The organism is Micromonospora sp. NPDC047740, from assembly GCF_043204735.1.
In the GTDB taxonomy this organism is placed as follows: domain Bacteria; phylum Actinomycetota; class Actinomycetes; order Mycobacteriales; family Micromonosporaceae; genus Micromonospora.
Window position 1 is genome coordinate 1 of sequence record NZ_JBIDCT010000001.1, and the last position, 457,351, is coordinate 457,351.

At 73.0% G+C, this 457,351-nt stretch carries 390 protein-coding genes, 5 tRNA genes, 7 pseudogenes and 3 riboswitches (1 of these 405 cut by a window edge); of the genes and pseudogenes, 210 read left to right on the plus strand and 192 right to left on the minus strand.

What is annotated here, in order from left to right:
• From ACGF4F_RS00005 to ACGF4F_RS00025, 5 genes are all read right to left on the minus strand, one after another.
• Positions 1–921 (minus strand): hypothetical protein (locus ACGF4F_RS00005; protein ID WP_393073348.1); only part of this gene is annotated, 921 nt, incomplete at its 3' end.
• Between the two features lie 240 nt (positions 922–1,161).
• On the minus strand, positions 1,162–2,064 hold the full coding sequence (locus ACGF4F_RS00010; protein WP_393073351.1) for an aminoglycoside phosphotransferase family protein: 903 nt from the start codon (positions 2,062–2,064) through the stop codon (positions 1,162–1,164).
• 131 nt (positions 2,065–2,195) lie between these two features.
• Positions 2,196–2,546, minus strand: coding sequence for a DoxX family protein (locus tag ACGF4F_RS00015; RefSeq protein ID WP_357443220.1), 351 nt, complete (start codon positions 2,544–2,546; stop codon positions 2,196–2,198).
• A 140-nt stretch (positions 2,547–2,686) separates the two neighbouring features.
• Positions 2,687–4,027, minus strand: a complete 1,341-nt coding sequence (locus ACGF4F_RS00020; protein WP_357443223.1) for a phytase — start codon at positions 4,025–4,027, stop codon at positions 2,687–2,689.
• Between the two features lie 87 nt (positions 4,028–4,114).
• The gene (locus ACGF4F_RS00025; protein ID WP_357443226.1) at positions 4,115–5,776 is read right to left on the minus strand and encodes a D-glucuronyl C5-epimerase family protein; all 1,662 of its coding nucleotides are present in this window, start codon (positions 5,774–5,776) and stop codon (positions 4,115–4,117) included.
• Between the two features lie 340 nt (positions 5,777–6,116).
• Between ACGF4F_RS00025 and ACGF4F_RS00030 the strand changes: the two genes are divergently transcribed.
• The gene (locus ACGF4F_RS00030; RefSeq protein ID WP_393073356.1) at positions 6,117–9,122 is read left to right on the plus strand and encodes a family 16 glycoside hydrolase; all 3,006 of its coding nucleotides are present in this window, start codon (positions 6,117–6,119) and stop codon (positions 9,120–9,122) included.
• Between the two features lie 98 nt (positions 9,123–9,220).
• Here ACGF4F_RS00030 and ACGF4F_RS00035 read toward each other — a convergent pair whose 3' ends face one another.
• The 3 genes from ACGF4F_RS00035 to ACGF4F_RS00045 form a co-directional block, all read right to left on the minus strand.
• Positions 9,221–9,994, minus strand: coding sequence for a hypothetical protein (locus ACGF4F_RS00035; RefSeq protein ID WP_357443232.1), 774 nt, complete (start codon positions 9,992–9,994; stop codon positions 9,221–9,223).
• Positions 9,991–11,817 carry a Tox-REase-5 domain-containing protein gene (locus ACGF4F_RS00040; protein ID WP_393073360.1) on the minus strand — a complete coding sequence of 609 codons (1,827 nt, stop codon included), beginning with the start codon at positions 11,815–11,817 and terminating at the stop codon, positions 9,991–9,993. Before ACGF4F_RS00040 ends, ACGF4F_RS00035 begins: the two co-directional genes overlap by 4 nt.
• A 405-nt stretch (positions 11,818–12,222) precedes the next feature.
• Complete coding sequence (locus tag ACGF4F_RS00045; protein WP_357443238.1) at positions 12,223–13,194, minus strand: hypothetical protein; 972 nt, start codon at positions 13,192–13,194, stop codon at positions 12,223–12,225.
• 260 nt (positions 13,195–13,454) lie between these two features.
• Between ACGF4F_RS00045 and ACGF4F_RS00050 the strand changes: the two genes are divergently transcribed.
• Positions 13,455–16,565 (plus strand): PxKF domain-containing protein, encoded by a 3,111-nt coding sequence (locus ACGF4F_RS00050; RefSeq protein ID WP_393073363.1) that lies wholly within the window; start codon positions 13,455–13,457, stop codon positions 16,563–16,565.
• 23 nt (positions 16,566–16,588) lie between these two features.
• A complete protein-coding gene (locus ACGF4F_RS00055; protein ID WP_357443244.1) occupies positions 16,589–17,110 on the plus strand; it encodes a hypothetical protein in 522 nt (173 codons plus the stop codon).
• A 21-nt stretch (positions 17,111–17,131) separates the two neighbouring features.
• On the opposite strand, the gene ACGF4F_RS00060 is transcribed toward ACGF4F_RS00055, so the two are convergent.
• Positions 17,132–17,887, minus strand: coding sequence for a class I SAM-dependent methyltransferase (locus ACGF4F_RS00060; RefSeq protein WP_357443249.1), 756 nt, complete (start codon positions 17,885–17,887; stop codon positions 17,132–17,134).
• A gap of 65 nt (positions 17,888–17,952) precedes the next feature.
• Positions 17,953–18,939, minus strand: coding sequence for a serine hydrolase domain-containing protein (locus tag ACGF4F_RS00065; RefSeq protein WP_393073368.1), 987 nt, complete (start codon positions 18,937–18,939; stop codon positions 17,953–17,955).
• 122 nt (positions 18,940–19,061) lie between these two features.
• On the opposite strand from ACGF4F_RS00065, the gene ACGF4F_RS00070 reads away from it, so the two are divergent.
• The 6 genes from ACGF4F_RS00070 to ACGF4F_RS00095 all read left to right on the plus strand — a co-directional run bounded on the left by ACGF4F_RS00070 (position 19,062) and on the right by ACGF4F_RS00095 (position 23,796).
• Positions 19,062–19,712, plus strand: a complete 651-nt coding sequence (locus ACGF4F_RS00070; RefSeq protein ID WP_393074763.1) for an MFS transporter — start codon at positions 19,062–19,064, stop codon at positions 19,710–19,712.
• Between the two features lie 135 nt (positions 19,713–19,847).
• Positions 19,848–20,792, plus strand: a complete 945-nt coding sequence (gene sigJ / locus ACGF4F_RS00075) for an RNA polymerase sigma factor SigJ (protein ID WP_357443255.1) — start codon at positions 19,848–19,850, stop codon at positions 20,790–20,792.
• Between the two features lie 93 nt (positions 20,793–20,885).
• On the plus strand, positions 20,886–22,082 hold the full coding sequence (locus ACGF4F_RS00080) for an FAD-dependent oxidoreductase (RefSeq protein ID WP_357443259.1): 1,197 nt from the start codon (positions 20,886–20,888) through the stop codon (positions 22,080–22,082).
• Between the two features lie 107 nt (positions 22,083–22,189).
• The gene (locus ACGF4F_RS00085; RefSeq protein WP_357443262.1) at positions 22,190–22,657 is read left to right on the plus strand and encodes a GNAT family N-acetyltransferase; all 468 of its coding nucleotides are present in this window, start codon (positions 22,190–22,192) and stop codon (positions 22,655–22,657) included.
• Positions 22,658–22,681: 24 nt separating this feature from the next.
• A complete protein-coding gene (locus ACGF4F_RS00090; protein WP_357443265.1) occupies positions 22,682–23,104 on the plus strand; it encodes a S26 family signal peptidase in 423 nt (140 codons plus the stop codon).
• Entirely contained in the window at positions 23,092–23,796 is a 705-nt protein-coding gene (locus ACGF4F_RS00095) for an alpha/beta fold hydrolase (protein WP_393073373.1), read from the plus strand. The genes ACGF4F_RS00090 and ACGF4F_RS00095 overlap by 13 nt, the downstream gene beginning before the upstream one ends.
• Before the next feature lie 50 nt (positions 23,797–23,846).
• Here ACGF4F_RS00095 and ACGF4F_RS00100 read toward each other — a convergent pair whose 3' ends face one another.
• Genes ACGF4F_RS00100 through ACGF4F_RS00115 form a run of 4 tightly spaced genes read right to left on the minus strand, consistent with a single transcriptional unit; the run spans position 23,847 to position 28,086 of the window.
• Positions 23,847–24,785, minus strand: coding sequence for a PfkB family carbohydrate kinase (locus ACGF4F_RS00100; protein ID WP_393073378.1), 939 nt, complete (start codon positions 24,783–24,785; stop codon positions 23,847–23,849).
• Positions 24,782–26,314, minus strand: a complete 1,533-nt coding sequence (locus ACGF4F_RS00105) for a cytosine permease (protein ID WP_357443274.1) — start codon at positions 26,312–26,314, stop codon at positions 24,782–24,784. The genes ACGF4F_RS00100 and ACGF4F_RS00105 overlap by 4 nt, the downstream gene beginning before the upstream one ends.
• A 30-nt stretch (positions 26,315–26,344) precedes the next feature.
• Entirely contained in the window at positions 26,345–27,370 is a 1,026-nt protein-coding gene (locus ACGF4F_RS00110) for an ADP-ribosylglycohydrolase family protein (RefSeq protein WP_357443277.1), read from the minus strand.
• Complete coding sequence (locus ACGF4F_RS00115) at positions 27,367–28,086, minus strand: GntR family transcriptional regulator (RefSeq protein WP_357443280.1); 720 nt, start codon at positions 28,084–28,086, stop codon at positions 27,367–27,369. The genes ACGF4F_RS00110 and ACGF4F_RS00115 overlap by 4 nt, the downstream gene beginning before the upstream one ends.
• Positions 28,087–28,279: 193 nt before the next feature.
• On the opposite strand from ACGF4F_RS00115, the gene ACGF4F_RS00120 reads away from it, so the two are divergent.
• On the plus strand, positions 28,280–28,549 hold the full coding sequence (locus ACGF4F_RS00120) for an aldehyde dehydrogenase family protein (protein WP_357443283.1): 270 nt from the start codon (positions 28,280–28,282) through the stop codon (positions 28,547–28,549).
• A gap of 244 nt (positions 28,550–28,793) precedes the next feature.
• Complete coding sequence (locus ACGF4F_RS00125; protein WP_357443286.1) at positions 28,794–30,398, plus strand: MFS transporter; 1,605 nt, start codon at positions 28,794–28,796, stop codon at positions 30,396–30,398.
• Between the two features lie 238 nt (positions 30,399–30,636).
• On the opposite strand, the gene ACGF4F_RS00130 is transcribed toward ACGF4F_RS00125, so the two are convergent.
• Both ACGF4F_RS00130 and ACGF4F_RS00135 read right to left on the minus strand, forming a co-directional pair.
• Positions 30,637–31,701 carry a glucose-1-phosphate thymidylyltransferase gene (locus tag ACGF4F_RS00130; protein ID WP_357443289.1) on the minus strand — a complete coding sequence of 355 codons (1,065 nt, stop codon included), beginning with the start codon at positions 31,699–31,701 and terminating at the stop codon, positions 30,637–30,639.
• Positions 31,702–32,021: 320 nt separating this feature from the next.
• The gene (locus ACGF4F_RS00135) at positions 32,022–32,438 is read right to left on the minus strand and encodes an SgcJ/EcaC family oxidoreductase (RefSeq protein ID WP_073836146.1); all 417 of its coding nucleotides are present in this window, start codon (positions 32,436–32,438) and stop codon (positions 32,022–32,024) included.
• A 328-nt stretch (positions 32,439–32,766) separates the two neighbouring features.
• Here ACGF4F_RS00135 and ACGF4F_RS00140 point away from each other — a divergent pair, with 328 nt between their 5' ends.
• On the plus strand, positions 32,767–33,498 hold the full coding sequence (locus tag ACGF4F_RS00140; protein WP_357443292.1) for a class I SAM-dependent methyltransferase: 732 nt from the start codon (positions 32,767–32,769) through the stop codon (positions 33,496–33,498).
• A 306-nt stretch (positions 33,499–33,804) separates the two neighbouring features.
• Here the strand turns inward: ACGF4F_RS00140 and ACGF4F_RS00145 are convergent, their stop codons facing one another.
• From ACGF4F_RS00145 to ACGF4F_RS00170, 6 genes are all read right to left on the minus strand, one after another.
• A complete protein-coding gene (locus ACGF4F_RS00145) occupies positions 33,805–34,785 on the minus strand; it encodes a Gfo/Idh/MocA family oxidoreductase (RefSeq protein WP_357443294.1) in 981 nt (326 codons plus the stop codon).
• Between the two features lie 57 nt (positions 34,786–34,842).
• A complete protein-coding gene (locus tag ACGF4F_RS00150; RefSeq protein ID WP_357443296.1) occupies positions 34,843–36,225 on the minus strand; it encodes an NDP-hexose 2,3-dehydratase family protein in 1,383 nt (460 codons plus the stop codon).
• 39 nt (positions 36,226–36,264) lie between these two features.
• Complete coding sequence (locus tag ACGF4F_RS00155) at positions 36,265–37,521, minus strand: class I SAM-dependent methyltransferase (protein ID WP_357443298.1); 1,257 nt, start codon at positions 37,519–37,521, stop codon at positions 36,265–36,267.
• 261 nt (positions 37,522–37,782) lie between these two features.
• On the minus strand, positions 37,783–38,385 hold the full coding sequence (locus ACGF4F_RS00160; RefSeq protein WP_357443300.1) for a dTDP-4-dehydrorhamnose 3,5-epimerase family protein: 603 nt from the start codon (positions 38,383–38,385) through the stop codon (positions 37,783–37,785).
• Positions 38,386–38,402: 17 nt separating this feature from the next.
• On the minus strand, positions 38,403–39,698 hold the full coding sequence (locus ACGF4F_RS00165; RefSeq protein WP_357443302.1) for an activator-dependent family glycosyltransferase: 1,296 nt from the start codon (positions 39,696–39,698) through the stop codon (positions 38,403–38,405).
• 94 nt (positions 39,699–39,792) lie between these two features.
• The gene (locus tag ACGF4F_RS00170) at positions 39,793–40,944 is read right to left on the minus strand and encodes a DegT/DnrJ/EryC1/StrS family aminotransferase (RefSeq protein WP_393073390.1); all 1,152 of its coding nucleotides are present in this window, start codon (positions 40,942–40,944) and stop codon (positions 39,793–39,795) included.
• A gap of 371 nt (positions 40,945–41,315) precedes the next feature.
• Between ACGF4F_RS00170 and cmdF the strand changes: the two genes are divergently transcribed.
• The 6 genes from cmdF to ACGF4F_RS00200 all read left to right on the plus strand — a co-directional run bounded on the left by cmdF (position 41,316) and on the right by ACGF4F_RS00200 (position 51,573).
• The gene (cmdF, locus tag ACGF4F_RS00175) at positions 41,316–42,935 is read left to right on the plus strand and encodes a tyrosine 2,3-aminomutase (protein ID WP_357443306.1); all 1,620 of its coding nucleotides are present in this window, start codon (positions 41,316–41,318) and stop codon (positions 42,933–42,935) included.
• 54 nt (positions 42,936–42,989) lie between these two features.
• On the plus strand, positions 42,990–45,167 hold the full coding sequence (locus ACGF4F_RS00180; RefSeq protein WP_357443308.1) for a molybdopterin oxidoreductase family protein: 2,178 nt from the start codon (positions 42,990–42,992) through the stop codon (positions 45,165–45,167).
• 131 nt (positions 45,168–45,298) lie between these two features.
• Positions 45,299–46,741: a multicopper oxidase family protein gene (locus ACGF4F_RS00185; RefSeq protein WP_393073395.1), complete on the plus strand. Its 1,443-nt coding sequence runs from the start codon at positions 45,299–45,301 to the stop codon at positions 46,739–46,741.
• A gap of 246 nt (positions 46,742–46,987) precedes the next feature.
• Positions 46,988–48,547, plus strand: coding sequence for a 4-hydroxyphenylacetate 3-hydroxylase N-terminal domain-containing protein (locus tag ACGF4F_RS00190; RefSeq protein ID WP_357443312.1), 1,560 nt, complete (start codon positions 46,988–46,990; stop codon positions 48,545–48,547).
• Between the two features lie 153 nt (positions 48,548–48,700).
• Positions 48,701–50,248, plus strand: a complete 1,548-nt coding sequence (locus ACGF4F_RS00195; protein WP_357443314.1) for an amino acid adenylation domain-containing protein — start codon at positions 48,701–48,703, stop codon at positions 50,246–50,248.
• 143 nt (positions 50,249–50,391) lie between these two features.
• A complete protein-coding gene (locus ACGF4F_RS00200) occupies positions 50,392–51,573 on the plus strand; it encodes an acyl-CoA dehydrogenase family protein (protein WP_393073400.1) in 1,182 nt (393 codons plus the stop codon).
• Positions 51,574–52,048: 475 nt separating this feature from the next.
• On the opposite strand, the gene ACGF4F_RS00205 is transcribed toward ACGF4F_RS00200, so the two are convergent.
• The gene (locus tag ACGF4F_RS00205) at positions 52,049–53,005 is read right to left on the minus strand and encodes a putative sugar O-methyltransferase (protein WP_357445244.1); all 957 of its coding nucleotides are present in this window, start codon (positions 53,003–53,005) and stop codon (positions 52,049–52,051) included.
• Between ACGF4F_RS00205 and ACGF4F_RS00210 the strand changes: the two genes are divergently transcribed.
• Positions 52,893–53,180 carry a hypothetical protein gene (locus ACGF4F_RS00210; protein ID WP_393074804.1) on the plus strand — a complete coding sequence of 96 codons (288 nt, stop codon included), beginning with the start codon at positions 52,893–52,895 and terminating at the stop codon, positions 53,178–53,180. The two genes, ACGF4F_RS00205 and ACGF4F_RS00210, sit on opposite strands and share 113 nt — an antisense overlap.
• Positions 53,181–53,302: 122 nt before the next feature.
• On the opposite strand, the gene ACGF4F_RS00215 is transcribed toward ACGF4F_RS00210, so the two are convergent.
• A complete protein-coding gene (locus ACGF4F_RS00215; protein WP_393073405.1) occupies positions 53,303–54,001 on the minus strand; it encodes a helix-turn-helix domain-containing protein in 699 nt (232 codons plus the stop codon).
• Positions 54,002–54,413: 412 nt separating this feature from the next.
• Between ACGF4F_RS00215 and ACGF4F_RS00220 the strand changes: the two genes are divergently transcribed.
• Complete coding sequence (locus tag ACGF4F_RS00220) at positions 54,414–55,067, plus strand: MerR family transcriptional regulator (RefSeq protein WP_393073408.1); 654 nt, start codon at positions 54,414–54,416, stop codon at positions 55,065–55,067.
• A 65-nt stretch (positions 55,068–55,132) separates the two neighbouring features.
• On the opposite strand, the gene ACGF4F_RS00225 is transcribed toward ACGF4F_RS00220, so the two are convergent.
• Together ACGF4F_RS00225 and ACGF4F_RS00230 are read right to left on the minus strand one after the other, a co-directional pair.
• Positions 55,133–56,509, minus strand: coding sequence for an FAD-dependent oxidoreductase (locus tag ACGF4F_RS00225; protein ID WP_393073411.1), 1,377 nt, complete (start codon positions 56,507–56,509; stop codon positions 55,133–55,135).
• 27 nt (positions 56,510–56,536) lie between these two features.
• Complete coding sequence (locus tag ACGF4F_RS00230; protein WP_393073414.1) at positions 56,537–56,800, minus strand: SDR family oxidoreductase; 264 nt, start codon at positions 56,798–56,800, stop codon at positions 56,537–56,539.
• A 997-nt stretch (positions 56,801–57,797) separates the two neighbouring features.
• Between ACGF4F_RS00230 and ACGF4F_RS00235 the strand changes: the two genes are divergently transcribed.
• Entirely contained in the window at positions 57,798–58,601 is an 804-nt protein-coding gene (locus ACGF4F_RS00235) for an AraC family transcriptional regulator (RefSeq protein WP_357445262.1), read from the plus strand.
• Between the two features lie 284 nt (positions 58,602–58,885).
• Complete coding sequence (gene rfbB / locus ACGF4F_RS00240) at positions 58,886–59,875, plus strand: dTDP-glucose 4,6-dehydratase (RefSeq protein WP_393073417.1); 990 nt, start codon at positions 58,886–58,888, stop codon at positions 59,873–59,875.
• On the opposite strand, the gene ACGF4F_RS00245 is transcribed toward rfbB, so the two are convergent.
• The gene (locus ACGF4F_RS00245) at positions 59,766–60,461 is read right to left on the minus strand and encodes a dihydrofolate reductase family protein (protein ID WP_393073420.1); all 696 of its coding nucleotides are present in this window, start codon (positions 60,459–60,461) and stop codon (positions 59,766–59,768) included. The genes rfbB and ACGF4F_RS00245 overlap by 110 nt on opposite strands.
• Before the next feature lie 81 nt (positions 60,462–60,542).
• Here ACGF4F_RS00245 and ACGF4F_RS00250 point away from each other — a divergent pair, with 81 nt between their 5' ends.
• The 11 genes from ACGF4F_RS00250 to ACGF4F_RS00300 all read left to right on the plus strand — a co-directional run bounded on the left by ACGF4F_RS00250 (position 60,543) and on the right by ACGF4F_RS00300 (position 73,803).
• Positions 60,543–60,929 carry a sigma-70 family RNA polymerase sigma factor gene (locus ACGF4F_RS00250; RefSeq protein WP_393073423.1) on the plus strand — a complete coding sequence of 129 codons (387 nt, stop codon included), beginning with the start codon at positions 60,543–60,545 and terminating at the stop codon, positions 60,927–60,929.
• A gap of 36 nt (positions 60,930–60,965) precedes the next feature.
• A complete protein-coding gene (locus ACGF4F_RS00255) occupies positions 60,966–61,439 on the plus strand; it encodes a nuclear transport factor 2 family protein (protein WP_393073426.1) in 474 nt (157 codons plus the stop codon).
• Between the two features lie 364 nt (positions 61,440–61,803).
• Positions 61,804–63,327, plus strand: a complete 1,524-nt coding sequence (locus tag ACGF4F_RS00260) for a hypothetical protein (protein ID WP_393073429.1) — start codon at positions 61,804–61,806, stop codon at positions 63,325–63,327.
• A 133-nt stretch (positions 63,328–63,460) separates the two neighbouring features.
• The gene (locus tag ACGF4F_RS00265) at positions 63,461–65,356 is read left to right on the plus strand and encodes a glycosyltransferase family 2 protein (protein ID WP_393073433.1); all 1,896 of its coding nucleotides are present in this window, start codon (positions 63,461–63,463) and stop codon (positions 65,354–65,356) included.
• Complete coding sequence (locus ACGF4F_RS00270; RefSeq protein ID WP_357445223.1) at positions 65,353–66,510, plus strand: glycosyl hydrolase; 1,158 nt, start codon at positions 65,353–65,355, stop codon at positions 66,508–66,510. The genes ACGF4F_RS00265 and ACGF4F_RS00270 overlap by 4 nt, the downstream gene beginning before the upstream one ends.
• Positions 66,511–66,623: 113 nt before the next feature.
• The gene (locus ACGF4F_RS00275) at positions 66,624–67,820 is read left to right on the plus strand and encodes a glycosyl hydrolase (RefSeq protein ID WP_357445220.1); all 1,197 of its coding nucleotides are present in this window, start codon (positions 66,624–66,626) and stop codon (positions 67,818–67,820) included.
• A 121-nt stretch (positions 67,821–67,941) separates the two neighbouring features.
• Positions 67,942–69,090, plus strand: coding sequence for a glycosyl hydrolase (locus ACGF4F_RS00280; protein WP_357445217.1), 1,149 nt, complete (start codon positions 67,942–67,944; stop codon positions 69,088–69,090).
• 169 nt (positions 69,091–69,259) lie between these two features.
• The gene (locus ACGF4F_RS00285) at positions 69,260–71,539 is read left to right on the plus strand and encodes an FAD-dependent monooxygenase (RefSeq protein WP_393073438.1); all 2,280 of its coding nucleotides are present in this window, start codon (positions 69,260–69,262) and stop codon (positions 71,537–71,539) included.
• Complete coding sequence (locus ACGF4F_RS00290) at positions 71,536–71,856, plus strand: putative quinol monooxygenase (protein WP_073836173.1); 321 nt, start codon at positions 71,536–71,538, stop codon at positions 71,854–71,856. Before ACGF4F_RS00285 ends, ACGF4F_RS00290 begins: the two co-directional genes overlap by 4 nt.
• Positions 71,853–73,079, plus strand: coding sequence for a cytochrome P450 (locus ACGF4F_RS00295; RefSeq protein WP_357445208.1), 1,227 nt, complete (start codon positions 71,853–71,855; stop codon positions 73,077–73,079). The genes ACGF4F_RS00290 and ACGF4F_RS00295 overlap by 4 nt, the downstream gene beginning before the upstream one ends.
• Before the next feature lie 61 nt (positions 73,080–73,140).
• A complete protein-coding gene (locus tag ACGF4F_RS00300) occupies positions 73,141–73,803 on the plus strand; it encodes a TcmI family type II polyketide cyclase (protein WP_357445205.1) in 663 nt (220 codons plus the stop codon).
• A 45-nt stretch (positions 73,804–73,848) separates the two neighbouring features.
• Here ACGF4F_RS00300 and ACGF4F_RS00305 read toward each other — a convergent pair whose 3' ends face one another.
• The gene (locus ACGF4F_RS00305; RefSeq protein ID WP_198940372.1) at positions 73,849–74,016 is read right to left on the minus strand and encodes a hypothetical protein; all 168 of its coding nucleotides are present in this window, start codon (positions 74,014–74,016) and stop codon (positions 73,849–73,851) included.
• Positions 74,017–74,184: 168 nt separating this feature from the next.
• On the opposite strand from ACGF4F_RS00305, the gene ACGF4F_RS00310 reads away from it, so the two are divergent.
• Positions 74,185–74,556: a DUF1622 domain-containing protein gene (locus tag ACGF4F_RS00310; RefSeq protein ID WP_357445201.1), complete on the plus strand. Its 372-nt coding sequence runs from the start codon at positions 74,185–74,187 to the stop codon at positions 74,554–74,556.
• Positions 74,557–74,567: 11 nt separating this feature from the next.
• On the opposite strand, the gene ygiD is transcribed toward ACGF4F_RS00310, so the two are convergent.
• Positions 74,568–75,437 carry a 4,5-DOPA dioxygenase extradiol gene (gene ygiD / locus ACGF4F_RS00315; protein WP_357445198.1) on the minus strand — a complete coding sequence of 290 codons (870 nt, stop codon included), beginning with the start codon at positions 75,435–75,437 and terminating at the stop codon, positions 74,568–74,570.
• Between the two features lie 303 nt (positions 75,438–75,740).
• On the opposite strand from ygiD, the gene ACGF4F_RS00320 reads away from it, so the two are divergent.
• The 3 genes from ACGF4F_RS00320 (at position 75,741) to ACGF4F_RS00330 (ending at position 78,452) form a co-directional block, all read left to right on the plus strand.
• A complete protein-coding gene (locus ACGF4F_RS00320; RefSeq protein WP_357445256.1) occupies positions 75,741–77,717 on the plus strand; it encodes a heavy metal translocating P-type ATPase in 1,977 nt (658 codons plus the stop codon).
• 33 nt (positions 77,718–77,750) lie between these two features.
• A complete protein-coding gene (locus tag ACGF4F_RS00325) occupies positions 77,751–78,041 on the plus strand; it encodes a GNAT family N-acetyltransferase (RefSeq protein WP_357445195.1) in 291 nt (96 codons plus the stop codon).
• A gap of 129 nt (positions 78,042–78,170) precedes the next feature.
• A complete protein-coding gene (locus ACGF4F_RS00330) occupies positions 78,171–78,452 on the plus strand; it encodes a hypothetical protein (RefSeq protein WP_357445192.1) in 282 nt (93 codons plus the stop codon).
• 425 nt (positions 78,453–78,877) lie between these two features.
• On the opposite strand, the gene ACGF4F_RS00335 is transcribed toward ACGF4F_RS00330, so the two are convergent.
• Both ACGF4F_RS00335 and ACGF4F_RS00340 read right to left on the minus strand, forming a co-directional pair.
• Positions 78,878–80,653: a sulfatase gene (locus tag ACGF4F_RS00335; RefSeq protein WP_393073445.1), complete on the minus strand. Its 1,776-nt coding sequence runs from the start codon at positions 80,651–80,653 to the stop codon at positions 78,878–78,880.
• Positions 80,654–80,713: 60 nt separating this feature from the next.
• A pseudogene (locus tag ACGF4F_RS00340) lies at positions 80,714–81,418 on the minus strand (CDP-alcohol phosphatidyltransferase family protein); the annotation flags it as partial.
• Positions 81,419–81,511: 93 nt separating this feature from the next.
• Between ACGF4F_RS00340 and ACGF4F_RS00345 the strand changes: the two are divergent.
• Together ACGF4F_RS00345 and ACGF4F_RS00350 are read left to right on the plus strand one after the other, a co-directional pair.
• Positions 81,512–82,489: a dehydrogenase gene (locus ACGF4F_RS00345; RefSeq protein ID WP_357445186.1), complete on the plus strand. Its 978-nt coding sequence runs from the start codon at positions 81,512–81,514 to the stop codon at positions 82,487–82,489.
• Positions 82,490–82,492: 3 nt separating this feature from the next.
• Positions 82,493–82,891 (plus strand): 6-carboxytetrahydropterin synthase, encoded by a 399-nt coding sequence (locus ACGF4F_RS00350; RefSeq protein ID WP_357445184.1) that lies wholly within the window; start codon positions 82,493–82,495, stop codon positions 82,889–82,891.
• Between the two features lie 20 nt (positions 82,892–82,911).
• On the opposite strand, the gene ACGF4F_RS00355 is transcribed toward ACGF4F_RS00350, so the two are convergent.
• Entirely contained in the window at positions 82,912–84,279 is a 1,368-nt protein-coding gene (locus ACGF4F_RS00355) for an RNA-guided endonuclease InsQ/TnpB family protein (protein WP_393073450.1), read from the minus strand.
• On the opposite strand from ACGF4F_RS00355, the pseudogene tnpA reads away from it, so the two are divergent.
• The 6 genes and pseudogenes from tnpA to ACGF4F_RS00385 all read left to right on the plus strand — a co-directional run.
• Positions 84,220–84,501: pseudogene (tnpA, locus tag ACGF4F_RS00360) on the plus strand (IS200/IS605 family transposase); the annotation flags it as partial. The gene ACGF4F_RS00355 and the pseudogene tnpA overlap by 60 nt on opposite strands.
• A gap of 182 nt (positions 84,502–84,683) precedes the next feature.
• Entirely contained in the window at positions 84,684–85,718 is a 1,035-nt protein-coding gene (locus ACGF4F_RS00365; RefSeq protein WP_393073453.1) for a glycosyltransferase family 4 protein, read from the plus strand.
• Positions 85,715–86,527 carry an SAM-dependent methyltransferase gene (locus tag ACGF4F_RS00370; protein ID WP_393073456.1) on the plus strand — a complete coding sequence of 271 codons (813 nt, stop codon included), beginning with the start codon at positions 85,715–85,717 and terminating at the stop codon, positions 86,525–86,527. The genes ACGF4F_RS00365 and ACGF4F_RS00370 overlap by 4 nt, the downstream gene beginning before the upstream one ends.
• 197 nt (positions 86,528–86,724) lie before the next feature.
• The gene (locus ACGF4F_RS00375; protein WP_393074767.1) at positions 86,725–87,606 is read left to right on the plus strand and encodes a lysylphosphatidylglycerol synthase domain-containing protein; all 882 of its coding nucleotides are present in this window, start codon (positions 86,725–86,727) and stop codon (positions 87,604–87,606) included.
• Positions 87,607–87,676: 70 nt separating this feature from the next.
• Positions 87,677–88,324: a GTP cyclohydrolase II gene (gene ribA, locus ACGF4F_RS00380; protein WP_357445175.1), complete on the plus strand. Its 648-nt coding sequence runs from the start codon at positions 87,677–87,679 to the stop codon at positions 88,322–88,324.
• A complete protein-coding gene (locus tag ACGF4F_RS00385) occupies positions 88,321–89,034 on the plus strand; it encodes a dihydrofolate reductase family protein (protein WP_357445172.1) in 714 nt (237 codons plus the stop codon). Before ribA ends, ACGF4F_RS00385 begins: the two co-directional genes overlap by 4 nt.
• Before the next feature lie 81 nt (positions 89,035–89,115).
• Here the strand turns inward: ACGF4F_RS00385 and ACGF4F_RS00390 are convergent, their stop codons facing one another.
• The 5 genes from ACGF4F_RS00390 to ACGF4F_RS00410 form a co-directional block, all read right to left on the minus strand.
• Positions 89,116–89,871, minus strand: coding sequence for an amino acid ABC transporter ATP-binding protein (locus ACGF4F_RS00390; RefSeq protein ID WP_357445169.1), 756 nt, complete (start codon positions 89,869–89,871; stop codon positions 89,116–89,118).
• A complete protein-coding gene (locus ACGF4F_RS00395) occupies positions 89,868–90,665 on the minus strand; it encodes an amino acid ABC transporter permease (protein WP_357445166.1) in 798 nt (265 codons plus the stop codon). Before ACGF4F_RS00395 ends, ACGF4F_RS00390 begins: the two co-directional genes overlap by 4 nt.
• Before the next feature lie 41 nt (positions 90,666–90,706).
• Positions 90,707–91,567, minus strand: a complete 861-nt coding sequence (locus tag ACGF4F_RS00400) for an ABC transporter substrate-binding protein (RefSeq protein WP_393073462.1) — start codon at positions 91,565–91,567, stop codon at positions 90,707–90,709.
• Positions 91,568–91,674: 107 nt separating this feature from the next.
• Entirely contained in the window at positions 91,675–91,800 is a 126-nt protein-coding gene (locus ACGF4F_RS00405; protein WP_357445160.1) for a hypothetical protein, read from the minus strand.
• A 32-nt stretch (positions 91,801–91,832) separates the two neighbouring features.
• A riboswitch (SAM riboswitch) is annotated at positions 91,833–91,944 on the minus strand.
• A gap of 82 nt (positions 91,945–92,026) precedes the next feature.
• Positions 92,027–93,577: an NAD(P)/FAD-dependent oxidoreductase gene (locus ACGF4F_RS00410; protein ID WP_357445157.1), complete on the minus strand. Its 1,551-nt coding sequence runs from the start codon at positions 93,575–93,577 to the stop codon at positions 92,027–92,029.
• A gap of 236 nt (positions 93,578–93,813) precedes the next feature.
• On the opposite strand from ACGF4F_RS00410, the gene ACGF4F_RS00415 reads away from it, so the two are divergent.
• Positions 93,814–95,079: a hypothetical protein gene (locus ACGF4F_RS00415; RefSeq protein WP_393073467.1), complete on the plus strand. Its 1,266-nt coding sequence runs from the start codon at positions 93,814–93,816 to the stop codon at positions 95,077–95,079.
• A gap of 155 nt (positions 95,080–95,234) precedes the next feature.
• On the opposite strand, the gene ACGF4F_RS00420 is transcribed toward ACGF4F_RS00415, so the two are convergent.
• Both ACGF4F_RS00420 and ACGF4F_RS00425 read right to left on the minus strand, forming a co-directional pair.
• Complete coding sequence (locus ACGF4F_RS00420; RefSeq protein WP_393073470.1) at positions 95,235–97,775, minus strand: DUF6493 family protein; 2,541 nt, start codon at positions 97,773–97,775, stop codon at positions 95,235–95,237.
• Positions 97,772–99,106: an SWIM zinc finger family protein gene (locus ACGF4F_RS00425; protein ID WP_393073473.1), complete on the minus strand. Its 1,335-nt coding sequence runs from the start codon at positions 99,104–99,106 to the stop codon at positions 97,772–97,774. Before ACGF4F_RS00425 ends, ACGF4F_RS00420 begins: the two co-directional genes overlap by 4 nt.
• A 115-nt stretch (positions 99,107–99,221) precedes the next feature.
• On the opposite strand from ACGF4F_RS00425, the gene ACGF4F_RS00430 reads away from it, so the two are divergent.
• Together ACGF4F_RS00430 and ACGF4F_RS00435 are read left to right on the plus strand one after the other, a co-directional pair.
• The gene (locus ACGF4F_RS00430; RefSeq protein WP_393073476.1) at positions 99,222–99,398 is read left to right on the plus strand and encodes a GNAT family N-acetyltransferase; all 177 of its coding nucleotides are present in this window, start codon (positions 99,222–99,224) and stop codon (positions 99,396–99,398) included.
• A gap of 56 nt (positions 99,399–99,454) precedes the next feature.
• Entirely contained in the window at positions 99,455–99,865 is a 411-nt protein-coding gene (locus tag ACGF4F_RS00435) for a type II toxin-antitoxin system Phd/YefM family antitoxin (protein WP_357445143.1), read from the plus strand.
• Between the two features lie 93 nt (positions 99,866–99,958).
• On the opposite strand, the gene pgi is transcribed toward ACGF4F_RS00435, so the two are convergent.
• On the minus strand, positions 99,959–101,593 hold the full coding sequence (gene pgi / locus ACGF4F_RS00440; protein WP_393074770.1) for a glucose-6-phosphate isomerase: 1,635 nt from the start codon (positions 101,591–101,593) through the stop codon (positions 99,959–99,961).
• Between the two features lie 245 nt (positions 101,594–101,838).
• On the opposite strand from pgi, the gene ACGF4F_RS00445 reads away from it, so the two are divergent.
• From ACGF4F_RS00445 to ACGF4F_RS00460, 4 genes are all read left to right on the plus strand, one after another.
• Positions 101,839–102,240 (plus strand): hypothetical protein, encoded by a 402-nt coding sequence (locus ACGF4F_RS00445; RefSeq protein WP_393073479.1) that lies wholly within the window; start codon positions 101,839–101,841, stop codon positions 102,238–102,240.
• Positions 102,241–102,276: 36 nt separating this feature from the next.
• Positions 102,277–103,782, plus strand: a complete 1,506-nt coding sequence (locus ACGF4F_RS00450) for an ABC transporter ATP-binding protein (protein WP_393073482.1) — start codon at positions 102,277–102,279, stop codon at positions 103,780–103,782.
• Between the two features lie 92 nt (positions 103,783–103,874).
• Complete coding sequence (locus tag ACGF4F_RS00455; protein WP_357445137.1) at positions 103,875–104,924, plus strand: aldo/keto reductase; 1,050 nt, start codon at positions 103,875–103,877, stop codon at positions 104,922–104,924.
• Between the two features lie 55 nt (positions 104,925–104,979).
• Positions 104,980–105,519 carry an RNA 2'-phosphotransferase gene (locus ACGF4F_RS00460; RefSeq protein ID WP_357445134.1) on the plus strand — a complete coding sequence of 180 codons (540 nt, stop codon included), beginning with the start codon at positions 104,980–104,982 and terminating at the stop codon, positions 105,517–105,519.
• A 178-nt stretch (positions 105,520–105,697) separates the two neighbouring features.
• On the opposite strand, the gene ACGF4F_RS00465 is transcribed toward ACGF4F_RS00460, so the two are convergent.
• The gene (locus tag ACGF4F_RS00465) at positions 105,698–106,213 is read right to left on the minus strand and encodes an NUDIX domain-containing protein (protein WP_357445131.1); all 516 of its coding nucleotides are present in this window, start codon (positions 106,211–106,213) and stop codon (positions 105,698–105,700) included.
• Between the two features lie 233 nt (positions 106,214–106,446).
• On the opposite strand from ACGF4F_RS00465, the gene ACGF4F_RS00470 reads away from it, so the two are divergent.
• The gene (locus ACGF4F_RS00470; RefSeq protein WP_393073487.1) at positions 106,447–108,429 is read left to right on the plus strand and encodes a zinc ribbon domain-containing protein; all 1,983 of its coding nucleotides are present in this window, start codon (positions 106,447–106,449) and stop codon (positions 108,427–108,429) included.
• Between the two features lie 131 nt (positions 108,430–108,560).
• On the opposite strand, the gene ACGF4F_RS00475 is transcribed toward ACGF4F_RS00470, so the two are convergent.
• The 3 genes from ACGF4F_RS00475 to ACGF4F_RS00485 form a co-directional block, all read right to left on the minus strand.
• Positions 108,561–109,121 (minus strand): NADAR family protein, encoded by a 561-nt coding sequence (locus tag ACGF4F_RS00475; protein WP_393073490.1) that lies wholly within the window; start codon positions 109,119–109,121, stop codon positions 108,561–108,563.
• Positions 109,122–109,289: 168 nt separating this feature from the next.
• Positions 109,290–109,964, minus strand: coding sequence for a peptidoglycan recognition family protein (locus ACGF4F_RS00480; RefSeq protein WP_357435961.1), 675 nt, complete (start codon positions 109,962–109,964; stop codon positions 109,290–109,292).
• Positions 109,965–110,078: 114 nt separating this feature from the next.
• Positions 110,079–110,825, minus strand: coding sequence for a lysozyme (locus tag ACGF4F_RS00485; protein ID WP_357435959.1), 747 nt, complete (start codon positions 110,823–110,825; stop codon positions 110,079–110,081).
• Between the two features lie 249 nt (positions 110,826–111,074).
• On the opposite strand from ACGF4F_RS00485, the gene ACGF4F_RS00490 reads away from it, so the two are divergent.
• The 4 genes from ACGF4F_RS00490 (at position 111,075) to ACGF4F_RS00505 (ending at position 116,598) form a co-directional block, all read left to right on the plus strand.
• A complete protein-coding gene (locus ACGF4F_RS00490) occupies positions 111,075–111,425 on the plus strand; it encodes a YciI family protein (protein ID WP_393073493.1) in 351 nt (116 codons plus the stop codon).
• Between the two features lie 3 nt (positions 111,426–111,428).
• On the plus strand, positions 111,429–112,643 hold the full coding sequence (locus ACGF4F_RS00495; RefSeq protein WP_393073496.1) for an RNA polymerase sigma factor: 1,215 nt from the start codon (positions 111,429–111,431) through the stop codon (positions 112,641–112,643).
• 85 nt (positions 112,644–112,728) lie between these two features.
• Positions 112,729–115,806, plus strand: a complete 3,078-nt coding sequence (locus ACGF4F_RS00500; protein ID WP_393073498.1) for an NACHT domain-containing protein — start codon at positions 112,729–112,731, stop codon at positions 115,804–115,806.
• Between the two features lie 81 nt (positions 115,807–115,887).
• Complete coding sequence (locus tag ACGF4F_RS00505) at positions 115,888–116,598, plus strand: VOC family protein (protein WP_357435953.1); 711 nt, start codon at positions 115,888–115,890, stop codon at positions 116,596–116,598.
• On the opposite strand, the gene ACGF4F_RS00510 is transcribed toward ACGF4F_RS00505, so the two are convergent.
• Positions 116,580–117,635: a hypothetical protein gene (locus ACGF4F_RS00510; RefSeq protein ID WP_393073501.1), complete on the minus strand. Its 1,056-nt coding sequence runs from the start codon at positions 117,633–117,635 to the stop codon at positions 116,580–116,582. The two genes, ACGF4F_RS00505 and ACGF4F_RS00510, sit on opposite strands and share 19 nt — an antisense overlap.
• Before the next feature lie 551 nt (positions 117,636–118,186).
• Between ACGF4F_RS00510 and ACGF4F_RS00515 the strand changes: the two genes are divergently transcribed.
• Positions 118,187–118,918, plus strand: a complete 732-nt coding sequence (locus ACGF4F_RS00515; protein ID WP_393073504.1) for a hypothetical protein — start codon at positions 118,187–118,189, stop codon at positions 118,916–118,918.
• Entirely contained in the window at positions 118,825–119,550 is a 726-nt protein-coding gene (locus ACGF4F_RS00520) for a plasmid pRiA4b ORF-3 family protein (protein WP_393073507.1), read from the plus strand. Before ACGF4F_RS00515 ends, ACGF4F_RS00520 begins: the two co-directional genes overlap by 94 nt.
• A gap of 52 nt (positions 119,551–119,602) precedes the next feature.
• On the opposite strand, the gene ACGF4F_RS00525 is transcribed toward ACGF4F_RS00520, so the two are convergent.
• From ACGF4F_RS00525 to ACGF4F_RS00545, 5 genes are all read right to left on the minus strand, one after another.
• Positions 119,603–120,022 carry a PIN domain nuclease gene (locus ACGF4F_RS00525; protein ID WP_393073509.1) on the minus strand — a complete coding sequence of 140 codons (420 nt, stop codon included), beginning with the start codon at positions 120,020–120,022 and terminating at the stop codon, positions 119,603–119,605.
• Positions 120,019–120,228 carry a type II toxin-antitoxin system VapB family antitoxin gene (locus ACGF4F_RS00530; protein ID WP_357435944.1) on the minus strand — a complete coding sequence of 70 codons (210 nt, stop codon included), beginning with the start codon at positions 120,226–120,228 and terminating at the stop codon, positions 120,019–120,021. The genes ACGF4F_RS00525 and ACGF4F_RS00530 overlap by 4 nt, the downstream gene beginning before the upstream one ends.
• Before the next feature lie 195 nt (positions 120,229–120,423).
• Positions 120,424–120,546, minus strand: coding sequence for a hypothetical protein (locus tag ACGF4F_RS00535; RefSeq protein WP_357435943.1), 123 nt, complete (start codon positions 120,544–120,546; stop codon positions 120,424–120,426).
• Entirely contained in the window at positions 120,530–120,901 is a 372-nt protein-coding gene (locus tag ACGF4F_RS00540) for a hypothetical protein (RefSeq protein WP_393073513.1), read from the minus strand. The genes ACGF4F_RS00535 and ACGF4F_RS00540 overlap by 17 nt, the downstream gene beginning before the upstream one ends.
• A gap of 2 nt (positions 120,902–120,903) precedes the next feature.
• Positions 120,904–121,179 (minus strand): DivIVA domain-containing protein, encoded by a 276-nt coding sequence (locus ACGF4F_RS00545; RefSeq protein WP_357435940.1) that lies wholly within the window; start codon positions 121,177–121,179, stop codon positions 120,904–120,906.
• Positions 121,180–121,491: 312 nt separating this feature from the next.
• Here ACGF4F_RS00545 and ACGF4F_RS00550 point away from each other — a divergent pair, with 312 nt between their 5' ends.
• The 4 genes from ACGF4F_RS00550 to ACGF4F_RS00565 all read left to right on the plus strand — a co-directional run bounded on the left by ACGF4F_RS00550 (position 121,492) and on the right by ACGF4F_RS00565 (position 123,706).
• Positions 121,492–121,731 (plus strand): winged helix-turn-helix domain-containing protein, encoded by a 240-nt coding sequence (locus tag ACGF4F_RS00550; RefSeq protein WP_357435938.1) that lies wholly within the window; start codon positions 121,492–121,494, stop codon positions 121,729–121,731.
• Between the two features lie 260 nt (positions 121,732–121,991).
• Positions 121,992–122,540 carry a restriction endonuclease gene (locus ACGF4F_RS00555; protein ID WP_357435937.1) on the plus strand — a complete coding sequence of 183 codons (549 nt, stop codon included), beginning with the start codon at positions 121,992–121,994 and terminating at the stop codon, positions 122,538–122,540.
• A gap of 258 nt (positions 122,541–122,798) precedes the next feature.
• Entirely contained in the window at positions 122,799–123,170 is a 372-nt protein-coding gene (locus tag ACGF4F_RS00560) for a ribonuclease domain-containing protein (RefSeq protein ID WP_357435985.1), read from the plus strand.
• 62 nt (positions 123,171–123,232) lie between these two features.
• A complete protein-coding gene (locus ACGF4F_RS00565; protein WP_357435935.1) occupies positions 123,233–123,706 on the plus strand; it encodes a barstar family protein in 474 nt (157 codons plus the stop codon).
• 178 nt (positions 123,707–123,884) lie between these two features.
• Here the strand turns inward: ACGF4F_RS00565 and ACGF4F_RS00570 are convergent, their stop codons facing one another.
• Positions 123,885–124,655: an HD domain-containing protein gene (locus tag ACGF4F_RS00570; RefSeq protein ID WP_357435983.1), complete on the minus strand. Its 771-nt coding sequence runs from the start codon at positions 124,653–124,655 to the stop codon at positions 123,885–123,887.
• A 124-nt stretch (positions 124,656–124,779) separates the two neighbouring features.
• On the opposite strand from ACGF4F_RS00570, the gene ACGF4F_RS00575 reads away from it, so the two are divergent.
• The gene (locus ACGF4F_RS00575; protein WP_393073518.1) at positions 124,780–125,424 is read left to right on the plus strand and encodes a DedA family protein; all 645 of its coding nucleotides are present in this window, start codon (positions 124,780–124,782) and stop codon (positions 125,422–125,424) included.
• A 70-nt stretch (positions 125,425–125,494) separates the two neighbouring features.
• Here the strand turns inward: ACGF4F_RS00575 and ACGF4F_RS00580 are convergent, their stop codons facing one another.
• The 11 genes from ACGF4F_RS00580 to ACGF4F_RS00630 form a co-directional block, all read right to left on the minus strand.
• Positions 125,495–126,502 (minus strand): LacI family DNA-binding transcriptional regulator, encoded by a 1,008-nt coding sequence (locus ACGF4F_RS00580; protein WP_357435931.1) that lies wholly within the window; start codon positions 126,500–126,502, stop codon positions 125,495–125,497.
• Between the two features lie 95 nt (positions 126,503–126,597).
• Entirely contained in the window at positions 126,598–127,368 is a 771-nt protein-coding gene (locus ACGF4F_RS00585; protein WP_393073521.1) for a hypothetical protein, read from the minus strand.
• 54 nt (positions 127,369–127,422) lie between these two features.
• Complete coding sequence (locus ACGF4F_RS00590; RefSeq protein WP_393073524.1) at positions 127,423–127,899, minus strand: hypothetical protein; 477 nt, start codon at positions 127,897–127,899, stop codon at positions 127,423–127,425.
• Between the two features lie 105 nt (positions 127,900–128,004).
• A complete protein-coding gene (locus ACGF4F_RS00595) occupies positions 128,005–128,928 on the minus strand; it encodes a hypothetical protein (RefSeq protein WP_393073527.1) in 924 nt (307 codons plus the stop codon).
• Positions 128,925–129,470, minus strand: a complete 546-nt coding sequence (locus ACGF4F_RS00600; RefSeq protein WP_357435924.1) for a phage tail protein — start codon at positions 129,468–129,470, stop codon at positions 128,925–128,927. Before ACGF4F_RS00600 ends, ACGF4F_RS00595 begins: the two co-directional genes overlap by 4 nt.
• A complete protein-coding gene (locus ACGF4F_RS00605; protein ID WP_357435923.1) occupies positions 129,451–132,147 on the minus strand; it encodes a putative baseplate assembly protein in 2,697 nt (898 codons plus the stop codon). Before ACGF4F_RS00605 ends, ACGF4F_RS00600 begins: the two co-directional genes overlap by 20 nt.
• Positions 132,144–132,575, minus strand: a complete 432-nt coding sequence (locus ACGF4F_RS00610; protein WP_393073530.1) for a GPW/gp25 family protein — start codon at positions 132,573–132,575, stop codon at positions 132,144–132,146. The genes ACGF4F_RS00605 and ACGF4F_RS00610 overlap by 4 nt, the downstream gene beginning before the upstream one ends.
• Positions 132,572–132,910, minus strand: coding sequence for a hypothetical protein (locus tag ACGF4F_RS00615; protein ID WP_393073533.1), 339 nt, complete (start codon positions 132,908–132,910; stop codon positions 132,572–132,574). Before ACGF4F_RS00615 ends, ACGF4F_RS00610 begins: the two co-directional genes overlap by 4 nt.
• Positions 132,910–134,481, minus strand: a complete 1,572-nt coding sequence (locus ACGF4F_RS00620; RefSeq protein ID WP_393073536.1) for a phage baseplate assembly protein V — start codon at positions 134,479–134,481, stop codon at positions 132,910–132,912. Before ACGF4F_RS00620 ends, ACGF4F_RS00615 begins: the two co-directional genes overlap by 1 nt.
• A gap of 115 nt (positions 134,482–134,596) precedes the next feature.
• Complete coding sequence (locus tag ACGF4F_RS00625) at positions 134,597–135,355, minus strand: hypothetical protein (RefSeq protein ID WP_393073539.1); 759 nt, start codon at positions 135,353–135,355, stop codon at positions 134,597–134,599.
• Positions 135,355–135,693: a hypothetical protein gene (locus ACGF4F_RS00630; protein ID WP_393073542.1), complete on the minus strand. Its 339-nt coding sequence runs from the start codon at positions 135,691–135,693 to the stop codon at positions 135,355–135,357. Before ACGF4F_RS00630 ends, ACGF4F_RS00625 begins: the two co-directional genes overlap by 1 nt.
• An 897-nt stretch (positions 135,694–136,590) precedes the next feature.
• On the opposite strand from ACGF4F_RS00630, the gene ACGF4F_RS00635 reads away from it, so the two are divergent.
• Positions 136,591–136,725 (plus strand): hypothetical protein, encoded by a 135-nt coding sequence (locus ACGF4F_RS00635; protein ID WP_393073545.1) that lies wholly within the window; start codon positions 136,591–136,593, stop codon positions 136,723–136,725.
• A 115-nt stretch (positions 136,726–136,840) separates the two neighbouring features.
• On the opposite strand, the gene ACGF4F_RS00640 is transcribed toward ACGF4F_RS00635, so the two are convergent.
• The 6 genes from ACGF4F_RS00640 to ACGF4F_RS00665 all read right to left on the minus strand — a co-directional run bounded on the left by ACGF4F_RS00640 (position 136,841) and on the right by ACGF4F_RS00665 (position 141,076).
• On the minus strand, positions 136,841–137,323 hold the full coding sequence (locus ACGF4F_RS00640) for a phage tail protein (RefSeq protein ID WP_393073548.1): 483 nt from the start codon (positions 137,321–137,323) through the stop codon (positions 136,841–136,843).
• 1 nt (position 137,324) lies between these two features.
• On the minus strand, positions 137,325–138,530 hold the full coding sequence (locus ACGF4F_RS00645) for a phage tail sheath family protein (RefSeq protein WP_393073550.1): 1,206 nt from the start codon (positions 138,528–138,530) through the stop codon (positions 137,325–137,327).
• A gap of 21 nt (positions 138,531–138,551) precedes the next feature.
• Positions 138,552–139,232, minus strand: coding sequence for a carboxypeptidase regulatory-like domain-containing protein (locus ACGF4F_RS00650; RefSeq protein WP_393073553.1), 681 nt, complete (start codon positions 139,230–139,232; stop codon positions 138,552–138,554).
• Positions 139,229–139,861, minus strand: a complete 633-nt coding sequence (locus ACGF4F_RS00655) for a glycine zipper family protein (RefSeq protein ID WP_393073556.1) — start codon at positions 139,859–139,861, stop codon at positions 139,229–139,231. The genes ACGF4F_RS00650 and ACGF4F_RS00655 overlap by 4 nt, the downstream gene beginning before the upstream one ends.
• On the minus strand, positions 139,852–140,193 hold the full coding sequence (locus ACGF4F_RS00660) for a hypothetical protein (protein WP_393073559.1): 342 nt from the start codon (positions 140,191–140,193) through the stop codon (positions 139,852–139,854). Before ACGF4F_RS00660 ends, ACGF4F_RS00655 begins: the two co-directional genes overlap by 10 nt.
• Positions 140,194–140,296: 103 nt before the next feature.
• Positions 140,297–141,076, minus strand: a complete 780-nt coding sequence (locus ACGF4F_RS00665) for an LppM family (lipo)protein (RefSeq protein ID WP_393073562.1) — start codon at positions 141,074–141,076, stop codon at positions 140,297–140,299.
• A 268-nt stretch (positions 141,077–141,344) separates the two neighbouring features.
• Here ACGF4F_RS00665 and ACGF4F_RS00670 point away from each other — a divergent pair, with 268 nt between their 5' ends.
• The 3 genes from ACGF4F_RS00670 (at position 141,345) to ACGF4F_RS00680 (ending at position 144,080) form a co-directional block, all read left to right on the plus strand.
• A complete protein-coding gene (locus ACGF4F_RS00670; RefSeq protein ID WP_393073565.1) occupies positions 141,345–142,274 on the plus strand; it encodes an aminoglycoside phosphotransferase family protein in 930 nt (309 codons plus the stop codon).
• Between the two features lie 31 nt (positions 142,275–142,305).
• Positions 142,306–142,722, plus strand: a complete 417-nt coding sequence (locus tag ACGF4F_RS00675) for an NUDIX domain-containing protein (RefSeq protein WP_393073568.1) — start codon at positions 142,306–142,308, stop codon at positions 142,720–142,722.
• A 293-nt stretch (positions 142,723–143,015) separates the two neighbouring features.
• Positions 143,016–144,080: an aromatic acid exporter family protein gene (locus ACGF4F_RS00680; RefSeq protein ID WP_393073571.1), complete on the plus strand. Its 1,065-nt coding sequence runs from the start codon at positions 143,016–143,018 to the stop codon at positions 144,078–144,080.
• Between the two features lie 53 nt (positions 144,081–144,133).
• On the opposite strand, the gene ACGF4F_RS00685 is transcribed toward ACGF4F_RS00680, so the two are convergent.
• On the minus strand, positions 144,134–144,829 hold the full coding sequence (locus ACGF4F_RS00685) for an alpha/beta hydrolase (RefSeq protein WP_393073574.1): 696 nt from the start codon (positions 144,827–144,829) through the stop codon (positions 144,134–144,136).
• A 125-nt stretch (positions 144,830–144,954) separates the two neighbouring features.
• The gene (locus ACGF4F_RS00690) at positions 144,955–145,944 is read right to left on the minus strand and encodes a LacI family DNA-binding transcriptional regulator (RefSeq protein ID WP_393073577.1); all 990 of its coding nucleotides are present in this window, start codon (positions 145,942–145,944) and stop codon (positions 144,955–144,957) included.
• 159 nt (positions 145,945–146,103) lie between these two features.
• On the opposite strand from ACGF4F_RS00690, the gene ACGF4F_RS00695 reads away from it, so the two are divergent.
• Both ACGF4F_RS00695 and ACGF4F_RS00700 read left to right on the plus strand, forming a co-directional pair.
• The gene (locus tag ACGF4F_RS00695; RefSeq protein ID WP_393073580.1) at positions 146,104–147,342 is read left to right on the plus strand and encodes an MFS transporter; all 1,239 of its coding nucleotides are present in this window, start codon (positions 146,104–146,106) and stop codon (positions 147,340–147,342) included.
• Positions 147,343–147,518: 176 nt separating this feature from the next.
• Positions 147,519–147,851 (plus strand): hypothetical protein, encoded by a 333-nt coding sequence (locus tag ACGF4F_RS00700; RefSeq protein ID WP_357435903.1) that lies wholly within the window; start codon positions 147,519–147,521, stop codon positions 147,849–147,851.
• A gap of 17 nt (positions 147,852–147,868) precedes the next feature.
• On the opposite strand, the gene ACGF4F_RS00705 is transcribed toward ACGF4F_RS00700, so the two are convergent.
• The 3 genes from ACGF4F_RS00705 to ACGF4F_RS00715 all read right to left on the minus strand — a co-directional run bounded on the left by ACGF4F_RS00705 (position 147,869) and on the right by ACGF4F_RS00715 (position 150,710).
• Positions 147,869–149,467, minus strand: a complete 1,599-nt coding sequence (locus ACGF4F_RS00705) for a glycosyltransferase 87 family protein (RefSeq protein ID WP_393073584.1) — start codon at positions 149,465–149,467, stop codon at positions 147,869–147,871.
• A gap of 401 nt (positions 149,468–149,868) precedes the next feature.
• Positions 149,869–150,231: a fluoride efflux transporter CrcB gene (gene crcB / locus ACGF4F_RS00710; protein WP_357435901.1), complete on the minus strand. Its 363-nt coding sequence runs from the start codon at positions 150,229–150,231 to the stop codon at positions 149,869–149,871.
• Complete coding sequence (locus ACGF4F_RS00715) at positions 150,228–150,710, minus strand: CrcB family protein (protein WP_393073587.1); 483 nt, start codon at positions 150,708–150,710, stop codon at positions 150,228–150,230. Before ACGF4F_RS00715 ends, crcB begins: the two co-directional genes overlap by 4 nt.
• A 144-nt stretch (positions 150,711–150,854) precedes the next feature.
• Between ACGF4F_RS00715 and paaK the strand changes: the two genes are divergently transcribed.
• The 6 genes and pseudogenes from paaK to ACGF4F_RS00745 all read left to right on the plus strand — a co-directional run bounded on the left by paaK (position 150,855) and on the right by ACGF4F_RS00745 (position 154,353).
• A complete protein-coding gene (gene paaK, locus ACGF4F_RS00720; protein ID WP_357435899.1) occupies positions 150,855–152,162 on the plus strand; it encodes a phenylacetate--CoA ligase PaaK in 1,308 nt (435 codons plus the stop codon).
• 37 nt (positions 152,163–152,199) lie between these two features.
• Entirely contained in the window at positions 152,200–152,592 is a 393-nt protein-coding gene (gene paaI / locus ACGF4F_RS00725) for a hydroxyphenylacetyl-CoA thioesterase PaaI (RefSeq protein ID WP_357435982.1), read from the plus strand.
• Between the two features lie 48 nt (positions 152,593–152,640).
• A complete protein-coding gene (locus ACGF4F_RS00730) occupies positions 152,641–152,979 on the plus strand; it encodes a hypothetical protein (protein WP_357435898.1) in 339 nt (112 codons plus the stop codon).
• Positions 152,979–153,221, plus strand: a pseudogene (locus ACGF4F_RS00735) (glycosyltransferase); the annotation flags it as partial. The gene ACGF4F_RS00730 and the pseudogene ACGF4F_RS00735, both read left to right, overlap by 1 nt.
• A gap of 95 nt (positions 153,222–153,316) precedes the next feature.
• Positions 153,317–153,673 (plus strand): annotated as a pseudogene (locus tag ACGF4F_RS00740) (glycosyltransferase); the annotation flags it as partial.
• Between the two features lie 116 nt (positions 153,674–153,789).
• Positions 153,790–154,353, plus strand: coding sequence for a dienelactone hydrolase family protein (locus ACGF4F_RS00745; RefSeq protein ID WP_357435897.1), 564 nt, complete (start codon positions 153,790–153,792; stop codon positions 154,351–154,353).
• Between the two features lie 10 nt (positions 154,354–154,363).
• On the opposite strand, the gene ACGF4F_RS00750 is transcribed toward ACGF4F_RS00745, so the two are convergent.
• Complete coding sequence (locus ACGF4F_RS00750) at positions 154,364–156,337, minus strand: zinc ribbon domain-containing protein (RefSeq protein WP_393073591.1); 1,974 nt, start codon at positions 156,335–156,337, stop codon at positions 154,364–154,366.
• Positions 156,338–156,871: 534 nt separating this feature from the next.
• Complete coding sequence (locus ACGF4F_RS00755) at positions 156,872–159,145, minus strand: AAA family ATPase (RefSeq protein WP_357435894.1); 2,274 nt, start codon at positions 159,143–159,145, stop codon at positions 156,872–156,874.
• 195 nt (positions 159,146–159,340) lie between these two features.
• Between ACGF4F_RS00755 and ACGF4F_RS00760 the strand changes: the two genes are divergently transcribed.
• Both ACGF4F_RS00760 and ACGF4F_RS00765 read left to right on the plus strand, forming a co-directional pair.
• Positions 159,341–162,283, plus strand: a complete 2,943-nt coding sequence (locus tag ACGF4F_RS00760) for an AAA family ATPase (RefSeq protein ID WP_357435893.1) — start codon at positions 159,341–159,343, stop codon at positions 162,281–162,283.
• 110 nt (positions 162,284–162,393) lie between these two features.
• Positions 162,394–163,164 carry a DUF5995 family protein gene (locus ACGF4F_RS00765; protein WP_357435891.1) on the plus strand — a complete coding sequence of 257 codons (771 nt, stop codon included), beginning with the start codon at positions 162,394–162,396 and terminating at the stop codon, positions 163,162–163,164.
• Positions 163,165–163,365: 201 nt separating this feature from the next.
• On the opposite strand, the gene ACGF4F_RS00770 is transcribed toward ACGF4F_RS00765, so the two are convergent.
• Entirely contained in the window at positions 163,366–163,914 is a 549-nt protein-coding gene (locus ACGF4F_RS00770) for a CGNR zinc finger domain-containing protein (protein ID WP_357435890.1), read from the minus strand.
• 123 nt (positions 163,915–164,037) lie between these two features.
• Here ACGF4F_RS00770 and ACGF4F_RS00775 point away from each other — a divergent pair, with 123 nt between their 5' ends.
• Complete coding sequence (locus ACGF4F_RS00775) at positions 164,038–164,901, plus strand: hypothetical protein (RefSeq protein ID WP_357435888.1); 864 nt, start codon at positions 164,038–164,040, stop codon at positions 164,899–164,901.
• 220 nt (positions 164,902–165,121) lie between these two features.
• Complete coding sequence (locus ACGF4F_RS00780; RefSeq protein WP_393073596.1) at positions 165,122–167,221, plus strand: amino acid transporter; 2,100 nt, start codon at positions 165,122–165,124, stop codon at positions 167,219–167,221.
• A 203-nt stretch (positions 167,222–167,424) separates the two neighbouring features.
• Here the strand turns inward: ACGF4F_RS00780 and ACGF4F_RS00785 are convergent, their stop codons facing one another.
• The 5 genes and pseudogenes from ACGF4F_RS00785 to ACGF4F_RS00805 form a co-directional block, all read right to left on the minus strand.
• Positions 167,425–167,631, minus strand: a complete 207-nt coding sequence (locus ACGF4F_RS00785) for a hypothetical protein (protein ID WP_073836253.1) — start codon at positions 167,629–167,631, stop codon at positions 167,425–167,427.
• A 157-nt stretch (positions 167,632–167,788) separates the two neighbouring features.
• Positions 167,789–168,991 carry a low temperature requirement protein A gene (locus ACGF4F_RS00790; RefSeq protein ID WP_393073599.1) on the minus strand — a complete coding sequence of 401 codons (1,203 nt, stop codon included), beginning with the start codon at positions 168,989–168,991 and terminating at the stop codon, positions 167,789–167,791.
• 250 nt (positions 168,992–169,241) lie between these two features.
• Positions 169,242–169,982 (minus strand): helix-hairpin-helix domain-containing protein, encoded by a 741-nt coding sequence (locus tag ACGF4F_RS00795; RefSeq protein ID WP_393073602.1) that lies wholly within the window; start codon positions 169,980–169,982, stop codon positions 169,242–169,244.
• Between the two features lie 235 nt (positions 169,983–170,217).
• Positions 170,218–170,559 (minus strand): TcmI family type II polyketide cyclase, encoded by a 342-nt coding sequence (locus ACGF4F_RS00800; RefSeq protein ID WP_393073605.1) that lies wholly within the window; start codon positions 170,557–170,559, stop codon positions 170,218–170,220.
• A gap of 244 nt (positions 170,560–170,803) precedes the next feature.
• Positions 170,804–171,577: pseudogene (locus ACGF4F_RS00805) on the minus strand (BTAD domain-containing putative transcriptional regulator); the annotation flags it as partial.
• Positions 171,578–171,998: 421 nt separating this feature from the next.
• Between ACGF4F_RS00805 and ACGF4F_RS00810 the strand changes: the two are divergent.
• The 8 genes and pseudogenes from ACGF4F_RS00810 to ACGF4F_RS00845 all read left to right on the plus strand — a co-directional run bounded on the left by ACGF4F_RS00810 (position 171,999) and on the right by ACGF4F_RS00845 (position 179,895).
• Positions 171,999–172,331 carry a TcmI family type II polyketide cyclase gene (locus ACGF4F_RS00810; RefSeq protein ID WP_357435880.1) on the plus strand — a complete coding sequence of 111 codons (333 nt, stop codon included), beginning with the start codon at positions 171,999–172,001 and terminating at the stop codon, positions 172,329–172,331.
• Positions 172,328–174,034 (plus strand): acetyl-CoA carboxylase carboxyltransferase subunit alpha, encoded by a 1,707-nt coding sequence (locus tag ACGF4F_RS00815; RefSeq protein ID WP_393073608.1) that lies wholly within the window; start codon positions 172,328–172,330, stop codon positions 174,032–174,034. Before ACGF4F_RS00810 ends, ACGF4F_RS00815 begins: the two co-directional genes overlap by 4 nt.
• Complete coding sequence (gene accB, locus ACGF4F_RS00820; protein ID WP_357435876.1) at positions 174,031–174,507, plus strand: acetyl-CoA carboxylase biotin carboxyl carrier protein; 477 nt, start codon at positions 174,031–174,033, stop codon at positions 174,505–174,507. The genes ACGF4F_RS00815 and accB overlap by 4 nt, the downstream gene beginning before the upstream one ends.
• Positions 174,507–175,847, plus strand: a pseudogene (locus ACGF4F_RS00825) (acetyl/propionyl/methylcrotonyl-CoA carboxylase subunit alpha); the annotation flags it as partial. The gene accB and the pseudogene ACGF4F_RS00825, both read left to right, overlap by 1 nt.
• Positions 175,848–176,254: 407 nt before the next feature.
• The gene (locus tag ACGF4F_RS00830; protein ID WP_357435874.1) at positions 176,255–176,980 is read left to right on the plus strand and encodes an SRPBCC family protein; all 726 of its coding nucleotides are present in this window, start codon (positions 176,255–176,257) and stop codon (positions 176,978–176,980) included.
• Positions 176,973–177,380 carry a cupin domain-containing protein gene (locus ACGF4F_RS00835; RefSeq protein ID WP_073836261.1) on the plus strand — a complete coding sequence of 136 codons (408 nt, stop codon included), beginning with the start codon at positions 176,973–176,975 and terminating at the stop codon, positions 177,378–177,380. Before ACGF4F_RS00830 ends, ACGF4F_RS00835 begins: the two co-directional genes overlap by 8 nt.
• Complete coding sequence (locus ACGF4F_RS00840) at positions 177,377–178,645, plus strand: beta-ketoacyl-[acyl-carrier-protein] synthase family protein (RefSeq protein WP_393073613.1); 1,269 nt, start codon at positions 177,377–177,379, stop codon at positions 178,643–178,645. The genes ACGF4F_RS00835 and ACGF4F_RS00840 overlap by 4 nt, the downstream gene beginning before the upstream one ends.
• A complete protein-coding gene (locus ACGF4F_RS00845) occupies positions 178,642–179,895 on the plus strand; it encodes a beta-ketoacyl synthase N-terminal-like domain-containing protein (RefSeq protein ID WP_357435869.1) in 1,254 nt (417 codons plus the stop codon). Before ACGF4F_RS00840 ends, ACGF4F_RS00845 begins: the two co-directional genes overlap by 4 nt.
• A gap of 101 nt (positions 179,896–179,996) precedes the next feature.
• Here ACGF4F_RS00845 and ACGF4F_RS00850 read toward each other — a convergent pair whose 3' ends face one another.
• Positions 179,997–180,365 (minus strand): tetratricopeptide repeat protein, encoded by a 369-nt coding sequence (locus ACGF4F_RS00850; protein WP_393073616.1) that lies wholly within the window; start codon positions 180,363–180,365, stop codon positions 179,997–179,999.
• Positions 180,366–180,722: 357 nt separating this feature from the next.
• Between ACGF4F_RS00850 and ACGF4F_RS00855 the strand changes: the two genes are divergently transcribed.
• The 3 genes from ACGF4F_RS00855 to ACGF4F_RS00865 all read left to right on the plus strand — a co-directional run bounded on the left by ACGF4F_RS00855 (position 180,723) and on the right by ACGF4F_RS00865 (position 185,476).
• Entirely contained in the window at positions 180,723–182,627 is a 1,905-nt protein-coding gene (locus tag ACGF4F_RS00855) for a zinc ribbon domain-containing protein (RefSeq protein ID WP_393073618.1), read from the plus strand.
• Between the two features lie 437 nt (positions 182,628–183,064).
• The gene (locus ACGF4F_RS00860; protein WP_393073621.1) at positions 183,065–183,766 is read left to right on the plus strand and encodes a DUF5937 family protein; all 702 of its coding nucleotides are present in this window, start codon (positions 183,065–183,067) and stop codon (positions 183,764–183,766) included.
• 363 nt (positions 183,767–184,129) lie between these two features.
• Positions 184,130–185,476 (plus strand): class I adenylate-forming enzyme family protein, encoded by a 1,347-nt coding sequence (locus tag ACGF4F_RS00865; RefSeq protein ID WP_393073624.1) that lies wholly within the window; start codon positions 184,130–184,132, stop codon positions 185,474–185,476.
• Positions 185,477–185,484: 8 nt separating this feature from the next.
• Here the strand turns inward: ACGF4F_RS00865 and ACGF4F_RS00870 are convergent, their stop codons facing one another.
• Positions 185,485–186,093 (minus strand): 4'-phosphopantetheinyl transferase family protein, encoded by a 609-nt coding sequence (locus ACGF4F_RS00870; protein ID WP_393073627.1) that lies wholly within the window; start codon positions 186,091–186,093, stop codon positions 185,485–185,487.
• 17 nt (positions 186,094–186,110) lie between these two features.
• On the opposite strand from ACGF4F_RS00870, the gene ACGF4F_RS00875 reads away from it, so the two are divergent.
• The 12 genes from ACGF4F_RS00875 to ACGF4F_RS00930 all read left to right on the plus strand — a co-directional run bounded on the left by ACGF4F_RS00875 (position 186,111) and on the right by ACGF4F_RS00930 (position 197,343).
• Positions 186,111–186,377: a phosphopantetheine-binding protein gene (locus ACGF4F_RS00875; protein ID WP_073836266.1), complete on the plus strand. Its 267-nt coding sequence runs from the start codon at positions 186,111–186,113 to the stop codon at positions 186,375–186,377.
• Complete coding sequence (locus ACGF4F_RS00880) at positions 186,377–186,622, plus strand: hypothetical protein (RefSeq protein ID WP_073836267.1); 246 nt, start codon at positions 186,377–186,379, stop codon at positions 186,620–186,622. Before ACGF4F_RS00875 ends, ACGF4F_RS00880 begins: the two co-directional genes overlap by 1 nt.
• Positions 186,615–187,709, plus strand: a complete 1,095-nt coding sequence (locus ACGF4F_RS00885) for a beta-ketoacyl synthase N-terminal-like domain-containing protein (RefSeq protein WP_357435860.1) — start codon at positions 186,615–186,617, stop codon at positions 187,707–187,709. The genes ACGF4F_RS00880 and ACGF4F_RS00885 overlap by 8 nt, the downstream gene beginning before the upstream one ends.
• Positions 187,706–188,218, plus strand: a complete 513-nt coding sequence (locus ACGF4F_RS00890) for a beta-ketoacyl synthase chain length factor (RefSeq protein ID WP_393073631.1) — start codon at positions 187,706–187,708, stop codon at positions 188,216–188,218. The genes ACGF4F_RS00885 and ACGF4F_RS00890 overlap by 4 nt, the downstream gene beginning before the upstream one ends.
• Positions 188,215–189,882: a class I adenylate-forming enzyme family protein gene (locus tag ACGF4F_RS00895; protein WP_393073634.1), complete on the plus strand. Its 1,668-nt coding sequence runs from the start codon at positions 188,215–188,217 to the stop codon at positions 189,880–189,882. The genes ACGF4F_RS00890 and ACGF4F_RS00895 overlap by 4 nt, the downstream gene beginning before the upstream one ends.
• Positions 189,879–191,156: a beta-ketoacyl-[acyl-carrier-protein] synthase family protein gene (locus ACGF4F_RS00900; RefSeq protein WP_393073637.1), complete on the plus strand. Its 1,278-nt coding sequence runs from the start codon at positions 189,879–189,881 to the stop codon at positions 191,154–191,156. Before ACGF4F_RS00895 ends, ACGF4F_RS00900 begins: the two co-directional genes overlap by 4 nt.
• A gap of 71 nt (positions 191,157–191,227) precedes the next feature.
• Entirely contained in the window at positions 191,228–192,334 is a 1,107-nt protein-coding gene (gene hppD, locus ACGF4F_RS00905; protein ID WP_393073640.1) for a 4-hydroxyphenylpyruvate dioxygenase, read from the plus strand.
• Positions 192,331–193,254, plus strand: coding sequence for a phytanoyl-CoA dioxygenase family protein (locus tag ACGF4F_RS00910; RefSeq protein WP_393073642.1), 924 nt, complete (start codon positions 192,331–192,333; stop codon positions 193,252–193,254). Before hppD ends, ACGF4F_RS00910 begins: the two co-directional genes overlap by 4 nt.
• A gap of 2 nt (positions 193,255–193,256) precedes the next feature.
• On the plus strand, positions 193,257–194,054 hold the full coding sequence (locus ACGF4F_RS00915; protein WP_357435852.1) for a DUF3050 domain-containing protein: 798 nt from the start codon (positions 193,257–193,259) through the stop codon (positions 194,052–194,054).
• Positions 194,051–195,019: a thiamine pyrophosphate-dependent dehydrogenase E1 component subunit alpha gene (locus ACGF4F_RS00920; RefSeq protein ID WP_393073645.1), complete on the plus strand. Its 969-nt coding sequence runs from the start codon at positions 194,051–194,053 to the stop codon at positions 195,017–195,019. The genes ACGF4F_RS00915 and ACGF4F_RS00920 overlap by 4 nt, the downstream gene beginning before the upstream one ends.
• A complete protein-coding gene (locus ACGF4F_RS00925) occupies positions 195,019–195,984 on the plus strand; it encodes an alpha-ketoacid dehydrogenase subunit beta (RefSeq protein WP_393073648.1) in 966 nt (321 codons plus the stop codon). The genes ACGF4F_RS00920 and ACGF4F_RS00925 overlap by 1 nt, the downstream gene beginning before the upstream one ends.
• A gap of 3 nt (positions 195,985–195,987) precedes the next feature.
• Entirely contained in the window at positions 195,988–197,343 is a 1,356-nt protein-coding gene (locus tag ACGF4F_RS00930; RefSeq protein ID WP_393073651.1) for a hypothetical protein, read from the plus strand.
• 91 nt (positions 197,344–197,434) lie between these two features.
• On the opposite strand, the gene ACGF4F_RS00935 is transcribed toward ACGF4F_RS00930, so the two are convergent.
• Positions 197,435–198,949, minus strand: coding sequence for a hypothetical protein (locus tag ACGF4F_RS00935; RefSeq protein WP_393073654.1), 1,515 nt, complete (start codon positions 198,947–198,949; stop codon positions 197,435–197,437).
• Positions 198,950–198,964: 15 nt separating this feature from the next.
• A complete protein-coding gene (locus ACGF4F_RS00940) occupies positions 198,965–199,684 on the minus strand; it encodes an SGNH/GDSL hydrolase family protein (protein WP_357435839.1) in 720 nt (239 codons plus the stop codon).
• Between the two features lie 107 nt (positions 199,685–199,791).
• Here ACGF4F_RS00940 and ACGF4F_RS00945 point away from each other — a divergent pair, with 107 nt between their 5' ends.
• On the plus strand, positions 199,792–200,265 hold the full coding sequence (locus ACGF4F_RS00945; protein ID WP_357435837.1) for a TIGR00725 family protein: 474 nt from the start codon (positions 199,792–199,794) through the stop codon (positions 200,263–200,265).
• Between the two features lie 5 nt (positions 200,266–200,270).
• Here the strand turns inward: ACGF4F_RS00945 and ACGF4F_RS00950 are convergent, their stop codons facing one another.
• Genes ACGF4F_RS00950 through ACGF4F_RS00960 form a run of 3 tightly spaced genes read right to left on the minus strand, consistent with a single transcriptional unit; the run spans position 200,271 to position 202,710 of the window.
• Entirely contained in the window at positions 200,271–200,948 is a 678-nt protein-coding gene (locus ACGF4F_RS00950; RefSeq protein ID WP_357435835.1) for an HAD family hydrolase, read from the minus strand.
• Positions 200,945–201,337 carry an MmcQ/YjbR family DNA-binding protein gene (locus ACGF4F_RS00955; protein ID WP_357435833.1) on the minus strand — a complete coding sequence of 131 codons (393 nt, stop codon included), beginning with the start codon at positions 201,335–201,337 and terminating at the stop codon, positions 200,945–200,947. Before ACGF4F_RS00955 ends, ACGF4F_RS00950 begins: the two co-directional genes overlap by 4 nt.
• Positions 201,338–201,354: 17 nt before the next feature.
• Positions 201,355–202,710, minus strand: coding sequence for a BTAD domain-containing putative transcriptional regulator (locus ACGF4F_RS00960; RefSeq protein WP_357435831.1), 1,356 nt, complete (start codon positions 202,708–202,710; stop codon positions 201,355–201,357).
• Positions 202,711–202,875: 165 nt separating this feature from the next.
• Between ACGF4F_RS00960 and ACGF4F_RS00965 the strand changes: the two genes are divergently transcribed.
• The gene (locus tag ACGF4F_RS00965; protein ID WP_357435830.1) at positions 202,876–203,403 is read left to right on the plus strand and encodes a hypothetical protein; all 528 of its coding nucleotides are present in this window, start codon (positions 202,876–202,878) and stop codon (positions 203,401–203,403) included.
• A gap of 25 nt (positions 203,404–203,428) precedes the next feature.
• On the opposite strand, the gene ACGF4F_RS00970 is transcribed toward ACGF4F_RS00965, so the two are convergent.
• Together ACGF4F_RS00970 and ACGF4F_RS00975 are read right to left on the minus strand one after the other, a co-directional pair.
• Complete coding sequence (locus tag ACGF4F_RS00970; RefSeq protein ID WP_357435829.1) at positions 203,429–204,652, minus strand: MFS transporter; 1,224 nt, start codon at positions 204,650–204,652, stop codon at positions 203,429–203,431.
• Complete coding sequence (locus ACGF4F_RS00975; RefSeq protein WP_357435828.1) at positions 204,649–206,217, minus strand: AMP-binding protein; 1,569 nt, start codon at positions 206,215–206,217, stop codon at positions 204,649–204,651. Before ACGF4F_RS00975 ends, ACGF4F_RS00970 begins: the two co-directional genes overlap by 4 nt.
• A 234-nt stretch (positions 206,218–206,451) precedes the next feature.
• On the opposite strand from ACGF4F_RS00975, the gene ACGF4F_RS00980 reads away from it, so the two are divergent.
• The 6 genes from ACGF4F_RS00980 to ACGF4F_RS01005 all read left to right on the plus strand — a co-directional run bounded on the left by ACGF4F_RS00980 (position 206,452) and on the right by ACGF4F_RS01005 (position 212,928).
• On the plus strand, positions 206,452–207,762 hold the full coding sequence (locus ACGF4F_RS00980) for an SGNH/GDSL hydrolase family protein (protein ID WP_393073663.1): 1,311 nt from the start codon (positions 206,452–206,454) through the stop codon (positions 207,760–207,762).
• A gap of 58 nt (positions 207,763–207,820) precedes the next feature.
• Entirely contained in the window at positions 207,821–209,038 is a 1,218-nt protein-coding gene (locus ACGF4F_RS00985) for a cytochrome P450 (protein WP_357435826.1), read from the plus strand.
• A gap of 9 nt (positions 209,039–209,047) precedes the next feature.
• The gene (locus ACGF4F_RS00990; RefSeq protein ID WP_357435824.1) at positions 209,048–210,028 is read left to right on the plus strand and encodes an alpha/beta hydrolase; all 981 of its coding nucleotides are present in this window, start codon (positions 209,048–209,050) and stop codon (positions 210,026–210,028) included.
• A 199-nt stretch (positions 210,029–210,227) separates the two neighbouring features.
• Positions 210,228–211,292, plus strand: a complete 1,065-nt coding sequence (locus tag ACGF4F_RS00995) for an alpha-hydroxy acid oxidase (RefSeq protein ID WP_357435978.1) — start codon at positions 210,228–210,230, stop codon at positions 211,290–211,292.
• Position 211,293: 1 nt separating this feature from the next.
• On the plus strand, positions 211,294–212,607 hold the full coding sequence (locus tag ACGF4F_RS01000; protein ID WP_357435822.1) for a PLP-dependent aminotransferase family protein: 1,314 nt from the start codon (positions 211,294–211,296) through the stop codon (positions 212,605–212,607).
• Between the two features lie 69 nt (positions 212,608–212,676).
• Positions 212,677–212,928 (plus strand): hypothetical protein, encoded by a 252-nt coding sequence (locus ACGF4F_RS01005; RefSeq protein ID WP_073836290.1) that lies wholly within the window; start codon positions 212,677–212,679, stop codon positions 212,926–212,928.
• Between the two features lie 179 nt (positions 212,929–213,107).
• Here ACGF4F_RS01005 and ACGF4F_RS01010 read toward each other — a convergent pair whose 3' ends face one another.
• The 3 genes from ACGF4F_RS01010 to ACGF4F_RS01020 all read right to left on the minus strand — a co-directional run bounded on the left by ACGF4F_RS01010 (position 213,108) and on the right by ACGF4F_RS01020 (position 216,999).
• Positions 213,108–214,544 (minus strand): glycine hydroxymethyltransferase, encoded by a 1,437-nt coding sequence (locus ACGF4F_RS01010; protein WP_357435820.1) that lies wholly within the window; start codon positions 214,542–214,544, stop codon positions 213,108–213,110.
• An 18-nt stretch (positions 214,545–214,562) separates the two neighbouring features.
• Positions 214,563–214,651: riboswitch (ZMP/ZTP riboswitch) on the minus strand.
• Positions 214,652–214,854: 203 nt separating this feature from the next.
• On the minus strand, positions 214,855–215,355 hold the full coding sequence (locus ACGF4F_RS01015; RefSeq protein WP_357435819.1) for a hemerythrin domain-containing protein: 501 nt from the start codon (positions 215,353–215,355) through the stop codon (positions 214,855–214,857).
• Positions 215,356–215,472: 117 nt separating this feature from the next.
• Positions 215,473–216,999, minus strand: coding sequence for a S8 family serine peptidase (locus ACGF4F_RS01020; protein ID WP_357435817.1), 1,527 nt, complete (start codon positions 216,997–216,999; stop codon positions 215,473–215,475).
• Between the two features lie 336 nt (positions 217,000–217,335).
• Between ACGF4F_RS01020 and ACGF4F_RS01025 the strand changes: the two are divergent.
• Positions 217,336–218,046: pseudogene (locus ACGF4F_RS01025) on the plus strand (BTAD domain-containing putative transcriptional regulator); the annotation flags it as partial.
• Positions 218,047–218,261: 215 nt separating this feature from the next.
• Here the strand turns inward: ACGF4F_RS01025 and ACGF4F_RS01030 are convergent.
• Both ACGF4F_RS01030 and ACGF4F_RS01035 read right to left on the minus strand, forming a co-directional pair.
• Positions 218,262–219,950, minus strand: coding sequence for a vanadium-dependent haloperoxidase (locus tag ACGF4F_RS01030; protein WP_357435815.1), 1,689 nt, complete (start codon positions 219,948–219,950; stop codon positions 218,262–218,264).
• A gap of 180 nt (positions 219,951–220,130) precedes the next feature.
• Positions 220,131–220,886, minus strand: a complete 756-nt coding sequence (locus tag ACGF4F_RS01035; protein ID WP_393073672.1) for a histidine phosphatase family protein — start codon at positions 220,884–220,886, stop codon at positions 220,131–220,133.
• 135 nt (positions 220,887–221,021) lie between these two features.
• On the opposite strand from ACGF4F_RS01035, the gene ACGF4F_RS01040 reads away from it, so the two are divergent.
• The 3 genes from ACGF4F_RS01040 to ACGF4F_RS01050 all read left to right on the plus strand — a co-directional run bounded on the left by ACGF4F_RS01040 (position 221,022) and on the right by ACGF4F_RS01050 (position 222,789).
• On the plus strand, positions 221,022–221,264 hold the full coding sequence (locus ACGF4F_RS01040; protein WP_357435812.1) for a hypothetical protein: 243 nt from the start codon (positions 221,022–221,024) through the stop codon (positions 221,262–221,264).
• 166 nt (positions 221,265–221,430) lie between these two features.
• Complete coding sequence (locus tag ACGF4F_RS01045) at positions 221,431–221,757, plus strand: hypothetical protein (RefSeq protein ID WP_357435811.1); 327 nt, start codon at positions 221,431–221,433, stop codon at positions 221,755–221,757.
• Positions 221,758–221,814: 57 nt separating this feature from the next.
• On the plus strand, positions 221,815–222,789 hold the full coding sequence (locus ACGF4F_RS01050; protein WP_357435810.1) for a DNA primase small subunit domain-containing protein: 975 nt from the start codon (positions 221,815–221,817) through the stop codon (positions 222,787–222,789).
• A gap of 3 nt (positions 222,790–222,792) precedes the next feature.
• Here ACGF4F_RS01050 and ACGF4F_RS01055 read toward each other — a convergent pair whose 3' ends face one another.
• The gene (locus ACGF4F_RS01055) at positions 222,793–223,299 is read right to left on the minus strand and encodes an Lrp/AsnC family transcriptional regulator (protein ID WP_357435808.1); all 507 of its coding nucleotides are present in this window, start codon (positions 223,297–223,299) and stop codon (positions 222,793–222,795) included.
• Between the two features lie 72 nt (positions 223,300–223,371).
• Here ACGF4F_RS01055 and pdhA point away from each other — a divergent pair, with 72 nt between their 5' ends.
• The 5 genes from pdhA to ACGF4F_RS01080 all read left to right on the plus strand — a co-directional run bounded on the left by pdhA (position 223,372) and on the right by ACGF4F_RS01080 (position 230,219).
• A complete protein-coding gene (pdhA, locus tag ACGF4F_RS01060) occupies positions 223,372–224,577 on the plus strand; it encodes a pyruvate dehydrogenase (acetyl-transferring) E1 component subunit alpha (RefSeq protein ID WP_357435977.1) in 1,206 nt (401 codons plus the stop codon).
• Positions 224,577–225,581 carry an alpha-ketoacid dehydrogenase subunit beta gene (locus tag ACGF4F_RS01065; RefSeq protein ID WP_357435807.1) on the plus strand — a complete coding sequence of 335 codons (1,005 nt, stop codon included), beginning with the start codon at positions 224,577–224,579 and terminating at the stop codon, positions 225,579–225,581. Before pdhA ends, ACGF4F_RS01065 begins: the two co-directional genes overlap by 1 nt.
• 73 nt (positions 225,582–225,654) lie before the next feature.
• Positions 225,655–227,031: a dihydrolipoamide acetyltransferase family protein gene (locus ACGF4F_RS01070; RefSeq protein ID WP_357435805.1), complete on the plus strand. Its 1,377-nt coding sequence runs from the start codon at positions 225,655–225,657 to the stop codon at positions 227,029–227,031.
• 108 nt (positions 227,032–227,139) lie between these two features.
• Positions 227,140–228,819, plus strand: coding sequence for a right-handed parallel beta-helix repeat-containing protein (locus tag ACGF4F_RS01075; protein ID WP_357435804.1), 1,680 nt, complete (start codon positions 227,140–227,142; stop codon positions 228,817–228,819).
• Between the two features lie 137 nt (positions 228,820–228,956).
• Positions 228,957–230,219 carry an Ig-like domain-containing protein gene (locus ACGF4F_RS01080; protein WP_393073680.1) on the plus strand — a complete coding sequence of 421 codons (1,263 nt, stop codon included), beginning with the start codon at positions 228,957–228,959 and terminating at the stop codon, positions 230,217–230,219.
• A 72-nt stretch (positions 230,220–230,291) separates the two neighbouring features.
• Here ACGF4F_RS01080 and ACGF4F_RS01085 read toward each other — a convergent pair whose 3' ends face one another.
• Positions 230,292–231,308: an SMP-30/gluconolactonase/LRE family protein gene (locus tag ACGF4F_RS01085; RefSeq protein WP_357435801.1), complete on the minus strand. Its 1,017-nt coding sequence runs from the start codon at positions 231,306–231,308 to the stop codon at positions 230,292–230,294.
• Positions 231,309–231,539: 231 nt separating this feature from the next.
• Between ACGF4F_RS01085 and ACGF4F_RS01090 the strand changes: the two genes are divergently transcribed.
• On the plus strand, positions 231,540–231,890 hold the full coding sequence (locus tag ACGF4F_RS01090; protein ID WP_357435799.1) for an STAS domain-containing protein: 351 nt from the start codon (positions 231,540–231,542) through the stop codon (positions 231,888–231,890).
• Between the two features lie 90 nt (positions 231,891–231,980).
• Here ACGF4F_RS01090 and ACGF4F_RS01095 read toward each other — a convergent pair whose 3' ends face one another.
• On the minus strand, positions 231,981–232,349 hold the full coding sequence (locus ACGF4F_RS01095; RefSeq protein WP_393073684.1) for an FKBP-type peptidyl-prolyl cis-trans isomerase: 369 nt from the start codon (positions 232,347–232,349) through the stop codon (positions 231,981–231,983).
• Between the two features lie 142 nt (positions 232,350–232,491).
• Entirely contained in the window at positions 232,492–233,085 is a 594-nt protein-coding gene (locus ACGF4F_RS01100; protein ID WP_393073687.1) for a DoxX family protein, read from the minus strand.
• Between the two features lie 209 nt (positions 233,086–233,294).
• Between ACGF4F_RS01100 and ACGF4F_RS01105 the strand changes: the two genes are divergently transcribed.
• Positions 233,295–233,639, plus strand: a complete 345-nt coding sequence (locus tag ACGF4F_RS01105) for a CBS domain-containing protein (RefSeq protein WP_357435795.1) — start codon at positions 233,295–233,297, stop codon at positions 233,637–233,639.
• Between the two features lie 398 nt (positions 233,640–234,037).
• Here the strand turns inward: ACGF4F_RS01105 and ACGF4F_RS01110 are convergent, their stop codons facing one another.
• The 5 genes from ACGF4F_RS01110 to ACGF4F_RS01130 all read right to left on the minus strand — a co-directional run bounded on the left by ACGF4F_RS01110 (position 234,038) and on the right by ACGF4F_RS01130 (position 236,522).
• Positions 234,038–234,754, minus strand: coding sequence for a helical backbone metal receptor (locus ACGF4F_RS01110; RefSeq protein WP_357435792.1), 717 nt, complete (start codon positions 234,752–234,754; stop codon positions 234,038–234,040).
• Between the two features lie 114 nt (positions 234,755–234,868).
• Positions 234,869–235,420 carry a hypothetical protein gene (locus ACGF4F_RS01115; protein WP_357435790.1) on the minus strand — a complete coding sequence of 184 codons (552 nt, stop codon included), beginning with the start codon at positions 235,418–235,420 and terminating at the stop codon, positions 234,869–234,871.
• Complete coding sequence (locus tag ACGF4F_RS01120) at positions 235,417–235,935, minus strand: hypothetical protein (RefSeq protein WP_357435789.1); 519 nt, start codon at positions 235,933–235,935, stop codon at positions 235,417–235,419. The genes ACGF4F_RS01115 and ACGF4F_RS01120 overlap by 4 nt, the downstream gene beginning before the upstream one ends.
• Position 235,936: 1 nt before the next feature.
• Positions 235,937–236,320, minus strand: coding sequence for an Asp23/Gls24 family envelope stress response protein (locus ACGF4F_RS01125; RefSeq protein WP_357435787.1), 384 nt, complete (start codon positions 236,318–236,320; stop codon positions 235,937–235,939).
• Positions 236,321–236,333: 13 nt separating this feature from the next.
• A complete protein-coding gene (locus ACGF4F_RS01130) occupies positions 236,334–236,522 on the minus strand; it encodes a hypothetical protein (RefSeq protein ID WP_073833396.1) in 189 nt (62 codons plus the stop codon).
• A 210-nt stretch (positions 236,523–236,732) separates the two neighbouring features.
• Here ACGF4F_RS01130 and ACGF4F_RS01135 point away from each other — a divergent pair, with 210 nt between their 5' ends.
• Entirely contained in the window at positions 236,733–237,602 is an 870-nt protein-coding gene (locus ACGF4F_RS01135) for a hypothetical protein (RefSeq protein WP_357435785.1), read from the plus strand.
• A 150-nt stretch (positions 237,603–237,752) separates the two neighbouring features.
• On the opposite strand, the gene ACGF4F_RS01140 is transcribed toward ACGF4F_RS01135, so the two are convergent.
• On the minus strand, positions 237,753–239,000 hold the full coding sequence (locus tag ACGF4F_RS01140) for an MFS transporter (protein ID WP_357435783.1): 1,248 nt from the start codon (positions 238,998–239,000) through the stop codon (positions 237,753–237,755).
• Between the two features lie 240 nt (positions 239,001–239,240).
• Positions 239,241–239,588, minus strand: a complete 348-nt coding sequence (locus tag ACGF4F_RS01145) for an Lsr2 family protein (RefSeq protein WP_357435780.1) — start codon at positions 239,586–239,588, stop codon at positions 239,241–239,243.
• Positions 239,589–239,834: 246 nt separating this feature from the next.
• On the opposite strand from ACGF4F_RS01145, the gene lon reads away from it, so the two are divergent.
• Complete coding sequence (gene lon / locus ACGF4F_RS01150) at positions 239,835–242,171, plus strand: endopeptidase La (protein ID WP_393073696.1); 2,337 nt, start codon at positions 239,835–239,837, stop codon at positions 242,169–242,171.
• A 57-nt stretch (positions 242,172–242,228) separates the two neighbouring features.
• Here the strand turns inward: lon and ACGF4F_RS01155 are convergent, their stop codons facing one another.
• Both ACGF4F_RS01155 and ACGF4F_RS01160 read right to left on the minus strand, forming a co-directional pair.
• On the minus strand, positions 242,229–244,028 hold the full coding sequence (locus ACGF4F_RS01155) for a DEAD/DEAH box helicase (protein WP_357435776.1): 1,800 nt from the start codon (positions 244,026–244,028) through the stop codon (positions 242,229–242,231).
• A 60-nt stretch (positions 244,029–244,088) separates the two neighbouring features.
• Positions 244,089–244,922 (minus strand): hypothetical protein, encoded by an 834-nt coding sequence (locus tag ACGF4F_RS01160; RefSeq protein WP_357435774.1) that lies wholly within the window; start codon positions 244,920–244,922, stop codon positions 244,089–244,091.
• A 133-nt stretch (positions 244,923–245,055) separates the two neighbouring features.
• Here ACGF4F_RS01160 and ACGF4F_RS01165 point away from each other — a divergent pair, with 133 nt between their 5' ends.
• Positions 245,056–246,198, plus strand: a complete 1,143-nt coding sequence (locus tag ACGF4F_RS01165) for a histidine kinase (protein WP_357435772.1) — start codon at positions 245,056–245,058, stop codon at positions 246,196–246,198.
• Positions 246,195–246,800, plus strand: coding sequence for a response regulator transcription factor (locus ACGF4F_RS01170; RefSeq protein WP_357435770.1), 606 nt, complete (start codon positions 246,195–246,197; stop codon positions 246,798–246,800). The genes ACGF4F_RS01165 and ACGF4F_RS01170 overlap by 4 nt, the downstream gene beginning before the upstream one ends.
• Before the next feature lie 5 nt (positions 246,801–246,805).
• Here the strand turns inward: ACGF4F_RS01170 and ACGF4F_RS01175 are convergent, their stop codons facing one another.
• Entirely contained in the window at positions 246,806–247,234 is a 429-nt protein-coding gene (locus tag ACGF4F_RS01175; RefSeq protein ID WP_357435768.1) for a nucleoside deaminase, read from the minus strand.
• A 57-nt stretch (positions 247,235–247,291) separates the two neighbouring features.
• Between ACGF4F_RS01175 and ACGF4F_RS01180 the strand changes: the two genes are divergently transcribed.
• A complete protein-coding gene (locus ACGF4F_RS01180) occupies positions 247,292–247,825 on the plus strand; it encodes a 2'-5' RNA ligase family protein (protein ID WP_357435766.1) in 534 nt (177 codons plus the stop codon).
• Positions 247,826–247,870: 45 nt separating this feature from the next.
• On the opposite strand, the gene ACGF4F_RS01185 is transcribed toward ACGF4F_RS01180, so the two are convergent.
• Entirely contained in the window at positions 247,871–250,078 is a 2,208-nt protein-coding gene (locus ACGF4F_RS01185; RefSeq protein ID WP_357435764.1) for a family 43 glycosylhydrolase, read from the minus strand.
• A gap of 128 nt (positions 250,079–250,206) precedes the next feature.
• On the opposite strand from ACGF4F_RS01185, the gene ACGF4F_RS01190 reads away from it, so the two are divergent.
• From ACGF4F_RS01190 to ACGF4F_RS01240, 11 genes are all read left to right on the plus strand, one after another.
• Positions 250,207–250,953 (plus strand): helix-turn-helix domain-containing protein, encoded by a 747-nt coding sequence (locus ACGF4F_RS01190; RefSeq protein WP_357435761.1) that lies wholly within the window; start codon positions 250,207–250,209, stop codon positions 250,951–250,953.
• A gap of 116 nt (positions 250,954–251,069) precedes the next feature.
• Positions 251,070–251,855, plus strand: a complete 786-nt coding sequence (locus ACGF4F_RS01195; protein ID WP_357435759.1) for an isocitrate lyase/phosphoenolpyruvate mutase family protein — start codon at positions 251,070–251,072, stop codon at positions 251,853–251,855.
• 128 nt (positions 251,856–251,983) lie between these two features.
• Entirely contained in the window at positions 251,984–253,042 is a 1,059-nt protein-coding gene (locus ACGF4F_RS01200; protein ID WP_357435757.1) for a hypothetical protein, read from the plus strand.
• 7 nt (positions 253,043–253,049) lie between these two features.
• Positions 253,050–254,663, plus strand: coding sequence for an asparagine synthase-related protein (locus ACGF4F_RS01205; RefSeq protein WP_357435755.1), 1,614 nt, complete (start codon positions 253,050–253,052; stop codon positions 254,661–254,663).
• A 97-nt stretch (positions 254,664–254,760) separates the two neighbouring features.
• Positions 254,761–255,231 (plus strand): DUF1203 domain-containing protein, encoded by a 471-nt coding sequence (locus ACGF4F_RS01210; RefSeq protein WP_357435754.1) that lies wholly within the window; start codon positions 254,761–254,763, stop codon positions 255,229–255,231.
• 40 nt (positions 255,232–255,271) lie between these two features.
• Positions 255,272–256,204: a PfkB family carbohydrate kinase gene (locus ACGF4F_RS01215; protein WP_393073707.1), complete on the plus strand. Its 933-nt coding sequence runs from the start codon at positions 255,272–255,274 to the stop codon at positions 256,202–256,204.
• A 41-nt stretch (positions 256,205–256,245) separates the two neighbouring features.
• Positions 256,246–257,241 (plus strand): linear amide C-N hydrolase, encoded by a 996-nt coding sequence (locus tag ACGF4F_RS01220; protein WP_357435750.1) that lies wholly within the window; start codon positions 256,246–256,248, stop codon positions 257,239–257,241.
• 116 nt (positions 257,242–257,357) lie between these two features.
• A complete protein-coding gene (locus ACGF4F_RS01225; protein WP_357435749.1) occupies positions 257,358–258,599 on the plus strand; it encodes a histidine kinase in 1,242 nt (413 codons plus the stop codon).
• Entirely contained in the window at positions 258,596–259,261 is a 666-nt protein-coding gene (locus tag ACGF4F_RS01230; RefSeq protein ID WP_357435748.1) for a response regulator transcription factor, read from the plus strand. The genes ACGF4F_RS01225 and ACGF4F_RS01230 overlap by 4 nt, the downstream gene beginning before the upstream one ends.
• A gap of 149 nt (positions 259,262–259,410) precedes the next feature.
• Positions 259,411–260,187 carry an ABC transporter ATP-binding protein gene (locus ACGF4F_RS01235; protein ID WP_357435746.1) on the plus strand — a complete coding sequence of 259 codons (777 nt, stop codon included), beginning with the start codon at positions 259,411–259,413 and terminating at the stop codon, positions 260,185–260,187.
• Positions 260,188–260,192: 5 nt separating this feature from the next.
• Positions 260,193–262,676 carry an ABC transporter permease gene (locus tag ACGF4F_RS01240; RefSeq protein WP_357435974.1) on the plus strand — a complete coding sequence of 828 codons (2,484 nt, stop codon included), beginning with the start codon at positions 260,193–260,195 and terminating at the stop codon, positions 262,674–262,676.
• 94 nt (positions 262,677–262,770) lie between these two features.
• On the opposite strand, the gene ACGF4F_RS01245 is transcribed toward ACGF4F_RS01240, so the two are convergent.
• Positions 262,771–264,147 (minus strand): protein kinase, encoded by a 1,377-nt coding sequence (locus ACGF4F_RS01245; protein WP_357435744.1) that lies wholly within the window; start codon positions 264,145–264,147, stop codon positions 262,771–262,773.
• A 551-nt stretch (positions 264,148–264,698) separates the two neighbouring features.
• Here ACGF4F_RS01245 and ACGF4F_RS01250 point away from each other — a divergent pair.
• From ACGF4F_RS01250 to ACGF4F_RS01285, 8 genes are all read left to right on the plus strand, one after another.
• Positions 264,699–265,340 carry an RNA polymerase sigma factor gene (locus ACGF4F_RS01250; protein WP_357435742.1) on the plus strand — a complete coding sequence of 214 codons (642 nt, stop codon included), beginning with the start codon at positions 264,699–264,701 and terminating at the stop codon, positions 265,338–265,340.
• 16 nt (positions 265,341–265,356) lie between these two features.
• A complete protein-coding gene (locus ACGF4F_RS01255; protein WP_357435740.1) occupies positions 265,357–266,286 on the plus strand; it encodes a hypothetical protein in 930 nt (309 codons plus the stop codon).
• A 171-nt stretch (positions 266,287–266,457) separates the two neighbouring features.
• Positions 266,458–267,693, plus strand: coding sequence for an ergothioneine biosynthesis glutamate--cysteine ligase EgtA (gene egtA / locus ACGF4F_RS01260; protein ID WP_357435738.1), 1,236 nt, complete (start codon positions 266,458–266,460; stop codon positions 267,691–267,693).
• Positions 267,690–269,027: an ergothioneine biosynthesis protein EgtB gene (gene egtB, locus ACGF4F_RS01265; RefSeq protein ID WP_357435736.1), complete on the plus strand. Its 1,338-nt coding sequence runs from the start codon at positions 267,690–267,692 to the stop codon at positions 269,025–269,027. The genes egtA and egtB overlap by 4 nt, the downstream gene beginning before the upstream one ends.
• 39 nt (positions 269,028–269,066) lie before the next feature.
• Entirely contained in the window at positions 269,067–269,813 is a 747-nt protein-coding gene (gene egtC / locus ACGF4F_RS01270; protein WP_357435734.1) for an ergothioneine biosynthesis protein EgtC, read from the plus strand.
• A gap of 53 nt (positions 269,814–269,866) precedes the next feature.
• Positions 269,867–270,832, plus strand: coding sequence for an L-histidine N(alpha)-methyltransferase (egtD, locus tag ACGF4F_RS01275; protein WP_357435733.1), 966 nt, complete (start codon positions 269,867–269,869; stop codon positions 270,830–270,832).
• A 237-nt stretch (positions 270,833–271,069) separates the two neighbouring features.
• The gene (locus ACGF4F_RS01280) at positions 271,070–271,657 is read left to right on the plus strand and encodes a TMEM165/GDT1 family protein (protein ID WP_357435732.1); all 588 of its coding nucleotides are present in this window, start codon (positions 271,070–271,072) and stop codon (positions 271,655–271,657) included.
• 178 nt (positions 271,658–271,835) lie between these two features.
• Positions 271,836–272,051, plus strand: coding sequence for a hypothetical protein (locus tag ACGF4F_RS01285; RefSeq protein ID WP_357435731.1), 216 nt, complete (start codon positions 271,836–271,838; stop codon positions 272,049–272,051).
• A gap of 18 nt (positions 272,052–272,069) precedes the next feature.
• On the opposite strand, the gene nhaA is transcribed toward ACGF4F_RS01285, so the two are convergent.
• Positions 272,070–273,380, minus strand: coding sequence for a Na+/H+ antiporter NhaA (gene nhaA / locus ACGF4F_RS01290; RefSeq protein ID WP_357435729.1), 1,311 nt, complete (start codon positions 273,378–273,380; stop codon positions 272,070–272,072).
• A 157-nt stretch (positions 273,381–273,537) separates the two neighbouring features.
• Positions 273,538–275,391: a polysaccharide biosynthesis protein gene (locus tag ACGF4F_RS01295; RefSeq protein ID WP_357435727.1), complete on the minus strand. Its 1,854-nt coding sequence runs from the start codon at positions 275,389–275,391 to the stop codon at positions 273,538–273,540.
• Positions 275,392–275,578: 187 nt separating this feature from the next.
• On the opposite strand from ACGF4F_RS01295, the gene ACGF4F_RS01300 reads away from it, so the two are divergent.
• Positions 275,579–277,036 carry a polysaccharide biosynthesis tyrosine autokinase gene (locus ACGF4F_RS01300; RefSeq protein WP_357435725.1) on the plus strand — a complete coding sequence of 486 codons (1,458 nt, stop codon included), beginning with the start codon at positions 275,579–275,581 and terminating at the stop codon, positions 277,034–277,036.
• Here ACGF4F_RS01300 and ACGF4F_RS01305 read toward each other — a convergent pair.
• Entirely contained in the window at positions 277,017–277,592 is a 576-nt protein-coding gene (locus ACGF4F_RS01305) for a low molecular weight phosphatase family protein (RefSeq protein WP_357435724.1), read from the minus strand. The two genes, ACGF4F_RS01300 and ACGF4F_RS01305, sit on opposite strands and share 20 nt — an antisense overlap.
• A gap of 123 nt (positions 277,593–277,715) precedes the next feature.
• On the opposite strand from ACGF4F_RS01305, the gene ACGF4F_RS01310 reads away from it, so the two are divergent.
• The 4 genes from ACGF4F_RS01310 to ACGF4F_RS01325 all read left to right on the plus strand — a co-directional run bounded on the left by ACGF4F_RS01310 (position 277,716) and on the right by ACGF4F_RS01325 (position 282,044).
• The gene (locus ACGF4F_RS01310; protein ID WP_357435722.1) at positions 277,716–278,942 is read left to right on the plus strand and encodes a glycosyltransferase family 4 protein; all 1,227 of its coding nucleotides are present in this window, start codon (positions 277,716–277,718) and stop codon (positions 278,940–278,942) included.
• Between the two features lie 143 nt (positions 278,943–279,085).
• Positions 279,086–280,855, plus strand: a complete 1,770-nt coding sequence (locus ACGF4F_RS01315; protein ID WP_393073722.1) for a DUF4012 domain-containing protein — start codon at positions 279,086–279,088, stop codon at positions 280,853–280,855.
• Between the two features lie 12 nt (positions 280,856–280,867).
• The gene (locus ACGF4F_RS01320) at positions 280,868–281,500 is read left to right on the plus strand and encodes a hypothetical protein (protein WP_357435718.1); all 633 of its coding nucleotides are present in this window, start codon (positions 280,868–280,870) and stop codon (positions 281,498–281,500) included.
• Between the two features lie 124 nt (positions 281,501–281,624).
• The gene (locus tag ACGF4F_RS01325; RefSeq protein WP_357435716.1) at positions 281,625–282,044 is read left to right on the plus strand and encodes a protein-tyrosine phosphatase family protein; all 420 of its coding nucleotides are present in this window, start codon (positions 281,625–281,627) and stop codon (positions 282,042–282,044) included.
• Positions 282,045–282,081: 37 nt separating this feature from the next.
• On the opposite strand, the gene ACGF4F_RS01330 is transcribed toward ACGF4F_RS01325, so the two are convergent.
• Complete coding sequence (locus tag ACGF4F_RS01330) at positions 282,082–284,355, minus strand: ATP-binding cassette domain-containing protein (protein WP_393073727.1); 2,274 nt, start codon at positions 284,353–284,355, stop codon at positions 282,082–282,084.
• 176 nt (positions 284,356–284,531) lie between these two features.
• On the opposite strand from ACGF4F_RS01330, the gene ACGF4F_RS01335 reads away from it, so the two are divergent.
• From ACGF4F_RS01335 to ACGF4F_RS01360, 6 genes are all read left to right on the plus strand, one after another.
• Positions 284,532–285,254, plus strand: coding sequence for a MerR family transcriptional regulator (locus ACGF4F_RS01335; protein ID WP_357435714.1), 723 nt, complete (start codon positions 284,532–284,534; stop codon positions 285,252–285,254).
• 174 nt (positions 285,255–285,428) lie between these two features.
• Entirely contained in the window at positions 285,429–286,754 is a 1,326-nt protein-coding gene (locus tag ACGF4F_RS01340) for a D-alanyl-D-alanine carboxypeptidase family protein (protein WP_393073730.1), read from the plus strand.
• A 154-nt stretch (positions 286,755–286,908) separates the two neighbouring features.
• Positions 286,909–288,669 (plus strand): lysylphosphatidylglycerol synthase transmembrane domain-containing protein, encoded by a 1,761-nt coding sequence (locus ACGF4F_RS01345; RefSeq protein WP_357435712.1) that lies wholly within the window; start codon positions 286,909–286,911, stop codon positions 288,667–288,669.
• A gap of 10 nt (positions 288,670–288,679) precedes the next feature.
• Positions 288,680–289,537: a UDP-N-acetylglucosamine--LPS N-acetylglucosamine transferase gene (locus ACGF4F_RS01350; protein WP_357435710.1), complete on the plus strand. Its 858-nt coding sequence runs from the start codon at positions 288,680–288,682 to the stop codon at positions 289,535–289,537.
• Positions 289,534–290,256: a polysaccharide deacetylase family protein gene (locus tag ACGF4F_RS01355; RefSeq protein ID WP_357435709.1), complete on the plus strand. Its 723-nt coding sequence runs from the start codon at positions 289,534–289,536 to the stop codon at positions 290,254–290,256. The genes ACGF4F_RS01350 and ACGF4F_RS01355 overlap by 4 nt, the downstream gene beginning before the upstream one ends.
• Positions 290,257–290,366: 110 nt before the next feature.
• On the plus strand, positions 290,367–291,164 hold the full coding sequence (locus ACGF4F_RS01360) for a M15 family metallopeptidase (RefSeq protein ID WP_357435972.1): 798 nt from the start codon (positions 290,367–290,369) through the stop codon (positions 291,162–291,164).
• A gap of 37 nt (positions 291,165–291,201) precedes the next feature.
• Here ACGF4F_RS01360 and ACGF4F_RS01365 read toward each other — a convergent pair whose 3' ends face one another.
• Entirely contained in the window at positions 291,202–292,239 is a 1,038-nt protein-coding gene (locus tag ACGF4F_RS01365; protein ID WP_357435707.1) for a M36 family metallopeptidase, read from the minus strand.
• Between the two features lie 104 nt (positions 292,240–292,343).
• On the opposite strand from ACGF4F_RS01365, the gene ACGF4F_RS01370 reads away from it, so the two are divergent.
• On the plus strand, positions 292,344–292,850 hold the full coding sequence (locus tag ACGF4F_RS01370; protein ID WP_357435705.1) for a DinB family protein: 507 nt from the start codon (positions 292,344–292,346) through the stop codon (positions 292,848–292,850).
• A gap of 48 nt (positions 292,851–292,898) precedes the next feature.
• Here ACGF4F_RS01370 and ACGF4F_RS01375 read toward each other — a convergent pair whose 3' ends face one another.
• A complete protein-coding gene (locus ACGF4F_RS01375) occupies positions 292,899–293,684 on the minus strand; it encodes an alpha/beta hydrolase (RefSeq protein ID WP_393073736.1) in 786 nt (261 codons plus the stop codon).
• A gap of 257 nt (positions 293,685–293,941) precedes the next feature.
• On the opposite strand from ACGF4F_RS01375, the gene ACGF4F_RS01380 reads away from it, so the two are divergent.
• Positions 293,942–294,334 carry a hypothetical protein gene (locus ACGF4F_RS01380; RefSeq protein WP_357435701.1) on the plus strand — a complete coding sequence of 131 codons (393 nt, stop codon included), beginning with the start codon at positions 293,942–293,944 and terminating at the stop codon, positions 294,332–294,334.
• A gap of 27 nt (positions 294,335–294,361) precedes the next feature.
• Here the strand turns inward: ACGF4F_RS01380 and ACGF4F_RS01385 are convergent, their stop codons facing one another.
• Positions 294,362–294,769 carry an SRPBCC domain-containing protein gene (locus tag ACGF4F_RS01385; RefSeq protein WP_357435700.1) on the minus strand — a complete coding sequence of 136 codons (408 nt, stop codon included), beginning with the start codon at positions 294,767–294,769 and terminating at the stop codon, positions 294,362–294,364.
• On the minus strand, positions 294,766–295,071 hold the full coding sequence (locus ACGF4F_RS01390; RefSeq protein WP_357435699.1) for a metalloregulator ArsR/SmtB family transcription factor: 306 nt from the start codon (positions 295,069–295,071) through the stop codon (positions 294,766–294,768). The genes ACGF4F_RS01385 and ACGF4F_RS01390 overlap by 4 nt, the downstream gene beginning before the upstream one ends.
• Before the next feature lie 123 nt (positions 295,072–295,194).
• Between ACGF4F_RS01390 and ACGF4F_RS01395 the strand changes: the two genes are divergently transcribed.
• Positions 295,195–295,548 carry a hypothetical protein gene (locus tag ACGF4F_RS01395; RefSeq protein ID WP_357435697.1) on the plus strand — a complete coding sequence of 118 codons (354 nt, stop codon included), beginning with the start codon at positions 295,195–295,197 and terminating at the stop codon, positions 295,546–295,548.
• Positions 295,549–295,724: 176 nt separating this feature from the next.
• Entirely contained in the window at positions 295,725–297,731 is a 2,007-nt protein-coding gene (locus tag ACGF4F_RS01400) for a GTP-binding protein (protein ID WP_393073741.1), read from the plus strand.
• Here ACGF4F_RS01400 and ACGF4F_RS01405 read toward each other — a convergent pair.
• The gene (locus ACGF4F_RS01405) at positions 297,709–298,320 is read right to left on the minus strand and encodes a DUF6058 family natural product biosynthesis protein (RefSeq protein ID WP_393073743.1); all 612 of its coding nucleotides are present in this window, start codon (positions 298,318–298,320) and stop codon (positions 297,709–297,711) included. The genes ACGF4F_RS01400 and ACGF4F_RS01405 overlap by 23 nt on opposite strands.
• Before the next feature lie 266 nt (positions 298,321–298,586).
• On the opposite strand from ACGF4F_RS01405, the gene ACGF4F_RS01410 reads away from it, so the two are divergent.
• The 5 genes from ACGF4F_RS01410 to ACGF4F_RS01430 all read left to right on the plus strand — a co-directional run bounded on the left by ACGF4F_RS01410 (position 298,587) and on the right by ACGF4F_RS01430 (position 300,736).
• Positions 298,587–299,903, plus strand: a complete 1,317-nt coding sequence (locus ACGF4F_RS01410) for a hypothetical protein (protein WP_393073746.1) — start codon at positions 298,587–298,589, stop codon at positions 299,901–299,903.
• Between the two features lie 178 nt (positions 299,904–300,081).
• Positions 300,082–300,204, plus strand: a complete 123-nt coding sequence (locus tag ACGF4F_RS01415) for a hypothetical protein (RefSeq protein ID WP_357435688.1) — start codon at positions 300,082–300,084, stop codon at positions 300,202–300,204.
• Positions 300,205–300,277: 73 nt separating this feature from the next.
• Positions 300,278–300,349 (plus strand) — tRNA-Trp (locus tag ACGF4F_RS01420).
• Positions 300,350–300,562: 213 nt separating this feature from the next.
• Positions 300,563–300,635, plus strand: a tRNA-Glu gene (locus ACGF4F_RS01425).
• A 27-nt stretch (positions 300,636–300,662) separates the two neighbouring features.
• A tRNA-Gly gene (locus ACGF4F_RS01430) sits at positions 300,663–300,736 on the plus strand.
• Between the two features lie 593 nt (positions 300,737–301,329).
• Here ACGF4F_RS01430 and ACGF4F_RS01435 read toward each other — a convergent pair.
• Positions 301,330–301,887: a dihydrofolate reductase family protein gene (locus ACGF4F_RS01435; protein ID WP_357435686.1), complete on the minus strand. Its 558-nt coding sequence runs from the start codon at positions 301,885–301,887 to the stop codon at positions 301,330–301,332.
• Positions 301,888–302,332: 445 nt separating this feature from the next.
• Between ACGF4F_RS01435 and ACGF4F_RS01440 the strand changes: the two genes are divergently transcribed.
• The 3 genes from ACGF4F_RS01440 (at position 302,333) to ACGF4F_RS01450 (ending at position 303,740) form a co-directional block, all read left to right on the plus strand.
• The gene (locus tag ACGF4F_RS01440) at positions 302,333–303,532 is read left to right on the plus strand and encodes an RtcB family protein (protein ID WP_393073750.1); all 1,200 of its coding nucleotides are present in this window, start codon (positions 302,333–302,335) and stop codon (positions 303,530–303,532) included.
• A 38-nt stretch (positions 303,533–303,570) separates the two neighbouring features.
• A tRNA-Arg gene (locus tag ACGF4F_RS01445) sits at positions 303,571–303,643 on the plus strand.
• Positions 303,644–303,667: 24 nt separating this feature from the next.
• Positions 303,668–303,740: transfer RNA gene (locus ACGF4F_RS01450), tRNA-Gln, on the plus strand.
• Positions 303,741–303,810: 70 nt separating this feature from the next.
• Here the strand turns inward: ACGF4F_RS01450 and ACGF4F_RS01455 are convergent.
• Complete coding sequence (locus tag ACGF4F_RS01455; protein WP_357435682.1) at positions 303,811–304,179, minus strand: DUF3037 domain-containing protein; 369 nt, start codon at positions 304,177–304,179, stop codon at positions 303,811–303,813.
• Positions 304,176–304,934 (minus strand): HipA family kinase, encoded by a 759-nt coding sequence (locus ACGF4F_RS01460; protein WP_357435680.1) that lies wholly within the window; start codon positions 304,932–304,934, stop codon positions 304,176–304,178. The genes ACGF4F_RS01455 and ACGF4F_RS01460 overlap by 4 nt, the downstream gene beginning before the upstream one ends.
• Before the next feature lie 162 nt (positions 304,935–305,096).
• Between ACGF4F_RS01460 and ACGF4F_RS01465 the strand changes: the two genes are divergently transcribed.
• Positions 305,097–305,315 (plus strand): hypothetical protein, encoded by a 219-nt coding sequence (locus ACGF4F_RS01465; protein WP_357435678.1) that lies wholly within the window; start codon positions 305,097–305,099, stop codon positions 305,313–305,315.
• Positions 305,316–305,323: 8 nt separating this feature from the next.
• On the opposite strand, the gene ACGF4F_RS01470 is transcribed toward ACGF4F_RS01465, so the two are convergent.
• The 4 genes from ACGF4F_RS01470 to ACGF4F_RS01485 all read right to left on the minus strand — a co-directional run bounded on the left by ACGF4F_RS01470 (position 305,324) and on the right by ACGF4F_RS01485 (position 308,933).
• Positions 305,324–306,214: a Gmad2 immunoglobulin-like domain-containing protein gene (locus ACGF4F_RS01470; protein ID WP_393073755.1), complete on the minus strand. Its 891-nt coding sequence runs from the start codon at positions 306,212–306,214 to the stop codon at positions 305,324–305,326.
• Positions 306,202–307,599 (minus strand): HAMP domain-containing sensor histidine kinase, encoded by a 1,398-nt coding sequence (locus ACGF4F_RS01475; RefSeq protein WP_357435674.1) that lies wholly within the window; start codon positions 307,597–307,599, stop codon positions 306,202–306,204. The genes ACGF4F_RS01470 and ACGF4F_RS01475 overlap by 13 nt, the downstream gene beginning before the upstream one ends.
• Before the next feature lie 6 nt (positions 307,600–307,605).
• Positions 307,606–308,286: a response regulator transcription factor gene (locus ACGF4F_RS01480; protein WP_073833575.1), complete on the minus strand. Its 681-nt coding sequence runs from the start codon at positions 308,284–308,286 to the stop codon at positions 307,606–307,608.
• A 92-nt stretch (positions 308,287–308,378) separates the two neighbouring features.
• Positions 308,379–308,933 (minus strand): hypothetical protein, encoded by a 555-nt coding sequence (locus ACGF4F_RS01485; protein ID WP_357435672.1) that lies wholly within the window; start codon positions 308,931–308,933, stop codon positions 308,379–308,381.
• Between the two features lie 239 nt (positions 308,934–309,172).
• Between ACGF4F_RS01485 and ACGF4F_RS01490 the strand changes: the two genes are divergently transcribed.
• A complete protein-coding gene (locus tag ACGF4F_RS01490) occupies positions 309,173–309,592 on the plus strand; it encodes an NUDIX domain-containing protein (RefSeq protein WP_357435670.1) in 420 nt (139 codons plus the stop codon).
• Between the two features lie 23 nt (positions 309,593–309,615).
• On the plus strand, positions 309,616–309,789 hold the full coding sequence (locus ACGF4F_RS01495; RefSeq protein WP_357435669.1) for a hypothetical protein: 174 nt from the start codon (positions 309,616–309,618) through the stop codon (positions 309,787–309,789).
• Here the strand turns inward: ACGF4F_RS01495 and ACGF4F_RS01500 are convergent, their stop codons facing one another.
• From ACGF4F_RS01500 to ACGF4F_RS01510, 3 genes are all read right to left on the minus strand, one after another.
• Entirely contained in the window at positions 309,790–310,044 is a 255-nt protein-coding gene (locus tag ACGF4F_RS01500; protein ID WP_393073761.1) for a hypothetical protein, read from the minus strand. It lies immediately after the preceding gene.
• A gap of 417 nt (positions 310,045–310,461) precedes the next feature.
• On the minus strand, positions 310,462–310,782 hold the full coding sequence (locus tag ACGF4F_RS01505) for a TraR/DksA family transcriptional regulator (RefSeq protein ID WP_357435665.1): 321 nt from the start codon (positions 310,780–310,782) through the stop codon (positions 310,462–310,464).
• Positions 310,783–310,854: 72 nt separating this feature from the next.
• The gene (locus tag ACGF4F_RS01510) at positions 310,855–311,670 is read right to left on the minus strand and encodes a rod shape-determining protein (RefSeq protein ID WP_357435662.1); all 816 of its coding nucleotides are present in this window, start codon (positions 311,668–311,670) and stop codon (positions 310,855–310,857) included.
• A gap of 540 nt (positions 311,671–312,210) precedes the next feature.
• On the opposite strand from ACGF4F_RS01510, the gene ACGF4F_RS01515 reads away from it, so the two are divergent.
• Positions 312,211–312,414, plus strand: a complete 204-nt coding sequence (locus tag ACGF4F_RS01515) for a hypothetical protein (RefSeq protein ID WP_357435660.1) — start codon at positions 312,211–312,213, stop codon at positions 312,412–312,414.
• Between the two features lie 142 nt (positions 312,415–312,556).
• A complete protein-coding gene (locus tag ACGF4F_RS01520) occupies positions 312,557–312,805 on the plus strand; it encodes a potassium transporter TrkA (protein ID WP_357435659.1) in 249 nt (82 codons plus the stop codon).
• Between the two features lie 9 nt (positions 312,806–312,814).
• Here ACGF4F_RS01520 and ACGF4F_RS01525 read toward each other — a convergent pair whose 3' ends face one another.
• Positions 312,815–314,059 carry a helix-turn-helix domain-containing protein gene (locus ACGF4F_RS01525; RefSeq protein ID WP_357435658.1) on the minus strand — a complete coding sequence of 415 codons (1,245 nt, stop codon included), beginning with the start codon at positions 314,057–314,059 and terminating at the stop codon, positions 312,815–312,817.
• Positions 314,060–314,250: 191 nt separating this feature from the next.
• Between ACGF4F_RS01525 and ACGF4F_RS01530 the strand changes: the two genes are divergently transcribed.
• Complete coding sequence (locus tag ACGF4F_RS01530; protein WP_357435656.1) at positions 314,251–316,491, plus strand: hypothetical protein; 2,241 nt, start codon at positions 314,251–314,253, stop codon at positions 316,489–316,491.
• Between the two features lie 149 nt (positions 316,492–316,640).
• Here ACGF4F_RS01530 and ACGF4F_RS01535 read toward each other — a convergent pair whose 3' ends face one another.
• The 10 genes from ACGF4F_RS01535 to ACGF4F_RS01580 form a co-directional block, all read right to left on the minus strand.
• Positions 316,641–317,789, minus strand: a complete 1,149-nt coding sequence (locus tag ACGF4F_RS01535) for a glycosyltransferase family 4 protein (protein ID WP_357435655.1) — start codon at positions 317,787–317,789, stop codon at positions 316,641–316,643.
• Complete coding sequence (locus ACGF4F_RS01540; RefSeq protein ID WP_393073768.1) at positions 317,786–319,027, minus strand: endonuclease/exonuclease/phosphatase family protein; 1,242 nt, start codon at positions 319,025–319,027, stop codon at positions 317,786–317,788. The genes ACGF4F_RS01535 and ACGF4F_RS01540 overlap by 4 nt, the downstream gene beginning before the upstream one ends.
• Complete coding sequence (locus ACGF4F_RS01545; protein ID WP_357435653.1) at positions 319,024–319,977, minus strand: UbiA prenyltransferase family protein; 954 nt, start codon at positions 319,975–319,977, stop codon at positions 319,024–319,026. Before ACGF4F_RS01545 ends, ACGF4F_RS01540 begins: the two co-directional genes overlap by 4 nt.
• Positions 319,977–321,020 (minus strand): NAD(P)-dependent oxidoreductase, encoded by a 1,044-nt coding sequence (locus tag ACGF4F_RS01550; RefSeq protein ID WP_357435651.1) that lies wholly within the window; start codon positions 321,018–321,020, stop codon positions 319,977–319,979. Before ACGF4F_RS01550 ends, ACGF4F_RS01545 begins: the two co-directional genes overlap by 1 nt.
• A complete protein-coding gene (locus ACGF4F_RS01555; protein ID WP_357435649.1) occupies positions 321,014–322,336 on the minus strand; it encodes an aminotransferase class III-fold pyridoxal phosphate-dependent enzyme in 1,323 nt (440 codons plus the stop codon). Before ACGF4F_RS01555 ends, ACGF4F_RS01550 begins: the two co-directional genes overlap by 7 nt.
• 76 nt (positions 322,337–322,412) lie before the next feature.
• Positions 322,413–323,450, minus strand: coding sequence for a lysylphosphatidylglycerol synthase domain-containing protein (locus ACGF4F_RS01560; RefSeq protein WP_357435648.1), 1,038 nt, complete (start codon positions 323,448–323,450; stop codon positions 322,413–322,415).
• The gene (locus tag ACGF4F_RS01565) at positions 323,447–324,535 is read right to left on the minus strand and encodes a glycosyltransferase family A protein (RefSeq protein ID WP_393073773.1); all 1,089 of its coding nucleotides are present in this window, start codon (positions 324,533–324,535) and stop codon (positions 323,447–323,449) included. The genes ACGF4F_RS01560 and ACGF4F_RS01565 overlap by 4 nt, the downstream gene beginning before the upstream one ends.
• Positions 324,532–325,536, minus strand: coding sequence for a glycosyltransferase family A protein (locus ACGF4F_RS01570; RefSeq protein ID WP_357435644.1), 1,005 nt, complete (start codon positions 325,534–325,536; stop codon positions 324,532–324,534). Before ACGF4F_RS01570 ends, ACGF4F_RS01565 begins: the two co-directional genes overlap by 4 nt.
• Positions 325,536–326,771, minus strand: a complete 1,236-nt coding sequence (locus tag ACGF4F_RS01575; RefSeq protein WP_393073776.1) for a glycosyltransferase 87 family protein — start codon at positions 326,769–326,771, stop codon at positions 325,536–325,538. The genes ACGF4F_RS01570 and ACGF4F_RS01575 overlap by 1 nt, the downstream gene beginning before the upstream one ends.
• Positions 326,768–327,766 (minus strand): glycosyltransferase family 2 protein, encoded by a 999-nt coding sequence (locus tag ACGF4F_RS01580; protein ID WP_393073779.1) that lies wholly within the window; start codon positions 327,764–327,766, stop codon positions 326,768–326,770. The genes ACGF4F_RS01575 and ACGF4F_RS01580 overlap by 4 nt, the downstream gene beginning before the upstream one ends.
• A gap of 1,146 nt (positions 327,767–328,912) precedes the next feature.
• On the opposite strand from ACGF4F_RS01580, the gene ACGF4F_RS01585 reads away from it, so the two are divergent.
• Positions 328,913–329,743 (plus strand): polysaccharide deacetylase family protein, encoded by an 831-nt coding sequence (locus tag ACGF4F_RS01585; protein ID WP_357435637.1) that lies wholly within the window; start codon positions 328,913–328,915, stop codon positions 329,741–329,743.
• Between the two features lie 37 nt (positions 329,744–329,780).
• On the opposite strand, the gene ACGF4F_RS01590 is transcribed toward ACGF4F_RS01585, so the two are convergent.
• A complete protein-coding gene (locus ACGF4F_RS01590; protein ID WP_393073782.1) occupies positions 329,781–330,470 on the minus strand; it encodes a methyltransferase in 690 nt (229 codons plus the stop codon).
• Positions 330,467–331,078, minus strand: coding sequence for an XRE family transcriptional regulator (locus ACGF4F_RS01595; RefSeq protein WP_357435633.1), 612 nt, complete (start codon positions 331,076–331,078; stop codon positions 330,467–330,469). The genes ACGF4F_RS01590 and ACGF4F_RS01595 overlap by 4 nt, the downstream gene beginning before the upstream one ends.
• 79 nt (positions 331,079–331,157) lie before the next feature.
• Between ACGF4F_RS01595 and ACGF4F_RS01600 the strand changes: the two genes are divergently transcribed.
• Positions 331,158–332,177, plus strand: coding sequence for an NAD(P)/FAD-dependent oxidoreductase (locus ACGF4F_RS01600; RefSeq protein ID WP_357435632.1), 1,020 nt, complete (start codon positions 331,158–331,160; stop codon positions 332,175–332,177).
• Positions 332,178–332,219: 42 nt separating this feature from the next.
• Here ACGF4F_RS01600 and ACGF4F_RS01605 read toward each other — a convergent pair whose 3' ends face one another.
• The 15 genes from ACGF4F_RS01605 to ACGF4F_RS01675 all read right to left on the minus strand — a co-directional run bounded on the left by ACGF4F_RS01605 (position 332,220) and on the right by ACGF4F_RS01675 (position 352,186).
• A complete protein-coding gene (locus ACGF4F_RS01605; RefSeq protein WP_357435630.1) occupies positions 332,220–332,432 on the minus strand; it encodes a hypothetical protein in 213 nt (70 codons plus the stop codon).
• Positions 332,429–332,767, minus strand: coding sequence for a hypothetical protein (locus ACGF4F_RS01610; RefSeq protein ID WP_357435629.1), 339 nt, complete (start codon positions 332,765–332,767; stop codon positions 332,429–332,431). Before ACGF4F_RS01610 ends, ACGF4F_RS01605 begins: the two co-directional genes overlap by 4 nt.
• 104 nt (positions 332,768–332,871) lie before the next feature.
• Positions 332,872–334,713, minus strand: coding sequence for a hypothetical protein (locus tag ACGF4F_RS01615; RefSeq protein WP_393073786.1), 1,842 nt, complete (start codon positions 334,711–334,713; stop codon positions 332,872–332,874).
• A complete protein-coding gene (locus tag ACGF4F_RS01620) occupies positions 334,710–336,053 on the minus strand; it encodes a lipopolysaccharide biosynthesis protein (RefSeq protein WP_393073789.1) in 1,344 nt (447 codons plus the stop codon). Before ACGF4F_RS01620 ends, ACGF4F_RS01615 begins: the two co-directional genes overlap by 4 nt.
• 41 nt (positions 336,054–336,094) lie before the next feature.
• Positions 336,095–336,910 (minus strand): polysaccharide deacetylase family protein, encoded by an 816-nt coding sequence (locus ACGF4F_RS01625; protein WP_357435625.1) that lies wholly within the window; start codon positions 336,908–336,910, stop codon positions 336,095–336,097.
• Entirely contained in the window at positions 336,907–339,270 is a 2,364-nt protein-coding gene (locus ACGF4F_RS01630; RefSeq protein WP_393073793.1) for a glycosyltransferase, read from the minus strand. The genes ACGF4F_RS01625 and ACGF4F_RS01630 overlap by 4 nt, the downstream gene beginning before the upstream one ends.
• A complete protein-coding gene (locus ACGF4F_RS01635) occupies positions 339,215–340,258 on the minus strand; it encodes a phosphotransferase family protein (protein ID WP_393073796.1) in 1,044 nt (347 codons plus the stop codon). The genes ACGF4F_RS01630 and ACGF4F_RS01635 overlap by 56 nt, the downstream gene beginning before the upstream one ends.
• On the minus strand, positions 340,255–341,574 hold the full coding sequence (locus tag ACGF4F_RS01640) for a hypothetical protein (RefSeq protein WP_357435619.1): 1,320 nt from the start codon (positions 341,572–341,574) through the stop codon (positions 340,255–340,257). Before ACGF4F_RS01640 ends, ACGF4F_RS01635 begins: the two co-directional genes overlap by 4 nt.
• Complete coding sequence (locus ACGF4F_RS01645) at positions 341,571–342,620, minus strand: GNAT family N-acetyltransferase (RefSeq protein ID WP_357435617.1); 1,050 nt, start codon at positions 342,618–342,620, stop codon at positions 341,571–341,573. Before ACGF4F_RS01645 ends, ACGF4F_RS01640 begins: the two co-directional genes overlap by 4 nt.
• Before the next feature lie 62 nt (positions 342,621–342,682).
• Positions 342,683–344,002 (minus strand): hypothetical protein, encoded by a 1,320-nt coding sequence (locus ACGF4F_RS01650; protein ID WP_357435616.1) that lies wholly within the window; start codon positions 344,000–344,002, stop codon positions 342,683–342,685.
• A complete protein-coding gene (locus tag ACGF4F_RS01655) occupies positions 343,999–344,931 on the minus strand; it encodes a glycosyltransferase family 2 protein (protein WP_357435614.1) in 933 nt (310 codons plus the stop codon). Before ACGF4F_RS01655 ends, ACGF4F_RS01650 begins: the two co-directional genes overlap by 4 nt.
• Before the next feature lie 806 nt (positions 344,932–345,737).
• Positions 345,738–347,042, minus strand: coding sequence for a M14 family zinc carboxypeptidase (locus tag ACGF4F_RS01660; RefSeq protein WP_357435612.1), 1,305 nt, complete (start codon positions 347,040–347,042; stop codon positions 345,738–345,740).
• A gap of 259 nt (positions 347,043–347,301) precedes the next feature.
• A complete protein-coding gene (locus tag ACGF4F_RS01665) occupies positions 347,302–348,534 on the minus strand; it encodes an SLC13 family permease (protein ID WP_393073801.1) in 1,233 nt (410 codons plus the stop codon).
• A gap of 49 nt (positions 348,535–348,583) precedes the next feature.
• Positions 348,584–349,816: a lectin gene (locus tag ACGF4F_RS01670; protein WP_393073804.1), complete on the minus strand. Its 1,233-nt coding sequence runs from the start codon at positions 349,814–349,816 to the stop codon at positions 348,584–348,586.
• Positions 349,817–350,224: 408 nt separating this feature from the next.
• Positions 350,225–352,186, minus strand: a complete 1,962-nt coding sequence (locus ACGF4F_RS01675) for a M14 family zinc carboxypeptidase (RefSeq protein WP_357435607.1) — start codon at positions 352,184–352,186, stop codon at positions 350,225–350,227.
• A 223-nt stretch (positions 352,187–352,409) separates the two neighbouring features.
• Between ACGF4F_RS01675 and ACGF4F_RS01680 the strand changes: the two genes are divergently transcribed.
• On the plus strand, positions 352,410–362,075 hold the full coding sequence (locus tag ACGF4F_RS01680; RefSeq protein WP_393073808.1) for a hypothetical protein: 9,666 nt from the start codon (positions 352,410–352,412) through the stop codon (positions 362,073–362,075).
• 223 nt (positions 362,076–362,298) lie between these two features.
• Here ACGF4F_RS01680 and smpB read toward each other — a convergent pair whose 3' ends face one another.
• The 3 genes from smpB to ACGF4F_RS01695 form a co-directional block, all read right to left on the minus strand.
• Positions 362,299–362,784, minus strand: coding sequence for an SsrA-binding protein SmpB (smpB, locus tag ACGF4F_RS01685; RefSeq protein ID WP_393073811.1), 486 nt, complete (start codon positions 362,782–362,784; stop codon positions 362,299–362,301).
• 127 nt (positions 362,785–362,911) lie between these two features.
• Positions 362,912–363,589: a hypothetical protein gene (locus ACGF4F_RS01690; protein WP_393073814.1), complete on the minus strand. Its 678-nt coding sequence runs from the start codon at positions 363,587–363,589 to the stop codon at positions 362,912–362,914.
• Positions 363,586–363,954 (minus strand): hypothetical protein, encoded by a 369-nt coding sequence (locus ACGF4F_RS01695; RefSeq protein WP_393073817.1) that lies wholly within the window; start codon positions 363,952–363,954, stop codon positions 363,586–363,588. Before ACGF4F_RS01695 ends, ACGF4F_RS01690 begins: the two co-directional genes overlap by 4 nt.
• A 160-nt stretch (positions 363,955–364,114) precedes the next feature.
• On the opposite strand from ACGF4F_RS01695, the gene ACGF4F_RS01700 reads away from it, so the two are divergent.
• Together ACGF4F_RS01700 and ACGF4F_RS01705 are read left to right on the plus strand one after the other, a co-directional pair.
• Positions 364,115–366,094: a histidine kinase gene (locus tag ACGF4F_RS01700; RefSeq protein WP_393073820.1), complete on the plus strand. Its 1,980-nt coding sequence runs from the start codon at positions 364,115–364,117 to the stop codon at positions 366,092–366,094.
• Positions 366,082–366,729 (plus strand): response regulator, encoded by a 648-nt coding sequence (locus ACGF4F_RS01705; RefSeq protein ID WP_393073823.1) that lies wholly within the window; start codon positions 366,082–366,084, stop codon positions 366,727–366,729. The genes ACGF4F_RS01700 and ACGF4F_RS01705 overlap by 13 nt, the downstream gene beginning before the upstream one ends.
• A gap of 29 nt (positions 366,730–366,758) precedes the next feature.
• Here the strand turns inward: ACGF4F_RS01705 and ACGF4F_RS01710 are convergent, their stop codons facing one another.
• A complete protein-coding gene (locus ACGF4F_RS01710) occupies positions 366,759–367,292 on the minus strand; it encodes a hypothetical protein (protein WP_393073826.1) in 534 nt (177 codons plus the stop codon).
• A 65-nt stretch (positions 367,293–367,357) separates the two neighbouring features.
• Here ACGF4F_RS01710 and ACGF4F_RS01715 point away from each other — a divergent pair, with 65 nt between their 5' ends.
• Both ACGF4F_RS01715 and ACGF4F_RS01720 read left to right on the plus strand, forming a co-directional pair.
• A complete protein-coding gene (locus ACGF4F_RS01715) occupies positions 367,358–367,960 on the plus strand; it encodes a TetR/AcrR family transcriptional regulator (protein WP_393073829.1) in 603 nt (200 codons plus the stop codon).
• 97 nt (positions 367,961–368,057) lie between these two features.
• Positions 368,058–368,861: a DUF4253 domain-containing protein gene (locus ACGF4F_RS01720; protein ID WP_357435591.1), complete on the plus strand. Its 804-nt coding sequence runs from the start codon at positions 368,058–368,060 to the stop codon at positions 368,859–368,861.
• 99 nt (positions 368,862–368,960) lie between these two features.
• On the opposite strand, the gene ACGF4F_RS01725 is transcribed toward ACGF4F_RS01720, so the two are convergent.
• The 3 genes from ACGF4F_RS01725 to ACGF4F_RS01735 are packed head-to-tail and all read right to left on the minus strand — an operon-like array spanning position 368,961 to position 371,151.
• Positions 368,961–369,590, minus strand: coding sequence for a lysoplasmalogenase family protein (locus tag ACGF4F_RS01725; RefSeq protein WP_393073832.1), 630 nt, complete (start codon positions 369,588–369,590; stop codon positions 368,961–368,963).
• An 11-nt stretch (positions 369,591–369,601) separates the two neighbouring features.
• On the minus strand, positions 369,602–370,429 hold the full coding sequence (locus tag ACGF4F_RS01730) for a sterol desaturase family protein (RefSeq protein WP_393073835.1): 828 nt from the start codon (positions 370,427–370,429) through the stop codon (positions 369,602–369,604).
• Complete coding sequence (locus ACGF4F_RS01735; protein ID WP_393073837.1) at positions 370,426–371,151, minus strand: FadR/GntR family transcriptional regulator; 726 nt, start codon at positions 371,149–371,151, stop codon at positions 370,426–370,428. Before ACGF4F_RS01735 ends, ACGF4F_RS01730 begins: the two co-directional genes overlap by 4 nt.
• A gap of 91 nt (positions 371,152–371,242) precedes the next feature.
• Between ACGF4F_RS01735 and ACGF4F_RS01740 the strand changes: the two genes are divergently transcribed.
• Positions 371,243–372,463, plus strand: a complete 1,221-nt coding sequence (locus tag ACGF4F_RS01740) for a DUF6236 family protein (protein WP_393073840.1) — start codon at positions 371,243–371,245, stop codon at positions 372,461–372,463.
• An 89-nt stretch (positions 372,464–372,552) separates the two neighbouring features.
• Positions 372,553–374,445, plus strand: coding sequence for a molecular chaperone HtpG (htpG, locus tag ACGF4F_RS01745; RefSeq protein WP_393073843.1), 1,893 nt, complete (start codon positions 372,553–372,555; stop codon positions 374,443–374,445).
• A gap of 48 nt (positions 374,446–374,493) precedes the next feature.
• On the opposite strand, the gene ACGF4F_RS01750 is transcribed toward htpG, so the two are convergent.
• The 3 genes from ACGF4F_RS01750 to ACGF4F_RS01760 all read right to left on the minus strand — a co-directional run bounded on the left by ACGF4F_RS01750 (position 374,494) and on the right by ACGF4F_RS01760 (position 377,593).
• Positions 374,494–374,853, minus strand: coding sequence for a hypothetical protein (locus tag ACGF4F_RS01750; protein WP_393073846.1), 360 nt, complete (start codon positions 374,851–374,853; stop codon positions 374,494–374,496).
• Between the two features lie 40 nt (positions 374,854–374,893).
• Positions 374,894–375,913, minus strand: a complete 1,020-nt coding sequence (locus tag ACGF4F_RS01755) for a hypothetical protein (protein WP_393073849.1) — start codon at positions 375,911–375,913, stop codon at positions 374,894–374,896.
• 111 nt (positions 375,914–376,024) lie between these two features.
• Positions 376,025–377,593, minus strand: coding sequence for an LLM class flavin-dependent oxidoreductase (locus ACGF4F_RS01760; RefSeq protein ID WP_393073852.1), 1,569 nt, complete (start codon positions 377,591–377,593; stop codon positions 376,025–376,027).
• A gap of 58 nt (positions 377,594–377,651) precedes the next feature.
• Between ACGF4F_RS01760 and ACGF4F_RS01765 the strand changes: the two genes are divergently transcribed.
• The 12 genes from ACGF4F_RS01765 to ACGF4F_RS01820 all read left to right on the plus strand — a co-directional run bounded on the left by ACGF4F_RS01765 (position 377,652) and on the right by ACGF4F_RS01820 (position 394,643).
• Positions 377,652–378,029, plus strand: a complete 378-nt coding sequence (locus tag ACGF4F_RS01765; protein ID WP_393073855.1) for a glycoside hydrolase family 3 C-terminal domain-containing protein — start codon at positions 377,652–377,654, stop codon at positions 378,027–378,029.
• A gap of 142 nt (positions 378,030–378,171) precedes the next feature.
• Positions 378,172–378,346, plus strand: a riboswitch (cyclic di-AMP (ydaO/yuaA leader).
• Positions 378,345–378,998, plus strand: a complete 654-nt coding sequence (locus tag ACGF4F_RS01770; RefSeq protein ID WP_357435573.1) for a transglycosylase family protein — start codon at positions 378,345–378,347, stop codon at positions 378,996–378,998. It overlaps the preceding riboswitch by 2 nt.
• A 173-nt stretch (positions 378,999–379,171) precedes the next feature.
• Positions 379,172–379,633 (plus strand): YbaB/EbfC family DNA-binding protein, encoded by a 462-nt coding sequence (locus ACGF4F_RS01775; RefSeq protein WP_393073858.1) that lies wholly within the window; start codon positions 379,172–379,174, stop codon positions 379,631–379,633.
• A 1,035-nt stretch (positions 379,634–380,668) separates the two neighbouring features.
• Positions 380,669–384,937 carry an OmpL47-type beta-barrel domain-containing protein gene (locus ACGF4F_RS01780; protein ID WP_393073861.1) on the plus strand — a complete coding sequence of 1,423 codons (4,269 nt, stop codon included), beginning with the start codon at positions 380,669–380,671 and terminating at the stop codon, positions 384,935–384,937.
• A 20-nt stretch (positions 384,938–384,957) separates the two neighbouring features.
• On the plus strand, positions 384,958–385,923 hold the full coding sequence (locus ACGF4F_RS01785; protein ID WP_393073864.1) for a sugar phosphate isomerase/epimerase family protein: 966 nt from the start codon (positions 384,958–384,960) through the stop codon (positions 385,921–385,923).
• Positions 385,920–387,179 (plus strand): multicopper oxidase domain-containing protein, encoded by a 1,260-nt coding sequence (locus ACGF4F_RS01790; RefSeq protein ID WP_393073867.1) that lies wholly within the window; start codon positions 385,920–385,922, stop codon positions 387,177–387,179. Before ACGF4F_RS01785 ends, ACGF4F_RS01790 begins: the two co-directional genes overlap by 4 nt.
• Positions 387,180–387,373: 194 nt before the next feature.
• Complete coding sequence (locus ACGF4F_RS01795; protein ID WP_393073870.1) at positions 387,374–391,432, plus strand: ThuA domain-containing protein; 4,059 nt, start codon at positions 387,374–387,376, stop codon at positions 391,430–391,432.
• A gap of 569 nt (positions 391,433–392,001) precedes the next feature.
• Positions 392,002–392,256, plus strand: coding sequence for a hypothetical protein (locus ACGF4F_RS01800; protein ID WP_393073873.1), 255 nt, complete (start codon positions 392,002–392,004; stop codon positions 392,254–392,256).
• A 190-nt stretch (positions 392,257–392,446) separates the two neighbouring features.
• A complete protein-coding gene (locus ACGF4F_RS01805; protein WP_393073876.1) occupies positions 392,447–393,643 on the plus strand; it encodes a helix-turn-helix domain-containing protein in 1,197 nt (398 codons plus the stop codon).
• A gap of 181 nt (positions 393,644–393,824) precedes the next feature.
• Positions 393,825–394,040: a hypothetical protein gene (locus ACGF4F_RS01810; protein WP_393073879.1), complete on the plus strand. Its 216-nt coding sequence runs from the start codon at positions 393,825–393,827 to the stop codon at positions 394,038–394,040.
• Positions 394,015–394,428 carry a hypothetical protein gene (locus ACGF4F_RS01815; protein WP_393073882.1) on the plus strand — a complete coding sequence of 138 codons (414 nt, stop codon included), beginning with the start codon at positions 394,015–394,017 and terminating at the stop codon, positions 394,426–394,428. Before ACGF4F_RS01810 ends, ACGF4F_RS01815 begins: the two co-directional genes overlap by 26 nt.
• The gene (locus ACGF4F_RS01820; RefSeq protein ID WP_393073885.1) at positions 394,425–394,643 is read left to right on the plus strand and encodes a hypothetical protein; all 219 of its coding nucleotides are present in this window, start codon (positions 394,425–394,427) and stop codon (positions 394,641–394,643) included. Before ACGF4F_RS01815 ends, ACGF4F_RS01820 begins: the two co-directional genes overlap by 4 nt.
• A 118-nt stretch (positions 394,644–394,761) precedes the next feature.
• Here ACGF4F_RS01820 and ACGF4F_RS01825 read toward each other — a convergent pair whose 3' ends face one another.
• Positions 394,762–397,188: a M14 family metallopeptidase gene (locus tag ACGF4F_RS01825; RefSeq protein ID WP_393073888.1), complete on the minus strand. Its 2,427-nt coding sequence runs from the start codon at positions 397,186–397,188 to the stop codon at positions 394,762–394,764.
• A gap of 449 nt (positions 397,189–397,637) precedes the next feature.
• Here ACGF4F_RS01825 and ACGF4F_RS01830 point away from each other — a divergent pair, with 449 nt between their 5' ends.
• Positions 397,638–399,554, plus strand: coding sequence for a Xaa-Pro dipeptidyl-peptidase (locus tag ACGF4F_RS01830; protein WP_393073890.1), 1,917 nt, complete (start codon positions 397,638–397,640; stop codon positions 399,552–399,554).
• Between the two features lie 50 nt (positions 399,555–399,604).
• On the opposite strand, the gene ACGF4F_RS01835 is transcribed toward ACGF4F_RS01830, so the two are convergent.
• A complete protein-coding gene (locus tag ACGF4F_RS01835; protein ID WP_393073893.1) occupies positions 399,605–400,831 on the minus strand; it encodes a PucR family transcriptional regulator in 1,227 nt (408 codons plus the stop codon).
• Between the two features lie 296 nt (positions 400,832–401,127).
• Here ACGF4F_RS01835 and ACGF4F_RS01840 point away from each other — a divergent pair, with 296 nt between their 5' ends.
• From ACGF4F_RS01840 to ACGF4F_RS01855, 4 genes are all read left to right on the plus strand, one after another.
• The gene (locus ACGF4F_RS01840; RefSeq protein ID WP_357435550.1) at positions 401,128–402,018 is read left to right on the plus strand and encodes a dihydrodipicolinate synthase family protein; all 891 of its coding nucleotides are present in this window, start codon (positions 401,128–401,130) and stop codon (positions 402,016–402,018) included.
• A 243-nt stretch (positions 402,019–402,261) separates the two neighbouring features.
• Positions 402,262–404,319, plus strand: coding sequence for a M6 family metalloprotease domain-containing protein (locus ACGF4F_RS01845; RefSeq protein ID WP_393073898.1), 2,058 nt, complete (start codon positions 402,262–402,264; stop codon positions 404,317–404,319).
• 67 nt (positions 404,320–404,386) lie between these two features.
• The gene (locus ACGF4F_RS01850) at positions 404,387–404,818 is read left to right on the plus strand and encodes a hypothetical protein (RefSeq protein WP_357435547.1); all 432 of its coding nucleotides are present in this window, start codon (positions 404,387–404,389) and stop codon (positions 404,816–404,818) included.
• The gene (locus ACGF4F_RS01855; RefSeq protein ID WP_387276425.1) at positions 404,815–405,414 is read left to right on the plus strand and encodes a TlpA family protein disulfide reductase; all 600 of its coding nucleotides are present in this window, start codon (positions 404,815–404,817) and stop codon (positions 405,412–405,414) included. Before ACGF4F_RS01850 ends, ACGF4F_RS01855 begins: the two co-directional genes overlap by 4 nt.
• A 14-nt stretch (positions 405,415–405,428) precedes the next feature.
• Here ACGF4F_RS01855 and ACGF4F_RS01860 read toward each other — a convergent pair whose 3' ends face one another.
• From ACGF4F_RS01860 to ACGF4F_RS01880, 5 genes are all read right to left on the minus strand, one after another.
• A complete protein-coding gene (locus ACGF4F_RS01860; RefSeq protein WP_393073903.1) occupies positions 405,429–406,097 on the minus strand; it encodes an HAD family hydrolase in 669 nt (222 codons plus the stop codon).
• A gap of 27 nt (positions 406,098–406,124) precedes the next feature.
• Entirely contained in the window at positions 406,125–406,724 is a 600-nt protein-coding gene (locus tag ACGF4F_RS01865) for a YdeI family protein (RefSeq protein WP_393073906.1), read from the minus strand.
• A complete protein-coding gene (locus ACGF4F_RS01870) occupies positions 406,721–409,054 on the minus strand; it encodes a transglycosylase domain-containing protein (protein WP_393073909.1) in 2,334 nt (777 codons plus the stop codon). Before ACGF4F_RS01870 ends, ACGF4F_RS01865 begins: the two co-directional genes overlap by 4 nt.
• Before the next feature lie 228 nt (positions 409,055–409,282).
• A complete protein-coding gene (locus ACGF4F_RS01875) occupies positions 409,283–409,963 on the minus strand; it encodes a hypothetical protein (RefSeq protein ID WP_393073912.1) in 681 nt (226 codons plus the stop codon).
• Between the two features lie 149 nt (positions 409,964–410,112).
• Positions 410,113–411,342, minus strand: a complete 1,230-nt coding sequence (locus ACGF4F_RS01880) for a hypothetical protein (protein ID WP_393073915.1) — start codon at positions 411,340–411,342, stop codon at positions 410,113–410,115.
• A 154-nt stretch (positions 411,343–411,496) separates the two neighbouring features.
• On the opposite strand from ACGF4F_RS01880, the gene ACGF4F_RS01885 reads away from it, so the two are divergent.
• The 4 genes from ACGF4F_RS01885 (at position 411,497) to ACGF4F_RS01900 (ending at position 415,347) form a co-directional block, all read left to right on the plus strand.
• Positions 411,497–412,432: a diacylglycerol/lipid kinase family protein gene (locus ACGF4F_RS01885; RefSeq protein ID WP_393073918.1), complete on the plus strand. Its 936-nt coding sequence runs from the start codon at positions 411,497–411,499 to the stop codon at positions 412,430–412,432.
• Between the two features lie 42 nt (positions 412,433–412,474).
• Positions 412,475–413,278, plus strand: a complete 804-nt coding sequence (locus ACGF4F_RS01890) for a nucleotidyltransferase domain-containing protein (RefSeq protein WP_393073921.1) — start codon at positions 412,475–412,477, stop codon at positions 413,276–413,278.
• A 54-nt stretch (positions 413,279–413,332) separates the two neighbouring features.
• The gene (locus ACGF4F_RS01895) at positions 413,333–414,436 is read left to right on the plus strand and encodes a hypothetical protein (protein ID WP_357435533.1); all 1,104 of its coding nucleotides are present in this window, start codon (positions 413,333–413,335) and stop codon (positions 414,434–414,436) included.
• 98 nt (positions 414,437–414,534) lie between these two features.
• Positions 414,535–415,347: an SAM-dependent methyltransferase gene (locus ACGF4F_RS01900; protein ID WP_357435531.1), complete on the plus strand. Its 813-nt coding sequence runs from the start codon at positions 414,535–414,537 to the stop codon at positions 415,345–415,347.
• An 80-nt stretch (positions 415,348–415,427) separates the two neighbouring features.
• Here the strand turns inward: ACGF4F_RS01900 and ACGF4F_RS01905 are convergent, their stop codons facing one another.
• The 8 genes from ACGF4F_RS01905 to ACGF4F_RS01940 form a co-directional block, all read right to left on the minus strand.
• Entirely contained in the window at positions 415,428–416,939 is a 1,512-nt protein-coding gene (locus tag ACGF4F_RS01905; RefSeq protein ID WP_393073925.1) for a hypothetical protein, read from the minus strand.
• Between the two features lie 18 nt (positions 416,940–416,957).
• Entirely contained in the window at positions 416,958–417,815 is an 858-nt protein-coding gene (locus ACGF4F_RS01910; RefSeq protein ID WP_393073928.1) for a peptidoglycan-binding protein, read from the minus strand.
• 588 nt (positions 417,816–418,403) lie between these two features.
• A complete protein-coding gene (locus ACGF4F_RS01915; protein ID WP_393073931.1) occupies positions 418,404–420,203 on the minus strand; it encodes a hypothetical protein in 1,800 nt (599 codons plus the stop codon).
• A gap of 39 nt (positions 420,204–420,242) precedes the next feature.
• On the minus strand, positions 420,243–422,084 hold the full coding sequence (locus tag ACGF4F_RS01920) for a hypothetical protein (RefSeq protein ID WP_393073934.1): 1,842 nt from the start codon (positions 422,082–422,084) through the stop codon (positions 420,243–420,245).
• Complete coding sequence (locus tag ACGF4F_RS01925) at positions 422,081–426,592, minus strand: hypothetical protein (protein ID WP_393073937.1); 4,512 nt, start codon at positions 426,590–426,592, stop codon at positions 422,081–422,083. The genes ACGF4F_RS01920 and ACGF4F_RS01925 overlap by 4 nt, the downstream gene beginning before the upstream one ends.
• A gap of 76 nt (positions 426,593–426,668) precedes the next feature.
• Positions 426,669–431,489 (minus strand): hypothetical protein, encoded by a 4,821-nt coding sequence (locus tag ACGF4F_RS01930; RefSeq protein WP_393073940.1) that lies wholly within the window; start codon positions 431,487–431,489, stop codon positions 426,669–426,671.
• A gap of 1 nt (position 431,490) precedes the next feature.
• A complete protein-coding gene (locus tag ACGF4F_RS01935; RefSeq protein ID WP_393073943.1) occupies positions 431,491–435,123 on the minus strand; it encodes a DUF6603 domain-containing protein in 3,633 nt (1,210 codons plus the stop codon).
• A gap of 28 nt (positions 435,124–435,151) precedes the next feature.
• Positions 435,152–439,522 carry a peptidoglycan-binding protein gene (locus tag ACGF4F_RS01940; RefSeq protein WP_393073946.1) on the minus strand — a complete coding sequence of 1,457 codons (4,371 nt, stop codon included), beginning with the start codon at positions 439,520–439,522 and terminating at the stop codon, positions 435,152–435,154.
• 759 nt (positions 439,523–440,281) lie between these two features.
• Here ACGF4F_RS01940 and ACGF4F_RS01945 point away from each other — a divergent pair.
• Complete coding sequence (locus ACGF4F_RS01945) at positions 440,282–441,460, plus strand: PstS family phosphate ABC transporter substrate-binding protein (protein WP_393073949.1); 1,179 nt, start codon at positions 440,282–440,284, stop codon at positions 441,458–441,460.
• Between the two features lie 59 nt (positions 441,461–441,519).
• Here the strand turns inward: ACGF4F_RS01945 and ACGF4F_RS01950 are convergent, their stop codons facing one another.
• Entirely contained in the window at positions 441,520–442,374 is an 855-nt protein-coding gene (locus ACGF4F_RS01950; RefSeq protein WP_357435524.1) for a S1 family peptidase, read from the minus strand.
• 185 nt (positions 442,375–442,559) lie between these two features.
• On the opposite strand from ACGF4F_RS01950, the gene ACGF4F_RS01955 reads away from it, so the two are divergent.
• From ACGF4F_RS01955 to ACGF4F_RS01965, 3 genes are all read left to right on the plus strand, one after another.
• Positions 442,560–445,355 carry an FAD-binding and (Fe-S)-binding domain-containing protein gene (locus ACGF4F_RS01955; RefSeq protein ID WP_393073952.1) on the plus strand — a complete coding sequence of 932 codons (2,796 nt, stop codon included), beginning with the start codon at positions 442,560–442,562 and terminating at the stop codon, positions 445,353–445,355.
• 68 nt (positions 445,356–445,423) lie between these two features.
• Positions 445,424–445,846, plus strand: coding sequence for a glutaredoxin domain-containing protein (locus tag ACGF4F_RS01960; protein ID WP_393073955.1), 423 nt, complete (start codon positions 445,424–445,426; stop codon positions 445,844–445,846).
• Between the two features lie 214 nt (positions 445,847–446,060).
• On the plus strand, positions 446,061–447,596 hold the full coding sequence (locus ACGF4F_RS01965; RefSeq protein ID WP_393073958.1) for a hypothetical protein: 1,536 nt from the start codon (positions 446,061–446,063) through the stop codon (positions 447,594–447,596).
• A gap of 49 nt (positions 447,597–447,645) precedes the next feature.
• On the opposite strand, the gene ACGF4F_RS01970 is transcribed toward ACGF4F_RS01965, so the two are convergent.
• From ACGF4F_RS01970 to ACGF4F_RS02000, 7 genes are all read right to left on the minus strand, one after another.
• Positions 447,646–448,803: an MFS transporter gene (locus ACGF4F_RS01970; protein ID WP_393073961.1), complete on the minus strand. Its 1,158-nt coding sequence runs from the start codon at positions 448,801–448,803 to the stop codon at positions 447,646–447,648.
• A gap of 238 nt (positions 448,804–449,041) precedes the next feature.
• On the minus strand, positions 449,042–450,466 hold the full coding sequence (locus tag ACGF4F_RS01975) for a M1 family metallopeptidase (RefSeq protein WP_357435518.1): 1,425 nt from the start codon (positions 450,464–450,466) through the stop codon (positions 449,042–449,044).
• 338 nt (positions 450,467–450,804) lie between these two features.
• The gene (locus ACGF4F_RS01980) at positions 450,805–452,043 is read right to left on the minus strand and encodes a styrene monooxygenase/indole monooxygenase family protein (protein ID WP_357435517.1); all 1,239 of its coding nucleotides are present in this window, start codon (positions 452,041–452,043) and stop codon (positions 450,805–450,807) included.
• A gap of 17 nt (positions 452,044–452,060) precedes the next feature.
• Complete coding sequence (locus ACGF4F_RS01985; protein WP_393073965.1) at positions 452,061–452,666, minus strand: ATP/GTP-binding protein; 606 nt, start codon at positions 452,664–452,666, stop codon at positions 452,061–452,063.
• Positions 452,644–452,979: a DUF742 domain-containing protein gene (locus tag ACGF4F_RS01990; RefSeq protein WP_198940564.1), complete on the minus strand. Its 336-nt coding sequence runs from the start codon at positions 452,977–452,979 to the stop codon at positions 452,644–452,646. The genes ACGF4F_RS01985 and ACGF4F_RS01990 overlap by 23 nt, the downstream gene beginning before the upstream one ends.
• 23 nt (positions 452,980–453,002) lie before the next feature.
• Positions 453,003–453,461 carry a roadblock/LC7 domain-containing protein gene (locus tag ACGF4F_RS01995; protein WP_357435514.1) on the minus strand — a complete coding sequence of 153 codons (459 nt, stop codon included), beginning with the start codon at positions 453,459–453,461 and terminating at the stop codon, positions 453,003–453,005.
• Positions 453,458–454,624: an ATP-binding protein gene (locus ACGF4F_RS02000; protein WP_357435512.1), complete on the minus strand. Its 1,167-nt coding sequence runs from the start codon at positions 454,622–454,624 to the stop codon at positions 453,458–453,460. The genes ACGF4F_RS01995 and ACGF4F_RS02000 overlap by 4 nt, the downstream gene beginning before the upstream one ends.
• Positions 454,625–454,966: 342 nt before the next feature.
• Between ACGF4F_RS02000 and ACGF4F_RS02005 the strand changes: the two genes are divergently transcribed.
• Positions 454,967–455,593 (plus strand): SGNH/GDSL hydrolase family protein, encoded by a 627-nt coding sequence (locus tag ACGF4F_RS02005; RefSeq protein WP_357435510.1) that lies wholly within the window; start codon positions 454,967–454,969, stop codon positions 455,591–455,593.
• A 25-nt stretch (positions 455,594–455,618) separates the two neighbouring features.
• Here the strand turns inward: ACGF4F_RS02005 and ACGF4F_RS02010 are convergent, their stop codons facing one another.
• Positions 455,619–457,351, minus strand: the 3' portion of a protein-coding gene (locus ACGF4F_RS02010) for a hypothetical protein (RefSeq protein ID WP_393073971.1). The gene runs 1,048 nt beyond the window's last position; only the last 1,733 of its 2,781 coding nucleotides appear in the window; its start codon lies beyond the right edge, outside the window; its stop codon occupies positions 455,619–455,621.

Below are 457,351 nucleotides of genomic sequence, written 5' to 3' on the forward strand. Positions count from 1 at the left end.
ACCGGCGCTGAGGAGGGTGTTGAGACCCCAGTCCACGCCAAGCGCCACCGAGTGACCGGTGGCCCGGGCCTTCGGCACGGCATGCGTGTATGCCAGGTCGGCACGCATCGTCCCGTCGGTGAGGCGGAGGGTCGGCAGGTGCAGCACCGCCACGGCGGGAACCGTAGGCGGCAACGTGATCCGGCACGCCACCCACGTCCAGTCCCGATACCCTCGCGGATCCGGGCGAGTGGGCAACTGCAGCCGCAGCAGCGCTTTCGTCGGGTCGGTGTCGCTGCGCTCGATGGTGGCCTGCTGCCGATCACACGCGGCCAGCAACAACATCCGCGGAATTCTCGGGGCGCCTTCGAGTTCGAACACGTCCACCGGCAGCCGGCCGTTGGCCTTGGCGAACGTGGCAGCCTGCCGGGTGCGGCCCTTGATGACATTCGACGGCAGATGCTGCCCGCCGGGGATCGAGGCCCGAACCTGATCCCACTTGGCGGGGGTGCGCTTGCGCGGATCGGACGGCCACGTCGCCAGGACCCCGGCTGTCACATCGGCACGCCACGCCGCCGAGCGCAGAGCACGTCCCGCCTGCTCCTGCGCCATCCGCACGATCCGGTCATTGACCCTCACACCCCCAGGCGGGGCGACCGCCCAGCCCAGCCGCCGCAGCGCCATCCACGCGTGCGACGGCAACCGCCGCCCACCCGCATCCACCCCGCCAGCCAACACCCCCACATCCACGCTGTTCCAACGCTCACCGACCAGGACGCCCACCATGTCCGCCACCAGATCGGCACACCAACCCACCCGCCGCGCCAGCACCGCCGCAGACAGGACCTCGCCGGTTGCCTCGTCCACACCGGTGCGCAGCAAGGCGCGGGCACACGCGGTGCGGGCCGTCTCGCCTTCGCCCAGCCGCAGCTTCCCGCTCACCGACTCAACGACCCACCATCGATCGCGCAGAACCAATGCCCACGGCCGCCCACGTCACCGGAATCCTCCCCGAACCAGCCCAACCACCCACCGTCACCGGTGAACACCGACAGACGCGCCGCGGTCTGCGAGAATCGAAGAAGACCCACACGACCAACCTATGATCACTGATGATCCATAATCAACTTGGTCAGTCTCGGGGTCGTTGAGCACGCGGAGCCACTCGGCTGGCGGCGGCAGTCACGCCAGTTCGGCGATCACTGCGCGAACCATCCGGCGGCCGTGCTCGGCCATTCGCGGGAAGGTGTGCCGGTAGTAGTCGAGGCCGGTCAACGACGGTGCGAGGGCCCAACCGCAGGCTCGGCGCCAGGTAGCGTCGTCGTACCCGATCGCCTCCCGGTAGGCTTCCCGGGCCGCGCCGGTGAAGGTCCATAGCGCCGACGCCACGTCCGGCGCCGGATCGCCGAGACCGAGTGCGCCGAAGTCGATGACCGCGGCCAGTCGGCCGCAGTCGGTGATCAGGTTTCCCGGTTGCAGATCACCGTGGATCCATACGGGGTCCCGGTCCCAGTCAGGAGCAGCCAAACAAATGTCCCAGGTCGTCTCGGCCGCGGTCACGTCGAAGCCGTCGTCATGCTCGGCGAGCCGGGGCAGCACTCGACGGACGTTCTCATCGACGTGGAGCAGGGCGGACCCGCGGGTACCCGGTGGCTTGAGCGGGCCTCCGGCCGGCTCCACCCGGTGCAGGGCGCGAACGAAGGCCGCCACATCGCGGGCCAGGAGCACGTCGTCGCAGCCAAGCCTGGGAGGTGTGTCCCCCACGACCCACGGCACCACGGTCCACCGCCATGGATACCCCGCGCCCGGCTCGCCCACGTGCAGCGGAACTGGAATCCGCACCGGCAGGTGGGACGCCAGCAAGGGCAGCCACCGCGAATCCGAATCGGCCTGGTCGACCGCCCCGGCAATCTTGGGCATCCGGGCGACGAGTTCGTCGCCGATCCGAAAGAGTACGTGGTCGGTGCCCTCCAACGCGTCGGGTAGGGGTGCCACGGGAAGGTCGACCCACTGCGGACACTGGGCCGCGACCAGGCGGCGCACCTGATCGGCGGTGGCTCGAATCTCGTCATCATGGATGGGCACGGCTGGCACGCTAGTGCGGCCAGACGGTGTGGTGCCAACCGATTAGGCGCCCCGGCACCGGCGCAACCTCACCTGCCGACATGCTCGGCGGCAGGAGCAGGTTAGCTGGCGCTCGCCCCTGTCGCCACGGTTCACCAGTGGTAGACCAGGTTGACGGCTAGCGTGGCCACCGCGGTGGAGAAGAACACGGCCCATCCCACGAGCTGGCGGGAGCCCACTCGCAGGTGCGCGATGAGGGCGCCGAGGAAATACAGCACGAGGCCAGCGGCCGCGAGTGTCCCCAGCAGTGGCACGGCGAACCCGACCAGCAGCCCCAAGGAGCCCGCCGCCAGCAACACGCCCAACACCGGTACCCACGACCGGGGCACGCGCTTCATGTCCGCCTGGGCCTTCGGATAGTCGTGGCCGCTGAGGTACGTGGCGGCGGCGATGCCGTTGAAGACCGAGGCGATGATGGTGACCGTGACGTAAGCGGTGAACATGAACCCTCCTGGTTGCCGGCTTCAAGGACGAGCTGGCAGCGCCGGATGTGACGTGCCGTGCGGTGACCTGAAGCACATGCACTGGCCGGGCCCGGCCTGCTCCAGTGGTCCTGGAGCGGGCCGGGCCCGGTCGGAGGAAGTCAGCGCAAGCGCGGGTCGTTCCCGGCCCGGGTGTCCACGGTCAGGGACAACGCGCGGGCGATGTCGCCCCAGGAGACGTAGGAGAAGTTCGTGGCATCGCGGTCGTCGGCCACGTCGGGCCCGGTTTCAGGCTCGTCGTGCGTGACGAACAGGCCCTGCCGGTAGTTGCCGACGGGGCGGTTCGTCACGGCGAGCCCGTCGGAACCGTTGATGTCGTCGGCGCCGCCGACCCCCTTGACCCGGAAGCTCCCCAGTGCACCGTTCACGCCCTGGCGCTCGTAGACCGCGAACGTGTCGTCGCCCTGGCTCGACACGAGCACATACCCGGTGGCGCCGGGCCCGTAGTAGATGTCGACGCCCTCGGCGTCGGCCGTGAGCAGGTTGCCGCCGTAGCCCTTGTCGTTCGGGTCGATCGGCCGGCATTCCTCGGTCGCGCTGTCGTAGACGTCGTGGATCCCGAAGTCCTTGACGCGGTCGATGAGCTTCGGCTGGTGGCCCGAGCCGAGCGGCAGCTGCAGCCGCCACAGTCCGACGTCCTCCTGCGCGGCGTAGAGCACGCCCGACGCCTGGTCCACCGCGACGCCCTCGAGCTGCGGGGGCACGCCTGGCTCCTCACAGGGAACCCAGGTCGTCCCGTCCGGCAGCGGGAAGGTGCTCGGCATGGTGAGCCGCTGGGTGCCCGTGTAGCCGAGCTTGCCGCCGATCTCGACGATGCGCGCGGTCGCGATGGTGGTCGCCCCCTCCTGGGTGACGACGGCGTACGTCTCGCCGGGCCGCGGCTGCCAGATGGCGAGGCCGTACGCGGTGTGCTCCTCGTCGACGGCCTGACGGTCGGGGTTGAAGAGGAAGCTCTGGTCGGCGGCGGTGACCTCGGTCAGCGGGGAACGCGCCGCCGCGCCGGCCGGGTCGACGAGGAAGAAGCGGAGCTGGTCGTTGTAGCGGTCCGAGACGACGGCGACGTCGACCAGACGACCCGCCAGGCGGATGCCGTAGGCGATGTCCACGTTGTTGTAGCGGCCGGTGGCGGTGTCGACCCGTGGTGCTTCGGTGGCGGGCAGCGACTGGAGCTCGCGCGAGCCCATGTCGTAGACGCGGAGGCCGCCCTCCTTGGCGGTCACGATCACCAGCGACTTTCGGGAGTCGGCCGGGTGCACCCAGATGGCCGGGTCGTCACCGGAAGCGTTCCCGCCGGCCTCGTCGTCGTACAGGATCGGGGTTTCGTTGTCCGTGGTCACCACTGCGGGCTGGGCGGTGGTGGCGCGGGCGCCCCCGTGCGGAGGAGCGAGCAGCGCGGCGACGACTGCGCCCACCGTCAGTGCGGCGTTCAATGTGTACGTCACGGCAGCAACCCTGCGGGACGGAGATTGACGCCGGTCTGACCGCCGGTTGCCGTAGCGGAAACTCGAGGGCTGCCGCCTCGGGTCGGGTCAGCTTCGGTTGACGGCGGGGTAGCCCGCCCACCATCCCGGGTACCGGCCGTCGGCGAACCGGACGTGCGCCACCCCGTTCAACACCGCCTGCCGGTCGAGGTTGACCCTGTCGCCCACCTGGTAGTCGGTGACCACTGACCGCATCGACCCGGCCGCGTCGATGGCGTACGCGGTGAGTGGGGCCACCGCGACCGTCGCCGGCCGCAGGATCCGGTATCCCATCGGGGCGGCCTCGCCGACCTGGTACGAGTGCTGTCTGAGCTCCTTGAGGTGGTAGCCGGCCAGCGTGCCTGCACTGATCTGGTACCAGATCCCGTCCTGCCGACGGACCTTGAGTCGGGCCGCCGACGGCGCGTTGCTCCGCCGCGACAAGCTGATCGTCCGGGTGGCAGTGACGTTGCCGGCGCTGTCGAACCGGTACCCGGTGTGTCGCCCGGGCTGGAGCGCGACGGTGCCGGTGACGCCGTGTGGCGGAAAGTCGGCGTAGTAAAGCTCCGCGATCTGGGCGAACACCGGGTCGCCAGTGATCGCGTAGCACTGGATGTGCTGGGTCATGTGGATGGTGTGGTAGGTGTTCGCGTCCGACCGGTGCCGCAGGCAGTACTTGCTGCGCCAGTGCCGGGTGCGGATGTCGGCGTAGACGTCACGCATGGTGGTCAACGCGCCCTGCAACAGCACCCGGGCGCGTTCGTCCCCGGTCATCGCCCAGTAGTCCCACAGCCCGAAGGCGGCGAAGTTGTGGCCGTTGTAGGTGAGGTCGCCGGAGATCCGCTTCGGGTTCGCGTACTCCTCGAACCAGAGTCGCCCGCCCACCACGTAGACCCCCCAGGGCCTACCGGCGACCGGGGGAACCAGGAACGAGGCGAACGTGGCGTTGGCCGCGTTCCGCCACCGGGCGCCGCCGGTGGTGCGGTAGAGCCGGCAGAACAGGCTCAACGCCTGCCCCTGCGCCATCATCGAGTACCACGGGGGGTCGTAGATCTCCTGGCTGCCGTGGAGCTGGAAACGGAACGGGTACGGGTAGAACCAGCCACCCCCGTACCCCACCCGGCGGTCGATCAGCCGTTGGGCCTGCTTCTTCGCCCGGTTCAGGTAGGCGACGTTGCCGGTGATCCGGTATGACTCGACCAGCGCGAGTCCGTACTGTGCCTGGTCCACCGGATGGTCGTAGAGCCGGCCGTAGCGCACGGTCATCCGAACGCCCGAAGCGTCGTGGACGCCGGTGTCGACGAGCGGCATCGGGTTGCGCAGGTAGTAGGGGCGGATCGTGTCCGGCAGGTCGCGGATCTCGAACGGGTGGTACGAGAAGTCGAACGGTACGCCGCTCACCGCCCTCGACTGGGACCGCGCCGTGACGCCCGGCACGGATGCCCTACGCGGCGCGAGCCGCCGTGCGTCGGCGGCGGACAGTGCGGGTACGTCGTACAGCGCCGTCGGGTCCGGCGTCGGGGAGATCTCGAACGCCGGATCGATGACGGGACCGGCGGAACCCAGGAACGCGCGCCCGGGCAGGAGCGGTTCCGCCCCGGGATCGCCGGGCCGGGCTTCGGCCGGCTCGTCGAGGAGCCACAGCCCGCCGGTGGCGAGCCCGGCACCGAGCACGGCTCTTCGTGACCAACGGTGCGCGCGCAGCGCCTCCGCTGCCGGTCCCTGACTCACCATGGGCACCCCGCTCAACTCAGTGGATCGGGCTACCGGATTTGTAGCACGTCAGGGGCGGGATGTCCGGCCGCTCGCCGGCGTCCGTGGTGTCGGCCGCCGTTGCCCGCCGCGTCGCCCGGTGCTTGCTCCCACGCAGCCGGGTCGCGCGCCACGGCACCGGGATCCTGGCCAGATGGCAACTTTCATTCATTCATCTGAAAGTTGAGCTATTTGAATCTAAAGATTAGAGTGTCGCCATCGATCTTTTGTATTGCGCGCTCGTACTGGCCGGTCCAGGGGAGGAAAGTCGCACGGATCCTTCCCGGCCGGGCCCCGCCGCCACCCACCAGGAGGAACCATGACCGCACCGAACCGCTGGCGCCGGCGCCGCCGAGCCGCGCTCGCGGCCGCTGGTGCCGCTCTGGCGACCCTGCTCGCCGCAGTCCCCGTCACCTCGGCCACGGCCGCATCCGTCACCGCCGATGTCCCGCCGCAGGAGCCGGGCGTCACCCTGCGCTCGTACGACATGGGCACCCCGCTGTCGGCGCTGTGCACCCTCAAGCCCGCACAGACGCCGAACGTCGACAAGCTCATGCCGCAGATCAACTGGACCACCACGGGCGAGTTCGGTCTGTCCGACCGGTTCATCAGCCACGTCATTGCCAACCTCACCGTGCCCACCGACGGCGACTACGCCTTCCGGCTCACCAGCGACGACGGGTCGCGCCTGACGATCGACAACCGGCTCGTCGTCGACCACGACGGCCTGCACGGCGAGACCTCCAAGGAAGGGTCGGTCAGCTTGACCGCCGGCCTGCACCCGTTGTTCGTCGAGTTCTTCGAGAACGGCGGCGGCCAGGTGCTGCGGCTCGAGTGGCGCCCCCCTGGCGCAAGCACCTTCCAGCTCGTGCCGACCTCCGCACTGAGCACCGACGCCGGCGTCGTACGGGTCACCGCCCCCGGCTGGAAGTACTGCGAGGGCGCAACCGACTCGGCCGGCGACGGCCTGCCCCTCGACCGGGTGCACCCTGGCTACACCCTCACCGACCTGCGTCCCGAGGGCTTCCGGCCGCAGGTCACCGGCATGGCCTTCCGGCCCGATGGCGACCTGGTGATCTCGACCTGGGGCGGCACGGACAACGCGACCGGTGAGGTCTACGTGGTCGGGGGCGTCAGCGGAAAGACCGGCCCCGAGCAGGTGACCTACCGCAAGTTCGCGGCGGGGCTGCGGGAGCCCCAGGGCGTGGCGGTGGTCGGCGGCACCGTCTACGTCAGCCAGAAGCACGAGCTGACGGCCCTGCGCGACACCGACAACGATGGCGTCGCGGACGACTACCGGACCGTTGCGACCTGGCCGTGGGGCCGCAACTTCCACGAGTTCGCGTTCGGCCTGCTCTACCGGGACGGGTACTTCTATCTCAACCTGTCGGTCGCCATCAACCTGGGCGGCGCCACCACGGTGCCCCAGCCCGCGCCGAACCGCGGCACCTCGATCAAGGTGAACGCCGCGACCGGCGAGATCACGTACGTCGCCGGCGGGCTGCGCACCCCCAACGGGATCGGGTGGGGCCCGAAGGGTGAGGTCTTCGTCACCGACAACCAGGGTGGTTGGCTGCCCGCGTCCAAGCTGGTCAAAATCCAGGATGGCGCCTTCTACAACCACTACACGACGCCCGCCGGGCCGTACGACGGCAAGGCAGTGACGCGCCCCATCGTCTGGCTCCCGCAGAACGAGATCGGTAACTCACCGTCCACCCCCGTGCTGCTGAAGCAGGGCCCGTACGCCGGGCAGTTGGTGGTCGGCGACGTGACCTACGGCGGCCTGCAGCGCGTGTTCCTCGAGGAGATCGAGGGGCAGTACCAGGGCGCGGTGTTCCGGCACACGCAGGGCCTGGAATCCGGCATCAACGAGGTGGCCCTCGGCCCCGACGGCGCGCTCTACGTGGGTGGCCTGGGCGCCGGCGGTAACTGGGGCCAGGAGGGCAAGCTCACCTACGGCCTGCAGAAGCTCACGCCCAACGGCACCTCGACCTTCGAGGTCAAGGAGATGCGCGCCTCGCACGTCGGGTTCGAGCTGGAATACACCAAGCCACTGTCCGCCGAGACCGCCGCGGATCTCGCCGACGCGTACCAGGTGACGCAGTGGCGCTACGGTGCGACGAGCCAGTACGGCGGGCCCAAGCTCGAGCTGGAGACGCTCAAGGTGACCAAGGCCGAGCTGTCGGCCGACCGCCGCACGGTCAAGCTGCACATCCCCGGTCGGAAGGAAAACCGCGTGGTGCACGTGCGCTCCCCGCGTCCGTTCTCCTCCGCCGACGGCGAGGAGCTGTGGAACACCGAAGCCTGGTACACGCTCAACGAGATCCCGGGCCGCGTGGTGCAGCCGCAGACGTTCTTCGAGGCCGAGGAAGGCCGCACGGTCGCCGTCGGCATGGCCACCGACCACGCCGCCTACTCCGGCGCCGGCTTCGCCGCCGGCTTCGCTCAGAACGGCTCGTCGACCAGCATCTCGGTCGATGTCCGGGCGAGCGGGACGTACGACCTGGCGATGCGCTACAGCAACGGCCCGAACCCCTACTCGGGTGAGAAACAGCTGAGCCTGTACGTCAACGGCAAACGGGTGGAGCAGCGGCTCTTCCCCTCGACGGTGACCTGGGAGGAGTGGGGAACGGTCACCACCACCGTCTCCCTGAACAAGGGCCGCAATGTGGTCGAGTACCGCAAGGAGGCCGCGGACTCCGGGCACGTGAACCTCGACGTGCTCGCCGTCCGGCCGCACGGCGAACGCATCACGCTGTTCGACGGTGGCGACCTCACCGAGTGGCAGCACACCGACGGGCGGGAACCCCAATGGCCGGTCGCCGGCGGCGTCATGACCGTCCGGAACGGAGACCTCCGCACGGTGCAGGCCTTCGGTGACTTCCGCCTGCACGTCGAGTTCAACCTGCCGCTGTACCCGCCGGACGTGACCGGTCAGGCACGCGCCAACAGCGGCGTGTTCCTGCAGGACCGTTACGAGATCCAGGTGCTGGACTCGTTCGGCATCGACCCGCCGCGGACCAACGACGCCGCGGCCATCTACAACCAGAAGGCCCCCGACGTCAACGCGGCGCTGCCGCCCCAGACCTGGCAGACGTACGACATCGTCTACCGGCAGGCCCGCTACGACGCGGCCGGCAAGAAGGTCGAGAATGCCCGCGTCACCGTGGTGTGGAACGGCGTCACGGTGCACAACGACGTCGAGATCCTCGGCCCGACCGGCAGCAGCCGGCCCGAGGGCCCGGCGGCCGGCGCCATCCGGCTGCAGGACCATGGCAACCCGGTCCAGTACCGGAACATCTGGATCGAGCCGCTTGACCGGTAGGTCCGCCGGCGGTCAGCACGCGGGCGGCCGGGTTCACCGACCCGGCCGCCCGCGTGGCGGCTGACACAGCGGACCGCAGCTCGTGACCCGGGTCCGGGTCAGGACGGCCCTTCCGGCTCGGCGAGCAGGGCCGGGTTGGCCTCGGTCAACAGCCGGCCGTCGGCCAGCACCGTACGGCGGGTGAGTTCGCGAACAGTGGCGCGCGCCGCCGCGCTGGTGTCCGCCTCGACGTCGGCGGGCGCGGCCCGCAGGACGATCAGCCGACCGTCGTCGGTGTCGACGGTGTCCACGTCGAGGCCGCTGGTGTCGACCGTGGCACCGCCGGTCCTGAACCAGGTCACCACGCCGAAGACTGGCAGGCCGCGCCGCCACCGGTTCCATTCCTGCCGGACGTGCACCATGTCCACCCACGCCTGGTCCGCCTCCCAGATCCGGCCCAGGTCAGCCACCAGGGCGGCCACCTCACCGAGGCGTTCGTCGAGGATCGGCCCGAGCCGGGCGGTGACGGTCACCCTCAGGTTGGCGCGCGAGGTGGGCAGCTCCGCGGCTGGTTGGCTCCAATCCAGCCAGAGCAGGCCCGGGCCGACCGGTTGCAGGAGGATCCGCGCATTGCCGAGCAGGTCACCGCCGCCGTAGCGGGACCGGTCGCGGGAGGCCGCGAGCTGCGGCACCAGGTGCCGGGGCAGGTCGGGGTCGTTGACGGAGAACGGTGGGCCGTCGGCGCCGGCCTGGAACGCGCCCGCGTCGGACGGGAGCGTCCGGGTGATCCGGCGCAGTGACGCCGCGAGGCATGCTGCGGCCTTCTCCAGCGGCCAGTCCTCGCGCGCCGGTCCGTCGGTCCAGATCTGCCACTCGTAGGGCACGACCGTCACAGGCAACCCCCAAAATCCGGGTCAAGTGGTTCCGACTCCCAGTCGAGCAGAGCCTTGTCCTCCGCGTCCAGCCGGGGCTCCACGAAGGCCCGAATCTTGGCGAGCGCCTTCGGCTCCATCACGACGTAACGGAGCCGACCGTTCTCGACCTGGCGGACCCGCGCCAACTGTTCGATGAGCTGATTGGCCAGTTCGTCGAGCTTGGCCCTCGCCCGCTTACTGCCATCGACGATTGCCTTCTGCTGCTCTGGGGTCAGACTCGCCAGTTTAGGATCCTCGTCCAGGAATCGGACCCGGCCGGTCTTCTTGTCGACCTCAGCCGCCCAGAGCAGGAAGTCGTACCGCCCCTTCGCCTCGATGAACACCGGCTTGCCGTTGATCATTCGGAAGCCGTCGAAATCTCGGCCGGCGTACCTGTACTCGTGCGGCCGGCGCAGCCCGGTCACCTGCTCCTGGTACCTCATCCACTCCCTGGGCGGCCCGGCGTTCCGCCGAATCCATTCGCCGGGCCCGGCAGGGTCCCGCCCGAGCGATGGTTCCTCGCACGGGTGCGTCCGGCTAGGGCTGGGACGTGGCGTCGGTCGGCTCGATCCCGGCGTCACCGGGGTGCTCGTGACCGGGGCCGGACGGCGGCGCCGCGCCGCCTCCTGCCGGGCGACGTCCTTGGTCATCCGCTCGATGTCCGCCTTGATCACGGCCCTTGCCTCGGCCTTGAAGCTCGCCCGGACCGTGTACGTCTTTGGATTGCGGGATCGCGGCAGGGTATACGTCGCCGTGCACCTGGCGGTCCCCGATTTGTTCGGGGGCATAGAAATGATCGGCCTACAGGTCTCGAGCGGACGCCCGTCGAGAGTCATCCGGATCGTGACAGCCGCGTACACCGGCCCGTCGTTGCGGAGGTATTGCGAATGGAGCCGCACCCGGTTGGAGAGCCGGTAGGTGGCGACGCACGAGGTCTGCTGGCACGGCCCGAGGGTGCCGTCGCCCTCCAGGTCGAACGTCACCTGGGAGTCGAAAGCCCCGGCCAGCTCGGTGACCCGTTTCTTGACCGCCTGGAAGAAGTCCTCGATCTCCTCCGGCGACAGGCCGCTGAGGTCCACGCCCAGCCAGTTGTCGGCCCCCGCCGCCAGCCGATAGCCCCGCGACCGGCCATCGGAGCCGGTGTAGCCGATGGTCCGGACGGCGGTGGGGGTCCCGGTCCCGTCCGACTCGATCCGGACGATCCGCCGCGGCTGGCCGACGGTGATCGACACCACCGCCCCGGGGATCAGCACCGGACGCACCTTGACGCCGTTGATCGTCGTGACGTCGCCGAGCGTCGCCCTCAGCCCCGGCGGTGGGCCCTGTCCGTCCTCCATGCCGGGCGCCAGCGAGTAGGCGACCGCCGCCGGGGTCAGCTCCCGCGCATCGAATCCCAGCGCGTCGGGGGCCACTCGCACCCAGGCGCTTCCGTACTTCAGCGACTCGAGGCGGGGGACGTCGGTCGCCGCCCAGAACACCCGGTCGCCCTTGGCGTACGTGCCGTTGGTGCCCAGGTCGAGCACCTCGCCCCGGCCACCCGAGACCTCCACCGTCGACAGCGTGGTGCCCTCCTGCGTCACCCGCGCGTCGATTCGTACCCGGGCACCGGAGTAGCTGGTGAGCATGCCCCGGTACCGCTCGGCGCCCGAGTCGAACAGCGTGCCGGCCGCCTCGTACAGGAGCGCGGCCGCCTCCTTGGAGCCGTCGTCGGCCGGGCCCGGACGGTCGTCGGCGAGCCGGAACAACGCCACGGCCAGGCCCGCGCAGAGGGCGAGGACCAGCACCGCGGCCGTCCCGGCCACCCACCACACGGTCCGGTGGGAACCTGGCCGTGCCGGGGATCCGGCCGGAACCGGCCAAGACGGCCGGGGCGGCCCCGGCTGGCCGGCCGGCGGCGGCACCGCGCCGGGCGGGATCCCGGCCCCGGGCGGCGGCACCGCGGGCGGGACCGGCCCATCGGAACCGGGTGGCCGATCTTCCGGCGACGGCGGTACGGGCTGCTCCTCGGACGACATTCGAGCCCCCTCTCGAGGCGTCCCACATGCCGCGGATCCGTCGGCTCGGCGCCCAGAAACAGTGGCGCCGGTCGATCAGCTCCGCCAGCCGCCATGCTAACAATCACGGTCCACGCCACGCGGCCGTCCACATACGACTGACGTGGTCTCGGGCCACCCGCCGGCGCTCCCGACCAGTGGCGGCCCGGCTGGTCAGTGGAAGGCGACGTCGTACAGGCGTGCCTTGTAGAACTCCGCCCCATACGACAGGGAGCGGGTGAACGACCTTGCCCCCGCGGAGTCGAAGAACTGCACGGTCGGGCTGACCCAGTTCCGGTTGTCCCCGTGGTACGTCGCCCCGGTGGCCTGCACCCAGAACCGCTCGCCCGAGCTGTGCTGCGAGTACGACTTCACCGAGTTGTCCGGATAGCTCTGGGTCACGGCGTACGTGGTCTTGTCGATGGTCATCACCTTGCTGCCGTCCGTGGCCAGCATCAGGTTGCCGTCGGCGTAGCTGGCGTCCAGGCTGTGCCCCAGATGGGCGCCGATCGAGATCGACCGGGACAGCGACAGCCGAGTGCTGCGGTAGGTGCCGGACACGGTGTATATCCGGGCGTAGTCCTGGCCGATCGCCCACAGCTTGCCGGAGACGTCGTCCCACCAGACGCCGTGGGCGCCGGGGAAGGAGATCGTCTGGACCAGCGCCAGCGTGCTCGGGTCGCTCACCGCGGTGGGGCCGTAGAGATAGAGGTATCCGCCGGAGGACGCCACCACGATCGCCCCGATGTTCGGGATGCGCTCGATCGCGTGCGGGTTGTTGCCCGGCGTGGCGTACCAGAGGAGGTCGTTGAGCTCCTGCGCCGCCTCGGTGGTCTTGTTCACGATGCCGACCTTGCCGCCGGACGCCGTGACCAGGGCGACCACGCCGAACGCCGACGTGTTGCGGAACTTGACGTCGGAGAGGTTCGACCAGCCGTTCGCGGTGCCCGGGCTGAAGCTCCACTTCAGCGTCGAAGTGCTCCAGGCCGAGCTGGACGGATAGATCTGGATCTGGTTGTGATACTGCTCGCAGACGGCCACGTCGTAGGTGGCGTACGCCTGCGCGGGCGCCTCGCCGAGCAGCACGGCGGCCGGAGCGGCGGCCGCGGCTGCGGCAGCCGCCTTGAAGATCGCTCTTCTGCGCAAGGTGTCCTCCCGAAGGTCCTGAATGGACCGGTCAGGCCGGATGCTAGCCCGCAACGATTGGTTGTGTGTGCCGGCCGGTCCCCGCTCGTCGTCGCGCCGGTGTCGTCATCCAGATAGTTCGATGACTTGCCGAACCTTCGGCAGTCAGACTGCAGTGGCGCCCGTAGCGGGGACCGGGCGCGCGGACGCCGGCCTTGGCCGACGGTGCCGCCGGTCCCGTGCGGACGACGCAGTCGTCGATGCCGGACCAAGGGAGAGCCGTGCGCCGCAGATCCAGCCGCAGACGCCTCGCCGCCGTCGCCACCGTACTCACCCTCGCCCTTGCCGGGGTGGGGGTGCCCGGTGTCGCGGCGGCCGCGCCCGTACCGTCCCAACAACCCACCGACCTGATGCTCCTCGTCGACGGATCGTTGTCGCTCACCGACACCGACTGGCAGGTGCAGCTCGAGGGCTTCGCCCGCGCCGTCGAGGACCCGCTGATCTTCCCCCGCTCGGACCGGGTCGCCGTCGGGGTCGTTCAGTACTCCGGCAGCGACGTGGCCAAGGGCACTCGCCTGGAGATTCCGCTGACCCGGCTCACCGACGAGGACGCGGTGACGGACTTCGCCACCCGGTTGCGGGCCATCAAGCGGCTTGACGACCTGTCCAACCCGGGCGACGCCATCCACGCCGGCGCCGACCATCTGGCCGCCGCGGGCCGGTCGGGCACGACGTGGTCCATGTGCATGTCCACCGACGGCGAGCCGAACGCCGGGGAGGGCCTCGCCGACGCCGTGACGTACGCCAAGAACAAGGGCGTCGACCGGTACAGCGTGCTCGCGCTCACCAGCACCGTGTTCACCGAGGAGCGGGCCCGCGCCGTGTACGGCCCGCATGTCTTCGGCGGTGGCCGGGTGAACGCCGCCCGCAGCATCGCGGAATTCTCCTCGCTGATCTCCGGCTGCCTGAACTACGCGCTGGACCTGGCGGCGATCGAGGTCAACCAGGCCGTCCAGGACTGGCAGAACAGCGTCCCGCTGATCCGAGCCAAGTCCACCATCGTCCGGACCTTCTTCAAGACGGTGGACAGCCAGGAGGTACGCACCAGCGGCCGGCTGCGCGGCTACCGGGACGGCCAGGAGCTGCCCGGCAGCCCGCTGACCCCGATCGACTCCACCGAGATCGTGGTCGGCCCGGATCCGGCCGCCGGGCGGGAGCGATTCTCCGGCAGCCTGAACTTCGCGCTACCGGTGGGTTGGACCTCAGGGCGGGTCAAGCTGGTGCCGGATTTGCCCGGCGGAGTGCGCTGCGAGGGCGGCCGGTGGACCGCCGACTGCGGCACCGAGGTCGAGTTCCGGCCCGGCGGACGGCTGCGGGTCAACCTCTTCGCGGCGAGCTGGACCGAGAACGGTGCCGTCCAGGAGCCCACCTTCGCCGACCTCTTCGAGCAGTACCGGCGGATGCACGACGTCTTCCCGGTCAGCAACGCGACCGCCTCGTTCCAGACACTCGACCTCGACGAGCGGCCGGAGGACGGCGACGACGGGCTGGAGGACGTCAACGACCGGCTCTGGATCGACTGGTGGTCCAACTTCCGCTCCGGCCAGCTCGACCCGCGGACCATGTACCACGCCGCGCTGCTCGGTGACAGCGGCGGTGGCCTGGCCGCGGGGATCGGCAGCCCGGTCTCCTCCGGCTGGCTCTCCGGCGCACAGGGGCTGTACGGCACGGGATACGCCCGCAACCGGGGCGCCCACGAGGTGGCGCACTCGCTGGGCCGCGAGCACACCGTGAACGCCGACCGCAACGGCCGTACGTTCCCGTTCGTCGGCGCCAAGCGGGGCTGGTGCGGTGAGGTCGCGGGGACCTTCACCGACGACTACCCGCACTGGACCGGCACCAGCCAGGGCGACCGGCCGACCCTCGGACCCAATGGCGACCGGGACCGGGAGATCTGGGGTGTCTCGGCGCGGTACTTCGGTGACCGCGAAGGGCTCGCCATCACGTCGCCGCACGCCACGTACCCGATGATGAGCTACTGCAACTCCACCAGGGCGGACAGCCAGGGGCGCTGGATCGACGCCCGGGACTACCGGGCGCTCTTCGAGGGCCGGCTGTCCCCGGACGCGACTGGCGCCATCTCCAGCGGCGCGCCGGCGGCCGCGGCACCCGCCGCAGCCGACCCGGCCTCGGTGGTGCTGCGCGGCCGGGTCGACACCGCCGCGGGCACCGCCGCCTTCCGGCCGACCATGCCGGCCTTTGGCGCCCCCGTGGCCACCGACGACCCCGAGGGTGGCTACGAGCTGCGGGTGCTCGACGCCGATGAACAGGTACTGCACCGGGTGCGCTTCCAGCCCCGGCTCCCGGAGGGCACCGACGAACCGCCGGGCGGCGACGGGCGGGACGAGTCGACGGTGGGCACCTTCGAGCTGGCGGTGCCGGCCGTGCCCGAGTCGGCCGCCCGGGCGGTCGTCGTGCACGACGGCCGGGTCATCGGCACGCTGACCGCCGAGCGGAAGAAGCCGACCGCCGCCCGGCCGGCGGCCGCGGTCGACCGCGACGGGAACACCGTCCGGTTGAGCTGGAAGGGCAAGCACGCCGGCCCGCACGCGCCGACGTACACCGCCCAGTACAGCGCCGACGGCGGCGGCAGTTGGCGCACCTACGCGGCCGATTCCGGGGCGACCGAGGCGACCGTGCCCCGGTGGATCGTGCCCGGCTCGCCGGCCGCGCTGGTCCGGGTGATCGCCTCGCACGGGCTCGACGCCGCGGTGGTCGCCTCCGAGCCGTTCGCGATGCCCGACGCACCACCCCAGCTGGCCATCCGGAACCCGGCCGCCGGTGCCGCCTACCACGGCACGCAGGCGATCCGGCTGGACGCCGGGGCGTACGACGCGGAGACCGGACTCCTGGACGACGGTGACGTGACCTGGCGGTCGGACCGCGACGGCGCCCTTGGCACCGGCCAGCTGCTACTGACCCGCGCCGACCAGCTGAGCGAGGGGGCGCACCGGATCAGCGCCACGGTGACCGACCCGGCCGGCCAGACGGTCACCCGCGAGATCACGATCAGCATCTCCCGGCTGCCCGCGCCGACCCCGCGGTACGAGTTCGGTGGCTTCCGTCCGCCGATCGACCCGGACGGACTGACCGTCGTCGAGGCCGGCCGGACGATTCCGGTCAAGTGGACCGTGGGCGGCGAAAAGCCGGGCGAGTCGGCGGTCGCGTCGGCAACCTTCGATTCGCCCGGGGCCGACTACCGGTGGATCTCGACCCTCGGGTCGTACCATCTCAACGTCGACACGCCGCGGTCCTGGGCGGGCAGCCGGCACCGGCTGACGGTGACCCTGACGGACGGCACCCAGCACAGTACGGAGTTCGAGTTCAAGTGACCGACCCTCGGGCACGGAGGCCGGTGGCGCTCGTCGCCGCCGGCCTCGGTGCCGTCGTGCTCGTCGCCGCCGTGGTGGCCGCCGGGCTCTGGGCCACCGGCCGGGGCCCGTTCGGCGCACCCCGCCCTCAGCCCGACGAGGTGCTCGGCACGATGCGCGACGCGTCCGACCAGTCGGATGTCGGTGGCGCATCGACCAGGGGCGGCACGGTGCTCGCGGTGCCGGCAGCCGCCGCGCCCGACTTCTGGCGGCAGACCAGCACCGGCGCCCCGCCAGCACCCGACCAGGTGTCATACGCGCCGTTCACCGTGCCGGCGTCCGCAGTGCCGGCCGTCGGCGGGGTTACCGGCGCAGTCGGACGCGGCGGCCGGTTCTCGCTGCGGCCCGTCTCGTCCGGGGCGTACCTGCTCTGCTACGCCAGCAACACCAGCGCGAGTGGCTACCAGGTGCAGGGGTGCCGCGAGGCGTCGCTGCGGGTGCCCGGCCGGATCGACGCGAGCCGGGGTGAGGCGGGCTTCCGGGTGACCGTTTCCGGCAATCGTTGAGCCGACCGAACTCCGGCTCGGTCAGCCCTCCGCGGAGGCGTCGAGTGGCTTGCGCCAGACCGACACGTGGCTCTCGCTGTCGGACGTGAAGGGCGCCCCGTCCCAGCCCGCCACCCGCTGCTCCAGCGTCAAGCCGGCCAGCCGTGCCATGAGGTCGCACTCGGCGGGCCAGATGTAGCGGAAGTTGCTGTAGCCGTAGCGCATGGTCCCATCGTCCAGCCGCCGGTAGTGGTGAGACGTTCCCCGCTGCGTGACCATGTCGTAGGTGTCGAAGCCGGCGTGCCGGTCGGTCACCTCGAACGGCACCGCCGACTGCCCCGGGGGGAACCGCCGGATGCCCGGCACCCACAGCTCGACGACGAAGCGACCGCCCGGCGAAAGGTGCCGGGCAGCATTGCGGAAGCACTGCACCTGCTCGTCCTGCGTGCACAGGTTGCCGATGCTGTTCCACACGACGTACACGAGTGAGAACTGGCCGGGGACGGTCGCTGTGGCCATGTCGCCGATGATGACCGGCAACTGCTCCGCGGGCACCTTGCGCCGCAGCCGGTTGACCATCGGCTCCGACAGTTCGATCCCGGTCACGGAGATGCCGCGGGCGGCGAGCGGGATGGCCACCCGACCCGTGCCGATCGCGAACTCCAGCGCGGGGCCGGAACCCGCCAGCCGGGCAAGGAAGTCCACGGCGGGGTCGAGCACCTCAGGTGCAAACATCTCGGCCGAGAGGTCGTCGTACCGCTCCGCGGTGTCCTCGTCCCACAGGTCGCTGCTCGTCACGGGCCGAGCCTGCTCGCCTCCCTGCGCGCACGCCACCTATTTAACAGAAGGGCGGCCTGCGCCCGTCACCCGAGCGCCGGCAGGATGACCTGCTCCAGCAGCGCCACCGGAGTCCGCCAATGGTCGGGGTCGTCGTAGTTGCCGGCGGTGATGGCCACGGCGATATCCAGGTCGGGCAGGACGATCAGGCGTTGGCCGCCGTTGCCCATCCCGGCCACCAGCCGATGGCCGGCCATGGTCTCGACGTACCACTGGTAGCCGTACTGGCCGCCCCAGTCGGTCCGCAGGCGGGGCTGCAGCATCGTGTGGATCCACCCGGCGGGGACGATCTGATGACCGTCCCACGCTCCCTCGGCAAGCACCAGTTCGCCGATTCTGGCCAGGTCGCGTGGCGCGAGCCGCAGCCCGGACGCGGCCGAGGCCACCCCGTCCGCGCCGGTCATCCACTCGAAGCTGTGGATGCCGAGTGGCGCGAACAGCGCCTCTCGCCCGTACTGCGGCAGCGGCTGTCCGGTCCCGGCGGTGATCAGCCGGCCCAGCAGCGCCGCGGCGCCGCCGCAGTAGGACCAGCGGGCGCCGGGTGGCTCGAGGATCGGCCGCTCCAGCACGTACCGGTACCGGTCCGGCGCCAGTTCCATCGCGATTTCGGCGTTGGCCGGGTTGTCGTACGGGAGGTCTTCGCGCCATTCCAGGCCGAGGGACATGGTCAGCGCGTGCTCGACGGTGAGCCGGGCCCGTTCGGGGTCGGCCGCCAGATCGGTGTACTCCGGGAACTGGCGCAGGAGCGGCTCCGCGGGGTGGGGGACGCTGCCCTGGCCGAGCGCGATGCCGTACAGCAGCGCGGTCACGCTCTTGGTGACCGACCGGACGTCGTGCAGGGTCTCGGGTCCGAACTCGACGACACCCAGCGATGTGCCCCAGCTGAAGTCCTCGCCTGCGCCGTAGTACGCCAGCAGGGTCTCGCCACCACGGACCGCCACGACCGCGTGGAGGCCCCCAACCTTCCCGGCCCGTCGCGTTTCGTGCAGGCGCTCGCGCAACTCGGTCGTCATGGACCCTCCTCGGCGGGGCGACACTGTCCTTACGGGATACCACGGTGCTCATCATCGCTCGGTCAACCGCCAGTATGGTTACCTGCCGCAGAGGCCGGGCCCGTATATTCACTGGGGTGAACATGCCCTTCCCCGGCACGAGCACCCAGATCCCCCCGTACGGCCCACGCCCCAGGGTCCGCCCGGCCTGGCTGCTGATCGGGCCGACACTCGCCGCGTCGCTCGGTGCCTTCCTGCTCGCCGTCACCTTCGGGCCGGTAAAGGCCGAGATCCAGCGGGCCATGCATCTGCCGGCCTCGGTGACCCCCTGGGTCTTCGTCGCCTACCTGCTGGCGGCGCTACTGGCGGTTCCGGTCGGCGCTCTGCTCGGCCGGCGGTGGCCGACCGCGGTCGCGCTGCCCGCGATCGTGCTGCTGGTTCCCGGATCGCTGCTGACCGCGCTGGCCCCGGAGAGCGGAACGCTGCTGCTCGGCCGCGCGGTGACCGGGGTCGGGGCCGGTCTGGCCTGGGGCGTCACGGCCGCGCTGATCACGCAGGTGGGGGCACGGCGCGGGTTGATGGTGCCACTTGTCGCCGGCGCGGTGGTGCTGGCGCTGGGTCTCGGACCCGTGGCTGGGGCGTTTCTGGGGCGGTCGCTCGGTTGGCGGTGGCCTTTCCTGGCGGCCGTGCCGTTCGAGGTGGTGGCGTTGCTGGTCACCGCGGTGAGCGGGATCATCGTGCTGATGCGGCGCGCGTCCCAGCCGGCTCAGCCGTCGGCCGCACCGTTGGCCTGACGAAACGGGCGGCGCAGGGCAGCCGAGCCGCATCCGGCGACGAGCCCTGCTGCCTCCGCGAGGTCGGGCAACGCGTCGAACGGCGAAGCCCCATCGCGGCGGCGGGCGATTGGCGCCGCGACCTAGGATCGGGCCATGCCCTTGACCCCGGACGACGTCGACCGGTTCGAGGCCGCCAGGCCGCGCATGGAGGCCATCGCCTACCGTCTCCTCGGCTCCGCCACAGAGGCCGAGGACGCTGTGCAGGAGACGTTCCTACGCTGGCAGGCCGCCGACGTCGACCGCATCGAGGTCCCCGCGGCCTGGCTGACGAAGGTCCTCACCAACCTGTGCCTCAACCAGCTCACCTCCGCCCGGGCGCGCCGCGAGACCTACGTGGGCCAATGGCTTCCCGAGCCGCTGCTCGCCGGGGACCCGATGCTCGGCCCGGCCGACACCGCCGAGCAGCGCGAATCGGTCTCGTACGCGGTCCTCACCCTGATGGAGCGCCTCGCTCCCAACGAGCGGGCGGTGTACGTGCTCCGGGAGGCCTTCGACTACCCGCACCGGGAGATCGCCGAGATCCTCGACATCACCGAGGCCGCCAGCCAGCAGATCTTCCACCGAGCCAAGAAGCACGTCGCGGACGGCAAGGCCCGCACCGAGATCGACGGGGCCGCCGCTCGGCGGATCGTCGAGGAGTTCCTGACGGCCGCCACCAGCGGCCAGACCGAGCCGCTCGTGCGCCTGCTCACCGAGGACGCCATCTCGATCGGCGACGGCGGCGGGAAGGTCCCGGCCCGCGCCAAGGCGTTCGAGGGCGCCGCCGCGGTCGCGAAGTTCCTGCGGGGGCTGTTCAAACCCGGCGAGGCCAAGCGCGCCATCGTCGGCGGCACGCCCGAGGTCTACGCCTGGACCGCCAACGGCGACCCCGCCGTCGTGGCCGTCCTGGAACGCCGGGTCGTCGGCGTCATGTGCCTGGAGGTCACCGCCGACGGCATCGCCGCGTTCCGCAACCAGGTCAACCCCGACAAGCTCGACCGCGCGACCGCGCACTGGGCGGCCGCCGACCACGGGGAACCCCTGTTCACCGCCTTCTGACCGCCAAGTGAGGTGCTTCACATCGCCTTCCTGTCAGGAAACGGCGGGCCGCCCGGTTCAAGGGGCAAGCCCGCGCAAGACAGGAGCAAGGAAATGCAGCACCGCATCATCGTCCTCGGAGCCGGCTACACCGGAGCCATCGCCGCCGGCCGCCTCGCCAAGCGGCTCCGCCGCGAGGACGTCGCCATCACCCTCGTCAACGCCGAGCCCGACTTCGTCGAACGCGTCCGCATGCACCAGCTGGCGGCCGGCCAGGACCTCAAGCCCCGGCCATTCAGCGAGATGTTCGCAGGCGCCGGCGTCGAACTGAGGCTCGCCAGGGTCACCGGCGTCGACGTCGACCGCAGGACCGTCGCCGTCACTGACCCGAACGGCGCCGGAGAACTCGCCTACGACACGCTCGTCTACGCCCTCGGCAGCGGCTGGAACACCCAAGGCGTCCCCGGAACCGCCGAGCACGCCTATGAGATCGCCGGCCGCCCCGGAGCACTCCGGCTGCGCGAGCGCCTGGCCCGCCTCGACGCCGGGCAGACCGTGGTCGTCGTCGGCGGCGGCCTCACTGGCCTGGAGGCCGCCACCGAGATCGCCGAGGCACGCCCGGACCTCGACGTCGCCCTCGCCGCCCACGGCGGCCTCGGCGACTGGCTCTCGCCCAAGGGCCGCGAGCACCTCCGGAAGGTCTTCGGCAAGCTCGGGATCACCGTGTACGAGCACGCCGCCGTCACCGGCGTCGACGCCGACCGCGTCGACATCGCCGACGGCAGAGCCATCCCGGCCGCGGTCACCGTGTGGACCACCGGCTTCGCGGTCCACCCGATCGCGAGGGCGACCGCCCTGGAGGTCACCGGCACCGGCCAGATCGTGGTCGACGGGACCATGCGTTCGGTTTCGCACCCGAACGTGTACGCCGTCGGGGACGCGGCCTGTGCGCTGGGACCGGGCAACAAGCCGCTGCGGATGTCGTGCGCTTCGGGTACCCCAGCCGCATGGCAGGCCGCCGACGCGATCGCCGCGCGCCTGACCGGCGGGAAGCTCCCCAACGTGCCGATCCGCTACTTCAACCAGTGCATCTCACTGGGCCGCAAGGATGGCTTGATCCAGTACGTCACCGCCGACGACCGCGCTGTGCAGGCGGCCCTGACCGGACGGCTCGCCGCCGTCTACAAGGAGCTGGTCTGCAAGGGTGCCGCCTGGGGCGTCGCCAACCCGATGCTCGGGCTGCCGACCCGACGCCGCCGGGTCACCGCGCAGGGGGCTGCGGCGGGCTCGACCGCCAGTGTGCTGGCGTAGCGCACGAAGCGAAGCGGACGCCCTCGTCGCGAGGGCGCCCGCTTCGCTGTCGGTGGCCGTCACTCGCGCGAAACGTAATTGCAACAGGGCCTCGACAACATGCCACCATGCACCTGAGCATCGAGCGTGCCGACTTCGCTGACCCGCACCTGGGTGCGTTCCTTCGGGCGCATCTTGACGACCTCGCGCCCACAGCCCCGGTGGAGAGCCGGCACGCACTGGACCTCCGTCGGCTGCAGGCACCAGACGTCCGCCTGTGGGTGGCGTCGGTTGGCGACGAGATTGTCGGGACTGGTGCTCTCGCGGCACTGGACCCGGGTCATGAAGAACTCAAGAGCATGCGGACGGATCCGACGCGACGAGGCCAGGGAATCGCGACCCGGGTCCTCGAGCATCTGCTGGGGGATGCCCGTGGGCGCCACATTCGCCGGATCTCCCTGGAGACCGGCAGCATGGATTTCTTCGCCCCGGCGAGAGCGCTGTATGCCAAGGCAGGATTCGTCTTCTGCTCCCCATTCGGTTCTTACCGGGAGGATCCCAACAGCGTCTTCATGACGAAGGCCCTGTCGGGCTGACCGTTCAGGACCAGGTACCGCTGCTTGGACATCCGCCGGCACGGGCAGTCCGGGTGTCGACTGGCCGCCTGCGGGTCGCTCGGCGAGGGTGCCCGCGGCGAGCGCTATCGGATGGGCTCCCGCACGATGGAGCCGACGATCACCGCGGGTTCGATCGTCACGGCCGAGGTGGTGAAGCCGGGCGACTACCAGCCGCGCACCGGCGACGTCGTGGTGTTCGAGCCACCGGAATCGTGGGATCATGGCGAAGGGGAGGCGCCATGGATCTTTCGAGTGGTGGCGGTGCCGGGCGACACCATCGCCGGCTGCGACGCTGAGGGCCGGATCGTCCGCCACCCGCGGGGAAGGGCCGTGAGACTGCCATGCGCGCTGCCCGATCACCGTCAGAGCGCCTGTACTTCGCCGAGTACGGATCGGGGTCGCCGCTCCTGCTCGTGCACGGCTTGATGGTCACCGGCCAGATGTTCGAGCCGGTGATAGAGCATTTCGCCGCCCGTCATCGCGTGATCGTTCCCGACCTGCGCGGCCACGGGCGGAGTCGGGGACTTCCGCCGCCGTACGCGGCCACGCAGCTGGCAGCTGACCTGTCGCAGCTGCTCGACCGGCTGGGCATCGAGTCCACCGCCGTGCTCGGCTACTCGCAGGGCGGTGCGATCGCTCAGCAGCTGGTCCTCGACTTTCCCGACCGGTGCGACCGCCTCGTACTCGCCTGCACCTTCGCGTTCAACATGGCGACCTTGCGGGAACAGGTCGAGGGCCGCCTGCTGCCGCTGGTGCTCCGGCTCCTCGGTATGCGGCTGTCGGCGAGGTTGATCGTTTCACCGGCGGCGCCGCAGCTCGGCAGAGAACGTGCCGACTGGCTCGCGGGACTCATCGCGGACCAGGACCGCACGTTGATGGCGTCCGCCTGGAAGCAGACGATGGCGTTCGACAGCAGGCGGCGGCTGGCGGAGATCACTTGTCCGACCCTCGTGATCACCGCCTCGGATGATCAAGCGGTGCCGATCCACCACGCGAGGATGCTCCACGCGGGCATCGCCGGTGCGGAGCTGGTGGTCATCGGCGCTGCTGGCCACGCGCTCATCTGGACGCACACCGAAGAGTTCGAGCGGGTGACCGACCGCTTCCTCAGGGCCTGACCGGCCGGGGTGCCGGGGCACCGCGGTCGCGGCGGCGCCCGGCACGGCGGTCACCGGCTAGAGCGCCCCGCCAGCAACTCGTCGACCTCCACGGCGGTGGGGGCGGTCGCGGGCCCGTGCCGCGTGACGGCCAGCGCCGCGGCGGCGTTGGCACGACGTACGGCCTGGACCGGGTCGAGACCGCTCACGAGGGCAGCCACGAAGGCGCCCACGTGGGCGTCCCCGGCGCCGTTGGTGTCCACCACGGTCACCGGGAAGGCCGGCACGCGCACGGATCGGTCGTCGGTGGCGAGGACGGCGCCCTGCGGCCCGGTACGGACCACCACGCCGGCATGCCCGGTGCGCGCCGCCAGCGACGCGGCGGCCGCCTCCGGATCGGCGCGATCGGTGAGGATCCGCGCCTCCCGTTCGTTGCAACTCCACCAGTCGGCACGTTCTGAGACGGACGCCAGGATGGACCGGGGTATCTCGGCGACCAGCGGACCGGGGTCGACGACGACGGTGACCTCCGGGGCGACCGTCGGAAGCCAGGCCGCCAGCGCCGGACCGTTGGACGGGTAGGCCAGGCTGTAACCGGACACGTACACCACGTCGCCGGGGCTCAGGTCGATCCGGGCCAGGTCCGCCGGCCCGAGTCGCGCCTCCGCGCCGACGCTGGTGGCGAACGTGCGCTCGCCGGCCGGGTCGATCAGCGCGACGCTGAACCCGGTGTCGAGCTCCGGTAGCGCCGGCTGCACGAGCTCGACGCCGGCCTGGGCCAACTGCTCGCGGGCCAGGTCGCCGAACGGCCCGGTGCCGTGCATCCCGGCGTACGCCACGGGCAGTCCCTGGCGGGCGGCGCTCGCCATGACGTTGAGCCCGCCCCCGGCGGTGATCCGGCTGCCGGAGGCGAGCACGTCCCCGCCGACCTCCGGCAGCCGCGGCAGGTACATCACCACGTCGACGACGACGTTCCCGGTGTGCACCAGCCGGGCCGGCCGCCCGGTCACCGCCGGGCCTCCGCGACGGCCCGGTCGCCGGCCGGCGCGTTCCCCTCCGGCCGGGTGGATCCGGTCCGCCCCGCCTCGCCGCCGCGCCGGCCGCCGAGCACGGCAAGCAGCAGGTACAGAGCACCGGCGACGACGAAGGCCGCGACCCAGCCGAGGCCGTTCGTGCCCAGCCAGGAGTCCGCGAGCGGGCCGCTGAACCAGACGTCGTCCGCCGAGGTGGAGGCCGTGGTGAAGAGCAGGCCGAAGACGGTGCCGGCCAGCCACGGCAGCAGGGCCGTCCAGCGGACCCCGCCCCGGTACCAGTAGGCGCTGGTGCGGGTGGTGTCCATCAGTCCACGCGGGTCGTACTCCCGCCGGCGGAGCATGTCGGCCAGGAACACCGCGACCCACGCGGTGATCGGCACGGCGAGCAGCGAGATGAAGGTGATGAACGGCCCGTAGAAGTTGCCGGCGATCAGCATGAAGTAGATCCCACCGGCCAGCGTGAGCACGATGTCCAGGCCCACGGCCACCACCCGGCGGGTCCGGATGCCGAGGGTGATCATGGTCAGGCCGGCGGAGTAGACCGAGAGGTTGTTGGAGAGCAGCAGACCGCCGAACGCGGCGAGCAGGTACGGCACCGCCATCCAGGACGGGAGCAGCACCTGGATCGCCGAGACGGGGTCGCTGGCGGAGGCCAGGTGGCCGTCGCCGGCCGAGAGCAGGCCACCCAACCCGATGAGCAGGAACAGCGGGATTCCGGCGCCGGCCGAGGCGGCCGCGACGATCCGTCCGCCCGAGACGTTCCGGTGCTGGTAGCGGGCCATGTCGGCACCGGCGTTCGCCCAGCCGATGCCGGTGCCGGCGGCGATCACGCCGATCCCGGCGATGACGACGCTCAGCGGGGCGGCCGGCGCGTCAAGCACAGCCTGCCAGTTCACCCGCGTGATCAGGAACGCGGCGACCACGACGTTCAGCGCGCCGAAGACGTACGTCGCCCACTGCTGGATCCAGATCAGCGTGGCGTGCCCCAGGCCCGAGACGACCAGGGTGAGCGCCACGAAGGCGAGCAGGCAGATCACCGTCAGCACGGGGTTCGCCGTGAGCCCGAACGCGATGTTCAGCAACGCCAGCAGCGCGTACGCGGCGGTGGTCGTGTTGACCGTCTCCCAGCCGACCCGCGACAGCCACGAGACCACCGTCGGCCCGTGGTTGCCGCGGGGTCCGAAGACCGCGCGGGACAGTGTCATGCTGGGCGCGCCGCCCCACTTCCCGGCCACGCTGATCAGGCCGACGAGGGCAAAGGAGCCGAAGGATCCGATCGCGGCCACCAGCAGCGCCTGCCAGATGTTCATGCCGCGCAGCGCGACCAGGGTGGCACCGAGCGGCAGCCCCAGGATGGAGATGTTGGCCGCGAACCAGACCCAGAAGAGCTGGCCGGGCCGGCCCGTGCGCTCGGTGGGGGGCACCGGTTCGATGCCTCTGGTCTCGATGGCGCCGACCCGGTTGGTGTCGGCCGGGATCGTGCCGGCCGGTTCCGTCGTGGACATCGTCATCCTGCCTTTCCCTGCGTACCGGCGTCAGCGGGGCTGACGGAGGGCGAGCAGGCGGGTCGCCATGTCTGCCAAGGGGAGGTGGTTGGTTTTCTCGATCGTTTCCAGCGCGGTGTCCGGGAAGGACCCGACACCGTGGCCGGCGCCGGCGATGGCGCCGACCATGGCGGCGATCGTGTCGGTGTCGCCGCCGAGACCCGCGGCCAGCAGGCAGGCCTGCCACGGGTCGTCGGGGTGCACGGCGAGCACCGCGAAGGCCGCCGGGACGGACTCCTGGGTCGCCACACTCGTCCCGACCAGGTGGTAGATCAGGTCGGCCGCCGCCTCCGGCGTCCGTCCCGCGACCAGGTCGGCGGCCCAGGCGATCCGGGCCGAGATGTCCGCCGCCGCCACCCAGTGGCCTCGGCCCGCGGCGAGCTGCGCCGCCCGTACGGCAGTCGCGGTCGCGGTCGCGGTGTCCGCGCCGTCCAGGCCGGCGCTGACCGCGGCGGCGACGGCGGCGGCGCCGGCCAGGGCGACGCCGGTGTTGTGGGTGACCCAGCTCGCCTCGACGACCCGGTCGACGAGCCGGTCCAGGTCGGTTGCGGGTACGGCGACGCCTACCGGGGCGATGCGCATCGCCGCCCCGTTGGTCGTCCCGAACCGGCCGGCTTCCTCGAGCGGGCGGCCGGCGGCCACGGCGGCAACCGCGGCCCGGGTCGATGGGCCGAGCAGGTCCAGCGAGCCGCGTCGGCGCATGTCGTCCTCCCACGCGAGCAGCTCCCGGGCGAGACGATGCCCGTCGATGCGGCCGCGGCCGTCGAGAAGAAGCCGCCCGAGCAGCAGTGCCTGCTCGGTGTCGTCCGTCACCGTCCCGGCGGGCATGCCGGGTGCGATCGGCTGGTCCGCCGGCCCCGGCTCGAAACCGGTCAACCGGCCGTAGCGGGTGACGATCTGCTTTCGCGGCATGGACTGGGTCGGCATGCCGAGCGCGTCACCGATGGCGAGCCCGGTCAGGGCCGCGACGGCCCGCGATTCGAGCGTCGCGGCCCGGGCCGGCGTCGACGTACTCATTCCGACGCCTCCCCGAAGCGCAGGTGCAGCCGGAACCGTGCCGGGTCCAGCAGGCTCTCCACGTGCTCGACGAATTCACCGCGTGCGTCCCGGCTCAGCCGCCGGGTGCGCAGGAAGAGCTTGCCGGCGGCGCAGTCGAGCAGTTGGGCGTCCGGCGGTGCGACCTCGGCCAGCTCCACCCACTCCTCGCCCTGCGTCGGAACGAGGCCGGCCGAGCGCAGCGCCGTGTACAGGGACCCGGTGAGGCCGCGTTCGGGCAGCTCGCGCAACGGGCCGACGGCCGGGATCCGGCTCCGCTCGATCGAGATGGCCGAGCCTCCGTCGAGCGACCGGAGCCGGTCGACGGCGACGCATTCGGCGGACGGCAGATCGAACCGCTCCGCCAGTTCGGGCTCATGGACCAGCTCGAGTCGCAGGACGCGTACGGTTGTCGGGACGCCCTGCTCCGCCAGGGCGCGGGACCAGCCCAGCCGGTCGTCGATCGTCCGGCCGTCGAAGGTCACGAACGACCCCTTGCCGGAGCGGGTCTCGATCAGCCCGCGGCGGCTGAGTTCGGTGAGGGCCTGACGGACGGTGTTCCGGCTCACATCGAACCGGGTCGCGAGCGCGTGCTCGCCGGGCAGTTGGGTGCCGCGGGCGAGCCGGCCGCCTCGGATCTCCCGGGCGAGCTGCTCGACGACCCGCTCGTGCTTGAGCTTGAGCACCTGTCCAAACATGTTCAGAAGGCTAGCTCTGACCTGGGTCTTCGGCAACAACTCGCACTCCGGCGCGGAGGGCGTCCAGCGCGGTGGTCAGCCGTCGAGGCGGGTGCCGACGGCCTGCTCGCCGCCGGCGCCACCCTGCTCACCGGAGGACGGGCCCTGCCCGGCAGCGGGTACTTCTTCGAACCCACCATTCCCGGTCGCCGCCGTGGCGGTCGCCGCCGACGAGGCCGACGCCGTCCGGCTGGCCAACGCCTCAGAGTACGGGCTCGGACTGAGCGTGTGGACCGCCGACCCGGAACACGGCGTCGCCTTCGCCCGACAGATCACCACCGGCGCCGCCTTCATCAACGCCGTCGTCGCCTCCGACGCACGCCTGCCCTTCGGCGGGACCAAGCGCAGCGGATACGGACGGGAACTGGCCGCCGCCGGCCTGCGCGAGTTCGTCAACACCCGCACCTACTGGGCGGCGCGATGACCGGGCGCCTGGCGCACTGGTGGCCGCGCCGGCCTAGGAGGCCCAGCATCCCGCAGGATGACGACGACCTCGCGCTCGGCCCGGATGACGTACGGCAGCGGTGCGGGCAGTGGATCACAGGACCACCCGCCGGATTGCGCACTTTGGAAGAAGCCGCGGGACGACGAACATGACAATCTGTCCCTTTAGCGAGAACTGTGCGTAGGTCCACCTGTGCCCGCTGTGTGGACCAGGAGGGACCCCGATGCACGTTAACGACAACACGCCAGCCCCGCTGGCGGGGCGGCGCGAGTGGCTGGGCCTGGCGGTCCTGGCCCTTCCCACGCTGCTGCTGTCAGTGGACATCAGCGTGCTGTTCCTGGCGCTGCCCCGGCTTGACGCAGACCTCGCGGCCACCAGCACCCAACAGCTGTGGATCATCGACGTGTACGGCTTCATGACCGCCGGGTTCCTCGTCACGATGGGCAGCCTGGGTGATCGGATCGGCCGTCGCCGCCTGCTGCTCATCGGTGCCGCCTGCTTCGGGCTCGTCTCGGTGCTCGCGGCGTACTCGACCAGCGCCGAGATGCTCATCGGTGCCCGCGCGTTGCTCGGCATCGCCGGAGCCACCGTGATGCCGTCAGCGCTGGCCCTGATCAGCAACATGTTCCCCAACCCGAAGCAGCAGGGCATGGCCATCGCCGTGTTCATGAGCTGCTTCATGGCCGGCGGCGCCATCGGCCCGGTGGTCGGCGGCGCCATGCTGACCAACTTCTGGTGGGGGTCCGTCTTCCTGCTGGCCGTACCGGTCATGCTCCTGCTCCTGGTGGCCGGGCCGGCGCTGCTACCCGAGTACCGGAACCCGGAGGGCGGGCGGCTCGACCTGGTCAGCGTCGTCCTGTCCCTCGTCGCGATCCTGTCCCTGATCTACGGCATCAAGGAGCTGGCGCGGGCCGGCTGGGAGCTGGTTCCGGTGCTCAGCCTGGTCGTCGGCCTGGTGTTCGCCGTCGTCTTCGTGCGCAGGCAGCGGACGCAGCGCGAGCCGCTGCTCGACCTGCGCCTGTTCCGTCACCGTTCGTTCAGCGCCGCCCTGGCCATCATGCTGTTCGGCACCGCGATGATGTCCGGCCTGTCGCTGTTCTTCACGCTGTTCCTCCAGTTGGTCAAGGGACTGTCGCCGCTGTCGACCGGGCTGTTGATGGTGATCTCGGCCGTCGGCATGGTGATCGGCGCGATGATGGCCCCCGGGGTGGCGCAGAAGGTGCGCCCCGGCACGGTGCTCGCCGCCGGCCTCGGCATCGCGGCGATCGGCTTCCTGGTGGTCAGCCGGGTCGAGGAGTCGGCCTCGCTGGCTCTGCCGATCATCGGCATCGCCATCGTCTCGCTGGGCGCCGGCGCGTTCGCCTCCCTCGGCACCGGCCTGGTGGTCGGATCGGTGCCGCCGGAGAAGGTCGGATCGGCGTCGGCGGTGTCCGAGACCGGCGGCGAGTTCGGTGTGGCGTTCGGCATTGCCGTGATCGGCAGCGTCGGCACCGCCATCTACCGCAACCTGCTTGAGCTGCCCGCGGACGTGCCGGCCGGCGCCGCGACCTCAGCCCGGGAGAACATCACCGGCGCCGCCGCAGCGGCTGCGGAGCTGCCGGAGGTGGTCGGGACGGCCCTGTTCGACGCCGCCCGGGCCGCGTTCACCACGGCCCTGCACGGCGTGGCAATGGTCTCCGCGGCCATCGCCGTCGGCCTGGCCGTGGTGGCCGTCCTCGCACTGCGCCAGGCGCCGCCGACCGGCGCCGTGCCGGCACCCGACGGCGCGGAGGACACCGCTCCGGCGCCGGCCGCCGCGCCGATGCCGGCCAGCGGCACTGCCAACTGATCACCCGGACTGCCCGAGGCCCGGGCCGGCGTGGCACGCCGGCCCGGGCCGACGCCGCTCGGGGGCGGCGTTGGCCCGGATCGGCGGGTCCGGATCCCGTTGTGCATGGCCCCGGCGTTGGAGAAGCTGACGCCGTAGTGCCGGCGACGGCTGAGCGCCGGGTCCGGCGGGACGCCGTCACGGCCCCGCCGACCCGGCGGCCCCGCGCGGCGATCCGCCGGACCCGGCGCCGCCCCGCTCAGTCGGCGATCTCGACGCGGGTGTGGTCCCCGACGACCAGGCGGTGATACGACCGGTCGCCGCCGGGGGCCACGACCGCCGACCGCCCCACCAACGAGCCGTGCAGGCCCGGGGTCCCGGCGATGGTGGCGCCATCCAGCACGATGGAGTCCGCCAGCCGGGTGCTTCGCAGCACGCAGTGGCTGCCGATGGCGGTGCCCGGCCCGATCCGGCTGTCCTCCACCAGCGTGCCGTCGCCGATGATGGCCGGTCCGTCGATCCGCGACCGGACCACCCGGGCGCCAGGGCAGATCACCACCTGGCCGGTCAGCCGGCTGTCCGCGTCGACCTCGCCGGCCACCTCGCGCCGCAGATCGCCGAGCAGCCGGCGGTTGCAGTCCAGGACGTCCTCGAGCTGGCCGGCGTCCTTCCAGTAGCCGGCGTACTCGCTCGCCCGGACCTCGAAGTCGTGGCTGACCAACCACTGGATCGCGTCGGTGATCTCCAGCTCGCCGCGGGCCGAGGGGCGTACGGCGGCGACCGCCTGGTGGATCGCGGCGGTGAAGAAGTAGACCCCGATCAGCGCCAGGTCGCTGCGTGGTTGCTGCGGTTTCTCCACCACGCGCCGCACCCGCCCGGTGGTGTCCAACTCGGCGACGCCGAACGCCCGGGGGTCGGTGACCTTCTGGAGGACGACGTGCGCCGCTGGGCGGCGTCGGCGGAAGTCGGCAGCGACGTCCCGGATGCCGTCGGGGAGCATGTTGTCGCCGAGGTACATGACGAACTCCTCGTCGCCGAGGAAGTCGCGGGCCAGTCGTACGCAGTGGGCCAGACCCAACGGCCGGTCCTGCGGCAGGTAGGTCACCCGCAGGCCGAAGCGGTCGCCGTCCCCGATCGCCTCGGCGATCGCGGGGCCGCCGTCGCCCACCACGATGCCGACCTCGTCGACGCCCACCTGCCGGATGTTGCCCAGCACATGCTCCAGCACGGGCTTGCCGGCCACGGGGATGAGCTGCTTGGGCATCGAGTAGCTGAACGGTCGCAGGCGCGTGCCCGCACCCCCCGAGAGCACCAGGGCCTTCATGGATGTCGGTCTCCTCTGTCGAGTGCTGCTTCGTGGCGATGAAGACACGGCGGTCCGCATATCCGTCCGGGCGGAGCCGGACTGCCCAGCGGCGCTGGTGAACGGCTCCGGGGCGTGTGGTTGCGCTCGTACCGGAGCGCTGGGACGTCGTGCGCGGGCGGACAGCGACGCGCGGCCCGCCTCGCGATGGCGAGGCACGGGCCGCGGGTCACCAGCGGATCGCGACCGCCGCCGGTGCCGGACGTACGCCGGCGGGTGCTGAGCTCCGCTCTCCCCGGCGTCGGTACGGCTGGGAATCGCTCACCGCACCGACGTCAGCGTCACGACGCCCGGAGGGGGGTGTTCTGGTAGGCGGTGATGAGCCAGTCCGGTCCCTGCTTGACCAGCGTCCAGGTGGCCCGGATGGCCCGTTCGGGAGCGACCTCGGTCTCGCCCGGTTGGAGCACGCCGCCCTGGGTGATGACCAGCGCGGCACCCTCGCCCAACTGCTTCACCGCCAGCGGGGTTCCGGTCACGTTGGTGCCCTTGTACGGCCCGGCGTAAGCCTGGCTCATGAAGCCCTGGATCTCCTTGCGACCGGTGAGGAAGACGCCGGGCAGGATCAGCGTGCCGTCCTCGGCGAACGCGGCTGCGAACGCCGCTCCATCGTTGTCGGCCCAGGCCTGCACGATGCGCCCGGGTACCGCCTGGATGGCGGCGGCTGTCTCGTTGTCGAGCGCCGCGTCGATATCCAGCATCGTAATTGTCCTTCCGTGGGGTCGGCGGCTGTGGCTGTATCGTTTCGCCACGGACTCCTCCGGCGCATCTCGGTGATTGCGGTCAACCGAGCTGCGGAATGCGCGCCGCAACTCAGGAGATGCGCCGCCGGCCCGGCGACGGGACGCTGGCATCATGGCCGAATTTGACGGCAGAACCGGATCGATCCCCTGACGGAAACGGCGGTCGCCTGCCGGTGCGCCGAACTCGGCGGACGCCGCAGGGCGTGACCGCGATTGTTGACGGCTGCTTGCCTGCTCGAATCCAGAACTGATGAGCCGGTCGTCCCGGCGTGGCAAGGAGAGACTGATGGAATATGGACCGGATCACGCTGAACTCTACGACCTCGTTTTCCGTAGCCGGGGCAAGGACTTCGGGGCCGAGGCGGAGCAGCATGCCCGCCTGGTTCGGGCCCGGTTTCCCGAGGCGAAGACCCTGCTGGACGTGGCCTGCGGCACTGGTGCCCATCTGGCGGCCTTCGCGAGCCTCTTCGACCACGTGGAGGGACTAGAGCTCACGTCGGCGATGCGGGAGGTGGCGAGAAGGAGACTGCCGCAGGCCACCGTGCACCCGGGCAACATGCTTGATTTCGATCTCGGCCGCACCTTCGATGCCGTGACCTGCATCGGTAACGCCGTGGCCGAGGTGAAGTCCGCCGATGAGCTGGTCACCACGATCGGCCGCATGGCGGAGCATCTTGTCCCGGGCGGAGTCCTGGTGATCGAACCGTGGTGGTTTCCGGAGAACTTCATCGACGGTTACATCGGCAGCCACCTCGCCGAGGAGAGCGGTCGCGTGGTGTCGCGGATAAGCCACTCGACGAAGCAGGGGAACAGAAGCCGCATCGAGATTCATTGCGTTGTCGCGGACCGCACGGGCATCAAGGGATTTACCGACGTTCTCTCCGTAGGCCTGTTCAGTCGCGAACAGTACGAGGCGGCGTTCCGGGACGCCGGCTGCACGGTGGAACTGACGCCCCCGTTGAGACTGGGGGACGGGCGGCCCACCAGCCCGGGAATATTCGTCGGAGTGCGAAAGTGAGACCCGGCGCGTAGCCCCCAACGTCGCGCCCCGGCTTGGACGCTCGGTACCCTTCGGGCGTCCGCGGCGTCAGCCGTTGCCCGGCCGACGCCACGCCCCTGGGCGGCGCCATCCACCGCGATCTTCTCCAGGTCGGCGTGCGGTCGGCGAGTCGGTCGGGCAAACCGGGCCTGAAGGTGGGGGTCGTGCCAGCGCCGTCGCGTCCACGATGGCCGGCGCAGTTGGCCCGCTGCTGGCGGCGGGGGTGTTCACGGTCGCGAGCGTATCCGGGCGCCGGGTGGCCCAGCCGCTGCCGTGCACCCTAGGTCAGCCCCGCATCACCACCCGGCCATCCTCCTGGCCGCTCGATGCCGCTCGGACGAGACGGTCGAGGGTACGGGCATCGCTCAGCAACGGAGCATCGAACTCCCTCGAGTTGTCGTGCACCGCGTCGACGACGCTGGCGAGGAAGATCCGCATGCTGTCGGCCGGGCCCACGTGTCGTACGTGCCTTTCGCCATGAGATTCGATCTGGATGCCGACGGTCATGTCCGGCAGAGCCGAGAAGGGGCGTTCGAGGTCGACGGACAGCTGTCGTCCCAGCAACAGCAGGGAGTTTCGATAGGTCGTGGTGAACCCGAACTGCCCGACGATCGTCTTGCCGCCCGGATAACCCGCCAGGACGCTGTAGGACGTTTCCAGGCCGTCCGCGGTGCGGTCGCCCACAATGACCTGCACCTGCTCCGGTTCCGCGCCCCACAGAACTCTCCCGAGGGACGCCAGGTAGGGGCCGGTGTCGAGGAGGGCGCCACCACCCCTACCGCGGTCGTGCCGGAAATCGTCTGCCGGCACGGGCGGGGTGAACACGGCGACGACCTTGGTGACATCCGTGTCGAGGCCCTCGACGAGTGATCTGACCTCGGCGAACATGGGATGGAACGAATAGCATGTCGCCTCCGCGAGCACGCGGGAGGACGATCGAGCCAGCGACACCATCTCCTCAGCCGTGTCGAGGGTCAGGAACGCCGGCTTGTCCACGACCACGTGGTGACCCTGCTCTATCGCATACCGAACAGCCTGCGCATGCTCGCTGTTCACCAGCGAGACGTAGACGAGACCGGGCGGGATCGCCTGCAGCGCGGCACGCCAGTCGGCGTAGATCTGTCCCAGCTTCGGTAGCGAGCCAGCGGTCGCGGGGTCGGCGTGCGAGCTGGCGATGTTGACCGCCTCGATCTCTTTCATGGCGGCCGCGGCCGGTAGCACGCGGCGCCGGGCGAATCTCGACATGCCGATCAGAAGAAGTTCCATGGGTCGCTCCGGATCGTCGCGCCAGAACTTGCGGTGTGGTTGTGGCGGGATGGGTGGTCAGAGGAGGCAGGCCAGCAGGCTTCGTGCCTCGACGTTGACGTAGTAGCCGTCGTGCACCAGCCGGTTGAGCAGACCGAGCGTCATCCACCGATAGTTCTCGGGCGCGTCAACGGGATGATCCTCGGGAAGTTCGATCACCAGGTGCTTCGTGTCCGCCCGGTGGAATCGGCCGCCATCCTCTGATTGCAGCGACTCCATCCGCACCTGCGACGCGGGTGCGGTGAGGTATTCCACGAGCGGTGGAAGATCCTGCGGCCCGCGGCAATAGCCCGGTGCGAGTTGAATCGTGGCGGCGAGTTCGAGCCGGTCCGTGAGGCCCGGCTGCACCATCGCCTGGACGAGAAACTGGAGCACTCCCGAACGGCGCTGGCAGACGAAGGCCACCAGGTTGCCGGGAACGGGTTCGAGCATCGGCTGCCACCACCTGCCGACCTCCCGGCTGGTCGCCTCCACGGAGAGTCCGATTATCCGGAAGTAGGCGCCGTCGTGGTGCCTGATGCTTTGCCCGTCGGCGATCCAGCCGTCCAGCTCCGACAGGCCGACCCGCCGCACGTCCAGCGTGAAGAGTTCCTTCTGGTCGATGAGCCAGGTCATCGCTGCGGACAGGTCGGCGTCCGATCGGGCCAGGCTGTGCGACGCGATGACCCGAGCCTGAAACTCGTCGGTGGTTCCGCCGTTGACCAGCCCGCCGCCGGCCGCCCCGTAGGAGATGCAGCCCAGCACCGTACGGGCGTTCATGTTCACGTTCCCGCGCGCGAGTTGGCGGCGCAGTTGGCCCAGGGTGAGCCAGGCGAAGTCCTCCCTCATCAGGACTTCCTCATCCGGTGGGATTTCCACGATCATGTTGCGATTTCGCTTGTAGAGGTACCAGGACGCATGCTCGGAGAGCAGCCGGTCCACCACGATGCGCCCGCGGGTGGGTCGGAGAAAGTATTCCAGGTACGGAGTGGACCGCCCGCCGTGGACGCGCTGATAGTTGCTCGGCGTAGCCTGCACCGTCGCCGCGTACTGGACCAGCCTGGTGTTGCCCGGCTCCATCTTCACCTGCATCAGGAAGTGGTATACGCCGTTGATCCGTTTGACCAGGATCCCCAGGATTCCGATCTCGGGCTGCACGATGATCGGCTGGCTCCATTGGGAGGCCGGACCGAAGTTCGTCCGTACGGACAGGCCTTCGACCGTGAAGAAGCGGCCCGAGGAGTGGATGAGGCGGTCGTCGATCCGCCACTCGGGGAGGGTCGCCAACGGCACTTCCGCCACCTTGTAGGAAGAGGCCGCGAAGCGTTCCTTGAGAAAGGTGTCGGGATCAGGCGTCTCCGGGCTGTTCGCCGTCAGGGCCGACAGCAGGAAGTCGTCAGCGCGGCTCACCGAGGGTGGCATGGGTTCTCTCCTCCGGGCGGGCAGGGCGAGCGAGCCGGGTCAGACCGCGCAGATGGCCGGCAGCGGGAAGACCAACCTGCCGCCGCGTGCCAGGAACTCCTGCTCCCGCTCGATGAACCCCCCGCGGTGGACCCAGGGGAGCACCAGCAACTGGTCGGGCCGGCGCGCCTTGGCGTCCTCCTCGGAGACGATGGGGATACCGGACCCGGGAGTGAGGCACCCGTGCTTCTCCGAGCTGACCTCGCCGACGCACGGCAGGTCCTCGGCGCCGATCCCGCAGTACTGGAGGATCACGTTGCCCTTGGTCGACGCCCCGTACCCCAGGGTCAGCTTGCCCGCCGCCCGCGACTCGTCGAGGAAGGCGCGCAGCTTGTCGCGGTGGTCGCGGACGCGGCGGGCGAAGGTCTCGTACGGCGCCATGCTGTCGAGTCCGAGTTCGGCCTCGCGCCGGCGGATCCGGTCAACCTGGGCGGTGTCGATCTTGTGCTTGGTCGGGTCCTTGACCAGCGTGACGCAGAGGCTGCCGCCGTTGACGTCGGTGATTTCGGCCGTCGACACGGTGAACCCGACGCGTTCGGCCATCCACTCGATCTGACGCAGGCTGTAGTACTCGAGGTGCTCGTGGCATATCGCGTCGTAGGCGGGGATTTCGAGCAGGGGGACCGCGTAGCTCATCTCGATCATCCACACCCCGTCGTCGGTGAGGATGTCGCGGACGTCGGCCATGAACCCGACCGGGTCGGGCAGGTCGTAGAACATCGCGATCGACGTGACGATCTTGGCCTTGCGGTCGCCGTACCGTTCCGCGAACGCCGCCTTCGAGAAGAAGTCCGGGATCAGGTCGATGTCGTCGGGGTAGTACTCCCGCCACTTCTCGCCCGTCGGATCGATGCCCACCCGGGTGAGGCCGTCGGCCGGGTAGCCCCGCAACAGGGTGGCGTCGTTGCTGCCGATGTCGAGGACCAGGTCGGTACGGTCCAGGTCGACCATGCCGGTGAGTTGCGCGACCTTCCGGTGCAGGTGATTGACCATGAAGGGGCGGATGCTCGAACGGTATCCGTAGTGGACGCCGAACATGAGCGAGAGATCGGCGGTGTGCCGCAGTTGCACGAGGCCGCAGCCACCCGGGCCGCACTTGACGAGCTCCAGCGGAGCGGTCGGCACGACCTCGCCGGGTCGAGGAAAGATCCCGGTCAGCGCCTGATTTCCCAGATCGAGAATCGGCACCAGCGCGCGGTTTCCGCAAATCCTGCACTCGGTGCACTCGGTGATGGCCAGGTCGCCGGTGATGGTCACGATGCCTCCCACTTGGTTGCCATTCGAGTTCAATTCCGAGCTGCCGGAGTCGAGCGGCGACGCCCCGTCGCGTGGTGTCCGGGCGGGCGGTCCTCGGCGTCGGTACGACGTCGTGCGGGGCAATTCGAGCCGATGATCTGCACTAAATTCTGGCCACGAGTGCGGGCGTGGTCATCTCCTGGATTGCGTGCCTGGCAATCGCGGAGAAATGCCGGGCCGGCGGTTGGCGAGCGCCGCTTCACGACCCCGCGAATGGTGACGTCAGCGCCACAACGTCGCCTCCGCTTCCCTGCACCTCTCGTACCGCGGGAGCAGTCCCTGCTGCTCGGCCTCGGCCAGAGTCACCGCCACCTGGTCCCGCTCGGAGATGATCAGCGGGATGTCCTTCGGCAGCGGCAGGTCGAGGTCGGGGTCCAGTGGGTGGAGCGCATGCTCGTTCTCCGGAACATACTCCCCGGAGATCATGTAGCACATCACCGTGTCGTTCTCCAGCGCAATGAACGCGTGCCCGACGCCGACCGGGAAATAGACCGAACGAAAGTTCTGGGGATCGACCCGGATGGCGTCCCAGCTGCCGAATGTCGGTGAGCCGACCCGAATGTCCACGACGATGTCCAGCGCCGCGCCCTGGGCGCAGTACACGTACTTGGCGCAGCCGGGTGGGGTCGCCGTGAAATGCACACCGCGCACCACGCCCCGGCGGGACCTGCTGTGATTGGTCTGCGCCACGTTGAAGAGCGGCCGGCCGGTCGCCTTTCGAAACGGCGTCTCCTGAAAGGGGGAGACGAAGAGGCCCCGGTCGTCGTGCAGAGCCGTGGGCGTAAATTCGACGGCACCTTCGACGGAAAGCTCGCGTATCCGCACCGCATCTCCATGTGACGTCAAGGGCGGTGCCCCCGACGTTCGAGGGTCAGCTTTTCGAGGTCGGGGACGATGTCATTCGGTGTGGGCAGCTCGGCGGCCTCCGCGCTCAGCCGGGCGGCGTTCCTGGCGAACGCCGGATCGTTGAGCACCCGCAGGAGGTGGCCGCGCAGTCCCTCCGCGGTCAGCCGGCCCGGATCGCTCACATACGCGCCCGCGCCCTGCTCCTCCAGCCCGTTGGCGACTGCGACCGGGCCCCAGAACTTGTCATTTCCGAACTTCCCGGGCACCAGGAGCTGCGGCACCCCGTGTTCGAGTGCCGTGGTGAACGTGCCGAGGCCGCCGTGATGAACGATGGCCGAACAGGTGGGGAGCAGCGCGGTCAGCGGAACGAAGTGGACCGGACGAACATTCTCCGGCACGCTCGGCAGCGACGCCAGCTGCTCCTTGCTGAGGGTGAGCACCACCTCGGCGTCCAGCCCGGCGACCGCCTCGATCAGTTCAGTGATCGACGCACCGGCGTTCAGCTCCCGGAACGACAGGCCGAGGGTCAGGCAGACTCGCCTGCGCTCAGGCTCCTCCTGCAGCCACTCCGGCACCACCGAGGGGCCGTTGAACGGAATCGGGCGCATCGTGAGGTAGTCCATGCCGGGCGGTTGCCAGGTCCACGGCGGCATGGCGTTGATGGTCCACTGGCCCAGCACCATCTCCTCGTCGAAGTCGAGGCTGAACCGGTCGAGTGTCGGCTGCAGGGAATCCCGGATCGGGTCGCGGTCGGGGTTCTTCTCCCGGGCTGCCGTACGCAGTTGCACCAGCGCATCCGTACTGATCAGGAGACGGGCGTGCGCGGCGCCGCTGGCCCGTGCGGCCACCGGACCGGAGAAGGCCATGGTCATTCCGTCCCAGATCACCAGATCCGGCTTCCAGGTGCGCGCGAAACGCACCGCGCCGTCGATCACCGAGTCCGGGTTGAAGCCGGTGAAATGGTAGCGGGCCAGCAGGTCGAGTTCGTGGTGCGGATCCGCTGCGACGTAGTCGTCCTGCACCGATTTGCGCTGCTGCTCGTACGGGCTGTCGATCGCCGCCTGCGGGGTCGTCTCGGCCACCGCATCGGCCATCATCGCACTCACATCGATCTCGTCGCCGATGGAGACGGCGGTGAGGCCGGTGTGGGCGACGTCCTCGACGGTCAGTCCCGACGGGTCGGGTTGACTGGCGACCCGTACGTGATGTCCGGCCGTCTGCAGCGCCCAGGCCAACGGCGCCATCGCGTAGAGATGGGTCCTGCTCGCACAGGTAAGGAAGAGGATTCGCATGGGAGCCTCCTAGGTAACGAGTGCCGCGTCCGAAGCCGCCGCGTCGCGGGCATGACGTCCCGGTTCACGAGCGGGCTGCGGCAGGACGGCGTGCTCAGGCGGCCCGCCGGTGCGTGCGCGCGTCGACGGCGGCGAGGAGTTCGCGGGCCACTCGCTGCACCTCAGTGTCGGTGAGCGCCTGGTGCAGGGGGAGCAGCAGGGTGCTGGCCGCGGCTGCGTCGGTGCCCGGCAGGTCGGCGTCCGAACCGTAGAGCGGGACCCGGTGCAGCGGCGGATAGCGGAACGTGGTGTAGATGCCCCGCCGCAGCAGGTCTTCGGCCACCTCGTCGCGGATCTCCGGGTCCAGCTGCACCCAGTAGAAGTAGTTGGTGGAGACGTGACCGGCGGGCGGCCGCGGGGGGCGCTGGATGCCCGTGGCGTCAGCCAGCAACCAGTCATATTCGGCCATGACGGCCCCGCGCCGCTTGACGAAGTCGGGCAGCCGGCGAAGCTGGACGCGGCCCATGGCGGCGGTGACGTCGTTGCCGATCAGCCGCCGGCCGATCTCGTGGATCTGCTGGTCCCACCAGCGGCGTGGCTCTTTCGCGGCGGCGGCGAAGGCGCCGCGATCCTCCATGCCGTGGTAGGCGAGCCGGTGGGCCCTGCGGGCCAGCTCGGCGTCCCGTACGTAGATCATGCCGCCGTCCCCGGTCGTGATGATCTTGCGGGAGTCGAAGCTCCAGATGCCGATGTCGCCGAAGGTCCCGCAGGCTCTGCCGTTCACGGTCGAGGCCACCGAGCAGGCGGCATCCTCGATCAACGTGATTCCGCGCTCCCGGCACAGCGCGGCGATGGCGATGACGTCGCCCGGCAGGCCGCCGTAGTGCAACACCGTCACCGCCTTGGTCTGCGGCGTCAGGACAGCCGCGATGTCGGCGACCGAAGGGTTCAGGGTGCGGGAGTCGACGTCGCAGAAGACGGGACGGGCGCCGGTGGCGGCGACGGTGCTGGCGTTGGACACGAAACTCACCGCGGGCAGGACGACGTCGTCACCGGGGCCGAGATTCAGCAGTTCCATCGCGAGGCCCAGACCGGAGGTGGCGGAGTTGACGAAGAGCAGCGTCTCAGGCGGTACCCCGAGGTGTTCGGCGAAGTCCTTCTCGAACGCCTTGGTCTGTTGCCCGTATCCCAGCCAGTTGCTGTCGAACACCTTGCCGACGGCCTCGAGCTCCTCGGCGCCGACGCTCGGCTGAAACATGTGGATCATGTGCGTCCTCTCAACAGGCGGTCTGGAGTGCTGTCGGGCCGCGCCGATGGGTGATCGTGAGCTTTCGGATGCTCCCCGCATCAGCCTCGCCATTTCCGGTCGGCACTGGGCGCTACGTCGGAATTCATGGTCGGGCGGCCTCGTCGGCGGTCGCATCTCCACGAGTGCCGACCTGGGGCCGGATCCGCGCTCGTGCGTCCAATGTCGATGGCCCCGCGCAGCTGGTCGTCTCCCGCCGTGCGCGGTCGTCCGCGCCCTCCGGCGATGGGCAATCACGAAGGTGCAGCGGCCGGTCCGGCGGTGATGAGAATCGATTCGCAACCAGCCGCACGGCAGCGGCCTTTGTTCGTCACACCCACCTGGGAGCGGAAATGACCATGGTCGGAACCGGTGTCCGCGTCGATGTCGATGGCGAGACGCTCGGCGTGCCGGATGTGCGCCGCATCGCCGAGGACAACGCGCGGGTTGCGCTCGGCCCGCAGGTGCTGGAACGCGCCGCGTCCAGCCGGGCGCAGTTCGAGGAGACCGTACGGCAGAACATTCCGGTCTACGGGGTGACCACCGGCTACGGCGAGATGATCTACATGCTCGTCGACACGGCCAAGGAGACCGAGCTGCAGACCAACCTGGTACGCAGTCACAGCGCCGGCGTCGGCCCCCTGTTCTCCGAGCCGGAGTCCCGGGCGGTGGTCGCCGCCCGGCTGAACGCACTGGCCAAGGGCCACTCGGCCGTACGCCCGCTGGTCCTGGAGCGGCTCGCCCTCTATCTCAACGAGGGTCTCACCCCGGCCGTGCCCGAGATCGGCTCGTTGGGAGCCAGCGGTGACCTTGCCCCGCTGGCCCACATCGCCAGCTCGCTGATCGGCGAGGGCTACCTGCTGCGCGACGGCCAGAAGGTGCCGACCGGGCCGGTGCTGCGCGCGCTGGGCATCGAGCCGCTGCGGCTGCGCTTCAAGGAGGGCCTGGCACTGATCAACGGCACCTCGGCGATGACCGGCGTCGGCGCCCTGGTGGCCTCGCACGCCCTCGCCCAGGCCCGGCATGCCGAGATCGCCGCGGCGCTGGTCATCGAGGCGCTGCAGGGCTCGATGAGCCCGTTCCAGCCGGAGGGCCACGACATCGCCCGTCCGCACGCCGGGCAGATCGCCAGCGCCGCCAACATGCGCGCGCTGATGCACGGCAGCCGGCTGACCGTCGAGCACGCCGACCTGCGCCGGCAGGTGGCCGCCAGCAAGGAGAAGGCCAACGGCAACGGCTCCGGGGTGCACCGCTCCGACGTCTACCTGCAGAAGGCCTACTCGCTGCGGGCGATCCCGCAGGTGATCGGCGCGGTCCGCGACACCCTCAGCCACGCCCAGCTCAAGCTCGAGATCGAGCTCAACTCCGCCAACGACAACCCGTTGTTCTTCACCGGCCGGGAGATCTTCCACGGCGCGAACTTCCACGGCCAGCCGGTTGCCTTCGTGATGGACTTCCTGACGATCGCGCTCACCCAGCTCGGGGTGCTCTCCGAACGGCGCAGCAACCGGCTGCTGAACCGGCACCTGAGCTACGGCCTGCCGGAGTTCCTGATCAAGGGTGAGCCGGGCCTGCACAGCGGCTTCGCCGGCGCGCAGTATCCGGCCACCGCACTGGTCGCCGAGCACCGGACGATCGCCCCGGCCAGCACCCAGAGCGTGCCCTCCAACGGCGACAACCAGGATGTCGTCAGCATGGGTCTGATCGCCACCCGCAACGCGCGGCGGGTGCTGCGCAACAACAACATCATCCTCGCGCTGGAGTTCCTCGCCGCCGCGCAGGCGGTGGACGTCTCCGGGCGTCTCGACGGGCTCAGCCCGGGTGCCCGCGTCGTCTACGACACCGTGCGTTCGCTGGTGCCCAGCCTCGACGACGACCGCTACATGGCCGACGACCTGGAGCTGATGGCCGCCGCGCTGGAACGCGGCACGCTGCTCGACGCTCTGCGCGACGCCGGCATCAGCCTCAACTAGGGAGGAACTCGCCATGACCGTCTTCTCGGCAGTTCAGCCGATCGGGCAGCCGTGATGGGCGAGCGCACCGCGTACCGCACCTGCCCGCTGTGCGAGACCTCGTGCGCGCTGCGCCTGACCCTCGACGACGACCGGGTCACCTCGGTCACCGGCGACGCCGACGACCCGTTCTCGCGGGGCTATCTGTGCCCGAAGGGGGCCAGCCTCGGTCGCCTGGACGAGGATCCGGACCGGCTCACCGGCCCGCTGATCCGCGAGGGAGCGTCCTGGCGTTCCGCCAGCTGGGACGAGGCCTTCGCCGCCGTGGCCCGGGGGATCGACGGGGTCGTCGCCGAGCACGGGCGCGAGGCGCTCGCGCTCTACTTCGGCAACCCGACCTTCCACACGATGGCCGGAATCCTCTACCGGGGACCGCTGGGCGCGGCGCTGGGCACCCGCAACATCTTCTCCGCGAGCACGGTCGACCAGATGCCCAAGCACGTCTCGGGCGGTCTGATGCTGGGCGACCCGTGGGCGGTGGCGGTGCCCGACCTCGACCGGACCGAGCACCTGTTGATCATCGGTGCCAACCCGGCCGTGTCCAACGGGTCGCTGTGCGTCGCACCCGATTTCGCCGGCCGGCTCACGAAGCTCCGCCGTCGCGGCGGCCGGGTCATCGTCATCGACCCCCGCCGCACCCGTACGGCGGAACTCGCCGACGAGCACGTCTTCGTCCGGCCCGGCACCGACCCGGCGCTGTTGTTCGCGATGGTGCACACCCTGCTGCAGGAGCAACTCACCGCGATCGACGTGCCGGTCGCCGGGCTGGACCGGCTGCGGGAGCTGGCGGCCTCGTTCACTCCCGAGGCGGTGGCCCCGTTCTGCGGGGTCGACGCGGCGGTGATCCGCCGGCTCGCCCGGCAGTTGGCCGCCGCCGAGGCGGCGGCGGTCTACGCCCGGATCGGTACGTGCACCGCGGAGTTCGGCACGCTCGCGCAGTGGTTGGTCGACGTGCTGAACGTGCTGACCGGCAACTTCGACCGGGCGGGTGGGGTGATGTTCGCCCGGCCCGCCACGGCCGAGGTGCACAAGAGCCCCGAGCCGTACGTCTCCGGGCGCTGGCACAGCCGGGTGCGCGGGCTGCCCGAGACGCTGGGCGAGTTCCCGGCCGCCACCATGGTGGACGAGATCGAGCAACCGGGCGCCGGCCAGATCAAGGGTCTGGTCGTCGTCGCGGGCAACCCGGTACTGTCCACTCCGGACGGTGCTCGCCTCGACCGGGCGCTGGCCGGGCTCGACTTCATGGTCGCTGTGGACCCCTACTGCAACGAGACCACCCGGCACGCCAACGTGATCCTGCCGCCACCGCGGATCCTGCAGATGCCCCACTACGACTTCCTCATCTCGACCATCCAGGTGCGCAACTACGCCCGCTACTCCCCGGCGGTGCTGCCGCTGGCGCCCGGGCAGCGTTCCGAGGCCGAGATCCTGGAACGGCTCACGATGATCGCCATGGGCCTGGGGGCCGACGCCGACCCGGCCGGTCTGCCCGAGCAGATGCTCAGCGCGATCCTCGGCGCGGCGGTCACCATCCCCGGTACGCCGCTGACCGGCGCCGACCCGGCCGCCCTGCGGGCCGCCCTGAAGGGCGACGACGGTCCGGACCTGTTGCTCGACGCGATGTTGCGGATGGGCCCGTACGGGCTCGACCGGGACGCCCTGCTGGACCGGCCGCACGGCATCGACCTGGGCCCGCTCGAGCCGCGGCTGGCCGACATCCTGCGTACCCCGTCCGGCCTGGTCGAACTGGCCCCGGAGCCGCTGGTGGAGGACACCGCCCGGCTGCGCGACGCGTTGCGCCGCCCGCGGGCGCCGATGGTGCTGATCGGGCGTCGCCACCTGCGCTCCAACAACAGCTGGATGCACAACGTGCCGCGGCTGGTCGGTGGCAGCAACCGGTGCACCCTGCAGATCCACCCCGACGACGTGGCCCGACTGGGTCTCGGTGAGCGGGCCCGCGTCAGCTCCGCCTCCGGTGAACTGGAGGTCGAGCTGGAGCCGACCGACACGATCATGCCCGGCGTGGTGAGCCTGCCGCACGGCTGGGGCCACGGGGGCACGGCGCAGCAGGTGGCCGCCGCGCACGCCGGGGTCAACGTCAACGAGTTGACCGGTGGCGGAGCCCTGGACGTGCCGTCGGGCAACGCGGTCTTCAACGGCGTACCTGTCAGTGTCGCGCCGGTCGCGGATTGAGGTGAGCAACCTGAAAGAAGATCGGCGCGACACTCGTCGATAACCTCGGCCCGTCCACCGCCGGAGCCGTGCGCGTACCGGTGACATCAGCTGATGGGAGCCGTGCTGTGAATCGACGAGGCTTACTGGTCATGGGGGGAACGGTGGCCGGCGGGTTGTTCGTCGCCCAGCGCGCCGTGGCGAACGAAACGTCCGCCACCGCCCCCACCGCCGCCGGCCGGTTCGCGCACCAGCACGCCGGGCCGGTGCCGGCCCGCGCCGGCGTCGCGCCGTTGACCGTCGCGCCGTTCCAGGTGCGGATGCCGATCCCGCCGATCGCCGCGCCGGTGCGCCAGAGCACGACCTGCGACGAGTACGAGGTAGAGGTCCGGCGGGCCCAGGTCGAGGTGGTGCCCGGGCTGACCACCGACGTGCTCACCTATGGCGGCGGTCTCGTGGGTCCGACGATCCGCGGCCGCACCGGGCGCCCGGTCAAGGTGACCTTCCGCAACTCGCTCGACGTGCCCACCAACGTGCACCTCCACGGTGCACACGTGGCGGCGGCCGACGACGGGCACCCGATGGACCTGATCCAGCCGGGCGCCGCGCGCGTCTACCACTACCCGAACAGCCAGCGTGGCACGACGTTGTGGTACCACGACCACGCCCACGGGCTGGAGGCCGAGCACGTCTACTACGGCCTGCACGGCTTCTATCTGATCGATGACCCGGCCGAGCAGCAACTGCGGCTGCCGACCGGCAACCACGACGTGCCGATCATGCTCAAGGACGTGAAGCTCGACGACACCGGGGCGTTGGTCTACGACATCCCCGCCGAGCGCACCACGGTACTCGCCAACGGCAAGCCGACGCCGTTCTTCCCGGTCAGCGCGCGCAAGTACCGCTTCCGGCTGCTCAACGCGAGCAACGAGGGGATGTACACGCTGAGCATCGACAAGGGCAAGCTCTGGCAGATCGGCACCGACGGCGGCCTGCTGCCCGCGCCGGTGGCGCGACCCGCGGTGACCTTCGGCTCCGCGGAGCGGGTGGACGTGGTGATCGACTTCACCGGCCTGCCGTCGGGCTCGTCGGTGATCCTGCGCGACGCGGACAAGGGCCCGGTGCTGCGCTTCGACGTGGGGTGGACGGCTCCCGACACCAGCCGGGTGCCGGCCCGGTTGCGTGCGCTGCCGATGCTGCCGCAGGCCACCGTCGAGCGTGACGTGCGGATGAGGTTCGACTTCACCGGGGACCCGGTCGGCCTGATCAACGACAAGGCGTACGACCCGAACCGCGTCGACTTCACCATCAAGCGCGGCAGCACCGAGATCTGGACCATCCACAACGACGACACCGAGTTCGGCCTGCTGCACACCTTCCACATGCACCTGGCCCAGTTCCGGGTGCTGAGCCGCACCGGCGCGCCGATGACCCCGGACGACGCCGGCGACAAGGACACGGTGGTCGTCCCGGCCGGGACCTCGGTGCGGGTGCAGGCCACCTTCGACGGCTATCTGGGCCGCTACGCCTACCACTGCCACTTCCTGGAGCACTCCAGCATCGGCATGATGGCGCAGATGGAGATCGTCCCCTGAGGCGCACGGCGACGGGCCCGGGAAGCTCCTCGGTGCGCCGGTAGCCGGAGGCGGTCGCCCACGCGCACAGGTCAGCGTGCTCGGACGGGCCGGCTGCCCGCCGGTCGAGGCGTGCCTGCCGTCGTCGAGCAGGACGGGCAGGACCCTTACCTTCACAATTGCGTAAAGGGTCGTTGCGGATTCGCTCCGCCGCGGAGCGCATCGACAGAGATGCGGCGCCGTCGGCGGCGGTGTGAGGCTGAGGCCATGACTGTTCACCCAGGTGCGGCTCGGCGACGAGATCAGGTGACCCGCCCGCTGACCGGCGACGAGTACGTCGAGAGCCTGCGCGACGACCGGGAGATCTTCCTCTACGGCGAGCGGGTCAAGGACGTCACCACGCACCCGGCCTTCCGCAATCCGGTCCGGATGACCGCCCGGCTCTACGACGCGCTGCACGACCCGGCGAACCGCGACGTGCTGACCGCGCCCACCGACACCGGCTCGGGCGGGTTCACGCATCCGTTCTACCGGACCCCGCGCACCGTCGACGACATGGTCGCCGACCAGCGGGCGATCGCGGCCTGGGCCCGGATGAGCTACGGCTGGATGGGTCGCAGCCCCGACTACAAGGCGTCATTCCTGGGGACGCTCGGGGCCAACGCCGGCTTCTACGCGCCGTACAGCGACAACGCCGAGCGCTGGTACCGCGAGTCACAGGAGAAGGTGCTCTTCTGGAACCACGCCATCGTGCATCCGCCGGTCGATCGTAACCGGGCGCCGGACCAGGTCGCCGACGTCTACATCCGGGTGGAACGGGAGACCGACGCCGGGCTGATCGTCAGCGGGGCGAAGGTGGTGGCCACCGGGTCGGCGCTGAGCCACTACAACTTCATCGCCCACTTCGGCCTGCCCATCCGTAAGAAGGAATTCGCGCTGATCGCGACCGTGCCGATGGGCGCCAGCGGGGTGAAGCTGATCTGCCGGCCGTCCTACGGGGCGACCGCCGCGGCGATGGGCAGCCCGTTCGACTATCCGCTGTCGTCGCGGCTGGACGAGAACGACACCATCCTGATCCTCGACAAGGTGCTGGTGCCGTGGGAGAACGTGTTCGTCTACGGCGATCTCGGCAAGGTGCAGATGTTCGCCGGGCAGTCCGGCTTCGCCGAGCGCTTCACCTTCCACGGCTGCACCCGGCTGGCGGTCAAGCTCGAATTCATCGCCGGACTGTTGGTCAAGGCCCTCGAGCTGACCGGCACCAAGGACTTCCGCGGGGTGCAGAGCCGGGTGGGCGAGGTGCTCGCCTGGCGCAACCTCTTCTGGGGCCTGTCGGACGCCGCCGCCCGCAACCCGGTGGCCTGGAAGAACGGCGCGTTGCTGCCCAACCCGCAGTACGGCATGGCCTATCGGTGGTTCATGCAGATCGGCTACCCGCGGGTGAAGGAGATCATCCAACAGGATGTGGCCAGCGGGCTGATCTACGTGAACTCCGGCGCCGACGACTTCCACAATCCCGACATCCGGCCCTACCTCGACCGGTTTCTGCGCGGCTCGGACGGCTCGACCGCCGAGCAACGGGTCAAGGTGATGAAGCTGCTGTGGGACGCCACCGGTACCGAGTTCGGTGGGCGGCACGAGCTCTACGAACGCAACTACGCCGGCAACCACGAGAACACCCGGGTCGAGCTGCTGCACGCCCAGACCGCATCCGGGCAGATCGACGCCTACAAGGCCTTCGCCGAACAGTGCCTCGGCGAGTACGACCTGGACGGCTGGACGGTCCCGGACCTGTGGTCCCCGGACCGCGCGGCGGCCTGGCCACGCTGATCCGGGGCTGGCCGCGGCCGTGACCTGGCCGGCTCCCGGCCGACAACGCTCAACGGCTTTCTTCGCCAGGCCGGCACGCGCGAAGAGGACTCGTCCGGCGCACGCGACCAGACTTTTCCCAGAACCCGCCCCGGAACTGGAGGTGTCCCCGCCATGACCGCCACCAGCCCGGTGCCGCCCGGCGCCGCGGTGCATCTGCTCGTCCGGGACCGCGCCCAGGCTGCTCCGGAGGCCACCGCCGTGTCCTGGAGCACCGGCCCGGTCACCGCCCGAGACCTCGACCGGCGGGCCGCCCGGATCGCCGCCGCCCTGCCCGGCCTTGCCGGCTGGCCGGTCGCCGTACGGGTGCCCGCCGGCCCCGACCGCTACGCGGCGCTGCTCGGCGTGCTGCGCGCCGGCGCTCATCTGGTCTGGTCCGGCACCGGCGCGGGCGGCGAGCGCGGCCGCATGATCCTCGACAGCGTACGCCCGGCGGCGGTGCTGACCGGAGGCACCGACGACGACCTCGCCGCCTGGTACGCCGAACGCACCGGCGTCCCGCTGCTGGACGTGACCGCCCTGCCGGACGCCGAGCCGGCCGAGCACGACGTCCCGCCGGAGGCCTGGGCCTACATCGCGCACACGTCCGGCTCCACCGGGCAGCCCAAGGGGGTGCCGCAGACGCATGCCGCGCTGGCCCAGTTCAGCACCTGGTTCGCCAGTGAGTTCGGGCTCGGCCCGGGCGTGCGGGTGGCGCAGTGGGTGGCCCCGGAGCACGACCCGGCGCTGTGCGAGACGTTCGCGACGCTGGTGGCCGGGGCGCAGCTGTGCCCGGTGCCGGAGCCGGTCCGCGTGCACCCCGGTCGGCTGCTCGACTGGCTGGCGGCGGAGCGGATCGACGTCCTGCAGACCGTGCCCAGCTTTGCCCGTGAGCTGCTGCGGGAGAGCCTCGGCGGGGCACGGGCGCGGCTGGCGCTGCGGCGGTTGCTGCTGATGGGCGAGGCGGTCCCGGACGATCTGGTCCAAGGTCTGCACGCGGCGGCCCCGGGGATGGAGCTGGTCAATCTCTACGGACCGACCGAGACGGTGGCGGCGACCTGGCACCGGATTCCGCGGAGCAGCCAGGGGCCGGTCCCCATCGGACGGCCGATTCCGGGCCGAGAGGTGCTGGTTCTCGACGAGCTTGACCGGGACTGCCCGCCCGGCACGGTGGGCGAGTTGGTCGTCCGCAGCGCCTACGTGACCCCGGGCTACCTCGGCCGTTCCGGCGACGGCGATCGTGGCCATCCGGCTTTTCGGGGCGTGCCGGGCCGTGGCCCGGGGCCCTGGTACCGCACCGGGGACCTCGGCCTGCGCCGTCCGGATGGGCTGCTGGAGTTTCGCGGCCGCCGCGACCAGCAGGTGAAGATCCAGGGGCACCGGATCGAGTTGGCCGAGGTGGAGGCCGCACTGCTCGGGCACGCCTCGGTCGCCGAGTGCGCTGTGCTGCCGGTGTCCGGCGCCGACGGCATCGTCACCGGGCTGGTCGCGTACGTCGTGCCCCGCGCGGAGCCCGCTCCGGCGCAGTGGCGCGCGCACGTGCGGCAGCGGTTCGGCGGCGTGCTGCTGCCGATGACCTTCCGGGTCGTCCCGGATGCGCTGCCCCGCAACGAGACCGGCAAGGTGGACAGCCGCCGGCTGGCTGAGCTGGGCCAACCGGTGGCGCAGCGGGGCCGCGGCTGAGAGGGCATGCCGGAAGATGCGCCGGCACCGGCTCGGCTGCCAGAGTCGAGGGCAGGCCGGTCTGATCGGCCAGCATCCCCTGCACTAGAGCGGTGGCCCGGCCGGGTTGCGGGTTCTCTGCTGCTTCGTTTCGAGGAGGATCGATGGAGACAGTCACCACGCCGTCGCGCACCGAGCTGGTGGGCCGCGCCGCCGAGCTCGGCAAGCTGCTGCGGGCCAACGCGCTGGCGGCAGAGCAGCAGCGGCGACTCACCGACGAGACGCTCGCCGCGCTCTCCAGCTCGGGCCTGCTGCGCATGCGGGTGCCCCAGCGCTACGGGGGCTACGAGTCGGACATGCGGACCGTCGCCGAGGTGGTGGCCGAGCTCGCCCGCGGTGACGGTTCTACCAGCTGGACCGCCGCGGTCTGGCTGATCAGCAGCTGGATGGTCGGCCTGTTCCCGGATGCCGTGCGCGAGGAGGTGTTCGCCGACCCGGACGTGCGGATCGCCGGGATCCTCAGCCCGAGCGCGGTGGCCGTGCCGGTTGACGGTGGCTACCAGGTCAACGGCAAGTGGTCGTTCAACACCGGTGCCCAGCAGAGTGACTGGAATGTGAATGCCGCGGTCCGGCCCACCCCGGACGGGCAGTACGAGCCTGTCATGGTGCTGCTCCGGATGAGTGACCTGCAGGTCGTCGACGACTGGCACACCGTCGGGATGCGCGGCTCGGGCAGTGTCACGACGGTGGCGGAGAACGTCTTCGTGCCGGCCGAACGGGTGGTGCCGATGGGCCCGGTGATCGTCGGTGCGCACCCGCTGCAGCAGGACCCGTCCGCGCTGATGTGGCGGGCGCCGTTCATGCCGATCGCCTGTACCACTGTCGGTGCGGTCGCGTATGGCCTGGCGGTCGCCGCCAGGGACGCGTTCCTGGAGCGGCTGCCCGGCCGCAAGATCACCTATACCGACTATGCGGAGCAGAGCGCGGCGCCGTTGACTCACCTGCAGGTGGCCGGTGCGACCGTACGGGTGGACGAGGCCGGATTCCACATCTTCCGGGCGGCCGACACGATCGACGCGAAGGCGGCCGCCGGTGACGCGTGGACGCTTGAGGAGCGCGCCCGGGCCCGGCTGGACCTCGGCGCCGTCTGCCTGCGGGCCAAGGAGACCGCCGACCTGTTGGCCGGCGCCAGCGGCGGCTCCTCGCTGCACACCGACGTGCCGATCCAGCGCATCGAACGCGACATCAAGGCGCTCAACCTGCACGCCATCATGCACCCCGACACCAACTTCGAGCTCTACGGGCGGCTGGCCTGTGGCTTGCCGCCGAACACCCAGTACATCTGACCTCGCCTGGAGAGACCCGTCCACGGTCTTGTCCGGCCCATCGCGGAGGGCACTTCCCCGTGGTGGTCGGCGCGGCGACGGTCGGTGCCCGGGCGGTCGGTCGGCGTAGGTCCGGCAGCCCGGCGCCGGGTGTCTGGGTCGAGCCGCCGATGTGGCCGGGTAGCGGTCGGCGTGCCGCGACGCCCGGCCGCAGGCTGCCCGACCCGGATACGTCCAGCACACTGGCGTCCCGGGCCGGGTGACGTCCCACCGGGTGGCGTCCGGCCGGGTGGCGTCTGCCGCCTGGACCACGGCCGAGACGGCGCCGTCCGAGGTGAACGGCGCCGTCCCGGAACCGGTGACGTGCGGGTCTCGACCTGGCCGCCGTGGCCGTCATCCGCCACGGGGCCGTGCCGGCGGGGCCACGCCGGGTCGGCGCGCCCGGCTGCGTACCGGTGACTGCCCCGGCCCGACGTCGCTACGGGCGACCGCGGGATCAGGGACAGATCTCGCAGCCCAGCCCGAACTGCTTGTCGACCGGGCGCTGGATCTGGTCCTTGCCGTAGAGGGCCTGCCAGTAGTGGCCCCAAGGCCGGGCCCACGCGTTGGCCACGCAGGTCCACCGCGGTCCGGGGCGGTACGCCTCGACGAAGGCCCCGACGTGCGCCTCGACGGCGCGGTTGTCATGGATGTCGATCACGTCGCGTAGCTTGCCGGTGCTCAGTGCCAGCTTGACGACCTCGTACCCGTCAGAATTGCCGTTGAGGCTGCTGTCGAGATACTTTCCGACCGCGTCCCGGATGTAGAAGTAGCGGCTTCGCGCATCGATCATCGCCAGATAGTCGTCGACGGTTTCCACGGTCATCTCGGAGAACGAACTGATGTTGATCGTGAGATCGAAGTCGGTGCCGGTGTACTGCTCGTCCACGTCACCGATCGAGGTGAACCGGACCTTGGCGAACTGCTCGTCGTCGAGCACGGAGCGAAGGTATCGGGTGGACAGGGTCAGGGAGTTCGGCAGGTCGATGATGTGGTACTCGCGTACGTCGTGGTTGGACAGGATGGTGTGGCAGGTGCGCCCGTACCCGGCGCCGATCTCCAGGACCCGAGCGTCTTCGAGCTCGACATTGCCGGCGATGAAGTCCAGTTCGAGCACCGACTGCAGGTAGTCCATGCACACCGGCTCACCGTCGAAGGTGATGGTGATCGGCTCCCCCACGGTGCGGTTGCGGATGCTCCGCAGCCGCTTCCAGTTCTCGTCGCTCAGCCCGTCGGCGAGAATGTACATCAATGATTTCAGATACCGAACTCCGTTCACTCTCGGATCCCAATAGCCGATCTTGAAGTTGATCGGCTTGGATTTGAACGATGAGATTTCCGTCGCCGCCTCCTCGGTGACGTGGAACTTGTCGTGGCGAGCCCGCAGCAGGCTTGGACCGTACTTTTCGCGCATCTGCTTTCCTATCGATTCAGGGGGCGAGGACCTCGCCCGGCTGAACACATATTGCGCGCAGTTTGTGGCCGAAATCATCTCTGTGCATGCGCCCGAACGGCGGGCCGCCGCCGGGGCAATCGAGCGGTCGGCCGGCGGGCTGCGGCGGCGTGAACGGGTGCTCCAGCCGGGGTGACCGCGAGCTGCGCCGGCCGGGCGGGTACCCGTCCCGGATACGGCGGGCGCGCCGGCCGGCGGTGTGGGGCGACGTCGGGCCGGGCCGGGAGCTGGGGGCCTGGCCGGGGCGCGGGGCTCGGGTCAGTGCGCCAGGGCCGCCTCGCGGCGGCGGAGCGACTCCTTGCGGCTGTCGAGCAGCGCGAGCAGGACCGGCGGGTCGAGCTTGGACACCGGCAGCAGTTGCGCGTCGAGATGGAAATCGCGGTTGCCGGACACCGTGATCGGGCCGGCGGTGGCCACCGTCACGTCGTCGGGCGTCAGGTCGAGCGGGGAGCCGGACACGGACTGGCACAGGACGTACCAGGTGCCGTCGGGGATGCCGCTGAAGTGGAAGGTGCCGGGCTCGTCGAGGACGGCGCAGTTCATCGGGGCGCCTTCGGGGATCCGGTTCGGGAAGACACCCATGTAGATCAGTCCGCGGTGTACCCCGCTGAGCGTGCCGGTGATGGTGTTGGCCCGCGCCGGGCGGGGGCGGGTGCAGACCGCCGGGGCGAAGCCGCCGAGCCGACGGTAGGTCGTCGGGGAGAGCCCGACACTCTTGGTGAACCGGGTGCTGAAGGTGCCCACGCTGTTGTAGCCGACGCGGATGCTGATGTCGGCGACCGTGAGATCCGTGGTGGTCAGCAGCCGTTTCGCCTCCTGGAGCCGGATGGCCGAGAGGAATCGCCCGGGCGATATTCCGGTGACCCGCTGGAACACCCGGGTGAAGTGAAATTTGCTGAACCGCGCAATACGTGCCATTTCTCCGACGGTCAATTCCTCGGACGGATTCATGAGCATTCGGTCGATGACTCTTTCCACGGCTCTCTGCACGCCCGAGTGCAACGATTCTCCCCCCGGAGTTGGTCGAGCGCCGGGGCGGCCGGCGTCGGCGTTGGGCGGTCCCGGCGCCATAGGCATGATAGAGGGTAACCACGGGGTGGCCGATGGTCAATGCGCCGTGCGTCGGTCGGGGCGCGGCGTGCGGTCAGCCGAAATTGCCTACAGGAAATGTGGGAACAGGCCGCCGCCTGGCTGGCCAAGATTAGCCGTCGAGCGACTATCTGACCGGGTAAGCCGGGCCTGGTGGCGGCACCTGGCCGGATCCGTGGCCGGCAGCCGAGGTTCTCCCTGGCGGCCGGCCCCGACCGCCATGTTTACCAGGGCGTCCAGCGAGGTAAGATATAGACGACCATGATGTCCTGGGGGAGCAATGCGCATATCGGATCTGAGCCGGCGCAGCGGTGCGCCGGTCCCGACCATCAAGTTTTATCTCCGAGAACGGTTGCTCATGCCGGGCACTCCCACCGCACGAAATCAGGCCGTCTACGGTGAAAAGCATCTTCGCCGCGTACGGCTGATTCGCGCGCTTGCCGGGATCGGCGGGCTGGAGCTTGCGTCGGTGCGCGAGCTGCTCGCCGCGGTGGACGACACGCGCGTCCCGCTGACCGAGGTCGTCGGCGCCGTCAACCGGGCGCTCTGCCCGGGGGCGAGCCGGGGGACGCCCCCGCCCCCCGGCGAGCACGCCGACGAGGCAGCGTGCTATGTGGACGGGCTCTCCTGGGACCACCAGCGAGGGCGTTCCGGCTCCCCGGTGCTCGCCGAGGTGATCGTCGCGCTCCGCGAGCTCGGCTGCGACGCCGAGCTGACCGCCTTCGACGGCCTGGCGGCCCTCGCGGAGCAACTGGCCGTCGCCGAGCTGGACCTGCTGGCTCGCAAGGACGCCGTCATCGACCGGGGCGCGGCGGTGGCGCAGACCGTGCTCCTCAATGTCGCGTTCACGGTCCTTCACCGCATGGCCCACCAGCACCACGCTCTGCTGCGGCACGGCGCGGACACCGAACAAGCGGCGGGGCGGGACGACTGAGACACCGGGCCCGTCGCGTGGTCCTCGGGAGACCGGCGACGGGCCCGCGTCGGTGGGCCGGCTGATCAGCCCGGGCGGGTGAGCGCGGGTTGCCGCGCCTGGCTGCCGGTGGAGCGCTTGAGCGCGCCGACGAGCACCCGCAGCAGGGTCGCCGGCCGCATCAGTGCCTGCGGGGGGTCGACCATCCCGGCCGCGCGCATGTACGCGGTGGTCACCTTCGGGTCCCGGGTCGCCGCCGCCTGCACCAGCGAGAGGAAGCGCTGCAGGAAGCGGACCTTCATCGAGCGGTCGCCCGGCACGCCGGGGAAGCCGAGGTCGACGGTGGTCGTCATCTCCCAGGCCGCGTCGATGACGCTGCTGGCGAGGTCCTGGAAGTACGCCGCCGGATCCGGCGCGCTGTCCCGCCGGAGGTGCCTGCGCAACGTCAGGGCCGACAGCGCGGCGACGGTCATGCCCTGGGCGTACACCGGGTTGAAGCTGGTGACCGCGTCGCCGGTGATCACGAGACCCGCCGGGAAGCGGGACATCCGCTCGTACCGGCGGCGCAGGGTGACCGGGTAGTGGAACGGGACGGGCTCGTCGATCGGCCGGGCGCTGCGCAGTGCCTCGTGGATGTCCGGCACGCACAACGACTTGACGAACGCGTAGAAGCCCTCCTGATCGGTCGGCGGGTGGTCGCCGAGCAGCCCGTAGACGGTCAGCTCCACCTTGCCGTGGTCGGTCTGCGTGAAGATCGCGCCGCGCGGCGAATCCGGGTAGGCCACCGGGATGATGGCGAGGTCGCCCGCCCAGGGATCGTCGTCCAGCTCGTAGTGCTGGGTGACGTAGCCGAGGTCGATCTTGATGCGGTCCTCGGGCACCCGGGGATAGCCGAACTTGGTCAGCATCGCGGGGGTCCGGGAACCCCGGCCGGTGGCGTCGACCACCAGGTCGGCCTCGATGACCTCCTCCTCGCCGTCGCCTTCCAGGTGGCGTACCCGGGCGCCGGTGATCCGGCTGCGATCGGCGCTCGCCACGAGGTCGACGATGTCGCACCGCTCGACGAACCGGACGGCCGGCAACTGCTCGACCCGCTCCCGGACGTGCCGTTCCATCAGCGGAGCGGTCGCCGGCACCGCGGTGTAGCCGATGTCCTCACGCCGTAGCGGCTTGCCGTTGAAGAACCAGCGGACCGAGCCAGCGTAGTCGCCGGTGGGGCAGCCGTCCGCGACGAGCTCCTGGATGAATCCGGGGAAGAGCTCCTCGGCCACCTGCAACCCGCGTACGTGCATGGCGTTGATGTGCCGGCCCTGGGGCCGGCCGCGCCGCGGTCCGGTCGTGCCCACCAGCCGGTCCCGGTCCACGATCAGGACCTCGTCGTACTGCTCGGACAACACCCGAGCGGCGAACAATCCGCCGTAGCTGCCGCCGAGGACCAGCGCCCGGCGTGCCTTCTCACCCATCGTAGGTCGACCTTCCTCGCGCGGTGCTCAACTGGGCATGGGGGCGAGCGGGACGGAACCGAGCAGCATGCCGTCCACCACGGGCTCCTGCCCGGCCACGTACGACGACCGGCGGGACAGCAGGAACAGCACCGCCTCGGACTCCTCGGCGGGATTGCCGATCCGGCCCAGTGCCACCTGGCTCCGGAACATCGCGGCCACCTGCTCCGAGCCGCCGGTCAGACCGGCGAACATGTCGGTGTCGATGTGCCCCGGGGTGATCGAGTTGGCCCGGATGCCCCCGCGCCGCATCGTGACCCGCGATGACGACGTGGGCACCGGCCTCGGCCAGGCGCTGCGCGGTAGCCAGTCCGATGCCGCCGCCGGTGACAGGTACCTTCCTGCCCTCGAATTCGGTCATGAGGATGAGCGTGGCAGTCACCCGGGTGGGTGGACATCTCCCGGCTTGCCGTTCTGAGGCGGCCGCACGGCGCCCGGTCGGGCAGCGACGAAAGTCGATGCCGCTGACCTGTCGCCGCTGTCCACAAGGTGCCGGCGACCGTCCACTGCGAACGGCGAGGCGCGCGGCCCCACCGGGACCGGTGCCGATTCTGCGGCGCTGCGCAATGCGGAAGATGTGGTCGGGCGGCGCCGCCCGGACGATGGTGTCGACCGGTGAGCGTCGTGGGAAGGGACTGTGCCGTGCCGTCATTGTTGCCACCCGTCCGCCGGGCCGCCCGGTGCCCCCGGGCGCGGCCCCCGGGGTCGTGGCCACCGTCTGTCGCCAGCGGCGACTGGCTGGCCCGCCATCTGGGTGAGCACTGACCGGCCGGTCGCCAGGCCGGCGCGGCGGACCGCCGGGGCCGCTCGGGCCGACCCCGTTGAGTTCCGGGCCGCCGGTATCGACGACCGACGTTGACGGACGTCCCTGAGCCGCCCTGGCCGCCACCGGCGGACCGGCGTTCGGCGCTCGGTCGCCTCCGGTCCGCAGGCCCGTGTCCTTCGGGTTGTTTCTTGTTTCCGCTGGTGGAGTGCAGCCGTTTCAATGGAGTGCGGGAAGCTCTCGCCCTGCGCGTGATATCGAATATTGCCGGTATCCATTTTTACTTCGCGATTGCGGTTGGCGGCGCCGATCACAGACGAGGGTTGCCCGGGACGAGGGCGGCCAGTTAGCCTGGCGAAGGAAATCGCGGAATTGATGATGCTGGCCTGTATTGATTCGGTCGAGCCTTTCAATTCATGGGACCGCTCTTCGAATAATTGGTGTCCGCGGTATTCCTTTCGAGAGGTCCTGCTAGGGGGAGACGTGATGGAGCACACTTCCGAAACGGCGGTTCTACGAGCCATCAATGCGATGCAGGAACGCCTGGGTGAGCAACTCACGGTGGATGACATGGCCCGTGCCGCGATGTTCAGCAAATTTCATTTCACCCGCATGTTCCAGCGGGTCACGGGCGTGTCGCCCGGTCGGTTCCTCTCCGCCCTGCGCCTGCAGCGGGCCAAGGAGCTGCTGGTCTCGACGCGGATGAAGGTGGCCGACATCAGCGTCAGCGTCGGATACAACAGCGTCGGCACGTTCAGTTCCCGATTCAGCCGCAGCGTCGGGATGTCGCCCACCATCTACCGGCGCCGCGCCGGATACGCCACGGAGATCCGGGCCGGCGCCGACGGCTCCGGCTTCGGTAACGCGGCCCTCTCCTGCGACGTGCGGTTGGCCTGCCCGGACGAGAACGCGCTGATCTTCGTCGGCCTGTTCGCCGACCGCCTTCCCGAAGGTAGTCCGGTCCGCTGCGGCGTGCTGCGGCACGCCAACCGGATCTTGTTCGACAACCCCCCGCCGGGCAGTTGGTACCTGCTCGCCCAGTCGGTCTCGGTCGATCGAGGTCCGGCCCGCCTGGGCCGCGACCGCGCCGACCGACCGGTGGCCGTCGCGACCGCCGGGCCGATCACCATCCGGCCCGACACGCTCGTCTCCACCGAGCTGGTCCTGCGGCCGGCCCGGGCCCTCGACCCGCCGGTCCTGCTCGCGTTGCTCGACGCCCGCACGCACGCCCTCAGCCGGCTGGTCGATGCGCGGACCATGCCCGAGGCGGAGCTCGCGGACGCCGCCTGAGCGGCCACCCCGCGCGGTCGCCTCGGCGCAATACCCGACTCGCGCGGCGCCCCGGCACCGACAAACAACCTCGCCCAGCTCGCCGTCGAAATCGCGGGCGCAGAATTACCGCTGTTCTGGCAATTCCAGATAAAGAGTGAACGGGAGCGCGGCGTACGCTCCGAATCATCGCATCGGCTCCTCTTCTCGGAGGTTTTCGTGGAGCTTCGCAGCCCGGTCGCCATCGACCTACTCGGCACGGAGGGCCACGCCGCCCACGGTGCTCGGCTGAAGGGACCGGCGTGATGAGGCTTCTGGTGACCGGTGGTGCCGGCTTCATCGGCTCGAATTTCGTGCGCCGGATCCTCGGCGGCGCCTATCCGGCGCTGGACGGCGTCCGCGTCACGGTGCTCGACAAACTCACCTATTCCGGCGTGATGGCCAATCTCGATCCCGTCGGCGACGACCCGCGGCTGCGCTTCATCCTCGGCGACATCTGCGACGAGGATCTGGTCGACGAGTTGATGAGCGGGCACGATGCCGTGGTGCACTTCGCCGCCGAAACGCACGTGGACCGGTCCATCAATCAGGCCGCGGCGTTCGTGCGCACCAACGTGCAGGGCACCCAGGTGCTGCTGGACGCGGCCGTACGGCACCGGCCGCGCCGGTTCGTGCACGTGTCGACCGACGAGGTCTACGGGTCGATAGCCCACGGCTCCTGGGACGAGACCTGCCCGCTGGAGCCCAATTCGCCGTACGCCGCCACCAAGGCCGCGGCGGAGCTCCTGGTCCGCTCCTACCACCGCACGCACAACGTGCCGACGCTGGTCACCCGATGCTCCAACAACTACGGGCCCTACCAGTTCCCCGAGAAGATCATCCCGCTGTTCATCACCCGGCTGATGGAGGGCGGCAGCGTGCCGCTCTACGGCGACGGCCAGCACGTCCGGGACTGGCTGCACGTCGACGACCACTGCCGCGCGGTCGCCGCGGTCCTGAGCGGAGGGCGGCCGGGCGAGGTCTACAACATCGGCGGCGGTATGGAACTGACGAACCGGCAACTGGCCGAACGGCTGCTGACCGCATGTGGCGCCGGCCCGGAACGGATCTGCTACGTCGATGACCGCAAGGGCCATGACCGCAGGTACTCCGTGGACACCAGGAAGATCCGGGCCCAGCTCGGCTTCACCCCCCGCATCCCGTTCGACCAGGGCCTGGCTGCCACCGTGCAGTGGTACCGGTCGCGCCGGGACTGGTGGGAGCCGCTGCGGGACCGTGCCGAGGTGCTGCGTTAGCAGTTGCCATTCGGCACGAGGTTCCGACTCGCCCCACCCGGTACGTCACGTGGGTGGCCCCCGGGGTGTCGACGGTGTCCAGGTGGTCCAGTTCCGGACCGGCGCCGTCGAACAGCGCGGTGCCGGACCCCAGCAGGAGCGGTACGACGTGCAGCCGCAGGTGATCGACGAGTCCGGTCCGCAGCGCCTGCTGGATGACCGACGCGCCGCCCATGATGTGGACCCGTTGGTCGCCGGCGGCGGCCCTGGCCGCTTCGATCGCGGCGGCGACACCGCCGGTCACGAACGTGAACGTGGTGTCGCCCTTGCGTACGACGCCGTGTGGCCGGTGGGTCACCACGAAGACCGGCATGCGGAAGAAGCCGCCTTCGGCCGCCCAGCCATCGGTGTCGTCGTACACCCGCCGGCTCGTCACGACGGCGCCGGACGCGGCGAACGTCGCCCTGCTCAGCCGCCGCCCCTCGTCGTGGTCGAGCCACGCGTGCAAGCGTTCGCCACCCTTGCCGAACCCGGGCCACCGCACCAGATCGGGCCCGGTGACGAACCCGTCCAGCGACATCGAGATGTCCGCTTCAACAACTGCCATGCCCGGGTAGACGTAGTGGGGCCGTGAAGTGTCCGATGAGCCGGCCACCTTTTTCTCGTCGGTACGGGTATGAACGGTGCTGTGGACGCCACGAGTTTCGCGGAGCTGACCCGCCGGTACCACCGCGAACTGCAGGTCCACTGCTACCGGATGCTCGGCTCGTTCGATGCGGCGGAGGACCACGTCCAGGAGGTCTTCCTGCGGGCGTGGCGGTCCAGGGACGCGTTCGAGGAGCGTTCCAGCGTCCGAACCTGGCTGTACCGCATCGCCACCAACGCCTGCCTGGACACGCTACGGCGCACCCGCCCGCCGCTGCAGCCGTACCCGGATCAACTGCTCGACGAGCACCCGGGCCCCGACGCGGTGGCCATCGGCCGCGAGACGTTCGGTCTGGCGTTCCTCGCCGCGATCCAGCTGTTGCCGCCCCGCCAGCGGGCCGTGCTCGTGCTGCGGGACGTGCTGTCCTGATCGGCGAGTGAGGCAGCCGCCCTGCTCGACACGACCGTGCCGGCGGTCAACAGTGCCCTGCAGCGCGCTCGGGCGACGCTGCGCGACAAGTGGCCGGGCGGTCGACTGGAGTGGTCGCCCACCGGTGCACCGGATCCGGCGCAGCGTGAGCTGCTGCGGCGGTACATCGCCGCGCACGAACGGGGCGACCCCCAGGCCCTGGTGGACCTGCTCTGCGAGGACGTCCGGTTGACCATCGAGCCGGACGTCGGCGAGTGGACCGGCAAGGCCGCCGTCGCCGACGCGCTGCGCCGGGACATGAACACCCCCGGCCAGTGGCGGATGCTGGCCGTGGCCGCCGACCGTCAGCCCGCCGTGGCCGCGTACGTCCGCGGCGCCGGCGACGCCACGTTCCGCCCGTTCGCGCTGATCGTGCTACGCGTGGAGGCGGGCCTCCTCCGCGCGATAGACGTGGTCAAGGCACCCGGCCTGTTCGCCGCGTTCGGCCTCCCGGCGAGCCTGGACCGGTAGTGCCCCGAGGCTGAGTTCGGCGCGCCGTACGCGGCGATGTCGATCTTGGTCCAGCCGTACGGTCGTACCGGGAGATCTTGGCGGCTCCGCCGTCCGGCGCTGGGCTGCCCCGTCCTGACGCTGCGATCATCGCATCTTTTGCCGCATCTGTCCTGAGCTGCCACTTTCGCCGCTTTTGCGGGCGTTCGACGCCCTCTGCTGAGGTTTGCTCAATAAGCTCCGAAGCGAGTTGCGGCACCGGCCCAGGCCCCTCCGGCGCGGGTCGTGCTGCGCCATCCGCGCACCACGCGGACACCCTGCCTGGCGTCCCTCGGGGCGGCCTGGGCCACGACCGCCGGAATCCCACGGAGATGCGTGAGACACGATGAAGGACTCGGACACCATGATCCTGCCCCGGCTCGGGTCGGCCGAGGCCAGCGTCGAGGACCCCTGGGGAGAAGGGCACGGCGTCCCCGCCCCCGGTCGCCCGGCGACCGACGCCCCGCGGTGGCGCACCGCCGCCTGGCTGGTCCCGGCGCTGCTGATGGGCGCGCTGAGCGTCGTCGGGGCCGGCGCACCCGGACTCCGCACGGAGGAACTCGCGACCTGGGCCAGGGCCAACTCGTCCTGGCGGGACAACTGGTCCCTCCTCCACTCGAGCGACGCCACCGAAGCGCCCTACCACCTGCTGATGCGCGCGTGGGCGGAGGTCTTCGGCAGCTCCGACCTCGCCCTGCGCGCGCCCTCCATGCTGGCCATGACCGCGGCGGCAGCGCTGGTCGGCGTACTGGCGGCCCGGATGTTCGCGCCGGCCACCGGGGTCCTGGCCGGGGTGCTCTTCGCGTTGCTGCCGACCTCGACGCGGTACGCGCAGGAGGCCCAGCCGTACGCGTTGACCCTGCTCGCCGCGGTGTTCGCCACGTTGCTCCTGGTGCCGGCGATCGACCGGCCGTGGTTCTGGCGCTTCGCCCGCTACGCCGGTGCTGTGGCGCTGCTGGGCCTGGGCAACGTCGTCGCGCTCCTGCTGCTGGTGGGGCACGGCTGGGCGGTGTTCGCCTTCCGGCGCGACAAGGCGCTCCGGTGGTTGGCCGCCGCGCTGGCGGGCGCGCTGCCCGCGGCCGCGTTGCTCTGGCTCGCCGCGCCGCACGGCGTGTCGCTCGCGCGGAACGCGCACCCGAGCCTGTCGGCGCTGGCCGCGGCCCCCCGGGAGCTGTTCGGCGTCGCCGCACTGGGTGCCGTGCTGCTCGCACTGGCGTTGTTCAGCCTCCCGCTGCGGTATTCCGCGGCCGTCTGCACCGCCTGGGCGGTGGTGCCGCCGCTCGCGCTGTTGCTGGTCGCCCAGGTGACGCCCGTCTGGCTGCCGCAGTACCTGCTCTTCACCCTTCCGGCGTGGGCGATGCTCGGCGCGGCGGCGCTGTCCCGCGCCCGGCTCGGCTGGGCCGCGGGGGTGCTGGCGGCGATCGCGGTGATCGGCGTCCCGGCCCAGGCCGACCTGCGGGAACCGGACGGACACCAGCAGGCCAGCCGCCGGCTCGCGGCGGTCGTCGAACGCCGCCTGCAACCCAACGACGGCGCCGTCTACGGCTCGTCGGACGCGGGCGACGGACGGGTCGGCCGGGACCTGGTGGCGCACTACCTGCCCGCCGACCGCCGGCCGCGAGACGTCCTCGCCACCGGCCCGCAGCGCGCCGACGGCCGGGGGCCGGTCGCCGAGTGCGCCGACGTGGCCGGGTGCCTGCGGGGCACCCGCCGACTGTGGGTGATCCGGCTCGGGGAGCGCGCCGACCCGGTGCAGGGCATCGGCGGGGCGAAGGAGCGGCTGCTCCGCACGAGGTATCAGGTGGCGCAGGTCTGGAGACTCACGGGGCTGACGCTGGCCCTGCTGGTGAACGAGCGGAGCGATCTTTGACCGGTGGCGCCCCGGCGGCGAGCGCCGGGCCCGTCGATCGTCATCGCGCAATCCGCAGTGTCCATCCGTATCAGCCGCTCACGATCGGCCCGCGCCGAGTTCGTGGCGAGCAAGTCGAACCCTTGGGGGAAACGTGGGCGTCGCTGTCGATACGCGCCGGTCTGAATCCGCGGGGGAGGGGACCCCCGGCCGGCGTCAGACGGTCACCTCGGCGCAGCCGCCAGCCGGCCGGCGCCCCGACCGTCGGCAACTGAACATCAAGGCCCGCCTCGCGTACGCGAAGTGCGGTGCGGTCGCCGGACCGCTGGTCGCGCCGCGTGACCCGCAGGCGCCGGTCGAGTTCCGCCGGGTCGCCTCGCCCGCGGCCCGGCTGATGCTGACCCTGCTCGTCCTCGTCAACAGCGCGGCCGGGTTGTTGCTCGTCGGGTGGCTGCTGCTGCCCGCGCACGTACCCGGCTCGGGCGTGCTCGGGCTCGGCGGCTGGCAGACGGCGGCGGCCCGGCTCGGCTTCTGCGTGGTCGTCGGGGTCGAGCTGATCCGCCTCGCGCAGAACGTGGTCGTCTGGGTGTTCGCGTACAACGCCAAAGACCCGGTGCCGGTCGATCCTCCGGTCGGTCTGCGGGTGGCGCTGCTCACCACGATCGTGCCCAGCAAGGAGCCGATCGACGTCGCCGAGCGGACCCTGCGGCGGCTGCGGCAGATCGTCTACTGCGGTCAGGTGGACGTCTGGATCCTCGACGAGGGGGACGATCCGGCGGTGCGGGAGATGGCCGCCCGGATCGGCGTGCACCACTTCAGCCGTAAGGGCCGCCCCGAGTACAACCAGCCGAGCGGTGAGTTCCGCGCCCGGACGAAGTCGGGCAACCACAACGCCTGGCGGGCCGAACACGAGGACCGGTACGACGTGGTCGCCAACGTCGATCCGGACCACGTGCCGCTGCCGAACTTCCTGGAACGGACCCTCGGCTACTTCCGCGACCCGGACGTCGCCTTCGTGGTCACGCCGCAGGTCTACGGGAACATGCACCAGAACTTCGTGGCCCACGGCGCCTCGGTCCAGCAGTACCTCTACAACGGGCTGATCGCCCGCGGCGGGAACGGCCTGGACGCGCCGCTGCTCACCGGCACCGGCCATCTCTACCGGCCGTCGGCGTGGCGGACCATCGGCGGCTACCAGGACTCGATCATCGAGGACCACCTGACCAGCATCCGGATCCACGCCGCCGTCAACCCGGAGACGGGCAACCAGTGGAAGGGCGTCTACACCCCGGACGTGGTCGCCCTCGGGGAGGGCCCGACGTCGTGGGCGGACTACTTCAACCAGCAGAAGCGCTGGGCGGCCGGCATCTGCGAGATCCTGGTACGCCCCGAGCTGCGCGCGCCGCGCGAGCTGCCCGCGCGACGGCGCTGGCAGTACCGCCTGCTCCAGTTCTACTACCCGAGCGTGGCGGTCAGCCTGTTGCTGGGGAACTTCGCCACGGCTCTGTACCTGCTCACCGGGGTGAGTTCGGCGCAGCTCGACCTCACCGTGTGGTCGGTGCTGTGGGGCTCGAGCATGGGCACCTGGTTCCTGCTGTGGCTCTGGCTGCGCCGCTTCAACATCGCGCCGCACGAACGGGAAGAGATCGGGCTGGTCGGCATGGCACTCGCGTTGTTCGCCGGGCCGGTCTACGTGGCCGCCGCGGTCGGTGCGCTGCTGCGGCGGAAGCTCGGGTTCGTGGTGACGGCCAAGGGGAAGTTGCGCACCAACGAGTCGCTCGGCACCTTCCGGCTGCACTTCTGCTGGGCCGCCTTCGCCGCTGGCCTGCTCGGGGCGAGTTTCGTGCTGGACCACGGCTTCACCATGCTGCGGGTGTGGCCGGTCCTGACCCTCCTGACCGGGCTCGTTCCGCCGCTGATCGCGCTCGTCTCGAACATCCGGGCCCGCCGCGAGCAACCCGACGACGCGGCCGAGCCCGCCGCCGGCGCCGACAGCGCGGAACGGCACCCGCCGAAGTCACGGGTGCCGGCTGAAGGGGTCCCGCGATGACGAGGCTCACCGTGCCGCGGGTCGTGATGCTGCTGATCGGCGCGCTGCTGGTGGTCTACGCCTTCGCCCTGCCGGCCGTCACCGCCTCCCGGGGCCCGGGGGATTCCCGGTCCGGCCGGGTGGCGAAGGCCGACGCGGAGGCGCTCGCCCAGCCCGGCGCATCGCTCCGACCGGCTCAGCAACTCTTCCCGCCGGCGGGAAAGACGTTCATCGGGGTGATGACCGAGAAGGGCCCGCACGACTTCACCGCGATGAACATGTTCACCGCGGCGGCGGAACACCAGCCGCAGGTCATGCTCTTCAGCTCCGGGTGGGCGGCCGACGCCTTCGACCGGACGCTGTTCGACCGGATCAAGGACCGGGGCATGCTGCCGATGCTGGGCTGGGAGCCGTGGGACTACCGGTTGGGTGAAACAGCCGTCCGGAAGGGGCTCCCGACCCCGGAGATCGACAGGGCACGGAACGAGCAACCCCAGTACCGGTTGTCCCACATCGCGCGTGGGGACTTCGACAGCTACCTGCGGTCCTGGGCCGACGGCATCAAGTCGCTCGGCTATCCGGTGGCCATCCGGTTCGGGCACGAGATGAACGGCTACTGGTACCCGTGGTGCGAGTCGGTCAACGGCAACCAACCGGGTGACTACGTCAAGGCGTGGCGGCACATCCATGACCTGTTCCGGGCCGCCGGAGCCACCAACGTCACCTGGGTGTGGAGCCCGAACAACAGGTGGGACGACTCGACGCAAGAACTTGCCACGTTCTATCCCGGGGACGACTACGTCGACTGGGTGGGCATCTCGGGCTACTACAGCACGGTGTTCACCTCGGACTACCGGTCCTTCGACACGATCTTCAGCCAATCCGTCCAGGAGATCCGGGCCTTCACCAGCAAACCGCTGGTCATCACCGAGACCGGTGCCTCCGACGCCAACGGGCGCAAGGCCGAGTGGATCACCGAGGCGTTCCAGATGCTGGCGCGCTACCGGGACATCATCGGCGTCATCTGGTTCGAGGTGGACAAGCAGAAGGAACTGGACTGGCGCATCGTCAGCTCACCGGCCGTGGCAAAGGCCTTCGCCAAGGCGGTCGCCGATCCTCGCTACCAGTTCACCTGGTCGCCCGACATGCTCCCGCGCACGAAGCTGGCCGATTAGATGCCCGAGCCCCAGTACCTGCCCGCGGATGACGACACGGCCGAGCTGGTCGCTCGAGCCGACAGCGAGGAACGCCCGCCGAAGTCGCGGGTGGCGGCCGAAGGGATTCTGCAATGTTGAGGTTGAGCGTTCCGCGGGTCCTGGTCGTGCTGATCGGCGCGCTGCTGCTGACCTACGCGTTCGCCATCGCACCGATCACCATGTCCGGGGGCCGGGAGGCCGGCCCGTCCGGCCGGGTTGCGCGGGCCGAGCCGGGCGCGGTGCGGACGGGCGAGGCGCTGGCGACGGTCGCACCGACCGCGCCGCCCCGACCGGCTGCGGAACTCTTCCCGCCGGCCGGTAAGGCGTTCATCGGCCTGATGACCGAGAAGGGCCCGCACGACTTCACCGCGACGAACATGTTCGCGGCGGCCGCCAAGCACGAGCCGCAGGTGATGCTGTTCAGTTCGGGGTGGGCGGCCGACCGGTTCGACCGGACGCTCTTCGACCGGATCAAGGACCGGGGCATGCTGCCGATGCTGGGCTGGGAACCCTGGGACTACCTGGTGGACCAGGCGGCCCGCGAGAAGAATCTGCCCGCCCGCGAGATCGACAAGCTCCGCTCCAACCAGCCCGCCTACCAGTTGTCCCGCATCACGGGTGGGGACTTCGACCCCTACCTGCGCTCCTGGGCCGACGGGATCAGGTCGCTCGGCTACCCGGTGGCCATCCGGTTCGCGCACGAGATGAACGGTGACTGGTATCCGTGGTCCGAGGCGACCAACGGCAACCGGCCGGGCGAGTACGTCAAGGCGTGGCGCTACGTACATGATCTGTTCCGGGCGGCCGGGGCCACGAACGTCATCTGGGTGTGGAGCCCGAATGCCCGCTGGGACAAGTCCACCGGGAACATGTCCGAGTTCTACCCCGGCGACGACTACGTCGACTGGGTGGGCGCCACGGGCTACTACGGCACGGGGGTCTTCACCGACTACCGCTCCTTCGAGGCGATCTTCGGCCCGACCATCACCGAGATCCGCACGTTCAGCAGGAAGCCGATGGTCATCACCGAGACCGGTGCCTCGGACGCCACCGGGCGCAAGGCGGAGTGGATCAAAGACGCGTTCCAGGTGCTGCCCCGATACCAGGACATCATCGGCCTCATCTGGTTCGAGGTGAACAAGGAGCTGGACTGGCGGGTCGCCAGCTCCCCTTCAGTGGCGAAGGCGTTCGCCGAGGGGGTCGCCGACCCCCGCTACCAGTTCACCTGGTCGCCGGGCTCGCTTCCGCGCACCGCGCCCGACAACCAGGCGTCCCGTGGCCCGGCGTGAGCAGCACGAGGAGACGAGCCGGCCGGTCCGGGCCGGCAGGAAGGAACGCCGCCCGCAGCTGTCGCGGGCGGCAGCGAAACGGGGGAGTGTCTTGGTAAGGCTTACTGTTCCACGGGTCGCGATGGTGTCGGTCGGCGTGCTGCTGCTGGCGTACGCCTTCGCTGTCGCGCCGGTCACCACGTCCCGGGACGAACCCGCGTCTCACCGGCCTGCGCCGGCCGAACAACAGGACTCGGTGGTGACGACCGAAGCCAACGGGCTCGCGCCAGCCGACCCGATCCTGTCACCACCACCGGGGCAGCAACTCTTCCCGCCCGCGGGGAAGACGTTCATCGGGGCCTTCACCCAGCAGGGCCCGTACGACTTCACTGCGCTGGACACGTTCACGGCGGCCGCCAAGCACCAGCCGCAGGTGATGCTGTTCAGCGCCGGGTGGGCGGCCGACCAGTTCGACCGGATGCCCTTCGACCGGATCAAGGACCGGGGCATGCTGCCGATGCTGGGCTGGGAACCCTGGGACTACCGGTTGGACGAAGCGGCCCGCAAGAAGCGGTTGCCCGCCCGTGAGATCGACAAGCTCCGCTCCAACCAGCCTGCCTACCGGTTGTCCCGGATCGCGCGGGGGGACTTCGACAGCTACCTGCGGTCCTGGGCCGAAGGGATCAAGTCGCTCGGCTACCCGGTGGCGATCCGGTTCGCACACGAGATGAACGGCTTCTGGTACCCGTGGTGCGAGTCGGTCAACGGTAACCGCAAGGGCGACTACGTCAAGGCGTGGCGCCACGTACATGATCTGTTCCAAACGGTTGGGGCCACCAACGTCAGTTGGGTCTGGAGCCCGAACGCCCGATGGAGCAGGTCGACGCCGAAGCTCTCCGCCCTCTATCCGGGCGACGACTACGTCGACTGGGTGGGCGCCACCGGCTACTACGGCACGGGGGCGTTCTCCAGGTACCGGTCCTTCGACTCGATCTTCAACCCCACCATCAAGGAGATCCGCACGTTCACCAGCAAACCCATGGTCATCACCGAGACCGGTGCCTCCGACGGCCACAAGCGCAAAGCCGAATGGATCAAGGAGGCGTTCCGGGCGCTGCCCGGACACCAGGACATCATCGGCCTCATCTGGTTCGAGGTGAACAAGGAGCTGGACTGGCGCATCGTGAGCTCCTCGGCCGCGGCGAAGGCGTTCGCCCAGTCGGTCGCCGGCCCGCGCTACCAGTTCAGCTGGTCGCCCGACATGGTCACGCGTACCGCACTGGACGACTAGTCCGGGCCCGTCCCCACGGCGTCACCGGTCGCGGACAGCCCGCCGCCCGCCGGTGACGGCGGGTTGACGCGACCTCCGGCAGGGTGCGCAGGACGACGTCGTGGTGGTCCGGGCCCGCCGGCCTCGACAGGTCCACCGTCTGCCCGCGTAGGCCGTCGAAGGAGACCTCATGATCAGGACGATGGTCCGGATGCGCGCGCGTCCGGGGTGCGAGCCCGCCGTGGCGGCGGCGTGGCGGACGGCCGCCGGGCAGATCGCCGGCCTGGCCGGCAACCTCCGGCAGGACCTGCTGCTCGACGCCAGCGACCCGCGCGTGTTCGTCGTCGTCACCGAGTGGGCCGACGAGTCGGCCCTGCGCGACTACGAGAACGGGGCGGTCGCCGGGCGCTTCGCCGGCGCCGTCCGGCCGCTGGTCGAGCCGCCCGGCCCGGGCAGCTACCGGGTGATGCGCGATCCCGGCGGTGCCGGCTCGACGATCTTCGTGGACGTCGAGGTCACCGTGCCGGCCGCCCGGCTCGCCGAGTTCGAGCGCGGCTACGCCGAGGTCCTCACCCGGATGGCCGGGATACCCGGGTACGTGCGCGAGGAGCTGCTGCGCGAGCCCGGTGCGGACATCTTCCACATCTTCGCTGAATGGAACAGCGAAGCCGAGTTCTACCGCTGGATCGGCGACCCGGCGCACGCCGAGCAGGAGGCTGGGCCGATCGCACCGTTCCTTCTCGACTTCCGGCGCCGCCTGTTCCACGTCGCGGCCGATTCCGGAAGCACCTGGGCACTGAGTACCGGCAGGGAGGCCGACGTGGACAGGACAACGGACGTACTGGTCGTCGGGGCGGGGCCCACCGGGCTGACCGCCGCCGTCGAGCTGGCCCGGCGCGGCATCGAGTGCCGGGTGATCGACAAGCTGGCCACGCCGCCCGGGCAGGCGGACAAGGCGATCGGCGTGCACTGCCGCACGATGGAGCTCTGGGAGGACCAGGGCATCGTGCGGGAGGCCATGGACGCCGGGATCTGGCTGACCGGGAACATGGTGTTCGTCAACGGTGTGGAGACCCACCGGATGAGCTGGGAGCTGCCCGAGCTGCCGTACGCCCACCTCGGCCTGCCCCAGTACGAGACCGAGCGGATCCTCACCGAACGGCTGGCCACCCTCGGCGTACGCCCGCAGCGCGGCGCCGAGCTGGTCGAGTTCACCCAGGACGACGACGGCGTGCTGGCCACGGTCGCGACCGCCGACGGTGGCCGGGAGACGATACGGGCGAAGTACCTGGTCGGCTGCGACGGCGCGCACAGCCGGGTCCGCGAGCTGCTCGGCTTGACCTTCACCGGCGGGCTCGGCCGGTTCCCGCAGCTTTTCATGCTCGGCGACGTCGACGTGGACTGGGACATGCCGGACGGCCACCTGCTCCGGTTCCTGCACGAGACCGACGGCCGGATGGACGGGATGCTCGTCTGCGTCCCGCTGCGCGGCGAGGCCCGGTACCGTATCGCGACGTTGGCGCCGCCCCGGTTCTTCGCCGAGACCGGCGGGCAGGACGCACCGCCGGGGTTCAGCGAGGAGCTGGCCGCGCCGACGCTCGCCGACGTACAGGCCGCGCTCGACCAGCTGGCCCCGCCCGGCACCCGGGCGTCGAACCTGCGCTGGTCGTCGGTGTTCCGGATCAGCCACGGCATCGTCGACCGCTACCGGGACGGCCGGGTGTTCGTGGCCGGCGACGCCGCGCACCTGCACCCGCCCGCCGGCGGCCAGGGCATGAACACCGGAATCCAGGACGCCTGGAACCTGGCCTGGAAGCTGGCCCTGGCGGTACGCGGAATCGCGGCGCCCGGGCTGCTCGACAGCTACGAGACCGAGCGGCGCCCGGAGGGCGAGGAGATCGTCGGGCGCGCGGTCCGGATGGCCTTCACCGACGAGCTGGACCGCGAGGACCTGAAGCGCCAGTTCCTGCAGGAGATGTCCATGCTGCTCAGCTACGCCGACAGCCCGCTCGTCGGCGAGTGCCTGACCGACCCGGACGCGCTGCGGCAGGGCCCCCGGCCCGGCGACCGCGCCCCCGACGTCGGCGGCCTGCGCCGGCAGGGCGTCGGACACCCGCTGCGCCTGCGCGACCTCACCCGCGGCACCCGGCACACCCTGCTGGTGTACGCGGACGGCTCCGCCGACGAGGCGGCGCTGGCCGCGGTGGAGAAGCTGTACGCCGAGGTCCGCGGCCAGACGGCCGGGGAGGTCGACGGGTACCTGCTGCTCGGCCCGGACGCCCAGGCGCCGCGGCTGCTCGCGCCGCCGGTGGTACGCGACGACGAGGGCCGGTTCCGCGCCGCGTACGGGGTCGCCGGCGCCGCCCTGTACCTGGTCCGGCCGGACGGGCACGTCGGGTTCCGCAGCCAGCCGATCGACGCCGACGCGCTGCGCAAGCACCTGCACCTGGTGTTCGGCGGTGCGCGATGACCCGGGTGCGCACCGTGCTCGCGATGCGGACCAGGGAAGGCTGCGAGGACCGCTTCGAGGCGGAGTGGCTCTCCGCGGCCGAGGAGATCCGCACCCTGGACGGCTGCCTGCACCAGGACCTGGTCCGCGACGCCGACGACCCGCGCAGCTATCTGATCATCAGCGACTGGGCGGACCGGGAACGGCTGGACGCCTTCGGCCGCAGCGAGCACCGGGACCGGCTCCTGCGCATGATCCGTGAGCTGCGCGAATCCGCGCAGCGGCACACCTACCAGGTGCTGCACAGCGTCGGCAGCGAGCCCGAGGAGGCGAGATGACCGAGCCGGCCCTACCCGCTTCGGAGTTCTACACCGACGAGTTCGCCGCCGACCCGTATCCCAGCTTCGCGCGGCTGCGGGACGACCGACCGGTGTGCCCGGTCAGCTCGCCCCGCTTCGACCAGTACCTGATCACGAGGTACGACGACGCCAAGACGGCGCTGACCGACCCGCGGCTGTCCAAGGACCTCTACGGCCCCGGCCAGCACTACCTGCGGCTCTTCGGGCCGAACTCCGAGGGCCTCAACAAGAACATGCTCAACTCGGACCCGCCGGAGCACACCCGGTTGCGCCGGATCATCTCGCAGGCGTTCGCGCCGCGCCGGATCGAGGCGCTGCGGCCGCGGGTGGCGCAGATCGTGGACGGCCTGCTCGACAGGATCGTCCCGCAGGGCCAGGCCGAGCTGATGCACGAGTTCGCGATCCCGCTGCCGATGATGGTGATCTGCGAGCTGCTCGGCATCCCCGAGGCCGACCACGGGCGGGTGCTCGACTGGACCCAGGTGATCCGGACCTCCGGGTCCTCCCGCCGCCCTCCACAGGAGGAGCGGGCGGCCGTACAGGAGGCCCAGCTGAAGCTGCACGACTACCTCGTCGACCTGATGCAGGCCAAACGCGCGCACCCGGCCGACGACATCATCGGCGCGCTGATCGACTCCTGTGACCGGGATCGGGCATTGTCCGAAGCGGAACTGGTCACCACCACGTTCCTGCTGCTGTTCGCCGGGCACCAGACGACCGCGGACTTCCTCGGCAACGCCACGCTGGCCCTGCTGACCCATCCCGAGCAGCTGGAACTGCTGCGTACCACGCCACAACTGCTGCCGTCGGCGATCGAGGAACTGCTCCGGTTCGACGGCCCGCTGCCGGTGGCCAGCCCGCGGATCGCCACCGAGGACGTCGAGTACGAGGGGGTGTGCATCCCGCGCGGGTCGATCGTCGGAGTGGTGATCAATGCGGCCAACCACGACCCGGCGCACTTCACCGACCCGGACCAGCTGGACCTGCGGCGCGTCCGCGGCCCGCACCTCGGCTTCGGTCACGGCGTCCACTACTGCCTGGGCGTCTCGCTGGCCCGGATGGAGGCGCAGATCGGCCTCAGTGCGCTGCTGCGCCGGCTGCCCGGGCTGCGGCTCGCCGTGCCGGTCGCCGAGGTACGCCGGCTGCCGGCCGCGTCGCCGTTCCGGGGCCTGCTGGAGCTTCCGGTCACCTTCGCCGCCTGAGCACCTCCGGTGCGCCGCGTCCCCGTCCGCCGTACAACCGAAACCCACCCAAGGAGCAGCCATGGTCTTCCGGAACGTGATCGTCTGCCGCATGGTCCCCGGCAGTGAGAACATCGTCGGCGACGTCTTCGGGCACTACGACAAGACCACCCGACCGCAGGACCTCGGAGTCATCGGGCGGATCCTGCTGTCGCACCACGACCTCTACATCCACGTCATCGAGCGCAAGCAGGACCCGAAGGTGTCCGGCCAGACCCGTGGGCTGCCCGCGTTCCAGAAGATCGCCGAGGCCATCGGCCCGTACGTGACGCCGTACCCGAGGTACTGGAAGAACCCGTCCGACTCCGTGGCGAAGGAGTTCTACCAGTGGGTGCCGGACGGGAAGGGGCCGGAGGACACCACGCTGACCATGATCGTGGGCCGGATCAAGCCCGGCGCCGAGCCCGACGTGGCGCGCGTCTTCACCGAGTCCGACGCCGGCCCGCTCCCCGCCGAGCTGGGGGTCACCGGACGCTGGCTGTACGCCATCGACGACGTCTACGTGCACCTGCTCGAGCAGGACGCGTCGCTCGCCGAGGCCATGCGGCACAACCACGACAAGCCGGCCTTCAGCAAGGTGATGGAGGACCTCAGCCCCTACATCAGCCCGTACCGTCCGGACATCTGGCGCGGGCCGCAGGACTCGGTGGCCAAGCCGTTCTACCGCTGGCGAGCCGAGGACTGACCAGTCCGACCGAGGTGGGGGCGTCGGCCGACGCCTCCACCGTCGTCACTCGTCCACGACGGTGTCCGTCTCGCCGTCGTGCTGGAACCGCACCGGCTGGTGCTCGTCGGGCCGTGGGTTCTGGGACGGGGTGTGGTGCGGGTCCCCGTCAGGGGAGAAGAGCACCTCGTCGGTCTTGTGGGTCTTCTCCTCGTCCTCTTCCGGCTCCGTCACGTCCGCTCCTCGCCAACTGCGCCTCGCCTGTGCTCCCACCCTAGGTGGGCGGGATGGGCCGCCGCAGGCTTTCCCGTCGTCGCACTCCGAACTGCCGAAACCGCCCAGACGGCGGCCGGAGATGCGGGATGGTGGGTCCCGCAGCGAGCCGGGTGCCGGGGGTGACGGATGCCGACCAGGGAGATCATCCAGCTGATCGGCGAGTCCCTGGACCTCGCCGGGGTGCTGGTCATCGCCGTGGGCGTCATCATGGCCACGGTCGTCTTCGTGCGCGGCTGGTGGCGGACCCGCCGGCTGGTCGACGTCTACCCGCCCTACCGGCAGGGCGTCGGGCGAGCCATCCTGCTCGGCCTGGAGTTCCTGGTCGGTGGTGACATCATCCGTACCGTGGCGGTCTCGCCCACCTTCGCCAGCGTCGGCGTGCTGGCCCTGATCGTGCTGGTCCGGACCTTCCTCAGCTTCTCGCTGGAGGTGGAGATCGACGGCCGGTGGCCCTGGCAGAGCCGCAATCCGGCGACCGGGCACCGGACCGTGCGGTAATTCCGCGCCGATCAGATGTTGGCCGAGTCCGGCGGCACTTCCCTCGGGAGCGCGGGTGCGCCGGCGGCGGGCTCCTCCTGGCGGCAGTGGAGCCCCAGCGTGTACGCCGTCATCGACAGCGAACCGTACGCGTATCCGTCGACCAGCACGTCCGGCCGGCCGTCGTCAGCGCCGGCCAACCCGGCCAGGTAGAGCAGCGGGATGAAGTGGTCGGGGGTCGGTACGGCCAGGTCGAAGTCGCGGTGCCCATCCAGCCGGGCCGCCTCGGTCGGGCTGCCCCGCATGATGTCCCGGGCCGCGTCGTCGAAGCGCCGCGCCCAGTCGAAGCCCTCGTCGGTCAGCCGGGGGTCCACTCCACCCAGGTTGTGCACCACGTTGCCGCTGGCCACGACGAGGACGCCGCGCTCGCGCAGCGGCGCGAGCCGGGCGCCGAGGTCGAGGTGGTAGTCCAGCGGCTTGAACGCGTTGATGCTGAGCTGCACCACCGGGATGTCCGCGTCGGGAAAGGCGTGCGTCAACACCGACCAGGTGCCGTGGTCGATGCCCCACGAGTCGAGGTCGGCGCCGATCCAGGTGGGATGCACCGCGTCGCTGATCTCCTCGGCCAGTTCGGGCAGCCCGGGCGCCGGGTAGCGCACGTCGAACAGCTCCTGCGGGAAGCCGTAGAAGTCGTGGATGGTGCGCGGCCGGGGCATCGCGGTGACGGCGGTGGCGCCGATGTACCAGTGGGCGGAGACCACCAGGATCGCCCGGGGCCGGGGCACCGCCCGGCCGAACTCCCGCCAGGCGGCCGTGTAGCGGTTGACCTCCAGGGCGTTCATCGGGTTGCCATGCCCGAAGAACGCCGCCGGCATCACCGTCTCGGTCATCTGGCTGCTCATGCCGTCCTCCGGCTCCGTCGTGAGCCGAGCGTAACCCCGGGTGGCCGTCCGCACCGGCCCACCGCAGTACCGGCAACTCGGCAACCACGCCGAGCCGTGCCTGCCGGCCTGCGGCCCGCCACGTCGGGCACTCGTTGGTCTGATCTCCCTGCTTGGCCCGTGCGGCGGGGAGCCGGGAGCCGTAGCCTCCGATGGAACCCGCGGGAGGCGAGAGCGGTGGACCACAGCGCCGGGCGGCCGGGCGGCGCCTGCGGCCGGGCGGCGCACCACCGGCACGACAAGCACGCCGGCCACGACCCGGCGATGTTCCGCCGTCGGTTCTGGCTCTGCCTGGCGCTGACCGTGCCCGTCGTGCTGACCAGTCACCTGGTGATGAGCTGGCTGCACTATTCGCTGCACGTCCCGGGTGTGACGTGGGTGGGTCCGGTGCTCGGCTCGGTGGTGTTCGGCTACGGCGGTTGGCCCTTCCTGGTCGGGGCCGTCCGGGAGGTGCGGGACCGGGCGCCCGGCATGATGCTGCTGATCGGGCTGGCGATCACCGTGGCCTACCTCGCCTCGGTGGCGACCACCATCGGCGTCTTCCACCTGGACTTCTGGTGGGAGCTCGCCGCGCTGGTCACGATCATGCTGTTCGGCCACTGGCAGGAGATGACGGCGATCGGTCAGGCGCGCGGGGCCCTGGCCGCGTTGGCCGCCCTGCTGCCGGACGAGGCCGAACGGGTCGGGCCGGACGGCTCGGTGCAGCGGGTGGCGGTGGCCGGGCTGCGCCCGGATGATCTCGTGCTGGTCCGTCCCGGCGGGCGGGTGCCTGCGGACGGGCACGTCGTCGAGGGCACCGCCGAACTGGACGAGTCGATGATCACCGGGGAGTCGCGACCGGTGCCGCGCGGGACGGGGGACCGGGTGGTGGCGGGCACGGTGGCCACCGACTCGGCCCTGCGGGTACGCGTCGACGCGGTGGGGGAGGACACCGCGCTGGCCGGTATCCAGCGGCTGGTCGCCCAGGCGCAGGAGGCCGGCGGCCGGGCCCAGGCGCTCGCCGACCGGTTCGCCGCGTGGTTGGTCTACGTCGCCACCGCCACCGCCGCGGTCAGCCTGGTCGTCTGGGCCGCGCTGGGCCGGGTGGACGAGGCCGTGGTACGCACCGTCACCGTGCTGGTGATCTCCTGCCCGCACGCGCTCGGCCTGGCGATACCGCTGGTCATCGCCCTGTCGACCAGCGTGGCGGCGCGGGTCGGGATCCTGGTGAAGGACCGCCTGTCGCTGGAGCGGATGCGCAGCGTGGACGCGGTGCTGATCGACAAGACGGGCACGCTCACCAAGGGGCAGCACACCGTGACCGGGGTTGCCGCCGTCGACGGCCTCGGCGAGGACGAGGTGCTGCGGCTGGCCGCCGGGGTCGAGGCCGACAGCGAGCACCCGCTCGCCCGGGCCATCGTCGCGGCGGCCCAGCGGGTCGGCCCGGCCACCGGCACCGACTTCCGCTCTCTGCCGGGACGCGGGGTTCGGGCCACGGTGGCCGGGACGGCGTACGCGGTGGGTGGGCCCGCCCTGCTCCGGGAGTTGCCCGCCGAGGTCCCGGACGGGCTGCGCCGCGCCGACGGGGAGTGGGCGGCGCGGGGCGCCGCCGTGCTGTATCTGGTCCGGCTCGACGACGCTCCGCAGGTCGTCGGCGCGCTCGCGCTTGAGGACGAGGTACGCCCCGAGGCCCGCCAGGCGATCGTCGAACTGCGGCAGCTCGGGGTCCGGAAGATCGCGATGATCACCGGGGACGCCCGCCCGGTGGCGGAGGCGGTCGCGGCCGACCTCGGGTTCCGGCCCGACGTGGACGAGGTGTTCGCCGAGGTGCTGCCCGCCGACAAGGACGAGATCGTGGCGGGCCTGCGGGAGCGCGGCCACCGGGTGGCGATGGTGGGGGACGGCGTCAACGACGCGCCCGCCCTCGCCCGGGCCGACGTCGGGCTGGCCATCGGCGCCGGTACGGACGTGGCCATCGAGTCGGCCGGTGTCGTGCTCGCCTCCTCCGACCCGCGCGGTGTCGCTGCTGCGGTGCGGCTGTCCAAGGCGTCCTACCGCAAGATGGTCCAGAACCTGATCTGGGCGGCCGGCTACAACGTGGTGGCGATCCCGGTGGCCGCCGGTGTCTTCGCCTGGGCCGGTGTCTCGCTCAGCCCGGCCGCCGCCGCCGTGCTGATGTCCGCGTCGACGATCGTCGTGGCCCTGAACGCCCAGACACTGCGGTGGGTGCGGCTGACCTCCGGGGACCCGGGCGCCCGCTGACCGCCGTGGTTGGATGGCGGGGTGCAGTTTACCGTGACAGACGTACCTGAGCGGGAGCGATTCGAGGCGCGGGACGAGGCGGGGACGCTCGCCGGGGTGGTCACCTATCAGCTGACCGGCAGCATCATCGCCTACACCCACACCAAGGTCGACCCGGAGTTCGAGGGTCAGGGGGTCGGATCGACCCTGGCCCGGGCGGTGATGGAGGACGCGCAGACCAGGGGCCGGACAGTGGTGCCGATCTGCCCGTTCCTCAGCGGGTGGCTGGGCAAGCACCCGGAGTTCGAGAAGATCGTGGTCCGGTCGACTCGGAAGATCAAATAGAAGGCGCACCCGGCCTGAGAATTCCCTGAGTGACGGACGCCTCATGGACGGTGACCGGTCGCCCGGGGCAGGTTTGACGTCAACCTGCTCCGGTCATCGAACCCAGAGCGAGGACGAGAGGGGAAAGGGGTGCCCGAGACGAACCGCGTCCGGCCCAGTCACGACGCAGTGCTGCCGGACGACGTGATCGACACGCTGCTGTGGCGGGTGGCGTACGACGTGGCCGCCGCTCACCAGCCCGACGCGACGGGCGCCTGTGCCAGTCCCCTCTGCGTCGACCAGGGCGTGCCCTGCGCGCCACTGGTCTACGCCCGCCGGGCGATGCTGGTGGCCCGGGGCGGCGGGCGGCGGTACGCGACCCAGGAGGCGCCCGACCCGATGGCAAGCGACCGGCGGCGCGACGCCGCCTGACGATGGCGCACCCAGCGACCCGCGGGGGTCGCCGACACTCGCCGCGGTCTGAGCCCGGCGCCGGCTGCGCACCTCCTCCCGAGCGTCGCGGAGACGCGACCAGCCACCGCCCCCCGCGCCGAAGCTGCCGCCGGCCGTGGCGGAGCTGCTCCTCGCCCCGGAGCTGCCGCGGGGCATCCTGGCGAAAGTTCTCCTCGCCCACTACAGACCTGATGGCGTAAACGATTCAGGCCCGGTCGTCGTGGGCTGAGTCGGGCACGCAGTCAGCTCGAAAAGGCTCGACGCGGACAGTCTCCCGGGCCGATCCAGCTACGTCATCAAGTTCGAGCAGGAGCCCGCCGTGCGACGCCCACCGCACCCGTCAGAATGTCCGGCTCGTCCGCCACAGCCCTCAGGCCTGTCGAAAGGGGCATGGCGCGGCCGGCTCAGTGGGTCGGGCCGAATGCGGCGAGGAACCGGTCCCGGAAGGCGTCCATCGGCCACACCGGCGCCTGCGGCCCGGGGCGTAGGCCGTCCTGCCAGCCCCACCCGGCGATCCGGTCCAGCACCCTCGAGTCCTTCGCCACGAAGGTGATCGGCACGTCCCGGCTGGCGTGCTCGCTGGTCACCGGCGCCGCCGGCTGGTGGTCGCCCAGGAACACCAGCACCAGGTCATCCCCGCCGTACGTCAGCACGTACGAAACCAGAGTGCGCAACGTGTACTCGATCGACTGCCGGTAGCCGGCGCGGATCGCGGCGCTGTCCCGCCGCACCGGGCCCTCGATCCTGGCCTGGTGGAAGATCGTGCCGTCGCCGACCGCCGCCCACGGCACCGGCTGGGGGATCGCCGACCACGGCGAGTGGCTGGAGATCAGCGGGATCTCCGCCATCAGCGGGGCGTGCGGTTCCGCCCGCTCCAGCCGCTGAAAGGTGGCCAGGGCGTACTGGTCGGGCATCGGCGCGTAGCTGAACTTCGGGCCGCGGTAGGCGAGCTTCTCGGCGTCGTAGTAGCGGTCGAACCCGAAGAACCTTCCCTCCGGCCACGGCTGGGTGGTGGCCGGCATCACCCCGACGGTCTGCCAGCCGGCCCGGTGGAACGCACCGTTCAGGGTCAGCCGGTCGCCGGCCAGCAGGTCCCGGTGTCGCTGGTCGTTGTCGATCCACAGCCCTGAGAGCAGGGTGTCGTGCGCCAGCCAACTGCCGCCGCCGAAGGTGGGCGAGCGGAGGAAGCCGCTGCGCGCGTCGTATCCGGCCGCCCGCAGCCGCCGGTAGCCGTCGTCGAGCACCGCGGCCACGCCCGGCGCGAGCCCGGGGGCCTCGACGGCGTCCCGGCCGTAGCTCTCCACGAACGCGACCAGCACGTCCTTGCCCCGCAACGCGGTCAGCAGCCGGTCACCGGGGACGTCCCGGTACGCGTCGACGGACGCCTCCCGGGCGAACGCGACGCGGTCCCGCAGCCCGGCGCGGATCTGCCCGGCGTGTGCCGCGACCAGGGCGGTCGCGTCCCGATCGGCGACCGGCACGCCGGCGGCGAGCCGGACCCCGAACAGGGCGCAGCCCAGCCAGAGCACCGACAGCGCCGCGACCACCCGCACCGACGTGGCCCGGTGCCGGACGGCGACCCGGGCCAGCCGCAGCACACCCCAGGCCACCAGGACCGGCAGGCCGACGGCGAGCAGCAGCGCCCCGGCCGCCGCGGCGACCGCGCCGGTCCGGCCGACCGAGTCGGCGAGGAAGCCGAAACCGTCGTCGAACAGCCTCCAGTCGAGCAGCACGTCGAACGGGCGGCCCCGGGCCGCGAAGAAGCCCATGTCCAGCAGCTTGAGCAGGCCGAGCAGCCCCAGCACCAGGCCGAGCAGCACCGCGACCGGCCGGCGCGCCCGGGCCGGGAGGACGACCAGCAGCCCCGCCGCGACCAGCCCCTCCAGCGGGATCCGCAGGAACGCGCCCGGCCCGAGCCGGTGCAGCTCGTCCGGTACGACCAGCGCCGCCACCACCAGCACCGCGGCCAGCCCGGTGCCGGCCCCGGCCAGGATCCGGCGTCCCCGCGGCGCCGCCACCTCGCGTGGCACGGTCGGCTCCTCCGGCGCGATCGCCCCGCCCGGCAGCGCAGGCTCCTTCGGCGGCCCGGCCTCGCCCGGTGAGGTCGCCGAGCCCGGGGTGCGGGGCGGCGGAACGGGCGGGCCCACGGCCGGCCGCCGCCGGGAGATGAGGGGTGACACGGCGACGTCCTTCCCTGCGGGGTGAACTCAGACCGGCTGGTGAGCGGTGATCCGGGCGGGCGGCGCTGCCGCACCGCCCGGGCGGTGCCGCCAGAGCCAGGCCACATCGTGGCCGAACGACTCGACCAGCAGGGCCAGCGCGCCGGCCACCAGCGCGGCGGACGCCACCGGCGGCAGCAGGTGACTCGCCGCGACCGCCAGCACCACGCCCTGCGCCGCCGCGACGACCTTGCGCCAGTACCGGGGCGGCAGCGTGCCGCGCATCCAGGGCAGCAGCCAGCTCGCCGCGACGAAGGCGTACCGCATGCCGCCGATGGCGAGCACCCAGCCGCCGACGGACGGCGCCAGGTGGGCGCTGAGCACGAGGATCAGGAACGCGTCGACCTCCATGTCGAACCGCGCGCCCAGCGCGTTGGCCGTGCCGGTGCGCCGGGCCACCGCGCCGTCGACCGCGTCCAGCGCCAGCGCCACGGCGGTGAGCGGGACCAGCACCGCCGCCGGCGCCGGCCCGGCCCCGCCCGGCACCACCAGGGCCAGCACCCCGCCGACCAGCAGCGCCCGGGTCAGGGTCACCCGGTCGGCCGGGCCGAGCCGCTCCGCGCCGCTCGCGCGCAGGCCGCGCCACAGCAGGCCGCAGAGCACCCCGCCGTACGCCAGACCGGCGAGCCAGCCCGGCACGCCGATCCCCACCGTGCCGGCGAGCCCGGTCAGCAGAACGAACTGGACGATCAGCCCGACCAGTGGGCCGTTTCGAACCGTGGACACCCTGCCTCCGTGTCTATGATCGACAACCCCTGTCCATCAACACGGGAAATCCGGCCGACCGGTTCGGTCCGGAGGCGGAGCAGAGGAGAATCGGTGAACCGGCAACCCCGCGCCTTCTGGCTCCGCGCCCCAGGCGAGGGTGAACTGCGCCCGGTCGAACTCCCCCCGCCCGGCCCCGACGAGGTGCTGGTCCGCACCCTCTTCTCCGGTGTCAGCCGGGGCACCGAGACCCTGGTCTTCACCGGCCGGGTCCCCGCCGACCAGTACGCCAGCATGCGCGCACCGTTCCAGGAGGGCGACTTCCCGGCCCCGGTGAAGTACGGCTACCTGAGCGTCGGCACGGTCGAGGAGGGCCCGGACACGCTGCGCGGGCGGACCGTCTTCTGCCTGCACCCCCACCAGACCGGGTACGTGGTGCCGGCCGACGCGGTGGTGGTCGTACCCGAGAACGTGCCGGCGGCCCGGGCGGTGCTGGCCGGCACGGTGGAGACCGCGGTGAACGCGCTCTGGGACGCCGCGCCGCTGGTCGGCGACCGGGTGACCGTGATCGGCGCGGGCATGGTCGGCTGCTGTGTGGCCGCCCTGCTGGCCCGCTTCCCCGGCGTACGCACCGAGCTGGTCGACGCGGACCCGGCGCGGGCCGGGGTGGCCGCCGCGCTCGGGGTCGACTTCGCCCTCCCTGCCGACGCGGCCGGCGACCGGGACCTGGTGGTGCACGCCAGCGCCACCGCCGCCGGGCTGCAACGCGCGCTCGACCTGCTCCGCCCGGAGCGCAGCGTGCTCGAACTGAGCTGGTACGGCGACCGCCCGGTCACCCTGGCCCTGGGCGGCGCGTTCCACTCGAAGCGGCTGGGCGTGCGGAGCAGCCAGGTCGGCACGGTGTCGCCCCGGCGGGCCGACCGTAGCTACGCCGACCGGCTGGCGCTGGCCCTGGAACTGCTCGCCGACCCGGTGTTCGACGCGCTGCTCACCGGCCGGTCCCGCTTCGCCGAGCTGCCCGACGTGCTCGACCGGCTCGCCTCGGGCCGGCTGCCCGCGCTCTGCCACCTCATCACCTACGACGAGGAGTGATCAGTGTTCAGCGTGACCGTCCGGGACCACATGATGGTCGCCCACAGCTTCCGGGGTGAGGTGTTCGGCCCGGCCCAGCGGCTGCACGGCGCCACCTTCGTCGTCGACGCCACCTTCCGCCGGGCGGAGCTCGACGCCGACGGGATCGTGGTCGACATCGGCCTGGCCACCGAGCAGCTCAAGGCCGTGCTCGGCGAGCTGACCTACCGCAACCTGGACGACGAGCCGGCCTTCGCGGGGGTGAACACCACCACCGAGGTGCTGGCCCGCACGGTCGCCGACCGGCTCGCCGAGGCCGTGCACGCCGGCCGCCTCGGCGAGGACGCCCGCGGCCTCGCCGGGATCACCGTCACCCTGCACGAGTCGCACGTCGCCTGGGCCAGCTACGAGCGGTCCCTTTGACATCCTCTCCCGCCGAAGGGCTAAGGGCGGGAGGTTCCCGCTTCCATCGTCGTACGTCGTCGACGCTGGGTGGGTGGTCGACAGGGCACCTTTCGATCCCTGTCCCGGACTGCCCGCCCGGTGAGTGGGGGTGCCGCCTCGGCGGTGTCCCTGATGTTGATCGCGGCGTTCACGTCAGCGTTGGCCTGGTGTCCGCAGGACCCGCACCGGAACATCGCTTGGCTTTCGCGGTTGTTCGGGTCGGTGTTCCCGCAGCGGCTGCACCGCTGGGAGGTGAATGCGGCTGGCACCCTCACGATTCGGGTGCCGGTGATGCGTGCCTGGTTGGCCAGGGCTGTCTCGAACATGCCCCAGCCCTTGTCGAGAATCGCCCGGTTCAGTCCGGCCTTCTGGCGGACGTTCGTGCCGGGTTCCTCGATGGTGCCCTTCGCGGTGGCGGTCATCGCCTTGGTGTTGAGGTTTTCGAGCTTGACGGTCGCGGACTGGCGGCAGAGCCGGTTTGCGGCCCACATCAGGAAGTCGCGGCGCCGGTTACGGATCTTCGCCTCAGTCCGGGCGATCTCCACACGGACCTTACGGGCCCGGTTCGAGGTCTTCGCGCCGCGCTTGCGGCGGGCGGTCTCCTGCCGACCGGCTTTCGACTTGAGCCGGGCCAGGCCGCGTTCCTGGCCAGAGGTCGTGAAGGCTCGGTTCCACATGCGGCCGTCGGACATCGCCAGGGCAACCTTCACTCCGCGGTCGACGCCCACAACCGTGACGGGCCGGGCGTGCGCCTCGGGCGGCGTGACGCCGGTGTGGATGCCGAAACCGATGTGCCAGGCGACGCCGTCGAAGGACACGACCGCGTTGCGGACCGCGCCGCCCAAGGGGCGGGACCAGCGGAACCGGACCTCGCCGATCTTCGGGAGGGTGACGGCGCCCCAGCGGCGGTTGAGGCGGCGGACGTGGACCGCCTGACCGGGGAACGGAATCGACAGCCGGGCAGACCGACGTTTACGGGTCGGCGCCCCGGCCGGGTGCTGCGGGTTCCACCAGTTGCGGTACGCCTGATCCAGTTGCCGCAGCACCTGCTGACCGGACTGCGCCGGCAGGTCCGCCACCCAGTCGAAGTCCTTACGCGCCTCTGTCAAGAAGGCGCATTGCGCGGTGACCCCGAGTGTCGTCTTGCGCTGCTGCCAGGCAAACTGGCGCTGCCCCAACGCAGTGTTGTACAGCCAGCGGCACGTGTGCCCCCACGAGGCCAGACGCCCGGCCTGCTCGTCGCTGGGGTACAGCCGGTATCGCCGGCCGGTGTCCCCTTTCACACCCCGCATCCTACCCTTGGGCTCATGACCGTCGATGACCCGGTTCGTGCCTGGAGGCACTGCGCTTTTGTGCTTCATGCCCATTTGGTTTTCGTCACGGAGTACCGGGCGCGCGTCTTCACCGACGAACACCTGCGCTACCTCGAACAGGTGCTGCGGGACGTGTGCGAACAGTTCGAGTGCGAACTGGTCGAGTTCGACGGCGGAGACAACCACGTCCACCTGTTGGTCAACTTCCCACCCAAGGTGGCACTGTCCAAGCTAGTCAACTCCCTCAAGGGCGTGTCCTCGCGCTACCTACGCCGCGACCTCCCCGAAATCCGCCGGCGGGCTACTGTCGGTACTGCGCCTGTATATCGAACAGCAGAACCACCCCGACTAACCAGGATGACTCCAGGAACCCTCGCGGCCTTCGGTCGCTCGGAATCGGAAAGCCGCTTCACCCCTGCACTAAAGGGCGGCGAACTGCGGCGTGTCTCGGTAGCCGGATGAGGGTCGTCCACGTGGTGCTGCCGGGCGACATCGACGACCCGGCCACCCCCAGCGGCGGCAACGCGTACGACCGGCGAGCCTGCCACGGCCTGACCGCCCTCGGCTGGGCGGTGCGGGAGCACCCGGTGCCCGGCGGCTGGCCGCGTCCCGGGCCGGGGGAGCGGGCCGCCCTCGCCGGGGTGCTCGCCGGATTGCCCGACGGCGCGCTCGTGCTGCTCGACGGGCTGGTCGCGTCCGTGGCGCCCGAGGTGCTGGCGCCGCACGCCATGCGGCTACGCCTGGTGGTGCTGGTGCACCTGCCGCTGGAGGACGAGGCCGAGGCGTGGACCCTGGCGCTGGCCGCCGGCGTGGTCACCACCAGCGAATGGACCCGCCGCCGGCTGCTCGACCGGTACGCGCTGCCCGCCGGCCGGGTGTGGTCCGCCCCGCCCGGCGTGGACCCGGCGCCGGTCGCCCCCGGCTCACCGGCCGGCGGCCGGCTGCTCTGCGTCGCGGCGGTCACCCCGGTCAAGGGGCACGACGTGCTCGCCGCCGCCCTGGCCACGCTCACCGACCTGCCCTGGACCTGCGACTGCGTCGGCGCGCTCACCCGGGATCCCGGCTTCGTCGACCGGCTCCGGCGGCAGCTCACCGACACCGGGCTGGCCGACCGGGTCCGGCTGCCGGGCCCGTGCACCGGCGCCGCGCTGGACGCCGCGTACGCCGCCGCCGACCTGCTGGTCCTGCCGTCCCGGCAGGAGACGTACGGGATGGCGGTCACCGAGGCGCTCGCGCGGGGCGTACCGCTGCTGGGCAGCGCGACCGGCGGGCTGCCGGAGGCGCTCGGGCACGCCCCGGACGGCGCCCGGCCCGGCCTGCTCGTACCTCCAGACGACCCCGCGGCGCTGGCCGCGGCGCTGCGCGGCTGGCTCACCGGGCCGGACCTGCGGACCCGGCTGCGCGGCGCGGCCCGGCGCCGGCGGGACACCCTCACCGGCTGGACGGTCACCGCGGACCGGCTGGCGACGGCCCTGACGGAGGCGACGGCATGACCACCCTGCTCCCACCCGACTTCGCCGACTGGCTGCGGCTGCGCGAGCCCGCCGACGCGGCGGCCCGCTCGGCCGAGCTGGTCGACGTGGTCCGCCACCGGCTGCCGGCCCACCGCCCGGTGGTCGTGCACGACCTGGGCAGCGGCACCGGCTCGATGGCCCGCTGGCTCGCGCCCCGGCTGCCCGGACCGCAGCACTGGGTGCTGCACGAGCGGGACGCCGACCTGCGGGCGCTCGCCGCCGCCGAGCTGGTGCACGTGGCCGCCGACGGCAGCCCGGTCACCGTGGAGACCTGCGGCTCCGACATCACCCGGTTGCGGGCCGCCGACCTCGCCGACGCCCACCTGGTCACCGCGTCGGCGCTGCTGGACATGCTCACCGCCGAGGAGATCGAGCAGATCGTGACCGCCTGCGCCGGCCACCCCACCCTCTTCGCGATCTCCGTGCTCGGCCGGGTCGAGTTCAGCCCGGCCGACCCGCTCGACGCCGAGTTCGCCGCCGCGTTCAACGCCCACCAGCGCCGCACCGCCAGCGGGCGGGCCCTGCTCGGGCCGCACGCGGTGGACGCCACCGTGGCGGCCTTCCGCCGCCGGGGGGTCGGCGTGCAGGTCCGCGCCAGCCCGTGGCGGCTCGGCCCGGACCAGGCGGCGCTGACCGCCGAGTGGCTGGTCGGCTGGCTCGACGCGGCCGTGGCGGAGCGGCCGGAGCTGGTCGGCGCGGTCGGGGCGTACCGGGACCGGCGGCTGGCCGAGGCGGCGGCCGGCCGGCTGCGGGTGGTGCTGCACCACGCCGACCTGCTGGCGGGGTGAACCGTGGCGCCCCACGGCACGTGACAACAGGTGGACGCAGGGAGGACCGGTTGTCACATGCCAGCATCGTCACGACCACCAAGGCGCTCCCGGACCCTCCCGCGGTCACCAACTCCGGCCCGGCCGCCGTCGAGGCCGGCCCGCCCCCGGCGACCCGGTCGCCCTGGCCGTGGGTCCGGGCGCTCGGCGGGCTCGGGGTGCTCGCCGTCCTGGTCTGGTCGGTGGGTACCGGCCCGTTCCTGGCCGGGCTGCGGCTGATCGACGCGCCGGCCCTCGCCGCCGCGCTCGCTGTCGGGGCGGTCACCACGGTCTGCTGCGCCTGGCGCTGGTCACTGGTCGCCGGCGGGTTGGGCATCCGGCTGCCGCTGCCCGCCGCCGTGGCTCACTGCTACCGGGCGGTCTTCCTCAACTCCACCCTCCCCGGCGGGGTGCTCGGCGACGTGCACCGGGCGACCCGGCACGGCCGCGACGCTGGGGACGTGCTCCGGGGCGTCCGGGCGGTGGTCTGGGAGCGTACCGCCGGGCAGGTGGTGCAGCTGGTCATCGCGGTGGCCGTGCTGGCCGTGCTGCCCTCCCCGGTCCGGCCGTACCTGCCGGCGGTGGTGGCCGGCCTGGTCGCCGCCGGGCTGGGACTGGTGCTGTTGGCCCGGGCGGTGCCCCGCTCCGGCGCGTCCCGGTGGGCCCGGGCGGCGCGTACCGCGGCGGCGGACGTCCGGGCCGGGCTGCTCGCCCGGCGGACCTGGCTCGGCGTGGTGCTGGCCTCCGCTGTGGCGGTCGCCGGCCACCTGGCCACCTTTCTGATCGCGGCGCGCACCGCCGGCGCCGACGCGCCGCTGTCCCGGCTGCTGCCGCTGACCCTGCTGGCCCTGCTCGCCATGGGGGTGCCGGCGAACGTGGCCGGTTTCGGGCCGCGCGAGGGGGTGGCCGCCTGGGCGTTCGCCGCCGCCGGGCTCAGCGCCGCCCAGGGCGTCGCCACCGCCACGGTGTACGGGGCGCTGGTCCTGGTCGTCAGCCTGCCCGGCGCGGCGGTGCTGCTGGTGCGCCGGTTCCCTTCGCGGGTGTCCGGCGACTGTCGGTGATCCCACCTACGGTGAGGGTGCGAGGTGTGCGGTGCCGGCGCGTCCGGCAGCCCCGGACGAAGGAGAACGGATGGACGAAGCGCTGCCCACGGCGACGGTCCGGACCCAGGTCACGGTCCCGCTGCGGTTCCCCGACGGGTACGTGACGGCCGCCCGGGTCTACTCCTTTCACGGCCTGGTGGACGGCCGCGAGCACCTCGCCTTCGGGCTCGGCGACCGGGCGGGAGACTCGGCCGCCCCGGACGCGTCCCCGCCGCTGGTGCGCCCGCACAGCGAGTGCCTCACCGGAGACGTGTTCGGCAGCCAACGCTGCGACTGCGGTCCCCAGCTGCGGGAGGCGGTCGAGCGGATCGCCGAGGCCGGCGGCTACCTGCTCTACCTGCGCCAGGAGGGCCGGGGCATCGGCCTGTACGCCAAGCTCGACGCGTACGCCCTCCAGGACGGGGGCCTCGACACGTACGAGGCGAACGTGGCGCTGGGCCGGGGCGCCGACGAGCGCGACTACACCGTGGCCGCGCAGATGCTCGCCGCGCTGGGCGTGACCCGGGTGGACCTGCTCAGCAACAACCCGGACAAGGCGGTCCAGCTCGACCGGCTGGGCGTGACGGTGGTCGACCGGGTGCCGACCGGGGTGCACCTGTCCCCGGCGAACGCCAGCTACCTGGCGGCGAAGGCGACCCGTGCCGACCATGCCCTCGACCTGCCGTTCGTGCCGTGACCGCCCGGCCGTACGTGCTGCTCAGCTGCGCGATGTCGATCGACGGCTACATCGACGACGCCTCCACCGGGCGGCTGCTGCTCTCCAACGACTCCGACTTCGACCGGATCGACGAGGTCCGGGCCGGGTGCGACGCGATCCTGGTCGGTGCCGCTACCGTCCGCCGGGACGATCCGAGGCTGCTGGTGCGCTCCGCGCGGCGGCGCGCCGACCGGGTGGCGCGCGGCCTGCCCCCGTCGCCGGTCAAGGTCACCGTCACCGGCAGCGGCGACCTCGACCCGGCCGCCCGCTTCTTCGCCCACGGCGACGGGGTGAAGCTGGTCTACTGCCCGGGTGGCGCGGTCGAGAAGACCCGGGAGCAGGTGGGCGAGGTGGCCACCGTTGTCGACGCGGGCGAGCCGGTCACCCCGGCGGCGGTGCTCGCCGACCTCGCCGCGCGGGGCGTACGCCGGCTGATGGTGGAGGGCGGCGGCAGCGTGCACGCCCAGTTCCTCGCCGCCGGCCTCGCCGACGAGTTGCACCTGGTGGTGGCGCCGTTCTTCGTGGGCGACGGCCGGGCGCCCCGCTTCGTGGCGGACGGCTGCTACCCCTGGCACCCGGGCCGCCGTGCCCGGGTCGTCGAGGTACGCCAGATCGGCGACGTGGTGCTTACCCGGTACGCCCTCTCCGACCGCTGCGACGGACGCGGCGGCGGGCTCGGCGGCGGGTAGCGGCGCGAGATCGGCGAGGTGGCGGTGTCCCGACGCGCCGGACACCGCCGCCTCGCCGATCTCGCGCAACCGGTCGGACGGTCAGAGCACCTGGGACAGGAACCGGCGCAGCCGCGGGTGCTCCGGCGCCTCGAAGACGGCGGCCGGCTCGCCGGCCTCCAGCACGACGCCCCGGTCGATGAACGCCACCGTGTCGGCCACCTCGCGGGCGAACCCCATCTCGTGGGTGACCACCACCATGGTCATGCCGGCGGCGGAGAGGTCGGCCATCACCCCGAGCACGCCCTTGACCAGCTCCGGGTCGAGCGCCGAGGTGGCCTCGTCGAAGAGCATCACCTGCGGCCGCAGGGCCAGCGCCCGGGCGATCGCCACCCGCTGCTGCTGCCCGCCGGAGAGGTGCGCCGGCCGGGCGTCGGCCTTGGCGGCCAGCCCGACGAGATCCAACTGGGCCCGGGCCACCTGCACCGCCTCGTCCTCGGAGAGCTTCTTCAGCTTCCGCAGGGCGAGGGTGATGTTGCGCAGCACGGTCATGTGCGGGAAGAGGTTGAACTGCTGGAAAACCATGCCGATCCGCTGGCGCAGCGCGTCCGGGTCGTCGCGCAGCACGCTGCGGCCGTCCAGCAGCACGTCGCCGCGGTCCGGCTCGATGAGCCGGTTGATGGTGCGCAGCAGGGTCGACTTGCCGGATCCGGACGGGCCGATCACGCAGGTGGTGCCGCCCCGGGCCACGTCCAGGTCAGCGCCCCGCAGCACCTGATGCGCGCCGAAGGCCAGGTGCACGTCCCGGACGGCCAGGCTGACCGAGGTGTCGGTGGTGGCGGTGGCGGTCGTGCTCATCGCGGGTCCCTCCGTCCGGTGGTGGGCAGACCGGTCTCCCCGGCCAGGGCCAGGCCGGCGTCGTCGGCGTCGTCCGGGGCGACGGCGACGCTGCGGCCCTGCCGCAGCCGGCGGTCGATCCAGTTGACCGCGTGGGTCAGCGGCACGGTCAGCGCCAGGTAGCACAGGCCGGCCAGCAGCAGCGCCGACTCGTTGCCGGTCGTGGCCGCGTAGTCCTGGCCGATCCGGAACAGCTCGCGCTGGCTGGCCACCAGGCCGAGGAAGTAGACCAGGCTGGAGTCCTTGATCAGGGCGATCAGCTGGTTGACCCACGCCGGCAGCACCCGGCGTACCCCCTGCGGGACGATGACCAGCCGCATCGCCTCGCCCCAGGAGAAGCCGAGGGCCCGGGCCCCCTCCAACTGGGCGGCCTCCACGCTCTGGATGCCGGAGCGGAAGATCTCCCCGATGTAGGCGGCGGCGATCAGCGACAGCGCCAGCACCCCGAGCGGGTAGGGGTTCGGCCCCCACACCTGCATGCCGAGCGGCGCCAGGCCGACGCCGATGAGCAGGATGGTCGCCGCCGCCGGCAGGCCGCGGAACACGTCGGTGTAGACCCGGGCCGGCCACCGCAACCATCGGGTACGCGAGATGCCCGCGATCGCCAGCAGCATGCCCAGCACCGAGCCGAGCAGGGCGGCGGAGACCGCCAGGATCAGCGTGTTCGGCAGCCCGACCGTCAGCATCTCGGGCAGCGCCTCGCGCATGGAGTCCCAGTCGAAGAAGGTCTCCCACAGGGTGCTCAACGGATCCATCAGACGTCTCTCCTACCGCCCCGCTCGTTCGTCGTCGTACGTCAGGAAGCCGCCGACGGCGACGGCACCGCGACCGCGCCGCTGCCGGGCTTGAAGTCGGCCGGGATCGGCCGGCCCGGGTAGTACTGCGCCTGCAGCTTGCTCCAGGTGCCGTCGGCGATCACCTCGTCGAGGCCCTTGTTCAGCGCCTCGCGCAGCTTGTCGTTGCCCTTGGCGACCGCGTACGCGGTCGGGGCCGGGCTGAGCTGCTTGGCGGCCACCTTGATCTTGCCGTTGCTGTCGGCGGCGGACTTGTCGCCGATCTCGGCCGGGGCGATCCAGGCGTCGGCGGTGCCGGCCTTGAGCTGGTTGATCGCGCCGTTGTAGTCGGGCACCCGCACCGGGTTGAGGTTCTCCCGGATGGCGTAGTCGTCCTGCACCGTGCCCTGCACGACCACCACCCGCTTGCCGGCGAGCTGGTCGAAGCTGGTGATCGACGAGCCGGCCGGCACGTCCAGCCCGAAGTAGCCGAAGTCGTAGCCGTTGCCGAAGTCGACGGTCTTCTTGCGGGCCTCGGTGATGGTGATGGACGAGCTGCCCACATCGAACTTGTGGTTGTTGACCTGCGAGAGCAGGGCCGAGAAGTCGGTGCCGACGAACTCGACCTTCAGGCCCACCTTGGCGGCGACCGCGCTGAGCAGGTCGTTGTCGAAGCCGGTGAACTTGCCGTCCTTCAGGTAGACGTTCGGCGGGGCGTCGGTGAGCGTGCCGGCCCGCAGCACGCCGGCCTGGAGCAGGCCGTACGGGTTGGCGGCCTCGCTGGTGGCGCCGCCGTTGTCGCCGCAGGCGGTCAGCGCGGTGGCGGCGAGCACGGCGGCGGCGCCGAGCGCGGCGACGCGGGTCAGGGCAGGAAGGAATCGCACAGGTGTCTCCAGGGTCGAATGGCGACGGGGGCGTACGCCGCCGACGGCGCGCCCGGGACGGACGAGCCGGAAGGGATGGTGCGGAAGGAAGGGAGGGAGGTGGGCGCTCAGCGCATTCGGCGACAGGCGTCGCTGCACACCCGCATCAGGTCGACGTGCCGGCGCTTGACCAGCGCGAAACCGGCCGGGTAGGCGACGCCGTCGGCGGGCAGGGTACGGAGGTGAGCAGACACGGTTCTCCCTGGTCGGTGATGACCTGGGTACCAGGCCACGCTTGCACCGACGTGCTGCCGGTGCCTGGTCCTCACCCGGGGCACCCCACCGCGGAGGAGGGTTGCCGGCCAGCGAGCCGGGGCTTGGCGCTGGCGCTCATGACCTGGCGAGAAGGCTAGCAGCAGCCCCGCCCGGGACGTCCAGCCGTTATGACCACCCTCACGTCACAGCCCTTACCCAGCCGGCTCAGGGGCGCCGTACCGGAGCGGGCCGGGCGGCCCGGACCGACCCGATCCGGCGGTACCCGACGCGGCCGCTCGGGCGGGCGGGCACGATCGGGGCGTCCCGGCCGGTGCCGTGCCGGCCGTCGCCGGACGACCGCTGCTCGTGGTACTCCTGCTCGACGTTGACGGTCCAGACGTCGTGCCGGCTGCCGTGGGCGATGTTCTCGGCGGTCAGCATCGCCGTCAGCATCGAGTGGTCCTGGTTGTTGTAACGGTGCATCCCGTTGCGCCCCACCGGGTGCACGTTCGGCACCTCGCGGGCCAGCCAGTCCCGGATCACGTCCAGGTTCCGCTGGTACCGCTCGTCGTAGACCGGGTACGCCTTCGGCATCCGCACCACGTGGCCGGCCTTTACGCAGCCGGGACGGACCAGGCCGAGCCGCTCCAGTTCCGCGGTGGCGAGCGCGACCAGTTCCTCGTCCGGGGTACGCCACATCTCGTCGTCCTCGAAGACGAAGTACTCCAGCCCGAGACAGGTACGCCCGTCCTTGACCAGGTACGGCGACCAGGAGCCGAAGTTCTGGATGCGGCCCACCCGCACGGCCGGATCGTGTACGTAGATCCAGTTGTCGGGGAAGGAGAACTCGGCGGGCACCACCAGGGCGACGGTCAGAAAGTCCCGGTAGCGCAGGTCGTCGGCGGCGGCGCGGACCCCGGGCGGGGCCGCCGGGCGCATGGCGTGGACCAGCGCGGAGATCGGCATCGAGCAGACGACGTGGTCGGCCCGCTCGGTGCGTTCCCCGTCCGCGTCGGCCACGGTCACGCCGGTCGCCCGCCGGGTCGCTGGATCCCGGTGCACGGCGGTCACGCGGATGCGGGTAGCCACCGATCCGCCCCGCTTCTGCACCTCCTCGGCGCAGCGCTCCCACATCATTCCGGGCCCGAACTTCGGATACTGGAACTCGTCGATCAGGCTCGTCACGTCCGTGCGGTTGCGCCCAGGCAGCAGGGCGTTGCGTAGCGCCTTGGCGAGCGAGAGGTTCTTGATCCGCTGCGCCGCCCAGTCGGCCTGCAACTGGTCAGCCGGCATCCCCCAGACCTTCTCGGTGTAGGTCTTGAAGAAGATCGAGTAGAGCCGCCACCCGAACCGGGCCGACACCCAGCCCTCGAAGTGCGACTGGTCCTTCGGCGGCCGCAGCCGCGTCCACGCGTACGAGCCGAGACAGCGAACCGCCTCGGCGATGCCCAGGTTGCGCAGCGCGTTGCCGGCGTTCAGGGGGTAGTCGAAGAGCGCGCCGCGGTAGTAGATCCGGCTCATCCGGGGTCGGAGCAGGAAGTCCTCATCCGGCAGGAGCTCGTGCCAGAGGGCCTCGACCCGGGCGACCTTGGTGAAGAACCGGTGCCCCCCGATGTCGAAGCGCCAGCCGTCCCGTTCGACCGTGCGGCTGATGCCGCCCACGACGTCGTCGGCTTCGAAGACACGGACCGGCTCGCCGTGGCGCAGCAGTTCGTACGCGGCGGTCAGACCCGCCGGTCCCGCGCCGATGATCACGGTGCCGTTGTCGTCGCCCATGCTGCCCGGAGCCCCCCGCTGCCGTGTCGGATGCGGCAGCGCGCATACCCGTCCGGCGCCCCGTCTCACCTGTGCCGGCCGGGCGAATCTCACCCGCATCCGGTCCGCCGCGGCTCCGTCCGTGGACACAATCCACTCGGTTCGGCGACGACCACGGGTGGGCGAGGCCAACGGGATGTCGGGGACCTCCGCGGTCCGGCGGTCGGTCGCGGTCGCGACGACCCGGTGGGGGACGGATGGGTGGCGGGCTGCGGGTGGGCCGTGCGACCCCGGTTGCCCGACGCTCCCGCCTCCGCGATCGGCTGCGGCCGCTGGCCCGTGCGACGTCCGGGCTCGCCGCCCGGGTGCCCGCCCCCTGGGGCTTCGTGCTCGCCGTCTTCGTCGGGTCGAAGGTCGTGCTCAGCCTGATCGGCGTGGCCGTGCTGGCCGCCTGGGACGGGGTGCCCGGCGCGCCACCCGCAGACGAGACGCTGATGCGCGCCCAGCAGCACGATGTCTCGCCGCACCGCTGGATCTCCCTCTGGTTCGCCTGGGACTCCTTCCTCTACGACTATCTCGCCCAGGTGCCGCTCGACCGGCCCTGGCGCGACTTCGGCTTCCCACTGCTCTACCCGTTCCTCGCCCGGCCGTTCGCCGTGCTGCTCGGCGGGCACACCGCGTGGGCACTGCTGCTGGTCAGCAACGCCGCCCTCGTGTTCCAGCTCTACTACGCCCATCAGCTCGGCGGTCGCCTGCTCGGCGACAACGACGCGGACGCCGCCGCCTCGGGGCGCCGGTTCACCCGCTACCTGCTGCTCCTGCCGGCCGCCTTCCTGTTTCAGGCGGCGCTGACCGAGTCGCTCTTCCTCTGCCTCGCCCTGGCCGCCTTCTGGTACGCCGAGCAGGGCCGCTGGCCGCTGGTCGGGATCGTCGGCTACTTCCTCGCGCTGAGTCGCTCGATCGGCTTCCTGGTGGTCGTCCCGCTCGCCCTGGTGCTGCTGCGCCAGCACGGCTACCGCCTCGGGCTCCGGTCGCTCGGTCGATACCTGAGGATCGGCTGGCCGCTGCTGCTCGTGCCGGCCGGGTGGCTGACCTTCATGGCGTTCGGCAAGTGGCAGAGCGGCGACTGGTACGCGTACAAGCACGCCCAGGAAGAGGGCTGGGGCATCAGCGTGCAGAATCCGCTGGGGGTGATCAGCCACGGGCTGACCGGCTCGTCGGGCGACGCCCTACGGGCCTGGGTCGCCGTGGCCGTGTTGGTGGTGGCGCTCGTCGGCCTGCGTCGGGCCGAGCTGCCTTACCTGGTCTACACGGTGATCGTGGTGCTGGTGCCGCTGTCGATGGGACCGCCGGTGTACCGGAGCCTGCTCCGCTACCTGCTCGCCGCCTTCCCGGTCGCCCTGGTGCTGGCCCGCTGGGCCCACCGGGCCACCCTCGACAGCTGGCTGACCGCCGCTCTGGCGCTAATCCAGGGCGCGCTGTTCGCGGTGTGGCTGACCTACTGGACCCACTTCATCATTTGACGTGCGTGACCGCCGCGGACCCGTCGAGCATGCCGGGCGTGATCAGGGTAGCCCCGGTCCAGGGACGCGTTGACCGGCGAGGGCGTCGACCACCTGTGCGCCGAGCTGGCCGCCCGGCTCCGTCGGCGCTGACGCCCCTGCCCCGCCACGAGCGCTCAGACGTCCAGCTCGGCGGCGAGCCGCCGGGCTTCGGTCACCAGCCGGCTCCCGCCGCCCCGGGCCACCACGTCGGCCAGGCCCGGCACCTCGATCCGTACCCCGGTCGCGGTGGCCGTCTCGGCGGCCAGGGTGAGCAGGTCCGGGGTGCCCCGGGGTGGGGTGGGCGCGGCCAGCAGCGGCGGCAGCGCCGCGGCGAGCAGCCGCCAGGTGCTCAGCCGGGCGCCGGCCGACACCGCGTCGCGCAGCGGCGTCGCCGCCCGGGTCAGCGTCACCTGGCCGTCCGCCGCCAGCGCCCCCAGGTGCCCACCCACGGCCGGCGCGTCCAGGTCCCCGGCCGCGGCCAGCATGAGCAGGGCGTCGAGCGTGGCGACCCGGTCCACCTCGTGGCGGGCGCACAGCCCGTACGCCAGGGCCAGGTCGAGCGCCGGACCGCCCGCGCCGGTGCACTCGGCCAGCGCCGGCAGGATCGTGGCGCCCTCGCGGACGTCCTCCTGCGCCGTCTCGGCGATCTGCCGGAGCAGGCGGGCGGCCACCAGGCCCCGGTGCCCGGGCAGTACGGCCGGCCAGAGGTCGTCCCAGCCGCTGTGGTGCTGCCCCACCGGCCGGGGCGTGACGGTGAGCAGGCCGAGCTGGTCCGCCACGCCCTCCGGTGGCGTCGTGGCGACCAGCGTCCGCCGTACCGGCAACCGGTCGTAGCCCCAGTCGTAGGAGCCCGACCGGTCCCGCCGGCCGACGGTCACCACCTGCTGGGCGGGTGCCGGGAGGGCGTCGCCACGCAGCCAGCTGGCCAGGTCGTCGCCGGCCGGCGTGCCGAGTGCCGCCGCGCGGGCCGCCAGCGGCTCGTCCACCACGGCCGGCAGCCGCAGCAGGGCCTGGGTGAGATCCCACCGCCAGACCGGGCGGTCGCCCAGGGCGGCCAACCGCTCGTACAGGGCGGCCGGGTCGAGGGCGCCGGTGGCTGAGGTCGGCGCGGCGAGCAGGCCGGGATCGTCCCGCCCGTCCAGCCGCTGCCCGATCTCGGCGAGCCGGGCGCAGTACAGCTGCGTCAGTGCGGGCCGGCGGGCCCGGTCGACGGCCGGGCCACGGCGGAACAGGCGCCACGTCCGGGGGCGGGACTCGGTGAGCATGCTGGCCCAGTGGCCGCGGCGGGCGGCCGCATCGGCCGGGTCGGCGGCGGCCCGCAGGACCCAGTGCAGCTGGACCGAGAGGTTGAAGACCGCCCACATGTGGTCGTACGCGCCCACCCGCTGGCGTTGCAGCACCGGCAGCAGGGCCGCCCGCAGCCGGTCCCCGTCGGTGGTCGCCAGCCGGAGCAGCCCGTCGAGGATCCGCTCCACCGCCAGCGCCGGCCAGCGCCCGCCGAGCAGGGCCGACACCTCCTCGACCAGCTCGTCCACCTCGGCGATCGGCGGCGGGGCGGCGGCCGGCGGCGCGGGGGGCGGCAGTTCGTCGCCGGCCACCGGCACGGCGACGGCGGCGGCCGGCCGGTGACCGTGCCGCGTGGCGATCGCGGCCGCCCGGTCCCGCAGGTCCGCCCCCGGGTGCTCGGCGGCGACCGCCACTACGGCCGCGATCTCCGCCGCCCGATCGGGGCGCTGCCGGGCGAGCCGGTCCAGCCAGGACAGCTGTCCCCGGACCAGCGCCTTCTCCGGGCGGGTGAGCACCGCGCGGGACACGTCCAGCAGCGACTCCAGCTCCACATCGACGTCCAGGCTCCGCAGCGTCCGCTGCGCTGTCGTGGCGACCGGCCCGGGCGCGTCCGCGAGCAGCCGCAGATACGCGGCCGACCGCGCCGCCACCTCCGCCGGGGCCGGCGCCAGCAGGTCGTGCAGCGCCAGGAACGGTTGCAGCGCGGTCGGCCGGTCCCCGCGCAGCAGCCGCCCGAGGACGCCGTCCAGCAGGGTCGACCGGTCCAACCGCCCCTCCGCCGCCAACGCGGCCAGCGCCTGCGGCACCGCCTGCCGGTCGCCGCCGGCCCCGCCGGCCGTCAGCTCGAGGCCGACCCCGTCCACCTCGAACAGCCGCGGCAGCAGCACGTCCAGGAACGGGTCGGCGCGCAGCCGGTCGAGCAGGGGAGGGCGCTGTCGGTTGCCGGGGCGCCACCACATCGCCCGCGCCCAGCCTGCGACGAACGCGTCCCCGGTGGGCGGCGCCGCCTTCTCCGCCACCAGCAGGCCCGCGACGAAGTGCCAGCCCTCCCCGGGCTCGTTCCGCCGCAGCCGCTCGGCCAGGTCGGCCAGCCAGGTCACCCCCCGCTGCCGGGCCGTCTCGACCACCGGCTCCGGATCCGCGTCCCCCAGCCACACCGACCGTCGGCCCAGCAGCGCCGCCACCTTCGTCGCGGTGCTCAGCGTGCCCACGGCGGCCACCGCCAGCGCGGTCGACTCCCTGCCTGACCACCAGTGGTCCCGCCGCCGCCGGACGTGCGTGACCAGCTCGTCGCCGAGCGCCCGGCGGGCCGCCTCGTCCAACTCGACCAGCGCTGCCTGGACAGCCGGAACCTTGCCGCGGACCAGCGGCTCCCAAAAGTTCCTCATGCCTTCACCTCCGCCGGCGCCGTCGCCATCGACACGGCCAGCGCGTGCTTGCAGGGCCCGCGCTGCCCCTGATGCCGCCCCCACCAGCGGCAGGAGCAGGTGTACGCCCCGTCCGGCAGCCGCCGCACCCGGTAGACCTCCGCGCCGCTGCGTACCGTGGCGTGCCCGTCGGTCCACTCGATTGCGCCGCGCTCGACCAGCGCCCGCGCCCCGACCAGGCGCGGATTGTCCCGCTCGGCCCGGCCCGCGTCGTACGGCATGACCCGGTGGAAGTACCCGCCGTCGGCCACGTCGTAGCCGACCCGCCCGGCGGTGCCGAGCTGGGCCAGGGCGGCGCGTACCCGGTCGTCGGACAGGCCGGCCGCGTCGGCGAGCGCGGCGACGTCGATCGTCGGGTCCCAGGAGAGCAGGGCGCCGACCAGTTCGGCGTCGTCGATCACCTCGTCCCCGGCCAGGGCGAGCAGGGCGGCGCCCTCGCCGGAGAACCCGCGGTAGGGCTCGGGGGAGAGGGTCAGCGACAGCCGCAGCGTACCGGTGTCGAGTTCCCAGGTGCTCGCCACCGCGGGCGAACCGGCCCGCACCGGTGGCCCGTACACCCGCAGGGTGCGCGCGTGCCGGAGCAGGCCCCGCAGGGCCGCGAGTCGGCCCGCGCCGGCCAGGCAGACGGCGCCCGGCGTCGGTCGCGAGGTCAGCCGGAGGGTACGCCCGGCGGGCACCGCCCAGAGCACGGAACGGTCGTTGGCGCCGGGGAGTCGACGCAGGAACGCGGCGGCCTCCGCAGCGGGGATCTCGGCGCGCGGCTCGAACGCGGCGGTGAGCACGTGCACCTCGGCGAAGCCGCGCAACCAGCGCCCCGGCAGCGGAACCTTCTTCTCCACCACGGCACCGTCCATGGTGGAGACCGTCAGGTCGTCGGGGCCGACAGCCAGGTGCAGCGGCTCGATCCCGCCGACCCGGGCCAGCGCCTCCCGCAGCGGCGGGTTCACGTCGACGTTGGTCGTGCCGTGTCCGACGATGTCGCCGTCGAATCCGGCCGGGACGACGTCCAACCGCGCGTACACCCCGCAACAGCCGGAGAAGGACTCGAAGCGCAACCGGTCCCGGCTGCCCGTCACCACCGGGTCCAGGCTCGCCGGGTTGACCGGCTGGTGGTAGCGGGTGCGAGCCACCTCGGCGACGGCGAGCAGCCCGGCGGCCGCCGCCGCGGGCGTGGTGAGGAAGCCGCTGAAGAAGCGCGGGTTGGCGGCCGGTCCGCCGCAGGTCTGAAGGTCGAGACCGGCGGGGCGCAGCGCGGACGGCTGGAGGTATCGGTACGTCTGGACGGCGTTCACGGCGCACACCGTAGGGCGACCGACCGACAACCTCCGGCGGCCCGGCTCCGGCCTGCTAATGGTCACCCGCGCCGCCCGCGTGATCAGGGCGGTCCGGGAACGTGGCATCCACCGGGTGGAGTGGGTGACGAAGTCCGGCAACAAGCGCAGCATCGCCGTCGCCCGACGGTTGGGCATGCGCCGCGACGGCGTCCTCCGCGCGGCCGCCCCGGGCCCGACCGGCCGGGCCGACATGGAGGTCTGGTCGGTGCTGGCACCGGAGTGGACGGCAGGGCCGCCGGCCGCCCGCTGACCCGCGTCACCGCCACGCGGCGCAGTTTTGTCGTACCCGGACGTGAACATCTGTCCATGGCTGCCCCCGCCCTGGCCGACCGGTCCCCCCAGCCGCGCGCCCTGCCGCTGCGCGAGGTCCGCACCCGGCTCACCCAGCTCGTCGCCCTCGCCGAGCTGACCGACACCGTCACCGTCATCACCCGCGACGGCGACGCCCGCCCGGTCGCCGCGATCGTGCCCGCCGCGGCGGCGCGCACGGCGGCCCAGGCCCGGGCCGACGCCGAGCGGATCGCCGCGATCAGCGCCGGCTGGTCCCGCCGCCTCGAGGAGCTGCACCGGCAGAGCAGCCGGCGGCACGCGGCCGAGCGGCGCGCGCTCACCGACGCCCTCGCCGAGGTCTGGGCCGAGCTGGAGCGCCGCGTCCCGGCCGGCGACCCGGCGCTGGCCCGGCTCCGGGCCGCCCACGCCGAGTTCCTCCGCGACTGACCCGCGCGACCGGCCCGGCGCCGGCCGGACCGCCACACCTCGGAGCCCTTAGCGGTCGCTCCTCGGCATGGCGGTCACCGCGCCGGAAGGCGGTCAGTCCCGGCCGCGCTGGGCTCGGTAGCGACGGATCAACGCCGCGGTCGACGAGTCCACGTCGCCGAGCTCGGGGTGGGAACCGGTGAGCTTGGGCGCGAGCTGGTTGGCCATCACCTTGCCCAGCTCCACGCCCCACTGGTCGAACGAGTTGATGTCCCAGACCGTGCCCTCGGTGAAGACGATGTGCTCGTACAGGGCGACCAGCTGGCCCAGCGTCGACGGGGTCAGCTTCGGCGCGATGATCGACGTGGTCGGGTGGTTGCCGGCCATCACGCGGTGCGGCACCACGTCGGCCGGGGTGCCCTCCGCCTCGACCTGCTCGCGGGTGCGGCCGAAGGCCAGCGCGGCGGTCTGCGCGAAGAAGTTCGACATGAACAGGTCGTGCATGTCGCCCAGGTCGTGGTTGGGCTGGCTGAACGCGATGAAGTCAGCCGGGATCAGCCGCGTCCCCTGATGAATGAGTTGGTAGAAGGCGTGCTGGCCGTTGGTGGCCGGCTCGCCCCAGAAGATCTCCCCGGTCGGGTACGTCACGGGCCGGCCGTCGACGGTCACCGACTTGCCGTTGCTCTCCATGGTGAGCTGCTGCAGGTATGCCGGGAACCGGTGCAGGTACTGCGCGTACGGCAGCACCGCGTGCGTCTCCGCGTCGCAGAAGTCGGTGTACCAGACGTTCAGCAGGCCCAGCAGCGCCGGCACGTTCCGCTCCACCGGCGTGGTCCGGAAGTGCTCGTCCACGGCGAAGTAGCCGGCCAGCATCTCGCGGAACCGGGTCGGCCCGATCGCCAGCATCACCGACAGGCCGACCGCCGACGGCAGCGAGTATCGGCCGCCGACCCAGTCCCAGAAGCCGAACATGTTCTCCGGGTCGATGCCGAAGTCACGAACCCGTTGTTCGTTGGTGCTGACCGCGACGAAGTGCCGGGCGATCGCCGAGTCGTCGGCGTCCAGCCCGGCGAGCAGCCAGCGCCGCGCCTGGTCGGCGTTGGCGAGGGTCTCCTGGGTGGAGAACGACTTGGAGACCACGACGAACAGCGTGCTGGCCGGGTCCAGGTCGACGGTCTTGTCGTGGATGTCGGTCGGATCGATGTTGGACACGAACCGGCAGCTGATGCCCGCGTCCCGGTACGCCTTCAACGCCTCGTAAGCCATCACCGGCCCGAGGTCCGATCCGCCGATGCCGATGTTGACCACGGTGGTGATCCGCTCGCCGGTGTATCCGCGCCAGGCACCCGAGCGGACCCGCTCGGCGAAGGCCGACATCCGATCCAGCACCCGGTGCACGTCGGCGACCACGTCCTGCCCGTCCACCACCAGCGACGCGTCGCGGGGCAGGCGCAGCGCGGTGTGCAGGACGGCCCGGTCCTCGGTGGAGTTGATGTGTTCCCCGGCGAACATGGCGGCGATCCGGTCGGCCAGCCGGACCCGCTCGGCGAGCGCGGTGAGCAGGCGCAGCGTCTCGTCGGTGACCAGGTTTTTGCTGTAGTCCACGTGCAGGTCGGCGACGTCGCCGGTGAGCCGCTCACCCCGCTGCTCGTCGGCGGCGAACAGGTCCCGCAGGTGGGTGCCGCGCAGTTCCTCGGCGTGCTTGCGCAGGGCCTGCCATTCGTCCGTGGTGGTCACGTCCACAGCCATCAGGTCGATCTTCTCCTTCACGACATGGTCTGCCAGCGGGCCGTCGTCGCCCCGCTGCCGGCGACCCCACCAGCCTGCCACCCACCGCAGGTGCGCGCGACGGGACCGGGCATCACCCATTCCTTGGAACGGGCGCCCCGCGCCACGCCGGTTGCGACACCTGTTCGACACGCCGACTACGGGGAGACAGCGTGAGGTAGCGGATCGTACGCTCCGGTCACTGACCGTACCGGTGAGGAGGGCCCATGACGACGGTGATCGGGCCCCGGCCTCCGTCCGACGAGGACGAGCCGGCCGACGGCGCGGCGGAGCCGCTGCCGGAACTGGAGGACGGCCACTGGATGCACCGGGCCACCGAGTTCGCCCACACCAGCTTCGGCTCGGTGGCCCGCCGGCTCCCCGCCCTGGTCCGCGAGGCGGTCGCGCTGGCCTGGGCGACCAGCCGCCGGGACACCCTCGCCTCGATCGGGCTGAACGTCGCCGCCGGCGTGCTCACCACCCTGGGGCTGCTCGCCACCACCGGGGTGCTGCGGCAGCTCTTCGCCGCCGGTCCGACCCCCGACCGGATCCGCGCCGCCCTGCCGGCCCTGCTTCTCGCCGCGCTGGCGGTCACCGCACGCGGCGCGCTGACCGCCGCCGCCGGCTGAGCGCAGGCCCGGCTCATCCCGCAGATCAACTACCAGGTGGAGCTGCGACTGTTCGAGACCACCACGGCGGTCGAGCTGGCCGCCTTCGACGACGCCGGCTTCGCCGAGGAGATGGACCGCGCCCGGGACAAGGGCATGGCCGAGGCCGCGTCGATCGTCGACGACACCGTCAACCTGGTCACCGGGCTGGTGGGGGTGCTGGCCACCGCCGCCGCGGTCACCGTGATCCAGCCGGTGCTGCTGCCCTGCCTGCTGCTCGCCGCCGCGCCGGAGGCGGTGACCGCGGTGAAGATGGCCCGCCGCCGGCACCTCGACTGGCTGGGCCGGATCACCCGGCGCCGTCGGATGTGGATGCTCGCCCAGCTGATGGCCGACCGGCACACCGCCGCGGAGATCCGGGCCTACCAGATGCGGGACTTCCTGCTCGCCGAGTATCGCCGGGTCATCGGTCTGGAGACCCGCGCCGAGCTGCGGCTGGCCCGCGCGCTGACCGCCACCCGTGCGGTCGGCCTGTCGATCACCGGGGTCGCCGCGTTCGCTCTCTACGCGGTCCTCGGCGGCTTGCTGCTGACCGGCGTGGTGGCCCTCGCGGCCGCCGCGACCGCCCTGCTGGCGGTGCAGTCCGCCCGGGCCGGGCTGCGGACCGCCGTGTTCGCCACCAACTCGCTCTACGAGGACGCGCTCTACTACCAGGACTATCGCAACTTCGTCGACCGCGCCGGGCAGCGGGTGCCGGCCGGCGGCGACCGGGGCGTCGACGCTGTCGAACACATCGAGCTCGACCAGGTCACCATGCGCTACCCGGACACCAATGTCCCGGCCGTGGACGGCGTCAGCCTCACCATCCGGCGGGGGGAGGTGGTCGCCCTGGTGGGCGAGAACGGGTCCGGCAAGACCACCCTCGCCAAGCTCATCGCCGGCCTCTACCGGCCCACCGAGGGGATGATCCGCTGGAACGGGGCGGACCTCGCCGAGCTGGATCCCCGGCAGACCGCCGGCCAGGTGGCGGTGATGAGCCAGGACTGGCGGAAGTTCCCGTTCACCGCCCGGCAGAACATCCGGATCGGCCGGCACGACCGGGCCGCCGGGCCCGCCGGCCCGACCGTCGAGGACGCCGCCCGCGGCGCCGCCGCCCACGACATGATCACCGGGCTGCCGTTCGGGTACGACACGCTGCTCGACCGGCAGTTCAAGAACGGACAGGACCTCTCCGGCGGCCAGTGGCAGCGGCTGGTGGCCGGCCGCGGCCTCTACCGGGACGCCCGGCTGCTGATCTGCGACGAACCCTCGGCGGCCCTGGACGCCCGGGCCGAACACGCCCTCTTCCAGCACCTGCGGCGGCACCCCGACCGCGCCGTCGTCCTGATCACCCACCGGCTGGCCAACGTCCGGCACGCCGACCGGATCTTCGTGCTGGACCACGGCCGCCTCATCCAGCAGGGCAACCACGACGAGCTGATGGCGCAGGACGGGCCCTACCGGGAGCTGTTCGAACTCCAGGCCGCCGGCTACCTGGCCGAGGCGGGGGAGGGACCGGGCTGACCGGTTGACCTCGAGTGCACTCGAACTCCTAGGGTTGCCGGACCGGCCGCCGCCCGGTCAACGCGGCGTACCCCTCAGAAAGGAACAACCCTGTGCGCTACCGCGTTCTCGGCGGCACCGGCATCCAGGTCAGCACCCACTGTCTCGGCACCATGATGTTCGGCGCGGTCGGCAACCCCGACCACGACGACTGCGTACGCATCGTCCACGCCGCCCTCGACCAGGGCGTGAACTTCGTGGACACCGCCGACATGTACTCCGCCGGCGAGTCGGAGGTCATCGTCGGCAAGGCGCTGCGCGGCCGGCGCGACGACGTGGTCCTGGCGACCAAGGTGCACTTCCCGATGGGGGAGGGACCCAACCGGGGCGGCAACTCCCGGCGCTGGATCGTCCGGGAGGTGGAGGAAAGCCTGCGCCGGCTGGGCACGGAGTGGATCGACCTCTACCAGGTGCACCGGCCCGACCACACCACCGACGTGGAGGAGACCCTCGGGGTGCTCACCGACCTGGTCCGGGCCGGCAAGATCCGTGCCTTCGGCTGCTCGACCTTCCCGGCCGAGGAGATCGTGGAGGCACACCACGTCGCCGAGCGGCGGGCGCTCGGCCGGTTCCGCACCGAGCAGCCGCCGTACTCGATCCTGGCCCGGGGGATCGAGACTGCGGTGCTCCCGGTCTGCCAGCGGTACGGCATGGGCGTGCTGGTCTGGAGCCCGCTGGCCTCCGGGTTCCTGTCCGGCCGCTACCGGCAGGGCCGCACGGTGGACCTCACCGCCGGTCGGCCGGCGCTCACCCCGGTCCGCTTCGATCCGGCGCTGCCCGGCAACGCGGCGAAGTACGCCGCCGTCGAGCAACTCGTCGCGCTCGCCGACGAGGTCGGCTGCACCCTGCCCGAGCTGGCCGTCGCGTTCACCGTCGCGCACCCCGGGGTCACCTCGGCGATCATCGGGCCGCGCACCATGGAGCAGCTCGACGGGCTGCTCAAGGGCGCGTCGCTCACCCTCGACGACGCGGTGCTCGACCGGATCGACGAGATCGTCGCTCCCGGCACCAACCTCTACCAGCCGGATGGCGCCTGGTCGCCGCCCGTCCTCACCGACCCGGCCCGCCGACGCCGCCCCCTGGCGGATCGCGCCGCCGCCTGACCGCCGCCCGCTGATATCCGTCGACCGGTGCGTCGGCGTGCGCCACACTGACGGTGTGGATCATCGTGATCTGGTCCGGGTGAGCAAGCGGATGTCGCTGGCGCTGCGGCACCGCCCGGACCGGTTCGGCCTGACGCTCGACCGGGCCGGCTGGGTGCCCGTCGCCGACCTGCTCGCCGCGCTGCGGATCAGCCGCGTCGACCTCGACGCCGTGGTCGCCGGCAACGACAAGCAGCGCTTCGCCGTCGAGCGCGGACCCGACGGCGTCGACCGGATCCGGGCCAGCCAGGGCCATTCCGTCCCGGTGGACCTCGGCCTGACACCGACCCCGCCGCCGGACCGGCTCTACCACGGCACGAGCGAGAGCGTCCTGCCGGCGATCCGGGTCGAGGGGCTGCGCCGGGGCCGCCGGCACCACGTACACCTGTCGCCGGACGTGGCGACCGCCCGCCGGGTCGGGGCGCGCCGGGGCTGCGCGGTGGTGGTGCTGACCGTGGACGCCGCCGCCATGGCCGACAACGGCTACCTCTTCTACCGCAGCGCCAACGGCGTCTGGCTGACCGACCTCGTCCCCGCCACCTACCTGACCACCTGACCCGCCGCCGCCTCGCCCGTTCCCGCGCGTTGACCATGAAGTTGTTGCCGTGACACGCCGGTGTCGGCGTCGACAAAGATCAACCCGCCGGCTCCGGGTGACTGTGGCGGTCAGGTGGCGGTGACGGGGTGGTGGACGACGCCGCCGAAGAGGCAGAGGTCGGCGGCGCCGACGAGGGTCAGGCCGCCCACCGTTCGGCGAGGAAGTCGGCCAGCACCCGGGTATGCGTGGAGAAGGCCAGCTCGACGGGCTCGGTGAGGACGACCCACTCGGTGGCCTCCTCGGTCGGTGCCGACGGCGGCAGGTCGCCGACCGCCCGCTCGGGCAGTACGCCGAAGACCATCATGGTGCCGCCCGCCGGCGCCCCGTGCACCGCGAACAGCCGCGCCTGCTCGGCGTCGGCCAGCAGGCCGGTCTCCTCACGCAGCTCCCGGACCAGCGCCTCCGACCACTCCTCGCCGTACTCGATGAAGCCGCCGGGGAGCGCGAGCTGCCCGCGGGCCGGCTCGATGTCCCGGCGGACCGCCACCACGCCCAGGCCGGTCGGCGTCCGGACCGGCAGCACCGCCACCGCGACCGGCAGCGGGTTGCGCCACACCGTCCCGCCGCAGGCCGCGCAGACCCGCGGCCAGCCGGCCTCCGCCGAATAGGCGGCGCCGCAGTACGAGCAGTGCGAGTACGGTGTGACGGTCACGCCGCAGCACGTTACCCGCCTGGCTCGCCGGCCGTCAGGCTGACCGATTTGATTATCTATGATCAGTGATCATAGATTGGTCTGTGTGGAACGTTTTCGGCTTTCCAAGGCCGGGAAGCGTGTCGGTGTTCACCCCGTGGCACATCACTTTTGGGCTGGCTCGGGAGGGTTCCGGTGGTGTGGGTCGGTCGTGAGGGCCGGTTTTTCTGGGTCGGTGTTGAGGCGTTGAGTCGGTGAGCGGGAAGCTGCGGCTGGCCGAGGGTGAGGCGGCCCGGACCGCGTGTGCCCGCGCTGCGCTGCGCGTGGGGGTGGATGAGGCAACCGGCGAGGTGCTGTCCCGGACGGTGCTGGCGCAACGGGTCGGTTGGTGTGCTGACCTGGTGGCGGGCATGGTGGCCGCGCTGGTCGGTGAGCATTGGAACCGCGTGGATGTGGAGGTGTTGGCGGCCGGGGTGGATGCGGGTGGACGGAGGTTGCCGTCGCACGCGTGGATGGCCGTGCAACGCCTCGGGTGGACGGTCGCCCCGCCTCGGGGTGTGAGGGTCAATGACCGGGTCGTGCGGATGGCGCAGGAGCAGGCGGGGCGTGCTCTTCGTTCGGCGGCTTGGCGTGCTGATGTGACCGCCGGGGTCTTGGCGGTCTGGCCGGCCGATCCGCGTAAGCGCACCCCCGCGGAGTGGGATCAGGTTCGGGCCTCGATCCCCGGCGGCGAGTATTTGCCGTCGAATGTCATCAAGGGCCGGAGCCGGCAGGCCGCCGCGTTTGCGAAAGTTAACGGCCGCCTGCCGGTGGACGTGTTCGAGTTGGAAGGCGTCCCGCGGATTCCGCGGATGTTGCTGTTGGCCGCGTGTGATCGGCAGCACGCCATCATCGAGCGCAGCGACACTGACCCGGGCAGGGCGCTGCTGCGGCTGCAACTGCCCACCCGTCCGGATCCGCGAGGGTATCGGGACTGGACGTGGGTCGAGTGTCGGATCGCGTTGCCGTCCACGGTTCCCGCCTCGGCGGTGCTGCACCTGCCCACCCTCCGCGTCACCGACGGGACGGTGCGTGCCGACATGGCATACACGCACGCCGTGCCGAAAGCCCGGGCCACCGGTCACTCGGTGGCGCTTGGCGTGGACTGGGGCCTCAACACCCTCCTCAGCGCCGGTGCCCTACGACTGCACGCCAGCGGGCGGATCACGGCGTTGGGGGCTGGTGGACAGTTCCGCGCCGCCGGCGTCCTGGCCAAGCAGCACCGCCTCCGGCGCCTGTCAGAACAGCTGCACGCGAAGGCCGACCAGTACGCGCGGCTGCTCGGCGGCCGCCCGGACGAGCATGTGAGAGTGAAACGCGAGGTGCTGGCCGGCGAGATCCGCCACGTGTCCGACCGCCGCCAAAACTTGAACGATGCGCTCGCGTGGGCTGCCGCCCGCTGGACGGTCGACCAGGCGATCGCCGCCCGGGCGTCCGTCATCTACCTGGAAGGCCTGCGGTCGATGGAAGCCAAGGGCATGGGGCACAGCCTGAACACGCGCCTGTCCCAGCAGGTCCGCGGAAAGATCAGCGACCGGATGCGGCACCTCGCCGCCGAGGCCGGTATCGCCGTGGTCACCGTCCCCGCCCGGAACACGTCCAAGCACTGCCCGCAGTGCCTGGCCCCGCTGCAACATCGCAAGGCCCCCGACAAGCCGACCGCCGCGGGATGGAAATGGGCCATCTGCCCCAACACTGGCAGCTGCGGTTGGCAGGGCGACCGCGACCAGGGTGCCTGGCGCCGGATCGCCGCCCGCGGCCTCACCCACCAAGCCAAAACCGTCACCGACAAGACCACCGGCGCCCTGGTGATCCGCTCGGTCGTCGACGCGTTCGAAGCCGGCGCCGTCGTCACCCCCAGCACCTCCACGGCCTGCCGCCGGGACCGGTCGAAGACCGGCCCCACCCGGCACAAGCCAACATGCCCCGTGCCCAGGCGACGCGGGGCACCCTCCTCCACCCGGCCTCACGGTCGGGCGGGCAAGCGTCCGGAGGGACACGCACCAACGGACCGGCCGAGGCTGCCTCGCGCAGCCCACCGGCACCAGGGCGTGAACACGATCAGCACACCCACCACCGCCGGCCACCGGCCACGCGGAGCCGCCTTGGGCGCAGGATTCCATCACCACGTCCATGCATCTCCACCACGGTGGGAAACGATCCCGGAAACTCAATCCGACTCAGGATCGCTAAGCTGATCAGGGACGCTTCGGCCGCGACCGGGCTGCGCGCCCCTCCGGCGTGAACCAGAACTACTCCTGAACCGCTGCCCGCCATCCCCGGACACGAGCAGCAGCGGCTCGTCGCCGGGACCGGGGGCGTGGGGTGGTCACGTCCGAGCCGCGCGCAGCGTGGCGCGCGCCTCCATCAGGGCGAAGCCGAGCAGGTTCTGGCCTCGCCACCGGGCCGGATCATCGGCGCGCGGGTCGTCGGCGGCCAGACCGATGCCCCAGATCCGGTCCACGGGGCTCGCCTCGACGAGCACCCGCTCCCCGGTGCCGAGCAGGAAGCGCCCCAGCTCGTCGTGCTGGCCGAACTTGGCCACGCTGCCGGCCACCACGATGTCGTAGCGGCGCGCCGTCCAGGTCGCCTCGTCGAAGCCGCGGACCTGCCGGCCGAGCGTCTTGGCCCGCCGCGGGTGCCCGCTGGCGAGAATGCGCTCGGCGATCTCCGCGTCGCCGAACAGCGTGGCCTTGTGCCACATCATCCAGTGCTCCGCAGTGGGGTAGGTCCGGCCGTCCACGGTGAACGGTGCCGGCCACCACTGGCTCAGGCAGCCGGTGCCGACGCTGCCGTCGCGCTGCGGGCGGTGGCCCCAGAAGTGCAGGTACTTGACACGCCGCCCGGACCGGTCGGCGGTGACGAGGTCGGCGATGGATCGGGGCGACATGATCGACAGTCTGCCCGAGGGCAATGGCCTTCCGCCGCCACGTTTGGGCGCAGCCGGAATCGGTTGGCGGGGCCGCCGCCGGTAGCCTGCGCCGACCGAGCGGAGGAGGATGCTCTGGTGGTCGCGGGGCGCCCCGGTGAGGCGCCCCGCGACGGGCGGGTCGGGCCGTCAGCCGCCGAGCAGGGCGGCCACCGCGCTGCGCAGCTCGGGCAGCCGGTCGTGCAGCAGTCCCGGGCACTGCGTGTTGTTGAAGTCCTTGTGCCCGTAGATCTCGCTGGACGGGATGCCGTACTGCTGGCAGGTGAAAGCGCAGAACCACACCAGGCTGTCCCAGAGTGCCTTCGGTGGCTGCACGTCGAGGTAGATGCCGTCGTTCTCGATGCCGATGGCCTGGCTGTTCTGCCCGACGCAGTGGGCGCCCTGGACCATGGTCTGCCCGTGCAGCAGCGCGTACAGGCTGCCGTGCCGGCCCTCGGTCAGGTAGCCGCCGCGGCTGTTGGTGAAGTGCTGCCCGGAGTCGAGCCAGCCGTTGGTGTCCATGTGTAGGTTCTGAATGTCGCGCGAGTTCCGGTAGGCCTGCGCCAGGCTGTAGTCGGTGGTGTTCGGGAACGCCGTGTGATGGATGATGATCTTGTTCGGGCGGCTCTGCACGACGCTGACGTTGGTCGCGGGCGGGCGGGCGCCCCAGGTCGCGCAGTTGGCGATATCCGGCTGGTCGACCCGGGTGGCGACGGCCCGCGCGTCGCGGTCGTCGCCGAACTGGGTGAACGCCGTGGCGCCGGCCGCAGCGCCGAGCAGGACCGCGCCGCGCAGCACGGCCCGGCGGGGGACGGGGACGGACATCGGGGCCTCCTCAGGGGTACGGACGCCGGTGGCGGGCGGCTGCTCCCGGGCCCCGGCGTGGCGTCAGACACGCCGCGCCGGAGTGGCCGAAAGGGCGCCCGCCACCGGAGCGGGTCAGCAGGGTCCGTTGCAGGCCAGCACCTTGAGCCGGTCCAGGGTGCCGTTCCAGACGTTCTGGTCGCCCGGGAAGGTGCCGGAGGAGGCCCACTGCCAGAACGAGTACGTCCCCCAGCCGGCCGGCAGGGTGCCGACGCTGCTGGAGTAGCGCGCGATCCAGAGCGGGTTGTTCGCGGCGAACTGCGAGGTGTTGCCGGTGCAGGTGGTCCACCAGTCGGTGGTGGTGTAGATGGTGGCCCACCGGCCCGTGCGGGCGTAGTACTGGTTGACGAACGAGGCGATCCAGCTGCGCATCGAGGCCTGGCTCAGCCCGTAGCAGGTCGCACCGTACGGGTTGTACTCGATGTCCAGGGCGCCCGGCAGGGTCTTGCCGTCCTTGGACCAGCCGCCGCCGTGGTCGACGAAGTAGTTGGCCTGGGTGGCGCCGCTGGACACGTCCGGCCGGGCGAAGTGGTACGAGCCCCGGATCATGCCGACGTTGTACGAGCCGTTGTACTGCTGGGCGAAGTACGGGTTGGTGTAGCCGGTGCCCTCGGTCGCCTTCACGTACGCGAAGCGGGCGCCGTTGTTCCAGGCGGCGGACCAGTTCACGTTGCCCTGCCAGCTGGAGACGTCCATGCCGGGCAGGCCGGCCGGCGCGGCGCTGGCGGGCGTCGCGCCGAGCAGGGCCGAGGCGGCCAGGGTGACGGTGGCGAGCACGGCCGTGGCGGCCGTACGTAGCGCCGATCGCAGGGGACGGTTCATCTTTCCCTCCCGGGGGGTCTGCCGCTCGCGGCGGCGGGAGTGGGTGAAAGGAACTGTCAGTATTACGTCACAGGATGGAGACAAATTTCAATAGATACATGGAAGATCATCTTCGTGAGTTTCGGGCAACCCCCGCACACGTCAGGCGCGTAGAACCCTTCGGCCGGCGTGTCGATCCCGGCGCCGCCCGTTCGTATGGAGGGTGAAGGGGCCGGCGGCGGGCCGGCCCGGACGGGCGAGGAGAAGCGCATGAAGCAGTACCTGATCAGCATGTACCAGCCGGCCGGCGAGTGGCTGCCGGAGCCGGAGTTCCTGGCCGAGGTGATGCGCAAGATCGACGCCATCCACGACGAACTGGTCGAGGCCGGGTCCTGGGTCTTCGGCAACGGCCTGCACGCTCCGGAGACCGCCACCGTGCTGCGTCCGCAGGGTGACGAGGTGCTGATCACCGACGGGCCGTACGCGGAGGGCAAGGAGTACCTCGGCGGCTTCACCATCATCACCGCCCCCGACCTCGACGCCGCACTGGAGTGGGGCCGCCGGTACGCCCTGGCGACCACGCTGCCGATCGAGGTGCGCCCGTTCCAGGGCGAGGTCTGAGGGGTGCCCGACCCGACCGACGTCGAACGGATCTTCCGCGCGGAGTACGGGCGCGCGGTCGCCGTGCTGGTCCGCCTCCTCGGCGACATCGACCTCGCCGAGGAGGCGGTCCAGGACGCCTTCGCCACGGCGGTCGACCGGTGGGCCGCCGCGGGGCCGCCGCCCAGCCCGGCCGGCTGGATCATCACCACCGCCCGGAACCGGGCCATCGACCGGCTGCGCCGCGAGGCGTCCCGCGCCGACCGGCAGGCGCAGGCCGCCCTGTTGTACGCCCCCGACGCACCGGCCGAGGAGGGACCCGTGCGGGACGACCGGCTCCGCCTGATCTTCACCTGCTGCCATCCGGCGCTGGGCACCCCCGCCCGGGTCGCGCTGACCCTGCGGCTGCTCGGCGGGCTGAGCACCGCCGAGATCGCCCGGGCCTTCCTGGTGCCGGAGCCGACCATGGCGCAACGCCTGGTCCGGGCCAAGGCCAAGATCCGGGATGCGCGGATCCCGTACCGGGTGCCGCGTGACGCGGACCTGCCGGACCGGCTGCGAGCCGTGCTGGCCGTCGTCTACCTGATCTTCAACGAGGGGCACACCGCCAGCTCGGGGGACCAGCTGGTCCGCGACGAGCTCTGCGCCGAGGCGATCCGGCTGGGCCGGCTGCTCGGCGAGCTGATGCCCGACGAGCCGGAGGTGCTCGGACTGCTGGCGTTGCTGCTGCTCACCGAGGCGCGGCGGGCCGCGCGTACCGGGCCGGGCGGGGTCCTGGTGCCGCTCGGCGAGCAGGACCGTGGGCGCTGGGACCGCGCACTGATCGCCGAGGGGCAGGGCCTGGTCCGGCGCTGCCTGCGGCGGGACCGGCCCGGCCCGTACCAGATCCAGGCGGCGATCAACGCCGTGCACAGCGACGCCCCGACGACGGCCGACACCGACTGGGCCCAGATCCTCGCCCTGTACGACCAGCTCATGCGGCACGCTCCCGGGCCGGTGGTGGCGCTGAACCGGGCGGTCGCGCTGGCCGAGGTGGCCGGGCCGGCCGCCGCGCTGGCCCAGGTGGACGGCCTGGACCTGGCCGGCTACCACGTCTTCCACGCGGTCCGCGCCGACCTGCTGCGGCGGCTCGGCCGCGCGGGGGAGGCGGCCGCGGCGTACGACGCGGCGATCGCGCGGACCGACAACCACGCCGAGCAGGCCCACCTGCGACGGGTCCGCGACCTGCTGCTTCCGTGAGCGCCCCCGGCGCCCCGCAGCCGGTCCGCTGTCCGGACAGGAGGGTGGGGCTGCGGGGAAATCCTCGGCCCCGCAGAATCGTCCGGTGCGGCGCGGCGTGTGGAAATGGAGCTTCGTCACCGTCGTGACCCTGCTGGGCGCCGGCGGCACCGCCTGGGTCTGGCTCCGGTACGACTTCGAGAAGGTCAACTGGCTCTGGGGTGTGGTCGCCGGGGTCATCGCGGTCTACGTGGTGGTGGACCAGCTCTTCGCCGGGCGGGAGGCCGCCCCGCCGACGGCCTGGGTGCACCGGCGGGCCGCCGCCGACGAGCTCGCCGAGCTGATCCGGCGGGAGCCCACCGAGCAGACGCTGCTGCGCGCGGTCGACGAGCCGTACCCGCTGCCGGTGGCCTGGCACAACGCCCCGGAGCGGCTGATGCCGTCCTGGCGCTCGATCGGCCGGTCCGCCGACGCCGGACCCGTCGACCTCACCGGACGGGACGGCACGCTGTGGGAGTGCTACCGCTCGGTGCCCTCGGGGCGCCTGCTGGTGCTGGGACCACCCGGATCCGGCAAATCGATCATCGCGCTGCGGCTGGTCCGGGAGTTCGCCACCCGGCGCGACCCGGAGGCGCCGATCCCGGTGCTGCTGCCCGTGGACTCCTGGGACCCGGGCGCCGAGGGGTTCCACGACTGGCTGGCCGACCGGATCACCCGGCGGTACCCGTACCTCGCCACCGGCCACCCGCGCCGCGAGGCGGTGGTGCGTGACCTGCTGCTGGCCGACCTGGTGGTGCCGGTGCTGGACGGCCTGGACGAGCTGCCCGAGGACCGGCTCAGCGCCTGCCTGGCGGAACTCAACGAGCTGCCGACCCAACGGTTCGTGCTGACCTGCCGCTCCGCCGTCTACGAGACGTACCTGATTCAGGGCGAGCGGCTGCGGGCGACCGCCGTGGTGACCCTCGCGCCGCTGACCGCCGCGCAGGTCGGCCGGTACCTGCGGGACGCCGCGCCGCTGCACCAGGTGGGCAACTGGTCCACCGTGGCCGACCGGCTCGACGCCGACCCCGAGCTGGCTGCGGCGCTGTCCACCCCGCTGCTGGTGGCCCTGGCCCGGACCGCGTTCGACCAGCCCGGCACGGACCCGCGCGAACTGCTCCCGCTGGCCGCCGAGCGCGGCCGGCGCTCGGTGGAGGACGAGGTGCTGTCCCGCGCGGTCGACGTGGCCCTGCGGTCGCGGCGGGGCGGGCAGGGTCTGCGCCGCTGGGAACCGGACCGGTCCCGCCGCTACCTCGCCCAACTGGCCAGCCACCTGGAGTCCCTGGACAGTCGCGAGTTCCGCTGGTGGCAGCTCCCCGTCGCGCTCCCGCGTCCGTTGTGGGTCGCCTTCGACGGTCTGCGGGCCGCTGTCGCGGCGTGGCTCGCCCTGTCGCCGGTCGGGGAGGCGCTCGGCGCCCTCGCTGCCGTGACCGGTCACGCCCAGGTCCGGGAGCTGCTGCACGGCGTCACCGCCCGGCCGTCCCTGCTGGTGGCCCTGGCGGCCCTGGCGGCGGCCGTCCGGTCGGCACTCCGCGACGACCCGCACCACGGCGTGCCGCCGGTACGGCCGGTCTTCACCGGCGGGTTTCGGGCCCTCCTCGAGGGACTGGTGGGCGGACTGGTCGGCGGTGCCTTCTGGGGCGCCCTGACCTGGCCGCTGTTCGTGGCGATCGGGCCGCCGCCACGGCTCGGCACGCTGCTCGGCGCCGTGCCCGCCGTGGCGCACTGGTCGGTGCCGACCCAGTGCGCCCTGGCCGTCGGGGTGGGCTGGTGCGGATTCACCGTCGTCCGCTCCGCGCTGCGCGTCGACCTGTCCGCCCCGGCTGCGGAGTTGAGCGCGCTCAGTCCCGCGGGGACGCTGCGGGCGGACCGCGCGGCGACGATCGCCGCGCTGCCGCTGACCGCCGTCCGCGCCGTGGCGCTGTGGTTCCTCGGCCTCGCCGCCCTCTGGCTGGCCGGCCTGTCCGACTTCCCGCCGCCGGTGGCACAGGGGTACGCCGGGCTCGGCCTGGGCCTGGGCTGGTGGCTGTACCGGCGGGGCGGCAGCGCCTGGTTCCGCTTCGGCGTGGCCCGGTTCGTGCTCGCCGCGCGCAACCGGCTCCCGTACCACCTGCTGGCCTTCCTCGACCACGCCGACGCGGTCGGTCTGCTCCGGCAGGGCGCGGGTGCCTACCGGTTCCGGCACGGCCGGCTGCAGGCCCGGCTGGCCGCCGGGTCGGTGGCCGGCCGGCGTGGCAGCCGGCTGCGCGAGGACTTCGCCGTCGAACTCGCCGGGGCCGGCTACTGGCCGGAAGCGTTCCAGACGTTGGCCGCCGTCGCCGACACCCGGGCGGCCAACATCGGGCTCGACGACGATCGCACCGGGGTGGCCCTGCGCCGGGCGGTCCTGGTCGGGGCGGCAGCCGGCCACTGGAGCGGCCTGGCCGACCTGCTCGCCCAGCTCCCGGCGCCGCCGGCCGCCGGGGCGGCCCGTACCCCGGTTGAGGAGCAGCGGCGGGTGATCGCCGAGCTGGTCGGCCGGGACGCCCCAGTGCAGGAACTGCTCGCCGCCGCCGACGAACTGGCCGCGCGGGAGGAGCGGAGCGGGCGGCCCGAGCCGGCCACCGCGGAACTCCAGGCGGTGCTCCGGTACGCCGCCGGCGACGTGGCGGCGCGGGATGCGTGCGAACGGTTGGTCGACGCCGTGCGGTCCGCCGGACTCGACGCCGAGTGGTCCGCGCCCCTGGCCGCCGGGCTGCTGGCCCGGCTGACCCTCGCCGAGGGGCAGCCGACCGAGGCGGTGGCGATCTGCCGGTACGACCTGTACTTCGCCGACCTGCTGCCCGCCGGGTCGGACCTGCTCCCGCTCGTCGAGACCTGGCGGTGGTCGGCGGCGGTGCTACGCCGGGTCACCGACGAGCGGGCCGAGACCTTGCGGCGGATCCGCGTCGCGGTCAGCGCCGAGCGTGAGCGCGGCAACCGCCCGGTGCTGACCCGCCGGGAGGCCGCCGAGATCGGCCTGCACGCCTGCCATCGGCTGATCGGGCATCCGATGTTCGGGCCGCTGGCGCTCGGCGTGGCGTACCGGCTCGCCAGGGTGCTCCGGGCCCCGGACATCGTGGCACTCACCCTGCGCCGCGCGGTCCCCATGTGGCACGACGGCTGACGGTCACGCGGCGGGTGCTTCGGCAGGAAAACCCGATGTCAAAGACGTGATTTAGACTTCCATTACGAGTACATTGGCGCGGTGCCCAACGGAGTGCAGGCCCAGGTGCCGGTGCTGTACGTCGCGGACGCCGACGCCGCGCGACGGTTCTACGAGGTCTTCGGCTACACCGAGCTGCGCACCGGGGGCGACGGTGAGTCCCGCTGGTCCTATCTGCAGTGCGGGGAGCTGACCCTGCTGCTGGCGGCGATCACACCGCGCCTGGTCACCGTCGAGCTGCCCCTGCTCATCTACCTCTACGTCGACGACCTCACCGCCACGATCGACCGGCTGACCGCTGCCGGGTACGCCGTCGAGCGGTCCGGGTATCCGGAGCACGCCCCCGGCGGTGAGTGCCGCACCACCGACCCGGACGGCAACGTGGTCCTGTTCGGGCAGCGGCGGGCGGTCCCCGAGCAGGCCCGCGGCCCCGAGGCCGACAAGGAGGTCCGGTTCTCGCTGATCCGCGAGGCCGCCGAGCGGGTCAGGCAGCACGGCACCGCGCCGGCCCGCTGCCAGATCGGCGGCCCCCGCGGCGAGGCGTGCCCGGAGCCGGCCGAGGTGAAGCTCGCCGACTCGTGGGGCGACACGGTGTGGGGCTGCCTGGCGCACGCCGACGAGACCCTGCTCAACGCCCGCGGCGCGTTCCTGGCCACCGAGGACGGGCAGGGACTGGGCGCGTTCCTGCGCAACCGGCAGGCGAGCCCGAAAGCGCGGACCGGAGCGGCTCGGCGTCAGCGCCGCCCGTCCTGACCTGGCTCCGACGCGCGCTCCGTCGAGACCGCCTTTGGGGCGGCAGACTCAGTTGACGTCGCGTTCGGGGCGGCCTCGGTTGACGCCGGCTTCGGGGCGGTGGCGTCCGTCGCTGTCGTCTTCGCGGTGGCCTCGCTGGACGTCGCCTTCGATGCGTCGGCTGAGGAGTCGCGGGCGGAGCCGGCTGTCTGGTGCGGGACGATGGGGATGGCGGTGAACGGCTCGAAGATCCGGTCGAAGTTCCGCCGGTCCCGCATGAGCCCCGCGGTCCACTCGGCGGCGGCCCGCTGCTCTGCGGCCATGTGCCGCCGCGCCCGGGACAGCTCCTCGTTGATCGCCTCCGTCTCCTCGCGTCCCGGGGGATCGTCGACCATTTCGTCGAGGATCGTCATCCACCGCCGGTTCAGCTCCTCGGCGTACCGGGCCCGAGCCAGGTACAGCTCGTACTCGCACTCCAGCTCGATCATGCGGTCCCAGTGCGGCCGCATCGTCTCCAGGACCCGGTCGTCGTGGCGAACCCACCACACCTCCGGCCGGCACTGGATCGTCACACGGCCGTGCGTGTAGCGCCACTGCTTCGGATCCTGCTCGGTCAGGGCCTTCTGCAGGGCCACCTCGAGGTCGCCCGCCCGGTGCGGGGCGAAGTCGCGCGCGCAGTCTGCGGCCGTACGTCGCAACTGCTGAATCACCTTGGGCGTGAAGTGGCGCACGTACCAGATCGGCACCTCGGGCCGCTCGCCGGTGATCGACCAGGTGAGCACGGCCCGGACGGTGAACGTGAACACGTGCCCCTTGGCCGCGACGGCGATCGGGTGGGACAGCTCTCGGTGCTCGTGCGTCTCATCGGAAGGGGGAGACGGCACGTCCCCGTCCGCCGCCGCCCACAGCCTCTGCAGCACCGGAAGCAGCCGCGCCCACGTGGTACGCACGCCCGCCTTCAGCCGGGGGCCGGCCCACCCGGCCCAGTCTCGACCCCGGTCGATCCACGGTGGACGCCGGTCCGGCGAGGGCGCCTTCCCGCCCGACGCGTCGGTCATCACCCCTCCTGAGCACCTGTGCCACCGTCCGGCGGCTGGCGGAGGGGTGTCGCGCCAGCGGCGCGACCAGCCGGGACGTGTCGAGCGCTGGTCCGCCGACCCACGCTAACAAGGCGAACACGCCGACTGCGGCAGCCGCGCGGACGCATGGCCCACGCCCACCTCTATCGTCCGGGCGCTCGTCGACCGCCGTATCTCCAACAGACGAGTTGCTGCGGCGGTCGGCCGCACGCTGGCACGGAGGCTCCCTGTCGCCAAATGATCATGGCTCTATGACCCGGGCGCACCACACCGTCCGCCGGGACGTCTGCGTGGTTGTCCGCGGACGGTGTGTCTGGGTTGCCGTCGCATCGGTGGAATACGGCAGACTGTGCGGCGTGAGTCCAGTGAGCCGCAACCGGCGCCGCAACGGGAAGCGATCGGTTCGCAGCGGCGCGCCGCTCGCCGTGGTCGGCGCGCCAGAGGAGTGCGACTGCCCGTAATGTGCCGGTGAGCATTCCACGCCGGAGCAGCTCGGCGACCTGATCCCGCAGGCGGTCGACCTCGACGCAGTGCAGGATCCGTTGGAGGTGGAGGTCACCGCCTCGATGTTCCTGGCCGTCGGGGCCGCCGTGGGCGACGGCTTCGACCGGGCGGTACGGGACCTGTTCGTGCCGACGTTCGAGACGCAGGCCACCCCGGAGGCGCGGGCGATGCTGGCGGGAATCGCCGCGGTCTCCGACGGCGAGGTCAGCCGTGCGGCGACGGAGGCGGCGCGCCGGCTCGCCGGTGCCGGCGTCGGCGCGCCGCCCTGGCTCGCCGAACTGGACGTCCCGGTCACGATGTCGGAGTGCCGCCGCTTTGTCGACGCAGCGGGTGGGACGTTCCTACTGGCCGGCCGGTTTCAGCGGGCAGACCGGTCGCATGTTGTCGTCGTGCTCGTGGACGAACTCGACTGCGGTGCCGCCCGCGACATCCTCTTGATCGACGGGGACGAGTGGGGAGGCGCCCGCGAGGCCCTCCTGTCCGACCTGCGCGCCGGTGGCGTCGACGTCACGGAGGTGAAGCTCCGGCCGGCGGGCTTCCGCGCAGCCGTGGAGGAGGCGCTGGACGTCCGCGCCGACCACGACCCGGACACCGAGGGGCTGGACGAACTCGTTGAGGACGACGGGCCGGCTACGCCGCGCTGGCCCTGCTGCTCCGCAGCCGGATGCGGGCGCTCCCCGTGCCCAAGCGCCGGCGAGGTCACGGGCACGACGGCGAACTCGATGTCGCCTCGATCTCCGCGCTGCTCGACCTGCTGAGCCCGCCTGGCCGGGGCGGTGCCGTACCCGCACAGCGGCGCTTGGCCAGGCTGCCCGCGAAGCGGAAGAAGTCCGATGGTCCAGCACCCATCTACCAGATCAAGGTGAGCCTGCGCGGTGCCCGCCCGCCGATCTGGCGGCGTCTCGAGGTGTCCGCGGACGTCAGTCTCGCCCAGCTGCACGTGCTGATCCAGCTCGCCTTCGCCTGGACCGACAGCCACCTGCACGTCTTCGAGACCCCGTACGGCAGCTTCGGCCGCCCCGACGCCGACCTCGGCCACCGGGCCGCATCGGGGGCCACCCTGGAACAGGTCGCCCCCGCCGTTGGCGACAAGTTGCGCTACACGTACGACTTCGGCGACAACTGGGAACACGACATCCTCGTGGAGAAGGTCCTCGACCGGGCTGCGTCGGTGACGTACCCGCGCTGTGTCGCCGGGCGGCGTGCCGCGCCGCCGGAGGACTGCGGCGGCGTGTGGGGGTACGGCGAACTGGTGGAGATTCTCGCCGACCCCACCCATCCCGAGCACGGGGACCGGCTGGACTGGCTGGACCTCGATGATGCGACCGACTTCGACCCGGCCCGTTTCGACGCAAAGGCGGTGACCGCCGTCCTGCAGCAGAGACGGTAGTGCCAACCTTCGGGTGCGTCTTCTCGGGCGTTCTTGGGGCGGACGGTGCCGATCAGTCGGCCGAGCCGGGAGGAACCACCCAGGCCGTTGGTTGACCCGTGATCGCCGTGATCATGTCGAAGTCGCCGTCGTAGTGCAGCACGGTAGCGCCGTGGCGTTCGGCGGTGGCGGCGATCAGCAGGTCCGCCATCGACAGGGCGCGGTGGTTGCCCTTGTGAAGCGCCTGGACCTGGACGTCGATCGCCCGGTCCCAGATCTCGTCCGGCATGGCCAGCCAGCGGAAGCCGCCGAGCAGCCAACGCGCGCGCTGCGCCTCCTTGGCCGTACGGGCGCTGTGGATCACCTCGATCTCGACCGCGCCGCACACTGTCAGCAGCCCTCTGTCTGACAACTCATCGAGCACGGGAGCGACGGCGGGCTTGGGCCAGCGGGCGAGCGCCGACTTGTCGAGGAGGTAGAGCTCCCGGCTCACGCTGCGTCCGGCTTGGCCGAGCCCGTTCCACCGGTGAGGTCAGGAAGACCGCCGGTCTTGAGCCAGTCGGCGAACTCGCGCCGCTTCTCCCGGTTGACCACCGCCTCAAGAGCGGCGTTGACCGTCGCCTTCTTCGTCGTGGTACCGAGGATCTTCGCCGCTTCCGCGAGTAGGTCGTCGTCAACGTCCAGGATCGTTCGTGACACGGTACGGACCTCCCTGTCGGCAGCCAGTCAGCGCCGATGATATCAAAACGCCCTGTAGTTGATATCAGTGCAGCACTGATTTAGGCGAGCGCGTCGTTGTCGGGGAACTGGCCAGGGGACGGTGTAGCAGCGCTGCTCTTTGCCCGTCCGAGCAGTTTCTGGGGGTACGCCTTCACTCAATCATCGGAGGCGGACTCACCGCGTCACCGGCAGCCCGGTTCCCCGCACGTCGTGGGCCATCGGTCCCGCTGCACGTTCTTTCGCGATGACGTACTCGATCGCAGCCGTCTCAATCGCTCGATTACCGACGATCTCCATCGCTCGCCTCCGTGACTCCTGTGTGGACAGCAGCGCGTGACGACCTTTGCGCCCTGCCATCGCGAGCTGTTCTGCCGCCACCCTGGTTGTGCCGGGAAGCGGCGGGGCGGGTGGCGCGGGAGCGGCTCGTGGTCGGGATGCTGGCGAGGCGGAGGCCGGCGAACTGGACGCAGATCTCCCGCTTGGCGGTCGCGTTGCCGCGCCGGTTGATGACGTAGCCGGTCAGCCAGACCCAGCCGACGTACGTCGGGCGGTCGCAGACCGACACGATGCGGAAGGTCAGGGCGCGTTCCCCGGCGAACTGCACCGAGGCGCGCCCGTCGATCCGCAGCAGGTCGCCAGGTTCGGGTCGCACCGCTACCAGTGGCCGTCGTTGGGCCGGCACTCCCGGGCGTGCATGGTCTGCCAGTCGCGCAGCGCCCGCTTGAGCCGGTCGTTCTCCTCGCTGAGCAGGCGGATCTGCCCGTGCAGGTCGGTCAGCTCGTCGGCGAGCTGGGCCTGGAACTCGCGTACCTGATCGGGGTCGGCGCCACGGCGACGCGGGCCGAACGTGCGGGTCCGCACCTCGTGCGGGGTCAACCGGGCCGGCTGGCCGGTTCCGTAGAGCTGGCCACCTCGATACACCTGGGCCACGACGATCCTTTCCGGAACAGGCGGAAGCGCGGAGGTCCGTGCGCTGGGTCTGGAAGGGCGGGTCGTCCGCACGCCGACCGCGGGCGGCCCGCCCGGCTCCGCCGCCGCAGCTTTGATCAGCGGTACGACAGCGGAGCGGTCCGGTGGGTCGGGACGGGCACGCGCACCCGCCCCGACCAGGGGGATGAGCCGAACCCGTTGCCACGCGAGAAGCGGCTCGGCAACAACATATCTAGACATGTCAGATGAGTCAACGCTGCTTGTTAGGCGCGTCGCGGTGTGATCGAATCGGATCGCCACGCGAGGAGTGCCATGCGAGAAGTGCCGGACTACTGGCGCATCGCCGATGATGTGATCGCCGACGTCAGGTCCAAGAAGTTGAAGCCGGGCGATAAGTTGCCCTCGATCGCCGAGCTACGCGATCGATACGACGTCAGCCACGGGACCGTGCAGATGGCCTACGCCCGGTTGGAGGCGTTGCGGGTGATCCGGCGCCAGCAGGGCAAGGGCGTCTTCGTCACCGACCCGAAGACCTGGATGCGCGAACCCTGACGGTCAGAGGGCGCACTGACGGGTAGCTGACAGTATCGACGGCGGTGCCGTTGAGTGTCGGACCCGGGCGGGAGACTGGTCATCCCGCCGCGGAGGTGTCCATGCCCTACGTCAGGTCGCACACCAGAAGGGACGGCGCCCGGGTCCGGGCGCACTACCGGAAGCGCCGCCGTGCCGGATTGGCGTCGGCTGCTCGTCGGCGTCGAGGGCCCCAATCGTCGGGCGTCAACCTGGGGGTCGGGCTCGCCGTCCTGGGGGCGGTGGCGCTGGTGGTCCTGATTGTCGACTTCGTCGGGCGGCACCCGTACTGGTCGGCGTTCGTGGTCGCCCTCGTCCTGATGGCGGTCGCGGCGGTGGTGACGCTGCTGGCGCGGGAGCGCCGCCGCCAACGGGCGGTGCAGGCGGAGCGGGACCGGCTGATCGCGGTGACCGACGTGATGAGCGGCGCGGAGTTCGAGCACTGGTTCGCCCGCCTCCTCGCCGGCTCGGGTTTCCGCCAGGTACGCGTCTGCGGCGGGTCGGGCGACCGGGGCGCGGACGTCACGGCAGTCGCCCCGGACGGCCGGCGGGTGGTGGTGCAGTGCAAGCGGCAGAGCGCCAGCAACCGGGTGGGAAGTGCGGCCATCCAGCGGTTTGCCGGCACCTGCCGGGAGATCCACGGCGGCGAACTCTGCATGATCGTGACCAATGGGTACTTCACCAACGGGGACGGCGTCCACCTTGCTCGCCGGCTCGGGATCAACCTGGTGGACCGGCAGTCTCTGGAACTGTGGGCCTGGACCGGGCGCCCGCCCCGCGCCCTGGCCTGACGGCGCCGGGGCCACCCGTCGCGAGCGTCCGGCCCGTGGTCGATCATCAATCGTTCACCCGAACGGTGGAAACGGTTTCGTGCGGGGCTGTACGCCGGAGCGGATCACCGCCAGACTGGGGCCCGATCGGAAACGAAGTCGATCGATGTCCAGTCGCCCCAGGACAGGGAGGATCCCTTGACCACGCTCGCGACCCCGCTGCCTTCCCCCGCTGCTCGCGTACGTCGCATCTTCGGCGCGTTCGCGTTGCTCACGGCCATGGTCGCCACCGCGCTCGTCGGCCCGTCGGTGGTGTCGCCCACCCTCGCCGACCCCGCCCAGGCGGCCGTCTACAGCTCCTGCACGATGACTCGCTGCGCGGATGCCCGCACCGCGCGCTCCGGCTGGTCCGGCAAGGGCTTCCCGACCAGCCGGGGCTGGTACTCCTGGAGCGGCGGCCAGTGCAACTTCGCCGGTGGCCAGTTCTACAACCGTGAGGGCCAGCTCCCCGCCAACGCCACCTACTACGAATACGACGTCTACCCGCGCGCCTGCGGCGCCGCGCGGGACGCGTACCGGATCGTGGTCAACAAGAGCACCGGCGTGACCTGGTTCTCGCCCGACCACTACGCGAACTTCTACCGGCTCTGATCAGGGTGTCGCGGGTCGGGCCGTCCGTCGGCCCGGCCCACACGACCGCGAAGGAGGTACGGATGGCGTCAGCGGCGGCGCACCCGCCGGCCTGGCTCACGTTCGACGCTCGGCCGGACGTCGAGCCTGCCGGGCCGGACGCCGAGACCGCTCTGTCGGACGTCGAGCGTGCCGGGGTCGTCCTCGCCGGCGGGGCCGCCCGCACCCGGGCCGGCCTCTTCGACGCGCTGGCCACGGTCTTGCCCCTGCCCGACTACTTCGGACGGAACTGGGACGCGCTCGCCGACGTGCTGGCTGATCGGCTCGACACCGGTCCGCTGACGCTGGTCGTCCGGGACGCGGGGGAGTTGCTGGCCGAGGAGCCGCCCACGCAGCTCGGCACTCTGCTCGACGTGCTCGGGGTGACCGCTGCCCGTGGGCACGCGCCGCTGCGCGTGGTGCTGCACGACCATCCGGACCGGCTGCCCGCGCTGCGGCACCGGATCACCACCGCCCTGGCCAACCGGGCTCCCACCCCGCCACCGAACACCCACTGACCGGCCGCCCCCACGCCGCACGCCGCCCCACGGCGCGCCGACGTGCGCCGGCCAGGCGGCGCCGGCAGGCCCCTGTTTCAGGGAAAGAGGGGCCTCCAGGCGCGAGTTGAGAACACTTTCCGTGAACCTGCGCGGATCTTGAACCGGCGCGCGCGGAAAGCGGCGGGGCGGGCGGACGTCAGTTGGGTTGGTCGAGGATGGCGCTGAACCGCTCCTCGGCGAGGTCGAGCTGGGCGAAGATGTGCCGCTTGACCGGCGCGGACAGCGGCGTGTCCGGCCGGGCGATGAGGTCCCGGAACACCGGCACCAGGGGTCGGTACTTGGCGGCCGACCGGGCCACCTTGGGACCCACCGTGTGGATCACCCCCACCCCGTTGTCGGTGAAGTCCGACACCTTGATCACCCGGGCCCAGGGTTCCCGGTCCAGGCTGGCCGCGACGTGTTCCCGGTACTGGACGTGCCGGTCGCGCCCCGGGTCGTACGCCGGGTTGGTGACCGCGCCGACCAGCCGGGAGACCCGCGGGCCGAACCGTTCGGCGAGCGTGGCCAGCGCCGCCGCCGTCGCGTCGCCCCCGACGGCTCCAGGTCGCTGCGCGGTGTCAGACGCGCCGAGCGAAAGTTGTCGCGGGTCCAGGCCGGCCAGCTCCGCCGGGTGGTCCTCGACCGCGTCGTGCAGCAGGCCCGCGACGATCACGTCCACGTCGCGGACCTGGTAGTGGTGCATCATCCGGATCGCCACCCGCAGCAGGTGGTTGAGGTACGGCTCGCGGACCCGCCGGTCGTCGCGGTGCAGCTCGGCGGCGAGGTCGAGGGCCTCGGTCAGCCGCGCCTGCGCGGCGTCGTCGAACGCGCGGATCTCCAGCCGGAACCGCGCCAGCAGGCCCGGCTCGCCGTGGATCTCGGTGATCGCGTGCATCGGCATGGTGGCCAGGTACGCGGGGAACTCCATGGTCCACTTATAACTGATCTTCGCTGCCACCGGGGTCGCGCCGTCGGCCACCCGACGTCCCGCACCCGCCGCCGGAATGCCGGTTGACTGTGCGTACGGCGGGGGTGGCGGCGACAATCGGCGGATGGACCGGCTGCTGAACCTGCTGGTGGCGCTGCCGCCTGCCCTGGTTCTGGCGCTGGTCTTCCTGCTGCCGGCGCTGGAGGCGTCGACCTTCCTCGGACTGCTCGTGCCGGGGGAGATCGCGGTCCTGGTCGGTGGGGTGCTCGCCCACGAGGGGCGGCTGCCGCTCTGGGCGGTGATTGTGGCCGCGATCGCCGGGGCGGCCCTCGGCGATCAGGTCGGCTACCTGGTCGGCCGCCGCTACGGCCGGCGGCTGCTGGACCGGGCGCCCCGCCGGTTCGTCCGCTCCGACGAGCTGCAACGGGCGCTGGACCTGTTACGCCGCCGGGGCGCCCTGGCGGTGGTGCTGGGCCGGTGGGCGGCCGCGCTGCGCGCGCTGGTGCCGGGGCTGGCCGGGACGAGCCACATGCCGCGCCGGACGTTCACCGTGGCGAACATCGCCGGCGGGGCCCTCTGGGCGGTGACCGTGGCCGTGCTCGGCTACCTGGCCGGGGCGTCGTACCGGCTGCTGGAGCGGCGGCTCGGCTGGGGCGGCGAGGTGGTGCTGGCCGTAGTGGTGCTGCTGGTGCTGGTCCGGGTGGTCCGGTCCCGCCGGGCCGCCCGCCGCGCCCGGCAGCAGTCTTCGCCGGACACCCACGCCGGTTGATCAAGAAGTTTGCGTCGAGATCCCGGCCCTGCCTGACGCAAACTCCTTGGTCAACAAGGCTGTCCGCCGGTCAGGTCGGGGCGGGGCCGAGGCTGTCGCGGCGGACCAGCTCGGCGGGGAGGGTCTCGATCCGGTCCCCGTCGGCATCCGGGTCCAAGGCCAGGGTCATCGCCCGGGCGCCCAGCTCGGCCAGCGGCAGCCGAACCGTGGTCAGGGTGGGTGTCACGTCGGCGGCGATCGGCATGTCGTCGAAACCGACCACGGAGACCTCGTCCGGCACGCGTACGTCGCGATCCCGGAGCACGGACAGGGCGCCGACCGCCATCGAGTCGTTCAGCGCCACGACCGCGGTCAGCCCCGGTACGGCGTCCAGCAGCTCCGCCGTGGCCCGGGCCCCGGTGTCGCGGGTGAAGTCGGCGTACCGGATCCGCTCGGTGGGGAGCGCCTCGTCGAGGCCGGCGGCCAGGCCGGCGAGCCGGTCGGTGGTGGTGGTCAGCTGGTCCGGGCCGGCGATCACACCGACCACCCGGTGGCCGAGCCGGCGCAGTTCCGCCCCGACCAGGCGGGCACCCTCCTCGTTGGCCGGCAGCACGGCATCCCCCCGGTGCCGGTGCCGGCCGACCAGCGCCACTCGCCCGCCCGTGGCCACGTACGCGGTGAGCCGCTCGTCGAGCAGCGCGTTGACGCCCTCGTCGTGGTAGCCGGACCCGGCCAGCACGATCGCGGCCACCTGCTGGGCGCGGAGCAGGTCGACGTACTCCAGCTCGCGCTCCGGGTCACGGTAGCTGTTGCAGATGATGACCAGCCGGCCCTGCTCGGTGGCGACCCGTTGCAGCCCCCGGGTCACCTCGGCGAAGTACGGGTCGGAGACGTCGTGCACCACCACGCCGACCACGCTGCGCTGCGGCCGGGCCAGCAGTTGGGCGTGCGCGTTCGGGACGTACCGCAGCTCGGCGACGGCCCTGAGCACCCGCTCGCGCAGATCGTCCGCGACCGGCTTGCTGCTGCGGTTGATCACCCGCGACGCGGTCGCGGGGGAGACGCCCGCCCGGCGGGCGACGTCGGCCAGCGTCGCCATACCACCCCTTTTCCTACCCGGTCGAGAGGTTACCGCAGGATGGTCGGGAAAGCCCTTGCCTGATCGGCGGACGACACCCTCTCCCCAACCCCGCGTCATCGGGACGGGACGGTGGGTCGGGAGGTGGTGGCGGTGGTCCGCACCGCCTTGACGATGGCGGGGATGGAGCCGACCAGCAGGACCAGCGCCCAGACCGCCGCCACCACGGCGAAGACCAGCGCGCCGACGTCGTCGGTGATGCTGACCAGGATCACCGGCACCAGCCCGTGCAGGAACTCCAGCACCACCGTGCAGACCAACGTGGTCAGTGCCAGCAGCACCAGGCCCTTGTTCTGCAGGAAGCGCGGTTGGGCGAGCAGCAGCAGGCCGGCCCAGACCAGTTTGAGCAGCAGCACCAGGCCGAGCAGCACGGCCGCGTCGCCGACCGGGAAGAACCCCCACACCGCCAGGTACGCCAGCGTGCCGAACGGCGCCGCCAGGAACAGCGAGACCAGCACGGTCAGCTCGACGAAGGCCACGATCAGCAGGACCACCGAGACGATCAGCAGGACGATCCCGAAGATCAGGGTGGCCACCCCCTGCAGCCGGCCCTGGATCCGGTCCGGCACCAACAGGCTCAGGCTGAACAGCCCGGTGGTCCAGAGCGCCACCACGTCGATCAGCGCCAGGTAGCCGGTGCCCCGGCCGGCGGGCTCGGTGACCGTCCCGACGTCGCCGAGCTCCACGCCCAACTGCCCGGCGCTGTCCCGCAGCGCGCCGCCCGCGTCCCCGCCGCCGGTGAGCAGCGCCGCCCCCAGCTCCAGCCCCACCACCAGCGCCACCGCGAGCAGCGCCAGCAGCAGGAACGGTTTGCGCAGCTCACCCATGACGTGCCTCCCTCCGGGCCGCGGGACCGAACCGGCGGCCGGGCGTCCGTCCGATCAGGACCGGGCGACGGTGACCGTGCATCCGCCACCTCCCGGGCAGCTCAGGGCGACCTCGGTGGCCCGGTCGACGGCCACCTTCGCCACCGCCGTACCGTCGCCACCCGGGCTCACCTCGTCGCGGACGGTGACCTCGGCGTCCCCCGGCGCGGGCGCCGACACCGCGAACGACGCCGGGCTGCGCAGCACCAGGGTGCGCAGGCCGCCCGGGTCGGCGACCCGCAGCAGGCAGGCCGTGCGGAAGGTGACCACGGTGCCCTCGGCCGAGGCGGTCGGCGGCGTGGCGGGCGGCGCGCACGCGACGGTGACCGTGGCCGGGTCGACCGTGGCGGTGCCGCCGCCGAGCCCGCTCAGCCAGCCCGGCCGGGCGGCCGGGTCCCCCCGGTCGTGCCGGCCCCCGCCGACCGCCAGCAGGTAGACCGCCACCAGCAGCCCGGCGAGCGCCGCCAGCAGCACCTTCTGCCGCCCGCTCATTGCCGGCCTCCCCTTCGCTCCGATCGACCATGAGGCAGCACCGCGCTGTGCCTGACGATTCGCTCGCTCATGGCGCCACCGCGCGGTGCCAGATGATTCGCTCGCTCACGGCTGGATGAGCTGGGTGAACCGGAGCTGGTCGACGCCGGCGAAGTACCGGTCGGTGCCCTGCGTCTTGCTCACCGCCACCAGGGTGACCTGGTGGGCGCCCTTGCTCAGGGTGAGGGTGCCGACGTCGATCCAGTCGGTCTTCACCACGGTCGGGCTGAAGCCGAAGAAGGTGTCGCCGACCTGCCGGCCGTCCACCAGGAAGATGGTGTTGGCGTAGTCGAACGACGTGGTGCGCACGGTGGAGAAGCGCCAGGTCCCGTCGACCGGCAAATCCACCGTGACCGTCACCCGGTCGCCGACCGTCCGCCCCTGGAAGAACAGCTGGGCGTCGCCCGACCAGGTGACGAGGCAGCAGTTCTGCTGCTCGACCACGGTCGCCGCCGCCGGGCCGGCCGACTGGACCACCGCGCCCGGCACCAGGCTCTCCGCCTCCAGGGTCACCTCCTGTGCCCGGGGCGGCGGAGGCGGCGGGTCACCGCCGCGGGTCACCAGCCAGCCGACCACCCCGGCCACCACCAGCACCAGCGCCGCCGCGGCCGCGAGCCACGGCCACAGCGGGCGCTTCGGCGGCACGGCGGCCCGCACGTCGTAGGTCACCCGACCGCTGGCGCGGGAACTCTCCTCGGGTGCGGTGTTCGCCGAGTACGCGAAGCCGGTCATGTCGTAGCGCCGGGGCGGGGTGCCGGGCGGCACGGTGAGCCGGACCAGGAAGGAGACCGAGCCCTGCCCGGGCACCACCCGCTGCGGCTCGGCGACGGTGAACCAGGCGCGCTGGCTGCCCTCGCCGGGCGCCACGTCGAAGACCACGGTGTCCGGTGCCGTGCCCGGGTTCGAGACGGTGAAGGTGAGCTCGCCGCTGTTGCGGGCGTCCAGGGTGAACTGCTCGGCGGCGGCGACGACCGCCCATTCGGTGGTCATGACGGCTCCTCTGGGGACGGCACGGACGGCGGGGACGGGACGGCGGTGACGATCTCGGCGGTGACCGCGGCCGGTTTCTCCGCCTCGACGATGCGGGTGATCACGGCGAGCTGGTCGGCGGCGGCCGGCGGCACCCGGACCACCACGTGGAACGGCCGGTCCGCCGGCTCCTCGAGCAGGAAGCCGCTCACCCCGGTGGCCAGTTCCAGGGCGGTGCGCATCCCGTACGGGGTGCCCCGCCAGCGGGCCAGCAGCGCGCCGTGCGCGACCAGGTCCCGCAGCCGGCCCACCGGCAGCGGCAGTGGCGCGTCGGCCCGGGGCGCGGCGACCACGTGGTCCATCGCCACCCACCGGGTCAGGTACGCGACGAAGCCGTCCCCGGCCCGGTACGGCGCGAAGAGCGCGTCGACGTCGGCGAGCACCGCCTCGTCCGGGGCGTGCAACGCCTCCATCACGTCCAGCAGCGCGCCCAGCACGCTGCCCGGCCCGGCGGCCCGCTGGTACGCGGCGGGCAGCAGCCGCTCAATCGCCGCTCGGCGCATCCTGCCGCACCACCTCGATGTCGTGCTCGCCGGAGCAGAGCAGCCAGGTTCCGGGCACGGTGACCACGTCGGCGGTGGCCTGGTTGGCGCTGGCCGTCCAGTCGGCCGCGTCACCGCTGCGGTACACCCCGCGCTCCCCGCCGGCGAGGATCAGCCGGGCGGCGCCATCAGCGCCGGCGGACGGCACAGTGGCGGCGATCGCGTCGACCGGGACGAACCGGGTCCGGTCCCGCAGCGGCAGCCCGCAGTTGACCATGACCGGCTGCCACTGCGGCTGGGCGGCGAGGGTGTCCAGCCGGACCACCCCGCCGCTCTGCGTGGCGGCGACCGCCAGGGTGCCGCTGAACGCCAGGTCCCGGCAGGTGCCGCCGATCCAGCCGGCCTGCACGGCCTGCCACTTGACGTCCGACTCGAACAGCCGGGTGCGATGGCAGCCCTGGCCGGGCTTCCTCGGGTCCGGCTCGCCGGCCCCGCACCACAGCAGGGTCGCCGGGCCGTCGTACTGCACCGCGAGGACCCGGTTGTCCACGTTGGCCAGGCCCACGTGGGCGAAGCTGCCGGGGCGGCCGGCCGCGGTGGACAGGTAGACGCCGAAGCCGGCCTGGGCGGCCGCCGCCACCCCCGGGACGCCCCGTTCGGAGACGAACGCGCGGACCGCGTAGAAGCCGCGGTCGGCGTCGGCGGGGTCGACCAGGATCTGCAGCGGCACCGCCCCGGGCAGCAGGGAGACCTCGTACAGGCCGGTGTCGGTGGCGAGCAGCAGCGCACCCGCGCCGTCCCGGTCGATCCAGGCCAGGTCCTGCACCCGGGAGTCCAGGTCGGTCAGCAGGGTCCAGGTCTCGCCGAGGTCGGTGCTCAGGCGGACCCGGGAACCGCCGGAGTCGCGGGCGGTGACCACGGCGACCGAGCCGGCCCGGGGCACGATGCCGGGGCGTACCGGGGCGGGGGCGGGAACCACCCGGACCACGGTCTCGGCGTCGAAGCGACCGGCCGGCTCCCAGCCGGCGCCGGCGTTGGTAGAGCGGAACAGCACCGGGCCGCGGCCCGCGTACCAGGTGCCGGGCTGGTACTGGTCGACGGCGACGGTCCGCACCTGCGCGTCGGGCGCCTCGTCGACCACGAACCGGACCGACTCGACGTACCGCACGCCCGGCTCGGCGTGCTCCAACATCCGGTACACGTTGGACGCCCGCAGCGGCTCACCGAACACCCAGCCGGTCGGGTTGAGCGGGGTGGGCAGCGGGCTGAGCGTCTGGTGCAGCCGGTCGTGGATGCGGCGGCGCACCGCGTCGACGTCCTCCTCCCGGCGGACCACCACCCGGGCCCGGATCGACACCGCCTTGTAGCGGGCCCAGCCGGCCCGGACCGCGGTCCCCAGGGCCCGCCGCCGGTCCAGGTCGGCCTCCACCCGGCGGCGGGCCTCCTCCACCTCGTGCTCGCGCAGCACGTCCACCGGCAGCCGGCCGCCGGGGCGGGCCTGCTCCGGCACGTACGGCACCAGCACCACCTCGACCTCGCCGGGGCGGGCGAAGCTGTAGACGGCCGCCCGGGTGAACGCGCGGGCCCGGGCCACCGCCCCGGAGCCGGCGGCGAGGATCTCGTAGTCGCGGGCGGTGACCGCGCGCTGCTGGGCGAAGAACTCGTACGGCCCGCGGGTCAGCGCCGACTCCAGCGACTCCAGGTCCCGGCCCCCGCCGGCCGGCTCGGGGTTGTCCACCCGCAGCCCCGGCAGCGGGTCGCGCAGGCTGGTCAGCGTCCCCGCGGCGACGTTCCCGGCCGGCCCGCCGCCGCACCGGTACCAGAGCCGGATCTGCCGCCCCGCCGGCGGCACCGCCGCCACGGCCACCAGGCCGCGCGGGGCCCGTCCCGCCGCGCCGGGGTCGCCGCCGGCCGGGCCGCCGCCGGGCGCCGGGCCGGGCGCCCCCTCGACGCCCGGCCCGGTCTCCGGCCCGGCCGGCGGGCGCAGGTCCAACGCGGGGGCGAAGGTGACCACCCCAGAGGCGCGGTCGACCAGGTAGACCTTCGCCTGCGGGCCGGCGCCGGCGAAGCTGTCCACCGGCCGCCAGATCTCGTACGTGCGTCCCTCGTGCTCCCGGGCGGCCGCGCCCAGCTCCACCGAGCCGGTCGGCACCTCCACCCCGAGCAGCAGGTCGAGCGCCTCGGCGGTCCGGGTCAGCGGTGCCCGGGCCGCCCGGAACACCTGCCCGGCCTGGCCGGTGCCGACGCCGAGCAGTTCCGCCTCGACCGGCTCGCAGTGGTGCATGCGTACGGTCACCTCGGTCTCCCCCTCAGGGAGCAGGGCCGGCTCGGTGGTGACGAAGACGACCGGCCGGGGGTCGGCGCCGCGGGCGGCGGCGACCCGGGTGCCGGCCGGGACGCGGACCGCGCCCCGGTCCGGGCCGGTCCGGCTGAACCGGACGTCCGCCCAGGCGGCGGTGGGCGGGTGCCGGGTCACGCCGAGCAGGTTGAGGAACGCGACGTACGCCTTCTCCGGCAACTGGTTCAGCCGGTAGATCATCACCTCGGTGAGGTACGCGAACGCCTCCAGCAGCGCCATGCCCGGGTCGTGCGCGGAGAGGTCCGTCCAGTCCGGGCAGGACCGGCGGATCCGTTCCCGCGCCTCGGTGACCAGGTCGAGGAAGGCGCGGTCGTCGAGGTGCGGCACGGGCAGCGTCATGACGTTCCCTCCTGGTCGTCGTCGGCGGGCAGCAGGTCGACGGAGAAGACGAGTTGGCCGGGGGAGAGGCTGGCCCGGACCCGGTAGTCCAGCCGGATCACCAGCCGCCACGGGGCGTCCGGGTCGGGGCCGGCGTCCACGTCGATCACCTCGACCCGCGGCTCCCAGCGCCGGATCGCCTGCCGCACGTAGTGGATGGCCAGGCCGGCGGTGGTGTCGTCGTTGGGCGCGAAGACCAGCCGGTGCAGCCGGGAGCCGTACCCGGGGCGCATCAGCCGCTCGCCCGGCGTGGTCGACAGCAGCAGGTACAGCGCCTGACGTACCGTTTCGTCGCCCTCGGTCATGGCGAGCCCGCCGGCGGCGGTCAGCGCGAGGCCGCCGGTGCGACCCGCGTCGAAGCCGGCGCCGACGAAGCGGAAGGCCCTCATGCGTCCGCCTCCAGGAAGCTCTGCCGCGGGTCGCGGACGGTGTGATGGACCAGCCCGGGCGGCGTGCCGTCGGTCAGGCCGTCCAGGTGGGACAGCACGATCCGATGGCCGTCGACGCGCAGCCAGGTGCTGTAGCCGACGGTCACCTGGAGGGTCTTGGCGCAGGGCTTGATCGTGGGGCCGTGGTTCGGGCAGGCGGTGATGTCCCGCCCCTCCGGGTCGGTCGCCACCAGCACCGGGACGCCCTCGACGGTGAGCCACTGCTGGGAGGCGCGGTTGGCGACCCGGCCGTCGTGGTCGCAGGTGATCAGCGAGTCGCGGTGGATCCAGCGCATCAGCCACCTCCGTGGGCGCGGGCGAGGGTGCGGGCCTGCGTGGCGGCGGTGTCCGCGTCCTCGGCCGCCTCGGCGTGCAGGAAGTCGACGGTCCGGGCGCGGACCACCATGGCCCGGCCCGGCGCGGAGAGCACCAGATCGCCGGCCGCGTGCACGGTGGTCAGCTCGGGTCGCAGCTCCACGAAGCTGCCGGCGTCGGTGGCCAGGCGCAGGGTGCGCCCGTCGTCGTCGATGACGATCGACTGACCGGTGCCGGTCCGCATCGACCAGCGCCGAGACCGCCCGGCCACGATCCCCGCGTCGTACGGCTCGAGCGCCCCGAAGAGCGAACCGAGCACGACACCCGCGGTCGGTTCGCCGCCGGGCAGCGCCACCAGCACGGTGTCGTCCGGGTCGGGCAGCGCCACGATGCCCTTGCCCCGGCCGGCGCCCGGGCAGACCACGGCGAGCCAGCCGGCGTCCAGATCCCCGTACGCGGGCAGCGTCACCCGGGCCCGGCCGAGCCGGTCGGGGTCGTCCACGTCGGTGACCGTGCCGAGGGTGACCGTGGCCGGGGCGGGTGCGGCGGCCGGCGGCGGCTCCGGCGGGACGGTGGAGAACCGGGTCAGGTGGCCGTTCGCGTCGACCGTGTGCACCACCTCGGTGAGCACGTACACCCCGGCGACGGGCGCGGGCACGCCGGCCAGGGCGATCCGTCGACCGGGGCGCAGTGCCAGGTCGCCCTCGGTCGTCCCCTCCGCGGTGACCAGCGCCGCCACCCGCGCGTCCAGCCCGGCCTGGGCCAGCGCGGCCAGCTCGTCGTCGCTGCGCCCCGGCTGGTCCACGGCGGTCCGTACCCCGTCCGCGCCCACCTCACCCGGCTCGGGACGCAGCGGGATGCGCCGTCCGGAGCGGGCCGCGTCGACCTGCTGGCGCAGCGGCTCGGCGCGCTGCGGGTGCCAGCCGAGGGCGGCGCACTCCGCGCCGGCCCGGTCCAGGTTCTCCGCGACGCGGAGCGCGTGGACGGTGTCGCCGAGGGTCAGCGGGACCGGCTCGCCGTAGCCGTCGAGGGTCAGCAGCCGCAGCCGGTCGCCGTCCACGGCCAGGTGCAGGCCGGCCCGGCCGGCGACCTCGCGGAGCAGCTCCAGGTCGCTGTGCCGGTGCTGGAGCAGCCGGTCCAGCCGTGGCCCGTCGGTCTCCGCGTCGACGGTGAGCCCGAGGTCGGCGCAGAGCGCCCCGGCCAGCTCCGCGGCGGTCACCGCCTCGAAGACCCGTAGCTCCTGCCGTTTGCGCAGCCGGTGCAGCGGGTCGTACGCCCGGATCCACAGCAGGGCGACGCCGTCGGGGGCGTACTCCACCTCGACGGCGGTGACCTCACCGGTGAACAGGGCGTCCGGCTGGCCGTCGAGGCGCAGGTCGAGGGCGGCGCCGGGGCGTACCGGGGGATCGAGGGCGGCGGTGCCCGGCCCGGCGGCGAGGGTGAGCTCGCACTGGGTCGGCTGGTCGAGGCGGGCGGCCACCCGTACGCCCCGCAGCCGCCGGGGGTCGGCCAGCGGGGTGCCGTCGATCGTCACGGTGGCGGCCCGGTTCACGCCGCGCCACCCCTCGCGTCGCCGCGTTCCCTCGGGGCGTGGCGTCCGGCCGGGCCGGCGAGCCGGGGTGCGGAAACGGCGCGGCGTTCGTTCGTGCCGGCGGGCTGCGGTGCGGTCACGGTGTGGTCCCTCCCGTCCCGCCGTCGGCCGGCGTCGCGACCGTCGGGGTGGCCGGCGGCACGGCCAGCGCCGTGCCGGCCGGCACGGTCAGCGGGTCGCTGATCCGGTTGTGCTCGGCGAGCAGCCGCCAGCGCAGCGGCGACCCGAGCGCGTCGTGGGCGAGCAGGTCGAAGCGCACCCCGGACCAGCCCGGCTCGGCCGCGCCGTCCGCCGCGGCGACCACCGCCGACCCGGGCGGCAACGGGGTGCTCGCCGCGGCGAGCTCCTCCTCGAAGCCCGCCTGGGCCGCCTCGGCGGACTCGGCCACCCGGACCAGCTTCAACCGCAGCCAGGAGCGGCGGGGCGTGCCGGTGAGGGCGAACGCGTCGAAGCGTTCCGCGATCGCCACGATGACTCCGGGCACGTTCCAGGTCTTGCCCCACACCAGCCGCACCAGCGGGGGCCGCAGCCAGCCGTGCTCGGTGGCCGAGTTCTCCGCCAGCATCCACAGCGGACGGGTGAGCGTGCGGACGTCCGCGGGGCGTGCCTGGGACTCGACGAGGTCGGTGTCGAAGAGCAGGTCCAGCACCAGTTCGGTGCGCCCGCCGCCGGTGAACAGCAGCGGGTCGTCGGCCCGGCCGGCCCCGGTGAGCCGGCCGTCGGCGGTGCCCCGCGGGCGTACCCCGGCCAGCCGGGTGACCTGCACGGTCTCCGGGTTGAGCAGGCAGTCCACCCGGGTGCCGGATTCGTCCACGAGGAAGGCCACACGTTCCATCAGGAACCTGCCTGTTCCCGGTCCAGCCGGCGCAGCCGGGCGGTGTCGACCGTGGTGGCCGCCGGCAGCCACAGCTCCCGGTCGTCGGGCAGCGCCGGCCACGGGTCCCGGCGGCCCCGGCCATCGGGTACGGCGCCGGGGGCGCTGGCGGGGGGTGTGCCCCGGGTCTCGTCGGGCAGCGTCGGCCACGGCCCGGCGGCGGCGTGCGGCGGCCGTTGCCGGGCGGCGGACGCCGAGGCCTGCTCGCTCCACTCGGGAGCGGCCGCCGCCGGTCCGCTCGCCGCGCCGGAGCCGTCGATCCCCGCTGCCGTCCGGCCCGCGCCGCGGTTCGGGTGCATCTGTTGTCCCCCTAGCGACGACAGACGCACCCGAAGGCCCGCGACCCGAACGGGATCGGCGCGGTCCACGCCGAGCGGTCCACCGTCGCACGGTGGCGGTACGGCATCAGGCGCATTCCCGTCGGTCCCCCGGTCTGCCCCGGGCGCGGGCCCGTCGCGGTACCCGACAACGGGCCGGCCGTCACCGTGGCCGGGCCACCCGGTGATCGTCGGGGGCCCGGCGCTCAGGCTGGGCCCGGTCGGGGTGGTGAGCTCGCCGGCCCCGGTCGGGGCGGTGCGCTCGCCGGGCCCGGTCCGGGTGGTGCGCTCGCCGGGGCGGGGCCGGGTGGTGCGCTCGCCGGGGCGGGGCCGGATCTGCCGGGCACGGTCCGGGTGGGTGCCGCGTACCGTGGCGGATTGCTCGTCCGGTCCGGCGCCACGGCTGGTCCCGGCGGTGGCGCCTGACCCCCGCTCGCCAGTCGTCCACTCGGTGTGGTCCGGGGAGCCGGTGGGCGCCGGGTCGGACCGGTTATCCGAGGCCGTCCCGGCGGTGTCGCCGCGGTGGCCGAACGGGGACCACCCCTGCTGCCCGGCGGTCTCGGCGCGGAGCTGCGAGCCACCGGCAGGAGCTAGCCGTTCCCCGTCATCGTGCTGGCCGGACGCCGTGCCCAGGCCCGGCCGGTCCGGCCCGGCCGTCGAGTCCACGTCGGGGCGCCTCCACCGGCGCCGGACGTCGCGCCCGGACCGCACCGGCCGCCGCCACCCGCCCCCAGTCCCGACCATCGGTCGGTCCCCCCGGCGCTCCGACCCACCGTCCCACCCGCCCTCTCCCGGCGCCCCGCCCGCACCCGCCCCGCCCTCCAGCCCGTCGATCAAGAGGTTTGCGTCGTCCGACGCTGCGGATCCGACCGAAACTCCTTGATCAACAGCGGCCAGGTCAACAGCGGCCAGGCCAACAGCGGCCAGGCCAACAGCGGCCAGGTCAACAGCGGGGAGGTCGGCAGGGGGGAGGTCGTGGAGGAGGCCGGGGGCGTGGGCGGTGACGAGGCGTAGCCAGTGCTCGGGGGGCTCGCCGGGGCGGCGGGACGCGGTGCGGGCCGCCGCCTCGGCGAGGCGGGGCGGGGCGGAGAGGCGGTCGGCCGCTGCGCGCAGCGCCCGGGCCAGCCAGTCACGGGGTCGTCGGGGCGGCCGCACTGCCGGACTCCAGTTCCAGTCCCTCGTACGCCAGGGTCAGCGCCTCGATGGCGATCTCCTGGGCGAGGGTGTTCAGGTGGGCGCCCCGCCACCGGGTGGGCCACGCGTTGATCATGTTCCAGCGCAGCACCTCGGCGGTGCCGGCCGGGTCGAGCAGCACCACCGAGACGTTGCGCCGGCTCACCGTCCCCTTCGCCGCCGCGTTCACCCAGTCCCACAGCTCCCGCGACGAGGTGAGCCCGAAGCGGAGGGTGACCGGGGCGTACTCGACCTGCCCGGGGACGGCCCGGATCCGCTCGTTGCCGGCCTCCCGGTACGCCAGCGACGGGATGGTCACCTCGAAGCCGCTGACCTCGGTGAAGTGCCCGTTGGTGATCCCGTTGATCAGCAGCTTGAAGTGGTACGCCCGGTAGGGGTCGACGGGGGCGCCCGGCTGCGGGGTGGCCGTGGTCGGCATGTCAGCCTCCGATCGTCTCGGTCTCGGTGCCGCCGGCCCACTGGCTCAGCTTGAACACCACGAACTCCGCGGGCTTGACCACCGCGATGCCGATGTGCGCGACGACCATGCCGGCGTCGCGGACGTCGGCCGGGTTGGTCTCCTCGTCGCACTTGACGAAGAACGCCTCCTCCGGCGTACGCCCGAGCAGTGCGCCGTCGCGCCAGACCCGGGTGAGGAACGCGCCGATGTCCCGGCGGATCGAGCGCCAGAGCGTGTAGTCGTTCGGCTCGAAGACCATCCACCGGGTGCCGTTGGCGATGGCCTGCTCGATGGCGATGGAGAGCCGCCGGACGTTGAGGTAGCGCCACTCGCTGGCCTCGGCGGCGAGCGTACGGGCGCCCCACAGCCGGATGCCCTCGCCGGCGAAGTAGCGGATCACGTTGACGCCCTTGGGGTTGAGCACGTCGTGCTCGGGGCGGGTGACCAGGCAGGCCAGGTCGACGGCGCCGCGTACCGGCTCGTTGGCCGGGGCCTTGTGCACGCCGCGCAGCGCGTCGGTGCGGGCCCAGATGCCGGCCACGTGCCCGCTGGGCGGGGTGAGCACGAGCTCGCCGCTGAGCGGGTCGCGTACCCGGATCCACGGGAAGTAGAAGGTGGCGAAGTCCGACTGCCGGGGCCGGTACGCGCCCGGACCGTCGTCGTCGGTGGGTTTCGGCGGGCCGTCGGTGGGCTTGCCGGGCGTGGCGACCCGGGTCAGCGCGGACACGTCGTCCACGTCCGGTGGCGGATCGCAGATCGCCACCATGGTGCGCAGCCGCTCCGCCATGCTGATCAGCGCCTCGTGGGACACCGGGTCGTGGTAGCCGGGGGCGGCGAGGATGGAGATCTCGTCGACGGCCTCCAGCAGTTGCAGGCCGCTGCGCCGCCCGCCGGTGCCGGTGAGCTGGCCGCCCTCGCCGACGTTGACCACCCAGCAGCGGGTGCCGCCGTTGTCGAGGAAGCCGAACACCGCCCGGGCGAGGTCCGTGCTCGCCAGGTCCTCGCCGTCGGCGTACAGCCGGAGGAACTCCGACCAGCTGTTCACCGCGAGCGCCTGGTCGACGTGGGCCGTGCGGTTCGGCGCGACCCCGACGAAGGCGGCGGTGCTGGTGCCGACCGGGCCGATCGGGCGGGCACCGCTGGGGACCTCCTCGACGTAGATGCCGGGGGAGAAGTAGGTGGGCATCGGTCCTCCTTGCCAGACGGCTCAGTCGGGGGCGCAGACGATGACGAGTTCGGGGTCGCCGGGGTCGAGGTCGGCGGTGAGGGTGCGGCCCCGGCCGATCAGGCGGATCCGGACCGGCCGGCCGGGGGCGTCGGGGTCGTGCGGGACACCGACCAGCCGGAACCGGCCGGCGTGGTCGGTCTGCGTGGCGTACGGGGTGCCGACCACCTCGACCCGCATGGCGGCGAGCGGCTGCCGCTCCGGCCCGACCACCCGGCCGTCGAGGGTGAGCATGTCCAGCTGGCGCAGCCGCAGCGGGTGCCGCACGGGCGGTGCGGGCGGCTGCGGCCGGACGATCTGCGCGGGCACGTCGACCAGCAGCGCCGGCCGGGGCGCCACGCCGAAGGCCCGCCACAGGGCGGGGTCGCCGGCGGTCAGCACCACCTCCGGCGTGCCGGCCGTCGCGGCGGCGGCGAGCACCCGGTCCAGCGCGGGGAGCGCGGCCGGCCCGGCGCCGCTGACCAGCAGCCGGACCACGAACCGGTACGGCTCGCGGGCCCCGCCGCTGCCCACGGTCTGCCGCGCCGGCCGCAGCTCCAGCGGCCAGACGGTCAGCCCGTCCGCCGGGTCGTCGCGGGGCGGGCCGACCGGGACGGGGTCGCCCGCCGCCCCGGTCAGCCAGGCCGCGAGGTCCGCGACGGCCGCCTCGATCGCGCCGGTCATCGCGGCGGGGTCCCCTGGATCCGGTACGCGATGGCCTCGTTCCACACGTGCGGGTAGACGCCGATCTCGAAGTACCGGGTGAACCGGTTGATCGGTGCGTTGGTGTGGTCGTGCCAGAGCAGCCACACCGGGGCGATGGTGAACAGCGCGTAGTTGAGCACCACCAGGGGCAGGTAGAGCGGGCCGAGCAGCCGGGCCTGCAGGATGTGCACGTCCTCGTGCCGCTGGATGCCCGGGCTGGACCCGGCGCAGACGGTGCCGATGGTGGTCGCGTAGCGGGGCGAGACCCCCTCGACCACGTTGACCCGGCCGCTGGCGGCGGAGACCACCCGGTCGAGCTGGTGCCCGAAGACCAGGTGCAGGGCCAGGTAGACCGCCCCGACCACGGTGTTGAGCAGGCTCCAGGTGTGGTCGACCACGAAGAGGAAGATCCCCTTCGGGTCCGCCCCGTACGTGCCGGCGGCGGCGACCGCCCAGCCGAAGGGCGCGCCGACGAGCAGCCCGACCACCGCGCCGATCACCAGGCCGAGGGTGCCGCCGGCCCACTGGCCGAGCAGGGCGCCGAGGACGATGTGGACGGCGGCGCTGACGATGCCGAAGACCATCGAGGCCACCTCCTTCAGACCCACGAGCGGATGTAGCGGGGCTCGCGTCCCTGCGCGAGCTGGGTCGGCGACGCGCTGGTCGCCTGCCGGTTGCCGGGCGGCAGCTGGTTGACGCCGAGCGCGGCGGAGAAGATGACCAGCCCGTTGAAGAACGCGACGATCCACTTCTCCGGGCCGGCGTCGGCGAACGCCGCGGCGACGTACGACAGCGCGAGGGCGATGCCCAGCGCGATCCACTTGCGTGCCTTGTCGCCGTTCGGGCCGATCAGACCGCCGATGACGTTGGCGGCCAGCAGGGTGGCGGCGCTGGCACCGGTCAGGGTGCCCAGGGCGGCAAAGGTGAAGAGATCGTTCACGGCGATCTCCCTTCGGATGGTGCGGTGGTGCGGGTCGGGGTGGGTGGTGCGGCGGCCAGGTCCGTCCGGGCCGGGGCCGCCCGGGTGGCGGTGTCGCGCCGGATCAGACCGGCCCCGGATGGTCGGTCGGGGGCGCCGGCGCGGGGGTGGTGCCGGAGGGGGCGGCGGCCGGGCCGCGGGTGCGGCGGAGCAGGAGTACGACGACCCCGGCGACCAGCAGCAGGACGACCACCCCGCCGACGAGCAGGAGCCAGGGGAAGCCGCCGCCGGAGGCCGGCTCGGCGGCGCCGGTGGCCGACGGCCTCGCGGGCGCCTCCGCCTCGGCGACCAGCTCCGCCGGTTTGGCCTGGTTGGCGTCCACCTTCCAGGTCACCGACCGGCCGGTGACCGTGCCGTTGGAGGTGAGCACCCGGCCCGGGAAGGTCACCGATATCTCGAACGACATCAACCGCACGAACAGCTGCCGATTCCGCGGATCCCGTTCGGGGATCTTCCCGGCGTATTTCTCCGGGTCCAGCGGAAACGAGAAGCGGTAGCGGTCGCCGGCGCGGACCAGTTTCACGCTGTCGCTGGTGAATTGCGACAGCGGCTTTTTCCGGTACACGACCTGCACGCCGTAGAACCGGGCGTCCTCGTAGCGGCTCTCGTCGCCGGCGGGCAGCGTGGGCAGCTGCCGGCGCATGTCGGTGAAGGCCGCCTCGACATCCGGGTTCCGGTCCCTGAGCAGGGATTTGTCGGCGGTCACCAGGAGTTGGCCGGTGACCGTGTCGTCCGCGTTCACGGTCAGCCCGAGGTTGAGCTGCATGCAGCCGCTCAACGCCGCCACGAGGGCGAGACACACCGCGAGGCGGAATGCCCGGCCGCGGTGGAGTCTCCTATTCATGGAAACCAGTCTGTGTGATCGCTATCACATCCAGCAGTCAGCGATCAGTCACAAGCCTGTCGCCGATCTTACCGGTCGCTGCTCCCATTCGGCCGACCCGCAAAAGTCGGGCGATCGATATTCTGGAGGTTTGACCATTGCACTGCTTTCGCAGTGATCCTTTTCCCGACTGGACGGTCCGGGCGAGCGCCGGGGATGGGAGCCTTCGGACGGTGCTCCCGGCGGAAATCGGTTGCCGCGTCCGGTGGTGGCCGTGATCATGGCCGGGATGGCGCGGCAGGACGAGACCACGGACCCGACGGCGATGCGACCCGCCGTCCCCACGATCGACGTGGCGCTGGTCCGCCGGCTGGTCGCCAGCCAGTTTCCGCGCTGGGCCAACCTTTCGGTGCGGCCGGTCGCGGTCGGCGGCTGGGACAACCGGACCTTCCACCTGGGCGATGCGATGACGGTGCGCCTGCCCAGCGCCGAGGGGTACGTGCCGCAGGTGCGGAAGGAGCAGCGGTGGCTGCCGGTCCTCGCGCGCCGGTTGCCGCTGGCGGTGCCCACCCCGCTGGCCGAGGGGAAGCCCGGCGAGGGCTACCCGTTCCCGTGGTCGGTGTGCCGCTGGATCGACGGCGAGACCGCCGCCGCCGAGCGGATCGGCGACCCGGTCCGGTTCGCCACCGACCTCGCGGGGTTCCTCGCCGCACTGCACCGCACCGAGCCGGCGGGTGGCCCGCCGGCCGGCGCGCACAGCGCGTTCCGGGGCGCCCCGCTGGCCACCTACGACGGTGAGACCCGGCGGGCGGTCGGGCTGCTCGGCGACCGGATCCCGACCGACACCGTCAACCGGATCTGGGCCACCGCGCTGCGGTCCACCTGGACCGGGCCGCCGGTCTGGTTCCACGGCGACGTCGCCTGGGGCAATCTGCTGGTCCGCGACGGCCGGCTCGCCGCGGTCATCGACTTCGGCTGCTGCGGGATGGGCGACCCGGCCTGCGACCTGGCCATCGCCTGGACCCTGCTGGCCGGCCCCAGCCGGGCGGCGTTCCGCGCCACCCTCGGCGTGGACGACGCGACCTGGGCCCGGGGGCGGGGCTGGGTGCTCTGGAAGGCGCTCATCACCCTCGACAACCCCGATCCGGTCCGCGCCGCCGAGGCCCGGCACATGCTCGACGCCGTCCTCACCGAGTACGCCGAATCCACGGGGGAGTGAGCGGCCGGGCGCGGCGTACTAGGTTGGCCGGATGCACCCGATCGCCTGTGTCCTGCTGGTCGACCGCGCCGGCCGGCTGCTGCTGCAACTCTGCGACGCGCACGCCCCGCACCACCCGAACGTGTGGGGCCTGCCCGGCGGGCACTGGGAGCCGGGCGAGACCATCGAGGAGACGGCGCTGCGCGAGCTGTGGGAGGAGTCCGGCCTGCGGCCGGCGCGCTCGCTGCGGCCCGTCGCCACCCAGGAACTGCCCGAGATCGGGCGGATCAAGCACTACTTCCACGGCGAGACCGCCGCCGGGCAGGAGGACGTGGTGCTCGGCGAGGGCGCCGCGCTCGTCTTCACCGCCCCGGCGGAGGTCCTGGACGGCCGCCCGTACACCCCCGGCACGGCCGACGTGCTCGCCCGCTTCCTGGCCTCCCCCGAATACCCCCGCCCAACCCCCTGACCTCTCGCCTCCCGCCTCGGGCGCAGGTTCACGGAGAGCGTGGCTGCTCCGCGCGGAACCGCCACGCTGTCCGTGAAAGAGGCCACTCGCCGGCGGCGTTCAAAGGGTGAGCCGGGCCGCTGCGGCCGGGGCGGTCGCGGCGCACCATAGGTGGGTCCAAGCGGCGACGGGAGGCGACGATGGTGCGGTGGGGCAGGGCCGGAGCACTCCGGCTCCGCGGGTCTGACGCCACGCCGCGACCCCGAGCAGCCGTCCGGGCAGCCGCGGGGCGGCTGCGGCGGGGCTGGCTGCCGGTGGTCGAGGCGACCCTCGCCGCCACCGTCGCCTGGATCCTCGCCACCCGGCTGGTCGGCCACCCGCAGCCGTTCTTCGCACCGGCCGCCGCCCTGATCGTGCTCGGCCAGGCCCGTGGCCAACGGCTGCGCCGGGCCGTCGAGGTGGTGCTCGGGGTGGCCGCCGGGGTGCTCGTCGCCGACCTGGTCGTGCAGGCGCTCGGCCCGCACACCAGCTGGACCGTCTTCACCGTCATCCTGCTCACCGTGGCCCTCGCGGTGGCGGTCGGCGCCAGTTCGGTCACCGTGGTGCAGGCCGCCGTCTCCGCCCTCTACCTGGTGGTCGTGGCGCCGCCCACCGAGACGCTGGTCCCGTTCCGGTTCGTCGACGCGCTGATCGGGGGTGGGGTGGCCATCGTGGCGAGCCTGCTCATCGACGCCCGCCGCCCGCTCGCCCCGCTGGTCGCCGAGTTCCGGCAGACGTTCGAGGAGCTGGCCGGGGTGCTCGACGAGATCGCGGCGGCGCTCGACCGGACCGACGACAAAGCGGCACTGGCCGCGCTGGAGCGGGCCCGGCACGCCGACGCCGGGGTGGAACGGCTGCGCGGGGCGGTGCAGGCCGCCGGCGAGGCGCTCTGGCTCCACGTACGCCGCCGCCAGCACCTCGGGCGGCTGCGCTCGGTGCAGAGCTCGATCCGGCAGATCGACTACGCGGTCCGCAACGTGCGGGTGCTGGCCCGCGCCGCGGTGACCCTCACCCGGGTCCCGGCGCCGGTGCCACCCGAACTGGGCGCCGCCGTACGGACCCTGGCCGAGGCGGTCCGCTCGGCCGGGGACGCGCTCGCCGCCGACCTGACCGGGCAGGACGAGATCGCCGACCGGCACGCCGAGCGGGCGGACGTCGCCGCGCTGGAGGCGGTCCGGGCGGCCGGACGGCTCTTCACCCCGGGCCAGACGCTGCCCCTCGCCATGATCATCGGCCAGGTCCGGGCCACCGCGATCGACCTGTTGCGCGGGGTCGGCGCCGACGACGACGCGTCGGTGCTCACCCGGGTCGACACGGCGGTGGCCGGACCCCCGCACTGACCCCGGACCAGAGACCGTCGGGATCCTCGGAGCCGCGAGGTCTCCCGGTCGCTTCAGCCGACCAGCCAGTCCACCGCCCGCTGCCGGATCTCCGCCGGCACCTCGTGGCCGCCGGGGAACTCGGCGTACTCGGCCGGGTAGCCGAGGCTGTGCAGGCGGGGGACCAGCCGTCGGCTGCACACGTCCACCGGCAGCACCCGGTCGTCGGTGCCGTGCGAGACGAACACCCGCGGCCGGCCGTGGGTGACCAGCGGCGCGGCGAACCCGGGGGAGAAGGCCACGATCGCGTCGACCAGGTCGCCGTTGGTCAGGCCCAGCGAGAGGGCGTACGACGCCCCGTCGGAGAAGCCGCCCAGGGTCACCCCGGCCACCGGGTACGCCGCGAGGACCGCGCCCAGCAGCGCGTCGATCCGGCGGACGTCCGGGCCGTACCCCTCGGCGATCAGGTCCCAGCTGCTCGCGGTGGCCTGCGGCGCGACCAGCAGCAGCCGGTGCGCGTCGGCCAGCGGGAGCAGCAGGTCCAGCCCCTGCCGGGCCGACCCGCCGGCGCCGTGCAGCAGCACCACCACCCGGTACGGCCCGGCTCCGTCGGCCGGGACGTACCGCAGGGCCGGCGTCCCGCCCTCCGGATCGGGGACCGAGGTCAGCCCGGTCGGGCCGGGCGCGGCCACCACGGCCGGGCGGGCGGTCAACCGGCCGTGCCGGTGCCCCTCCTCGGGCTGCCGGTGCGGCGGCGCGGGCTCGGTCAATGCTCGCCCCTTCGTCGGTCGGTCCGGCGGCGCATACCCGGCTGGTGCCGGCTCAACCGCCGGGCACCCGCTCCCGCCGGACCACCCCCTCCCGGCGGGCGCGTCGGCCCGGACCGGCGGCCGGGTCAGGCGCTCTCCCGGGCGACCAGCGTCGACGGAAACGCGGTGACCGGCGGCACCCGCCGGGCCTCCAGCACCGCCGTGGCCGCCGCCGTGGCGATCCCCGCGACCGGGTGGGTGGCGGTGGTCAACGCCGGGCTGCTGACCGCCGCGTACGGGATGTCGTCGAAGCCGGCCACCGCCACGTCGTGCGGCACCCGGACCCCGCGCCCGCGCAGCGCGGCGATCGCGCCCAGCGCGGTGGTGTCGCTGGCCGCGTAGATCGCGTCGGTGTCCGGCCAGCGGGTGAGCGCCTCCACCGCCGCCCGGCCGCCCCGCGCAGCGGAGAAGTCGCCGGTCACCAGGCGCACCGGCAGCCCGGCCGACCGCATCATCGCCTGGTACACGGTCACCGACCGCTCCGCACAGCTGAGCCAGCGGGGACCGGTGACCATGACGATCCGGCGGCGACCGCTGGCGTGCAGGTGGCGCAGCACCGCGTCGGCGCCCCCGGCGTTGTCCACGTCGAAGGAGGGAACGGCCGCCGAACCGATGCCGATCGAGGCGACCCGGCCGCGGAGCGTGGCGGGCACCGCGTCGAGCATCCGCTCGGTCGTGTTGATCAGCAGCACCCCGCAGACGCTGCGGTCGTCGCCGAGCCGGCGCAGGCGGGCCGGGGCGCTCAGCGGCAGCCACTCCAGTGCCACCCCGACCCCGTGCGGGGCGCAGAGCCGGGCCGCCGCGCTCACCACCCGGTCCACGTACGGGTCGTCGAGGATCGCGGCGTCGGTGCCGGCAACGGCCACCACCAGCCGTACCCCGGCACCCCGGACCAGCGCGCGGGCCGTGGTGTTCGGCACGTAGCCGAGGCGGTCGGCGGCGGCGGTGACCCGGTCCCGGGCAGCCGGCGAGGCGAACCCGTAGCCGCCCAGCACCCGGGACGCGGTGGCCCGCGACACCCCGGCCGCCCGGGCGACGTCGTCGAGGGTGGCGGGACGTGCCGTCGGCGTGTCCATTCATCGTCCTCCCTTACCGGCCGCGCCCCCCGCGCCGGCCACTGTCGGCATCATCCCGCCTTCGGGCCACCGCCGGTAAGGGTGATAGCGCTTGCCGTGAGAGCGCTCCCAGGTATGGGATGATCGGCGGGCAGCCCTTGGGGGAGAGGAAGACATCGCGTGAGCAGCACCATCGACGCGTCGAGCGTCGACCGGCCGGTCGTGCCCCGGGCGGTCCTGGCCGCCCGGACCGGGGTGGCGGTCGTGTTCGCCCTCAACGGGCTCGCGGTGGGCACCTGGTTCTCCCGGGTGCCCGCGGTACGCGAGGCGCTGGGGCTCAGCGCCGGGCGGCTCGGCCTGCTGCTGATGGCCTTGTCGGCCGGCGCGGTGCTGGCGATGCCGGCCGCCGGGCTGGTCACCCAACGGCTCGGACCGGCCCGCACGGTGGCGGCCTCGGTCCTGCTCGTCGCGTTCGGCACGGTCGTCGCCGGCCTCTCCGCCGGCCTGGCCGGGTCGGTGATGGGGGTCGCCGTGGGCCTCTTCGCCTTCGGCTACGGCTCCGGCACCTGGGACGTGGCGATGAACGTCGAGGGTGCGGCGGTGGAGAAGCGCCTCGGCCGGACCATCATGCCCCGGTTCCATGCCGCGTGGAGCCTCGGCTCGGTGGCCGGGGCCGGGATCGGCGCCGGGGCGGCCCGGCTGGGCGTACCGGTGGGGGTGCACCTGCCCGCGCTCGCGGTCGTGGTCCTGGTCGGCGCGCTGCTCGGCGCCCGCGCCTTCCTGCCGGCCCCCGTGGAGGCGGAGGGTACGGCGGACCCGGCGGCCCGGCGCCGGGCGCTACTGGCCACCTGGCGGGAGCCACGCACTCTGCTCATCGGCCTGCTGGTGCTGGTCATGGCATTCACCGAGGGCAGCGCCAACGACTGGCTGGCGGTGGCGTTCGTTGACGGGTACGGCGTCAGCGAGGCGGTCGGCGCCGTCGTCTTCGGCGTGTTCGTGGTCGGCATGACGCTCGGCCGGACCGCCGGCACGATCGCCATCGACCGGTGGGGGCGGGTGGCGGTGCTGTTCGGCACCATCGGGCTGGCCGTCGTCGGCGCCGCCCTGGCCGTGCTGGCCGGCTCCGGGCCGCTCGCCGTGGTCGGCGTGGCGCTCTGGGGGATCGGGGCGTCGCTCGGCTTCCCGGTCGGGATGAGCGCCGCCGCCGACGACGAGGACCGGGCGCCGGCCCGGGTCAGCGTGGTCGCCGTGATCGGCTACACCGCCTTCCTGGGTGGGCCGCCGCTGCTCGGCTTCCTCGGCGACCACCTGGGCATCCTGCATGCCCTCGGTGTCGTGCCACTCCTGCTGCTGCCCACCCTGGCGCTGGTCCCGGTGCTCCGCCCGCCGGCTCCGGCGACCCCGCCCGGCCAAGGCTGATCGACACCGCCCGGCCAGGCTGATCGACCCGGGCCACGGCCTGTCGCGGTGCCCGGACGGGCCGGACCTGACAGGAACCGGGTGATCACGGCCGTCAGCGGACTCCCACGGCGTTCCCAGCCACCTGCCAGGTGATGTTGCTGCACTGGGAGCGACGCCGAGGAGAGGAGGCGGGCATGGGCTGGTTCAGCCGACGGGGCGCCGACCGGACGACCCCGACCAAGCTCGACCGCGAGGCCACCGCGGAGGACCTGGCCGCGCTGGAGGCCTTCGTGACCAGCCGCCGCGGGGTGGAGTTCTACCTGGAGCCCGAGACCACCGCCACCGACACCACGGTGGTCGCCATCGCGCACGACGGCGAGTGGATCCGCCGCCGCACCGGCTCGCCCCGGGCCGCCGGGAAGATCGCCCAGCGGCACGCGATTCCGCTGTACGAGGCGGCCCGCACCGGCTACCCCGAACGGATGCGGGCCTGGAACCGGGCCCATCCGGAGCGCCGGGCCCGCTGACCGGCCGCCGGCCGGAGTCAGCGGTGCGTGCGGAACGCCGCCGCCAGCTCGTCGTCGTAGGTGGCGATCGGGCGTCCGTCGGCCGCGTACGCGACCAGCCGGCCGTGCGTCATGGTCGCGGCGCGGAACGAGAAGATCCGGGACCCTGGGTAGGCGTCGAGCAATGGGATGGCCCGGGGTGCCCCGCCCGGCGCCGAGTAGTAGGCCAACCGAGCCACCTGCTCGGAGACCACCCCGTTGACCCGGACCTTCGTCGGCTCGACGGCCGTGCCGAAGGAGACCGCCGCGTCCCCGCCGTACGCGGCGCACTCGGCGGCCCCGCGGCAGACGAAGAAGTATCGGGGGTTCGCCACGTCGTCGAGGGCGTACGCCTTGAACGTGGGGTCCGCGCCGGCCGGGAGCGGCTGCACGGCGAAGAACGCCAGCGCCGCGGCGGCGGCCACGCCCACCCGCAGCCAGGCCCGGCCGGCGGTGGCCCGGCGGTGTGCCCGGGTGGCGGTGACCGCGACGCCGCCGAACCCGACGAGGCAGAGCGCGCCGACGCCGAGTGCCCGGGCGTTCTCCAGCAGGAACTGCACGCCGGGCCGGGCGGACACCGGGCCCAGCGCCGCGCCGAGGGATACCACCATGGCCACCAGCAGGGCGGCGCCGGCCACCCGGCGGGCCACCCCGGACGCGCCGACCAGCAGCATGGCGGCCAGCACCGGCCAGATCTGGTGGTGGGTCCAGGACACCGGGGAGGCGGCCACGGTGGCGCAGCCGACCAGCACGGCGGCGTGCCCCGGCCGGCCGAGCCCGGTGAGCTGCCGGGCCCGCAGCAGCGCCACCGCGCAGATGACGCCCACCAGCGCGGCCCAGAGCAGCGGCAAGGTGGCCGGGGCGACGCCGACGCGGAGCAGCATCCCGTGCAGCGACTGGTTGCCCAGCGACGCGAGGTCGCCGATCCGGGAGGTCTGCAGCACCGTCCCGGTCCAGTAGGTCCAGCTCTCCGCCGGCAACACCGCCGCGGCGACCCCCGCCGCCACCAGGAACGCAGCCGCCGCCCGACCGGCGTCCCGGTAGCGGCCACTGACCAGGAAGTAGGCCACGAAGAGCAGCGGGGTCAGCTTGATCGCCGCGGCCAACCCGACCAGCACCCCGCGCCAGCGGGGCGGAACCACCCCCATGCCGTCCAGCAGGGCCAGCAGCACGATGAAGATGCTCACCTGGCCGAAGCGCAGGTTGCTCTGCACCGGCGCGGAGAGCATCAGCGCCGTGGCGACCGCGGCCACGGCCAGCGGCCGTCGGGACCGCTCGGGCGCCAGCACCCCACCGACCGGTACGGCGATGGCGACCACGGCCACGACCGTCAGCAGCAGCCAGAGCACGCCCAGCGCGGGCTCCGGGAGCACGGTGATCGGCGCGAGCACGAGCGCCGCGAACGGGGGATAGGTGAACGGGCCCCCGTTCTCCGCGACGTACCCGTACAGCGGTCGCCCGGCCCGCAGGTCGGTCAGCGCCCCGTAGTAGATGTGCAGGTCGGAGAGGTGGTCGGGGCGTCGTGCCACCAGCCCGACGGAGACCACGGCGGCCAACGCGAACCCGGTCCACAGCAGAATCACCCGGCGGTCCCGCATCGACCGAGGATAGGACGGACGGCTGCGTCGCGCGGCCCCGTGCGGCGTGGTGGCGGTCAACCGGCCAGCGCGGTTCGCGCCTCGGCCAGCCGCACCGGCTCGTCGTGCGCGGCGTGCCGCCGCCCACGTGCCGGACCACGACGCCGGTGGGCAGGGCCAACTCCTCGGTGAAGGTACGCGTCGGCGGGACGAGCGTGAAGCCGTCCCACGAGTCCATGGCCAGGGCCCGGGCCCGAAAGCTGTGCCCGAGCCAGGGGTTCTCGCCTACCTGCTCGCGCAGGTAGCGGTGGCTCCACGGCCGGGCCGCCTCGGCGCGCAGCGGCGCGACGCCGCGCACCTTTGCGCGGGAGAACGGGTCGACCGCCCCGTCGGGCGAGGCGCGGCCGTGCCTCCGGTAGAGGTCAGCCGGTCAACGCGCGGGCGAGCGCGTACCCCAGGGTGGCCGCAGCCAGCCCGGCGACCACGCTGGCCAGCACGTTCGCCACGGCGTGCAGGCGGGCGCCCTTTCGGGTCAGCCGCAGTGTCTCGTAGCTGAGCGTGGACCACGTGGTCAGCGCGCCGCAGAAGCCGGTACCGATCAGCGCGGCCACCGCCGGGTCCGCCGGCACCGCCACCACCGCGCCGAGCAGCAGCGACCCGAACACATTGACGGTCAGCGTGCCCCACGGGAAGGGGGAGTCGTGCCGGGCCTGCACCGCCCGGTCGGTCAGGTAGCGTAGCGGGGCGCCGAGCGCGGCCCCGATCGCGATCAGCAGCACGGTCATCGGGACCCCCGGTCACCGGCCCGGGCCAGCACCCGGCCGGCCAGCGCGTCCCCGAGCCAGACGGCCAGGAGCGCCCCGACCAGGGTCGCCGCCAGGTACGCGAGCGCGGTGCCCGGCGCCCCGGCGGCCACCGCCCGCTGCGCGTCCACCACGTAGGTGGAGAACGTGGTGTAACCGCCGAGCACCCCGACGCCGAGGAACGGCCGGACCAGCGGGGCAGCCGGACGGGCGGAGATCACCGCCATCAGCACGCCGATCAGCAGGCAGCCGGTGACGTTGACGCCGAAGGTGGCCCACGGAAAGCCGGTGGGCGGGTGCGGGAAGGCCGTCTGGAGGCCCGCCCGGGCCAGCGCGCCGAGCACGCCCCCAGCTGCGATGACGCCGAGCACCGCGGCCGGGTGGGCGGTCAGCTCCCCCCGGTCGGCGGGTACGCGCAGGTCGACGTCCGGGTCGACGCGGCGTTCGGGTGGTCGTGTCACCGGTGCCGAGCATAACGGGGCCGGCCGCCTCCCCTGACCGGTCCTCCCGCAGGCCCTGACCTGGCAGGACCCACGGTACGGGCGTACGGTGTGCGGCATCGCCCGGCGCGCGGCGGCGTCGGGCTTGTCGCGCAGGAGGCAACCGTGCAGGACCGCACCCCTCGTCCGGAGGAGCTGGAACCCGTCGAGCGGGTGTCCGTGGACGAGCTGCGGGCGGTGCAGTTGGACCGGCTGCGCTGGTCGCTGCGGCACGCGTACGACAACGTGCCGCACTACCGCCGGGCCTTCGATGCGGCCGGGGTCCACCCGGACGACCTGCGCGAGCTGGCCGACCTGGCCCGCTTCCCGTTCACCGGGAAGGCCGAGCTGCGGGAGAACTACCCGTTCGGGATGTTCGCGGTGCCCCGGGAGCGGATCGCCCGGCTGCACGCCTCCTCCGGCACCACCGGCCGCCCCACCGTGGTCGGCTACACCCGCGACGACGTCAGCACATGGGCGAAGCTGATGGCCCGCTCCATCCGGGCCGCCGGTGGACGCCCCGGCGACCGGGTGCACGTCGCCTACGGGTACGGGCTCTTCACCGGGGGGCTCGGCGCGCACTACGGCGCCGAGGAGCTGGGCTGTACGGTCATCCCGGTCTCCGGCGGGATGACCGAGCGGCAGGTGATGCTGATCCGCGACTTCGAGCCGGAGGTCATCATGGTCACCCCCAGCTACCTGCTGGCGATCGTGGACGAGATGGAACGCCAGGGCGTCGACCCGAGGTCCACCTCGCTGCAGGTCGGCATCTTCGGCGCCGAGCCGTGGACCGAGGACATGCGCCGGGAGATGGAGCAGCGGCTCGACATGCACGCGGTCGACATCTACGGCCTGTCCGAGGTGATGGGGCCCGGGGTGGCCGTCGAGTGCGTGGAGACCAAGGACGGCCTGCACCTGTGGGAGGACCACTTCTACCCGGAGGTCATCGACCCGGTCAGCGGCGAGGTGCTGCCCGACGGCGAGCAGGGGGAGCTGGTGCTCACCTCGCTCACCAAGGAGGCCATGCCGGTGGTCCGCTACCGCACCCGCGACCTGACCCGGCTGCTGCCCGGCACCGCCCGGACGATGCGGCGGATCGAGAAGATCACCGGCCGGACCGACGACATGATGATCGTCCGCGGGGTGAACGTGTTCCCCACGCAGATCGAGGAGCTGATCCTGCGTACGCCCGCGCTGTCGCCGCACTTCCAGTGCGTGCTGGACCGGCAGGGCCGGATGGACACCCTCACCGTCAAGGTGGAGCGGCGGGCCGGGGTGCCGGCCGACGAGGCGGAGCGGGCCGGGGCGGCCCTGGTGCAGCAGGTCAAGGACACGATCGGGGTGAGCGTGGCGGTGCGGGTAGTCGAGCCCGACGGGGTGGAACGGTCGATGGGCAAGATGCGCCGGATCGTCGACCAGCGGCGGGGGCGTTGAGGTGGGGGAGCACGACGGCCGCACCGCGGCCCACGACATGTTCGACGCCGACGTGGCCTCCAAGGGGCTCGGCATCGAGCTGGTCTCGGCCGGCGACGGCGCGGCGGTGGCCCGGATGCGGGTCACCGCGGCCATGCTGAACGGCCACGCGATCGGTCACGGCGGCTTCGTCTTCCTGCTCGCCGACACCGCGTTCGCGCTGGCCTGCAACAGCCACGGCCCGGCCACGGTGGCCGCCGGCGGCGAGATCAGCTTCCTTCGGCCGGTGCGCGAGGGCGACCTGCTGGAGGCTCGGGCCACCCAGCGGGTCCGCTACGGCCGCAGCGGCATCTACGACGTCACGGTCTGGCGGGACGACGAGGTGGTCGCCGAGTTCCGCGGCCGTAGCCGCACCCTGTCCCGGGACGCGCGGGGCGGCGCGGCCGGCTGAGCCCCGCCGGTGTCCCCACCGGACGGTGGACCCGGCCTAAGATCGGGCATGCGTGTGCTGGTGGCGTCCGCGCCCCTGATCGGACACGTGTTCCCGCTGCTGCCGCTCGCCCTCGCCATGCGCGACGCCGGGCACGAGGTGCTGGTCGGCACGGCGGCCGACGGCCTTGCGGCGGCCCGGTCTGGCCTGCCGGTCCACGACGTCGCGCCGGCGTTCGACTTCGGCCGGATCGCCCGCGGCGTCCTGCTGCGGCATCCGCTGATCGCGCGGGCCGAGCTGGTCGGTACGGCCGGCACCCGCGGCGCCGCCCTCCTCTTCGGACAGGTCAACGACGAACTGGCCGACGGCCTGGTCGCCTTGGCCCGGGAATGGTCCCCGACGTGGTGATGTACGAGCCGTTCGCGGCGGCCGGCGCGCTCGCGGCCGCCCGGGTCGGCGTCCCGGCGGTACGCCACGAGAACTCGCTGTTCGACGGGCGCGAGCTGGTCCGGGTCACCGCGGAACGCCTCACCCGGGCGCTACCCCGGCACCATGTCGCCGCGATCCCGCCACCCGCCGGAGCGATCGCCGTCGCCCCACCCAGTGTGGTGACCCAGGACGGCTGGCCGATGCGGTACGAGCCGTACGGCGGCGGTGAGCTGCCGGCCTGGTTGCGGGAGCCGGGGAAGCGGCCGCGGGTGCTGGTGAGTCGGAGCACCGTGGCCGGTCCCGGCGGGCGGGCCCGATGCGCGCCGTGGTCGCCGCCGCCGACCGGGTGGACGCCGAGTTCGTCCTGGTCCGGCCGCACTGGCGGCTGGCCCGCTCGGCGTTGCCGGCCAACGTCCGTACCGTCGACTGGATCCCGCTCAACGCCGCCCTGCCGGCCAGCGCGGCGCTGGTCCACCACGGCGGCGCGGGCAGCGTGCTCGGCGCGCTGGTCGCCGGGGTGCCGCAACTCGCCACCACCGGTCCGGGCGACCGCCGGTACAACGCTACCCTGGCGGCGAACCGGGGCGCCGGCCTCGCCGCGCCGGCCGGTGGGATCAGCGCCGACGTCCTGACCCGGCTGGTCACCGACACCCAGCTCGCCGCCGCTGCCCGGCAGGTGAGCCGGGAGATCGCGGCGATGCCGCCGCCGGCCGACCTGGTGGCCCGGATCGAGTGCTGCCACCGGCGCGGCTGCCCGATCTGCCGGCGACCCGGCAGCACGATGAACCGGTGGCACACATCCTGCTGTTGCACTCCGTCTTCGGGCTGCGGCCCGCCGTGCTGGCCGCCGCCGCCCGGCTGCGCGCCGCCGGGCACGAGGTCACCACCCCCGACCTGTACGGGCTGCCGGCGGCGGACACCGTCCAGGACGGTTTCGCCCTGCTCGACAAGGTCGGCCGGGACAGCGTGCTGGAGCGAGCCCGCGCGGCGGCCCACGATCTCCCGGCCGAGGCGGTGCTGGCCGGCTTCTCGATGGGCGCCGGGGTGGCCGGGGCGCTGCTCGCCGAGCGGCCGCAGGCGGCGGCGCTGCTCCTGCTGCACGGCACCGGGGGCGCCCCGGAGTCGGTACGCCCCGGGCTGCCGGTGCAGCTGCACCTCGCCGACCCTGACGAGTACGAGCCGCCGGACGAGCTGGACGAGTGGCGGCGGGCGATGACCGGCGCCGGCGCCGAGCTGTCCGTGTACCGCTATCCGGGGCCCGGCCACCTCTACACGGATCCCGATGTGCCCGACCACGACGCTCTGGCGGCCGCGCTCACCTGGGACCGCGCCCTGGCGTTCCTCGCCGGTTGAGCGTCCCTGATCAGCTTAGCGATCCGGAGTCGGATTGAGTTTCCGGGATCGTGTTCCACCGTGGTGGGGTTGCGTGGGCGTGGAGATGGAATCCTGCGCCCAGTGCGGCTCCTCGTGGCCGGTGGCCGGCGGTGGGTGTGCTGATCGTGTTCACGCTCTGGTGTCGGTGGGCTGCGCGGGGCAGCTTCCGGTCCGTTGGTGCGTGTCCCTCCGGACGCTTACCCGCCCGGCCGTGGGGCCGGGTGGGGGAGGGTGCCCTGCGTCGCCTGGGCGCGGGGCGTGGTGGTTTGTGCCGGGTGGGGCTGGTCTTCGACCGGTCCCTCCGGCTGGTCTTGATGATGGTGGGGGTGACGACGGCGTTGGCTTCGAGCCCATCGACGACCGAGCGGATCACCATCGCGCCGGTGGTGCGGTCGATGACCGTCTTGGCTTGGTGGGTGAGGCCGCGGGCGGCGATGCGCCGCCAGGCGCCGTGGTCGCGGTCTCCTTGCCAACGGCAGGACTGGTTGGGGCAGATGGCCCATTTCCAGCCTGGGGTGGTGGGCCGGTCGGGGGCTTTGCGGTGCTGTAGCGGGGTCAAACATTGGGGGCAGTGTTTGGAGGTGTTGTGGGCGGGGACGGTGACCACGGCGATACCGTGCTCGGCGGCGAGGTGCCGGATGCGGTCGGTGATCTTTCCGCGGACCTGCTGAGACAGGCGGGTATTCAGGGTGCGCCCCATGCCCTTGGCTTCCAACGACCGCAGGTCTTCCAGGTAGATGACGGACGCCCGGGCGGCGATCGCCTGGTCGACGGTCCAGCGGGCGGCAGCCCACGCGAGCGCGTCGTTCAAGTTCGCGCGGCGGGCGGACACGTGGCCGATCTCGTCCCGGATCACCGCATGCTTGCCGGCGAGGTGATGCCGCTCGTCACCGCCGGTGAGCCGCTGGTAGTGGTCGGCCTTGGCATGCAGCCGCTCACTGTGGCGGCGCAGGCGGTGCTGCTTGGCCAGGATACCGGCGGCCCGGAACTGTCCACCGGCTCCCAACGCCGTAATCCGCCCATCCTGTCCCAGTCGTAGGGCTCCGGCGCTGAGGAGGGTGTTGAGGCCCCAATCCACACCGAGCGCCACCGAGTGACCGGTGGCCCGTGCTTTCGGCACGGCATGCGTGTACGCCATGTCGGCACGCACCGTCCCGTGGGTGAGGCGGAGGGTGGGCAGGTGCAGCACCGCCGAGGCGGGAACCGTGGACGGCAGCCGGATCGGACACTCGACCCATGTCCAGTCCCGGTACGTCTGCGGATCCGGTCGTGAGGGCAACTGCAGCCGTAGCAGCGCCCTGGCCGGGTCGGTGTCGCTGCGTTCGATGGTGGCCTGCTGCCGGTCACACGCGGCCAGCAGCAACATCCGCCCGATCCTCGGGACGCCTTCGAGTTCGAACACGTCCACCGGCAGCCGGCCGCTGACCTTGGCGAACGTGACGGCCTGCCGGGTGCGGCCCTTGATGACGCTGGATGGCAGGTGCTGCCCGCCGGGGATCGAGGCTCGCACGTGATCCCACTCGGCGGGGGTGCGCTTGCGCGGATCGGCTGGCCACGTCGCCAGGACCCCGGCGGTCACCTCGGCACGCCACGCCACCGAACGCAGTGCACGTCCCGCCTGCTCCTGCGCCATCCGCACGACCCGGTCATTGACCCTCACACCCCCAGGCGGGGTGGCGGTCCAGCCCAGCCGTCGCAACGCCATCCACGCGTGCGACGGCAACCGCCGCCCGCCTGCGTCCTGCCCGCTGGCCAGCACCCCCACATCCGCCGTGTTCCAGTGCGCGCCGACCAGGACGCCCACCATGCCCGCCACCAGATCGGCACACCAACCGACCCGCTGCGCCAACACCGCCGCGGACAGGACCTCACCGGTTGCCTCGTCCACACCGGTACGCAGCAACGCGCGGGCACACGCGGTCCGGGCGGTCTCGCCTTCGCCCAGCCGCAGCTTCCCGCTCACCGACTCAACGACCCACCATCGATCGAGCAGAACCAACGCTCACAGCCGACCCGCGTCACCGGAATCCTCCCCGAACCAGCCAACCACCAAGCATCACGAGACGAGCACCGACAGACGCGCCGCGGTCTGCGAGAATCGAAGAAGACCCACACGACCAACCTACGATCACTGACGATCCATAATCAACTTGGTCAGCCTCGGCGCCGCTCCACCGATCAGCGGGCATGGTGTTCTCCGCCGTCGCGCGCGGCCGGCCGCCCGGGCCGGGTGTTCCGCCGCAGGCGCTACGGACGTGATGACGTGAATGGACCGGCCCGGCGGAGGTGGTGCTCGTCGGGCCCTTTCGAGCTGATGGCGTGCCCGACTCATCCGACGCCCGACGGGCTTGAATCGTTTGCGCCATCAGGTCTGTAGGCAGGAGGAGGACGTGGTGCGGCGCGACGGACGCGCCGGGGTCACTGCAACGGCAGGCGCGGACCGGGACGACGCCGGGGGCGGAGCAGCCCCGTGCCCGCTCCGCCCCTGGCGCCGGGCTCAGGCCACGGCGAGCGCCGGCGACCCGGCGAATCCGCCGGTCCGACCGCGTCCCCGTGCTCGCGCCCGGGTCGCTGCCCGGTGCGCCGGTTCCCGGTTCCGTCCCGTCAGGGCTGGCGGCCCGACGGCCGGCAGGGCCTGCCGGCGACCGTCCACCGGTGCGCCCGCTCCCCGTGCCAACCCGATGTGCGGCAGGCCGGCGTACCGGGACGGGGAGCGCGGCAGCGAGACCGTGGGCGAGCCGTCGAACGAACGGGCAGCATCCACCAGTCCGGGCAGCGGCCCCCTCGCCCCACCGTCGCCAAGCGACGACCCGGAACCCGGCCGGGCCGGGCGGCTCGCCACCGTCGGGCCGGTCGCCGGATCGCCGGCCCGGGGACCGGCGCTCGGCCGACCCGCGAACCCTGCCGTGCCGGCCACGCGGTCCAGGCGGGTCCCCGCGCCGGTCGCGGCGGCCACGCGGTCCAGGCGCGTCCCCGCGCCGGTCGCGGCGGCCACGCGGTCCGGGCGCGTCCCCGCGCCGGTCGCGGCTGCCACCGCGGGTTGCGGGCCGGTGCGCGCCCGCCCGGCGAACTCCGCCCGCAGCGCGCGGGGCAGCCGGTGCCGCGCCACCCGGGCCACCGTGGGCTCGGCGACGGCGTACCCGCCCAGGCCGGTCCGGCGCAGCAGGCCGGCCGCGACCAGGGCGCGCAGCACCGGCTCCGCCCGGCCCGGCGCCCAGCCGAGCAGCCGGTCCATTGTGGCGGCCGGAAACTCCGCGGGTTGGGCCGCGCCGGCCATCAGCACCGCCCGCTGGTCGCCGTCGAGCCGGTCCAACCGGGCGTCGACCCGGCGGCGCACCGTGTCCGGCACCCCGATCCGATCGCCGTCCTCGTCGAGCGCCCGGACGTACGCCTGCGCGACGGCCGGGTTGCCGCCGGTCAGCGGCAGCAGCTCCCCGGCCAGCGCGGCCGGTCGGCCGGCCCGGTCGAGCAGGTGCCGGAGCAGCCGCCCGGTGTCCACGGCGCCCAGCGCGGGCAGCGGCACCCGGCGACGTCGCCCGGCGGCGCCGGGCAGCAGGTCGGCCCAGCCCGGACCGTGGGTGGCCACCACGGCGAGGGGCAGTCCCCGCTCGCTCGCCGTGGCGAAGAGCCGGTGCAGGAACCGGTTCAACGCCGGGGCGGCCCGGTCGAGGTCGTCCACCGCCACCACGGTCGGCTGGTCGGCGGCCAGGTCGAGGAGGACCTCCCGCCAGACCTCGGCGCCGCGGCCCGCCGCGCCCGCGTCCTGCGGCGCCACGACCCAGTCCGCCAGCGCCTGCACCGCCGCGGCGCGGTGGGCCGGCGGCAGCAGCCCGGCCAGCGCCGTGGCCAGCCGGCGGCGGACGGTCGGGGTCGGATCGGTGTCGCGGACCCGGGCGAACGCGCGGACCGTGTCGGCCAACGGCGCCAGCTCTCCCTCCGGGTACGGCGGGCAGTGCGCCACGCACCAGCGGACCGGCGCACCGTCCACCGTCGACACCGCGCGGGTCAGCTCGTGCAGTACCCGGCTGCGGCCACTGCCGGCCGGGCCGACCAGGGAGACCCAGCGCGGCCGCCGGTCCCGGACGGCCCGGGCGATCTCGTCGCCGGCGGTGGCCAGCTCGCGGCGCCGACCGACCAGCGGGCCCTGGTGGCGGGTCGGCCGGGGCCGGGCCGCCCCCAGCACCCGCCAGACGTCCAGCGGCAGCGCCTTCCCGGCCACCGTCAACGCGGCCAGCGGGCGCTGGTCGACCAGCCCGTCGGTGGCCCGCCGGGTGGCCGCGCAGACCGCCACCCCGCCCGGCGGGGCGTACTCCTGGATGCGGGCGGCGGTGGTGATGACGGCGCCGCTGGCGGTGCCGTGTCCGCCGTCGCGGGTGCCGGCCAGGTCGACCAGGGCCTCGCCGGTCGCCACGCCGACGCGGACCCGCAGCCGGATGCCGGCCGGAGCCCGCCGGTCCAGCGCGTCCTGGATCTCCAGCCCGGCCCGCACCGCCCGGTACGCGTCGAACCCGTCCGACCCGTGCGCCCCGAACAGCGCCATCACCGCGTCGCCGATGTACTTCTCCACCACGCCGTTCCACCGGCGCAGCACCCCGGCGACCGTGTTGAAGTACGCGCGTTGCAGCTCCCGGACATCCTCCGGGTCGAGCCGCTCCACCAGACCGGTCGAGCCGACGATGTCGGCGAAGAGCACGGTGACGGTGCGTCTCTCCTCGGGCACCGGCCAGTGCGCGGCGGTGACGGGTTTCCGACTTCTCACGATCGTGGTCATGGGCCTCGCACCCACCCTTTCCCCCGCCCGGTGCCTGACGACCTCAGGAGACTTTCACCACCGGGTCCTCGGGGGATCGGTAGGACGACGTATGTCGACCACCCGCAACCTTTAGTCGTAATGTCGACGCGAGATGTACCACCACCGGCTCTCGCCCGTAGAACGGTGGGGGAACGTGTGACTAGGCTGCGAGCCATGGCCAGCGATGTGGACACCGCACCGCTTGTCGGCCGTGCCGACACCGTGACGGCGCTCCGGTCGGCCCTGCTCGACGACGTCGCGCCCGGGCACACCGCTGCGGTCTTCCTCACCGGTGAGAGCGGGGTGGGCAAGACCCGGCTGCTGGCCGAGGTCAGCGAGCGGTTGCGGGAGGCGGGCGCGCTCGTGCTGACCGGTTCCTGTCTCGACATCGGCGACGCCTCCCCGCTGCATCCGCTGCGGCAGGCGTTGCGCCGCTTCGACGCCGAGGCGACCGAGGCCCGCCTCGCCTCGGCGGTCCGCGGCCTGCTCCAGGTCTTCGACGAGGAGACCCCGGGCCCGGACGGCGCGGGCACCCTGCTGGAACGGGTCTCCCGCGGCTTGCAGCTGGTCGCCGGGGGGCGTCCGCTGGTCCTGGTCCTGGACGACTTCCAGTGGGTCGACCGGAGCACCCGCCAGCTTCTGCTCTATCTGCTCGCCGGCCTCGGTGACCTGCAGCTGTCGGTGCTCGCCGCGATCCGGGCCGAGTCGTTGCAGGGCGCGCACCCGTTGCGCCGGGTGCTCACCGAGCTGCGCCGGCTGCGTTCGGTCCGGGTGGTCGACCTGGCGCCGCTGGACCGCGCCGGCATTGACGAGCTGGCCGCCGCGATCGCCGGCGCGCCGCTGAACCCGGACGCGGCCGACCAGATGTGGCAGCGCAGCGGCGGCAACCCGTTCGTGGTCGAGGAGCTGGCCCGGGACCTGCGCGACGGCCGCGACGGCCTCTCCGACACGGTACGCGAGGTCTTCCTGGCCCGGGTGGACGCGCTGCCGCAGCACGCGCACGCGGTGGTGCACGCGGTCGCCGCGGGTGTCGAACCGGTCGAGCACTGGCTGCTCGCCCAGGTCGTCCGGTTGCCGGAGGAGGAGCTGATCGACGCGGTCCGGGCCGCCGTGGCGCACCGGCTGCTGGTCGGCGCCGACGACGGCTACCGGCTGCGGCACCGGCTCGTGGCCGAGGTGCTGGCGCACGAGCTGCTGCCCGCCGAGCGCGCCGCGCTGCACCGGCGCTACGCCGAGGCGCTGACCTCGGCCACCGCCGAGCTGCACCAGGCCCGGCTGGCCCACCACTGGCGGCTGGCCGGCGAGCCGGGCCGGGCGTTGCCGGCGGCGATGGCCGCGGCCCGCGAGGCCGAGCGGCTGCAGGGGTACGCGGAGGCGCACCGGCACTGGTCGGCGGCGTTGCAGCTGGCGAACAGCCCGGCCGCGGTGTCGCCGGACGGCGACCGGCCGGACCCGGTCGAGGTGAACCGCGCCGAGCTGCTGGAGCACGCGGCCGAGACGGCGCACCACTGCGGCGAGCACGCCCGGGCCCTGGCCCTGCTGGAGGAGTTGGCCGCGGACCCGGCCGGGCCGGCGACCTGCGCCCTGCACATCCGGCGGGCCCGCTACCTGGCCGCCGCCGGCCGGTCGGCGCCGGCGGAGGCCGAGTACCGGCGGGCCCTGGAGGCCGCCGACTGCACCCCCCGGGAGCGGGCCACCGCCGCCGCCCACCTGGCCGAGCTGCTGCTGCACCTGGGCCGGTACGGCGAGGCCGGTGACCAGGCCCGGGAGGCGCTGGAGCTGGCCGCGGCGGTCGAGGGCTCCACTTCGGAGCTGGTGCTGGCCAGCGCCGCGCTCGGTTTCAGCGAGGCCTTCCTGGAGGACCCGGACGCCGGGCTGGCGGTGATGCGCAACGCGCTGGAGATCGCCGAGCGCGCCGGCCGGCCGGAGGATGTCGCGTGCGCGTACCTGCACCTGGCGGAGCTGCTCACCGGTCCGCTGAACATCCTCGAGGAGGGGGTGGTGGTCGCCCGCCGGGGTGCCGAGCGGGTCGCCGAACTGGGGCTGGGCCGCACCTGGGAGACCCGGCTGCTGGCCATCGCCACCAACGGGCTGTTCCGGGTCGGCCAGTGGGCCGAGGCGGAGAAGGTGGTCGCGGCGGCGCTGCGGCACCGTCCCTCCGGCGCCGACGCGGTGGAGCTGCTGCTCGCCCGCTGCCGGCTCTCCGTCGGGTACGGCGACATCGAGGCCTCCGACCGGGACCTGGAGGCGGTGGCCACCGTGCTGGCCGGCGGCGGGGCCCGGCACGTGCTGCCGATGCTGATCCTGCGGGCCGGACTGGCCATGTGGCAGGGGCGGCACGACCTGGCCCGGCAGGCCGTCCAGCGGGGCCTCACCGAGAGCCGCTCCGACGACGTCATCGTGCTCGCCACGCTGGCCTGGCACGGGCTGCGGGCGGAGGCGGAGGCGCACGCCAGCCGGACCGTCGAGGTGGACCCCACCGCGGTGCGGCGGCTGCGCGAGGTGGCCGACCGGGTGGCGCGCAAGAGCGAGAAGGCGGGGGCCCCGGTGCGCTACGTCGCCGACGGGTTCCTGGCGTTGTGTGACGCCGAGGTCAGCCGGCTCGACGGCAAGGGCGACCCGGAACTGTGGGCCCGCTCGGCCGAACTGTGGGACCACCGCAACCACCCCTATCCGGCGGCGTACTCCCGACTGCGGCAGGCCGAGGCGCTGCTGGCCCGGCGCAGCAAGCCGGCCACGGCGGGCAAGCTGCTGCGGCAGGCGTACCAGATGGCGCAGGGGCTGGGCGCGGTGCCGTTGAGCTCGGAGATCCGTACCCTGGCCGGTCGGGCCCGGGTGACCCTGGAGGAGCGGCCGGCCGGCGCCCGCCCGGTGCCCCGGCCCCGGCTGGCCCCGGCGGACGCCGCGCCGGCGGTGGACGAGCTGGCCGTGCTCACCGCCCGGGAGCGCGAGGTGCTCGCCGCGGTGGCGGAGGGGCTGACCAACAAGGAGATCGGCCAGCGGCTGTTCATCAGCGAGCGGACCATCGGTGTGCACGTGTCGCACATCTTCGACAAGCTCCAGGTCCGCACCCGGGTGCAGGCCAGCGCGATCTTCCTGCGCAACCGCTCCGCGTAGCCCGATCGCGCCGAATACGTCGTTCTACTGATCCGGCCGGCGTACGCCGGCTGGGAGGCTGTCCAGCGTCACCGTGGCGCCCCGCGGCGTTTCGGCACAGTGGAGGAGAGATGACTGAACCGGTCTGGGGTCCTGTGCACCAGGACATCGTCGGGTTGCTCGCCGACCACCCTGCCGACGTGCCGGCGGTCGTCGACCACCTCACCAAGCTCCAGGACATGCTGGTCCGGCTGCCTCCGCTCGAGGAGAGCTGCCCCCTCGCCGACTTCAACAAGCTCTACCTGGTCATCACCAGCACCGTTCTCGACGGCCTCTACGACGACCGGTTCGCCGACTCGGTCTTCCTAGCCCGGCTGGACGTGGAGTTCGCCACCCGCTACTTCGACGCGTTGCGGTACTGGACCGAGTCCAGCCCGAACACGCCGAAGGCGTGGGCCTGCCTGTTCCAGCGGATGCGCGGCCCGGACGCCCGGCCGCTGCCGTCCGCCGCGGCCGGGGTCAACGCGCACATCAACTACGACCTGCCGTTCGCGCTGGTCACCACGTTCGACAGCCTGGAGTCCGAGCCGGTCGATGGCAGCGAGCAGCACCGCGACTACCTGGAGATCAACAACATCTTCGCCGAGAAGATCCCGGGGCTGCGCCGCGGCTACCTGGACAACTGGCAGTTGATGATCGACATGCTGAACGGCGAGATCGACGACTGGTACCAGGGTGAACTGGTGGAGTACACCCGGAACGTGGCCTGGCGCAACGCGCAGAAGATCTGGCGCTGCCGGCACGATCCGGAGGCCCGCGAGTGTGAGCGGACGCGGCTGGACGACAATGCCGCGCTGCTCGGCCGGCTGCTGCTCTCGCCCCTCGGGGCGTTCCTGCAGTAGCCGGGACGGGGGGTCCCCGCGCTCCGGAGTCCAGGGGGGCGGAGCGCGGGGACGCCGTCCCGCCGCCGGACGGTGAGGACTTCATCCAGCCACCACGACGTGGCGCCGCGGCATCTGGTCCGGTCCGCCCGTGGCCGGTGTTGATCTTTTACTGGGCCGGCGCCTAGCTGGACCGGTGGACCGCCGCGCTGGCGTGACGGCTCAGCCGCGCCGGGTCCGGTTCCGGTACGCCGCTGCGGCGGCCCGGTTGTTGCACAGTTCGCAGCAGTAGCGCTGCCGGCCCGCCCGGGTCCGGTCGAGGTAGGGCGCCCGGCAGGGGTCGGCGGCGCAGACGCCGAACCGGTCCGTCCCGCCGGTCGTGGCGGCCCGGGCCAGGGCTCCGGTGACGGTGGCGGCGAACGGCCCGATCGGGCCGGGCCGGGGCAGCGGGGTCAGCCGCAGCGTGCCGTCCGGGCTGGCCTCGACCGCCGTCCCGGCGCTGACCTCGGTCAGCACCTCGTTGAGGGTGGCCACCCGGGCGGCCGGGTCGGGAGCGGCGAAGACCTGGTAGAGCCGTGTCCGCAGCTCCCGCAGCCGGGGCAGGTCGGCGTCGCCCAGCGGTTCGGTCAGCTCGGTGAGGCCGAGTTCCCGGCCGGCGGCCCGGAGCCGGGCGACGGAGAGCTGGTCGACCGGGTCCTGGAGCACCCAGTAGCTGTGCAGCAGCGCGACGGCCAGCCGCAGCGCCGGCTCCAGGGGTGGCACCGCGCTCATCCGCGCCCGCTCCGCCGTCCGGTTGCCGACACGCCCGCCGTCCTTCCCCGCTTGACCTACCGCCGCCTGCCATCCTACCGTCATCAGCTGTAAAACGCGTTTAAAAACTTATGGAGGTGTGTGGTGCGACGACTACCCGCACTCGTGTCCACGGCCGTGCTGCTGGTCACCGGCGCGTTCGTCAGCGCCGGCGGGGCGCACGCGCAGGCTCCGACCGACGCCGCGAGCGCCGGGGGACACCGGGCCGCCGTGCTGGTCCGGGACATCGAGATCCCGGTGCCCGGGCAGCCGGCCGTCCGGGCGTACCTGGTGCGGCCGCAGGGGTCCGGCGCCGGGCTGGCCGGCGTGCTGAACCTGCACTGGTTCGAGCCGGGCCGGGTCAACCAGGACCGCACCGAGTTCCTCGCCGAGGCGACCGCCCTGGCCGGGCGCGGGGTGGTCTCGCTGCTGCCCCAGCTCACCTTCCCGTGGGCGGGCGACCCGGTCGGCGACGCGCGGGACCGGGCCGCGGTGACCGCCCAGCTCGACGCGGTGCGGCACGCGTACCGGCGGCTGCTCGCCGAGCCCGGCGTCGACCGGACCCGCACCGCCGTGGTCGGCCACGACTACGGCGCGATGTACGCCGTCGACCTCGCCGCCGGCGAGCCGGGGCTGCGCACGGCAGTGCTCCTCGCGCCGGACACCACCTGGGCGAACTGGTTCGACCTGTACTGGCTCCAGCTGCCGGAGGGGGAGCAGGCGGCATACCGGGCGGTCTTCGCCGGGCTGGACCCGGTGGACCTGGTGGGGCGGCTCGGCGCCGGGGCGTACCTCCAGTTCGCCGGCGCGGACCGGTTCGTCGGCCCGGCGACCCGCGCGGCCTTCGCCGACGCCGCACCGCAGGCCCGGGTGTCGCTCTATCCGCGCGAGGAGCACGACCTGGGCGCGACCAGCGTCCGCGACGACCGGCTGGCCTGGCTCGCCGACCGGCTGGACCTGCGTGACTGACGACAGCGGGCGGGGGCCGGCCGGCCCGGGGGCGGCCGGCCGGTCCCGGCCCGCGGGATGGGCGGGCCCGGGCGCGGTGCCGACCACCGGGCCGTGGCCGGACCGGTGAGCCGCCGGGCGGCACCGTTCCGCCGCCCGGCCGATCTTGTCCGGGTTGCCGAGTTCGCCGGTCGGTGCTGCGGGTACCGCCTACCGTCGGGTCAGGCGCCGAGGGGTGGACATGACGGACGGGCGGGACGGGCCGCGACGCAGGCGGGGGCGGCGGGGCAACGCGGGGCGCGGTGACGAGCGCGGACTCGACGCCGCCGGCGACCGGGACCGCGCCCCGGGCCCCGGCCGGACGCCGGCGCGGATCCCGGAGTGCGTGCCGAGCCACACCCGGCCGGCGGAGCCGCCCAACCGGCTGAGCCGGTGGCTGTTCCAGCACCGGGTGCATCCGGTCGGCCCGGAGACGCTCGAGCCGGAGGCTCGGGCCCACCCCTGGTGGCAGGTGATGTGCCTGACCGGCGTGGACTACTTCTCCACCCTCTCCTACCTGCCCGGCATCGCCGCCCTGGCGGCCGGTGTGCTCTCCCCGGTGGCCACCCTGCTGATCGTGGCGCTGACCCTGTTCGGGATGCTGCCGATGTACCGGCGGGTGGCCCGGGAGAGCCCGCACGGGCAGGGCTCCGTGGCCATGCTGGAGCGGCTGCTGCCGTTCTGGCGGGGGAAGATCTTCGTACTCATCCTGCTCGGCTTCGTCGCCACCTCGTGGATCATCACGATCACCCTCTCCGCCGCGGACGCCACTGTGCACCTGCTGGAGAACCCCAAGCTGCCGGCGTCGGTCCCGCACGGCGCCACGGCGGCGGTGCTGGTGACGGTCGTGCTCCTGCTCATCCTCGGCGGCGTGTTCCTGATGGGCTTCAGCGAGGCGGTGCAGGTCGCCATCCCCCTGGTCGCGGTCTTCCTCGCGCTCAACGCGGTGGTCGTGGTGGTCGGGCTCGGTCAGGTGGCGGCCCACCCGGAGGTGCTGAACGGCTGGCTCGAACTCCTCACCGCCCAGGTCACCAACGTCAGCGACCTGGTGGGGCCGGCCGTGCTGGCGTTCCCGCTGCTGGTGCTGGGCCTGTCCGGCTTCGAGACCGGGGTCAGCATGGAGCCGCTGGTCCGGGGCCGGGGCGCCGACCCGCAGGAGCGGCTCCGGTCCCGGATCCGGAACACCCGCAAGCTGCTCACCGCCGCGGCGCTCATCATGTCCGTCTACCTGGTCACGACCACCTTCGTCACCACCGTGCTGATCCCGGCGAAGGAGTTCCAGCCCGGTGGGGCGGCCAACGGGCGGGCGCTGGCCTTCCTGGCCCACGAGCACCTGGGCGAGGGGTTCGGCACCGTCTACGACATCAGCAGCATCCTCATCCTCTGGTTCGCCGGCGCCTCGGCGATGGCCGGCCTGATCAACATCGTGCCGCGTTACCTGCCGGACTACGGCATGGCGCCCGAGTGGGGCCGCGCGGTCCGTCCCGTGGTCCTCGTCTACACGCTGATCAGCATCGCCATCACGGTGGCCTTCCGCGCCGACGTGAACGCCCAGGCCGGGGCGTACGCGACGGGGATCCTGGCGATGATGTTCTCCGGCGCGATCGCGGTGGCCATCTCGGCGCTCCGCGCCCGGCACCGGGTCGCCGCGGCCGGCTTCATGGTGCTCACCGTGGTGCTGCTCTACGCGCTGCTGGCGAACGTCATCGAGAAGCCGGACGGCATCACGATCTCCGCGTTCTTCATCCTCGGCATCGTGGTGGTCTCGCTGGTCTCCCGGGTCACCCGTACGACTGAGCTGCGCGCCGCGCAGATCGAGTTCGACGAGCCGGCGCGGCGGTTCATCGCCGACTCGCTGGCGAACGACGGCCGGCTGCACCTGGTCGCGAACAAGCGGCAGAGCGGGACGGTGCAGGAATACCGGGCCAAGGAGCGGGCGCAGCGGGCGATCAATCCGGTGCCGGGCAAGGCCGACGTCCTCTTCCTCGAGATCGACGTGATCGATCCGTCGCAGTTCAGTCAGGTGCTGCGGGTGCACGGGGTGGAGGTGGACGGGTACCGGGTGCTGCGGGCCGGCAGCCCGGCCGTGCCGAACGCGATCGCGGCGATCCTGCTCGCGCTCCGGGACGCCACCGGGGTACGCCCGCACGCCCACTTCGAGTGGTCGGAGGGAAATCCGCTCGCGCATCTGCTGCGCTACCTGATCCTCGGCCGGGGGGACACCCCGCCGGTGGTCCGGGAGATCATCCGCAAGGCCGAGCCCGACCCCGCCCACCGCCCCGGCATCCACGTCGGCGGCTGAGGCGGCGTGTTCAGCCGGGCGTGCGGCGGAGCGCCCCAGGCCGCCGGCGAGAAACTCGTGGGCGGCTGCCCGTCCCGGCCGACACCGGCCAACGCCCCCGCAGGCCAGCCTCCTAGGACGCCGTACGGAGGGTGACGGCGCCCGCGCCGGACCCGAAGCGGCCCGCGCCGCGGGGAGCGGGCGCGGGCCGGAAGGGGAGTGGCCTACTTCGAGGGCTCGGGGAGCGTGCAGTCCACCTTGGGGTTAGCGCCGATGTAGTTCAGCGGACCGGCCACGATGGTGACCAGAATGGTGCCGGCCTCGGCGCAGTTCTTGTCGTCGTTGCTGTAGTAGCCGCGCTGACCGGCGGCGATCGCGCCGATGATGAGCCAGATGACGACCAGGACGCCGAGTATCGAGGTGCCGCGCATGGGGTGCCTCCACGGGGTTGTGGCTGATTCGAGAGGTGGGGTCCCTGTACCCCGGGCGGGTGAGTGCCCAAACGGTGCCGCGAGACCGGCCCGGCCGATTTCGACCATCGCGGCCCCCGGTGGCGGCCCGCAGCGGCGCCGCTCACGGCACGCCGGCTCAGGTCGGCGGGGCCGGGTCCTCCGGCGGCCGGCCCCGGCTGCGCAGATGGTCGGCGACGGCCACGCCGGCCAGCACCAGCATGGCGCCGAGCGCGGCGCACAGCGGCGGCAGGAACAGCACCGCCGGCGCGATGGTGAGCAGGGCGAGCAGCCCGCCGGGGCGGGACAGCGACACCCGGCTGAACACCTCGTACTCGAAGACGCTGCGGCCGACCAGGAACATCGCCGGCCCGCCGAGGATGACCGCCGCCCAGGCCGGCGGCGTACGCCCTGTCGGCTCGTGCAGCACCAGGTCGAAGCCGGCCGCGGTGGTCACCACCCCGGCCACCATCAGCAGGTGGGTGTAGGGCGCGGTGTTCAGGAACCGGCTCGGCTGCTTCGACTGGGAGATGGCCTGCGGCAGCAGCTCACCGGACTTGTGCACGTAGATCCGCCAGAGCAGCAGGGTGGTGACGAAGGCGACCCCGAACGCGGCGATGTTTTCCGCCTCCGAATGGTGGAGGCTGAACATCGTGCCGGTGACCAGGATGGCGTCGCCGAGGGCGATGATGAAGAACTGTTGGTAGCGCTCGGACAGGTGCTCGGCGGTTACCTCCCGTTGCGAGTCGGGCACCACCCCGAGTCCGGGCACCGGGTACGCGAGCCGGAAGCCGAGATAGTCGATGCCCAACGCCAGTGCCCAGAACGCCTGCCGGGCGTCCTCCGACAGCACGGCCCCGACCAGCCAGGGGACGGCGGAGACCGCGAACCAGAGGAAGACCCGCGTCGCCCGACGTCGGGTCGGCCCGTCGTGCCGGACCGCCGGCATGAGGAAGAGCCCGCGTCCAAGGTGGATGGCCACGTACGTACCGGCGAAGACCAGGCCTCGGGTGCCGAAGGCGTCCGGGACGGCGGTGGTCATCAGCAGCGCGCCGAACATCACCACGGCGATCAGCAGCTTGATCTGTGGGCGCTGCGGGTCGTACATGTCGGTGACCAGGGTGGTGATGGCCCAGGTCCACCAGATCGCCATCAGTATGAGCAGGGACTGGAACGCCCGCTCCCAGCTGACCTCGGTGACCAGGCCACGCGAGATGAGGGCGAGCGCGACCACGTAGACCAGGTCGAAGAAGAGCTCCAGCAGGGTCACCCGGCGGGAGGACTCGGGATCGCGGACCGGGGCCTGCCGGTGGGCGGGCTGCTCCGGCGTTGCGGAGGGCACGAACTGCTCCTGCGGTGGCGGGATCGGCGCGGCGGGCCGTCCGGCCCTTCACCGACGGTAGCCATGGCCGTCCTGACCCGTGTCCGTTTTCGTGCTTTCCGGGGCACCGTTCCGGGGGCGGTGTCGACGCCGCTGGCCGGGGCGGGACGCGCCGGGCGGCTGCTGACGCCGTTCCGGCCGGCGCTGGTGCGGGCCGGTGGTGACAGAGCGTCACCACCGGCCCGGGGTGTTCAAGCGGTGGCGGGGCCGCTCAGGGCAGCACCGCCTCGGCCTCGGCGCGGGCGCCGGCCAGCACCTTCGCCTGCTGCGGCCAGGTCGCCACGCTCGGCGCGGCGCGCAGGCCGGCGGCCTTGATGGTCTCCCGCAGCGCCGCTTCGTCCAGCTCGGCGAGCTGCTGGTAGGTGCGGATGCCGGCGGCCTGGAGCGCGGCGGCCATCTTCGGTCCGATGCCCTGGATCTGCCGGAAGTCGTCGGCGGCCTGGTCGGCCGGCGCGGCGACCGGGGCCGCGGCGGGTTCCGCCGCGGCCGTGGTGGTGTTCTCGACCGAGGCGCGCGGCGCGGGGATGGTCACCGGGGTGGCCGGCTCCGCGGCCGGCGCGACCGGCTCGACCTCGGTGGTGGCGGGCTCGGTCTCGATGGCCGCCGGCTCGGCCTTGACGGTGACCGGTGCGGCCTCGGCGGGCTGGTCGGCCGGGGCGGAGCCGGCCGATTCGGCGGACAGTGGGGCGGTGGCCTCGACGGCCGGATTGGCGACCGGAGGAGCGTCCTGCTCGGCCGGGGTCGGCTCCTCGGTCACCGCGGCGGGCGCCGGGACCTCGTCGACGACCGCGGCGGGCCGTTCCTGGTCACTGGTGGCGGTCGCGGGGTCACCCTCCACCGTGGGCGCTGCCGGGCCGGCGGTGGTGCGGCCGCCGGCCAGCACCCGCCAGATCACCAGGCCCGCCACCACAGCCAGGATCACGACCAGCCATAGCCCGAAACTCGACTGCACGGCCAATCTCCTCCTCAGTACGTGAACGACAGTCGTGAGAAAACTCGGGGCAGCTTCGCACACGTACGTCGGGGATGACAGGGCGGTCCGCGGCTTTCGTCGCTGGTGGGACGGTTCGTGCCGAACGGTGGTGGTGGGATGACTGAGCGTGTGCCGCAGCAGGGGCGGGGACGCCCCGGACCCTGGTGCCTGATGGGGTCCAGGCCGCCCGGTCACGGCGCCGCCGCGGGTGCGGTCAGCGGATCGGTGTGCGGGCTCCGGTGGCGTCCCAGCTGTAGAAGCAGCCGGCGACGGCCTCCCGTGGGGAGTGCCAGGTCGGCAGGTACGGCGACGTGTGCGCGGACAGTCGCTGGTTGACCTGCTCGAAGAGTGGGTGGTTGCGGACGCCGGCCGCCGCGTCCGGGTCGACGTCGGTGGTCTCCATCAGGTGGACGCACAGGTCGTGCAGGCTGTACAGCGACCGGTGCCGGACGCCGGTCAGGATGGGCAGCTCGGTCGCGTCGGACTCGGCGAAGATCTGCGCGACCCGTCCCTCCGCGCCCGGCACGATCCGGCTGACGACCAACAGTCGACTCATCGGGACCCCTCTCGCCGGCGGTGCCGCCGTCCCGCGCAGCCGGGCGTCGGACACCGTGTGCGCTCACATTGCCCGGTCGAGTGTCAACTGCTCGTCACGATCGGTCACTGTTCGGTGATGGTTGTCGTGACGCCGTCGCTGCGGCCGCACCGTCGGTTGTGTCCGGTGAGCGCGAGCCGGGTGCGGTGGGCGCGGTCGGTCCGCGGTGCGCGGGTGGGCCGGACGGCCGGCCGGGCGGGTTGCCCCGGTCGGATCGTCGGGACGGTGGCTCGTGCCGCGAGGCGCGCCGGATCGGGGCGAGGGTGTCGTCGAGCAGCGCGCACATCGCGGGGGACGGTTCCAGGCGCAGTTCGCGCAGCAGCAGGTCGCGGTAGACGTAGAAGGCGTGCACCGCCTCGAAGGCGTTGCCCTCGGCGAGGTGGATGCGGACCACGAGGCGGTGCGGGGTCTCCCGGAGTGGTTCGGCGGCCATCGCTTCCAGGGCCGCCTCCAGGGCCTCGCCGTGCCGGCCGGCGGCAAGGTGGTTGCCGGCGAGTTCCTCCAGCATGTGCAGCCGCAGTTGGCGCAGCCGTTCGCGTTCCAGCAGCACCCAGTCGTCGTACCAGCCGGGGAGCAGGTCGTGGCGTCCGGAGCTGGCGGCCCCGCGGGGCGTCTCGCGGTCGCGGACGCGGGCGGCGGTGTCGACCAGTTCGTCGACGTCGAGGTGGACGGTGTCGCCGAGCCGGACGGTGTCACCGTCGGTCAGCAGCGGGCAGCAGGGGTCCTGCCGCAACCGCCACAGGGCGGTACGCAGCGACGACAGCGCTCGTTCCTCGGAGGTTTCCGGCCACAGCAGGCCGGCCAGGTGGCTGCGGGTGGCGCCGGGTCGTAGCCCGATCAGGGCGATGACGCGTTGCAGTCCGCGGGGCACCACCACCGGCACGTCGTCGTGCAGCAACCGGAAGCCGCCGAGCAGGTGCAACGACACCGGTGACGCGGACGGATCCTCTGCCGCCGGCGTCCTCGATTCACCGGTCACGGGCGCACCCCCTGCACCGGAACCTTCGTTCCGACTGTCCTGTGTTGCCCGGCGCGGTGCCCGCGACCCCGGTGTCGGAACGGCTCCCGCCGCGGCGGCTGACGCCGCTGCAGCCGGGCTGACCGCAACGAACGTTACCAACTATGATTACTCTGGGTCAACAGTCATGGTGTCAAATGCGACTGTCCACACTCCGCGCGAAAACTGGCGCTGAACTGCGAAAAAGTGTCGGAATGAGTTCGCGGAAGTCGATCTTCTGATAGCTCGCGCACAGGATGCGTCAACGCAGCGTCACGACATTCCGCCTCGGATGGCCCGCAGGTGACGCCCCGTTGACGGTGTCGGCGAGACGGTGACTGAGTCGTCCGGCGGGACCGGCCGCGCCATGCGCCGGGTTCGCGCACCCAAGGGGAGGCTCTCCATGGACCGTTCACTCATCGTCGCCAAGGTGGTGCCGACCGCCGAGGATCGGGTCGCCGAGATCTTCGCCGCGTCCGACGCGACCGAACTGCCCGGTGTGGTCGGCGTCCGCCACCGGTCGCTCTACCGGCTGCACGACCTCTACGTCCATCTCCTGGAGACGGAGCGGCCGGCCGACGGCGCGGTGGAGGACGCCCGCGGGCATCCCGAGTTCATCCGGGTCAGCGAGCGGCTGCGGCCGTACATCTCGCCGTATCTGCCGGACTGGCGCTCACCGCGGGACGCCATGGCCCACTGCTTCTACCGGTACGACGCGCCCGGGCGGCGGCCGTGACCACCACCGCGCCCCAGGACGAGCAGCTCTGGTCACGCTGCGACGGCTGCGCCTCGCTGCTGTACCGCAAGCGGTTGCGCCGCAACCTGGACGTCTGCCCGGAGTGCGGCTCGCACGCCCGGCTGGACGCTCCGGACCGGGTGGCGCAGCTGGTCGACCCGGACTCGTTCGTCCCGCTGCCGGAGCGGGCCGTCCAGGTCGACCCGATCGAGTTCGTCGACGCGGTGCCGTACCCGCACCGGCTCGGCGCGGCCCGCGTCGCCACCGGGCTGGACGAGGCGGTGCTCTGCGGCACCGCGCGCATCGGCGGTCATCCGGTGGCGCTGGCGGTGATGGACTTCCGCTTCCTCGGCGGCAGCCTCGGCTGCGCGGTCGGGGAGCTGATCACCCTGACCGCCGAGCGGGCGCTTGCCGAGGCGGTGCCGCTGGTGCTGGTCACCGCCTCCGGCGGAGCCCGGATGCAGGAGGGGGCGCTGTCGTTGATGCAGATGGCCACGGTCAGCCAGGCCCTCGCCGGGCTGCGCGAGGCGGGCCTGCTGACCGTCAGCGTCCTCACCGACCCCACCTACGGCGGGGTGGCCGCGTCCTACGCCACCAACACCGACGTGGTGCTCGCCGAGAGCGGCGCCCGGATGGGCTTCGCCGGCCCCCGGGTGATCCGGCAGGTCACCGGCGCCGCGCTGCCCGAGGGCTTCCAGACCGCCGAGTTCCTGCTGCGGCACGGGCAGATCGACATGGTGGTGCCCCGGCACGCGCTGCGCGGCCGGCTGACCACGCTGCTCGCCGCGGCGCACGCGGCCCGCCGGCGGGTGCCCGTACCCCGGCAGGTGCCGGCGCCGCGGCCGGCGACCGGGGGCGGCAGCGCCGTGCCCGCGACGGCGGCCGGCCCGGAGCGGGACGCCTGGGCGACGGTACGCACGGCCCGGCACCCCGGCCGGCCCACCACGCTGGACTACCTGGACACCGCCTTCGACGGCTTCGTCGAGCTGCACGGCGACCGGCTCGGCGCGGACTGCCCGGCCATCGTCGGTGGCCTGGCCCGGCTCGACGGCCGGCCGGTGATGGTGCTCGGCCACCAGAAGGGGCACACCACCGCCGAGCTGGTGGCACACAACTTCGGCATGGCCAGCCCGGCCGGGCACCGCAAGGCGTTGCGGCTGATGCGGCTCGCAGCCCGGCTCGGCCTGCCGGTGGTGACCCTGGTGGACACCCCGGGCGCCGACCCGGGGGTGAGCGCGGAGCAGCAGGGGCAGGCGGCGGCGATCGCCGAGAACATCCTCGCGCTGAGCATGCTGCCCACCCCGGTCGTCGCGGTGGTCACCGGCGAGGGCGGCAGCGGCGGGGCGCTCGCCCTCGCGGTGGCCGACCGGGTGCTCATGCTCGAACGCGCCGTCTATTCGGTGATCAGCCCGGAGGGCTGCGCCGCGATCCTCTGGCCGGACAGCTCCGCCGCGCCGCAGGCGGCCCGCGCGCTGCGGCTCACCGCCACCGACCTGTGCCGGCTCGGGGTGGTCGACGAGGTGGTGCCGGAGCCGGCGCAGGCCGCGCACGGCGACCCGGCGGGCGCGGCCGAGCTGCTGGGCCGGGCGGTGGCGGCGAATCTCGCCCCGTTGCTCGACGTGCCGCCGGCCACCCTGGTCCGCCGCCGCCGGCAGCGGTTCCGTCGCTTCGGCGCGGCCCGCGCCGTGGGGGTTACCCGATGAGCGCCGGCGCCCGACCCGACGAGGTGCTGGACGGGCTGCGCCGGCACGCCCGCAAGCTGGTCGCCGAGCTGGCCGGCCCGGTGCGCCGGGTCCGGCTGCGCAGCGGCGAGAACGTGCTGGAGGTGGAGTGGCACGGTCCGGCCCAGGCGGCGCCCGCGCCGCGCGCCGATGCCGAGCCGGTCGCGGAACCGGCCACCGAGCCGGTGTCCGCGCCGGACCGGCTGGCCGTGCGGGCGCCCGTGGTGGGCACCTTCTACCGCGCCCCGGAACCGGGCGCCGCTCCCTTCGTCGCCGTCGGCGACCTGGTCCGGCCGGGCCAGGTGGTCGGCATCGTCGAGGCCATGAAGTTGATGAACGAGGTGACCGCCGACCAGGCCGGACGGGTGGTCGAGATGCTGGTCGAGGACGGCAAGCCCGTCGAGTACGACCAGCCGCTGGTCGCCCTGGAACCGCTCGCCACGCGAGGAAGCTGATGTTCGACAAGGTGCTGATCGCCAACCGGGGTGAGATCGCGCTGCGGGTCCTGCGGGCCTGCCGGGAGCTGGGAGTGCGTACCGTGGTGGTGCACTCCACCGCTGACGCCGACTCGTTGCCCGTGCGGCTGGCCGACGAGACAGTCCGGATCGGACCGGCAGCGAGCCGGCAGAGCTACCTGAACGCCGCGGCGATCGTCGAGGCCGCCCGGCAGACCGGTGCGCAGGCCGTGCATCCCGGCTACGGGTTTCTCTCCGAGGACGCCGACTTCGCCGAGATCTGCGCGGCCAACGGGCTGACGTTCGTCGGCCCGCCGCCGGAGGTGATGTCGGCGCTGGCCGACAAGTCCACCGCCCGGGCGCTGATGAGCAAGGCGGGACTGCCGCTGCCGCCGGGCGCCGTGCAGACCCTGCCGACGGTCGCCGACGCGTTGGAGGTGGCCGCCGAGGTGGGCTACCCGGTGATCATCAAGGCGGCGGCCGGCGGCGGCGGGCGCGGCATGACCGTGGTGCACGGGGCGGCCGAGTTGCCCCGCGCGTACGCGCGTACCCGCGCCGCCGCCCAGGTCGCCTTTGGCGACGACCGGGTGTACGTCGAGCGCTACCTCGCCGACGCCCGGCACGTCGAGGTGCAGGTGCTCTGCGACGGCCACGGCAACGGGGTGCACCTGGGCACCCGGGACTGCTCGGTGCAGCGGCGCCACCAGAAGCTGATCGAGGAGGCGCCCGCGCCGGCGCTGCGGCAGTCCACCCTGGACACGCTCGCGGAGACCGCACTGCGCGGCGTCCTGTCGGTCGGCTTCACCGGCGCCGGGACCGTCGAGTTCCTGGTCGACGGGGCGGAACAGGGCCACTTCCTGGAGATCAACTGCCGGATCCAGGTCGAGCACCCGGTGACCGAGCTGGTGACCGGCGTGGACCTGGTGCACGAGCAGTTGCACATCGCCGCCGGTACGCCGCTGCGGCTGCGGCAGGAGGACATCCGGCTGCGCGGGGTGGCCGTCGAGGCGCGGGTCAACGTGGAGGACCCGGACCGGGACTTCGCGCCCGCGCCCGGCCGGCTCGACCGGTTCCGGCCACCCGGCGGCCCGTTCACCCGGGTCGACACCCACGGCCATCCCGGCTATCTGGTCAGCCCGCACTACGACTCGCTGCTGGCCAAGGTCGCGGTCTGGGCGCCGGACCGGGACGGCGCGCTCGACCGCCTCGACCGCGCGCTCGGCGAGTTCGAGGTGACCGGGCCGGGTGTCCGCACCACCATCCCGTTCGTCCGGCGGGTGCTGCGCGACCCGGCGTTCCGCCGGGGCCGCCACACCACCGGCCTGGTCGACCGGCTGCTCACCGCCCCTGTCGAGGGGGCCGCGCCCGATGCCCCGCCGGCCACCGCTGCCACGCCCGCCCCCGCCGCCACGCCCATCGGCGGCACGGTGCCCGCCGAGGGCGGCGCGCCGCGCGTGGCCGGCCCCGCCAACGGCACGGTGCCCGCCGAGGGCGGCGCGCCGCGCGTGGCCGGTCCCGCCAACGGCACGGTGCCCGCCGAGGGCACCGCGCCCGCCGTCGGGGCCGCCGGCCACGTGGCCGGGAACGGCGGGCAGGGCGGGCCCGCCGCCGACGGCGGGCCGGATTCCGACCGCGCCACCCCCGTGCCCGCTGATCCCGTGTTCGTCACCCGTGCCGAGGCCGACCCGGCCGGCCGTACCCCCGTCACCGCCGTGCCCGCCGCCGGCCCGACCGCTTGGAGGACCCGATGACCGTCGCTTCCGACCGCCCGCTCGCCGCGCAGATCACCGACATCCTTGTCACCCACTGTGGCCTGGACGCGCAGGCCGCCGCCCGCACCCCGGCCGCCAGCCTGGAGGAGCTCGGCATGGACTCGCTCGCCCTGCTCGAACTCTCCGCGGTCGTGGCCGACCGGTGGCGGGTCAAGATCCCCGAGCAGGCCGGGCAGCTCAGCATCGCCGGCGTCGCCGATCTGGTGGCCGGCAAGGCCGACCCGCCCGGACACACCGAGAACGGCATCGAGATCGCCGCGCCGCTGCCCCTGGTCTGGGAGGTCACCAACGACGTGGCCCGGTGGACCGAGCTGTTCACCGAGTACGCGGCGGTGGAGATCCTGGACCGCACCGGCGACACCGTGCGGTTCCGGCTCACCATGCATCCCGACGAGAACGGCGTGGCCTGGAGCTGGGTCAGCGAACGCACCGCCGACCGGGCGAGCCGGCAGGTGCACGCCCACCGGGTGGAGACCGGCCCGTTCGAGTACATGCGCATCCACTGGCGCTACGACGAGGTCCCCGGCGGCACCCGAATGACCTGGGTGCAGGACTTCGCCATGAAGCCCACCGCCCCGGTCGACAACGCCGGCATGACCGAGCGGATCAACGCCAACAGCAAGGTCCAGCTGGCCGTCATCAAGGAACGGATCGAACGGCGGGCGGCCGCGTCGACCGGGAAGGAAGGCCGCGATGCCTGAGACCACCACCGCCCGCGTCTCCGTGCACGACGTCCCCGCCGACCGGCGGCGCGGCGGCGAGCTGCGGGTCCTGCTCGGCCCGAAGACCGTCGGCAGCACCTCCGGGTTCATGGGCGTGGCCGCCCTCGCCCCCGGGGAGCGGATCGCCGAGCACTACCACCCCTACAGCGAGGAGTTCCTCTACGTCGCCCGCGGCGCGATCACCGTCGACCTGGACGACCGGCCGGTGCCGCTCGGCGCGGGGGAGGCGCTCTTCGTGCCGAAGGACGTCCGGCACCGGCTGCGCAACACCGGCGACGAGCCGGCCGAGGTGGTCTTCCACCTCGGGCCCCTCGCTCCGCGCCCCGAGCTCGGCCACGTCGACACCGAGACACCCCCGCCCCCTCGGGAACCGTCGTGACCGGCCGGCGTACCGTGGTCACCGGCATCGGCGTCGTCGCACCCGGCGGCGCCACCCGGGACCGGTTCTGGAAGACCATCACCGAGGGGCGGACCGCCACCCGGCGGATCAGCTTCTTCGACCCGTCGCCGTTCCGCTCCCAGATCGCCGCCGAGTGCGACTTCGACCCGGACCCGGCAGGCATCACCCTCGCCGAACGGCAACGCGCCGACCGGTACGTGCAGTTCGCCCTGGCCTGCTCCACCGAGGCGCTCGCCGACAGCGGTCTCACCCTCACCGACGCCGACCGGGACCGCGCCGGCGTGGTGCTGGGCACCGCCGTCGGCGGCACCATGGCCCTGGAGCAGGAGTACGTCCGGGTCAGCGACTCCGGCCGGCACTGGCTGGTGGACCACACCCTCGGCGGGCGGTACCTCTACCAGGCGCTGGTCCCCAGCAGCCTGGCCGCCGACGTGGCCTGCCGGCACGGCCTGCACGGCCCGGCCCAGGTCGTCTCCACCGGCTGCACCTCCGGCATCGACGCCATCGGATACGCCCACCAGCTCATCGCCGACGGCGAGGCGGACGTGGTCCTGGCCGGGGCGGCGGACTCGCCGATCTCCCCGGTAACGGTCGCCTCGTTCGACGCCATCCAGGCCACCAGCCCGGACAACGACGACCCGGAGCACGCGTCCCGGCCGTTCGACGCCGACCGGCACGGTTTCGTCCTCGCCGAGGGGGCGGCCGTGCTGGTGCTGGAGGAGGTCGAGCATGCCCGCCGCCGGGGCGCCCACGTCTACTGCGAGGTGGCCGGGTACGCCAGCCGCAGCAACGGCTTCCACATGACCGGGCTGCGCCCGGACGGGGTGGAGATGGCCCTGGCCATCAGCGACGCGCTGCGCCAGGCCCGGCTCGCCCCGTCGGCCGTCTCGTACGTCAGCGCGCACGGCTCGGGCACCCGGCAGAACGACCGGCACGAGACGGCCGCGTTCAAGCGGGCGCTCGGGCCCACCGCGTACCGGGTGCCGGTCAGCTCGATCAAGTCGATGGTGGGGCACTCGCTCGGCGCCATCGGCTCGATCGAGATGGCCGCGTGCGCGCTGGCCATCGAGTACGGGGTGGTCCCGCCCACCGCCAACTGGGCCACCCGGGACCCGGAGTGCGACCTGGACTACGTGCCCAACGAGGCGCGGGAGGTGCCCGTCGACGTGGCCCTGTCGGTGGGCAGCGGCTTCGGTGGCTTCCAGTCCGCGATGGTCTTCCGCCGGCTGGCGGTCACGCCATGACGGCGCGGGCGGTGGTGACCGGGATCGGGGTGGTGGCGCCGACCGGGATCGGTAACGACGCGCACTGGGCCAGCGTGGTCGCCGGCACCCGGCGCACCGGGCCGATCACCCTGTTCGATCCGGCGAGCTATCCCACCCGGGTCGCCGGGGAGGTGCCCGACTTCGACCCCGGCGGGTTCGCCGACACCCGGCAGCGGGTGCAGACGGACCGGTGGACGCATCTCGGGTTCGCGGCCACCCGGCTGGCGCTGGCCGACGCCGGGCTGCCGGAGCGGGCACCGGACCCGTACCGGTGGGCGGTAACGCTGGCCAGTTCCTCCGGCGGGAACCTGTTCGGCCAGCGGGAGCTGCAGCGGCTGTGGGGTGGGCCGACGCGGACCGTCGGGGCGTACCAGTCGATCGCCTGGTTCTACGCGGCCAGCGTCGGGCAGGTGTCCATCCACCACCAGCTCAAGGGGCCGTGCGGGGTGACGGTGTCAGAGTCGGCCGGTGGGCTGGACAGCCTGGCCCACGCGGTCCGGACCGTCCGTCGGGGCACCCCGCTGGTGGTGGCCGGGGCGACCGAGTGCCCGCTCAGCCCGTACGCGCTGGCCTGCCAGCTCCGCTCGGGGCTGCTCAGCGACATCGCCGACCCCGAGCGGGCCTACCGGCCGTTCGACGCCGGGGCCAGCGGGTACGTGCCGGCCGAGGGCGGCGCCGTCTTTGTGGTGGAGGAGTTGGGACACGCGCTGGACCGGGGCGCCCGGATCTACGGCGAGATCACCGGCTGGGCGGCCACCCACGATGCCGCCCCGACCGATCCCGAGGCCGGCCCAGATCCGACCCACTACGCCCGGGCGCTGCGGCTGGCGCTGCAGCGGGCCGGCGTACGGCCGCACGACGTGGACGTGGTCTGGCCGGACGCGCTGGGCGTGCCGGCGTTCGACCGGGCGGAGGCGAGCGCCCTGCGGGCGGTGTTCGGGGAGCGTACGCCGTCGGTCACCACCCAGAAGCCGCTGACCGGCCGGGCGCACCAGGGTGGGTCGGCGCTTGACGCGGCGACCGCGCTGCTCGCCTTCCACCACGGCCTGCTGCCCGCCTCCGCCGGCCCGCAGCGGCCCGCCGCGGGCTGCGAGCTGCCCTTCCTGCGGGATCCACGCCGCCCGCGCAGCCGTATCGCGCTGGTCGGGGCACGCGGCTTCGACGGCTTCAACAGCGCGCTGGTCCTGCGCGGCGCCGCGCCCCCACCCGCGCCGGAAGAGAGTCCCTAGGCGGGTGGTCCAGGTCTTGCGGCACAACACGATCTTGGAGGCTCTTTCGCGGTGCCCAGACGTTGACCCCTGACTTCGGCTTTGCTCGTCTGGTCGGCGGATCAGTCGGGCTCGACCAGGAGTGGGGCGTAGTTGGCCGTCGACCGCTGGTAGCGCGGCAGGTGCTTGGCGAGCGCCCCGACGGCGATCGACACTGCCTCCCGCTCCCGGCCGACGCTGGTCAGTGCCAGCGCGAGCGCCGCGCTGACCGCGTCGTCGAGCTCGTCGGAGCCGCGCCCGCGCTCCTCGGTCAGCAGCCGGACGCTCTCCCCGGGCTGCCCGATGTTGCGCAGCGAGCTGGACATCTGGATCACCGAGCGCCGCCGCCGGATGCCGTCGATGCCCAGCTCCAGCGCCTTGCGGTAGAGCGGAACCGCCTTGTCCGAATGACCGGTCGAGTCCCAGGCGCAGGCTCGCTCGAACGCCGCCACCGGATGATCCGACCCCAGCTCGTCGGCGAGGGCGCCGACCCGGTCGCGGAACTCCTCCTGGTCCCAGTCGTCGGGCGCCGCGTTGAAGGCTAACCGATTTGATTATCGATGATCAGTGATCATAGATTGGCCTGTGTGGAACGTTTTCGGCTTTCCAGGGCCGGGAAGCGTGTCGGTGTTCACCCTGTGGCGCATCACGTTTGGGCTGACTCGGGAGGGTTCCGGTGGCGTGGGCGGCGGTGAGGGCCGGTGTTTGTGGATCGGTGTTGAGGCGTTGAGTCGGTGAGCGGGAAGCTGCGGCTGGCCGGGGGTGAGGCCGCCCGGACCGCGTGTGCCCGCGCTGTGCTGCGCGCGGGGGTGGACGAGGAGACCGGTGAGGTCCTGTCTCGGGCGGTGCTGGCGCAGCGTGTCGGTTGGTGTGCTGATCTGGTGGCGGGCATGGTGGCCGCGCTGATCGGCGAGCACTGGAACACCGTGGATGTGCAGGTGTTGGCCGGCGGGGTGGATGCGGGTGGACGGCGGTTGCCGTCGAACGCGTGGATGGCGTTGCGGCGGCTGGGCTGGACCGCCACCCCGCCTGGGGGTGTGAGGGTCAATGACCGGGTCGTGCGGATGGCGCAGGAGCAGGCGGGGCGTGCGCTTCGTTCGGTGAAGTGGCGTGCCGAGGTGACCGGCGGGGTCCTGGCGACGTGGCCGTCCGATCCGCGCAAGCGCACGCCCGCGGAGTGGGATCAGGTTCGGGCCTCGATCCCCGGCGGGCAGCATCTGCCGTCGAACATCATCAAGGGCCGCACCCGGCAGGCCGCCACGTTCGCCAAGGCCAATGGTCGCCTGCCGGTGGATGTGTTCGAGTTGGAAGGCGTCCCGAGGATCGGGCGGATGTTGCTGTTGGCCGCGTGTGATCGGCAGCAGGCCATCATCGAGCGCTGCGACACCGACCCGGGCAGGGCGCTGCTGCGGCTGCAACTGCCCACCCGTCCGGATCCGCGAGGGTATCGGGACTGGACGTGGGTCGAGTGTCCGATCAGGCTGCCGTCCACGGTTCCCGCCTCGGCGGTGCTGCACCTGCCCACCCTCCGCCTCACCGACGGCAAGGTCCGTGCCGACATGGCATACACGCACCCGGTGCCGAAAGCCGCGCGGACCGGTCACACGGTGGCGGTCGGTGTGGATTGGGGCCTCAACACCCTCCTCAGCGCCGGAGCCCTGCGACTGGGAAAGGATGGGCGGATCACGGCTTTGGGGGCTGGTGGACAGTTCCGCGCCGCCGGTGTTCTGGCCAAGCAGCATCGCCTGCGCCGTCACAGTGAGCGGCTGCATGCGAAGGCCGACCTGTACGCGCGGCTGCTCGGCGGCCGCCCCGACGAGCAGTTGAGGGCGAAACGTGAGGTGCTGGCCGGCGAGATCCGCCACGTGTCCGCCCGCCGCGCGAACTTGAATACCGCGCTCGCGTGGGCTGCCGCCCGCTGGGCCGTCGACCAGGCGATCGCCGCCCGGGCGACGGTGATCTATCTGGAAGACCTGCGGTCGATGGAAGCGCGGGGCATGGGGCACAGCCTGAACACGCGTCTGTCCCAGCAGGTCCGCGGAAAGATCAGCGATCGGATGCGGCACCTCGCCGCCGAGCACGGTATCGCCGTGGTCACCGTGCCCGCCCGGAACACGTCCAAGCACTGTCCGCAATGTTTGACCCCGCTGCAGCACCGTAAAGCCCCCGACCGGCCCACCACACCGGGATGGAAGTGGGCCATCTGCCCCAACACCGGGTGCGGTTGGCAGGGCGACCGGGACCACGGTGCCTGGCGGCGGATCGCCGCCCGTGGTCTGACCCATCAGGGCAAGACCGTCATTGACAAGACCAGCGGCGCCATGGTGATCCGCTCGGTCGTCGACGAGCTCGAAGCCGCAGCCGTTGTCACCCCAAGCACCTTCAAGACCAGTCGGAGGGACCGGTCGAAGACCGGCCCCACCCGGCCCCGCACCTCACGCCCCGCGCCCAGGCGACGCAGGGCACCCTCCCCCACCGGGCCTAATGGCCGGGTGGGTAAGCGTCCGGAGGGACACGCACCAACGGACCGGCCGAGGTTGCCTCGCGCAGCCCACCGGCACCAGGGCGTGAACACGATCAGCACACCCACCACCGCCGGCCACCGGCCACGCGGAGCCGCCTTGGGCGCGGGATTCCATCTCCACGTCCATGCAACTCCACCACGGTGGGAAACGATCCCGGAAACCCCATCCGACTCAGGATCGCTAAGCTGATCAGGGACGCTGCCCACAGGTCCGCGCTGCGCTGCTCCCAGTCGGCTCTCGGGTTCATCGTCGTTCTCCTCGTGATCGTTGGTTCGGACGGGAGACACTCTGCGAGCGCTGGTACCGTGGCCGCCAGTGATTCGGCATGGGCCGAATCCCTTCTCCTCTCGGAAGGCGCGGATGGCGGTCACGCTGCGGTTCAGCCCCACCGACCTGCTGCGCTGCCGCTTCGCCATCTCACCCATGCTTGAGACGCTGTCGGCGGTGCGCCTGCTGTCCCCGCGCGAAGGGGTCGGCCCCACCGCCGCTGGCTCGACACCCTCGACACGCGGGGACTCGACCTGCGGCCGATCGCCCTGCTCCAGCCGCGTCGCGGCTACACCCCCGATTTCCTGTCGCCGCCTCCGGTCAGCCCGCACGCCCGGTTCGAGGACGAGATCGAGGCGGTGGCGGCCACCGACCATCATCGGGTACGCGCAGAGCTGCGCCGGTCGCTGGCGGACACCCCGGGGGCGGCCGAATCGGCGACCGGACGGCTCCTGCTGGGCGACCCGGCCTTCGTTCTTCAGACGCTGGTCTCACTCGTGAGGCAGGCGTGGGAGGTCCTGGTCGAACCGGTCTGGCCGCAAGTGCACGGGCTGCTTGACGCCGATGTGGGGTTTCAGACCCGGCGTCTCGCCGAGGGCGGCCTGGACCGGTTGTTCGCCGAGGTGCATCCACGACTGCGCTGGAACAACGGCGTGCTGACCCGCGATTACGGCGACGACGAGCATCGCGATCTGCGAGGCGAGGGGCTTGTCCTGGCGCCCAGCGCCTTCAAGTGGGATCAGGTCGTCGTCATCGTGGACCCGCCGTGGCAGCCCACGGTGATCTATCCGGCGCGCGGGCTCGGCACGCTCTGGCAGCCCCTGTCCACCGATCGGCATGCGGCGCTCGGTCGGTTGATCGGCAGAACCCGGGCGGTGCTGCTGCTCGGCCTCGACGAGCCGACCAGCACGACCACGCTGGCCCACCGCCACGCGCTGGCAGCCGGGACGGTCTCCGAGCATTTGTCGGTGCTGCGCGACGCCGGGTTCGTCGCCGGGGAACGACACCGGCACGAGATCCGCTATCGGCGCACGCCCCTCGGCGAAGCCGTGCTCCGTTAGTGCGGTGTCCACCACGTCCACCGGGTGTGCCGGTGGCTGTTGTGGATCCTCGCCGGGCGGGCGAGCGCCGTCCCCGTCACGGTGCCGGCGACTGCCGGGCAAGGGGCGACGGCCGGCGGTGTACTGGAGCCGGCGTAATCGCGATCCTGCCCTGTCCGATCGATCCTCGGCAATCCACCCAGCCGCTTTTCCTGATCTAGCCATTTGCATCTAGCTATGCCTCGAAGGGCTGCCGTAGGGTCTCGTCAGCACTCCGGGTGACGCACCTATTGGGCGGATTTCGGCCACTTTGAGGCTGGGTGGTGGACGGTCGTGACTGTGCATCCTGTAGCGGAAGATCCTCTGGCGGCAGAGGCGAGCTGGGTGGACGACATCCTGTTCACCGGGCGTCCCACCGACGTCTGCCTACGCCTGCCCGAACCGGTCGACAAGGGCACCCTGCGCCGCCTGGTCGGCGAGGCGCAGGCTCGGCTCGCCGAGGCCGGGCTGCGTCCCGGCGGGGCCGCCGCGCTGCGGCTGCCGCCGTCGCTGGCGTACGTGGTGAACCTGCTCGCCACCTGGCGCAGCGGCGCCCAGGCCGTGCTGCTGGACCACCGGCTCACCGACCACGAGGTCGACCCGGCGCTACGCCGGCTCACCCCGCAGGTGGTGGTGGCCCCGGTGCGGACCGGCGGGGGAGCGCTGCGGATCTTCGTCGACGTCACCGACGGGATCACGGCCTACTCCGACCGCCCGGCCGGCAGCCGGCACGCGGTGATCCAGCTCAGCTCCGGATCCACCGGACCGTCGAAGGTGATCGGCCGCACCGCCGAGGACCTGGTCGGCGAGGTGCACCGCTACACGCGCATCGACGGGGTGGCGCTGCCCGGCGAGCGGATCATCCTGCTGCCGTCCATGGTGCACGTGCTCGGCCTGGTCGGCGGGCTGCTCTACGGCCTGCACGCCGGCGTCGAACTGGTGCCGCCGGAGCGGCTCACCGGCGACGCGATCCTCGCCGCCGTCGCCGCCCAGCACACCCCGGCCACCGTGCTCGGCGTGCCGTTCCACATCGGACTGCTCGCCTCCACCACCCCGCCGGGACCGCTGCCCCAGCTCAAGCGGATGACCACCGGCGGTGAACTGGTCCCGGCGGCCGTCGCCCGCGCCTTCACCGACCGCTACGGCGTCCCGCTGGGCAACATGTACGGGATGACCGAGGTCGGCGTCATCGGCACCGACCTGTACGGGGCGAACCGCCCCGCCATCGCCCCCGCCCCCGGCATGCGCGTGCGGGAGTCCGGCGGTGAGCTGTGGGTGAGCTGCCCGGCGTCCCCGTACGTCGGGCTCGCCGACCCGACCCGGTGGGCGGACGGCTGGCTGCACACCCGCGACGCCGGCACCGTCGACCCGGAGACCGGGCTGGTCACGGTGCAGGGCCGGCTCGACTCGCAGGTGTCGGTGGGCGGCATGAAGGTCGACCTGACCGAGGTGGAGGCCACCGTCGCCGAGCTGCCCGGGGTGGGCGCCGCGGTGGTGGTCTGGGACGACGGCATCACCGCGTACGTCCAGCCGGACGGTCCGCTGTCCGCGGAGACGCTGGACAAGCTGCTCGCCGAACGCCTCGCCGGCTACAAGCGGCCGCGGACCCTGCACCTGCTCGACCAGTTGCCGCGCACCACCACCGGCAAGCTGGTCCGGTCGACGGCGGCGCTGCGGGACGCGGCGTCATGACCGGCCCGCTACGCGAGCACGACGTCGACCTCCCCGGCCGCCCCGGCGACCGCCACCGCGAGCACCAGGCCGTCCCCGGCCGGCGGGTGGCCCACCCGTACGCCGGGACAGGCGGGCACCGGGCGCAGCAGGTCGCCGGGACCGCCTGGCACCGGCATCCGCCGGCGCAGCCCGCCGTCGCGCAGCCCGGTGCCGAGCGCCTTGCCGACCGCCTCCTTCGCCGTCCACAGGCGCAGGAAGTCCAGGTCCCGGCCGGCCTCGTCCCGGGCCCGCAGCCAGGCCGCCTCCCCCGGGTCGTACCAGCGACCCGCGAGGGGGGCGGCGGGCAGCGGCCGGCGCCGCTCGACGTCCACCCCGACCGGCCCGCCCGCCCGGCCGGCCACCACGACCAGACCGTCGACGTGGCTCACGCTCACCGGCAGCGTCCGCCCGTCGCCGGCGTACACCTCGGGCCGCCCGCCGGGCGCCCGCCGTACCCCGATCTCCGTCCCGGACCGGCCGAGCAGCGCGCCACCCGCGCGCCGCAGCAGCCGCCGCGTCAGCTCCCGCTGGTCGCCGGCGGTGCGGCCGAGCCACACGTACACGGTGTCCCGACCGGGCACCGGTAGCTGCCTCACGGAAAGAGGTTAACGCCATGCGCGACGAGGTCCGCACCTTCGTCATCGAGCAGCTCGCCGACATGAACTACGACGTCGAGGACGTCGACGACGACACCACCCTGGGCCCCTCCGGGGTCGACCTCGAGTCACTGGCCCTGGCCGACCTGGCCGTGCGGGTCGAGGACCGGTACGGCCTGAAGTTCGCCGACGACGAGTCGGAGCAGCTGGCCCTGATGACGGTCGGCGAGTTCACCACGATGGTCGCCGACCGGGTGGCCGGCGCGACGAGCGACCGCTCCTGATGGCCGGTCAGCCCGACCTGGGGCGAGCTGACCTGGTGAGCATGCTCGCCGAACTGACCGCGAAACCCGTCGACCAGGTGCCGGACCGGATCGGCTCGATGGAGCTGGCCTGGCTGGTGCACCTCGTCGAGCAACGCTACGACCGCCGGATGGAGCTCAGCGACGACCAGCTCGCCGGCATCCGCACCGTCGACGACGCGCTGGCGGTGTTCCACACCTCGCTGACCGCGCCCGCAGATGGCTGAGCGGCAGCACCTGAGGATCACCGGCGTGCACGCGCTCAGCGCCCTCGGCAGGGGCGCCGACGCGCTGCTCGCCGGGGTGCTCACCGGCACCCCGGCGTTCGCGCCGGTCCGCAGGTTCGACACCACCGGCCGCCGGGTCACTGTGGCGGCCACCCTGCCCGAGGTCGGCCCGCTGGCCGACGAGCTGACCGACGCGGTCGACGCCGCCTGCCGGGCGGCCGGGCTGGACCGGCCGCACCGGTCCGCGGCGGCGCTGTTCCTGGCCGTCCACGGTGGACCCGAGGTGCCCGCGCTCGCCGCCGACCTGGCCCGGCGCTGCGGGCTGGCGGAGCGGCTCCGGGTCTACACCACCGCCTGCGTGTCGGCGAGCACCGCGGTGGCCGACGCGGCGACCCTGATCGGCCGGGGCGACCTGGACCGGGTCGTCGTCGCGGCCGGCTACCTGGTCGAGCCGGACCAGTACGCGCTCTTCGACGCCGGCCGGGCGTTAGCCGCCGACGGGGCGGTCCGACCGTTCAGCGCTGGCCGGCAGGGGTTGCTGCTCGGCGACGGGGTGGCCGCCGTGGTGCTGGAGTCACCCACTGCCGCCGCCCGCCGGGGCGCCCCCACCCTCGCCACCGTGCCCGGCTGGGGCCGGGCCGGGGACGCGTACCACCCCTGCCAGCCCGACCCGCAGGGGAGCGGGCTGGCCCGGGCGGTCGCCGCGGCGGTGCGCCGGGCCGGGCTGCCGGCCGAGGCGCTCGGCTACGTCAACGCCAACGCCACCGGCACCCCGTACAGCGACGCCGCCGAGGCGGCGGCGCTGCGCCGGGTGTTCGGCGACCGGGCCGGCCGAATCCCGGTCAGTTCCACCAAGTCGGTGCACGGGCACGCCCTCGAAGCGTCCGGGCTGCTCGAACTGGTGGTCACCGTGCTGGCGCTGCGGCACGGCAAGCTGCCGGTCAACGCCGGGTTCCTCGGCCCGGACGACACCTGCCCACTGGACGTGATCACCGACGCGCCCCGGCCGGCGGTCACCGACTACGCGCTGACCCTCAACGCGGCCTTCGGCGGCGCCAACACGGCCCTGCTGGTCGGTGCGCCGTGATCGCCGCGAGCGGGCTGCGGGTCCTCGCCGAGGCGCGCTGGCCGGAACCCGGCGACGGGGCGCCGCCCCCGGTGCCCGGGTTCGTGCACTCGGCGTTCCCGCCGCTGGTGGCCGCGGTCGCCGACCGCTGCCTGACCCGCCGGCACGGCGCGCGTCCCGTACCGGCCGGCATCCGCACGGCGGTCGTGCTGGTCAGCGCCAGCGGCGACCGGGCCAGCGCGGAGCACGTCCGGGCCACGGTCGCCGCCGGCGGCCGGATCGGGCCGCTGTTCTTCTTCCAGTCGGTGCCGAACAGCGTGGCCGGGCACGTCGCGGCGCGCTGGGGACTGGACGGCCCGGTGGTCTGCCTGAGCCCGACCGGGGAGCCGCGGGCCGACGGCACGGCCGAGGCGGAACTGCTGCTGTACGACGGCGACGCCGACGAGGCGTTGCTGGTCCTGATCGAACAGGCGCCGGACGGGACGCCGGGCGAGGCGACCGCGGTGCTGCTGGGGGAAGGAACGCCATGAGGAGCAAGGGACTACGCGGCGCGCTGGCCGCCGACACGGCGCTCGGCGCGGGCAACGTGCTGGCCCGGGTGCTGGCCCACGGCGCCGACCCGGACGGGCCGGGGCTCACCTTCGACACCCCCGTCGACGGTCACCCGGCCGAGCACCCGCTGACCCTCGGCCAGCTCGCCGAGCGGGTCGCCGCCCGGGCCGCCTGGCTGCACCAACGCGGAGTGCGGCGGCGGGACCCCGTCGCCGTGTGGGCCGGCACCGCCGCCGACATGGTGCTGTCGTTCCTGGCGTTGACCCGGCTCGGCGCGATCCCCGCGCTGATGAACGGCAAGCTGCGGCCGGAGATCGCCGCCGAGTACATCCGCCGGCTGCGGGCCGCCGGGGTGCTCGCCGACGCCGCCCACGCCGCGGCCCTGCACGGGCACGACCTCGGTGCCCCGCTGCTCGGCGAGCCCGCCGAGGCGGGCGCCGGCGACCCGGCCGCCGCTCCGGCCCACCACCGGCATCACCCGGACGACCCGGTCGTCATCACCCACACCTCCGGCACCACCGGCGTGCCGAAGGCCGTGCTGCACTCGCACGCCAGCCTGTTCGCCGCCACCCGGCACCTGCTGTCCATGCCGCAGGCGCAGGGCACCGGCCGGATCCTCAACGCGCTGCCCGCCCCGCACACCGCGACGGTGCTGATGGTCAACCAGGCGCTCGGCAACCGGGCGGAGATGTACCTGCTGTCCGAGCAGGGCGGCGAGCGGGTGCTCGACGCGATCCAGCGGTGGCGGCCGGACGGGGTCTTCGGGTTCTCCGTCACCTGGGCGGAACTGGCCCGCTTCGACCTGTCCGGCTACGACCTCGACTCGGTGCGGCTGTGGTTCAACACCGGCGACTGCTCACACGAGCCGCACGTGCGGCGGCTGGTCAAGGTCGGCTCGCGGGACGTGGTGACCCGGGAGGGCGTGACCCGGGTACCGGGGTCGGTTTTCATCGACGGGCTGGGCTCCAGCGAGATGGGGCACTCGATGTTCCACATCACCCACACCGTCGACACCGACCGGTACGGCCGCTGCGTCGGCCGCCCGTACCGGTTCACCAAGGTCGCCGTCCTCGACGACGACGGCGACGAACTGCCCCCGGGGCAGGTCGGCTGGCTCGGCATCGACTCGCCGTCGCTGTTCCGCGGCTACTGGAACGACTCGGTCACCACCTACCGGTCCCGGCTGCGCGGCTGGTACCTCACCGGTGACCTGGTCTACGCCGACGACGAGGGGCGCTACTACCACCTGGACCGGGCCGTCGACTCGGTCGACGCCGGCGACGGGAAGCGCTTCTTCACCGCGCTGTCCGAGGAGCGGATCCTCGCCGCCTGCGCCGACGTCACCGACTGCACGGTGGTGATCGTCAAGGAGGGCGAGCGGGCCGGCCGACCACTCCGGCTCGACTCGTCCGACGCCGCGCCGCGACCCCCGGTCGTCACCGACGTGCTCCTCGAACTGGCCGCCGGGGCCGACCCGGCGGAGGACCGCACCGAGCGGATCCGCGCCGCGCTCGGCCCGGACCTGGCCGCCACCCTGCGCCGGGTGGTGCCGGTCCGCGCCGACGACCTCCCGGTCACCGTGACCGGCAAGGTCCGCAAGGTGGCGCTGCGCGAGCGCTACCTGACCGAGTCGGCGTCATGACCGCCGTCATCACCGGCATGGGGCTGTTCACCCCGGCCGGCCGGGGCGTCGAGGAGACCTTCGACGCGCTCACCACCGGCCGGTCCGGGCTGCGCCGCCCGCCCGAGGGGCACCCGGCCCGGGACTGCCTGGAGGTGGCCGGGGTGCTGCCGGAGGTGGATCCGCGCAGCGTCGCCTCCGGGCCGGAGACGAAGGTGCTCGACCGGATCGTGCTGCTCGCCCTGATCACCGCCGCCGAGGCGCTCGCCGACGCCGGCATCGAGGTGGGGCGGGACGTCGACCCGGACCGGATCGGGGTGATCGTCGGCGGGGTCGGCGGCATGTCCACGCTGGAGAGCCAGGTGCTCGCCCGGGCCGCCCGGGGCCGGGCCGCGGTCAGCCCGTACCTGCTGACCGGGATCCTGCCGAACATGCCGTCGGCCCGGATCGCCATCGCGCACGGCATCCGGGGCTACAGCTCGGCGGTGGGCACGGCCTGCGCGTCCGGCGCCCAGGCGGTCGCCGACGCGGTCCGGCTCATCCGCGCCGGCGAGGCCGACGTGGTGCTCTGCGGGGCGAGCGAGGCACCGCTGTTCCCGACCTTCGCCGACACCTTCGGCAACGCCCGCGCGCTGGCCCGCGGCTGGGCCGAGCCGACCGAGGCCAGCCGCCCGTTCGACAAGCGGCGCAACGGGTTCGTCCTCGCCGAGGGAGCGGCGCTGCTGGTGCTGGAACGCGCCGAGCACGCCGCCGCCCGCGGCGTCACCGGCTACGCCGAGGTCGCCGGGTACGGGGTGAACAGCGACGCGTACCACCCGACCGCGCCCCGGCCGGACGGCGCCGGGGCGGCCGGCTGCATGCGCCGCGCCCTGGCCGGCGGGGGCGCCGAGCCGGGCCAGGTCGGCTACGTCAACGCGCACGGCACCGGCACGAAGCTCGGCGACATCGCCGAGACCACCGCGCTGGCCGAGGTGTTCGGCGTCGGCGGGGTGCCGGTCAGCTCCACCAAGGCACTCACCGGGCACCTGCTGGGCGCCTCCGGGGTGCTGGAGGCCGCGGCGACCGCGCTGGCGCTCGGCCGCGGGCTGCTTCCGCCCACCTACCACCTCGACGACCCGGACCCGGACTGCGCGGCGGACCACATCCGCACGGCACCCCGGGCCACCCGGGCCGAGTACGCACTGACCAACTCGTTCGGGTTCGGCGGCCAGAACGTCAGCCTGCTGCTCCGCCGCGCCGTGCCGGCGCGGCGGGCCGCCAGCGCCGCGACGCCGGCCGCCGGAGCGGGGAGGTGATCCGACGTTCCACCCCGGGCGGCGCAGGCCCGGGACGGCAGTCACGGGGGGACATCGGGAAAGGCTGACAGATGGACATCAACGGAATAGACCACATCGAACTGTACGTGGGGGACGCCCGGCAGGCCGCCTTCTACTTCGGCACCGCGGTCGGGTTCCGGCTGCGCGGCCAGGGCGGCCCGGAGACCGGGCTGGCCGACCAGCGCTCGCTGCTGCTGGCGCAGGCCGACGTCCGGATGCTGCTCACCTCCGGGCTGACCGCCGAGCACCCGGCGTCGGCGTACGTGCAGCGGCACGGCGACGGCATCGCGGTGGTGGCCCTCGAGGTCGACGACGCCGCCGGGGCGTACGCGGAGCTGGTGGGCCGGGGGGCCGCCGGGGTGACCCCGCCGCGGACCTTCACCGGCGCGGACGCCGAGGTGGTGACCGCGGAGGTGGGCGGCTTCGGCGACGTGGTGCACCGCCTGGTCGAGCGGCGCGGCGACCGCACGGAGTTCCTGCCGGGTGCGGTCGAGTCGCTGCCGGCCGGCGACGACGACAAGCTGCTCGCCGCGATCGACCACCTGGCGGTCTGCGTGCCGCCCGGCCAGCTCGACGGGACCGTCGCGCACTACGAGCGGGTGTTCGGCTTCGCGCAGATCTTCGAGGAGCACATCGAGGTCGCCGGGCAGGCGATGAACTCCAAGGTGGTGCAGAGCCCGTCCGAGCGGGTCACGGTTGTGCTGCTGGAGCCGGACACCAGCCGCCGGCCCGGGCAGATCGAGGACTTCCTGCGCTGGCACGCCGGCGCGGGGGTGCAGCATCTCGGGCTGCGCACCGACGACATCGTCACCGCGGTTGGCGCCCTCGCCGAGCGGGGGGTCCGCTTCGCCGGCACCCCCGCCGCCTACTACGACGACCTGGAGCGGCGCGTCGGGCCGGTCGACGCGCCACTGGACCGGCTGCGCGACCTGAGCATCCTGGTCGACTCCGACCACGGCGGCCAGCTCCTGCAGATCTTCACCGAGTCGATGCACGTGCGCCGCACCCTCTTCCTCGAACTCATCGAGCGGCGCGGGGCGCGCACCTTCGGCAGCGGCAACATCAAGGCGCTCTACGAGGCCAAGGAACGGGAACTGGCCGCGGCGGGGGCGAGTGCCGCCGCCGCGGCCGCCACCGCGGGAGGGGTTGGGGCATGACCACCACACATCCGGTGCTGACCGCCGAGGAGCAGGCGCTGCTGCCGTCCGACGAGGACGTGCGCCACTACGCCGAACACGGCTGGTACCTGTCGAAGAAGCTGTTCACCGACGACGAGGTGGACGAGCTGCTCGCGGCAACCGACCGCTACTACGCCGGGGAGCGCGACCGGCGGCTGCCCGTGCGGCCGCCGAAGCTGGCGTACTGGGAGCCGGCGTTGGGGGACGTGCAGCGGCACAACGACTACGTGCACTACGAGCACGACGTCATCGGCCGGATCCTGCGCAAGCCGTTGATCGGGGCGGTGGCCGCCCGGCTGGCCGGGGCCGAGGAGATCCGCGTCTTCCAGTCCACGCTGATCTACAAGCCGCCGATCTCCGGCGAGCCGTCCAACATCGTGCCCTGGCACTTCGACAAGCACTACTGGGCGGCGCTGTCGTCGGAGCGGATGCTCACCGCGTTCATCCCCTTCCACGACTGCGGGGAGGAGATGGGCACCATCACCATGGTCGACGGGTCGCACCGCTGGCAGGAGATCGGCGCCGACGACACCGTGGTCCGGCACTTCGCCGACCGGGACCGCGACCAGCTCGAGGCGATGCTCGCCGAGAACGCCGCCCACAACCACGCCGAGATCCGCAAGATCCCCATGGTCATCCCCAAGGGGCACATGAGCTTCCACCACTGCCGGATCTACCACGGCAGCGGCCCGAACGTCAGCGGCCGGCCCCGCCGGGCGATCTCGCTGCACCTGCAGGACGGCGCCAACGCCTGGCGGGAGTATCCGCTCTCCGACGGCACGCTCGCCGGATACAACCACGACGTGCTGGTCCGCCGCACCCCCGACGGCCGACCGGACTACGCGGACCCCGAATTCTGCCCGGTCATCTGGCGCGACCGCGCCCAGCAGGGAGGCTGAACATGTCACGGTACGACTGGGGTAGGACGCACCCGGGCATCGAGCGGCTGGAGCGGGCGGTGACCGACCGCCGCGACGTGGTGGTCAAGCACCCGCTCTACGCCAACCTGGACACCCATGACGCGCTGGTCACGTTCATGGAGCACCACGTCTTCGCGGTGTGGGACTTCATGTCGCTGCTCAAGTCGTTGCAGCGCCAGCTCACCTGCGTGACCGTCCCGTGGATCCCCACCGGCCCGACCGGTAGCCGCCGCCTCATCAACGACATCGTCATGGTCGAGGAGAGCGACGAGCTGGGCGACGGTTACATCAGCCACTTCGAGCTCTACGTGCAGGGCATGGCGGAGGCCGGCGCGGACACCACCGCCGTGGAAAAGCTGGTCGACCTGCTGCGCGCCGGCCGGCCGGTGACCGAAGCTCTGGTCGAGGCCGGGGTGCCGGCCCCGTCCGCGGCGTTCGCCGGCACCACCTGGCGGATCATCGACAGCACCCCGGTGCACTGCCAGGCGGCGGCCTTCGCGTTTGGCCGCGAGGACCTCATCCCCGAGATGTTCACCCAGGTCGTCGCCGTCAACGAACGCAGCCAGCGGCTCAACAAGTTCGTCGACTACCTGGAGCGGCACATCGAGGTTGACGGGGAGCAGCACACCCCGATGGCCATGCAGATGCTCGCCGACCTGTGCGGCGACGACGACGCCAAGTGGCAGCAGTGCGCGGACACCGTCAACGCCGCGCTCGCCGCCCGGGCCAAGCTCTGGGACGACATCCTCGCCGCGATCAAGGAGGAGCGCCCGGCGTGACCCACAACCCGGTCGGACTCTACCGGACGGTACGGCTGATCCGCCGCTTCGAGGAGCTGGCCATCGAACTGGTCCGCGCCGGGGAGATCGTCGGCGGCATCCACCCGTACCTCGGGCAGGAGGGGATCGCCGCCGGGGTCTGCGCCGCGCTGCGCGACGACGACCTGGTGACCGGCACCCATCGCGGGCACGGGCACGTGCTCGCGAAGGGCGCCGACCCGGCCCGGATGCTCGCCGAGCTCTGCGGCCGGGTCACCGGCCTCAACCGGGGCCGGGGCGGGTCGATGCACGCCGCCGACTTCGGCGTCGGGGTGCTCGGCGCCAACGCCATCGTCGGGGCCGCCGGCGCGATCCTCACCGGGGCGGTGTGGGCGCGCCGGCGGCGCGGCGACGACATCGTGGGGGCGACCTTCTTCGGCGACGGCGCGGTCAACGAGGGGATGCTGCTGGAGGCGTTCAACCTGGCCGCGCTCTGGCGGGTGCCGGTGCTGTTCGTCTGCGAGAACAACGGATACGCCACCACCATGCCCGTCGCGGGCGCGGTCGCCGGCACCATCGGCGGCCGCGCGGCGGCGTTCGGCATGCCGGCGACCGTCGTGGACGGGCAGGACCCCGAGGAGGTACGCGACGCCACCGCCGCCGCCGTCACCCGGATGCGCGCCGGCGGCGGCCCGGAACTGGTCGAGGCGCACACCTACCGGTTCGACGCCCACCACACCTTCGAGCACGTGGTCCGCCTCGACTACCGCCCGCCAGCCGAGGTGGCCCGGGGCCGCGCCCGCGACCCGGTCGCGATCCAGGGCGCGCGGCTGCCACGGTCGGTTCGGGACGCCGTCGACGCCGAGGTCGAGGCGACCCTGGCGGCGGCCGTCGAGTACGCCCTGGCCAGCCCGACCCCGGACCCGGCCGGGGCGTTGGAGCACCTGTACGCCAGCGGGCTGACCGCCCGGACCGGAGGTGGCTGATGCCCCGGCTGTCCTACCGCAGGGCGCTCACCCGCGCGCTCGCCGACGAGATGACCCGCGACGAGTCGGTCTTCCTGCTCGGCGAGGACATCCGGGTGGCCGCCGCGAACGTCACCTCCGGGCTGCTCAAGCGGTTCGGGCCGGAGCGGGTCGTCGACACCCCGCTGTCCGAGCAGGCGTTCACCAGCTTCGCCACCGGCGCCGCGCTGGCCGGGCTGCGGCCGGTGCTCGAGTTCCAGATCCCGTCGCTGCTCTTCCTGGTCTTCGAGCAGATCGTCAACCACGCCCACAAGTTCCCGCTGATGACCGGTGGGCAGTGCGCCGTGCCGGTCACCTACCTGGTGCCCGGTTCCGGCTCCCGGACCGGCTGGGCCGGGCAGCACTCCGACCACCCGTACAGTCTCTTCGCCCACGTCGGGGTGACCACCGTGGTGCCGGCCACCCCGGCCGACGCGTACGGGCTGCTGGTGTCGGCGATCCGCTGCGACGACCCGGTGGTGGTGTTCGCCCCCGCCGGGGCGATGGACCTCCGGGCCGACGTGGCCGACCCGGCCCCGGTGCCGCTCGGCCGGGGCGTGGTCCGCCGGGTCGGCACCGACGTCACCGTGGTCGCGGTCGGGCACCTGGTGCACGACGCGCTGGCCGTCGCCGGCGACCTCGCCGGCCAGGTGTCGGTGGAGGTCTTCGACCCCCGGACGCTGTACCCGTTCGACTGGGACGGGCTGGTCGAGTCGGTGTCCCGTACCGGGCGCCTCGTGGTGGTGGACGACTCCAACCGGTCCTGCGGCATCGCCGGCGAGATCATCGCCGCTGTGGTCGAACGGGTCCGGCTGCTCGCGCCGCCGCGCCGGGTCACCCGCCCGGACGGCGCCGTGCTGCCCTTCGCGCCCGCCCTGGACCGGGCCGTGCAGCCCGGCCGCGACCAGCTCACCGCCGCCATCCAACTCACCGTGAAGGACGGTTGACCGATGGACCCGAACTACCCGTGGCCGCCCGCCGAGCAGGCGTGGACCGACCTTCCCGAGTCGACCCGCAGGGCGATGGTGGCCGCCGGCGCCGCCGAATGGGAGCGGATCTACCACGGCCGGGCGACGTACAACAAGCAGTGGCGGCTGGCCCGGCCACCGGTGCTCACCGCCGACGCGTTCCGCGAGCTGAACGAGGTCTGCGACCGGATCGCCCAGCTCATCCTGGAGGCGTGCCAGCGGCGCGCCCGCACCGCCGGCGAGCTGCGCCGGCTACTCGACGTGCCGGCGGGGGAGACCAAGCTGCTCGACGAGGACGAGCCGCTGCACGAGGGGCTGCTCGCCGCGTACCGGCCGGACGTGCTGCTCTCCGGCGGGGTGCCGTGCATCGTGGAGTACAACATCGACAGCAGCCTCGGCGGCGGCTTCGACGCGGACACCGTGATCTACCGGTACGCCGACCTCTACCGCCAGCACGGCCTGCTCGACGGGCTGCCGGCCCGCCCGGCGCCGTCCCTGCTGGACCAGCGGTTCGTGGCGATCCGGGACACCCTCGGGCTGGCCGAGGGGGCCCGGGTGGCGCTGCTGATGGACTTCGACGCCGAGTACCCGGGGCTGGACGACCCGGAGACGTTCATCCGGATCCTCTCCCCGCTCGCCGACCAGGCCGAGCGGTTCGGCATCGACCTGGTCATCGCCCCGGTCGCCACCGCCACCCTGGACGGGGAGCGGCGACTGGTGGTCGGCGGTGGCCCGGTGGACGCGCTGTTCCGGCTGTTCGTGCCGAACCGGGTCACCCCCAGCGGCGGCCTGGACGCGGTCGCCGGGGCCCTCGCGGCGGGTACCCTGCCGATGTTCGTCAGCACCGCCGCCTGGCTGCTCAGCAACAAGCTGAACTACGCCTGGCTCTGGGCCGACCTGGCGTTGCTGTCGGCGGCCGACCAGGCGCTGATCCGCCGGTACGTCCCGCACACCGTGGCGCTCACGGCCGACCAGTTGGACCGCGCGCTGGCCGAGCAGGCCGACCTGGTGGCGAAGCCGGCCGGCGGCTCGGCCGGGCACGGGGTGCTGATCGGCCGGGAGATGAGCGCGGTGGCCTGGGAGGACGGCGTTCGCGCCGCGATCGACGCGGGCGGCAACATCCTGCAGCGCTACCACGAGGCCGACCGGGTGGCGATGGACTTCGTGCAGGTCGAGACCGGGGAGACGGTCAGCGCCGAGGTGCCCTACAGCCTTGCCCCGTACCTGTTCGGCCGGACCGGCTCCGGCGCCCTGGCCCGGGTCGGCTACCCCGGCTGCGAGCCGGTGCTCAACCTGGCCCGCGGCGTCCTCCTGACCGGCATCCTCCTCACCGACTGAGCCCGCTCCCCACCCGCCCACCTGCGTTGATCAAGAGGTTTGCGTCGTCCGGAGCCTGGCTCTCGACGCGAGCTTCTTGATCAACACGGGGTCAGGGGTGGCGCCAGCGGGTGAGGAGGGCGGCGCAGTAGGCATCGACGGCCATCGAGGGCACCGGGCGGCGGCTGCGGTGGACGGCGGACACCGCCTTCGCGACCGTGGGGTCCCAGCGACGTAGTGGCAACCAGCCGGCGACGTGCGCCTCGTGGCGGGCGGTGCCGGGTCGACCGGCGCCGCTGACGTCGCGTCGTACGGTCGGCCGCAGACCGAGGCGGCGCGTGCTGACGTGGTGGGTGAAGGTACGCGCCAGGGCCCGCATGTCGGCCTCCGTGAAGACCTCGGGCAGCCCGGGCGTCAGGCGGTACAGCACGGCGAAGTCGATGTCGAGCAGCGCGTGGGTGACGTCCTCGGCCTTCGGCACGGCATGGAACAGCGGACGGTAGCGGGAGCCGTCGCGGACCGGATCGCCGGTCTTCGCCCAGCCGCCGTAGACCCGGCCGAACGAGGGCCAGTACGGCCAGACGAAGCCGCCGCCCCGGACCGCGAACTGCCGGCGCAGGGTGCGGGCCATGGCGGCCGCCCGGTCGACGTAGTCGCGGTCGCCGGTCGCGGCGGCCAGCTGGATCAGCGCCCGCCCGACGGCGAGGAACTCGTTGGTGGGCAGTTCGGCACCGGCGAACCCGACGGGCTCGTCCGGCAACCAGGCGTAGTAGCCCTCCCCGTCGGCGGAGACCCGCCACTGGTGGTCGTGCACGGCGAGCGCCTCGTGCGCCACGGCGAGATAGTCGTCGGTACGCGCCGTGACGGCGGCCGGCACCAGGTCGGGCTGTTCACGGGCGAGCCGGGCGAGACCGGCGAGCGGATAGGTGATCATCCCGGTCTGCGCCGCCAGGACCACCCGCGCCGGCCGGCACGGGTAGCTGCCCGGCCGGACCCGGCGTGGGTCGGGCGCACCGGTCGCCGCCGCCCCGGCACCCGGCGGCCCGGCGAGCAGGTCCACGGTCACCGGCGCGGCGGCACTGTGCTGCGCGTAGGCCAACCGGTCGGCGCGGCGCGGGTCGGTGGGATCGAGGCTGAGCTCGGCCAGCACGATCGGCGGCCGGTCGCCGCCCGGGGTGACCGTGAGCGCGAACCGGCCGTCCGCGACCGGGGTGACCTGGACGGTCGCCTTCAACCCGTGCGGTGGGAGGTGGTGCACGTGCAGGGCCGGCGCGCCGGTCAGGTCCGGGACCACGGCGGTGGCCACGGTGAACTTGCTGGCGGAACTCCACACCGGCAGGCTCTGGCCGCGGTGGTCCCGCACGCCCCGCAGGTGGTCCCGAGCCGCGATGACCGCGTCCGCCATGCGTACCAGGCGATCAAGGTAGCCGGGGTCGCCGGTGGCCTCCGCCATGAGCAGGTACGCCTGCATCCGCCAGGCGAGCCCCCAGCCGAGCGCGCCGGCGTCGTTGTCCGGCACGACCGGGTCAGCTGACCCCAGGGAGGGAAGGACCGCTTCGACCGCGTCGAACAGCCCGTCGTCGCTGGTGGACGCTGCTCCGCGGGTCGTCGTGAACAGTGGCGGCATCCCGGGATTGTGCCATCACCGGGGTTCGATCTGTGTCCCCTCGGACACGTGGCGTGGCGACGTGGTCAGGTGGGCGGCCAGCACGCGGAGGGTCTCGGCGGTGGCGATGGCGTCGCTGCGGGCGCTGCCGTGCCGGCCGTCGCCGCTGTACAGCGACGGGTCGGCGACGGCCGGGTGGTCGGTGAGGTGCACGTGCAGGGTGCCGAGCCGCTCGGCCAGCCGACCGGTGTGGGTCGACAGTTGCCGCATCCGCTCCCGCAGACCCGCTCGCAGCGCCTCGGGGACGGCGGGGCTGTGCGAGACGTCGAACATGCCGACCGTGATCACACTCGCCCCGGCGTCCTGGAGGGCGGTGATCATCACGGACAGTTCGGCGTCGACCGCGTCCGGGTCGTACCCGGGCCGGAAGGCGTCGTTGCCGCCGCACACCACCAGCGCCAGGTCCGGGCCGAACGCCAGCGCCGACGCCAGCTGGGCCGCCCGCACCTCGTGCGCGCGCAGCCCACGCCGCCCCAGGTTGCGGTAGGCCAGTCCGGGCTGGACCGCGCGCAGCTCGGCGGCGATCCGGTCGGCCCACTGCAGGTCGGAGTAGCCGTCGACCGGCTCGCACAGCCCCTCGGCGACACTGTCGCCCAGCACCACGAACCGCCGCCACGGATGCCCCCGCAGCAGCTCGGCCGCCTCGCCCGAGCGGAGGCACCACGGATCCGTCGCTTCGGTCAACGTCGATCCCACCCCCGCACGCTAACCCACCCGCCCTCGATGCGTCGATCATGAGGTTGGCGGCCCTTCACCCGGCGTGTCGCGCCGCTGACCCCATGACCAACCGCCGCAATGGAGGGATGCGGGTGCAGGTGGCGGTGTGCGGGCCGGCGAAGGCGTCGCCGGGCGAGGAGGCGTGGGCGCGGCGGGTGGGGGAGCTGCTCGCGCAGCACGGGGCCGTCGTGCTCTGCGGCGGGGGAGGCGGGGTGATGGCCGCCGTCGCCGCCGGCGCCCGGTCCCGCGGCGGCCTGGTGGTCGGGGTACGCCCCGACGACGGCACCGACCCGGGTGAGGCCGACGTGTCGGCGGCGGTGGTGACCAACATGGGACAGGCCCGCAACGCGATCCTGGTGTGGAGCGCCGACGCGGTGATCGCCGTCGGCGGCTCGTGGGGCACCCTCAGCGAGGTGGCGCTGGCGATGCGGCGCGGTGTCCCGCTGGCCGTGCTCGGCGGCTGGCAGATCCTCGACCCGGCCGGTGCTCCGCTGCCCGGCCCGCGGCACGTCGACACCCCGGAAAAGGCGGTCGACGTCGCGCTGCGCCGGCCGGGCTGACCAGGTCAGCCGAGCAGCGACAGCAGCTCCTCCGGCCGGCCGGCGGCCAGGTCCGCCGGCTCCGCGGCGTCGTACTGGTGGCCCCAGCCGGCCGCCACGGCCAGCGCGCCGCTGCTCCGGGCGGCCCGCAGGTCGAGCGGCGAGTCACCGACGTACGCGGCACGGTGGGGATCGAGCCCCAGCAGCCGGCAGGCCAGCTCGACGCCGTCCGGGTGCGGCTTGGGCCGCGCGACCTCGTCCCCGCCGAGGACCACCCGGAAGTGGCCGCGCAGGCCGGCCCGGTCGAGCAGGATCTCGGCGGCCCGGTGGCTGGCCCCGGTGAAGAGACCGACCGGCACCCGGCCGGCGACGTCGGCGAGCACGTCCGCGACGCCGGGATAGACGGTGACCTGCCCGGCGAGCGTGGCCAGGTGAGCGTGGTAGGCGGCGAGGTCCGCGTCGGTGGCCGGCCGCCCGATCAGATGCGTCAGCAGCGCGGCCGGCGGACCGAGCGAATACCCCGCGATGATCTCGGCGTCGGACAGCGCCGGCCCGCCGCCGTCCACGATGGCGGCCCGGTACGCCGCCGGCACCACCGCGTGCGACTCGATCAGGGTGCCGTCCATGTCGAAGACGATCCCGTCCACCCGCGCGTGCCCCCGCCGGGTACGTTCCGGCGAGCCGGAACGCGGGGCAGCGCTCACCGGGACTCCGCCCGGTGGGCGGCGGCGAGCCGTTTCGGGGCGCGGGCGTACCACGCCTCGGTGATCAGCTCGGTCAGCTCCGCGACGTCGATCCGGTCCAGGCGGACCAGCACGGCCGGATAACCGTCGAAGTGCGGTGTGGTGAAGTAGACGGTGGGATCATCGGCCAGCAGCGCCTCCTTGGCGCCCAGGTCGGGCACCCGGACGCCGAGGATCGGGCCGTCGGGGGCGGCGTCGCCCAGGGCGTCGAGGTCGGCGCGGCGCAGCGGCCGTTCCCAGACGAAGGACTTGTCCCGGACCCGCCAGGCGGGCAGGTCGTCGTGGCTGCCCCGCTCGGTGGTCTCCGGCAGGGCGAGCGCGATCCGGCGTACGTCATCCCAGGTCGCCATGGGCCGACTCTAGTGGCTCAAGCGATGTGACACAGGGCGCCCGCGCCCGACCGGCCGCACGTGCCGAGGCTGCACCACCGGCGCAGCCCGCTGTCGTCGAGGAACAGCCAGCCGCACGCCGGATCGGGGCAGGTCCGGATGGTGAGCCGGCGTGGGTCGGCGAGGAGTTCCGCAGCGCTCCAGGCGACCGCGTGCACCGGAAGCCGCAGCCCGGCCCGCAGGTCCGGCCACCATCGGCCGCGGCCGTCCACCCCGCGTCGGAACACCTGCACCTGGGCGGCCGCCTCGGCGTGGCGGGCCACCGCGTCGAAGGCGCGGTAATCGTCCGGGGTGGTCAGGCAGGCGTACAACCGGGCGCGCAACGTCCGAGCCTCGTCGAGCACGGCGGCGGCGTCGCGGGGATCCCGCCGGGCCAGTTCGATGAGCCGGGCCACCGCGACGTCGTCGACCAGCCCGACGTGACCGGCCCACACCGCCAGGGTGCGGTAGCCGCGCAGCCACTCGGCGCCGGGCAGTGGCGCCGGGTGCTGCCAGCCGGCGAAGGTGTTGCAGAATTCGAGCGCCGGGTGCCCGCCGACGCTCCATGGCAGGCTCTCACCGCGTACCCGTACCTCGTACATTCGGCGGCCCGGGCGGTCGAGCCGGTGGTCCGCGCGGAGGATCCGCCGGTGCACCTCGCGCAGCCTCGTCCCGGGATCGACGCCGAGGTTCTCCACCAGGGCGTGCCAGGTGGTCTGGTAGAGGGTCAGCGCCTCGGCCTGCCGGCCACCCTGGTACAGCGCGGTCATCAGGGTGCCGACGAGCTGTTCCCGGGTCGGGTGCCGGGCGACCAGCGGGGCCAGCTCGGCGGCCACCCGGGCGTGCTGGCCGAGCGCGAGCTGGGCCTCGGCCCGCAGTTCGACACCGGTGAGGCGGAGCTCCTCCAGCGGCCCGTGCAGCCGCTCGCGCAGCTCGTCGTCGGCGGTGTCGGCGAGCAGCGGGCCGCGCCAGAGGGCCAGCGCCCGATCGAGCAGGGACAGCCGCTCGGCCGGGTCGGTGGCGTCGCTGGCCCGGTAGCTGAGGCGGCTGAACTCGTTGATGTCGATCTGATACCCGTCGGCCTCCACCAGGTAGCCGTCGCGTCGGCTGCCGATCGTGACCCGGTACGGCACGAGGGCGGCGCGGAGCCGCCCGACGTACGTGTGCACGACGCCCCGGGCCGAGGCCGGCGGCTGGCCGTTCCAGAGCAGGTCGATGAGCCGGTCGGTGCGCACCAGGCGGCCCGGGTCGAGCAGCAGGAGGGCGAGGAGGCAGCGCTCCTGCCGCCGGTTGCTGAGCGCGACCGGTTCGCCGTCCTGGTAGGCCTCGAACGGGCCGAGCAGTCGGAACTCCATGTCAGGTTGACCGCCTGGCACCCGCCTCAGGTTGTCGTCTCCAACGAGCGGGTGCGCGCACCCGGAGTTCGATCACGGCGCGCGGGTGACGGACCGCGTGGTGAGGATCTGGTGAGCGGCGTCGGCGAGCCTGGGTCCTGATCGTGCGTCAAGAATGGAGTGATCATGCGTCGGATGTTCAACCTCGGGGCCGCCCTCGTCGTAGGCGCCCTGGTGGCCACGGTGTCCACCACTCCGGCCGGGGCGGCCGGGAACGGGGGCGGGCACGGCTGGGTGCCGGCTCCGCAGCAGCCGTTCGACCAGCCTGCCGGTGCCCGGTGCGACTTCCCGATCCACGTCGAGGCCGTGGTGGACGAGGTCCGCAAGAAGGTGCTGGCGGAGTTCCCGGACGGTTCGCCGCGTCGGGAGCTGTACCAGGGCGCGCTGCTGACCAAGGTGACGAACACCGCGACCGGGGTCAGCACCCTGCTGGACGCGGGCGGCATGGCGATGGTCGAGTACGCCACGGACGGCTCGACGACCTGGTACGTGACCGGGCCGGTGCTGTTCGGTTTCGGCGAGAACGGAGGCAACCTGCCGCGCGGCGCGTGGCTCATCGACGGGCAGTTCGTCGTCGAGTTCTCCCCGACGAACTTCAAGACCCTCACCATGGTGCATGGCACGACCCACAACGTCTGCACGGACCTGGACTGACGTCGGGGTGGTGGCACGGCCCGGCTCAGGCCGGGGTGGACATCGCCGGCTCCGCCGCCGGGCGGTCGGCGCGCGACCGGGTCAGCAGCAGCGGCCCCACGGTCAGCACCAGACAGGCCACCGCCATCACCAGCAGCGCCGGGGCCAACTCGAGGGCCGCCACCGACCAACCGCCGAGCAGCGCCCCCACCGGCAGGCCCAGGAAGGCCACCGACCCGGAGATGCCCAGCACCCGGGTCTGCAGCGGCGCCGGCACCCGCTCGTACAGGGCCGCGCCGAGCAGCGGGTTCACCGCCGCGATCGCCACCCCGGACAGGAACGTCACGGTGAGCACCACCACCAGTTCGTCGCTGAGGGCGAGCGCCAGCAGCCGGGGTGCGCCGCTGAGCGCCAGCCCCAGCGCGAAGGTCGACCGGCGGGGCAACCGCGTGCCGGCCAGCGTGAACAGCAGGTTGCCCAGCAGCGCCCCGCCCGAGAACACGCCGAGCACCAGGCCGAAGCCGGCCGGGTCGCCGAGCACCCGGTCCACCCAGAGCGGGATCCACACCGCGACGCTGGCGTTGGCGAACATGTTCGACGCCGAGACCACCACCAGCATGGTCAGCAGCGTCCGGTCGGTGCGCAGGTAGCCGAAGCCGCCGCGCAGCGCCCGCAGGTAGCTCTCCCGGGGCGCCGGCTCCGCCGGGGCGGGTGGCCGGACCAGCACCCCGATGAGCAGCGCGCAGACCGCGAAGGTGGCCGCGTCGATCCAGATCGCCCGGGTCACTCCCACCCAGTCGATCAGCAGCCCGCCGAGCACCGCCCCGAACAGCGTCATGCCCCGGGCCAGGCCGTCGTAGGCGGAGGTGAGCCGGATCAGCGGCACACCGGCGCGCTCGGCGGCGGGCTTGAACAGCACATGCTTGACCCGGTCGCCGATGCCGCGCAGCCCACCGGCCACCGCGACCAGCGCCAGCAGCGCCCCGAACCCCAGCCAGGGAGCCAGCGCCACCACCGCCATCGCCGCCGCGCTCGCGGCGTCGACCGTGACGGCGGTACGCCGCACCCCGAACCGGTCCGCCCACGGGGTCGCGAGGGCGCTGGAGAGCATGTACGGCAGGGTCTCCGCCGCCGCGACCAGACCCATCCGGGTCGGGCTGCCGGTGGTCTCCAGCACCAGCCAGGGAATGGCCACCACCGAGATCCGGGTGCCCAGGTTGGACAGCAGATCCGCGCCGACCAGGGTGTACAGCTCCCGACGCGGGGTCACGCCGGGCTGCCGATCACCGTGCCCACCGCGTCCGTGTCGGTCGGATGGGCGGCGGCGTACCGGGCGCGCAGGGCCCGCTTGTCCACCTTGGCGGAGCGGTTCAGCGGCAGCGCGTCGACGAACTCCACCGCGCCGGGCGCCCAGGTCTCGCTCAGCTCACGGGTGACCAGCGCGATCAGGTCGCCCCCGGTCACCGTCGCCCCCGGCGCGGGCACCACGTACGCGTACGGCAGCTCACCGGCCACCGGGTCCGGTACGCCGATGACGGCGGCGGCGCGTACCTCGGGGTGGGCGGCGAGCACGTCCTCGATCGGGCGGGAGTAGATCGGCCAGCTTCGCTGCCGGGTGAGGATCCGGTCCTGGAGCCGGTCGACCAGGTAGAGGTAGCCGTCGGTGTCGAGGTGGCCGATGTCGCGGGTCCGTACCCAGCCGTCGACCAGCGTCTCGGCGGTCAGTTCGGGCTGGCCGTGGTAGCCGGCGAAACTGAGCTTGGTGCGTACCCACACCTCGCCGTCTTCGCCGGGCGGCAGCACCCGGCCGTCGGGGTCCCGGATCTCCACCGCCACGTCCCCGTACGGCCGGCCGCAGGAGCGCAGCCGCTCCGGGTGTTCCGGGTCGTCGGTCAGCCCGGGCAGGGCACAGATCACCACGGCCTCGCTCAGCCCGTACACGATGCGCAGGCACGGGCCGAAGCGCGCGATCGCCTGGCGCAGCCGGGCCGGCGCGGCGGGCCCGGCGCCCACGTTGAACATGAACATGGCGGAGAAGTCGGCGCCGTCCAGCGCCGGATGGTCGAGCACCTCGTAGAGCATCGGCGGGGTGACGAAGGTGGAGGTGAGCCGCTCGGCGTCCACGGTCCGGATGAACGCCTCCGGGTCCCACCGCTCGCGCAGGAACAGCACCCCGCCGGTGAACAGGTTGAACAGCGTGGTGATCTGGCCGCTGGCCAGCCACATCGGCGAGTGCGACAGGTGCCGCAGCAGCGGGAAGCCGGCCGCCCGGAAGTCGGCGGCCAGGGCGAGGACCTGCCGGTAGAAGCTCTCCCGGTGGTGCACCAGCTTCGGCGTGCCGGTGGTGCCGCTGGTCTGCAGGAACGACTCCGGCGCGGGCACCTTGGCGGGCAGTTCCACCGGCTCGCCGCCCGCGGTGAGGTCCGGCCCGGCGCCGTCCGGCCCGAGGCAGAGCACCGGTACGCCGGCCAGCCCGGCGGCGATCTCCGCGCCGACCGGGTCGCGGGGGTCGTGGATGAAGGCGTCGGGGCGGGCCAGCGCGACGAACTCGTCGACCTCCCGCCGCGAGGTCACCGGGGCGATCCACATGCTCCGGCAGCCGAGCAGGTGCAGCGCCAGTTGCAGCAGCGGCCCCTCCACCGGGTTGCCGAGCATCACCAGCACCGCGTCGCCGGGGCGTACGCCGTGCCGCAGCAGCGCGCCGGCCAGGCCCCGCACCTCGGCGGCGACCTCGGCATAGGTCAGCCGGCGATCTCCGCCGACGAGCGCCTCCCGGTCGCCGAACCGGGCGAACAGCTCCAGTGCCTCGTGCACGTAGTTCGGCTGATCAGTCATCGCAGCGCCCCCAGGTGACAGGGTCGGCGACCGCACCGCCGCCGGGTTCGAGCCTAGGCACGCCGGGTCGGGACAGGACAGAGCCGAACGGCGTCGGCCGGCACCCGGCGGACATTCGATCATGTCGATCAGGTTGATTGACGCTCGTCATCATCGACAGCTAGTTTCCGGTCCATCGCCCGGGCCGTGTCGCCGACTCGTGCCACGCCCGGGGCTGCCAACGATGGAGGATCAATGCCGACCCCGAAGAGATGGCACGTCATAGCTTTCGCCGCAACGATGCTGATCGCCGGCACCCCGGCCGTCACCGCCAGCGCCGGCCCCGCCGACAACGACGGCGCCCTGCCGGGGCGTACCGAGTGGGCGGGCAGCTGGGCCGCCGCGGTGACCCGCGGCAACACCGTCGGCCTGACCAACACCGGCCTGAACAACCAGAGCATCCGGATGACCCTGCAGACCTCCGTCGGCGGTGACCGGCTCCGGGTCCGGCTGACCAACCTCTACGGCGAGCAGGCCGTGCAGGTCGGGCATGCCACCGTCGCCCGGCCCGACACCACCACCCCCGACGACCTGTCCGACATCGACCCGGCCAGCGTCCACCCGCTGACCTTCGACGGCGCCGCGTCGGCCACCATCCACAAGGGCGCCGAGCTGCTCAGCGACCCCCTGGCCTTCCCGGTGACGGAGCAGGAGGACCTGGTCGTCACCCTCTACTTCCCGGTGCTCACCGGCCCGGTCACCTTCCACGGGCAGTCCCGGGTCACCAACTTCATCGGCGCCGGCGACCTCACCACCGCGGCCGCCGGCACCGGCTTCACCATCCGGCCCAACTGCTGCTGGATGTTCCTGTCCGGCATCGACGTGGAACGCCGGCTCAGCCCCGGCGCGGTGGTCGTGCTCGGCGACTCCATCGGCGACGGCAACGGCAGCACGGCCAACACCGACCGGCGCTGGCCGGACCTGCTCGCCAAGCGGCTCATCGACGCCCGCCCCGAGGTACGCACCCCGGGCGTGCTGAACCTGAGCCTGTCCGGCAACCGGCTCAACCACGAGGGCACCGAGCCCGGCGCGGGCGGCTTCCCCGGCTACTACGAGCTCGGCCCCAACGCGCTGGCCCGGCTCAACGAGGACGTCTTCCCGCAGACCGGGGTGCGGACCCTGATCACCCACCTGGGCATCAACGACATCTGGATGAACGGCGACAGCGCGGAGCGCATCATCGCCTCGCTGCGGCAGATCAACCGGCAGGCCCAGGCCCGCGGCCTGACCAGCCTGGTCGGCACCATCACCCCGTACGAGGGCAACGGCGGCCCCGGGGTGTGGACGCCGGAGAAGGAGACCACCCGGCAGGCGGTGAACAGCTGGCTGCGCGGCACGGGCGCGACCGAGTTCGACGGGGTGCTCGACTTCGACGCGGTGCTGCGCGACCCGGAGCACCCCGCGCGGCTGCTGCCGGCGTACGACGCCGGGGACCACATCCACCCGAACGACACCGGGGCCCAGGCGATGGCGGAGGCCGTACCGCTGCGGCTGCTCGGGCTGTGACACCGGCGGGGCGGCGTGGACAGCACGCCGCCCTCGCCGCCGATCCTGGGGAGGAACGATGGATGTCGACGAGATCCTGACCGGCCTGTACAGCGAGCCGGGCCGGCAGGACCCCTATCCGTGGTACGCGGCCCTGCACGAGCACGGGCCGATCAGCGCCATCCCGACCCGCGCCGAGCACAGCACCGTCACCGCCGTCGCCGGTGGGTACGACCTGGTCGACCAGGTGCTGCGCGACCCCGAGTGGTACAAGGGCAGCCCGCCGGGCTGGCAGGAGCAGGAGATCCTGCGTACCTTCCTCACCTCGATGATGTTCATCAACCCGCCGGACCACACCCGGATGCGGGCCGTCTTCGCGAAGACGTTCACCCCGCGCCGGCTGGGCGCGCTGGAGCCGGTGATCGTCCGGGTCGTCGAGGAGCGGCTGGACCGGCTGGCCGAGGCTGGCGCCGACGGGGGCGAGGTCGACTTCGTCGCCGACTTCGCGTACCCGGTCCCGGCGCTGGTGATGGCCGAGTTCATCGGCCTGCCCGAGGCCGACCTGGCCTGGTACCGGCAGCGGGTCGACTGGATCGACGAGTACATGGACGTCGCCGGCAAGACCCCGGAACGGCTGGCCCGGGCCAACCAGGCCGCCGACGAACTGCGCGCGTACTACCGGGACCTGATCGCCCACCGGCGTCGGCAGCCCGGCGAGGACCTGATCAGCGGGCTGGTCGAGGTGCTGGACGCGGGCGGCGTCGAGCTGACCGAGGAAGAGCTGATCAGCAACCTGATCGTGCTGTTCAACGCCAGCTTCGTCACCACCGTCTACATGTTCAGCAACGGCCTGCCGCTGCTGCTGGGCCACCCCGACGTGGTCGCCGCGCTGCCCGGCGACGACGCGCTGGCCCGGGGCTGCGTGGACGAGGTCCTGCGGATGGAGAGCCCGGTGCACTTCCTGGCCCGCTCCGCGCCGCGCGACACCGAGCTGGGCGGCGTACCGGTCGAACGGGACGAGAACGTGCTGCTGCTGATCGCTGCGGCCAACCGCGACCCGTCCCGTTTCCCCGACCCGGACCGCTTCGACCCGCACCGCGCCGGCCCGCCGTCGCTCGCCTTCGGGGTGGGACTGCACTTCTGCCTCGGCTCGGCGGTGTCCCGGCTGGAGGGGCGGCTCGCCCTGCCTCGGCTCTTCGCCCGCTTCCCCCGCCTGACGATCACCCAGCCCTTCACGTACAGCGGCAGCCTGTTCCTGCGCGGCATCGACAAGCTCTTCGTCACCACCGGCAACTAGGAGGACGTGATGGCGCTCGATCCGCAGGTGGTCGCGTACCGGGCCGAACGGGCGGCCGCCGGCACCGCACCGCTCTACACGCAGAGCCTGGCCGAGGCCCGCGCGGCCGACCTCGCCGCGATCCGCGCCGGCGCCGGCGCGGTCGAGCCGGTCCACGAGGTACGCGACACGCACCTCCCCGGCCCGGACGGGCCGCTCCCGGTGCGCATCCACCGGCCGGCCGGCGACGGCCCGCTGCCCACGCTGGTCTACTTCTTCGGCGGTGGCTGGACGCTCGGCAGCGTGGACACCGCCGACGGGATCTGCCGCCGGCTGGCCAACGCCACGCCCTGCCAGACGGTGACCGTCGGCTACCGGCTGGCCCCCGAGCACCGCTTCCCGGCCGCGGTGGAGGACTGCTACGCGGCGCTGCGCCGGCTGGCCGGGCACGCCGACGAGTACCGGGTCGACCCGGACCGGCTCGCGGTGGGCGGGGACAGCGCCGGCGGCAACCTCGCCGCCGCGGTCACCCTGCTGGCCCGCGCGGACGGCGGCCCCCGGCTCGCCGCCCAGCTGCTGGTCTACCCGAACACCGACCAGCGGCCCGGTGCCGGGCCGGCCGGCGACGAGGACGCGCTGCTGTTCAACCGGCACTCGGTCGACTGGTACCGGCGGCACTACCTGGCCGACCCGGCCGACGCGGCCCACCCGCTCGCCTCGCCGCTGCTCGCCGAGGACCTGTCCGGCCTGCCGCCGGCGTTGGTGATCACCGCGGAACACGACCCGCTGTGCGACGAGGGGGAGCGGTACGCCGGGCGGCTGCGGGACGCCGGCGTGCCCACCGACCTGACCCGTTACGCCGGCATGATCCACGGATTCTTCGCCATGCCCGGCGTGTTCGACGCGGGTCGCCGGGCGCAGGAGCAGGCGGCCGCCTTCCTGCGGGACCGCTTCCGGCTGGGGGTCGCGTCGGCGGCCGGGTCGATTGCGGGTGGGTCGGACCGTGGCTGAGCCGACCGACGAGCTGGTGCTCGGATGCCAGCCGGCGCCGGCCGGGCCGGACGGATCCGCGCCGGCAGCCCCGTCCGGCGGCGGGCCGGCCGCCCCGGACGCGACCGCCCCGGCCGGACCGGCCGCCGCGGACCCGGTCGCCCCGGCTGGACCGGCCGCCGGCGCCTCGACCGCTGCCGGGTTCGTCCCGCCGGCCAGCCTGGCCGGCTTCGCCGAGCTGGCCCGGGCCGTGCTGCCCGGCGACGTGTGGGACTTCGTGGCCGGCGGCAGCGGCGCCGAGACGACCCTCGCCGCCAACCGGGCCGCCCTGGACCGGGTGGCGGTGCTGCCCCGGGTGCTGACCGGGGTGGACCGCCCGCGCACCGAGGCGGCGCTGCCCGGCGGCACCTACGCCCTGCCGGTGGCGGTCGCGCCGATGGCGTACCAGAGGCTGCTGCACCCGGACGGGGAGCTCGGCCTGGCCGCCGCCGCCCGGACCGCCGGCGTGCCGTACGTGGCGAGCACTCTCGGCAGCACGCCGATCGAGGAGATCACCGCGGCCGGTGGCAGCGTCTGGTTCCAGCTCTACTGGCTGCGTGACCGGGGCCTGGTGGCCGACCTGCTGGACCGGGCCCACGCCGCCGGCTGCGCCGCCCTGATGGTCACCGTCGACGTGCCGGTGCTCGGCCGGCGGCTGCGCGACGTCCGCAACGGCTTCGCCCTGCCGCCGCAGGTCACCGCGGCGAACCTGCCCGGTGGCCGCGACGACCTGGCCCACCAGGGCACCCCCGGGGTGTCCGCCGTCGCGGTGCACACCGGCGCGGTCTTCGCCCCGGCGCTGAGCTGGGCCGACCTGGCCTGGCTGCGGGAGCGTACCCGGCTGCCGTTGCTGGTGAAGGGTGTCCTGGACCCGCGCGACGCGGTCCGCGCCGCCGAGGCCGGTGCCGACGCCGTGGTGGTCTCCAACCACGGCGGGCGGCAGTTCGACGGCGCCCCCGCCACCGCGACCGTGCTGCCCGAGGTGGTCGCGGCGGTGGCGGACCGCTGCGCCGTGCTGCTGGACAGCGGCGTGCGCAGCGGCACCGACGTGCTGCGCGCCCTCGCCCTCGGCGCGGCCGGCGTGCTGGTCGGCCGACCGCTGCTCTGGGCCCTGGCGACCGGCGGCCGGGCCGGCGCCGAGGCCGCGCTGGCGCTGCTCGCCGCCGAGCTGCGCGACGCGCTCACCCTGACCGGCTGTGCCGACCCGGCGGCGGCCCGGCACCTGCGCACCCTGACCGGAGGTTGACGTGGAGCCGGTGGACCTGACCGTCGCGGCCCTGCACCGCAGTGTCGACGACCCCGCGCTGAACTCGATGAACTTCCTCAACGAGGTGGCGCAGCACTACCCGGACGCGGTCTCGCTCGCCGCCGGTCGGCCCTACGAGGAGTTCTTCGACTCCGCCGTGCTGCACCGGCACCTGGACACCTTCCGCCGGCACCTCGCCGACGACCTCGGGCTGAGCCCCGCCCAGGTCGACCGCACCCTGCTCCAGTACGGCCGGACCAAGGGCATCGTGCACCACCTGATCGCCCGTAACCTGGCCGTCGACGAGCAGATCACCGTCGACCCGGAGACGATCGTGGTGACGGTCGGTTGCCAGGAGGCGATGTTCCTGGTGCTGCGGGCGCTGCGGGCCGGACCGGAGGACATGCTGCTCGCCGTCGCCCCCACGTACGTCGGGCTGACCGGTGCGGCCCGCCTGGTCGACCTGCCGGTGCGCCCGGTCGCCGGCGGCCCGGACGGAATCGACCTGGCCGACCTGCGCGCGCAACTGCGCCGGGCCCGGGCCGAGGGGCTGCGCCCGCGCGCCTGCTACGTGATGCCCGACTTCGCCAATCCGTCCGGGGTCAGCATGGACGTAGCGCAGCGGCGGCGGCTGCTCGACCTCGCCGTCGACGAGGAGTTGCTGCTCATCGAGGACAACCCGTACGGCCTCTTCCCGGCCGGGGGCACCGAGCGGCGGCCGACGCTCAAGGCCCTGGACGGCCGGCGCCGGGTGGTCTACCTCGGCTCGTTCGCCAAGACCGTGCTGCCCGGCGCCCGGGTCGGGTACGTGGTCGCCGACCAGCGCGTCGCCGGCTCCGACGGGACCGTCGGCCCGCTCGCCGACCAGCTCGCCAAGATCAAGAGCATGATCACCGTGAACACCTCGCCGATCGCCCAGGCGGTGATCGGCGGGGCGCTGCTGGCCCACGACTGCTCATTGGTCGCGGCGAACGCGCGGGAGCGGGCCGCGTACGCCCGCAACCTGCGGCACCTGGTCGACGGGCTGGCCCGCCGCTTCCCCTCCGGCGGCCCGGTGCGCTGGAACGTGCCGGCCGGCGGCTTCTTCGTGGTGGTGACCGTGCCCTTCGGCGTGGACGATGCGCTGCTGCACCGCTCGGCCCGCGAGTACGGCGTGCTCTGGACCCCGATGGCCCACTTCTACGACGACGGAGCGACGGTGAACGCGCTGCGGCTGTCGGTGAGCGCGGTCACCCCGGACCAGATCGACCTGGGCCTGGACCGGCTCGCCGCCCTGGTCACCGACGAACTGGCCGCGCTGGCCGCCCCGGCTTGACAGCACAGGGTCGCCGGTCCGCCACCCCCCGTGCGTCCGGTGCTGGAAGTGACCGTAGATAATGGACGGATGGTTGCCTGGGAGTACGCGTTGCTGGTCCGTCGCTATCAGGGGCAGGGCCGGAATTTCCACGTCACGTTCGTCTGGTACGCGCCGGACGGGTCGCGCACCGACGTGACGGCGTACGGGGACACCGCCATCGGGCACCTCAACCGGGTCGGCCGGGAAGGCTGGGAGCTGGTCTCCGCCGCCGAGGACGTGAACAACGTCCAGGGCAGCACCGAGGTGCACCGCTACCACCTCAAGCGCCCCCTCCGCTGACCGAGCCCTGCCCACCGGCCCACCCGCCCCACGGACCCGCCCCGTTGATCATGAGGTTCGCAGCGGAGAGAGCGTTTTCCGCTGCCGCTAACCTCATGATCAACGGGTGGTCCAGCCGGATGTGCCGACGCCCCGCGCGGCCGGAGGCCGGGCGGGGCGTCGGGAGCGGGGGCGGTCGGTCAGGCGAGGTTGATGGCGGGGTAGAGGGGGAAGGGGGCGAGCAGTTCGCTGGCCTGCTTGCTCACCTTGTCCGCCAGGGCCGCGTCGAGCACGTACTTTGCCTTGGACGGGGTGCCGTCCGGGTTCGCACCCGGGGTGGTCTGGGTGAGCACGGTGTGGATCAGCTCGGCGGTGGCGTCCATCTCGGCGGTGCCGAGGCCCCGGGTGGTCAGCGCCGGGGTGCCGATCCGGATGCCCGAGGTGTACCAGGCGCCGTTCGGGTCCTGCGGCACGGCGTTGCGGTTGGTGACGATGCCCGAGTCCAGCAGCGCCTGCTCGGCCTGCCGGCCGGTGAGGCCGTACCCGGAGACGTCGATCAGCACCAGGTGGTTGTCGGTGCCGCCGGTGACCAGCTTCGCGCCCCGGCGCAGCAGCCCCTCGGCGAGCGCCTGGGCGTTGGCGACGATGCGCTGCGCGTAGTCGGCGAACTCGGGGCGGCGGGCCTCGGCCAGCGCGACCGCCTTGGCGGCCATCACGTGCGGCAGCGGGCCGCCGAGCACCATCGGGCAGCCGCGGTCGACCTGGTCGGCCAGCTCCGGGCCGCAGAGCACCATGCCGCCGCGCGGGCCGCGCAGCGACTTGTGGGTGGTGGTGGTGACGATGTGCGCGTGCGGCACCGGGTCGAAGTCGCCGGTGAAGACCTTGCCCGCGACCAGGCCGGCGAAGTGCGCCATGTCGACCATGAAGGTGGCGCCGACCTCGTCGGCGATCTCCCGCATGATCCGGAAGTTGACCTTCCGGGGGTACGCCGAGTAGCCGGCGACCAGGATCAGAGGCTTGAACTCCCGCGCCGCCTCGGCGACCTTGTCGTAGTCGACCAGCCCAGTGGCCGGGTCGGTGCCGTAGCTGCGCTGGTCGAACATCTTGCCGGAGATGTTCGGCCGGAAGCCGTGGGTCAGGTGCCCGCCGGCGTCCAGCGACATGCCGAGCATCCGCTGGTTGCCCAGCTCCCGGCGCAGCGCGAACCAGTCCGCCTCGGTCAGCTCGTTGACCTGGCGTACCTGGGCCTTCTTCAGGGCCGGGGACTCCACGCGGTCGGCCAGGATCGCCCAGAAGGCGACCAGGTTGGCGTCGATGCCGGAGTGCGGCTGCACGTACGCGTGGGCCGCACCGAACAGCTCCCGGGCGTGCTCGGCGGCGAGTGCCTCGACGGTGTCCACGTTCTGGCAGCCCGCGTAGAAGCGGCGGCCGACGGTGCCCTCGGCGTATTTGTCGCTGAACCAGTTGCCCATGGCCAGCAGGGTGGCGGGGGAGGCGTAGTTCTCGCTGGCGATGAGCTTGAGCGACTCGCGCTGGTCGGCCAGCTCCGCCCCGATGGCGTCCGCCACCCGCGGCTCGACGGCGCGGATCACCTCCAGCGCGCTGCGGAAGGCGGTGGATTCGGCGTTCAGCGACATGCGACCTCCTGATGACGTGCGGAAGGCCCAGGCGCTCGGCGTGCGTCCTCGTGACGGGACCGCTCCCCGATGGTGCTCCATCCCACGCGCCAGTCACGGCCCGCGCCGATCCTACCGGGTCCGCCCGGGCCGGCCCGGTCCACCTCCGGCCGCTCGGGCAGTTCGTGCCGGCCAGCACCGGCCGGCAGCCGAGATCGGCGTTCACCCTGGCGGGCCGGGGTGGGGCTGGACGCTGGCTGCCCTTCGTCGCGGGCGGGGCGATCATGACGCGGGACCCGGCCCACCGGTCCCGCGTGGCGTCGGGGGTCGCTCAGGCCGTCACCGCGTCCAGTGACTTCTTGAGCGCCTTCGGGGCGGTGGGGGTCTTCGGCGCCTTCGGGCGCAGTTCGATCATGCGCGCGCCGATCTCCTGCAGCTGGTTCCGCCCGAGCGCCGCGCGCACCTTCGGGAACCACTCTTCCTCTTCCTCCTGGACGTGGTGCAGGACGTTCTCGATCAGCACCGTCGTCTTGGCGGTGTACCGCTCGTCCTCGGCATCCATGGAGAAGAGCTCGAAGCAGAGCACGTCCGCCACGTGGTGCTCCTCGTACGACTCGAGGATGTCGTCCTCGACGTCGGGCACCAGCTTGCGGACCTCCGGGTACATCACCTCGTTCTCCAGGTAGGTGTGCACGGTCAGCGCCTCGATGATCTGCCGGACCAGCTGCTGCCGTTCGCTCGCCGGCCCCTCCTCGGCGTCCTGGAACGCCTTGAACAGGCGGCGCATCTCCTTGTGGTCCTCTTTCAGCCGGACGATGGCATCGGTGGACACCGGGTGACCTCCTCGAGTCGGCGGATGCCGCCCCCGGTACCCCCGCCCGGAACAGCGCAAACAGCAGGACGGGGCCCGGCGTGGGAACGCCGGACCCCGTCGCTGGTGGTGCGGGTGTTACTTGACCACGTTGAACGCGTCGACCATGCCGGCGCCGTAGAACCCGTTCCGCGCACCGCCGGAGCAGTACGACGGGCCGATGTTGTGCGGCCACGTGGCCGGCGGAATCGGCACCGGCCAGTTCGGCACCGGGTCGTAGACGCCCGCCGGGCAGGACTGCGCCACCGCCGTACGCTCCAGGAACGCGGACAGCTGGCCCGGGGTCATGCCCGGGTGCGCCGACAGCGCCAGCGCCGCGACACCGGTGGCGTGCGGGCCGGACATCGAGGTGCCCTGCTTGTAACCCCACCCGTTGACCATGTTGCCCTGGGCGTTCAGTCGTCCAACGGTCGACAGAATGGTATCGGTGGAGGTGGAGCGGGCACCCTGGGTGCGGAACCGGCTGTCACCACCCGGGGCCGTCACATCGACCACGCCCTGGCCGTACGACGAGTAGTAGCTCTTCTGCCCGGTCGGGCCCACCGCCGAGACGGTGACCACGCCGGGCGCCTCGGCCGGCAGGTCAAGGCAGGCGCTGTTGAGATCCACGCGAGGCGTGGGATCCTGCCCCTCCGGCAGGTTGTTCGGGCTGTCGTAGTCGGTGTTCTTGTGGGCCAGGTCGTAGTTCGAGTTGCCCGCGGACGCGATGTTGAGCACGCCCTTGGACTGCGAGTAGCGGATGGCCCGCTGCACGGCCTGCCATACCGGGCGCTGGCGTGCGTCGTTGCGGCAGTTCAGCTCCCACGGGTCGATGAAGTAGCTGTTGTTGGTCAGCTGCATCCCGTGGTCGGCGGCCCACATGAACCCGCAGACCGCAGCCTCGGGGAAGATGGAGCCGCCGTTGTCGACGACCTTGACCGCCGCCACCTTCACCCCCGGCGCGATGCCGGTCACGCCGACGCCGTTGACGGCGGCGGCGATGGTGCCGGCCACGTGCGTGCCGTGGTCGGAGTTGGTCGGGTTCCAGGCCGCCTCGGTGGTGTCGGTGACACCGCCGATGCAGGACACGCTCTTGTCCTTGGCGATCTGGCTGGCCAGGTCGGGGTGGCTGCTGGAGATACCGCTGTCCAGCACGCCCACCACGACGTTGGAGTTGCCGCTGTTGACGGCGTGGGCCTGCGGGACGTGGATCATGTCCATGTCCCACTGCTGGCCGTACATCGGCTCCTTGGTCGGGTCGCCGGTGGCGTTGGCGACCTCTTCCGCGGAGACCTCGATGGTCTCGCCCTCGTCGAGGGCGGTGCCCAGGCCGGCGGTGGACGCGACCGACTCGACGCCCGCGCCCGCCACCTGGGTGGCGAAGTCGGGGTTGGTCGAGCGGACGACGAGCACGCCGATCTGGTCGTAGCTGGCCACGACGGTGCCCTTGGCGGCCGCCACGCGGGCGGCGGCCTTGTCGGTCTTGCCGCCCTGTGGGGCGAGGACCAGGAACGTGGTGTCCGGTCCGGCTGCGGCCGCCGGTGCCAGCCCGCCGGTGGTGGCGAGGCCGACGCCGAGCGCCACGACGGACGCTGCGGCCAGTGTCTTGCGACGAAGGTTCTTCACACAGACTCCCAGAGGGCCGATCCAGCCGAGCCCCACTGCCTGGCGGACAGGGGGTCGGCGGAAAACGAGCAGGCTGCTCGCTTTCGAGGGATCAGCGTAGGGAGTTGCTGTGGTGTTACACACAGCCGAACGGACGAACAACAACCGTCAGACGGTGACCCATGAGTGGGACTCGATCGCCGCGTCAACCCTGGTGAGCTGCGCCCTTGCCCACGCATCCAAGAACTCCTACAGTTACGGCCGCGAATTGCTGATGTTGCTAAGCGTGACGGGGGACGCCATGCTCGAGCTGCACACTCTCCTGCCAACTCACCTTCCTGCCCGATTCCACCGCTCATGAGGTTCCGGCTTCTGGGACCGCTCACCGTAGGCTCAGAGGACAGCCCGCTCGACATCCGCGGCAACCGGTTGCGTGCGGTGCTTGCGCTGCTGCTGATCAACAGCGGCGCGGTGGTTCCGATGGACGACATCATCAAGGCGGTCTGGGGCGAGGCTCCGCCACGGACCGTGCGGACCCAGGTGCAGGTGCAGATCTCGGCGCTGCGGGCCCTGTTCCAGAGCATCGAGGGTGTCAAGATAAGCACCCATCCGGCCGGCTACTCGCTGCACGCGTCGCCTGGCGAGATCGACGTTCTGGTCTTCGACCAGCTCGTGCAGCGCGGTCGGGCGTTGAGCGCGGGCCGCCAGCTCGACGCGGCCGCGGCACTGTTCCGCGAAGCGCTCAAGCTGTACCACGGGCCGCCGTTGTGCAACGTCGATGCGCCGTTCGCTCAGCTCGCCGGGGTCCGCCTGCAGGAGCGGCGGCTGGACGTGCTCGGTGAGTTGTTCGGGCTGGAGCTGCGCCTCGGGCGGCACCAGGAAATCGTTCCGACGTTGACCGAGCTGGTCGCTGAGCATCCGTTGCGGGAGACGTTCTGGCGGCATCTGGTGGTGGCACTGCACGGTGCGGGCCGCCGGGGCGAGGCGATCGCCACCTACCACCAGGTTCGCCGGCTCCTTCGCGAGGAGCTCGGTTTGGACCCGGGCCGGGAACTGGTGGCGGCCTACCGCGACCTGCTGGAGGAAGAGCCGACCGCGCCGTCAACGGTCGACGGGGAAGCGCTGGCGGCGACGCTGGAGTGTCTGCGGCTGACCGAACAGTTGTTGCGGGACGTACGTCGCCAGCTTGAGGCGCTGAGCCTCTCGCTGGCCGGACCGGCTGATGGCTGGCGTGGACCCGAAAGCCGGGCCCACGCCAGCATGACCGCGGTGGCCGATGAAGATCAGACGACGTTGCAGTCGACAGTTATGGAGTGGGTCGAGCCGTCCCGGAGCAGGACCGAGAAGAGCTGCGGTCCAGAACAGTTCCGGTTGGCCAGGGTGCTGACCTCGATCCGCCCGGTGGTCGGGTTGTAGATCGGCGCCGAATTCACGGCGCCCCCGGGGTGGCCGTTCCATGACGTGCCGGTCACGGCGCCGGAGTCGGTCACGGGGGTACCGGCGGAGTCCTTGATGGCGAATCCGAAGGTGAAGCTCCGCGGCGGGGCGGCGTCGATGTAGTCGCCGATCTTGCTGCCGTTGAGGTAGAACCCGTCGAAGGTGTATGACGTGGTCGGGCGGAGGAAGTTTGCGGTGACGTAGTTCGCCATCGCGGTGCCCGACGACATCCCCGCGTCGGCGTCCCACTGGTAGTGCACGCCGAGGTAGACCCGGCTGCGGGCATTTTCCGTGGCAGCGGAGCTGAAGGTGGCGAAGGTTCGGGTAACTCCTGCCGCGTGTGGATCCTGCGTGGTGGCGGTGAACCTGAACGCGTCAGTGTTGAAGAAGCCCGTCATCGCGCTCGCCCACGCTCCGGCGAACGTGGCGTGCCCGGAGGTGTAGGCCGGGAACGGCGGGGAGAAGTTCACCCCCTTGTCGTCGGCCGAGAGTGGCTTCCAGTTGGCGTCGGACTTGGTCGCGGGGTTGCCGTCGGTGTCCGCGAGCTGGATCGCGCTCTCCGGCCGCCACAGGGCGATCGGGGTCTGGTACTTCGCGTCCCACGCCACGATCCCCGCGTCGGCCAGCGCGATCGCCACCAGGGCGAAGAGCCGAGCGTTCCCGGCCTGGGTCAGCTTCGCCGACTTCGCCACGATCTGGGTGTGGGCGAAGAGTTGGCCTGGCGGCTTGTACGTGAGCTTGTCGAGATCATTGGCCCAGAACCAGGCGGCCTGCGTCTGGTCGGCGGTGCGGGACGTGCTGTTGTACCGCCCGAGGTCCTTCACCTCGTTGACCTGCGTCGCGTACTCGGGGCTGGCGAGCAGTTTGGCCAAGTCCGAGTAGCCGGCCGGCAAGCCCGGACGGAACTGGGCGCCGGAGGTCATCGCGAACGGCTTGACCAGGCCCCAACTGGGCGTGGCGGCGGCGCCGGAGCCGGTCGGCCGCCACACTCCCGGGGTGTCGCTGAACGGGAACGTCGAGTTGTCCGGCGACCCGTCGTTGGTCCGGAAACTGATCATCGCCTGTGCGCTCGCCGAGCCGATCCGCTGACCGTCGGTCCGGGCCGGCGAGCTGGCCGTCCCCTCCTGCGCGGTGGACAGGTCGGCGTCGAAGTTGACGCCCGGGAACACGCTGCGCAGCGTGTCGTAGGCGGCATAGTCGATGGCGGTGGCGAGGTCCGGCACGATGCCGGGCGTGGGCGAGACCTTGACCCGGTACGGCTGACCGATGCACTGGGCGTCGCCGGCCGCGCAGAGAGCCGAGTTGGCCGCGTCGTAGATGGCGCCGTGCAGCATGGCGCCGGCGCGGGCCAGCGGCCCCGGCGCTCCGCCGAGCTGGCGGTACGTGCGCACCAGGACATCGTTCCAGTAGAGGACGTGATCATTGGGTGCGGCGGCGTGCGCCGCAGTGGTCGGGAGCACGACGGCACCGGTGCTGAGGGCTGCGGTGGTCAGCGCCGCGGCACCCCACCGTCTCGTTGAGCTGAGCCTGCCCATGGAACTCCTTGGCGAGAGACCCGGAACGGGCGGCGGGGATGTCCCGCGCCCGCCGCGAGCCTGGGCCAGCTCGCTATCGCCTGGCTACGGTCCCGCTACGGACCGGCCACGTAGGACCGGCCCCGGTACGGAGCCCGGTCGCGGCCGGCAGCTGCGGTCCACCGGGCAGGGGAGGAGCCATCAAGCCCGTCCGCTGTCAGGCCCGTAGCTGGTCCTTGGGTCGGCAGACCCACGTTCCGGCTGCTTGGCTCGGGGGTGCAGGTGGGTGACGTCGTTGAACATCTCCGGGGCGAGCCGCCCCGCGGCGTCGACGGACCAGCCGGTGACCGAGCAGTTGGCGATCGAGTAGTCCCGGGTCAGCCCCCTCAGCTCGTCCTCGGTGAGCCCCTCCAGCAGGTAGCGGAGCACGAAGACCAGGGCGTCGTGGCCGAAGAGCAGCACCCGCCGACCCTCGTGGTCGCGGCGCAGGTCACCGAGGAGAGCGCGCAGCCGAAGCGCCACGTCGGGCCAGGACTCGCCGCCGGGGGGCCGGTAGTAGAACGTGCCGAGGCGGGCCCGACGTTCCGCCTCCGCCGGATACCGCTGCCGCACCCCGTGTTCGGTCAGGCCGTCGAGGATGCCCTGTTCCCGGTCGCGCAGCCGCTCGTCCCGGCTGACCGGGATGCCCGTGCCGGCCAGCGCCAGCTCGGCCGTCTGCACCGCCCGCAGGTACGGCGACACCACCGCCACGTCGGGCCGGTGCGTCCCCGGCAACTTGGCGAGCCAGCGGCCGGTGGCCCGGGCCTGCTCCTGCCCGGTCGGCGACAGCGGCACATCCGCGTCGCGGTGCTGGGTGAGGCCGGTCAGTTCGGCGCCGGCCGCCTCCGCCCGGCTCGCCGCGACGTTCGCCGTGCTCTCGCCGTGCCGGACGATCCACAGCGCCGCCAGTTCCGCCATGCGGCCACCGGTACCCGGGCGCGGCGGGCGTAACCGTGCGGGCCGTCGGGCGGCCCTCGGCCGGGCGGCGCGTGAACCGGCCGCAGGCGGGTAAGCGCTGGCGCCACCGGAAGCCGAGACAGGGGGAGGTGTGTCGTGGCCACGACCATGACCAAGGAACAGATGAGTCCGGTACGGGACAAGAACTACGACCTGATCCACACGGTGCAGATGTCGTTGGAGAACATCTACCGGATGGACACGTACATCGCCGACGCGGACAAGCGCGGCGACACGGAGCTCGCCAACTGGTTCCGCAAGATCCAGGAGAACAACCGCAAGGCCGGTGACCAGGGCAAGCAGATGCTCATGGCGCGTATGCAGCAGGAAGGGCGCTGAGCACCGGCGTGGCCGGGGCCGGACGGACGCCGCCCGGTCCCGGCTGCCGCGACTCCAGCCCTTCCCGGATGGTGCCGCTCGACTGACCGCTGTCGCGAACGGGGCAGCGGGCAGACCCATCGGTGGAGCAGAATGTCCCGTCCGACACGACGGGATGGAGCCATCGATGACGGTCCTCAAGGGTCTGCGGGAAGCCCTGGTGCTGCTGGCGATCGCGCTGGTGGTGGTCGCGGTCGCCGCCGGCGTCTGGGTGGCGGTGTCCGGCGGCGAGTTTGTCACCCGGTTCGGTATCGCCCTGGTCGTCGTCGGGGCGCTGCTCGGCGTCACCGGCGACCTCACCCTCAGCCGGGTCGGCATGCTCGGCGCCCGGGCCGCCTTCGGGCTCGCACCCGAGCAGGAGACCGGGGGCGGTGGCCGGGTCCTCACCGGTGTCGGGATCTTCCTGTTCGTCGGGCTGCCGCTCGTCGTCGTGGGCATCACGTTGATCTCCTGATCGGCCCGCTGCGCGGCGGGCGACCGCGGCGGCCCGTAGCCCGCTACCGTGTGAGGCGTGGCGACCACGGCGGCCGAGGAGATCCGGGTAGGCGAGCGGGTGGTCCGTGTCTCCAGCCCCGACAAGCCGTACTTCCCGGAGCGCGGGCTGACCAAGCTCGACGTGGTCCGCTACTTCCTCGCCGTCGGCGACGGCATCCTGCGCGCTCTGCGCGACCGGCCCACCATGCTGGAGCGGTGGCCGCGCGGCGTGTTCGAGGGCGCGAAGATCGCCACCCGGCAGGACAATCGCGGCGACGCGTTCTATCAGAAGCGGCTGCCCGCCGGGGCGCCCGATTGGGTGCGCACCGCGCACATCACCTTCCCCAGCGGCCGGACCGCCGACGAGGTGGCCCCGAGCGAGCTGGCCGTGGTGATCTGGGCGGTCAACCTGGGCACTCTGCGCTTCCACCCGTGGCCGGTGTCCGCCGGCGACGTTGAGCATCCCGACCAGCTCCGCATCGACCTCGACCCGATGCCCGGGGTGGACTTCGCCCAGGTGGTCCCGGTCGCCCACGAGGTGCGGGCGTTCCTCGACGAGCTGGGGCTGGTCGGCTACCCGAAGACCACCGGCGGTCGGGGCATCCACGTCTACCTGTCCATCGAGCCGCGGTGGAGCTTCGGCGAGTGCCGGCGGGCGGTGCTGGCGCTGGGCCGGGAGATGCAGCGCCGGCTGCCCGACCTGGTGACCACCACCTGGTGGCGGGAGCAGCGGGACCGGCCGGTCTTCGTGGACTACAACCAGATGGCCCGCGATCACACCGTCACGTCGGCGTACTCGATCCGGCCCACCCCGCGGGCGCTGGTCTCCGCCCCGCTGGACTGGTCGGAGCTGGACGACGCGCGGCCGGAGGACTTCGACGTGGTGAGCCTGCCGGCCCGGTTCGCCGAGCGTGGCGACCCGCACGCCGGCCTGGACGACCGCCGGTTCTCCCTGGAGCCGCTGCTGGAGTTGGCCGACCGGGAGGGCCTGGAGGCGCCGCCGGAACGCTGACGCCTACGGCCAGAGGGTCTGCGTCCCGTCGAACTCCTCGAAGACCAGCCAGGTGCGCGTCGACAGCACCCCGGCGATGCTCTGCACCCGTTCCAGCACCACGTCCCGCAGGGTGGCGTTGTCCGGCGCCCGGACCAGGGCCAGCACGTCGTGCTCGCCGCTGAGCAGCGCCACGTGCTCGACGTAGCGCACCCGGGCCAGTTCCTCGGACACCTCCCGCCAGGTGTTCTGCTCGATGGTCAGCGCGATGTAGGCCGACGTGCCCAGCCCGGCGGGTTCCGGCGCCACCCGGGCCCGGAACCCGGTGATCACCCCGTCCCGGATGAGGCGCTCCACCCGGGCGTACGCGTTGGTGCGCGAGACGTGCACCCGTTCGGCCAGCGTGCGCATGGAGAGTCGGCCGTCGTCGACCAGTTCGCGCAGGATCCGCCGGTCCACCTCGTCGAGCGGCCCGGCCGAACGTCCCGTTCCGCCCGCCACGCCCGGTACCGGGCTGGTCTCCTGGCTCATGAACCGCTCCCAGTCATGCCATTCGTCCCGCGTTCAACGGGCAACTTGAGTCAATCATCCGACGGCGTGAGCATAGGTCCACCACACGTCCAGGAGGTCCCCGCCGTGACGACCACACCCCAGGCGGTCCGCAGGGCATCCCCCCGCACCCGCCGGAAGGCCACCCCCGCCGCCGCCGACCCGTCGGCCGGGCTGCTGCCGCGTACCGAGCCGGTCCGTCTGTTGAACCCGGACGGCACTCCGCTGCCGGCCCGGGACGACTACCCCGAGCCGCCGCTCGACGCGCTCCGCGAGATGTACCGGCGGATGGTCGTCGGCCGCCGCTTCGACGTGCAGGCCACCGCACTGACCAAGCAGGGTCGCCTCGCCGTCTACCCGTCCTCGCGCGGCCAGGAGGCCTGCCAGGTCGGCGGGGTCCTCGCGCTGCACGACACCGACTGGGTCTTCCCCACCTACCGCGAGTCGATGGCGCTGACCGCCCGGGGCATCGACCCGGTCGAGGTGCTCACCCTGCTGCGCGGTGACTGGCACTGCGGGTACGACCCGGCGGCCCGGCATACCGCGCCGCAGTGCACCCCGCTGGCCACCCAGTGCGTGCACGCCGCGGGCCTGGCCTACGGCGAGTCGTACCAGGGGCGGGACACCGTGGCGCTGGCCTTCATCGGCGACGGCGCGACCAGCGAGGGCGACTTCCACGAGGGCGTCAACTTCGCCGCCGTGTTCAAGGCCCCGGTCGTCTACTTCGTGCAGAACAACAAGTACGCGATCAGCGTCCCGCTGTCCCGGCAGACCGCCGCGCCGAGCCTGGCGTACAAGGGCATCGGCTACGGCGTACCCAGCGAGCAGGTCGACGGCAACGACCCGGTGGCCGTGCTCGCGGTGCTCACCCGCGCGGTGGAGCACGCCCGGTCGGGCCAGGGGCCGTTCCTGGTCGAGGCGCACACCTACCGGATGGAACCGCACACCAACGCCGACGACCAGACCCGCTATCGGGACGCCGAGGAGGTCGAGGCGTGGCGGGACCGCGACCCGATCGCCCGGCTGGAGATCTACCTGCGGGCCCGGGGCGTGCTGGACGACGCGGCGGTCGCCGCCATCGCCGACGAGGCGGAGGCGTACGCGGCCGCGCTGCGCGACCGGATGAACGCCCAGCCGGCGGTGGACCCGCTCAGCCTCTTCGACCACGTGTACGCGGAGCCGACCCCGCAGCTGGTCGAGCAGCGTGAGCAGGTCCGCGCCGAACTGGCCGCCGCCCGCGACGAGGAGGGGGACGCCTGATGGCCACCATGACCATGGCGAAGGCGCTCAACGCCGCGCTCGCCGACGCGATGCTGGACGACGAGCGGGTGGTCGTCTTCGGCGAGGACGTCGGGCAGCTGGGCGGCGTCTTCCGGATCACCGACGGCCTGCAGGCCAGGTTCGGCGACAAGCGTTGCTTCGATACCCCGCTCGCCGAGGCCGGCATCGTCGGCTTCGCCGTCGGCCTGGCCATGTCCGGGCTGCGGCCGGTGGTCGAGATGCAGTTCGACGCGTTCGCGTACCCGGCGTTCGAGCAGATCGCCTCGCACGTGGCGAAGCTGCGCAACCGCACCCGGGGCGCGCTCAGCGTGCCGATCGTCATCCGGGTCCCGTACGCCGGCGGCATCGGCGGCGTGGAGCACCACTGCGACTCCTCCGAGGCGTACTACGCGCACACCCCGGGCCTGAAGGTGGTCACCCCGGCCACGGTCGAGGACGCGTACTCGCTGCTGCGCGAGGCGATCGACGACCCGGACCCGGTCGTGTTCATGGAGCCGAAGAAGCTCTACTTCTCCAGCGCCGAGGCCGAGCTGCCGGCGCGTACCGCGCCGTTCGGCAGGGCCGTCGTGCGCCGGGCGGGCACCGACGCCACCCTGGTCGCGTACGGGCCGGCGGTGCCGGTCGCGCTGGAGGCGGCCGAGGCCGCCCGCGAGGAGGGCTGGGACCTGGAGGTCGTCGACGTACGCACGATCGTGCCGTTCGACGACGCCACGGTCACCGCGTCGGTGCGGAAGACCGGCCGGTGCGTGGTGATCCAGGAGGCGCAGGGCTTCGCCGGGGTCGGCGCGGAGATCGCCGCCCGGGTGCAGGAGCGCTGCTTCCACGCCCTGCACGCCCCGGTGCTGCGGGTGTCCGGCCTGGACATCCCGTACCCGGCGCCGATGCTGGAGCATACCCACCTGCCCTCGGTGGATCGGGTGCTGGACACGGTGGCCCGCCTCCAGTGGGACGACCAGCCCGACACCCGGTGGGTGGCGGCATGAGCGAGCGCAGCGAGCGAATCATTCGGCTCCGCCCCGCAGGTCATGACGACGCCGACCGCAGGGAGGTGGCGGCATGACCACCACCCGGCAGACTCGCGACTTCCTCCTGCCGGACCTTGGCGAGGGGCTCAGCGAGGCGGAGATCGTCGAGTGGCGGGTCGCCGTCGGCGACGTGGTCACCGTGGACCAGACCGTGGTCGAGGTGGAGACCGCCAAGGCGGTCGTCGACGTGCCCTGCCCGTACGCCGGCCGGGTCGTGGCCCTGCACGGCGCGGCGGGTGAGGTCCGCCCGGTCGGCCAGCCGCTGATCACCATCGCCCCACTCGACGGTGCGGAAGGGGACGACCCGCACGCCACCTACCGCGAGGAGGAGCGCGCCGGCTCCGGCAACGTGCTGATCGGGTACGGCACGGGGCACGGCGGCTCGGGCCGCCGGCGCCGCCGCCCGCGGCTCGCGCTGGCCGCGGAGCCCCCGTCGGCCGCGCCGGTCGGTGCCGTCGCCGGCCCGGCCCCGACCGCCACCGCCCCGGCCGCTGCCGGCGTGGTCGCGGCCGAGGCCACGCGGCCGAGCGCCCTGGTCATCTCGCCGATCGTGCGGCGGCTGGCGAAGGAGCGCGGGATCGACCTGGCGTCGGTACGCGGCACCGGCCCCGGCGGGGTGATCCGCCGCGCCGACGTGGAGGTCGCCTCGGCCGCCCCGGCCACCCGGCTGGCCGCGGTGCCGGACCCCCATGTCGGGCTCGCCCCCGACGGGGACGGTGACGTGGTCATCCCGCTGACCGGCATCCGCAAGGCCATCGCCGACAAGCTCTCCCGCAGCCGGCGGGAGATCCCCGAGGTGACCATCTGGGTCGACGTGGACGCCACGGGGCTGCTCGCGACCCGGGCCGCGATCAACGCCGCCACCCCGGACGCGCCGGTCAGCATCCTGGCCCTGCTGGCCCGGATCTGCCTGAGCGGTCTGCGGAAGTACCCGCAGCTCAACGCGCACGTGGACACCGAGGGGCAGCGGATCATCCAGTCGGCCGGGGTGCACCTGGGCATCGCCGCGCAGACCGACCGGGGCCTGGTCGTCCCGGTGCTCCGCGACGCCCAGCGGCTGACCACCCGGGAGCTGGCCGCCGCCCTCGCCGAGACCACCGCCGCGGCCCGGGCCGGTAGCCTGCCCCCGGCGCGGCTGACCGGCGGCACCTTCACCCTGAACAACTACGGGGTGTTCGGTGTGGACGGCTCCACCCCGATCATCAACCACCCGGAGGCGGCGCTGCTCGGCGTCGGCCGCATCGTGGACAAGCCCTGGGTGGTCGACGGGCAGCTCGCGGTCCGCAAGGTGACGCAGCTCAGCCTCACCTTCGACCACCGGGTCTGCGACGGCGGCGTGGCCGGCGGCTTCCTGCGGCACGTGGCGGACTGCGTCGAGCAGCCCGCCCTGCTGGTGGCGAACGTCTGACCCACCGACCCGGCCTCGGCCCCGTCCACGCCCGGGGCCGGGGCCGTCCGCCGTTTCTCCGCTGCGGGACCGGGAATGCGAGCCCGGTCGCCGAGGGGGAGGAACGGGATGGAGCACTCGCACGTGCCCTCCGCCGGTGGCGTACGCCCGCACCCGGTCGCCGGCGCGCCGCTGATGTGCGACGCCCGGCAGCACGGGCTGACCGGGGACGGGACGACCAACGACCAGCCCGCGTTCGCCGCGCTGGTGGATCGGCTGGGGGACGCGTACGCCGCCGACCGGCGGGCCCGGGTGATCTACTGCCCGCCCGGGGTGTACTCGATCCGGGACGCCGGCACGGTCTGGCGCAGCGGGGTGTCGCTGCTCGGCGCCGGTCCGGGCGCGACCCGGTTCGTGCTGAGCAACTCGGGCAACCGGGCTGATCCCACCCCGCTGGCCTTCCACACGGCGGCGCTGCACGGTGCCGATCGGGAGCGGCACCTGGCGGACTGCTCCTTCGCCGACTTCGAGATCGACGGCTCCGGGGTGGCGTCGGCCGAGTACAACCCGCTGGCCAAGGGGCTGGGCCTGCAGTACGTCGTGCGGGGCGTGTTCCGCAACCTCTACATCCACCACACCGCGGCCACCGGCCTGGGCTGCGACTTCCTCCAGGACTGCCTGATCGACGGTCTGCTGGTGGCCGGTTGCGGGCGGCTGGACAACGGCACCGAGATGGGCGGGGCCGGCATCGGCATCGGGGTCGGCGGGTGGGGCAGCATCGAGCGGGTCAACATCGTCAACTGCTCGTCGGTCGGCAACGCCACCAGCGGGATCTTTCTGGAGTTGCAGCAGGCCGGGGCGTTGCGGCCGCGGGGGATCCGGATCGTCGGCTGCCACGCCCAGGGCAACCGGTTCGGCATCTCCGACTGGGGCGCCAACGGCCTGATCGTCTCCGCCTGCACGCTGACCGGGAACCTGGAGGCGGGCTTCCACGTCTCGGCCAAGGGCACCACGGGCACCGCCGGTCGGGGCGGCATTCTCAGCGACTGCGTGATCGACGGCAACGTGCGCGACGGGGTCAGCATCGGCAACACCCCCGGCCCGTACACGATCCGGGGCAACCGGATCACGGGAAACGGCCGGTACGGGTATCACCAGCGCAGCCTGGGTGGCGAGGAGCAGGAGTGCGCCCGGGAGGTCGTCATCGAGGGCAACGACTTCTACGGCAACAGCCTGGACGCGATCCGGATCGACCGGCCGATCGTCGACGCGATCATCACCGGCAACCGGATCCGGAGCAACGGGCGGCAGTGTGGCCCGGTCGTCCGGGGCGGCGGCGACTCGGTGCGGTACAGCGAGAAGCTGGTGGTCGACCGGCGGGCCGAGTGGCAGGAGGACGAGCACCGGGGCAAGGTGGTCCGGGTCGACGGCCGGATGGCGCTGGTGGCCGCGAACAATGCCACCGAGCTCACCCTGGCGCCGGTCCGCCCCGACGCGATAACCGCCTGGAGCGCCGACGTCCCGGTGCCCGGCACCGGGTACGAGTTGTCGGCGGCGCCCGAGACGCGGGCGGGCATCACCGTGCACGCCGCACTCGACTCGGCCAGCATCCGGGGCAACCGGATCTGGGACAGTCTGCGCCCGGCCACCCAGACCCATGGCTTCTGGATCACCGAACGGGGCAGCTGCGTGGACTGCCGGGTCGAGGACAACGACCTGGCCGGGAACGCCGAGGGCCCCACCCGGCTGGACACCCCGCCCATCGGTGGCCGGTGGGAACGCAACCACGGCGACGACGAATGGGACTGACTGGGCGAAGAAATGTCATTCCGTACGCGGTCGACAAAACTTAAGTCGCCTGGTTCAAGCAATTGTTCGGAACGGCCTACAGCTTCTCAGATGACCGACAGAATGGGAACGAAGGGACTGGAAATGGGGGTGGGGAAATGGACCTGAGGCGGCGAATGACGCTGTTCGCGGTGACCATCGCAGCCACGCCACTGGCGGTCGGCGCGTGCACCGCCGGACCGAAGTCGGTGGGCGGCAAGGGCGCCGCACCCCCGTCGATCACGGTGACGCCGGCGGACAAGACGAAGGACGTGCCGGTCAGCGCCGAGGTGGGGGCCACCGTCAAGGACGGGAAGATCACCGGCGTGCGGTTGACCGACGACAAGGGCGCGCAGGTGCCGGCCGAGCCGCGCGAGGACGGGTCGGGCTGGGTGCCGACCCGGCCGTTGCAGAATTCGCGGACGTACACGGCGGAGGTGACCGCCACCGGCGACAAGGGGCGGACGAGCACGCAGAAGACGACGTTCACGACGATGGCGAAATCGACCAAACAGGCGATCAAGAGCACTTTGTATTTCAGCGGGGAGCAGACCTACGGGACGGCGATGCCGTTGGTGGTCGCTTTCGAGCCGGGCATTCCGAAGGAGGCCCGGGCGGACGTGCAGCGCCGTTTGTTCGTGAAGACGGACCCGCCGCAGCCGGGCACCTGGTCGTGGGTGGGGGACGGCACGCAGGTCTACTACCGGGCGCCGGACTTCTGGAAGCCGGGCACGAAGATCAGCGTGCGGGCCGGGCTGGAGGGGTTGCCGATCGGCACGGACCGGATCGGCGACGCGGACCGGTCGGCCTCCTCGAAGATCGGCCGGCAGGTCTCGCTGGACATCGACAACGCCACCAAGCAGATGGCGGTCTACCAGGACGGCAAGCTGCTCAAGAAGATCCCGGTCAGCCTCGGCAAGCCGGACACGCCCAGTTCCAGCGGCAACATGGTGATCATGGAGAAGTTCGACCGGACCACCTTCGACACCCGGGGTGAGGCGAACGGCGGCTACGTGGTCGACGTGGACGACGCCCAGCGCCTCACCTGGGGCGGCGAGTTCATCCATGCCGCGCCGTGGTCGGAAGGGGACCAGGGCTACACCAATGTCTCGCACGGCTGCGCCAACGTCTCCAACGCGGCGGCGGACTGGCTGATGGGCATCACCCAGGTCGGTGACCTGGTGACGGTCAAGGGCACCGAGGTGCAGCTGCAGGCCGGCAACGGGTGGACCGCCTGGAACGTCGGCTGGGACGAGTTCGCCAAGGGCAGCGCGCTGCCCGTACCGGCCGGGCTCAAGCCCACGGTCAGTGCCACGCCGCACCCGGGCGCGGTGGCCGGCGGGTCGGCGCCCGCTCCCGCGCCCTCCAGCAGCGGCGGCTGACCACCGGGGAGGAACGACCGAGGCCGGCCCGGCGGTGCCCCTGCGGGAGCCACGGCGGGCCGGCTCTGTCCGTCAGCTCAGGTCCACCCGGGCCACGCCCGCGGCGGTCAGACTGCCCAGCCAGAGCTGCTGCCCGTGCTGCCGCACCCCGGTGATCATCGGGTACGCCCCGCTCGGCCCGTGCAGCGTCCGCAGCACCCGCCCGGCGCCGTCCACCAGCGCGACCAGCCCGTAGCGGCGGGGCTGCGGCTGCACCGCGCCGGGCAGCAGCGCGACGAGTTGGCGCACCCGGGGATGCGGCAGGAGCTTCTCCATGCTCGGTAGCCGGGGGCTGGGCAGCGCGATCCAGTAGGTGCCGTCGCCCACCGCCGACACGTTGTCCGGGTATGCCGGCAGATCGGCCAGCACGGTGGCCCGCCCCTCCGGCAGGTCCACCCGGAGCAGCCGGTGCGTGGCCGTCTCCACCAGCATCAGCGCCGACTCGTCCGGGGCCAACGCCACCCCGTTGGGGAAGTACAGGCCGCTCGTCACCACCTCGGTGCGCCCGGTCCGCCGGTCGTACGCGAGCACCCGCCCGTTGGGGCGGTGCTCCAGCAGGTCCCGCTTCCAGTGGGACAGCGGGAACCGATCGGAGCTGTCGGTGAAGTAGACCGTGCCGTCCCGGGCCACCGTGGCGTTGTCGGCGAGATGCACCTCCCCGCTGCCGGTCAACTCGCGCACCGCCCCGTCCGGCGTGACCCGCAGCAGCCCCCGGTACGCGTCGCAGACCAGCAGCCCGCCGTCGACCGGGTCCACCTCGATGCCGAGCGGCCGGCCGCCGGTCTCGGCGAGCAGGGTGGGCCGGGTGCCGGTTGGGGCGTCCGCTGGCCACCACCAGAGCCGGCCCTGCTCGTCGCCGCTGACCGCCCTGCCCTCCGGGTCGATCAGCACGTCCTCCGGACCGTGCCCGCCGTCAGGCAGCGGCAGCAGGTCGGCCCGGTCGAGGCGGTCGTCGGTGGGGGCCCACGGCCCGTCCAGCGGCGGGGGCACGGTGGCCGGCTCACGGACCGGCCGGATCAGCAGCGGCGGGCGCCGGCGGGGGACGGCCATCCGGTCATTGTTCCCCGCCGATGCCCGGTCGGGCAGTTGCCAGCGGCGTGTCGCGCGACATCGGGCAGCGCGCCGGAGACCAGCGCGGCACCAACCACCACCGCGTCCGCGGTGGCCGGCGTGCGGGTCCGGGGGGATCCCCTGAGGCTCTCGGGGTTGGACCCGGGACGTACCCGGATCCCGGGTTTCGGCAGGCGGGAAGTGTCGGTCCCCCGGGATAGGTTTCTCGGCATGGGGCAGCACAGCGACCGGTTCCACGTCGAGATCAGCGTGGGCGACCACGAGGTGGACATCCGGGCGATCGGCGAGATCGACATCGCCACCGTGGGATCGTTCCGGGCCGCGCTCTGGGCGGCCCCGGCGCGGCCCGTGCTGCGGGTGGACCTCTCCGGGGTGCGGCTGCTCTCCGCGGCCGGGGTGCGCACGCTGGTCGCCGCGCACCTGCGGGTCCGGGCCCGCGGCGGCGAGCTGGTCCTGGTCGATCCCGGCCCGGTGGTCGCCCGGGTGCTGCGGGCCACCGGTCTGCACCGGGTGATGCCGGTCCGGGAGTCGGCCGTCGCGGGGGAGCTGGTCGCGGCCTGACGCCGCCCTCGTGGCGGCCGGGCGGCGCGACCGCCCCGGCGGGACGGACCAGGCCGCCGGCGTGGGTGCCGACGGCCCTGGTCGGCCGGGTCAGCGGACGCCGAGCAGGTCCACCACGAAGACGAGCGTCTCGTTCGGCTTGATGACGCCACCGGCGCCCCGGGCGCCGTAGCCCAGGTGCGGCGGGATGGTCAGCCGGCGCCGGCCGCCGACCTTCATGCCGACCACGCCCTGGTCCCAGCCGGCGATGACCTGGCCCCCGCCGAGCGGGAACTCGAACGGCTCGCCCCGGTTCCACGAGGCGTCGAACTCGCGGCCGGTCGAGTGGGCCACGCCGACGTAGTGCACGGTGGCGAGCTGGCCGGGGTGGGCCTCCGGACCCTCGCCGACCGTGATGTCGTCGATGACGAGATCGGCGGGCGGCGCGCCCTCGATCGGGCCAACCTCGGGCTTCTGCATGAGCGGGTCTCCTCGGTGTTCCGGGTGTGGTCCCCGTCGATCCTGCCGGATCGCGACCGGCCGATACCCGCGGGTCCCGGGAAAGGGTCGGGGTACGCCACGGCGGGCGCCACCTTCGGTGACGCCCGCCCAGGTGATCAGTTCACTTGAGCCAGGGGAGTCGCTGGACGATGGGGAGCCGCGTCCAGGGCCGGCCCAGGCCGAGGGTGTTGCCGGCGCCGACGAGAGCCAGGACGGCCAGCAGACCGGCGTAGATCAGGTGGTCGTCCAGGAACGGGTTGTTCGCGGGGGGCAGCACGGCCGTCCACATCATGACCAGCAGGAGCCCGCCGGTGACCGCCGCGATCCGGGTGCCGATGCCGAGCAGCAGGGCCACGCCGATGCCGAGCAGGCCGAGCATGAACAGCCAGTCCGCCCAGGCCGCGCCGGCGATGCCCTGGTAGAAACCCTGGAACGGGCCGGCCGCCCCGAAGGTCAGGAAGCCCTTGGTGGGGCTGCCGCCGTTGATCCAGGCGTTCTTCGCGGCGGTCTCGTGCCCGAGGCCGAACAGCTTGTCCAGGAAGGCCCACAGGAAGGTCCAGCCCAGCGCGATCCGCAGTCCGGCGAGGACGTAGCGGGCCGCCCGCTGGCGGGTGGTCTCGACGTTGCGGGTGGTGGCGGCCGCCGGAACCCTGGTGTTGGCCGGAACCCTGTTGTTGGCGGTGACCCGCTCGATCGTCGCGGTCATGGTCTCCACGTCCCTTCTGGTGGCTGCACCGCGCTTTCCGGTGGCAACTCCATTCCAGCTCCGCGGAGGCGGGGCGGGCAGGGCCGACCGGGCCGTGCCCGCCCGGGACCTTGGACCTGTTCCGGCCCGGTCCGGTCGGCCTGCCCAGGCCGGTCCACCGCCTCTGACCAGGGCCACCGTGACGGTCCTAGCGTCGTGGGTGGACCGAGGAGGTTGTGATGCGAACCTGGCAGGTGGGCGACGTGATGACCACGGACGTGGCGACGGTGGAGGCGGCGAGCCCGTACCGCCGGATCGTCGACGTGCTGATCCGGCGGGGCGTCAGCGCCGTGCCGGTGGTGGACTCCTTCCGGCGGGTGCTGGGGGTGGTCTCCGAGGCGGACCTGCTGCACAAGGTGGAGCGGGCCGGCCAACCCGACGAGCGGCGCATCTTCGCCGGACGGCGCCGGCGCGCCGCCCGGGAGAAGGCGGACGCGCAGCTTGCCGAGGAGCTGATGACCGCACCGGCGGTGACCACCTACCCGCACGCGACTGGCGGCGGCGGCCCGGCTGATGGACCGTGAGGCGGTCAAGCGGCTGCCCGTGCTGGACGACCTCGGCCGGCTGGTCGGCATCGTCACCCGCAGCGACCTGCTCCGGGTGCACCTGCGCAGCGACGCGGAGATCCGCGAGGACGTGGTGCAGGAGGTGCTGCGCCGGGTGCTCGCGGTCCGGGACGGCCTGGTCACCGTCCGGGTCCGTGACGGTGAGGTCACCCTGGACGGGCGGTTGGACCGGCGCAGCGCCGTCGACCTCGCGGCCGGCTCGCCGGCCAGGTCGGTGGCGTCGTCGTGGTCCACAACGCCATCGGGTACGACGTGGACGACACCACGTTCATGGAGCTCGACCCGGTGCACGCCACCCCGGTCGCCTGACCGGCCCGTCCGTGGGCCCACCCCGATCGGGTGGGCCCATGCCGGGCTCAGACGAGACGGGCGAGCTGGGCGGCGAGCAGCGCGGGGGCCTCGGCGAGGGAGGGCCCGTACCAGGTCAGGTGGCGGCCCGAGACTAGCGTGGCCGGTACGCTGGGGAACGCCTCCGGCCCGTCGCCGGCCGTGAACCGATACGGTTCGTCCGGCAGCACCACCAGGTCGGGCCGTCGTCCGCGCAGCTCGTCCAGGCTCGGGCGGGGATACCGCTCCGCGTGGCCGGCCCACCGGTTCGCCACGCCCAGCCGGTGTAGCACGTCACCGGCGAAGGTGTCCCGGCCGAGCACCACCCACGGCCGCCGCCACACCGGCACCACCGCGGCCCGCCAGCTGGTTGGCGTGGGCAGGTCGGTCCAGGCCCGCCGGGCGGCTCGCAACCAGTCCGGCTCGTCCGTCACGTCGAGCGCGGCGACCAGCTCGCCGAGCTGGGTCAGCGCCTCCGGCACCGTGCGGGGAAAGGTGACCCGCACCGGTACGCCGGCCGCGCGCAGGGCGTCCGCGTCGGCGAGCCGGTTCTCCTCCTCGTTGAGCAGCACGAGGTCGGGCCGGAGTGCGAGCACCCGGTCCAGGTCCGGATACTTGCTCCCGCCGACCCGGGCGACGTCCAGCCCGGCCGGATGGGTGCACCAGTCGGTCGCCCCGACCAGCACCTCGGGCCGGGTCAACGCCACCGCCTCGGTCAACGACGGCACCAGCGACACCACCCGCACGTCGGGCCCCCTCTCAGTCCCGCACATGCTGCCCCAGCCGGTCGACCAGCCGGGAAGCGGCGGCGGTTCCAGGTCGCGTCGCGGGGCCGGACGCGTCGGGCTGGCGTTGCCGATTCAGGGCCGGGCTTCGTCCACCAGGGCGGTCACGTCCAGGTGCGCCGGCTGGCAGCCGACCGTCGCGGCGAACCGGCGGACCGCCGCGTCGACGTGCGCGCGGGCCGCGCCGAGACCGGCGCAAGGGTCGACCCTCAGCTCCACCCAGACGTCCGGCCCACTGACCGGTCCGGTGAGCACCACCCGGGCCCGGCGTACCCCGGGCGCCCGGCACAGGTCCCGCTCCAGCGCGGCGGTCAGCACCTCGCTTGCCACCCGGGTACGCCCGCCCCCGTCACCGGGATGCGCCAGCGTGCCGGCGAGCCGGCCCGGCACGCGCAGCCCGGCGGCCAGCAACCGCTGCCCGAGCAGGGCCGCCAGCACCCCGCCGACCGCCACCGCGAGACCGCTCCACGGCGTACCCGCCCGCCACCAGTTGGCCGGGCCGGCCCCCAGCAACGGGGCGCCACCGCCCGGCAGCCAGCCCAGCCCGACCGCCAGCGCGGTCCCGCCGGCGGCCACGAGCACCAGGGCGAGCACCGTCCACAGCAGCCGGTGCGCGGCGTTGCTCACGTGGCCCGCCGGGCCGGTAGGAGCCGGATGTCGATCCGGCCCCGGCGTGGCGCGGCCAGCCGGTCGAGTTCCCGGCGCAGGGCGAACTCGACGTCGGCGCGGGCCGCCGGGTCGGCGGTGGCGGTCACCCGGGGTCGCCAGGCGTCTCCCCGCCGGCGCAGGCGTACCCGGGCCCGCCGGACGCTGGGCACGGCGTAGACCGCCCGGGCCAGCCGTCGTTCCATCGACCGGCGGTGCAGGTGCCAGCGGTCGTCCTCGGCGAGCCGCAGCCGGGCCGGGTGCCACCGGCGCAGCTCGGCGACGAGGACCACCAGCCCGAGCAGGGTCACGCCGCCGGCGACCGCCCGGGCCGGGGCGTCCTGCCAGCGGGTGGTGGTCAGCGTCGCGTACCAGCGGTGGACCAGCGGACCGGGACCGCCCAGCGCGGCGAGCAGTCCCTCGGCGACGGCGAGCGCCCCACCGGCGAGCAGGGCGACGGCGAGCAGCAGGGTGGCGACCCGGTTGACCGTCCGCACGTCAACCTCCGGCCGCCGGGATCCCGCCGCCCCGGGCGCGGTCGCCTCCGGCTTGCGACGGGGCGGCCGGCAGGGGCAGGTCCACCACCGTGACGGTGACGGACTCCACGGCCAGGCCGGTGTGCGCCTCGATCCGGGCGGTGACCCGGCGGCGGACCGCGGCCGCGACCGTGGGCAGGTGCGCGCCGTAGCTGACGGCGAGGTCGAGGTCTATCCGGGCGGCCTGCCCGGCCACCCGGACGGCCGCCGTCGGGCCGGACACGGCCGGGGTCAGCCGCGCCGCGTCCGCGGCGAGCCGGGCGAGCCACTCCTCGGTCCAGGGCCGGGCCGGCGCGACCGGGCGATCATGGGCGGACGTGCCGCGCCGCGGCAGGGTGCCGGTCATCGGACGCCTCCGTTCAGCGGTGCCGGTCGGCGGGGGCCCGATCGGCGAGCCCGGGCAGGGTGACGTCCCCGTCGAGGACCCGGACCAGGAGCCAGCCCACCAGCCCGGCCAGCGTGGCGCCTGCCGCGGCGCCGGCCCCGCCGAGCGCCCAGACCGCGACCAGGAGGAACCCGGCGAGGAACCCGAACTGATGGCGTGTCATGTCCACCTCCGCTGCGCGGTGACCGACCGGACGGGCGGGGCGTACCCGTTTCCCCGCCGCGCACTCATGGCGGACGAGGACCACGGAACCGGGGCTCCGGCGAAGGTGACGAACGGGTATGACCCGCCCGATCGCGCACCGGCGACACGACGAACATGATCGAACGCATACACTCGGGCGTCGATCGACCGACGGATGGATCTGGCGAAGATGACGAGCACCGGCAGCGTGGCGGCGTCCTGGCTGCGTCCGATCACCGGCGGGGCGGCCCCGCTGCTCAGCCGGGCCGGCCAGGTCGGGTACGCGGCGCGGCGGCTGAGCGAGCTGGTGCAGGGGCGCCCGCCGGGAATCACCGGGCACCAGTGGAGCACCGCCAGCAAGGAGGGCTTCGACCTGGTGGTGTGCGCGGCCGACACCGGCTGGCCGCTGTTCGCCCTGCAGATCGCCGCGCCCGTGCCCGCCGGTTCCGCCCAGCGCGCCGAGCGGATGACGAGTGCGGTCTGCGCGGCCGTCGGTCTGCCGATGCTGCGGGTGGAGTCGCCGACGCTGCGTGGCTCCGAGCACGGCCGCCGCCTCGTCGAGTACGTCATCGACGCGCGCAGCTACGCGGCCGGCACCCAATCCGGCCCGGAGGGCGGGGACGTGGTCGGGTTCCGGGACATTCTCGGCCGGCTTCCCGACGGCCGCCGCGGGCCGGTCAACGACCTCGGGGCGCTGACCCGGGCCGCCGCTGTCGAGGCGTTCGTCGAGCGGCGCCTCGCCGACCCGATCGTCCGCGGGCTGCACGTGCAATGGGCGGACGGCCCGGCCGAGGGGTGGAGCTGGGTCGAGGTGCGGCCCGGCCGGTGCCTGGTCGAGCGGGTCCAACTCTTCGCGCAGCGTTTCTCCTGTGGGGTGGACCCGGGCCGGCTCGCCGAGGACCTGGCCGCGGTGGCGGTCGGGGAGCGGTTGCGCGACCTCGAGGTCGGCGAGCCGCCACTGGTGGACCGGGACGAGCTGCGGCAGCAGATCCGGCGGCTCGCCGCCCGGCGGGACGAGTTCGCCGGCGGCTTCGCCTTCGACCATCTCTGGGTCGACTGATCGACCACCCGGTTGCGGCGGAACGGCGCCGTGAATTCTCCCGATCCACCGTTGCACCGTCACCGCGGTACCTCAGCGGGAATGACGCGGATCTTCCGAGCTGGGCGGCGGACCGAACCGTGGAAAGGCCGCGGCACCGACCGTTCCCGGTCAGACCGGCGCGGGTTCCGGTCGGGCTGGCGCCGGGGCGGGTATGCGCAGCGCCGCGATGCGCCGGGTCCGGGCCGGCCCGGCGAGCAGGTTGCCCAGCGCCACCAGCAGCGCCAGGCCGGCCAGCCCCAGCCAGAGCTCGGTGTCGCCGAACCGGCCGGTGATCAGGCCGCCCACGGTTGGCCCGGCGGAGCTGGCGAAGGCGTAGCCGAGCGAGTAGACGCCCTGGTAGCGGCCGCGCTGCGCGGTGGGGGAGAGGTCGGCGGTGAGCGCCGAATTGGCGGGCGTCATGAGCATTTCGCCGAGCGTCCAGACCATGACGGTGCCGGCGTAGAACCAGACGGTGTCGGCCAGCGCGGTGAGGGCGAACCCGGCGCCGATCACCACCGCTGCCAGCGCGATGGTGCGGGAGCGGTCGAAGCGGGCGATCAGCCGTGGCACGAAGAGTTGCCCCACCACGATCATCAGTCCGTTCACCGCGATGACCGGCCCGTACGCCGATGCCGGCAGCCCGTCGGCCTGCAAGGCCACCGGCAGCATCACGTCCGCTTCGATGCACAGCCAGATGAGCCCGGTCAGCGCCGTGAAGGTGAGGAAGACCCGGTCGCGCAGTACTGTGCCGAGGCCGCCCCGGTCAGCCGGGGCGCGCGGTGCGACGACCTCCGGGGCTGGGCGGGACTCGGGCACCTTGACCGCGATCAGGGCGGCGGTGCCCAGCAGCACGGCCGCGTTGATCACGAACAGCAGCACCGGGTCGGCCCGGATCAGCACGCCGGCCAGGGTGGCGGCCACCGAGAAGCCGATGTTGATGGCCCAGTAGTTGAGGGTCAGTGCGCGTAGCCGGTCGCGGTCGCCGACCACGTCGATGATGGTGGCGGTGAAGGCCGGCCGGGCCACGCCGAGGCAGAGCCCGAGCGACAGGGTGAGCGCCGCGATCGCGACGGGGTGGCCGGTGAGGCCCAGGGCGGCCGCGGTGACTGCGGCGCTGAGGTTGCCGGCCAGCATCGCCGGTCGCCGCCCCCACCGGTCCGCGATGATGCCGCCGAGCAGCGTGCCGAGGGCGCTGCCGGCCCCGTGCAACCCGATCACCACGCCGGCGTACGAGGGGTCGAAGTGCCGTACGGAGACCAGGTAGACGCCGAGGTAGATGGCGACGAACCCGCCCAACCGGTTGATCAGTGTGGCGGTCCAGAGATACCAGAAGGTGCGGGGCAACCCGCCCCCGGTCTGCCTCCACCAGGTCGCCATGCGTCCACCCCCGTGCGTCGTGCTCGTAATGACCTCAGGCGTCGTCGGTCATTACAGTCGAGGGGTGCGACAGGATGCCGGTCAGGTGCCGGCCATGGTGGTGTCGGTCACGGCGTGGGGGTGGAGTTCCCTACCGGCTCTCCTCCCGGGTATGAAAATTGTTAACGCGGGGAAAAGCCGACCGGGGTCATGCCGATTTCTCAGCGTGACCCCGGTGTGCCCGACGGTGAACCAGGAGGTTCAGCGGTTCTTGTAGGCCTCCACCACCGAGACGGGGATGCGGCCCCGCTCGGAAATCTCGTAGCCGTTCTTCGCGGCCCATTCCCGGATGGCGCGGTTCTGCTCGCGGTCCATTCCCGAGGTGGCCGGACGGGCGGCCCGACGTGCCGCGCGACCCGCCTCGACCGGCCCGCGCCCGATCCGCCGGCCAGCGGTGATGAACGGGTCCAGGGCCTTACGCAGGACGCCCGCGTTCTCGTCGGAGACGTCGATCGTGTACGCCACGCCGTCCAGGCTGAACTCGACGGTCCGATCGGCCTTTCCGCCGTCAAGGTCGTCGGTCAGAACGGTGATTACTTTCCTTGCCATCGCCATTGCTCCCTGTGTCGGGCGGGGTGTGGCTAAGAGTTTGACCTATGGCGCGGCAATTTCGCAACAATAACCGACCTTCGCCATTCGGCGGGTCGGCTAATCCGCCGGCGGAATGGCTCTCTCGGGCCCTGTGTACGGCAGTGGGCGGATGCGAATGAGTGGCGTGGGTCACATCCCGGAACAAGGGGCACGGTTTGTAACTTGAGTCAGACACGCTCAACTCAACGTGATAGCAGGTGTTCGATGGCAACTCTTCCGGTACTTCCCCTCACCGACGCCGTCCTGCTGCCGGGCATGGTCATCCCGGTGACCCTCGACCCGACCACCCAGGCCGCGGTCGACGCGGCCCGCGCCAGCGGCGACAAGAAGCTGCTCGCCGTGCCCCGCATCGACGGCGAGTACGGCTCCGTCGGCGTGATCGCCACCATCGAGAAGGTGGGCCGGCTGCCCAGCGGCGAGCCCGCCGCCGTGGTCCGTGGCCTCGCCCGGGCCCGGATCGGCTCCGGCGTGCCCGGACCGGGCGCCGCCCTCTGGGTCGAGGCGACCGAACTCGACGAACCCGCACCGGCCGGCCGCGCCCGGGAACTCGCCCGCGAGTACCGCGCGCTGATGACCTCGGTCCTCCAGCAGCGTGGCGCCTGGCAGGTCATCGACGCCATGGAGCGGATGACCGACCTCTCCGAGCTGGCCGACGCGGCCGGCTACGCGCCCTGGCTCAGCCTGGCGCAGAAGACCGAGCTGCTCGCCGCCCCGGACGTCACCGCCCGGCTCGAGCTGCTGGTCGGCTGGGTGCGGGACCACCTGGCCGAGCAGGAGGTCACCGAGCAGATCAACAGCGACGTCCGGGAGGGCCTGGAGAAGTCCCAGCGGGAGTTCCTGCTCCGCCAGCAGCTCGCCGCGATCCGCAAGGAACTCGGTGAGGACGAGCCGGACGGCTCCGCCGACTACCGCTCGCGGGTCGAGTCCGCCGACCTGCCCGACAAGGTACGCGAGGCGGCCCTGCGTGAGGTCGGCAAGCTGGAGCGGGCCAGCGACGCCTCGCCGGAGGCCGGCTGGATCCGCACCTGGCTCGACACGGTGCTGGAGATGCCGTGGAGCACGCGTACCGAGGACAACACCGACCTCGGCGCGGCCCGCGCGGTGCTCGACGCCGACCACGCCGGCCTGGCCGACGTGAAGGATCGCATCCTGGAATACCTGGCGGTGCGCAACCGGCGCGCCGAGCGCAACCTCGGCGTGGTCGGCGGGCGTGGCTCCGGCGCGGTGCTCGCCCTGGCCGGCCCGCCCGGCGTCGGCAAGACCAGCCTCGGCGAGTCGATCGCCCGGGCGCTCGGGCGCAACTTCGTCCGGGTCTCCCTCGGTGGCGTCCGGGACGAGGCGGAGATTCGCGGTCACCGCCGCACCTACGTCGGCGCGCTGCCCGGCCGGATCGTCCGTGCCCTGCGCGAGGCCGGCTCGATGAACCCGGTCGTGCTCCTCGACGAGGTCGACAAGCTGGCCGTCGGCTACGCCGGCGATCCGGCGGCGGCCCTGCTGGAGGTGCTCGACCCGGCGCAGAACCACACCTTCCGGGACCACTACCTCGAGGTCGACCTCGACCTGTCCGACGTGCTCTTCCTGGCCACCGCCAACGTGGTGGAGACCGTCCCCGGCCCGCTGCTGGACCGGATGGAGCTGGTCACGCTGGACGGCTACACCGAGGACGAGAAGGTGGCCATCGCCCGGGACCACCTGCTGCCCCGGCAGCGGGAGCGGGCCGGGCTGACCGCCGACGAGGTGACCATCGCCGACCAGGCCCTGGCCCTCATCGCCGGCGAGTACACCCGGGAGGCCGGCGTCCGGCAGCTCGAACGCGCCCTGGCCAAGATCCTGCGCAAGGTGGCGGTCGCGCTGGCCGCCGACCCGGCCCCGGTGCGGGTGGACACCGACAACCTGGCCCGCTACCTGGGCCGGCCGAAGTTCACCCCGGAGTCGGCGGAGCGGACGGCGGTGCCCGGCGTGGCCACCGGACTGGCGGTCACCGGTGCCGGCGGCGACGTGCTGTTCATCGAGGCGACCAGCATGGAGGGCGAGCCGGGGCTGACCCTGACCGGCCAGCTCGGCGACGTGATGAAGGAATCCGCGCACATCGCCCTGTCGTACCTGCGGTCGAACGGGCGGCGGCTCGGGCTGGACCCGAACGCCCTGGCCGGGCGGCGGATCCACCTGCACGTCCCGGCGGGCGCGGTGCCCAAGGACGGCCCCAGCGCCGGCATCACCATGGTCACCGCGCTGGCCTCACTGGCCAGCGGCCGACCGGTCCGCCCCGAGTTCGGGATGACCGGTGAGGTGACCCTCTCCGGCCGGGTGCTGCCCATCGGCGGCGTGAAGCAGAAGCTGCTCGCCGCCCACCGGGCCGGCCTGACCGAGGTGATCATCCCGAAGCGCAACGAGCCGGACCTCGACGACCTCCCGACCGAGGTACGCGAGGCGCTGACCATCCACACCCTCGCCGATGTCGCCGACGTGCTCGCCCTGGCGCTGCGCCCGGCCGACGTCGACGCGGAGACCCTGGGCGGCCAGCCGCTCGCCGCGGCCTGACCCGTTCGCCCGGCACAACGAGGCCCCCGGTCGTTCGACCGGGGGCCTCCGCCGTGCTCACCAGCGGTCCCGGCGCTCCCGCCGCGCACCGCCGTCGAGATCCGGGCCGCGCCGCTCCCGCCGCTCGCCGTCGAAGCGGCGCTCGCCGCCGTCGGTGTCCCGGTCCCGACGCACGGTGGCCTTGCGGCCCTTGATGGTGCTGCCGCGCAGCCCCCGGATCACCTCGTCGGCGACCGCGTACGGGACCTCCACCAGGGAGAACCGGTCGGCGATCTCGATCGAGCCGATGTCCCGGCCACTGACCCGGGTCTCCCCGGTGATCGCCCCGACCAGGTCCTGCGGCCGGACCCCGGCACGCCGGCCGAGCCCGATGAAGACCTGCGTCGTACCGCCGGCACTCGGCCGGCCGCCGCCGCGCCGCTCCCGGCCCTCGTACCCCGGTCGGCCCTCTCGGGACGGCCGGACCGCGACCTGCGGGATCTCCTCCTCCTCGTCGGTAGTGCCCGGCAGGGTGGCCTCGTGGGCCAGCTTCACCGCGGCGAGCGCCACCTCCATCAGGTCGAACTCGTCGGTCAGCGACTCGACGATCGCCCGGAACGGCTCCAGGTCGTCCTCCAGCAGCGACTCCCGCAGCGCCGCCTGGGTCAGCTCCAGCCGCCGGGTACGCAGGTCCGCCACCGTGGGGATCTTGTCGACGGCGATCCGCTGGCCGGTGACCCGCTCGATGGTCTTGAGCATCCGGTGCTCGCGCGGCTCGGCGAGGGTGATCGCCACGCCCTCCCGGCCGGCCCGACCCACCCGGCCGATCCGGTGCACGTACGACTCGGGCGCCGACGGCACGTCGTAGTTCACCACGTGGGTGAGCTGCTCGACGTCCAGGCCGCGGGCCGCCACGTCGGTGGCCACCAGCAGGTCGGCGGTGCCCGCCCGCAGCCGGCCCATCACCCGGTCCCGCTGCTCCTGGCTCATCCCGCCGTGCAGCGCCTCGGCCCGGTAGCCCCGGCCGTTCATCGTCTCGGTGAGCCGGTCCACCTCCTCCCGGCTGCGGCAGAACACGATCGCCGCGGTTGGCGACTCCACGTCCAGCACCCGGCCCAGCGCCGCCGGCTTGTGCGCCCGCGCCACCAGGTACGCGCTCTGCCGCACCCGGGGCGCCTCGCCGGCCACCGGCCGCTCCCGCTCGATCTGGATGCGGACCGGGTCGGTCAGGTGCTGGCGGGCCAGCCCGTCGATGCGCGCGGGCATGGTCGCCGAGAACAGCACCGTCTGCCGGTCGGCCGGGGCGTGCTCCAGGATCGCCTCGATGTCCTCGGCGAAGCCCATGTCGAGCATCTCGTCCGCCTCGTCCAGCACCACCGTGGCCAGCGAATCCAGCCGCAGAGTGCCCCGGGCGATGTGGTCCAGCGCCCGGCCCGGCGTCGCCACCACCACGTCCACGCCCAGGTCGAGCGCCCGCAGCTGCCGGCCGATCGGCTGGCCGCCGTAGATCGGCAGGACCCGGGTGCCCAGGTCCTTGCCGTACCGGTGGAACGCCTCGGAGACCTGCACGGCCAGCTCCCGGGTGGGCACCAGCACCAGCGACACCGGTTCGCCGCCGGGCCGCTCGTCCGGCATCCGCTGCAACAGCGGCAGGGCGAACGCCGCCGTCTTGCCCGTACCGGTCGCCGCCTGGCCCAGCAGGTCCCGGCCGGCGTGCAGCGGCGGGATCGCCTCCCGCTGGATCGGGGTCGGTTCCTCGTAGCCGAGCGCGGCCAGCGCGTTCAGCAGCTCGGTGCGCAGCCCGAGGTCTGCGAAGGTGGTGGCCGGGTCGTCGGCGGCAGGGCTGGTGGGGTTGGTCGGCGTTGGTGCGGAACTCATGCGGCAAGCCTTTCATCACCGCCGACCGGGCCGCGCGGCGACCGGCACACCGAGTCGCGCTCATCCGCCCAGCAGGGCCAGCGCCATGGTGATCCCCACCGCCGCGTCCAGCACCGCGCACCACTCGGCGTACGCCCGCGGGACCACCCGGCCGCTGCGGTGGTGCGCCAGGTCCCACGCGGCGTGCGTCAGCCAGCCGGCGGCCACCAGCGCGCCGCCGACGCCGTCCGGCACGAATAGGGCGACCGCGGCCAGCCCGCCCCAGCCGGCCAGCCCGGCGAGTTGGAGCGCGAGGGCCCGTCGGTCGCGCCACTGCCGGCGCCCGGTGCCGAGCAGCAGGTAACCGGCCGGCAGCACGAGCAACGTCCACGGGGCGAGCACGGCCGGCGCGATCCAGAGGTCCAGGGTCATCAGCAGGGCGAGCGCGGTGGGCCACCGGCGCGCCAGCGCCGCGGCGGCCGGGTGCCGGCGGGGCGGTGCCGCAGGCGCGTGGCGGTGCCGCAGCGCCACCAGCACCATCGCGGGCAGCATCAGCAGGTGGCCGCCGAGCGTCAGCCCGTGGTCCCCGACCAGCCCGGCCCACCAGGGCGGGAGGAGCAGCAGGAACGGGACGTACATGGCGGCCACCATCTCGACGACGGCGACCCGTCGGTGACCGCGGTGCCACATCCAGGCGGCCATCCCGAGTGCCATGTCCGTCGCCATCACCAGCGCCGCCACGTCCGTCCGGGCGAGGACGTCCGCGCCGCCCAGCACCGCGGCACCCGCCCGCCACACCGGGTCGAGCAGCAGCATGCCCGCCAGCATCGCGGCGACCATCTCGGCGAGGTGCCGCGCCAGCCGGCGGCCGTCGTGGGCCGATTTCCGGGGTACGCGTGCCGTCGTCTCCGTCATGCCCCGACCCTGCCCCGACCGGCCGCCCGGCCGGCCCGCGCACAACTCACCGGGATCCGTGCGGGACGCACGGTGCGGCGATGACACTCCGCAGGGGTGAACCGGACGGGCAACTTACCTAGGATCGGCGGGCATGACGGTCGAGGCGGCGGACCGCCGGCTGCGCCGGGCCCGGCATCTGACCCTGGCGTCGCTGGCCACCAACCTCGGTGCCACCCTGCTGCTGCCGGGTGTCGGGTTGGCCCGCGAGCCGGACCCGGTCCGCGGGGCCCTCGGCGCGGTCGGGCTCCTCGCGTTCGTCGCCGCCCAGGCGGGTGTGGTCCACGCGGCGGTCACCCCCTGGCTCGCCGGCGACCGGCGGCGCCGACGGCACGCCGCGCTGGCCGTGGCCACCCTGCTGAGCGTGCCGCTCGTCGGCCCGGTCGCCGCCGGCACCTGGCCGACCTGGGCCTGGTTGGGCGCGTCGCTGGTCGGCATGCTGCCGCTGCTGTTCCGGCCGGCGACCGCCACCGTCGCGATGGCCGCGATGCTCGTGGTCTCCGTCGTGGTGGCCGGGTGGGCCGGCGTGCCGGTACGCCACGCGCTGCTCGTCACCGGCGGCGTCGGCCTGGGGGTCGCCGCGGTCACCTGGGTGCAGGTGTGGTTCTGGGACCTGCTCGTCGAGGCGCGGCAGGGCCAGGCCGCCCGCGCCCGGCTGGCCGCCGCCGAGGAGCGGCTGCGTTTCGCCCGGGACGTGCACGACCTGCTCGGCCACGACCTGACGGTGATCGCGCTGAAGGCCGAACTGGCCGCCCGCGTCGCGCCCGTCGACGCCGGCCGCGCCGGCCGGGAGGCCGCCGAGGTGCAGCGCCTCGCCGGGTCCGCCCTGCACCGGGTACGCGCGGCCGTGCACGGCTACCGGACCGTCGACCTCGCCGAGCAGGTGGCCGCGGTGGGTGAGGTGCTGCGTACCAGCGGGGTGCGCTGCACGGTCGTGCCGCCCGACGGTGACCTGCCCGCCGCGGTCGCCGCCGACCTGGCCGCGGTGCTGCGGGAGGCCGGGACGAACGTGCTGCGGCACAGCCGGGCCGACTGGTGCCGGATCGAGATCACCCGGGAGGACGGCCTGGTGACGATGACCGTACGCAACGACGGCGCCCGCGGCGACGGACCGGACGAGCACAGCGGCGGCCTGCGCGGGCTGGCCGACCGGCTCGGCCCGGCCGGCGGCACCGTGCGCACCCGCACCGAGGACGGGGTGTTCAGCCTCGTGGCCACCCTGCCGGTGCCGTCGTGATCCGGGTGCTGCTCGCCGACGACGAGGAGCTGATCCGGCTCGCCCTCGCGGCCCTGCTGGGCCTGGAGCCGGACATCGAGGTGGTCGCGCACGCCGCCGACGGCCGGGCCGCCGTGACGGCCGCGCTGGCGCACCGCCCGGACGTGGCCGTGCTGGACCTTCAGATGCCGCCGCCCGGCGGGATCCAGGCCGCCGCCGAACTGGCCCGCGTGCTGCCCGCCTGCGCCGTGGTGATCCTGACCGGCCACGGTCGCCCCGCTCAGCTGCGCCCCGCGCTGGCCGCCGGAGCCCGGGGGTTCCTGCCCAAGGGCGCGCCCGGTGGAGCACTCGCCGACGTGATCCGCCGGGTCCACTCCGGGGCCCGGTACGTCGACCCGGCGCTCGCCGCCGACGCGCTGACCCTGCCCGACTGCCCGTTGACCGCCCGGGAGCTGGAGACCCTGCGCCTGGCCGAGTACGGCACACCGGTCGCCGTGATCGCCCGGCGTACCCACCTGGCGGCCGGAACCGTACGCAACCACCTCGCCGCCTGCGTGCAGAAGCTCGGTGCCGCCGACCGGGCCGAGGCGGTCCGGGTCGCCCGCGAGGCCGGCTGGCTCTGACCGGCTCAGCCCGTCTCGAACGGCACCCGCGCCTCGGCGAGCAGCGCCGGGCCGGCGTAGGCCACCGGGGCGGGCGGGGGCGCCGGGAGCAGTTGGGCCAACTGCTCGGCGCTGAGCGCGTACACGACCCGGCCCAGGCCCGAGCGTTCGATGGCGGTGGCGCACATGCCGCAGGGCTGGCAACTCGTGTACATCGTCGCGACGGCCGCCGCGTCGGCGGCCAGGTGCCGGGCCGCCCAGCGGGCCAGCTTCAGCTCCGGATGCGCGGTGATGTCGTCGTCGGTGCGCTCGGTGTTCACCTCCTCGGCCAGCACCCGCCCGTCGGTGTCGACCAGCAACGAGCCGAACGGGCCATCCCCGGCCTCCCGGGCGGCGGCGGCCAGTGCGATGGCCCGGCGCAGGTGGCGTTCGTCGGTCTCGGTCAGCACGCTCATCCGGCGAGCATTCCCCACGGGGCGTCCCGACACACCGTTGGCGACTAGCCTGACGGCGTGCGTACGGTCGAACTGCTCTGCTCGCCGGAGCTGGAGGAGGCGGTACGGGCGGCCTGGCGACGGCTGGCCGAGGCCGGTCTGCCCAGCCTGGCGCGCAACATCCACCCCACCAACCGCCCGCACCTGACCCTCGCCTCGGTCGACGAGTTCCCACCCGGGGCCGAGCAGCGCCTCGCCGACCTCTGCGACGCGGCGCTGCCCCTGCCCGCCCGCCTCGACCGGGTGGCGGTGCTCGACGGGAGCGCCCCGCTGGTCTGGCTGGTCCGGCCCGCGCCGCAGTTGCTCGCCCTGCACGGTGCCGTCTGGGACGTGCTCGCCGGGGCGCCCGGCCCGCGCCCGTGGCACCTGCCGGGGCGCTGGATCCCGCACCTGAGCCTGGCGCTGCGGTTCCGGGACGCCGACCGCCGCCGGGCCCGGGCGTTGGCCGGCCTCGACCGCCCCGCCGGGGAGTTCGTCGCCGCGCGCAGCTACGACAGCGACACCCGTACCGTCAGCGAGCTGGTCTCCGTGCATCCGCGCCCGGCCTGCTGAGCCGTCCGGGGCCGCCCGGCTGCGGACGGCCCCGGACTTCCGGGCTCAGCGGTGGAACCGCAGGTAGTCGAACTCGGCGGTGACCGCCGGCTGGGCGCCGCCCTGCGCGACCAGTCCGATCCGGGGCGTGGTGTCGGCCGGGAAGGTCCACACCGCGCCCCAGGTCCAGTGCTGCCCGTCCCGGCTGGAGCCGGCCCGGAACTCGTGTTCGCCGGTGGCCGGGTCGACGTGGTGGGCCAGCCGCAGCCAGGTGGTGGTGGCCGGGGTGCCGAGGATGGAGCCGCCGTACACCGGCTGGCCGGCGAAGGGCAGCTCGTAGCCGTACTCGACCTGGCGGGTGTTCCAGATGGCCACCTGGGCCAGCCGGGCGAACCGGTCGTCGTCCACGTACGCGATCATGCCGGCCTGCTGGTAGTTGCGGACGGCGTCCGTACCGAGGTCGAGGGTCACCTTCGTCTCCGCCACGTAGTCCCCGGTCGGCGCGTCGCGGAGCAGCACGCCGGCCGTGTTGCCGGTGCCGACCAGGTCGGTCGACTCCACCGGCCAGCGCAGCGCGCCGTCGGTGACGCTGGCCGTCGGGTTGCGCCGGATCCAGCGCCAGGCGGGATCGAGGCCGTCGGTGAACTCGTCCGAGTACCCGGGCAGCAGTGGGCCGACCGCCGGCGGGGCGACGGTGTGCCGCACCGGCCGGTACAGCCGGGCCAGGCTGACGTTGTCGAAACCGGCGGCCCCGGCGGCCAGCAGCGCCAGCGGGCCGGCCGCCGGCCGGGCCAGCTCCAGCGCCACCACGGCGAGCTGGTCACCCAGCCGGGCCGGGCTCAGCTGCGCGACGAGTTGCCGGCCGCGTACCTCGACGGCCAGGTTGTGCCGGTCGGTGAGGTCGAGCCCGGCGGGCAGGGGTGCCTCGGCCGCCGTCCCGCCGGCCTCCCGGGCCGTCAAGCGGCCGCCGCCGACCCGCACCTCCACCGCGCCGAGCCGCAGCCCGGCCGACTCCCCGCCGGCCAACCGCAGGTCGGCCTCGGCCCGCACGTCGCCGCCCACGGCGGTACGGCTGGTCAGCGCGCCGGTGCCGGTGACCTGCCCGTCGGCCACCCGCCAGGCGCCCGCGGCCCGCCAACCCGTGAGGTCCGCCGAGTCGAAGCGGGCGTCTAGGCGGCCGGTGGTGACCGGCGCGGGCCGGTGACCGTCGGAGGGGCCGGCGCCCGCGTTCACCGTCGGCCAGCCGGCCACCCAGTCGAGGCGGTCCAGCAGCATCGGCCGCTCGTTGATGCCGAACGGCTCGTCCAGGTACGGGTCGGCCCGGTCGATCGCGTGGTAGACGATCCAGTCCTGTCCGGACAGGTCGGTGAGGACACCGTTGTGCCCGGTGCCGATCCAGCGGTTGCCGTTCTGGGTGAGCACCGGGGTGCCCCCGGCCCGGGAGACGTCCAGCCGCTGCCCGTCCTGGTCCACGAACGGGCCGCGTGGGCTGCGCGCGCGTCCCACCTGGACGGAGTAGCCGGTGGCCGGCCCGGCGCAGCAGTTGGCCGTGGAGGCGAAGAGGTAGTACCAGCCGTCGCGGCGCAGCACGTAGCTGCCCTCGAACTTGTTGTCGATGGCGACCAGGGTCGGCGTGCCCACGGCGGTCAGCCCGTCCGGGGAGAGCTCGGTGACCGAGAGCCCGCCGTAGTAGCTGCCGTAGTACAGGTAGTTCCGGCCGTCGACGTCGGTGAACTGGCTGGGGTCGATGGTCCAGAGGTAGCCGCCCCCGCCGCCGGGGCGCGGCGCGACCACCGGTGCGTCGGCGAACGTCCACGGGCCGGCCGGGGTGGGCGCGGTGGCCGCTCCGATGGCGGTGTCGAAGGTGTCGCCGGAGACCGTGGTGTCGGTGACGGTCACGTACATGACCCAGCGGCCGGCGACCCGACGGACGTCGGGGGCCCAGAACATCGCGCCGGGGGCGGCCCAGGACGGCCGCTGGTCGGGGGCGAAGGCGTCGCCGACGTAGGTCCAGTCGACGAGGTCGGCGGAGCGGGCGATGGGCACCCGGTGTGCCCGCCGCTCGCCCTCGCGCAGCGGGTCGGAGGTGCCGAAGCCGTACCAGAGGCCGTCGTCACCACGGACCACGACCGGGTCGGCGAAGGTGTCGGCGTAGCCGGCGGAGATCGGGTTGCGGTAGCGGTCGGGTGCGGCGGCGGCCGGCGCGGGGGCCGCCGTGGTCAGCACCAGTGCGAGTACGGCGGCGAACGCGCCGCCCCGGTGGAGGTGTCCCATCAGGCCTGCCTCGAGGGTTGACGGAGGTCACTGCGGTGCACCCGTTTCTACAACGTTGGATACAACGTTGTAAAGAGCGGCCGGACGGGTCGGCCGGCGCCGAACCGTGCCCGTGCCAGCATGGGTGGATGACCACCACCAGCACCGACGGCCGCTCGTTGGCCGGGCTCGCCGCGCTGCTCGCCGACCGCACTCGGGCCAGCTTCTGCCTGGCCCTGCTCGACGGGCGTGCCTGGACGGCGGGGGAGTTGGCCCGCGCCGCCGGGGTGGCCCCCTCCACGGCGAGCGATCACCTCACCCGGTTGGTGCACGGCGGGCTCCTCGTGGAGGAGCGGCAGGGGCGGCACCGGTACGTCCGCCTCGCCGGGCCGTCGGTGGCTCAGCTCATCGAGGACCTCGCCGGGCACGTGCCCGCCCCGCCGGTCCCGGCCCGTACGCTGCGCGCCGCGTCGGCCGGCGCCGCCCTGGCGTACGCCCGGACCTGCTACGACCACCTGGCCGGCCGGCTCGGCGTGCTGGTGCACGACGCGCTGCTGGACCGTGGGGTGCTGGACCGGACGGGCGGCCTGGCGCTCACCCCGGCCGGCGTGGCCTGGCTGGCCGGGATCGGCGTGCCGGTCGAGCCGCTGCGCACCGGCCGGCGGCCCCTGGTCCGCGACTGCCTGGACTGGACCGAACGCCGCCCGCACCTGGCCGGCGCGCTCGGTGCGGCCCTGTGCGCCCGCTTCCTCGACCTCGGCTGGACGGTCCGCGGCACCGGCCGCGCGATCCGCCTCACCCCGGCCGGCGGCCCCGCCCTGGCCGCTGCCCTCGGCCTCGCCCCGGCCGCCCTCGCCCCACCCCCCTCCCGCGACACCGGCCCCGCCCGCGCCTGACCACCCACCCCGCTTCCGATGATCATGAGGTTGGCGGCGATGTAGATCTCCGCGACTGCCGCCAACCTCATGATCAACCCGGGGGGTGCCGCTGATGATGATTGAGGTGATCTTTGGTGAGTGAGCGGGGCGCCGCCTTTCGCGCGCTGCATCGGCCGGGGCGGCCGGTGCTGCTGCCCAACGCGTGGGACCACGCCTCCGCCGCCGCCCTGGCCGCCGCAGGGCATCCGGCGATCGGCACCACCAGCCTCGGGGTCGCCGCGGCGGGCGGCAAGCCGGACGGGGCCGGCGCCACCGGGGGCGACAACCTCGACCTCGCCCGGCGGCTGCGCGACCTGCCGGTGCTGCTCACCGTCGACGTCGAGGGCGGCTTCAGCGACGACCCGGCGGCGGTGGCCGACTACGTCGCCGAGCTGGCGGCGCTCGGGGTGGTCGGGGTGAACCTGGAGGACGGCCGCCCCGACGGCACGCTCGCGCCGCCGGAGTTGACCGCCGCCAAGGTCGCCGCGGTGAAGACCGCCGTGCCGGGGCTCTTCGTCAACGCCCGCACCGACGCCTGGTGGCTCGGGGTGCCCGAGCCGCTGGACGAGGCCCTGCATCGGGCGCGGGCGTACCGGGAGGCGGGCGCCGACGGGTTCTTCGTTCCCGCCGCGCCGGACGACACCGTCGGGCTGCTGGCGGCGGAGGTCGGCCGGCCGTTGAACGTGCTGCACCGGCCCGGTGGGCCGGGCCTGGCCGCGCTGGGTCGGCTCGGGGTGGCCCGGGTCAGCACCGGCTCCCTGCTGTTCCGGGCCGCGCTGGGTGCGGCGCTGCACCTCGCCGACGCCGTCCGCGCCGGCCGGGACGCCGACCTGCCCGCCGTGCCCTCGTACGGGTGGGTGCAGGGGTTGACGGGAAGTTAGGGCCGGGCCGCCCCGAATGAGGGCTATTCGGGGGAGATAGGAGGATTGTTCGGAAGCTTCCCGATTCGGGTGCTTACGGTGGATCCAGGTGCAATCACGCCGTGTCCGCCCGGAGAGGGGACCCGATCATGCGAGTGCCCAGCCGAAGCCCCGGCCAGCAGCCCGGGCAAGCCGTCGCGCGCACCGCCCCCGCGGTCGCGCCCACCGCCCCTGCTCCCACTGCCCCTGCGCCCACCGCCGCCGCGCCCACCACCTCCGCTCCCACTGCCCCTGCGCCCACCGCCGCCCGTCGAGCGCCCACCGCCGTCGGCCGGTGCCCCGTGCCCGGGCAGCCGGACCTCACCGCGTACCGGGCGGCGGTGGCGGAACTGCTGGTCGAGGTCGCCGCCCTGGCCGACGCCTCCTCGACCAACGCCCGCCAGGTGCTGCTGGATCAGCGACTGCGGGAGCCGGCCATCGCCGCGGTCCTCAACGCCACCCCACAGGGATTCGTCGGCGCCCGGGAGACCCTGCTGCTGGAGATGACCCGCTACCAGCCCAACGTCCGCAGTTCGGCGCACGACCTCACCGCGCTGGTCCGGATCTACCTGCTCTCCCGCATCGACGTCATGTGGTGGCGGGACACCCCGGCCTTCCTCACCGACAGCCAGGTCGACACGACCACCGACCTCGTCGACCTGGAGTGGCTGCGCCGGCGCGGACTGCTCGCCTTCCGCTACCAGGAACAGCCCGCCACCGTCCTCGGCCGCGGGCTGCGGGCGGTACGCCGTCGGCTGCTGCCCGACTCCACCCCGTACACCGCGGGGCTGATGTTCCGCCGGGCCCGCCGCGAGGTGATCGCCCTGCTCAACGACGTCGCCCGGGAGTTCGCCGCGGCCAGCCCGCCGGCCACCCCGCCGCTCTGGGTCACCAGCCTCGCCCGCAGCGCCGAGCACCAGTACCGGCTGCGCCGTCTCGGATACGCCGCCATGGTGCCCAGCGGGCACTGCCTCGGCTGGGCGGCCGACGTGGAGATGGCCTGGTTCGCCCGGTTCGGCGTCCGGGACGCGCTGGCCGACCTGCTGCTGGCCCGCCAGGAGGCCGGCGAGATCAACGTGGTCGACGAGGGCCAGGCCTGGCACCTCTGTCTCGCGCCCACCGCCCGGCTCCGGTTCCGCCGGGCGTACGAGGCCGAGATGGGCGGGTGAGCGGAGCGTGTGCGGGATCGCGTTGAGCATCGGCCCGGAGGCCGATCCGGCGACCTTCCGGCGGATGCTCGCCGCCCTCGCCCCACGCGGCGAGGTCACCGAGACCCGGCAGGAGGCCGGCCTGCTGGCCGGCGTACGGCGGCTGCGGATCGTGGACCGCGAGCGGGCGGTGCAGCCCTGGGTCACGCCCGACAAACGCCACCTGCTCTGCTACAACGGCGAGGTCTTCAACCACCATGAGCTGCGCGCCGAGTTGACCCGGCTCGGGTACACCTTCGACAGCGTCAGCGACACCGAGGTGGTGCTCGCCGCGTTCCGGCAGTGGGGCGAGGAGGCGGTGCACCGGCTGCGCGGCGAGTACGCCTTCGTGGTGGTGGAGCGGGCCAGTGGCCGGGCCTACCTGGCCCGTGACCCCCTCGGCGTGAAATCCCTCTACTGGTCCCGCAGCCCGGGCTGCCTGCACCTGGCGTCCGAGGTGAAGGCGCTGGTCGGGCACGGCGCCCCAATCAGCGAGGTCCCGCCCGGGCACCACGGCTGGGCCGAGCCCGACGGGGCGGTCCGGCTGCGCCCGTACGTGGACCTGCACAGCCTCGGCGCCGGGCGGCCGGTGATCGACGACCCGGACGAGGCCGCCCTGCTCGTCCGGGTCGCGCTCACCGACAGCATCCGGGTGCGGCTCGACACCGACCTCACCGTCGGGGTGGTCCTCTCCGGCGGTCTGGACAGCTCGCTCGCGCTGCTGCACACCCGGCAGCTGCACCCGGACTGCCTCGCGATCACCATCGGCGTGCCGGGCAGCCCGGACGTGGCGTACGCGCGGCGACTCGCCGCCGACCTCGGCGTGCCGCACGAGGTGATCGAGTTGCGCCCACGCGACATCCGGCTGGCCGACATCCGGGAGGCGATCCGGATCTCCGAGCTGACCGAGTACGGCGACATCATCAACGCGGTCGTCTCGGTGCCGATCTTCCGCCGGCTGCACGAGCTGGGGATCAAGGTGGTGCTCACCGGCGACGGGTCGGACGAACTCTTCGGCGGCTACCCGATGTATCACCAGGTCGGCCCGGAACGGTCCCGCCGGCTCTTCCTCCACAAGATCCGCAACCTCGGCCGGACCGAGTTGCAGCGGGTGGACCGGGCCAGCATGGGCCACGGCGTGGAAGCCCGGGTGCCTTTCCTCGACCTGAACCTGGTGGAGCTGGCGATGCGGCTGCCGCTCGAGCTCAAGCTGCGCGACGGGCAGGAGAAGTGGATCCTTCGGCAGGCCTTCGCCGACCTGCTGCCCGACTACGTCCGGCGGCGGCCGAAGCACCCGATGTCGTACTCGTCCGGGCTGCACGAGCGGGCCCGGCTCTACAAGCCGTTCTTCGCCCGCCTGCACCGCTCCTACGGCTACCACCTGCTCGACCCGGTCCGTCGCGACTTCGACGGCGTGCTCAGCCGGTGCGGCAACGACCTGGACCGGGCGATCGCCGACGGGCTGGCCCGGCCCGACTACACCGTGTTCGAGCACGTCCGGGACCTGGTGGGCGCGGCGCGGTGGAACACCGCGCCGGTGGTCCGCCGTATGGTCAACCCGCGCCGCGCCCGGGGTGGGGACGAGGCGCCGCTGCCGGGGTAGCCGCCGGCCGCCCCGGCGGGACCGGGCGGCTCACGGCGCGAAACGCGAGGTCCGATCGCCGCCAGCACCGACCGCCGGACCGCGCCAGGCTGGGCGCATGACGACGTCCACCGGGTACCTGATCCAGCCGATGCCGGGCGAGGTGCTGGCCGAGGTGCGGCGCACCGACCGGGACGCGTCCGGCCAGCCGCCGCAGCGCCGCACCGCCGAGGGCGGCGAACCGCTGCGTTGCTGCCTGCGCGACGCCGGCGCGGGCGAGCCGCTGCTGCTGTTCGGGTACGCCCCACCGCTGCCGGCCGGCCCGTACCGTGAGGTCGGGCCGGTCTTCGCGCACGACGGTGACTGCCCCGGACCCGACCACGGGCCGGGTTACCCGCCCGGCTGGCGGGGCCGGCCCCAGGTGCTGCGGGCCTACGACCGCCGGGGCCGGATCGTGGGCGGCCGGCTCCACGACGGCGACGAGCCCGAGGCCGTTATCACCGAACTGCTCGCCGACCCGGCGGTGGACCGGCTGCACAGCCGCAATGTGGTGTACGGCTGCTTCATGTTCGCCGCCACGCGCCGGTAGCCCGGGGGCGTGACCGGCGGCGGCCGGGGTATCACCGGGCATGGCCGGACTGGACGCGCTGGTGGTGGGGCAGGTGTGCCGGGACCTCGTCCTCGTGGTGGACGAGGTGCCCGGTCCGTCCCGTACGGCTCCGGTGCGCCGCCGCCGGGAACTGCTCGGCGGCAAGGGGGCCAACCAGGCCGTCGGGCTGGCCCAGCTCGGCGTCCGGCCCGGGCTGCTCGGCGTGGTCGGCGAGGACGAGGTCGGCGACCGGCTGCTGGGCCAGGCCCGCAGCGACGGCATCGACGTGGCCCCCGTGCTGCGCCGGGCGGGCACCCCCAGCGCGCTGATCGTCGACGTGGTGGACGCCGACGCCCACTGGCGCTACCTGGAGGACATCCCCGAGGCGACCCTGCTGACCGAGGCCGACGTGACCGGCGCGGCCGAGGTGCTTTCGGCGGCCCGCGCCGTGCTCGTGCAACTCCAGCAGCCGCTGCCGGCGGCGCTCGCGGCGGCCCGGTGCGCCCGCGAGGCCGACCGGCTGGTGGTGCTGGACGGCGCGCCGGCGGACCCGGCGGGCGCGACGGAGTTGCTCGCCCTGGCCGACGTGCTGCGGGCCGACGCGCGGGAGGTCGAGCTGATCGTGGGCGACCCGCCGAAGGACGCCGGGACGGGGCTGCGGGCGGGCCGGGAGCTGCTCGCCCGGGGGCCGTCGCTGGTTGCGGTCGAGGTGGCGGGGGAGGGGAACGCCTTCGTCTGGCCGGACGGGGAACGCTTCGTGCCGATCAGCGACACGCCCACGGTGGACACCACCGGCGCCGGGGACGCCTTCGTCGCGGCGCTCACCGTCAGCCTGCTCCGCGGCGAGCCGTACGAGCAGGTGGCCCGGCACGCGGTCGCCGCGGCCGGCGCGACGGTGGGCCACCCCGGCGGTCGCCCCGCCCTCACCCCCGCGGCGATCGACGAGCAGCTGGCCCGGATCTCCGCCCGCTGACCCGATGGACAACTGTCGCTGCCTTCTCTAGCGTCGTCGGCATGCGGAGGACGTTGCTCGCCACCGGTCTCGCCCTGCTGCTCGCCGGCACCGGCTGCGCCGCCAGCCAACGGACCCCGGCGGCGTCCCCGGCCGGCACCCCGACCGCCTCCCGGCAGGACGCCGGCCAGGTCGAGCGGACCCTGGCCAGCCTGCGCCGGGTGGACGACCTGCCGCTGTACGAGATGACCTACGTCGGGGACTACGACCCGACGGTCGGCATCTCCGGCACCCCCGAGGCGAGCCCGTTCGGCTGCTCGCTGTTCGCCGCGCTCGGCGACCGGACCCGGCCGCTGTTCGCCCGCAACTTCGACTGGGACTCGAACCCGGCCCTGGTGCTGCGGACCGACCCGCCGGACGGGTACGCCTCGATCTCCGTGGTGGACATCTCGTACCTCGGTGTCGGCGCCGACCCGGCGGGGGACCGGCGGCTGCTCAACGCGCCGCTGCTGCCCTTCGACGGGATGAACGAGCGCGGCCTGGCCGTGGGGCTGGCCGCCGACGACGGCGCGACCGCGCGCCCGGTGCCGGGCCGGCCGACCGTGGGCTCCGTACGCATCCTGCGGCTGGTGCTCGACGGGGCCGCCACGGTGGACGAGGCGATCGCCGTGTTCGGCCGCTACAACCTGGACTTCGACGGCGGCCCGCCGCTGCACTACCTGCTCGCCGACGCCACCGGGGCGTCCGCCGTGGTCGAGTTCGTCGACGGTGAGATGCGGGCCGAGAAGGGCCGGGGCGCGTGGCAGGCGCTGACCAACGTGCCGGCCGTCGGGGTGGCCGACCGGGACCTGCGGCGCGATCATCGGTACGGCGTGCTGGCCGAGGCGCTGGACCGGGCCGGCGGGACCGTGGACGCCCCGAGCGCGCTCCGGCTGCTCGGCTCGGTCCGGCAGGCACACACCCGCTGGTCCGTGGTATACGGCCTGAAGTCGGGCGAGGTGCGGCTGGTCACCGCCGCGGGCGGCGGCGAGCGCAGCTACCGGCTGCCGATGAGCTGACGGCCGGGCCCGACCGGCGTGGGTCCGGGCGCGGTGAACCCGGGGCGGGCGGCACGTGGTGAGCGTCGCCGCGCAGTAGCGGTGAGCATCGATGGTCGACCTACCCCGTACGCTGGGTGACCGTGGACCGCATCATCTTCGGGCGCCCGCTACGCAGCGTCGCCTTCGACGCCGCCGTCTCCGGGCTGGTGGCGCTCTTCGCCGTCGCCGGGGGCGTCGCCCAGCCGGGTGGCTGGAAGGCCACCTGCGTCGGGATCGTGATGGCGCTGGTCCTGCTGTTCCGGCGTACCCACCCGTCGGCGGTGGCCGCGGTGGTGGCCGCGCTCGCGCTCACCCAGGTGATCGTCGGCTGGGGGCCGCTGGGCTACGACGTCGGCGTGCTGATCGCCCTCTACAGCGTGGTCAAGTACGCCGACCGGCTCCGTGACGGGGTGCTCGCCGGGGTGGTCGCCGCGGCCGGCGTGGTGCTGGCCGCGCTCCAGGTGCGCGGCCCGGCCGCCTGGTGGGCCAGCGCGATCTACTTCGGGCTGGTCACCGGTGCGGTGTGGCTGATGGGGCTGAACGTGCGGACCCGGCGGCTCTACGTGCTGAGCCTGGAGGAGCGGGCCACCACCCTGGAACGGGAGCGGGAGGCCGAGGCCCGGGCAGCGGTGGCCGAGGAGCGCACCCGGATCGCCCGGGAACTGCACGACGTGGTGGCGCACAGCATGGCGGTGATGATCGTGCAGGCGGACGGGGTGCGGTTCACCATCGACCGGGATCCGGCGACGGCCCGGGAGGCGGCCAAGGTGGTGGCGGACACCGGCCGGCAGGCGCTGGAGGAGATGCGCCGGCTGGTGGGCGTGCTGCGGGAGCCGAGCCGGCCGGAGCCGGCGGCCGTGCCGGACGCGGCGGCCGCGCCCGGCGGCGAGTTGTCCGCCGAGCCGGCGCACCGCCGGCCGGCGCTGGTCGAACTGCCCCACCTGCTGGACCGCTTCCGCGCCGCCGGCCTGCGGGTGAGCTGCGCCGCCACCGGCGCGGCGGTCCCCCTGCCGCCGGGCCTGGAGCTGACCGTCTACCGGGTGGTGCAGGAGTCGCTGACCAACGCGCTCAAGCATGCCGGGGTGGGTGCGTCCGTCGAGCTGAGCCTGGACTGGTCCGCGGACACCGTGGTGGTCCGGGCGGTCGACGACGGGCGCGGCCGGCCGGTGGTCCGGCCGGCGCCGTCCGGCGGGCACGGCCTGGTCGGCATGCGCGAGCGCGTCGGGGTGTACGACGGCAGCCTCACCGCCGGTCCCGCGCTGGCCGGGGGATGGCGGGTCGAAGCGCGGCTGCCGCTACCGTCGACACCCGGTGCGGAGGAAGGGAAGGCGGCATGACCGTCCGGGTGGTGATCGTCGACGACCAGGCGCTGGTGCGCGCGGGGTTCCGGATGGTGCTGGACTCCCAGCCCGACCTGGCGGTGGTCGGCGAGGCGATCGACGGCGCGGACGCGCTGCGCGTGCTGGACCGGGTCGAGGCCGACGTGGTCGTCATGGACCTGCGGATGCCGACCATGGACGGGGTGGAGGCGACCCGGCGGATCTGCGCCCGGCCGCCCGCCGGGCGGCCGCGGGTGCTGGTGCTCACCACCTTCGACACCGAGGCCGACGCGTTCGCCGCGCTCCAGGCGGGGGCCAGCGGGTTCCTGCTCAAGAACGTCCCGCCGGAGGACCTGCTCGCCGCGATCCGGGTGGTCGCCGAGGGCGACTCGGTGGTCGCCCCGTCGATCACCCGGCGGCTGCTCGACCGGTTCGCCGGCCAGCTCGGCCCGGCCCCCACCGAGGACCCGCGGCTCGCGCAGCTCACCGAACGGGAGCGGGAGATCCTGCTGCTGGTGGCGCAGGGGCTGTCCAACGCCGAGATCGCCGGCCGGGTGCACGTCGCGGAGGCGACGGTGAAGACCCACGTCGGCCGGATCCTGGCGAAGCTCCAGCTTCGCGACCGGGTGCAGGCGGTGGTGCTGGCGTACGAGAGTGGGCTGGTCACGCCGGGCGGCTGACCCGGCGTACGACCTGGGTCGTACGGGTCCACCCGGTCCGGGGCGACCGCCGGCGTACCAGGATCGAGCGCGCAGGTGGAGATCGACAGGGCGGTGTCGCGCATAGCGTCGGAGGCGTCAGATGAACGTCTCCACACGGGGAGCAACACGTGTCCGTCGCACCCACGACCACCGGCGTCGCCGTCGCCGCCCGAGGCCTGCGCAAGGAGTACGGCTCCGCGCAGTCCCGCGTCGTCGCCCTCGACGGCGTCGACCTCGACCTCGCCGCCGGCCGCTTCACCGCCGTGATGGGCCCCTCCGGCTCCGGCAAGTCCACCCTCATGCACTGCCTCGCCGGCCTCGACCGGCCCTCCGCCGGCACGGTCCGGATCGGCGACGCCGACCTGGCCCGGCTCGACGATCGCCGGCTGACCCTGCTGCGCCGGGAGCGGATCGGCTTCGTCTTCCAGAAGTTCAACCTGCTGCCGACCCTCACCGCCGAGGAGAACATCGTGCTGCCGCTGGCCATCGCCGGCCGTCGGCCCGATTCGGCCTGGCTGCGGCAGGTGGTGGCCGCGGTCGGCCTGGCCGACCGTCTCGGGCACCGGCCGGCCGAGCTCTCCGGCGGCCAGCAGCAGCGGGTGGCGGTGGCCCGCGCGCTGATCACCCGCCCCTGGGTGCTGTTCGCCGACGAGCCCACCGGCAACCTCGACTCCCGCTCCGGTGCGGAGGTGCTGCGCCTGCTCCGCGAGGCGGTCGACACCCTCGGCCAGACCGTGGTCATGGTGACCCACGATCCGGTGGCCGCCGGCTACGCCGACCGGGTGGTCTTCCTCGCCGACGGCCGGGTGGTGGACGAACTGGTCCGGCCCACCGTCGGGCAGGTGCGCGAGGCGCTCACCCGCCTCGACCCGGCCGGCGCCCTCGCGCCGTCGGTGGGGCGGTGAGCGGGATGCTGCGCCTGACCCTGCGCCAGGTCCGTGCCGACTGGCTGCGCCTGCTGCTCTCCTCGCTGGCGATCGTCCTCGGGGTCGCCTTCGTGGCCGGCACCCTGATCTTCACCGACGGCATCCGCGCCGGGGCGTATGCCCGCGCCGGCACCTTCGACCGGCACACCGATCTCGGCGTGTACGGCCAGGACGACAAGCCGCTGCCAGCCGCCCTGGTGGACCGGGTGCGGGCCGTCGACGAGGTGGCCGCCGCCGGTGGCGAACTGCTCGGCTCGGGCGGGGTCGTCGGTGCCGACGGCCGCCCGGTGCTCGGCTACGCCGTCCTCGCCGCCGTCCCCACCGACCCGGCCGTGCAGTCGTACGACGTGGTCGCCGGCCGGTTGCCGCAGCGCCCGGGCGAACTGGTCCTCGACGCGCCGACCGTCGCCGAGCAGGGCTTCCGGCTCGGCTCGCCGGTCCGCGTGGGCGGCGCCACCGGGGCGGCCCGGCCGTACACCCTGGTCGGCACCGTCGACGTCGACGGCACCTCGCGGGACGTCGGCGGGCCGTACATCGGGCTGGCCGGCGTCGACGCTCTCGCCGTCAGCGGCCAGCGCGGGTACGACCGGATCCTCGTCGCCGCCCGGCCCGGGGTGGACCGCGCCGCGCTCGTCGAGCGGGTCCGGGCGGCGGTCGGGCCCGGCGTGGTGGTCAAGGACCGGCAGCGGATCCTCGACGAGGCCGTGGAGGACAGCGTCCGGAACCTGCGGCAGTTCAGCGCCTTCCTGCTCACCTTCGCCGCGGTGGCCGTGGTGGTCTCCGGCTTCGTCATCGCCAACACCTTCGCCATCGTGCTGGCCCAGCGCACCCGGCGGACCGCGCTGCTCCGGCTGGTCGGCGCCACCCGCGGCCAGGTGTTCCGGGCCACCCTGCTGGAGGCGGCGGTGACCGGGCTGGTCGCGTCGGCCGTCGGGGTGCTGGCCGGGGTCGGTCTGGCCGTCGGGCTGGACGCCCTGATGTCGGCCCAGAACGCGCCGGCGGGCGGTCCGCTCACCATGCGCCCCGCGACGGTGCTGCTCTGCCTCCTCCTCGGCACCCTGATGACGGTCGGTGCCGCCGCGGTGCCGAGCTGGCAGGGCACCCGGATCGCTCCGGTGGCGGCGCTGACCGACGCGGCGGTGCAGCCGGCCCGGCGGGCGGGACGGATCCGGCTCGCGGCCGGTGCGCTGGCGCTCGCCGCCGGTGTGGCCGCCCTGCTCGGCGCCGGCGCGGCAGGCCAGGTGGCGCTGGTCGCGCTCGGCGGGATGCTGGCCTTCTTCGGGATCGTGCTGTTCGGGCCGGTGCTGGTGCCGGCGCTGGTCCGCCTGCTCGGCCGGCCGGTGCGCCCGCTGCTCGGCGCGACCGCCGGGCTGGCCGTCGCCAACGCCGTCCGCAACCCGCGCCGGATCGCCGCCACCGCCACCGCGCTGGTGATCGGGATCGGGCTGGTCACCGCCTTCGTGGTCGGCGCGGCCAGCGCCAAGCGGGGCATCGAGGACGCGGTCGACGCCGAGGTCGGGGTGGACTTCGTGGTGACCGGCATCGGGGGCGACCTGCCGGCCCCGCTGGCCGGCGCGCTGGCCGCCCGCCCCGAGCTGGGCGTGGTGCACGAACAGCGCAGCCGGGTGGCCGACGGGGTGCAGCTGCGCGCGGCGCACCCGGCGCTGGTGCGCCGGACGCTGACCGGCGTCGACGCCGGGGACGCGGGCGGGCTCGGGCCCGGTGCGGTGCTGGTGCACCGGGAGCTGGCCGCGGCGCGCGGCTGGACGGTCGGGCAGACCGTCACCCTCGCCGGCCGGCAGTTCCGGATCGCCGCGGTGGTGCGCGCCGACGACGCCCCGCTGGCCGGCAGCCCGGTCCCGGCCGGGTACGTGGTCGAGGTGGTGGACTCGGACTTCACCCGGCTCTTCCCGGCGCAGCGCGGCTACCTCGCCGAGGTGGACCCGGCGCCGGGGGTCGCCCCGGCGACCGCGAAGGCGGCGCTCACCCAGGTGCTGGCCGACTACCCGACGGTCAACCTGATGGACCAGGCGGCGTACAAGAAGATGCTCACCGGCACGGTGGACATGGTGCTGGGTTTCGTCACCGCGTTGCTCGGCCTGGCGGTGGTCATCGCCCTGGTCGGGGTGGCCAACACGCTCACCCTGTCCGTGGTGGAACGCACCCGCGAGAACGCGGTGCTGCGGGCAGTGGGGCTGACCCGGCGCGGCATGCGGGCCGCGCTGGCCGTCGAGGCGGTGCTCATCGCGCTGGTCGGCGCGGTGCTCGGCGTCGCCCTCGGCACCGCGGTCGCCGCCGGCGCGATGGCCGTGGTGGCCCGGGTGGGCGGCAGCTTCATCCTGGTGTTGCCGCCGGCGCGGATCGCCCTGATCCTCGGCGTGGCGGTGCTGGCCGCGCTGGCCGCCTCCGTCCTCCCGGCCCGGCGCGCGCTGTCCCGGCCGGTGGTGGAGGCGTTGGGCGCGGAGTGACCGGCAACGGACCCGGAACGCCGAGCCGGTCCCGCAGCGGATGCGGGGCCGGCCCGGCCGGGTTGCCCCGGTGTGCTCGCCTGCTTTCGGCGGATCAGCCGCCCGCGCGGGGCTGTTGATCCACCTTGACGTTGGTCTGCGCGCTGGCGCTGTCGCCCGGTGACGGCTGGCCGTCCGACGGCGAGCCTGCCGGGCTGGGCTCCATCGACGGCGATGTCGAGGCGCTCGGCGGCGCTTCGGACGCCGACGGCTCCACGGACGCGGTCAAGGACGGGGTGGGGGTCGGGCTCGCCGAGGCCGAGGGGCTGTTGTCCGGCCGGGCCGGCCGGCGCGGCCGCGTCACCTCGTCGGGGCTGGTCTCGGTCGCCGCCGGCGACTCCGCGACGTCGCTGGGCGCGACGGCCGGCGGGGTGCTCTCGATGGTGATGCCCGGCTCGCCCGTGTTCCGCGCCGCGCCGAGCGCCGCGCCCAGGGCGGCCAGCGCGACCAGCACCGCGGCCAGCGCGCCGACCAGGGTCCCGCGCCGGGCCCGGCGGCCGGCGGGCGCCACCGTGGCCAGGGGCGCCGCGACGGTCAGGTCGTCGCGGCCGGGGGCCGGCCCGACCGCCCCGCGCAGCGTCACCGGCACCGTCGCGGTCGGTGCCCCGGCCATGGCCGCCCGGGCCGCCGCGGCCATCGCCGCACCGTCCGGGAAGCGGTCGGCCGGGTCCTTGGCGAGAGCCCGGGCGACCAGGTCGCGGACCGGCTGCGGGATGTCCGCCGGCAGCTCCGGCGGCTCGTCGTCCAGGTGCCGGACCGCCACCTGCAGCGGGTTGTCGCCGGTGAACGGCGGGCTGCCGGTGAGGCAGCAGTGGGCGACGGCGCCGAGCGCGTAGATGTCGGTGGCGCCGGAGACCGGCCGGCCGGCCGCCTGCTCGGGTGCCATGTAGAGCGCGGTGCCGGGCACGGCGTTGGCGCTGGTGATGCTGGTGACGTTGGTCGACCGGGCCACGCCGAAGTCGACCAGCACGACCGTGCCGTCCTGCTGCACCAGCAGGTTGCTCGGCTTCACGTCCCGGTGGACGATGCCCCGGGTGTGCGCCCCGTGCAGGGCCTGGGCCACCTGGGCCACGATGGACATCGTCTCGGCGACCTCGAGCTGGCCGGCCTCCTGGATCCGCCGGGAGAGCGGCTCGCCGTCGACGAACTCCATGACCAGGTAGTCGGCCCGGCCGCCGTCGGGCAGCTCGTCCTCGCCGCAGTCGAAGACCTGGACGACGCCCGGGTGACGCAGGGACGCCATGATCCGCGCCTCGGCGCGGAAGCGGGCGATGAAATCGGGGTCGGAAACCAGCGCGGGAAGCAGGACCTTCACCGCGACCCGACGGCCCAGCACCAGGTCGGTGGCACGCCAGACGTCACCCATGCCGCCGGTGGCGACACGGTCATCCAGGCGGTACCGACCGCTGAGCACGACCTCCGAAGACAACACCTCCATACCGTACCCAGTGGTGCCCGGAAGTATTTCCCGCGATCTCTCCCGTCGGGGCGCGTGGGCGGTCCGACCGTCCTGCGCCGAACGGCCGGCGGCCCCGGGTGTCGATTGGCGGACCGTGACGGCTCGGGTACGATCGGCCAGGAATCGCCGCTCCACGCTTGGTTTGTCCGCGTTGACCGGCCTGACTCGCGCACCGGCGGGCCCGCAGCGTTCCGGCGGCGCTCTTCGTTACATCGACCCGCCGTGGCCGCCCGTAGAGAATTCTCACTCTTTCCCGGTTGAGTGGCGGCTTGTCCGCCGGTGCCGCCGCTCCTAGCGTTAGCCCGGCTCTGGGCCGCCCCATGACGCGGGTACGGTATGTCCGCCGACGGACCGTACTTCGCGGCACGTGTGTCCATGCGCGCGCCCGCACGTTTCCGCGCGGAGCGCCGATCAGGTCAGCGGGGGGCTGATGGTGCGGGTGGGGTCCGGTCACCGGGACCGGAACGGGCATTGGGCACGCCGCACCGGCACGCGTCGGTCCCGAGAACGGAAATGGCGAATCCATGACCGGTGAGCTGAGCGAGGCGGTCGCCGCAGCGCAGGCGGGCGACGAGGAGGCCTTCCGCTTCCTCTACCGCAGCCTGCAGCCCGGCCTGCTGCGCTACCTCACCGCCCTGGTCGGCGCGGACGCCGAGGACGTCGCCTCCGAGGCCTGGCTGCAGATCTCCCGCGACCTGCCCGGCTTCGCCGGTGGGGAGTTCCGCGCCTGGACCGTCACCATCGCCCGCAACCGCGCCATGGACCACCTCCGCCGGCAGCGCCGGCGGCCGTCGCTGCCGGTGCCGGTGCAGGCGCTCAGCGAGCTGGCCGGGGACGCCGACACCGCCGAGCGCGCCGGGGAGACCATCGGCACCGAGAGCGCGCTCGCGCTGATCGCCACCCTGCCGCAGCGGGAGGCGGAGGCGGTGCTGCTGCGCGCCGTGATCGGGCTCGACGCGGAGACCGCCGGGCGGGTGCTGGGCCGGCGGGCGGGCGCCGTCCGTACCGCCGCGCACCGGGGGCTCCGGCGCCTCGCCGCGCTCCTGGAACGCTCCGACGTCCACCAGGCGTCCAACCGGACCGAGCAGGCCACCCCACCCCGCCCCCGTACCGGCCGGGGACGAGCGGCGCCGAACGCGCCCAAGGCCGAGCCGGCGGACGGATGACGTGAGGGGAATCTGGATGAGGTTTCACCGATCCGTCGGACCCGCCGACCGGGCGGAGTCCGACCGTCTTCTCGACGCGTCCCGTGCCGGCCGCCAGCCGGCCGCCGATCCGCTCGCCCACCTGCTCGTCGCGGCGGCAGCGCCCGCCGAGCCGGGCGAGCTGTCCGGCGAGGAACAGGCGCTCGCCGCGTTCCGGGCGGCCCGCGCGGCACCCGTACCGGCGCCGGCGCTCGCGCCCCGTCGGCCGGGACGCCTCCGCGTCGGCGCGGCGGCCTGGCTCGCCGGGCTCGCCACCACCGCCACCGCCGGGGTCGCGTTCGCCGCGGTGAGCCTCGACCGGCCCGACCAACCGGCACCGCCACCGGCCCCGAGCACGTCGGGCAGCACCGGCGGGGAGAGCGCGGCGGCGCCGACGGGATCCCAGGGCGGGAGCCCGACCGGCACCGGAATTCCCGGCCAATCCCCGACCACCGGTGCCGCCCCGACCCCGTCCGATGGGCCGGGCCAGCCGGCCGGCGCCGGCAAGCTGGCCGGCCACTGCAAGGCCTACCTGGCCAAGTCGCCACCGCAGCGGGCCAAGGCGCTGGAGTCTCCGGGCTTCGCCGACCTGGTCGCCGCAGCGGGCGGCGCGGACCAGGTGGAGGACTTCTGCCTCCGGCTCGTCCCGGAACGGGCCCCGAAGCCGTCCCCTGCTGCCTCCGCCCCGTCGTCCGGCGCCCCCGCCCCGTCGTCCGGTGCGCCCGCCACGTCGTCCGGTGCGCCTGCCAAATTCGGGTCCGCCGGCGCGTCGTCCGGGGCCGACGGCGCGACCACCTCCGCCGGGGGCCCGGACGAGCCGAACAGCGCCAAGTCGAACAGCGGCAAGTCGAACAGCGCCAAATCGGGTAGCGGCAAGTCCGGTGTGGGCAACCCGGCCGCGGTGCAGGGGCCAGGCATCGACGGCTGATCCCACCGGCTTCGTCCGCAACCCGATTCGGACAAAAATTCATCTCCCTCGGCGGGCGGGATCCGTCTGCTAGACAGAAGATGGGTGGGACCGCGGACGCCCGACCCGCGACGGTGGGGGCGCCCGTCGACACCGTGGTCGCCCACCCCGCACGGGGAGAGGAGCCTTCTCTTGGTGATGTCACCGGAGCTGGACCGGACGACCGTCCTGCCGGACGAGGCCGCCGCCGCCCGGTACATCGCCAGGATCTGCTTCAAGACCGGTCCGCCCACGCTCACCGGCGTCGAGCTGGAATGGACGGTGCACGACGCCGCGGACCCGGCCCGCCCGGTCGACCGCGCGCGGTTGCACCGGGCGCTGGGGCGGCACAGCCCCGTCACCATCGATCCCACCAGCCCGGCCGAGAGGCTCCGGCACGGCGGCGCCGTGACCGTGGAGCCGGGCGGGCAGGTGGAAATCTCCTCCGCGCCGCGACCGTCGATCGCCGCGCTCATCCTGGCCACCGAGGCCGACGTCGCCGAGCTGACCGCCGCGCTGGACGCCGCCGGCCTCGCCCTCGGCCGCGCCGGCCTGGATCCCTGGCGGATCCCGCGCTCCGTCGTGGAAACTCCCCGCTACCAGGCCATGCGCTGCGTCTTCGACCGGCACGGCCCGGCCGGTCGGGTCATGATGTACAGCACGGCCAGCCTGCAGGTCTGCCTTGACGCGGGCGAGCCGGAACAGCTGGCGCAGCGGTGGGCGACGGCGCACGCCGTCGGTCCGCCGTTGCTGGCCGCGTTCGCCACCGCGGACCGGTACGCCGGCCGGCGTACCGGTTGGGCCTCGGCCCGGATGGCCGCCTGGCTGGCCATCGACCCGGCCCGGACCCGGCCGGTCTGGTCGCCCGTTTCGCCCGACCGTGACCCGCTCGCCGCGTGGACCGAGTACGCGCTCGCCGCGCCGCTGCTGTGCATCCGCGGTGACGGTCCGGACTGGACCCCGCCGCCGGGGGTCACCTTCGCCGACTGGCTGGCCGGGGCGCTGCCCCGCCCGCCGACCACCGAGGACCTGGAGTATCACGTCAGCACGCTCTTCCCGCCGGTACGCCCGCGCGGCTACCTGGAGGTGCGCTACCTGGACGCCCAGCCGCGGCGGGAGTGGACGGTGCCGCTGGCCGTGCTGGCCGCGCTGTTCGCCGAGCCGGCCACCACCCGGGACGCGCTGGCCGTCGCCACCCCGGTCGCCGACCGCTGGCAGGCCGCAGCCCGGCACGGGCTCGACGACGGCCCGCTGGCTGCCGCCGCGGCGGCACTGTTCGACCTGGCCCTGGCGGCCCTGCCCGAGCTGGACCTGCCGGCCGGGATCCACGAGGAGACGAGTCGAGGAATCGTGCGGCGCCGCGCCGCCGCGGAGAGGGGACACCGGTGACCACGACCGAGCGGCCGGGTACGGACAGCGAGCAGCTGCGCAGCCGGATCGCGGCGGAGCTGGACCGCACCCGGGGCCGCACCGCGCTGCTGACCGACGCGGTGGACGACGACGACCTGATCCGGCAGCACTCCACCCTGATGTCCCCGCTGGTCTGGGACCTGGCCCACGTCGGCAACCAGGAGGAGCTCTGGTTGGTGCGCGACGTCGGCGGTCGCGATCCGGTACGCCGCGACATCGACGACCTGTACGACGCGTTCAAACAGCCCCGCAAGGACCGCCCCGCGCTGCCCCTGCTGCCCCCGGCCGAGGCCCGCGCCTACCTGCGCACCGTCCGGGACAAGGTGTACGACCTGCTCGACGGGATCCGGTTCACCGATCGGAAGCTGGTGGCGGACGGCTTCGCGTTCGGGATGATCGTGCAGCACGAGCAGCAGCACGACGAGACCATGCTGGCCACCCACCAGCTGCGCGCCGGGGTGCCGGTGCTGGACGCGCCACCACCGCCCGAGCCGCGAAGCCGGGTCGGCGGCGAGGTGCTGGTGCCGGCCGGGCCGTTCACCATGGGCACCTCGACCGACCCGTGGGCGCTGGACAACGAGCGCCCCGCACACACCGTGGACCTGCCCGCGTACGTCATCGACGCCGTGCCGGTCACCAACGGCCAGTACCGCGCCTTCATCGCCGACGGCGGGTACGACGAGCCGCGCTGGTGGAGTGTGGCGGGCTGGCGACACCGCGTCGACGCGGAGCTGAGCGCGCCGATGCACTGGCGGCGGGACGGCGACGGCTGGGCGTACCGCCGGTTCGGCCGCTGGTCGCTGGTGCGCGACGACGAGCCGGTGGTGCACGTCTGCTGGTACGAGGCGGAGGCGTACGCGGCCTGGGCCGGCAAGCGCCTACCCACCGAGGCGGAGTGGGAGAAGGCGGCCCGCTGGGATCCCGCGGCCGGGCGCTCCCGTCGCTACCCGTGGGGCGATGAGGACCCGACGGTCGGGCACGCGAACCTGGGGCAGCGGCACCTGTGGCCGGCGCCGGTGGGCGCGTATCCGGCGGGTGCCTCGCCGCTCGGCGTGCACCAGCTCATCGGGGACGTCTGGGAGTGGACCTCGTCCACCTTCCGGGGGCATCCCGGCTTCGTCGCGTTTCCGTACCGCGAGTACTCCGAGGTCTTCTTCGGCGACGACTACCGGGTGCTGCGTGGCGGCTCGTTCGGCACCGACCGGGCGGCCTGCCGGGGCACCTTCCGCAACTGGGACTACCCGATCCGGCGGCAGATCTTCAGCGGTTTCCGCTGCGCCCGGGACGCCCGGCCGGAGGAGGCGGCGGCGTGAGCGACCGGAGGGGTCCGGCGTGAGCGGCGGTTCCGCCTGATGTGCCGCCACCTGGCGTACCTCGGTCCGCCGGTCAGCCTGCGTAGCCTGCTGTACGACCCGCCGTACGGGCTGCTGCGGCAGTCCTGGGCGCCGCGCGACATGCGCGGCGGCGGCACGATCAACGCCGACGGCTTCGGCGTCGGGTGGTACCCGGGCACCGGCGACCCGGTCCGTTACCGGCGGGCGCAGCCGCTGTGGAGCGACACCACCCTGCCCGGGCTCGCGGCGGTCACGGTCGCCGGTGCGGTGCTGGCCGCCGTCCGGTCCGCGACGGTCGGCATGCCGGTGCAGGAGACGGCCGCCGCCCCGTTCGCCGAGGGGCGCTGGCTGTTCAGCCACAACGGCGTGGTCCGGGGCTGGCCGGACACGGTGGTGCCGCTCGCCGCCGAGCTGCCGGTCCGCGACCTGCTGACGCTGGACGCGCCGACCGACGCCGCGCTGCTGTGGGCGCTGGTCCGGCACCGGCTGCGGGCCGGGCAGGATCCGGCGCGGGCGGTGGCCGACACCGTCGCGGCCGTCGTGGCGGCCGCGCCCGGGTCGCGGGTGAACCTGCTGCTCACCGACGGTACGACGGCGGTGGCCAGCGTGGCCGGGCACGCGTTGTCGGTGCGTCGTACCCCCGAGTCGGTGCTGTTGGCCTCGGAACCTCTCGACGACGACCCCGGCTGGCAGGCGGTGCCGGACGGGCGGCTGGTGGTGGCGACCGCGACCGGGGTGCGAACCCGGGACCTGGTGGCCGCCTGAACCAACGTTTCCACGGGTAGGGCAGGACGTTCGGGCAACGGAAGGGGCACCTCATGAGCGCGGAGCCACTGGAGATCTACCTGGCGGAGCAGGACCTCGACCGCAGCCTGCGGGAGGATGTACGGGTCGGGCTGACCGCGCAGCCGAAGTGGCTGCCACCGAAATGGTTCTACGACGCCCGGGGCAGTGAACTCTTCGGCGAGATCACCCGGCTGCCGGAGTACTACCCGACCCGGGCCGAACGGGCGGTGCTGACCGAGCACGCCGACGAGATCGCCGAGGTGACCGGGGCGAAGACGCTGATCGAGCTGGGGTCCGGCTCGTCGGAGAAGACCCGGCTGCTGCTCGACGCGTTCACCCGCCACGGCGGCCTGGGCACCTTCGCGCCGCTGGACGTGTCGGTCAGCGCGCTGCGGGAGTCCACCGAGCGGATCGCCGCCGAATACCCCGGGCTGCGGGTCCGCGGCATCGTCGGCGACTTCACCCGGCAGCTCGACCGGCTGCCCACCGGCGGCCGGCGGCTGGTGGTGTTCCTCGGCGGCACCGTCGGCAACCTGCTGCCGGTGGAGCGGGCCGAGTTCCTCACCGCCATGCGTGCCGCGCTGGAGGCCGGCGACTGGCTGCTGATCGGCACCGACCTGGTCAAGGACCCGAAGGTGATCGTGCCCGCCTACGACGACGCGGCCGGGGTGACCGCCGACTTCAACCGCAACGTGCTCCGTGTGATCAACCGGGAGCTGGGGGCGGACTTCGACCCGGAGGCGTTCACCCACGTGGCGGTCTGGGATCCCGAGCACGAGTGGATCGAGATGCGGCTGCGCGCCGAACGCCCGATGCGGGTGCACGTGCTGGACCTGGACGTCGGGTTCGCCGCCGGTGAGGAGCTGCGGACGGAGATCTCGGCGAAGTTCCACCCGGAGGGGATCGCGGCCGAGCTGACCGACGCCGGCTTCGCCACGCAGGCGTTCTGGACCGACCCGGACGGACTGTTCGGCGTCACCCTCGCCCGGGCCGACTGAGCGTCCGGGGCCGCCGCGGTGAGCCTGTTCACCCGCGGCGACCCCGCCGGCCGGGGTGGGCTAGGCTGGGCGGCGCGAAGGGGAGTAGCCCCCAATGTCGTGGTCGACATACTGGTGCGTTCCGCATCCGGCCACGCGGCCCCGGTCCCCGGGGCGGGCGAGACCTTCGACTCAGGCTGTCGCAGCCGGGTCGAGGGCGCCCCCGTACCTCCTCCCGGCTTGATCGGGAAGGTTCACATGGACGGTTTCCTCGTCGCGCTGGTGATCAGCTTCGGCGTCATCTTCGTCGCCGAGCTGGGCGACAAGTCCCAGCTCATGGCCCTCACGTTCGCCACGCGGTTCAAGCCCGTGCCGGTGCTCATCGGCATCACCGTCGCCACCGCCATCGTGCACCTGGCCTCGGTGGCGATCGGGTACGGGCTGCACGCGGCGCTGCCCACCACCTGGATCTCGCTCATCGCCGGTGTGGCGTTCCTGGGTTTCGGTGCGTGGACCCTGCGCGGCGACAAGCTCACCGAGGAGGAGAAGCGCAAGGCCGAGAAGAGCAGCAAGTCCGCGATCATCACCGTCGGCGTCGCCTTCTTCCTGGCCGAGCTGGGTGACAAGACCATGCTGGCCACCATCACCCTGGCCACCAAGTACGGCTGGTTCGGGACCTGGCTCGGTTCCACGATCGGCATGGTGGCCGCCGACGCCCTGGCGATCATGGTCGGCCGGCTGCTCGGCAAGCACCTGCCGGAGAAGACCATCCGGTACGGCGCGGCGATCCTCTTTGCCATCTCCGGCCTGTGGCTGATCCTGGAGGCGGTCCACGAGCTGACCTGAGTCGTCCGCGGGGTGTCGCCGCCGCGACCGCGTGGGTCGCGGCGGCGGCGCACGCCCGAGGGGATCGTCGAGGCCGGCCCCCGGTTACGAAGATCTGTGCCGCCCTGCGGCGGCGACGCCGGACGCCTAGCGTGGGCGGCAGGAGAGGCGAACCTTCGGACGACCGGGAGGTCAGCGCATGGCCAGGCACGACGAGCCCAACGAGTACGGCTTCGCCGGGGAGACCACCGCTCCCGAGCCGCCGCCCGGCGCGCGCCCCGACGAGCAGGACCTGGCCGAGGAGGTCGCGGTGCCGGCCGACGACCTCATGGAGCCGTACGCCGAGGCGGTCGAGGAGGAGACCGAGGAACGGGAGGAGCCGGAGGAGGAGCGCACGGCCGACCGCCGGCGCTGATCGGCCACGCCGCCCGCGCTACGTGGTCCGCTTCTGGTAGACGTCTGGGATGCCGTCGCCGTCGGCGTCCCGGCTTTCCCGCTCCGAGATCCGCCGGTACACCCGGTTGCGGCGCAGCAGCACGGTCGAGGCCAGCGTGGCCGCGATCAGCGAGCCGAGCAGCACGGCCGTCTTCACCCGGTCGTCCTCCGGGCTGCCGGCGCCGAAGGCCAGCTCACCGATGAGCAGCGAGACGGTGAAGCCGATGCCGGCCAGCAGCGCCAGCCCGAGCAGGTCCGCCCAGGTGATCTCCTCGTCGAGTTCGGCCCGAGTGAACCGCGCGAGCAGGAACGTCGAGCCGAATACGCCGACCGTCTTGCCGAGCACCAGACCGGCGGCGACCCCGAGCACGACCGGGTCGGTGAGCACCGCGCCCAGGTCGACGTCGACCAGCGACACGCCGGCGGCGAAGAACGCGAAGACCGGCACCGCCAAGCCCGCCGACACCGGCCGCCACCTGTGCTCCAGCCGCTCCGCCAGTCCCGGTCCGCCGGCCCGGGACGGCAGCACGGGCACGGTGAAGCCGAGCAGCACCCCGGCGACCGTGGCGTGCACCCCGGAGGCGTGCACCAGGGTCCAGGCGAGCCCGGCGAGCGGGATGAGCGCCCACCACCAGGTCCGCCGCCGCTGCACCAGCAGCGCGAAGACGGCGATCGGTGCCAGCGCCGCGAGCAGCGGCAACGGGCGGAAGTCGGCGGTGTAGAAGACGGCGATGATGATGATCGCGAAGAGGTCGTCGACCACCGCGAGGGTGAGCAGGAAGGCGCGCAGCCCCTGCGGCAGGTGTGAGCTGACCACTGCCAGCACGGCGAGGGCGAAGGCGATGTCGGTGGCGGTGGGGATGGCCCAGCCGCGCAGTCCCGCCCCGCCGGTGGAGAGGACCACCGCGACGTAGCAGAGGGCGGGCACCAGCATGCCCCCGATCGCGGCGACCACCGGCACGGTCGCCCGCCGCGGGTCCCGCAGGTCCCCGGCCACGAACTCGCGTTTGAGCTCCAGGCCCACCACGAAGAAGAAGATCGCCAACAGGCCGTCCGCGGCCCACGCGGCGAGGCCGAGGTCCAGGTGCAGCGCCCCGCCGCCGGGCCACGGCACCCAGCGGCCCAGTTCCGCGTACGCGGACCGCCAGGGGGAGTTGGCCCAGGCCAGCGCGATCACCGCACCGAGCAGCAGCAGCGCGCCGCCCACCGTCTCGGTACGCAGCACGTCGGCCAGGAAGCGTGCCTCCGGCCAGGAACGGCGGGAGAGGAGGCGTTCGGGCAGGCGGGTGCGCGGGGTGCGGTTGGTCATGCGGTGTCCAACTCCGGCTCGTCGACGGCAAGGAACTCGCCGACCAGACTTCCCGGCACACCGGTTTCGACCCTATCCCGGCGACGGCGGCAGTGCCGATCCGGGCCGGTGGGAAGCTTCGCTCAGCCGCCGGGCGGAAGCGCCCACCACGCCCGGCTCAGCGCTGCCCGGGCAGCACGGGCAGCGACGCGTGGACGTGGTCGCAGAGCGCCGCCAGCCGTTTGACCAACTCGTCCGGGTCGGCGTACGGGTCCAGCCCGCGTACCTCCTCCGGGGCGAGCGACGGCACCGCCACGTGCGAGATGAGCGGGTGCAGCGGCCGGCTGTCCGCCTCGTCGGCGCCGAACAGGTGCTCGTGCAGCTTCTCGCCCGGCCGCAGCCCGGTGTAGACGATGTCGACCGGGTGGTCCGCCTCGGCGGCGAGCCGGCGGGCGACGTCGGCGATGCGTACTGGCTCGCCCATGTCGAGCACCAGCGCCTCACCGCCGCGGCCGATGGTGGCCGCCTGGAGCACGAGGTGCACCGCCTCCTGCACGGTCATGAAGTAGCGGGTCACCTCCGGGTGCGTGACGGTGATCGGCACCCCGGCCCGGATCTGCGCCTGGAACGCGGTCAGCACGGAGCCGCGGCTGCTGAGCACGTTGCCGAAGCGGACGCTCAGGTACGCCCGGCCGAGCTGGTCGGCGAAGTGGGCGGTGAGCCGCTCGGTGATCCGCTTCGAGTAGCCGAGCACGCTTGTCGGGTTGGCCGCCTTGTCCGTGGAGATGTTGACGAACTCGGCGACGTCCCGGCACGCCTCCAGGACGTTGAGGGTGCCCAAGACGTTGGTCTTGATCGCCTCGCCGGGGTGCCGCTGGAGCATGGTGAGGTGCTTGAGGGCCGCCGCGTGGAAGACCACGTCCGGCTGCCGGTCGGCGATGATCCGGGCGATGCCCTCGGCGTCGCGGATGTCGGCCAGGATCAGCTCCGGGCCGTCGAGCAGCGCCCGGCCGTGCAGGGACATCTGCAGGGCGTGCAGGGCCGACTCGTCCCGGTCGAGCATCATCAGCTCACCCGGCTCGCAGCGGGCGATCTGCCGGCACAGCTCGGAGCCGATGGAGCCGCCGGCGCCGGTGACCAGGACCCGCCGCCCGGCCAGGCCGCTGCGTTCCACGGTCAGTTCGGCCACCCGCTGCGCCCGCCCGAGCAGGTCGGTGAGCTGCATGTCCCGGACGTCGGTGACCGCGACCGGACGGTCGAGCAGCTCGCGGACCGGGGGGAGCACCTTGAACGCGGCGCCGGCCTGGAGCGTGCCAGCGCGCACGTCCCGCAGCAGCGCCGCGTCCGAGCCGCTCATCGAGAAGATCACGGTGCCGGCCCGGGTCGCCCGCACCGCCGAGCCGATCTGCTCCCGACCGCCCAGCACTCGCAGCCCCTCCAGGCGCAGCCGCCGGTTGGCGGGGTCGTCGTCGAGCAGGCCCACCGGTTGGTACCGGCCCTGCGGATCGCCGAGGAGCACCCGGACCAGGCGCTCGCTGGCCGCGTCCACGCCGTAGACCAGGCACCGCTCCGCGGCGCGGACCGGCCGGCGGTGTCGTTCCTGCCGGGTCCGCCAGGCGGCGCGGCCGGCGGCCATCAGCACCAGGGCGACCGCGCCGCCGAGCAGCGGGGTGGTGGCCGGTGTCGGCCGTTCGGTCCACGGCAGCAGCAGCAGGCAGGCCAGGGTGGCCAGCGCGGCGGTCGCGGCCCGGCCGGCCAGCCCGCGGGCCTCGCCGGCGCTGCCGATCGGGTGCCGCCCGTACATCCGGAAGCGAAGCAGGGTGAGCACCGCGTACAGCGCGGCGCAGCCGAGCGCCACGGTCAGCACCCGGACGCCGCGGACGGCGGTCAGCTCGAACTCGTAACGGGTCCACGCCGCGCCGAGAAATCCGCCGCACCACGCGGCGGTGTCCAGCGTTAACAGAGACAGGGTGGCCGTGCGGCGGGTGACCCAGTCGCGGGGCCGGGCGGCGGCGGTTGCTTCGCGATCCATGGATGTCCTCTGCGTCCGAACCGGGAATGGAAGGATTTAGACCGTATGAGCGCTTCTAATCGTTTACATTCGTCCGGTCGCTTACTGTGATGTATATGCGCTTTCGATCCTGGCATGGCAACTGGGCGTTTTAGGGGGCTTTCGTGCAGTTTCATCGGCTGATCGGCGTGTCGCGAGGGGGAGCGTGATGGACGTTCTCAGCTACCTGCGGCTGGTCCGACGCCACTGGTGGATCGTTCTGGTCACCGTGATGGTCGCCGTGGGGGCGGCCGCTCTGATCACGGTCCGCACGCCACCCAGCTATCAGGGCTCGGTGACCTTCTTCGTCACCACGCCCAGCCAGGGGGTCACCGACGCCTACCAGGGCGGCCTCTTCCTCCAGCAGCGGGTGAAGTCCTACGCCGACCTGCTGACCAGCGACCGGCTGGCGCAGAGCGTGGTGACGGAGAGCCCGCTCGGCCTCACCGCCGACCAGGTGCAGCGCCGGATCAGCACCTCCACCGAGGCCGGCACGGTGCTGCTGAAGGCCACCTTCACCGACACCGACCAGACCCGGACGCTGCAGACCACCGAGGCGCTCTCCGCCAAGTTCGTGGAGCTGGTGCGCAAGGTGGAGACGCCCGCGGACGGCAAGTCGCCACCGGTCAAGATCGAGATCGTGAGCGGCCCCCGGGTCACCTCCAGCCCGGTGGCGCCGCAGCCGGTGCGCAACCTGGTCATCGGTGGACTGCTGGGCCTGCTGCTCGGCGCGGGGCTGGCCGTGCTGCGGGGCGTCGCCGACGTCCGGATGCGGGACGCGGCCGCGCTCCAGCGGGTGACCGGCAGCCCGCTGCTGGGCGAGATCCCGTTCGACTCCGGGGCCAAGGCGGCTCCGCTGATCGTGGGCGACGCGGCCAACTCGCCCCGCGCCGAGGCGGTCCGCAAGCTCCGCACCAACCTGCGCTTTGTGGACGTACACGAGCCGGCCCGGGTCATCGCGGTCACCAGCGCCCTGCAGGGCGAGGGAAAGACCACCATGGCCTGCAACACGGCGATCGCGCTGGCCGAGGCGGGCTGGCGGGTGCTGCTCATCGACGCCGACCTGCGCCGTCCCAAGGTCGCCGACTACCTCGGGGTCGACGGTGGGGTGGGCCTCACCGACGTGCTGGTGGGTGACGTCCAGGTGGGCGACGTGGTGCAGCGGTGGGGCGACAAGTCGTTGCTCGTGCTCCCCAGCGGCGCCACCCCGCCCAACCCGAGTGAGCTGCTCGGCTCCAAGGCGATGGCGGACCTGCTGGTCGCCCTGCGGGAGTCGGCGGACATCGTGGTCATCGACACCGCTCCGCTGCTCGCCGTCACCGACGGCGTGGTGGTGGCCGTGCAGGCGGACGGCGCGCTGCTGGTCACCCAGCAGGGGCGGACCTCGCGCAGCCAGGTGGCCGCGGCGTCCCGGGCACTGCACTCGGTGTCGGTGCGCCTGCTCGGCTGTGTGCTGAACATGGCCAAGGTGGCCCGGGCGGACGCCTACCAGTACGAGGCGTACAAGGTGGTCGTTCCGCCGGCCGCGTCGTCCGTACCCACCGACCGGGCGGGTGTCGCCCGGCGCGGCGAGCCCGGGGCGCCGCTGGGCGACCGCACCCAGGAACTCACCCGGCTGTCGCGATGAGTGCCAGCACGGGTCGGATCGACCGCTCGATCTCCTCCGCGCAGCGCCGGAAGTCGGCGGGTGAGCCACCGATCGGGTCGCCCAGGTCGTCCGCGTCGAGGGTGGCGGGTTGCAGCCGCCCCCGGGCGCGGGCGGCCGCCGCCACCGCCGCGCGGAGCGGGGTCCCGCTGGCCCCGGTGGAGGCCTCGGCCGCGGCGGCCAGCCGGGCGAACTGGCGAAGGGTGAAGGTCCGGTGCAGCGCGGCCGGGGCCAGCGCGGTGCAGACGGAACGCTGTCGCCGGGTGGCGGTCAGCACCAGCGTGGCCCGGGTCAGATGCTCCGGGCGTAGCCGCCGGGTGCGGAACGCCGCCGGATCCACGCCGGTCCCGGCCGCGACCGCGACCGCGTACGGGTGCATGGTCCCGCCGTCGACGGCGTCGGTGCCCGCACTGGTCACGGTGACCGGGAGATCGCGGAGCAGCCGCCGGGCGAGGAACTCGGCCATGGGGGACCGGCACAGGTTGGCGTGGCAGACGAAGAGCACCCCGTCGACCATCTGCACCCCTCTCGTCGGCACGGTGGCGCGGCTGATCGCCGCGACGGCGGAATTCCGGCGATCGCGGCCGGACGCAGAGGGGATGCGTGCATGGTACGGGGTGCGTCGGGTCGGGCGCCGGGATACCGCACCGGGAGCGCGGCCATGAAGATCGGCATTTTGTCCTACCACTTCCCGCCGGAGCCGGCGTTCATCCCGGGCAGCCTCGCCGAGGAGTTGGCCGCCCGGGGTCACGAGGTACGCGTGCTCACCGGTTTCCCGGACTACCCGGGTGGTCACGTCTATCCGGGCTGGCGGCAGCGGTGGCGGCACCAGACGCACAGCGAGCGGCTGACCGTCCGCCGGGTGCCCCGGTACGCCGGCGGCGACGGCTCGGCCGGAGCGCGGATGGCCAGTTGGCTCTCCTTCGCCGGCAGTGTGGCGCTGACCGGTCGCCGCTACCTCGGTGACGTCGACGCCCTGTACGTCTTCCAGCTGCCGGCGGCCACTTTCGCCGCGGCCGCCCTGGTCCGGCTGCTCGGCCGGGTACCGACCGTGCTGCACGTGCAGGACGTCTGGCCGGAGGAGGACTCGTCCCGGCCCGACGAGGGCCGCCGGTGGTCGGGGCGGCTCGGCGCCACCCTGCGCCGGATCTACCAGGAGGCCGGCGGCATCGCCGTCACCGCGCCGTCCATGCGGGACCTGGTCGTCTCCGCCGGCGCCGACCCGGACCGGGTGCGGGTGGTGCTCAACTGGACCGACGAACGGATCTTCCGGCCGACCGAGCCCAGCCCGGCCGCGCGGGAGCTGATCCGCCGCGACGGCCGGTGCGTGGTGATGCACGCGGGAACGATCGGCGTACGGCAGGGCCTGGAGACCGCGGTGCGCGCGGCGGCCGCGCTGGACGACCGGATGGATCTGGTCCTGGTGGGTTCCGGAGCGGAGGAGCGGCGGGTGCGGGGGCTCGCCGCCGAGCTCCGGGCGAACAATGTCCGCTTCGTGGAGCGACGCTCGCCGCTGGACATGCCGGCGCTGTACGCGGCGGCCGACTACCAGCTCGTCATGCTGCGCGACCTGCCCGAGCTGCGCGGGATGGTGCCCGGCAAGCTCCAGGCCGCCCTCTCCTGTGCCTCTCCGGTGGTGGCCTCGGCCGGTGGCGACACGGTGGCGCTCGTGGAGCGGGCCCGGGCCGGGTTGTCCTGCCCGCCGGAGGACTGGGCCGCGCTGGCGGACCGGTTCTGGCTGGCGTCGACGATCCCGCCGCCCGCCCGGGTCGACATGGGCCGCCGGGGGCGGGACGCCTACCTGCGGGAGATGTCGCTGCGGGCCGGCGTCGACCGGATCGAGCAGATGCTCCAGGACGTCTCGGCGCCGGCGCGCGCCCGCCGATAGAGGCGAGCCGATATCGCAAACCAGGACGCGAAGCAGCAAACTGCCTGATATCGGGCCGATGCTGTGCTGTTTCGTGCTAGAAAGCGATGCATCGACAAGTCTGTCCGATTCGGTCCTGGGAGAGTGGTGTGGGGGAGAGCGGTGTGTCGCGTGGTCGGCGGCCAAGGTCCCGACGGCGGACCCGGGCCCGGGTCCGGCGCGTCCTGCTCATCGGGCTGGTGGTCGTCTCGCTGCTGCTGACGCTGGGTGGTTGGGTCGGATTCCGGGGTTGGCAGGCCCGGGCCCACCTGCTCAACGCCGCCGGGTTGGCCAAGGAACTCAGCGCCCAGGTGGTGGGTGGGGATGCCGCCCGGGCCCAGCGGACCCTCGCCGCGCTCCAGGCGCAGGCGGCCGCCGCCAAGAGCGCCACCGGTGACCCGGGCTGGTGGCTCGGCCGGCAGACGCCGTACGCCGGGGACAACCTCTCCGCCGTACGCCGGATCGCGGTGGCGGTGGACGACCTCGCCCGGCTCGCCTTCCCGACCCTGCTGCGGATCGACCTCGCCTCGCTGGTGCCCAAGGAGGGGCGGCTCGACCTGGCCCGGCTGCGCGCCGTGTCCACCGAGGTGTCCGCGGCGGATCGAGCGGTGCGGGAGACGACCGAGCGGCTGCGGACGGTGCCGACCGACGACCTCGTCGGGCAGGTGCGCGACGCGTTGACCGGGCTGTGTGCCGAACTCGACCGGCTCGCCGGCCTGACCGCCGCGGCGGACCAGGGAGCCCGGCTGCTGCCGCCGTTGCTCGGCGCCGACGGCCCCCGCCGCTACCTGCTGGTGTCGCAGAACCCCGCGGAGTTGCGCGCCACCGGCGGGATGTTCGGCGCGTACGCCGTGATCAGCGCCGACGGCGGCAAGATCCGGATGACCGGGCAGGGCGCCTCCGCCAGCATGCAGTACTTCGACCCGCCGTTGCGGGTGGACGCGGAGATGCGCCGGCTCTGGTCCGACCTGCCGGGGACCTTTCCGGCGGACGTCAACCTCAGTCCCGACTTCCCGACCGCGGCGGCGCTCTACCGGGAGATGGTCCGCCGGCGTACCGGGACCACGGTGGACGGGGTGCTGGCGGTGGATCCGGTGGTGCTGTCGTACCTGCTCGGCGTCATCGGGCCGGTGGCGGTGCCCGGCCGCCCGTCCCTGGCGGCGAACACCGTGGTCCGGACGCTGCTCAGCGACTCCTACCGGGACCTGGACGTGCACGCCCAGGACGCGTACTACGCGCAGGCGGCGTCGGCGGTGTTCGACACCCTCTTCGCCAAGGCGCCCAATCCCCGCGAAGTTTTGACCGTTTTCGCCCGGTCTGTCGCTGAGCGTCGGATATTGTTCTGGAGTGTCCATCCCGAGGAGCAGCGCGTCCTGGGCGACAGCCCGTTGACCGGGAGGCTCCCCGAGAAGGACACCGTGCCGACGGTCGGCGTCTTCCTCAACGACGGCAGCGGCGCGAAGCTCGGCTACTACCTGAGGTTCTCGGCCAACCTGACGGTCGGCGACTGCCAGTCCGACGGGCGCCGGGAGCTCCGGCTGCGCGTCACGGTGCACTCCACCGCGCCGCGGTCGGGCCTGGACAAGTCGGTCACCGGCGCCGCCCTCGCCGGCGACCCCTACACGGCCCGCACCTTCGTGTCGGTGTACAGCCCGACCGGCGGGGCCGTGCTCGGCGGCCGGCTCGACGGGCGGGACACCGCGATGGGCAGCGGGACCGACCGTCGCCGCCAGGTCACCGTGGCGAACGTCGAGGTCAAGCCCGGACAGACCCGGACCCTCGACGTCACGCTGCTCACCGGGCAGACCGGCGCCGGCAGGGCCGAACTGGTAGTCACCCCCACCGTCACCCCATGGACCACCCAAGTTGTTACCGCACCAAGCTGTGACCAGTAGGAGGGAATCCACATGCGGCTATCCCGCATCATCATGGCGCTCACGGTCGGCCTGGCCGTGGCGGCCGCGCCGACCGCGGCCGGGGCGGCGCAGCCGCAGCCACCGGTCTATCCGCCGCCCGTCACCAAGCTGACGGTCAACCCGCCCACCATCAGACTCGGCGAAACCTTCACGCTCAAAGGCACCGGCTTCGACCACAACGAGAGAGTGGACCTCCGCGTCGCCATCTCGGCGTTGCCGCAGGCCGCGCCCGCGCAGGGAACGACACGGCGCAGCGACGGCACCACCGTGGCGCTGGCGAACGTGTCCTACTCGCAGGCGCAGCCGCAGCCGGCACCGCTGGAGTTCACGGTGACCGCCGACGCCGCTGGCAACTTCACTGTCACCTACCGGCCGAACCGGCCGGGGCGGTACACCTTCACCGCCACCGGTGAGACCTCGGACCGGGTTGCCACCGCCACGGCCACGGTCCTCCCGCCGAAGCCGCATCGACCGCCGCACAAGGATGAGAACCTCCCGGTGACCGGTTCCAGCCTCAGCACACCGATGAAGCTCGGCGGCGGCATGGCCGGTGCGGGCGTCGTCCTGCTGCTGCTCTCCCTGGCCTGGCGTCGTCGCGGCCGCCTCGGAATGGGCTCGCGCTGACCGAGGCGCACCGGGCAGAGCCCGGACCTCGACTGGGTGCCCGCCGGACCACGTCCGGCGGGCACCCAGGTGTGCGGGGCCGACGGGCCGGCACGGGCCGGGCGGCGGCCGGCACAATGGCCGGATGAACGCGGGCGAGCGCTGGACCGACCGCGCCGGGCTGGTCGTGCTGCCCGGCGGCGCCACCGTACGCGGCCGTCGGATCGGCGTGCCCGCCTCGCCGGCCGACTTCGCCCTGCTGTTGGCCGACGGTCCGACGCCGGCCTGGCCGTACCGCCGGGTCCGCTGGCCCGACTTCTGGGTGCCGCTCGATGCCGCCGACGCGCGGGACGCGCTGCGGGAGGCGTGGCGCCGGGCGTACGCGGGGGAGCGGGTGGAGGTCGCCTGCCGGGGCGGCGTCGGGCGGACCGGCACCGCCCTCGCCGCGCTCGCCGTCCTCGACGGGCTCGCCCCCGCGCGGGCGGTGGCCTGGGTGCGCGCCCACCACCACCCTCGCGCCGTGGAGACCCCGTGGCAACGGTGGTGGCTGCACCGGCTGCCCTGAGCCGCCGGTCCCGAGCTGGTCCGGCCGGCCGCCCCGGTCAGCGGTTCACGTAGCCGCGCAGGTGGCGGGCGGTGAGGGTGGCGCCGTGCGCGACGAGGTCGGCGGGGGTGCCGGTGAACACCACCCGCCCGCCGTCGTGGCCGGCGCCCGGCCCCAGGTCCACGATCCAGTCGGCGTGCGCCATCACGGCTTGGTGGTGCTCGATGACGATGACCGTGTTGCCGGCGTCGACCAACCGGTCCAGCAGGGCCAGCAACTGGTCCACGTCGGCCAGGTGCAGCCCGGTGGTCGGCTCGTCCAGCACGTACGTGGCGGCGTCACCGGCGAGATGGGTGGCCAGCTTCAGCCGCTGCCGCTCGCCCCCGGACAGGGTGGTCAGCGGTTGGCCGAGACCTAGGTAGCCCAGGCCGACGTCCGTGAGGCGGTCGAGCACCGCCCGGGCGGTGCCGGTGGGAAAGAACTCGCGGGCCTCGGTGACCGACATGGCCAGCACCTCGCTGATGTTCCTGCCGCGCAGCCGGTAGGTCAGCACCTCGGCGGTGTAGCGGCGGCCCTCGCAGTCCTCGCAGACCGAGGCGACCCCGGCCATCATCGCCAGGTCCGTGTAGACCAGCCCGATCCCCTTGCAGGTGGGGCAGGCGCCCTCAGAGTTCGCGCTGAACAATGCCGCCTTCACCCCGTTGGCCTTGGCGAAGGCGGTGCGGATCGGGTCGAGCAGCCCGGTCCAGGTGGCGGGGTTGCTGCGCCGCGAGCCCCGGATGGCGGACTGGTCCACCACGATCACCCCGGCCCGCCCGGACAGCGAGCCGTGGATCAGTGAACTCTTGCCGGAGCCGGCCACGCCGGTCACCACGGTCAGCACGCCCAGCGGGAGGTCCACGTCCACGTCGCGCAGGTTGTGCAGGTCGGCACCGCGGACCGGCAGGTGGCCGGTGGGCCGGCGGACCCGCTCGCGCAGGGCGACCCGGTGGTCCAGGTGCCGGCCGGTGCGGGTGTCGGCGCGGCGCAGCCCGGCGACGTCACCGGCGTAGCAGATCCGCCCGCCGGCCGTCCCGGCGCCCGGGCCGAGATCGACCACGTGGTCCGCGATGGCGATGGTCTCCGGCTTGTGCTCGACCACCAGGACGGTGTTGCCCTTCTCCCGCAGCCGCAGCAGCAGGTCGTTCATCCGGGCGATGTCGTGCGGGTGCAGGCCGACGGTGGGCTCGTCGAAGGCGTACGTGACGTCGGAGAGGCTGGAGCCGAGATGGCGCACCATCTTCACCCGTTGCGCCTCGCCGCCGGAGAGCGTGCCGGACTCCCGGTCCAGGCTGAGGTGGCCGAGCCCGATCTCGACCAGCGAGTCCACCGTCTCGCGTAGGTTGCCGACCAGCGGTGCCACCGCCGGATCGTCCAGCCCGTGAAGGAACTCGGCGAGGTCACTGATCTGCATCGCCGCGCACTCGACGATGGTCCGGCCGGCGACCCGCACCGAGCGGGCCGCGGCGTTGAGCCGGCTGCCGTCGCAGTCGCCGCAGGTGGTGAAGGCGACCGCCCGGTCGACGAAGGCCCGGATGTGCGGCTGCATCGACTCCCGGTCCTTGCTGAGGTAGAGCCGGCGCACCTTGACCGCGAGGCCCTCGTACGTCCAGTTGTTGCTGCCCATCTTGATCTTCGTGGCCGGCTTGTGCAGGAAGTCCTGCCACTGCTCCGGCGTGTAGTCCTGGAGCTTGACATCCGGGTCGAACAGGCCGGAGCCGACGATGGTCTGCCAGTACCAGGAGTCGACGGCGAAGTTGGGCACCAGGATCGCCCCGTCGTTGAGCGAGCGCTCCACGTCGACCATGGCGGACACGTCCAGGTCGGAGACCCGGCCCAGGCCCTCACAGGTGGGGCACATGCCCTCGGCCAGGTTGAAGCTGAACGCCCCCGGCCCGCCGATGTGCGGCGTGCCGAGTCGGCTGAACACGATCCGCAGCATCGCGTACGCGTCCGTCGCGGTGCCCACGGTGGAGCGGGAGTTCACCCCCATCCGCTCCTGGTCCACCACGATGGCGGGGGTGAGGTTGCGCAGCGAGTCGACGTCCGGCCGGGACAGGCTGGGCATGAACGACTGGAGGAAGGCGCTGTAGGTCTCGTTGATCAGGCGGCGGGACTCGGCGGCGATGGTGCCGAACACCAGGGAGGACTTGCCGGAGCCGGAGACCCCGGTGAAGACGGTGAGGCGTCGCTTGGGGATGTCGACCGAGACGTCGGCGAGGTTGTTCTCCCGGGCGCCGCGTACCTCGATCATGTCGTGACTGTCGGCGGTGGACGGTGCGGACGGTGGCATGGGGACCCTTCAGCGCTCGAGGGCAGGGCGGAGTCCTGCCCGGTTCCTGGGCGGCCTGGCCGTCTCAATTCTCCCATTAATGTCCTTGTGGAGGCTTTCGGCGCATGCCGGGCGCGAGCGGCGCCCGGCTTCCGCCAAAAAGTCTCAACCGAGGTGGAAGCGATAGGCTGCCGGCCGTGGCGACCCACCCGGAGCGGAGACTGCGCGCGGTCGACCTCGCGGCCGGGGCCGGCATCTCCGTGCAGCAGGTCCGCAACTACGTCGACCTCGGAGTGCTGCCGCCGGTCTCGCGTACCGAGAGCGGCTACCGGATTTTCACCGAGGCGCACGCGCGGGCGCTGGCGGTGGCGCGCCGGCTGGCCGAAGGGCACGGCTGGGCCCGTACCCGCCAGGCGATGGCCGCCGTCCACCGCGGCGACGTGCCGGCGGCGTTGGCGGCCGTGGACGCCGGGCACGCCGAGCTGGAGCGGGAGCGGGCCGAGATCGGCCGGGTCGTCGCCGCCTTCGACACGGTGGCCGGCAGCGCCGGCCCGGCGCCCCGGCGCCCGTTGCGCATCGGCGCGGTCGCCGAACTGGCCGGCGTCCGCACCTCCCGCCTGCGGCTGTGGGAGGAGCGCGGCCTGCTGCGCCCGGCGCGGCAGCGGGGCACCGGCTACCGGGTGTACGACGCCGCCGAGGTACGCGCGGCGCAGGTCGTGGCGTTGCTGCGCCGCGGCGGCTACCCCTACGAGATCGTCGAGGCGGTCCTCGGCGAGCTGCGTACCACGGGCAGCCCGCAGCGGGTCCGCGCCGAGCTGGCCCGGCGTGAGCAGGACCTGCACCGGCGCAGCCTGCGCCGGCTGCGCTCCACCGCCGCGCTCCACGGCTACCTGGCGGACCTGGGCCTGGCGTCCGGCTGACCGGGCGGCTGGATCCGACCCAACACAGGGTCGGCCGGCCGCCGCCGCGCCGGTCGGCGATGGCGGTCCGGTGGGCACGTGCGCCGGTAACCCGGCGCGACGGCGGCAGGACGTGGCGTGGCGGACCCCGACGGGTGTCACCGCGAAGCGATCTTGCGGTTAGTCTCCCTGGTCATGAGAGCTCGGGTCCTGGCCGCCCTCACCGCCTCCGTCCTCCTGGGCACCGGGACCTCCGTGCCCGCCGTGCCCGCCGCGCCGCCGAGATCCGGCGGGCAGGCCGCGCCGGCCGGAGCGGCCGCGCAGCTCGGCCCCGCCGCGGCGGCCGCCCGGGCACCCGTGCCCTGCCCGAAGGCGCCCGCGCCGAAGGCGTCCCGCCCGCCCCGACCGGTGCCGCCGCCGAACGTGCCGGCGGACCGGGTGGTGGGTGGCGAGCGGTTGGACACACCCGGGCTGGTCGTGCCGGACGGGGCGGCCGCGCCCCCGGCGGTCACCGCCACCTCCTGGCTGGTCGCCGACCTGGACAGCGGCGCCGTGCTCGGCGCCTGCGGGCCGCACGAGTACGCCACCCCGGCCAGCACCCAGAAGCTGCTGCTCGCGGCCACCATGCTGCCGAAGCTCGACCCGAAGCAGGTGGTCACCGTGACCCGTGACGACCTGAAGATCGAACCGGGCAGCTCCGCCGTCGGCCTGCTCGTCGGCGGAAAGTACCTGGTCGAGACGGTGTGGCTCGGACTGCTGCTCAACTCCGGCAACGAGGCCGCCAACGTGCTCGCCCGGCTCGGCGGTGGCGACGACGGCGTACCCGGCGGGGTGCGGGCGATGAACGAGGAGGCCCACCGCCTCGGCGCCCGGCAGACCCACGCCGTCACCCCGTCCGGGCTGGACGGCAAGGGACAGTTCACCAGCGCGTACGACCTGGCACTCATCGCACGGGCCTGCTTCGCCAACCCGCTGTTCCGCCGGTACGCGCTCACCGAGCGCACCAAGATCCCAGCCCAGCCGGCCCTGAAGAAGGGCGGCTTCCAGATCCAGAACGAGAACCAGCTCATCTACCGCTACCCGGGCGCCCTCGGCGGCAAGACCGGCTTCACCCAGCTGGCCCGGCACAGCTACGTGGGCGCCGCCGAGCGCGACGGCCGGCGGCTGGTGGTCACCCTGCTCGGCGCCGAGGCCCGCCCGGTACGCGGCTGGCAGCAGGGGGCCCAGCTGCTCGACTGGGGATTCTCCCTGCCCCGGGACGCCTCGGTCGGCCGGCTGGTCGAACCCGGCGAGCTGGACGCGGCGGAGGCGGCCCCGAGCGGCTCCCCGGCCCCGTCGACCACGGTCACGCCAGCGCCCTGGCGGGGGCCGGCCGGGACCGCGCTGGCGCGGATGGCCGACGGTGACTGGCGGGTCATCGTGCCGGTCGCCGGCATCCTCGCGCTGACGATCGGCGGTCTCGTGGCCGCGCTGGTCGCCCGCCGGGGCCGGTCCCGCCGGGTCGGCCGCCGCCGCGCCTAGGACCCGGGCTTCGGGGCGGCCGGCGAGCAGGCCGAGAGCGAGCCCGACGACCTGCTGTACGAGGCTCCCCCGACCGAGCCGAGGCGCTGGCAGCCGCCGCACGGATCGGCGGCGTTGCCGCCCGACGTACGCGGCCGGGCCCTATGGTCGGAGCATGCGGGACAGCGGCGGGGCCGGCTCCGCCGCGCGGGTCCGCCAACTCCTCGCCGACCGGGGTGTCGCGGTGCGGGCCCTCGAGCCACTGCCCGGCGACCGCCGGGGCTCCCGCCCCTGGCGGGTCACCACCGACGACGGGCGCTGCCTCTTCGTGAAGCTGACCGCCGGCCGGCAGTGGGACGCGGGCCGCCTGCGTCGCTGGTACCGGCGGCTGCGGTACCGCCAGCTCCCTGACGGCCCGCCGTACAGCACCGCGGCGCAGAAGGCCGAGCACGAGGCGGAGCTGCTCCGCCGGGCTGCGCGCGCCGGGGTGCGGGTGCCGCGCCCGGTGGACGTGATCACCGGCCCGGCCGGGGAGGGCCTGCTCGTCGAGGAGTTCGCGCCGGGGCGGCCGCTGGACACGCTCCGCCCTGGCGAGCTGGGCGCGGACGCGCTCGCCGACGTCTGGCGCCAGGTGGCGCTGCTGCACCGCGCCGGGCTGGCCCACCAGGACCTGCGCGGGGGCTGCGTGCTGGTGACCGACTCCGCGGCCCGGCTGGTCGGGCTGGCCGCCGCCACCGACCGGGCCAGCCCCGAGCAGCGCGCCCGGGATCTGGTCGAGCCGCTGGTCACGCTCGCCGCCCTGGCCGGCGTACGCCCCACCGTCGCGGCCGCGACCACCCACCTGGGTGAAGCCGCGGTGGCCGACTGCCTGCCCTGGCTGCAACCCGTGCTGCTGTCCCCGGCCGGGCGACACGCGCTGGGCACGCAGCCCGGCCTGCTCGACGAACTCCGCGACGAGATCGTCCACCGCTGTGCGGGGCGCTCCCCCCGGCCGGCCCGGGTGGTCCGGTTCACCGGCCGGGGCCTGCTCCTGGTGGTCATGCTCGGCGTCCTGGGCTACCTCGTGTTCGCCCAGTCCGGCCAGGTGGCCATGGCGCTGGGGGCGCTGCGGCACGCGATCCCGTGGGCGGTGGCTAGCTCGCTGGTCGCCGCTGCCGCGACGTACCCGATCAGCGCCCTGGCGCTGCGCCTCGCCGCGCCCGGCCGGATTCCCTTCGGTGCCACCGTGGCGGTGCAGGTGGCGTCGGCGTTCGTCAACCGGGTCGCGCCGGGCGCCGTCGGCGGGGTCGCACTCAGCCTCCGCTACCTGCGGCGGCAGCGGCTGCCGCTGCCGGTCGCGGCCACCGCGATCGCCGTGGACCGGGCTGCGGGCGCGGTCGCCTTCGCGCTGATGCTGCCCGTCCTGGTGCCGTTCGTCCCGGGCTCCGCGCAGCACCTGGGCAGCGCGGCCGTCGGTCGAGGCCGGATCCTCCTGCTCGTGGTGCTCGCGCTGCTCGCGCTGGCCGTGGTGGCGTTCGGCGTACGCCGGTGGCGGGCCCGCGTGCGGCAGGCCCGGCGGCAGGCGCTCGAGGCCCTCCGCCTGCTCGTCCGCAGCGGGCGGATGCTGCGGCTACTGCCGGTCGGCGTGGCGCTCACCCTGGCCTACGGGGCCGCGCTCTGGCTCGCGTTGCTCGCCGTCGGGCTGCCCTCCGCTCCGGCGCTGATCGCGCCCGTGGTGCTGGTCTCCGCGCTCGGCGAGGGCGTGGCCTCCGTCGCGCCGACGCCCAGCGGGCTGGGCGCCACCGAGGCGGCCCTGGTCTCCGGGCTGCTGCTCTACGGGGTGCCGGTGCACACCGCGGTCGCCGGGGTGCTGATCTACCGGCTGGCCACCTTCTGGCTGCCGGTGCTGCCCGGGTACGTGGCCCTGCGCCTGTTGGTCCGGCGACGGGCCATCTGAGGGCGGACGCGTGGATGTCGTGGCCCCGGGTATGCGCGGCGACATGGAGAGCGCCGGACGGATCGTGGTGGTCTCCGCCGACATCGGCGCGGGCCACGACACGGCCGCCGTCGAGCTGACGCGGCGGCTGCGCCGCCGGGGCTTCGTGGTGGACCGGCTGAACTTCCTGGAGGCGCTGCCCCGCCCGGCGCGCTGGGTCGTCCGGGGGGCCTACCGGGGCACCCGGCGCTGGCTGCCGTGGGGTTACGACGCGCTCTTCGCCCTCACCAGCCGGTCGCGGCTGTCCGTTTCGGTGTTCCGCGGGCTGCTCCGGCCGCTCCGGGGCCGGATGCGCCGGTCGATCCCGCCGGACACCCGGGTGGTGGTGACGACCTACCCGTTCGCCAACCAGCTCCTCGGGCCGCTGCGCCGGCACGGGCGGCTGGCTGTCCCGCTCCTCACCTACGTGACCGATTTCGTTCATCCCAGTTGGCTGTGCGAGGGCGTGGACGTCTACTGCGCGGTACGGCCCGCCGAGCTGCAGCCCGCGGACGACGTCGACCTCACGCTGGTCCAGCCGCTCGTGTCGCGGGCCTTCGCCGCCTCGACCGCCGTCGGCCAGCGGCCGGCCCGGCAACGCTCCGGCCTGCCGCCGGACGACCGGCTGGCCCTGACCGTGGCGGACGCCTGGGGAGCGGGGGAGGTGGGGGGCACCAGGGCGGAGGGCGCCGCGGCCGAGCGGGACGATCCGGCGAGCCTGGTCGCCGAGGTGGCGAGCCGGGCCGGGAGCGCCGGAGTGGACGACCGCAGCCACCGGCTGGTCGACTCGGTCGGCGACGCGGTCGCCGTGGTGGCGGCGCTGCTGCAGTCCACCGGCGGTCTCCGGTGAGCGCCCGGCCCGTCGCCTGGGCCGCGGCGGCCGCGTTGCCGGCGGTGCAGGTGGCGCCGGTCGTGACCGCGCTGCCGGCCGTCCGGCGGCGGTTCCTGCCCGGCCTGCACGGGGTGGGTCCGCCGGACCGGGTGGCGCTGACCTTCGACGATGGTCCCGACCCGGAGTCGACCCCGCGGTTCCTGGAGGTGCTGGCCGCGCACGGGGTGCGGGCCACCTTCTTCCTGCTCGGCGTGATGCTCCAGCGAGCCCCCGAGCTCGGCCGGGAGATCGTCGCCGCGGGTCACGAGGTGGCGGTGCACGGGTGGGCGCACCACAACCTGCTGCTGCGCGGGCCGGCGGCGACCGTACGCGACCTGGCGCGCGCCCAGGCGCTGATTGCGGGCGTGACCGGCCGGACGCCCCGCTTCCTGCGCCCGCCGTACGGCGTGCTCACCGGCGCGACCCTGCTGGCGGCGCGCCGACTGCGGCTGGAGCCGGTGCTGTGGAGCTGCTGGGGCCGGGACTGGACCCGTAAGGCCACCGGCGACACCGTGTACGCCACCGTCCGGTCCGGACTCTCCGGCGGAGGCACGATCCTGCTGCACGACTCCTCGTGCTCCGCCGCACCGGGTGCCTGGCGGGCCGCGCTGGCCGCCCTGCCCCGGTTACTGACGGAGTGCCACCGCCAGGGCTGGACGGTCGGGCCGCTGGGGGCACACCGGGACGGGGCGCGGTGACCCTGGCCACCCCTTCCGGGAATTCGCGCCCGGCTGCGGGCGGCGACGCTGGTAGACAGGGCGAGGTGGGGCGTGGGCGACGAGGGGGCGGCGGCGTCCGCGTGGGGGCGATCGCGGTCGTGCTGGTCGCCGCGCTCGCCGCCTGCCAGCGCCCCGCGCCGCGGCCCACCCCGGCACCCACCCCGTCGCCGACCCCGTCGGCCGGATCACGCGCGCCGGCCGACTTCGTCGACCTCGCCGCTGTAGACCCGGGCATCCGCACCGACATCCGGTACGCCACCGCGCACAACTTCGTCGGCCGGCCGATCACCGGCTATGCCGAACCGCTGTGCCTGCTCACCCGGACGGCTGCCGAGGCGCTGCACCGGGTCCAGGCCGCCGCCCTCGCCGAGGGCCGCAGCCTCAAGGTGTACGACTGCTACCGCCCGCAGCGGGCGGTGGACGACTTCGTCGCCTGGGCGAAGACCCCCGGCGAGCAGCAGATGAAGGCCGAGTTCTATCCCGACGTGCCCAAGACCAGGCTCTTCGCCGACGGCTACATCGGTGCGCCGACCGCGCACAGCCGGGGCAGCACCCTCGACCTGACCCTGGTCCCGGTGCCGACCCCGGACCAGCCGGCGTACGTGCCGGGGCAGCCGCTGCAACCCTGCACCGCGCCCGCGGGGCGCCGCTTCCCGGACAACTCGGTCGACATGGGCACCGGGTTCGACTGCTTCGACCCGCGCGCCCACACCGCCGACGCCCGGATCACCGGTCCGGCGCGGGCCGACCGGGAGCTGCTCAAGCGGCTGATGACCGCGCAGGGCTTCGAGAACTATCCCCGGGAGTGGTGGCACTACCGCTATCGCGCCGAGCCGTACCCGGACACGTACTTCGACTTCCCGGTGGCCCGGTCGTCGCTGCGGTGAGCGCCGCCCCGGCCGGAGGCGGCGCCCAACGCGGCGGTCACAGGATGCCGCGGGCGGCGAACGCGGCGCGGGTCGCGTTCGCGGCCTGGGCGCCGTAGAGCCGCTGCGCGGCGGCCACGGTCGCCACCGCCGCGTCCCGGAAGGTGGTGTCCTTGGCGAAGTCGAACTGCGCGTCCACGATCAGCGTGGTCGCCGTGCGGTCGCCGAGGGCGGTGCGGATGTCCCACAGCGCCCGCGACCAGATCTCCCCGTCGGCGTGCACCTCGCCCCGCAGGTCGGCGGGGTAGACCTTGGTGCCGTCGAGACGGCGCAGGCAGTGCGGGGCGGTCCGGGTGTACGAGACGGAGTCCCAGTCGGCCACGCAGGCCTCCGGCGTCCGGGTCGGCGCCCCGGTGGCCCAACTGGTCACCGCGACCGCCAGGTAGTCGCCGAACGCCTCGCCGATCGCGCCGGACTCGAGCGTGGTGCCGAAGCCGGGCACCTGGCCGTCCTGCACCGAGTGGCCGTACTCGTGGACGATCACCTCGGCGTCCTCGGCGTCGTCCACCCCGCCCTTGCCCAGGGTGATGTTGGCCTTGTCCTCACGGAAGAACGAGTTGTCGCCGCCGTACTGGCCGATGCGCAGCTCGATCTGCCGCTGGTTGACCGGGCGCAGCGTGCTGCCGAAACCGAGCGACTGCAGGTACGCCTGGGCGGTGTTCACCCAGTGGTAGCCCATGACCTGCTCGAACTGGTCGGCGTCGCGGTGCCACGCCGGGAACGCGCCGTCGGCCGCCCGGGCCGGCGTGCCGGTGCTGCTCTTGACCACGACGTACTGCCCGGTCAGCGTGCCGGAACCGTCCAGGTTGGTCAGCAGCACCGACCGGTACGCCCCGGCCAGCGCCGGGTAGTCCGCGTCCTTCTGGTCGGTCAGCGACTGGTCGCCGAGTTGCTGCACGGGGTTCGGGGCGAAGACCGTCGCGGTGGCGGTGTGGCCGTAGGGATCGGCGGCCGCCTGGACGGTCGTGCCGCCGGCAGCGAGCGCCGCGGTGACCGCCGAGGCGACCAGCGCGGAACGTCGGAGGTGGGGGTTCATCCCATGATCCCTTCGGAGGTGGACGGATGGGCTGAGACTAAGCTCGCCCGGTACCACTGCCAACCCTTGACGAGCAGGCCCGCCGCCTGCGCGGAAGGACCCTCGTGGAGACCGAACGGATCGGCCCGCCGCTGCTGGCCGGCGAGCGGGAGACGCTGCGCGCATTCCTCGACTTCCACCGGGCCACCCTGGCCATGAAGTGCGCGGGGCTCACCGACGAGGAGTTGCGCCGGCAGTCCTCGCCGCCGTCGACGCTGTCGCTGCTCGGTCTGGTCCGGCACATGGCCGAGGTGGAGCGCACCTGGTTCCGCCGGGTGATCAACGGCGAGGACATCCCGCTGGTCTGGTCGGAGACCGGCGACTTCCAGGAGGCGTACGACGCGAGCGCCGCCGACCGGTCGGAAGCGTTCGAGGCGTGGCAGCGGGAGGTCGAGCACGCCCGCCGCATCGAGCGGGAGGCGGAGTCCCTCGACGTCACCGCCTACAACGCACGCTGGGCAGAGGAGGTCTCGCTGCGCCTGGTGATGCTGCACATGATGCACGAGTACGCCCGGCACAACGGGCACGCAGACTTCCTCCGCGAGGCCATCGACGGCTCCGTCGGCGTCTGAGCCGCCGCCCGGCAGAGCCTCGGGTCCGACCGAGACGGTGGCTGCGGCTCAGCCGATGACCTCGCGGCGCAGCGGCAGCCAGGCCAGCACGTCCTGGATCTTCGCGTCCCAGTACGCCCAGTCGTGGTCGCCGGGGGAGAACTCCACGGTGACCGGCACCCCACGGTGCCGGGCCGCCTCGACGAAGCGGATGTTGTCCTCGTACAGGAAGTCCTCGGTGCCGCAGGCGACGTAGAGCGCGGGCAGGTCGGAGCCTACGCGCTCCAGTAGCGCCACCGTGTCGTCGTCGGTGCCCGGCACCTCCCGGTCGCCCCACACCGTGTGCCACACCGCCGGGTTGACGGGGCTGGTCGGGTGGTCCCGCCGCCGGGTGACGTCCAGCGCGCCGGAGAGGCTGGCCGCCGCCGCGAACCGGCCGGGGTCGCGCAGCGCCCACTTAATCGCACCGTAGCCGCCCATCGACAGGCCGGCGACGAAGGTGTCCGCCCGGCGGTCGGACAGGCGGAAGAACGAGTGGCAGATCTCGGGCAGTTCCTCGCTGAGGAAGGTCCAGTAGCGGTTGCCGTGCGCCTCGTCGGCGTAGAAGCTCCGCCCGGCCTGCGGCATCACCACGGCCAGCCCGAGCGGTGCCACGTACCGCTCGATCGCGGTGCGCCGGGTCCAGATGGTGTCGTCGTCGCTCAGCCCGTGCAGCAGATAGAGCACCGGCGGGTCACCGACGGCGGCGCTGCCGGCCATGCCGATCTGCGTGGCGGCCCGTTCCGGTAGCAGCACGGTCATCGACGTGCCCATGCCGAGCGCCTCGGAGAAGAAGTCACACCGGATCCGCGCCATGGGCCTGGATCGTACGCGGCGCCGCCGGCCGGCCGCCGGTGCGCGTGTCGCGGCGGCACCCGCCCTCGTCGCGCCAGGCGCTGGCCACTACGTCGGCGCGCTCGAGCCGGTGCAGCGATGTCACCCGGACAGGGGCCGAATCAACCGTTCCTATTGCCGTGGGGCCTCCAGGGGGGACAGGATGACCAAGGCACGCCGGAAACATTCCCGTAACCGCGTGCTGCTGGTCTCTGTCACGAGGAAGTGGGAGTCAGTTCATGAGCGACGTCTCGACGGCGCTGGGTGTGCGCCTCTACCCGGACCTGGTCGAGCGGGGCGGACTCGCCCCCGCGCTCGCCGACACGGCCGCCCAGCACCAGCTCGACCTCGGCCAGGTGAGCGCCCCCGACCACGGGCGGGCCCGGTTCACCTGCGCCGAGCTGACCTCCGACCGCGGCGTCGTCTGCGTCGGGCTCGGCGCCCAGGCCCGCTACTTCATGATCGACCTCCGGGTGTCCGGCGAGGTCCAGGCCCGCGGCGACGCCACCGACCTGCTCCAGGTGGCGCAGGTGGCCGACGCCTGGCGGGCCGGGACCACGCTCGCCGAACTCACCGCGCGGTTCCCCTTCATGGAGGAGATGAGGCGCCACCCGGTCGCCCAGGCCAGCTAGTGCGCCGCCGCCGGCTGCGGCAGCTCTCTAGGCGTACGCGGCTTCGGCTCTGAGAGCATGAAGGAAGCCCGCCCAGCCGGTGTAGGTGTTTTCGGCGAGGTTGTGCGGCACGCTGGTGTGGCGCAGGGTCAGCAGGGTGCCGCCGGCTTGCGCCGACAGGGTCACCTCGACCTGGGAAGAGCCGGGTGGCAGATCGGGCACATCCGGCGTCGGCTCCCAGCCAAACGTGAAGGCGATCTTCTCGTACGGCCGAAGCTCGGTGAAGTGGCCGCGCACGACGAGTCCGGGGCCGTCGGTGAGCTGGAACGTCAGCTCGCCGCCCGGCATCGGGTCGAGATCGGCCGGGCCGAGCCAGCGGGCCATCCGCGCCGGATCGGTGAAGAAGCGCGAGACCACCTCTGGCGGGGCGTCGATCTGGATGGTGTGCTCGATCATCCTCGGTGTTCCTTCTCCACTTCATGCTTGAGGTGGTCGAGCCGGGCCGCCCACATCCTGTCAAGGAAGCCGGCCGCCTCGGCGAAGCCTTCGGCCCGCAGCCGATAGAGGCGGCGGCTGCCGTCGCGTCGCATGTGGAGCAGGCCGGCGTGGATCAGGACGCGCAGGTGCTGCGAGACGGCTGGTCGGCTGATCATCGGGAACTGCGCGGCGATCTCGCCGGCGGCGACCTCGCGGTCGCGGGTGAGCAGGAGGATGCCGCGGCGGGTGGAGTCGGCCACGGCCGTGAGTACCTCGTCCATCCACCGTCCTTCTGTTAGCTTGTGCTTACGAGCTTACCTGAGTGCGGAAGGGCGATACCGGTGATCGAGCGGCTTGAACCCCTGTTCGGACGGTGGCGATCGAGCGGCCGCACGGTGGACGGCGTGCAGATCGCCGGCACGGACGCCTACGAGTGGTTTCCGGGTGGCGGGTTCCTGGTGCATCACGTCGACGTGCAGATGGGCGAAGACCGGGTGCAGGTGATCGAGATGATCGGCGACCCGGACCCGACTGACGGCGGCCGGCTGCGGATGCGGGCGTTCGACGACCAGGGCGGATACGGCGAGATGCGGGCAAGTGTCGACGACGCCGGTGTCTGGACGTTCGCCGGGGACACGATGCGCACGACGCTGACCATCGACCCCGACGGCAAGACGATGGCAGCGAAATGGGAGCGCTCGCCCGACGGCGCAACCTGGGTGGACTGGATGGACATGGGGTTCGCCCGCGAAGCGTGAGCGCCGGGACCCTAGCCAGTCGACCGTCACCCGTCCGGGTTAATCGCTTGCCCGCGTTGCGGCGCCGTTGTGCAATCCCACCACTACACCCGCAGAGCGAAGGAGCCACGAGATGCGAGCCGCGTCCATGTCCCACCAGAAGGGAATGACCGCCTACCCGGAGGACATGACGCTGCGTGAAAACCCTCAATCTCGGCATCCTCGCCCATGTCGACGCTGGTAAGACGAGTCTGACGGAACGGCTGCTGCACAGCGCCGGCGTCATCGACGAACTCGGCAGCGTCGACGACGGCAGCACCCGTACCGACACCCTGACGCTGGAACGGCAGCGCGGCATCACCATCCGCTCCGCCGTCGTCTCCTTCCCCGTCGCCGGGGTCACCGTCAACCTGATCGACACCCCCGGCCACCCGGACTTCATCGCCGAGGTGGAACGCGCCCTCGGCGTGCTCGACGGGGCGGTGCTCGTCGTCTCCGCCGTGGAGGGCGTCCAGGCCCAGACCCGGGTGCTGGCCCGCACCCTGCACCGGCTCGGCATCCCCACCCTGATCTTCGTGAACAAGGTGGACCGGGCCGGCGCCGACCCGGACCGGGTGCTGCGGCAGATCGTCGACCGCCTCACCCCGGACGTGGTCGCCCTCGGCCAGGTCGACGCTCCCGGCACCCCCGCCGCACGATGGGTGCCCGTCCGGCCGGACGACCCCGGCCACACCACCCGGCTGGTCGACCTGCTCACCGCGCACGACGACGCGCTGCTCGCCGCGTACGTTGCCGACGAGCGGGCGGTGACCCCGGCCCGGCTGCGGGCGGCGCTCGCCGCCCAGACCGCGCGGGCCCGGGTGCATCCCGCGTACGCCGGCTCCGCCATCACCGGCGCCGGGGTCGACGACCTGATCGCCGGCCTCGCCGAGCTGCTGCCCGCCGCCGACGGCGACCACCAGGCCCCGCTCTCCGGCACCGTCTTCAAGGTCGAGCGCGGCCCGGCCGGCGAGAAGATCGCGTACGCCCGGATCTTCGCCGGGACCGTACGGGTCCGCGACCGGATCCGCTACCGGCGGGACCGCGAAGCCAAGGTGACCGGCCTCGGGGTCTTCGCCGGTGGCGAGGCGACGCCCGCGGACTCGGTCGGCGCCGGCCGGATCGCCCGGCTGCACGGCCTGGCCGATGTCCAGGTCGGTGACCCGCTCGGTACCCCGCCCGACCGCCCGGCCGGCCGCCACCACTTCGCCCCGCCCACCCTGGAGACAGTGGTCCTACCCGTGCGGGCGGCCGACCGACCGGCCCTGCACGCCGCCCTCGCCCAGCTCGCCGAGCAGGACCCGCTGATCAACCTCCGCCAGGACGACCTGCGCCAGGAGATCGCGGTGTCCCTCTACGGCGAGGTGCAGAAGGAGGTCATCCAGGCCACCCTCGCCGACGAGTACGGCGTCCCGGTCAGTTTCCGGGAGACCACCACCGTCTGCGTGGAACAGCTGCTCGGGGTCGGCGCCGCGGTCGAGTGGATCGGCCGGGACCCGAACCCGTTCCTCGGCACCGTCGGGCTTCGGGTGGAGCCCGGCCCGCTCGACAGCGGCGTCGAGTTCCGACTCGGCATCGAACTCGGGTCGATGCCGCTGGCGTTCCTCAAGGCCATCGAGGAGACCGTCCGGGACACCCTGCGGCAGGGGCTGCACGGCTGGCAGGTGATCGACTGCGTGGTCACCCTCACCCACGGCGGCTACTGGGCCCGGCAGAGCCACTCGCACGGCGTGTTCGACAAGAGCATGTCCAGCACTGCGGGCGATTTCCGTAACCTGACGCCACTGGTGCTCATGGCCGCGCTCAGCCGCGCCGGCACCCGCGTCCACGAGCCGGTGCACCGGTTCCGCCTGGACCTGCCGGCCGACATGTTCGGCACGGTCCTGCCGGCGCTGACCGGCCTCGACGCGGTGCCCCGCACCGCCACCCCGCACGGCAGCGGATACCTCGTCGAGGGCGAGGTGCCGGCCGGGCGGGTGCACGCGCTGGAACAAAGGCTGCCCGCGCTGACCCGGGGCGAGGGGACCCTCGAATCGGAGTTCGACCACTACCGACCGGTCCGCGGCCCCGCCCCCAGCCGGCCCCGCTGGGACCACGACCCCCTCCACCGCAAGGAGTACCTGCTCGCCGTGGCCCGCCGGGTCACCGCCCGCCCGGAGCGGTGACCCGGCGCGGATACCGGGCCCGCACCGCCTCGATGCAGGTGTCCCGCGAGGTCGGGCCGCCGAACCGGAGTCGGTCGTACCCGGTGAACTGCGGCTCCAGCGCGTCCAGCTCGTCGACCAACGCATGCAGTTGGTCCAGCCAGCCCGCCGACCCCGCGTCCGGCGCGGCCGGCGCCGCCTCGATCGCCGCGCACAGCTCATCCTTGCGCCGGATCTTCCCCGGCGTCACCGAGCGCAGGCACACGTACCGCCCGCTCAGGTAGGCATCCCACTCGGCCGCGCCCTGCGCCGGGTCGGTCCAGTGCCCGACGAACCACTCCGCCAACAGCTCCGTGCCGCCCGCCCGCTCCGCCAGCGCGAACAGGTCGGCCGGCACCATCTCCGCGCCGTCCGAGCGCAGATAGCCCGGCAACGGCAGCCGCCGGTCCAGCATCAACCGGCGTACGTCGTCCGGGTCCCGCCCGCTCGCCGCGCACAGCTCCGTCAGCACCACGAACTGACCGCTGACGTAGACGTCGTCCGCCGCCGTCATCGGGTGCTCCCCGTTGACCTCGCGAAACCGCTTCGCCACCCGACGCCGCAACTCCATTCCGGCCTTCCTTCCTCCGATGCCCGGCGACAGGCTAGGCGCCGCATTCTTCGGTGCCCGCCGAACCGTCTGCAGGAACACGCCGCGATGCCCCGCCGTGCAGCGGAGACCCGGGCACGGCTCAGCTAGGTCCCAGATCCCGGCGAACCCACGCTGTCGGACCCCAGCGGTAGCGTGGGCCCGCCCGGACGTGGGGAGGACGAATCATGGCAAAAGGCCGGGAGAAAGTCAGCGTCACTTGCGCCGACTGTGGCCAAACGCGATCCGTGCGTGCGGCACTCGTCCGCGGCTTCGACGCGTTGGTATGCGCCCGCCACCGCCTCCTCGACCCGCCGGCCTCACTGGTCGTGCCCGACGGCCACCTCGTGGCCGTCACCCCGAACATCGCTGGTTACTTCACCGGCTACACCGTCAGCGAACCGACCCCCGGCCAGGCACGCTCGATCTGGCGCGCCACGGCGCTCGCCGCCGCCGCGACCGGCCGCCCCGCCCCACCGCCGCCACCGGACGACGACGTGTCGGCCTGGCAGCCGGTCATCGACGCACTCACCGCCAAACTCGGCCCTGACGGCTGGGAACTCGCTGACGCCGACTCCGAGCGCGGCCGCCGCGGCCGGGTGTGGACAGTAAAGATCTACACCGACTTCGGCTGGGCCGGATTCCTCGAAGGGTCACCGCGGCAGATCGCCGCAGACCTGGCCACGATCCGCGACGACTACGCCCGACAGACCGCCGCTGCCGGACTGAACTGCCCCCGCTGCGACGCCGACCTGTCCCCAACCGCGCCCGCCAGTCGCTGCGACTGCGGCTCGATCGCCTGGCAGCCGGTCGCCTGGAGGGCCCACGACCCGGTCTCCGTGATTGCCGACGCGCTGGCCTACATCGACGACGTCCCACCGTATGAGGTCGCCGCCGAACAGGTGTTACTCACCTGCCTGCTCGAACCCCACATCGACTGGAAGCTCGGCGAGCAGCGGTGGCCAGCGGTCAATTTCGACGGCATCGCAGAGGCCCTGCGGGTGCTCGTCCCAGACGCGCGCTGGGCGACGATCGGGGAACGGTTGCGCGCCGTGCTGCCGGTCGGTGCCCGCTGGGAGGGCGGCCGAGCCGCGCAACTGCGCCAGGCAGCGAGCGCCCTGGGGTACGAGTTGGTCCGCACCCACCCGATCGACGACCTGCGCATCCCCTGCCTGGTGGCGGGCGACGACACCGCCCGCGGCCTACCGAAATGGTTCGACGTCACCGCTGCCGGCGAAGGCTGGCAGATCCAGATTGACGCTGACGCCGGGCGGCTGCGGCAGCGGTGCGTCGACGACCATCCGGACGTGGACGACGAAGACCTCGGCGAGGCCATCGACCAGGTGCTGGACGACCTCATGCTCTCCGACGGCGACGTCACGTGGGCGGTAGCCACCTATTGGTGGGAAGGCGCCCTCGCGATCGCGCGCCCGATCGACAACCCATGCGACGTCGCGGCGCTGTCCGCAGCACTGCACGAGGGCGTCGAGGCGGTAGCTGCCCTCCACGCCACCGTCACCACCCGCGTCACCGCCTTCTTGCGCGATGCCGACGAAACGCAATGAGCAGCCTGATGTTGAGGGATCTCGATGCCCCGGCTCGCCGACTCGTCGTCCTCACCCTGGCCGGCCTGCGCCGGCACCGGCTGACGGCGGGTGTACGAATATCCATTGCGGTCGGCCCGCCGGCACGCCTACCGTGAGCGGGCAACGTCAACCGGTACCACCACGCAGGGAGCACACCGTGTCGCAGCAGAACCGCACCCAGGCCGAGCGGCCCACGCCGCGTGGCGGTGCCCTGCTGGTCGAACTCGGCCTGGGCCCCTGCCGACGGCAGCGGTGGCAACCAGGGTGGTGGCGCGCCTAGCGCCAGCGCGAAAACCGCGCAGCCGCCCGCCCCACGACCAGGGACCGGGCGGCTTTTTCGTCACCCCGCTCCGAGGGGCGTAGCTCAACGGAAGAGCACCGGATTCCAAACCCGACGGTTGCAGGTTCGAATCCTGTCGCCCCTGCTTCACCCCGTCCCGGCTGCCCGCCGGCGACGTCGCATCTTCTCAACTCCACAGTGGACGAAATGAGTACTGTCCCGGCCCGGCGTCCCTCCCGACGCCGGCCGGGCCTCCGGGACGAGGGAGCTGGCTGACCCGCTCGCCTTGGGCGCGAGAGACACGCGGTTCGATTCCGCGGTCCCGGACTTTCGCGGACGGCAACCCGCCGTCCCGCACGGGCCGTTGGAGCAATTGGCAGCTCACCCGGTTCTCACCCGGGAGGTCACGGGTTCGAGTCCCGTACGGCCTACGCCGGTCCCACCTCCGGGACCACCTCGCGGTTGTAGCGCAGTCAGGCAGCGCGTCACCTTGCCATGGTGAAGATCGCCGGTTCGAATCCGGCCAGCCGCGACCCGCCTAAGTTCACGGGAACTGAAGTTGCTTCAAACGAACTTAGAACCCCTCCAACGCCTGGACCAGCACCTCGCCTTTATGTTCCGGATGAAGTTCAGCAGGCCTAGACCGGAGCGTCGTCAGACGGCGGCCTTTTCGGGCGTCCTGCGTAGTTCCCGGAGGAGTCCAGTCGTCGATGCCGTCGGGCCAGGGTGCGGGGCGTCCCTGGTCATCCCAGAAGCCGGTTTCGACGCCAGCGTCGACCAAGTCAGCGTTGAGGGCCGCCCGTTTGGCTTCGGTCGTGGAAACGGGGCCCAGATGGGCGTCCTTTCTGGGCCAAGGTCGGAGTATTTCTCGATGGGCAGTGTGCGCGAGTTTGGGTCCCGCGCTGGAGGCACCGGCGGGTGGGCGCAAGCATGTCGCTCACCCGCCGGGGCCGCCGGTGATGCTGGGCATGATGGACGGGCCATGATCCTCTGTCGCTGGCGACATCCACGGAGCCTCCGACCGGCTCTTCGGAGACGTACTCGCTTTCGAGAAGTCGTTCGGCGCGGCGAACGCGAGGAGGACGCCGCGCTGCCGGTGAGCTGGCGGCGATCGACTCCTGCGATTCAGCGCACGCGGCGGTAGTGCATGGCCACCACGCCGTTGCGGAGCGGCTCCGCCGAGACCAGCTCGAGCTGGCGCGTGCCGGGCAGCCCGCCCTGGTACAGCGTCGGGCCGTGGCCGGCGATCCTGGGATGGACGAGCAGCTTGTACTCGTCGATCAGGTCCAGCCGGTCGAGCTCGGTCGCGAGCTTGCCGCTTCCGAGGAGGACCCCGGACGGGGTCGCGTCCTTGAGCTTCTGCACGCCCTCGCGCAGATCGCCGGCGATGTGGTAGCTGTTGGTCCACGGGAAGTCCTTGCGCGTCGACGACACCACGTACTTGGGTTTGGCCTCCAGCTTGACCGCCCAATCGCGCATGGCCGGCGGCGCCGCCTCGTCGCCGCGGGCGACGGCCGGCCAGTAGCTCTCCATCATCTCGTAGGTGACGCGACCCCACAGCATGGCTCCGGCTTCGTCCATGAGGCGGGTGAAGAGGGCGTGCGTCTCGTCGTCGGCGATCCCCTCCTGATGGTCGACGCAACCGTCCAGGGTGAGGTTAAGGTTGAAGGTAAGGAGTCCCATGCCCGGCGACTCTAACGCCACTACGGCGTCGCATCAGCGAGCTCGAGTACAACACGCCCCGTCTCGTTGACGTCGTCGGTCTGACGAGCCTGCGCTCGCCTCCTCCATGCGGAGATCATGGCTCGCTCGCTGCCGACTGTTGCACGACCCATGGCGATAAGGCCAAGCACCCACGACCAGGGCGGGTCCTAGACTCACGCGCCATGAAACCCGCCAGAGGGCGCCGGGACCCAAACTTGCGCCCAGTCGGGACCGCTACTCGCGCTCAGAACCACCTGGTCATCCCAGATTTCAGAAATCCTGAAACTTTGTCAAGATCTCCTGCGTCTCGCATGTGGCCGGCGAGGTGCTGGTCAAGGCGTTGGAGGGGTTCTAAGCCCGTCCTGAAGCAACTTGAACCTGGGCGACATCCCACAATCCGACATCCCTCGACCAAGGAGACACGATGGGTTACACCCCACTGGCCGGCACCCGGGCGCCGGTCCGGGTCTGGACCGACCCCTACAGCATCGAGGCGCAGGCGGCCAAGCAGCTGCGCAACATCGGCGCACTGCCCTGGGTACAGGGTGTCGCCGTCATGCCGGACGTGCACTTCGGCAAGGGCGCCACCGTCGGCTCGGTCATCGCGATGCGCCAGGCCGTCTCGCCGGCGGCAGTCGGCGTCGACATCGGCTGCGGCATGTCGGCGGTACGTACCTCGCTCACCGCGGCCGACCTGCCCGACGACCTCGCCCCGCTGCGTGCGGCGATCGAGGCGGCCATCCCGGTCGGCTTCGCCATGCGGGACGACGCGGTCGACCCGCGCCGGGTTCGCGGCCTGGAGCAGGGCGGCTGGGACGACTTCTGGCGGCGCTTCGGCACCCTCGACCGGAAGGTGGCGCAGCTGGAGACCCGGGCCCAGCGCCAGCTGGGCACCCTCGGCGGCGGCAACCACTTCATCGAGGTCTGCCTGGAGCAGGGCGGCCCCGACGACGGCCAGGTCTGGCTGATGCTGCACTCCGGGTCCCGCAACATCGGCAAGGAACTCGCCGAGCGGCACATTTCGGTGGCCCGCGGGCTGCCGCACAACGTCGACCTGCCCGACCGGGACCTCGCGGTGTTCCTCGCCGGCACGCCGGAGATGGACGCCTACCGGCGGGACCTCTGGTGGGCGCAGGAGTACGCGCGCCGCAACCGGGCCGTCATGCTCGCCCTGCTCTGCGGGGTGGTGCGCGACGCGTTTCCGCACGTGACGTTCGGCGAGCCGACCAGCTGTCACCACAACTACGTGGCGGAGGAGACGTACGACGGGGTGGACGTGCTGGTGACCCGCAAGGGCGCCATCCGGGCCGGCAAGGGCGACCTCGGCATCATCCCGGGGTCGATGGGCACCGGCTCGTACATTGTGCGTGGCAAGGGCAACCTGGACGCGTACTGCTCGGCGTCGCACGGCGCCGGGCGCCGGATGTCGCGCGATCAGGCGAAGCGGACCTACAGCACCGCGGACCTGGCGGCGCAGACGGCCGGTGTGGAGTGCCGCAAGGACGCCGGGGTGGTGGACGAGATCCCCGGCGCGTACAAGGACATCACCCAGGTGATGGCGCAGCAGGAGGACCTGGTCGAGGTGGTGGCGCACCTCAAGCAGGTGGTCTGCGTGAAGGGTTGACCAGACCGGCGTCCCTCGGGGGAGGGCGCCGGTCGCCCGCCCCGGTGGCGCAGCGGAGAGCGCGCCGAAATACGAATTCGGAGGGCCCAGGTTCGAATCCTGGTCGGGGCACGGTACGCCGCTCGGCGGACACCATGCGAGCTGGTGCAAGTCGGCAGCACATCCCTCTCTGGAAGGGAAGGTGGAGGTTCGAGTCCTCCGCTCGCAGCGCACATGGGTTCGAATCCCACCCGGGTCTCGACCTGCCGTCCACTGTGAAAGTGCGCTGCGCCGCCGGCTCAGCGCACCAGCGTCTCCAGCAGCCGGTCCAGCTCCGCCGCCGGGTCGGCGGTGAGGCCGGTGTGCACCGGCCCAGCCTGGATCATCGTGCTGCGCGGCGCGACCAGCCAGCGGAACCGCTCGCCGTGCCGCATCCCCGCCGACGGGCCGGCCCCCACGCAGGTCCGGTCCCACGAGTCCAGCGCCGCCGCGACCTCGGCCAGGTCCACGTCGGGCGCGAGCGCCCGGGCCCGGTCGGCGTCGAGGTGGGTACGCGCGCCGAGGAAGTCGAGGGCCTGGCAGTAGAGGATCACCCCGACGTTGATCTGCTCGCCGCGCTCGATCCGGGGCACCAGCCGGATCACCGCGTACTCGAAGGGCTGCCTCATGCGACGCTCTCCTGCGGCAACCAGTCGGCGGTGCGGGTGAGCCGCCGGGTGAGGTGGTTGGTGTACGCGGCCCGGGCCGCGTCGGCGGAGTCGAAGTCGGGGCCGGTCAGCCATTCGTCGGGGACCAGGGCCAGCACCTCGGTCAGCAGTGGGGGGGTGACCCGTGGTGCCAGGTCGGCGTCCGCCTCGGCGAGCCGGGTGGCGTACGGGGCGAGCACGTGGTCGTCGGCCCGGTACGGCCGGTGCACTGCCGCCTCGGCGCGCGGCCAGTTGTGGTGGAAGTAAAGGCAGGCACCGTGGTCGATCAGCCAGAGCTGCCGGTGCCAGATCAGCAGGTTGGGGTTGCGCCAGCTGCGGTCGACGTTCTCGGTGAACGCGTCGAACCAGAGCACCCGGGAGGCGAGGACCGGGTCGACGGGGTGCGCCATGGGGTCGTAGCCGAGCGCGCCGGGCAGGAAGTCCATCCCCAGGTTGGCGCCGCCGCTGCCGCGCAGCAGTTCCTGCACCTCCTCGTCCGGTTCGGCCCGGCCGATCACCGGGTCGATGTCGAGCACGACCAGGCGGGGCACCGCCAGCCCGAGCCGGCGGGCCAGTTCCCCGCAGATCACCTCGGCGACGAGGGCCTTCGGGCCCTGTCCCGCGCCGCGGAACTTCGCCACGTAGGTGCCGAGGTCGTCGGCCTCGACCACGCCGGGCAGCGAGCCGCCCTCGCGCAGCGGGGTGACGTATCGGATTCCGGTGACCTGGCGGAGCACGAGCCCACCCTAGCGCCGCGGCCTTCGGCGTTCGGCGGGTGTCCGGTGGGACGCGGCACGGTCCACCGTGCGTGATCGCCCGTCCCCGGGCGGTGGGCGGCGACCTGGGTCTCAGGCCGCTAACGCGCCCGCACGGCCCTCGGCTTCGCTACGGTGAGTAGCGTGGCGATCGTGAAGCTGCGCCTGCGGGGCGGGCCGTACGACGGGATGAGCGTGGACTGGGACGTGCCGGATGCGGATGATCCGCCGACGACGTACCAGCTCAAGCTGCACGGACCCCATGAAACGACGGAGACCGTCGAGTATCGCCGAGTGGAGCGGGTGCCGGAGGCCGCGGCCGAGTCGTGGATCTACGAGACGCCTGCGGCCGCCACCGGGTAGGACGAGCTCTACCCGCCGGCGGTCAGGACGACGGGAACCGTCACGACGTTGATCCGGGAACCGTCCCGGGCCGACACCTCGTACACCTCGATGGTGCCTGGTCCGGTGCGGTCGAGCCGGTAGCCGACCCGTACCCGGTAGTCGCCCCGGCAGCCGGAACCGCACGTCGCGGTGGTGAACGCGGTGCCCACCTCCCGGCCGGTGGCGTCCAGGACCCGGGCGCTCACCGTCGCCTCGAAGACGTCGGCGGTCCCGGTCACCGTCACGGGGCTGGTGATTCGGTCGCCGATCGCCGGTCCGGTCACCACGATCGGCGGCAGCAGGTCGGCGAAGTCGCCGCGGGCGCCCGGCGCGGTGTCGTTCGGGGCGAAAGCCACCCGGCGCACGGTGGGGAACTGGGTCAGCGTCCAGACCACCTGGGCCCGGCGTAGCCGGACGCTCGCCGCGTCGTCGCCGTCGAAGCCGGCCGACGGGACCAGTGTGGCCACCCCGCCGGCGATGCGGCTCACCTGCGTGCCGGCCGGGACCAGGGTGGTCATGCCGGTGGCCGTCTCGGCGAGGGACGGGCCGGCGGCCAGTTCGGTGAGTGCCAACCGGGAGGTGGCCGGGGTGGCGGGCAGCGTACGCCGAGTCGGCACGAGCTTGCCGCCTCGGGTGAACCAGAGCTGCAGGGTGACCGTCCCGTCTGGGCTGGGCTCCTCGACGCCGGTCGGGGCGGCGGGCGTCGACGGGCGGGTGGTGGGGGAGACGGTGGCGGGTGTGCGTCCCGCGCCCGTCGGCGTGGTGCCGGCGGTCCGGGAGGCTCCGGCGGGGGCCGGGCCGAGGGTGCCGGTGTGGGCCGGCGCGCAGCCGGCGGTGAGCAGGAGCAGCGCCGTGAGCGGGGCGATCAGGCGTCGCACGAGTCACCTCCTCCGGTGAGGGGCAGTTCGAGGCGGAAACGGGCGCCGTGGCCGATGTCGCTGTGTGCCGTCAGCTGTCCGCCGAGCAGTCGGGTGTTCTCCTGGGCGATGGCCAGGCCGAGGCCGCTGCCGGGTCCGGTGCGGGCCGGGTCGACCTTGTAGAAGCGGTCGAACAGGTGTGGCAGGTGCTCGGCGGGGATGCCGGGGCCCTGGTCGGTGACCTCGACGACGATCGTCTCGCCGGTGTGCCGTACCTCGGCCCGGACCTCGCCGCCGCCGTGCTCGACCGCGTTGGACACCAGGTTGGCCAGCACCCGTTCCAGCCGGCGCGGGTCGGTGCCGGTGGGGGGTGCCTCCCCGGCGACGGTCACCCGGTCTGTCCAGCCCCGCGCGTCGACGATCCCGCGGAGCACCGCGACGGTGTCCACCGGCCGGATCGACACGGGTTCCCGGCCGCCGTCGAGGCGGGAGATCTCCATCAGTTCCTCGACGAGCCGGCGGAGCCGGACCACGTCGGTGACGAGGAGTTCGGCGGCGCGCCGGGCGTCGGCGGGGAGCGCGTCGAGCTGGTCGGCGAGCAGCGACGCCGCGGCCACCAGGGCGGTGACCGGGGTACGCAGTTCGTGCGCCACGTCGGCGGTGAACCGCCGCTCCCGGGTCTGGGCCCGGGATAGCGCCTCGATCTTCGACTCCAGCGCCTCGGCCATCTCGTTGAACGACGCGGCCCACGCGGAGAACTCGTCGCGGCCGCGTACCGGCAGCCGGGTGTCCAGCAGCCCTTCGGCCACGGCGCGGGCGGCCCGGCTGGCCCGGCCCACCGGTTCCAGGGTGCGCCGGGCGAGGGTGTTGCCGACTGCGGCGGCGAGCAGCACCACCGCGATCCAGCCGACCGCCAGCGCGGTGCGGAGTTGGTTGAGGCCGTCGGCGAGGTCGTCCTCGACGGTCACCACGTACAGCTCGGCGGTGGAGCCGGGGATCCGGCCGCCAACCACGAGCAGGTGCGGCCGGGCGCTGCCGGGGGAGCGTTGGAAGCCGAGTTGCCCGGCGGCGACCGCGTCCCGCAGGGCCGGGCCGGGCGTCGGCGCGTACCGGGGGTTCGACGCCTGGGTGTCGCCGGCGACCAGCAGCACGTGCCGTCCGTTCTGCTCGAAGCTGGCCAGCAGGTCCGCCCGGCGGGTGTCGGTCAGCGGCAGGAACTGGGCGGCGAGGACGAGCTGGTAGCGGGCGTCGGCGGCGGCGCGTTGCAGCGAGCCGTCGAACCGGGCCTGCCGCAGCATCAGGTACGACCCGCCGGCGAGCGCGCCGGCGGAGACCCCGGCGACGAGCACGAACGCGATGACGAGCCGGCGCCGTAAGCGCCCGGGGGTGACCCTGCCCGCCGTCATCGCCCGTCACCCCGTCGACAGTTTGTAGCCAGCGCCGCGGACCGTCCTGATCAGCGTCGGGGCGCCGGGGTCGTCCTCCACCTTGGCGCGCAGCCGTTGCACCGCCACGTCCACGAGCCGGGAGTCACCGAGGTAGCTGTGCCCCCACACCCGGTCGAGCAGCAGTTCGCGGGTGAACACCTGCCCGGGCCGGCGGGCCAGCTCCAGCAGCAGCCGGAACTCGGTCGCGGTGAGGGTCAGTTCGCGGCCGGCCTTGCGGGCCACAAACCGGGCCGGGTCGATCTCCAGCGGCCCGGCCGTCACCGTGGTGTCGGTGACCGGGGCGACGGTGCGGCGCAGCACGGCGCGAACCCGGGCGACCAGTTCCGGGAGGTCGAACGGTTTGCGCAGGTAGTCGTCGGCGCCGCATTCCAGCCCGACCACCACGTCGATGGTGTCGGTGCGGGCGGTGAGCATCAGGATCGGCACCTGGCTGGTCCGCCGGATCTCCCGGCAGACCTCGAAGCCGTCGAGGCCGGGGAGCATCACGTCGAGCACGATCAGGTCCGCCGGCCGGGCCCGCCACGCGGCGAGGGCCGCCCGTCCGTCCGCTGCGGTCTCCACCCGGAATCCGGCCCGCCGCAGACCGAGGGCGGTGACCTCCCGGATGGAGGCATCGTCCTCGACGACCAGCACGCGGCCCTCCATGGCCACCGAGGGTAGCCGGGTGCGACGTTGTGGGGTGCTGGCGCAACGGTCGGTGATGGGGACCCGGTCGGCCCCCATCACCGCCGACGGGCTCAGGCCTGCCACCGGTGGGCCACGTCGAGGACGATCCGGCTGTGCGTACCGGGGCCGTCGAGCACGAAGACCCGGTACGGCAGCCGGGCGCGGACGCCCACGGCGAAGGTGGTGTAGCCCTCGAAGCTGCCGCCGAAGACCACGTCCCGCAGGGTTCGGTAGCCGAGCGGGTTCGCGGCGTGCTCACCGGTGCGGTACGGCACGGTGGCCACGCGGTTCCCGTCGTACGCCGGGGCCCGCAGCGAAACCCGCAGCAGCGCGCCACCCGCGGTGTACGGGGACAGCGCCAGCCCCTGCCCCTCGGTGTAGGTCTCCCCGTACGCGACCGACCAGCCGTCGGCCGGGCCGGCGAACTCGAAGACCACCCGGTCCCAGCAGCCGTGCTGGCCGGTGCGGACCTCGACCAGCGGGGCGGTGCTCAGCTTGCCGCCCGCCTTGGCCGTGCTGCCCCAGGTGATGCCGCAGTACGGCGTGGCCGCCGCGGCGCCGCCGACGCCGGCGACCAGCCCGCCGAGCACGACGACCAGGGCCAGAAGTGCACTCCTGAGTCTCATCGCTGTCCTCCTGTCGATGCCCGGGACGAGCACCGGACCGTCTCCGGTGGTCCCGTGCGCTCGACGGTCGACCCGCCGTGCCACGGTGGCTTCGCAGCGGCGTAACCACCAGGTAACAGCGCCGGCCGCCTGACCAGGGCGGGCCGTGCGGTTCCTGCGCTACGCCCGGACCAGCTCCGCCGAGGCGTTACTGGCCGGGGCCGGGCCGGCCGGGCAGACCGGTCGCGCAGAATGAGTTGATGTCCGCGCGTACCCCATCGGTGTCCTGCGTCTTCGTCTGCCACGACCGCGCCGGCCGGCTGCTGCTCGCCCGGCGCGGTGCCGGTGCCCGCGACGAGCCGGGCACCTGGGACACCGGCGCTGGCGCGCTCGAGTTCGGTGAGACGTTCGAGGCGGCCGTCACCCGCGAGGTCGGCGAGGAGTACGCCACGTCACCGCTGGCGATCACCCTGCTCGGGGTGCGCAACGTGCTGCGCGACGACCCGCGCTCGCACTGGGTGGCGGTGGTCTTCGCGGTCCTGGTGGACCCGGCCACGGTCGCCATCGGCGAGCCGCACAAGTTCGACCGGCTCGGCTGGTACACCCGCGACGCGCTGCCCACGCCGCTGCACTCGCAGCTCGCGCCCACCCTGGCGCTGCTGCCGGACCCCCTGACCTGACCTCGGGCGTCCAGGGTGGCCGCATGCCGGTCACCCGACGTCGACTGCTCCAGGCCCTCGGCGCCACCGCCGGCCTCGCCGGCTCCGGCGCGGGCGGCGTGGCTCTGCTCGACTCCGAGGTGCTGCCGGGTCGATCGGTGCTCAACCGCGCGCTGGGCCGCTCCACCGCCGCCGGCCCAGCTGACTGCACCCGCTGATCACGGCTTCGGGCAGGTCGGGTCGGCGTAGATGGTGAGATAGATGAGAGCCGGTGCGACGACGGACCACTGCGGGGATGCCGGCCGGTCCGCCGTGCTCGGTCGGACGTCCATGCGCTGTGCCGCCTGGGACCGGATGAGCAGCCGGCTGGGTACACCCCGGACCTCTCGGCAATAGGTGAGGGTCGACTCGCCGGGCACGTATGGCGGGACGTCGAGGTCCACCACGGGACGCCATCCGTCGCCGCTGGCCACGGGGTCGAAGGTGCGGTGCAGCGTCGCGTCGTCGTTGTCGCGCTCGGGCCGCCAGGTCAGGGTGACCGAGGTGGTTCGACACGTCCTCCTTGTTCAGCTGGCGGCACCCTGTGCTGCGGACGACGTCGCCGCCGCGCTGGGCGCCCTCCGGCCGCACGGCGAGGACCGGGTCGTCCGCGTACGCGTCGAGCAGTTCGTCCTCGTCGTTCGGGACCGTGCAGCCCGGCACTCGGGCCCCGCCGGTCACGTCCGCCCACTCACACCCGCTCAGCGCCACCGTCAGCAGCATCACGACCGGCCAGAACCCCCGAGGTCTCATCGATCCAGGTTAGAGCCCTCAGGGTTGTCCGGCGGTCCCCTGGAGTACCGCCGCGGGCGCCGTCCTCCGGCGACGGCGCCCGCGGTGGAGGAGAATGCTCAGACCCGCTGTCGTTGCTGGCAGGGGACGCAGTGGCGGGCCCATGGCAGGATCTCCAGCCGGGCGACCGGAATCTCACCGCCGCAGCTCTCGCAGCTGCCGTAGCTGCCCTCCGCCATGCGCTTCAGCGCCGCCGCGGTGTCCGCAATGCCCTGACGCGCGGTGTCCATGAGCCCGCGCAGGGTGTCGGGGTCGTAACCACCGTGGTTGGGCTCCCGAGCGTGTGCGGTGAGCGCGGTGAGTTGACCGGTGTGCTCCTCGAACTGCCGCTCGAGAATGTCGCGCAGAGACTTCGCGCGGTCGCTCAGCGTGTCGGTCATGGCGTCGGTACCTTTCACTGGACGCACTGGCCAGGGACCAGCGCGAGGTTGGGGAGGGTGGGCGGACCAGGCTCAGTCCGCGGCCGGATGGCGGGCCGCAGCCGCCGCGGCCAGGCTCGCGCCGGTCAGCGCGGCCGTGCGGGGTCCCGCGGCGCGGTGCACCGGGATCCCGGTCAGCGCGGCGAGGCGGTCTCTCAGGTTGGGCCGGGTGGCGCCGTCCCCGACGATGACCATCCCGCGGGACAGCGCGGTGGCGGCCGACGGCACGGCCTTCGTACCCAGAGTCAGCTCCCGCACGAGGCGGGCGAGCGTGTCGGCGAGCATCTCGACCGTGGTGCCGTGGGCGAGGTCGCCGGTGCCGAGGTTCAGCCGCCGGCCGGCGACGACCTGGCTGTCCCGCAGGACCGCGACTTCGGTGAGCTGGGCGCCGATGTCGGCGACGAGCAGTGCGCCGGCGCCGGCTCCGGCGCCGATGGCGGCCGCACGCACGGTGTCGATGAACAGCAGCCGCGCGGGCGCGAACACCGCGTCGAGGACCCGCCGGGTGGTGTCGTGGTCGGCGGCGGTCGCGAGCAAGGGGCGACAGGCGACGATCAGCGGCCGGGCCGGCACCGTGACGTGGTGCTGTCGCAGCAGCTGGGTCAGCGCGGTGGCGCAGCCGGGACCGTCGACGATCTGGCCCCGCCGCACCAGCGGCCGGATCCGCCGGTCGCCGACCAGAGTGGTGAGCGTCGCGTGGCTGCCCACCCGGATGCGCAGCTGCCCGCTGCCGAGGTCGACGGCGATGGGGCTGGGGCGGGTGGTGGCGGGCCCGACGATGCCGCTGAGCACGGATCCGGCGCCAACGGTGTCCGGCTGGCGACCGGTGGGGGCTTGGACGACAGGCATGCCGACCTCTTTTTCAACGGTGGATGTGACGATGCCGCCGCCCGGCGTGGGCAGCGGCGGGAAAGCCAACGGAAGGGGCTGACCTCAGCGGTCGCGGCGGGTCGCGGCGATCAGCCGCTGACCGTGCCCGGAATCCCCAGCGCCCCCGCTCGGCGGAGCGCGGATCGGCGGCGGGGACGGCAGCGCCAGGGTGTCGCGGCGCCGTCGCGGCGGCCGGGAGACGTCGGCGGGGCAGCCGAGGCTCGACCGGCAGGCACGAATGGCAGCGCCACCATGCTGGTCGTCATCACCCACCTCCTCGCCGGTCAGGACCTGTCGGACCTCCAGCGTCGGCCGGAAGCGGCGGACTGACATGGCCTACGGCCGGCCAACATCCAGCGGCTTGCTTGCCGGCCACCGGCGAGGTACCGCCGGTGGCCGCGCAACCGATGCGCCAGTCGGCGAGTGTCGCGCCCGGAGCGGGTGGCGGGGTCCGCCCGCCGCCGCAGGCCCGCAACCGGGCGACACCGGCGGTGTGTTCCGGAGGGCTATGGTGACCGCATGCCACCCCACCGGCACCGGTCCGACGTCGCCCAGCGCAGCGCCTTGGCGATGCTCGTGCTGGTCGCTGTGCTCACCGCGTTCCGGCACGCCCGCCCGGCTGTGGGCCTGTGCATCGTGGTCAGGCTGGCGAAGGCGATCCCGGGATGCGTGCCCGCCTGGTCGGCCGACCGGGCGCCGCCGGGCCGGCTCGCCGTCAGCTGACGCCACCCGAACCTCACCCGCAGTCCCGGCCCGTACCCCCGCCCCTCGGCGGCGCGGCCACGCCGCGCGCCCCGCTCGTCGGCGTCGGCCGGCCACGGGATCGCGGTCACCCCCACCAGCCCTTCCCAGTACGGAGCACCCCATGAAGATCGAACGTACGCCGTTGCCGGGCATCGGAGTGCGGCACACATTCACGACCGAGCAGGGTCGCCGAATCGGTGTGGTCGAGTACCGGGGGCAGGATCGCCGGGACGTCATCCACGACGACCTGAACGATCCGGACAGCACCTGCGGCTTCCGCCTCACCCGCTCCGAGGCGGTGGCGCTGGCCGGCCTGCTGGGCCTGCTGGAGGTGGTCGAGGTGGCCGCCGGCGGCGACCGGTGCGGGTGAGGCCGCCGGCTACGCGGCGGGGCCGGGCAGCGGGTGACGTGGCCAGTCCAGCGCCCGCGCGCCGTACACGGCGGCCTGCAGGGTGAACCGGTCGCTGGGGTCGTTCGGGTCGTACCCGCTGAGCGTCCTGATCCGGCTCAGCCGGTAGGTGACCGTGCGGACCGACACGTGCAGCCGGCGGGCGGCCTCGGTGGCGACGCCGCCGGTGGCGAAGTACGCGTTGAGGGTGTCCAGCAACGGCTGGGCGCCACCGCGGGCGTGCCGCAGCGGGCTGAGCACCGCCTGCACCAGATCGACGATGGCCGGCTGGTCACGCAGCAGGACACGGTAGATGAGCAGGTCGTGGGCGTCGATGACGGGCGTGTCGGCGTTCAGCCGCTGCGCCATCGTCAGCGCCTCCCGGGCCTCCTCGTAGGAACGGGCGATGCCGTACAGGCCGGGGTGCGGGCGGCCGACCGCCACCTGCCACGGGCCGCCGCGCGGCAGCCGGTCGAGCTCGGCGTGCATCAGCCGCCCGAGGTCGCCGACCGCGCCCCGTCCGCGGCCACCCCGGTCGGGGGCCACCGCGTCGGCGGGGGCGATCACCACCAGCAGCCCCTCCTTGGTGGCCACCAGCACGTCACGGTCCCCGAGACGATCGAAGATGACCGCCTCCAGGGCACTGATCGCCGCGTCGGTGTCCGGCAGGCGCCGGCTCGGTGCGGCCAGCGCCACCTGGTGCACCCGGGCCAGGTCCAACCCGAACGGCTCGGCCCGCTCCACCAGGCCGCCCAGGTCGGAGTCGCCGCGCAGCAGGTCGTCCACGAGTTCCCGGCGCAGCGTCTCCTCCCGCCGGACCAGCTCCCGGCGGGCCGCGGCGTAGCCCTCGGCCAGGGTCGCCACCGCGCTGTCGACGACGTGCAGCACAGCCTCGGCGGACGCGCGTACCCCCGTGCTGTCGGTGGGCGTCGTCAGCTGCGGCAGCTGCTGCCACAGCCGGCGGGCCGCCGACAGGTACAGCTGGACCGCGCGCCCGGCCGACACGCCCTGCTCGGCGGCGCGCCGCCCGAGCACACCGACGGCGTCGAGCTCGGCCCGCCGTGGCCGGCGCCCGGTCACCGCGGCCTCCGCGAGCAGCCACAGGTAGTCGCCGAGCAGGTCCACGGGCACCCCACCGGCGTCGGCGCTGGCGGCCCGGGCCACCGCCGCCAGGCACGCGTCCCGGTCGGTCTCGACCGCGGGGCCCTGGCCGGACCGCCGGACGCCACCGGTCATCGCCGCCGCTCCTCCTGGCACGTTGCCGGTTCCCCACCGATCCGGACCCGGCCAGCTTAGCGAGGGGACGGCGGCGATCGCCGGAGCCGGCTTTGCCGGGCATAGCGCTTCCGGTCCGGGGTATGCGCGCGCGGCAGACTCGAGCGGGCCCGCGGCGGCCCGGGGCGACCCGACGGCGTGGTCAGGGGCAGATGTCGCGAGATGTGGTGGAGCTGCGCATACACGGGGTCACCGGGGTGCGGGCGGAGGAGTTGCTGGACCACCCGGTGGTGGTCCGGGTCGCCGGTGACCGCAACGCCGGCTTCTACCGCCCGCGCCCGGGCTTCGGCGACACGTCCGGGCCGGGCGGGGTGGTCATCGAGGCGTACCAGTGGCGGAACCTGACCGTGAGCACGGTGGCCCGGACGCTGTCGCTGATCTTCCTGCTGCCCTTCATGTTCAGCAACCTGGCGGCGTGGCTGCGGCCCCCGGGCGGCAACGGCGACACGGTGAAGGCCCTCTGCCGCGTGCTGGGCGCCACCATCACCGCCATCTTCGTGCTGTCGATCATTGGCGTCACCCTGGACCTTGTCGGCTGGCAGTGCGTGCAGTACCGGCCGTGCACCGCCGGGCGGGGGTACCTGGCCTGGCTCGACGAGTTACCGATCGGGCCGCGAATGGTCGTCCTCGCCGTGTTCCCGGCCGCCACCATCCGCGTCATCTGGTGGGTCGGTAAGCGCTCCGCGCGCTCCTACGAGGCGTTCCGGTCCAGCTACGGCAGCTCGGGCGCCCCGCCCGGGGACCGGCTCGACGCGCCCGGCTTCTGGAGCGGGGAGACCGTCGTCGGGCGGCTCCGGTCGATCCACGTGGCGATCGCCTACGGCACGCTCGACGTCAGCGCCCTCTTCGCCCTCATCACCCTGGACCACCGGCCGGTCGGCATGGCGCTGCTCGCTGCGGCGGCGCTGCTCGTGGCCGCCTGCGTGGTGCTGCTCTGCCTGCCCACGTTGAGCGCTCCGCACACCGGCTGGGACTGGACCAGGGTGGTCATCCGGCCGCTGCGGGTGGCGGTCATCGCGATCACCGTCCTCACCGCCGGGTACGCCCTCCTGCCGCGTCCTCCCGTACCCCGCGGAGGGGCGCTGCCCGGTTTCGCCCTCAGCGTCAATCTGGTGATCCTCGGACAGGCCGCGCTGCTGCTGGCGCTCGCGGTGATCACCGTGTGGCAGCAGCGGGCGGCCCCGCCCTCGGCCCGGGCGTTCTTCCGGGGCCTGGGGGCCCCGGTGTTCGGCGCGGTCGCGGCCGGTCTCGCGGCCACCATGACGGCGGGACTCGTCTACCGGGTGGCCGACATCCTCGACCGGGGTGACATCCCAGGTCCCGGGCATCCCCCGCCGCCCGGCTCCCCGCCGTTGGACCCGCCGATCGCCTACCGGTGGGAGGCGCTGGGTGCTCTGTTCACCGTGCTGCTGGTCACCGTGGTGGGCCTGTACGCGGGCCGGTTCAGCCGGCGCCGGCGGGACCGGCTGGCGGAGCGGATCAGCCGGGAGGACTTTCCCGATGCGCCCCCGCAGGCCGCCGGGCAGGTGCAGATGGTGCGTCGCGCGATCAGCCGGTCACGCCTCGCCGAGCAGTTCAGCCCGCTGCTCATTGTGTACTTCGTGCTTTCCCTGCTCAGCCTCGTGTTCACCGCGCTTGACCTGATCGAGATCGGGCCGACCCAGCTGGCGCAAAAGGTCAGCGGCAACCAGGGGACGTTCGTGGGGCTCGCGGCCTATCTCACCGACGCGGGGACGATCTCGCTCGGTCTGATCATCATCGGGCTCGTGCTGATCGGCCTCCTGGCGTACGTCTCGCCGGAGGTCCGGCGGGCGGCCGGGGTGCTGTGGGACCTGGGTACCTTCTTCCCCCGGACGACGCATCCGTTCGCGCCGCCCTGTTATGCCGAGCGGGCGGTGCCGGAGCTCGCCAGGCGGGTGAGCGCCCTGACCCGGGAGCACAAGGTGGTGCTGTCCGGGCACAGCCACGGCTCCGCGCTGGCGGCGGCGGCCATCCTGCAACTGCCGCCGGAGACCCTGCACCGGGTCGCCCTGCTCACCTACGGCTCACCGCTGCGCCGGCTCTACGGCCACCTGATGCCGGCCTACTTCGGCGCGGACGTCCTGCAGGAGGTCGGCGAACGGGTCGGGTGGCGGTGGCGCAACCTCTGGCGCAACACCGACCCGATCAGCGGGGCCATCTTCTCCACGCACCACCCGGGCCAGGCACCCGCCGTCGGCGGGCCGGCCGGGCAGGTGGACGTGCGCCTGCGCGACCCGCGCGCGGTCACCGTCCCACCCATGGACACCGTCCCGCCGCCGATCGAGGCACACTGGCCGTACCACACCGACCCGCGTTACACGGACGTCGTCATCGAACTCGCCGACTACCTCGACCGGGAGGAGCGCCTCTAGCGGCTGCCGGCCGGTCAGGGCCGGTCTGCCGTAGGACCGCGTCCACCGACGCGCCGGCAACCCGATACACTGCGGCCACCGCGGCGATCGGCAGGGATGCGGGAACAGCGGGGCCGGGCAGTGCCGCCGCCGCGCCGGCTCGCCGCCGGTCACCGTACCCGTCTGGCGGCCCGCTCCCGCACCAGCGTGAACAGCTCCTCGTGCTCGTCCAGGCTCCGTTCGGCCGCGAAGAGCTTCCGCGCCTCGCGGGCCTTCGTCTCCCGCCAGTCGGGCGGGGTGGCCGCCAGCTCCAGGATCGCCCGGTGCAGCGCCACAGGGTCCCGGGGCGGCACCAGCGTGCCGAACTGCGTTGCCAGCACGGGATAACGCCCGCCGGGCAGGTCGGTGGTCACCGACGGCACGCCGCACATCATCGCCTCGGCCTGCACGATGCCGAACGACTCCGCCACGGATGGCAGCGCGAACACGTCGATCGAGGCGTAGAAGTCGGCGATCTCCTGGCCGCGCAGCTCGCCGAGGAGCTCGATGCGGCTGTCCGCCCCAATCTCCGCGCGGATGTCCGCCAGGTTGTCGCCGCCCATCACGGTCCGGTAGTTGCCGCCGATGAGCAGCCGGGCGTCGGGGTCGGCGATCCGCCGGAAGGCCCGGACGAGGTAGGGGATCCCCTTGTCCTCGACGATGCGGCCCAGGAAGCCGACGTGCAGCCCGTTCGTTCGGCGGTAGTGTGGCCGGCCGCCGCGATGGTCGAGGCACGGCGCGGGAATGGGGCGGAACTCCCGTTTCTCCACGAGCGGCCAGAATTTCGACGCGTGGGCCTGGTCCTCGCTGTTGGTGACCACGGCCGCGGAGCGGCGCAGCGCGGCCCGGGACGTGACGTCGGACGCGGCGACCGCGATCCGGTTGAGCAGGCCGGGCGGCAGGTAGAGGTCGATGTGCAGCATGCTGACGATCGGGGTGGGCCGGGCGAGCCGGGCCAGCAGCGCCGCCTCGGCCATCGGCAGGTTGAGGTAGAGCAGGTCCGACCGGCGGGCGATCCGGGCCGCCTCGATCGGGTAGGCCGGGCTGATCTGCGCCCGGGTGATCTGGCCGAGCACGGGCGACCGGTAGACCTCCACCCCGTTGAGGGTCTCGCGGCGCGGGGTGGACCGGTCGTGCTGGCTGGCCACCACCGCCACCCGCCAGCCGCGTGCCGCCATCCCCTCGGCGACGGTACGGGCCGTGTGGGTCACCCCGCTCATGTACGGGGTGTAGTAGGTCAGGGCGACGGTGAGGTCGTACCGCTGGTCCGGGTGGTTCATCGACACGACGTCCTTTCTCGACAGTCTTGGAGCGACACGACGACGAGCTGCCCGCTGTGGTCCGACAGGCCGCCCGCCGGCACCATCCGGTAGCGGTGCACGTCGACGTCGGCAGTCGTGAACACCCAGTCGAGCCGCCAGAGCGGCAGCCCGTAGCGGGCCCACGAGGTCGGATAGAGCGAGTCGAGTGCGGGGGTGGCGTCGACCAGCCGGTCCGGCAGCGTACGCAGCTGCCGCATGGCCGGCGAGGTGTTGAGGTCGCCGGCCAGCACGACCGGGTGCGGGTTGTCGGCGACGTCGGCGGCCACCGCCAGGTAGTTGGCCTCCCGCAGGTCCTGGCGGGCCAGGCCGTCCTCGGCGGTGCCGCCGCCGCGCGTGGGCAGCCCGACGACCGGTACGTAGAGGTGGGCGTTGTAGAAGGAGACCACACTGCCGAACACCAGCAGGTCCGTGCGCAGTGTCTTGACCGTGTGGTAGTCGGGCAGCCGGGAGTCGGCCGGCGGGAGGGCGGGCCAATGCCGGGCCAGCCAGGGGCGCAGGTCGACCGGGCGGTCCAGGACGATCGGGAAGCGGGACAGCGTCACGAGCTCCCCGGAGACGGCGACGTGGAAGCCGGGGAACTCCCGGCGTACCCGCTCCGGGTCGGCCACCGGCAGCGGGGACCAGTCTTGCCCGTCGAGGTAAAGGTGCTCCTGCAGAAGGTAGACGTCGGCGGCCTGGGCTCGCAGGAAGCGGTAGAAGCGGTCCGGATCGCGGATCGGTTCGCCCCGGGGACCGGTCCGGACCAGCTGATCCCAGTACCAGGTGTTCCAGGAGAAGACGGTGATCGCGTCCGCCGGTGCCGGCGGGGGCCGGTGCCACAGGGCGGCGATGTTCACCCCCGCGCACGGCCAGCCAAGCACGAGCGCCGCGACGGCCGGCATCGCGCCGACCCGCCGCGCCGGTCGGGCCAGCGGCAGCGCGGCGAGCAGCAGGACCGGGACGGCGAGGAAAAGCAGCGGTGGCGCCAGGTCCGGCAGGTTCCACCACCAGACCCGGCCGGACAGGCCCCGGTGCGCCGCCACGAACACCAGCCACGACCCGGACGCGCCCAGCATCACCCAGGTGATCCACCGCCGTCGCCGCGACCCGGGAGCGCCCCCGCCCTCGGCCGTACGCGTCGGAGCCTCGACGGCGCCGGAGTTGTGCACCACCTCCGGCGGGGTGCCATCGGCCACCGCCGACCGGTCGGCCGTCACCACTGCCCCCGCGCGGCGAGCAGGAGCCCGCCGGACAGGGCGGCCCACAGGATGGTGTTGGCCACCAGGGCGGGGTCACGGACGAGCACCCGGACCGGGTGCCCGCCGGCGTTGTGCACCAGCACGAGTTGCAGGTAGCGGAACAGCCCGAAGACGGCCATCGGGGTCAGCAGGACCACCGCGGTCGATGCGTAGGCGCCAAGCGGCGCCTCGTCCCGTAGGTAGAGCAGGTAGCTGCCGGCCGTGAGGGTGGCGGAGAGCTGCATGAGTTGGTCGGCGAGGGCGACGGTGTAGCCGCGCAGGGCGGGCCGGTGGTCGGCGCCGGTGCTGTGCAGTTCCTGGCGGCGTTTGCCGAGGGTGAGCAGCAGGCACAGGGTGAACACGGCGGTGAGCAGCCAGCCGGGGATCGCGGCCCCGGTGGCGAGGTAGCCGTGGACGAGCCGGAGCACGAAGCCGGTGGCGACGAGGAAGACGTCCAGCAGCGGCACGTGCTTGAGGCCCAGCGAGTAGGCGACGTTGAGCAGGAGATACCCGGCTATCGGCCACACGGTGGCCGCCGGTTGGAGGGTGAGCACGCCGACGAGCAGCACCGCCAGGGCGGAGGCGAACAGGACGGCGGTCCGCGGGGAGAGCCGTCCGGAGGCGAGCGGACGGTGCCACCGGTCCGGGTTGTGGGCGTCGCGGCGCCGGTCGACGAGGTCGTTGAGGACGTAGACGAGCACGGACGCGAGGGTGAACGCGACGACCGCCCCAACCAGGTTGACCAGCGCGCCGCGGTTCCAGGACAGCGGGTCGAGCAACGGTAGGCAGATGACCAGGACGTTCTTCGGCCACTGCCCGGGGCGGGCCAGCCGCAGCAGGGTGCCGGCCAGCGTGCCGACCCGGCTGGCGTCGGTGGACTGCGGGCCGGCGGTCCGGACCGCAGGGCTGGTGTGAAGGGCCGGGTTCATCAGAAGAACACCTTCGCGACGCGGAGCGCGCCCTGCGACCACGGTTCGCGGCTGGTGCGGCCGGCCTGGTGGGCCTCGCCGCGGGACCGCTGGGCCTGCCACCACCGGAACGTGCGCAGGAGGGCGTCCTGGTTGGAGTGCCGGGGGGTGAACCCGAGCCGTTGCCGTGCCTTGTCGGTGCTGACGTAGGAGTCGGCGAGGAGTTTGTGCAGGAGCCGGTCGTAGACGGGGGACAGCCGAGCGCGGCCGAGCAACTGGAGGGCGAGCAGGGCGGGCTGGGCCGGGACGGAGATGACCCGCCGGCCGTGGCCGGCGGCGTCGAGGACCGACTGGAAGTCCTCGCGTAGGGTGCCGAACCGGGTGGCGGCCACGTTGAAGGTGTCGTTGGCCCGTTCCGGGTCGGCCCGCAGGGCGATGAGCACGCACTCGGTGAGGTCCTCGACGGCGCACATCTGGATGCGGACGTCGCCCCGGCCGAGGATGGGGAAGTGGCGCCCCTCGTGCGCCCACTCGAACAGCATGGCGAAAAGGCCCATGCGCCCGGGGCCCAGGAACGTCTTCGGCCGCAGCATCGGTACGCAGAGTCCGCGCTCACGGAACTCCTCGGCGACCTGTTCCGCGGCGGCCTTGGCCCGGCCGTAGCTGTCCACCGGCTCGCGGGGGTGGGTTTCGGGGGTGGGCACCACCGGGGGCAGCCCGTACACGGCGGTCGTCGAGATGTGCACCACTCGGGGCACGTCCGCGTCCCGGGCGGCGGCCAGCACGCTGCGGGTGCCGTCCACGATCACCGAGTGGATCTCGTCCGGCGCGTAGCTGGGCAGCGCGGCGGCGCAGTGCACGACCGCGCCGGCCCCGGCGAAGGCGGCCGTCATGGCGACCCGGTCCCGCACGTCGGCCACCGTGGCGTCCAGCCCGGCCTCGACCGGGGCGCGCAGGTCCACCCCGTGCACGGGTACGCCCTCGTCGCGCAACCGGCGGACGACGAAGCCGCCGAGCATGCCGCTTGCTCCGGTCACCACGATCCGGCGGCCGTCGCCTACCACGCGGCACCGACCTTCTCCCGGACGAACCCGGTGAGCAGTCGGCGCAGCCCGAGCGCCAGCGTGGCGTCCAGCGCCCGCAGGAAGTGCTCCAGGTCGGTCGGTTCGACCATCAGGGTGGGGGCGACCATGAGCGGGTTCTCGACGTTCGGGCTGTAGTAGGTCATGATCTTGTGTTCGCGGTAGAGGTGCGCGATCACCGACAGGGTGATCAGCTTCGTGCCGAACTGGGGGTCGTGGGTGAACCCGGGCACCAGCTTGCCGGCCAGTTCGAGCAGCTTCGGGCCGCTGTTGAGGAACACGCCGTACAGTGATCCCACCCCCGCGACCCGGTCCACCGCGTCCGGATGATTCGCGCGGACGCGCTCCAGGCCCGGGCCGAGGATCGCCTCCACCTGCCGGGCCCGGCCGGGGAAGTCCTCGTCCACCACCACGTTCACCGCCTCGATGGCGGTGGCGGTCTCCTCCCCGAACCCGTAGTAGGTGGTGCTGTGCAGGATCACGTCGGAGAGCCGGTCGTACGCCTTGCGGAACAACCGCTCCCGCGCCGTGTACCCGGAGATCGACGCCTTGCCGCCGCCCAGCGATTTCGAATAGGTGAGGATGTCGGGCAGCAGGCCGTCGTGGCGCATGAAGTAGAACAGGCTGCCGGTCTTGCCCCAGCCGGTGTAGACCTCATCGAAGATCAACACGATGTCCTCGTCGGTGCACAGTTGCCGCAGCTCGCGCAGCGCCGACTCGGACCAGCAGCGCAGGCTCGATGCGCTGAACGGCTCCACCATCAGCGCGTACACGTCGCAACCGCCGTCCGGCCGGCGGGTGGCCTCCACCGCCGCTCGCACCGCCGCCACGTCGCCGTACGGGTACACCACCGCGTTGGGCAGGCCCGGAAACCGGAAGTGGTTCTCCGCCGACCCGGTCAGGCTGCCCGCCCCGAGCGTCTTGCCGTGGAAGCTGATGTCGGCCCGCAGAATGGTCCCGCGCCGGCCACCGTGGTACTTGTACGCCATCTTGATGGCGCCCTCGTTCGCCTCCGCACCCGAGTTGGGGAAGTAGGAGATCGACAGGTCTCCGGGCAGCAGTTCGGCCACGTTGTGGCTCAGCGCCGCCAGGTACGGCGAGAAGAATGCCTTGTGCACCTCCATCCGCCGCTGCTCGGCGAACCGGGCCCGCGCCGCGAGAACGCGCGGGTGGTTGTGGCCGTGGTTGAGCACGCCGACGCCGCCGGAGAGGTCCAGCACCCGGCTGCCGTCGCGCATGTGGACCCAGGCGCCCTCTGCCCGGTCCACCAGCTCCCGACCGAAGCCGAAGGTCGTCATCAAGGACACCTGCGACCGGCTGACGTACCGGCGGTAGAGATCATGCACCTCCCGCGTCGTCAGCTGTTCGCACTCCTCAAGCCCGATCAACCTGCGCATCACCGCTCATCTCCCTCACGAACGCCGCATCCGATGCGGACGACCTTCGATGGACCACCTCCACCGCCCCCAGCGCGGCCCCGCCGAGCACCACCTCGCCCACCGTGGTCACCAACCGGCTCGCCACGGCCACCGCCACCGCCGAGGGCACCGGCAGCACCAGTGCCAGGGCTCCGGAGAGCACGGCCTCGCGCACCCCGAGCCCGTCCGGTACGACGACGGCCAGCACGCCGACGACGGTCGCCAGTCCGAACGCCCCGACGCACAGCGGCAGCGCGCGCCCGGGGGCGGCTCCCATCGCCACCGCCAGCAGCCACAAATGCAGGCCGCTGACCAGCCACGAGAGGGTCTGCCACGCCACCGCTACCCGTACCGCCCGGCCGGACACCGCCGCCGCCGGCTCGGGCCGGCGCAGCAGCCGTAGCACCAGGCGGGTGACGTGGCCGAGCACGTCCGGCCAGCACACCACCACCAGCACCGGCAGGGCAGGCAGCACCAGCCACACCGCCCGGCCGCCGAGCACCTGTGCGCCGGTGAGCAGCCCGACGGTCAGCCCGGTCGAGTGCACCAGGAGCATGCTGAGCGTCCCCGCCACCAGCGTCCGGGACAGCGTCACCCCGTTGGCCGTGGCCACCTTGACGGCGGCGACCACGCCCGGCACCTTGCCGGGGACGTACTTGGCGAGGAACCCGACGAAGAAGATTCGTACGACGCGCGTCAGGCTGACCGGCGGACCGAGTTCCAGCAGGACGGTCCGCCAGGAGAGCATTCCCAGCAACGGCCCCACCGTCGCCGCCAGCAGGGCGGCGGCCAGCAGCAGGCCGATCTGGACGCCGTCGCGCCGGCTCAGCAGGACGGCCACGACCGACCAGTCCTGGTCGGCCAACGCCCGCCCGACGGCGACTGTGACGACCAGGCCGAACACCGCCGTGACCAGCCGCCACAGCCGGGGCCGCCACCGCCTCCCGGATCGCTCGGCGGCGGGTTCCGGGCCGAGCGGGGGGTCCAGGATCATCGCCGCGCCCCCGCCCCCGCCCCCGCCTCCGCCGGGCGCGACCGCGCCCCGCGGGTCCGCTCCCGCAGCAGCAGGTACGCGGCCCGCGGCACTCCGGCGGCGAGCCCGGCGACGAGCGTGGCGTGGGCCAGCAGGTGCATCCCGGCCGCGAACACGGTGAACCGGGGCCCCCGCAACCGGTAGGCGAACCGTAAAAACCCGTGGTTGGCCGCGACGACGACCACGCCGAACGCCGGCCAGGTCAGCGGCAGCCAGGGCACGGCCACGGTCAACGGCACCGTCAACAACGCCAGCCCCGACGCGACCAGGGTGATCCGCGCGGACCAGTCGAGGTGCCGGAACCGGTCCGGTGACATCATCCCCACCCGGACGCCCGTCGCACCGGCCCGCTGCCGCCGCCACGTCCGCACCATCAGCAGGGGCTTTGTGGCGGCCCGCACGAACTGCTCGCGCAGCAGCGGAAGCAGCCGGTCGACGTCGTCGTGCCGGGTGACCACGGTATCGGTCGCCACCAGCCGGTACCGGTCGGGCAGCCGGGTGCCGAACTCGTCGTCCTCGCCGTCGCGTAGCCGCTCGTCGAACCCGCCGGCCTCGGTGAACACCGCGCGGGGGAGGAGAGCCGCGGCCAGCAGCGCCCCGGTGTCTCGTCCGACGCTGCGTTTGCGCCAGTGGTGTTCGAAGGCGACGCGGTATGCCTCGATGGGGCCGTCGTCGTAGAGGGGGTGGGGGGCGTAGATGCCTTGGACCATGCCGGCGTGGGGGGTGGTGTGGAGGGTGTGGATGGCGTTGGCGATGGCGTCGGGGGCGAGGGCGGTGTCGGAGTCGACGAAGAAGAGGAGGGGGGCGGTGCTGGCGGCTGCGCCGGTGTTGCGGGCGGCGGCTGGTCCTTGGTTGGTGGGGGTGTGGATGAGGGTGCAGGGGAAGTCGCGGGCGATGGTGGGGGAGTTGTCGGTGCTGTGGTCGTCGACGACGATGACTTCGGTGGGTTGGTGGGTTTGGGCGTAGATGGATTCGAGGCAGGCGCGCAGGGTCTTGGCCTTGTTGAAGTTCGGCACGATCACCGCGACCGCGTCGGGCCCGGTCACCGCGCCCACCCCCGGGCCAGGACGTAGGCGACCCGCAGGGCGCCCACCCCGGTGCCGACCACCGCCAGGGCGTAGAACAGCGTGTGCATGCCCGTCGCGTACGCGGCGAAGCCGGCGCCGCGCAGCCGGTAGGTGAAGCGGAGGAAGTCGTGGCTCATCGCGGTGGACGCCACCAGCAGGGCGAGCCACAGCGGCAGCAGCCACGGCAGGACGAGCAGGAACGGCAGCGTCAGCAGGCTCAGCCCGGACAGCACCAGCCCCGTCGGCGACACCGCGTTCACCCGCATCCCGGTGCCGGCGTTGCGGCGCCGTCCGGCACGGAGCATGACCAGCGGGGTGGCGGTCGCGAAGCTGAACTGCTCCCGCACGAACGGTAGGAAGCGATCCACGTCGTCGTGCCGGGTCACCACCGTGTCGGTGACCACCAGCCGGTACCGGTCGGGCATCCGGGTGCCGAACTCGGCGTCCTCCCCGGTGCGTAGCCGCTCGTCGAACCCACCGACCTCGGTGAACACCGTACGGGGGATCAGGCTGGCCGCGAAGAGCGTCGCCGCCCGGGCCCGTCCGACGCTGCGTTTGCGCCAGTGGTGTTCGAAGGCGACGCGGTATGCCTCGATGGGGCCGTCGTCGTAGAGGGGGTGGGGGGCGTAGATGCCTTGGACCATGCCGGCGTGGGGGGTGGTGTGGAGGGTGTGGATGGCGTTGGCGATGGCGTCGGGGGCGAGGGCGGTGTCGGAGTCGACGAAGAAGAGGAGGGGGGCGGTGCTGGCGGCTGCGCCGGTGTTGCGGGCGGCGGCTGGTCCTTGGTTGGTGGGGGTGTGGATGAGGGTGCAGGGGAAGTCGCGGGCGATGGTGGGGGAGTTGTCGGTGCTGTGGTCGTCGACGACGATGACTTCGGTGGGTTGGTGGGTTTGGGCGTAGATGGATTCGAGGCAGGCGCGCAGGGTCTTGGCCTTGTTGAAGTTCGGCACGATCACCGCGACCGCGTCGGGCGCCCGCATCAGCGCCTCCCGCCAACCGTCGCATGGCCCGGCCGCTCCGGGTCGGTGCGGCGCAGCCACGCCACGGCCAGGACCAGCAGCCCCGCGCCGGTGAGGGTGTAGAGCAGCTCGACCGGCGCCACCCAGGCCCGTTCCGGGACCGGCGCCCAGCCGACGACGTACGCGACCCACCACGGCAGCGGCAGGGCGAACACGAGCCACAGGCCACCGACGAGCAGCCGCGCGCGGCGAGGCCGGTGCCAGGTACGCGCGGCCAGCAGCGCCAGCAGCGGCACGCACCAGACCCAGTGGGCGTACCAGGTGACCGGCGAGATGAGCAGGCCCGTCACCGCGCACGCCAGGATCCCGGTCAGTTCCTCGCCCCGCCGGCTCGCCCACACCGTGACGGTCAACCCCACCACGCCCACCATGACGCTCGCCGGTAGCCAGGCAGGCTGTGTGGGCCCCGGCAGGAGGGTCAGCACGGCACCCCGGACGGAGCTGCCGAACGCCTCCTCGCCCGGCGGTCTGGTCCGCGAACTGTCCAGGAAGGCGCCGCCCCAGTAGGTGGCGGAGGCGGCGGGCAGGAGCAGGAAGCCGATCGCCGCGGTGCCGAGGAAGCTGGCCAGGGCGGTCACGCCGGCCCGGGTGCGGCCGGTCAGCAGGAGGTAGCCGACGAAGACGAGCGGCGTCAGCTTGATCCCGGCGGCGACCCCGAGCAGGATCCCCTGGTGCCGTCCCGTGATCAGCAGCAGGTCGACCAGGACCAGCGCCAGCAGGATGGTGTTGACGTTGCCCAGCAGCAGCGTTCCCGCGATCGGTGAGAGCGGCAGCACGGCCAGGGTGCCGACCGCCAGCAGGGTCGGCCGCCGCCGGTCCCCGACGGGGGTGAGGTGGGCGACCAGGAGCCACACCACGGCCGGCACGGCGAGTGCCGACAGCACAGTCCAGCCCCAGAACCCGGCCGTCGGGCTGAGCCAGGCCAGCGGAGTCAGGGCCAGCGCGGCGAACGGCGGGTAGACGAACCCGTATCCGGCGCGGCTGACCTCGTACGGCGAACGGCGCGCGAGGATCGCCTCGGCGGCGTCCCGGTAGACCGCCAGGTCGCCACCGGGCGACCAGGCGCTCCCGGTCCGCGCCGCGACCCAGTGCACGACCGCGATGGCCGCGACCGTCGTGCCGACGGTGGCCAGGAGTACGGTGCCCGCGACCGTGGCCCGCGCGGAGCACGTGCGATCCCGGAGGAGAACGGTCACCGGGGGACCTCGACCGAGGGGGTGGCCCGCCAAGTGGCGCGGCGCAGCAGTCGCTCTGCCGTCCCGATCGCCGCTCCGGCCGCCGAGGTGAGCTGGTAGAGCAGGTGGACCGCGGCGAACCGCAGTCCGAAGCGGAATCCCCGGCTGGCAACCACCCGGCGGTAGGTGTCTGCCTCCAGCGCGCTGGCCACGGCGACGAGCACCAGCGGCACCGCCACGCCGCCGGGCCAGCCGACCAGCGGTACGGGCAGCGTGAGCGCGGCGGCAAGGACCAGGCCGCTGGCCAGCACGCGTGACGCGGCGCCGCCGAGCACCTCGCCGCGCCGCACCTCGGCCGCGCTGGCGCGGGCCCGCAGGAACACCTTCGGGAGCAGCACCCGCAGGGTGGTGTCGTGGTCGTGGACGCCGCCGATCGCGGCGGTGCTGTGCACGTCGTAGCGCTGGCGGATCCGGTGCCCGTACTCCGGCGCCTCGGTGTGCCGCAGGTCGGGATTGAACGGTCCGATCTCGCGGAACACCTCGGCACGCATCGCGCACAGGGCCGTGTGCAGCCCTTCCATGGGGCCTTCCCGGGCCAGCCACCAGTGGTACATCTGCAGGGCCCGGTACTCGGCGACGAGGTTGTCGGACAGCAGCGACTCCGGTCGCAGTACCCCGCAGATCGCACCCAGCCGCGGCGTGGACCGCAGCTTCGCGACCGCCGCGGCGACACTTCCCGGTTCGAGTGCGACGTCCGCGTCGAGGAAGAACAGGATCTCGCCGCGAGCCCGCTCGGCGCCCAGATTCCGGGCGGCCCCGGGGCCGCTGTTGGTCGGCAGGCGCAGGACGGTGGCACCGGCCGACTCGGCCACGCCGGCGGAGCCGTCGCTGCTCGCGTCGTCGACCACGATGATCTCAATGGCCGGATACGTCTGCTGCCGCACCGACCGTACGCACAACTCGACCGTGCGCGCCCGGTTGTAGCAGGGTATGACGACTGAGACCAGCGGGTTCACTGCGTCTCTCCTTCACGCGTCAGGCGGCCCATGTGCCGGCCGTCCCGGCACATTTCCTTGCCCCCCGTGAACAATTGCGTCAGGTGTTGCCGCAAGCTTTCGATGGCGAGCGTAAGAAGCGTCCTTGCCTCTTTCCCCGTGCTCGCAGGTCGGGCGAATGGATAGCCGTGGGGCCATCCATCAAGCGATGACCGCCTATATCTTGCGGGCGGGTGGAGAGTCCGTCAAGGACTTGACGGACATCGATTGAACTTGCCGGATGAATGTCGGACGCTCGGGTGGAATGCCCGAAAGATTGGTTGTGCGGCAAAGATGCTCATCGATGTACTCGATAACGGTCAATATGGGCGCATTGGGGTCGGGTGCGCGTATCCCGATCGTCGGGATCATCGGTCTGACCTGCTGTTTCGTGTGCTCCGAGGTCGGCTCGGCGTCGGCGGGCGCGGCGGGGCGTGTCGCCGGGGCGCTGCGCCGCGCCGAGGTCGGTCGTTGGGTTTCCGGACGGTCGATGGTCGGCAGTCCCGGATGAATCAGCGTGGAGCGTGAAGGATCGGGAGGTGTCGAACGCTGCGCGTGGAGGGATTCGATCGGCTGCCGATTTCTTTTCTTCGGCGGCGGTACCTGGCGCCTCGACCCGGGCTGGGCCGATGGTGCGGAAAACGGTTTCAGGAGCCTGGGAATTTTGGTCGGCGAACGCGGCTGGCTGGTGTTTCGTCCCGACCGGACGCAATCACGACCGCCGGCGGCGGCGGAACCTGCGAACTGCTGCCGGGCGGCGAAGTCGCGCCGTCGTGCGCACGAGGTCGACCTGTGCCCGGCTGCGGCGTGTGCACCTGCGCGGCGGACCAGCCCCCGGCTGCGTCCACTGGCGAATATCGTCCGGCCCGACCGATCCGGGTTCGGTGTCGAGAAGGGGCTCAAGGTCGGGTCGTGCCCGGACTCCGGCCAGAGTCGCATTCGTATTTCGCCTCGCCGGCCGTGCTCACGTAGCTGGGTGCCGAAATTCCAGGAATGAGGTGATTTTGTTCGTATAAGCGACCCGGGATTGTTTGGCGGCTAACGTGGCGACTGTCGGATCGGGAGAGAGAGGGCGACAGTGACCAGCCATGACATGCCTGCGGCGGCAGACAGCCGAAGGACAACCTGATGCGCCGGTCTCCGGCGCTGCGCGCCGCCGTCCTGACCCTGGTGCTGGCGGTGCTGGTCGGCGGCGTCTATCTGATCAGCCGGTCCCTGCTGCCGCACGCGTCATCGTCGGCCGAAGCGCCGTCCGCCACCGAATCGCCCGTTCCCACCGGTGTCCAGCTGACCACCGGCACGGCGCAGGTGGCGCTGACCTTCAATGACGGGCCCGATCCCACCTGGACACCGCTCGTCCTGAAGACACTGCGCCAGTACCACGTCAAGGCGACGTTCTGCCTGCTGGGCAAGAACGCGGCGGCGTATCCGGCACTCGTGCGGGCCATCGTGGCCGACGGTCACACCTTGTGCAACCACACCTGGAACGAGGATCTCGACCTCGGCAGCCGGCCACGTCTGGACATTGAGGGCAATCTGCTCCGGACCAGCCAGGCCATCCACGCCGCCGCACCGCAGGCCCCGATCAAGTACTTCCGGCAGCCGGGCGGGAACTGGACCCCACAGCTTGTCGACGTCGCCGAGGACCTGGGCATGACCGGTCTGCACTGGGCGGTGGACCCCCGCGACTGGGAGGAACCGGCAGCAGCCGCCATCATCGCCACCGTCACAGAGGGCACCAGGGCCGGCTCCATCGTGCTCCTGCACGACGGCGGCGGCGACCGGCAGAACACCGCCACCGCCCTCGCGACGTTCCTGCCCGACCTGCTGAGCCGCTTCCAGCTCGAGGCGTTGCCCGTCGACGCACCTGGGGCCGGCCAGTCCAGGTTGCCGTCACCATCTCGGCAACCAGGCGGGCGACCGCAGGGTGCCGCCGCCGGATCAGCCAAGGGCAGCTGACCGCCACCCGGCTACCCCGTGCGGCAGCGGGGTCTGGCTATGGGGTGACCAGCTCCGCCGGGCGTCGCCAGATGGCCTCCCACTGCGTCCACTGCCCGGTGCCGGGGGTGTCCCGCTCGGTGCGCTGCGGCCGGGCCGGAAGTACCGGTGTCCACCCCGCGAAGAGCTGGTCCAGCTCCGCCGCACTGAAGAAGTGGATGTCCAGCCCGCGCTTCGGCCCCGCCGTGTAGCGCACGGTGAATCCGCCGTCGGGTGCCCGCTCGACCACGTCGTGCGCCGGCCACACGTCCGTGCCGACCGCGTTGACGCGTACGCAGATCAAACCGCCCGCGGCGACCCGCCGCTGTGCCGCGCGGACCTGCCGGTGTGCCTGCCCGCGGTCGCCGTGCTGGAAGACCTGGATGCCGATCACCAACGGCCAGGTCGCCCCGGGCGGCAACGAGTCCAGGTCGCCGTGGCGCAGCCGCCCGGCCCGGTCCGGTCGCCGGTCGGCGAGCTGGCACACCGCCTCGGCGGAGATGTCCAGGCCGAGCAGGTCGAGCCCGCCGTCCACCAACGGCAGCAGATTGCGGCCGTTGCCGCAGCCGACGTAGAGCCCGTCGGTCGCGCCCTTTCGACGGGCGGCGGCCAGGATGTCGGCGACGAACGCGACCGGCGGTTCGTCCTGGTACCTGCCGCGCCGGTACTCCTCGTCCCAGGCCTGGGCGGCGGACCGGGTTGCGCTCATCCGGCAACTCGGTCGGAGCGCGGGGAGCCGGTGGTGGGGCGGGCACGCAGGTGCAGGCGTTCGCCCTGCCGGCCGAAGAGGCTGAGGAACTCGACCGGTTCGGCGTCGGCGGCTCCGAACCAGTGCGGTACGCGGGTGTCGAACTCGGCCGCCTCGCCGGGGGAGAGCACCAGGTCGTGGTCGCCGAGGACGAGCCGCAGCCGCCCGTTGAGGACGTAGAGCCATTCGTAGCCCTCGTGGGTCTGCGGGTCGGGTTCGTTCCGCCGGCCGTTGGCGGGGATCACCAGCTTGTACGCCTGGATGCCGCCGGCCCGGCGGGTCAGCGGCAGCATGGTCATGCCGTGGCGGGTGACCGGGCGCAGGTGGATGCGCGGGTCTCCGGTGGGCGGGGCGCCGACGAGTTCGTCGAGCGTGACGTCGTGGGCCCGGGCCAGGGGGAGCAGGAGTTCCAGGGTGGGCCGGCGGGTGCCGGACTCCAGCCGGGACAGGGTGCTCACCGAGATGCCGGTGGCGGCCGACAGTTCGGCGAGCGTGGTGTCGCGCTGCCGCCGCAGCGCGCGCAGCCGGGGGCCGACCGCGTCGAGCGCCTGGTCGAGGTCATCGTCCATGCCATCAGCTTGCCATAACAGCAACAAAGCTTGCCACTTTCGCAGGCGGCCCGGATGGTTGCCCTGGGAGGTGGTCAGGATGACCGAGCAGCTCAGGGAGAGCTATGACGTGGTGGTGATCGGCGGGGGTGCCGCGGGGTTGAGCGGGGCGCTGATGCTGGCCCGGGCACGCCGATCGGTACTGGTGATCGACTCGGGTGCCCCGCGCAACGCCCCGGCCGACGGGGTGCACGGGCTGCTGGCCCGCGACGGGATGTCCCCGGCCGAGCTGCTGGAGCGCGGCCGGGCGGAGGTCCGTGACTACGGCGGCCAGGTGGTGCCCGGCGAGGTCGGCGCCGCGACGCGCGCGGACGACGGGTTCGGGGTGGCGCTGACCGACGGCCGGGCCGTCCGGGCGCGCCGGTTGCTGGTGGCCACCGGGCTGGTGGACGAGCTGCCGGAGCTGCCGGGACTGCGGGCCCGGTGGGGCCGGGACGTGATCCACTGCCCGTACTGCCACGGCTGGGAGGTCCGGGACCGGGCGATCGGGGTGCTGGCCACCGGGCCGCTGTCGGTGCACCAGGCGTTGCTGTTCCGCCAGTGGAGCGCCGATGTCACGTTCTTCCCCCACACCATGCCGCCGCCCACGGATGAGCAGGCGGAGCAGTTGGCCGCCCGCGGCGTCCGTGTGGTGGCCGGCGAGGTGGCGTCCCTGGAGGTCATCCAGGACCGTCTCGTGGGCGTGCGCCTCGGCGACGGCCGGCTGGTCCACCGCGACGCCCTGGTGGTCGCGCCGCGGATGGTGGCCCGGGCCGGGTTCCTGGCGGCGCTCGGGCTGCGGCCGGCGGCGCACCCCGCCGGGGTCGGGGAGCACATCCCGGCCGACGCGACCGGCCGTACCGAGGTGTCCGGAGTGTGGGTCGCGGGCAACGTCACCGACCCGGCCGCCCAGGTCGGCGCCGCCGCTGCGGCCGGCGCGGGCGCGGGCGCCCAGATCAACGCCGATCTGGTGGCCGAGGAGACCCGGCAGGCGGTCGCCGCCCACCGGGATCCGTTCTCGGCCCGGTCCGAGGCACGGATCACCGAGCTGGTGGCGGGCGACCGCCGCCACGGCCTGTGAAGGCGCGACGGGCGGGGGTGAGCTGGGCTGCACCGGCCACGGTCAGCTCAGCTCAGCGAACCGCTGCAGGATAATGACGACGAACGCGACGAGCAGCGGTGCGGCCACCATGTCGAGGGTCCGGAGGACCTCCAGCCGCGCCGGTCGCGCGGCGAGCTGCGCCACGATTCGGGCGATGAGCGCCACCACGAGCAGGGTGAGCACGGTCACCTGGACGGGCCCGGAACGTGCCACGCTGAGGACGATGTCAGTCATGCCGGCTCCATCCGTCGCCTCCGGTGGTGGTGCAGCACGTCCCGGGCCAGCTCGATCAGGGCGGCCAGCGACGCGATTACGGTGAGGGTGACGATCCCGAGCAGCGGCGACCACAGGTGCAGCTGGAGCATCCCCTGCGCGACCAGGACGCCGAGGGCGAGGCTGAGCGCGACGCCGACGACGAACCGGGTGAGGCCGTCCGGGATCCGGATCAGCCTCGCGCAGGCCAGCCCCGGCGCCACGGCGAGGTAGGCGAGGACGCTGACGGTCCGCAGGATGCCCGGCACGTCCCAGAGGACGAGGGCGAGCACGGCGTCACCGGCGACCAGCGTCACCAACGCTGACCACGGGACACCCGACGGGAGGTCCGTCAGCGAGGGCGGGGCCGGCTGGCTCGGAGAACCTGGACTGGCATCGATGCCGGGATCGGCGATCTGGGTCACCGGCCGCCCCCTTCGCTGCTGCCGAGGACGTAGACCCTCGCCTCGGGATTCTGGTAGACGAGCCGGAACCGTCCTGAGTCGACGACCTGGCGTTCCAGGTCCTCGCCCCAGCCTCGCGGCTTGCCCAGGAACGACTGCGCGAAAACGAACTGGCCCTTCGTCATGACCAGGTAGGCGCCCTTCGGGTTGGCCCGCATCTCCTCCTCGATGGCGGGCACCGTTGTCGGCCCGAGATCCTGGCCGAGGGGTCGGTACTGGTACCGTTCGACGCCCTTCGCCCGCCAGGGGACGTTCGAGGTCACCGAGACGAACGTGGCGTCCGCCGGGGCGTGCGCGTAGAGCCATTCCACGGCCCGGTGGTCACCCGGGCGGACCTGCTCGAAGGCGTCGTTGCCGTATCGGGCGACGAAGAACGCGCCGATGAGGACGGCGCTCAGCGCGCCCGCCGCGAGGGCCGCGGGGACGCGACGCCGCGCCGGCCACGCCGGGACCAGCAGCGCGGCCAGCAGGATCGCCATGAACGGCAGGGCGAAGGCGTATACCCGGAGGAAGATCTCCCCGCCGTAGCTCTGCATCCCCAGCAGGAGGAACGGTGCACCGGAGAGCGCCAGCAGGCCCAGGACAGCCTGGCCCCGGCGCATTCGTCGCCACGCGCCGATGGCCGCCAGCCCCCAGACCGCCATCGCGAGAAGGACCCGCAGCAGCACCACCATCTGGTGCCCCGCGTCGCCGCGTACCCGTTGGACCGCCCCGTCGTTGATGGTGCCGCCGACATTGCCGAAGGAGCCGAACATGTCGTCCAGGTGCCCCACCCAGTACGCGACGGCGCCGTAGCTGATGTAGGCAATCAGCATGACGGCCAGCAGGACCGGCAGCGTACGGAGCGTGCAACGGCGGACCAGCACCAGCGCACCGACACTGACCACGATCGCGATCGGGGTGAGCTGGTGGCTCACCGTGCTGGCCGCGAAGATCACGAGGACCACCGCGACCAGCCCGACCAGCGACGCCGGGCTGGCCCGATCGCCCCCCGGTTCGAGCAGCAGCGGCCGCGGCGGGATCCGGAGCAGGCGTCGCAGCAACGCCGTCGGGCTCCGCCAGGTCCGCTCGCCCTGCCGGCTGTCGTGCGGGACCGGGCGGAACCAGCGGAGCAGCACCATCAGCAGGACCAGGTAGAAGAGGTAGTTCATCGCCTGGGGGCCGAAGTAGTCCTGCCCCACCCAGTTGGCGGGGAAGAACAGCCAGAGGGCGAGCCACGCCGTCCGCGCGTCCGTCGACAGCAACCGGGCGAGCCGGAACACCGCGACGCCGTAGAGCAGGTTGAACACCACCGGCGCCCAGGCGAGCAGCGGCATGGCGTCCGGCAGCCCGCCCAGCCGCGTCGCCATGGCCGTCAGCGCGAAGAATCCGGGCCAGCTGAAGCGGGCGTCCATCTCCGGCAGGGTCTCCCCGGTACGGGCGATGTAGTCGGCGAAGCCGACGTGCAGCCAACCCGAGATCACCCGCGGCAGGGGCTCGATGATCGGCGCCGCGCCGAAGAGCAGGATGACGAGCACCACCACGTGCGCGGCGAGCAGGGCATCGGAAGCCGGGCGGGGGCGGAAGACGCCGCGGAGGAAGCTCGCGGTCAGCAGCGCCAGTGCGACGTACAGTTCGGGGCGGAGCGCGGTGACCAGGCCGAGCGACCCGATGTCGGCGGCGTCCCCCCGCTGCAGGGCCCAGACCCCGAGCGCGAGCGCCACCGTCGGTGCAGCCCACTCGGCACCGGCGAGCAGGCCGTGTCGGATCCGCCGGCCGGCTGAGGCCGGGGCGGCCAGCAGGGCCGCGGCGCCGCTCACGACGCGGCCCGCAGCAGCCGCACCAGCGACGGCAGCACGGCCGCCGCCACCACGAGCTGTCCGGCGAGATAGGCGACGCCGACCCCGGCGACCCCGATCTCCGCCATCGCGACCACCGCCAGCGAGACGACCAGGACACTCGTGGATGCGTGCACGGCGATGATGCGCCCCACCCGGCGCTGCACCCGCGACGCCGCGACGAAGACGGTCAGCAGCAACTTGGGCAGCACCGCGACGGCGAAGAGCCGCAGGGTGTCCGAGCCGGGCTCGGCGTAGTCGCTGCCGAACAGGGCCAGCAGCAGCGGCGCCGACGCGCAGAGCAGGACGACCGCCGGTACGAAGAGGAGCAGGCCCCGGCGCAGCACCTGCCGCGCGTACGCCGCGAGCCGCGATTCGTCGGCGGCGGCCTCCACGGTCAGCGAGGTGCCGAAGTGGTACGCCACCAGCTCCAGCGAGCCGCCGAGCAGCCAGGCCACGTAGAAGACGCCGTTGGCCTCCGCGCCCAACCGGGCGGTCACGAGCAGCGGCAGAGCATTCGTACCGGCCTGCATGAACAGGTATCCGACGTAGTCCAGCGCCACGAACCGGGCGAGACCCCGACGGCCCGGCAGCGCCGCTTCGGTGCGCAGTGCCCGCTGTCGGGGCAGCAGCCGGCGGAAGACCAGCATGTTGACGGGGATGAGCGCCGCGACGACCGCCAGGTTCCACGAGACGAAGATGCCCAGGCTCGGCACGACGCCGGCGAACAGCACCAGCAGCCCGATCTTGGCGAGCCCGAAGGCGGTGTTCTCGATCGGGACCCAGACGACACCGCGCAGGGCGGTCAGCACGCTGTCCTGCAGGGTGAAGACGCCCCAGCAGGCGACGGCGACGGCGAACGCCACGGCGAACAGGGGGGTGCGGTGCAGGAAATCGAGCCGGTCGGTGACCAGGGGAGCGAGCAGCAGGAAACCGCCGCTCAGGGCGAGCGCCGCGAGACAGGTGACCGCGTACGCGTACCCGACGAGCCGGCCGCTCTGCCCCGCCGCGGCCGGCAGGAAGCGGGCGAGGGCCCCGTTCAGGTTGAGCTGGGCGAGGTTGCTGAGAAACGTCATTGTGGACACCGTCGCCGCCCCGATGCCGAGCTCGGTCGGCGAGTAGAGGCGCGCGGCGAGAGCCCAGTACGCGATGCCGAGCAGCGAGCTCACCACCGTGTTGAGCATCAGCGCGTAGACGTTGCCGTTCAGCGGGTCGCGCAGGTGCTGCCGCAGGCGTAACGCGATCGGCGCGGCGACGATGCTGCCACCGGGAGCCGTGCGGCCGACCGGCGCGTCCGCGGTCCCGGCACGTTGGGCGCTCACGACGCCATCCCTCCTCCCGTTCCTGGTGCTCTCCGCTGCCGTCACGAGGTCGGCTGGTGCAGTCGGGGACGCGCCGTGTGCACCAGGTGGCGCGCCCGTCGGTACGCGCGCCAACCCCGGGTGCGCAGCCGCTCGCCGCGCCAGGCCAGCGGCCAGCCGGTGCCGTGCAGCAGGGCTCCGATTCCGGCGACGCCGGTGTCCCGCTCGATCAGCACCCGGGCGATGGCGAAGACGTCGTCATCCGGGTGGCTCAGGGCGTTCTTGACTGCGCAGGCGGAGGAGTAGCCGGCGGCGCGCACCGCGCTCCGGACGGCACTGCTGTGGTAGCCGTACGGATAGGCGAACGACCGGACCGACGTCCCCGTACCGTCCTCCAGCACCTGCCGACTCCCCGCGATCTCCTGGTGCAGCTCGGTCGGGCGTAGACAGTCGAGCGCGGGGTGGCTCCGGCTGTGCGACCCGATCTCCACCCCGTGAGCGTGCAGTTCGCGGAGCTGGTCCCAGTCGAGTGACGGATCCCGGTCCGGTGCCGGCGCCGTGCCCACCCGCGCGGCGATGACGTACGCGGTGGCGGTGAGCCGGTGCCGGCGCAGCACCGGCAGTGCGGTGTCGGCGAGGTCGGGGAAGCCGTCGTCGAAGGTGATCAGCACTGGTCGCGGCGGCAGCGGAGCCAGCCCGCGCAGCACGGCCGCGTAGCCGCTCACCGTCATCGGCGTACGCCCTCGTTCCCGGATCAGCGCCATCTGCTCGTCGAAGTCGCCCGGTGACACCGACCAGCGCAGCGTGCTGTCTCGGGGTACGTCGCCGATGCTGTGGTAGCAGAGGACGGGGACGACCGTCTTCGGTTGACGGTTCACCTGCGGCTCCTTCCTGATCGGGCCGCGGCGGCGGCGTAGTAGACCGGCCCGAGCGCCAGCCCGCAGAGCTCGAGAACGGTCAGCGAGGCGGGATAGCCCTCCTGCTTCCGGTTGTTCTTCGCCGACCCCGGCCGCAGGGCGTAGGCGATGCCGCGGGGTAGCCGCCGCAGCAGCTCGCGTCGGGCGGTGGGGTCGCTCGTCAGGCACTTCGTCAGTACGGTGCCGAGGCCGACCCCGTACTGGTACATGGTCCGGCGCAGCGCCCGCAGCTCACGTCGGTGCGTGTGCCAGGTGATGGCGCCCGGCTCGTAGGTCAGCGCGTGTCCGGCGAGCACCGTACGCAGCAGCAGGTCGATGTCCTCCCCGCTGCGCAGCCGCGGATCGAAGGCGCCCAACCGGCGCAGGGCATCGGTGCGGAACGCCATGTTGGCGCCGGAGCCGTACGATCCGGGCAGGTACGGGTGGAGCGAGCGCGGTGGCAGGTCGACGCGGCGTGCGTCTCCCGCATCGAGCGTGGTGACCCCGGACCGGTCGAACCTCCGCCGCTGGCAGCCCTTGCCGTAACCGCCGTACTGCTCCAGCCAGATCTGTGCCGGCGTGTCGAGTTCCCGGGCGAGGATGTGACCGGTCACCCCGACCACGTCGTCGTCGGTGAAGCCGTCGACGAGGTTGCGCAGCCACCCTCGGTCGATGACGAGGTCATCGTCGGCGAAGGCCACGATCTCGCCCCGCGCCTCGGCCAGCCCCCGGTTACGGGCCTGCGCGACGCCGGGTCGCCGTTCACTCGTGTAGCGGAATCGCGGATCGGCGGCGGAGCGGCTGGCGATGGTCCGCGCCGTGTCGCTCACCTGCGGCGCGTTGTCCACCACGACGATCTCGAAGTGGGGGTAGTCGAGCGCGGCGAGCGAGTCCAGGGTGGATTCGAAGAGCGGCGTGCGTCCACACGTCGGCAGGATCACGGTGACGAACGGGGCGTGCGCCGCCGCAGGCCGGCGGGACGGACACGACCCGGTGCCGACGGTTTCTCCGACCGGGCGGGTGTCGAGCCGGTCGAGCGTGGGCAGGCCGTCGTGGTGCAGGTGCCCGTCGATCGCCGTGGCGAGGCGGTCCCGGATCGTGGCGGTGAGCGCCGGCGCGGTCAGCCCGCCGGCCGGCAGCGCGACGTCCACCAGCCCGAGCGGCTCCCCGTGCAGCCGGACCAGTACCTGCGCCGCGGCGTACCGGGCGCCGTCCGGGCCGCCCGTGTCGGGGATGTCGGGCACGCCCTCGGAGAGCTCGACGGCGAGCACCCGTACCGGCGCCGGGCCCGCCCGCCGGGGGTCCGGCTTGCCGACCGCCTGCGAGGCGCGCATGGCCTGGGCCGAGACATAGCCTGCGGCGGTCACCAGTAGGCCGGCGACGATCGCGCCGGATCGCAGCAGGCCGGCGCGGTCGCCGGCGCGGACCTGGCGCAGCCCGCGGCGCACCCCGGCGGGCAGGGTGTGGCGGGTGTACGTGCGCTCGGTGGCGAGCCCGGCGTCGCTACCGACCAGCCGGGCGACGACCGCTTTGGACCGTCCCTCGGAGAAGCAGCGCTGGCGGAAGTAGCGCCACGTCGTCCGATCGACGGTCACCCGGTGCCGGACCCGGGCCGCGGGCTCGTAGAGCACCACGCCGTCCGGTTCGAGCTGCCGGATCCGGATGCAGAGCTCCGTCTCCTCGCAGCCGACCGGTGTCCGGCCGACCCGGCCGAGCGCCGGGTCGAAGCCGGCGGTGCGGTTCAGCACCGACCGGCGGAAGGACATGTTGCAGCCGATGACGTTCCGCACGGGGGTGACCTCGGTGGGCTGGCCGGTGAAGCTGCACCCGACCACCCAGTCGAACTCGGGGGGCAGCCAGCGCGGCCGCTTCTCCTCCCACGCCGGTACGGCGTGGCCGCCGACCGCGAGCACCTGCTGGTCCCGGTAGTGCGGCAGCAGCCGGGCCAGCCAGTCGGGCTCCGCCTCCGCGTCGTCGTCGAGGAAGGCGACGATCTCGCCGGTCGCCCGGGCCACCCCGGTGTTGCGGGCCGCCGACAGGCCGCGCGGGCCGGCGTTCGGCACGACGGTCAGCTCGGGGAACGTGGCGCACACCCGCTCCAGCAGCGCCGGGTTGTGGTCGACGACCACGACGACCTGGTCCGCCGGTACGTCCTGCGCCAGCACCGAGTGGACCGCCCGGACGATCTGAGGCCACCGCCGCTCGGTGTAGACGCAGACGACCACGGTCACGGTCGGGGCCGAGCCGAGCCGGGCCGGTGCCGCCGGATCGAGGACGGCGACCGGCTCAGACGTTGGCGAGGACGCGTTCGACGTTTCCGCGGATCCAGCGTGGATCGTCATGGTCACCTTCCGAATCGATGAAGAGCAGGATGTGGCGTAGCCAGTAGAGGAGCAGGGCCGGTCGGGGCGGGATGCCGTCCAGCCATGCGGCCGCCTCGTCGGCGGGGACGTCGAGCGCCCGGTCGATCCCATGCCGTAGCGCCTGGACGACGATCTCGCCGAGTTCGTCGCCGTGGGCCAGCCGGCGGGCGAGGACGTGCAGGTGCAGCAGGTCGTGCAGGGGGAGTTGGTGTGCCGCGGCCCGGTCCCAGTCGACAATCCCGGTCACCTGGCCGTCCGGTGAGGTGGCCAGCAGGTTGCCGGGCCAGAAGTCGCCGTGGATCCAGGAGGTGTGCACGGTGCGGCCGACGAGGGCGACGACGAGTTCCTCGCGTAGTCGCCAGACCGTGTCCAGGAACCGGCCACGGCGCGGGTGGGTGGCGGCGAACTCCCTCAGCCGCCGGAGCGGGACGTCCACCCACTCCTCCAGGGCGGCCCGGTCGAGCAGGGTCCGTTCGCGGGTGCGCTGGTGAAGGTCGTGGATGACCCGGCCGGCGGAGGCGAGCAGCGCGGCCCGCCGGCTACGCCGCAGCATCATCCCGCTCGCCGGAGCGCCGCGCAGCGCCCCTTCCACGCAGTAGTAGCGCCCGTCGACCTCACCCCGCGCCACGCAGTACGGCAGGAGCGAGCGCAGGCCGGGCAGGCGTGGGTTCGTCCACAGCAGGTCGAGCACGTCGGCCTGGCGCCGCAGCCCCTCGGCGGCCTGATGCGTCCAGGGCACCTTGACCATGTAGCGTTCGCCCGCCCCGCGGCTGCCAACCGTGGCCACGGCGACGGACGTGCTGGTGAAGGCGACGGACTCGGTCCGCCACCGGGTATCGTCGGTGGTGGTGGCCCGGGCGACCAGGCGGGGTGCGACGGTGGCGGTCCAGCTCCGTTCGGGCCGGTGCAGCCAGCAGGCGAGCCGGTCCCGCAGGACCGGCTGCGCCCACTGTACGGCGCCCCTCACCGGGCCGTCCGCTCGACGTAGTGCCGCCAGATCCGGCCGAGCGCGTCGGCGAGCACCAGCTCCGGCGCCCGGTCGGCGTCGACCCGCTCCAGGTGCGGAACTCGCCGGCGCAGCCGCCGGTACTGCTCGCGTTCCCGCTCGAGGTGCTCGGGGTCGTACTCCCCGGAGCGGCGGTGCATGACCGGCCCCGGGACGTCCAGCAGCAGCACCACGTCGGGTGCCGGGCAGAGTCGGCTCAGCAACTGGAAGTACGGTCGCTTGAGCCAGACCAGCGGCCCGCGCGGCGGCAGCAGGGCGTCGTAGACGTAGCGGTCGAAGACCACCAGCCGGCCCAGCGCCCGGTGGCGGACCGCCGCCAGGTAGCGGCGCCACACGGTGAACGGGCGTAGCAGGATGCGTATGCCCTGTTCAGCGGTGCTGCGCGGCGCCTCGTTCGACGGCCAGAGCCCCATGTAGACGCGGCGGACCGGAAAGTAGAACGTCGACTCGATCGCCTGGGCCAGGGTGGACTTCCCCGATCCGTCGGGACCGATCAGGGCAACGCCGGCACCCCGACGGCTCCACGCCTGCAACGGCCGCTCGACGGAGTGCAGGGCGGTCGAGCCGACGAGGCGGCGGGCCGCGCTGGCCGGGTGGGCCCGCCACCAGGTGCTGAGCAGTCGCCGACGGACGGCCGGCAGCGCCGCCGGGCAATCGACCCGCCAGTAGGCCAGCAGCATCCGGGCCGCCCGGTCCGGCAGCGCCCGGGCGAGTGGACCGTCGAGCGTGGCGTGGCCCGCCAGTTGTCGAAGACGACGCAGGTGGTGCTCGGCGAACCTGCCCTTGTCGAGCACGCAGTGCAGCAGCAGCGCCCAGAACTCGTCTCCGGGCGCGAGTACCCACCCGTCGGCCTGGCGTGCCCGACGGCCCAGGCACTGGTCGGCGGCCCGGGTGCGCACCTCGAAGTGCCGGCCGTAGGCGAGCTCCGTCACCAGGTCGAGTTCGACCCACGATCCGGTGGCCGCGTCGAGCCCGAGGAAGAACCGGTGACTGGCCCGGCCGTGACTGGCCAGGCGGATCAGCCCGTGGGCCGTGATGACGGCCACGGCCCGCGCGAGATCGGCCGGCGCGACCAGGAGGTCCAGGTCCCCGGGGGCGACGAGCGCCTCCGGACCGCCGCGGAGCAGGCACCAGCGCACGCCGGCCTCGTCGAGGCCGGCCAGCACCGACCGGGCGAGCCCGGGCGCGGCCGTCGCCGCCTCCACCCGCCGTCGCGGTTCCGGATGCCCCGCCACCGCCGTCGGCGGGCCCGGCAAGCCAGGCGGTGTACGGATCATGCACTACTCCGTACCGGCCGGAGGGCCAGGATCCGCCGTACGCCGCCCCGGGCGCGCTCGACCAGCGGGGTGATCGGCAGCCGCTCGATCCGGTAGCAGGCGTAGTCCTGGCTGACAGCGCCGAAGCGGCTCTTGAACAGCTCCAACGAGGACACCCGCGCCGAGTCGCCCATGTTGTAGACCGTGCATCCGGCCTCGACCGCGTCCGCGATCGCCGTCTTGTGCAGCAGGTAGTTGGCGTAGACGGGGCCGGCGAACTGCTCCAGCATCGCGCCGCGCCAGTACATCGCCGTCGTCGCGGCGAACAGCACGACGATCGCGGCGACCGGTCGTCCCTCGTGGTGGGCGGCGTATATCCGGCACCGGGACCCGAGCATCTCCGCGACGGTGCGCAGTTTCCGGTGCGGCTCCCGTCGGGCGGCCAACCGCCGGGCGAGCGGGAGCGGGAGCCGATCCCGCCGCGCCCAGCGGTCGACGGACTCGCCGTAGAGCTGATGGAAGACCGGGACCAGGCGGCCCGTGTCGTCGCACTCGACGACGACGCCGGCCCGCTCCGCGCGGCGGATCCGGTTGCGGGTGTCGCTGCGGAACCGCTTGCGCCAGACCTCGTCGAAGCCGCCGTCGAGGAAGACCGTCTGCGTCATCCGCTTCTCGCGCAGCACGCTCGCCGGCACCACGGCCTCCCACGTCCCGGCCGCCGCCGGGTCGGGGCGGACCAGGGTGCTCAGCACGTGCCGCCGTGCCAGGTCGGCGACCACCATCCGGACGTCCTCCGGGCGGAGATCGCCGTCCTCGCAGACCAGCCCGCCCGGTCCCCAGCCGACGGGGAGTCCGAAGTCGGTCGCGAGGATCGGACCGAGCCCCGTTCGTCGGACCAGCGGCAGGATGAGACGCCTGCCGTCGACGGTCTCGTAGAGCCGCGACACGTCCTCGTAGCCTTTGACTCTGCACACGCAGCGGAGCCAGGTCGGCGTCTGGCTGGGCAGGGCGTTCGGCGCGGAGGCGAGCACCTGCTCCCACACGTCGGCCGGGGCCGGACTGGTCACGCGCAGCGGCCGCGGGTCGCCAGGTGCCGGCCCGAGGCGGGGCTCGAGGGTGGTCCCGGCGCTCACGACGAGCCCAGCGGGAGGTCGGCGTGCCAGTAGCGCTGGGTGACGTCGTTGCTGGCCAGGATCACCATGCCGGTGGCGCTGGTGACGCTCTGCTTGGTGCTCGTCACATTGTTCATGTTGGGCGAGAGGGCGTCCCTGATGACCGGGGTGCCGCGGCCGTCGGGGAAGTTGATGCTGCCCATTGGGGAGCTCTTCATGAAGATCGTTCCCGGGTAACCCGTGTAGGGGCACCCGCTGTCCGGCGCGGTCATGAAGACGTACAGCATCTGATGTTCGGAGTCGAGTAGCAGGACCGGCCGGGTGTGGCAGTCCTTGATCCGCCCGACCTTGTAGCTGGACCAGTCGTGGGTCGACGGGTCCAGGGCGAGGAGCATGATCAAGGGCGCCGAGCTCGTGGCGCCGGCGTCGTCGAGGCTGGTCTTGATGACCGCGAAGACCCGTCCGGCGGCGTCGGCCTCGAGCGCCTTGAGGTTGATGTGGTCGTCAGCGCTGTTCGGACCCTGGACCGCCGTACGCGTGACGTCCCAGGTGGAGCGCGACGCGCCGTCGACGCGCTCGGCGAAGTAGACCGCGGACTTCACCTGGTTGCTCCACATCACGCCGATCCGGGAGCCCCCGAAGCTCACCAACGACGAGATGTCGTCGCTGTCCAGGTTGCTGGCGGCGGTGACCGGAAGCACGAACGGGGTGCCCCAGACCGCGTCCCCGCCCGTCGTGTTGTTCACGTAGACCTTCGAACCCTGTGTCCAGGTCGCCCAGAGCACGCCCGTCGAGTCCTTGTCGATGGTCAGGGCCTCGCTGGAGTAGTTGCTGATCTGTGCCGGGAAGCCGGTGTCGCGGGTGTAGGTCTTCGTCGCGGCGTTGTAGCTGAACCGGTAGAGCCGGGCCGGGTTGCCGGCGGTCGCGTCCGCGGACGAACTGGCCCGGACGTGCGAGGAGATGTAGAGCCGGGTGCCGTCCCACAGCGCGTCGGAACGGGTTTTCGGCCGGTTGTCGACGACGGTTCCGGTGTCGATCCACTGCTGGGTGGAGCGGTTCAGCCGGAAGATGTGGTGGGTCTGGCTGCCGGTGTGGAAGAGCACCGCCCACCAGGCGCCGTCGTTCCACCACAGTTTGCTCTCCGGCTTCTCACCGGTCGCCGCCGAGCCGTCGCCCGAGGTGGACGGACCGACGTAGCCGATGTCACCGGCGGCCGCCCTGGCCGGTGTGGCGAGCCCGCCGGGCAGGGGCGCGGCGCCGACCAGCACGCCCAGCAGCAGGGCGAGGGCGAAGCCGCCGCGCGCCACCCGGACACGCCGGAGGGAATGCGTCCTCATCGGGGCACCTCGCTCAGGGTCGGGCTGGTCGACTCGGCGGGCGGGGGCTGCCACCGTTGCAGCACGCGGTGGTCGATCGGGTCCACCACCGGTCGAGGGCGCCGTACGAACCGCTCCCGGAGCAGGGTCCGGAGCACCCGCTGACCGTCCCGGAAGGTGCGCAGGTTGGAGATGCCGCAGCGGCGGGGGAGTTCGTTGCTCGGCACCTCGGCGATACGCAGGTTCGCCTTCAGCGCGTGGACCACGAGCTCGGTCTCGATCTCGAAACCGTGCGCGGTCAGGGCGAGCGCCGGCAGGCAGGCGCGGCGGAATGACACGAAGCCGTAGCAGAGGTCGGTGAAGTGGACGAGGAAGAAGCTGTTCGTCAGTCGCACCAGCACCTGGTTGCCGCTCCGGCGCAGCGCAGTCAGGTCGGTCGATCCGCCGCCGGTCAGGAAGCGCGAGCCCTTGACGAAGTCGTAGCCGTTCATGAGCGGGGTGACGTAGCGGTGGATCTCGCGGGGATCCATGCTGCCGTCGGCGTCGATCATCACGATCAGGTCGCCGGTGGCCGCGGCGAACGCCACCCGGGCCGCGTCACCCTTCCCGCGACAGTTCTGCGTCAGCACCACGATGTCCGGCCGGATGGCGCGGGCGACCTCGACCGTACGGTCCGACGAGTGCCCGTCGACGAGGACCACCTCGTCGACGATCGGCGGCATGCGCTCGAGCACCCACGCGATGTTCTTCTCCTCGTTGAGCGTCGGGATGACCACGCTCACGGTCTGCCGCTCGGGACCAGCGTCGACCGCTCCGGCCTCGTCCGCGGGCCGTTCCCGCATCCGCAGGATGCTCAGTGCCCGGTCACCCTGCCCGGACGATGCGGTGAGCGGTGGTTCCTCGGTCAGCTGACTGGGGACGTGCGTGTCGATGTCCCGGTTCAAGGTCACCGGATCCCCTCCCTGACGGACGCCGTGCGGCCGGTCCGCCGTGCAAAGCCGGCCTCCCCCGCGCTGCCGCCGGCGGCGGCAGTCCACGTACCTTTCATCAGCTCTTTCCCCCGTCATTTGCGGGCACAATCCACCCTTTTGTGCCTGATGTCCGAATTGTCCTGATTCGGCCCGGTTTGGGCCGAGGTGAATTGGAGGAAAAGCTAACACGACGCAAAGGGGAACACGCCGGAACTATGTGATGGATCAGGTCGATTCTGCACAACGCGTCAGGAGGGCTGTCCGCCCGGCCGACCCGTTCGGACAGTCGGCTGATGTCCGCTCATGTTGTTGCCGACACGAGCCGCGGTCGTGCACGCGAGGCTGCCAACGAGAATGCTGTGCGATGCGACACCCGTGAAGGTGTCGGCGGCGCTGAGCCCGCGAGCGGGCGGGCGGCTGCTGGTCAACGACGTGCTGAGTGGGCAGTCGGCGCCCACCGCCAGCTTGAACTGTCCTGAATGCTGCCGCTCTGACCTGCGGTTTTACATTTTTCTGCCCAGCCGCGCTGAAGGTGTCCTTCGATTCGAGCACGCGCGGCCAGCATTCAATGGCATTCGATATTGCCTGGTGAGGCCCTATTCCCTGGGCGGCGAGGTAATGGGCTTGCGGCGGTGGCAGCCCTTCTCGGCAGCGTGCCGAGCGGCGGGACCGGGTGGGGCTGCGGGATCCCGCCGAGGGTCGGCGACCCGCTGCCGTTCTTGTCCAGCGCGTGCCGGCCGGCTACGACGGAGGTCGGAGCCGGCCGGCACCGCGTCCAGCGGGTGTTACTTCAGGTCCTTCTTGTGGAAGTTGCGGGTGCACTGCTGCAGGTCGACCGTGACCGTCTGGCCCAGGTCGACGTTCACGGGCGTCCGCTGCAGGACCGTGCCGTCCGGTCGCTCGCACGTCAGGATCCACGGCTCGGTGTGGAATCCGGTCTGGTTCGGGTGCACGCCGTCGGCCTGATACGGCGGCACCGGCCGGTACGACGGGTTGACCGACCAGTGGAACTTGCCGTTCGGCTGGGTGATGTCCAGGTCGGACGTCAGCGTCGTGGGGAACCCGCTCGGTCGCGTCGTACCGTCCGGCTGCGGGTAGGGCTGGGTGTACATGTCGAAGGACTTGCTGATCCGCAGCACCGCGTCCTTGGGTGCCTTGCCTTCGATGACCGCGTGCTGTGCCGGGTCGGCGGTGTTCTCCAACGCCTCGAACATGGCGAGGCGGTGGGCCGGGTAGGTGTCCGTCACCTGGGTCTGGAAGGTCCGCGGGACGCCGCGGTCGGGGCAGGTCTCGGCCGTGAAGGCCAGCCCCCGCGTCGCGAAGTAGGCCCAGTCGATCGCCTCACCGGTGGTCTCGTAGTCGTGGGCGGAGTCGCGCGGGATGTAGTTCGCGCCGTAGCGCTTGGCCATCCTGGTCGCCAGATCCTCGTACCGCGCCACGTCCTGGGTCGGCCCGACCGCCAGCTGCAGGGGCGGGTAGAGGACCACCTGGATGCACGTGTGCTGGGTGACGAAGGTGGTGGCCTGTCGGGTGGACAGCAGCCACTCGATGTTCCTCGCCTCCGGCTCGGACCACGGCGCCGCGCCGCCCGTCGAGATCGGCAGCCAGCCGAACCCGTAGTTGCGGTTCATGTCGACGTTGGTGTCGGTCTGCCGGCGGTTGCGTACGAACCCGTCCACGTTGACGACCGGCACGACCACGAGCCGGGCGCGGTCCAGCAGGGCGGACACGTAGGGATCGCCGGCGGACGCGGCGTTCACCAGGTCGACCGCGTACTCCATGACGAGTTCCCCGCTGGGCCACTCGTTGCCGTGGTGCATCCCGACCGTGACGAAGACGGGCTTGCCGTCGTTGGCCTGCACGTTCCGGGTGATCTCGAGGCCGCGGACCAGCCGGCCCGACGAGGTCGGGTACGGAAGCGTCAGCGGCTTGACCAGATCGGCGTGCTCACGCGCCAACGTCTCCATGTCGCGCTCGTAGTCGGCCAACGTCCGGTAGGTGGTGTTGCCGCTCGGCAGCCCCGACTCGACCGTGGCGGCGGCCGCGGGTGCCGCGAGGCCGGTGATGGCGAGGCAGGCAGCGGCTGCCATCGACAGTCCTGCGCGCCAGGGGAGGCGGCTATGTCTGCTGATCCACATTCGATTCATCCCTTTGCTGTCGTTGCATGGACAGGAGCGGGCGAGCGAGAGCGGCTCACCTCCGTCCTTTCGGTGGCCGTGCTCGGTGCCGCGGCCCGGATTCCTGTCACGAGGGCAAGATCAAGCGACCGTATCGATACCCGTAACGGCTGGTCAAGGGTGTGCGGGCGGCGACCTGCCGTCCCGGCCGGTCGGCTCCGGTGATCGCCGGTCAGCCGGTCGGGGCGATCAGCAGGGCGGCGACGGTGGCGGTGGTGGCCAGCGCGGCGAGCGCGGCGCTGGTGGCCACGAACCGGCCCAGCGGGACGGCCACCCCGGCGGCCCGGCAGCGCTCGTACCAGATCAGGGTGGCCAGCGAGGCCCACGGGGTGGCCAGCGGGCCGACGTTGGTGCCCACCAGCAGGGCCAGCAGCTGGGTGTGGTGGTCGGCGGCGATGACCGCCTCACCGGCCACGTACGCGGGCAGGTTGTTGACCACGTTGGCGAAGAGCGCGCCGACGCCGCCGGCCCGCAACGCGCCCTCGGCGCCCGGGTCGCCGCCGATCAGCGCCCCCATGACGGTGTCCAGGCCGTGCCGTCCGATGGTCTGCACCACCAGGAACAGCCCGGTGACGAAGACCAGCAGCCGCCAGGGGACGAGGTGGAACGTCAGGCTGCGCCGGGCGCGTACGGCGAAGCCGGCGAACAGGATCGCCGCGGCCACCCCGGACGCGAGTCCGATCGCTACCCCGGCGAGGATCCCGGCGACGAACAGCAGGCACGCGCCCAGCGCGGTGCGGTACAGCACCGGGTCGGGCGGCACGTGCGGCGGCGGTGGGGTGAACGGATCGGCAGCGGCCCGCGCCGGCCGCCAGTACCACCACCAGAGCAGCAACATGGTGATCGCGATGGCGACCAGCTGCGGCCACCACATCCGGGCCGCCCACGGCACCGGCGCCAGCCCGATCCGGTCGCTGGCCAGGATGTTGGTCAGATTGGACACCGGCAGCAGCAGGCTTGCCGTGTTGGCCAGCCAGACCGTGGTCATCGCCAGCGGCGTCGGCGGCACGCCGAGCTTGCGGGCCAGGGCGATCATCACCGGGGTGAGCAGGACGGCGGTGGTGTCCAGGTTGAACGCGATGGTGGTGACCGAGGCGAAGCCGACGCAGAGCCAGAACAGGGCCCGGTAGCTGCCCCGTGCGGTGATCGCCACCCGGGCGGCGAGCGTGTCGAAGACCCCGGCCACCGCGGTCAGCTCGGCCAGCACTACCACGGTGCCGAGGAAGATCAGGATGGGGAGGATCCGGTGTACGGTGGCCTCGGCGTCCGCATGGGGGAGCAGTCCGGTGAGGACGCAGAGGACGCCGCCGGCGGCGAGCCCGATCGCGATCCAGTCCAGCACGTGCAGCCGGCCCCAGCGGGACCGGTCCGGTGCGGCGGACGGCGGGTCGCCGACGGTCTCCACGACCAGTGATCCTCGCAGAGTCGCCGGGCCAGGCCCGGTCCGGCTCCGCTCAGCGTCGCCACTTCTGGTTGGCCCCACCCGTGCAGGCCCAGATCTGCAGCGGAGTGCCGTCGGCGGAGCTGACCCCGGTGGCGTCCAGGCACTTGTTCGACTGGGGGTTGACGATGTCCCCGGCGGAGCTGAACACCCACCGCTGCGCGCCGGTGCCGTTGCAGTCGTAGAGCTGCACCCGGGCGCCGTTGGCGGTCGACCCGCCGGCGACGTCGAGGCACTTGCCCAGGGCGCGTACCGAGCCGTCGGCGTTCCAGGTCCAGCGCTGGGCGGCGGTGCCGTTGCAGGTCCAGAGCTGGACGGCGGTGCCGTTGGCGGAGTTCGCGCCGGCGACGTCCACGCACTTGTTGCCGTAGCCGATGATCGGGCCGCCGGTGCCGCCGCCGCTGTCCCAGGCCTGGACTCGGACGTAGTCGACGACCATCGTCTGCGGGAAGACGGTGCTGCCGTCCGGGTAGCCGGGCCAGTTGCCGCCGACCGCCACGTTCATGATCATGAAGAACGGGTGGTCGAAGACCCACCGGTTGCCGCCCGCGTCCACCGGGGTCTTCCGGGAGTACGCCACGCCGTCGAGGTACCACGTGATGGAGTCGGGCGCCCAGTCGACGGTGTAGGTGTGGAAGGCGTCGGCGAGCGCCTGGCCGCCGGGCAGCGAGGTCTGGCCGGTCAGCGCGTTGCCGGCGGAGTAGCCCGGCCCGTGCAGGCTGCCGTGCACGGTCGACGGCTCGCGCCCGATGTTCTCCATGATGTCGATCTCGCCGTTGTTCGGCCATGGGTTGGTGGCGATGTCGTTGCCCAGCATCCAGAACGCGGGCCAGATCCCCTGCCCCCGGGGGATCTTGATCCGCGCCTCGAACCGGCCGTACGTCTGGGTGAACGTGGCGGCGGTGAGCAGCCGGGCCGAGGTGTACTGGCAGCTGCCGTACCAGCACGAGTAGCCGGCCGGATTCTCCCGGCGGGCGGTGATCACCAGGTTCCCGTTGCCGTCGAGGGCGGCGTTGCGGGTGCTCGAGGTGTAGTACTGCAGCTCGCTGTTGCCCCAGCCGCCGCCGCCGATGTCGTAGCGCCACTTGCTGGCGTCCGGCGGCGCGCCGGCCGCCCCGTTGAACTCGTCGGACCAGGTGATCGCGCCGGGTGCCGCCGCGGCGGGTGCGCTCGTGGTCGCCGTGAGGGCGACCGTGAGGCCCGCGACGGCGAGGGCGACGGCGGCGACGGTGCGGATGCTGCGCACGGATGCCTCCCCTCGGTCGGTCAGCTGTGGCCGGGTCGGCCGGCCGAACAGTTAACAAACCTATAAATAGACATCGTTAAACCTATGAATGAAGGGGGGAAGTGTCAAGAGAGCGCTCCCCAGGGCGGTTCCGGAACCTGTCCGACATATTGACGCCAGACGAAGCGATTTGGAAGGATCCCGCTCCGGGACACGCACGGCGTCAGCGCCGGTGACGCGACCACCGGCCTCGTTCGGCCCGGGCCCGCGCACCGACCAGGCGCGGGACCGGCTGGTACCGGTCGCCGCGGACCGATCGCCGGTACGGTGGCGGCCGACTGGCCCGGGGGCGCCCACCCGGCGGCTGCGCCCGCCTGCGTCCCGGTCGGACCGCCCGCCGTCGTCACCGACGAAGGTGGCTCGCCCGGGTCAGAGCGCGAGCCGCCAACCGGTGAGGGTGCCGGTGTCGGTGACCGCGGCGTCGTACACCTTCAGCTGCCAGGTGCCGTTGGCGACCTCGCCGGACAGATCGACCGGGAAGGTCTGGTCGATGTTGTCCGCGCTCCCGCCCACCCGGTCCCGGAGCACGTACTCGCTGCCGTCCGGCGCGATCAGGGTCAGCATCAGGTCACCGACGTACGGGTGGGTCACGTGCACCTCGACGCTGCTGGCCGCGCCGGCGTTGCCGGGGCAGGTGCCGATCGTGATCGGGCTCTGCACCGGGGTCAGGTCGGGAATCGCCACGTCCGTGTCGTTGCTGCCCGTGCAGCCGGCCCGCCCGTCGACCCCGAGACCGTAGGAGGTCGACCGGGTGACGCCGGTGCCGGTGCCGGTGACGGTCACCGCGTAGCTCGCCGGCAGGGTGCCGGCCGGCACGGTGACGGTCATGGTCGCCGAGCCGCCGGAGGCCACCGTGGGCGGGAGGAAGACCGCGCTCGCCCCCGCCGGCAGGCCGCTGGCGCTCAGCGTGACCTGCTGCGGGTTGCCGGCCGTGGTCGTGGTGGTGACCGTGGTGGTGACCGAGCCGCCCGAGCTCACCGTGCCGCCGGCCGGGCTGGTGCTCATGGCGAAGTCGTCGGCCGCCGCGCAGTAGGTCGCCGCCTTGCCGATCGCCCGGTACGGGCAGTCGGCGTACTCGCCGAACATCAGGACAGCCTCGCGGTTGCGCGCGGTCGCGGTCGCGATGTCCGAGGCGGGCAGGTAGAAGCCGGGGTCCGGGTCGACCGGGGACAGCTCGAAGGTGTACGTGAAGATCCGCTCCTGGCCCCACAGCCAGTCGTCGACCGAGCCGTCGGTGATGTAGAGGTCGCTCGCCTGCTCCGGCGTGTACCCGTTCGTGGCCGCCATCTGCTGGCCGATGGCCTGGTACGTCGCGTACTCGTCGGCGCTCATCCCGCTCACCACCGTGGACTTGGTGTAGCCGAAGGGCCACAGCACCAGCTCACCGTACGAGTGGAAGTCGATCGCGGCTTTGATCCGCTGCTTGCCGGTGCCCGGGTCGCGCCGGCTCACCACGAAGTCGCGGACGGCAGCGGTCTCGGGCGCGGAGAAGGCCGACTTGCCGCGGTAGGTGGGCGAGGACGGCGACGTCGAGGAGCCGCCGCAGCAGCCCCACTTGTAGCCCCAGTTGCGGTTCAGGTCGGTGCCGATGGCGCTGCTGCCGGTGTTGGGCTGCCGGTTCTTGCGCCAGTCCCGGTAAACGCCGGTGGCGATGTCGTACTCGGCGCCGTCCGGATTGACCATCGGCACGATCCAGAACACCCGCCCGTCGACCAGTCGGGTGATCCGCGGGTCGGTGCCGTACTGGCCGGTGAGCAGGTCGGCGAGGTAGAGCGCCTGCTCGACGGTGAGGTGCTCGCGGGCGTGCTGGTTGGCGGTGAAGAGCACCTCCGGCTCGGCCTCGTCGGCGCCGACGTTGTCGGAGATCTTGAGCGCCACGATGTCCCGGCCCTCATAGGACTTCCCGATCACCTGCCGGCTGGCGATCGTCGGGTGGGCGGCGACGATCGCGTCCACCGCGGCCAGCGTCTCGGCATGGTCGTGGTACGCGGCGTCCGGGGCGGGGAAAGCCATCGCCGAGGCGCCCGACGTGGACACCGCCACCGTACGCAGGCCGAGGCGCTGGATGGCGCGTACCTCGGCGGGGGTGGCCGTGACGGTCAGTTCGGCGTGCTCGATGTGCTCGATCGCGGCGCCGGTGCGGGCGACCGCGTCCACGTCGGCCTTCGACTTGAGGTGGGTGACCCGGTACGGCGCGGCGTGGTCCCGGTCGGCGTGGGCACCGGCATCCACGCCCGGCCCCACGGGTGCTCCGGCCGCGGGCGCCGCCGTGGCCAGCAGCGCGACGCCGGCGAGCAGGGTGGTGCGCAGGGCACTGGTCCGTAGCGGCACGGGGCCTCCCGACGGGCTGGTGGGGCGGGGGTTGGCGCGGTGCGGCGGGCACGATCCGACCGCGAGCACAGTCTCTTCGGGCCGGCCGTATCGACGGTCTCGACCGAATGGCTTGACGCTGTGTCACCATCCCGACACAGTCGTTGTGAGCAACTTCCGCGATCGATGTGCTGTCGCCGACCAGCGCCGTCGGTGACGGCCATCGACCAGGACGAGGTGGCTCATGGTGGCTCTACGGCGGCTGCTGGCCGCGGCGATCGCGGCGGTGCTGACGGCCGCGCTGGCACTGGTGTGGACGGCTGCGCCGGCCCACGCCGACGAGGCCTGGGAGACCGCGTTCAAGTCCCTGATGTCCCGTACCGCCACGTGGGCCGACGGTGGACTCTCCCAGGTCGGGCTGCTCGGCCAGCCGCTGCCCCTGCTCGGGGTCAGCCCCGGCGCGCTGGTCGACGCGGACAAGCTCGCCAAGACGGCGTCCGACGCGCTGGCCAGCGGCCTGACCAAGGACGACGTGGACCTGGGCGGCGGGACCCGGCTCACCAGCTCGGTGACCACCAGCGGCGGCGACCACCTGCTCGACGTGCTGCTGACCACGAAGCGCGAGGTGGCCGACAAGGAGTTGACCGTCAACGGGGTCACCCTCGCCAAGGCGGTCAGCGTCACCGGCTGGGCCACCCTGCATTTGCGGGCCCGGCACACCGCCGCCGGCGAGACCTACCTGGTGCGCGACGGCGACACTCCGCGGATCGACATCGACGCGGCGGCACGGCTGCGCGCCGACCTCGACAAGGCCACCGCCTCGGTCGGCATCCTCGGCGTCACGCTCACCGCCGGCAGCACCCTCACCGCCCGCACCCACCTCAAGGTCACCGTCACCGATCCCAACGGCGACGGCCGGCTGGCCTTCGACACGCCCGCCGGGACCGGCACGGGTGAACTCGGCGCGGCCGGCTCCCTGGCCGGCCTCGCGCAGGTGGCGCTGGACGGCTCCGGGGGCGGCCGGATCTCCGACACCGAGACCGAGCCCGGCCCCGGTTCCGTGCACGGCGTGATCAAGCTCGGCGCGGCCACCGCCGGGGCGCCCTTCGCCCTGCCCGCGGTGGCGGCAACCGTGAACGTGGACTGGAACGACATCTCGGTCGGCAGCCCGACGGTGACCACCACCGGACTGGACGAGACCATCGCCAAGTTCCGCAACATGAGCCCGCTCGACCTCGCCTCCGGCCTCGCCCAGCTCGCCACCCTGCTCACTGGGGTGCAACAGAGCGGGCCGGCGGGCAACCTCAACCTGCCGTTCCTGCGCGGCACCTTCGCCGACGCGGTCAAGGTCAACGAGAAGCTCACCGACTTCCTCAAGAAGTACGTCCACCCGCGGCCGGACGACCCGCAGTTCGACCCCGCCACCGACGACCCGGCCCTGGCCGGGCAGCCGAAGTTCAGCTCCCTCCAGGAACTTCTCGCGCTGCTCGCCGCCGAGGGACTGCCCGTGGACAACCTCTCCTTCGCCGGCGACAAGCTGGTGTTCCGGGTCAAGCTGGAACGGGAGTCCACGGTGGAGGTGCCGCTCGACCCGGGTGCGGCCTCGCTCTCCGGCCGCGGCGCCACGTACACCGCGAACGGCTTCAGCGTCAGCGGCAACCGCTTCACGCCCGGTGAGCTGATCGGGCAGCGGGTGGTGGCCGGCACCTCCGCCGGCACCATCTCGGCCAACACCGCCAACTCCGTCACCCTGGCGCAGAACTGGATCGGCGGCCAACCGGCCAACGACAGCGTCTGGGTGATCAGCGGATCCAGCCCGAACATCGGCGCCGTCGAGCTGGCCGGCACGCTCACCGACCCGGTCGACGACGACAAGAAGGTCGGCCTGCGGGCGGCGAACGCCCAGGCCAGCTTCGCGAAGGTGAAGCCGCGCTACAGCGCCGCCATCACCCTCGTCCTCGACCTGCGCGACGACCTGGGCAGCCCGACGGCCAACGCGGACCGGGTGCTGCTGCGTACCGACCCGGCGGTGCCGCTGTTCAGCGCGGACTTCCCGATCACCACCGGCGTCGACTTCTACGCCACCGCGGGCTTCCTCAAGGTCAAGCTCGGCGGCGACCTCTCCGTCGGACCGGCCGCCGCCGGCCAGCGGATGCTGGAGGTGAAGTTCAAGCAGGCCCAGGACATCAGCCTGGGCACCTTCTTCCACCGGCTGCAGTCCGAGCCGGCCACGCTGCTCGCCGCGTCCGCGTCGGTGAAGACCACCGGCCGGGTCAAGGTCAGCGTTCCGGGCGACACCGGTGCCCTCGGGCAGGGCATCGGCGTGGACGTGAGCTGGAAGGCCGGGGAGGAGCCGGTGGTGAACACCTCCGGGCTGACCGGGCTCTTCGCCGTGGACTTCGACCCGAACGATCCCAAGGCGCTGTTCGCGGTCGTCGTCGAGGCACTCCGGCTGGTCAACGCCGCGCTCTCCCAGGCGGACGCCGGCAGCGGACCGCTGGACAAGAAGATCCCGCTGCTCGGCCGCTCCGCCCGGCAACTCCTTGGCGCCGACGAGAGCGGCGTCGGCAAGGACGTCACCTTCGCCGCCGACGGGGCGAACTTCCTGCTCAAGGACGGCAGCCGGAAGGATGACGCCGGTTTCGACGCCCGGCTCGAGGGCCGGACCGTGGTGATCGGCAGCCAGGCGTACCGGGTGCTGAAGCAGGTGGACGCGCAGACGCTGCGGATCGACGCGGCGGGCACCCCGAAGCCGGCGGACGGCACCGCGTACGCGCTGCGACCGGAACTCGCCGACGCGCTGGACCGGCTCCTCGCCGCGCCCCCGGACAACCTCCAGGACGCCCTCGACGTGCTCAACAACGCCATCGGCGCGGGCAGCGGGGTCAGCTTCACCGTGGATCAGCGCGAGGGCGGCCCGTTCCTGCGGATCGGGCTGGACTGGAAGCGGAACTTCCACACCGGCGGGCCGCTCGCCTTCGGCTGGGGCGGCGGCAAGGACCTGATCAGCCTGAACAGCTCCGGCACCTTCGCCCTCGACGTCTCGGCGAACGCCAAGCTCGGGCTGCTGCTGCCGCTGCGCCTGGACGCCGCGCCGATCCTCGACCACACCTCCTCGGCCAGCGTCACCGTCTCCGGCGGGATCACCAAGGGTGCCATCGCCGCCCGGGTCGGCCCGCTCGCCCTCGACCTCGGCAAGGATCCCGACTTCGCCACCGTCAAGGCCAACCTCAGCGTCGGCCTCGGCGGGTTGACCGAGGACGGACCGATCAGCGGCCTGCTCGGGCTGACCCCGCAGTTCAGCACCGCGGGCGTCGACTGCGGCGGTGGGGTCGGCGGCGCCACCGTGCCGATCTGCGCCCGCACCCCGCTCTTCGTCAACAACTGCGAGCCGGCCGACGCCACCAACCTGCTCACCTTCACCATGGGCCTGGATCTCACGCCCACGGCGAACACCCCGAACCTGGACTCCTGCTTCGCCAACCTGACCATGAAGCTCACCGACTTCAACGTCGGCATCGACGGCTACCTGGCGAAGGTGGAGGAGGCGCTCAGGCTGGCCAGCTTCGACGGCAAGCTGCCCCTGGTCGGCGACGACCTGCAGCAGGGCCAGCGGTTCGTGGCGCAACTCCGCGAGCAGATCAAGGCGGCGATCGGCCCGGTGCTGGCCAACGCCACGCTGGACAGCGCCGGCCTGAACGCCGCGCTCAAGGAGGCGCTCAAGCCGGTCGACGAGAACGTCACCGCCGAGGTCAGCTGCCGCACCGGGGTGGCCACTCCCTGCCAGCCGGAAGACTTCCAGGCGGTCCGGATCAAGCTCACCTCGGCCAAGGGCGACCCGTCCGCCAGCGGCGGCTGCCAGACCGGCTGCGCCGAGGCCAACGTGCCGCTCGACCTGGGCATCCCCGGCCTGTCGCTGAAGGCGAAGAAGGGCGCCGCTGACGGCATCAAGGCCAAGCTGGGCTGGAAGCTGCACCTGGACCTGGTCCTCGACCGGGACGAGGGCTTCTACATCCCCACCCACGACGGGGACGCGACGCCCGAGGTGCAGATCGGCGGCAGCTTCGACACCACCGGCGACCTGGCCGCGCAACTCGCGTTCATCCAGGTCAACGCCACCAAGCAGGGCACCGACCCGCTGGTGCGGGCGTACTTCGGCATCGACCTCAAGGGCTCGCCGGGGGAGAAGAGCTGCTTCGACCCGACGGTCACCGCGGACTGCACGGCGGACCCGGACGCCAAGCTGACCCTCGCCGAGTTCGGTGACCTGAGCTCGCTGCTCGCGACCGACCTCACCGCCAAGGTCGACATCGACTGGAAGCTGGCGGCGGTGGTGAACACCGGCGACGAGGTCGGCTCCGCCCTGCCCGGCATCAGCGCCCGCTTCGGCCTGAAGTGGGGCCTGGAGCACAAGCAGGGCTCGCTCACCGCCACCGGCGACGGCGTCACCACGCCGCTGAAGGTGACCTTCACCGACATTGCGCTGGACGCGGGTGCCTTCTTCGACAAGATCCTCAAGCCGGTGGTGGCGAAGCTCAAGGCGGTCACCGGCCCGCTCCAGCCGGTCATCGACACCCTCTACGCGCCCATCCCGGTGCTGTCAGACCTGTCCAAGGCCACCGGCGGACCGGACATCACCCTGGTCTGGCTCGCCAAGACGTTCAGCACCCTCAACGGCGGCCCGAAGCTGGACTTCGTGGACACCGTGCGGGCGGTGATCACCTTCGTGAACCGGATACCGGATTGCGACTCCGGCTGCTCCATTCCGCTCGGCCAGTTCCTGGTCGACCCGACGAAGGCGCTCACCACCGAGGTGTCGCCCGCCGCCGCGGAGAGCCTGATCAAGCGGGACGACCCGTTCACGCAGGCGAAGTCCGCCAGCGAGGTGAAGGCGAAGATCGACGACGCCGCCGGCGACGACGGGGAGAAGCTGTTCACCCCGAAGAACCCGGGGGAGAAGTCCAACGCGGAGAAGACCGGCTTCAGCTTCCCGATCTTCGACAACCCCGGCTCGCTGTTCGGGCTGCTGCTCGGCCAGGACGTCGAGCTGGTCAGCTTCGACTCCGGTCCGCTGGCGCTCGGCTTCAGTTGGCGGCAGTCCTTCGGCCCGGTCTACGCCCCGCCGCCGGTGCTGGTCACCCTCTCCGGCAGCGCCTCGGTCACCGCCCGGTTCATTGCCGGACTGGACACCGCGGGCATCCGGCACGCCGTCGAGGCGGCGACCGACGGTACGAAGCTGGACGCGGTCAGCCTGCTCGACGGGCTGTACTTCAAGACCGCCGACAGCACCGGCAAGCCGGTCCCGGTGGTCACCCTGCGCGGCGAGATCGGCGCCGGGGCCGAGGTCAGCGTGCTGATCGTCAAGGTCGGCATCCAGGGCGGCATCCGACTCACGGTCGGCTTCAGCTGGAACGACCCGAACAACGACGGCAAGTTCCGCACCAGCGAGTTCCTGCAGGCGCTGCTGGTGAATCCGATCTGCCTGTTCACCACCAGCGGGCAGCTCTCCGTCTTCCTCAAGGTCTACGTCACCATCGACCTGTTCCTGTTCTCCAAGACCTTCGACTTCACCCTGGTCGACGCGACCCTGCTCGACTTCCGGGCGCAGCCCGACTGCACCCCGCCACCACCGGAACTCGGCGGCACCGTCGGGGACACCCTGGTGGTCTTCGCCGGCAAGTTCGGCAAGAAGGAACAGCGCGGCGACAAGGCCTGGGACAACACCGCCGGCACCTACGCCGGTGACGTGGTCAAGGTGTATGCGCTGCACTACGCCGACGCCGGTACCGAGGGCGCCAGCGACGACTTCGACGGCTTCGCGGTCGAGGCCCTCGGCCGCAAGCAGGAGTTCCTCGACCCGTCCCTGACCCGCGTGGTGGTCGACGGGCGCGGCTACGAGGTCGCCGACGCCAGCAAGGTCTCGCTGTCGGTGCTGCTGCTCGGCGACGGCGACACCAGCGGCGACGGCACGAAGACCTCGTCCTTCGACAAGACCGCCGTGGTGCTCGGCTCCGACGGAAGGGACCAGATCCGCACCGGCACCGGACCGGCGTACGTGGACGGGCGCGGCGGCGACGACCTGATCGTCACCGCCGAGGCGCCCGGCGCGGCCAGCCGGGTCGCCGGCGGGCCCGGAAAGGACTCCATCACCACCGGCGACGGCAACGACGTGGTGGCCGGCGACAGCGGCCTCGGCGGCACCGACCGGGCCGCCACCACGGTGCACACCTCCGTCGGCGACAAGACCCTCACCGGGCTGATCGACTGGACGACCCTGACCGACCCCACCGCCGCGAGCGGCGGCGAGGACGACCACGTCACCGTCGGGCACGGCGCCAGCCGGGTCTACGGCAACGGCGGCGACGACGTGCTCGGCGTGGTGGTCGACGACCGGCCCAACGGGAAGAACACCTTGGTCGGCGGCCCGGGCGGCGACACGATCAACGGTGGCCGGGGCGACGACACCATCCACACGTACGACACCACGATTCCCGCCGACGTCGACCAGGCCGGCAGCGGCGACATCGGCCTGACCAACCAGGTGGACACCGGCGCCGGCCAGGACACCGTGTACGGCAGCGCCGGCGTCGACCTAGTCGTCTCCCACTCCGCCAACGGCCAGACCGGCCGCGTCTACGGCTACGGCGGCGGCGACGTGCTGGTCGGCGGCTACGGCACCGACGAGCTGTTCGGCGGCCCCGGCCAGGACTACCTGATCGCCGAGCCGTCGCAGGTGGGTGAGCCGGGTGCCACCGACGGGTACGGCCCGTTCCGCCAGGTCACCCACCAGCCGCTACCGGCCGGCACCCAGTCGCAGAACAAGCTGCTCGTCGGCGGTCTCGGCAGCGACCACCTGATCGGCGGCGACGGCGGGGCGACGATCTTCGGTGACCGGCACCTGCCCGCCGAGACGTGCGTCGACGCCTCCCTCGCCGACGCGCAGCCGGCCCCCGCCGACCAGGGCGCGGCCGACCTTATCCTCGGCGGCGCCGGGGTTGAGGTGGTCTCCGCCGGCAGCGGCGACGACCGGGCCGACCTCGGCGGCGGCGACGACCGCGCCTGCGGCCAGCTCGGCGACGACACCCTGCACCTGGGCGGCGGCAACGACCGGGCCTGGGGCGGCGCCGGCGTCGACCAGCTGCACGGCGACGACGGTGACGACCTGCTCTTCGGCAACGCCGGCGACGACGGCCTCTACGGCGACGCCGGGCAGGACACCGCCGAGGGCAACGAGGGCGGCGACCAGGTCTTCGGTGGCCCGGACGCCGACGTCCTCTACGGCGGTTCGCGCGTCGCCGGCGCGAGCGACGGCCGGGACTTCCTCTACGGCGAGGAGGGCGCCGACCGGATCGTCGGCGACAACGGCACCCCGCGGATCGGGGACGTCGGACCGTACCCGCTGGACCTGGCCGGTGACGTGGCCGGAGCCGGCGCCGGGGACGTGATCTCCGGCGGCGGGGACGCCGACGTGGCGTACGGCGGGCTCGGCGGCGACCGGATCAACGGCGACGCCGGGGACGACCAGCTCGAGGGCAACAACGGCGCCGACCTGATCCACGGTGACCTCGGCCGGGACGAGATCGTCGGTGGCTCCTCGCAGGAGCCGGCCGCCGGCACCGGCCGGCCGGACAGCGGCGACGAGCTGTACGGCGACGCGGACGCCGACCTGATCGCCGGGGACAACGCCCGGTTCACGCCGGCCGGCGCCGACGCGACCCGGGTCACCCAGGGCCGGTCCGGCCCGGTGCGCAAGGTCACCCTGCTCGACCTCGGGTTCAGCCCGGCGGCCGGCACCAGCGGCGGCGACCTGATCTCCGGTGGGGACGCCGACGACGTGATCTTCGGCCAGGGCGGTCCGGACCGGGTGCACGCCGACGCCGGGAACGACTACGCCGAGGGCGGCCCGGGCTCCGACTGGGTCGAGGGCAACGCCGGCGACGACGACCTGGTTGGTGGCTCCAGCACCGCGTACGACGGATCCGGGGCGGCCACCACGGGCCAGCCGGACACCGCGGACGCCGTCTTCGGCGGACCCGGTTCCGACGCGGTCATCGGCGACAACGGCGCGGTGCTGCGCCCGCTGCCGGGTGAGCAGCCGACCGCGGTGACCGTGCGGCTCGGCGCCGACGGCAGCCCGTTCGGGCCGCGGATCGTGGTGCTGCTGGACCGGGCGGCGGCCACCGCCAACCGGTACGGTGACGACCGGCTCAGCGGCGGCGACGGCGTGGACGCCCTCTGGGGCCAGGACGGCGACGACGCGCTCACCGGTGACGGCGACGGCGACTACCTGGAGGGCAACGGCGGCGCGGACAACCTCCGCGGTGACAGCGCTCTCGACGGGGCGGGCCGCCGGGCGGTCACCCCGCTGGCCGACCCGGGCTGGCCGGGCCAACCGTCGCCGCCGGCCGAGCTGGTCGGCGCCGGTTCCCCGGCCGGGCAGGACGACCTGATCGGCGGCAGCGCGGCGGCGGGCTTCCGGGACACCGGGGACGTGGTCGAGGGCAACGGCGCCGACGACGTCATCCTCGGCGACAACGGCTCGCTGCTGCGGACGGTGACCACGGTCAACGGCAAGCAGACCGAGCGGGTCTACACCGAGCGGTTCCCGACCGGCGCCGTGCCGGCCGACGCCACGGTGGCCCGCACCCACGACCCGGCGTTGCCGGGCCCTTCCACCCGGTTCTGCACCACCGCCCAGGCCACCTGCGAGCCGGCCGGCGCCTTCGGCAACGACCAGCTCTACGGTGACGCCGGCAACGACGGGATCTGGGGCCAGGACGGCGACGACCTGATCCGGGGTGGCGCCGGCGACGACGACCTCTTCGGTGAGCTCGGCGCCGACACCCTGTACGGCGACGACGGCCGGGACGCCATCCTCGGCGACCGGGGCGGCGTGGTGAACCAGTACCTCAACGCCGACGACGTGGCGGCGCTGGGCTTCACCGTCACCCTGTCGTCGGTGCCGCAGGAGACGTTCACCGGGTTCCGGGCCGGGGACTACGACCGGCGGGTGGACCTGCTGCACGACACCGACGGCGACGCCTGGATCGGCAGTGCCACCTCGGCGCCGATGCCGCACGCCGGGCTGACCGCCGGCGCGGGTGACGTCATCCGCGGCGGGGCCGGGGCGGACAACATCCACGGCGGCTTCGGCGACGACGTCGCCAACGGCGACAGCGGCGGTGACCAGGTGTTCGGTGGGGAGGGCTCGGACGTTCTCTGGGGCGGCAAGGGCTGCGACCCGGTGCTCGACGCGACCAACCCGCAGTGCCTGGTCGGCGGCGTGTTCAGTGCCGCCGCCCGGGGCGACCACGACCAGTACGTGGACCACCTGTTCGGCGGTGCCGGGGCGACCACCGGCCCGGCGGTGACCGCCGTGCTCAGCTCCGACCTGCTGGACTTCCGACCGCGCGGCTCCTACCCGGACAACTGCGCGGCCGGGGCCTGGCCGGTCGACCTCACCTCGGGGACAGTCGACCCGTGCCGCTGGTTCGAGGCGACGAACATGGACAACGACGACGTGGCCGACAACCAGCACCACCACGGCACCGACTGGATCTACGGCGGCTGGGACCGGGACGTGCTCCAGGGCGACGTCACCGCCAACGGTCCGAACAACGGCGACCGGCTGTTCGACTGGAACGGCGCCTACAACCTGTTCACCCACTGCAACTCGGCGTACGGCGGGTTCAACGACGTCCGCCAGCACAGCCCGGCGATGCAGGACTTCCTCACCCGGCTGGCCTGGGCCACCGGCGCGGGTCGCAGCGCCTCCGACGTGACCACGGCGGGCACCTCGGCCTTCCTGGAGTTGTCCTACGTCTACCCGCGGGACAACAAGGAACAGGGAGCCGGGGCGGCATTCCCGGGCACCCCGGGGCACTTCGACCAGCCCTCCTGTACCGACTGACCGATCACCGGGCCCGGCTCCCCTGCGGGGGCGCCGGGCCCCGGCGCGTCCGCCCCCTGCGGGCCCCGGAGCGTCGCTCAAGATCCGGCGCGGGTTCCCGGAAAGTGTCCCTTCGGAGGCGCGGGAGGGCCGACTTTCGGGGAAATTGTGCGGATCTTAGTCGGGCTCACGGGAGAGCGCCGGTCGAGGTGGATTGGGCAGACCTCGACCGGTGGATTCCGGGTCAGCGGGTGGGGCGGGCGCCCTTGAGGCGGCGGCCCAGCTCCCGGGCGATCTCCCGGTTGGCGTCCCGTTCGGCGATGGCCTGCCGCTTGTCGTACGACTTCTTTCCGCGGGCCAGGCCCAGCTCGACCTTGGCCCAGCCGTTGGAGAAGTACATCGACAGCGGCACCAGCGTGATCCCGCCCTCGCGCAGCTTCTCCAGGATCCGGCCGATCTCGATCCGGTGCAGCAGCAGTTTGCGGGTGCGCCGCGGCTGGTGGTTGGTCCAGGTGCCGTAGCCGTACTCGGCGATGTGCAGGCCGTACAGCATGATCTCGCCGTCGCGCTCCTGGGCGAACGCGTCGACCAGCGACGCCCGCCCCTCGCGCAGCGACTTCACCTCGGTGCCGGCCAGCACGATCCCGGCCTCGTACGTCTTGAGGATGGTGTAGTCGTGCCGCGCCTTCTTGTTGGAGGCGATGAGCTTCCGCCCGTTCTCCCTGGCCACGCCCCACCCCCCGTGCTGTCGACCCGGAGCAGGATACCCGCCGGCGAAGTGCCGGGCGGCGCAGCCAGCCGGAAACCCCCGCGCCCGGGGCCAGGAATCCTGGCCCGCCCCGGGCGCGGGAGACCGGTCAGCCGCGCCGTGCCAGCCGTACGGCGAGGGCGGCGAAGCCGACGGCCTGGAGCGTGGCGCCGGCGACCTCGAACCACTCGGTGCCGGCGATCAGGCCGGTCACGTGCAGCACCGGCCAGCAGCAGATCGCGGCCGCGGCCCAGGCCGGTGCGGTCCGGGCGCGCAGCAGGGCGACACCGAGCAGCAGCGTGCCGAGGATGTTCCCGGCCACGAAGAGCAGGAGCCACGGGATCGCGGCTTCGCCGGCGGCGTCCAGCACGGCGGCGTAATCGCCGGTGGGGCCGCCCCGCTCGGCCATGGCCAGGTCGACGAAACCTCTCATCACGGCGCCGAAGTACGCCACGTACCCGGCGATCATGAGTGACCCGCCGATGAGGCCGAGCCGGTTCGCCCGGTGCCGGGTGAACCCGATGGCGCCGAGCGCGGCCGGGATGATGAGCAGGCAGCCGAGCAGGGCCGCGATGGTGCTCACCCGCAGTGGCGTCGGATGCGCGGCGGCGAGCGCGAGGGCGTCCGCGCCGGTCTCGTCGCTGCCGCCGTCGCGGGTGGCCCAGGCGTAGGCGGCGTTGGCGACCACGAACCCCCACGGGGCGAGCAGCATGGCGGCGGCGGTGCCGACGCGGCGCAGCGCGTCGGTCGGGGCGACCGCGACCTCGCGGTCGAGGGTGGCGGTCATGACGCGGCCACCGCCGGCCGGCGCAGGCCCGGCCAGATCAGCGCCAGGGCGGCCACCGTGACGGCGAGACCGACGCCGAGGAGAAGCTCGTTGGCGGCGGAGATGCTGTCGTCGCCGAACGCCGGCAGCACGGCGAGCCCGGACAGGATCCGGGTGACGATCACCGTGACGAGGCCGCCGCGCCGTCCGCGCCAGGCGAACCAGGCGCCGGCGAGGGTGATCGCGCCGAGCAGCGTGATGACCACCGCCGCGGCGAGCGGCGGCTGGCCCTCCCCGCCCACGCCGAAGAATCCGGTGGCCAGGTCGCCGAGGCCGAGCAGGCCGGCGAGTGCGAGACCGATGGTGAAGGTACGGGTGTGTTTCACGATTGCCCTCCTTGAGCGGATGTCCTGGCCAGCAGTCTTGGCCCGGACCGCGCCGCCGGGCATCGGGGCGGACTCGGGAATCGGGGTGCGGGGAGGTACGGAAGCGATCTCCGTGCTGGCACGCATCCGCACCGGTTGCCGGAGGGCTTACCGTGAGGCCATGACCCTGCCGCGGCTGGTTTCGTACGGCTTGGCGGCGTTCGTCGCCGCGCTCGTCGGCGCGGGTGGCTGGCTGCTGTCCATTGCCGCCGATCCCGGTCAGGTCGCCTACTTCGCGACCGCCTGCCTCCTCGCCACCGCCTCGGTGGGCCTGGGCGTGCTGATCGCGACGAAGCGCCCGACCAACGTGATCGGTGCGCTGCTCACGTTCTTCGGACTGCTCGCGATCTGGGTCGCCTGGACCGACGTCTACGCGTACGTCGTCGCGCACCGGCCGGGAGCGCTGCCGGTGTCGTCGCTCCTGGCCACCGTGAGCCAGGGCGCCTGGATGCTCAACTACGTGCCGGCGGCGCTGCTCATGCTGCTCTTCCCGGACGGGCGGCTGCTGCCCGGGCGGCGCTGGCAGGTGACGGCGGTCGGCCTCCTGGTGGTGCCGGCAGCGTTCATCGTGCTCACCGGTCTCGACCCCGCCCCGTTCCCGGCGCCGTTCGTGGGTGTGGACCATGCGTTCGGCACCCCGCCGCCGGCGCTGGCGCGGGTGCTGAAACCGATCGCATTCGTGCTGCTGCCCGGGCTGCTCGCCCTGCTCGTCGCGTCCGCCACGGCGATGGTGGTGCGGTACCGGCGGGCCGCCGACCCGATCCGCCGGGCGCAGCTGAAGTGGTTCGCGCTCGGCGCGTTGTTCCTGCCCGCGACGCTGCTGGTGTGCTGGCTGAGCTACCTGCTGCTCGACGGGCCGGACCTCGCCGTGGCCGGGCTCGCCGCCACCCTGATCGCGATCCCGGCGGCCACGGCGGTCGGCATCCTCCGCCACGACCTGTACGACGTGGACAAGGCGCTGAGCGCCACCGTCACCTATGGTCTGGTCACCGCGGCGCTGCTGGCGTTCTACACGGTCGCCGCCTTCGTCGTCGGCGTCGGGGCGGGGCGCTCGTCGCCGGCGGCGGCGGCCGGTGCCACCGCGGTCTGCGCGCTGGTGCTGTCCCCGTTGCGCGTCCGGTTGCAGGATCGCGTGGACCGCCGGCTCTATCCCGCCCGCCAGGCGGCCCTCGCGGCGATCGAGGACCTCCGGGTCCGGATGCACGCCGGCGAGGCGGCACCGGAGCGACTCGAGGAAACCCTGCGGCAGGCGCTGCGTGATCCGAAGCTGCGTATCGGGTACCGGATGCCCGGCACGGACGAGGTGGTCAGCGCGGCCGGGGCGCGGTTCGAGGCGGCCGGCGAGCCGACCCCGATCCGGCTGGGCGGACAACAGATCGGCGTGCTCGTGCGCGGCGAGACCACCCGCGAGCTGATGCGCGAGCTGGCCGACGCCTGCGCGCTGCTCGTCGAGGTGGTCCGGCTGCGGTTGCAGCTGCGCCGGGCGCTTGGCGACGTGGAGGCCAGCCGGGCACGGCTGCTGCGCGCCGGGTACGCCGAGCGGGTGCGGCTGGAACGCGATCTGCACGACGGCGCCCAGCAGCGCCTCGTGTCGCTCGGCATGGCGCTGCGGCTCGCCCAGCGGCACCTGCCCGAGACCGACGTCGCCGGCTTGCTCGACCAGGCGGTCGCCGAGCTGGGCACCGCGGTCGCGGAGCTGCGGCAGATCGCGCACGGGCTGCGCCCGTCCAGCCTGGACGAGGGGTTGGCCAACGCGCTGGCGATGCTGGCCCGCGGCGTGCCGCTGCCGGTCACGCTCGACATCGGCGCCGAGCCGGTGCCCGAGGAGTTGGCCACCACCGCCTACTACGTGGCCAGCGAGGCGCTGGCGAACGTGGTCAAGCACTCCGCCGCCACCAGCGTGCACCTTCGGGTGTCGCGAACCGACGACCAGCTGAGGGTGACCATCCGGGACGACGGCGTGGGCGGGGCGTGCGTGCGGCCGGGCGGTGGGCTGGCGGGCATCACCGACCGGGTGGCCGCCGCCGGGGGCGCACTGACCGTGGCCGGCCGACCCGGCGACGGGACGCTCGTCGAGGCGGTGCTGCCGTGCGGATCGTGATCGGTGAGGACTCCGCGCTGTTCCGGGAGGGGCTGGCCCGGTTGCTCGCCGACGCCGGTCACGAGGTGGTCGGCAAGGCGGTCGACGCGCCGAGTCTGCTCGTCGCCGTCGAGGAAGCCGAGCCGGACCTGGCCGTCATCGACGTACGAATGCCGCCCGACCACACCGACGACGGCGCCCGCGCGGCACGCCAGATCCGCACCCGCCACCCGCAGCTCGGCATCGTGCTGCTCTCCCAGCACGTGGAGACCCGGCACTCGGTGGACCTGGTCACCGGCGGGCGCTTCGGCTATCTGCTCAAGGACCGGGTGCTCGACGTCGACGACTTCCTCGACGCCCTGCGGCGGGTGGCTGCGGGCGGGTCGGCGCTCGATCCGGAGGTGGTCACCCGGCTCATCGGCCGCCGCCCGCCCGACGATCCGCTCAGCACCCTGACCGTCAGGGAGCGGGAGGTTCTCGCGTTGATGGCCGAGGGGCGTACGAACGTCGGGATCGCTCGCCGGCTGTGGCTCACCGAGCGGACGGTGGAGGCGCACGTCAGCTCCATCATGGCCAAGCTCGACCTGGCCGCATCCGACGAGGACCACCGACGCGTCCTGGCTGTGCTGGTCCACCTCCGCCGGGCCACGGCCTGACCGTTCGTCGCCAGCCAGCCCGATCAAGGTCAGGATTTCGCCTTGCGGGGCGCAAGCGTGTAGCTGAACGAGATCAGGAAATCGATGATCAGCACGATGCCCCACCCGCCCATCGGCCCCCACATCGCCGCTACCCGCGTGTCGTCCCCGACGAGCAGGGTGAAGAGCCCCATGACGGCTGCGGCGATCGCGTACGCCAGGAGATGGCGTAGCCACTGCCGCCGCTCATGGGCGGCGTGCTCGAGTCCGGTCTTCCGCGGCCGCTTCGGGTTGGGTCCGCCCGCGAACCGGTGCGCGAACCGCTCGTCGGCCCAGCGGAGCATCTGGCCGCCGAAGGCGACCGAGACTCCGAGGTAGATCGCGGCGAGGCCGTGTGCGGTGTCGGCTTCCGCGCCGCCGCGCAGGTCGAGGACGGAGGCGGCCAGCAGCAGCACGTCAACGAGGGGTACGCAGATCAGCAGAACGGTGCTGAGCTTCCGGGCGCGCAGCAGATAGCGAGCGGCGAGGCCGAGCAGGAGCAGGACCCAGAACGCGATCTCGCAGGCGATGATCAACGCCAGCATGGAACCCCCGTTTATCGCACGGTCGTGTGATTTCGTTTTTTACACGCTCGTGCGAGAATCAGCAAGTGCCGAAGATCGTCAACCACGCCCAGCGCCGCCGCGAGCTGGCCGCCGCCGTCTGGCAGGTCATCGCCCGCGACGGGGTGGAGGGGATCTCCATCCGATCGGTGGCTGCCGCCTCGGGGTGGTCCTCCGGCGCGCTGCGTCACTACTTCTCCACCCGCGCCGAGCTGCTCGCCTTCGCCTGCGAGCAGGTCATCGATCAGGTGACCGAGCGGATCCAGGGACTGCGGCACACCGGCGGCCCGGTCCAGGCGGTCCGCGCCATCCTGTTGGAGACCATGCCGGTCGACGAGACGCGCCGCACCGAGAGCTCGATCGCCTTCGCCTTTCTCGCCCTCGGCCTCGGCGACCCCGAGCTCGCCCGGGTCCAGCGCCGCCATTTCACCGGCATGTACGAGCTGTGCCTGCGGCTCGTCCAGGACCTCGCCGAGCGCGACGCGCTGGCGCAGACCGGGCAGGACGCCGAGACGCTGGCCCGCCGCATGCACGCGGTCGTCGACGGGCTAACTGTGCACGCCCTCGCCGGTCACCTCACCGCCGAGGAGATGGTCGCGCAGCTCGACGCGTACCTCGCCGACCTCACAGGAGCCGAATTCACCGAATAGGCCGGCGAGCCGATGACGCCCCTGCGCGATCGTGAACTCCGGTTGGAGCAGTGATACTCGCTCGGCCCAGGGTGGCAATCTCCGTACTCTCCTGCGTGTGAAGACGCTGCTCCGCTCGCTGGACGGGATCGAGCTCGCCGAGACGGCCGCCGGTGTGCCGCTGGTCAGCGGAACGTTTCCGGAGGGCGAACACGACCGGGTCTGGCGGGCGTTGCGGGCCGAGCATCCCCGCACGGGTCTCTGGCCGGTGCTGGGCTGGACGGCCGGCACCGCGGCCGAGGGGACGTACGACTGGTGCCGGCGGCACCAGGGGCCCACCTGGCTGGATGCCCTCTGCGAGGTCGACCCGGCGGAGCGGATGGCGCTGATCATCCGGTCCAAGCGGGAGTGGATCGTCGAGGACGACGAATCCGCCGACCCGCAGACGGCGGCATGGCAGGAGGAGCGCCGGGCCGAGTTCGACCCGGCGCGGGTTGCCGAGGCGATCGGACCGCTGACGGAGATTCCGCCTGGGATCCGGCGCCAGACCGGTTCGTACCCGCCCACCGACGTGCTGCTGGTGCCGGCGGCGGCCGGACACGAGGTGCTCGCCCTGGTGCCGGGACTCATGGCGATCATGAACAACTGGATGGGCGGCCCGTCGCACCCTGACCTGCACTACGCGGACCACGTCTTCGTGCTCCGGCACTGGGAGAAGGCATGGGGCGCCGAGCTGTACCAGCCCGGCGTGGACAACCTGGAACTGGCCGTCGCTCGCCCGCCGCGCGACCCGCTCACCGCCGCGACCTGCGCGATCGAGCAGTGGTCCTACTGCGACGACCTGTCCCAGATCCTCGGGGAGGTGTACGACGTGGCGCGCCGACAGGCGCCCGCCGATCACTGGTCCTTCTGGTGGGACTGACCGGCGGTGGCTGCTGGTTGATCCGAGACCGACACCCCGTCCGGGAGGTGGCGGTATCGGGTCGGCGCGGATACCGCCACCTGCACGACGTGGAGTGGATCAAGCCAAGGCGGGCCCGACCGGCGACGGGTGGCGGTCGCCGGTGGTCAGAGTCGCCGCCCAGCCGGTGGTGATGAGCAGCAGCGCGGCGATGTAGGTCGCCATGACCAGGAGCCCGTGCCCGGCCAGGTGGACGCCGGTCGCGTCCAGCCCGATCAGCAGGTCCGAGCCGAGGAACAGCGCCCCGCCGATCGCCACCCGCCGGGACACCCCCTTCGCGGCGGCGGCCATCAGGGACAGCGCCAGGCTGTAGCCGAGCACCGGCAGCCGCAACGGCCCCAGCGCGCCCCAGAGCAGGGCGTTGGCGACCGCCCACAGCGCCACGTACGCCAGGACAGCCGGGGCCGGCGGCCGGCGGTGCCGGACGAACGAGGTGAGGAACGCGAGCTGGGTGACCAGGAAGCAGCCCATGCCCACCAGGAACGCGGCCGGTCCCGCGACGAGCAGGGCCACGTCGCCGGCGGTGGCAAAGACCAGGCCAACTGCGACGCCGTCGATCCGCCGCCGGACAGACCAGAGGTACGCCAGCAGCAGCGGGGCCAGCAGCGGTTTGGCCAGCCACTGGGTCGCGGTGGAGTCGAACGCGACGCCGACCAGCTCGACCCCGGCGACGGCCCCGAACAGGGGCAACCAGCGGCGCCTCACCGGGCCGGCTGCCAGCCGGGCCGGCCGAAGACGTAGCCGAGGCGGTCCCGCCAGGTACGGGCGGCCCGGGCATCGGCCCAGATCGCGGCGAACTCGTGGGTGGCCACCCGCAGCGGGTTGTACGTGTTGATGTTCTTGGTGAGCCCGTAGCGGACGGCGGCCCGTTCCGGCTCGAAGGTGCCGAAGAGCCGGTCCCAGACGATCAGGATGCCGGCGTAGTTGCGATCCAGGTACTCGGCGTTGGCACCGTGGTGGACCCGGTGGTGTGACGGGGTGTTGAGGACCAGCTCGATCGGCCGGGGCAGCACGTTGATCCGCTCGGTGTGCAGGAAGAACTGGTAGAGCAGGCTGATCGACTGCTGCAGGAAGATCATCCAGGGCGGGATGCCGAGCAGCGCCAGGGGCAGCCAGAACGGCAGCGAGGTCATCGGCGTCCAGCTCTGCCGCAGCGCGGTGGAGAGGTTGAAGTAGACGCTGGAGTGGTGGACCACGTGGCTGGCCCAGAACACGCGCACCTCGTGGTGAAGCCGATGGAACCAGTAGTAGGCCAGGTCGTCGGCGAAGAACAGCAGCACCCAGGTCCACCAGTTGGCGGGGGAGAGGTGGATCGGCGCGACCAGCCACAGCGCCGCGTAGACGCCGGCGGTGACCAGCTTCCACGGCACGCCGATGAGCACGCTGCCCAGGCCCATTGACAGGCTGGTGGTGGTGTCGCGCAGCTCGTAGCCGCGTTCGTCGTCGTCGGGCAGGAACCGGTAGGAGACCGCCTCGATGATGATCAGCAGCAGGAACGCCGGGACGGCGTAGAGCACGGCGGGGATCATGCTCGGGCTTCCCTTCCGGACGGGGTGGTGGGGGTGGTGACCGGCGCGGTCAGCAGGGCCCGGGCGTGCCGGGCGGCGGCCGCGCCCTGGCCGGCCGCGATGGCGGCGGCGAGCCGGCGGTGGCCGGCGACGTCGAGCAGTTCGACGGCCCGCCCGTCCGGCGGCACGTCGTCCACCGCGAGTGCGCCGGCCACCAGGCTGTTGAAGGCCAGCAGGTAGGCGGTGTTGCCGGAGCCGGTGACGATCAGCCGCCACATGGCGATGTCGGCGTCGTGCATCCGGGGCAGGTCGGGGGCGAGTGCCGCGTACTCCTCGGCGGCCCGGACCACCGCGGCGGTGACCGCTGGATCGCCGCGCTCGGCGCAGAGCCGGGCCGCGTCGATCCCGACGCAGGCCCGCATCTCCAGCATGTCGCGGACCAGCGTCTCGACCGGGAGTACGTCGCCCGACCGGGCCAGCGAGAGCGCCAGGTCCAGCCCGGCGTGCACCCGCCAGTCGAGCACCCGGGTCGCGCCGCCCTGGCTGACCCGGAGCAGGCCGAGCTGCTGGAGCCGGCGCAGCGCCTCCCGGACGGCGTGCCGGTTGACCTCGAAGGCGGCGGCCAGCTCGCGCTCGCCGGGCAGGGTCTCCCCGGGCTGGTAGCGGCCGCTGACGATGGCGTCGCGGAGCTGGCCGAAGACGTGGTCGGAGACCGAGGCGCGGGGCACGGGGGCGAAGGCCATGGCGGCAGTGTGATCCCCGACACCTCAACCCGTCAACTGGTTGGACCAGATGGTCTTCGCCATGCCGGCATCGTTGTTCGACAATGGAGCGGTGAGCGACATCGCCCTCTACCACCCGTACGTCGACTTCCGGGACGAGGCGTGGCTGAAGGGCGCCGTCCTGTACTGGCCGAGGATCGCCCGGATGCTCCCCGACACCATCCGGAACTGGTCCGACTCTGACCTGGTGCGACAGCTCCGGGACGAGCTTGGCTGCATCGTCGACGTACGTCTTCGGCAGCGCGACTACGGCGGACCGCTCGAGCGGGCCGAACAACTCTTCTTCCGGTTCCTCGATCGGCACGAGGAGGAACTGCTTCCCCGATATGGCGTCCGACGCCTCGGGATCGATCCGATCGTCCAGGACCGAGCCGACACCGGGCGCTTGGCGCCGCGCGATCCCCGCCTGGCGCCGGTGATGCCCGGCAAGATGCTGTGGTCCCTGGCGGACCGGTTGGCCGACAGCGGCCTACTGGTCCCGCTCGAGGACGTGCGCGCGGACGGCCGACGCCAGTCGCTGCCTTACCTGTGCCTGCACCGTGACCTCGCGACGCTCTATCTCGCGGTGCTCGCCGACGCCGTGGCCTCGGACAACCGGATGGCGATGGTGACCGACCTGCCGGTGACCCTGGCGACGAGCGGCGGATGGACCACCGACTCGATGGCCGCCGTCCTGCTGGACGATGCGGCACCGGCCACGTTCGCCCGCCCTGAACCCGCCCAGGCCTTCGCCGTCCTCGCGCTGGCGGTCGCCGTGCCGAAAGACCTGCGAGACGTGCCGATCCGTCGAATCATCAAGGCCCGCCGAAAACTTCAGCCGCAGCTGCTCGCCTACCGCGCCTACCTCGACTCGCTGGCACCCGCCCTCGCCGAGCTGAGCGCGGTGCCGGACCCGGCCGTCCGGGCCGCCCACCTCGAGATGATGGTCGAACGGGAGATCGGCGGCCGGATCAACGCCACCGCCCGGCAGCTGTCGAAGCTCGGCCTGCAGCCGGTCCGCGCCCTGCTCACCACGCAGACGCTGGTCCCGCCGGCGGCCCTCGCCGCACTCGGCAGCGCGTTGGACCTGCCGCCCGTGGTGACCGGATCGGGGGCGGTCGCGGCCACGGTCGTCAGTGCGACGGCCACCATGATGGGCGGTCGGAAGCAGCTCCGGGAGGCCCACCCGACCGGCTACCTGCTGGGGCTGCGCCGGGAGCTCGGGGCCAGCCACACGGTGGCCGCGGTGCGGGCCGCGTACCGCCGGGCGGCGGGGACGGGCCGCCGCGGGTGACGGTCGCGTCGACGCGACCCGACGGTGCCCCGGCCGTCACACCTCGTATCCTGTCCGCCGGAAGGCCCGCGACATGGAAGGGAGTCGGTGTGAGCGACCGGGTCGAGACGTTGGAGTTCCAGGCCGAGGCCCGTCAGCTGCTCCAGCTGATGGTGCACTCGATCTACTCGAACAAGGACGTCTTCCTGCGCGAACTTATCTCGAACGCCTCTGACGCGCTGGACAAGCTGCGGCTGGAGTCGCTGGTCGACAAGGACCTGGCGGTCGACACCGCCGACCTGCACATCGAGCTCGAGGTCGACCGGGAAGCCCGTACGCTGACCGTGCGGGACAACGGCGTCGGCATGTCCCGCGACGAGGTGATCGGGCTGATCGGCACCATCGCCAAGTCCGGCACCGCCGAGCTGCTGCGCAAGCTGCGCGAGTCCCAGGACGCCGCCGCCTCCCAGGAGCTGATCGGCCAGTTCGGGGTCGGCTTCTACGCCACCTTCATGGTGGCCGACAAGGTCACCCTGGTGACCCGGCGGGCCGGACAGAGCGGGGGCACCCGCTGGGAGTCGACCGGCGAGGGCACCTACTCGGTCGAGTCGGTCGACGACGCGCCGCAGGGCACCGAGGTCACGCTGCACCTCAAGCCCGCCGACGCCGAGGACAACCTGCACGACTACACCGCCGAGTGGACCATCCGGGAGATCGTCAAGCGATACTCGGACTTCATCGCCTGGCCGATCCGGATGACCGTCGAGCGGTCGGGTGAGGACGGCGCCACCACCCGCGAGGAGCAGACCCTCAACTCGATGAAGGCGCTCTGGGCCCGCTCCCGGGACGAGGTGGACGAGGCCGAGTACAAGGAGTTCTACCGGCACGTCGCCCACGACTGGGCCGACCCCCTCGAAACCATCCACATGCGCGGCGAGGGCACCTTCGAGTACGAGGCGCTGCTCTTCCTGCCCTCGCACGCCCCGCTCGACCTGTTCTCCCCGCAGGGCCGCCGCGGTGTGCAGCTCTACGTCAAGCGCGTCTTCATCATGGACGACTGCGACGCGCTGATGCCCAACTACCTGCGCTTCGTCAAGGGCGTGGTGGACGCGCACGACCTGTCGCTCAACATCTCTCGGGAGATCCTCCAGCAGGATCGGCAGATCCGGGCCGTCCGCCGCCGCCTGGTCAAGAAGGTCCTCGCCACCCTCAAGGAGCTCTCCGCCGAGTCCTACCGCACCTTCTGGGCCGAGTTCGGCGCGGTGGTCAAGGAGGGGCTGCTCGAGGACCCGGACAACACCGAGGCGCTGCTCGACCTGGTCCGGGCCGCCAGCACCCACGACCCGGCCGAACTGACCACGCTGCGCGACTACGTCGAGCGGATGAAGGACGGCCAGACCGAGATCTACTACGCCACCGGTGAGTCTCGGGTCACCATCGAGAACTCGCCGCACCTGGAGGCGTTCCGCGCCAAGGGCTTCGAGGTGCTGATCCTCACCGACCCGGTCGACGAGGTGTGGGTCGAGCGGGTCGGCCAGTACGACGGGAAAACCCTGCGCTCGGTCGCCAAGGGCCAGGTCGACCTGGAGACCGACGAGGAGAAGGAGAAGGCCGAGGCCGAGCGGCAGGAGTACGCCGACCTGCTCACCTGGATGAGCGGCGCGCTGGCCGATAGCGTCAAGGAGGTCCGGCTCTCCTCGCGGCTGACCACCTCGCCCGCCTGCGTCGTCGGCGACGCCCACGACATGACGCCGACGCTGGAGAAGATGTACCGGGCGATGGGGCAGGAGGTGCCCCGGGTCAAGCGGATCCTGGAGCTCAACCCGACCCATCCGCTGGTCACCGGGCTGCGCAAGGCCCACGAGCAGGGCGGCGACCAGAGCGCCCTGACGGAGACCGCCGAGCTGCTCCACGGGATGGCGCTGCTCGCCGAGGGCGGGGAGCTGGCCGACCCGGCCCGGTTCACCCGGATCCTCGCCGACCGGCTGGCCCGTACCCTTTAGGACCGCCGCCTCCGTCGGCTGCGGCAGCCACGCCGCGGCCGACGGCGGTTACGCCCGGGTGAGCCGTGCCAGGTGCTCCGTCTCCTGCGCCGACGGCTCAACCGGTCGGCTCCCGAGCAGCCGCCAGCGGGACGTCCTCCCGTCCGGGCCGACCAGTTCGCCGCGCGCCAGCGCCCGGTCGATGTCCTGCCGTACCCGCTCCTCGAGATGCGGTTCGGTGGCGAAGAGGATGCGCAGGCGTACCTCGTCGCCGGACCGCTCCGCGCTCGTGTGATGCGGCGCGACCGGGCAGGGCGGCGCGTGGTCCCAGTGACCGCACAGAACGGTGGTGATCGCCGCCCCGGGCGCGCCCGAGTCGTCGTCCGGCGCCATGTCGAGGACGGCCTGATGGGCGAACCCCTGCCGCATGACGCCATTCTGCCTCAGGGCGTCCGGGTCGTCGGCGCCCTTACGGTGTCGGCGTCTGGGTGGCCGCGGTGAGGGCCGCGGCGAGGGCCGCCGCGCGGTCCTTGCCGATCGCGGCCACGATCGCGGCGGCGGCGTCGGCCGGGGCCTGCCCGCCGAGTGCCTGTACGGTCGCCGCCGCGATCGCGGCGGCGGTCGGTGCGGCATGGGTGGTCTGGTAGAGGTCGTTGAGCACGTTGAGCGTCGACATGCCGGCGGGGATGCCGCCGCCGATGTACTGCCAGGGCAGTGCGCGCATCTTCGCGGCGACAGCCGGGTCGGACAGGATCGCGGAGAATTCGGCGGGGGTCATGGTGTCGTCCTTCGTCAACAGGGCCCGCAGCTGGGCGAGCGTGCCACGGTATGCGTTGCAGTCGGTCTGTCCGGACGCGCCGGGGCAGGCGACGTTCGACCCGTACTGCCAGATCGACGGGGTCACCCCGCCGTACGCGGCCCAGCCCGGGCCGCCGTCCCCACCACCTTGCGCGTAGACGGCAGCGGGCACGCCGGTGGGGTTGCTGCCGTAGTCGCTGGCGACCAGGGGTGCGCTGAGCGGCCGGAGGTCGGGCCGGCCGAGGTTCCCGTCCCAGTTCCACTTCGGCAGGTAGATCGCCAGCACCCGCTGATCGACGGCGTGCCAGCGGTCCACGAACCGGCGTACGTCGTCGAAGCGCGGCCACAGTCCGTTGGCGACCAGCTCCGGGTAGCGCTCGACGTCGAGCATCGCCCACACCGCCCCGATCCCGTCGAGGGTGCTGCGCAGATAGTCGACCTGCCGGTTGGTGCTGGCCTGATCGCCTCTGATCAGGTTGTGGTAGCCACCGATCACGTCGAAGCCGGCGCCGGCCGCACCACGCGCCATGTCGGCGACGTGCGGGCTGGGCGGATGGAAGCCCTGCGGATCGCCGTAGCTGGCGCGCAGGCACAGGACGGGAGAGGTGGCTCGGCGAATCGCCGCCCAGTCGAACTCGCCCTTGACGCGGTCCCAGTCGTGGTAAGACAGGTCGGCATAGATCACAGCCATTGCCATCACCTCTGCGGCCCACCGTAGCTCGACCCATCTGACCTGCGCTAACGCGAAAATTGGTCAGTGAGACGGGGGCGGTCGGTGGCCCGAGGAGCGGCCGCCCTGCGGTCAGATCTGGCCGGTGTAGAAGCCGTGGCGGGCCAGCGGCTCGACGATGTTCTGTTCCTCATATGCCAAATGCGACAGCAGGGTGTCGGTGAGGATGTCCACGGCCTGCTGGACCTCGGTGAAGTCCCCCGGATTGCGGATCAGGTCGACCAGGGCCCGGTCCACGCCCTCCACCACGTCGTGGATCACCACGTGCTCCGCTTCCAACCGGTCGAGCACCGGGGCCAGCCCCGGATCGGCACGCCGCAGGTGCGGGAAGATCGAATTGTCCTCTAGCCCGTGGTGCTGGGTGACCACCGTGCAGTACGCGGCGCAGTACGCCCCCAGCGTCCAGTTGTTCTGCCGCATGGTCATCTGGTTGAGCACGGCCCGGGCGGCGCCGGCGGAGACCACCCCTCGTTTGACCTGTTCGAGCAGGTCGCGCACCTGCGCCAGCTCCTGACGCAGGTGGTCGTGCACGTCGACGAGATGCGCGCCGACGGCCTGCGCGTGCGGGGTGTAGACGTGCCCGGCCGGCGCAGGCGGGGCGACCGGGCGGGTGGACTCGTCCCAGAGCTGGTGGTCCGTCAGGCGTACGCCCGGATCGGGGGTGGGGGTGACCGCGAGCGCGGTGGCGCCCCCGGCCTCGACCGCCTCGCGCGCTCCCTCGCCGGCCCTGGGCCGGGTGCCCGGCTCGGCACGTTCGGCGGCGACCAGCTCCCGTACCGCGGGCGCGACCTCCCGCGCGAAGAGCTGGATGGCGGTGGGGTCGTCGGCGCCAAGGATGAAGGTGGCGATGCCGTGGTCCAGCACCAGCCCGGCCAACTCCTCCACCCACTGCTCCGGCGGCCCGCTGAGGAAGCCGGTGGACGACCGGGTGAACTGGCCGCTGATGTTCAACAGCCGCCGCACCGACCGGGGATCCCGACCGGCGGCCTCGGCACCCTCGTCGATCAGCGCGTTCATTCCCGGCAGCTCGTCCGGCCCCTTCGACAGGTACGCCAGCGACGGCAGCCAGCCGTCCGCCGCGCGCCCCACCAGCCGCAGCATCCGGGGCTTGTACGCGCCGACCCAGATCTCCACCGGGTGGGCCGGCGCCGGCCCACGCTTCGCCCCGACCACCCGGTGGTACGTGCCCTCGACCCGGACCATGCCGCGCCGCTCGACGTCCCACACCTCGCGGATCACCTGGATCGCCTCGTCGAGCGCGTCGACCGCCTGCCCGGGGGACAGCCGCCGACCGCCGACCGCCTCGATCGCCTCCCAGAACGCGCCCGCGCCGAGGCCCAGCTCGACCCGGCCGCCGGTGAGCAGGTCCAGGCTGGCCACGCTGCGTGCCAGCACCACCGGTTGGCGCAGCGGCAGGTTGAGCACGTTGCCGGCCAGCCGGATCCGACTGGTCGCGGCCGCGAGATAGGACATCAGCGTCCAGGTGTCCAGGAAACCCGGCTGGTACGGGTGGTCCTGGAAGGTGACCAGGTCCAGGTTGACCTGCTCGCAGAGCTTGGCGAGCGCCACCACCTGCTCGAACTGGCCGGCGGCGGGGGTGAGGAAGCCGCCGAAGGCCAGCTCGTGTCCGTAGTCAGTCATGTTCCTCCGCCTGCGCACCCGGGCCCGGCGACCGTGCCGGACTTCGCCACCGTAGTCGGTGCCGCATCGGCGCGCGCCCGCTCCCGCAACCGCAGCGATAACCAGGCGGACACCCAACTCAACGAGGCGGACCTGCGGGCCGTCCACCTTCGAGCGGCCGTACGCGACCCTGCGCAACGCCGGCGTACCCGTGATCGTGGTGCTGGTGTCCGGCCGGCCGCTGGACGTCGCCGGTGAGTTGCCGAACTGGACCGCGCTGCTCGCCTCCTGGCTGCCCGGCACCGAGGGCGCCGGCATTGCCGACGTCCTCTTCGGCGGGTACGCGCCGACCGGCAAACTGCCGATGACCTGGATGAACTCCGTCGGCCAGCAGCCCATCAACGCCGGCGACGGGCAGGTTCCGCTCTTTCCGCAGGGTTTCGGCCTGACGTACTGAAGGGGGCTTTGTAAGGCACCTGTGGACGGCACGCAACTCGTACGGTGTGGCCTTCGCTCGGCCGGGTGAAGAACTTCACAAGAAGTGGGCGATCATCCGAAACCATCCCTAATGTCGACTGCGTTCGCGATCGCGGACACCCGGGCCGGTAACGCCTAATCCCGCCGCCGGCCCGTCGGTACCTGGACATCAGGCGGGAGCGGGGGACCCACATGTTCCTCGGTGCTCGACACCTCGGGGTGAAGCCGCCCATCCGGCGGCCGGGCTCCTCGGCCCGAACCCGACAGCTCACCTCGTCGGCGTGGAGGAACCCACATGGCAACTGAACACGTCGCACGTCACCGACGCACCACGCAGCGTCGCGTCGCCGTCGGAGCGCTCGTCGTCGGTGCCGCCACCGGCGCCGCCGCCATCCTCGGGCCGGCCGCGCCGGCTAGCGCATCCAGCGTGAACTGGGACGCCATCGCCCAGTGCGAGTCCGGCGGAAACTGGCACATCAACACCGGCAACGGCTACTACGGTGGCCTCCAGTTCTCGAAGAGCACCTGGAACGGCTACGGCGGTAAGAAGTACGCCAGCCGCGCCGACCTGGCCAGCCGCAGCGAGCAGATCGCCGTGGCCGAGAAGGTCCTCGACGGGCAGGGCATCGGCGCCTGGCCGGTCTGCGGCAAGAAGGGCGGCTCGACCAAGCACTACTCCACCAAGGACTCCGGCGCCACGAAGTCGCACAAGAAGGCGACCAAGGACCGGTCGTCCCGCGGCGACCAGCCGGCGACCCGCAGCCACCGGCGTACCGCGCCGGCGTCGAGCGGCGCGACCTACACGGTCCGGTCGGGTGACTCGCTGTCGCTGATCGCAGAGGCGAAGCACCTCGCCGGCGGCTGGCAGGCGCTCTACGAGCGCAACAAGCGCGTGGTCGGCGACAACCCGGGCCTGATCTTCCCAGGCCAGCACCTCCGCCTGCGCTGACGCTACTGGCAGGTGGGGTGCCCCACACTGCGCGCTGATGCACTGAAAAGTGGCCATCCCCGCCCGGGATGGCCACTTTTTTCGTGAACGAGGCCCCGGGTGCTCGCGGTGTCCCGGTCGGGGGCGGTTGCTATCGTCGCGGTGCTCCGGAAAGACGTGAAGAAGGCGCGGATATGACCAACGACTCGTTCTCCGCGGCCGCAAGCCTCGACGAGCTGCTCACCAGGACGCAGCAGGCGCTGTCGGCCATGCGCTCGCGGGCGGCCGAGCACCCCGACGGCGACCCGGGCGAGCTGCTCCGCGCCGAGGGCGCGGCGCCCGACGGCCGGGTCCGGGCAGTGGTGGTCCAGGGTGGCCGGCTGGAGTCCGTGACGGTGGACCCGGAGCTGGCCGGGGACGGGATGGAGGCCGTCTGCGGGCAGGTCGTGTTGGCCGTCAACGCTGCCCTCGCCGCCCTCGACGCCCAGGTCAGCGCCTCGGCCCGGGCCGACGTCGACGCCCTGGCCGCGCGGCTCGGCGGCATCGAGGAGCAGTCGGTACGGCAGATGGAGCTGTTCAGCCGGGCGGTGGACGACGTGATGGCCCGCCTCAGCCGCGGCCCTGACGCGGGGGCGCGGGCGGGCCGCCCGAGCTGAGGCAGGCCGGCCGCGGCCGCGCCGGAGAGCGCGGCGAGGCGGGGTGGGAGCTTCAAGGGGGTTAGCTCCTGTTCCGAGGCGGGCAGCATGGAGCCCGGTAGGGGCACCCGGCGCGGGGTAGCGATGAGGCGGGACGACGGTCGGTCCCTGCCGGCGTGGCCCCGGTTCGACGGATCGACCGTCCGAGCCGCCGGGGGCGGCGGCTCGCTGGAGCACGATCACACGGTCGTGGACGCAGATCAATGGGCGATCGCGGCAACCGGATCGGTCGATCACCGCGCCGGTCCCGGAAATCGGGAAGCTATGCGCTTCTATGGCCCCTGATCAGGGCGAACACCCTCCGGAGTGGGCGGGGCCCGCCTGACTGGCGGGGATTGCCGCTCCATGCGGATGGCGCACGTTCACCCGTCGGTCGACCCGGCGATCGAGCCCCGCCGGAACCCGCCCCGCCGGTGCGCCGTCAGCGCCCCCGTCGCCCTGCGGTGAGGCCCCGGGAGGGGTTGCGGTAGGAATCTACCGACCACTTTCGTTTGTCGTGAAGAAAAGTAGTCCGTGAGCGGACGAAAGCTATGGACAGCCTGAGAGGAAGTTAGTACTGTCTGGCACCATCAATATGTTTCGTCGAGATGAACTACCGGCACAGTAGTTCTCGACCGTGGCCTTCAGGCGGCGCAACCCGTCGGAGGGTCATGACCGGCCAGCGATGGCCACCCCGGGTCAACGCCGCACCACGGCGACCTGGCGCAGGCATGCGCCAAGGATCGACCGACGTCCGTCCGTACCCGACACGACCAGATCAGCTCCGACGCGCGACCCTGCCCGGCGCCGCGTGCGAACCGGCTCGCCGCTGACACCGGGATCAACCAACCATCCACATCGGACGACCGTGGCCGCCGGCCACGGCCGGGGATCCCGCGCGGCCTGGGAGGGGCCGACGGGCTGCGAGCACCCGAAGAAGCACCTCAGACGACACCTGACACCGACGGGCCGACGCACGTTCCGCCCGGTTGTTCCCGGACCGTGAAAGAGGCATCAATGAACCCATCCGCACCGCGGGATCGGCTCTCTGCGAGCCGGCTCCGGAGATCGGTGGCGGTCATCGCGGCGATGTTGTTGCTGCTGACCGCCGCCCTGACCGGCTCCCCGGCGAACGCGCGTCCGACCGACACCGAGCGGTCGGCGACGGCCGGGCCTCAATCCTCGTCGCAACTGCAGGCCCAGGTCCTGACCTGGACCGCCGGCGACAACTTCCTGTCGTACCTGTCGGCGCCGACCACCGCTACGGCCGGGCCGGCCACCCTGGTCTTCGAAAACAGCCGGGCTACCGGCAACACCACCGGAATGCAGCACACCCTCACGTTCGAAACGGGCGACCCGAGGTACAACAGCGACGTCGACGTCAACATCCTGGCGGATCCGACGGACAGCAAGGGGGGCCGGTGGACCGTTGACGTGGTGCTCTCGCCCGGCACCTACCGGTACTTCTGCGCCATCCCGGGCCACGGCGGAATGACCGGCCTGCTGGTGGTCACCGGCGGCGGATCGGACACCACGCCGCCCACGGTCAGCGCCACGGTTTCCGGGGAGAAGGACCCAACCGGGGCGTACGTGGGCAGCGCGACGGTCACCCTGTCGGCGACCGACAGCGGCTCCGGTGTAGAGCGAGTCGAGTACTCCCTGGACGGCGGCCCATATGGCACCTACTCGGCGCCGGTGACGGTGAACCAGCTGGGTCAGCACACGGTGAGTTACCGGGCCACTGACAAGGCGGGCAACACCTCGACGCCGCAGTCGGTGTCGTTCCGGGTCGTCGAACCGCCGCCGACGGACACCACCCCGCCCATCGTGACGGCGGCGGTGACCGGTCAGCGGGACGCCAACGGCGCGTACGTGGGCAGTGCCACGGTGACCCTGTCGGCCACGGACACCGAGTCGGGGGTGGATCGGGTCGAGTACTCCCTCGACGGCGGTGCCTACGCCGGGTACTCCGCGCCGGTGACGGTGAACCAGGTGGGGCAGCACACGGTGACCTATCGGGCCACGGACAAGGCGGGTAACACGTCGTCGCCGCAGTCGGTGGCGTTCACGGTCGTGGAGACGCCTCCGGCGGATACCACTCCGCCGACGGTGACGGCGGCGGTGACGGGGGAGAAGGACCCCAACGGTGCGTACATCGGCGGCGCGACGGTGACGCTGTCCGCCACCGACACCCAGTCGGGCGTGGACCGGGTCGAGTTCTCCCTCGACGGGCAGCCGTACGCCATCTACTCGGCGCCGGTGGCGGTGAACCAGCCGGGGCAGCACACGGTGAGCTATCGGGCCACTGACAAGGCCGGCAACACCTCGACGCCGCAGTCGGTGTCGTTCCGGGTGGTGGAAACGCCGCCAGCGGACACCACGCCACCTACGGTGACGGCTGCGGTGACCGGTCAGCGGGACGCCAACGGCGCCTATGTGGGCAGTGCCACCGTGACGCTCTCCGCCACCGACACCCAGTCGGGTGTCGACCGGGTCGAGTACTCCATCGACGGCGGCGCATATGGCACCTACTCGGCGCCGGTGACAGTGAACCAGGTAGGGCAGCACACGGTGACCTATCGGGCCACGGACAAGGCGGGCAACACGTCGTCGCCGCAGTCGGTGGCGTTCACGGTGGTCGAGACGCCTCCGGCCGACACCACGCCGCCCACCGTGACGGCTGCGGTGACGGGGGAGAAGGACCCCAGCGGGGCATACGTGGGCAGCGCCACGGTGACGCTTTCCGCCACCGACACCCAGTCGGGCGTGGATCGGGTTGAGTTCTCTCTCGACGGGCAGCCGTACGCCATCTACTCGGCGCCGGTGGCGGTGAACCAGCCGGGTCAGCACACGGTGAGCTACCGGGCCACCGACAAGGCCGGTAACACCTCGACGCCGCAGTCGGTGTCGTTCCGGGTGGTGGAAACGCCGCCGACGGACACCACGCCGCCCACGGTGACGGCCGCGGTGACCGGCCAGCGGGACGCCAACGGCGCGTACGTGGGCAGCGCGACGGTGACCCTGTCGGCCACGGACACCGAGTCGGGGGTGGATCGGGTCGAGTACTCCCTCGACGGCGGTGCCTACGCCGGGTACTCCGCGCCGGTGACGGTGAACCAGGTGGGGCAGCACACGGTGACCTATCGGGCCACGGACAAGGCGGGTAACACGTCGTCGCCGCAGTCGGTGGCGTTCACGGTCGTGGAGACGCCTCCGGCGGATACCACTCCGCCGACGGTGACGGCGGCGGTGACGGGGGAGAAGGACGCCAACGGCGCGTACATCGGCGGCGCCACGGTGACTCTCACCGCCACCGACACCCAGTCCGGCGTGGACCGGGTTGAGTTCTCCCTCGACGGGCAGCCCTACGCCGCCTACTCCGCCCCGGTCACGGTCAACCAGCCGGGGCAGCACACGGTGAACTACCGGGCCACCGACAAGGCCGGCAACACCTCGACGCCGCAGTCGGTGTCGTTCCGGGTGGTGGAAACGCCGCCAGCGGACACCACGCCACCTACGGTGACGGCTGCGGTGACCGGTCAGCGGGACGCCAACGGCGCGTACGTGGGCAGTGCCACCGTGACGCTCTCCGCCACCGACACCCAGTCGGGTGTCGACCGGGTCGAGTACTCTCTCGACGGCGGCGCCTACACCGCGTATTCGGCGCCGGTGACGGTGAACCGGCCGGGGCAGCACACGGTGAGCTACCGGGCCACGGACAAGGCGGGCAACACGTCGTCGCCGCAGTCGGTGGCGTTCACGGTGGTCGAGACGCCTCCGGCCGACACCACGCCGCCCACCGTGACGTCCGCGGTGACCGGCCAGCGGGACGCCAACGGCGCGTACGTCGGCGGCGCCACCGTCACCCTCACCGCCACCGACACCCAGTCGGGCGTGGATCGGGTCGAGTTCTCCCTCGACGGGCAGCCCTACGCCGCCTACTCCGCCCCGGTCACGGTCAACCAGGTGGGGCAGCACACGGTGAACTACCGGGCCACCGACAAGGCCGGCAACACCTCGACGCCGCAGTCGGTGTCGTTCACGGTGGTCGACCCGCCGGCCCCGGACACCACCCCGCCGACCGTCACCGCCGCCGTCTCCGGGCAGCTCGACGACAACGGGGCGTACGTGGGCAGCGCCACGGTGATCATCTCCGCGAGCGACAGCGGTTCGGGCGTGGACCGGGTCGAGTACTCCCTCGACGGCGGCGCGTACGCCAGGTACTCCGCGCCGGTCACGGTCAACCAGGCGGGCCAGCACACGGTCAGCTACCGGGCCACCGACAAGGCTGGCAACACCTCCGGTACCGCCTCGGTCACCTTCACGGTGGTCGCCAGCGGGCCGCAGCCGGAGTGCGTGAAGGACACCCGACCCACCGTCTGGCTCGGCACCATCGACAGCGGCGTGCCCAACCGGGTGGTCGCGGGCGACTGCACCATCAACAACGTCATCGAGGACGAGCGCTCCTGGCCGAACCACGGCCAGTTCGTCTCCTACGTGAACTCGGTCGCCGAGCACCTGCACCACCTCGGCGTCATCAGCCACCAGGAGCACGGCAAACTGGCCAGCGCCGCCGGCCGCTCCGGCGTCGGCAAGCCGGACACGAAGAACGGCTACCAGCCGATCCTCGACGACAACGCCGCGTCTTTCGGCAAGTGGCAGCAGGTCGGTGCGGGCGGCTTCACCCGCAACGCCGACGGGTCCATCACCAGCAAGCCGGTGCCCGGGCTCGGCATGCTCTGGTACCCGGTCGCCCAGTACGGCGACTTCTCGCTGAAGTTCCAGTGGCGCGATGACGCGCCGGGCGACGGCCGGGCCAACAGCGGTGTCTTCGTCCGCTTCCCGGACGTGCGCCGCCACCCGGCGGAGTCCCGGCCCGAGTGGGTCGCCATCAAGTACGGCCACGAGCTGCAGATCCTCGACCGGACCGACGGTGACCAGTACAAGAGCGGCTCGGTGTACGGCTTCGACCGGGTCGACCTGGCCGGCGCGGGGGTCACCCCCAAGGGCACCTGGAACGACTACGAGATTCGGGTGGTCGGCCAGCACTACTCCGTGTTCCGCAACGGGAAGCTGATCAACGAGTACGTCAACCGGCCCGATGCCGTGTTCAGCCCGCCCCGAGCGGACGACCCGGGCGGCGCCGGCCGGCAGCACGCCACCGGCTACGTCGGGCTGCAGAACCACGGGACGAACGACGTCATCAGCTTCCGCAACGTCCGGATCGCCCCATTGACCCCGTGCTGCCCGGGCGGCCCGGCGGGCGGCCCGAACTCCTGCTGCTGACCGAACGGAAGGGAACCATCATGGCAAGGAACAGAATCGACAGACGTACCCTGCTGCGGGGCCTCGCCGGCTCCACGGTGGCGGTCAGCGCGGCCAGTCTCGCCGGCGCCGTGCCGGCCGGGGCTGACCAGGGGGGCCAGGGCAAGCTCATCCCGCAAGGGCACCTGGGCATCCAGCTCTACAGCGTCCGCGACAAGGTCGCCCAGGTCGGCTTCGCGGCCGTCTTCGAGGAGCTGTCCCGCATCGGCTACCGGGAGGTGGAGTTCGCCGGCTACACCCAGGGCTCAGTGGGCGCCATCACCCCGGAGCAGATCCGGCAGCTGCTCGATGACAACGGGCTGAAGGCGGCCGGCAGCCACCGCGGGCTGCGAGACTTCCGCACCAACCTGGAGTGGGAGCTGGACGTCGCCGAGATCCTCGGCATGCCGGCGATCGGCACGGCGGAGGCGCCCACCGGCAACCGGACCATCGCCGGCTACCAGGCCGCCGCCGCCGAGTTCAACGCGTGGGGCGAGGCCGCCGCGGCCCGCGGCATCAAGCTCTACCAGCACAACCACACCATCGAGTTCAGCTTCGCGACGGACCGACCCGACGTGCGGCTGTACGACCTCTTCCTGGACCTGACCGACCCCCGGTACGTGTTCCTGGAGATGGACATCCTGTGGGCGTACGGCGGGGCACGGAAGTACCCGGGCTTCCGCCCGGTCGACTACGTCAACGCCCACCCGCACCGCTTCCCGTTGTTCCACGTCAAGGACGGCGTGCCGCTGCCCAACCCGCAGCAGGGCAACTCCTACCTGGACGTGGAGTTCGGGGCCGGGGTCATCCCGTTCCACGAGTTCTTCGGCGAGCTCAAGGGCCGGGGCCGCTTCGAGTTCCTGTGGGAGCAGGACACCGCGCCGAGCGCGCAGCCGAACCCGCCGGGGTCGCTGGGCGCCGCCGAGCGTAGCTACCAGCGCCTGGTCGAGCTGCGGGGTGCCCGATGAGCGCCTGGCGGCTGGTCGAGGACGGCAACCCGGCACCCGAGCCGGAGCCGGCCGCCGATCCGACGAGCGAGGCCACCGGGCCGCTGGGCGGCCGGACCGAGCGCCCGCGTAGCGGGGCCCGGCGGATGCTGGTGGTCGCGGCCGTCGTACTGCTCACCCTCGTCGGCGCCGGCGGGCTGGCCGCGGCCGGCACCGGGATGTTCGCCGAGAAGCCGGAGGGCTGCGGCAAGCCCGACCGCAGCATCCAGCTGTACGCGGTGGAGCTGCCCAAGGACGGCACGCAGATCCGGCTCGGCTACGGGCTCACTCCGCAGACGGCCTCCTACCCGGGCCCGCTCATGGAGATGATGGAGGGGGAGTGCCTTGCCATCACCCTGCACAACCAGGTGTCTGCCGAGACCCTGGCGGCGTTGCGCACCGACCCGGCCCACCCGCTGGGCGTCTCGCTGCACGTGCACGGGGTCAAGTACACCCAGCAGTCCGACGGCACGGTGCAGAGCGCGTCGTACGTCCCGCCGGGTGAATCGCGCACCTACACCTGGTACGCCCAGCCGCGCAACAACCGGACCGGGGCGCAGGGCACGGCCGGCTACTGGTGGTACCACGACCACGTGGTGGGCGGCCCGCACGGCACCCAGGGGCTCTCGTCCGGTCTCTTCGGCGGCCTGGTCGTCCGGCGTCCCGGCGACCCGAAGCCGGACCGGACCTACACGGTGGTCTTCGGTGACCGGCAGAGCATCAACCTACGCCGCGGCGCCGCCACGGACACCTGCACCGAGGTGAACCCGCAGCCGGGCCCGAGCTGCCTGGTCGCCCGCAAGGGCGAGCGGGTGGAGTTCGTCGTGGTCGGCATCGGCAACGACATGCACACCTTCCACCTGCACGGGCACTCCTGGGCGGACACCCGCACCGGGGTGATCAGCAACAACGGGCAGCCGTTCGTCGACTCCATACCGATCATCGACAACAAGACGCTCGGCCCCGGTGACTCCTTCGGCGTCCAGGTGGTGGCCGGCGACTCGGTCGGACCGGGGCACTGGATGCTGCACTGCCACATGCAGTTCCACTCCGACGCCGGCATGTCGACGATGCTGCACGTCCTCGACGAGAACGGGAACATGCCGCCCGGCATGGGCCACCAGCACGGCGCGGCCGGCGCCACCGGCACCAGTGGCGCTGCCGGCGCCACCAGCACCACTGGCGCCGCCGGCGCCGCCGCGGCGCCCGCCGACGGCGGCCAGCACCAGCACAAGTGACGGGTCCGGGGCTGCTGACCGCCGTCGGTCGGCCAGCAGCCCCCGGACCGGCACCACCACCAGCGACCCGCCGCACCGGCCGCCCGATCCGGGTGGCGCCGGCGGTCGCGCACCCAGTGCTCCGGTGAGCGCCTCACCTCACCGGCAGATGGACGACCCGGAAGAACCTGTCCCTCAAACCAGGAGGAGTCGAGATGGCCGACAGACGCCATTTCCGGTTCTCCCGATGGGTCGGACGCTCCCGCGCCGACTCGACGGGATCCACCACCACACCCACACCATTCACCCCGGCTGCAGCACGTCGTACCCGCGGGCGCCGGATCGGCGCCCTGGCGTCGAGCGCCGCCCTGGCGCTCGGTGTGCTGGCCCTGCCCGCCCAGGCGGTCACCCCCGCGGCGGCCGCCGCCGAGGCCGCCGCGGCGGTCAAGGTGCTGGTCTTCCATGGCCCGGTGGACAAGCAGGACGACCCGGTCGCCCGGGCCACCGCCACCATCCGTGAGCTGGGCGAGCAGCAGGGCTTCAGCGTCGACGACTCCGCCGACCCGGCGGTGTTCACCTTCGGCAACCTGGCCCGCTACCGCGCGGTGGTCTTCCTCTCCGCCAACGGCGTCACCCTCAACGAGGCCCAGGAGGCCGCCTTCCAGGCGTACGTGAAGGGCGGCGGCGGTTTCGTCGGCGTCCACGACGCGGCGCGCGCCCAGCCGGAGTCCTCCTGGTTCACCGGCCTGATCGGCACCCGCCCGGCCGCCAGCCTGCCGAACGCCGAGAAGCCCGTCTCGGCCACCGCGAGCGCGGAGAACCCGCCGAACGAGACCGCCGCGAAGGCCATCGACGGCTCGACCGGCACCAAGTGGCTGACGTTCAACCCGACCGGCTGGCTGGCGGCGAAGCTGGCCAAGCCGGTGGTGGTGAGCCGGTACGCGCTCACCTCGGCCAACGACTTCCCCGGCCGCGACCCGAAGAACTGGACCCTGCAGGGCTCGAACGACGGCTCCACCTGGACCGACCTGGACAGCCGCAGCAACGAGACCTTCCCGCAGCGGTTCCAGACCAAGCAGTACAGCTTCACCAACACGACGGCCTACCAGCACTACCGGCTGAACGTCACGGCGAACAGCGGCGAGCCGCTGGTGCAGTTGGCCGAGCTGTGGCTGATCGGGCCGGACGCCGGGCCCGCGCCGGACAGCACGGTGCAGAAGGCCACCATCGACCTCACCGACCGGCAGCACCCGGCCAACAAGGACCTGCCGCTGACCTGGACCCGATCCGACCAGTGGATCAACTGGGACCCCAGCCCGATCGGCAAGGTCCACACCATCGCCCAGGTCGAGGAGAACACCTACAACCCGGGGCTGAGCGGTAACGGCGCCTTCCACCCGATCTCCTGGTGCCAGGACTTCGAGGGTGGCCGGTCGTTCTACACCGGCATGGGCCGGACCGAGGCGAGCTGGACCAGCGACAAGCAGTTCCAGGGCCACCTGGCCGGGGCCATCAAGTGGTCGGCGGGCCTGATCCGGGGCGACTGCCAGGCCACCATCGCCTCGAACTACCGGATCGAGCGGCTCACCACCACCAACCAGTCGGGGCAGCTCGACCAGATCGGTGAGCCGCACGGCCTCACCATCGCCCCCGACGGCAAGGTATTCTACATCGGCAAGGCCGCCTGCCCGAGCGGGCCGATCGTCAGCTGGGACGACCCCAAGGTCGGTCTGGGCTGCGGCACCATCCACCAGTGGGACCCGAAGACCAAGCAGGTCAAGCTGCTGACCACCCTCGCCGTGATGGGCAACCGGGGCAGCGGCAGCGAGCTGGTGAAGAACGAGGAGGGCCTGGTCGGCATCACCCTGGACCCGAAGTTCGCCGAGAACGGCTGGGTCTACGTCTACTGGATGCCGCACGAGTCCATCGACCGGGACAAGCGGATCGGCAAGCGGACCGTCTCCCGGTTCACCTACGACGCCGCAAACCAGACGCTCGACCAGAGCACCCGCAAGGACCTGATCAGCTGGGACACCCAGATCCACAGCTGCTGCCACGCCGGTGGCGGGATGACGTTCGACGAGAGCGGCAACCTCTACATCGGCTCCGGTGACAGCAACTCCTCCGGCGGCTCCAGCGGCTACTCCGGCAACAACTGGACCCAGGACTACAAGGGCACCTCGTTCCAGGACGCCCGGCGTACCTCGGGCAACACCAACGACCTCAACGGCAAGATCATCCGGATCCACCCGGAGCCGGACGGCACCTACACCATCCCCGCCGGGAACCTGTTCACCGGCAAGGAGGAGGGCGGCGGCAAGACCCGCCCGGAGATCTACGTGATGGGCGTGCGCAACATCGCCCGGATCGCCTGGGACCCGGTCAACCACTGGCTGACCGCGGCCTGGGTCGGCCCGGACGCCGGCGCCCCGGACCCGCAGCTCGGCCCGGCGAAGTACGAGACCGCCACGATCATCACCTCGGCGGGCAACCAGGGCTGGCCGTACTGCATGGGTAACCGGCAGCCCTACCGGGACCGCAGCAACAGCGACGCCAACGTGCTGACCGGCTGGTACGACTGCGACAACCTGAAGAACGAGTCGCCGCGCAACACCGGCCTGGTCAACATCCCGCCCGCCCGGGACAACATGATCTGGTACTCGCCGCAGGGCGGTGGCCCGGTCTACCCGAAGCGGACCGACGGCAGCGGGCTGCCCTCGTACGTGGTGGGCGAGGAGACCTTCACCCAGCCGTACCTCAAGGGCGGCGGTCAGGCCATCATGGACGGCCCGACCTACCACCGGTCGAAGGTCGACACCGACAGCGGCGTCGCCTGGCCGGCGTACTGGGACAACAAGTGGTTCATCGGTGACGAGTCCAACGCCAACAACCGGATCGCCGTGACGGTCGACCCGGCCAAGGTCGCCAGCGCCGGTCCGCCGGCGTTCGCCGAGGACCTGCGCCAGATCATCCGTTCCGGCAGCGGCGGCACCCAGCTGCAGTCCTGGATGGACGCCAAGTTCGGCCCGGACGGGGCGCTGTACATGCTCGACTACGCCGGTGGCTTCTTCAGCCTCCACTCCAACCAGAAGCTGATCCGGATCGTGTACACCGGTGGCGAGGCGACGCCGCGGCCGAGCGACGCCACCTGGCGGGCGGTCACGCCGAGCCAGCCGAAGACGATCGCGTTCTCGTCGGCTCGGGCCGGCGGCGTGGCGTGGGAGTGGAACTTCGGTGACGGCAGCGCGCCGTCGCGGGAGGCCAACCCGACCCACACCTACGCGGGTTACGGCACCTACGAGGCCACCCTCAAGGTGACGTACGCCGGCGGCCAGGTGTCCACCGCGAAGATCACCGTCACCACGGGCTGCCCCGCGCCGGACACCCGCAAGACGGTACAGCTGCTGGACACCGACACCGGCGTGGCCAACCACGTGGCCGGCGGCGGCTGCACGATCAACGACCTGATCGACGACGAGCGGAACTGGACGAACCACGGCCAGTTCGTCAGCCACGTCGCCGACGTGGTCAACGACCTGCGGGCCGGCGGCATCGTGGACAACAAGGAGGCGCAGAAGCTGCAGACCTCCGCGGCCCAGTCGAAGATCGGCAAGGTCGCCGGGTACCAGTCGCTCTTCGACGGCACCGCGGCGTCGCTCGCCGACTGGCGGCAGGCGCCCAGCGGGTCGTTCACCCTCCAGCGAGACGGGACCATCCGCAGCTCGGGTGGGCTCGGCATGCTCTGGTACGCCAAGGACGAGTTCGCCGACTTCTCGCTTCGGCTGAAGTTCCGGGACGTGTCCGCCGGCACCACGTACGCCAACAGCGGGGTCTTCACCCGCTTCCCGGACCCGCGGATCCCGCTGGACCAGCGGCCGGCCGGCAGTTGCGGCACGGTCGGCTCGGCCCGGAGCTCGCAGGCCTGGGTGGCGATCTACTGCGGCCATGAGATCCAGATCTACGACGGGCCGACCGGCGAGGTGCAAAAGACCGGGTCGATCTACAACTTCGACCCGCAGGGTCTGGACAAGGCCGGGGCGACCCCGAAGGGCCAGTGGAACGACTACGAGGTCCGGGTGGTCGGGCAGCACTACACGATCATCCGGAACGGCGTGGTGATCAACGAGTTCGACAACACGCCCGGCAAGGCGTCGTCCCGTGCGGGTGACCCGCCGACCGACCTGCGGCAGTTCCTCAGCGGGTTCGTCGGGTTGCAGAACCACGGTACGAACGACCTGATCGAGTTCCGCGACGTGCGAGTCCGCTCGCTGTAGTCCAGTCGGCGCCGGGCACGGGAGTCTCCCGTGCCCGGCGCCCTCGCAGGTCACAGGCCACTTCCCGGAAACGGGAGGTGGCCTTCCTGCTTCTGGGTAGTAGCGCTGTACAGCAGCCAGCGGGCCAAGAGCCGTCGGCCATTGGGCATGATGAGTTCGTGGACGACCTGACGCGAGCAGACTTGGAGATCGTCCTTCCGCGTGAGGGCTTCCTCGCCCGACAGCTACCGGCTGCACGGAGGCAGCGGAGCCAACGAATGCTATGTGCTCGACCTCGGCCCAGCGGGTTGGGAGGTCTACTACTCCGAACGCGGGATGAAGGGCAGCCTCCGAGTCTTCCGGACGATGCTTGCGCCTACTTCCTCGCACTCTTGCGGCGCGACCTCACAACGCGGCGGCAACAGTAGGCCCGCACCTCACGGCGTCCGTCGCGTGTTCGACGTGCCCCGTTCAGTCGGTCAGCAGGGGGCGGTTCGTTCGGGAGGAAGTAGTAAGCCCGTACGCGCCGGCCTGCTGGCGGCCTTCGGCCGGCATCGGCCGACACGGCGGGTCCTTCTCGACCGCATCGGGTGGCTGGCACGATCGGTGTCATGCCAAACGGAAAGCCGGGCGATCACCCGGCCACGGACATCACGGTTCACCATATCGAGGTCTTTGGCACGGCCTGTGACGAGTTGATCCGGGAGATCTGCGAGCGCGGTGGCGCGGCGGCTCTTGAACGCCTGCAGCTGTCGTCGCTTGATCCCCGTTTCGGGGGTCGTCCCGACCTCGCGGCGCTAGAGGCCGTTCTGCGTGAGATACGTGATCGACTGTCGATGGTCTGAAGGCTGGTGACCAGGCCGGCAAAACTGACCCTTCGACGGGTCTGGTCGGCACACCCCGCGCGGCTTTCTTCCGAACACTCGGCTGCGACGATTGCGCGTGGAGGCTGCCGCGCGAGTACCGTCGACTGTGGCGGCCCGTCGGGGTAGCGGCCGGCGGCCCGCTGCCCAGACCGCTACCTGGGAGACGACGATGACCGATCCCGCGACCTTCGGTGCTCGCCTCCGCGCTCACCGCGAACGTGCAGGCAAAACGCGTCCAGTTCTCGGTGGGCTCGTCGGCCGCAGCGCCGAATGGGTCAAAGCCCTGGAGAACGGCCGCCTCCTCCCGCCCCGCCTGCCTATGCTGCTCCGCCTGGCCGAGGTCCTCGACATCTCCGACCTGGCGGACCTGACCGGCGACCAGTCCCTGCCGGTGGCATCGGTGACCCGCGCCGGTCACCCCGACGTCGACGCGGTCGCCGCCGCCATCCGGCGGGGTAACGTGCCGGTCGGCGAGCCGACGTCGGTCGACGCGCTGCGCGGGCTGGTCGATCAGGCGTGGGCGCTGTGGCACCGGTCGACCGTCGAGCGCACGGTGGTCGCCGCGGTGCTCCCCGGCCTGCTGGCGGACGCGCAACGCAGCGCCCGCCGGTTGGACGGCCTGGCCCGCCGACAGGCGTTGACCGAGTTGGCGCGCGTCTACCATCTCGCGCAGTTGTACCTGGCCCACCAGCCGTATCCGGAGTTGGTGTGGCTCGCCGCCGACCGGGCGATGCTCGCCGCCCAGGACGCCGATGACCCCGCGACGATCGCCGTGGCCGCCTGGTACTACGCCCATGTCTACCGGGGCGCGAACCAGGTCGACGCCGCTGAGCAGGTGCTCGTTGACGCCGCCGGCCTGGTCGACCCGGCCGCGGGTGCTGAACAGTTGGCGCGGTGGGGGCAGGCGCAGCTGGGCATCGCGCTCGGACACAGCAAGGCCGGGCATGCCGGAAAGGCATGGCGCGCGTGGGACGCCGCCGAGGACGCCGCGAGCCGGCTCGGCAGTGGGTACGCCCACCCCTGGCTGATGTTCGGGCCAGCCGCCTGCGCGGCGTACGCGGTCACCATCGAGACGGACCTGTGCCGACCTGGTGAGGCCGTCCGGCGGGCCGACACGGCGGACTTCCGCGCGCTGCCGTCGCACACCCGTCGGGCTGCTGCCCTGATCGAGGCCGCTCGGGCGCACATGCTGAACCGAGGCGAGGTCGCGGCCATGCACCTGCTCGGCCGCGCACTGCGCGAGAGCGTAGACACCGTTCGCCACCAACCGTTCGCCCGCACAGTCGCGCTGGAACTGTCGAACCGGCCGGGCACGGTCGGAGAGGACGCCCGGGAGCTGGCGCTCGCGATCGGGATAACGGGGTAGCCCTCCCTCGGGTACAAAGTGTCCCCGCCGCCGCCCGTGACCGCTCGTAGCGTCCAGGTCACCGACGGCGGCGGGAATCTTTACATCAGGGAGCCGATACGGCCTGATGAGACCTCGCCGCCTTCCGACGCTCGACGTGGAGGCGGAACCTGTGGCGATCTGGTCCGAACTGTGCAGGTTGGTGCGGTGGCTGTTTCGGCGGCCGGAGCCGCCGCCACCGCCGGGCACCGGGCAGAGGTACCAGGCAAGCGAGCAGGCGGAGGCGCAGCGGCGGCTGCTCGACCAGGCGGAGCGGTTGCGGGACACGCCCTGGCACCGCGAGTCGACGCAGAGCGTGCCGATCGGGCCACGGAAGCCGGGCCAGCGCACCGGTGACGGGACGAGGGGCCAGCGGTGAGCCGAGCGGGGGCTGGCTCTGCTGGCAGGCAGCGCGTCTCGTACGACGAATATCTGCTCGCGACTGCCCTGACCCTCGGCCGACGGCACCGCCCGGTCTGGTCCTGGCGGGACTGGCGGCGCATCTGCCGATGCGGCGTCGAACTGCCCTGCCATGCCCGGCACCGGATCCCGATCAACCGGGGCCACTGGCCGCACGGAGCAGCCGAGTGAATGACGATCATGAACAGGCGATCCTCGCGGTGCACGTCCGTGGGCTGGACGGGATGTGTGTCGGTTGCCGCGTGTGGTGGTCGCTGCTGGTGCCGTACCCGTGCTGGCAGGTGGATTGGGCGACCAGCCGGCAGGCACGGACGATCACGGCGCGCTACCTGGGGGTGCGGGTGTGAGCACGCACGGGCCGGTGGTGCCGATCTGGAGCTGCGGCGGTTGCGGGGCGCCGTGGCCCTGTGCGACCCGGCGCCGGGAGTTGCAAGCGGAGTTCGTGGACGCACCGATGTCCCTGGCGTTGTACATGGGCTCGCAGTTCGTGCGCGCCGCCGAGGATCTGACCTGGGCGCCCGCCGGCACCCTGCACCGGCGCTTCCTGGGCTGGCTGCGGTGAGCTTCCGCGCCCACCTGCGGAAGCAGGCATTCTCCTGCAGGCCCGCCCGCCGTCGCAAACGGCCGGGTGCCGGGTACGGGGCGTGCGCCGCCGTACCCGGCACCCGGGTCGGTTTCCGTTAGCTGGTGGGCAGCACCGCGCTGCCCTTCAGGAAGTTCTTGCCCGTGCCGTCAGCGCGGTAGTTGTTCTCCACGTTGCCGGCCGCGTCCACCGAGAACCAGTGGATCTTCGTACCGACGGGCAGGGTCAGCGTCTCCCCGCCTTCCCGGATCCCCGCCGACGCGTAGAGCTTGGACGCGTAGGTCGGTGCGCTGCCGTCGACGGTGTAGAACACCGCGGCCGGCTCGCTCACCGTGAACGTCACGTCCACCATGCCGGCCGTGGCGCTGGGCTTCACCGACAGGCCGCTCTTCGGCCGCTGGTAGTCGGTGTCGAAGTCCCGGGCCACCCGCATCAGCTCGACGAGGCCGTTGGAGAACTCCATCGTCTCCTGGTGCGCCTCGTCCCACCCAGGCTGGAACGACGTGCCGACCTCGAAGTTCCAGGCGTAGATGCCGTACTTGTACCAGAGCATGTCGCCGGAGTTGCCGGCCGCCGAGTACAGCACGTCGGAGATCGGGCCCGTCCGGGCCGGCGTCACCGCCATGTTGCGCTGCCGCTTGATCGCGGTGAGGATCCGCGACGAGGCCCCCCAGAAGAACGACTCCTCGGCGAGGGTCGGGCGGGGCGCCGAGATCCGGCCCGGGGTGGCGTACGCCCCCGGCGACCACATGAAGTAGTTGCCGGAGGAGTGCAGGTTCATCGAGAACTTGATGTTCTTGTGCTGGGCCAGCCAGTCGACGTTCTTGTCCTCCGGCTCGGACAGCTCACTCGGGCCGGCGTAGGTGTCGCTGGTGCAACTGCTGGACGCGCCCGAGTAGCCGTCGAAGAGGCTGTACTCGGTGTAGTTGCGGTTGTTGTCCACGCCCCACGAGTTGCGGGCCAGCGCGTCGGCCGACCCGGTCAACGGGCAGTGGTTGGTCATGTTCCGACGCTGCGAGTTGAAGTCGTAGAACGAGTAGTGCCCGCCGTCCGGGTTGACCGACGGGGCGATCCAGATGTCCAGGTTGTTGAGCAGTTGCTTGGTGTGGCCGTCGTGGCCGTAGTTGCGCAGCAGCCGCTCGGCGGTCTCGACGGCGACCAGCGGCGGCACCCACTCGCGGGCGTGCTCCTGGGCGTACGCGAGGACACCGGTCTTGGACCCGTCGCGGACCTTGCCGATCCGGATCGCGTACACCGGGTGAGGATCGCGGGAGACGCTGGCCGGTGCCTTCAGGTTGTCGGTGAGCACCGTCTTGGCGGCGGCCGCGACCACACCGGCACCGGCGTCACCGCGGTAGGTGTACGCCCGGACCAACGACCCGGCGTTGGCGTTCAACGCCGCGGCGACCTGGGTCGCCGTGCTGGTCAGTGCGCCGCTGGCGTTGGTCGCCAGGCTGACCCTGATGTCCTTGCCGGTCACGCTCACCGACAGGGGGCGGCTGGCGGCACCGGGGTTGACCAGTTCGACCGAGATGCCGTTGCCGCCCTCGTGTCCCCAGGCCAGCGAGTCGACCGCCACCCGGTTGGCATTCGTGGTGCCAAGCACCACCTGCGCCTTGCGGCGGTAGCCGTTCGTCTTGTACGGCAGCTCGACGATCTCGGCCAGGTCGGGGAACTCGGCGGCGAGCTGGTGGATCCGTGCGTACAGCTCGGTCGGGGTCAGGTAGCTGGTGACGAAGTCCTTCTGGTAGCCGGGGCCCTCCGGGTTGTCGGCCGGGATGGGCAGCCACTCCTTGACCTGGGCGATGGCGACCCCACCGGTCGGGCTGGTGATCCGGATCCGGTCCGGCCGGGTGGTCACCGTCGATGCGCCCCGGTGGTACAGGTAGACGCCGGCGTCCACGAAGCGGGAGATGGTCTGGCTGCCGCCCGAGCCGAGCTCCGTGCCGGGGCCGCTGTCCCGGACGACCGTGAGCGTGCTGGTCGAGGTCTGGCCCTGAGCCCACTTCGCCTCGACCGACAGGATCTGGTTGGTCCCCGAGGTGTAGTAGTCGGCGCGGATGATCTTGACGTCCGAGGTCTCGGAGGTCTGCAGGGCCGCGGTGAACGCCCGGTTCTCGGCGACGTGCGCGGCGATGGTCGCTTCGCGTTCCTCGACGCGGTCCGCCGAGTCGCTGGGCCGGAGGAGGGTCTCGCCGAGCCGGTAGCCCCGGGCGCGGAGAGCCGCGGCCTCGGTCGACGTGACCACCGCGTGGACGACGATGCCCTGTTCGCTCTGTTCGACGTGGTGGTCGAGGTCGACGCCGGTGGCGACGAGTTCGTCCAGCTCGTCGCGGTCGGCGAGCAGGACCTCCACCACGCTGGCCGCCTCGTCGGGCAGCCGGTTCAGCTCGGTGCTCGCGCCGGCGTCGTCGGCGGGTGCCGTGACGGCCGAGGCCGGGCTGACCAGGAGCACGGCCGAAACGGCCGCGATCGCGACGACCGGTGCTCGCCAGCGGCGGTCACCGGAGTTCGGCATTCGCATAGTTGCCCTTTCTGTCGTGGGTACGGAACTGCGAGCGACGGTCGGTGGAATCGGGGTCCCACGTGCTGCTGCGGAGGTTCGGCACGACCGACGGATGAGGGCCGGCGGAAATCGCCTACCGGCGCCGGTGCGGCAAGGCGGACCAGCGCCGGAAATTGAAACCGGACAGGTGTCCGGGGTGGACGATCGACCGGCGGGTGGGCCAATCCTCAACTCACGTCACGCGCTGTGTCAATGACTGTTCGTCACGAAACGATGAATGCCGGAAGTCGTGCTTCCGCCCTGCGACAGGCGTAGGAGCCGAGGGCGGCCATCTTCCACAGGTGTCCGATGACCTGCGCATGCGGCGATCCGTAGGTTCGGTGCGACCGTCGGGGCGGTGGCGGGTGCCCGCCGAACGGAGGGGTTCAAAGCCGCTGGTCGACGGCACTGTGGGAGGAGGAGCACGGATGCAAAGAGGAAGACGCGCCTGGCGGGTGTCGGTGGTGGCCCTGGCGGTCGTGGCCACCGGCCTGCCGGCGAGCGGCGCACTGGCCCAACCGGGCGCCGACGAGCGCGCTGAGTTGGTGATTTCCAACGGCGTCACCCAACCGGCCTTCGGTTATGCCGACGCCATTCGGGAACGGATTTTCGTCACTTCTGATGTCGACACGGACGGCGACGGCAAGCTCGATGTCGTGGCTATGGACATCATGCGACCGAAGGCCAGTGAGAACGGGCTCAAGGTCCCGGTGGTGATGGACGCCAGCCCGTACTACTCGACGGTCTGCCGGGGCAACGAAAGCGAGTGCAAGGCCGACGTCGACGGGGACGGGCTGAACGACAAATGGCCCCTCTTCTACGACAACTACTTCGTCCCGCGCGGCTACGCGATGGTCCTGCTGGACATGATCGGCACGAACAACTCGACCGGCTGCCCGGTCACCGGTGGTCGGGCCGACAACATCAGCGCGCCGACGGCGATCGACTGGCTCAACGGGCGCCGGCCCGGGTACGACGCCGCCGGGCGGGAGGTCGTCGCCGACTGGCACAACGGCCGGACCGGCATGATCGGCAAGTCGTACGACGGCACCCTGGCCAACGCCGCCGCAGCGAGCGGGGTGGACGGGCTGACCACGATCGTGCCGATCTCGGCCATCTCGAGCTGGTACGACTACTCGCGCAGCAACGGCCTGGTCACCCGGGCGAACAACTACTCGGGCAGCCTCGCCAACACGGTCACCAACCCGGCCCGCCGGGCGTACTGCGCGCCGGTGCGGACGGCCCTCGGCCAGGGCGGCGACGACGTCACCGGGGACTACAGCGACTTCTGGGCGGAGCGCGACTACGTGCCGCACGCCGACCGGGTCAAGGCCAGCGTCTTCGTCGTGCACGGGATCAACGACGACAACGTCCGGCCGGACCACTTCAGCAAGTGGTGGGAGGCGCTCGGCGCGCAGGGCGTGCCGCGCAAGCTCTGGATGACCGGCACCGGCCACGTCGACCCGTTCGACTTCCGCCGGACGCAGTGGGTCGACACCCTGCACCGCTGGTTCGACTTCTGGCTGCAGGGCATCGACAACGGGATCATGCGGGAGCCGGCCGTCGACATCGAGCGGCTGCCGGACGTGTGGGAGACGGCCGCCACCTGGCCGCTGCCGAACACCCAGCCGACCCAGGTGTTCCTGCAGGCGCCGACCGCCGGTAACGCCGGCGGGCTGTCCGTCAAGTCCGGTCCGGGCAACGCGAAGGCGACCTTCCAGGACACGCCCACGATGAGCCAGACCAACGCGATCCGCCACCCGTCGGACCCGGCGGCGAACACCGAGAACCGGCTGGTGTTCCTCTCCGCGCCGCTGAAGGCGCCGCTGCACATCTCGGGCACCCCGATCGTCAAGATCAACGCCACCGTCGACGGCGAGGACACCAGCTTCGCCGGGCTACTCGTCGACTACGGCACCCGCCAGCGCTTCAGCACCGCCGGTGACGGCGTCCGGACGCTGACGGAGGAGGACTGCTGGGGTGAGACGGCGACCTGGGGCGGCTTCGCCGAGGACGCCTGCTACAAGAAGGTGGAGAAGAACATCGCCACCAACCCGCAGGAGCTGGTGACCAAGGGCATCATCGACGGCCTCAACCTCGCCTCGCCGTCGGTGTCGACGCCGCTGGTGCCCGGCCAGAAGACCGAGGTCGACCTGAACCTGCTGCCCGAGGACTACGTCTTCGACGCCGGCCACCAGATCGGGGTGGTCCTGCTCGGGTCATACTCCGGCTACAGCAGCCGGGCCAAGCAGAACCGGGCCCACATCACCGTCCACTTCGACCGCAGTCGGATCACCCTGCCGGTGGTCGGCGGTCGGACGGCGGCGGTGGCCGCCGGCCTGTAAGGATCGCGGGGCGGGGCGGGGCACCGGGCAACCGGCGCCCCGCCCCGACGTCATTCACCCGGCTGGTACTGGCCGGTCAGCCGGCCCAGCTTGAGGGCCAGGTGCAGGCAGAGCCGTTCGTTGCCGTCCTTGAGGTCGGCCTCGGCGAGCAGTTCCACCCGCTGCAGCCGGTAGTAGAGCGTCGTCCGGTGCAGCCGCAGCCGTTCCGCCGTGGCATGCGCGTTGCCGGCCAGGTCGAGGTAGGTCTCCAGGGTCTCCAGCAGCACCTGGTGGGCCTCGTCGCCCAGCAGCCGGCCCAGCCCCGGATGCACTCGCGCGACGTCCAGGTGGCGGGCATCCATGCCGGACAGCAGCCGGTAGATGCCCAGTTCGGGCCACGGCACCACCGGACCCAGGGCCGGCAGCTGGACACCCACCCGGGCCGCCTGGAACGCCTCCTGGTACGACAGCACGCTGTCGTACAGACGCGGTCGGGCGTCGCCGATCCCGAGGACCGTCCGGGCCACCGACGCCAGTCCCCGAATGGCCCCGCGCAACGCCTGGTCCAGGTGCGCCGCGGCATCCTGTGCCGCCAGGCGGCCGGTGTTCCGCCCCCCGCACAGCAGCAGCACTCCGTGGTCGTGCCGGACCAGGTGCAGCGTCTCGCGCGACCCGACCCAGTGCCGGGTGGCGACGAGGGCGTGCTCCAGGGCGATCCGGGCGGTGTCGTCGAGCATCTCGTCCTGGGCCACGACCAGCTGGGCGACCAGTGCGGTGACCTGACCGTCGCTGGTGACCACGCCGTCGGTCAGCAGCGACCGGACGGCCTCCCGCCGGGCCTCCGGGGACTCCACCAGCAGCGTCCGGGTCGCCTCCGCCTCCCGCTGCGAGGCCAGCTCGCCGAGCAGGTTCTCCCGGTAGAGGGCCAGCGACAGGTCCGGCATCGCCTCGGCCACCGCCGAGATGTCCTCGTCGGTCATCCCCGTGTTCTCGTCGATGAACCACACGAAGCCCAGCAGCAGGTCCTGGTGCCGGATCGGCACGCACACCCGGGGCAGGAGATCCAGTTCGGGGCAGGCCGGGGTGCGGACCGGCTCCCGGGCGTCCATGATCCCGATCTCCCGGGCCCAGGCGATCACCTCCGGCGTGGTGTGCCGACGCAGGATCGAACTCCGGCGTACCCCGTCGAGCACCCCGGAGTGCTCGCTGTAGACGACCACCCGCTGACGCCGATCCTCGATCAGAGCCGGCCGCTTGACCCGCGCCGCGACCCGGTCGACGATGCGTTGCAGCTCCATGCGCATGCGCTTCCCCCGGCCAGCCCGAGGCCCGCGGTGTTGCCGCTCGGCTCCGGCTGGCTGTTGTGCTGGTAGGACCGTTGGCCTACCTTCCGATGATGTTGGCCGGCGCGCAATCCCCCGTGCCGGCAGCGCGACACCCGTATCCGGTACCGCCCGAGCAGTTTCGGCATCTGTCGGAAGACCGGCGGCCGGTGATGTACCTAACGTGTGCGTTTGCCGGCCCGACGGGGGCCAGGGCGGGCCGTCCTGCCGACTGGGTACGGCTGCGGAGTGTCCGAGAAGGGAACACCGTCGTGGCCAAGACCAGGCCCTGGCAGGGCGTCATCGTCGCCATTCCCACCCTGTTCCGGGCTGATCTGTCGGTCGACTACGACCGGCTTCAGGAGCACGTGCGGTGGCTCGCCGACGAGGGCTGCCAGGGGGTGACGCCGTGCGGCTCGCTGGGGGAGTACCGGGCTCTGTCCGACGGCGAGCGCACTGACGTGGTCCGCGCCGTCGTCGAGGCGGCACCGGCCGGCTGCGCGGTGGTGCCGGGCGTCGGCGGGTACGGCAGCCGGCAGTCCCGGCGCTGGGCCGAGCAGGCGCGGGCCGCGGGTGCGCAGGCGGTGCTCGCCCCACCACCGGTCGATTACCCGGCCGGTGCCGCCGAGGTCGTCGCCCACTACCGCGAGGTGGCCGCGGTCGGGCTGCCGGTGGTGGTGTCCGACGATCCGGTCGACGCGCGAACGGACCTGACGCCGGAACTGCTGGCCCGCGTCGCCGAGATCGACGGCGTGGTGGCCGTACGGGAGTGCGACGTACGCCGGCTGCACCGCGTCCGTGACCTGTGCCCCCACCTCGACGTGTTGGCCGGCGCGGACGACGTGCTGCTGGAACTGACCGTGTGCGGGGCGACCGGGTGGATCGGGCACTGCGCGAACGCCCTGCCCCGGCTCAGCCGGCGCCTGCACCGGCTGTGCGCCGCCCGCGACCTGGCGGCGGCGCTGCCGCTGTACGCGCAGCTGCACCCCCTGCTCAGCTGGGGCTCCCGGCCGGAGGTGGTCCAGGCCGTGAAGCTGGCGATGCGGCTGGTCGGGCGGTACGGCGGGCCGTGCCGGCCGCCCCGCGGCGGGCTGTCGCCCGAGACCGAGACGCAGCTGTGCCGGGACGTGCGGCGGGCGCTGCGGGTCGATGCCGACGGGTAGCCGCGACGGGCATGCCGCCATGTCGTCCTGCACGTGTCGGAAGTGGTCGGTCCACCTGCCGACATCTGCACGGTGACCGGTGCGCCGGCCGGCTCCTAGATTCGGATCGGGTGTGATCATGCGGGACGGCTACCCCGTCCGTCTCGCGACAACTCCAGCTCGGGCGCGTCTGACGCCGCCCGCGATTCGGAGCCGTCGCCCGATCGCCCCACCGATTGAGCCCTCGACCTGAAAGGTGACCCGATGCACCTTCTACCCCCCAGGCGTGCGGTGTGGCGTTCGGTGCTGGCCGCCGCGGTCGCGTCCGTCGTGGTCGCGTCCGGCGCCACCGGGCCGGCCTCCGCCGCACCGGACGTGTCGCCGGACGGGCCAGGCCCGTTCCAGGCGATCGACGCACAGAACTGGCAGAACCCCGACAAGATGACCTGGGACGACTACGTCCAGGTGCCGAACAAGAACTGGGCCGACCCCACGGTGCGGGGGTCGATCCGCAACTTCAAGATCGCGCTGGTCACGCTCGACTACCCGGACCAGCCGTTCGTCGTCACCCAGGCACCCAACTCCTCGGTCTTCGGCAACCCCCAGGCGACCGCCTCGAACATCCCGCGGGACCAGGTCCCGCAGTTCTACAGCGACTTCCTGAACAAGCCGAACGAGCTGAACCGCGGACACACCCTGCACGAGTACTGGATGCAGGACTCCAACGGCCGCTACGGCGTGGACCTCACCGGGTTCGGGCCGTACAAGATGCCGTCGAAGTCGTACCAGTACGGCATCGACAACGGCTTCAACCCCGGCGCCTGCCCGTCGGGGGACACGTGCGCCAAGAACATCCGCACCGACGGGCTGGGCGCCTGGCGCGCGGCGGTCGGTGACGAGGTGGCCAACAGCTACGAGCTGGTCTTCATCCTCTCCGCCGGTCAGGACGAGTCCTCGACCTGGCAGGAATTCGGCCAGATGATGTTCCAGACCAAGGAGGACGTGCCGGACGCGTGGGGCCCGCCGGACCCCAACCTGCCCAACTACGCCAAGACCCGGTACGTCGACTGGACGTCCTGGAAGGCGGCCGCCACCATCTGGCCGAACGCCGGCGGTGGCTCGTCGACCCAGGCGGAGAGCTCCGGCATGGGTACGTACGCGCACGAGCTGAGCCACCTGCTGAGCATCGGCGACAACTACAACAACCCGTACGGCGTGCCGTTGCGCCGCGCGTACACCGGCATCTGGAGCATGATGTCGCGCGGCTCCTTCAACGGTCCGGGCGGCCCGCACACCCGCTGGCAGATCCCGCCGGTCAACGGCGGCGCGATGGGGTCGCTGCACACGCTGCGGGACAAGCTGAAGATCGGGCTGCTCGGTGAGGAGCACGCGCTGCGGCTGTCCCGGGAGGGGCTCGCCTCCTCCGGCCTGGTCGTCGCCGACGTCACCGCCCGCGCGGTGGACGCTGGCGAGGGCGGCCTGACCGGCATCAACATCGCCATGAACCAGGACCGCTCGCCGGCGTGCAGCACCACGACCGACCCGCTCTGCGACGGCGGCCGCTACAACAACTACACCGTCGAGGTCGTCCAGCGGATGGGTGCGGACTCGTTCACCCCGGACAACGGCGTGCTGATCAGCAAGACCAAGAACACCGACAGCGCGCCGTTCGTGTGGGTCGTCGACGCCAACCCGCAGGACATCGACATGGTGGACTTCTACCAGCCGAACGGCACCCCGCAAAAGATCACCATGGGCGACTACCGGCAGCTGTCCGATGCGCTGTTCCACGCCGGCGCCAACTCCGGCAGCGAGTACGAGTACGTGGACGAGGCCAACCGGCTGCACTTCTACGTGCTCAACCTCCGCCGGGACGCCGACGGGGTGCTGTCGTACACGGTGGCGGTCCAGTCGCTGGACGGCGCCGGCCCGAGCGAGCACGGCGTGGCCCTGTCCAAGGGCTCCCTGATCACCCGGGGCAAGCCGACCGACAAGGGCGCGTTCTGCACGTTCGACCTGACCAACACGGGCAAGTACGTGGCCGGCGAGCAGCAGCACCCGGAGGACGCCAGCAAGTACCTGCAGTCGGACGTGTACCGTCTCTCGGCGAGCGTGCCCGGCAAGGGCTGGCAGGTGGAGCTGCCGAACGAGCTGGCCACGGCCAAGTTCGGCGCCACCACCGGGGTCAACGTCTCGGTCGGCGCCACCGCCGACGCGGCCGCGACCACCCTGGTGACGCTCACCGCGACGTCGGTGAGTGACCCGAGCAAGACCGTGACCAGCCAGTGCCGGGTCGAACGACCCCGGGCGCTGATCAGCTGACCCACGAACGGCCCGGGGCGGTGGGCGTGTCCCGCCGCCCCGGGCCCCCCGACCGTCTGGAGGACAGATGCGGCGCCTGCTGGCAGCGCTGTTGCTGCCGTCGCTGCTCACCGGCGCAGTGGCCGGGTGTGGCGGGGCTGAGGAGGCCCGATCGGCGATGACCGTGCGGGTGCTGGTGCGGGACATCAACATCCGGCCGGTGGGCGTGGAGTGCGCGGGCACCGGCCCCTACACCCACTTCCACAACCGGGCGCCGTTCCAGGTGATCGACGCCGCCGGGCGGACCCTGGCCGAGGGCTCCCTGTCGTCCGGCACGTCCGTGGCCACGTTCGAGGAGGACCTGGAAGTGGAGCGCGTCCCGACGTACTGCGAGTTCTCGGTGCCGGTCAACCTGGCCGCCCGGGACGCCTACCGGCTCGTCGTCGACGGCCGCCCCCCGATCGATCTTACCCGGAACACCAGCGAGGGGCCGGCGCTGGTCGCCGTGGTGCCCTCGTGACCCGCACGTACGCCGTCCGGCTGGCGGCCGTCGCGCTCGCGTTCGGGGTGGTGCTGTCCTCGGCCGCCTGCTCGGGCGGCGACGAGGCGCCGGCGCGCACCGAGCCGGTTGCCGGTGGGGCGGCGGCGCTGCCCGGCCCGGTGCCGGCGGGTCTGGCGCTGCGCCCGGTCCCGTCCGGCGTGCCGGGCGCCCCGGCCGTCACCGGCCGGCTCACCGACGGCAGTCGGCTCGCCTTCGCCGACCTGTGGGCCGACCGCCCGGTCGTGCTGGTCTTCTTCAGCTCGTGGTGCAGCCTCTGCGCACAGCGGCAGGACGCCCTGAGCGAGCTGGCCCGCACCCACCGGGACAAGGTCGTCTTCGTCGGGGTGGCCACCGAGGACAAACCGGAGGACCTGCAGCGCTACCTGCGGGAGCACCGGGTGGAGTATCCGGTCGTGGTCGACGACGACGGTGCGATCTGGCGGTCGTACGCGGTCCGCGAGCCGCCGACCGTGGTGGTGGTCGCGAAGGGCGGTGCGCTGCTGCGGGGCTGGCCGGGCGGCGTGGACGGGCCGGCCCTCGACGGCAAGCTGCGCGAGCTGGTGCTGGCCCCCTGACCCGGGGCCCGTATTCAGGGGCGTCGCGCCGCGAGCTGCGCCACGGCGTCCACCACCTCGGGGAACGCCTCGATGAACAGGTCGACGTGGCGGGGCTCGAAATCCTCGCGCCGCCGTACGCCGCTCTGCAGGCAGCCGACGAAGGACAGCCCCGCCTTCCCGGCGGCCTCGGCGTCACCCGGCGAGTCGCCCACGTACACGCACTCGTGCGGGGCGAGCCCGGTGCGGGCGAGTAACTCGTCGAAAGCCCGAGGATCGGGTTTGCGGTACCGGGTGTTGCCGGCGTGGAAGACGGCACTGACCCGCTCGGCCAGGACGTGGTCCGGCGCGAGCAGGTGCGCCATCTCCGACTCGGTCCGCGAGGTCAGAAGCATCACCGTCCGCCCCGCCGCCACCAGCCGGTCCAACGCGTGCAGGTTCTCCGCCGGGATCACGTCGAGCCGGCCGGCCGCGACGTAGCGGCGCAGCACACCCGCGTACGCCGCCGCGAACTGGTCCAGGTCCACGCCGGGCGAGCGCTGCCGCATCGCCTCCAGCAGCGGCTGCCCCCAGGTCGCCAGGTGCACGGCGCGCGGCATCGGTGCGCGGCCGATGCGGCTCAGCACCTCGTTCTCGAGATCGAAGCACGCCGCCTCGGTGAGGCACAGCGTGTCGTCCACGTCGACCACGACAGCCCGGATCACCCGACCAGGGTAGAGCGGTGGGGTCCGCTATTCGGCGAGTGTCCGGCGCTGCGGGTAGACGGTCTCGCCCCGGGCCAGCATGGCGACGAACTGGGCGATGCGGCGTTCGCGGGTGTCGGCGCGTTTGGCGCCGGTGAGGCGGTGGAGGATGGCGTACCGGTTCTGGGCGGTGAGGATGTCGAACATCGCGCGGGCCCGGGGCTCCGCGGCCAGCGCGGCGGCGAGGTCGGAAGGGACCTCCGCGGTGGCCGGCCCCGGGTACGCGGCGTCCCAGCGGCCGGCGGCCTTGGCCCGATCCACCTCGGCGATCCCGGCCGGGTGCATCCGCCCCTCGGCCAGCAGCCGGGCCACGATGCCGACGTTCCGGGCCGACCATGAGCTACGCGCCCGCCGCGGGGTGAACCGCTGCCGGTAGGTGCTCTCGTCGCGCCCCTTGACTTGGCCGTCGATCCAGCCGTGGCAGAGCGCCTCCTCGAGCGCCTGGTCGTAGCTGAGAGTGGTCGGCCGCTGGCTGCCACGTTTGGCCAGCACCAGCCACACCCCGGCGGGGTCGGCGTGGTGTTCGCCGAGCCACCGCCGCCAGGCGGCGGCATCCGGGACGATCAGCTCCGGCAGCTCACCCGTCACGCGGTACCTCCCGGTTTTCGGCTCTTCGACGGCGACAGGGTGGGCAGCGGGGGCAGCGACGGCGACCCCGTCGGATCCGGTGTCGGCGGCTCGGTCGGGCTGGGGCTGGCGTCCGAGGGCGTCGCGCTCGGCGTCGGGCGCACCGTCGGCCGGGGCGCGGAGGTGGTCGGCGCCGGCTGTGCCGGGCCGGTGGTCGACGGGGCGTCGTCCGGGAACTTCGGGTCCTCGAACCGGTACTTGTCCGGGTCGAGCTTGAGGGACGCGGTTGCCTGTGCCATGAACTGCCGCCAGATCGGCCCGGGGCCGCTGGAGCCGTACACCTCGTAGCTGCCGTCCTTCGTCCGTAGCGGCTTGCCGTCAGTGGTGCCGAGCCAGACGGCGGCCGCGAGGGGCCCGGTCCAGCCGACCATCCAGGTGTGCACGTTCTGCGTGGTGCTCTGCCCGGCCTGCCAGGTGCCGGTCTTGCCGGCGGAGTCCCAACCGTTGTCCAACTTGGCCGCCTTGACCCGGCGCAACGTCCAGTCGAGTTGGTTGAGCGCCTCCTCGTCCAGCCCGAGGTCCGTCGTCCTCAGCTGCTCGCTGTAGATCTTGTCCTCGCCCTTGGTCACCGACCGGACGAAGTGCGCCTCGGCGCGCTTGCCGCGGGCCGCGAAGGTGGCCATCCCGTTGGCGTGGTCCTGCACCGTGATGCCGTACTGGCCGATGCCGACCTCGGTGGAGAAGCGCTTCGCGACCTCGTCGGTCGGCTCGTCGCGCAGGTCCACCCGTTGCGGTTGCGGGTTGCCCTTCACCGTCTCCCACATCGAGTCGACGCCGGCGCGCTTGGCCATGTCCATGACCTTCGCGATGCCCAGCTTCTCGGTCAGCTCGAAGTAGGTGACGTTCAGCGACGCGACGGTGGCCTCCCAGAGGGCGCAGTTCGGCTGGCAGGGCGCGTGCTCGGCGTTGCGGATCGGGCCGGCCGGGCTGTCCTTGGTCCGCCCCGACTCGGGGAACTCCTTGGTGTCCGGCGAGTCGAAGTGCTGCTTCACGGAGATCTTGTTCTCGACGGCGGCAGCCAGGTCGTACACCTTGAACGACGAGCCCGGCGGGTGCTGGCCGAAGCCCCGCGCCTGCCCCTTCTCGTCGTAGTACCAGCCGGCGTAGTCGGCGCCGCCGGAGCCTCCGTTGCCGCCGTAGTAGCCGAGCACCCGGCCGCTGCCCGGCTCCACCGCGACGAGCGCGGCCTGCCAGTTCTTCGGCTGGTCGCGGACCGCCTCCGGGGCGGTGCCGCGGCGGATGTCGGCGGCCGCCTCGGCGGCGTCCTGGACCCGCTTGTCGATGGTGGTGACGATCTTGTAGCCGCCGTCGCGGATGACCTCGTCGGTCTTGCCCCGGAACTGCTCGGTCTGGCGCAACTCGCTGAGCACGTGCTCGACCACCAGGCCGGTCGGCCGGTCCAGCCCGGACTGGCCGGCGTTCGGGTCGATCGGCTTCACGTCGTCCGGGTACGCCAGGTTCGCCGCCTCGTCCCGGGTCAGGTAGCCGAGCTTCACCATGCCGTCGCGGATGTAGCTCCAGCGGTCCATCGAGTTCTGCCGGGCCTTCGCGTTGCGCCGCGGGTCGTAGCCGGGGGAGCCCTCGGGGTCGTTCGGGTCCGCCTCGGGTTGCTTCACCATCGCGCAGAGCACCATCGCCTCCGCCTGGGTGAGCTGCTGGGAGGCCGGCGCGTCGCGGCGCACCGTCTTGCCGAAGTAGGTCTGCGCGGCCGCCTCGATCCCGTACGCGCCCCGGCCGAACGGGACGGTGTTCAGGTAGAAGCCGAGGATTTCCTCCTTGCTGTACTTGTCGTCCAGCTTCCAGGCGATGACCGCCTCGCGCAGCTTCCGCGAGTAGGTGACCCCGCGCAGGTCCGCGGCGACGCGGGCGTACTGCTGGGTGATGGTGGAGGCGCCCTGCCGTTGCCCGCCGGTGAGGTTCGACCAGGCGGCCCGGAGCACGCCGCTGAAGTCGATGCCCTTGTTGGTCCAGAAGCTGCGGTCCTCGGCCGCCACGATGGCCTGCTTGGCCGAGTCGTTCATCTGGTCGTACGGGACGATGGTGCGGTTCTCCTCGCCCAGCTTGGCCATCGGCGTGCGGCCGTCCGCGTAGTAGACGGTGGTCGACTCCGGGAGTTTGAGGTCGGTGGGCGTGGGCACGCTGTCGAAGTAGTAGCCGCCGGCCACCAGGCCGGAGCCGGCCAGCACCGCGAAGAGCGCCAGGAAGACCAGTATCCGCCGGCGTCGACGCGGCCGCCCCGGGCTCGGGGCGGTGGCACCGCCAGTGTTGCCGTTGTCACCGGTTGGAAGCATCCGCACCCGATACCCTCCGACTGCTCGGCCGAATCGTGTCCCTGCCTCGGCCCGCCAGGCTAGCGGACCTGCGCTGACCCCGCCGGCAGTCGCCGTCGCCGGGTGTGACATCAATCGCTGAGGAACGACTCGGCTACCCGGCGTGGCCACGGTGACGGCACCGAACGCCGCCGCGACGGTGACCGGGCCGGAGCGGCATCCCGGTCACCGTCGCGGATCCGGCCCTGCTCAGCGCAGCGTCCACCCGTGCACCGGGCCGTTACGTGGCAGGGCGAGTGGGCGCCGCGCCGACGGGCGGGCGTTGCGGCTGGCCCGGCCGCTCCAGAACGGCGGCAACCGCCACATCGAGTGCATGGTCGTGTGGCCGTCGAGCGGGAAGGCGTCCCGGTGGCGGTATCCGTGCCGCCAGAACAACTCACGGTCGTCGTCGGTGACGACGTCCGCGTACGTCGGCAGGCTCAGCGTGTCCATCCAGCGCTGCGCCGCGCTGAGGACGGCCGCGGCGCGATCCGACTCCGCCGGGCCCGGCGCAGCCAGCAGGGCCAGATGGTTGTGCGGCTCGGTGGGCCGCCGCGCCGCGAGGTTCCGGCCGAGCAGGAGGAAGCGGTCCGCGTGCGCACCGCACGCGTCGGCGAGCCGGTCGGCGTACCGGGCCGGGGGCGGGATCGGCCGGTAGCGGTGGAACCAAACGGTCGCGGCCGTGCCGTCCGGGAGCAGGAACGCGTCGCCGAAGAGCAGCGCGTGTTCGATCCAGATCCGGGCCACGGCGGTGAGGATGGTGGGCCGGCGCTGCTCGTCGGGGACGAGCCAGGCGCCGAGGTTGGTGGGCGCGAGGGCCTCGGTGACGAGATCGGCGATCCGGCCGATGTCGCACCACCGGGCCCGGACGACGGGCATGGTCACGTTCATGGGTAACTCCTGGTCACCATCGTGATCGGGTACGTCGATTGGGAGTGCCGGCGTCGTCGCGGGCCGGCACGGGCCACCAGGGGCCGGCAAGGCATACGGGTACGCGGAGATCGCCGGTGCCGCACGGACGGCACGGAGCGGCCCGCCGGTCAGGCGGGCCGGGTGCCCGGGCGGGGCGAGCGGGAGGGGAGAGCGTCGCCACCGGTCGGGTGGCAGCGGCGCCCGGTCAGGCTGGGCGGGGTCCATACCGACGTGGGGGCGTCGGCCGGGCTGCCGTGGACGGTGCCGGACGAGCCGGATCCGCTGGTGCCGGGGGTGGGCGCGGCTGGCGCGGAGTCCGCGTCCGGTCCGGGCGGGCGCGGCGCGTCCAACCCGGCGAGGCGCGGCAGGGACGAGAGCTGTGTCGTGGTGTGCCGGTCCGTCGGGGCGCTGGTGGGTGCGAGTCCCGAGGCGGGTCTGGCCGGGGCGGCGGACAGCCCGGCGACCGGCCCGACGACCGGCCCGGTAGCCGGCCCGACGCCGCCTGGGCCGGCGCCCGGCATCGGGTCGCCGACCGGGCCGCCCGGCGGCGTCGTCGCGGGTGGTGCCGTTGCTGGCGGATCCACGAGGTCGGTCACCGGTTCAAGGACCTCGAGTACGGGATCCAGTGGCTCGAGTACCGGATGCAGCCCTTGCCAGATGGGCGAGAGAACCGGGGCGAGTGGCTCGGTCACCGGACGGAGGGCGTCGGCCACCGGGGTGAGCACGCCGACCCGCACGGGATCGGTGACCGGCCGTAGCGCGTCGGCCACGGGGGTGAGCGCGCCGGCCCGCACCGGGTCGGTAACCGGCCGTAGCGCGTCGGCCACCGGGGTGAGCACCCCGGTCCGGACCGGGTCGGCGACCTCGCCCAGGGCGTCACCCACGGGTGTCAGCACGTCCTCGCCGAGCAGCCCGGTGGCCGGGCGGGACGCCTCGGCCGGCTTCGGCGTGCCTGCCGGTGCCGGTGGCTCCACCTGCCGGGCCGGCGGGGCGGATACCCGGCCCGGTCGGGCCGCGGCCCCGTCCGGGGCCGGATGGCTGGGCGCCGTCGGGGCCGGCGGCGGCGCCGGGCGGGAGCCGGGTGCCGCCGGCGGGGTGGGTGGGGCCGCGACATCGGTCGGCGCTTCCGGTGCAGGTGCGGGTGTCACCGCCGCGAGGACCGGTCGGAGGACGCCGGTCAGCAGGTCGACGGCGTTGTTCACCGGCGCGGCGTCCACCGGCGCGGCGGGCGGCCGGTCGGCGGCGTAGGCGGCCGCGGTGGTGGCGGCCTCGTGGGCGCCCCAGGCCGCGACGACTCCGCCGAGCAGGAGCCCGAGGCGCAGCGCGACGCACGTCCACCGCCCGCCTCGTCGACTCATCCCAGCGCCCCTCCGACCCCCGGCCATCGCCAGCGATCAACGTCCGTACTCTACCGAACGCGGTCGGCCGATCACAGTCTGCGGCTGATCGGAATCGGGCGCGACGCGGCGCGGTGAGGCGTGGACGATCCGGCCGTTGGGTACCACCGTGGCCATGAGCACGCGCACCGCTGACCGCCCCGGCATCGAACCGGCCACCCAGATGGCCGGCATCGTCGCGGTCGTCGCCCACTGCAAGAAGACCCTCGGCGGCGGCCTGGACGAGCTGCGGACCCGCCTGGTCGCCGCCGGAGTCGGCCGGCTCCTCTGGTACGAGGTGCCGAAGAGCCGCAAGGCGCCGAAGAAGATCCGCAAGGCGCTCGACCAGGGCGCCGAACTGATCCTGGTGTGGGGCGGCGACGGGATGGTGCAGCGCTGCGCCGACACCCTGGCCGGAACGGACGTGCCGATGGGCATCCTGCCGGCCGGCACCGCCAACCTCTTCGCCAGCAATTTGGGCATCCCCACCGACCTGCCCGAGGCGCTCCGAACCGCCCTGCACGGCCCACGACGCAAGCTCGACCTGGGCCGGATCAACGGCGAGCACTTCGCCGTGATGGCCGGAGCGGGCTTCGACGGCGACCTGATCCGTGACGCCGACCGCAAGCTCAAGGGCCGGCTGGGCCGGATCGCCTACGTCTGGACCGGCCTGCGGCACGTGCGCGGCGAGCTGATCCACACCCGGATCCGGGTGGACGGTGCCGACTGGTTCGACGGCGAGGCCAGCTGCGTGCTCTTCGGCAACGTCGGCACCATCACCGGCGGCATCCCCGCCTTCGACGACGCCCGCCCCGACGACGGCGCCCTGGAGATCGGCGTCTCCACCGCCAGCGGCGCCGTCGACTGGGCGCGGACGCTGGGCCGGATGGCCGCCGGCCGTTCCGCCGACTCACCCCTGGTCCGGATCACCCGCGGTCGCCAGGTCCGGGTGCGCTTCGCCGCGCCCAAGACGTACGAGCTGGACGGCGGCGCGCGAGGCACGACGCGGCGGCTGAAGGTGAAGGCGGTGCCCGGGGCGTTGACCGTCTGCTGCCCCGACCCGCCGCGCTGACCCGACCGGCCCACCCCCGAGCGGGCCGGGCAGGATGCGGGCATGGACGACGACGTACGCGGATACCTCGCCGGACTGGTGGACCGGGCCCGGGCGGTGCTCGGCGACAATCTGGTCGGCGCGTACGCGGCCGGCTCGGTCGGGCTGGGTGCGTACCAGCCGGGGCGCAGCGACGTGGACGTGGCGCTGGTGGTGGCCCGCCCGCTCGACGGCGTGACGAAGCGGGCGCTGGTGGACCGGCTGCGACACGAGGCCCTGCCCTGTCCGGCGCGCGGCCTGGAACTGGTCGCCTACCGGCGGGACGTCGCCGCCTCCGGCACCCCCGAGCCAGGGTTCGAGGTCGAACTCAACACCGGCCAGACCATGCCGTTCCGCGCCACGTACGACCCGGCGGACCGGCCCGCCGCGGACGGGCGGTTCTGGTACGCCCTCGACCGCAGCATCCTGCGCCAGTCCGGGCTGAGTCTGGCCGGCCCGCCCGCGGCCGACGTGTTCGCCGATCCCACGCCGCAGGACCTGCGCCGGCTGCTGGTCGCGGCGCTGACCTGGTGGCTGGCGCTGCCGACCCCGCCCGGGGACGGTCCGGCCCCCGGTGCGGAGGATGCCGTGCTCGGGGCCTGCCGCTCCCTGGTCCGCTGCCGCGAGGGCGTCTGGCTCGCCAAGGCGGACGCCGGGCGGCGGCTCGCCGCGGGCCCGGTCCGGCCCGGCCCCGGTCGGGTCGGCCGCGAGGACGCCGACCTGATCGGGCGGTCGATCGAGGCCCGCCGGGGTGGGCCGCCGCCGAGCGGCCCCGAGGCCCGCGCCTTCCAGCGCCGGGTCCTCGACGAGATCGCCGCTACGCATTGACGGAGTTCGACTCCCTATTGTAAACAAGGTGTACCGCTGAGTCGGGGAGGCCGTATGCGACGCTCGGTACCGCTGGCCACGCTCCTGCTCGCGCTCGCCACCGCCACCCCCGCAACCGCCGCGCCGCCACCCCGGCCGGCGCCCGCACCCGCCGCGGCCACCCCGATCCAGGTCTACGGCGCCTGGCACTGCGGCAACGACTACTGCACCTGGGGCACGGCCCGCACCGTGGCCGAGTTCGACAGCCAGAACCACTGGCTGATCGACCGGGGCGACGGCCGACCGTCGGTCAACCTGGTGGTGCTCAGCTTCGTCAACCCGCTCGACCTGTTGCACCAGAGCACCGACGCCACCACCCTCGACGGCGTGCCGCGCGGCATGACCCCCGAGATCGTCGGCTGGTTCACCGCCCACGGCGTGCGGGTGATGCTCTCCGTCGGCGGCATCACCTACACCGACGACTGGAACGCCGCCCTCGCCGAGAACCCCACCCTGCTCGGCCAGCGGGCCGCCGCGGTCGCCGCCCGGCTCGGCGTCGGCATCGAGATCGACTACGAGCAGAACAGCGGCCCCAACCTCGCCGGCCTCCAGTCCTTCATCGACGCCTACCGGGCGGTCCACCCGTACGACGCCAGCGGCGCCCGGCCCGAGGCCCGGCTCACCATCGACGTGGCGGCCGGCGACCGGTGGTTGATCGAACTGAACCGCAAGGCCACCGCCGACTGGCTGCGCACCGACACCCCGGTCCTCGACTACGCCAACGCCATGGTGCCGGCCCGGCCCGCCTCCGCCAGCACCTCGCAGGCGAGTTGGCAGGAGCACGTCGACGGGAAGCCGCAGTACAGCCCACCCGTGCCGCCGCTGGCCCCGGCCAAGTTCACCGGCGGCGTCTACCTCGCCTACGGCGGCAAGCCGCTGCCCGAGTGCGTCGACTACGCCACCTCGGTGCAGCGCGCCGCCGCCCCGTATGTACAGAGCGTCGCCCCGCACGGCGCCGGCGCCACCCCGGGCATGCTCGGCTTCATGTTCTGGGCGGCGGAACGCCCCGCCACCCGGGGCATCGGCACGGTGCCGCCGAACACCTGCGAGCGCGGCGCCAGCGCTGGGGCGACGGCGTTGGCCGTCCCGGTGCCGATGCCGGCCCTGCGGCAGAGCTGACCCGGCGGCGCCCACCGGTCACCGCGACGATCCGACGTTGCCGCAGGTCCCCTGTGGCACCTACGCTGTCCGCGACCAGCAGACACAAAGGAGCGTCGGTGACCGAGAAGCCGCTTACCGCCCCGGCCCGCGCCGACGCGCTGGACACCAGCGTCCCGCACTCGGCCCGCCTGTGGAACTACCTCCTCGGCGGCAAGGACAACTTCGCGGCCGACCGGCAGGCCGCCGAGCAGGTCCTCACGTTCCTGCCGGAGCTCGTCCAGTCGGCCCGGTTCAACCGGGAGTTCCTCGGCCGCGCGGTCCGCCACCTCGCCGGCGAGGCCGGTGTCCGGCAGTTCCTCGACATCGGCACCGGCCTGCCGACGGCCAACAACACCCACGAGGTCGCCCAGGCCACCGCACCGGAGTCGCGCATCGTCTACGTCGACAACGACCCGATGGTGCTGGTGCACGCCCGCGCCCTGCTGACCAGCAGCCCCGAGGGCGCCACCGACTACATCGAGGCGGACCTGCGCGACCCGGAGCTGATCCTGGCCGAGGCCCGCCGGACGCTGGACTTCGACCAGCCGGTCGCCATCATGCTGCTCGGCATCGTCAACTTCATCGTCGACGACGAGGAGGCGATCCGCATCGTCCGGCGGCTGGTGGACGCCGTGCCGGCCGGCAGCTACCTGGTGCTGTCGCACCCGACCCGCGAGGTCAACGGGGAGGCGGTCGACCGGGCGCTCGCGATGTGGAACGACGGCGGCTCCGCCAAGATGGCCGTCCGGACCCCGGCGGCGATCGGGCGGTACTTCGCCGGGCTCGAACTCCTCGAACCCGGTCTGGTCACCTGTTCCCGGTGGCGTCCGGACGGCAACGACACCACTCCCACCTCCGAATACTGCGCGGTGGGCCGCAAGAACGGCTGAGCGCAGCTCCCGGCCCGAACTCGGGGCGGGCGCCGAGCCGGCCGCCCGGGCGCGGTGCCGGGGCGGCCGGGATCCGCGGATCAGTCCCGCACCCAGGTGAAGGTGACCCGAGCACCGGCCGGCAGCCGATCCAGGTCGTTCAGCTCCAGCACGCCGGTGACCGCGCCGAACAGCTTCGCCTTGCGCAGCCGGAGCTGCCCCTCCGGAAGTTGGTAGCGATAGAGCCCGTTGGCGCCGGTGCGCTTGGCGTCCTGCACCGCGATCGTCCAGTCGCCGTCCTTCGCGTGCAGGCCCACCTCCTTGCGCCAGGTCAGGCCGGAGCCCAGGGTCAGCACGAACTCCACCTCGTCGGCCGGCTTCGCGCCGGCCTCGATCCGGTAGTCGACCGCGTCGTGGTCCCGAGTGATCAGCTGACCCGCCGGCAGCTCAGTCCAGGCCGGCACGTGGGAGGTGGGCAGCCGGTCACCCATCGGCAGCTTGGCCAGCGCCCCGTCCGGCACCACCCCGACCCGGTCCCAGCGCAGCCCCAGCGCGGTGAACGTGGTGGGGTCCGGTACGTGGTGCAGCGCCCCGCCGGACACCAGGTAGACGGGATCCTTGTGCTCCTCGCGGAGCACCGTGCCGTCGATCGGCACCGGGGCCAGGGCGCGCAGCGAGTCGCGCGGCACCACCCGGACGTCGGACCAGGTGAAGCCCAGCCGGGTCAGGGTGTCCGGGTCGGGGATGTGGAAGCCGTACCCGCCGTAGGTGACGTACACCTCGGGGCGGTCGATCTCACGGAGCAGCAGCCGGTCACCGGGCCGGTCCGCGACGTACGCCGTAGAACCGTCGGGCAGCTCGACCACCTCGGTCCAGCGCAGGCCCAGCCGGTCGAACTCCTGTGGGCTGGTCACCCAGAACTTCGCCCCGCCGTGCACCACGTAGATCCGCGGGTCCGAACGGTCGCTGAGCAGCTTGCCCCCGGCGAGATACCAGGGCACCCGGGGGGAATAGCGCTCCACGAAGAAGCCCCGCCACTCGTCGCCGTTGCTCTGCCGCACCGCCCGGTCGGCCGGGTCGTACGCGGTCTTGAACTCCAGCACGTCCTCCCGCCGCCGGAAGCGGTTGTCCCAGATGAAGATCCGGGTGCGGGTGGCGTCCTGCTCGTAGCCGTACGCCACCACCTGGTGGTCGTTGCCGAAGCCGGCCGGGTCGCGGGACTGGACCAGCCCGAGCGGCTGCGGCAGTCCCTGGTCGAGCAGTTGCTTGAGCTTGGGGAACTGCTCCTCCCGGGTCATCCGGGCCACGCCGATTCCACGCAGCGTCGTCGGGTGGTCCGGGGTGCTCATGAACTGGGCGTACATCCCCCAGTTGTCCATGATGCTGGTGATCAGCCGGTCGTAGACGTAGTCGGCGACCGGGTTGCCATCGGCCGGCAGCGTGCTGGCGTCGGGCACCGGGAGCCGCCGGTGCCAGTGGTCCAGCGCGGCGAACGCCATGCCGCCGCACCGGCCCTTGGTCTCGGTGATCGGCAGGCCGATGATCTTGATCTGGTTGACGAAGGCGTTGGTGAACGCGAAGCCGTCCCGGGCCGGACGGAAGGACACCCGCATGAGAACTCCCGAACCTGTTCAGTAGGTGACCCGGACGCCCATCTGCGCCCAGGTGAGCCGGCCGACAATGCCGTCGTCGGTGAGCCCGCGCATCCGCTGGTACCAGCGGACGCCCGCGTCGGTGCGCTCGTCGAAGTCGACGCCCGGCGGGCCGCAGCGGCGGGTGCCGATGAAGCGCTTGACGAAGGCGACGTCGTCGCCGGTGCTGCCCCGCCGCACGGTGCGGGAGCCGGGCACGCGCCCGGGCTGCGGCGGGGGCGGCGCGGTGGCCTTGCGCAGGGTGGCGAGGGTGGCCGGACCGACGAGGCCGTCCACCGTGAGCGACCGGGCGCGCTGGAAGCTGCGGACCCAGGCGGTGGTCCGGGCGCCGAACGCCCCGTCGACCGTGAGTCGGGCGCCGAGCCGGTTGGCCAGCGTCTGCAACTCCCGTACGTCGCTGCCCTGGCACCCGGCGCGCAGCACCCGGTCGCCGAGCCGGGTCACCGTCGCGGTGGCGATGCCCCACGGCCGCTGGCTTTCCTCCAGCGCACGTTGGTGGCTGACGCTGACGTGCAGGTGTTTGTTGTGGGGGTTGGTGCCGGTGTAGCGCGCCGGGGCGAAGCTGCGGACGCGGCTCCAGATCACCCGGTTGTAGATCACGTACTGGCAGGACGGGTGGGTGATGCAGTGGCGGACCACGAGCAGCGGGTCGATACCGTCGACGTCCACGTCGATGGCGTTGACCGAGCGGTCGTCACCGTCCGGGTTGTGGTCCGAGCTGCGCGCCTGGTGGGCGGCGTCGCCGATCCAGCCGTCGGAGCTGCGGTCGCGGTGCGGCCACCGGGTGTTGATCTCCTCGCGCAGCACCCGCAGGGTGGGTGCCAGATGAGCGCTCACGTCAGTGCTCCTCGTCCATGGCCAGGTCGTAGTCGACCTCGTCGCCGATCAGGGACTCCGGGTCGTCGTCCTCCTCGAAGACGGTCACCTGGTATTCCGGATCGACCGTGACGCTGTCCATTTCTGTGCCTCCGCTTTCCGTTAGGGCCGGCGCGGGCGGCGTCCACGCCGGCGGGTCGCCGCTGCGCCGCGGACCGTCGGGGCCGGCCGGGCGAGGGCTGTGTCCACTGTCGAAAGACCAGGTCAACGCGACAAGGCATGAGTCGGCTATCGGCGACGCGGCGACCCGAGCGGCGGCCGATCCGCGCCGATCGAGCAGCGTGGCCGCCGACCGGCGGGGCGGCGGCCGGGGATCGGGGGAGCCCCGGACTCCGCCGGGCGGTGGTGCGCGGGCCCGATCGGCGGGGCGGCCCACCGGTTTGGGTGGGCCGCCCGCGCCGCTCGCCGACACGGCCTGCCCCGTCGGCAGTGCGCGGCGCCGGGGGACCTGCTGCACCGGCCGCCGCAGACCGCGCCGTGCGCGCGTCGCACCCGCAGCCTCCGGGCCGCTCGCCCGCGTCGCCACCCAGGCCGCACCAGCCGGTGGGCTTATGCGGGCACCTCCACGGCCAGCGGCTCCAGGTCGGCGCGGACCGCCTTCACCTCCCAGTAGAAGGCGTGCGTGGCGGGCGAGCCGTCGACGGTGCGGACCCGGAACCTGCCGCCGCGGACTCGGCCGGCGGCGAGCGGGGAGACCGGCTCGTCGTCCTCGAAGACCGGGGTGAGGTGGACGGTCCGGCCCTCGGCGCGGGTCAGCGCCTCGAAGTACGCGGGCAGCTCGACCGTGGCCGCGCCGTCGGTGAGCCGACCCTCGCCGCGGTAGTAGACGCCGTTCTCCGGTCCTTCGAGCGCGGCGTGGATGAGCTGGCGGCGCTCGGTGGCGTCCGGCGGGTCCAGCGGGTGGTCGATGGCGAACTGCTTGGACTTGCCCTTGATGATGCCGTTGCCGGCGTTCAGGCTGATGGTGTAGCCGCTGGACTCACTGAGGCCGAGGTAGATGGCGCCGGAGGAGAACAGGTCGAAGGTGCTGATGCCGCCGCCGCTCCACGAGGCCAGCGGCGGCGTTGCCGGACCGACCACCATCTTGCCGGTCACCCGCATGTCGCCGCCGAAGGAGCTGCGGTTCTCCACCCAGAGACAGCCGCTGTCGCTGCCGGCGACCCCACCGAAGCCGACGTACACGCCGGCGGCGTTGAGCAGGTGCAGGCGTTCCGGACCGCCGATGTGCAGCCGGGTGCCGCCGTTGATCCAGCTCCAGTTGGGCAGGGTGAGGTTCCCGTTCACCCACGCGTTGCCCTGGACGGTCAGGTCCCCGTTGCCGGTGCCGTCCCTGAACACGGTGACCCCGCCGCTGGCCCGGACCGCGAGGTTGCCCTCGGCGGTCAGCGACAGGCCGCCCCGCCCGCGCAGGGCGCTCGCGCGCAGCTCCCGCACACCGAGGTCGGCGTACGGCTTGCTGCCCTCGGCGTAGCTGAGGTTCGGCCCGTCGGCGCTGCGGTCGACCAGCTCGAAGCCCTTGCCGGCGCGGAACGACAGCTGGGCGTGCTGTATCCCCGGGCCCCAGAAGCCGAGCGCCGTGACCACCTGCCCGGCGCTCACCAGGCTGCCCTCCATGCTGCCCAGGTGCAGCATCCCGCCGCCGATGCGCAGCCGGTCGGCGCCGTACTGCTGGAACGCGATCAGGTCGTCGGGGTCGTTGTTGTTGGCGATCCGGAGGAGGGTGTTCTCGCCGCTGTACGCCCAGTAGCGGATGAACGCCTCGTCGCCCGAGCCGCCGCCCGGGTCGGTGGGGAAGGTGATGCCGGCCTGGGGCCCGGAGCCGACCGCGGGCACGAGCGCGCCGACCGGCACCCGCAGCCCGGCGACCTGCCGGCCGGTGCCCTGCACGGTCACCGTGCCGCCGGTCCGGGTCACCTTGCCCAGCAGCACCGCGTGCGCGGCGTCGGTCGGGGCGGTGGCGCTGACCTTGACCAGCCCCTCCTCCGTCCACCGGGTCTCCCCGGCGGCCCCGCCCTCGTCGCGCGGGTCGGACAGGAACTCGTGGTACTCCACCCAGACGAAGAAGGTGCCGTCGCCGGGCAGCGTCGTGCGCCGGCTGTCCGGCAGCACGATCACGATGCCGTCGCTGTCGATCGCGACGCCCTGGCCGACGGTCACGTCGCTGCCGGTGGCGGTCAGCTCGAGGCCGCTGACCACCCCCATCGGCCGTAGCAGCCGGGCGGCCAGGTTCTGCCGGGCCAGCAGGTAGTCCAACGCCTGGGTGAGGTCGTCGGCGCGCAGGTACTCGTAGTCGTAGTACCGGGGCCGCGCCATCGGCAGCGGCAGGTCCTTCTTCCAGATGATCGTCATGTGTTTCTCCGCTGTCTGTGTCGGTCGCGGGCGGGTGGGTCAGCGCGGTTGGACGGTGTCGTAGCGCAGGCCGCTGGAGATCTCGCCGGCGCCGACGTGCCGGGCGCGGCCGAGCCAGAGGTGCACCGAGCCGTCGGTCCACCGGGCCAGCTGCCACTGCCGCAGCACCCGGCTGCCGGCGCGCGGCACCTCCTCCTCGGGGAAGGCCAGCTCCACCAGCCGCCCGTCCCGCTCGCGCCAGTCGAGCAGCCGGCTGTAGCCGGTCACCGCGACCGGTGCCCCGTCGCGGTTCGGCTGCTGCAGGGGCACCCGGCGCAGCCGGACCACGTCGGGGCGGTCCTGGGTCGGGCCGGGCAGCAGCGGTACCCAGTTCTCCGGCACGGTGGTGGCGAAGGCGTACGACATGGAGGGCACGTCCGCGTCGGCGTCGACCGGCGGGCGGGGCGGCACGGCGGCCCGGCCGACCTGGGCGGTGCGGTCGATGGGCCGGCCGGTGGCGCCGGTGACAGTGCGTTCGATCGCCCACGCCAGGTTGGCCATCTCGTCCCGGCCGAGGCGGACCTCCTCCACCGGGGTGGAGTCGAGGGTGGCGGCGGCGGTGGCCGGCAGGACCAGCACGTCGGTCGCGCCGCGCCCGTCGGCGGCGGCGGGCCGGAACAGGGCGGTGGACTCCGGGGCGGCGGGCACCAGGGTCTGCCCGCCGAAGGTGTCGGTGACCAGCAGCGAGCGGATCCGGGTGGCCGAGCCGGCCGGCAGTTCCAGTGGCAGCAGGAAGTGGTCGTTGGCGTAGACCAGGCCGTACTCGACCACGAACATCCGGGCCAGGTCGCCGGCCCCGGCGCCGATGCCGGCCAGGTTGACCTGGGCGTCCTCCAGCTCCCAGAACCGGGTCGATGGCATGCCGGCGTACGTGACCGGGCTGGGCAGCAGCACCTTCACCACGTCGTCGACGGCCTTGCGCGCCTCCAGCGTGGTGCCCGGCTCGTGGTCGAAGTGGTACCAGTCCAGCCGGTTCCCGTCGTACTCGTGTGCGGTGAGCACCAGCTCGGCCCGGCCGTCGTGCGCGGCGACGGCCGCCTCGTATTCCATCCGATCCCGGCGCCACGCCGACCCCTCCAGCCCGGGGGCGCTGAACAGCGGGGTGAAGTCGGCCGGCGGCCACGGCGGCTCGGCCGGCCGGGAACTGCCGGGCGCCAGCACGGCGGGCAGTTGCAGCAGGTAGCCGGGGGGTGGCCCGGCGGGCCGGGGCGGTACGCCCAGCCAGGTCAGCCAGTCCGCGACGGCCCGGTTGACGGCGCCGAGCAGGGCGTCGGGCACCTGCGCCTCGCGGACGAAGCGGCCCTCCGCCCAGGCTCGTAACGCCAGCCCCCCGTGCGGCACCCGACCGGCGGCGATACGTAGGTAGCCGACGGTCTCCGGGTCGGCCGCCGAGGCGCCGTCCGGCGGGGTGGCCGGCACTCGGTAGGTGTCGCACAGCCGGGGGGCGAGCTCGCCGGCGTCGGCGGCGGCGAGTAGCCGCAGCAGCTGCTGCCCGCTCTCCACGGCGAACCGCAGGTCCCCGGCGGTCGCGGCGGACTCCCGTTCCACCAGGGCTTCCCACGGCACCCCGGCGGGCAACCCGACCGCCCCGGCGTACGGGCCGGGCCGGTAGCGGGTGAACCGGGCAACCTCGGCGTGCACCCGGGCGGCCACCGGGGAGCCTGCGTCCTCGCCGGTGAACTCGCCGAGCTGCCACTGCCGGGCGAGCAGCCACAACGGGTCGGCGATCCGGGCGTCCACGGCCGGCGCGAGGTCGGCCCGGCGGGTACGCGGCTCCAGCCGGGTCCAGGTGGTGACCGACGGCGCCTCGGTGGCGGCCAGCGGCTGGTCCACGGTGGTCATGAAGCCTCCTTGCCGCCTTGCGGCGTCAGCGTCGCGTCCGGCACGAAGTCGGTGGTGGTCGTGGTCTCGGCGACGTTGGTCGGGAAGTAGAGGGCGGGCAGGAACTGCCCGGCCGCGCCGAGGGAGTCGACGTCCACGGCGCGGGCCAGGGCCAGGTCCAGCGCCTCCTCCAGCACCTGGGCGAGGCTGGCCGGCTGCCAGCTCGTCGCCCCCTGCGGCGCCAGCCCCAGCAGCACCGCCTGCGGGGCGGCGGCGCCGGGTGCGTCGTACTCGAAGGTGAGGCCGGTCTGCACCTTCCCGGCCGGCACCACCTCGGTCCACTCGTCGACCACCAGGCCCTGTACGGGGCGGCTCGGGTCGATGTCGCCGGGGGCGACCACGACCAGGGACAGCGGTTGGGTGTTCGCCTTCGGCGGAGCCTCGCCGACCCAGCGGTCGCCGGGGGCGTACGGCAGCTGGGCCACCCGGACGGTGGCGGGCACCTTCACCACGCCGCCGGCGTCGAGCGCGTCGGCGGTGGTGAGCACCTCCTGCAGCCGGCCCACCGCCGGGCGGACCCGGCCGTAGCGGGACAGCCACCGGCGTACCGGATGGGGTGAGCCGCCCTGCAGCGCATCGCTGGCCCCGAGCGCGGCGGCGAGCAGTGCCGGCTGCGGCGCGGTGGCCTTGGGGAACACCGGCATGTCCGGGCCGAGCAGGGCGCGCAGCCGGGCGATCTGCGCCTCCCGGCGGCGGTCCGGCGGCGCGTCGGGCCGGTCGAAGTCGGTGGTCGGGTTGCAGGTGCAGCCGCCGGGCGGGCACGACGGGCGGTCGTGCAACTCGGCGATCACACGGCAGTGCGCGGCGAGCCGGCGATCCAGTTCGAAGCGGCTGGTGGCGGCGGTGTCGGCGACCGCCCTGGCGCTGCCCGGGCGCTTGGGTGGCGGCACCGCGCCGACCATGCCGAGACCGGCGGCGACGGTGAGCAGGTTCCGGGCGCCGGTCTCGTCCCAGCCGGCGGGCGGCTCGGCGGGCAGCGCGGCCAGCCCGGTGGCGATCCGCCGGGCCGCCTGCCAGGTCTCGTCGGCCTGGGCCTTGGTGCTCTCGTCCACCTGCGGCGGGACCGACGGGTCGGCGCCGAGGTCGGCGGCGACCACCGGCCGGGATCGGCCGTACAGGTCGCGCAGCACGGTGACCGCGTGCAGGAACTCGGCGAGGCTGACCCGGTCCAGCGGCCAGTCGGGCTGCCGCTCGTAGTCCAGTTCGAGCGTCCAGTCGTCGCCGACCTCGGCCGGCCGCAGCGGCCCCCAGGCGTCCAGGGCGATCCGCCGGTCCAGCTCGGCGTCGTCGGGTCGACCGGGGTGCGGCGGCGCGGCCAGCAGGTCCACCGCCGGGGTCTGGATCCGGTCCAGGCTTGCCGGCCGCCAGACGGTGGCGGTGATCCCGTCCGGCGCGTGCCAGCGGAAGCGCCAGAACACCCGGAACGAGGGCGGCAGTAGCACGGAGGTGAGTTCGTCCACGGCGGCCCCGGCGATGCGCGGGTGGTCGCCGCGGGCCGCCGGCCAGTCGTTGCGGAGCCGGGCGAAGCGGGTGTCGTCGTTGATCAGCAGCAGCACCCGGTGGGTGATCGTGGTCCCGGTGACCGGGGTACGGGTGACGTGCAGCTCGGGCGGGTTGGTGGCCGCGCCGGAGGCGGCGTCGACGGCCGCCGCTGCCCGGTTCATGTCGCCGAGGGCAAGCTGGTGCACGCTTTCGGCGAGCAGGGTGTCGGCTACCGCGTCGACCGCGTCGGCCAGCTCGGTGAGGACTTCCGTGACGGCGGCGCGGGCGGTGGCCGGCAGGGCGCGGATCCGGGCGTCGAGGGCACCGGCCTGGTGCAGCCGGTGCAGCTCGAGGCCGTCCACGGTGGCGGCCGACTCGACGGTGGCGGCGATCGTGGTGCGGCCATCGTCGGTCGCGTCGACCCGGTGCGCGCGGACCGGGGCCAGCGCGCGGAACGCCGGCAGGAACTGGTCCCACGGGCCGGTCGGGTGGTCGTGCAGGCCGCGCTCGAAGCGGTAGCCGAGCAGCGCGCCGAGGCTCTGGCCGGCGCGTACCCCGTCGAGGAGTTGCTCGGCGAGGCGGACCCGGCGGGAGGAGAGTTCGACGGCGAGTGCCGGCTCGCCGCCGTGCGTCCGGGAGGCGCTGCGCAGGATCGCGGCGGTCACCGCCTGGGCCGGGGAGGGGGCGTGCACGTGCCCGGCCCCGGCCGGGGCGATGGGCAGCTTCGGCGGTGCCACCGACTCGGGAATGTCGGCCGGGCGGTCCACCAGGGTGGGTGCCCCGGCCGGCGCGAGGTCGACCAGCCAGCCGTAGCCGCCGACGTGTACGCCGGGCGTCGGCCCGCCGGTGAGCTGGGCCAGCCGCCGGGTGGCCAGGGAGGTGATCCAGCCGTCCAGCCGGTGGCTGGCCAGCCCGAGCGTCCCCGCCACGTGCCGGTCCAGGTCGGCGGCGGGCAGCCCGGCGTCGAGGGCGTCGCGCAGCCCGGTCAGCGCGGTGCGGAAGGCCCGCAGGTCGGCGGTGGCGCGGACCTGCCGGGGGTCGTCCCGGACGCCGGCCAGGTGGTCGCCCACCGTGTCCGTGGTGCCCGGCACCGGCACGGCCAGCCGCCGCCGCAGCACCCCGGTACGGTCGCGCGGGCGGACGTCCACCAGCTCCGGCTCGGGGATCTCCGCCGCCGCCGGCAGCGCCGCCTCGGCGGCGAAGGCGTTCGCGGCGGCCGAGTGTTCGGCGATCAGGGCGGCCCGCAGCAGCCGGTGGAACAGCGGCACGGGGCCGTCGCCGGGGCTGACCGGGATCGCGTCGCCGCGCAGCCCGACGGCGGCCAGCGCGTCCAGGTACGCCCGGACCCGGCCGGCGCGGGGTCGCCCAGGCCCGTCGAGCAGCGGGGTGCCCAGCGCGTACGCCTGCTTGGCGAAGACCGCCAGGGACAGCCGGGGGTCGGTGGGGCCGCCCAGCCCGACGGCGGCCAGCAGGTCCCGGGCCGGTTCCACCACCTGCTCCCGCCAGTCCGGCCCGAGGCCGAGCCGGGCGAAGCGCCACAGCCAGCTGACGTATTCGTTGCCGAGCATGCTGCGGGCCCGGACCTCCAGCACCCGGGCGTCGGTGGCGAGGATCTCCAGCAGGGTGCCTTCCGGGTCGGGCAGGCCAGGCACGATCCGCGGGACGGGGGAGGGCAGCCAGACCCGCCGCCACAGGTTGTTCAGCAGCGCCACCGCCTTCGCCTCGCCCGGCCCGGCCGGCTGCCAGTCACGCAGGCTCGCCACCGGCAGCAGCCCGTACGGTTGCCGGCCCACCCGCAGCGTCGGCAGTGGACCCTCGGCGTGCACGTGGTCGACGAAGTGGGCGCGTACCGCGGCCTGCTCGGCCGGGGCGGCCACCGGCAGCAGGTGCCGCAGCAGGCCGCCGAAGCTGGCCGGCCAGAGCAACCGGCGGACCAGCCGGCCGGTGGGGCGGTCGACGGCGGTCGCGCCGCTGCCCCGGGCCAGCGCGGTCGGCGCGCCGGTGCGGGCCGGCCGCCGGCGGGCGGCGGCGAGCGCGTCGGCCGGGGCCGCGGTCAGCGGGACGCCGAGCGCGGTGGCGACCAGGGCGGCGGCGGACTCCGGCGCGGCGGCCTCGGCGGCGCTGTCCGCGGTGCCTACCGCCGCCACGGTCGGGGTGGCCGCCGGGGTGTCCGTGTCGGTGTTGTTGGTGGGGGTGCCCGGGGCGAGGAACGCCAGCCCGTCGGTGGCGGCGTGCGCCTCCAGCAGCCGGCCCAGCGCCGCGGCGGACCCGGCCGGGCCGGTGGTGCTGTCCAGGCCCAAGACCAGCAGCCGCTCCACCGGCTCCGGCTGGCCCTTGGCGTCGACGGGGACGGTGACGGTGAGCGCCATGCCGGCGGCGACGGCGGTGGCGAAGTCGACTGTCCAGCGCATCCCGTCGTCGACCGGGGGCGCCTCGGCGGAGAGCCGGGCGATGCTGCTGTCGCCGGTGAGCACCGGGCTGGGGCCGACCGGGAGGTTGGGGGTGACCGAGCTGGACGTGCCGGTGAACAGCTTGCCGCTGGTGGTGCGGCCGACCGCGTACCACCGGGTGGGCAGCAGCCGGGCCCGGGCCGGTTCGCACCACGGGCCGGGGCGGGTGAGCGGGTCGGGGAAGACGCCGCCGGCCGGTTCCAGCACCCGGGCGATCCACGCCGCGCGAGGCGCGCCGAAGCGGCGCACCAGGTCGCTCCAGGCCGCCTCGTCGGGGGTGTCGGTCAGCCCGCCCGGCCGCCCTTCCCCCCAGTACGCCCGCCCGGCGGCGATCTCTTCGGCGGTCAGCCCGGGCTCGTGGTCGTCGACGTGGATCTGGTCGGGATAGACGCGGATCTTCAGGGTGGCGCCGGCGAACCGGGTCTCCAGGCGTACCGGCAGCATGACCGCCGGGGCGGTGGGGGTCAGCGTCCACGGGGTGCCGGTGAGCGCGCCGGACAGCGGCGGCCGGTCGGCGGCGTACGACGAGGTGCTCATGCCCTCACCTCGCTCCGCTCGGCGCCGGCATGAGGCACCTCCGCGCTGTGCTGATGATTCGGTCGCTGACGCTTGCTCATGGCTGGCTCTCCGGCGTCGGTAGCAGGTCGCTGGCGTGGCGGGCCAGGAGGACGGGGCGTTGCAGGAGCGCGCGGGCGGTGTCGGCGGCGTTGCCGTCCCGCCGGGCGGCGAAGACCACCGCGTCCGGCGGCAGCGGGTCGCCGGCGAGGTCCACCCCGAACCGGGGCGCGGCCGGCTGTTCGCGGAGCACGAAGAAGTGCCCGGCCGGCCCGTCGGCCTGGCGGCCGGCGCCGCGCGCCACCGCGGCGGTGTACGGGAAGCCGAACAGCAGCAGGTCGGGGGAGAGCCAGGCGTTGAAGATGGGCAGTACGTCCGGCCCGGTGGGGGTGCGTTCCTCCGCGCCGGTCCAGCTCGCGGCCCGCATGGTGACGATGGTGGACGGGTAGCGGCGCAGCAGTTCACCGCGGATGACCAGCACCAGCGACTGTTCGCCGGGCGCGCCGACGGCGGTCAGGTGGCTGCCGAGCGGTCCGTTGCGCCAGGCCGGGTCGGTCAGCGGCGGGATGTCGGTGAGCGGCGCGCCCGCCGAGACGGCCCCGCGTACGTCCCAGAACTGCCGGAACCAGGTCTGCTTCGGGTCGGCGGGGAACTCCCGCCACAGCATCTCCCGGCTCATCTCGTGGTTGAGCCCGACCAGGAACGCCTCGATGAACCGGGGGTTGGCGGCCAGCGCGGTCAACGTCTCCGGCGCCACCGCCGGCAGGTTCGGCACCACGTGCTCCTGGGAGAGCCCGCGCAGCAGCTCGTAGGCGGGCACGTCGAAGGTGACCCCGGCGAGCAGCCGGCGCAGCGGGTCGCCGCTGTCGGGCAGGGCGTCGACCAGGTCGCTGTCGCCGAGGGTGAGCCCGGCCAGCACCTCGCCGGCCACTGCGGTCTCCGGGCGTACCGTCTCGCGTACCGCCGCGGCGGCGGTGGCCACGTCCACCGGGGCGGGCCGGTGGTCCCGGGCCAGTGCCTGGGCCGGGGCGAGCCGGCCCTGGTGGCGGGCGGCGGCGGCCATGAAGTCGTCGCCCATCTTGGCCCGGTCGGCGACCAGGTCGGCGCGCAGGTCGGCCAGCGCGACGGTCAGGCCCCGGGCGGCGCCGGTGTCGGCGGCGCCGGTCAGCGTGGCCGCGTCGGTCCAGCTCACCGGTACGCCGTCCGGGTCGAGGTCGAAGGCGGCCCGGTAGGTGACGGTGCCGCCGGTGCGTCGGGCCACCACCAGGTCCGGCCGCCGGGTGCCGGTGATGTCGGCCACCGCCACGCCCGCCGCGTCCGCGGTGGCCGTTGCCACCTCGTCCCGCACCGGCTGGGGTGCGGTCCACCCGCCGACCACCCGGCCGCGCCGGTTGAGCCCCCGCCCGGTGAGGTAGCGGGCCACGCCCGTGCCGCCCACCGTGCCGACGGCGAAGACCAGCAGGTCGGGCACCTGGTCACCGGTCATGTCCACCAGGTCGATGCCGACCGAGGTGATCCGGTCGAGCTGCATCGGGGTGGGCAGCGAGTCCGTCCAGCCGTTGGTGACCGTGCCGGTCTCGTCGAGTCGCCAGCCGATCCGGTAGAGCACCCGGTTGTCGGCGCCGCCGGCCCGGTTCAGCGCGTATCCGACGATCAGTTCGGGGCGGCCGTCGCCGTCCAGGTCGGCCAGGGCCACATCGAGCCCGGCGACCTCCCCGCTGACCGGGTCGGGCAGCTCGTACGGTCCGGTCCAGCCGCCGCTCGCCGTCCCGTTCGCGGTGGCGTCCCGGCCCACCCAGTACGCGATCCGGCAGGTGCCGGTCACGGTTCCGGGCAGCAGCGCGGCGGTGAGGAGGCTGGGCCGGCCGGTCGGCAGGACGGTGCCCAGGGTGGTGGCGGTGGCCCGGGCTACCGCCGGGATCGCCGGCCCGTCCACCGCGGCGGTCAGCGCCGGCTCCCGCACCGTGCCGTCCTCGCCGAGGTTGTGGGCGACCTGGATCCGGGGCCGGCTGCCGGTGCCCTGGGTGACCGTGTGGGTGAGGAGCAGCGAGGTGAGCAGCCCCACCTTCGGCGCGAACCGCACGTCGGCCGGGGCGGGGGCGTCGACCGGTCCGGCGCCGCGCGGGTCGGCCGGGGTGCCGTGGTCGACCCATCGAGCCGAGGCCGAGTAGCCCCAGCGGTACGAGGTGAGCCGGCCGTCGGCGGTGACCGCGAAGAGTTCGCCGTCGCGGTCGTCGCCGAGCACCGGCCCGGGCCGGTGCGCGCCGAGCCCGCCGGCGGGGACCGCGGTGGTGACCGCGTCCCAGCCCCAGAAGTAGCGTTCGTACCCGTCGTGATACCAGACGAAGCGGCGCATCAGGCGTACGTCGGCGGGGTTGGCGGTGCTCGCGGCGAGGACGATGATGGCCGGGCCTTCCTCGTGGCCCAGCGGCGCCGCGTCCTGGGCCAGCGACACCACCCGGCGGCCCTCCGGCACCGGGTCGTGCTGCTGCGTCGTCCCGTCCCCGTACAGCGACACCAGCTGCCCATCCGGGGTGACGTACTGGATGCCGATCCGGGGCGTCGCTCCCGGATGCGAGTGCTGGGCGGCCGGGGAGCCCCAGACGGCCGGCCCGCCGAACGACCGCCACTGCCCGTTGTGCGCGAACAGCCGGTTGCTGCTCGTGGCGACCAGCACGCCGACGAACGACGGCCGGGGGGTGCCCCAGAGGCGTTCGTTGCCGCCGACCGGGGTACCCAGCGAGGTCCAGGAGCGGCCTGTCGGGTCGAAGCGCCAGAGCGCGCCGTCGCCGCCGAGCACGTACAGCAGCGAGCCGCCGACCACCGGCCGGCTGTGCACGCCGCCGGTCGGGGCGCCGCAGTCGGCCCACACCCATCGGTCGCCGTCCCAGCTCCGTTCGAACAGCCGGCTGTTGCGGGTACGCACGTACACCCGGCCGGGCAGGACGGCGGCGGAGGTCGCCGCGGCGGTGCCCGGCGGGCTGCCGTGGTCCCGCCAGACCCAGTTTTCCGGGCCCGAGCCGAGCCGGCGCCGCTCGAACAGCCGGCCGTCGGCCGCCCCAATGAAGAACCGGTCGCCGGTGAGCAGGTCACCGCCGTTGGTGACGACCCGGGTGACCGGGTCGTCGGCGGCCAGCGCGGTGCTGGGGGCCGCCGCGGCGCGCAGCCCGGTGGTCCCGGTGCGCCACCAGCCGTTCGCGGCGGCCTGTTCGATCACCGCGCGGGTCAGGTCGCCCACGCCACGGCCGTCGCTGACCAGGCTGTCCAGGACCGTGCCGCCGGCCGGCACCCGGGCGGGCGGTACCGCGCTGGCGCCACCGGCCAGCCGGGTCAGCGCCGCCGCCGCGGCGTCGGTGGCCACCCGGCGGGCCAGCGGCCCGCGGGAACGCAGCAGCCGGCGGACCGGCGCCGAGGTGGCCGCCTTCGCGCCCGGATTGTCCGCCAACTGCTGGTCGAGCGGGTCGGCGGTGTCGGCGGCGAGGCCGCGGGTCGGCACCTCGACGAGGTCGTGCACCGGCTGGGTCAGGGCCACGAGACGGTCGTCGTCGACCGCCGCGCTGGGGGCGTGGGGGTCGACCCGGCGGGCGAACAGGGCGGTGGCGGTGTCCCGGGCGGCCTGGCCCCGGCGCAGCTGTTCGTTGGCCTCGCGGATCTCGGCGGCCCGCTGCCAGGCTGCCGCCGCCAGGTCCTCCTGGTGCCGCTGCACCACCTGGGTGCCGAGCGCGGCCGCCGTGCGGTAGCGGGGGTCCAGGTTGAGCCCGGCCAGCCAGCGTGGCTCCGCGCCGGGGGCGGGCAGTTGGGTCTCCTGGCTGTGGATGTCGCCGTACAGCGGCGGGGTGAGCCGGTCCGCCGCGTGCCGCAGCAGCCCGGTCAGGGCGGTCTGCCAGGCGGTGCGCACGTCGTCGGCCCAGTTGGTCGGGGTCATGCCGGGCGCGGCGAGGGCGCCCTCGAAGCCCAGCACCGAGCGGCCCTCGACGCCGTTGTCGGGCTGCTGCGGCAGGCCGCCGCCGGGCGCGGCAATGTCCACCGGCTGTCGGCCGACGTCGTCGGGCAGCGGTCGGGCCCGTAGCCGGCGGGCGAGCGACTCGAAGTCGCCGTCGGGTCCGGTGCGGAACGTCCAGTGGTGGTAGACGGGCAGCAGCACCGGGTCGTCGGGTCCGGGGTGCGCCGACCCGGGTCCCCAGGCCGGCGCGAGCGGACCGGCGTCGTTGACCGGCTCGCCGAGGCCGGCGCGGACCCCGGCCTCAAAGGCGGGGACCACGGCGGCCAGGTAGTCGGCGCCGGCGGCGAGCCGGCGCGGGCAGAGCAGTCGGGACAGGGTACGTTCCGGCGCGCCGTGGATCACCGTGGCGATGTCCTCGTCCTCGGTGGTGACCAGCACCTGGGCGTGTGCCCAGGCCCACGAGTCGGCCAGCGCGGGCAGTTGCCGCACGGTGCTGGCGAGCCGGGGCAGCGTCTGGCCCGCCTCGGTGCGCAGCTCGCCGCCGCCGTCGACGGGCACCACGACCAGGACGAGCCAGGGGCGCAGGGCGCCCCGGGCGTCGGGCTTCGCCGGGGTGTACAGCCAGGGCAGGTCGGGCCGGTCGAACTCGACCGCGGCCAGCAGGGACACCTCGACGTTCTCCGCGCCCGGCGCCGGGTAGCTGCGGATGATCTCCTGCGGGTCGAGGCCGACGACGTCGCCGGGGCCGTGCAGCAGCGCGGTCGAGGTGCCGACGATCTCCTGGGTCGTACCGGTCGCGGTCTCGGTGCCCAGGGCGGTGACCTTGAGGCTGACCGTGGCCCGGGCGTGCGGCAGGGCCCCGGCCAGCGGATCGGTGTCGGCGACGACGCGGGTGACCCCGTCGCGTACCCAGGGCAGGAAACGCAGGCCACCCATGTCAGCGGACCTCCAGCTCGGCGGGGACGATCCGGGGCTGCGGCACCCGGACCCGGGGGCGGCGCAGGGTCCCGGCGCGCCGGGACGGGGACCGTTCGGGGGTGTCGGCGCCGCGGCGCGGGCCGGGGATCGGGCCGGCGTCCGTCGCCCGGGCCGCGCGGCGGGGCGCGGGAACCGTCAGGCCGGCGTCGCCGGGGCCGGCGTCGGCCAGGGTGAACGCCGGGCCGGTGAAGCGGGCCGGCCCGGCGCGGCGGCTGCCGGCGAACGCGGCCGGCGAGGTGGCCGCGAACCGGGCCAGCAGGTCGCCGCCGTCGGCCGCCGCCGGGCGGCGTGTTACGGGCAGCGGGCGGCCGGCCGCGTCCGGGTCGTCGATGATGATCCGGTCGTACGCCGAGTCGTCGCTGAGCGCGGCGAAGGTGGTCTGCGCGGTCGGGGGCAGTGCGGTGCCGTCGGGCAGCGCCACGGTGCGGCCGGCCGCGAGGCGGACGAAGCCGGGGGTGGTGAGCTGCTCCACGGGCGACAGGTCGCGGAACTGGCCGGGGGCGAAATCGTCCTCGACCGGCTCGCCGAGCTGGCCGGTGAGCTCGTCGTCGCCGGCGCCCACGCTTACCCCGGTGAGGGTGAACCGGTTCGCACCTTTGATCTTGGAGGTGCCCATCCGGGACAGGTCGGTGTCCAGCGGCAGCACGTTCTCCCGCACCGCGAGCAGGGCGCCCGGTTGCAGCAGCACCGGTCCGGTCCAGCCGGTCAGGTCGCGCAGGGTCACCGGTTCCCCGGCGGTGAGGGCGGGCCGGACCTCCCAGGCGTCGGGGGCGCTCAGGGCGTTGTGCAGCGCCTCGGCCGCGTCGACGTACGTGGGCTCGTCGGTGGCCGCGGTGTCCCCGTCGGTCCAGGAGAACTTCGCCGACACCTCCCAGAACAGGAACTTGATCCGGGCCTCGCCCCAGGCCCGCCACGGTTTCGGCCCGCTGACCCCGACCAGCAGGTTGACCGCCAGCAGCTCGGTGTCCTTGTACTTCAGCGACACCGTCGCGCCGATCTCGGCGGTGAACCAGAACGGCTTGAACTGGAACATCACGTCCAGCCAGGCTCGGCCGTCGATGACGAAACCGCCGCCCTCGAAGTGCAGCTTCAGCTCGGCCCCGAATTGGGCGGTGTTGCTGGTGACGGCGAGGTACGCGGTCAGGTCCAGGCCCTTGCCGGACTTCGACAGGGCGATGCTGAACCGCTTGACCGGCGGGAACCCTGGTGGGGCGGTGAACTTGGGGTGGAAGCCGCCGATCGACAGGGCGAACGCCTTGCCCGCGCCCCATCGGGCGCGCAGCGCCATCTCTCCGGAGACGGGCCGGCCGAACAGCTTGGAGTCGATGAGGGCGGCGTCGACGCTGATCTCACGGCGGGCGAAGTCCACGATGCCCGCCGAGTCGAGCCGGAACTTTCCGGCCTCCTTGAAGTCGATGACCAGCTTGCCGAGCAGCAGGATGCGGACCGGGTCGGGGAACTCGACCAGCACGGCCAGGTCGGCGGTGACCTGCCCGTTGAGGAAGTTCAGCCGCACCATCGCGCCGAGCACGGTGCCGGTGGTGTCGACCGGGAAGATCCGGCTGAGGGTGGCGATGACGGCGGGCGCGTTGCCGACCGGGTCCTGGGGGAAGAGCAGCGCGTCCAGGGTGCCCGTGCGGGCGGCGTTGCGTACCTCCTCCGGGTTGGTCCGCCGGTTCCAGCCGACGACGAGGCCCAGCCCGGTGATGGAGATGCCCCAGAACAGCATCAGTCCGGGGAACCACTCGTAGGTGCCGGCGAGCAGCAGCGAGAAGGTGTGCCCGCCGTCGGCCTCGGTGAGCCGGGTGCCGTCCGGGTTGCGGGTGTTGAGGATGGCGGTGGCCTGGAGCCGGAACCCCTTCATCGGGGCGAGCGGGGTGGTGGAGGTCATACCGAGCTGCAGCACCCCGGCGTACATGCCGCGGGCCTCGTCGACGAACAGGTAGCCGCCGCCGGAGACGATGCCGTTGTCCATTCGCAGCGCGACGCCGTCCGGTCCCTTGAACCGGGGGCGCAGGTCGGCCGCGCCGAGGTTGCCGGCGGTGGCCTGGTCACCGGAGCCGGCCGGCAGCGCCGGCGGGAAGGTCAGGTCGGCGCGGACGCCGATGTTCTGCACCACCGCGTGCAGCGGGCCCAGCGCGGCCCGGACCGTGGTGGTGAGGGTCAGGCTCAGCGCCCGGGTGGCGGTGTCCGCCTCCAGCGCGACGCGCAGCCCTTCCAGGCCGAGGCCGTGCCAGGACAGGTGCAGCGGGTACTCGGCGGCGAGCGCGGCCGCCCCGGACAGGTGCAGCCCGCCCCGCAGCGACCAGGCCAGCCCGAGGTCGAGCCCGACCCGCAGCCCGTCGGCGGGGAGCAGCTTGGCCAGCAGCCCGTCACCGTCGCCGGGGCGGACCACGAGTTCCGCCCGGCCGGCCCGGATGCTCAGCTCGACGTCGTCGCGGCCGGCGCCGAGGCTGGCCTTGCCGCCGATGACGAGCTGCCCGATGGCGAGGTGGGTGCCGCCGGGGGCGCCGAGGATCCAGCCGGGCTGCCCGGCCGGGGCGATCCGGGCGACCTCGGCGGCCCACTTCACCACCGCGCTGTCGCCGCTGAACGTCACCCCCTGGCTGTTGATCGCGAGCGCCGGCCCGGCGCCACTGAGGTCGGTGGCGACGTTCCACGCCCCGATCGAGCCCTCCAGGTGCGCCTCGCCGGTGGGCGCGAGGATCACCGTGAGCCGGCCGTCCCAACTGGCCAGGCCGGCGGTGACCCCGATGCCGAAGGTGGGGCTCCACGGGGCCAGTCCCGCGCCGGGCGGTGGTGCGCCGTCGGGCGTACGCCGGCCGCTGAAGCGCAGCCGCAGCAGGCTGTCGGCCAGCCGCCGGCCGACCTCGCCCTGGTCCGGCCCGAGGTCGGGGCGGACGCCCTGGTCGGCGTCGAGGCCGAACGCCCGCAGCGCCCGGGCCAGCCGGGGCAGCAGCCGCGCGGACAGTTCGGCCACCCCCGCCGGGGTGTCCCAGCCGTCCGGGGCGTACAACGTGCGGAAGTAGCCGCCGGGGTCACGGATCAGGTCGACGACCCGGTCCAGGTGCAGCTCATCGCGGCGCTTGGGTAGCCGGATCGGCGAGTCGTTCGGCGGCATCGGCAGGCTGGGCGGGTTGGCGGCGGCCGGATCGACGAGGCCGAGCAGGTCGAGCACCGGCACCGACCAGGGCACCCGACGCAGCAGGTAGGTCAGCACCAGCAGGTCGACCAGGTCGTCGGCGAGTTCGGCGGGCAGCCCGGGCACGTCGGGCAGGCCGCCCTTCACGGTCGGCAGCTCGCCGATCTTCCCGAAGGCCTTCCCGGCCGCCTCAGCCACCTTGCCGAGCCCGGCCAGGGTGTCGAGCTTGTTGTCGTTGCGGACCACCGACAGCGCGGCCAGGGCCTCCTCGACCGTGGCGGCCCACTCCTCGAAGTGGGCGGCGTCGAAGCCGCTGACCGCCTCCAGGTCCCAGCCGAGCGCGCGCATCAGCCGGGCCCGCCGCCACGGGTCGTACGCGGACAGCACCGGCTCGGCCAGCAACCGGACCTCGTCCCAGAGCAGGGCGAGGGCGTTCTTCGGCTCGGTCATCGCAGCTCACGTCCTTCCGTGCCACCGGTCATGCCGTCACCCTCGGCAGGTCGCTCAGGTCGAGCCGCAGCGAACCGCGGGCGGGGGAGAGGGTCCGCTCGGCCGCGGGCAGCACCGCGACGGGCAGCGTGTAGCGGTGCCCGGTCGGCCAGCCGGGCCAGCCGACGAGCGTGGTCAGCGCGGCGGCCACCGGCGCGTCGGCGGCGACGACCTGCCCGACTGCGGTGATCAGCGCGGTCTCGTGCAGGTCGGTCCAGCCGGTGGGCGGGCCGCTGAAGTCCGGGCCGAGCGCCTTCGCCCGGGCCAGCACGGTGTGCAGTTCGCTGGCCGCCCGGGCCCGGGTGCGGAACTCGGCCTTCTCCGCGCGGGAGGCCGGCGGCCCGACCGCGACGAGCTGGTGTGCCCGGTACTGCTGCCAGCAGGCCAGTAGCGCCACGGACCGCTCGGAGGTGAAGACGTCGCCGATGCGGGCCCGGCGCGGATTGCCGTCGGCGCCGGTCACGTCCGGCACGGTCGGGGTCACCGCCGGGTCCGGCGAGTCCCAGTCGGTGACCAGCAGGTCGTGCAGCCGCTGCCGGGCGACGGTCCACAGGCCCCGGCGCACTCCGTCGTGGGTCCGCAGGGCCAGCGCGTACCGGTGCATCCAGTGCCAGGAACGCAGTCCGAGCAGTTCCAGCGTGGTGCCCACCGCCTCGCGGGCCGCGCCGGTCGAGTCGGTCTCCGCGGGCCGGGCCCGCAGCACCCGCAGCTCGGGGTAGAGCAGCCCGCCGCCGTCCTTTCCCCAGCCGGGCACGGCGTTGACTCCGCCCTGCCCGCCGAGCGTGTCGTACGCGTCCCGGTCGGTGGCCCGCAGAAAGGCCAGGTACGCCCACATCTCGCCCGGCTCGGCATTGATGTCCAGCGCCGGCGGCGGCGCGGTGGGCGCCGTCTGCGGCCCGTGCGCCCGCCAGCCGAACGGCCCGAACCGGAGCACCGCGGGGTCGTCCGCGGTCACCCGGTCCAGCCAGCCGCCGGCCGCGTCGGGCACCTGGTTCTCGGCGACGGCGCGCAGCACCTTGAAGGTGGACAGCTGGCGGGCGGCCCGGGTACCGGCGTCGCCGCCGGTGCCGATCGTGGCGACCAGGTCGGTCAGGGCGGGACCGGTGCCGTGTCCCGGCGGAACGGGCAGGACGGACTCCGGCAGCAGCTCCGACTCGCCGTCGAGGACCGGCCCGCTCCACTGCGCGTCGGTCGGGTGCGCGCGGTACCCACCCAGCCGGATCAGCTCCGGGTGCCCGGGCGGCGCGCCGCCGGCACCCGCCGGCCGGCCGGTGACCACCCGGGAGTAGAGCCGCCGGTCGGTGGCGGTGACGTCGTCGAAGAGCCAGACGTTCGGCTGGTCGAGGCGCTGCGGGGTGTCCCCGGAGACCTGCCAGGATTCGACCACGACGGGGCAGCGCCACCGCTTGTCCAGCCAGTGCTGGATCGCCACCTGGGTGGCCAGGTCCGCCACCCCGCTGATCGGCCCGAGGTAGCGGTCGGCCTCCGGCACGTCGACCGGTTGCAGCCGGTCGGACCAGCGGGGCGCGGTCGCGCCGGTCGGCTCGATCGCCGCCCGCTCCCGCCGGGCGTACGCCTGGAACTCCCGGACCGCCCAGTAGGTGACGATGCCGTACGTCCCGTCGGTCTCGCCCGGGGTGCGGAAGCCCAGGGTGGCCAGGTCGTGCTGGAGGCGGCTCACCCAGCGGTCCGTGACCAGTTCCGCCGGCCGCTCCACCCCGTCGTAGCAGGCCTTCGCGCTGGTGGTGGCGTCGTGGTCGTCGGGCCGCAGCACGAACCCGCCGTAGGGCGGCGGCTTGGTCAGCGAGCAGCCGAGCGAGAGGTCCACGGTGTAGGTGGTCAACGCGGCGGCCCGGTCCTCCCCGGGCAGGTGCCACCAGAGCCGTTGGGTGGCCGACTTGCACTCGCCGGGCGGCCAGCTGAAGGTGATCTCGCCGAGGTTGTTCCGCCCGACGATCTCCTTGCCGTTGCCCCAGGACCCCTTGTAGTGGTCGAGGTTGCGGGCGGCTGCCAGGTACTGGGAGAGGGCCTGGTCGCGGGGCAGCCCGGCCGGGTCCACCACCGGCTCCGGTACGCCGTCGCGGTGTACCGTCGGGTCGGCCTCGTCGTGCCGGAGGAACTGCACGTACACGTTCCAGTCGGGTTGCCGGCCGAGCAGCTTGAGCGCGTCGAGGTCGCTGACGGCCGGCCGGCCGGACACCCACCAGCCGGTGGTGGCGTCGGCGCCGACGGTCACCTGTACGCCGGCCCGCATCCGCTGCCCCTCCTTGCCGGGCAGCTCGTTGGCCCAGCCGACCAGGTCGATCCGGCCGGTCACGTCGAGCAGCGGCACGTACCCGACGTCGTGCAGGATCCGGGTCATCGAGTCCTCGTTGCGGAAGGCGCTGGCGACGAAGCCGGCGAGCACGCCCTCGGTGCGGTTGATCCCCTCGTACGGCTTGGCCGGGTCGGGGCCGCAGGCGTAGGGGAGGGTCGCCGAGTAGCGGATCCGCTCGGCGGAGCCGAAGTGGATGTCCCCGCCGAGCAGCACCAGCCGCCGGCGGCGGATCCCGTCCGGTCCCGGCGGCGCGGCGGCGAAGAGCCGGGCCAGGATCTTGTGCACGGCGGCGTCGCTGGCCACCCAGGCGTCCTCCGCGTCGGCGGTCCACCGGCCGGCGGTGGCCTTGGCCAGCGGCTGGGCGACCTGCTCGAGGATGGGTACGCCGAACAGCGCGACCGGCTGGGCCACCACGGTCACCGCGTCGTCGCCGAGCACCCCGCCGCCGGTGAGCATGTCGTTGAGCGGGTGGTCGTCCAGCAGCAGCCCGCCGGGGTTGCCGTTGCCGCCCGGATACTGCCGCCAGGTGCGGGTGTCCAGGGCGATCAGCTGGTAGCGGGGCCAGGTGACCGTGTAGTGGTAGGTCAGCGCGCCGGCCGGCCGAACCAGCCTGCCCTCCGGGGTGACTCCGGTGGGCAGGCCGAGCCGGGTGCGCAGTATGACGTCGTTGTTCTCGTCGTCGGGCGTGGTGCACCAGCCCCGCAGCGCGGTCAGGGCGGCGCGTCCGGGCTCCCCGGCGTCGCCGGTCTCGGCGAACCGCTCGGGGGTGTTGCCCCAGGCCTGGAAGACCACGAAGGCGGCCATCCCGTTGCGCACGATGCGCCGGCCCAGCGCCGAGTTGACCACCGCGTCGTTGACCCAGGACCGGGTCATGTTCCAGTCGTCGGTGACCTCGTGGTCGTCGGCGACCATGTACGTCGCCACGTTGGCGAGCTGCCGGCGCACCGCGGTCAGGCCGGTCCGGAAGGTGGCCAGGGCGATGGCCTGCTGCTGCCAGCGCTCCCAGCGTTCGATGATCTCCTTCTGCTGCGCGCTCGGGGAGTACGCCCGGCCGGCGCGCATCAGGTCGTACACCGTCTCGCCGGGCCGGCGGCCCTGTGGGTCCTTCAGGATGCGGGTGTCGGCGGGCAGCACGTGCTCGAACGTCGGCCAGCTCGCGGGCCACAGCACGTCCGACCAGGCCAGCAGGTACATGCTCAGGAACTCGCGCAGCGACATGAGGTGGCTGTGGGCGGCGCCGGAGGTGAACTTGGCGTCCCGCTCGATGGGGGTGGCCCGCTTACCCGGCAGGTAGGTCAGGTCGGTCGGCGGTGAGCTGGTGCCCACCGGCATCGCCTCCGGCACCAGCCCGAGCCGTGCCGCGACGCCCTGATACGCGGGCACCGCCGGGTCGCTGCCGCTGGCCGGGAGGGCGTCGTGGCCATGGATGATGGCCAGCAGCGGGTCGGCCACGTCGTCGGCGTAGATCTGGTCGCCGCCGAGGATGAGCTGGTGCGGGCGCAGTGCCGGGTCGGCGCCGGCGGCGGCGATGATCGGGTCGAGGACGGGGAAGGCGTCCTGGCCCTCGCCGTGCGGCTTGCGGCACGAGCCGTGGAAGATCCGCAGCTGGTTCGGGTCGGTCGGCGGCGTGACGAAGGTGGGCACGGCCGGCATCGCGGCCGACGCCTGCGGGTGGCCCTGGTAGGTCAGCGCCGCCCGAGCGCTCGCCGCGCTGGCGGCCACCACGTCGGCGTCGAACAGGCTGCCCGCGCTGAAGCCGCCGGAGAACGCCAGGTCGTAGCCGTAGAGGGTGCCCGGCTGCAGGGTGACCCCGGCGACGGTGACCGCCACGACGTGCAGCCGGTCGGCGAGCCGTACCGTGGCCCGGCTGCCGGTGCCCACGGTGGCGCCACGGGCGTACCCGGGGCCGGGGCCGAGCGGGAAGACGGTCAGCGTCACCGTGCACTCGGCGCGCAGGGCGACGAACACGGTGACGCTGGTCGGGTCGACGCGGCGCACGATCGGGCCGCAGAGTACGAGCGGCAGGCCGGTCGGAGCGGTCATGCGGGGTCCCTTTCGCCCTCGGCCGTGAAGTGTCGACCTCGATTGAAGTCACCGTGGTTGCCCGCGCCTACGGCGCAACAGCGCGAAGGTTCCGGCTGGCCGGACGACAACCATGGGTCCGACGACGGGCGCCCCGACCCGTCCGGGGTGGTTGAACGTCTACTCAGGTCTTTCCGCTGACGGGGACCCGACGGTCGCTTGCCGGGGCCGACGGGCGGGGGCTAGTGCGCCATCCACCAACGTTCGCCGGGTTGGCCGCCGACTGCGGGCCTCTCGTTGGCCGCTGGCGTTGACACCTACGGCGGTCAGCGCGTGGACGTTGACCGGCGTCCGGGCTCGCGGACCTTCAATCCGGGTGCTCGACGCGCCCCGACAGCAACCGCTACGAAATCTATGGTCATAAATTACACAAGGGATGCGCGGTGTCGGCATACATGCCTAGAGTCTGCGGTCAAGGTCATCCATAACATCTATGAAACACAATGGACATGATTGTCCATTCGGCCTCGCCTCGCCATGATTGCGCCGGCCGAGTGAACGGTGGACAACGACCGAACGTCGCATGGAAACGGGGTGATCGCCCAGGATCTTAATTGCCGGAGCTGTTGTTCCGTCCTGGCGAGGCATCGCACTCGCCAGGTGGCCGACCATTGGTCGACTGGCCAATGGCGTCGGTTCCTCGCGGAATCCGAGGCAAGCTGTGTCAGATTTCTCCGGAAAGTGAGTTGAGATCCCATCATGAACAGACTCTCACGGGGCGTGAGCGTCCTCGGTCTGGTTTCCGTCCTCGCAGTCAGTGGCGCAACCGTCGTGCAGGCGACTGGTAACGACTCCTCGGCAGGGCTGGTCTCCTGGGGCGTTCCGCATCTGCCGACGAACATCCCACTCACCGAGGAGGAGAAGGCGAGGGGGCGTGAGCACGGCCGTGCCCTGCCGCAACCGGAGTTGCTCCAGCCGTCCCTTGACCCCGCCCTACCCACCTTCCAGCCCGCGTACCAGCGCAACGAACTCAGGGGTGACCTGAAATGCGCCTCGTCTGACGTCCTGCCCGGCCTCGCGAAGGCGTGGATCGCCAAGCTGAAGGAGTACTACCCGAAGGTCAACATCTCGGTCGACCCGCCCTACGCCGGCAGCCTGGGTGCCCTGGAGTTGATCGAGGGCAATCTGGACTGCGTCTTCGTGTCCCGGGAGCTCAAGCCCACGGACGTCTCCGGCTTCCGTGAGGCCTTCGGCTACGACCCGTTCAGCGTGCCGATTTCAGGTGGCAGCTACCGGCATTATGGATTTCTGGACGCCATCGGATTTGCGGTGCACAAGGACAATCCGATCGGAAGGCTGTCATTCGACCAGCTCGACGCCATCCTGTCGACCACGCGTCACCGCGGCGGTGCGCCCATCCGGACCTGGGGCGATCTGGGGCTCACCGGCGAGTGGGCGGACAAGCCGATCCACATCTATGGCATTGCGCCGTGGAACGGCTTCGAGGAATTCACCCGCCAGCGGGTGCTGAACTACAACGGTAACCGCGGTGAATGGCGTTCCGGCGTTGCCGCCCCGGGTGTCCCGAAGGATCCGGACGTCACCTGGGAGAGCACCGTCTTCAAGGTTGCCGAGCACATCGCCAACGACAGGTACGCCCTTGGCTACACCGGTTTGGCGTACGTGGATCAGCCGGTGAAGATGCTGGCCCTGTCCGATCACAACAACAGTCCGGTATACGCGCCGACCTATGAGAATGTCGCCACTGCAGAATACCCGCTGAGCCGGCTGATCTATCTGAACTTCAACCGTGACCCGCAGCGACCGGTGAACGCAATCTTCGCAGAGCTCCTCCGCCTGATCCTCAGCGAACAGGGCCAGCAGATCGTCAGAGCACAGGGGATTTACCTGCCGCTCCGGTCCGAGCAGGCAGTCCGAAGCAGAGAGATGCTCCGGTAATCGATCAACAATGGCCTTCCCGGCGTGCGGCAGCCGGGAAGGCCATTGTCGGGCGGTTGTCAGTAGACGGTCACGCCGTAGGCGCTGGCCGCCTCCGGGACGGGCTGGTAGAAGGTGGTGCCGCCGGACCGGCAGTCACCGCTGCCGCCGGAGGTGATGCCCAGCGCCTTGGTGCCGTCGTAGAGCGGGCCGCCGGAGTCGCCCGGCTCGGCGCAGACGGTGGTCTGGATCATGCCCTTCACGGTGCCGCTGCCGACGTAGCGGACCGTGACGTTCAGGGCGGTCACCGTGCCGCTGTGCGTGCCGGTGGTCGAGCCGGTGCGCTTGACCGCCTCACCGACGAACGCGTTCGCGGCCGTGTAGCCGCCCGGGTGGGTCAGCGACGTGTTGTCGTAGCGGACCAGGGCGTAGTCGTTGCCCGGGAAGCTGGAGCCGACGGTCGCGCCGATGAGTGTGGTCTGGCTCGAGTTGGTGTACCAGGTGTTGGCCACGTTGCCACAGTGCCCGGCGGTGAGGAAGTAGTAGGTGCTCCCCTTGACCACGTTGAAGCCGAGCGAGCAACGGTAGCCGCCGCCGTAGATGGCGTTGCCGGCCGACAGCAGCGGGCGGAAGGTGCCCCGGGCCCGGTCGACCCGGATCGCGCCCGCCTGGGCGCCGGCGCTCTTCTTGACCGTGGCGAGTTCGGCGGCGGAGACGCTCTCGTCGGCGGTCACCACGACCCGGCCGGACGCCTTGTCCACATGCCAGGCGATGCCCTCCACTCCGGAGGCGCCGACGGCGGCCTCGACCCGGGCGAGCTGGTCGGCGGTGTAGGTCTGCGGGGCGGCGGAGGCGGCGCCCGGCACGGTGAACGCGCCGGCGGCCACCAGACCGACGGCCGCGGCGAGCAGTGGGGTGAGTCGGCGGATTCTCACGGTCTCCTCCTAGGAGGGTGCTGGCCGCCGGTTGCGTCGGCGCCCGGGGACGTCGCCGGGGAGCGCGTCGGGGCTGACCTCGGCGAACGCTTCAGCCGCGAGTATCCATCCATGTCGATGCAAATTGCAAGGGGTCGATCGCCGCCGGATCACCGCTGGTTAGGGTGGAACCGGGGAGGTGGGCGATGACGCCGGAGATGACTGGGACGCTGCTGGCCGGGCTGGAGGCGGCGGTCCCCGGCGGGGTGCGGACCCGGGCCGCCGACCGGCTCCGGCTGGCCCACGACGCCTCCCACTACCTGCTGCACCCCCGCGCGGTGGTCACCCCGACCGACGCCGACCAGGTCGCCGCGCTGCTGCGACACAGCCGGCAGACCGGCACGCCGCTGACCTTCCGCTCCGGCGGCACCAGCCTCAGCGGGCAGGCGGTCAGCGACCAGCTCCTCGTCGACACCCGCCGGCACTTCCGCGGGCTGGCGGTGCTCGACGACGGCCGCCGGGTCCGGGTGCAGCCCGGGGTGGTCCTGCGGCAGGTGAACAACCGGCTCGCCCCGTACGGCCGGCGGCTCGGGCCGGATCCGGCCAGCGAGTCCGCCTGCACGGTCGGCGGTGTGGTCGCCAACAACTCCAGCGGGATGACCTGCGGCATCGAGTTCAACACCTACCGGACGCTGGAGTCGCTGCTGCTGGTGCTGCCCAGCGGCACGGTGCTGGACACCGGCGCCCCGGACGCCGACGCCCGGCTCCGGGCCACCGAGCCGGAGCTGCACGCCGGCCTGCTGCGGCTGCGCGACCGGGTCCGCGGCAACCCCGACTCGGTGCGGCGCATCCGCGCCCAGTACGCCATGAAGAACACCATGGGGTACGGGGTGAACGCCTTCCTCGACCACGACTCACCCGCGGATCTGCTCACCCGCCTGGTGGTCGGCAGCGAGGGCACCCTCGCGTTCGTCGCGGCGGCCACCTTCCGCACGGTACCGGCGCACCGGCACGCCGCGACCGGCCTGCTGGTCTTCGACACCCTGGCCGCAGCGATGGCGGCGATGCCGGCGCTGGTGGCCGCCGGGCCGGCGGCGATCGAGCTGCTCGACGCCGCCGCGCTTCGGGTCGCCCAGCGCGACCCGAAGGCGGACGCCGCGCTGCGCGGCCTCGCGGTCCGCGACCACGCGGCGCTGCTGGTCGAGTGGCAGGAGTCCGACCCGGACGCCCTCGCCGAGCGGGTGGCGGCGGCCGGACCGGTGCTGGCCGAGCTGCCGCTGACCACCCCGGCCCGGCTCAGCGGCGAGGCGGCCGCCCGCGCCGCGCTCTGGCACATCCGCAAGGGCCTGTACGCGGCCGTCGCCGGCGCCCGCCCCTCGGGCACCACCGCCCTGTTGGAGGACATCGCCGTCCCGGTGGCGGCGCTCGCCGACACCTGCGCCGCGCTCGCCGACCTCTTCGACCGGCACCGGTACTCCGAGAGCGTGATCTTCGGCCACGCCAAGGACGGCAACCTGCATTTCATGCTCAACGAGCGGTTCGCGCACGGCGAGGCCCCGGCCCGGTACGCCGACTTCACCGAGGAGATGGTGGATCTGGTCCTCGGCCACGGCGGCACGCTCAAGGCCGAACACGGCACCGGCCGGGTGATGGCCCCGTACGTGCGGCGCCAGTTCGGCGACGAGTTGTACGCGGTGATGCGCGAGGTGAAGACGCTCTGCGACCCCGACGGGGTGCTCAACCCGGGGGTGCTGCTCAGCGACGACCCCGACGTCCACCTGCGGCACCTGAAGACCGTGCCCACGGTCGAACCCGAGGTGGACCGCTGCGTCGAGTGCGGCTACTGCGAGCCGGTCTGCCCCAGCCGCGACCTGACCACCACCCCACGACAGCGGATCGTGCTGCGCCGGGAGATCGCCGCAGCCCGCGCCGACGGCGACCTCGCGCTGGCCCGGGAGCTGGCGGACGCCTACGACTACGACGCGGTCGACACCTGCGCGGTCGACGGCATGTGCGCGACCGCCTGCCCGGTCCTCATCAACACCGGCGACCTGGTGAAACGGCTGCGCAGCGACCGCACCGGCAGCGTGGCGCAGGCCGGTTGGCGCGGGGCGGCCGACCGGTGGGGCGCGGCCACCCGGGGCATGGCCCGCGGCCTGGACCTGGCCGGCGCGCTGCCGCCCGCGCTCCCCGAGGCGGCCACCCGCGCCGCCCGCGCCGTGCTCGGCGCCGACCGGGTCCCGCAGTGGCGACGCGACCTGCCCCGCGGTGGCGAGGTCCGCCGGCCGCGCCCGGTCGACGAGCCGGACGCGGTCTTCGTCCCGTCCTGCCTGGGCACGCTCTTCGCACCCGCCGAGGGCGGGCCGGGTGTCGCCGCCGCCGTGCTCACCCTGGCCGAGCGGGCCGGGGTGCGCCTGCTCGTGCCGGACGGGGTGGCCGCCATGTGCTGTGGCACACCCTGGTCGTCCAAGGGCCTCACCGCCGGCTACCAGCGCGTCCATGACCGGGTGCCGCCGGCGCTGCGGGCGGCCAGCCGCGACGGGGCGCTGCCCGTGGTCAGCGACGCGGCCTCCTGCACCGAGGGCTTCGCCAAGCTGCTCGCCGACGCCGGCCCGCTGCGAGTGGTCGACGCCGTCGCGTACGCCGCCACGGAGCTGCTGCCCCGGCTCACCGTACGGCGCCGGCTCGGCGCCCTCGCCTTGCACCCGACCTGCTCGTCGACCCGGCTGGGGCTGGACGAGGCGCTGCTCACCGTGGCCCGGGCGATCGCCGACGAGGTCGTGGTTCCGGACGGCTGGCAGTGCTGCGGCTTCGCCGGGGACCGCGGGCTGCTGCACCCGGAGCTGACCACCGCGGCCACCCGCGAGGAGGCGGCGGCCGTGTCCGCCCGGCCCTTCGCCGGGTACGCCTCGGTCAACCGGACCTGTGAGATCGGGATGGCCCGGGCGACCGGGCAACCGTACCGCCACCTGCTCGAACTCCTGGCTGATGCGACGGCCTGAGAGTTCCGCCCGGCCGCCGGGATCGGGGCGCGAGGGGCGACCGGCGGTGGCGGGTAGCATTCCGCGGCGTGCTGCGGAGTTGGTGGATGGCCAGCGTGATGCTGGCGTGCGGGGTGCTCGTCGCGGTCACCCAGGACACGCCCGGGCTCGCGGTGGCCCAGTTCCTGATCTTCCTGGTGCTGGCGGCCCTGTTCTCCCCGCTGGTCTTCCCGCGGTCGCTGCCGGCCGGGCAGGCGCAGCAGCGCAGCGCCCGGGACGGCCGGCCGGTCGTCTACTGGCGGCCCGGCTGCCGGTACTGCCTGCGGCTGCGGCTCCGGCTCGGCCCCCGGGCGGGCGGGGCGTACTGGGTGAACATCTGGCGTGACCCGGCCGGCGCCGCGGCGGTCCGGGCGGTCACCGGCGGGGACGAGACGGTCCCGACGGTCGTGGTGCGTGGCGAGGCGGTGGTGAACCCGGAGCCGGCCTGGTTGCTGCGGCGGCTGACGCCGTAGCGGATCGTGGCAGCACCGGGTCAGGTCCGGCCGCCACCCGCCGGGCGCAGATTGACGCGGTGTCGGACGGGGCCGGTCAGGAGCCAGCCGGCGAGGACGGCGGCGGCGATTCCGGAGACCAGGAGGGGGAGGGTGCCTGAGCTACTTGCCGTGCGCCTGTTCGCATTGACCGTTCGAAATAGGGTTGAGGCCCGTCTTCTGGAGGAGGGTGTCGATGGGTCGAGCGCTGCGGGTGGGTCTGCCGGTTCTGCTGCTGGGCGCCGTCGGCTGGTACGCCTCGTACGCCACCACCATTCTCGTGTGGGAGCTGCGCAAACTCGTGCCCTGGCTGATCGCGCCAGCCCTGGTGGCCCTGCTCGCCGGGGCGCCGGCCCTGCTGCGACTGCTCACCCACCGGCTCGGCGGGCGCAAGACCAGGTTCGCCGCAACCGGCGGGATCGTCGTCCTCGGCTGGCTGGGCGCCGCCGTCGGACTGGCCCTGGGGGTGTGCTGGCTGGTCTACGGCGAATACCTCCAGGACCGGGGGTACGTGACCACCATGCGGGTGGTGACCGATCCGGTCCCGGAGTTGACCGCACGCGCGCCGTACCTGGTCGGCAAGGCGCAGGCCGCGCCCAACCTGGGCGACGTCACCGGCGAGATCACCGACATCAGCTACCTGCCCGACTCCGACCGGTTCGGCGTCCTGGTCGAGCGGCGCGGCTGGTTGACCGGCTACGAGGTCGGCCTGGTGCAGGAGGTGCCGCTCGGCGGCAACAGCCGGGCGCAGCAGCGGTGCCGGTTCGACGCGTCGACCGCCGATGCGCGGATCGGCGGCTGGTTCACCCACAACCTGGCCCGGAAGATCTCCGCCGAGCGGCGCTGGGTCCGGTTCTCCGCCGACGACGCGTACGTCTACTGCCAGGGGGAGACCCCCGTCGTGGTGGTGCCGCTGAAGCGACAGACCGGAATCCTGGTGGTGACCGAACGGCCGGCCGGTGTGGCGCTGTACGACGGCCAGACCGGGAAGGTCACGATCACCGACGACTCGACGAAGGTGCCCGGACCGTCTTATCCGATCAGTCTGGCCGCCCGCCAGCGGGAGGGCACCGCCGCCGTCGGCGGTTTTGCCGACTGGTGGTTCGAGCGCAGCGGCTGGGACGCCTCCGAGGACGGCGCCAACGACGGCAACGAGTCGGAGTTCGCCCTGCGCTACCGCGACGGCAGTGGGCGCAGCGCGTACGTCACCCCGCTCACCCCGCAGGGCGAGGCCAGTTCGGTGGTGGCGGTGTCGACGGTCCCGACCCGGCACCCCGGCGGTCGTCTCGCTCCGCTGACCGTGCACCGGCTCAGCCCGACCTGGTCGTCGCCGCAGGCGATCGTCGCCCTGATCAAGTCGGAGTACCGGGATGTCTGCTGCTGGAACGACGACCAGGTGTTCGAGGTGGTGCCGACCGGCGGCAGCACGTGGACCGCCACGCTCGGCAGTGAGCAGAGCATCCGGTACCGGGTGGAGGGCCGGGGCCAGATCAACGGCCGGGAGGCGACCTGCCTGAAGAACGCCGACGGCACCCTGGTCCGCTGCGCGTACGCCGCCCCCGGCTCACCTGAGGAGCAGGAGTTGCAACGCCGGGAGCAGCAGAAGCAGCAGGAGCAGGCGGCGAACGGCGGCACGGACCCGGGCGACCTGACCAGGTACACCGACGAGCAGTTGGCCGACCTGAACCGGCGGGTCGCCGAGGAGGTCAACCGCCGCCTCAAGGAGCAGTAGCGGTCGGTGGCCGGGGCACGGTGGGCGGCAGCGGTCGGCATCTCTCCCCCTACCTCCGGCGCAACCTCAGGTTGCCGAGATGTCGGATGGGGCCGGTGAGGAGCCAGCCGGCGAGGACGGCGGCGGCGATTCCGGAGACCAGGAGGGGGAGGGTGCCGTCGTGACCCCAGGCGAATCCGGCCCAGAGGCCGGCGACCAGGATCGCCAGGCCGCTCAGTCCCTGGAACAGGCCCTGGCCGGTGCCCTGTTCGTGACGGGCCAGGAGTCCGGAGATCCAGGCTTTCCCGACGCCGTCGGTGAAGGCGGTGAATCCGCCGTAGGCGGCCAGGAGCACCCACGCGGCGGTGTGGGAGTGGGTCAGACCGAGCCCGGTGTAGGCGAGGGCGAAGAGAATCAGGCCGGCGCCGAAGACCGTGCGGGGTGACAGCCGATCGGCGACGACCCCGGCCGGGTAGCTGAGCACGGCGTAGACCGCGTTGTAGGTGACGTAGGCGCCGATGACCGCGGGGACGGAGAAACCGATCTCGTGCAGGCGGAGGAGCAGGAGTGCGTCGGGAAAGTTGACCAGGCTGAACAGCGCCAGTACGCCGACCACCCGCCAGTAGCGGCTGGGCAGGTGCCGCGGGTGCCAGCCGGCGGTGCGGTGGCGGCGGCGGGGTGGCTCGCGGACCGCGACGACGAGGATGGCGCTGGCCACCGCGGGCACCACGGCGATGACGAGCAGCGGCCGGATGTGGTGGTGCAGCAGTTCGTAGCCGGCGAGACCGATGAGCGGTCCGATCACCGCGCCGGCGGTGTCCATCGCCCGGTGGAAACCGAAGGCCCGCCCTTTTGCGGTCTCCGGCACACCGGTCGCGATCAACGCGTCCCGGGGTGCGCCCCTGATGCCCTTGCCCAACCGGTCGACGCTGCGACCGGCGAGGACGATCGGCCAGACGGTGGCGGCGGCGATGGCGACCTTGCCGAGCGCGGCGAGCCCGTACCCGAGGCCGATCATCGGGCGAGCCCGGAACCGGTCGGCGACCCGGCCGCTGACGACCTTGCTCAACGCGGCCGTGCCCTCGGCGATACCCTCCACCGCGCCCACCACGGCAGCGGGCGCCCCCAGCACAGTGGTCAGGAAGATCGGCAGGATCGGGTACAGCAACTCCGACGCGGCGTCCTGCAGCAGCGACACCCCGGACAGGACCTTCAGGTTGCGGGTCAACCAGGAACCAGCGGGCTGACCAGGGGCGTTGGGCTCAACGGGCGGCTGATCAGTCACCCTGTCACCCCCGACCCGCGCGGACTCTGCCGTCAACGGTGGCAGACCGGGGACCGCGGCGGGGCCGATCCGGCACCCCGGCTCACCGCGTTCGCCGTGCCGGCCCTCGTCGTCGCGGCCGACGGTCAGCGCCCGGGGCGGGCTGGGCCCCGCGACCGACCGGTCGCGGGGCCCGCCGGCGTCACCAGCTGGTGGGCTTGCCCTTCTGGTAGAGCCACACGTCGAAGAAGGCGTCGAGATCCTGCCCGGACTCCTTCTCGGCCAGCGCGATGAAGTCGGCCGTGGTGGCGTGGCTGTAGCGGTTGCTCGCCGCCCACTCGCGCAGGATGCGGAAGAAGGTGTCGTCGCCGACCTTGCCGCGCAGCGCGTGCAGGGTCATCGCACCCCGGTTGTACGGGATGCTGCTGAACATGTCCACGGGGCCCGGGTCGGCGAGGACGGTCTGCCAGAACGACGACGAGGCGGCCCGCCCGTAGTTGCTGCTGCTGTTGAAGGTTTGGCTCACCGACGCGCCGCCGTTGTACTCGGTGTACATCCACTGCGCGTAGGTGGCGAAGCCCTCGTTGAGCCAGATGTCCGACCAGCGCTCCGGGGAGACGCTGTCGCCGTACCACTGGTGGGCCAGCTCGTGGGCCATGGTGCCGACGCTCGCCGTGCTGGAGAAGATCGGCTTGGTCTGGGTCTCCAGGGCGTAGCCCACGTTCGGGGCCCGGTCGATGATCGCCCCGGTCGAGGCGAACGGGTACGGGCCGAACTTCGAGGCGAAGAAGTCGATCATCTTGGGGATCTGCGCCACCGCGGGTGCCGAGCCGGCGACCAGGCGCGGGTCGACCGCGACGTACACCGGGATGCCGCTCGGCGTGGTCGACTCGGTGACCACGAAGTTGCCGATGGTGATGGTCGCCAGGTAGGTGGCCATCGGCTCGGTCGAGTCCCAGACGAAGGTGGTCCAGCCGTCCTTGGTCTCCTGGGAGAGGAGCTGGCCGTTGCCGACGGCGGTGAGGCCCTCCGGCACCTTCGCGGTGAAGCGGAAGGTGGCCTTGTCGGTCGGGTGGTCGTTGGTGGGCAGCCAGGCCGGCGCGCCCTGCGGCTCCCCGGCCACGAAGACGCCGTCGTCGGTCGGCACCCAGCCCTCGATCGACCCGTCCGGGTCGGTGATCGGGCCCGGTACGCCGGCGTACTTCACCACCACGGTGAACGTCTGCCCGGCCTTGAGCTTCGGGCGCGGGGTGACGATCAGCTCCTGGCCCTCGCGGGTGAACTCGTGCGCATGCCCGTTGACCGTCACCGAGGTGACGTCCGGACCGCGGAAGTCGAGGTTGAATCGGTCGAGGTCCTGGGTGGCGACCGCGGTGATCGTGGCGGTGGCGTCCATGAACCGGGTCGCCGGGTCGTAGGCGAAGTTGAGGTCGTAGTGCTGGACGTCGTACCCGCCGTTGCCCTGGTCAGGGAAGTACGGGTCGTGGACGCTCGCCGCACCGGCAGAGTAGCGCGGGGCACCGGGGTTGCCGGGCGCCGCGCCGGCCGCGTCCGGTGCCACCGCCGACCCGGCAGCCACCAGGGCGACCGTGGCCAGCGCGGCGCCGCGCAGGCGTGGGATTGTCATGGGGATCCTCTCTCCGGGAAAGCCAGGGCAGCGCTGGCCTTCAGTTGAGTAGGCCCTATCCATCCGCACCGACGCGAAGTCGTCAAGATCTACAGGCCAGCCTCGCCTTTCCGGCCCACCCGGTCTCGCCCGCCAGGAGGGCCCTTGGGACCGGGCGGGCCGGGATCTCTGGCGGAACCGGGGCTGTCGTCGCCCGCAGTCAGCCCTGGTCGCGGCGCCGCCGCAGGCCGCGCCGACGCCGCCAAGGCGGCGGCCAGGCGACGCCGGCGGCGGGAGCCGGTGCTGATCGGCCCCGCAGCCCGGATCCATCGGGGATGGGTGGATGCCGGCCCGCCCGGTCAGCCGGGGACGCTGGCCAGGTAACGCTCGGCGGCGTCCGGTGTCATGAACCAGTCCCGGAAGTCGTTCGGGTCGCTGAAGCCGTTGGCGAAGCGGCGGGCGACCACCGGGTTCCCCGCGGCGGCGCCCAGGATCTGCTGCACGTGCGGCGGCAACGGTTGCAGCATCGCGTTGGTCCAGCCGGTGACCGCCTCGCCGGCGGCCGTCCAGAACCGTTCGAAGGTCTGCGTCATCCACTCCCGGTCGAACGGCCGGTCGCCGCGCTCCATGATCGACCCCAGGTACGAGTACGCGCACTTGGCCGCGGTGTTGCTGCCCTGACCGGTGATCGGGTCGTTGGCGACCACCACGTCGGCCATGCCGAGCACGAGCCCACCCGAGGGCAGTTCGGCGACCGGGCGGCGGACCGTCGGGGTGTACCGGCCGGAGAGGGTGGCCCGGCCGTCGGTCAGCTCCACGTCGCTGCACCGCTCGTAGACCCACGGGGTGTAGCGGCGGGTCAGGTCGAGGGTGAGCTTGAGGTGCTCGGCCGGGTCGCGCCGCTCGGTCCACAGGTCCAGCGGGCCGCCGGGAACCGCCTCCCAGAAGAGGATCTCGCAGGGGCCGGAGTGGGTCAGCGCCGGGATGACGAACAGCTCACCCAGCCCCGGAACGGCGTTGAAGCCGACGTGCGGCGTCGGCAGCAGCGGGTCCGGGGCCATCCCGTGCACGTACGCCACGGCCAGCCCCCGCTGCGGCGTGTCGTAGACCGAGCGCTGCGGGTCCCGGTCGAAGACGGCCACCAGGTCGCCCTTGCCGGCGGCCACGACGGTCAGGTCGTAACGGCCGAGCCGGGTCAGCCCGTCCAGGTCGGCGGTGGTCACCGTCTGGTAGAGCACTGTTCCGCCGCGCTGCTCGAACAGCTCCAGCCAGGCGGCCATCTTGATCCGCTGGTCGGTGCTCTGCGCCGGTTCGTCGATCGGGCACGGGATCCGCAGCGCCCGCTCGCCGGGCGGGGCGGACAGCGAGACCTGCAGCCCCTCGATCCGGGGGGCCAGGTCCTGCCACAGGTCCAGCCCGTACCGGCGTTCGGTGGCCAGCGCGGTGCCGAACATCGCCTGGGTGCTCATCACCCAGCCGCGGCGGATCTCGTCCGGCGTACGGGCGGACATGACGGTCACGTCGTAGCCCTCGGCGAGCAGGCTCAGGGCGAGCTGGAGCCCGGACTGTCCGGCCCCGACGATCAGGATTTTGCGCATCGTTCCTCCAGGTTGAGCTACCGGCCGGCGAGCGCGCCCGCGGTGGGCCGGGCGGTGCGGGACATGGTGTGTTCCACGACCGTCAGCAGCGCCCGCGCCACCGACGACGGGTCACGGGCGTCACAGGCGGTCAGCGGTACGCCCGCGGGCAGCGCGAGCGCCTCCCGTGTCTCCTCGAGCGGGTGGTGCAGCACCCCGTCGAAGAGGTTCACGCAGACCACGAACGGCAGGTCGCTGTCCTGCTCGAAGTAGTTGACCGCCGGGAACGCGGCGGCCAGGTTCCGGGTGTCGGCGAGCACCAGCGCGCCAACCGCGCCCCGGCACAGGTCGTCCCACATCGGCCAGAACCGGGGCTGGCCCGGCGTACCGAACAGGTACAGCACCAGGTCGGGGCCGATGGTCAGCCGGCCGAAGTCCATCGCCACCGTCGTGGTCTTCTTGTCGATCCCCGGGTCCATCCGGTCGACGGTCTCGCTGGCCGCGGTCATCCACGCCTCGGTGTTGATCGGCGGAATCTCCGAGATGGACGCGACGCAGGTGGTCTTGCCGACCCCGAAGCCGCCGGCGATGACGATCTTCGCCGAGGTCAGCAGGGGGGCGTCAGGCAAGCTTGCGGAGGCCATCGCGCAGTCTCTCCAGGAGGCGGAAGTCGACGTTGTGGTGGTCGGTGTGGATCAGCAGCCGGTCGGTGGCAGCCAGGTCGTCGACAACCACCCGGGTCACCCCCAGCGACATCCCGCAGACCGCCGAGAGTTCGGCCACGGAGCGGGCCGCCCGCCGGGCATGCTCGTACAGCGTCCGGGCCTCGGGCAGCAGCGCGGAGGCGAAGACGGCGTCGTAGTGCGGCACCGACACCAGGGTGTGCACCAGCAGCGGCTGCCGGGTGCGGGTCCGCCCGGCGGTCAGCACGTACGGCCGCACCTTCCAGTAGGTCATCGACATGATCTCCTTCGCCCCGGTCAGCCGGGCTGACTGGCGGTCATGCGGTGCAACTCGTGGCGGACCTGTGGGGTGAGGGCGTGCCACACCGCGCTGACGAACTGGGTCATCCGGTAGGAGACGACCCGCAGGTCGCAGCCGGGGGCGGCGGCGACCGCCAGGCCCGCCGATTCACCGACCCGCATGAACAGCAGGTGCCCGCGGGGCAGCCGGACGGTCAGGTACTCGGAGGCGCCGAGGTCCAGCAGGGACGCGCTGCGGTCGGCCATGCTCAGCAGGCCCGCGGCCAGCGCGGAGAGCTGATCCCCGAGGTCGCGGTTGACGCTGCGAGAGGCGGCGAGCTGGAGGCCGTCCAGGGACACCAGCATCGCGTGGGTGACCCCGGGTACGTCCTCGGCGAACTGACGGATCAGCCAGGCGCAGTCGGGCAGCCCCTGGCCGGTGGCCGCCGGGCCGGTGCGGCGGTGTGCGTGGGTCATCGCTGCTGTCCTTCGTCGCTGGTGGTTCGGGCGTCGCTGACGCCGGCGGCGAAGGCCGCCGTCTCGTCCGGCCACGCCTCGGGTGGGGATCCGGCGCCGGGGTCGGCCGGGGGCGGGGGCGCCGCCGCGGGGTCGTCCCGGACGCTCGCCGGTACCCGCCGGGGCAGGCCGCCGGACGGCTGCGGTTCGGCGGCCTGGCCACCCAGCGTGGCCAGGCGCACGGTCGGCGCGTGGGTGCTGTCCGGGGGCGTGGCCATCGGCGTACTCCAGGCTTCGGTGCCGCGTCCGGCAGGCGGGGGTGGCCAGGCCGGCGGCGGGGGGATGGGCACGCCGGCCTGGCCGGGTACCGGTCCGGGCGGGGGCGGCCAGACCGGCGACGGGGTGGCGGGGTCCGGGCCCGCCGGGGTGGGGATCTCGCAGAGCAGTGCGCCGGGGACCAGCACGGTCGCGGTGGTCCCGCCCGAGGGCCGGTTCGTCAGGGTGACCCGCAGCCGGTGGCTGCCGGCCAGGTGGGCGACGACGGCGAGCCCGAGGTGGGCCGCGGGGTCGAGGGTGGCCGGGCTGAGCGGCCGGCCGCCGAGCAACGCGTTGAGCTGGGCGACATGATCGGGGTGGAGGCCCACCCCGGCGTCCTCGATGCGCAGCAGGACGCTGCCGTCCTCGGTGATGAACGCCGACACGATCACCGGGGAGGTGGGCGGGGAGAACCGGGTGGCGTTGTCCAGCAGTTCGGTGAGCACGCGGATCACGTCGTCGGCGGCGAACTCGACCACCGCCAGGTCCAGCACGTGACCCATCCGGATGCGGGGGTAGTGCTCGACCGCCGAGCTGGCCGCCCGGACGACGTCGACCAGGGGGACGGTCTGCGGGTTGGCGTCCTCGACCCGGCGGCCCAGCAGGACCTGGAGGTTCTCCGCGTGCCGCCGGATCCGGGTGTTCGCGTGGTCGATCCGGTAGAGCCGCTCCAGCCGGTCGGGGTCCTGCTCGTCGGTCTCCATCGCCTCCAGGTGGGAGCCCATCTGGTACGCCGACGCCATGATCCGCATCGCGAACTGCTCGCAGATCGCCGGCCAGGGACTGGGTGGCGGTTCGTCCGGGGGCGGTGGGGGCGGCTCGGGCGTCTCCTGTGGTGCGACGTCCCACTGCGCGACGGTCGGATCCAACCAGCGCGCCGCTCGTTGTCGCCAGGTGACCCGGCGTCGACCAACTGTGGACACTGGGGTGATGTCGGCGCTTCTCACGAAATTACCGGCCTGTCCGTGGTCGTCGGCTCTGGCATGGTGCAGCAGTCAACCACCGTTTGTGTGTCGATTGCAACGGTCAAGGTCAACTTAGGGGGATTTTCCCGCCCGCCCCGCCGCGCTGCCACGAATGCTTGATCGGGTTCGAGGGCCGGAACGCAACAGCCGGATGGTGGATTTTCCCTCCCGTCTCGGCCGGAAGTCAGCCGTCGTACGGCTGCGGCATGATCATGGGCGGATCGTCGAGCGGGAGGAGACGGGTGGATGACGGTGGCGGTGCCGCCCAACGGGCGGGTGCTCTTCATCGGCGACAGCATCACCGACGCCGGACGGGACCGGTCCTGCGGTGAGGACCTCGGCACCGGGTACGCGATGATGGCCGCGGCCTGGTTCACCGCCCGGCACCCCGGGCACCGGGTCAGCTTCCGCAACCGGGGGATCAGCGGCGACCGGGTACGCGACCTGCGCGTCCGCTGGGAGACCGACTGCCTGGCCCTCGCCCCGCAGGTGGTGTCGGTGCTGATCGGGGTCAACGACACCTGGCGGCGGTACGACCGGGACGACCCGACCAGCGTCGCCGAGTTCGCCCGCGACTACCGGCACATCCTCCAGGAGACCCGCCGGCTGGGCGCCCGCATCATCCTCGTCGAGCCCTTCGTCATCCCGCTCGACGACGCCCAGCGCACCTGGCGGGAGGACCTCGACCCGAAGGTCGACGTGGTCCGCCGCCTCGCCGCCGAGTTCGACGCGACGCTGGTCGCCGTGGACGAGCTGTTCCAGGCCGCCGACGTCGACGACCGGGTGTGGACCCGCGACGGCGTGCACCCGACCCCGTTCGGCCACGCCCTGATCGCCCAGGCCTGGCTACGGGCGATCACGCCGACGGCCTGAGGGCCGGGCGCGCCCGGCCCTCGCCTCAGCTCGCCAGGTCCAGTTGGACGGTGGCGATCTCCCACGCCCGCAGCGGCAGTCGGACGAGGCCGTCCCCGTCGACCGGCAGGGCCTCGCCCGGCCGGCCGCGCAGGTCGGCCCGCCACGCGCCGCGTACGCGGCGGCCGGCTCCGATGACGGCGGCGGTGTCGCGGGTCGCCACCACCCGCAGCTCGACCCGGCCGTCCCGGTCCCGGACGCTGGTCAGCGTGACGCCGTCCCCGTCGACCGTCAGCCCGGTCACCGGCGCCGGCAGTCCGGCCGACGGGTCACCGGCGCCCGGGAACGCCAGCAGTTCGTGCCGGTACGCCTCGGCCGCCGCCGGCACCCGGGCGGAGTCCCAGTCGCCCCGGAACGGCAGCACCGCCAGCTCGACGCTGCGCTCGCCCCGGCACTGGGCCTGCGGCGTGGGCAGCTGCGGGCCGGCAGGTTCGTCCCGTAGCGCGTGCCGGTTGCGGGACAGCATCCCGATCGCCCGCAGCACGGTGATCGCCAACTCCCGGCCGGACTCGGTCAGCTCGTACTCGGTGGGCTGGGTCAGCAGCACCGCGAGCGAGCCGTCCGCACCCCCGGCCGCGACGAACCCGGAGGCGGGGAAGGTTGGCAGCGGGACCTCGCCGCCGCCGCCCTCGGCGGTCAACCCACGCTCGACGACCGCGAACTGGCCTTCGGCGTACGAGGTGCGGGCCGGCGTCGGCAGCGGCAGGTGCAGCCGGACCCGGTGGTCGTCGCAACGGTTGTCGAAGGCGAGCCGCAGCCGGGCGAACGGCTCGCCGGCGCGGACCTCCACGCGGGTGGTCACCGTGACCGTCTCCCGCTCCACCCGGCGCGAGCCGGCGTCCACGTCCGCGCCGACCGGCCACCGGTACTCCCGGATCACGTCGAGCACGGCGACCACCGGGCCGTCGTGCACGACGACGGTACGCACCGCCCGGGGCTTGTCGACCAGTTCGTCGGCGGCGGGTGGGGCGTAGTTGTAGCTGTCGCCCACGTCGCCGCCGTCGACGAGCCGGCCGACCCCGTTGACGCTCAGTCCGTCCGGGGTGGACAGTCGCAGCGTGCCGTCCTCGGCGACCTCCACCCGCAGCAGACCGTTGTCGACCGTCTGGCCGGCCACCGTGACCGGCGTGCTGCCATCCGGCGCCGAGCCCGCCGGGACCGCTGCGGCGGCCCGGGTGCCCGGCGGCAGGGCGACCGGGCGGACCGCGGCGTGTCCCAGCGCGGGGACGTCCACCAGCGCGGCGACGGTCATCCGCGGGGCGGCGACGATGCGTACCCGCCACCGGTCCGGGCCGGTGGCCGCGGCCAGCGCGAGCCGGACGTCCTCGACGTCGAAGGCGGGGTCACCGTGCCGGGCCACCTGGAAGGTCAGGGTGGCGTCGGCGGGGGACACCGACCAGGCGGTGATCTCCTGTCCGTACAGCTCGGTGCCGTGCACCCGGGTGAGGATCGCGGGCAGGTCGGCGGCCGGCACCACGTCGTCGGCGAGCAGCGTCCGTGCCTGGTCGAGGACCTGGGCCGGCGCGACCCTGCCGTCCGCGCCGGCCAGCCCGACCGGCCCGTCCGCCGGGACCTCGACGTCCAGCCGGACCAGCGCCGTCCGGGCCGCCGGGGTCGGGTTGAACAGCAGGTACCCGTCGCGGGGCACCGCGCCGGCCAGGCGCGCCCCCACCAGGTCGCAGACCGCCCGCCCGAGATGGTCCGCCTCGGCGAGCCGGG

Coding starts and splice junctions, on each gene's coding strand:
- ACGF4F_RS01385 (WP_357435700.1), bottom strand. CDS start 294,769: ATGATCGAGCACACCATCCAGATCGACGCCCCGCCAGAGGTGGTCTCG.
- ACGF4F_RS01545 (WP_357435653.1), bottom strand. CDS start 319,977: ATGAACCCGGCCCTTCACACCAGCCCTGCGGTCCGGACCGCCGGCCCG.
- ACGF4F_RS00395 (WP_357445166.1), bottom strand. CDS start 90,665: ATGGATCCGTTGAGCACCCTGTGGGAGACCTTCTTCGACTGGGACTCC.
- ACGF4F_RS00785 (WP_073836253.1), bottom strand. CDS start 167,631: ATGCGCGGCACCTCGATACTCGGCGTCCTGGTCGTCATCTGGCTCATC.
- ACGF4F_RS01795 (WP_393073870.1), top strand. CDS start 387,374: ATGGCCGACAGACGCCATTTCCGGTTCTCCCGATGGGTCGGACGCTCC.
- ACGF4F_RS00200 (WP_393073400.1), top strand. CDS start 50,392: ATGGAGACAGTCACCACGCCGTCGCGCACCGAGCTGGTGGGCCGCGCC.
- ACGF4F_RS00570 (WP_357435983.1), bottom strand. CDS start 124,655: ATGGAGTTCCCCGCGTACCTGGCCACCATGCCGATGCACGCGATCACC.
- ACGF4F_RS01155 (WP_357435776.1), bottom strand. CDS start 244,028: ATGAGTTCCGCACCAACGCCGACCAACCCCACCAGCCCTGCCGCCGAC.
- ACGF4F_RS01850 (WP_357435547.1), top strand. CDS start 404,387: ATGCGGCGCCTGCTGGCAGCGCTGTTGCTGCCGTCGCTGCTCACCGGC.
- ACGF4F_RS01055 (WP_357435808.1), bottom strand. CDS start 223,299: ATGAGCCAGGAGACCAGCCCGGTACCGGGCGTGGCGGGCGGAACGGGA.
- ACGF4F_RS00490 (WP_393073493.1), top strand. CDS start 111,075: ATGAAGCAGTACCTGATCAGCATGTACCAGCCGGCCGGCGAGTGGCTG.
- ACGF4F_RS01980 (WP_357435517.1), bottom strand. CDS start 452,043: ATGCGCAAAATCCTGATCGTCGGGGCCGGACAGTCCGGGCTCCAGCTC.
- ACGF4F_RS01070 (WP_357435805.1), top strand. CDS start 225,655: ATGACCACCACCCGGCAGACTCGCGACTTCCTCCTGCCGGACCTTGGC.
- ACGF4F_RS00365 (WP_393073453.1), top strand. CDS start 84,684: ATGAGGGTCGTCCACGTGGTGCTGCCGGGCGACATCGACGACCCGGCC.
- ACGF4F_RS01870 (WP_393073909.1), bottom strand. CDS start 409,054: ATGCTTCCAACCGGTGACAACGGCAACACTGGCGGTGCCACCGCCCCG.
- ACGF4F_RS00760 (WP_357435893.1), top strand. CDS start 159,341: ATGGCCAGCGATGTGGACACCGCACCGCTTGTCGGCCGTGCCGACACC.
- ACGF4F_RS00480 (WP_357435961.1), bottom strand. CDS start 109,964: ATGTCCGTCCCCGTCCCCCGCCGGGCCGTGCTGCGCGGCGCGGTCCTG.
- ACGF4F_RS00945 (WP_357435837.1), top strand. CDS start 199,792: ATGCGGGTGCAGGTGGCGGTGTGCGGGCCGGCGAAGGCGTCGCCGGGC.
- ACGF4F_RS00245 (WP_393073420.1), bottom strand. CDS start 60,461: ATGGCAGTTGTTGAAGCGGACATCTCGATGTCGCTGGACGGGTTCGTC.
- ACGF4F_RS00665 (WP_393073562.1), bottom strand. CDS start 141,076: ATGAATAGGAGACTCCACCGCGGCCGGGCATTCCGCCTCGCGGTGTGT.
- ACGF4F_RS01215 (WP_393073707.1), top strand. CDS start 255,272: ATGGCCGGACTGGACGCGCTGGTGGTGGGGCAGGTGTGCCGGGACCTC.
- ACGF4F_RS01940 (WP_393073946.1), bottom strand. CDS start 439,522: ATGACCGCTCCGACCGGCCTGCCGCTCGTACTCTGCGGCCCGATCGTG.
- ACGF4F_RS01475 (WP_357435674.1), bottom strand. CDS start 307,599: ATGACGGCGGGCAGGGTCACCCCCGGGCGCTTACGGCGCCGGCTCGTC.
- ACGF4F_RS01320 (WP_357435718.1), top strand. CDS start 280,868: ATGCGGCTATCCCGCATCATCATGGCGCTCACGGTCGGCCTGGCCGTG.
- ACGF4F_RS00435 (WP_357445143.1), top strand. CDS start 99,455: ATGGCTGCCCCCGCCCTGGCCGACCGGTCCCCCCAGCCGCGCGCCCTG.
- ACGF4F_RS01760 (WP_393073852.1), bottom strand. CDS start 377,593: ATGACTGACTACGGACACGAGCTGGCCTTCGGCGGCTTCCTCACCCCC.
- ACGF4F_RS01790 (WP_393073867.1), top strand. CDS start 385,920: ATGAGCGCCTGGCGGCTGGTCGAGGACGGCAACCCGGCACCCGAGCCG.
- ACGF4F_RS01650 (WP_357435616.1), bottom strand. CDS start 344,002: ATGAGGACGCATTCCCTCCGGCGTGTCCGGGTGGCGCGCGGCGGCTTC.
- ACGF4F_RS00900 (WP_393073637.1), top strand. CDS start 189,879: ATGACCGCCGTCATCACCGGCATGGGGCTGTTCACCCCGGCCGGCCGG.
- ACGF4F_RS01480 (WP_073833575.1), bottom strand. CDS start 308,286: ATGGAGGGCCGCGTGCTGGTCGTCGAGGACGATGCCTCCATCCGGGAG.
- ACGF4F_RS00235 (WP_357445262.1), top strand. CDS start 57,798: ATGGAGCACACTTCCGAAACGGCGGTTCTACGAGCCATCAATGCGATG.
- ACGF4F_RS01030 (WP_357435815.1), bottom strand. CDS start 219,950: ATGGGCAGGCTCAGCTCAACGAGACGGTGGGGTGCCGCGGCGCTGACC.
- ACGF4F_RS00295 (WP_357445208.1), top strand. CDS start 71,853: ATGACCGAGCCGGCCCTACCCGCTTCGGAGTTCTACACCGACGAGTTC.
- ACGF4F_RS00645 (WP_393073550.1), bottom strand. CDS start 138,530: ATGCCCACCTACTTCTCCCCCGGCATCTACGTCGAGGAGGTCCCCAGC.
- ACGF4F_RS01345 (WP_357435712.1), top strand. CDS start 286,909: ATGCGGGACAGCGGCGGGGCCGGCTCCGCCGCGCGGGTCCGCCAACTC.
- ACGF4F_RS00765 (WP_357435891.1), top strand. CDS start 162,394: ATGACTGAACCGGTCTGGGGTCCTGTGCACCAGGACATCGTCGGGTTG.
- ACGF4F_RS02005 (WP_357435510.1), top strand. CDS start 454,967: ATGACGGTGGCGGTGCCGCCCAACGGGCGGGTGCTCTTCATCGGCGAC.
- ACGF4F_RS01495 (WP_357435669.1), top strand. CDS start 309,616: ATGCCGGTCACCCGACGTCGACTGCTCCAGGCCCTCGGCGCCACCGCC.
- ACGF4F_RS01175 (WP_357435768.1), bottom strand. CDS start 247,234: ATGAGCGTGCTGACCGAGACCGACGAACGCCACCTGCGCCGGGCCATC.
- ACGF4F_RS01600 (WP_357435632.1), top strand. CDS start 331,158: ATGACCGAGCAGCTCAGGGAGAGCTATGACGTGGTGGTGATCGGCGGG.
- ACGF4F_RS01965 (WP_393073958.1), top strand. CDS start 446,061: ATGGGTCGAGCGCTGCGGGTGGGTCTGCCGGTTCTGCTGCTGGGCGCC.
- ACGF4F_RS01975 (WP_357435518.1), bottom strand. CDS start 450,466: ATGACAATCCCACGCCTGCGCGGCGCCGCGCTGGCCACGGTCGCCCTG.
- ACGF4F_RS00280 (WP_357445217.1), top strand. CDS start 67,942: ATGGTGTCGGTCGGCGTGCTGCTGCTGGCGTACGCCTTCGCTGTCGCG.
- ACGF4F_RS00285 (WP_393073438.1), top strand. CDS start 69,260: ATGATCAGGACGATGGTCCGGATGCGCGCGCGTCCGGGGTGCGAGCCC.
- ACGF4F_RS01125 (WP_357435787.1), bottom strand. CDS start 236,320: ATGACCGGCACCCTGCCGCGGCGCGGCACGTCCGCCCATGATCGCCCG.
- ACGF4F_RS00150 (WP_357443296.1), bottom strand. CDS start 36,225: ATGCCACCCTCGGTGAGCCGCGCTGACGACTTCCTGCTGTCGGCCCTG.
- ACGF4F_RS00485 (WP_357435959.1), bottom strand. CDS start 110,825: ATGAACCGTCCCCTGCGATCGGCGCTACGTACGGCCGCCACGGCCGTG.
- ACGF4F_RS00885 (WP_357435860.1), top strand. CDS start 186,615: ATGGCTGAGCGGCAGCACCTGAGGATCACCGGCGTGCACGCGCTCAGC.
- ACGF4F_RS00630 (WP_393073542.1), bottom strand. CDS start 135,693: ATGCACCCGAACCGCGGCGCGGGCCGGACGGCAGCGGGGATCGACGGC.
- ACGF4F_RS01510 (WP_357435662.1), bottom strand. CDS start 311,670: ATGCCTGTCGTCCAAGCCCCCACCGGTCGCCAGCCGGACACCGTTGGC.
- ACGF4F_RS01750 (WP_393073846.1), bottom strand. CDS start 374,853: ATGCGGCAGGGGTTCGCCCATCAGGCCGTCCTCGACATGGCGCCGGAC.
- ACGF4F_RS00260 (WP_393073429.1), top strand. CDS start 61,804: ATGAAGGACTCGGACACCATGATCCTGCCCCGGCTCGGGTCGGCCGAG.
- ACGF4F_RS01210 (WP_357435754.1), top strand. CDS start 254,761: ATGACGACGTCCACCGGGTACCTGATCCAGCCGATGCCGGGCGAGGTG.
- ACGF4F_RS01585 (WP_357435637.1), top strand. CDS start 328,913: ATGCGCCGGTCTCCGGCGCTGCGCGCCGCCGTCCTGACCCTGGTGCTG.
- ACGF4F_RS00625 (WP_393073539.1), bottom strand. CDS start 135,355: ATGGAACGTGTGGCCTTCCTCGTGGACGAATCCGGCACCCGGGTGGAC.
- ACGF4F_RS01995 (WP_357435514.1), bottom strand. CDS start 453,461: ATGACCCACGCACACCGCCGCACCGGCCCGGCGGCCACCGGCCAGGGG.
- ACGF4F_RS01830 (WP_393073890.1), top strand. CDS start 397,638: ATGCAAAGAGGAAGACGCGCCTGGCGGGTGTCGGTGGTGGCCCTGGCG.
- ACGF4F_RS00640 (WP_393073548.1), bottom strand. CDS start 137,323: ATGCCGACCACGGCCACCCCGCAGCCGGGCGCCCCCGTCGACCCCTAC.
- ACGF4F_RS00955 (WP_357435833.1), bottom strand. CDS start 201,337: ATGGCGACCTGGGATGACGTACGCCGGATCGCGCTCGCCCTGCCGGAG.
- ACGF4F_RS00125 (WP_357443286.1), top strand. CDS start 28,794: ATGCACGTTAACGACAACACGCCAGCCCCGCTGGCGGGGCGGCGCGAG.
- accB (WP_357435876.1), top strand. CDS start 174,031: ATGAGCGCCGGCGCCCGACCCGACGAGGTGCTGGACGGGCTGCGCCGG.
- ACGF4F_RS01630 (WP_393073793.1), bottom strand. CDS start 339,270: ATGACGATCCACGCTGGATCCGCGGAAACGTCGAACGCGTCCTCGCCA.
- ACGF4F_RS01090 (WP_357435799.1), top strand. CDS start 231,540: ATGGGGCAGCACAGCGACCGGTTCCACGTCGAGATCAGCGTGGGCGAC.
- ACGF4F_RS00320 (WP_357445256.1), top strand. CDS start 75,741: ATGTTCCGCCGTCGGTTCTGGCTCTGCCTGGCGCTGACCGTGCCCGTC.
- hppD (WP_393073640.1), top strand. CDS start 191,228: ATGGACATCAACGGAATAGACCACATCGAACTGTACGTGGGGGACGCC.
- ACGF4F_RS00170 (WP_393073390.1), bottom strand. CDS start 40,944: ATGATCCACATGTTTCAGCCGAGCGTCGGCGCCGAGGAGCTCGAGGCC.
- ACGF4F_RS01135 (WP_357435785.1), top strand. CDS start 236,733: ATGACGAGCACCGGCAGCGTGGCGGCGTCCTGGCTGCGTCCGATCACC.
- ACGF4F_RS01710 (WP_393073826.1), bottom strand. CDS start 367,292: ATGCTGGCGTTGATCATCGCCTGCGAGATCGCGTTCTGGGTCCTGCTC.
- ACGF4F_RS01875 (WP_393073912.1), bottom strand. CDS start 409,963: ATGAACGTGACCATGCCCGTCGTCCGGGCCCGGTGGTGCGACATCGGC.
- ribA (WP_357445175.1), top strand. CDS start 87,677: ATGGACGAAGCGCTGCCCACGGCGACGGTCCGGACCCAGGTCACGGTC.
- ACGF4F_RS01440 (WP_393073750.1), top strand. CDS start 302,333: ATGGGTTACACCCCACTGGCCGGCACCCGGGCGCCGGTCCGGGTCTGG.
- ACGF4F_RS00595 (WP_393073527.1), bottom strand. CDS start 128,928: ATGACCACCGAATGGGCGGTCGTCGCCGCCGCCGAGCAGTTCACCCTG.
- ACGF4F_RS01300 (WP_357435725.1), top strand. CDS start 275,579: ATGGACGTTCTCAGCTACCTGCGGCTGGTCCGACGCCACTGGTGGATC.
- ACGF4F_RS00615 (WP_393073533.1), bottom strand. CDS start 132,910: ATGCGCTGGATCCACCGCGACTCGCTGATCACCTGCGACCACGACGGC.
- ACGF4F_RS00185 (WP_393073395.1), top strand. CDS start 45,299: ATGGGGGGAACGGTGGCCGGCGGGTTGTTCGTCGCCCAGCGCGCCGTG.
- ACGF4F_RS00910 (WP_393073642.1), top strand. CDS start 192,331: ATGACCACCACACATCCGGTGCTGACCGCCGAGGAGCAGGCGCTGCTG.
- ACGF4F_RS00535 (WP_357435943.1), bottom strand. CDS start 120,546: ATGGAGATCGTCGGTAATCGAGCGATTGAGACGGCTGCGATCGAGTAC.
- ACGF4F_RS01660 (WP_357435612.1), bottom strand. CDS start 347,042: ATGGCAGCCGCTGCCTGCCTCGCCATCACCGGCCTCGCGGCACCCGCG.
- ACGF4F_RS01325 (WP_357435716.1), top strand. CDS start 281,625: ATGAACGCGGGCGAGCGCTGGACCGACCGCGCCGGGCTGGTCGTGCTG.
- ACGF4F_RS00585 (WP_393073521.1), bottom strand. CDS start 127,368: ATGGGTGAGCTGCGCAAACCGTTCCTGCTGCTGGCGCTGCTCGCGGTG.
- ACGF4F_RS00130 (WP_357443289.1), bottom strand. CDS start 31,701: ATGAAGGCCCTGGTGCTCTCGGGGGGTGCGGGCACGCGCCTGCGACCG.
- ACGF4F_RS00975 (WP_357435828.1), bottom strand. CDS start 206,217: ATGACTGATCAGCCGAACTACGTGCACGAGGCACTGGAGCTGTTCGCC.
- ACGF4F_RS00205 (WP_357445244.1), bottom strand. CDS start 53,005: ATGCGCGAAAAGTACGGTCCAAGCCTGCTGCGGGCTCGCCACGACAAG.
- ACGF4F_RS01785 (WP_393073864.1), top strand. CDS start 384,958: ATGGCAAGGAACAGAATCGACAGACGTACCCTGCTGCGGGGCCTCGCC.
- ACGF4F_RS00675 (WP_393073568.1), top strand. CDS start 142,306: ATGCACCCGATCGCCTGTGTCCTGCTGGTCGACCGCGCCGGCCGGCTG.
- ACGF4F_RS01825 (WP_393073888.1), bottom strand. CDS start 397,188: ATGCGAATGCCGAACTCCGGTGACCGCCGCTGGCGAGCACCGGTCGTC.
- cmdF (WP_357443306.1), top strand. CDS start 41,316: ATGACCATGGTCGGAACCGGTGTCCGCGTCGATGTCGATGGCGAGACG.
- ACGF4F_RS00875 (WP_073836266.1), top strand. CDS start 186,111: ATGCGCGACGAGGTCCGCACCTTCGTCATCGAGCAGCTCGCCGACATG.
- ACGF4F_RS00650 (WP_393073553.1), bottom strand. CDS start 139,232: ATGACCGGCGCGATCGAGGCGGCCGTCGCGGACCTCGCGGCCTGGCTG.
- rfbB (WP_393073417.1), top strand. CDS start 58,886: ATGAGGCTTCTGGTGACCGGTGGTGCCGGCTTCATCGGCTCGAATTTC.
- ACGF4F_RS01365 (WP_357435707.1), bottom strand. CDS start 292,239: ATGAACCCCCACCTCCGACGTTCCGCGCTGGTCGCCTCGGCGGTCACC.
- ACGF4F_RS00510 (WP_393073501.1), bottom strand. CDS start 117,635: ATGACCGACGCGTCGGGCGGGAAGGCGCCCTCGCCGGACCGGCGTCCA.
- ACGF4F_RS01330 (WP_393073727.1), bottom strand. CDS start 284,355: ATGCCACCGTCCGCACCGTCCACCGCCGACAGTCACGACATGATCGAG.
- ACGF4F_RS00800 (WP_393073605.1), bottom strand. CDS start 170,559: ATGAGTCGACTGTTGGTCGTCAGCCGGATCGTGCCGGGCGCGGAGGGA.
- ACGF4F_RS00600 (WP_357435924.1), bottom strand. CDS start 129,470: ATGCGCCGAGCGGCGATTGAGCGGCTGCTGCCCGCCGCGTACCAGCGG.
- ACGF4F_RS00140 (WP_357443292.1), top strand. CDS start 32,767: ATGGAATATGGACCGGATCACGCTGAACTCTACGACCTCGTTTTCCGT.
- ACGF4F_RS00915 (WP_357435852.1), top strand. CDS start 193,257: ATGTCACGGTACGACTGGGGTAGGACGCACCCGGGCATCGAGCGGCTG.
- ACGF4F_RS01405 (WP_393073743.1), bottom strand. CDS start 298,320: ATGGAGTTGCGGCGTCGGGTGGCGAAGCGGTTTCGCGAGGTCAACGGG.
- ACGF4F_RS00605 (WP_357435923.1), bottom strand. CDS start 132,147: ATGACGCTGCCCGTGCCGCACCTCGACGACCGCGCCTTCCTCGACCTG.
- ACGF4F_RS01530 (WP_357435656.1), top strand. CDS start 314,251: ATGTCGCGAGATGTGGTGGAGCTGCGCATACACGGGGTCACCGGGGTG.
- ACGF4F_RS01140 (WP_357435783.1), bottom strand. CDS start 239,000: ATGGCGACCTGGTGGAGGCAGACCGGGGGCGGGTTGCCCCGCACCTTC.
- lon (WP_393073696.1), top strand. CDS start 239,835: ATGGCAACTCTTCCGGTACTTCCCCTCACCGACGCCGTCCTGCTGCCG.
- ACGF4F_RS01640 (WP_357435619.1), bottom strand. CDS start 341,574: ATGATCCGTACACCGCCTGGCTTGCCGGGCCCGCCGACGGCGGTGGCG.
- ACGF4F_RS01775 (WP_393073858.1), top strand. CDS start 379,172: ATGACCAACGACTCGTTCTCCGCGGCCGCAAGCCTCGACGAGCTGCTC.
- ACGF4F_RS01375 (WP_393073736.1), bottom strand. CDS start 293,684: ATGGCGCGGATCCGGTGTGACTTCTTCTCCGAGGCGCTCGGCATGGGC.
- egtD (WP_357435733.1), top strand. CDS start 269,867: ATGAGCGCGGAGCCACTGGAGATCTACCTGGCGGAGCAGGACCTCGAC.
- ACGF4F_RS00270 (WP_357445223.1), top strand. CDS start 65,353: ATGACGAGGCTCACCGTGCCGCGGGTCGTGATGCTGCTGATCGGCGCG.
- ACGF4F_RS00225 (WP_393073411.1), bottom strand. CDS start 56,509: ATGGGTGAGAAGGCACGCCGGGCGCTGGTCCTCGGCGGCAGCTACGGC.
- ACGF4F_RS01280 (WP_357435732.1), top strand. CDS start 271,070: ATGGACGGTTTCCTCGTCGCGCTGGTGATCAGCTTCGGCGTCATCTTC.
- ACGF4F_RS00310 (WP_357445201.1), top strand. CDS start 74,185: ATGCCGACCAGGGAGATCATCCAGCTGATCGGCGAGTCCCTGGACCTC.
- ACGF4F_RS01310 (WP_357435722.1), top strand. CDS start 277,716: ATGAAGATCGGCATTTTGTCCTACCACTTCCCGCCGGAGCCGGCGTTC.
- ACGF4F_RS01985 (WP_393073965.1), bottom strand. CDS start 452,666: ATGGCCTCCGCAAGCTTGCCTGACGCCCCCCTGCTGACCTCGGCGAAG.
- ACGF4F_RS01895 (WP_357435533.1), top strand. CDS start 413,333: ATGCGACGCTCGGTACCGCTGGCCACGCTCCTGCTCGCGCTCGCCACC.
- ACGF4F_RS00985 (WP_357435826.1), top strand. CDS start 207,821: ATGGATGTCGACGAGATCCTGACCGGCCTGTACAGCGAGCCGGGCCGG.
- ACGF4F_RS00810 (WP_357435880.1), top strand. CDS start 171,999: ATGGACCGTTCACTCATCGTCGCCAAGGTGGTGCCGACCGCCGAGGAT.
- ACGF4F_RS00520 (WP_393073507.1), top strand. CDS start 118,825: ATGCGGGCGCTCCCCGTGCCCAAGCGCCGGCGAGGTCACGGGCACGAC.
- ACGF4F_RS01805 (WP_393073876.1), top strand. CDS start 392,447: ATGACCGATCCCGCGACCTTCGGTGCTCGCCTCCGCGCTCACCGCGAA.
- ACGF4F_RS01505 (WP_357435665.1), bottom strand. CDS start 310,782: ATGACCGACACGCTGAGCGACCGCGCGAAGTCTCTGCGCGACATTCTC.
- pgi (WP_393074770.1), bottom strand. CDS start 101,593: ATGGCTGTGGACGTGACCACCACGGACGAATGGCAGGCCCTGCGCAAG.
- crcB (WP_357435901.1), bottom strand. CDS start 150,231: ATGACCGTGCTGCTGATCGCGATCGGGGCCGCGCTCGGCGCCCCGCTA.
- ACGF4F_RS01230 (WP_357435748.1), top strand. CDS start 258,596: ATGACCGTCCGGGTGGTGATCGTCGACGACCAGGCGCTGGTGCGCGCG.
- ACGF4F_RS00220 (WP_393073408.1), top strand. CDS start 54,414: ATGCGCATATCGGATCTGAGCCGGCGCAGCGGTGCGCCGGTCCCGACC.
- ACGF4F_RS01035 (WP_393073672.1), bottom strand. CDS start 220,886: ATGGCGGAACTGGCGGCGCTGTGGATCGTCCGGCACGGCGAGAGCACG.
- ACGF4F_RS00690 (WP_393073577.1), bottom strand. CDS start 145,944: ATGGACACGCCGACGGCACGTCCCGCCACCCTCGACGACGTCGCCCGG.
- ACGF4F_RS01915 (WP_393073931.1), bottom strand. CDS start 420,203: ATGACGATCATCTGGAAGAAGGACCTGCCGCTGCCGATGGCGCGGCCC.
- ACGF4F_RS00165 (WP_357443302.1), bottom strand. CDS start 39,698: ATGCGAATCCTCTTCCTTACCTGTGCGAGCAGGACCCATCTCTACGCG.
- egtC (WP_357435734.1), top strand. CDS start 269,067: ATGTGCCGCCACCTGGCGTACCTCGGTCCGCCGGTCAGCCTGCGTAGC.
- ACGF4F_RS00190 (WP_357443312.1), top strand. CDS start 46,988: ATGACTGTTCACCCAGGTGCGGCTCGGCGACGAGATCAGGTGACCCGC.
- ACGF4F_RS01010 (WP_357435820.1), bottom strand. CDS start 214,544: ATGTCGCTGAACGCCGAATCCACCGCCTTCCGCAGCGCGCTGGAGGTG.
- ACGF4F_RS01285 (WP_357435731.1), top strand. CDS start 271,836: ATGGCCAGGCACGACGAGCCCAACGAGTACGGCTTCGCCGGGGAGACC.
- ACGF4F_RS00980 (WP_393073663.1), top strand. CDS start 206,452: ATGCCGACCCCGAAGAGATGGCACGTCATAGCTTTCGCCGCAACGATG.
- ACGF4F_RS00730 (WP_357435898.1), top strand. CDS start 152,641: ATGCGTGTGCTGGTGGCGTCCGCGCCCCTGATCGGACACGTGTTCCCG.
- ACGF4F_RS00110 (WP_357443277.1), bottom strand. CDS start 27,370: ATGAGTACGTCGACGCCGGCCCGGGCCGCGACGCTCGAATCGCGGGCC.
- ACGF4F_RS00830 (WP_357435874.1), top strand. CDS start 176,255: ATGACCGTCGCTTCCGACCGCCCGCTCGCCGCGCAGATCACCGACATC.
- ACGF4F_RS01930 (WP_393073940.1), bottom strand. CDS start 431,489: ATGGGTGGCCTGCGTTTCCTGCCCTGGGTACGCGACGGGGTCACCCGC.
- ACGF4F_RS01835 (WP_393073893.1), bottom strand. CDS start 400,831: ATGGAGCTGCAACGCATCGTCGACCGGGTCGCGGCGCGGGTCAAGCGG.
- ACGF4F_RS01570 (WP_357435644.1), bottom strand. CDS start 325,536: ATGCGGGCGCCCGACGCGGTCGCGGTGATCGTGCCGAACTTCAACAAG.
- ACGF4F_RS01925 (WP_393073937.1), bottom strand. CDS start 426,592: ATGAGCACCTCGTCGTACGCCGCCGACCGGCCGCCGCTGTCCGGCGCG.
- ACGF4F_RS01905 (WP_393073925.1), bottom strand. CDS start 416,939: ATGCGGGTGTCCTTCCGTCCGGCCCGGGACGGCTTCGCGTTCACCAAC.
- ACGF4F_RS01045 (WP_357435811.1), top strand. CDS start 221,431: ATGACGGTCCTCAAGGGTCTGCGGGAAGCCCTGGTGCTGCTGGCGATC.
- ACGF4F_RS01955 (WP_393073952.1), top strand. CDS start 442,560: ATGACGCCGGAGATGACTGGGACGCTGCTGGCCGGGCTGGAGGCGGCG.
- ACGF4F_RS01590 (WP_393073782.1), bottom strand. CDS start 330,470: ATGAGCGCAACCCGGTCCGCCGCCCAGGCCTGGGACGAGGAGTACCGG.
- ACGF4F_RS00475 (WP_393073490.1), bottom strand. CDS start 109,121: ATGTCGCCCCGATCCATCGCCGACCTCGTCACCGCCGACCGGTCCGGG.
- ACGF4F_RS00300 (WP_357445205.1), top strand. CDS start 73,141: ATGGTCTTCCGGAACGTGATCGTCTGCCGCATGGTCCCCGGCAGTGAG.
- ACGF4F_RS00195 (WP_357443314.1), top strand. CDS start 48,701: ATGACCGCCACCAGCCCGGTGCCGCCCGGCGCCGCGGTGCATCTGCTC.
- ACGF4F_RS01485 (WP_357435672.1), bottom strand. CDS start 308,933: ATGAGACTCAGGAGTGCACTTCTGGCCCTGGTCGTCGTGCTCGGCGGG.
- ACGF4F_RS00575 (WP_393073518.1), top strand. CDS start 124,780: ATGGACCGGCTGCTGAACCTGCTGGTGGCGCTGCCGCCTGCCCTGGTT.
- ACGF4F_RS00835 (WP_073836261.1), top strand. CDS start 176,973: ATGCCTGAGACCACCACCGCCCGCGTCTCCGTGCACGACGTCCCCGCC.
- ACGF4F_RS01730 (WP_393073835.1), bottom strand. CDS start 370,429: ATGATCCCCGCCGTGCTCTACGCCGTCCCGGCGTTCCTGCTGCTGATC.
- nhaA (WP_357435729.1), bottom strand. CDS start 273,380: ATGACCAACCGCACCCCGCGCACCCGCCTGCCCGAACGCCTCCTCTCC.
- ACGF4F_RS00560 (WP_357435985.1), top strand. CDS start 122,799: ATGGTCGCCACCGCGCTCGTCGGCCCGTCGGTGGTGTCGCCCACCCTC.
- ACGF4F_RS00880 (WP_073836267.1), top strand. CDS start 186,377: ATGGCCGGTCAGCCCGACCTGGGGCGAGCTGACCTGGTGAGCATGCTC.
- ACGF4F_RS00550 (WP_357435938.1), top strand. CDS start 121,492: ATGCGAGAAGTGCCGGACTACTGGCGCATCGCCGATGATGTGATCGCC.
- ACGF4F_RS01555 (WP_357435649.1), bottom strand. CDS start 322,336: ATGACGACCTTCGGCTTCGGTCGGGAGCTGGTGGACCGGGCAGAGGGC.
- ACGF4F_RS00770 (WP_357435890.1), bottom strand. CDS start 163,914: ATGAGCGCGGTGCCACCCCTGGAGCCGGCGCTGCGGCTGGCCGTCGCG.
- ACGF4F_RS01845 (WP_393073898.1), top strand. CDS start 402,262: ATGCACCTTCTACCCCCCAGGCGTGCGGTGTGGCGTTCGGTGCTGGCC.
- ACGF4F_RS01185 (WP_357435764.1), bottom strand. CDS start 250,078: ATGGGACACCTCCACCGGGGCGGCGCGTTCGCCGCCGTACTCGCACTG.
- ACGF4F_RS00415 (WP_393073467.1), top strand. CDS start 93,814: ATGGGTGGCGGGCTGCGGGTGGGCCGTGCGACCCCGGTTGCCCGACGC.
- ACGF4F_RS00410 (WP_357445157.1), bottom strand. CDS start 93,577: ATGGGCGACGACAACGGCACCGTGATCATCGGCGCGGGACCGGCGGGT.
- ACGF4F_RS00230 (WP_393073414.1), bottom strand. CDS start 56,800: ATGCGGCGCGGGGGCATCCGGGCCAACTCGATCACCCCGGGGCACATC.
- ACGF4F_RS00085 (WP_357443262.1), top strand. CDS start 22,190: ATGCACCTGAGCATCGAGCGTGCCGACTTCGCTGACCCGCACCTGGGT.
- sigJ (WP_357443255.1), top strand. CDS start 19,848: ATGCCCTTGACCCCGGACGACGTCGACCGGTTCGAGGCCGCCAGGCCG.
- ACGF4F_RS00705 (WP_393073584.1), bottom strand. CDS start 149,467: ATGCGGGACCGCCGGGTGATTCTGCTGTGGACCGGGTTCGCGTTGGCC.
- ACGF4F_RS00015 (WP_357443220.1), bottom strand. CDS start 2,546: ATGTTCACCGCTTACGTCACGGTCACCATCATCGCCTCGGTCTTCAAC.
- ACGF4F_RS00390 (WP_357445169.1), bottom strand. CDS start 89,871: ATGAGCACGACCGCCACCGCCACCACCGACACCTCGGTCAGCCTGGCC.
- ACGF4F_RS01770 (WP_357435573.1), top strand. CDS start 378,345: ATGGCAACTGAACACGTCGCACGTCACCGACGCACCACGCAGCGTCGC.
- ACGF4F_RS00070 (WP_393074763.1), top strand. CDS start 19,062: ATGCCCTTCCCCGGCACGAGCACCCAGATCCCCCCGTACGGCCCACGC.
- ACGF4F_RS01880 (WP_393073915.1), bottom strand. CDS start 411,342: ATGAGTCGACGAGGCGGGCGGTGGACGTGCGTCGCGCTGCGCCTCGGG.
- ACGF4F_RS00845 (WP_357435869.1), top strand. CDS start 178,642: ATGACGGCGCGGGCGGTGGTGACCGGGATCGGGGTGGTGGCGCCGACC.
- ACGF4F_RS01340 (WP_393073730.1), top strand. CDS start 285,429: ATGAGAGCTCGGGTCCTGGCCGCCCTCACCGCCTCCGTCCTCCTGGGC.
- ACGF4F_RS01200 (WP_357435757.1), top strand. CDS start 251,984: ATGCGAGTGCCCAGCCGAAGCCCCGGCCAGCAGCCCGGGCAAGCCGTC.
- ACGF4F_RS01520 (WP_357435659.1), top strand. CDS start 312,557: ATGAAGATCGAACGTACGCCGTTGCCGGGCATCGGAGTGCGGCACACA.
- ACGF4F_RS00065 (WP_393073368.1), bottom strand. CDS start 18,939: ATGACGACCGAGTTGCGCGAGCGCCTGCACGAAACGCGACGGGCCGGG.
- ACGF4F_RS01105 (WP_357435795.1), top strand. CDS start 233,295: ATGCGAACCTGGCAGGTGGGCGACGTGATGACCACGGACGTGGCGACG.
- ACGF4F_RS01190 (WP_357435761.1), top strand. CDS start 250,207: ATGACCACCACCAGCACCGACGGCCGCTCGTTGGCCGGGCTCGCCGCG.
- ACGF4F_RS00215 (WP_393073405.1), bottom strand. CDS start 54,001: ATGCTCATGAATCCGTCCGAGGAATTGACCGTCGGAGAAATGGCACGT.
- ACGF4F_RS00935 (WP_393073654.1), bottom strand. CDS start 198,949: ATGCCGCCACTGTTCACGACGACCCGCGGAGCAGCGTCCACCAGCGAC.
- ACGF4F_RS01380 (WP_357435701.1), top strand. CDS start 293,942: ATGAGCGACGTCTCGACGGCGCTGGGTGTGCGCCTCTACCCGGACCTG.
- ACGF4F_RS00080 (WP_357443259.1), top strand. CDS start 20,886: ATGCAGCACCGCATCATCGTCCTCGGAGCCGGCTACACCGGAGCCATC.
- ACGF4F_RS01080 (WP_393073680.1), top strand. CDS start 228,957: ATGGACCTGAGGCGGCGAATGACGCTGTTCGCGGTGACCATCGCAGCC.
- ACGF4F_RS00610 (WP_393073530.1), bottom strand. CDS start 132,575: ATGAGGGCCTTCCGCTTCGTCGGCGCCGGCTTCGACGCGGGTCGCACC.
- ACGF4F_RS01935 (WP_393073943.1), bottom strand. CDS start 435,123: ATGACCGAGCCGAAGAACGCCCTCGCCCTGCTCTGGGACGAGGTCCGG.
- ACGF4F_RS00590 (WP_393073524.1), bottom strand. CDS start 127,899: ATGAGCGGGCGGCAGAAGGTGCTGCTGGCGGCGCTCGCCGGGCTGCTG.
- ACGF4F_RS00895 (WP_393073634.1), top strand. CDS start 188,215: ATGAGGAGCAAGGGACTACGCGGCGCGCTGGCCGCCGACACGGCGCTC.
- ACGF4F_RS00565 (WP_357435935.1), top strand. CDS start 123,233: ATGGCGTCAGCGGCGGCGCACCCGCCGGCCTGGCTCACGTTCGACGCT.
- ACGF4F_RS01560 (WP_357435648.1), bottom strand. CDS start 323,450: ATGATCCTGGACCCCCCGCTCGGCCCGGAACCCGCCGCCGAGCGATCC.
- ACGF4F_RS01390 (WP_357435699.1), bottom strand. CDS start 295,071: ATGGACGAGGTACTCACGGCCGTGGCCGACTCCACCCGCCGCGGCATC.
- ACGF4F_RS00275 (WP_357445220.1), top strand. CDS start 66,624: ATGTTGAGGTTGAGCGTTCCGCGGGTCCTGGTCGTGCTGATCGGCGCG.
- ACGF4F_RS01890 (WP_393073921.1), top strand. CDS start 412,475: ATGGACGACGACGTACGCGGATACCTCGCCGGACTGGTGGACCGGGCC.
- ACGF4F_RS01680 (WP_393073808.1), top strand. CDS start 352,410: ATGGTGGCTCTACGGCGGCTGCTGGCCGCGGCGATCGCGGCGGTGCTG.
- ACGF4F_RS00135 (WP_073836146.1), bottom strand. CDS start 32,438: ATGCTGGATATCGACGCGGCGCTCGACAACGAGACAGCCGCCGCCATC.
- ACGF4F_RS00960 (WP_357435831.1), bottom strand. CDS start 202,710: ATGGAGTTCCGACTGCTCGGCCCGTTCGAGGCCTACCAGGACGGCGAA.
- ACGF4F_RS00755 (WP_357435894.1), bottom strand. CDS start 159,145: ATGACCACGATCGTGAGAAGTCGGAAACCCGTCACCGCCGCGCACTGG.
- paaI (WP_357435982.1), top strand. CDS start 152,200: ATGTTCGACGCCGACGTGGCCTCCAAGGGGCTCGGCATCGAGCTGGTC.
- ACGF4F_RS01295 (WP_357435727.1), bottom strand. CDS start 275,391: ATGGATCGCGAAGCAACCGCCGCCGCCCGGCCCCGCGACTGGGTCACC.
- ACGF4F_RS01145 (WP_357435780.1), bottom strand. CDS start 239,588: ATGGCAAGGAAAGTAATCACCGTTCTGACCGACGACCTTGACGGCGGA.
- ACGF4F_RS00925 (WP_393073648.1), top strand. CDS start 195,019: ATGCCCCGGCTGTCCTACCGCAGGGCGCTCACCCGCGCGCTCGCCGAC.
- ACGF4F_RS00290 (WP_073836173.1), top strand. CDS start 71,536: ATGACCCGGGTGCGCACCGTGCTCGCGATGCGGACCAGGGAAGGCTGC.
- ACGF4F_RS01755 (WP_393073849.1), bottom strand. CDS start 375,913: ATGGCTGTGATCTATGCCGACCTGTCTTACCACGACTGGGACCGCGTC.
- ACGF4F_RS01515 (WP_357435660.1), top strand. CDS start 312,211: ATGCCACCCCACCGGCACCGGTCCGACGTCGCCCAGCGCAGCGCCTTG.
- ACGF4F_RS01700 (WP_393073820.1), top strand. CDS start 364,115: ATGACCCTGCCGCGGCTGGTTTCGTACGGCTTGGCGGCGTTCGTCGCC.
- ACGF4F_RS01990 (WP_198940564.1), bottom strand. CDS start 452,979: ATGACCTACTGGAAGGTGCGGCCGTACGTGCTGACCGCCGGGCGGACC.
- ACGF4F_RS00700 (WP_357435903.1), top strand. CDS start 147,519: ATGGGCTGGTTCAGCCGACGGGGCGCCGACCGGACGACCCCGACCAAG.
- ACGF4F_RS00115 (WP_357443280.1), bottom strand. CDS start 28,086: ATGTTTGGACAGGTGCTCAAGCTCAAGCACGAGCGGGTCGTCGAGCAG.
- ACGF4F_RS01455 (WP_357435682.1), bottom strand. CDS start 304,179: ATGAGGCAGCCCTTCGAGTACGCGGTGATCCGGCTGGTGCCCCGGATC.
- ACGF4F_RS00780 (WP_393073596.1), top strand. CDS start 165,122: ATGACGGACGGGCGGGACGGGCCGCGACGCAGGCGGGGGCGGCGGGGC.
- ACGF4F_RS00990 (WP_357435824.1), top strand. CDS start 209,048: ATGGCGCTCGATCCGCAGGTGGTCGCGTACCGGGCCGAACGGGCGGCC.
- ACGF4F_RS01595 (WP_357435633.1), bottom strand. CDS start 331,078: ATGGACGATGACCTCGACCAGGCGCTCGACGCGGTCGGCCCCCGGCTG.
- ygiD (WP_357445198.1), bottom strand. CDS start 75,437: ATGAGCAGCCAGATGACCGAGACGGTGATGCCGGCGGCGTTCTTCGGG.
- ACGF4F_RS01920 (WP_393073934.1), bottom strand. CDS start 422,084: ATGACCACCGTGGACCAGCCGCTGGCCGCCACCGAGGCGCCGTCGGTC.
- ACGF4F_RS01005 (WP_073836290.1), top strand. CDS start 212,677: ATGGTTGCCTGGGAGTACGCGTTGCTGGTCCGTCGCTATCAGGGGCAG.
- ACGF4F_RS00420 (WP_393073470.1), bottom strand. CDS start 97,775: ATGAGGAACTTTTGGGAGCCGCTGGTCCGCGGCAAGGTTCCGGCTGTC.
- ACGF4F_RS01525 (WP_357435658.1), bottom strand. CDS start 314,059: ATGACCGGTGGCGTCCGGCGGTCCGGCCAGGGCCCCGCGGTCGAGACC.
- ACGF4F_RS00180 (WP_357443308.1), top strand. CDS start 42,990: ATGGGCGAGCGCACCGCGTACCGCACCTGCCCGCTGTGCGAGACCTCG.
- ACGF4F_RS01065 (WP_357435807.1), top strand. CDS start 224,577: ATGGCCACCATGACCATGGCGAAGGCGCTCAACGCCGCGCTCGCCGAC.
- ACGF4F_RS00965 (WP_357435830.1), top strand. CDS start 202,876: ATGCGTCGGATGTTCAACCTCGGGGCCGCCCTCGTCGTAGGCGCCCTG.
- ACGF4F_RS01075 (WP_357435804.1), top strand. CDS start 227,140: ATGGAGCACTCGCACGTGCCCTCCGCCGGTGGCGTACGCCCGCACCCG.
- ACGF4F_RS00355 (WP_393073450.1), bottom strand. CDS start 84,279: ATGGGCATGAAGCACAAAAGCGCAGTGCCTCCAGGCACGAACCGGGTC.
- ACGF4F_RS01490 (WP_357435670.1), top strand. CDS start 309,173: ATGTCCGCGCGTACCCCATCGGTGTCCTGCGTCTTCGTCTGCCACGAC.
- ACGF4F_RS01085 (WP_357435801.1), bottom strand. CDS start 231,308: ATGGCCGTCCCCCGCCGGCGCCCGCCGCTGCTGATCCGGCCGGTCCGT.
- ACGF4F_RS00930 (WP_393073651.1), top strand. CDS start 195,988: ATGGACCCGAACTACCCGTGGCCGCCCGCCGAGCAGGCGTGGACCGAC.
- ACGF4F_RS01535 (WP_357435655.1), bottom strand. CDS start 317,789: ATGAACCACCCGGACCAGCGGTACGACCTCACCGTCGCCCTGACCTAC.
- ACGF4F_RS01240 (WP_357435974.1), top strand. CDS start 260,193: ATGCTGCGCCTGACCCTGCGCCAGGTCCGTGCCGACTGGCTGCGCCTG.
- ACGF4F_RS01690 (WP_393073814.1), bottom strand. CDS start 363,589: ATGACCGCCACCCTCGACCGCGAGGTCGCGGTCGCCCCGACCGACGCG.
- ACGF4F_RS01255 (WP_357435740.1), top strand. CDS start 265,357: ATGAGGTTTCACCGATCCGTCGGACCCGCCGACCGGGCGGAGTCCGAC.
- ACGF4F_RS00105 (WP_357443274.1), bottom strand. CDS start 26,314: ATGTCCACGACGGAACCGGCCGGCACGATCCCGGCCGACACCAACCGG.
- ACGF4F_RS01220 (WP_357435750.1), top strand. CDS start 256,246: ATGCGGAGGACGTTGCTCGCCACCGGTCTCGCCCTGCTGCTCGCCGGC.
- ACGF4F_RS00370 (WP_393073456.1), top strand. CDS start 85,715: ATGACCACCCTGCTCCCACCCGACTTCGCCGACTGGCTGCGGCTGCGC.
- ACGF4F_RS01130 (WP_073833396.1), bottom strand. CDS start 236,522: ATGACACGCCATCAGTTCGGGTTCCTCGCCGGGTTCCTCCTGGTCGCG.
- ACGF4F_RS00030 (WP_393073356.1), top strand. CDS start 6,117: ATGACCGCACCGAACCGCTGGCGCCGGCGCCGCCGAGCCGCGCTCGCG.
- ACGF4F_RS00580 (WP_357435931.1), bottom strand. CDS start 126,502: ATGGCGACGCTGGCCGACGTCGCCCGCCGGGCGGGCGTCTCCCCCGCG.
- ACGF4F_RS00145 (WP_357443294.1), bottom strand. CDS start 34,785: ATGGAACTTCTTCTGATCGGCATGTCGAGATTCGCCCGGCGCCGCGTG.
- ACGF4F_RS01780 (WP_393073861.1), top strand. CDS start 380,669: ATGAACCCATCCGCACCGCGGGATCGGCTCTCTGCGAGCCGGCTCCGG.
- ACGF4F_RS00670 (WP_393073565.1), top strand. CDS start 141,345: ATGGCGCGGCAGGACGAGACCACGGACCCGACGGCGATGCGACCCGCC.
- ACGF4F_RS01095 (WP_393073684.1), bottom strand. CDS start 232,349: ATGCAGAAGCCCGAGGTTGGCCCGATCGAGGGCGCGCCGCCCGCCGAT.
- ACGF4F_RS01885 (WP_393073918.1), top strand. CDS start 411,497: ATGAGCACGCGCACCGCTGACCGCCCCGGCATCGAACCGGCCACCCAG.
- ACGF4F_RS01435 (WP_357435686.1), bottom strand. CDS start 301,887: ATGGGACTCCTTACCTTCAACCTTAACCTCACCCTGGACGGTTGCGTC.
- ACGF4F_RS01735 (WP_393073837.1), bottom strand. CDS start 371,151: ATGGCCTTCGCCCCCGTGCCCCGCGCCTCGGTCTCCGACCACGTCTTC.
- ACGF4F_RS01605 (WP_357435630.1), bottom strand. CDS start 332,432: ATGACTGACATCGTCCTCAGCGTGGCACGTTCCGGGCCCGTCCAGGTG.
- ACGF4F_RS01165 (WP_357435772.1), top strand. CDS start 245,056: ATGACGGTCGAGGCGGCGGACCGCCGGCTGCGCCGGGCCCGGCATCTG.
- ACGF4F_RS00445 (WP_393073479.1), top strand. CDS start 101,839: ATGACGACGGTGATCGGGCCCCGGCCTCCGTCCGACGAGGACGAGCCG.
- ACGF4F_RS01160 (WP_357435774.1), bottom strand. CDS start 244,922: ATGACGGAGACGACGGCACGCGTACCCCGGAAATCGGCCCACGACGGC.
- ACGF4F_RS01250 (WP_357435742.1), top strand. CDS start 264,699: ATGACCGGTGAGCTGAGCGAGGCGGTCGCCGCAGCGCAGGCGGGCGAC.